Origin of the sequence: Skermania sp. ID1734 (genome assembly GCF_007489285.1) — a bacterium.
Lineage (GTDB): Bacteria > Actinomycetota > Actinomycetes > Mycobacteriales > Mycobacteriaceae > ID1734.
The window spans coordinates 54966-390430 of the sequence record NZ_VLIY01000003.1 but is presented as its reverse complement, the minus strand read 5'-3'; the positions used below and the strand labels follow the sequence as shown (position 1 = coordinate 390430).

Here is a 335465-nt window from a genome sequence, read left to right as displayed (position 1 = left end):
GGGCATCACGCCCTCGATCGGTTCGGTCGGCGACGCCTACGACAACGGGTTGATGGAATCGATCATCGGCCTCTACAAGACCGAATGCATCCAGACCACGGTGTTCCACGCCGGGCCCTACAAGACGCTCAACGACATCGAATACGCCACATCTGGTTGGGTTGATTGGTACAACCACAGACGTCTGCATAGTTCACTCGGAATGCTCACCCCAACCGAGTACGAACAGGCTTTCAACACCGCTCGCGACCGGCAGTCGCAACCCGTCTAGGAGCGGCACGAAAGTCGTGACGCTTCACACCGAACTCCGCAACCACTACCGACAACACCGCGCAATCGCCACCGCCCGCCACCGACTCATGCCACCACCGTTCTGATGGATCACTCAAGAACTGGCAGCTGCGAGCGCTACCTGTTTGATCCACTCTTCGATCGACAGTCCGGCCGCAGAAGCAGCGGCCTGACACCGTTCCCGCTGGTCGGCGTCGAGCTTGACCGCTATGTATCCCGCCGCGATCTGTGCGGCGCGAGCCCGTTCGGCCAGATAGCGATTGCGGATAACCCTGCGAATCCGCATCCGCAGCGCTTCCGGGTCCAATCCCGCCGCACTCGTGATGATCTGCGCCGCGCCACAACTGTCGTCGCCGACCAAGCCCAGCAGCAGGTGCTCGGTCCGGATCTGCTTGGCCCCATAGCGTCGCGCCTCCGCCAACGACCGTTCGAGCAGCGCTCTCGCGGCTGCCGAAAAGGTCAGCTCGCCGGCGGGCGAACCGCCTAGAACATGCCCCGCAAGCTGCGCCCGCACCCCATCCGCAGTGACGTTGCACGCGGCCAGGAACTGCCCTACTTCGCCGGCAGCAGGATCGAGCAAGGCCAGCAGCACATGCTCGGTGCCGATCTGATCGTTACCCAGTCTGCGGGCTTCGTCGGAGGCGCGAGCGATCACGGTACGGCTGTTGTCGCTGAACTTTTCCAACATCGCCCCTCGCTCTCTACTGCCATGATCCGCCGCGAGCGCGTTGCGTCCGACAGCCTCCGCGCAATCCCGACTACTGTTTTGGCTATGGCTCAGCCCGACACTGCCCAAACCGAGGACGATGCCGAGCGGCTGCCGGTGTGGCCCGGCCACCCGTTCCCGCTAGGCGCCACTTTCGATGGCGCCGGCACCAACTTCTCGCTGTTCTCCGAGGTGGCCGAGGCGGTCGACCTCTGCCTGATCGCGCGGGACGGTACCGAAACTCGGGTACCGCTCGAAGAAGTCGACGGATTCGTCTGGCACGCCTACCTGCCGACGATCGCCCCCGGTCAGCGCTACGGATTCCGGGTGCACGGACCGTACGAACCCGAGCACGGACACCGCTGCGACCCCAGCAAACTCTTGCTGGACCCGTACGGCAAAGCGTTCGACGGCGCCTTCGACGGCCATGAGTCGCTGCACAACTACGGCATGGACACCCTCGGCCACACGATGACCACCGTCGTGATCAACCCGTACTTCGACTGGGGTGCCGACCGTCAGCCGAATCGCCCCTACCACGAGACGGTGATTTACGAGGCCCACGTCAAGGGTCTGACCGCCACTCATCCCGCCGTGCCCGAAGAGCTGCGCGGCACCTACGCGGGCTTGGCACACCCCGCCATCATCGAGCACCTGCACAGCCTCGGAGTCACCGCCATCGAATTGATGCCGGTGCATCAGTTCATGCAGGACCAGCTGCTGCTCGACAAGGGACTACGAAACTACTGGGGTTACAACACCTTCGGATTCCTCGCGCCGCACAACGAGTACGCCTCGGCCAACAAGCCCGGCGCTACCGTCTCCGAATTCAAGGCCATGGTCCGCGACTTCCACGCCGCCGGCATCGAGGTGATTCTCGACGTGGTCTACAACCACACGGCCGAAGGCAACCACGAGGGCCCAACCATCAGCTTCCGCGGCATTGACAACGCGGCGTACTACCGGCTTGTCGACGACAACCCAGCCATGTACATGGACTACACGGGCACGGGCAACAGCCTCAACGCCCGCCACCCCCACACGTTGCAACTCATCATGGATTCGTTGCGGTACTGGGTGCTGGAGATGCACGTCGACGGCTTCCGGTTCGACCTCGCCTCGACGCTGGCTCGCGAACTCCACGACGTCAACCGACTGAGCGCGTTCTTCGATCTGGTGCAGCAGGATCCGGTGGTCAGCCAGGTGAAGCTCATCGCCGAGCCCTGGGACGTCGGCGAAGGCGGCTATCAGGTGGGCAACTTTCCCCCGCTGTGGACCGAATGGAACGGCAAGTACCGCGACACGGTCCGCGACTACTGGCGCGGTGAGCCGGCAACCTTGGGCGAGTTCGCCTCTCGATTCACCGGCTCCTCGGACCTGTACGAGGCGACCGGGCGGCGGCCCGGCGCGAGCATCAACTTCGTAATCGCCCACGACGGTTTCACCCTTCGAGACCTGGTGTCCTACAACGAGAAGCACAACGAAGCCAACGGCGAGGACAACAAGGACGGGGAAAGCCACAACCGGTCGTGGAACTGCGGGGTCGAAGGCCCCACCGACGATCCGCAGATCAACGAATTGCGGGATCGGCAGAGCCGCAACATTCTTGCCACTCTGATGCTCAGCCAGGGCACGCCCATGCTGGCCCACGGCGACGAATTGGGTCGCACGCAACAGGGGAACAACAACGTCTATTGCCAGGATTCTCCGCTGTCCTGGATGGACTGGTCGATGGTGGAAAAAAATGCCGATCTCCTCGAATTCACCCGAAGCGCAATCCAATTGCGAGCCAAGCACCCGGTCTTCCGACGTCGCCGCTTCTTCGCCGGCACGCCGATCCGGAGCGGCGATGAAAACCGCGACATCGCCTGGCTGACGCCCGACGGCGAGGAAATGACTCCCGACCACTGGAACAGCGGTTTCGGGAAGTCGTTGGCGGTGTATCTCAACGGCGAGGCGATCCCCGAACCGAACGAGCGCGGCGAACGAATCGTGGACGACTCGTTCCTGCTGTGCTTCAACGCGCACGACGAGGCTATCGACTTCGTGCTCCCCGACGACCGATACGCGAACACCTGGACGGTCGCCCTGGACACCTCGGTGCCGCAAGGACTTTCCGACACCGAGTTCGACGCCGGCGCAACCGTGACCGTCACTGCCCGCTCGCTGCTAGTGCTGCGGCGGACGGCCTGAGATGGCGACGCCGTCGAGCACCTACCGACTGCAACTGCGCGGTGACGCCCTTACCCTCGACGATGCGGTCGAACTCGTCGACTACCTCGACCGATTGGGTGTCACGCACCTGTACCTATCGCCGATTCTCACCGCCGCGGACGGTTCCACCCACGGCTACGACGTCACCGACCCCACCACGGTCTCAGCGGCGTTGGGTGGCTTGCCCGGGCTGCGCCGACTCGCCGCCGCAGCCCAGCAGCGCCAGATGGGGCTGATCGTGGACCTGGTACCGAACCATCTGGGAGTGGCCGATCCGCGCCAGAACCCGTGGTGGTGGGACGTGCTGCGACTCGGCCGAGAATCGCCCTACGCCAAATACTTCGACATCGACTGGCGGCCGGAGAACGGCGCAGACGGCCGGATCGCGCTGCCGTTCCTGGGCAGCGCGGACGCCGTCAGCGAGTTGACCATCGATCGGTCCGGTAGCGAGCCACTGTTGGCTTACTGGGAGCACCGCTTTCCGCTGGCACCCGGAACAGACACCGGTAGCGCAACCGAAATCCACGACCGCCAGCACTACGTCCTCGTGCCATGGCAGGCCGGAATAGCCACGTACCGACGGTTTTTCACGGTCAACGAGCTGGCCGCGGTTCGCCAAGAAGATCCGGAAGTGTTCGAGGCGACCCACCAGCAGGTCGAAACCTGGGTCCGCGAAGCGCTGATCGACGGCCTCCGGATCGATCATCCGGACGGATTGGCCCGACCCGCCGAGTATTTGGCACGGTTGCGCGAACTCATCGGACCCGATCGCTGGCTGGTGATCGAGAAGATTCTCGGTGCCGACGAACCCCTCGATGCCACCCTGCCGATCGCGGGGACCACCGGCTACGACGCACTGGCCGAGCTCGACGGGGTATTCATCAGCCGCGACGGCGAAGCGGCGCTCACCGAGCTCTCGCGGGAGCGCTCCGGCAACCCCGGTGATGCTGCAACGCTCGAGAGTCTCGAGCGCGCCGCCAAACGGTCGATGGCGGAGTCCAACCTGCGGCCGGAGCTCCGTCGGCTGACCGCCGCGGTTTGCCGCGAGGCCAATTTCACTGGCGATTCCGAGGCGCTGTCCGACGCGATTGTCGCGGTGGTCGCCGCCGTACCCGTCTACCGAACCGACTATGCCCCGCTGACCACGTTGCTGCGCAGCGTGATTGCCGACGTGCAGTCCAGCCAGCCTGAACTCGGCGATGTGCTCGGCATCCTCACAACAGCCCTGGCGACCAACGGCGAAGCGTTCGTGCGCTTTCAACAGGTCTGCGGCGCGGTGATGGCCAAGGCCGTCGAGGACACCGTCTTCTATCGCACTGCCCGGCTGGTGTCGCTGCAGGAAGTGGGTGGGGAACCGGGTCGGTTCGGGCTGTCCGTCAACGAGTTCCACCTGGCCAACGCCGCCCGCGCGCAATGGTGGCCCGCGGCCATGACCACCCTGTCCACGCACGACACCAAGCGCGGCGAGGATGTCCGGGCCCGGATCGGGGTGCTGTCGCAGGTGCCTGAACTGTGGGCGACCTGCCTGGCGGAGTGGGAACAACTCGCCGCCAGTCCCGATCCGGTGACGGGGCTGTTCCTGTGGCAGAACATCTTTGGCGTGTGGCCCGTTGACGGCGAGCTGAGTCCAACCTGGCGCGGTCGGGTGCACGGCTTCGCCGAGAAGGCCATGCGTGAGGCCGGGGTTCGCACATCGTGGCAAGCACCTGACACCGAATTCGAACAGCGCGTGCACGATTGGCTCGACAGCATCGTCGACGGGCCGGTCGCCGCGTCGATGACCGCGCTGGTCCAGCAGCTGGCACCGCACGGATGGACGGTGTCGCTGGGGCAGAAGTTGTTGCAGCTCTGCGGTCCGGGAGTTCCCGACGTCTATCAGGGCACCGAATTGTGGGACGACTCGCTCGTGGACCCGGACAACCGGCGTCTCGTCGATTTCGACGCCCGCCAGCGAATGCTCGCCGAATTCACCGCTGCCCCGGACGTCGACGCCAGCGGAGCCGCCAAACTGTGGGTGGTCACCAACGCGCTGAGGCTGCGCCGCGAACGGCGGGCAAGCTTCGTGGGCGGTAGCTACCACCCCATCTTCGCCGACGGCCCGGCCGCAGCGCATCTGGTCGGCTTCGGCCGCGGTCCGGCGTCGCAACCTGCGGACGTCATGGCGCTGGCAACGCGGCATTCGGTGCGGCTCGCCGAAAGCGGCTGGGGCACCACCGTTGTCGATCTCGGCTCCCCGCAATGGACCGACCGGCTCACCGGCCAGACCCACACCGGCCGGGTGGCACTGAGCGAAGTCTTCGCGAAATTGCCGGTCGCGCTGCTCGAAATCTCACGTTAGGGCCGCGACAACCGTTTACCCACCGTGATGCTGCCGCCATTCGAGACCATCGTCGCCCGGCACGGACCGGCCGTCTTACGGGTGTGCCGGGCGCTCGTGGGCCCCACCGACGCCGAAGATGCCTGGTCAGAGACCTTTCTATCAGCACTGCGCGCCTACCCGGGACTGCCCGCCGACAGCAACATCGAGGCGTGGCTGGTGACCATCGCGCGCCGCAAGGCACTCGACGTGATTGATTCCCGGCGCAGACAACGTCGCGTCATCGAAGACCTACCACCACCGACACGGCCGACAACAGATGGCGCGGTATGGGAAGCCGTCGCCGCACTCCCGTTGAAGCAACGCGAGGCGATCGCCTATCACCACCTCGTGGGTCTGCCGTACGCCGAGGTGGCCGTCATCCTCGGCAACAACGAAGCCGCCGCCCGACGCGCCGCTGCAGACGGCATGCGCACTCTTCGAAAGACGCTCGACCACAAGGATTTCGCATGAACGACACGATTCTCACCCAACTGACCGACGACGAGCCAGCCACCTTGCACCGCCTGCACGCCCGCCTGGCCGAAAACGCCGCGGCCACCGATACCCTCGACGTGGCCTACCGAACCGTCGACACCCCCATCGGACCGCTGCTGCTCGCGGCCACGGAACACGGACTGGTCCGGGTCGCGTTTGCCGTGGAAGGCCACGACACCGTGCTGCAGAACTTGGCCGAGCGGATCAGTCCCCGAATTCTGGCTGCCCCGAAGCGGCTCGACGCGGCCGCGCACGCTATCGACGAGTACTTCGCGGGCCGGCCGGTCCGATTCGAGCTACCGCTGGACCTGCGTCTGTCGCGCGGTTTTCGGCTGACCGTGCTGGAACAGCTGCGCCGCATCGGCTACGGCCAACGCGCCAGCTACGGAACCGTCGCCGCCGAGCTCGGCAGCCCGCGGGCCACGCGCGCGGTCGGGACCGCCTGCGCCACCAACCCGCTTCCGGTGGTCATCCCGTGCCACCGCGTGGTGCGCAGCGACGGCAGCGTCGGGCAGTATCTGGCCGGTCCGGCAGTGAAGCGCGCGTTGCTCGACCTGGAATCGGGTTTGGCGCCGCACTTTTTGGGACACGATTGAGCTATGCCCAATGACGTAACGGCCCACCTGTTCGAAGTTTGGGCACCGATCCCTGACAACGTGCGGCTCTGGGTCGACGGCACCGACCACCCGATGACGCGTGACCAGCAAGGTTGGTGGCGAGCACAGGTCGATACCGCCGCCGACGCCCGCTACGGATTCAAACTCGACGACGAGGAGACCGTCCTCCCCGACCCGCGCTCGCCGCGTCTGCCCGACGGCGTGCACGAGCCATCGCAGTTGCATCGGCTGGATCCAGCGAAATGGACCGACCAGGGCTGGACCGGCCGCCCGCTGCCGGGGGCGGTCATCTACGAACTGCACATCGGCACGTTCACGCCGGACGGCACGCTCGACTCGGCGATCGAACGGCTCGACTACCTCGTCGACCTCGGCGTCACGTTCGTCGAACTGATGCCGGTCAACGCCTTCAACGGCGTGCACAACTGGGGTTACGACGGCGTGGGCTGGTACGCGGTGCACGAGGCCTATGGCGGACCCGACGCGCTGCAGCGCTTCGTCGACGCGTGCCACGACAAGGGTCTCGGCGTCGTCCTCGACGTGGTTTACAACCACCTGGGCCCCTCCGGCAACTACCTCGACCGCTTCGGCCCCTATCTAGCAGAGGGCGCGAACACCTGGGGCCGGACCATCAATATCGCTGGGCCGCAATCGGAACCGGTGCGCCGCTACATCATCGACAACGCGCTGCGCTGGTTCGAAGAGTTCCACATCGATGCGCTGCGGCTCGACGCTGTGCACGCGCTCGTCGACACCACCGCCATGCACATCCTGGAGAAACTGGCGATTCAGACCCAGCGCCTAGCCGCGCATCAGCGCAGACCGTTGAGCTTGATCGCGGAGAGCGATCTCAACGACCCGAAGTTGATCACCCCGCGGGCGGCCGGCGGCTACGGCCTGACCGCGCAGTGGGACGACGACATCCACCACGCCATCCACGCCGCGGTCTCCGGCGAACGGCAGGGCTACTACTGCGATTTCGGTTCGCTCGACGTGCTCGCGCGGACGCTGACCCACGGCTTCTTCCACATCGGCAACTATTCGACGTTTCGCCAACGACCGCACGGGCGGCCCATCGACGTCCGCAAATTGCCGGCCAGTTCGCTGCTTGCCTACACCTGCACCCACGACCAGGTGGGCAACCGCGCGCTCGGCGACCGGCCGAGCGCCTACCTGTCGCCTGGTCAGCTCGCCATCAAGGCGGCGCTGGTGCTGCTCTCGCCGTTCACCACCATGCTGTTCATGGGCGAGGAATGGGGTGCCAGCACCCCATTCCAGTTCTTCACCTCCCACCCCGAGCCGGAATTGGCCAAGGCGACCGCGGAAGGTCGCAAACGCGAATTCGCCGAACACGGCTGGAACACCGAAGACATCCCGGATCCGCAGGATCCGCAGACCTTCCTGCGGTCCAAGCTGAACTGGTCGGAGCTCGCCGAGGCGCCACACGAGCGGGTGCTGCAGTGCTACCGCGACCTGCTGGCGCTGCGCCGCGACCACGCCGGCGTCAGCGACCCGTGGCTGCCCGGCCTGACCGTCGATTACGACGAAGACGAGTGCTGGATCATGTTGCGGCGCGATAGTTTACGGCTGGTGTGCAACCTCGGACCGACGCCGACGACAGTTCCCTATGGCGGGCAGCCGGTGCTGTGGTGGGAGGAGCCGCAATCGGACGAGACGCAATCGGCCACGACGGTGCCTGGCCACTCGTTCGTGGTGCTCAGGTGAGGTAGCGGTAGGCAGGCGAACCCGGGTCGAGCTGTTCACACTCGATCATCGAGCTGTCCATGCGTTCGAGCAGCCCCGCCAGACCCTCGGCCGAGCCTAGTTCGATGCCCACCAGCGCCGCGCCGGTCTCGCGGTTGTTGCGCTTGACGTACTCGAACAACGTGATGTCGTCCTCCGGGCCCAGCACCTCGTCGAGGAAGCGCCGCAACATGCCGGGCTCCTGCGGGAAGTCCACCAGGAAGTAGTGCTTGAGACCCGAGTGCACCAGCGACCGTTCCAGGATTTCGCCGTAGCGGGAGACGTCGTTGTTGCCGCCGGAAATCAGGCACACCACGGTCGAGCCGGGGGCGATGTCCACGGTGGTCAGCGCCGCCACCGACAGCGCGCCAGCCGGCTCGGCGATGATGCCGTCGTTCTGATACAGCTCGAGCATGGCCGTGCAGATGGCGCCCTCGTCCACGTGTGTCATCACGAACGGACCGGCTTCGTGGCCGGCCGAGCTCGACGTCACCGGTGACGGCTGGTGCGAAATGACTTTCGCGCCCAACCGGATCAGTGTCTCGAACGGGATGTCGCCGACCCGTCGGACGGCGGCTCCGTCGACGAACGGGTCGATCTCCGGGAGGGTCACCGGCATGCCCGCGACGAGGGCGGCGGTCATCGATGCCGCGCCCGCCGGCTCGACACCCACGATCGCCACGCCAGGTGAGCGCTCCCGCAGGTAGGTGGCGATGCCGGCGATGCAACCACCCCCGCCGACCGGAACGATCACGGTGTCCGGCGCCTGATCGAGCTGCTCGAGTATTTCCGCTGCAATGGTTCCCTGACCGGCGGCGGTGCGCACGTCATCGAACGGGGCCACCATCGTCGCTCCGGTCCGGGCGACGTCCTCGGCGGCCGCGGCGGCGGCGGCGTCGTAGGTGTCGCCGATCGCGATGATCTGGACGAATTCCCGGCCGTGCGCCTTGATACGGTCGCGCTTCTGTTTCGGCGTTTTGGCCGGCACGTAGATCCGCCCCGCGATTTTCATCGTGCGGCACGCGAACGCGACGCCTTGGGCGTGATTACCGGCGCTGGCGCACACAACACCGGCGGCGCGCTCGTCGTCGGACAGCTGCAGGATCAGGTTGTAGGCGCCGCGGATCTTGTAGGAGCGGACGACCTGCAGATCCTCACGCTTGAAATAGACCTCGGCGCCGGTCAGCTCGGACAAACGCTCGCTGTACTGCAGCGGTGTGGCAGCAATAGCGCCCGAAATCCGCTTCGCTGCCGCATCAATCTCATCCGCTGTCAAGGCAGGCGGAGAAACAGGCAGATCTGCGGCATCGCGGCTGGTGGACACCTGATTATGCTGCCATACGCCTCGTTATCAGCGCGGAGTGAGGACGAATACCGGGATCTCGCGCTCGGTCTTGCGCTGGTAATTGTCGTAGTCCGGCCATACCTGCGCTGCGCGCTCCCACCAGACGCGCCTTTCCTCACCGTGCACCTCGCGTGCGGTGTAGTCGCCTGTCTTTTCGCCGTCACGTAGTTCGACGTGTGGGTTCTTGACCAGGTTCCAGTACCAGACCGGATGCGTCGGGGCTCCGCCGCGGGAGGCGACGACCGCGTATTCGCCATCGTGCTCCACGCGCATCAGTGGAGTTTTGCGCAACTTACCGGTCTTGGCACCGACCGACGTGAGCAGCACGATCGGCTTGCCTTGCAGCGTATTGCCCGACTTACCGCCCGAGTTCTCGTATTCCTCGGCCTGTGTGCGGGCCCAATCGGAGGTGCTTGGTTCGTATTCTCCAGTCAATGGCATATCTGCGCCAACTCCTCGGTTATCGAAATTGTTCCCCCGAGCTAGGCCAGACAACTCGGCCCAAGCAGTGCCTTCAGGTCGCCCATCAAGGCTGGCGACGGCGTCACGCGCAGGTTGTCGTCGAGCCGGAGTGTCGTCGTCTGCGAGTTGCTGATCAGCCGTAGGTGCACGTCGGCCGTACCCGGATGGCTGGCCAGCACCCGCTTGAGCGCTCCCACCTTGTCCGGCGTACACATTCGGGTGTGAATGCTCACGGCCAACGGCTTCGCCGTCCCCGCGGCCGAAAGATCGGGAACCACAAGGTCGTTGGCAATGATCGAGATGCGCTCGTCGCGAATGTTCACGCGGCCCTTGATCAACACGATCGAGTCCTCGGCGATATCCATGCCGTAGAGGGTGTAGGCCTGCGGGAAGAACATCACCTCCACGCCGCCGGTGAGGTCCTCGAGAGTGGCCGAGGCATAGGCCGCCCCGTTCTTGTTGATACGGCGGTTCACCGCCGTGAGGATCCCGCCGAGCACCACCTGGGCGCCGTCGGACACCTCGCCCTCCAGAATGGTCGGGATGGGCGTATCCGATTGCGCCGCAAGGATATGTTCGACGCCGTTGAGCGGATGGCCGGAGACATAGAGGCCGAGCATCTCCCGCTCGAGCGCAAGCCGGTGCTTGGTGTCCCATTCCTCGTCCGGAACCTTGACCCGGAAGACACCGGACACCGACTCATCCGAACCGCCGCCGAACAGATCGAACTGGCCGATGGCCTCGGCCTTCTTGGTGCTCATCACCGCATCGATCGCGTCGGAGTGGATGAGCAGCAAGCCCTTTCGCGGGTGACCGAGCGAGTCGAACGCACCCGCCTTGATCAGCGACTCGGTTACCTTCTTGCTGCACGCGGTCGCGTCGATCTTGTCGAGGTAGTCCGAGAAGTCGGTGAACTTGGACTTGGTTCGGCGCGCCTCGATGATCGAGGCCACCACGTTCGATCCCACGTTGCGCACCGCGCCGAGGCCGAAGCGGATGTCCGCGCCGACCGAGGCGAAGTTCTCCTCGGATTCGTTCACGTCCGGTGGCAACACCGTGATTCCCAGGCGGCGGCAGTCGGCCAGGTAGACCGCGGCCTTGTCCTTGTCGTCGCCGACCGAGGTGAGCAGCGCCGCCATGTACTCGGCCGGGTAGTTGGCCTTGAAGTAGGCCGTCCAAAACGACACCAGGCCATAGCCCGCCGCGTGCGACTTGTTGAACGCGTAGCCGGCGAAGGGGAGGATGGTGTCCCACAGCGCCTTGATGGCCTCTTTGGAGAAGCCGTTCTCCTGCATGCCCTTTTCGAAGCCCTCGAACTCGGCGGCGAGGACTTCGGCCTTCTTCTTACCCATCGCCCGGCGCAGAATGTCTGCTCGACCGAGCGAGTAACCGGCCACCTTCTGCGCGATCTGCATGATCTGCTCTTGGTAGACGATCAGGCCGTAGGTGTCGGCGAGGATCTCCTTCAGCGGCTCCTCGAGCTCCGGATGAATCGGCTTGACTTGCTGTAAGCCGTTCTTGCGCTTGGCGTAATCGGTGTGGGCGTTCATGCCCATCGGACCGGGGCGATACAGCGCCAGCACGGCAACGATGTCCTCGAAGCCCGTCGGTCGCATCAGCCGTAGCAGGTCGCGCATCGCCCCGCCGTCGAGCTGGAAGACGCCGAGCGTGTCGCCCCGGGCGAGCAGCTCATACGTCGCCGGGTCGTCGAGCGGCAGCGTGTCGAGATCCAGGTCGATGCCGCGGTTGGCCTTGAGGTTGGCGATCGCGTCACCGAGCACGGTCAGGTTGCGCAGGCCGAGGAAGTCCATCTTCAGCAGGCCGATGGCCTCGCACGATGGATAGTCCCAGCCGGTGATGATGGCGCCGTCCTGCGGGCGCTTCCAGACCGGGATCGCGTCCATCAGCGGTTCCGACGACATGATCACCGCGCAGGCATGCACGCCCGCGTTGCGGATCAGGCCCTCGAGCCCGCGCGCGGTCTGGTAGATCTTGGCGACGTCCGGATTGGACTCGATGAGCGCGCGAACCTCGCTGGCTTCCTTGTACCGCTCGTGGTTCGGATCGGTAATCCCCGACAGCGGAATGTCTTTGGCCATGATGGCCGGGGGCAGCGCCTTGGTGATCTGGTCGGCGATGGCAAAGCCCGGTTGCCCGAACTGAACTCGCGCCGAGTCCTTGATCGCGGCCTTGGTCTTGATGGTGCCGAAGGTAATCACCTGGGCTACGCGGTCGCTGCCCCACTTCTCGGTGGCATAGCGCACCATCTCACCGCGGCGGCGGTCGTCGAAGTCGATATCGATATCGGGCATCGACACGCGCTCAGGGTTGAGGAACCGCTCGAACAGCAGCCCGTGCGGAATCGGGTCGATGTTGGTGATGCCCATCGCGTAGGCCACCAGCGAACCTGCGGCGGAACCACGCCCCGGCCCGACCCGGATGCCCACCTCGCGCGCATGGTTGATCAGGTCGCCGACGACGAGAAAGTAAGCGGGAAAACCCATCTCGTTGATGACGCCGATCTCGTACTCGGCGCGGTCGAGATATTCCTGCGGAACTCCTTGCGGGAAGCGCCGTTCGAGACCCCGGTGCACTTCCTTGCGCAGCCAGCTGGCCTGCGTTTCACCGTCGGGGACCGGAAAGATCGGCATCCGGTCGTGATGGGTCCACACGTCGGCGTAGGACTGGACCCGCTCGGCGATGAGCAGCGTGCTGTCGCACGCACCGGGCACCTCGTTATCCCAGATCGCCCGCATCTCGGCGGCCGACTTGAGGTAGTAGCCGTCACCGTCGAACTTGAATCGCGTTGGGTCCGAAAGCGTTTTACCGGTCTGGATGCACAGCAGCGCCTCGTGGTTCTCCGCGGCGTCCTTGGTGACGTAGTGACAGTCGTTGGTGGCCAACGGCGCAATGCCGAGTTGCTTACCGACGTTGAGCAGGCCTTCGCGCACTCGGCGCTCGATGGACAGCCCGTGATCCATGAGTTCGAGGAAGAAATTGTCCTTGCCGAAAATCTCCTGCCACTTGGCTGCGGCCTCGAGCGCCTCGCGCTCCTGACCGAGCCGCAGCCGGGTCTGCACCTCGCCCGAGGGGCACCCGGTGGTCGCGATGATGCCCTCGGCGTGAGCGGCGATGATCTCCGAGTCCATGCGCGCCCACTTGCCCAGCTGGCCCTCGATCGACGCGAGCGAGGACAGCTTGAACAGGTTGCGTAGCCCGGTCGCGTTTTCGGCGACCATCGTCATATGGGTGTACGCGCCGCTGCCCGAGACGTCGTCGGACTTCTGGCTCGGGTCACCCCACTGCACCCGCTTGGTGTCAAAGCGGGAGGCGGGCGCGATGTAGGCCTCGATTCCGATGATCGGCTTGATGCCGGCCTTGACCGCCGAGTTGTAGAACTCCGACGCACCGTACATGTTGCCGTGGTCGGTCATGCCGACCGCTGCCATCCCCAGCCGATTCGCCTCCGCGAACAACGGCGAAATCTTCGCCGCGCCATCGAGCATCGAGTACTCGGTGTGGTTGTGCAGATGAACGAACGAGCCGGTGTGCGACGTGTCGGTCAAGACGGATCCCTCCGGAGTCGAAGTGCCGTCGAGTCTAAGCGCACCCACCGACAGGATTTGCAGGCGCGCGGCGACGTAACAACTGAGGCAGATGAGGCGTGCGGGCGGCACTGCGTCCACCAGCAAACTATGTTATGTTGCCTAGCATAATTTGGAGTGGAGGTTGCGATGGCCGCACCGGAAGTACACGCCACGGCCTGCGTGTTGTGCGAGTGCAACTGCGGAATCACCGTCGAGCTCGACGGCCGCCGGTTCGCGAAGATCCGGGGCGACAAGTCCCACCCCGCGTCGGCTGGCTACACCTGCGAAAAGGCGATGCGGCTCGATCTCTACCAGAACGGCCCGCACCGCATCACCAGCCCGCTCAAACGGATGCCGGACGGCTCTTATGTCGAAATCGACTGGGACACCGCGCTCGACGAGATCGCGGCCAAGCTCGCCGCCATCATGCAGCGGCACGGCGGCGACAAGATCTTTTTCTATGGCGGCGGCGGCCAAGGTAACCACTTGGGCTCCGCCAACGCGCTCGCGCTGCGCGGCGCGGTCGGCTCGGTGTACCACTCCAATGCGCTCGCCCAGGAAAAGACCGGCGAAATCTGGGTCGACGGCCGTCTCTACGGCGGCCACACCAAGGGCGACTACGAGAACGCCGAGGTCTTGGTCTTCGTCGGCAAAAACCCGTGGCAGTCGCACAGTTTCCCGCGCGCCCGGCCCGTGCTCAAGCAGGTGGCCGCGGACCCGAAACGATCCATGATCGTGGTCGATCCGCGGGCGAGCGAGACCGCCGCGCTGGCCGATCATCACCTGCAGGTCTCCCCCGGCTGCGATGCCTGGCTGATGGCCGCGATCGTCGCGGTGATCGTGCAAGAAGACCTCGTCGACACCGCATTCGTCGCGGCGCACACCACCGGCCACGAGCAGGTGCTGGCCGCTTTCCGGACCGTCGACATTGCCGCCTTCGCCGCCAAAAGCGGTGTGCCCGAGGAGCAGATCCGGGCGGCCGCCCGCCGCATCGCGACCGCCGAAAGCGTCTGCGTCTATGAAGATCTCGGCGTGCAGCAGGCACCGAACAGCACGCTGACGTCGTACCTGAACAAGCTGGTATGGATCCTGACCGGCAACTTCGGCCGGCCCGGCACGATGTTCCTGCACTCGACGTTCGCATCGCTGACCGGCGGGTCGGGTGGCGGCGGCGAGCGCAAGGCGCCGACCAGGCTGGATCGCGCCCGCACGACTGTGTTGACACGGGCGGTGCCCATCGTGGGCAAAGCGCTCAGCCGAATACTGCCAGCGCTCTCGCGGGTCCCGGCGCTGCAGACCACCGTCGAGGCGGGATCGCGGAGCCTGCTCGAAGCCCTCGCGCCGCTGGCAGGCGGGATGTTGGCCGGCGGCTCCGCCTCGGGTGGCAGCGGCCGCACCACGCCGGTCACCGGCGCGAAGATCATCGGCGGGCTCATCCCCTGCAACTCGATCGCCGACGAGATCCTGACCGACCACCCGGACCGGTTCCGTGCCATCTGGATCGACTCGTCGAACCCCGCGCACTCGCTGGCCGATTCCAAGCGCTTCCGGGCAGCCATGCGCGCGCTCGAGCTGTCCGTGGTGATCGACGTGGCGTTCACCGAAACCGCCCGCCTGGCCGATTACATCCTGCCGGCCGCCAGCCAGTTCGAGAAGCCCGAGGCGACGTTCTTCAACTTCGAGTTCCCGCGCAACGTCTTCCACCTGCGCAAACCGGTGCTGGAACCGCTTGCGGGCACGCGCTGCGAACCGGAGATCTACGCGCAACTGCTGCGCCGGATGCACGTTGTGGACCAAGAGACCCTCCGGCGCCTGCGTCGGGCCGCCCACACCGGCCGGGACACCTTCGCCGCGACGTTCCTGGCCACCGTCGCCGCCAACCCCGAGCTGGGCAAGGTGGCTCCGTACCTGCTGTACGAAACCCTCGGTGAGACCCTGCCCGCACCTGTCCGCGGCGCCGCCGTGCTGTGGGGCGTTGCCCAGCTGTGCGCCTTGTCGAATCCCAAAGGTGTTGCGCGCGCGGGCTTTGCCGGAAAAGGCTTGCGGCCGGGCAACGCGCTGTTCGACGCGGTCATCGAATCACCCACCGGCGTCGTCTTCACCGACGACACCTGGGACGACGTGTGGCACTACGTCAAACGCAAAGACCGCCGGTTCACCATCGCGGTCGAGGACTTCCTCGACCAGGTTCGAGGTCTGGGCGCAGCTCGGTCGGTGTGGACGAGCGAAGAATTTCCGTTGGTGCTCGCGGCCGGCGAACGCCGGTCCTTCACAGCCAACACCATCTTGCGCAACCCCGAGTGGCGCCGTCGCGACAAGAACGGCAACCTGCGCATCAGCGCCGCCGACGCCGAGCGACTGCGGCTCACTGACGGCGACCGCGCACGACTGGTGACCGCGGGCGGGTCCGCGCTGGTCACGGTCGAAATCAGCGACATGATGGCGGCCGGCAACATCGCCCTGCCCAATGGGCTCGGCCTGGACTTCCCGGCCGGCCAAGGCGAAACCACCTCGGCTGGCGTGGCGCCGAACGAATTGACCAGCACCGGCCTCAAGGACGACTTCGCCGGAACGCCCTGGCACAAACACGTTCCCGCGCGGCTCGAGGCAGTCAAGGCCTAGCATTCTGGCGGTGAGCACCCCGCGTTGGCTGAGCATCGACCTCGACAATGTGACGCTGTCCGCCCTCCAGTGGGGCGGCGATTCCGGCCCGCTCGCGCTGTGCCTGCACGGCTTCCCCGACACGGCCTGGACGTGGCGGTACCTGGGACCGGTGCTCGCCGAACGCGGCTGGCGGGTCGTCGCGCCCTTCACCCGCGGCTACGCGCCGTCGGAGATCCCCACCGACGGCAGCTACCACGTCGGCGCTCTGATGGCCGACGCCCTCGGTGTGCACGAGGCGCTCGGCGGTGACGACTCGGCGGTACTGATCGGTCACGACTGGGGCGCGGTGACCTCCAATGCCCTTGCGGCCTATCGCGGTTCACCCTTCCGCCGGATCGTGTCGATGGCAGTACCACCGGTTCCGTCGGTCACCCGGACCAACCCGCTGCAGCTGGTCAGGCAGCTCCGCAAGAGCTGGTATATCGGCTTCAATCAGCTCCCGCGGCTGCCCGAGAGTTCGCTCGACCGCCTGGTGCCCCGGTTGTGGCGGGACTGGTCACCCGGGTACGACGCGAGCGCAGACCTGCCCGCGGTGGCCACCGCCATCTACGCGCGCAGCAATCGCGCTGCGGCCTTGGGCTACTACCGCGCATTGTCACCGCTGTCGCGACCGCCGCGGCACTATCGCGCCCTGCAGGCGGCATGGCTGCAAGAACCCCGGACCCCGATGCTGTACCTGCACGGCGTCAACGACGGCTGCATGTCGGTGCAACTGACCGATCGCGTCGAAAATTATCTGCCCGCAGGCAGCGCCGTACTGCGCGTCCCCGGCGCCGGACACTTCCTGCAACTCGAGCAACCCGAACAGGTCAACGCCGCGATCATCGATTTCCTGAGTTAGGCGGGCGGCACGGGCCCGTCGTCAGGACCGGGAACCGCGATATCGGTCTGCTCAGGAAACAGCGGCCGCACCGAGAACCGACCGAACACCGCGTCGGCGGGCAGCGCCTCCACCGCACGCACCGCGGCGTCCTGGGATATCCGCTGCAGCGCCGGATTGTCCGCGCGCACCAGAAACGCGACCACGCACGGGCATCCGGCAGTGAGCCGTGCGGACACCACCGCCGCCACCTGCGCCTCGCGTCCGTCGGAAACCTGCCCACGCACCTGATCGGCGGCAACCCTGTCCGACCACAACACCGAGCGCGGATCGGCCGACACCGCGACCGTCACCACCGGGCTCTGCACCCGATCGATCGGCACCCGGTACAGCACCTCCGAGACCCGGACGCCGTCGGCGATGCGAACCACGTCAGCGGGCGTAAGTTCCTGGTGCAGGGATACCAGGGCCCAGTGTTGATCATCAACTGAGCCACCCAGTGTGCGGTTCGCCCGGTCCAGGTACCCGCCCACCCGCTCGCCGGAATCCGGACCCAGCGCGTCGGTTGCCACCGCGGCCGGCCGCGGCGGGTTGAGGATGCCGACGAGGAGCACGACCACGAACGCCGCGATAACGCCGAAACCGACCAGCCACTGCGTGCGCTCACGCACTCCGCAGCACCTCGAGCGCGTGTGTGAGATCTGCGGGATAGTCGCTGGTGATTTCCATCCACCGGCCGTCGGCCGGATGAGTGAAGGCCAGGGAGCGCGCGTGCAGCCACTGCCGTTCCAGGCCCAACCGCTGCGCGAGCCGTGGGTCCGCGCCGTAGGTCAGATCGCCGCAGCAGGGATGCCGGATCGCGGCGAAGTGCACACGAATCTGATGAGTGCGGCCGGTCTCCAGATGGATGTCGAGCAGGCTCGCCGCCTGGAAGGCCTCGATCGTGTCGTAGTGGGTGACGCTCGGGCGCCCGTCAGCGGTGACCGCGAACTTCCAGTCGTTGCCGCGCGCGCGACCGATCGGCGCGTCGATTGTGCCGCTGCTCGGATCGGGGTGCCCCTGCACCAGCGCGTGATACCTCTTGTCGACGGTGCGCTGCTTGAACGCGCGTTTGAGCACGGTATAGGCCCGCTCGGACTGCGCCACCACCATCACCCCAGAGGTGCCGACATCGAGGCGATGCACGATGCCCTGCCGCTCGTGCGCGCCCGAGGTGGAAATGCGATAACCGGCCGCCGCCAGGCCGCCGACAACCGTGGGGCCGCTCCAGCCCACGCCGGTATGCGCAGCGACGCCCACCGGCTTGTTCACGGCGACGATGTCGTCATCGGCGTACAGGATCTCCATGCCCTCGACGGGTTCGGCGTCGATCGTCAATTCGCGCCGCGGCTCGGGTAGCTCCACTTCCAGCCACGAATCGGCCGCCAGCCGGTCCGACTTGCCCGCCGCCACTCCGTCGATATGGACCGCGCCCTCTTCGGTCAACGAGGCGACCGCCGAGCGGGACAGCCCCAGCAGGCGCGCCAGACCCGCATCCACCCGCATGCCCGCCAAGCCGTCCGGGATCGGCATGGCCCGGCTTTCTCTCACTTGACCGGCTCCGAGTCTTCTTCGTCCCCTTCTTTCTCGGCGACCCGGTCGCTGCGGTGCCGGGTGCCGTCGGGTTCGAAACCGAACAGTGTCAACCCGACCAGCAAGATCGCGCCGCACACGATGCAGGAGTCGGCGACATTGAACACCGGCCACCAGCCCACCGAGATGAAGTCGACCACGTGACCCTCGAGCGGTCCCGGCGCGCGAAAAAGTCGGTCCACCAGGTTGCCGAGCGCGCCACCGAGCACCATCCCGAGCCCGATCGCCCACCACAGCGAGCGCAGCGTCCGGCCGATCCGGATGACACCGATCACCACGGCCACCGCGATCAAACTCAACACCCACGTCATGCCGGTAGCCATGGAGAAGGCCGCCCCAGGGTTGCGCACCAGTGTCAGCGTCGCAAAGTCCCCGATGACGCGGATGTGCCGGCCGGGTGCAATCGTCGCCACGACCACGCATTTGGTCACCACATCGGCGATCAGCAACGCCGCTGCGACACTCAGAACAGTTCGCAGCCGAGTCTGCGGTACGCCAGTGCTCACCAGCCCATCATCCCAAATTGCCTGACCGCTCCGCGGACCGCGGGCCGGTGCCCGCGATGCAGCCGTATCTTGGACTCGTGACGGTGTTGTCTAGTCCGGTGCGCCACGGCACATTGCTGCTGGCCGCAACCTTGGGAATCGCGAGTCTGGTGGCGGGATGCGCGGATGCCGGCGACTCGAATTCGTCCGACGTGCGCAGCATCGCCTCCATCGGCAAGGAGGTCACCGTCCCGGTTTCGCCGGTCAGCACCAACCTGGTAGACGGCGGCGACGAACCGCGCGAAGTCCTGACGCCCCATCCGCCGCGCAACCGCGTGCAAGCAGTCACTCTGCATACCGAGAATCGCGTCATCCAGCGCATCGACGATCAACCGCAGCAAGACTTCTCCAGACCACCGGTCACGATGGCCATGTCCGCCGTGGCCGCCGCCGATGGCATCGACCTCACCTTCGGCACCGTCTCGAGCACCGACCCGACGCTCTCGCGCGAATTGAAGCCGGTCACGGGTTCGCACGCGGGATTTGCAGTGGACCACTCGGGCGCGGTCACATCGCTGAGCATCAGTCCGGCCACCGACGCGTCGGACACGGCCCGCGAGGCGATCGAACAGGCCCTGTATTTAGCCGTCTACCGGGCGGTTTCGCTGCCCACGGGGGCCATCGGCCTCGGCGCCACCTGGACACTGCAGCAGCAGGTCGCCGGATCGATCCCGCTCGAACAGGTGACCAAGGCGAAACTGACCGACCGCGACGGCGACCGGCTCACCATTGCCGTCGACGTCAGCCAGACCCCTAAGTCGCCGGTGTGGAACCTGCCGAACGGCGCGGGCACCCTCGACATCGACAGCTACACGATGCACGGCGCGGGCTCGGTCACCATCGACCTCGGTTTGCCGCTGCCCGTGCAGGGCGACATCACCATCGGCGGCGACCAGAGCTACCGGGATCCGCACACCAAGTCGTTGCTGCGCCAGACCACGAGCAGCCGGGTGCAATGGACAAGTTGATCAGATGCGCGCCCGTCGCTATCGCGCTGACCATCCTCGTTGCCGGTTGTTCGCACGGTGACGACTCCGCGGCCCAAGACCCCGCGTTGAGCCCGCTTCCGGCACGAGTGGCTGCACCGTCGACGGCCACGGCGCCGCCGGTCGCCGACTCGGCGCAACTGCAGTCGGCGCTGCTGACCGTTGCCGACCTGCCGCCGGGTTTCGCGCAACTCCCGGCCGGTCCGCCCGGTGATCCGACCGGCCCGCGTGACAGCAACGACAAGTCGCACACCGATCCCGCCGAATGCGCGAATATTCTGGCGCCGGTGGCCCAGCAGTTCCGCGGGGCCAGCGCAAACGCCGTCTCCCGATTTGGTGGACCGAATTTCGCCAGCATCGATATCGACGCCGCGAGCTACCCGGCGTCCGGCGTCGGCCAAGCGTTCGCGGCGGTCCAGCACACCCTGCGCGACTGCGGGCATTACTCGGGCACCGACGCCGACGGCATCGCGGTGGAAAACTGGGTCGGCGGCTCGGTCCAGCAACCACGGATCGGCGACGCCGCGGTGACCTATCGAGTGATCACCAGCAGCGACGGGGTTCGACTGACCACCGACGCAGTGGTTGCCGTTGTCGGATCAACGGTCATGCAGCTCGCCGCGGCCGGTCAAACGGCGATCGACCCGGCGCTGCTGGCCACGCTGGCGAACAAGCAAGCCGAGCGGCTGCGCAGCGGCACCGGCAGCTGAGCCGGTTCACGTGCAGGCAGGCGAGTGCGACTGTGCGACATTGATGATCAGCCCACAGGCCCACTTGTTCTGAACCTTCCAGCGTCCGTCGTCCCAGACGAACGGGATCTCGGCGTGATTGGGCTGGCCGTTAAGAGTGAAGTCCGCGCCGGCGTTGAGCGTGCCGTTGCCGGTGTCGGTCACCGACACGATCGTGATGGTGGCGTTGTACTTGCGCATCGCCTCCCCGGCCCGGGTGAACAGGCCCGGGTCGCGCTCGCCGCCCTGCAGGAACTGTGCCTTCTCCTGCGCGGGCACATTCGGATCGAGCGCGTGCTGCAGCATCGCGTTCAGTTCCGCCGGTGTCGGAATAGGCGGGTGATGGGGATCGATGGTGGAGGTCGGCGGCTGCGACGACAGAGCGGGCGCGGAGTTGTGCGAACCACACCCGCCAAGAACAGGTAGGAGCATCAACAGCAGGGCAAGCAGAGCTGCGCCGACATACCCGCGCATGTGCCTACTCACTTCCGTTGCCGCCCTTGTCTCGATGATGCCACCGCAGACGCGACGATGCCGGGCCGCGTTGGACGGCCCGGCATCGTCGGTTGGGTCTATTACTGCCCGCAGGCCGGCGAGCTCAGCTGCGCCAGGTTGACCATGTTGCAGGCCCAGCCCTTTTCCAGCTTCCAGCGGCCGTCCTCGGCCACGAACGGCACCACCGCGGGGTTGACCTGTCCGTTGATGGTCAGGTTCGCGTCGGCCGTGACCGAGTTGCCCAGGTCGTTCACCTTGGTGACCACGACGGTGACGCCCGCCTTCTTGGCGGCCTCGGCGACGCGGTTGATCAGCTCGGGGTCAGCCTGAGCGCCCTGCACCATGTCGACCTTTTCCTGCAGCGGCACGTTCGGGTCGAACGCCTTCTGCAGTTCCTGGTTGAGCTGGTCCACCGTAGGCACTGGCGGGAGGGCGGCGTTACTGGTGGACGCTGCAGCGCTCGTGGTGCTCGACGAGGACGTGGTTCCCGACGAGTTGTTGTTGTCACTGGAGCAAGCTGTCATCGTTAGCGCGCCGACCATCGCCATCCCGGCGACCAAAACGCGACCGGTGTTTCCAAGCTTCAACTGATCGTCCTTTTCGTTCGAGTTGAGAATTTCCGTGCTGCCTCAAGTACCCACTATGGCATCCGCCGTCGCGCAAACGGGGAACCCACAAGTCACCAAGATTAACTCACCGCAGGCTGTCGAGCGGATCTGCCCTGGTCAGCAGCGGTTCGTCGGCAGCGAAACTCCTCGCTGGCCCGGGCCCGGACGACCGGGTCTCGAAACGCACGGTCACCACCCCGTGCCCGGCGCCCTGCACCCAGCCGTGGCCGAATTCCGGATGACTGACGTCGAGGCCGGCGTAGAAGACGGTGGCCGACTGCGGGTCGCTGTCTTCCTGGGCCGCCAGCGCCTCGAGCTCGACCGGTGTGTCTGCTTCGGTGTGCTCGCCGAACAGCAGGCCCTGGCTGACGTCGCTCAGGCCCGCAAACCCGACGCCGACGAGGCGGATCGGGCCGATCTCCTGCGGGTCGAGCGCGGAGCGCTGCGCGGCGGCCGTCAATGTCGCCAGTTCCGTTGTGGCGTAAGGCAACGTCACCGACCTGGTCAGGATTGACATGTCGGAGCGCTTCAGCTTGAGCACGACCGTTCGCGCGGCGCGACCGTCGCGCGCCAGCCGACGGTGAGCGGCCGCCGCAATGTCGTCGACGGCGTGGCGCAACTCGGCCATCGCCACGATGTCGGCGGCAAACGTCGTCTCCGCGCTGACCTGTTTGGCCTCGGCGCGTTCGCTCACCGGCCGATCATCGATGCCGTTGGCCAACGTGTGCAGCACCGGCCCGAGGGTTCCGCCGAGCAGCGAGGCCACCTCACCCGGCGGCATGGCGGCGAACTGCCCGATCGTCTCGACACCCAGGCGGCGCAGCTTTGCCTCCGCGACCGGTCCTATCCCCCACAGCTTGCGCACGGGCAGGCCGGCGAGCAGCGCACGCTGTTCTGTCGGTGACACGACCCGCACACCATTGGGTTTGGCCAGTCCCGAGGCGATCTTGGCGATCTGCTTGCCGGCACCGGCGCCGACCGAACAGACCAGGCCGCATTTGGCGACGACGGCGGCACGCAACTGTTCGCAGAATTGGTGGACGGTCGCCACATCGGCCCCGGCAAGCTCTGCCGGTTCACCGAATGCCTCGTCGAGCGAGAGCTGCTCGAGCACCGGAATGTGGCCTCGGACCACCTCGAACACGTCGTGACTGAGCGCCCGGTACACGTCGCCGCGCGGCGGGAGCACCACCGCCGATGCGCCTACCAGCCGCCGCGCATGATGCATCGGCATCGCCGACCGCGCCCCGAACACCCGCGCTTCGTAGCTGGCGCCGGCGACGACACCACGGCCTCCGACGCCGCCGACGAGCACCGGACGGCCGCGCAGTGTCGGCCGGGTGAGCTGCTCGGCGGAGGCGAAAAACGCGTCCATGTCCAAGTGCAGCACCCACCGGCGGCTCACCTGTCGAGTATTCAGCGCTTCTCGATGCGGCCCCGCACGCCCTCGAGCAGGTCGAGCGCATCGGGCCCCGGATCGCCGAAGGAGAGCTCGGTGGCCAGCACCTCCCCCGCGATGAGGTCCTGATGGGTGCGGGCCCAGTCACGGTGCTCGTCGGTGACGTCGAGCACCAACCGGATCCGGTCGGACACATCGAGGCCGGCGGACTTGCGGGCCTCCTGCAGTTCCCGGATGAGATCGCGCGCCCAGCCCTCGGCCTCGAGCTCGGCGGTGACCTCGGAGTTCAGCACCACCAGACCCGCATTACCGGGCAGTGCGGCGGTCGATTCCGGCTCCGCGGCGACGAGGCGTTGGGTGTACTCGCCGGGTTCGAGGATTATGCCCGCAGCGTGTATGACTCCATCCGTCTCCGTCCATTCCCCGGCCTTGACGGCCTTGATGACGGCCTGGACGTCCTTGCCCAGCCGTGGACCGGCAGCGCGGGCGTTCACGACCAACTCGAAGCGACCGTGCACGTCGACGTCGGTGGTGAGATCGACCCGCTTCACGTTCACCTCGTCGGCAATGATGTCAGCGAACGGGGCCAGCCGCTCGGCATCGGGCGCGGCCACGGTCACTTCCGACAGTGGCAGGCGCACGCGCAGATTCTGTGCTTTGCGCAGGCTCAGTACGGTCGAGCAGACGCTGCGGACCTCGTCCATCGCGTCGACCAGCTCCGGATCGCCGGGGACCACATCTTGGGCCGGCCAGTCCGTCAGATGCACCGAGGCGCCACCCGTGAGTCCGCGCCAGATCACCTCGCTGATCAGCGGCAGCAGCGGCGCCGCCAGTCGGGTGATCACCTCCAGGACCGTGTGCAGGGTGTCGACGGCGTCGCGGTCTTCGCGCCAGAACCGCGAACGTGACCGGCGCACATACCAATTCGTCAACGCCTCGCAGAACGAGCGCAGCTGTTCGCAGGCGCCCGCGATGTCGTACACATCGAGCGCCTCCGTCATCGCGTCGCGGCACTGCGCGAGCTTGGCCAGGATGTAGCGGTCCAGCACATTCGGCGAGTCGGTGCGCCATTCGCCCGGCTTGGACGCGTACAACTGCAGGAACGTCCAGGCGTTCCACAGCGGGCGCAGCGCGTGGCTGGCACCCTCCCGGATGCCGCGCTCGGTGACGATGAGGTTGCCGCCGCGCAAGACCGGCGAACTCATCAGGAACCAGCGCATCGCATCCGAACCGTCGCGGTCGAACACCTCGTTGACGTCGGGATAGTTGCGCAACGACTTGCTCATCTTCAGCCCGTCGTCGCCGAGCACGATGCCGTGCGCCACGACCGTCCGGAACGCCGGGCGGTCGAACAGTGCGGTGGCCAGGACGTGCAGGTTGTAGAACCAGCCGCGGGTCTGGCCGTTGTACTCGACGATGAAGTCGCCAGGGAAGTGTGATTGGTACCAATCCTCGTTTTCGAACGGGTAATGCACCTGTGCGTACGGCATCGACCCCGACTCGAACCAGCAGTCCAGCACCTCCGGCACCCGACGCATGGTGGACTTGCCGGTCGGGTCGTCCGGGTTGGGCCGAGTCAGCTCGTCGATCATCGGCCGGTGCAGATCCGTGGGGCGCACCCCGAAGTCGCGCTCGAGCTCGTCGAGCGACCCGTAGACGTCGATGCGCGGGTACTCCGGGTTGTCCGACATCCATACCGGAATCGGGCTGCCCCAGTAGCGGTTTCGGCTGATGTTCCAGTCCCGTGCGCCCTCGAGCCACTTGCCGAACTGGCCGTCGCGGATGTGTTCGGGCACCCAGGTGATCTGCTGGTTCAGTTCGACCATGCGGTCACGGAACTTGGTCACCGCGACGAACCAGCTCGGCACGGCCATGTAGATCAGCGGCTGACCTGAGCGCCAAGAATGCGGATAGGAGTGCTCGATCGTCTCGTGCCGCAGGATCTTTCCGGCGGCCTTCAGGTCCTTGATGATGTTCGGGTTCGCGTCGAAGACCATTTGGCCCTCGTACGGCGGAACCATGGAGGTGAACTTGCCACCTGCGTCGAGTGGCTGCACCAGCTCGATCCCGTTGGCGGCGCAGTACTCCATGTCCTCCTCACCGAAGGCGGGGGCCATGTGCACGATGCCGGTACCCGAATCGAGCGTGACGTAGTCGGCGGCGATCACGCGGTGCGCGTTGGGCCGCCCCTTGTCGGGTCCGTAGAAGAAGTCGAACGGCGGCTCGTAGCCGAGGCCGACCAGATCGGCGCCCGAGTGCTCAGAGACGATCTCCGGATTCTCGCCCAGTTCGCGGGCGTAGTGTCCCAGCCGCTCCTTGGCCAGCACATACCGCTTGCCGTCCTTGCCTGCCACCTGCACGTAGTCGACGTCCGGGTGCACGGCGATCGCGAGGTTGGACGGCAGGGTCCACGGGGTGGTGGTCCATATCAGCGCGTTGGCGCCGGCCAACGGGCCGGACGTCAACGGCATGTCGACCGTGACCGCCGGGTCCTGACGCATCTTGTAGGCGTCATCGAGCTTGGATTCCTGATTCGACAGCGGGGTCTGCTCGTACCAGCTGTAGGGCAGCACCCGGAACCCCTGGTAGATCAGGCCCTTGTCCCACAACTGCTTGAACGCCCACATCACCGACTCCATGAAGTCGAGGTCGAGCGTCTTGTAATCGTTGTCGAAGTCGACCCAGCGGGCCTGGCGGGTCACGTAGTCACGCCACTCGTCGGTGTAGCGCAGTACCGACGCTTTGCAGAACTCGTTGAATTTGGCGATGCCCATGTCGCTGATGTCGCCGGTCTTGATACCGAGTTGCTTCTCGGCTTCCAACTCGGCGGGCAGGCCGTGGGTATCCCAGCCGAATCGGCGCTCGACCTTGTGTCCACGCATGGTCTGGTAGCGCGGGATCACGTCCTTGACGTAACCGGTGAGCAGGTGACCGTAGTGCGGCACACCATTGGCGAACGGCGGGCCGTCGTAGAAGACGAATTCTTCGGCGTCCGCGCGGTTGCGAATGGACGCACGGAAGGTGTCGTTCGCCGCCCAATCGGCGAGCACCCGCTCCTCGAGCTTCGGGAAGGAGGCCCCGGACTCTCCGGCGGTGAGGTCGACGCGGGGGTAGGACTCACCCTGGTGTTTCTGTTGGTCTTCCATCTGCGAAGGTCGCTCCTGCCGTGCCGCACCCAGGCACGGGGACGACGTCAGCGCCAGTTGCGCTGTTGCCGCGGTACCACCCCGCTTGCCCCGCGTGGCACGGGACCTCTCGTTGCGAGCTGTGACGGGCTCACCCGTTCGGTTCTACTGAGCCGACCCAAGGGTCCGGCCGTTCTTCCGAAGGCTCCCCGGTGATAGCCGGATCGACGCCACTTGAATTGTAGTGCTTTAGTCGCTGCGCCCTCGAACCGTCAGCGCGCTGACGAGCAGCAGGATCGCGCCGATGACGCAGACGATGATGCAACCCCAGGCCCAGATCACCGACCCGGACATCAACGACACCACCAGCAGCGCGAAACCGACCGCAGCCAGTACCAGGATCAGAACCAGCATGTGCAGGTCACTAGTCGTCAGTATTGGCCCCGACGGGGGCGGTCACCGGCCTACTTGCTGCCCTTGGCGAACGACGACTGGCTGTGGTTGTTGCTGTTGTCGCTGAACCCTTCGCCGCCGTCGATGGGCGAGGCGGAACCGCGGTTCTCGAGCTCCTCGAGCTGCGACTCCAGGTAGGACTTCAGCCGGACGCGGTATTCGCGCTCGAAGGTCTTCAGTTGCTCGATGCGGCCCTCGAGGACAGTGCGTTGCTGGCTGATCGTGGCCATGATGTCGCTGTGCTTGCGCTCGGCGTCGGCTTGCAGCGCGTCGGCCTTCTCCTTGGCCTGGCGCAGCTGGGTCTCCGAGCGGTTCTGGGCGTCGGCGAGCATGGCCTCGGACTTCTGGCGGGCGTCGGAGATCATCGCCTCCGAGCGGGCCCGTGCGTCGCTGACGAGCCGCTCCGAGTTGGCCCGGGCGTTGGCGAGCAGCTGGTCCGCCTCGGCCTTGGCCTCGCCGGTGAGGCGGTCGGCCATTTCCTGCGCGAGGCCGAGAACCTTCGCGGCCTGCAGGTGTGCGTCGCCCGAGGCTGCGGCACCCGTGGCAGCCGCGGCGGCTACTGGCGCGGCCTTCGGGGCTGGAGCGGGAGCCGGAGGCGGTGTCGGGGCGGGAGCCTGCTTCGGCGGCTCGACGACGCGCGCGGCGGCCGGCGGCGGGGTCGGGGCCGACTTCGGCGCGGACGTGCCCCTGCCCTGCTTGGCGTCGGACAGCTCGGCGTCGAGTTCACTGACGCGCTGGCGCAGGTCCGTATTCTCCTCGATCAGCCGCGCAAGCTCCTGCTCGACGAGATCCAGGAAGGCATCTACCTCGTCTTCGTTGTAGCCGCGCTTACCGATTGGCGGCTTGCTAAATGCAACGTTGTGCACATCGGCGGGAGTCAGCGGCATGGAAGGGTCCCTTCACGCATCTTTGAACGGTCGAGCAAGCAACTAGCGCACATTCTGTCACACCAGACCCGAGGGTTGCGCGAGACGGCGAACATCGCCATCACGACGCAGCGACGTGCTGAACGATCGACATCAGGATGAAGATGATGAACAGCAACACCATTATGGAGAGATCCAGGCGCACCGCGCCGAGATTTATCGGCGGAATGATGCGGCGCAAGAACTTCACGGGCGGATCTGTGACGGTAAAAATCGCCTCGAGAATCACGACCACCACGCCTGTCGGGTGCCAGTCACGAGCGAATGTGCGGATGAACTCGATGACGATTCGGCCGATGAGCAGCAGCCAGAACACGAAGAGCACGAAGTAGATGACTGCTGCGAACGACGCCACGTCATCACTCTGCCTGAGAATCCTCGATCGATCAAAAATTGCCGCCGCACCAACGGTGCAGCGGCAATTTTTTCGCGGTTCGACCCGGCTTATTTCTGGTTGTAAAAGCCCGTCTCGGCGATGCGACGCCGCTCTTCGGCGGAAACGTCGATGTCGGCCGGTGAGAGCAGGAACACCTTCGTGGCCACCTTGTCGAATGAGCCACGTAGCGCGAATGCCAAGCCGGCGGCGAAGTCGACCAGTCGCTTCGCGTCGGCGTTGCTCATCTCCACCAGGTCCATGATGACCGGGCTGCCGTCACGGAACCGCTCACCGATGGTGCGGGCCTCGCCGTAATCGCGGGGACGCAACGTGGTGATCTTGGACAAGGGGCCTCCGTCATCGAAGAGTCCGCTGCGGCGGGGTTCGGGACGCGCCTCCACGGTCGGCTCGACCGCGAGAGCGCCGCGGGTTTGGGTGCGGCCCACCGACACCGGGCTCGGCGCCGGTCGGGTGGAGCGAATCGCGACGGGCTCGAGCCGTGGTGGGCGGCGATCGTAACGCGGGTCGTCGTCGAATTCCTCCCGCCGGGGCGGGTAGCTCGGCTTGTAGCTGCCGCCGCCGTAGTCGAGGTCGTCGAGTTCGTTGTACGGGTCGCGGGCGCCACTGGGCCGCGGCCGGCGGACGGCACCGGGGTGGTCGTCCAGGTAGTCATCCTCATAGTCCTCAAGCGGAACCATGCCGAAGTAAGCCTTGAACTTGTGGAGCGTGCTCATCGGATCGACCTTCCCACGGCGATGTTTCTGCTGTGACTGCTGGGAATCTGGCTTGCTACTGGGAGATTAGTGGTCGCGGCCCCATCAGAGCGGTACCGACACGCACGCAGGTCGAGCCATATTTCACCGCCTGTTCGAGGTCGCCGGACATGCCCGCGGACAGGTCCGTCGCCGCCGGAAAATGCCGCACGAACTGCTGCTGCAACTGAGTTAGCCGGGCAAATGCGCGCTCGGCCTCCCACTCCAGCGGCGGGATCGCCATCAGGCCGCGCAGACGCAGGTGCTCGGCGGCGGCCACGCGTTCGGCCAGTGCACTCAGCTCGGCTGCCGCCACCCCGCCGCGGGCCGGATCGTCATCCAGACTCACCTGCACGAACACCTCCAACGGTGTGCTGCGGTCTGCCTGTGCGGCGGAATCCAGCGCGTCGGCAAGGCGCAGCGAATCCACCGAGTGCACGACGTGCGCCCACCGCGCGACACTGCGAACCTTGTTGCGCTGCAACCGCCCAATCATGTGCCAGCGCACCGACGGGTCATCGATATGCGAGGCGAACTCGGCGACCTTGCGGGACGCTTCGGGTTCCCGCGATTCCCCGAACGCACGCAAGCCGAGGCGATACAGCGCTGCCGTGTCGCCTGCCGGAAAGTATTTGGTGACCGGCAGCAACTCGACGTCCTCGCGGCGCCGACCCGCAGCCGCACATGCGGCCGCCAGACGTTCGCTCAGCCGCGCCAGCGCGGTGGCAAGTTCGGACTCGCGCGCCTGCTCGCCTGCGGTCAATCCGCGATCGTCTCCATCCAAATCACGCTGGCCAGTCTGCCAGTGGGCGACTGGCGGCGATGACTGAACAACGTGGTGTCCTCGATCGTGCAGCGCGGGTCTTCGGCGACCGCCGCCACCCCGGCGGTCAGCAGTTGCCGGCGCAGGCCTGCGCGGATGTCGAGTCCGGTGCTGCCGCGCAATGTCACCGTCGCGCTGCCCGGCAGGTGTTCGGCGACATCGGCCTGCATGGCCGGCGGCACTTCGTAGTGGCGGCCGCAGGCGGCCGGACCCAAAAATGCGCCAATGCGTTCGACATGCGCCCCGGCAGCGACCATCGCGTCGAGTACCCGCGGCACGATGCCGACCCGCGCGCCGACGCGTCCGGCGTGCACGGCCGCGATGACCCCGGCCTCGTCGTCGGACAACAGCAGCGGCACGCAGTCGGCGGTGAGCACGACCAGCGGCAGATCCACGGTCGTGGTCACCACGGCGTCGGTTGCTTCGAGCGGCCCGGCCTGCGGCGCATCCACCACGGCGACGTTTCGGCTGTGTACCTGCTCCATCCAGACAAGCCGGTCGGGACGGTAACCGACGTGCTCGGCGAGCCGCTCCCGATTGCGGGCCACCGCCTGCGGATCATCCCCGACGTGATCGGCGAGGTTGAACGCGTCGAACGGCGGCTTCGATACCCCGCCCGCTCGGGTGGTGACCACCCGGCGGACCTTGACGCGAGTCACCGACGCATGAACGCGGGCACATCCACGTCGTCGTCGACGTCCTCGGTGGCCACGGCTGCGTGGCGGGCACTGTGCGCCGGCGTCTGCTCCGCGTTGTTGCGTTCCCGCACGCCGCTGCCGTTGCTGGACTGACCGATCTCGCCGGCGCGGGCGGCGCTGATGGCGCCCCGGCTGGTGGGCGGCGCCTCGACGGCGCGGCGTGCTGGAGTTCCGCCGTCGAACCCGGCGGCGATCACCGTGACGCGCACCTCGTCGCCGAGCGAGTCGTCGATCACCGTTCCGAAGATGATGTTGGCCTCGATGTGCGCGGCCTCCTGCACGAGCGACGCGGCCTCGTTGATCTCGAAAAGGCCCAGGTCCGAGCCGCCGGCGATAGACAGCAGCACCCCGTGCGCGCCCTCCATCGAGGCCTCGAGCAGCGGCGAGTTGATCGCGGCTTCGGCCGCCTTGACCGACCGGCCGTCGCCGCGAGCCGAACCGATGCCCATGAGCGCACTGCCGGCGCCGGACATGACGCTCTTGACGTCGGCGAAGTCGACATTGATCAGACCCGGCGTGGTGATCAGATCGGTGATGCCCTGGACACCGTTGAGCAGCACCTCGTCGGCGGAGCGGAAGGCGTCCATGAGGCTGACCGCGGCGTCGCCGAGCTGGAGCAGCCGGTCATTCGGGATCACGATGAGGGTGTCGCACGACTCGCGCAGGGCGTTGATGCCGGTCTCGGCCTGCGAACCACGGCGCTTGCCCTCGAACGAGAACGGCCGGGTCACCACACCGATGGTCAGCGCGCCGAGCTTGCGGGCGATGCTGGCAACCACGGGCGCGCCGCCGGTGCCGGTGCCGCCGCCCTCACCGGCGGTGACGAAGACCATGTCGGCGCCCTTGAGCACCTCTTCGATCTCGTCCTTGTGGTCCTCGGCGGCCTTGCGACCGACCTCCGGGTCGGCTCCGGCGCCGAGGCCGCGGGTCAGTTCGCGCCCGACATCGAGCTTGACGTCGGCGTCGGACATGAGCAGGGCCTGGGCGTCGGTGTTGACGGCAATGAACTCAACACCCTTGAGTCCCTGCTCGATCATGCGGTTGACCGCGTTGACACCGCCGCCGCCGATACCGACGACCTTGATTACGGCGAGGTAGTTGTGCGGGGGCGTCATGGGCTCTCGCCTTTCCTTCGATCGCAAAGCGTGTTGGTGCTGGTAGCCATGGTGGCTGCGGTGACAGTCTGCGTGCGTCGGAGTACTTCCCTAAACCCTAAACCTCAACCGTAGGTTTAACGTTATGTCAAGTACCCAACTGGAGCGAAACGCTATGCATCCCCACTGGGATGCGCACGCAGGCGCGCCGAAAGACGCGCAGATTCTTTGCGCGGGATTGTGGTGCTGCTACTTGATGGTGGGCAGATCGGGACTCGACACGTCGTAGACCCGTCCCGGCTGTGTCAGCAACGGCGCCACGACCTGCGCCTTCCGGTCGGAATCGGCGCTGCTGCCCCAGGCGATGACGCGGCCATCGGCCAGCGACACCTGCACGGCCGAAAGTGACGGGACCGAGATTTCGCTCACCTGCCCGCGCAACAACACCGGCAGCGCCTGCAGAACTGTCAGCGCCGCTTTGGTTTTCGGGTCGTTTGGACCCGGCGAATCCACCTTCAGCCGCGGCACTCCGGGCGGCGGCGGGCCGATGGCGAAGTCCACGCCCTCGATGTCGACCAGATGCGGGCCCTGCGGCGAATCGAAGAAGACCGCCGGCGTGCGCTCGGTGACCGTCACCTTGATTGTCGACGGGAATTCGCGCTGCACCCGGACCTTGGCGACCCGCGGAATCTGCGCGACCCGATGCGCCGCGGCCTCGGTGTCGACGCGTAACAGCGGCTGGCCCTTGGGGATTTTCAGCGTGTCCAGTACCTGCTCGGTGGGCACCGCGGTGTTTCCGGTCACCGCGATCTTGCGGACCGACAGCACCGGCGTGAACCAGGCGACCACCACGAGGGCAACCAGCAGGACAATCACCAGCAGCGACCACAGCAGCACGCGTAGCCGCGACCGCTTGACCTGACGGTCATGCCGGTCGCGGCGTCTGCTCCCGACCCGCTCGGCGGCTCGGTCACTGTGGCGCGATTCCACGCCGGTCACACGCGTTGCCGCCCGTGTACCGGCCGCGACCGCAAGCTGTCGAGGATCTGACTGCCGAGCATGGTCACGTCCCCTGCGCCCATGGTGATGATGACGTCGCCCGGTTTGCTCAGGCCGGCCACCTGGCGAGCCACCCGGGACAGATCGGGCTGGTAGTGCACCGGTTTGGTGACCGAGCGAGCGACCAGTGCGCCGCTCACCCCGGGCAATGGTGTTTCGCGGGCGCCGTAGACGTCGAGCACGATCACCTCGTCGGCCAGGTCCAGTGCCGAGGCGAACTCGTCGGCAAAGGTGGCCGTGCGGCTGTACAGGTGCGGCTGGAACACCACGATCACGTTGCCGCGCCGCGACCTCGCACCGTCCTTGGCTTCCTGCGTCACCAGTTCGGCGGCCGCCCCCAGCACCGCCCGGACCTCGGTCGGGTGGTGCGCGTAATCGTCGAACACCCGCACGCCGTGCTCGCGGCCGGTGAACTGAAAGCGGCGATGGACCCCGCCGAAACCGGCCAGGCCCTCGAGCACCTCATCGACGTCGGCGCCGACGTCACGGGCAGAAAGAATCGCAGCCAGCGCGTTCAGTGCCATGTGCCGACCGGGCACCGACAGCCGCAGCGCGCGCGGCGCCGACTCCCCGGAAAGCTGGAACTGCGCAGCTCCCCCGACATCGCGCGGTTCCCAGCTGTGCAGCCAGGCGCCGATCGGCACGCCGTCGACCTCATCGGGCGCACCGGGCTCGCCAGAGCAGTAGCCCAGGACGCGAACGCCGGGCAGCTTGCGCTCGACCACGCGCTTGGCCAGGGCGGCCGAGCCGGGATCGTCGAGACACACCACGAGCAGCCCGCCCGCCGGCGAGAGCCGGTCGGCGAAGTCGTCGAAGACCTGCACATACGCCTCGATGCTGCCGAAAAAGTCGAGATGATCCGACTCGACGTTGGTCACCACGATGACCGTCGGGTCGTATTGCAGCAGTGAGCCGTCGCTCTCGTCCGCCTCCGCGACGAAAATATCTCCGGTGCCGTGGTGGGCGTTGGTGCCGGCCTCGTTGAGCTCGCCACCCACCGCGAACGACGGGTCGTAGCCGCAGTGCTGCAGCGCCACCACCAGCATCGACGTCGTCGACGTCTTGCCGTGCGTGCCGGTCACCAGCAGCGTGCGGCTGCCGCGCATCAACGCGGCGAGCACGGCCGGGCGCAACACCACCGGGATGCCGCGCTCACGGGCGGCCACCAACTCCGGGTTGTCCTTCGGGATCGCGGCCTGGGTGGTCACCACGCAGGTAGGCCCGCCGGGAAGCAGATCCAGCGCGCTGGCGTCGTGACCAATGCGTACCACCGCGCCGCGGGCACGCAGAGCGAGGACGCCCCGGCCTTCCTTGGCGTCGGAACCGGACACCTGACCGCCGCGGGCCAGCAGGATGCGCGCGATGCCGGACATGCCGGCACCGCCGATGCCCACCATGTGCACGCGTTCGAGTTCGGGGGGAAGGCTCATCATCAGCCCTGTCTCGCCACGTCGAGGACGATGCGCGCCACCTCCAGCGCGGCGTCGCGATGCCCGGCGTCGGCCGCGGCCTCCCCCATTTGCTCGAGACCCTCGCGATCGGTCAGCCAACTCACCACGTTCTGCTCGATGAAGTCGGGGGTGAGGTCCGCATCGGCGACGAGTCGGCCGCCGCCCTGGGCGACCACCGGCCGGGCATTGAGCTCCTGTTCGCCGTTGCCGTGCGGCAGCGGCACGTACAGCGCAGGCAACCCGACGGCCGACACCTCGGCGACAGTCATCGCGCCCGCCCGGCAGATCGCGGCGTCGGCGGCCGCATACGCCAGGTCCATGCGCTTGAGATACGGCACGGCCACATAGCGGGCCGCGCCCGAATTGATGTCGGCCGGCAGGTCGAGGGTGTTCTTCGGGCCGTGCGCGTGCAGCACCGAAATACCCGCTGCCGTAAGCGCTTTCGCCGCACCCGAGACGGCTTCGTTGAGCGAGCGGGCACCCTGCGAACCGCCGAACACCAAGAGCACCGGACCGTCGGGCGGCAGACCGAAGTGGCTGCGCGCGCCGGCCCGAAATGCCTCCCGGTCCAGGCCGGTGATGGAGGACCGCACCGGGATGCCGACGAGTTCGGCATCGGCCGTCTTCGGCGCGTGAATGCCGGAGTTCGCGACGGCGGCCAGCACCCGCGCGGCGCGGCGGGCACCGATCTTGTTGGCGATGCCGGCCTTGGCGTTGGCCTCGTGCACCACCACCGGCACGGCACGTCGCCGCCGGGCAAGGCCCGGCCCCGCGGCCAAATACGCGGGCAGCGCAACATATCCGCCGAAGCCGACGATCACGTCGGCGTTCGTTTTGTCGATGACCGCCCGGCTGCGCCGCACCGCCGCCCGCACCCGTGCGGGCAAGCGCAGCAGATCGAGCGTGGGCTTACGCGGCAGCGGAACCGGCGGAATCAGCTCGAGGGGATAGCCACGCTCGGGCACGAGCTTGGTCTCCAGCCCGCGTTCGGTGCCGAGCGCGGTAACCCGTACCTGGGGGTCGAGCCGGCGCAACGCGTCGGCGACCGCGAGCGCCGGTTCGATGTGGCCAGCCGTGCCGCCTCCGGCAACGATCACCGAAAGCTCACCAGCTTTATCACTCACGCTCTCTTATCTCCGCTCTCCGCTCACCCGCCGGTCATACGACATCCTGCGCTCACCGCGCCGGGGTGGCTCGCGGTGCACTGTGCTCTGCCGCACCTGCGCCTGCCGTACCTGCGAGCGCCGCACTTGCGACTGCCGCAATTGTGCCTGCCGTACCGCTGCACGGCGAGTCGCCTCCGGCCGAGTGGCCCGGGCCCGCGCCGGCGAATACGGCTCGGGCTTGGGCAACCGCAGCAGTCGGCTGAACCTACCGTCCTGTCCGGCATGCAGCGCCGCGATCGCCTCCGGCTCGTGCCGAGCCGCGTTGGCGATGATGCCGAACATCAACAGGGTAATGGCAAGCGATGAACCGCCCGCCGACACCAACGGCAGCTGCAGACCGGTCACCGGCAGCAGCCCGACCACATAGCCGATGTTGATGAAGGCCTGAATGACGATCCAGGTGGTGGCGGTGGCGGTGAGCAGGCGCAGGAACGGGTCCACGGACCGGGTCGCGATCCGCAGGCCCGCGTAGACCAGCAGCGCGAACAGCCCGATCACCAGTGCGCAGCCGAGGAAGCCGAGTTCCTCGCCGATGATCGCGAAGATGAAGTCGTTGTGCGAGTTGGGCAGGTAATTCCACTTGGCCCGGCTCTGACCGAGACCACGGCCCCAAATCCCGCCGTCGGCCAGCGAATACATTGCCTGCCTGGCCTGATAACCGATGCCCTGCGGGTCCGAACCCGGGTTGAAGAAGGCCTGCACCCGCGCGGAGCGGTAGCCCGCCGAAACCGCAAGCACAGCCGCCAGCAGGCCGCCGACGCCGATCAAGCCGGCGAAGATCCGCGGCGGCAGACCGCCGAACCACAGCAGCGCCGCCAGAATGATGCCGAGGGTGATGGTCGTGGACAGGTTCGGCTGCAAGACGACGAGCATGCAGACCACGACCCCGGCCGGCACCAGCGGGACGATGATGTCCTTGAGACTGGCCCGCTGCGATTGTCGAGACGCCAGTAGATGCGCCCCCCACAGCGCGAGGGTCACCTTGGCCACCTCCGACGGCTGCACCGACACCGGACCCAGGTAGAACCACCGCCGACCGCCCTGGGCCATCACGCCGATACCGGGGATCAGGACCAGCACCAGCGCGACCACCGACACGGCAAACGCCGGAAACGACAGCTTGCGCAGCGCCCGGATGGGCGTCCGCAACGCGACGTAGAACAGCACCAGGCCCAGGCCGGCGAAGATCGCCTGCTGGGTGAACAGCGAATACGGGGAATGCCCTTCGGTGTAGGCCTCCACACTCGACGCCGAAAGCACCATGACCAGACCGAGCACCGTCAGCAGCGTGGCGATGGTGACGATCAGGTGGAACGACGCGAGTGGGCGGGCCAGCCACGTTCCGATATAGGTGCGTGGCTGGTTGCCGGTCACCGCGCTCGCCCGGCCAGGTCGCTGGCGCTCAATTGCGCCACGGCCGCTGCGAAGCTGTCGCCGCGGTGGCCGTAGCTGGTGAACATGTCCAGCGAGGCCGCTGCGGGCGCCAGCACCACCGCGTCTCCGGGACCGCTGAACCGCGCTGCCTGCCGGACGGCTGCGCGCATGACGTCGTCTGCTGTCCCGTGAACCACATCAATCACATTCGTCACAACAGCATCGTTACGCCTCGGTAGTACAACCACCGGCACATCCGGCGCGTGTCGCGCCAAAGCTTGCGCAATCTGGCCGGCGTCGACGCCGATCAACACCGCCGCGACCAGACGTGGGCCGATCTCGGCGATCAACTCGTCCACCGACGCGCCCTTGAGTTGGCCGCCCGCCAGCCACACCACCCGCTCGTGCGCCAGAAGCGACGAGCGAGCGGCGTGCGGATTGGTCGCCTTGGAATCGTCAATGAACTCCACGCCGTCGAGTTCGCGGACCAGTGCCGCGCGGTGCGGGCCGACGCGGTAGCCGGTGAGCCCGGTGCGCACCGCTTGGGGCGCAACGCCTATCGCGCGCGCGAGCGCCGCCGCGGCGAGCGCGTCGGCGACTCCAGCGGGACCCGGCGGGCTGATCCGGGCAGCGCTCATCAGCGGCTCGTCGTCGCCGAATGCCCGGTCGACCAACTCCCCCGACCGCACGCCGAGTTCGCCGGGCGCGGGTTCACCGAGCCGGAAGCCGAGCATGCGTCGTGCCGTGCCGGTGGCGAGCAAACCGGCGGCGACCGGATCGTCGAGGCCCACGACGCCGACCGCACCGGTCAGCGCACGCGCCTTGGCGGCCACGTAACCGGCCATGCCACCGTGCCAGTCCAGATGGTCTTCGGCGATGTTGAGCACCACACCCGCGGCCGGGCGCACCGATGGCGCCCAGTGCAGCTGGAACGACGACAACTCCACGGCGAGCGCCTGCACCCGCGGCTCGGCGCGCAGTGCGTCGAGCACCGGCAGCCCGATGTTCCCGCAGGCGGCGCTCGCTATCCGGGCGGCCTGCAGGATCGCGTGCAGCATCGACGTGGTGGTGGTTTTGCCGTTGGTTCCGGTGACGACCAGCCACTGCCGCGGCGGACCATAGAGCCCGGATTGGTCCACCCGCCAAGAGAATTCGACATCGCCCCAGATTGGGATACCGCGCGCCGCCGCGGCCGCGAGCACCGGCGATTCGGGCCGCCAGCCCGGGCTGGTGATGACCAGGTCGATGCCGTCGAGCGCCGCTGGATCCGGTGTTGCGGTGGCATGACCCAGTTCGCGGACCTCGGCTAGTGCCGCCGCGTTGCCGTCGGTCACGGTGATCACCGCACCCAGTTCGGTCAACGGCGCGATGAGCGCCCGACCGGACACTCCCCAGCCGGTGACCAGCACGTGGGCGCCGGCGAGCCGTGCGAGACTCTCCCCCATCGGGTCAGTCGCCGATCGCCGACAAATATTCGCTGTAGAACAACGCCAGGCCGGCCGCGGACGCGATCGCCGCCAGCAGCCAGAATCTGATGATCACCGTGGTTTCGGCCCACCCGGCAAGTTCGAAATGGTGATGGAACGGCGCCATCCGGAACACCCGCCGCCGCGACGACCGGAACACCGCCACCTGAATCACCACCGACGCCGCCTCCGCGACGAACAGCGCACCGATGACCACCATGAGCAGCTCGGTGCGGGTGGTGATCGACAGTCCGGCAAGCAGGCCGCCCAGCGCCAGCGAGCCCGTGTCGCCCATGAAAATCTTCGCGGGTGCGGCGTTCCACCAGAGGAATCCGATACACGCCCCGGCCCCGGCACCGCAGATCAACGCCAGGTCGAGCGGATCCCGCACGTCGTAACACCCCTGGCCCGGGCTGGTCTCGCAGGCGTTGCGGTACTGCCAGAACGTGATGATCACGTAGGCGCCGAGCACGAGGCCCATCGAGCCGGCGGCCAGGCCGTCCAGCCCGTCGGTGAGATTCACCGAGTTCGACCACGAGATCACCAGCAGGCAGACGAACAACACAAAGACGACCGAACCGGTGGCCACCGTGGTGATGTCGCGGACGTAGGACAGGTGCGCGCTGCCGGGCGTGAGCCCGCTGGCACCGTGAAAACCCATGGCCAGCACGCCGAAGATGACCGCCGAAATGATCTGGCCGACATACTTCCCGGTGGCGTTCAGACCCAGATTGCGCTGCTTACGGATCTTGATGAAGTCGTCGAGAAAGCCGACACCGCCCAGTGCCGTGGCCAGCCCCAGCACGAGCAGCCCGGAGACCGACGGTCCGTCGGCGTCGTAGATGATCCCGATCAGGTGCGAACCCCAGTAGCCCGCCCACAGTCCGGCCAGAATGGCGACGCCACCCATGGTCGGCGTCCCGCGCTTGGACTGGTGGCTGGCCGGGCCCTCCACCCGGATTTCCTGGCCGAAGCCTTGCCGGGAAAACGTCTTGATCAGCAGCGGCGTGAGCAGAATGGAGACGGCCAAGGCAATCCCAGACGCGAAGAGAATCTGTCTCACGTGGCTGCCTCCGTATCCGTGTGCTGCGACAGTAACGTCTCGGCCACCTGCCACAGCCCGATTGACTGCGACGCCTTCACCAGCACCAGATCGCCGGGCGCGACCTGTCCGGCGAGCAGTTCGATCGCGGCCGGGATGTCGGGCATCAGCACCGATTCGATGCCCCAGGAGCCCTCCATCACCGCTCCCTGATGCATGGCCCGCGGCGGCCGGGACGTGCCCACCACCACCAGCCGGGAGATGTCGAGGCGCACGGCGAGCCGGCCGATCGCGTCGTGCTCGAGCACCGAATCCTCGCCGAGCTCGGCCATCTCTCCGAGGACCGCCCACGTGCGCCGGGAACCGTGCTCGCCACGTGCCATGGAGGCCAGCGCCTTCAGCGCCGCCCGCATCGAGTCCGGGTTGGCGTTGTAGCTGTCGTTGATGACCGTGATGCCGTCGGGCGTGGTCTGCACGTCCATCCGTCGCGCCGAGGCGGCCTTGGCACCGGCCAGGGCGGTGGCGACCTGATCGAGCGTCGCGCCGCATTCCAACGCCACCGCCGCCGCCGACAACGAGTTGCCGACCTGGTGTTCGCCGTGTACGGCGAGGCGAACGGGCACCGAGCCGCCGGGCGCGACCAGGGTGAACGACGCCCGCGCCTGCTCATCCAGCGTGACGTCCTCGGCGCGCACCTGCGCCGCTGCCGACTGCCCGACGAGCACCACGCGGGCACGGGTGCGCTCGGCCATGGCGGCCACCAGCGGGTCGTCGGCGTTGAGGACCGCGACTCCGCCGTCGGCGGCAGCCGGCAGCGCCTCGACCAATTCACCCTTGGCCTGGGCGATCGCGTCGCGGGAGCCGAACTCACCGAGGTGGGCGGTGCCGACATTGAGGACCACGCCGATGCGCGGCGGCGCAGTTTCGGCCAGGGCGGCGATGTGGCCGATACCGCGCGCGGACATTTCGAGCACCAGGAACTTGGTCTGCGCGTCGGCACGCAACGCCGTCCAGGGATGGCCGAGTTCGTTGTTGAACGAGCCGGGTGGCGCCACCACCGGACCGAGCGGCGCGAGCACGGCAGCGAGCAGGTCCTTGGTGGAGGTCTTGCCCGACGAACCGGTCACGCCCACCACGGTGGTGGTTTCGGCGAGCCGGTCCACGCTCGCCCGAGCCAGCTTGGCCAGCGCGGCGAGCACGGCCGCTCCTGACCCGTCCGTGTCATGTTCCAAAGCCATTGCGGCCGTGTCGATCTGATCAGCGGGCAACGGGTCGACGACGATCGCGGGCACGCCCACCGGCCGAGCCGCCAACACTCCCGCGGCACCGGCCGCGACGGCCGCAGCGGCATGGTCATGGCCGTCCACGCGCGCACCGGGCAGCGCCAGGAACAGCCCGCCCGAGCCGATCTTGCGCGAGTCGAATTCGACGGTGCCGGTCACCCGGACCTCGGGATCGGGGCAGTCGGCCAGGGTGCCACCGACGATGTCGGCGATCTCGCCGAGCGACAACTCGATCATGACGTCCGACCCGCCAACCGTGCCTCGATCGCACGGGCGAGCACGTCCCGATCGTCGAACGGGTGCTTCACGGCGTTGATCTCCTGCCCTGTTTCGTGTCCTTTGCCTGCGACGATCACGACGTCGCCCGCGGCCGCCCAGTCCACCGCGGCCGCGATTGCGGCGGCGCGGTCGCCGATCTCGCGAATATCGGCGCGCCCATCGGTGGCTGCCTCGGCGCCCGCGCGCAGCGCGGCACGAATCGTTGCCGGTACCTCGGTGCGGGGATTGTCGTCGGTGATGACCAAAAGGTCGGCCTTGCGGGCGCCCACCGCTCCCATGAGCGGTCGTTTGCCGGTGTCGCGGTCGCCGCCCGCGCCGACGACCAGCGCGATTCGGCCGTCGGTGTGGCCGCGCAACGTATCGAGCACCGCCTCCAGGGCGGCGGGCTTGTGCGCGTAGTCGACAACCGCCAGAAACGGCTGCCCTCGGTCAACCCGTTCGACGCGTCCGGGCACCGCCACCCCGGCCACCGCCGCGGCCGCTATTGCCGGATCGATCCCGGCCTCGGCGCACACGGCGACCGCCAGCAACGCGTTGGCGACGTTGTAGCGACCCGGCAAACCAAGCGTCACGGGCAGCACCGCCCCGTCGGGACCGATCGCATCGAACGACTGCGCGCCGAGCGCACCCAGCGCGACATTCGTTGCCCGCCAGTCGGCGTCGCGGGTGGTGGCCACCGTGACCGCCGGTTGCGCAGCGAGCGCCGCCATCCGCCGACCCCATTCGTCGTCGACGCACACGACCGCGCGGCCGGCGTGCACGGCCGAGTCGGGGTCGAACAGCCGGCACTTCGCCGCGAAATAGTCCTCGAAGGTGGCGTGAAAGTCCAGATGATCCTGTGAAAGGTTGGTGAACGCCCCGATCTGGAACCTGGTCCCATCCACCCGTCCGAGCGCCAGCGCGTGGCTGGACACCTCCATCACCACCGAATCCACGCCCTGCTCGAGCATGAGCGCGAACATCGCGTGCAGGTTCGGGGCTTCCGGCGTGGTCAGCGCGCTGGGGACCTGACGACCGGCCATGCGGGTTTCGATGGTTCCGATCAATCCCGTTCGCCGCCCGGCGGCCGCCAGCGCGGCCTCGACGAGATAGGACGTGGTGGTCTTGCCGGAGGTTCCGGTGATCCCGATCACCTGCATCCGCTCCGACGGGTGGCCGTAGATGGTGGCGGACAACTCGCCGAGCACCGCGCGGGGATCGGGATGCACCAAGACCGGCACATCCGCACTGATCAGTGCGGCACCGGCCGCGTCGGTAAAGATAGCGACCGCGCCGTTGCCGAGCGCCTCGCCCGCGAACTGCGCGCCGTGCACCTTGGCGCCGGGCAGTGCCGCGAAGAGATCGCCCTGCTGCACGGCTTGGGCCCGCAGTTCGATTCCGCTGACCGAGGCCGATTCGGGGCCCTCGACGCGGGCACCGACCTGGGACGCTAGGGCACGCACATCGGTCGTCGGCGGGTGTGACGGCCGCAGCGCGGGCGACTGATCGATGGGCGCGACCACCTCACTCCTCTCCGGGCATGGCTAGCTGGGCGGAACCAACGTCTCAGGGAACCAACGTGTCAGGTTACCGGTCCGTCAGGTCGATGCCTGCTAGCGCCGGTGTGGTGGCCGTCATGACTCGCGCTGCGCGAGGTGCGCCGTAAAAGGCTCAGTCCGCCTGCAGAATCAGCTTCGGCGCCGGCTCGGGCGAGAGCGGAACGCTGTCGCGCTGGAGTAACCAGGACGCGATGTTGTGGAACAGCGGCGCCGCTGATTCACCGCCGCGGCCATCGACGCCGCGAACGGGGGCGTCGAGCATGATGCCGATGACGTACCGCGGGTTGTCGGCCGGTGCCATGCCAGCGAACGTGATCCAGTAGGTGCTGTTCGAGTAGCACTTGCACTTCGGGTCGACCTGCTGCGCGGTGCCGGTCTTGCCGGATATCTGATAGCCCGCGACCGCCGCCGGCGTGCCGGTGCCCTGCTGGTATCCCATCGGGTCGCGCTGTACGACCGCCTCGAACATGCGGCGCACAGTCTGCGCGGTCTGCGCGCTGACCACGCGAATTCCGTCCGGCTGCGGCTCGTCGGTCACGTGCCCGGAAGAGTCGACGGTGGCCTTGACGATCCGCGGCGGAATCCGCACGCCGTCGTTGGCGATCGCCTGATACATCCCGGTCATCTGCAGCAGAGTCATCGAAAGACCCTGCCCGATAGGGAGGTTCGCGAAGGTGCTGCCCGACCATTGGTCGCGGCTGGGCACGAAGCCGGAGCTCTCGCCGGGCAGTCCGACGTCGGTGCGCTGGCCGAGGCCGAACTTCTTCATGGTGTCCCACCAGCGATCCGGGCCCACCCGCTGCGCCAGCATCAGCGTGCCGACATTGGACGACTTTCCGAACACACCGGTCGTGGTGTACGGCATGACGCCGTGCGACCAGGCGTCGCTGACGCTGACCCCGCCCATCCGGATACTGCCCGGCACCTGCAGAACTTCCTCGGGGTTGGTGACCCCGTATTCGATCGCCGCCGACGCGGTGATGATCTTGTTCACCGAGCCCGGCTCGTACGGGGTGGTCACCGACAGGTTGTTGAGCTGGTTGCTCTTCGCGTTGCCGACGCCGAGCGCCGCGTTGAAGGTGTCGTTGTTGCTCATGGCCAGCACCTGCCCGGTGCGCGCGTCGAGCACCACGGCCGAGGCGTCCTTGGCGCCGGACATGTTCTTGGCCTGCTGGACCTGCTGCTGCACGTAGTACTGCAGATCGGAATCGATGGTCAGCTCGACCTTGGAACCGTTGACCGCCGGCTGCACGTCACGCCAACTGCCGGGGATGACGGCGCCGTCCGAGCCGCGGTCGTAGGTGTGTGATCCGTCGGTGCCGGCAAGCTCGGAATCCATCGACGACTCGAGCCCCAGCAGCCCGTGGCCGTCCCAGCCGGTGGCGCCGATGATGTTGGCGGCCAGCGCACCACCCGGGTACTGGCGCAGGTTCTGCCGCTCCAGGCCCACCTCGGGGTACTTCTCGCTGATTGTGGCGGCGACCGCCGGGTCCACGCCGCGGGCGAGGTAGACGAACGTCTCGTTGCTCTGCAGCTTGTTGAGCAGGCTCTCTTCGCTGATGTCCTGGGTGGCCGAGCTCCTGTTCGCGAAAGCGTCCGGGCTGGAAAGCTTTTCATCGATGAACTTGGCAATGTCGGCCAGCCGCTGCTGCGGGTCCGGCGCCTTTGGATCCTTGGCCTTGGCGGTGGCCAGGTCCTTGCGGACCCGCACCGGCTGGAAGGTCAACGACTTGGCCTCGGCGGTGAAGGCGAGCACCTTGCCGTTGCGGTCGACGACCGGCCCGCGGATCGCCGGGTCGATCTGGGTGACCGTGCGCTGGCTGGCCGCTTCGGCCGAGAGCCTGGGCGCCGCGGCTGTCTGCACCCACAGCAACTGGACTGCGGCGACGAGCAGCGCGATCAGCATGACCGCGCGCCCGGTGCCCAGCCTGAATCGCATGGCCGTACCCCGCTTGGCGCGTGGTCGTGTCTGCGGAACCCGACTCACTGCCCGTGGCCCCCAGTGCCCGCCGGAATGCTCATGGGCACCAATTGTTCACCCGAAGCATTCACTTGCGCCCCATTAGTCACTTGCGGCGTGGCGCGGGTGACGGTCGGCTGCGGCTGGGGCGTGACATACGTCGGCGCTTCCGACAGCGACAGGGACGGATTCGATGCGTTCAACAGCGGCGCCGGCGCGCCCTGGGCCGGTGCCGGCTTGCCGACCACCTGCACCGATCCGTCCGGCGCGACGACCAGCCGCGCCGGGTCGACGGCCGGGATCATTCCGAGTTGGCGCGCCCGTGCGGCGAGGTCCGGGGCGGAATCGGCGGCGGCAACGTCGCGTTCGAGACCGGCCTTCACCTGGGACAGGTGCTGATTGGTGTCGCGCGCGTCGGTGAGTTGGTAGCTATCTTCCGCCGAACGGGTGGTCAGCAGCAGGGTGACCACCAGGCCGGCCCCGAGGAGGCCCAGAATTGTTGCGACATAAGGGATTTTGGCGGCCAGCGAGTTGGCTCGCCGCGGCAGCGTGCCCGGCGTCGCGCCGGGGCCGAGTACGAGGGTCGCGCGTTGCTGACGGCGCTCGTAGGCGCGCCGGGCCGCGCCGGATTTGGCGCCGGCCGCGTCCTCGGTTGGCTTCTTGCGCACGGCGAGCGCGCCGCCCTGACGCTGTTGCGCTGCCTTCTGTTGCGCTGCCTTCTGTTGCGCTGTCTGCTTTTTCGCGGGCTTGTGTTCCTTCTTGCCCCGCCGCGGCGTCTCGTTGCGGGCCTTGATCTCATTGCGGGCCTTGGTCCCGTTGCGGGTCTTCACTGCCACATTCACGCCGCCGACCTCCTGGCAATTCGTTCCGCGGCGCGCATGCGCACCGGCGCCGACCTCGGGTTCTGCTCTATTTCTGCCTCTGATGCGCGTTCCGCGCCGCGGGTGAGCAGGCGCAGTTCGGGGCCCATGCCGGGCAGCTCGACGGGCAGTCCCGGCGGCGTGCGCGACACCGACCGCGCCGCCAGTTCGTGTTTGACCACCCGGTCCTCGAGCGACTGGTAGGACATGAACACCACCCGACCGCCCAGCGCCAACGCATCGATGGCTGCCGGGATGGCGGCGCGCAGGATGTCCAACTCGCCGTTGACCTCCACCCGCAGCGCCTGGAAGGTCCGCTTGGCGGGGTGCCCGCCAGTGCGCCGGGTCGCCGCGGGAATGACGTCGTAGAGCAGTTGCACCAGCTCGGCACTGGTCGTGAACGGCTTGACCCGGCGGCGCTTGACGATTTCGCTGGCGACGCGTCCGGCGAACCGCTCCTCGCCGTAGGTCTTGAGGATGCGCGCGAGGTCGCCGTGACTGTAGGTGTTGAGGACGTCTGCGGCCGTGGCGCCGCGGGTCTGATCCATTCGCATGTCGAGCGGAGCGTCGACGGAGTAGGCGAACCCGCGCTCGACCTCGTCGAGCTGCATGGACGACACCCCGAGATCGAACAGGATCGCGGCCACCGACTCCACCGGCGCCAATCCGGCCTGTTCGAGCGCGGCGGCGATGCCGTCATATGTGCTGTGTACCAATGTGATTCGGGCTTGATACGACGCCAGGCGGGACGCCGTCGCACGTAGTGCTTCCTGGTCACGGTCGAGGCCGATCAGCCGCAACGTTGGATAGGTCCGCAGGAAGTGTTCGGCATGCCCACCCAAGCCCAGAGTGGCGTCGATGAGGACCGGTAGCTGCGCCGCCTCGATGGCCGGGCCGAGTAGTTCGTCAGCTCGCTGCAGCAGGACGGGTATGTGGCGAGCGTCGTTCGGAGCGGGATCGCGGGGTTCGTCGCTACCCACCAGTGCCCTCCGGTTGCTCCAGTTGCCGCTCGTGCCGCACTACATTGCTGCCCGCTGGATGGACGAATACCGCTAGGTCTCTGCCCGAGCGAAACCTGGCGCTGGGGAAGTGCGTCAGGGTCCGCCGGGCAGAGGCCTCGCGGCACTCGACTCGGCTGGGCGGTTAGACGATGCCGCCCAATGACTCGTCGATGGCCTGTGAATAGGTCTCTTCGTTCTCTGCGAGGTAGCTCTCCCAGGCGGCCTTGTCCCAGATTTCTAGGAAGTCGACCGACCCGATGACCACGCATTCCTTGGTCAAGTTGGCGTACGCCCGGTGCGCCGGGGACAACGTGATGCGTCCCTGCGCGTCCGGATGCTGCTCATCGGTACCCGCACCCAGGTTTCGGACGAATGCCCGAGCCTCGGGATTGGTGCGCGATGCCGCCACCGCACGCTTGGCGACTTTCGCGAATTCCTCCCGCGGGTAGACGGCGAGGCTGTGGTCCTGCCACTTGGTGACCATCAACCCTCCCGCCAGTGCGTCGCGAAACTTGGCCGGCAGCGTGAGCCGCCCCTTGTCATCGAGCTTTGGCGTGTAGGTACCGAGAAACACTCGACACCTCCCACGAGCCTCCATCGCTCTCCGATGTGCACCACATTACCCCACTTTCCCCCACTTTCAATCACAACTCGACAGTTTCTTTCCGCTGCAGATGCGAAAGCGCAGGTAGTAGCGGTGGAGGGCGGTGGGGGATTTTTGGCGGCGAGGCCGCGCTCGGCGTGTTCTAGCGGGCTGTATGCGGCCACGTGGTGGTCGTTTGAGCGGCAAATGCCCAGGACAGCGGTGTACGAGCGTCGCTTCAGGCGCGCGGTGGCGGAAAGTGGGGCGCGTGGTGGGCTCGCGTTCCGTCTGCGCGCCTCGCTCCCCGAATACAGGACGCGAATCGTCGACACGGGACGCGAAACGGAAGTGACTGCACAAAAAAAGGGCACCGACCCCACTGGGTGCAGTGCCCTAATCGTTCAGCGAGAGTGTCAGTCTTGCTCGAACCGGCGCCGGAATCGGTCTTCCATGCGGGCTGAGAAACCGCCTGAGCGCCGGGGTCCACGGGCCCGGCCACTACCGGGCTTGCCCGGCTTTCCGTGTGAATCGTGACCGCGCGCTCCGGGCATACCCCGGCGCGCCTTGTCGCGAGCACCGCCGAGCAACAGCAGAACGCCTGCCCCGAACATCACGACGAATCCGATCAGACTGATGATCGGGAAACCGCCGACCTTCGGCAGCGCAACGCCGGCGACCAGGAGCACCAGTCCCACCACAAAGAGCGCGGCGGCTTGCAGCCTCCGTCGGCTGGTTGCCCCGCGCAGGCGACCGCCTCGCACGGACGAGGCGAATTTCGGGTCCTCAGCATAGAGAGCGCTCTCGATCTGATCGAGCATCCGCTGCTCGTGCTCGGAGAGTGGCACGGTCCCCTCCTGGCACTCGGGCTTGTCGTCGTCTACGCCTAGACGACGAGTAGCCGACCTTTGCGGCTACCTAACATCAATGATACGAGCAGAATGTAGCCCGTACCACCTCCTCCGGATACGACTTGTCAACATTGGCGACCTTGTTCCTTACCCACCACCACTAACAAAAGCCCATGTTGAACGGCTAGGCGGAGATGTTCCGGGACGCCTCGCCACCGGACGCAGAGCGCGCCGAATCCCGCAGGAAGTCCTCCACATCGTGCAGGAACGCCCCCACTCTCGCATAGAACTCGTCGGCCGCAGCCGCAGTGACCGGTCGGCTGATGCCTGCTTCCAGCGCCGCCCGCGTCTCGGAGTGGTCGGCAAAGTACTGCGACCACATGAGGAATTCCGGCGCGATGTCCGCCATCAGCCGCCAGGCGTTTCGGGTGCGCTTACGCGCGGCCGCCGGTCCGGCCGCGGCCAGCACGACCGCGGCGCCACGCAGTGCCGCCACATAAGCCGCCCGGAATCGCTCGGGTGCGGACTCCTCGCCCGCCGCGCACGTCAACAGCCGATCCGCGCGCTGCAACAAGGCCCACGCCTGCCCGTTCGGTTGCTGCCCGGTTCGACCTGTCATCTTCTCCCGCCCCCTTACTTCACCCTCACGGCTCGAATTTGCACTAGCTTGTATCGAACAGCTATTCGACGGCTTCAATGTATCTGCGCCCACCGACAAGTTTTGGCCACCGAAGGGGTGATGGCGGTCGTCAGCGAACCTGTCCGGGCACCGGTCATCATCGACCTGTCCGCCCCGCAGTTGCGGGCCCGCCTGCGCGAGGCGCTGGCCATCTATGTGGCCGCCATGGATTACCCGCGCGGGACCGAGCACCACCGGGCCCCGATGTGGGCGGAACACATGTCTCGGCCGGGGTGGCGGGCAGTCGGTGCGGTGCTCACGTCGCCCGGAGTGAGCGCGGACTTGGAGGCCGCGCCGCTGGTCGCGATCACCTACGGCTACCGGGGTGCGCCGCATCAATGGTGGCACCAGCAGGTACACAGCGGCATGCGCCGTGCGGGCTGGTCCGAAGCGGACGCCCAGCAGACGCTGTCGAACTACTTCGAGCTGACCGAACTGCACGTGCACCCGGCCGCGCAAGGCAACGGACTCGGCGAACAACTCGCGCGCAGGCTGCTCGAACCGCGCACCGAGCGCATCGCCTTGCTCTCCACGCCCGAGGTCGCCGGGGAGAACAATCGGGCCTGGCGACTCTATCGACGGTTGGGGTTTGCCGACGTCGTGCGCGGCTTCACGTTCGCCGGAGACAACCGTCCGTTCGCGATTCTCGGCGCAGATCTCCCGCTGGCCGCGGGATCGGAGCCAGCAGGGTGACCGTCGACGTCGCGATCGTCGGTTCCGGACACAACGCGCTGGTCGCGGCGTGCTACCTGGCCCGCGCCGGCCGCTCGGTGACCGTCTTCGAGCGCGACGTGGTGCTCGGCGGCGCGGTTTCCACGGTCGAGCGGATGCCGGGCTATCGGGTGGACCGCGGCTCGTCGGCGCACATCATGATCCGGCACACCGGCATCATCGAAGAACTCGAGCTCGACCGGTTCGGACTGCGTTACCTCGACTGCGACCCGTGGGCATTCGCTCCCCCGCCCGCCGACACCGACGCGCCCGGAATCGTCTTTCACCGCGAGCTGGCCCGTACCTGCGCCTCGATCGAAGCGGCCTGTGGTGCTCGCGACGCGCAGGCCTACGAGCGATTCGTCGGCGTGTGGGGCCCCCGCAGCGCCCGCGTCATGCGTGCGTTCGGTGGCGCCGCAACCGGCCCGCACCTGCTGCGTTCGTTCTGGGGTCTCGCGCCCAGCGCACAGGCCAGCGAACTGTCCCGGCAATTCCTCATGTCCGGGGACGCGTTGCTGGACATGCATTTCGACAGCGAGCGACTCAAGGCCGCGCTGGCCTGGTTCGGCGCGCAGTCCGGCCCACCGATGTCCGAGCCCGGTACCGCACCGATGGTCGGCTTCGCCGCGCTGATGCACACCTTGCCGCCGGGGCGGGCCGTCGGCGGCAGCGGCGCACTCACCGAGGCGCTCGTGGCACGGCTGCGCTCCGACGGCGGTACCGTGCGATCCGGTTGCGGCGTGCGAGCGCTGGAACACCACGGTGACGGCTGGTCGATCCACACCACGACCGGCGAAACAATTCGCGCCGACCGGGTGATCGCCGGCTGCCACGTGCTGAGCACGCTGGATCTATTGGAGCGCGGCGGATTCGACGCGGACACCCTGAGCCAGTGGCGGCGGCGCATCCGGGTGGGCCCCGGAATCGGGATGGTCGTGCGAGTGGCCGCGAGCGCACTACCTCGTTATCGCGGGGGCGAACCGACGGAAACGGCGACCGGGCTGCAACTGTTGGTCAGCGACCGGCGCCAGTTGCGCCTGGCGCACGGCGCCGCGCTCGCGGGTGAATTGCCGCCGCGACCGGCGGTGCTGGCCATGAGCTTCTCCCAGCTCGACCCGTCGATCGCGCCGGCCGGTCGCCAGCAACTGTCGCTGTGGTCGCAGTGGCATCCCTATCGGCTCTCCGGCGGACGGAGCTGGGCCGATCACGCGGCGGCCGAGGCCGACCGGATCATCAGTGAAGTGGACGCTGCCGCCCCGGGGTTCGCCGATTCGGTGCTGGATCGGTACGTGCAGTCGCCAGCCGATCTGGAACGCGAGATGGACCTGCGGGGTGGGAATGTCATGCACGTCGAGATGTCGCTGGACCAGATGATGATGTGGCGACCGTTGCCTGAGCTATCTCGTTATCGCGTTCCCGCCGCGCCCGGGCTGTACCTGACGGGCGCGTCGACGCACCCGGGCGGCGGCGTCAGCGGCGCGAGCGGGCGCACCGTGGCGCGGATGCTGATCGCCGATACCTCCGGCATCGGTCGACTCGTGGCGAGGTTGCGGCGGTGAGCAGCCAGCGCGTTCCGGTCGTGTTGGCCGCCTGCGGCATCGCCACTCAGATCGTCTATCCCCTCGTCAGCGGCGGAGCTCGGGACGCGATCACCGTGGCCGTTGTCGTGCTGCTGGCCGGCGCATGCCTGACCCATGCTCTGGTAGTACGCGGGTTCGGCTGGGCGGCCGGCTTCGCCCTCGTCACCGTCGGGCTCGGCCTAGTCGTCGAAATCATCGGCAGCACAACAGGTTTCCCGTTCGGGTGCTACGACTACGCCGTTGGCCGACTGGGGCCCGCAGTGGCCGGCGTGCCGCTGGTGGTGCCGCTGGCCTGGGCCGCCGGGGTGTATCCGATCTGGACGGTCGCGGCGCTGCTGTGCCGTCGCGCGCTGCGGATCTCGCTGGCCGCGCTCACGATTGTCGGCTGGGATCTGTACCTGGACCCGCAGATGGTGACCGACGGTCAATGGTCGTGGTGTTCGCCGCATCCGAATCTGCCGGGGCTCGCAGCGATTCCGGTGACCAATTACCTGGGCTGGTTCGCCGTGGCGCTGGTGATGACGGCGCTGATCGAGGCCCTGCCGGCGCGGGAACTGTCGCCGGGTGTTTCGACGGTCGTGCCGGTCGCATTGTTCGTCTGGACCTGGCTGGGCTCGTGCTTGGCCCATGCAGTTTTCCTGTCCGGGGCGATGCTGCGATTCTCGGCGCTGTACGGGCTTGTGGGCATGGGCATCCTGGGTGTCCCCCTGCTCGTGCGGATCGTCACGGTGATGCGTGAACGGCCGCCGATCGACGCGACTCGCGCCCCTAGTCCCTGACCGACCCGCGCCCGCCTGGCACCATGTCCCTGTGCCGCCGACCACCAGCGCTACCCCGCCGACGTTCCGCCGCCACGGGAGACTCGTCGCGATCTCCCTGTTGATGCTGCTCGTGTCGCCCTTGCTCGCCGGTTGCTTGCGGGTTCAGGTGTCGATGGGTGTGTCCTCCAACGACCGCGTGTCGGGACAGATCGTCGCGGCCGTCATCCCGCAGAACGAGAGTGACAAGGGCCCGCAGCTCAAGCCGCCGGACTCGCTGGCGGACAAGATCACCGTTCAGGATTACAAGCAAGACGGCTACGTGGGCACCCAGGCGTTCTTCAGCGACCTGTCCTTCGGCGACGTGTCGCAACTCGGTGCCATGTCGGATCAGAGTGCAGGTTCCTACCAACTGCAGCTGAGCCGCACGGGTGATCTGGTGACGCTGGACGGCAAGGTCGACCTGAAGCAGGTACCGGAGCAGGGCTCCGACGTCCAGTTCACCATCGCCTTCCCGGCCCGGGTCGCTACCACCAACGGCACGCGTGAGGGCGACTCGATCGTGTCCTGGAAGCTGCCCGCCGGTGAGTCGAGCACGCTGCACGCCGAGGTCAACTACGCCGATCCCAACACCCGCAGCTTCGACGGCTGGGCCGGCTTCGTCATCGCCGTGACCCTGGCGGCTGCGGCCATCATCGGAATCCTGGCCTGGCGCAACCACGACCCGCGCCCGAAGCTGCCGGAATGGGCCAAGCGCAACCCGTTTGCAGTGGCCGACAAGACCCCGGTGCGCCGGCCTAAGCAGGACAAGGCGACGAAAGAAGACGACAAGACCGATTCCCACAAAACCCAACAGGACCGCCAGACTGAGGACGTCTAGCTTCCTGCGCGTCGCCGCGGGCGCGGCCGCGGCGAGTGCGGGCGTGACCATCGCCAACCGCGCCACGCTGACACCCCTGCAGCACCGGTGCCGTGCGCCGGAACCGGTGACCGTGTTGGTTCCGGCCCGCAATGAGGCGACGCGACTGCCGCAGCTCCTTGCGGACCTGCGCAATCAGCAGGACATCGAGCTACGGGTGTACGTCCTCGACGACGATTCGACCGACGAGACCGCCGCGATTGCCGAACAAGCTATCGCCGGCGACGAGCGTTTCGTGCTGCTGCGCTGCCACAGTGCGCCACCGCCGGGGTGGACCGGTAAGGCGTGGGCGTGTCATCAGCTCGCCGGGCATGCCGCGGACAGCATTCTGGTGTTCCTCGACGCCGACGTGCGGTTGCGACCGGGCGCGTTGGCGGCGGCCGCAACCGCACTGCGAGCCGAGCGCCTCCACCTGCTCAGCCCCTGGCCGCAGCAGATCGCCGGGTCGATGTCCGAGCAGCTGGTTCAGCCGCTGCTCTGCTGGTCCTGGGCGTCGTTGCTACCCATGACAATCGCCAATCGCAGCCGCCGGCCCTCGACCGCTGTGGCGTGCGGGCAGTTCTTGGTCTTCGACGCCGACGCCTATCGGGCGGTCGGCGGTCATGCGGCGGTCGCGGCAAGTGCCACCGACGACCTCGACCTGGCACGGACCTTGCGCCGCAAGGGGTTTAGGACGGCGGTGCGCCCGGCCGGTGAGTTGGCGAGCTGCCGAATGTATCGGGGCCGTGCCGAACTCGAGGCCGGTTACCGGCGCTGGCTGTGGTCAGCGTACGGCTCGCGCGCGGGCAGCGCGGCCGTGGGAACCGCCGCCGGGCTGATCTACCTCCTGCCACCGGTTGCCGCCGTGTTTGGGCGCGGTCCGGCGCGGCGGCTGGGTGTGGCGGGTTACGTCGCCGCGGTGGTCGGGCGACTAGCCGCGCGGTCGCTGGAATCGCCGAGCCTGGATTGGACCGACGCGGCGAGCAGCCTGGCGCATCCCGTGTCGGTCCTCGCCTACGCGCGGTTGAGCGTGACGTCGCACCGCGATCACGCCCGCGGTGCACTGACGTGGAAAGGCCGCGAACTGATTGGCGCCGATTACGCCCGGGCGTGCACCGAATAGCCGAGGTTGGCCAACACCTCGCTGGTGGCCCGGGCGAAGTTGAGGGTGATGAAGTGCAGGCCCGGAGCGCCCTCGCGAATCAGCCTCTCGCACATGGTGGTTGCCACCTCGATGCCGACCTCACGGACGGCGGCGCGGTCTTCTTCCGGCCCGTCGCCCGCGGCCCGGGCAAGCCGTTCGTCGAGTTCGCGCGGCAGCGCCGAGCCGGACAGCTGCAGCATCTTGCGCACCGATCGCAAGGAGGTGATCGGCATGATTTCCGGAATGATCGGCTTGGCGCCCTGCTCGGCGTCGAAGGCTGTCACTCGATCGCGCAACCGCAGGTAGTGCTCGACGTCGAAGAACATCTGAGTGATCGAGTACTCCGCACCCGCCCTTAGCTTGCCGACGAGATATTCCGTGTCGTGCTCGAGGTCCGGCGAGCGCGGATGGCCTTCCGGGAACGACGCCACACCGACGTGGAAATCGCCCAGATCGAGCACCAGCCGGACCAGCTCGTCGGCGTACTCCACGCCGTCGGGGTGCTTGCGCCACTCACCCATCGGATCGCCGGGCGGGTCGCCGCGCAACACCAGAATGTTGCGGATGCCGCAGTCGGCGTACGCGCCGACCATCGCGCGCAGCTCCGACACCCGATGTGACACCGCGGTCAGGTGCGCGACCGGCAGCAACGTGGTTTCCGCGGCGAGCTGACCGGTGACCCGCACGGTCCGGTCGCGCGTCGAGCCGCCGGCGCCATAGGTCATCGAGACGAACGCGGGCTGCATCCGCTCGAATTCGCGGACCGCTCGCCACAACCGGGCCTCCGCCGCGGCGTCGCGCGGCGGGGAAAACTCCACCGAAAACGGAACCAACCCATCCGCACACGGCCGCAACCTGTCGACGATCGATGGCGTGTGGGACACCCAGCCCTTGCTGGCGCGTCCGCGGACGGGGTCGAAACTCACCGCTCCAGCATAAGTGGGCTGCCCCTACCACCATTGGGGCCACCACTATTGTGGAGGACCGTAGCGACCAACCGCGAAGCTGGAGGCTCATCCTGTCCGCAGACGTGATCGCGGCAGTTGAGTCCGCTCTGAGCGAGTTCTTCGCCGCGCGCCGCCCGCTGGTCGCCGCCGTCGGCGCCGACTTCGCCGACGCCGTTACCGACCTCGAACAGTTCGTGCTCCGCGGCGGCAAGCGGCTGCGGCCGTCGTTCGCCTGGACTGGCTGGCTGGGCGCGCACGGCGACCCCGACAGTGCGGACGCCGAGCCCGTCTTGCGCACCTGCGCGGCCCTCGAACTGGTCCAGGCCTGCGCGCTGATCCATGACGACATCATCGACTCCAGCCGGACCCGCCGGGGCTATCCGACGGTGCACGTGGCGCATGCGCACCGGCACGCCGACGCCGGGTGGCGCGGTGATTCGGCCCAGTTCGGCCAGGGCGTGGCCATCCTGCTCGGCGACCTGGCCCTCGCGTGGGCCGACGACATGGTGCGCGAATCGGGCCTGTCCGCCGAGGCCGCCGAGCGCCTCGGGCCGGTGTGGTCGGCCATGCGCACCGAGGTGCTGGCCGGCCAGTTTCTGGACCTCAACGCCGTCGCCAGCGGCGACGAGTCACTCGACGCGGCGCTGCGGATCAACCGGTACAAGACCGCCGCATACACCGTGGAGCGTCCCTTGCACATTGGCGCGGCCCTGGCCGGCGCGGATCAAGCGCTCATCGATGCCTACCGCGCGTACGGAACGGACGTGGGCATCGCGTTTCAGCTCCGCGACGACCTGCTCGGCGTCTTCGGCGACCCGGATGTCACCGGCAAGCCCTCCGGCGACGACCTGCGCGAGGGCAAACGCACCGCCCTGTACGCGATCGGCCTGCAGCGTGCCGACGAACAAGACCCCGCGACCGCCAAACTGCTGCGCGCGAGCCTGGGCGCCGACCTGTCAGAACCCGAGGTCCAACAGCTGCGTGGCGTTCTGTCCGAACTCGGTGCAGTCGCCGAAATCGAAAGCCGGATAACCGAATTGACCACTACAGCCATCACCGTGATCGACCGCAGCAGCGCCACCGAGCCGGTCAAACGGCGGCTCAGAGACATGGCCGCCTCGGCGACCGCCCGGACCTCGTAATGGTGCGCACGGTACCCGCACCTTCCCAGCGCGTTGTCGTCATCGGCGCCGGGCTGGCCGGGCTGTCGGCGGCGCTGCACCTGCGCGGCAGCGGCCGGGAAGTGACCGTCCTGGAACGCGCCGATCACGCTGGCGGCCGGGTAGGCCGCTATACCGGCGCCGACTACGTCATCGACAACGGCGCCACCGTGCTCACCATGCCCGAGTTGATCACCGAGGCCCTCGCCGCGATCGGCGCCAGCACCGATCTACGCATTCGCCGCCTCGACCCCAGCTACCACGCCCGCTTTGCCGATGGCTCCACGATCAACGTCCACTCCGACGCCGACGCCATGTTCGCCGAAGTCAGCCGCACCTGTGGGCCGGCCGAAGCGCAGCGCTACCTGCAGTTGCGGCGCTGGCTCGCCGCGGTGTTCACCGCCGAGTACGACACCTTCATGGCCGCGAACTTCGATTCCCCCCTGAACCTGGTGTCCTCCCGCCGGTCTTTCACCGACCTGATGACGCTGGTCCGGCTCGGCGCATTCGGCCGGCTGGGCCCGAAGGTGGGCCGCTTCATCGGCGACGAGCGGTTGCGGCGACTGTTCACCTTCCAGGCCCTTTATGCCGGGCTCGCACCGCAGCAGGCGCTGGCCGTCTACGGGGCGATCCCGCACATGGACACCTCGCTGGGCGTTTTCTTTCCCGATGGCGGCATGGCATCGATCGCCGAGGCGATGGCGGACGCGCTGACCACGGCCGGCGGCCGCGTGGAACTGGGCGCGGAGGTCACCCGCATCCACTTCGAGGGCCGCCGCGCCACCGCTGTACACACTCGAGACTGCCGCGAATTCCCTTGCGACGCCGTGGTACTCACCGCAGATCTGGGCTCCCTGCCCGGTTTGATCGGCGACAAGGCGCCGCGGCGCAAGCTGCATGCGGCACCGTCGGCGGTCGTCCTGCACGGCACCGTGCCGACCGCGGTGTCACAGCAGTGGCCGACCGGGGCCCACCACGTGATCGAGTTCGGCAAGGCATGGGCAGACACGTTTGCCGAGATCACCGCGCGCAACGGATGCGGCCGGTTGATGAGCGATCCGTCGTTGCTGCTGACCCGTCCGGCGCTCACCGATCCGGCGCTGGTCATCCGGCGTGGCACCGAAACCTACGAGCCGTTCTCGGTACTCGCGCCGTGCCCCAACCTGCGCAGCGCACCGCTGGACTGGGACAGGCTGGCGCCGGCCTACGCCGAGGATCTGTTGGTCCAGCTCGAACGACGGGGTTACACCGCCATCGCCGAGTCGTTCCAGGTGGACTGGATCGATACCCCGGCCACCTGGCGTCGCCAGGGCATGCTTGCCGGCAGCCCGTTCTCGGCGTCGCACCTGTTTCGGCAGACCGGACCGTTCCGCACCGCCAACCTGCTGCGACGCACCGAGAACGTGGTGCTGGCCGGCTGCGGGACGACCCCGGGCGTCGGCGTGCCCACCGTGTTGATCTCCGGAAAACTCGCCGCGGCGCGCATCATGGGCGGGTAGCTGTAGCGCCTTTGGCGGGGTTCGGTCCGAAAACCCACTAAACTCATGCCTCGAACAGTTGACACGCGGCGAGCTCACGGGAGGAAATGCGCGGATGTCCCTCCCCGACGCTCAGACAACGCGGCCAGCCCCAGTGCTGGCGTCTGAGCCGGAGCCGGTAGAGCGGCCCGCTTCCCGATCAGTGCGTTCCGCGGTCCACCTCGTCGCGGACTTCGTCCGCAGCCCCGAAGGCCATGCCGCCGTCCTGGGCCTCATCGGTTCCTTCCTGATCATGTTCGGCGGCTTCGGCGCGGGTGCCGTCCGCCGGACCGATCCGCTGCTGGAATCAGCGCATTTGTCCTGGCTACGGTTCGGCCACGGCTTGGTGCTCTCCACCCTGATGGTCTGGGTGGGCGTGCTGCTCATGATCACCGCCTGGGTTCGGTTGGGCAGAGCCACCATCAACGGCGGTGTGAGCCTCAACGAACTGCGTGCGGTGGTGCCGCTGTGGATTGGACCGCTGCTGTTGTCGGTGCCGATGTTCAGCCGCGACGCCTATTCATATCTCGCCCAGGGCGCCCTGCTGCGCGACGGCTTCGACCCCTACTCGGTCGGCCCGGTGGCAAACCCGGGCGTCTTGCTCGACAACGTCAGCAACGTCTGGACGACCACCACCGCGCCCTACGGGCCGATCTTCTTGCTGCTCGCCCGCGGCGTGACGACCATCACCGGCGACAACGTCGTGGCCGGGACCATGCTGCTGCGCCTGATCATGTTGCCGGGGCTGGCGCTGATGATGTGGGCGATCCCGCACCTGGCCCGCCACCTCGGCGGTAAGCCGGCCGTCGCGCTGTGGCTGGCCGTGCTCAACCCCCTCGTGCTGATCCACCTGATCGGTGGCGTGCACAACGAGATGCTCATGGTCGGGCTGATGGCGGCCGGGATCGCGCTCGTGCTGGAGCGTCACCACGTCGCCGGAATCGTGCTGGTGGCCATCGGCGTCGCGATCAAAGCGACCGCCGGGGTGGCGTTGCCGTTCATCGTCTGGATCTGGATGGTGCACGAACGGGAACGCCGGGCCCAGCAACTGGGCGAATCCGAGGACGGGGCGCAGGCTCCGCTGCCGCACCCGGTCGCGCTGTTCCTCAAATGTGGCAGCCTCGGTGTCGCGGTTTTTGCTGCGGTCTTCGCGGTGGCGTCGCTGGTCGCCGGGGTCGGTATCGGCTGGCTGACCGCGCTGTCGGGCTCGGCCAAGATCATCAACTGGCTGTCGCTGCCCACGATCATGGCCCACATAGTCACCTGGTTCACGCCACTGCGGCTCGAATCCGTGCTCGAGGTGACTCGGATGATGTGTGCGGTCGCGCTGCTGGCGGTCCTGGCCTGGACCTGGTGGCGATTCCGCCGAAACGAACGCGAAGCGGTCCTGGGCATCCTGATCGCCTTCGTCGCGATCGTGATCCTGTCCCCGGCGGCGCTGCCCTGGTACTACTCCTGGCCGCTGGCCCTAGGTGCCGGGTTCGCCCTCTCCACCGGCACGCTGATGGTGATGGTGGGCCTGAGTACCTGGCTGATGCTGGTGTTCCAGCCCGACGGCAGCATCGGCATGTATGACTTCTGGCACGTCGCGCTCGCCACGTTCGCCGCAGTGGTCGCCGCGCTGTCGCTGCGGACCGTCGATCCCCTGCGCCTGCGATCCACCCCAGACTCCGCCCGCGCCGGCTCGAATGGCTGAGCTCACCGCCGCGTTCGAGCACTGCCGATCGGTCACCGCGGAGCACGGGCGCACCTACTACCTGGCCACCCGACTGCTGCCGCGCGAGCAGCGCCGAGCCGTGTATGCGCTGTACGCGTTCGCCCGCACCGTCGACGACATCGTGGACACCCCCACTATCGGCGAAGATCGCCGCGCCGAACGGGTCGAGGCCATCGAGAAGCAACTACGCCGCATGCTCGAATCCGGCGGAACGGACGTGAGCTTCAGCTCCGACCTCGCCCGACCCACCGTGCTGGCCACCTTCGCGACGATCAATCGCTATGGCATCGACCCGCAATACCTGTGGGATTTCCTTCGGTCGATGCGGATGGACGTGCCCGGCACGGCCGAGTATTGCGCAGAGTACGCAACGATGGCCGAGCTGCGCGGGTACATGTACGGCTCGGCCGCGGTGATCGGACTAGAGTTGCTGCCGGTCTTGGGCACCGCGGTGCCCGCTGCCGAAGCGGCCGGACCGGCCGCCGCGCTTGGCGAGGCCTTTCAGCTGACCAACTTCATCCGCGATGTCGGCGAGGACCTCGACCGTGGCCGGATCTACCTGCCGACGGCCGAACTCGCGGCATTCGGGGTGGACGCCGACCTGCTCCGATACTGTCGCGCGACGGCATCGGGCGATCGGCGGGTGCGGGCAGCATTGGCGCATTTCATCGCGGTCAACCGCGACCTCTACCGGCAGGCCGAACCGGGTCTGGACATGCTGGCGCCTCGGGTGCGACCCGGTCTGCGGGTGGCGTTCGAGCTCTATTCCGGCATCCTCGCGGAGGTCGAGCACGCGGACTACCGGATTTTGCACCGCCGCATCGCGGTGCCGAGGCGTCGGCGGATTGCGGTCGCTGTCGGGGAGCTAGCCCGCGGCCGATAGGCACCGCGTTTGGTAAAAAGCCGCTTTGGGTAACAGCTTGTTTACTCTCGGCCGCAGCTGGCGGCCTGTGAACAAGATCGCAGGGGGTCGAACGTTATGGATGCCATGACCATCGTCTGGATCATTGTCGCAATTATCATCGTGCTCCTGCTGGCCGCGGCGCTGGCATTCCTGCTGCGGAAGAACGCCGCGAACCGCGGCCGAGCCCAGGCCCAGGAGATTCGCGATAAGGTGGCGGAGCAGTCCCCCGCCGTCGAGGAGCGCGAGGCGCTCGCAGAAGAGACCGCCGCCAACGCCCGCAAGGCGCAGGCCGAGGCAGACGCGAAGGCTGCCCAGGCCAAGCGGTTACAGCACCAGGCACACGCGCACCGCAGTGAAGCCACGTCGTCGCGCGAGGAACTCGAAAAGCAACGCGCACGCGCGGATGAGCTCGACCCGGACGTCGACACCAGCGAACGCGCCGACGTCACCGCGCGCGACGAGGCGACATCGGGTGAGAACCGTGGCAGCACGGCATCGCGAGATGGTTTGGCCTCAGGCAGGCACGAGTCCGATGCACCGCGCGAAAGCGCGGCGGAGCCCACACGCGGCTCATCGTTGGAGTCAGCGCGCGAATCCGCCAACACCAACGCCGAGGGCAAGCACGCTTTGCACGACAACTGAAAACGTTTCGCGCTCCGTCTACCCACTTCGCGTCGCGTATACGGGAAGCGAACTGCACAGACGGAGAGCGAAACTTAGAGCGTCCCCCTAGAAGGCCATCGCCTGCGCGCGGCGCAGCACTTCCCGGGCCTGATGGCCGTGGAGCGCCGAAACCGGTGTGCCGCCCAGGCTTTCATCCGAGGTGAACAGCCAGCGGAGGATCTCGGTCTCCGTGTAGCCGCCGTCGCGCAATACCGAGATCAGACCCGGCAGCGGCTTCACGATCGCTCCGTCGGCGCCGAAGAACTCCACCGGCACCCCGAGGTAACCGCTGCGCTTGACGGCGATCAGCGTGTGATCGCGCAGCATCTGGTGCACGCGGGTGACCACGATATGCAGTTGTTTGGCCACATCTGGCAGCGCCAACAACTCCACGTCGGACGGCAGCACGTCCTCGCTGTACGGGATTGCACTCACGAGGGAAACGTTATCGGGTGCCGCCGCGGTCGCAACGGCGGTATTCACACCGAATCGGTCACCGCCGGGGGCGGATACCCTTGGATACGATCGTCTTTTCCACGGACGTCTTTTCCATAACTGCCGCCGCGAGGGAGGTGCCAGGTGCGCGTAAGCGGTCACGACCTCGTCGGCGTGGTGCTCGATCGGCGTTACCGGGTGGACTCGCCGATCGCGCGCGGCGGCATGTCCACGGTGTATCGCGGGCTCGACACCCGCCTGGACCGGCCCGTGGCGATCAAGATCATGGATCCGAAGTTCGCCGCCGACCCGCAATTTCTGGCGCGGTTCGAATTCGAAGCACGCGCGGTCGCCCGCCTCAAGCATCCCGGCCTGGTCGCCGTCTACGACCAAGGACACGAAGACGACCTCGCCTTCCTGGTCATGGAGCTCGTAGAAGGCGGGACGCTGCGCGAGCTGCTCCGTGAACGCGGCCCGATGCCGCCGCACGCCATGCGGGCCGTGGCCGAGCCCGTCCTGGACGCGCTGGCCGTCGCCCATTCGGCGGGACTGGTCCACCGCGACATCAAGCCGGAGAACGTGCTCATCTCCGACAGCGGCGAGGTGAAGATTGCCGATTTCGGCTTGGTGCGCGCAGTCGCCGCGTCGAGCACCACGTCGAGCAGCGTGATCCTGGGCACCGCCGCCTACCTCTCCCCCGAGCAGGTGGCCACCGGCACCGCCGACGCGCGCAGCGACGTATATGCCATGGGCATTCTCATGTTCGAAATGCTCACCGGCACAACGCCGTTCAACGGCGACACCTCGTTGACGGTGGCGTACCAGCGACTCAACCACGACGTGCCGGCACCGAGCTCCTGCATCGCCGGCGTGCCCACCGAAATCGACGAACTGGTCGGCGACGCGACCGCCCGTGAACCGGCCCACCGCTACCGCGACGCGGCCGAAATGGCGGCCGCGCTGCGGGCCGTCGCCAACGCGCTGCGGTTGCCGCCGTATCGGGTGCCGGCCCCGCGCCGCTCGGCGGAGCACCTCACCGCGCAACTGACGGCACAACGGCCCGCGACGGCTCCGCCGTTTGCCCCCGCACCCCCGGCCGGTCCGCACCACACCAAGGTCGTCACCGCGGCCACTCAGCGTCCGATGCCGCCTGTTCCCGTTCCTGCGGCACCGGTGGCGGCGGCGACCTCCACGCGCCCGGTCGACCCGCCGCCGCAGTACTCGGCGCCCTACCCCACCTACATCGAGGACCGGCAGCGTTCCCGGCGTGCCCTGTGGATCTGGCTGCTCATCGTCATCCTGCTCGCGGCCGCGGTCGGCACGGCCGGTTGGTGGATGGGGTCGGGACGCTTCACCGCTGTTCCGCAGCTCACCGGTCTCGACGCCACCCAGGCGCAAACGGTGATTTCCGACGCCGGTCTGACCGCGAAGGTGCACGGCCAGCACTCCGACACCGCGGCGGTCAACACGGTGATCAGCAGCGACCCCGCGCCGGGATCGCGCATCACCAAACACTCGACGGTCACCCTAAACGTGTCGCTGGGCAAGCCGATGGTCCCGCAACTCGGCAAGGCCGACGATTTCGCCACCGTGCAACAGCGTGTGCGCGACGCAGACCTGCAGCCGGTCGACGGCGGCGACACCTACAGCGCCACCGCGCCGGTGGGCACCGTGGCCGCGCTCGACCCGGCACCGGGCACGGTCCTGCGCGTGGGCGATTCGGTCAAGATAGTGCGCAGCAAGGGCCCGCCGCCGGTGCAGTTGCCCGACCTGCGCGGCAGCAGCCCTGACGACGCCAAGGCCAAGCTTGCGGCGCTCGGCATCAACGTCAAGGGCATCACCGAGGCATTCGACTCCGACGTGCCGGGCGGCCAGGTGATCGGCACCGACCCGGCCCAAGGCTCGACAGTCGATGCGGGTGGCGGCGTGACGCTCGTCGTCTCGAACGCGGTCAAGATCCCGTTGGTGATGGGCCACACGCTGTCCTCAGCCCGCGATGAACTGGCCCAGCTGGGGCTGTCGGTACATGTGCGGCAGATGACCGACTCCGACCGGTCGATCGTGCTCGGCCAGAACCCGGGCGTCGGGTCGCTGGTAAAGCCGGGCAGCCAGGTCACCCTGGTATCGCTGCCTTAATCCCGCAGCATTTCCGCAACCAGGAACGCCAGCTCAAGGGACTGCTGGGTGTTCAGGCGCGGATCGCACGCGGTCTCGTAGCGGCCGGAAAGATCCACGTCCGAGATGTCCTGGGCGCCGCCGAGGCATTCGGTGACGTTTTCACCGGTCAGCTCGATGTGGATGCCGCCTGGGTGGGTGCCCAGTGCGCGGTGCACCTCGAAGAAGCCCTGAACCTCGTCGACAATCCGGTCGAAGTGTCGGGTCTTGTAGCCGGTCGAGGCCTCGTGGGTGTTGCCGTGCATCGGGTCGCACTGCCAGATCACCTGGTGGCCGGTCGCCTGCACCTTTTCGATGATTGGCGGGAGCAGGTCACGCACCTTGCTGTTGCCCATCCGCGACACCAGGGTGAGCCGACCGGGCTTGTTCGTCGGGTCGAGCCGCTCGACATACTCGACCGCCTGCTCGGGCGTGGTGGATGGGCCGATCTTCAGCCCGATCGGGTTGGCCAGCAGTTCTGCGAAGGCGACGTGTGCGCCGTCGAGTTGGCGGGTGCGGTCCCCGATCCAGAGGAAGTGGGCAGACAGGTCGTACAGCGCGGGTTCACCGGTCGCCGTTTCGGCCAGCCGCAGCATCGCCCGCTCGTAGTCGAGGACCAGGGCCTCGTGGCTGGCGTACATCTGCACGGTCTGCAGGTTCGGATCCGTCACCCGGCAGGCGTCCATGAAGCGCAGCCCGCGGTCGATCTCCTCGGCCAGGGCCTCGTACCGCGCGCCCGCCGGCGACTGGGTGACGAACTCGCGGTTCCAGTCGTGCACTTTGTGCAGGTCGGCCAGCCCGGCGCCGGTCAGTGCCCGCACCAGGTTCATCGCGGCGCTCGCGTTGGCGTAGGCGCGCACCAGCCGCGACGGGTCGTGCGCGCGCACGGACTCCTCCGGCACCAGCGAGTTGATCATGTCGCCGCGATACGACGGCAACCCCAGCGCGTCGGTATTCGACGAGCGCGGCTTGGCGTACTGGCCCGCGATGCGGGCCAACTTCACCACCGGCATGCTCGCGCCGTAGGTGAGCACCACCGCCATCTGCAACAACGTGCGGATGTTGCCCTTGATGTGCGGCTCGGTGTTGTCGGCGAACGTCTCCGCGCAGTCACCGCCCTGCAGCAGGAACGCCTCGCCGCGCGCAACCTCCGCAAGGTGGCGCTGCAGATCTTCGACCTCTTGCGGGACGGTGATCGGCGGGACGCTCTCGAGGACCGTGCGCATCGCGGCCGCCTGCCCCGCGGGCCAGGTGGGCTGCTGCGCCGCCGGCCGGGCGAGAGCCGTGTCGAGCTTGCGGCGCATTTCCTCGGGCAGGGGCGGCAATTCGGGAAGGCGATCGATCGGTACGTCGACGGTCCAGTTCACCCGTCAAGGATATTCGCTTTCGGCACGACTGCGCCCGGGGGCCGCACCGTCGCCCGACGAGCCCGAACAAATGGTCGCATTTTGGCGCTGAAACGCGACCATTCAATCGTGATCAGCGCAGGGGGCGGAGCCGACGGGCCCGCTCGATCGCCTCGAACTTGGCCAAGTTGTGCCGCGCGTCGGCGAGCGCGTCGTGCGCGTCGTTGGGGACCTTGGGCAGCGGCGGGCAGCCGTTGTCTTCCCAGTACTGCTTGAGCTCGCGGGTGAACCGCGGCATCTCTCGCGGAAGTTCGGTCATCGGACCCCACAGCTGGCACAACGCCACGTGGTCATACGCCGCGACCCAGGCCCACAGTTCCGGCACGATCCCGCCGCGCGGGAGCAAGAAGGCGAGCAACTCGGAGCGAATCTGCGCGCGGGTGCGCCAGTGTGGTCCGTCACGTGGCGGCAGCTTCGGCAACACGTTGCGGCGCACCCAGGGCCCGGCGCGATCCGGATCGAACTCGCTGGAAACCGCGTAAAATTCTCGGCCGTCTTCGGCGGCTACTCCAATCGACACCAGGTCGATGGTCACGCCATCCTCGATGAACTCGCAATCGTAGAAGTAGCGCATCAAGCGCACCCTATGCCATTCTGATCGGCTGGTGCATAGTGCCATCGGCGATATGCAGAACAGTGAGGATTACGGTGCCGACATTGACGACTTCCCGCGCCACTGTTGCCGCTCACCGATACGCCCGGCCGGCGACGCTCGTGGCCCGAGCCGGGATCCTCGCTGCCGTCCTGGCGGGCGTCGTCTACAACCTCTACGGCCTGCCGCTGTTCCACCGCCGATTCGGCGACTACTACCGGATCGACCTCGATGTCTATCGCATCGGCGGCGCGGCCTTCGCCCGGGGCGCGCAAATCTACGGCAAGCTGCCGCTGACCGAAATCGGCAAACCGCTGCCGTTCACGTACCCGCCGCTGGCGGCGATCGCGTTCAGCCCGATGTCGTGGATGCCGCTGGCCGCGGCCGGAATCGTCATGACCGTCGTGTCGATAGTCGGCCTGTTCGCCACCATCGTGCTCACGCTGCGATCGCTGGGCTGGCTCCGGACGTCGCAGCTGTGGACGGCAGCCGGCGTGCTGGCTGTCGCGTTCGTACTGGAACCGGTGTTCTCGACCCTGAACTACGGGCAGATCAACATTCTGCTGATGGCGCTCGTCGCGGCCGACTGTCTGCTCGAACGCACGCCGTGGCCACGTGGCGCGCTGATCGGTCTGGTGGCCGCGCTCAAGCTCACCCCGGCCGTTTTCGTGCTGTTCTTCTTGTTGCGCAAGGACTTCCGCGCCGCCATCGTGACGGCGATCAGCTTCGCCGGCTGCACGTTGGTCGGATTTGCGTTGGCCGCGGGCGATTCGGTGAAGTACTGGACCAGTGTCCTGCCGGACTCCAACCGGATCGGGAAGCCGGCCTACGCCGCCAACCAGAGCATCATCGGGGTGCTGGCCCGGCTCGGCATCGACAACATGCGCACCCCGCTGTGGATCCTGGCCGCGGCCGGAGTGTTCATCATCGCCGTCGTGGCGATGCGGCGCGCCTTCGCGGCCGGTGAGGTATCCGTGGCGCTCGGTGTGAATGCGCTGGCCGGACTGCTGGTGTCACCGGTTTCCTGGTCCCACCACTGGGTCTGGGTCGTGCCGCTGCTGCTCAGCCTGACGGTGCTGGCCTATCGACGCCGCAACGCCGTGCTGGGCGCGTGGATTCTGCTGGGTCTGGTGGTCTTCCACTACGCGCCGCACTGGCGGCTCGCACACGGCCGGTGGAACGGTATCGGGTGGCCGCTGCCCGATCAGCTGCTGGCCGCGTCGTATGTCTGGTGGGGGCTCGGAACGCTGGCGCTGCTGGCGGTTTCGGCGAGCCTCAGCTCGCGCGCGTATCCGGAATCCGGTCGGCCGACGTCGCCGAGCTCGGCGCGGACTTGTTCTTGAGCGACGCGGCGTAGATGTCCACGTACTCCTGACCGGACAGCTGCATCAGTTCGTACATCACCTCGTCGGTGACAGCGCGCTCGACGAATCGGTTGCCGCCCATGCCTTCGAAGCGGGAGAAGTCGATCGGCTTGCCGATCTTCAAGGTGACGCGGTGGCGACGCCACTTGAACGGCCCGGGCGGGCACACCTTGTCGGTGCCGATCATGGCGACCGGAATCACCGGCACGCCCGTTTCCAACGCCACCCGGGCCATGCCGGTCTTGCCCTTGTAGAGCCGGCCGTCGGGCGAGCGGGTGCCTTCTGGGTAGAGACCGACGAGCTTGCCCTCGTCGAGCAGTCGCCGCGCCGTGCGCAACGCGCTCTCGGCCGCGTCCCCGCCGCTACGGTCGATCGGGTACTGGCCGGCACCGGTGTAGAACCAGCGCATCAGCATGCCCTTGAAACCGGGAGTGGTGAAGTACTCGCTCTTGGCGAGGTAGGTGATGCGCCGGCGAACCAACAGCGGGGCGAACAACCAGTCGGCGATCGAGAGATGGTTACCGGCCAGAATGGCGGGTCCGTCGTCGGGAATGTTCTCGAGCCCCTCGACGCGGGGCCGGTTGTATACCGAGATGAACGGTCCGACAAAGACGAACTTCAACCACCAATACAGCATGACAACCTTCCCAGCTCCGGCCCGAACGGCTGGCACATCTTTTTGCTTGCTGACTTTACTCACCCGCGCGTGCTGCAGCCACAGCAAGGGAGATAGTTCACCAGGCCAGCTACCGGGTAGCGATCAGACCTCGCGCCAACTCGGCCGCGCCGATGATTGCCGCCGCCTCGCCGAGCTGGGTGGTCCGAATGCGGGCCAGCGGCCGGTGGCCGGCGCCGGTGATCATCGTCGCGTAGTGCTCGCGCGCCTCGTCGAGGAACAGCGGCGCTGACGTGCTCACGCCGCCGGCTATGACGATCAGATCGGGGTCGTAGACATCGCTGACCAACGCCAACCCCACTCCGAGCCAGCGGGCGAAGTTCGCCATCGCGGCGTGCGCCACACGATCGCCATCGGCAGCCGCGGCCGCCACCCGTCGCCCGGTCAGCGAACCGGGGTCCCTGCGCGATTCCCGCGCCAGAATCGTCGAGTTGCCGGGTTTGGCGGCCAGCAGCTCGATCGCGGTTTCCACCAGCGCCGTTCCGCTGCAGTAGCGCTCCCAGCAGCCGTGCTTACCGCAGGCACACGGACGTCCGTCGGGCACCACCTGCACGTGACCGAGTTCCGGAGCCACGCCATTCGAGCCGCGATAGATGTCGCCCTCGACCAACAGCGCGGCCCCGATGCCGGTTCCGATGGCGATCAGCACCACGTTGTGCCCGCCCGCGGCGGCGCCGAAGGTGTGCTCGGCCCACACGGCGGCGTTCGCGTCGTGCTCAAGGACGACCGGCAAGCCCAGTTGGCCACTCAGTTCGCTGCCGATCGGCCGGTCGACCCACGGTAGGTGCGGCGCAAAGCGAACCGTGCTGCGATCGGAACTGATGAAGCCCGCGACGGCCAGTCCGACCGCGGCGACCGGGTTGCGCTCGGACAGTTCGCTGACCGCGTTGACCAGCGCCTTGTCCAGCGCCGGAGCGGACTGCGGAGTAGGCACCTGGGTCACGTCGAGGACCTCGCCGCAGGCGTCGACCACCGCGGCCCTGATGCTGGTGCCGCCGACATCGACCCCGACGGTGAGCGTCCGCTGATCGGACGTGGCCGAGGTCTCCATGCTCGACGATTCTTCCCGCGCTCAGCCCCGGATGGTCACCGGAATGCTGACAAAACCGTGTGGATGTGGCGGCACGTAGGCATCTGCGGCTTCGAAGGCGTTGCCATTCGCTGGCTCTTCGCCGGCTTCGGCGTCGTTCGGCTCGCTGTCGTCCGGCTCGAAGTCATGCGGATAGCGCGGCGCGACAGGAACCCCTGCGATGGCCTCCCGCAGGATCGTGACCAGCGCGGTGCCCTGCTCGGCCAGCGAACTGACCAGGGCGTTCTGCTCGCCGCGCAGGATCGCGGCGATGGCACACACCGGGCACACACCGCAATCACTCCACTCGTCGCGGCCGTGGCCCAGCGCGGCGCCCCGGAGGGCTGGTTCAACCCGTTCGAGCACCGCCTCGGCCAGCAGACGCAGCTCCTCCCCCAGATCGGGTCGTTTCTTGCTCATCGCGGCCACACCTTCGGGTCGGGTCGGAACCGGACAACCAGAGTCTGCCCATCGAGCTCGGCGCCCGCCACCACGCAGCGGCGCAGTACCGACGCCAGGCGCACTCGACGGCGCATGCCATCGGCTCCGACGATGACATCGTCTTCTGCTCGGCCCAGGCTCAGCGACGCGGGATCCACCAACGGCAGGTGCATCCGCATGGCATACACCGACTCGAGACCGCTGCCGGATTCCAGCTGAACCTCCACCGGCGGTTCGAACGCGCTCGCGTTGCCTTCGGAATGAACATCCAAGGCATAGGAGAGCGCGCTCAGAGACGACAACCCTACCGGCTCCGGCCCGGTGTGCTGCGCGGTCACGATGGAGACTTCGGGCATCGTCGCGGCAAATGCCGCGATCACATCGCGCTGCTCGCCGTGCCGGTTGTAATGCCAGCGCACCGCGGGATGCAACTGCTCCGGCGGCAAATCGGCTGGTCCGCCGAGGTCTGGCAGCACCTTGTTCACCATCACGGAGTTCAGTCGGATACCCAACAGCGCCAGCGTGGAGCGCGTCCGCGCGGCTTCCAATAGCGCGACCCGCTCGGCCGAGGTGACCAACATCGCACTGGTGCGGTCGCGGTCGGCCAGCAGATCACGGACCGACGTCACCGCGCCCACCATTTTTTCGATAGCACCGACGGTCATCGCCATGGCGATGTCGGTGCCGATCGCCGCTGCGACACGGCGGTGCTTGGGCCATACCCGCTCGAGGTAGCCCAGCGCCATGTCGGGGGTGGCCAGCAGTTGCAGCGTCGCCGCGGTCGCCGGGCAGTCGACGACGATGAGATCCCATTCGTCGTCATCGGCAAGGTCGGTGATCTCGGCCAGGGCCAGCATTTCCTGCGCCCCCGGGAAGCCGGTCAGCTCCGAGGCGTCGATCGCCGTCCAGTTGAACCCGTGATCGTGCCCGCCGCGATTGAGTTTCAGTGGCTCGCGCAGCGTGCGGAACCGCTCTTCCAGCAGCGCCAGGGTGTCGATCTCGATCGCCTCGAGGCCGTCCACCACCCGGTAGGTCGTTGCGGTCGTGCCGGGGTCGTGCGCGAGCGTCAGGCCGAGCACATCGCCGAGCGAATGCGACTGGTCGATGGAGGCCACCAGAACCCGCTCGCCGTCGCGGGCGCGGGCCAGCGCCGTGGCGCAGGCGAGCGTGGTCTTGCCGACGCCGCCCTTGCCGAGGAAAAGCTCGATGCGCGCACCGGGGTGTTTCGGTCGCTTACGGGAGCCGATCAGCCTTCCACCCGCTTCTTGAGTTCCTTCAGCGCCGTGTCGGTGATGACCTTCTCCGCCTTGCGCTTGAACATTCCGATCATGGGGACGTTGAGGTCGACGGTCAACTCGTAGCTGACCCGTGTGCTGCCGTCCGGCTGATCTTCCAGCGTGTAGGCACCGTACTGCGACTTCTGCAGGTCACCACGAATGAGTTGCCAGGTGACCGACTTGCCGTCCGGCGCCCAGTCGTAGGCCAGGTCGTAGGTTTCCTTGAGCACACCGGCATCGAGTTCGAACCGGACCACCTGCGCTCGGTCGCCCGGACCCGGGGTGAGCACCTGCACCGTCTTGGCCGCGGCCACCCACGTCGGATACGCCGGAAAATCCGCGATGACGTCCATGATCTTCGCCGCCGTCGCGTTGATGATTATCGACCTGTTGGTCCTGTCGGCCATGCGCGTCAGTCTTCCTTTCTCAACCGTCACCGGGGTTGAGCGCTCGCGCGCGGCGGCTCCCCCGCCCGCCGGCCCGCCTCGAGCGTCGCCTTGAGTTCGAACGTCATGTTCTTGCCCGCCACGCGCCGGCGCCGATTCTGTTCCGCCAGCGATCCCCTGCTGGGCCCGTTCGGCTCGGCATGGAGGAAATAGTGCACGATCACCCCGTCCAACGAGGGTTCGAGCCACACTTCCATCGTCCCGGTCAGCGCGCCGTCCACGGTCCACCGAATGCCCTTCGGACCGCGGTCTTCGCGAACCGTCAGCCGCAGGTCCGGCCACCAGCGCCGCCACTTCTCGGGCGCGTTGATCGCCGCGGCCACCTGCGCCGCGGGTGCGACCACGAAGGTCTGATCGGCAACTTGGATGCTGTTCATCGACGCCGAGCCTAAACCAGCGTCCTAGACGAACTGTTTGGCGAGTCGAGCGGCAAGCATGTCCCAGCGCCACTCCCGCTGCACCCAGTCCCGCCCCGCGGCACCCATGGCCGCGGCGCCATCGGGATCTGCCAGCACTTTCACGATCGCCTCGACGACCTCGTCGACGCGGCGGCCCTTGACCACGTGCCCGGTTGTGCCCTCGATGACCGTCTCCGGCGCACCACCGGAGTCACCTGCCACGACCGGCACCCCGCTGGCTGACGCCTCCAGAAAAACGATGCCCAGCCCCTCCACGTCCAGCCCCGCCCCGCGGGTGCGGCACGGCATGGCGAAGACGTCTGCCATCGCATGGTGCGCGGCGAGTTCCTGGCTCGGCACACCGCCGGTGAAGACGACGTGCTCGGCGACCCCCGCCTTGGCCGCCAATCGGTGCAGCGACTCCGCGTACGGGCCGCCACCGACAATGACGAGCACCGCCCCGTCGATGCGGTCGCGGATGCGCGCAAGCGCCTTGATCAGGACATCCTGACCCTTACGTGGAACCAGGCGCGAGACACACACCACGGCCGGGCGCGTTCCGATGCCGTAGCGTTTGCGCAATTCCGCACGCGCCGCCGCGTCGGGCCGAAAAACCTCGGTGTCCACGCCGGGTGGCACGTGCTCCAGCGCCGCGTGCGAGCCGAATGCCGCGGCGAACCGGTTGCGCGTGTAGCGGCTCACGTAGGTCACCACGTCGGTGTGGTCGCCGATCACCCGCAGCGCCTGCCGGGCCGCCGGCAGCATCGACCAGCCGACCTCGTGGCCGTGCGTGCTGGCCACGATGCGCTGAGCGCCGGCGCGACGCAGCAGCGGCGACAGCAGCGCCAGCGGAGCGGCAGCGCCGAACCAGACGCTGTCGCAGTCGCGACTACGAAAAATTTCGGTCGCGCGGCGGGCCACGAACGGCGTGGGCACCATCAGCGTGGTGGGATGCCGGACCACCTCGAAGGGCTGCGCGGCGTCGAAGCGCAGGTGACTGTCGCCACGCCAGCGCGGCGCGTAGACGACCAACTCGTCGGGCGGAAGATGCGACGCGAGGGCGTGCAGGTAGTTCTGAATACCACCGGGACGCGGCGGGAAGTCATTGGTGACCAACAGCGTCCGAGGCATGGAGTAACCGTACCGAGCGGCTAACTCGGCCGCCGGGCTTGCACGAGCACCCAACCGCCCCAGCGGTTGATGAACTGAGCGGTGTCCAGCCCGACTACGTCACGAAACGCAGCGTCAACCTGCTGCGCGTCGGCCGGACCGCGCGCGAGCTCGTGGTACAGCTGTACCAGTTTCTTCTCGCCGAACGTCGCCGCGACGTAGGCACAGGCGGACCACCCTTGCTCGTAGGCGAGCTTCGCCCGGTCATCCGCGGTTTGATAGTCGGCGTCGGCGGGCAGCGCCTTCGGCGGGCCGTCGGCCAGCACCTCCTGCGTCAGCCGTGGCGCTATCTGCGCAAACGACAGCCCGGAGTTCCGGTAGCCGGAGTAGTCCGCGAAGCCCTCGAGCATCCACATCGGTGAGCCGTCCACCGTCACCGACCGCGCCGCCACGTGGGTGAGTTCATGGCGCAGGATCGACTGCCTCGTCGCGGCGTCGAGGCGCGTCGCCGCGTCCGGGCTGAAGACTACGCGCTGCCCGGTGACCACCTTCGACTTGGTGTCGACGCTGTCGGCCACGGCCACTGCCGCGATCTCGGCGCCAGTGTGCTCGGCCCCGGCCAGTTGCGCGAACTCGTCGGCGCTACCGGTGGTGATCACCAGCGGGGCCTGGGACCAGCCGGTTCCCCACAACTGCGTCACAGATGCCACCGCCGCCGGCAGGTCGGCAGCCAACGCCGCGATCTCCGCGCGCTGTTCGGGATGGCCCATGACCACCGCGGTCCGGTTACCGCCGGTCGCCATCTTCTGCGCCTCCAGCGGGCCGAAATCCCATGGGCCGTGCCAGGTTTGCCGGTGACCGACGGGCGCCTCGGAGACCAGCAGCCAGGTATCGCCATGGCGGGCGACCGTGAGCGACACCGGTTTTCGGGTCGGCGCCGCATCGGGACCGGCTATTCCGTAATGCAGGTAGACCGCCGGCGCCCACACGTCGGTGGCATCGAGTTGGTCGGCGAGGTCCATGGGCAGTGGCTCATCAGGCTCGGAGCTGATCTCGAATCCCCAGTCCGACAAGGGAACTCCGCGCAGATTGTTGGCGCGCCGGAGCTGGGCGTCGAGGAAGCCCGGGGCAGCGTGCGGGTCAACCAGCCGAGCCAGCGCAGTGGTGTCGTCCGAGCGCAGCGCAGCAGCCCACTGGTCGAGGAGTCTTTGCACCCCCGCCTGGCGTTGCTGCTGGTAGGGGTCGCTGGCGGGCCGCGGGTTCGTGGTGGCCGGTTTATTGGGGGTGGCGTCGCTGCCACATGCGGTGTCGAGCAGCCCGACCGCAACGAGCAGACAGATCAAGAGGGCGAGCCGCCGCGGCAGAGTACGCGAAATCGTCGTAACTCCGCGCTCAGTAACGGCGCGCGCCGGCGTACGGCATGGTGGCCATCGGGACTACCTGCACCGGAACACCGAAGGTGGACGCATGCAAGACCATGCCGTCACCGGCGTAGATGCCGACGTGCGAGTGGTCCGGGTAGAACAGCACGACATCGCCGGGCTGCAGATCTTCCTTGCGCACCGGCACGCCGCCCTCGCCTTGCGCCTGGCTGGTCCGCGGAAGCTGCTTACCCACCTGCTTGTAGGCCCACTGCACCAGGCCGGAACAGTCGAAGGCGTTGGGCCCGGTGGCACCCCACACGTACGGATCACCGATCCGGCTCAGCCCGGCTTGCAGTGCACTGGTCTGCGAGCCCGGGACGAGGCCGCGCAGCAGCACGTTCGGGTCGAATCCCGGCGGGAACGGGGTGCCGATCATGACCGCGCGTTCGCGTCCGGAAAGCTGACCCCAGGCCTGCGTCACCGCGGCCATCTGGGTCTGCAACTCGCTCTGCTTCTTCTGCAGGTCGTCGCTGAACGCCTGCGCCTGGGCCGCGGCGTCGCGGGCGGCGTCGGCCGATTGACGCGCCTGGTCTTCGACGGTGGCCGCATCGGCTACCGCCTGCTGGTATTGCCACACTTCTTTGGCGGTCTCGCTGGACAGCACGTCCAGGGCCGTCATCTGGTCGAGCAGTTGCTGCGGCGAGTCCGCGGTCAGCACCGCAAACAGCCGACTGGTGCGCGCACCCTCGTAGGAGGCCCTGGCCACCCGGTCGATGGCCGGCTGGAACTGCGCCACACGCGCCTGGGCGGCGGCCACGGCAGCGTGGTCGGCGGCCTGCTTGGCCTGCGCCGCCTTCAGCGCGTCGACCTTCTTGCCCATTTCTATCTGGGCGTTGAGCAGAGCTTCGTTGGTCTGCTCGGACTGGCGAGCAAGTTCGGTCATCCGCTGCAGCGCTTCACTGGCATTTCCGGGCATGGCCACGGGATCCGCGCCTGCCGACGCTGCGGGAATTATCGCGAGAACTGCCGACACGGCTGCGACGACAGCTACGCCAGCCCGGTGTTGCCAACGGATGCGCGCCACGGAAAAACACTTCCTTGCTCGTCAGGTACGCCGGGCACAGCCCAACTTACTTCAGCAGCCCCAGATCACAACCCAGTGCCGCTCGAACCACCGCGAGATCATCAGATCTCGGTTAGGTTACGGAACGGCAACCGGCTGTGTCCACCCGGGGTCTGAAACGCGCAATTTCAGTACCGGCGCGCGGCGAAGATCGGCATCGAATACAGCGGGGCGTACTTCACCGGCACACCGCTCGTCGACGCGTGGATCACCTGACCGTCACCGGCGTAGATCGCCGAGTGCGATCCGCCGTCGTAGGAGATGACGTCGCCCGGCTGCAGCGCATTCAACGCGACCGGGGTGCCACCGGCGGCCTGCTCCCAGCTGGTTCGGGGCAGGACTCGGCCGGCCTGACGGTACGCCCACTGCACCAGACCGGAGCAGTCGAACGCGTTCGGACCGGTTGCGCCGTAGACATATGGGGCGCCGAGCTTGCTGCGGGCCGCGTCAAGCGCCTGCTGACCGGCCGTGATGGCTTGTTGGAACGGGAGTGGCGGCTGTCCGGGCAGGGCCGGAATCGCGGGCGCCGCGGGCAGCGGCGGCAGGTTGGGAACATCGAACGTTCCCACACCCGGCACATTGACCGGCTCAGCCAGCGCGGGGGCGGCAGGGATCACGATCGCGCCGAGGGCGACGGCCCCGGCAACAGCAGCCCGGCGGACCGGACGACGCGTAACAATGGACGCCACGAAAAAGCTACCTTCCACTCTTCCGCCGGCCGGATACGCGGACTGGAAGTTAGCCCGCTCGCACAAAACAGCGTCCAGCTCGGTGCGCTCACTCGAGCGCGCCGATGAGGCGGCGACCCGCGATGCCGCGCCAGGTCGGCGCAGCAGACTCCGCAAGGTCTCGAAAAGGTTACGAATGGGTCTCGAGGGTGTCTAACCCCTTGACTCAGTCGTGGCCGTCGCGGCGAAACAGCTGGTCAACCGATGCGACGCGGGTCACAAGATGTTGACTCGTCAATCACCGTCGAGCCGGGCGTCGGCACCCTACTGCGCACCAACCGCAGGTGCGGCACCAATCCGGCCTCGGCAAGAGCCTCGATTGCCGCCCGTTCTTCCTGGTCGAACCGCACGCGAGCACCCGCGCCAGAAGTGTGCGCACAACCCAACTCCGCCGGGTCCGGTTCACCCAGCAACACCGTGATCACGCAGTCCCGGCAAGCACGGCCGCGCACCACGCATTCATTGCAGTCGACAATCACTGTGATCCTCATCTCCGCTGCGCAAATCCAGGCGTATGGCCGGGAAATCAGCTGGTCCGTCGGCGACCTTGTCCGTGCCGAAAGCTATCGGGTGGGTACGACAGAAAATGTCGGTGCCCAGCCCTACCGTGTGGCGCGTGAGTTCTCCTGTGGCACGCCAGCTCGCGTTCGATGAGCTCGAAACGCCACTGCGCGAGACGACGTTCGTGGTCGTAGACCTCGAAACCACCGGCGGCAGCGCAGAGCAGGACGCGATCACCGAGATCGGTGCGGTCAAAGTGCGCGGCGGCGAGGTGATCGGGGAACTGGCCACACTCATCGATCCGGGCCGCGGCATCCCGCCCGCCATCGTCGAGATCACTGGCATCACCAACGCCATGGTGGTCGGTGCTCCCCGGATCGAGCGGGTGCTGCCGAGTTTTCTGGAGTTCGCGGCCGGATCGGTCCTGGTCGCGCACAACGCCGGGTTCGACGTCGGATTCTTGCGCCGCGCGGCCGCGCAGTGCGATCTTGCCTGGCCACGCCTGCCGGTGTTGTGCACGGTCAAGCTGGCCCGCCGGGTGCTCACCCGCGACGAAGCACCCTCGGTGAAGCTCTCCGCGCTCGCCGCCCTGTTTCAGGCCTCGACCACACCGACGCACCGCGCGCTCGACGACGCCCGTGCCACCGTCGACGTGCTGCACGGACTGCTCGAGCGGGTCGGGAACCAGGGCGTGCACAGCTTCACCGAGCTCGTCGACTACTTACCCAACGTCTCGGCGGGCCAGCGCGCCAAGAGGTTCCTGGCCTCGTCGCTGCCGCGATCCCCGGGCGTCTACCTCTTCCGTGGGCCAGGCGATGAAGTCCTCTATATCGGCACCGCAGTCGATCTGCAGCGCCGCGTGCGCAACTACTTCACCGGTTCGGAGACGCGCGGGCGGATGAAAGAGATGGTCGCGCTCGCCGAGCGGGTCGACCACGTCGCGTGCGCGCACAGCCTCGAGGCCGGGGTACGCGAACTGCGGTTGCTGATGGCGCATGCCCCGCCGTACAACCGCCGCTCCAAGTTCCCGAAACGGGCGTGGTGGATCTCGCTGACCACCGAGGCGTTCCCGCGCTTGTCGATCACCCGTGAACCAGCCGCGGTGGCGCTCGGGCCGTTCGGCTCCCGCACCGCCGCGGCCGACGTCGCGGCAACCCTGGCTGAGCTCTGCGGCGTCCGCACCTGCACGACTCGGATTTCCCGTCGGGGGACGCACAACTGTCCTCGCGAGGTGGTGGGCGGCTGCGCCGCCGCGGGTCGGCACGACGCGGCGGAATACAGCGCGGGACCGGCCACGGTTGCCGGACTGATCAATGGCAACGACGACGGTCCGCTGCTGACGCTACGCACCGAAATCGACCAGCTCGCGCGCGCGGAGCGGTTCGAGACCGCGGCGCGGCGGCGGGACCGGGCCGCACACGTACTGCGCGCCCTGCGCCGATGCCAACGCCTGCGCGCGGTGGCGGCCATCGATGAGCTGGTGGCCGCCAAACCGGCCGTGGGCGGCGGCTGGGAGATCGCAGTGGTGCGGGCCGGTCGCCTGGCCGGAGCGGGGGTCGCCCGCGCGGGAGTGGCACCCATGCCGGTGATCGAGGCGCTGGTCGCCGCGGCGGAGACCGTGCTCCCGCAGGGCACGCCGCTGCGTGGCGCCCTTCCCGAAGAGGTCGGCCTGATCGCGCGCTGGCTCAGCGAACCCGGGGTGCGGATCGTCACCACCACCGACGGCTATTGCGAACCCGCGCGCGGGGCCGGCAGCTGGATGTCGTGGTGCGAACTGGCCGAGTCGGCAGCGCGCGGCGCCGGCTACGACGAGATCGCCCGGTAGTCTGGCGTCCCATGATCACCGCGATCGTCTTGATCGACGCCGAGTCGAGCCGGATTCCCGAGACAGCGCAAGCGGTCGCGGACACCGATGGCGTCACCGAGGTCTACTCCTGCGCCGGTGACGTCGACATCATCGCTGTAGTGCGGGTGCGTGATCACGCGGCGATCGCCGATGTGGTGACCTCCGGCATCGACAAGGTGCCCGGGGTCATGCGCACCACCACCCACATCGCGTTCCGCTCATATGCGCGCGCCGACGTGGAGGCCGGGTTTTCGATCGGCGAGTAGCTAGCTTCTCGATACTTGCGACTCAGTCCGCGCCCAACTCGCTGGTCACCGCCACCCAGCGGTCCAGCAATGCCGCGGCGGCTCCGGAATCGATCGCATCGGCCGCTCGTTCGAGGCCAGCGGCGAACTGCGACAACAGATTCGGCCCGGGACCGGCGAACGCCACCAGCGCGCCGGCCGCGTTGAGCAACACCGCGTCGCGTACCGGTCCAGGTTTGCCGGCCAGTAGTTCGCGCGCCACGACCGCGTTTGCCTGCGCATCGCCGCCCCGAAGCGCGTCGAGCGGCACCCGGTCGATACCGAGCTCAGCCGGATCGAGGTGGTGACGGACCACGTCGCCGTCGTGCACCGCGAATACCTGGCTGGGTCCCGTCGTGGTCAGCTCGTCGAGCCCGTCATCCCCGCGCACCACCAGCGCACTGGTGCCGCGTCCGGCAAAGACCCCGGCGATGATCGGCTGCAGGTCGGCGAACGCGCAGCCGACCAGGCCCGCGCGCGGCCGCGCTGGGTTGGTCAACGGCCCCAGCACGTTGAAAACCGTCGGGATACCTATTTCTTTGCGCGGTGCCGCGGTGAACCGGTAGGCGGGGTGAAAAACGGGCGCGAAGCAAAAGGCGATGCCCACTTGACTAACGCAGCGGACAACGCCTCGGGGCCCGATGCCGATCCGTACCCCGAGGGCCTCGAGGACGTCAGCGCCGCCGCTCTTCGACGATGCCGCCCGATTGCCATGCTTGACCACCGGCACGCCCGCGGCCGCAACGACGATCGCTGCCATGGTCGAGATGTTCACGGTCCCGGATCGGTCACCGCCCGTTCCGACAACGTCGACGACGTCGACATCCACCGACACGGCGCGGCCGTGGCCGAGCATCGAATCGGCGATGCCGGTCAGTTCCGCGGGGGTGGGGCCCTTCATCTTCAAGGCGACGCCGAACGCCGCGATCTGGGCGGCAGTCGCGTTGTCGGACATGATCTCGTCCATCGCCCACGCGGTGTCGGCCGCATCCAGGTCACGCCGGTCGGCGAGCGCGCCGAGAATCGATGGCCAGCTTCGCGCCGACTCTTCGCGTGGGAACACAGCGTGCAGCTTAGCTAGCGCCATCCGGTTGCAGCGCGTCCCAGCCCAGCGCATCGCCGTCGTACCGCTGCGCCAGGCCGGCCATCCGCGATCGTTCCTGGGAACAATGCAATGCGTCGAGCACCTGCACCCGCTGCAACAGGACCAACTCCGCATCGGCGGGCGAGGGGGCAACCAATCGATACCCGTCCTGCGCGGCGATCGCCGACACGGAGTCGATAGCGCCCGCCGGCAACCGCAGGTGATGGCGCAGCACCGCGGGCGCCTCCGCTACCCAGCGCGGCGCGGTCTCTGCGGCCTCGGCGAGTACCGTCGAACACGCGGCCGCATCGTCGAAACACGCAGCGACAACCACCAAGTCAGACCTGTCGGGATCGAGCTGCGGCGCGACCGGGCGGCGTAGACCGAGGCGACGCGCCAACCGCCCGAGCCCCTTTTCCGACGTCACCCGCCCAGCATCGCACAGCGCGACCAGCGAAATCAGTGTCCAAGGTGGCTTCGTACTACGACGCGCCCCAACGAATTTCGCACCCAAGTACTCCTGACTTACTACGACGGGTCATACTTCTCTCTGTGACGACCGCAGTAGGCACACCAGGATCGGCAATTACCCAGCGCGTGCACTCGCTGAACCGGCCCAATATGGTCAGCGTCGGCACCATCATCTGGCTATCCAGCGAGCTGATGTTCTTCGCCGGCTTGTTCGCGATGTACTTCTCCGCGCGCGCGCAGCAAAATCCGATACTGGGGTGGCCGCCAGAGCCGACGCACCTGGACATGAAGCTGGCGATCCCCGTCACCACGGTGCTGATCCTGTCCTCGTTCACCTGCCAGATGGGTGTGTTCGCCGCCGAGCGTGGTGACGTCTTCGGTCTGCGCCGCTGGTACGTGCTCACGTTCTTCATGGGCGCGTTCTTCGTCGCCGGTCAGCTGACGGAGTACCACGGCCTCTACAGCGAGGGCACCACCATCTCGAGCAGCGTCTACGGCTCGGTCTTCTTCATCACCACCGGATTCCACGGTCTGCACGTCATCGGTGGTCTGATTGCCTTCATTTTCCTGCTGATCCGCACCAAGCTCAGTAAGTTCACTCCCGCGCAGGCAACGGCCGCGATCGTCGTCTCCTACTACTGGCACTTCGTCGACATCGTGTGGATCGGGCTGTTCGGCACCATCTACTTCGTCCGCTAGCTCGCCACCCACCTCGACCACACAGCCCCCGTCGGTACCCGCCAAAAAAAGGGATACAGATGAGTTCCTCTCCCCCACCCGCAGAAGAGCACGACGGCCCGCAGCGCAGCGATAACTCGGCCGCCAAGGCACGGCGTCGGCGTAAGGTACGCCGACGCGTCGCTGGCGGACTCACTCTGCTGATGGGTTTGGTCGCCGCAGGTTTCCTGGCTTCTGTGTTGACCCCCAAGCCGCAGGTCGCCTCGGCTGAGCTCGACCAGGCCGCGCTGATCCGGCAAGGCAAGCAGCTTTTCGACACGTCCTGCATCACCTGCCACGGTGCGAATCTGCAGGGCGTGCAGGACCGCGGCCCGAGCCTGATCGGTGTCGGTGAAGCGGCCGTCTACTTCCAAGTTTCCTCGGGCCGCATGCCGGCCGCGCGTAACGAGGCGCAGATCGAGCGCAAGCCACCGAAGTTCAACGCCGAGCAGACCGACGCGCTCGGCGCCTTCGTGCAGGCCAACGGCGGCGGTCCGACGCTGCCGGCCGGCGACGACGCCTCCTTCCGCGGCAGCGACGTGGCCCGCGGTGGCGACCTGTTCCGCCTCAACTGCGCGTCGTGCCACAACTTCACCGGCAAGGGCGGTGCACTCTCCTCCGGTAAGTACGCACCGCCGCTGGCCCCGGCCTCGTCCAAGCAGGTTTACGCGGCCATGCTGACCGGTCCGCAGAACATGCCGAAGTTCTCCGACCGTCAGCTCACGCCGCAGGAGAAGCGGGACATCGTCGCCTACGTGTACAACGCGACGCAAACGCTTCCGCAGGGCGGCTACGGTCTCGGCGGGTTCGGGCCGGTCACGGAATCGATCGCTATTTGGGTATTCGGAATCGCCACGATTGTCGGCGTAGCACTGTGGATCGGAGCAAGGTCATGAGCGACGGCGGGCAGGAGCGTCACGACCAGGAGGTCGGCGCTACCGGGCACGGCGATGCGCCCAAGAAGTACACCGACGCCGAACTCGACGACATGAGTCGGGACGAGCTGGTCAAGCTCGGTACCGAACTCGATGATGTCAACCTCGCCTTCCGGCGTCCCCGCTGGCCGGTGCGCGGCACCCGCGCCGAGCGCCGGGCCGAGCGCACCGTGGCGTTCTGGTTTGCGCTGGCTGCGGTGTCGGGGCTGGCCTTCATCGGCATCTTTTGTTTCTGGCCGTGGAAGTACAAGGGACGCGGCGAGGACGGCTACATCCTCTACACGATGACCACGCCGCTCTACGGGCTCACCCTCGGCCTGGCGGTTCTCGGCATCGGCGTGGGCGCGGTCCTCTTCACCAAGAAGTTCATCCCCGAAGAGCTCGCGATCCAGACGCGGCACGAGGGACCGTCCTCCGAGGTGGACCGCCGCACGACAGTCGCGCTGCTCAGCGACGCCCTCGAAACCTCCACGCTCAGCCGCCGCAAGCTGATCACCCGCACCGCAGGCCTGAGCGTCGGCGTCGTGGGTGTCGGCGCGCTGATCGCCATGGTTGGTGGGCTGGTGAAGAACCCCTGGGCCAAGCGCGGCGATTCCCCGCTGTGGGTCAGCGGCTGGACGCCCAAGTACAAGGGCGAAACTGTCTACCTGCGCCGCGACACCGGCATCCCGAGCCAGATTGTGCTGGTCCGGCCCGAGGATCTCGACGCCGGCGCCATGGAGACCGTCTTCCCGTTCCGCGAGTCCGAGCGCCACGACGAAGAGGCGCTACTCGACGCGCTGCACGGTATCCGTAACGCGGTCATGCTGATTCGGCTGCGGCCGGACGACGCCAAGCACGCGGTCAAGCGCAAGGGTCAGGAAAACTTCAACTACGGCGACTACTGGGCCTACTCGAAGATCTGCACGCACCTGGGATGCCCGACGTCGCTGTACGAGCAGCAGACCAACCACATCCTGTGCCCCTGCCACCAGTCGCAGTTCCTGGCCACCCACTACGGCAAGCCGATCTTCGGTCCCGCCGCCCGCGCCCTGCCGCAGTTGCCGATCACGGTCAACCCCGAGGGCTTCCTGGTGGCCAACGGAGACTTCATCGAGCCGCTGGGCCCGGCCTTCTGGGAGCGCCCGGCCGGTGTCCACACACCTTCTGACTAGGGGAGCAAGAAATGAGCAAAATAGCCACTCTGGCTGCCCATCAGGCTGACGCGGTCGATTCCCGGTACAAGCTCGCTGCCGGTATGAAGCGGCAGATGAACAAGGTCTTCCCGACGCACTGGTCGTTCATGCTCGGGGAGATCGCGCTCTACAGCTTCATCGTGCTGCTGCTCTCGGGTGTGTACCTGACCCTGTTCTTCGACCCGTCGATGACCGAGGTTGTGTACGACGGCCCGTATCAGCCGCTGCGTGGCATTCACATGTCCCGTGCGTACGAGAGCGCGCTGCAGATTTCCTTCGAGGTGCGCGGCGGGCTGTTCGTCCGCCAGATTCACCACTGGGCGGCGCTGCTGTTCGCGTGCTCGATCATCATCCACATGCTCCGCATCTTCTTCACCGGAGCGTTCCGTCGGCCGCGTGAGGCCAACTGGGTGATCGGCTCGCTGCTGCTGGTCCTGGCCATGTTCGAGGGCTTCTTCGGCTACTCCCTGCCCGACGACCTGCTGTCCGGCATCGGCTTGCGCGCCGCGATGAGCGGCATCGTCTTGAGTTTTCCGGTGATCGGGACGTGGATCCACTGGGCGCTGTTCGGTGGTGACTTCCCCGGCACCATCATGATTCCGCGGCTCTACATCGTCCATGTGCTGTTGTTCCCCGGAATCATCCTGGGCCTCATCGCGATTCACCTGGCGCTGGTGTGGTATCAGAAGCACACGCAGTTCCCCGGCCCGGGTCGCACGGAGAACAACGTGGTCGGCATCCGGATCATGCCGGTGTTCGCGGCCAAGGGTGGCGCGTTCATGGCCCTGGTGATCGGCGTGCTCGCCCTGATGGGTGGCCTGTTGCAGATCAACCCGATCTGGAACCTCGGCCCCTACAACCCCTCGCAGGTGTCGGCGGGTTCGCAGCCGGACTTCTACATGCTCTGGACCGAAGGTCTGGCCCGTATCTTCCCGCCGTGGGAGCTGTACTTCGGCCGCTACATGGTGCCGGCCGTGGTGTGGGTGGCGCTCACCATGGGCGTGGTGCTGATCCTGATGACCGCCTACCCGTGGATCGAGAAGCGGCTCACGAAGGACGACGCACACCACAACTTGCTGCAGCGTCCCCGTGACGTTCCCGTGCGTACCGGCATCGGTGCCATGGCGATCGCATTCTACGTGGTGCTCACGTTGTCGGCCTGCAACGACATCATCGCGTTGAAGTTCGACATCTCGCTGAACGCGACGACGTGGATGGGCCGTATTGGCGTGCTGATTCTGCCGCCGGTGGCCTACTACGTGGCCTACCGCTTCTGTCTCGGGCTGCAGCGGTCGGACCGTCAGGTGCTCGAACACGGCATCGAAACGGGCGTCATCAAGCGGCTGCCGCACGGTGAGTACATCGAGGTGCACCAGACGCTTGGCCCGGTCGACGAGCACGGCCATCCGATCCCGCTCGAGTACCAGGGCGCCACCGTGCCCAAGAAGATGAACAAGCTCGGTTCGGCCGGCCGCCCGGGTACCGGCAGCCTGCTGCGGGCGGACCCGGTCGCGCAAAGCGACGCGTTTGCGCACGCCGAGCACGAGGGCGAAATGACCCAGCTCGCCATCCTCAAGGCGGAGCAGGATCGCGCCCACGGGAACGGTGAAATCGAACACTAGGTTCTAGTCGAAAAACGCCCGCGAGCTGACTACAGCTCGCGGGCGTTTTTCGTTGTTCGGCTGTCTCCCGCTGCTGTGCACTCGCCGCTGCCCACCTGTCGTGGAAGCAGCGCTCCCCTACTGCACACCAACGCAAGTAGCGGCCTCCCGCTTCGCATGACCGAATGCCTCTCGCGGCGCACCGCGATCAGCAGTGAGTGCACTATTTGCAACAAATTGTTCAGAGTTGTATCTGCAACATTGCAAAGTTATCCGTTGCGCTGTACGGTCGAAATATGACTGAACCAGCTGGCGCAACGAAGCGCACGTACAGCGACGAAGCTCACGCAATCAAGCCTCGCGATGTGAGCTTCTCGTTCGATTCGGTTCCGATGCACTACATCCCGGGCGAGGTACTGGCGACGCACATCGTGAACGTGATGCATCTGGTCCTTCCTGAAGGTGAACGCGCCATGGCGCAAGCACTTTCGGAAGCACTGCCGTACATCGAGGACGAGCGCCTCAAGGAAGAGGTGCAGGGCTTTGTTGGCCAGGAGACGATGCACGCGAGCAGCCATGAAGGCGCCCGCAAGCACCTCCAGGCGATCGGCCTGGAGGCCGAGAGTTTTGTCGACAAGGTCGCGTGGCTCGTCGATCGCATCCTGGGCGACCACGGCATGACCGGCCGCGCGAAGGAAGAGTGGCTCAAAGAACGCTTGGGCATCTTCGCCGGCATGGAACACTTCACGGCGGTGATCGGCGATTGGATGCTTCAATCCGACGTCATCGAGGACCTCGGCATGCATCCCACGATGCTCGACCTTGTCCGCTGGCACGGCGCTGAAGAGGTCGAACACCGCAGCGTTGTCTACGACGCTTACATGTATCTGGATGGCGGCTACGCACGGCGCGCGCGCACGGCGGCGATCGCGTCGGCGACCCTGCTTCCGCTCTTCATCATCTCGACCGCGTACCTGTTCAAGAAGGACCCGTCCGAAGACAAGGGTCGCTTCTGGGCCCTGCAGTGGCTGAGCGCGACCGCCCGTGGCGTGATCCCCAACGCCCTCATCTTCTTCACCGAGATGCCGCGCTACCTGCGCCCGGGTTTCCATCCTTCGCAGCTCGGCCCGATGGACGCCGCCCTGCGGTATCTGGCACATTCGCCCGCCGCGCGCGCGGCGGGACACTAAGGACATTCGAAACCGTGGACAACGAAGTCACCCCGACCGCAACGTTGCGGATTCTGGGCACGGTCATGGATGCCTACCGTGAGGTGTTCGTCGCCGGCCCGGCAGCCCCCCTCCTGTCTCGCCCGAAGCCTCTGCGTCGCAGCGGCTTCGAGCTTGACCTGGTCGTGAGCAAGGTCGAGAGAATCGCCGAGGAGGTTGTCGCGCTGACACTTCGGGACACCGAGAACAGCGTTCTGCCCGCTTGGCGCCCAGGCTCGCACCTCGACGTGTTCCTGCCCTCGGGCAAACAGCGGCAGTACTCACTATGCGGCGACCCTGCGGAGACGACCCGCTATCGAATTGCCGTACGTCGGATCGTCGATGGCGGCGGCGGCTCGCTCGAAGTGCACGGCTCGCTCAAGGTCGGCGATGAAGTCCGCGTCCGCGGACCCCGCAACGCGTTCGCGTTCGTCGAGGCACCGTCGTACCACTTCATCGCGGGCGGCATTGGCATCACGCCGATTCTCCCGATGGTCAAAGCAGCCGCGGCCGCCGGGGCGCAGTGGAAGATGGTTTACCTCGGCCGCTCCCGCGGAACCATGCCGTTCCTCGATGAGCTTGAAGCGCTCGGCGACAACGTCCAGGTGCGCACCGACGAGGAACACGGGGTCCCCGACCTCGAGCAACTCCTAGCCGCCGCCGAGCCCGGTGCCGCGATGTACGTGTGCGGTCCCATCCCAGTTCTCGAAGCTGCTCAACGATTCGCATTCCGCGTCAATCCCACCGGTTCGCTGCACATCGAACGCTTCTCGGCATTACCTGTCGTCGATGGCCGGGAATTCGACCTGACCCTGGCGCGAACGGGAAGGACCATCCGCGTCCGCGCCGACGAAACCACACTCGCCGCGATCCGACGGGAAATTCCCGGTGTCGTCTACTCCTGCCAACAGGGCTTCTGCGGCACGTGCAAGGTGTCGGTCCTGCGCGGCAGAGTCGAGCACCGCGATAACCGCCTCCCGGACTCCGAACGTGCGAACCAGATGCTCACGTGCGTATCCCGCGCCTGCGACGACTCGCTCGTCGTCGATCTCTAAGACCCCATTCCACACACCGAAAGCGCATTGGACATGAACCGGACTGGTCAGATCGAACACACCCACGTCGCCATTGTCGGCGCCGGTTTCGGCGGCATCGGGCTGGCAATCAAACTGCGGCAAGCCGGTTTCGACGACATCGCCGTGCTCGAGCGATCCAACGACCTCGGCGGCACGTGGAGCGCGAACACCTACCCAGGTGCAGCATGCGATGTCCCGTCGCACTTGTACTGCTACTCGTTCGCACCGAACCCCGACTGGTCGCACACCTATGCACCGCAGCAGGAAATCCTCGAGTACATCCGTGCTGTCGCGAGCAGGTTCGACGTGCTGCGCCACATCCGGTTCAACACCGAACTTGTCGACGCCCGGTGGGACGACGACGCGGCGCTGTGGCGCATCGAGACCTCAAAGGGCCCACTGACCGCCACCTTCCTCATCTCGGCAACCGGCATCTTCGCCGAAGCCAAGTACCCGAGCTTGCCGGGTATCGAGAACTTCCGGGGCAGGAGCTTCCACTCCCTGCACTGGAACCACGACCACGACCTCACTGATGAGCGGGTCGCGGTCATCGGCACCGGCGCATCCGCCGTGCAGTTCATTCCGGAGATTCAGCCCGACGTTCACCACCTGACGGTGTTCCAGCGTTCGGCGCCGTGGATCGTGCCCCGCCTGGACCGCCGGGCACTGGGTATCGAGAAGTCAATCCTGCGGCACGTCCCGCTGGTCCAGCGCGCGGTGCGCAGCGGCTGGTATGGCGCCATCGAAGCGTTCGGCCTGATCAACCTCGTCGACCTGCGTTTCCGCCACGTCTACGAGTCGATGGCCAGGGTTCAGTTGCTGCGCCAGGTCCGCGACCCGAAGCTGCGGAACAAGCTGACCCCGGACTACGTAATCGGCTGTAAGCGGGCGATTTTCTCCGACGCCTACCTGCCCGCTCTGGACAAGCCCAACGTCACGGTCGTCACCGACGGCATCGCCGAGGTTCGCGCCCACTCGATCGTCGACCGCGCCGGTGTGGAACACCAAGTCGACACGATCATCTACGGCACAGGGTTCACCGCGATTCCGACCGCGTTCGACCACTACGTCGGGCGTGAAGGCCTGTCGATGGCCGAGTTGTACCGCAAGCAACCGCAGACGTACCTCGGTGCGACCCTTGCGGGGTTCCCGAATTTCTTCTGCACGCTCGGACCGTTCGGCGCCGCCGGCAACCAGTCCGCCATCTTCATGATCGAGTCGCAGATCGCGTACATCGTCGATGCCCTAAAGACGGCACGCACGAAGGGTTTCCGTCGGGTCGAGGTCCGTCCCGAGGTCCAAGCCACCTTCCTCGAGGAGATGGAGACACGAAGCCGCGACACCGTCTGGCTCAAGGGCGGCTGCAAGAGCTACTACACCACCGACAGCGGCGAGAACGCCGGTCTCTACCCGAACTGGAGTTTCGAGTACCGCAAACGCTTGTCGGCCTTCGACGCCGAGTCCTACGAGATGACGCTCTGATGGACATCGGCCAGCTCAACCCACTGACGCGGCTGTACGGACCGAAATACGACGTCAACGGCAAGGTCGTGCTCATCACCGGCGCGGCACAAGGCATCGGATTCGAACTCGCCAGCCTGCTGCACCAGCGCGGCGCGTGCGTGGTGCTCGTAGACGTCAATGGCGAGGCGGCTGCGACCGCGGCCAACGCCCTTGGCGAGAAGGCGCTCGCGATCGGGGCCAACGTGGCCGATCGCGACGAGATGGCCAACGCCGTCAACCTGGCGGTGACGGTCTTCGGAGGGCTCGACGTCGTGGTCGCCAACGCCGGGATCGTGCCCAAACCTGCGACGCTGCGCACCATGGACGCGGCTGCGTTCGATCGGGTCATCGACGTCAACCTGACCGGGGTGTTCAATACCATCCACCCGGCACTGGAACACATCGTCGCAGCTCACGGGCATGTGGTCGTCGTCTCCTCGTGCGCGTCGTTCGCCCCCGGGATGGGAGGGTCGCCGTACATGATCAGCAAGGCCGCGGTCGAGCAGCTCGGCCGGTCACTGCGCGTCGAACTGGCACCACACAATGCCACCGCCGGAGTCGCGTATTTCGGCATCGTCGAGACCGCGATGACACACACCACGCTCGATGAGGACGAGCTGGGCCGGGAAATCGGCGGGTTCCTGCCGTGGCCGCTCAACGTCCGGATCACCGCCGCCCAGGCGGCCACGACGATCGCCGCCGGCATCGCCCGCCGCGCGGCCCGCACGATCGCGCCCAGCGGATGGGAGCCCTACGCCCTGTTCCGCGGACTCATCAACGTCGTCCTCGACAGCCAGCTCACGCGCGATCAGCGCGTGCACTCGCTGCTGCGGCGCATCGAGGAACGGGGCGGACAGTGACGATGAGCGATCGGGGATCATTGCGCGCACGCGTCCCGCACACGACGTCGGGTGCGACCGTCCGCAAGCTCATCGCGGTCAGCCCGGTCACGGTCGTCGAAGCCCGCGGTGAATTGCAGCGGATCGGCGCTCGCCGACACATGCCGGCGGGATGACCTCATGCAACAAGAGAAGGTCACTTTCTGCCGTATCTGTGAACCGTTCTGCGGAATGATCGCCACCGTCGAGAACGATCGCCTGATCGGGCTCCGACCGGACAAAGACCATCCGCTGTCGCGGGGATTCGCGTGCCCGAAGGGCATGGCCTACCCCGCGGTCCAAAACGATCCTGACCGCGTGCTGCACCCGCTGCGCAAACGTCCCGACGGTACGTTCGAGCAGGTGTCCTGGCACGAAGCGACCAGTGAGATCGCGCGCCGGGTCAGGCACATCCGGTCTCGGTACGGCGCTCGGTCCGGGGCTTTCTACCTGGGCAATCCCGCGGCGTTGAACTACTCGAACGCGTTGTGGTCATTGCTGTTCATGCGAGCCCTGGGGATCACGCATTTCTTCTCCGCGGGCTCGCAGGACACCAACAGCCGGTTCGTCGCGAACCACCTGCTGTACGGCCAGATCATGCAAATCCCGCTCCCGGACATCCATCACACCGAGTTCCTCGTCCTCATGGGCGCGAACCCCGTCGTGTCCCACATGAGCTTGTGCAGCGTAGGCCGGGTCGCCGAAGAACTGCACGCCATCGAGAATCGCGGTGGCCGCGTTGTCGTCATCGACCCGCGCCGGACCGAGACCGCCCGCGAACATCAGTGGCTGCCCATCCTCCCCGACTCCGATGCCTGGTTGCTGCTGTCGATCATCAATGTCCTGTTCGCCGAGAACCTGGTCGACCGCGCGCGAGTCGCCAAGATCGCCTCCGGTGTCGAGTCTTTGCGCAGACTCGCCACGCCATTTCCACCAGAGGCGACTGCGGAGCGGACCCGCATTCCCGCCGAAACGGTCCGCGGCCTCGCACGCGACCTGACCCAGAAACGGTCGGCGGTCTATGGGCGAACCGGTACTTGCCTGGGTTCAGCGCCGACGCTGGTCAATTTCCTCATGGACGCCGTCAACATTCTTGCCGGCAACATCGACCAGCGTGGCGGCGTCGTGTTCGGAGAACCGGTATTGCCGCTGGTCCAGCTGGATGCGTACACCGACGCATTCTCTTCCTACGTTCCCGCAAAGACGAGGATCGGGGCCATGCCGACGGTCATGGGCCAAGAGCCCGCCGCGTTCATGGCTGCCGAGATGACCACCCCCGGCCCCGATCAGATCCGGATGCTGTTCGTCTCGGCCGGCAACCCCGTGCTGTCCACACCCAACGGCCCCGAACTGGAGAACGCGCTCGCCGGGCTCGATCTGATGGTGTCGATCGATCTCTACGTCACCGAAACCAACCAGCACGCCGACTTCATCCTGCCCGCGACGGCCATGTACGAACGCGAAGACCTTCCGGTCGCCAACGGGACCTTCTATCTCCAGCCGTTCGTCCAAGCAACGCCCGCCGTCGTGCCGCCGCGCGGACAGGCCCGCCTGGAAGCGGAGATCCTGCAAGAGATTGCCGAAAAGGCGGGCGTTTGGCCAATGCCGAATCCGCTGGTCCGGCTCGCCGCCGGGGTGGCGAACCTCGTGCACCTGCCGGTGACGCCACGGCGGGTCCTCGACACGCTCATCCGGCTAGGCCGTGGCGGAGATCGGTTCGGGCTCCGCCGAAACGGACTGACACTGGACCGGCTCATCGCCAACCACCCGCACGGCGTCATGTTCGCCGACGCGGTCGAGGTCGGCCGGATACGCCGCGTGATCCGTCATCGCGACAAGCGGATTCACCTCCACCACCCCGAGATTCGCAGCGAAGTGCAACGTCTCGGACAACGCCGCGAGGACCCTGACTTTTCACTGCGCCTCATCGGGCAGCGGGAGCCACGGTCGGAGAACTCGTGGATGCACAACGTTGCGGCATTACGCGCCGCCCGCGCACCGCACGCCGCTCGAATGCATCCCGAAGACGTCGACGACCTTGGCCTCACCCACCTGGGCCCGGTCCGTCTCGTTTCGGCCAGCGGCCACATCGAACTGCCCGTCATCGCAACCGCGGACATCAGCCGCGGAGTCGTCGCCGTGCCGCACGGCTGGGGCCACGGGGGCGGCAGCTGGAAGCGAGCAAACCGCGAACCCGGCGCGAACGTCAACGCCCTGGCGTCGACAAACCCCGCAGACCTCGATCCACTGTCGGGAATGTCGCACCTTTCCGGAATCCGCGTGCGCGCCGAGCGCATCGACAGTGTCGCCCCGACGGGAGAATGAGCATGCCCTTCGTTATCGCGGCCCCGTGCGTTGCCGACTACTCGTGCCTGGAAGTGTGCCCCGCCGACTGCATACGGCCCCGGCCCGACGACCCCGAGTTCGACACCACCGAACAGCTCTACATCGATGCCACCTCATGTATCGACTGCGAGGCCTGCGTACCGGCGTGCCCGGTCCAAGCCGTCTACGCCACGTCCCGGCTGCCGGCGAAATGGGCTCACTACGCGAGCATCAACGCCGAATTCTTCGAGGGCACACAGTGACCCGGCCGCTGCGGGTCGCGGTCATCGGTGCCGGGCCGTCCGGGATGTACGCCGCCGGGCATTTGCTCGAAGGACCCGGCGGCACCTACCTCGACGGTCGACTGGTCCAGCTGGTCAACCGGCGCATCGAGGTCGACGTCATCGACCGGCTCGCAACCCAATGGGGACTGGTCCGGAACGGCGTCGCACCGGATCACCCCGACAAGAAGCTCGCCCACACCGTGTTCGAACACATCGCCGCCCGCGATGGTTTCCGGTTCTTCGGCAACATCGAGATCGGCACCCATGTCACCGTCGCCGAACTCGCGCAGTGGTACGACGCAGTCATCTACGCCTATGGTGCCGATCGCGATGCCGCGCTGCGGATTCCCGGGGAAAGCACTCCCGGCTCAGTCGCTGCTCGCGAATTCATCGCCTGGTTCAACGGCCATCCCGGCTACGCCCATCTCGAGCCGGATCTCAGCCACGAACGCGCAGTGATCATCGGAAACGGCAATGTCGCGCTCGACGTCGCACGCATCCTGACCGCACCGACCGACGTCCTCGCCCGCACCGACATCGCCGACCACGCGCTGCAAACGCTGCGCCACAGCAGGATTCGTGAGGTCGTCCTGCTTGGCCGGCGCGGCTATGAACAAGCGGCATTCAACAACCCGGAACTCGAAGAACTCGGCCATTTGCGCGGGGTAGACATTGTCGTGCAGGGCGCCGAGTTTCAGGCGACCCACCAACCCGACCCGACGACCAGGCGCAAGGTGAAAACCCTGCGCACCTATGCGCAGACACGTGTGAACGGCCATGACAAGCGGATCATTCTGCGATTTCTCACCTCCCCGGTGAACGTTCTCGGCACGGATCGCGCCACCGGACTCACCGTCGAGCACAACGAAATCGTCGAGGGCTCGGTTAACCCGACAGGGACCTATTCGGTCATCGAAACCGGGTTGATAGTGCGCGCCGTCGGATACTTCGGCTCGCCGATCGAAGGTCTGCCCTTCGACGAGCGCCGCGGTGTCATTGCCAACACGCACGGCCGAGTCGAGCACCTGCGGGGCGCGTATGTCACCGGATGGATGAAACGCGGTCCCCGCGGAATCATCGGCACCAACAAAAAATGCGCTCGCGACACCGTGCGCGCACTGCTCGCCGATGCTGATCTGAACCTTCTGCCGACCGAAGGAACCCTCGCCCGCGAAACCGTCGAACAGGAGCTACGGCACCGGCAGCCAAACCTTGTCGACCAGCCGGGCTGGCGCCGCATCGACGCTGTCGAGCGCATCGCGGGCTGGAGCACAGGCCGGCCGCGAGTCAAGCTCACCAACCTCGACCGACTACTCACCGCTGCAGCGCCCGTGGCCGAGCATGCATCACCAGTCAACCGACCGGCAACACTTTAACAATATCTGTTACATTATTGAAGTAACACTTCGGTGCATCTGTTGCATCGCCACCGGTGTGGGCTTACGGTGAAATGCGTGATCGAGGTTTCCGCCGCAACGCCGAAAGAATCAGACACCGTCGAATCGCGCATCCTCGACGCAGCTCTCGTGCAGTTCGAGAAGGTCGGATTACGAAAAACGACGATTGAGGACATTGCCCGCCAGGCCGGCGTCGACCGGGTGACGGTCTATCGTCGCGTCGGCTCACGCGACGATGTCGTGCAGGCTGTGGTGACCCGGGAAGTGGCCGCCACGCTCGCCGAGATCGAGAAGCTCCCGGAACTGCACGACAACATCGACGACCTCGTGGTCGATGTATTCGTCACCATTATCACCAAGTGGCGTACGCACCCGCTGGTGCAGCGGATGCTGCTGTTAGAGCCTGACCGGATCCTGTCCAAGCTGACCAACGACGGGGAGCTCACGTTCACCATGAGCGTCGCCGCCACCATCAAGGCCCTCACGCGAGCCGTCGAAGCAGGGATGCTGCCCGATATTCCGGACCTGGCTGTTCGCGCTGAAATCGTGTGCCGAATCGTGCATTCGATGATCCTGGCTCCCTACGGCACCGAGCGCGACGCCTCGGAGCTGGAGCTGGCCGCGTTCGCGCGGCAGTACCTTGTCCCGATCATCAGCGGCTGAGCCTAGGGTGGATCTTGATCCAATGAGCGCCCTGCTCATCCGGGCATCCCCGCCCCATCTCGGGCCATCGACCATGTCATACCCCGATGGCACCATTACCACCCGTGACGACTATCGACCGACATACCCCGCCCCCGGTCGCCGACGAACGCGCGACATTCGAAGGCTGGCTCGACTTCTACCGTGCCACTCTGGCGATGAAATGCGCTGGTCTGACCGAGGAACAGGTGCGGACACCCTCGACCCCGCCGTCGACGATGACTCTGCTGGGCTTGGTGCAACACATGGCAGAAGTCGAGCGAAACTGGTTTCGGCGGGTGCTGGCCGGCGAGAACGCGCCCCCGATCTACGGAACCGGCGACGGCGGCCATGACGGCGGCTTCGAACTGACCGACGACGGGACATTCGACTCGGCCCGCGCAAACTGGGAAGCCGAAATACGACAAGCCCGCACGAACTGCGCCGCCCGGGACCTAGAGCAGACAAGCCCCTTCCGTGGCGGCGAAGTCAGCTTACGGTGGATCTACACCCACATGATCGCCGAATACGCCCGGCACTGTGGTCACGCCGACCTCATCCGCGAACGAATCGACGGGGCGACGGGAGTGTGAAACGCGAACGGGCGGTTATCGGGCGAAACGTCGAGTAGTTCCGCCGATAACCGCCCGTTCGAGCCGTCTAAATCAGTGCCGCTCCGGCCCCAGGTAGTACTCGAAGACCAGCCCACCGACCGCCAGCAGTACGAACGCGACGCCGAGCGCGATCATCCACGGCTCCCAGAAGGCAATCGCCGTGGCGATGAACGCAGCCGCGGCGGCCAGGGTGATAGGCCAGTAGCTACCGGGGCTGAAGAAACCGAGGTCGCCGGCGCCGTCGATGATTTCGGCGTCCTCGTAGTCCTCCGGGCGCAGGTCAACGCGTCGAGCGACAAACCGGAAGTAGGTGCCGATGATCAGCGCCAGACCACCACTGAGGACCAGCGCGGTCGTGCCCGCCCATTCGACGTGGGTCCGCGAAAGCCCGGTAAAGACCCCGTACACGATGGCGACGAGGAAGAAGAAACCCACCAGCAGTTCGAAGATTCTCGCTTCGATCTTCATGTCAGTTCGCGTCCTTAGGCAGAAATTCTTGCGGGCTGAGTCGGCCAGCTACCTGGTCGTGTCTTCACTGGCTTGACGGTAGGTGCGGTCCGGGTTGAACGGGTGCGTCGTGGTCGCCACCGGGCTGCACAGATCACCGCAGCTCGGATCTTCCTTGCCCAGTTGGGTGAGCGCCGACGCGTTATCCAAGCCCTTGCCGCCCATGTCCGTCGGCTTGCGCAGCTCGATGTAGCGGGCGAAGCGCTGCGGGTTCAGCGCGCGGACCTCGAAGTTCATCATCGAGTGGTACGTGCCGCACATTTCGGCGCAGCGCCCGACAAAGGCACCTTCACGGTCGATGTTGCTGATCTGGAAGATGTTCTCCTGGTGGTTCGCTTCGGGATCCGGCATCACGTCGCGCTTGAATAGGAACTCCGGCACCCAGAAGGAGTGGACGACGTCGGCCGAGGCCAGCTCGATCTGCACGCGCTTACCGGTCGGCACCACGAGGATGGGGATCTCGGTGCTGGTTCCGACTGTCTCGACGCGGTCGTAATGCAGGTACCCGAGGTCTTCGACGTCCTTGCCCTGGATCGGGCCCGGCCGCGGCTCGCCCTCGTCATTCTTGTGCTCGACCGACTCTCGCGTCTGCTGCTTCAGTTGGTCCTCGCGCTGGTGGTTGGCAAGATCGACCTTGTCCGGTCCGGTGCCGACGGTGCGGTAGCCGAACTTCCAGTTCCACTGGAACGCCGTGACATCGACCGTAACGTCGGGGTTCGGCTTGTTCTCGGTGACGTAGTTCTGCACCACGACCGTGAAGTAGAAGAGAATGGCAATGATGACGAACGGCGCTGCAGTGTAAGCCAATTCGAGCGGCACGTTGTACCCGAACTGCTTCGGGAACTCGTCGTCACCCTTCTTCTTGCGGTGGAAGGTCACTGTCCAGAAGGTCAAGCCCCAGACGATCACACCCATGACCAGCGCGGCGATGCATGACCACGTCCACAGCTCGCGCATCCGGTGCGCCTGCTCGGTAACACCCGTCGGCCAGCCGAAACGCAGCACATCGTTGTTGATCGAGCACCCAGAAAGCATCAACGCCGCGATACTGAGAGATGCCGCCAGCCCAACCCGCCGAAGAATCCGGCCGCGTGGTTTGGACGCTGAGCGGGCTGTACTTGTACGCGCCACGTTAACGCCTTCCTGATCGCCGCAAGTTCCACACAAGGCCATGCCGACAACATGGGCTGGCCCGAATACTACGCAGCGTAGACCAAACTCGTGGCCGGTTTGGCGTCGGGTCTGGGCCGACACTCCGGTCGCTGTGCGGCATACTCGGCTGGAGGTCTAGGTCGCCCGCACCAGCGGCGATTCAGTGGGCAATGCAGGCAATGTGAAACGAGGTTGGTCACCCAGTGTGTGGACTGCTCGGCTATCTGGCGGCAGACGGGACCAGTGCGACGGCAGTCGACCTGGTCGACTCTGCCATGCACTGCCTGCGCCATCGCGGCCCGGACGAGCATGGCACCTGGCATGACGCGGACGTCGTTTTCGGGTTCAACCGCCTGTCCATCATCGACATCGCGCACTCGCACCAGCCATTGCGCTGGGGTCCGCCCGAACAGCCCGATCGGTATGCGCTGACGTTCAACGGCGAGATCTACAACTATCTCGAGTTACGAGCAGAACTGCAGGCGGACGGTGCCGTTTTTCACACCGAGGGCGACGGCGAGCCGATCGTGGCCGCTTTTCACCATTGGGGTCCAGAAGCCGTCCAGCGCCTGCGCGGCATGTTCGCGTTCGCGATCTGGGACACCGTCGAGCGCACGATGTTCATCGCGCGCGACCCGTTCGGCATCAAGCCACTGTATTTGGCCACCGGCCCGGACGGTACCGCCTTTGGCAGCGAGAAGAAGAGCCTGCTCGAACTGCTGCCGCTGCTGGGATTGAGCGAGGACCTCGATCCGCGGGCCATCGAGCACTACACCGTTCTGCAGTACGTTCCCGAGCCCGAAACGCTGCACCGCGACATTCGCCGCCTCGAGTCTGGCTGCTACGCGACGGTGAAACCGGGAGAATCCCCGCAGGTTCAGCGCTACTTCCGCCCGCAATTCAAGGTCCGGCCGTTCCAGCGCGGCACCGAGAAGCAGCGCTACGACGAGATCGCGGCCGCACTCGAGGACTCCGTCGCCAAGCACATGCGCGCCGATGTCACGGTCGGCTCGTTCCTGTCCGGCGGCATCGACTCGACCGCGATCGCCGCGCTAGCCATGCGGCACAACCCGAAACTGATCACCTTCACCACCGGATTCGAGCGCGAGGGTTACTCGGAGGTCGACGTGGCCGCCGAGTCGGCGGCCGCGATCGGCGCGCGGCACATCATCAAGGTGGTCAGCCCCGCTGAATTCGCCGAATCCATCCCGGAAATCGTCTGGTACCTCGATGACCCGGTCGCCGATCCGGCACTGGTCCCGCTGTATTTCGTGGCCAAAGAAGCGCGCAAGCACGTCAAGGTCGTGCTTTCCGGCGAAGGCGCCGACGAGCTGTTCGGCGGCTACACCATCTACCGGGAGCCGCTCTCGCTCAAGCCGTTCGAGCGACTGTCCCCCGGCCTGCGCCGCGCTGCCGGCCGCTTGTCGGAGCGGATTCCCGAAGGCCGACGCGGCAAGAGCCTGCTCCAGCGCGGTTCGCTCACGCTGGAAGAGCGCTACTACGGCAACGCCCGTAGCTTCAACGACGCGCAGTTGCGCGCGGTGCTGCGCGACTTTCGGCCGGAATGGACGCACCAGGACGTCACTGCGCCAATTTATGCCGAGTCGAAGGGCTGGGACCCGGTGGCGCGGATGCAGCACCTGGACCTGTTCACCTGGCTACGCGGCGACATCCTGGTCAAGGCCGACAAGATGACCATGGCCAACTCGCTGGAGCTGCGCGTGCCGTTCCTGGACCCCGAGGTGTTCCGGGTGGCCGAGCAGATCCCGTTCGACCAGAAGATCACCAAGGGCACCTCCAAATACGCGCTGCGCCAGGCGCTGGAGGGCATAGTGCCGCCGCACGTGCTGCACCGCGCGAAGCTGGGCTTCCCCGTGCCGTTGCGGCACTGGCTGCGCGGGACGGAACTGTACGACTGGGCGCAAGAACAGATCGCCAACTCCCAGACCGACCACATCTTCGACAAGGCGGCGATCAAAACCATGCTCGACGAGCATCGTGCCGGCACCAGCGATCACAGCCGTCGGCTGTGGACCGTGCTGGTGTTCATGGTTTGGCACGGGATCTTCGTCGAAAAGCGGATCGTGCCGAAGATCGCCGAGCCGACCTACCCGGTGGAGCTTTAAGGAAGGATCGCGCCGATCTCGTCGGCGGCTTGCTGTCCGTAGGCGTCGGCAAGGCGCGCCACGCCGTCGGTACGGTCCAACGTCCAGCCCTGCGGCGCGTCGTTCTCCAGCACCAACACGGCCACCAGGCAGCCCAGTTGGGCGCTGCGTTCCAGGCTTAGCCCGGCATTGCGGCCGGTAAGGAAGCCGGCGCGGAAGCCGTCGCCGACGCCAGTCGGATCGGTGCGGTGGCGCTCGGGTACGACGTCGACATGCACGGTGGCACCGTCGGATTCGACGATGTCGACACCCTTGGGGCCGAGCGTCGTCACCCGCATGCCCACCCGCGCCCGAATGTCGTCCTCGGTCAGGCCGGTCTTCTGCAACAGCAGCGCCCATTCGTATTCGTTGGTGAACAGCAGCGCCGCACCCTCGATCAGCTTGGCCGCGTCACCGCCGTCCATCCGCGCGAGTTGCTGGGAGGGATCGGCAATGAACGGAATGCCACGCGAGCGACACTCCTCGGTGTGGCGCAGCATCGCGTCGGGGTCGTTCGCGCCGATCACCACGGACCCGAAGTCGTGGCCGGCGTCGAGCAGGTCGGAGATCGAAATTTCGCGCGCCTCGCTCATCGCACCGGGGTAAAAGGAGGCGATCTGGGCCATGTCGTCGTCTGTGGTGCACAGGAATCGCGCGGTGTGCGCACGATCGGAAGTCCGGACCGCGCCACAGTCCACGCCCGCCTTCTCCAGCCAGGAGCGGTATTCGGCAAAGTCTTCACCGACCGCGCCGATCAGCAGTGGCGAACCGCCGAGCAGACCGAGCGCGTAGGCGATGTTGCCGCCGACACCGCCGTGCCGAACCACCAGGTCATCCACCAGGAAACTCAACGACACGTGCTCGAGCTTGTCGGCAAGCAGCAGCTGTGAGAACTTGCCGGGGAACCGCATCAGATGATCGGTGGCGATGGATCCGGAAACGGCGATCGTCCCGAAAGCGGGAGTGGTCACTGGCACGCGACCTTTCGACTAGACAACATCGTGCGGCACCTCACGCTACCGCCCTCGCGCCCGCCAATGAAGTAAGGCCCCGGCGCTTGCTCGGGGCCCTCACTTCACGTTGTCGAATTCAGTTGAAGCTGTCGCCGCAGGCGCAGGAGCCGGTGGCGTTCGGGTTGTCGATCGTGAAGCCCTGCTTCTCGATCGTGTCGACGAAGTCGATCGATGCACCCTGCACGTACGGGGCGCTCATCCGGTCCACCGCGAGGGTGACGCCACCGAACTCCGCCGTCAGGTCGCCGTCAAGCGTGCGGTCGTCGAAAAACAGCTGGTAGCGCAGGCCCGCGCAGCCACCCGGCTGTACGGCGATACGCAGGGCAAGATCGTCGCGACCTTCCTGGTCGAGCAACGCCTTCGCCTTCGCCGCCGCGGCATCGGTGAGCGTGACACCGTGGGTAGCGGTTTCCTGGACGTTCTCTACAGTCATGGGTTCTCCCCAGTCGAGCGGCAAGTCTGTCGTTTCAACGGTACCTCCAGCTCAACTATTCCCACCAATGCGCAATCCAATAGCCTTGAGGTGTGAAGTTGCTACGCCGAGGGAACGCGGCCAATTCGAACGAGCCGGAAACAACGGCGGTCCAAGCCACCGACGCGCCGAAGCAGGTCGGCACCGAGGGCAAGGGCCGGCCGACCCCGAAGCGTCGTGACGCCGAGGGCCGCAAGCGCGGCCCGGTGGCACCAGCCCCGATGACGGCGAAGGAAGCGCGTGCGCGTCGCAAGCAGTCGCAGGGCACCAAAGCGGAGCGCAAGGCGGCACGCGAACTACGGCGCGCGTCCGCCTCGGACGCCCGCGCTCGAATGATGGCCGGTGAAGAAGGCTATTTGCTGGCCCGCGACAAGGGGCCGGTGCGCGGCTACGTGCGCGACATCATCGACGCCCGGCGCAACCTCGTCGGCTTGTTCATGCCCCTCGCGTTGCTGCTGATCCTCGCCATGTTCGTGAGCCCGGCGCTGCAGGCGATCGTCACGTTGGCAATGCTCGTGATGATGCTCTTCATGATTATTGAAGGCATCTACCTGAGCCGCATGATCAGCAAGCGCGTCAACGAGCGCTTCCCGAACAACACCGAGAGCACCGTCAAGCTCGGCTGGTATGCGTTCGTGCGCGCCTCCCAACTGCGCAGGATGCGCGCGCCCAAGCCGCGGGTCAGTCCCGGCGACACCATCTGAACAGGCGCTTCGTGCGCACTCTCGTCCTCGGCGGCGCCCGGTCGGGCAAGTCCGCGCACGCCGAGTCCCTCCTCGGTGCGGTGCCCGTCCGCTACGTCGCCACCGCACGCCCCGATCCGGCCGACACCGACTTTGCCGATCGGATCTGCGCTCACCGTGCGCGCCGGCCAGCCAACTGGGTGACGCTCGACGACGTCGATCCGGTGGCGGTGCTCGCCGAACCGGGGCCGGCGATCCTGCTCGATGACGTCGGAACGTGGCTGACCGGACAGTTGGACGCCGCCGACGCCTGGACCCGGCCGCGCGGCACCGTACAGACCCACAAGTTGTGTGACGCTGTGGCCGCCTGCCCGTCCCGGCTGGTGGTGGTCAGTCCCGAGGTCGGCCTCGGCGTCGTTCCGGCCAGCGCGTCGGGCAGACTCTTTCGCGACGAACTCGGCACCCTCAACCAGCAGCTCGCCCGGGTCTGCGACGAGGTGCTGTTCGTGGTCGCCGGACTGGCGAGCCGACTGAAGTGAAAGGCATGAGGTGACGCTTCCCGACCCGACGTTCCCCCCGGTCACCCCACCGGATGCCGGTACCCGCGCGGCGGCCGAGGCCCGGCAGGCGCAGCTGACCAAGCCGCTCGGGTCGCTCGGCCGGCTCGAGGAGCTCGGCATCTGGATCTCGGCCTGTCAGGGAGCGTGTCCGCCGCAGCCGCTTGCCCGGCCCCGGGTCGTCGTGTTCGCCGGTGACCACGGCATCGCCCAGAAGGGCGTGTCGGCCTATCCGTGCGAAGTCACCGCGCAGATGGTGGGCAACTTCTTGGCCGGCGGTGCCGCCGTCAACGCGTTGGCCAAGGTCGCCGGCGCCACCGTGCGCGTGGCCGATCTCGCCGTGGATGCCGACACCGATCCCAGCGTGAGCAAGCTGAAGGTGCGCCGCTCTTCGGAGCCGATCGACCGGGCCGACGCGTTGACCGACGCCGAAGTTCGGGTGGCCATCGCCGCTGGCCGCGCGCTCGCCGACGACGAGATCGATTCCGGCGCGGATCTTTTGATTGCCGGAGACATGGGCATCGGCAACACCACACCGGCCGCGGTGCTGGTCGCCGCGCTGACCGACACCGAACCCGTCGCGGTCGTGGGCCGCGGCACCGGCGTCGACGACGCGGGTTGGTCCCGGAAGACCGCGGCGATTCGCGACGCGCTGCGGCGCGCACGACCAGTCGTCAACGACCCGGTCGCCCTCCTGCGGGCGGCGTCCGGCGCGGACCTGGCCGCGATGGCCGGCTTCCTGGCGCAAGCCGCCGTGCGGCGGACCCCGGTGGTGCTCGACGGAGTGGTGGTGACCGCCGCGGCGCTGGTCGCCGAGCAGTTGGCCCCTGGCGCCAGTGCCTGGTGGGTGGCCGGTCACCGGTCCACCGAACCTGCGCACACCATTGCCCTGAACCGGCTGAACCTGACGCCGCTACTCGAGTTGGACCTGCGGCTCGGCGAGGGATCCGGTGCGCTGACCGCGCTGCCGCTGCTCCACGCGGCGATCGCGGTACTGGCCGACATGGCAACCTTCGCCGACGCGGGTGTTTCGACGGCCCAGCCGTGATCCTGCGCGGGTTACTCGTCGCGTTCTCCTGGCTGACGGTCGCGCCGCTGCGCATGACAACGGTCGAGCAGCGCGACGGCGCCCGTGCCATGGGGTGGGTCCCGGTCGTCGGGGCCGGGTTGGGCGCCCTTGCGGCCGCCCTGATGTGGGCACTGCACGCGGGCGGATTGTCCGGCGCGCTCGCGGGCCTGCTGACGGTCGGCGTCCTAGCGGTGTCCACCCGCGGCATGCATCTCGACGGCCTGGCCGACACTGCGGACGGGCTGGGCTGTTACGGCCCGCCGGAGCGAGCCCGTGCGGTGATGCTGACCGGAGACATTGGCCCCTTTGGCGCCGCAGCATTGGTGTTTGCCATTGGTATCCAAGCACTTTCGTTCGCCCAGCTGGGCCGCGACGGCTCCTGGGCGCTCATCGCAGTGGCGGTCGCGACCGGCCGGGTCGCCGCGACGCTCGCCTGCCGCCGCGGCAGCACCGCCGCTCCCGACGCCCACTTCGGCGCGTTGGTCGCCGGTACGCAACCGGTGTGGCTGGGCGGGTGTTGGGCAGTGATCGCTGCCTTGGTCGCCGGTGTCCTGGCGCGGCCGTGGTGGCAGGGCGTCGTGGTCGTCGTTGCGGCACTCGTGGCGGCGGAATTGTTGGTGCGCCACTGCAATCGCCGCTTCGGCGGAATAAGCGGTGACGTGCTCGGCGCCGCAATCGAATTCACGGTCACTGCGACCGCGGTGGGGTTCACCTTCGGCTGTGCGTGAAATTCCACCGCGGGCGGTGGAATTTCACGCACGGCAGGAGCGGCTACGCTCGGCACATGCCGGATGACCGCCTCTACTTCCGCCAATTGCTCTCCGGTCGCGACTTCGCGCCGGGGGATCCGATCGCGACCCAGATGCGCAATTTCGCGTACCTGATCGGCGACCGAGAGAGTCGTGATTGCGTCGTCGTCGACCCTGCCTATGCCGCGGGTGATCTGGTCGACACGCTCGAAGCGGACGGCATGCAGCTGTCGGGCGTCCTCGTCACCCACCACCACCCCGACCACGTCGGCGGCGAAATGCTCGGCTTCTCGCTACCGGGCCTGACCGAGCTGCTTGACCGACAGCAGGTTCCCGTGCACGTCAACAACCAAGAACTGCAATGGGTTTCCCGGGTCACCGGCATTCCGGAAAGCGATCTCACCGGACACGACCACGGCGATGTCGTCAACGTCGGAAACATCCCGATCGAACTGCTGCACACGCCCGGCCACACCCCCGGCAGCCAGTGCTTTCTACTCGACGGTCGACTCGTCGCCGGCGACACGCTGTTCCTGGAGGGGTGCGGGCGCACCGACTTTCCGGGCGGCGATTCCGACGAGATGTATCGCAGTCTGCAGCAGTTGGCGAAACTGAACGGCGACCCGACCGTATTCCCCGGGCACTGGTACTCCGCCGATCCGAGTGCCGCGCTGTCGGAGGTCAAGCGGTCGAACTATGTGTTCCGCGCGTCGAACCTCGAGCAGTGGCGGATGTTGTTCGGGAACTGAGCTGGTTGCTCATGCACGCACTTTTTCCCGGAAGCGACCTCGGCCGCTCCGCGGACTGGACTCAGCGCAGCTTCGTCATCCAGCCGTGAATGTCGGCGAATGTCCCACGCTGGATACCCGTAAGTGTGTCGCGCAGCGCCATGGTGACCTCACCCGGCTCACCGTCGGCAATGACGAACTCGCCGTCTGCACTCTTCACCAAACCAACGGGGGTGATCACAGCGGCTGTGCCACAGGCGAACACCTCGGTGATCTCGCCCGACGCGGCCTTCTTCCGCCATTCCTCGGTGCTGATTTTGCGTTCCTCGACCGCCAGGCCCGAGTCGGTGGCCAGGGTCAGCAACGAGTCGCGCGTGATACCCGGGAGCAACGACCCGGACAGTTCTGGCGTCACCAAGCGGGCATCCGGGCCGGAACCGAAGACGAAGAAAAGGTTCATGCCGCCCATTTCTTCGACGTACCGGCGCTCGATCGCGTCGAGCCAGACCACCTGATCGCACCCCGCGTCGATCGCCTGGGCCTGTGCGATCAGTGACGCCGCGTAATTGCCGGCGAACTTCGCCGCACCGGTGCCGCCCGGCGCCGCGCGGACGTACTCGGTGGACAGCCACACGCTCACGGGCTTGACCCCGCGGGGGAAATAGGCGCCCGCCGGCGAAGCGAGCAGGAGGTATTTGTACTGCGACGACGGCCGCACACCTAACCCGACCTCGGTGGCAAACATGAACGGCCGCAAATAAAGTGCTTCCTCGCCGCCTGCGGCGGGTACCCACTCGTGATCGACGTCGAGCAACTCGATGATCGACTGCACGAACAGCTCGGTCGGCAACTCGGCCATGGCCATTCGCCGCGCCGAACTTTGGAACCGGGCCGCGTTTGCGTCGATCCGGAACGACGCGATGCTGCCATCGGGCTGGCGGTAGGCCTTGAGTCCCTCGAAGATCGACTGCCCGTAGTGCAGCACCATCGCGGCCGGATCCATCTCCAGCGGCGCATACGGCATGACCTGCGGGTTTATCCAGCCGTCGGCCTTCGTGTAGTCGATCGATACCATGTGATCAGTGAAGAATTTGCCGAATCCGGGGGCCGCCAGAATCTGCTCGCGAGACTGCGGGGTCGCGGGAGCAGGGTGCGGCACGCGCGCGAAATCGACAGCGGTTTTCATAACTCAATCGTAGCCAACCCCGTTGTCACTTCGTTCGCACGTGGACGAACGGCGGCTTGACTACCTCCGCCCGCAACCGCCTGCCCCGCACGTCGACATCGACCTGATCACCGGGCGCAATCCCGGAATCCGCGTCGATGAGCGCGAGCGCAATACCTACCTTCAACGTCGGCGAGAACGTTCCCGACGTGGTGACGCCAACGGCGCGCTCCCCCGCCAACACGTCCTGCCCCTGCCGAAACACTCCCCGATCGAGGGCCCGCAATCCGAGCAACGTCCGCCGCGCCCCGGCGGCCTTCTCCGCCTCGAGGGCCTGCTTCCCCCAGAATTGTGGTTTGCGCCAACCGATCGCCCACCCGCAGCGCGCCTGCAATGGCGAAATGTCGAGCGAGAGTTCATGACCGTGCAGTGGATAGCCCATTTCGGTGCGCAGCGTGTCACGCGCACCGAGCCCCGCCGGCTCCCCACCGAGTTCCTTGATGTGGATGAGCAATTCGCGAAACAACGCCTCCGCGTCGGCCCACCGCGGCAGCAGTTCGTAACCGTGCTCGCCGGTGTATCCCGTGCGGCAAACCCGCACCGGCACACCGGCCCACGTGGCGTCGGCGAATGCCATGTATTCCATGTCCGTGGGTAACCCGAGCGCCCGCAACACGTCCGCCGACTCCGGGCCCTGCACGGCGAATACCGCGAACTCACGGTGCCGATCGGTGATCGTAAGATCCTGTGGCGCAGACTTTTTCAGCTCGGCCACCACAGCGGCGGTGTTGGCCGCGTTGGGCACCAGGAACACTTCGTCGGCGCTGACGTAGTACGCGATGAGATCGTCGATCACTCCGCCGGATTCGTTGCAGCACAACGTGTATTGCGCCTTGCCCGGCCCGATCCGGTCCAGGTCGTTGGTCAGGCACGCGTTGACATAGTCTGCGGCGCCGGGCCCAGTCACCGACGCCTTACCGAGGTGGCTGACGTCGAACAGCCCGACTGCTGCACGAACGGCATTGTGCTCCGCGACCGTTCCCGCGTAGGACACGGGCATCAGCCAGCCACCGAACGGCGCGAACGTCGCTCCGAGTTCGGCATGCACGGCATGGATCGGACCCTGCAACAGTTCGCCACTCATGAGCCGAGTCCGACCGTGAGCGTCGCGTAGCGAGGAGCGGACCGAGGGGCCGAGGCGGGCAACACAGTCATGGTTGGCCACGCTACCCGGCGGCATACCATTGGCGCGGTAGACAGCTCGCCGACCGATTGGAGACGCTCGTGAGTTCCGCCGCCCCGACCACTCGCTCACTCGGACCGGACCTTCGGCTCGCGACCGAGGTCGGCACCGATGTCGACGTGCTGGTGGTCGGCCTCGCCGGCGGCGAGCATGGTCCGACGCTCGCCACGGGCGCAGAATTCTTGGGCTCGTTCGCCAACGCCGTGCTGGACAGCCTGCGCGCCGTCGGCGCCAAGGGCAAGGCCGAGCAGACCATCCGGATCCCGGCGCCGGAAGGACTTGGGGTAGCCAGCGTATTGGCCGTGGGGCTCGGCGAGTTGGCCACCGAATCCGACGCTCGCGCCGAGCAGATCCGCAAGGCCGCCGGCGCCGCCGCCCGCGCGCTCGCCGGGACAAGCGTTGCCGCCTTCACGCTGTCTGAGCTTGATCTGACCAGCACCGCGCTCGGCGCTTACCTCGGCGCCTACAGCTTCACCGACTTCCGGTCGTCGAAGTCGGCTCCCAAGCCCGACGAGGAACCGTTGGCCACCGTCGTGCTGCTCGTGGCGAAGGCATCGGACGACGCCGAGAAGCGCCTGCGCAGCGCCCAGGTCATCGGCGAATCCGTCGCCATCGCCCGCGATTTCGTCAACACCCCGCCGAGCCACCTCTACCCCGCCGAGTTCGCCGCGCGGGCCGAGGCGCTGGCCGCGGCCGCCGGACTCAGCGTCGAGGTGCTGGACGACGAGCAACTGAGTGCCGACGGCTACGGCGGTGTGATGGGTGTCGGCAAGGGCTCGTCACGACTGCCGCGACTGGTGCGCATCACCTACGACGGCGGTGACAAGAAGGTGGCGCTGGTGGGCAAGGGCATCACCTTCGACACCGGCGGCATCTCCATCAAGCCGGCCGCCAACATGGAGAACATGACCTCCGACATGGGCGGGGCGGCGGCGGTCATCGCGAGCACCATTGCCGCGGCCAAGCTCGGGCTGCCGGTTTCCGTCACCGCGACGGTCCCGATGGCGGAGAACATGCCGTCGGGAACCGCGCAGCGCCCCGGTGACGTCCTGACCCAGTACGGCGGCACCACCGTCGAAGTGCTCAACACGGACGCCGAGGGTCGACTCATTCTCGCCGACGCGATCGTGCGGGCCTGCGAGGATCAGCCGGACTACCTCATCGACACCGCCACGCTGACCGGCGCACAGATGGTGGCGCTGGGCACCCGCACGCCGGGCGTGATGGGCACCGACGAGTTCCGCGACCGCGTCGCGCGCATCTCGCAGTCGGTCGGCGAGAACGGCTGGCCGATGCCGCTGCCGACCGAGTTGCGCAGTGACCTCAACTCGAAGGTCGCGGATCTGGCCAACGTCACCAATCACCGGTGGGGCGGGATGCTTTCCGCTGGGCTGTTTTTGAAAGAGTTCGTCGGCGACGGTGTGCAGTGGGCACACATCGACATCGCCGGGCCGGCGTACAACACGGGCGGACCGTTCGGCTACATCGGCAAGGGCGGTACGGGCGTACCGGTTCGGACGATCGTAGCGGTGCTCGAGGACATCGCCGCGAACGGCTAGCGCCGACAGTTACGCACCACGCTCGCGTCTGCGCAGGATGCGTTGGCGTTCATCGTGGTCCCGCATCCGCTGCGGGTAGCCCGTCTTGCGAACGTCATAGACGGGTATCTGCAGGTCGCGCGCGAGCCGCCGGGCCCCGCGTTCGCCTACGACTCTGCGGGTCCATTCACCGTCGGCAGCGACGAGCACGACGGTGACGTCGGTGACCGTCGTCTTCGGCTCCACAAAGGCCTCCACCCCGGTCCGCGAGCGCGTCCACGTCGTCAGGTAACTGCGCACCTCGTCGCCGGCAGTCGCCGTACCGCGACTCCACCGATCGAACAGACCCATCGGCAACCTCCTGTGTCTTGCCCAGAACCATCCTGCCAACGATGGCTAAGAGAAATCTGGCAACGACATGCGGCTCGGGTCGCTAGGCGGGCCCGCGCGATCAAGTGCAAGGATGAAGATCAGCGCAACACCCACCTAAAGCGCGGCCTACAAGCAGAATGAGTTGACAGCTGCTTTGGCAAGGTTCGCCCGGATTTCGACGCGCGATTCGTGGGGTGCCGCCGACCACAAGTCGATACAACTAGACAAGCTCAACCAACCGTTCGAGGAGTCAACAGACATGGCCTTCTCCGTCCAGATGCCAGCTCTCGGGGAGAGCGTTACCGAGGGCACGGTGACCCGCTGGCTCAAGCAGGAAGGAGATTCGGTCGAAGTCGACGAGCCGTTGCTCGAAGTCTCCACGGACAAGGTCGACACCGAGATTCCTTCCCCGGCCGCGGGCGTTCTCACCAAAATCGTCGCCCAGGAGGATGACGTCGTCGAGGTTGGCGGCGAGCTCGCCCAGATCGGTGAAAAGGGTGAGGGCGGCGGATCGGACGAGTCGTCATCCGACAGCTCCGGCTCGGACGAGAAGCAAGAAGAGCAGCCGAAGCAGGAGGACGAGGAAGAAGAATCGTCCGGCGGCGAGCAAGAGAAAGAGCAAGAGAAAGAGCCAGAACCGACCTCCTCGGAATCGGATGACTCCGGCTCCGGCGAAGGCACGCCGGTGACGATGCCGGAACTCGGCGAGTCGGTCACCGAGGGCACGGTCACCCGCTGGCTGAAGTCCGTGGGCGACGAGGTCGCCGCCGACGAGGCGCTACTCGAGGTTTCCACCGACAAGGTCGACACCGAGATTCCGTCTCCGGTCGCGGGCACACTGCTCGAGATCATCGCCGAAGAAGACGACGTGGTGGAGGTCGGCGGCCGGCTGGCGATCATCGGCAGCGGCAAGCCGAAGGGCGAAAAGAAGGAACCGGAGCCGCAGGCCAAGGACGAGCCGAAAGAAGAGCCGAAGGAAGAGGCCAAGCCGGAGCCGAAAGAAGAACCCGAAGAACAGCCCAAGCAACAGGCCAAGCCGGAACCCAAGGAAGAACCGAAGGAAGAACCCAAGCCGGAGCCAAAGGCGGAATCAAAGCCGCAGCCCAAGCCGCAGGAAAAAGAACAGGGCGACGGCGGCGGCACCCCCTATGTGACCCCGCTCGTGCGCAAGCTCGCCGCGGAGAACGACGTCGATCTGTCATCGCTGACCGGGTCCGGCGTCGGCGGACGCATCCGCAAGCAGGACGTGCTCGCCGCCGCCGAGGCCAAGAAGGCTCCGGAAGAGAAGCCCGCCGCGGCCGCGCCGAGCGGCGGTGAGGCCCCGGCACCCGCCGCAGCCAAGGCCGCACCGGCCGGTGTGCGTCCCGAGCTCGCGCATCTGCGCGGAACAACGCAGAAGGCCAACCGGATTCGGCAGATCACCGCGGCGAAGACCCGCGAGTCGCTGCAGACCACCGCGCAGCTCACGCAAACGCACGAGGTGGATGTCACCAAGATCGCGCAGCTGCGCAACCGCGCGAAGGCTGCGTTCGCCGAGCGCGAGGGTGTCAACCTCACCTATCTGCCGTTCTTCGCCAAGGCGGTGGTCGAGGCGCTGGGCACGCATCCGAACATCAACGCCTCCTACGACGAAGACGCGAAGGAGATCACCTACCACGCGGCCGTGCACCTCGGCATCGCGGTGGACACCGAGCAGGGCCTGCTGTCGCCGGTCATCCACAACGCTGGAGACCTGTCGCTAGCGGGGCTGGCGCGGGCGATCGCGGACATCGCCAACCGGGCCCGCAAGGGCGTGGGTGGGCTCAAGCCTGACGAACTGGCCGGCGGCACATTCACCATCACCAATATCGGCAGCCAGGGCGCCCTGTTCGACACCCCGATCCTGGTGCCGCCACAGGCGGCGATGCTCGGTACCGGAGCGATCGTGAAGCGACCGGTGGTGATCACCGATTCGGTCGGCAACGAGCTGATCGGTATCCGGTCGATGTGCTACCTGCCGCTGACCTACGATCACCGGCTCATCGACGGCGCGGATGCCGGACGCTTCCTCACCACCATTCGCCATCGCCTCGAAGAGGCCGCGTTCGAGCCCGACTTGGGGCTGTAGCGCCACGATGAGGGTCGTGATCGCCGGGTCCTCCGGCTTGATCGGGACGGCTTTGGTCGCGTCGTTACGGCGCGATGGGCACGACGTCGCACGGTTGGTGCGGCGTCGTGTCGCCGGTCCGGACGAGTTCGAGTGGGACCCGGAGAACGCAACCATCGACGACGGCGCCCTCACCGGCGCGGACGCGGTGGTCAACCTCTGCGGCTCGGCGATCGAGCACCGACGCTGGACAGGCGCCTTCAAACAGGAACTCCGCGACAGCCGGATCAACTCGACCGACGTGCTCGCGACTGCCGTCGGCGCGGCCGGAGTGCCGGTGCTGATCAACGCCAGCGGGGTTCATATCTACGGTGACACCAATGGCCGCGTCGTGGACGAGCACGCACCGGCCGGAACCGGCTTCCTGCCGACGTTGTGTGTGGATTGGGAAGCCGCGACCGCGCCCGCTCGTGCGGCCGGGACCCGAACGGTGTTGCTGCGCAGCGCATCGGTACTCGCCCCGCACGGCGGGGCGATGGGCAAGATGCGGCTGCCCTACCTGCTGGGTCTCGGGGCTCGAATGGGAAGCGGCCGCCAGTACTTTCCCTGGATCTCCCTGGCGGATGAAATTGGTGCGATCACCTTCTTGTTGACCAACCCGGAGGTGTCGGGCCCGGTCAACGCCGTTGGTCCGGCCCCGGTGACGCAGGCGGAATTCAACCGGGCGCTGGCCCGCGGAGTGCACCGCCCGGCGCCGTGGGTGCTGCCGAAGTTCGCGCTGCGCGCTGCCGTCGGCGAACTCGCCGACGAGGTGCTGTTGACCGGTCCGCGCGCGATTCCGGCGGTGCTCGAGTCTGCCGGATATCGCTTCCAACACAACACGATCGGTGCGGCCGTGCAGGCGGCGCTCGGTTGAGCGACGTCCTCGTCCGCGATGCCGAACCGGAAGATCTGCCCGCGATCCTGCGCATCCACAACGTCGCCATCACGTCGTCGACGGCGATCTGGGACACCGAAACGGTTGACCTGGCCGAACGTGAGGCGTGGCTGGCACAGCGGCGGGCAGCCGGATTTCCGGTGTTCGTCGCCGTCGTCGACGATCAGGTGGTCGGGTACGCCAGCTACGGGCCCTGGCGGCCGAAGTCCGGGTACCGGCACACCGCGGAGAACTCCGTGTACATCGCCGACGGGTTTCACCGGCGCGGCATCGCCTCGTTGCTGCTGGCCGAATTGATAGCGCACGCAAGCGAATCCGGGATTCACGCGCTGGTCGCTGGCATCGAGTCGAGCAATCACGGCTCGATCGCGCTGCACGAGCGGTTCGGGTTCCGGATAGTCGGCCAGTTGCCGGAGGTCGGGCGCAAATTCGACCGCTGGCTTGATCTGACGCTGATGCAGCTGCAGTTGTAGCCGAGTCCGGTGCACTCGTTGTCCATTCGTGTGCCCGCAGCCGCGGAATCATGCGCCCCGGCGGTCAACAATGGACGCCCAGTACAGCTGCCTCAGGTACGGATTACCCTGCAACTATGGCTTTCGCGCAGATCTCGGCCCGCTTCGACACCGAACCTATAAAGGTCGAGTGGCTCGGCGAAATCGACTACATGCGGGCCTGGGAACTGCAGCGCCAGATCGCCGACGAGCGCGCCGAAGGCCGCGGCAGCGACACCCTGCTGCTGCTCGAACACCCGTCGGTGTACACGGCCGGCCGACGTACCGCGCCCGAGGAACGCCCGATCGACGGCACTCCCGTGATCGATGTCGACCGCGGCGGCAAGATCACTTGGCACGGGCCCGGACAGCTGGTCGGCTATCCCATCGTGAAGCTGGCCGAGCCCGTCGACGTGGTGAAATACGTTCGGCGCCTAGAGGAAGCGCTCATCTCGGTGTGCACTGGCTACGGACTCGACTGCGGCCGGGTCGAGGGCCGGTCGGGCGTGTGGTTGCCAGCGTCGGATTGGCGGCCGGAGCGCAAGATCGCCGCGATCGGCGTGCGGGTCCAGCGCGGCGTCACTCTGCACGGCTTCGCGCTCAACTGCAATTCCAAGCTCGGCGCGTTCAACGCAATAGTGCCGTGCGGTATCGCGGACGCGGGCGTCACGTCGCTGACGGCCGAACTCGGCCGCGAGGTCACGGTCGCCGACGTCCTGGCCGCCACCACCAACGCGGTCTGTGCGGCGTTGAACGGCTCGCTGCCGGTTCAGCCACATGAGGTCAGGGCAGCGTCTGCGCTATGAGCAACCGGGCCGCACGCTCGGTGCGCTCGACGTCGCCGGTGATGAACCGGTCTTGCAACACCCCGCGTAAGCCCGAAATCAACAGGGTGGCAACCGCTTCCGGGTCATCGATGCCCTCGATCCGCCGCAGCGCCGCACTCAAGCTGGCCACGAAGGTCTCGATCGCCGCGTTCGCATATTGGGCGTAGGGACTGTTGGGCGCACACGCCGCGCCGAGCACCTGCAAAAGCACCTTCACGCTGGTGGCGCTGGTACCCGCCTGATTTTCCGCAGAGAATTCGATGAGTCGCTGGCGCAATCCCGCGGTGTCTGACACGTCGGCGAACACCGCGGCAATGTCCGGACGGTGCGAGGTCAGCGCCTGCACCAGCATCTCCTCCTTGGTGCCGAAGTAATAGATCAGCATCCGAGAACTCGTGCCGAGTGCGGCGGCGAGCGGCCGCAGGGACAGGTTGGCCAGACCGTGCTCGCTGATGTAGGTGACCACGTCGGCGAGCAGTTCGGCGCGTTTGGCGTGATCGAGCGTTCTGGCCACGAGCTTGACTGTAGCGGGTGTTACAGGTATTCCTGAAACGGTGACTGTAACGACCGCTTCAAGAATTGATCGCCGGGTGGTGGTCACCGGCTTCGCCGCGACGACATCGCTCGCCGACAATGCCGAGGACACCTGGGCGGCACTGCTCCGTGGCGAGACCGGGATCACTACTCTGACAGCCGATTTCATCGACCAGTTCGACCTCCCGGTGCGCATCGGCGGAAAGCTGGTCCGCCACCCGGGCGAGGATCTGACCCGCGTCGAGCAGCGCCGGCTGTCCTTCGTCGAGCAGATGGCGCTGGTTCTCGGCCGACAGGTCTGGTCGAACGCAGGCGCTCCAGAGGTCGATGGCGAACGACTCGCCGTGGCGATCGGCACCGGCCTGGGCGGCGGCGACGCGCTGGTCGCGGCGGTGGATGCGATGCGCCAAGGCGGGTACCGGCGGGTCTCCCCCATGGCCGTGCCGATGGTGATGCCCAACGGGCCGGCGGCCGCGGTCGGCGTCGAACTCGGCGCCAAGGCGGGCGTTTTCGCGCCGGTGTCGGCATGCTCATCGGGCTCGGAGGCCATCGCCCACGCGTGGCGGCTCATCTCCACCGGCGAGGCCGACGTGGTGGTCGCCGGCGGGGTGGAGGGCCACATCGACGCGGTGCCGATCGCGAGCTTCGCCATGATGCGGGCGATGAGTACCCGCAACGACGAGCCGGCCCGGGCGTCGCGTCCCTTCGACACCGACCGCGACGGCTTCGTTTTCGGCGAAGCGGGCGCACTGCTGGTTTTGGAAACCGAAAGCCACGCCCGCGCCCGCGGTGCCCGGATCCACGCTCGGATCCTCGGTGCGGGCATCACCTCTGACGCTTACAGCATGGTCCCGCCCGACCCGGAAGGCGTCGGCGCCGCCCGGGCGATGCGCAAGGCGATTCAGACGGCGGGCCTCACCGCGTCCGACATCACCCACGTCAATGCGCATGCCACCTCGACACCGATCGGCGACCTCGCCGAGGCCAGGGCGATCGCCGCGGTCACCCCGAATGCCGCTGTATACGCGCCCAAGTCGGCGCTCGGACACTCGATCGGGGCGGTCGGTGCGCTGGAGACGATTCTGACCGTCCTGACCGTTCGCGAGCAGACCGTGCCGCCGACGCTCAACCTCGACAACCAGGACCCGGCGATCAATCTCGACATCGTCAGCACGCCGAGGCAGCAAACGGTCGACTACGCGCTGAACAACTCCTTCGGATTCGGTGGGCACAACGTGGCGCTGGCGATCTCCCGGGCATGAGTAGCATCGAGTTGTGACTGCGGCCCCTGCACAACCCGACGGACGCAAGCTGCTGCGGATCGAGGCGCGCAACGCCGAAACCCCGATCGAGCGCAAGCCGAGCTGGATCCGTACGCGCGCCAAGATGGGCCCGGAATACACCGAACTCAAGGGGCTCGTAAAGCACGCAAGCCTGCACACCGTCTGCGAGGAGGCGGGCTGCCCCAACATCTACGAGTGCTGGGAAGACCGCGAGGCGACCTTCCTCATCGGCGGCGAACAGTGCACCCGTCGATGCGACTTCTGCCAGATCGACACCGGCAAGCCGGCCCCGCTCGACCGCGACGAGCCCAACCGGGTCGCCGAGAGCGTGCAGCACATGGGCCTGCGGTACTCGACCATCACGGGCGTGGCCCGCGACGACCTGGCCGACGGCGGAGCCTGGCTCTATGCAGAGACCGTGCGCGCCATCAAGCGGCTCAACCCCGCAACCGGCGTCGAGTTGCTCATCCCGGACTTCAACGCCCGCCCGGAGCAGCTCGCCGAGGTCTTCTCGTCACGACCAGAGGTGCTCGCACACAACTTGGAGACCGTGCCGCGGGTGTTCCGGCGCATTCGTCCGGCGTTTCGCTACGACCGCTCGCTCGAGGTGATCACCGCCGCCCGCGACGCCGGACTGGTGACCAAGTCGAATTTGATCCTCGGCATGGGCGAGACGCCCGACGAGGTCACGGCCGCGATGCGCGACTTGCACCACGCTGGCTGCGACCTACTGACCATCACCCAGTACCTGCGGCCGTCACCACGTCACCACCCGGTGGATCGCTGGGTGAAGCCGGAAGAATTCGTCGAGCACTCCCGCGTCGCGTCCGAACTCGGTTTCGCCGGCGTCATGGCCGGACCGCTGGTTCGCTCCTCGTACCGCGCCGGCCGGCTCTACGCGCAGGCGATGCTGCACCACGGACGCGAACTCCCGGAGCAGTTGCGCCACCTCGCTGCCGAGGGCACCGCCGCACAGGAGGCGAGTTCGGTGCTCGCCCGCATGGCTGCGCGGTAATGCCCGCGCGGTAATCGCACTATCCTTGCGGACATGGCTAAGGGGAACAGCGCGCAGTCCAAAGAGGCGAAGGCGGCGGCGAAAGCCGCCAAGAAGCAGGCCTCGCGGGACCGCCGCAAGCAGCTGTGGCAAGCGTTCAACATGCAGCGCAAGGAAGACAAGCTGCTGCTGCCCTTGATGATCGGCGCCCTTGTCGGCGCGATCGTCATCTTCCTGGTGCTCGGACTGATCTTCGACATGCTCACGTTCCTGCTGCCGATCGGCATCCTGCTCGGCATCCTGCTCGCGTTCGTCATCTTCGGTCGCCGGGTCCAGAGCAACGTCTTCGGCAAAGCGGAAGGCCAGCCCGGCGCCGCCGCCTGGGTGCTGGAAAACATGCAGGGCCCATGGCGGGTCACCAAGGCGGTCGCCGGCACCACCCAGATGGATGCAGTGCACCGGGTCATCGGCCGACCGGGTGTCATTCTCGTCGCCGAGGGCGCGCCGCAGCGCATCAAATCGCTGCTGGCGCAGGAGAAGAAGAAGACCGCGCGACTGGTCGGCGACACCCCTATTTACGACATTATCGTCGGCAACGACGAAGGCCAGATCCCGCTCAAAGGCCTTCAGAAGCACCTCACGAAACTGCCGCGCAACATCGACCAAAAGCGAATGGACTCGATCGAGTCGCGGCTGTCGGCGCTCGGCATCCGCGGCGGCCCCGCCATGCCCAAGGGCCCGATTCCGGCCGGCGCGAAGATGCGCAGCGTGCAGCGCACGATCAAGCGCCGCTAGCGACTGCGGACAACCGCGGTCCCCGTCGCCCGGTCCTGCATCCCGCGCCCGTCGTGGTCGGTGAAAAACACCGGAATCACCAGCGTTATCAACACGACTCGGGCCAAGGATCGACCGATACCGACGCGGGCGGGACCGGCGACACTCGCTACTTGCACTCCGGTGAAGTACTGCCCCGGCGTAAACGAGAACAACGCCACCGAGACGGCGCCAACGATCCCCCACACCAGCAATGGCACGAATGAACCGTGCCCGCTCATTACATCGGTCGCGCCGATCAGCAGCGCGATACCCAACGCCATGAACCAGTCGAGCGCGAGCGCGATCAACCGCCGACCGGTCGACGCGAGCGAACCGCGCCCGTTCTCCGGCAGACCCAGCAGCTCCCCCGGATACTTGTCGTCAGGCTGCGGGAGCGCCGCTGAAGGGCCAGAAAGCCAGGAACCGGTGATGCGTGCCATTACTCCACAATATGTCGGACGCGCCGCGTAAGTGCAGGCCGCCAACCACTTCGCCCGCGCGCAGTGGCAGGATAGGGGCCGCTCGCACGCGGCCGCGGCGGGCACGAAGTTGATACGTGTAACACTGCCGAAACACAGCCTTGACCACGGGGCAACACCGGATCCATACCGTCGGGCGCGACAACCCGCCGCTATCGACACTGGCTGGGCATTCGACACAGGTTGAGAAAGAACCGTTAGGAGCTAAAGCGTGGCGTTCAGCACGGCCGAAGAGGTCATCAAATACATCGCCGAGGAGGACGTCGAGTATGTCGATGTTCGGTTCAGCGACCTGCCGGGTGTGCAGCAGCACTTCTCCATCCCCGCCAAATCGTTCGACGACGACCTGATCGAGGCCGGTCTCGCGTTCGACGGTTCGTCGGTGCGCGGCTTCCAGTCGATCCACGAGTCGGACATGCTCCTGCTGCCGGACTTCACCACCGCCCAACTCGACCCGTTCCGCGCCGCGAAGACCCTGAACATCAACTGCTTCGTGCACGACCCGTTCACCCGCGAGGCCTACAGCCGCGACCCGCGTAACGTCGCCCGTAAGGCCGAGGAGTACCTGTTCAGCACGGGCATCGCCGACACCGCCTACTTCGGCCCCGAGGCCGAGTTCTACATCTTCGACTCGGTCCGCTACGAGTCGAACGTGAACGGCGCCTTCTACGAGATCGACTCGGTCTCGGGCTGGTGGAACACCGGCCGCGAGCGCAACGCCGACGGCACCCCGAACCGCGGCTACAAGGTCCGCCCGAAGGGCGGCTACTTCCCCGTCGCGCCGTACGACCACTACGTGGACCTGCGCGACAAGATCTCGACCAACCTGCAGAAGGCCGGCTTCGAGCTCGAGCGCGGCCACCACGAGGTCGGCACCGCCGGTCAGGCCGAGATCAACTACAAGTTCAACACCCTGCTTGCCGCTGCCGACGACCTGCAGCTGTTCAAGTACATCGTCAAGAACACCGCATGGGAGGAAGGCAAGACCGTCACCTTCATGCCCAAGCCGCTGTTCGGTGACAACGGCTCCGGCATGCACGTGCACCAGTCGCTGTGGAAGGACGGCCAGCCGTTGTTCCACGACGAGGCCGGCTACGCGGGCCTGTCGGACCTGGCGCGTCACTACATCGGCGGCATCCTGCACCACGCACCGTCGCTGCTGGCGTTCACCAACCCGACCGTCAACTCCTACCACCGTCTGGTTCCGGGTTACGAGGCGCCGATCAACCTGGTGTACTCGCAGCGCAACCGCTCGGCGGCGGTCCGCATCCCGATCACCGGCAACAACCCGAAGGCCAAGCGCCTCGAGTTCCGCGCCCCGGACTCCTCGGGTAACCCGTACCTCGCGTTCGCGGCCATGATGATGGCCGGCCTCGACGGCATCAAGCGCAAGATCGAGCCGCAGGCCCCCGTCGACAAGGACCTCTACGAGCTCCCGCCGGAGGAGGCCAAGGACATCCCGCAGGCCCCGACCAGCCTCGCGTCGGTCATCGACCGCCTCGAGCAGGACCACGACTACCTCACCGAGGGTGGCGTGTTCACCGAGGACCTGATCGAAACCTGGATCACCCTCAAGCGCGAGAACGAGATCGCGCCGGTGAACCTGCGTCCGCACCCGTACGAGTACGAGCTCTACTTCGACGTGTAAGTCGCTCGACAATCCAAAAGACGAGTCCACCCGTTCGGCAACCACTGCCGGGCGGGTGGACTCGTCTGCGTCTGGCCACAGACGGCCGTCAAGATGATGCGCGACTTCGCTTTGGGCCATGTCCCCTTGGTCCGCCGGACGGAGGGCACCACTCGATGCACCCCCGCCCGGCGAATCCTGGGCTATGGCTTTGTCAGATGTCGCCTGCTGCGTGCAAGCTGTTGTACGCCTGCACGCCGCTAGCGATTCCGACCGGAATACCGACCGCCGCACCGCCAACGATCGCGCCGATGCCGCCCATGACGGAAGCGCCGACGAGGCAGCCCAGCGGGGAGATCACCAGATCAGCTGGTCCGGTTGGTAGCGCCGCGAGCCCGGCGGTGACCGCTCCTATCGGGCAGCCGACCGCGAGGCCGGCCAGTCCGCCGCCCATGGCACCGACCCCGCTGGCCAGGCCGAACTGGGTTGCCGCGATTGCGAGGGCGCCGTTGTAGTCGGCGGCTGCATCGACGTTGTGACGCAATGGGTTTGGCGACTGGACCGGTGTAGCAGCGACCCTTGCCGCGACAGAACTCTCTGGTTGTGCCGCTGTCGACCAGTCTCCTGTTTGCGGCTGTCGGGGCAGCGGCGTACCAGCAACGAGATGGTCCTGGTTGTCGAGGATTTGGAACTGGCCACCGCGTGTGGTCAATGATCCGAATGCGGTCTGCAACAAGGCCGATTGGCTGGACACATCCGCGGTGTAGTGGACACCGGGAACTACCTCGACGCTAATCGAATTCGGCGGCGGCGTAGGTGCGGGACCGGTCTGTGCCGTGGCGGTTCCCGCTGCGGCGGAAGCGGTGACCGCGAGCGCTGCCGAGATCAGCGCCGCGTGGTGGAGGGTTTTCATTTCGATCCTTGCGGTCTTGTGGTCAGTGCTCGTGGACATGGGCGTGCGCAACGGTTTGTTCGTTGCCAGCCGGTTCGACTGCGGCCGCCACGTTGTGGTTGCGGAGGGCGCGATAGGCGTGGAAGTAGACGAAGAGCTGGCACCCCCACGTGGTCAGCGCAAGGATGTAGAAGGTGGTGCGGTAGTCGTCATCGGGGATCGGGAAGAAGTCGTACATCAGTGCGATGGCAGTGGCCGCAGCGGTAGCCAGTCCCGCGCCGATAGCCAGACCCTTGGCACCGATCTTCCAGAGCCGCCCTACGAAGTAGGCCAGGAACAGTGTCGTGAGCGCGTTGACAATGACGTAGAACGTGGCTGGACCGACGTGGAGTTCGTGGCCGCGGAACTGCTGTAGATAGAGTCCGGCCGCTGTCGCGAGCGCAAACACGCCGATGTCGACGGCCAAGGTCGGCTTGTACCGGTGTGTCACGCGCATCAGACCCATGACGAGAATCAAGGTGATGCCCACCGACCGTGAGAAAGCATCGAAGAAGTACGCGATGGAGTACAGGAAGCTACCCGGGTCGCCTCCAAGAAGTGACCAGGCCAAGAAATTCGAGCCGGACGTGGCGATGATGATCCACTCGAGGCCCAACAGGTAGTTGTTGTAACGGCGGATGAATTTCCATCCGTAGAAGAAGCCGGCGAAGATCATCCAGAGATCGGCCAGCATGAAGAGCATTTCCTTCATGATGTGTGGTTCCTTTGAGTTGGACCCCCGTGTGTTGAGCCGAGGGCCAAGCGATGGGGCGGTTTGTCGATGTGCTTTGGGAGGGATCGCTTTCCCGCAATGAGCTGGTTCAGGAGGCAACACCTCCGAGTCGCCGGCGCAGGCGAAGACGTGAAATCAGCACTGTCACCACCACGAGCAGAGCGAGTACTCCCGAGAGCTCGTAGCCGACGCCGTAGAGGCTCTTGGCCGCGACCTGCAGACTGCTGCCGGGCACCGTAACCAACGAGGCGCTCAGGTCGCCGCTGATCACGGCTGTGCCGAGGGCGAAACCTACGGCCATGAAGGTGCCGGCGACACCGGCTGCCATCCCGGCCTTCCCCTCGGGCACTGCCATCTGCACCATAGTGAAACCGGCTGCGTAGCCGATGCTGCATCCCAGACCCATGACCGCTGCGCCCACGAGGTATTGCCATGCCTGATCGTGCGCCGCGGCGAGCCACGCCAGCCCTGCTGCGCTGATGAGTGCCCCGGCGATGAAGACGGGCACACCGCGGCCGTTGGACACCGGACGATCGACGATGGCGCCGCCGATCACGAAGGTCACCGCGAAGGGAACCATGAGCCAGCCGGTCTTCAGCGCGCTGAGCCCGAGGCCGTAGGCGTCTACGGGACGCAGTTCGGCAGGAATGATCTGGGCGTAGGTGCTGAGCAGCAGCAGGAAGGCCGCATTCACCGCTGCGAACAGCGCGATGCACAGGCACGACGCAGTCACCAAAGGTGCCTTCATCATTGCGACGTCGAACACAGCCGAGGCCGATTTGCGCTCGACGCGCACCCAGGCGATGCCACCAACGATGCCGAGCACCAACGGAATCAGTGCGGCGGTGCCCCAGACGAGTCCCTGGGTGAGGGTGAGCAGGATCGCCGCGACCCACGCGATCATCCACACGGTGCCCACTGCGCCGACGCGACCGGCCCGCTCGGCGGGCGGGGCGTGCGGGATTGTGAGGTAGGAGGCAACGGTCGTGATTACGCCAACTGCGGTGAGGATGATGAAAAAGCTACGCAGCGAAAGGTGTTCGACGATGAAGCCGCCACCGATCATGCCGGCCACGATTCCGATGCCGGTGGCAATGACCAGGACTGCGACCCCTACCGTGATGCCGCTCTCGCCGAGATTGCGCCGCAGGAATCCGAGCGGAAGCAACTGCGCGGCGCAACCGAAGCCCATCACAATGCAGCCGATCAGCAAGGTCGCGTAGGAGTCACCGATGGCCGGTATGAGTGCGCCGACAGCCAGGAACGCCGAGGCCGCCACTGAGGCGTTTCGGTCGCCGTAGAGATCGGCCAGGCGCGGCAGCAGGATGAACCCTGCTCCCCCGCCCAGGGTCAGCGCCGTGTACAGCCACGTCGTTTGGGCGACCGTGGCGAGGCCGTACTGCGCCTGGATGACCGGCAGCAGCGGAGGGAGGACAAAGATGACTGCGTTGGTCAAGGTGACCAGCAGCGCGCCGACGCCGATGAGCGTCCCCTTGTCGGGTGCGGGACGGGCGTTGCCCGGGCGGGCGTGTGCGGCCCGCTGGTGGATCTCGGTCACGGTTCTTCTCCGGTTCCTGCTCAGACGTGGCTGGGGAGCCCGGCGCCGGTGGACGTGTAATCCGTACGGCTGAGCAGCTCCATGGGGTCGGACATTTGACCACCGACCTCGACCCAGCCGAGGTAGTGTTCCGCGGTCCAGTCGAGTGCTCGTTGGATCTCTTCGGGGAATGACCGGATCTGGTCGAGGGTGTAGGTGAGGAAGGGGTTCTCCTCGGGCCGCAGAAACGCGAGGTCGTAGCCCATCGACAGGCCGAAGCGGTACTGGTCGGACGTAATGTTCTGCCCGCCACCGTGGTAGGTGGAGCCAATCCAGATCACCGCGGAGCCGGCCTTCATTACTGTCGGGACCGCCTCCTCGAGGCGCGGCGCACGCTCGTCGTCCCAAAGGTGCGATCCTGGAATCACGAGGGTGCCGCCGTTGTCTGCGGTGAAGTCGCTGACCGCCACCATGATCTGCACTCGCGCTTCGCGCTGATAGGTGGGGTGTCGCCACAACCAGACGGAATCGTCGCGGTGGAGGGGTTGCGCGCCCTGTCCCGGTCCAATCTTGATGGCCATCGTCGCGCCGATATGCATACCTGCCGGGTTCGGTACCGGCTCTTCACCCATGAATACGTTGATCGGCTTGTTGAGGATGCGCTCGGCGATGCCCCGGTATAACGGGTTCAGCGCGATCGTCGCCATGTGCTCGGTGCGCGCGAACAGGCCGCTTGCGCGCTTGGTCTTGTTGCCGGCGAAGACCTCGTCGTAGCCGGTGTCGACCGCGTCCAGCACGGGATTCAGATCGTTCTCGAGGCCTTCGATGGTGGCCTCGTCGAAGAGTCCTTCGACGATTACGCCGCCGTCCCGCATGATCACCTCGACCGCGGCCTCTGCCGGTGTGTCGGGAGTGATTCGGGTGAGTTCGTTCTGCGTCATGACAGATCCGTTCTTTCTTTCTGAACTTGCTGGTCGTCCGAGTGGGCGCCGCTTGTGTGATCCGGCTCATATGCTAGTGCGAAGTTAGTCATCTGATCAAGGTGTTTGACTAAGAAAGATGACTAAGTTTCTCGCCGTGCCAAAGATGCGCGAGGCTGCTAGCCTTGGCTTGACTTAATCAATCGTCCAACTTTGTGGACGCTTGCACCGGGAGGACCTCGTGGCGCGGATCTCCGCCGCAGAACGGCGTCGGGACTTCATCAACGCCGCGGTCGATGTCATCGCGATTTATGGCATTGATGGCGCGACAACCCGGCGGATTGCCGAGCATGCCCAGGCGAACTTGGCGATGCTGCACTACTGCTACGACTCGAAGGAGGATCTGTTCGCCGACGTCTACAAGTTCGTCGCCGGCAGGTTCAGTGATGTCGTCAAAGACAGCGATCCACACACCACATTGGCTGACACAGCCGGTCAACTCTTGCGCGGAGTCATGCAGTGCTACCTCGAATCCGCCAACTTCACGGCTGCAACCCTGGAGCTGATCAGCTGGGCCCGGCGTCAGCACGAAGACCGCGGCATCGCGGTATATGACGAAGCCATAGAAACAGTGCGCGATGCGCTTCGAGGTGCCGCATCAGAGCAGCCGGTCGATCGGGAAACCATCGATCAGATCGCCTACATAATCGGCACCTTGTCCGACGGCTTCGCCCTGAGCTGGTTGACCTACGGGGATCGGTCCGCGGCAATGGCGCAGATGGACGTCGTCGCCTCGGTGCTCGAGAGTTGGCTCGCGGCTCGGCTCGGATCTGCGCCGGTAACGGTGTGACCTTTCCACGAGCGTGACGCGCTCGCGGAAAGGTCACAGTGCCGGATGGCAGGGGCGGGATGGTTCAGTCGAGGAAGAGATCGGGCGCAAGGTTGATACTCGGGTCACCGGCGCGATAGCTGTCGAGGTCGGTGATTCCGTGCGCGGCGAGCACCTCCTCGTCGAGGTAGAAATTGCCGGTCGCCTCCGCGGCGGGCGAGGTGAGGATCAGGTAGGCAGCGTCGGCGTAGATGTCCGGTGTGCGCGAGGCGTTGAGGACCGCGTCGCCGCCGAGGTGGTTGCGTACGGCAGCGGTGGCAATCATGGTTCGCGGCCACACGGAGTTGACGCCGATGCCGTCGTTCCTGAGCTCTTCGGCGAGGCCCAGGGTCGTCAGGCTCATGCCGTACTTCGCGATCGTGTACGCCAAGTGCGCGCCCGCCCAGCGGGGGTTGAGGTTCAGTGGCGGGGACAGGGTCAGGATGTGCGGGTTGTGACCCGCTTTTGCGGAGTCACGCAGAAAGGGAATAGATAGTTTCGACAGCAGGAAGCTGCCGCGGCAGTTGATGTCCTGCATGAGGTCGTATTTCTTCATCGCAATCGCCGCGGTCGGCGACAGGTCGATCGCGCTCGCGTTGTTGACGACAATGTCGATGCCGCCGAAGCGATCGACAGTGCTCGCCACGGCATCAGCGACAACGTCGTCGTCGCGGATGTCTCCGATGCACTTGAGAACTCGGCCACCAGCGGCTTCCAACTCTGCAGCAGCGGTGTGAATCGTGCCCGGCAGCCGCGGATGGGGTTGGTCGGTCTTGGCGATCAGGGTGATGTTCGCCCCGTCCGCAGCGGCGCGTAGGGCAATTGCAAGCCCGATCCCGCGACTGCCGCCCGACATGATTAGTGTTCTCCCGGCAAGCGGCCGGTCTGATGTCTCGGTCATGGGCCTTCCTTAGAAGTGAGTGGCTGGTTCAGAGCGGCAGGTCGGGCGAATCGACACCGACCACCCGATCGCCGCAGAAGACGCGTACCGATTCCGCTGGTCCGTGGCCGCCGATGCCGGCCGGTCCCCAGAAGCTCTGGGCTGAGTCATCACCGAGGTCGGCGATCTTGGCGCCGTTGACGCGCACCTCCCCCGCGACGATGCGGGACCCGACCTCGATGGCGCGATCGGTGTCGCCGCCGAACACATAGGCGTCCAGGCCCGACGGGTTGGCGTTGGCGATGCCAAGCGCCTCGTCCGTGGACTCCACGGCATGCAACGAGACGACCGGACCGAACAGCTCGGCCGTTGCGCGCATCGGGTCAGCGCCGACGGCGACGGTTGGCGACAGGAAGTAGCCGTGCAGGTCGGGCAGCGCGGCCGGCTGGTGGATGGCGGCGCCCAGCTGTCGCAGCTGCTCGATCCTGCCCTCGAGGGTGTGGAAGTGCGGCTCGTTGGAGATGGGGCCGATGTCGGCGCCTTCGTCGAGGGAGTGACCGACGACGAGCTTGGAGATCCGCTCTGTGAGCGCGTCGAGAAGGGGGCCAACCAGGCTGCTGGGGGCGAGGATCTTGCCGGGCCCCTCACACCATTGACCGTTGAGCTTGGTCATGCCGTCGAGGATGCCGTCCGCCGTGACGTCGATGTCGGCGTCGTCGAGCACGATCACCGGGTTGTTGCCGCCGAGTTCGAGTTGCAGGACTTTGAAGTCTTCGGCCGCGGCGCGCGCGATGGCGCGTCCGGCGCCGGGCCCGCCGGTGAAGGAAACGATCTTGATGCGCGGATCGGAGGTCAGGCGTGCACCAATGTCACCGGTGCCGTGCACCAATTGCAGTGCGCCGCTGGGCAGGCCCGCCTCGACGAAGCATTCGACGATGATCTGGGCGCTACCGGGCGCGTGCTCGGACGGCTTGAGGATGACCGGGCAACCCGCGGCGACCGCACTGGCGACCTTGGCGGCCGGGATGAAGCTGGGTCCGTTCCAGGGCGTGAGGATCGCGGCCGCGCCCCACGGCACCTTGTAGAGCCGGACATCACGACCGCCGGCGGCCAGCGCGGTGACGCGCGGGATGCTCACCAGGTCCGCGGCCGACGCCCGGATCCGCGCCGGCAGGAAGGCCGCGACCTTTCGGGTGACGGTGATGGGTGTGCCGCTGGTCAGCGAGTCCGTGCGTGCGATGTCCTCGGCACGGGCCTCGACATTGTCGGCGACCCGCTCGAGCATGTCGGCGCGTTCACGACGCGCGCGCTCGTCCCAGTGGCCGACGCTGTAGACACTCGCGGCGTGCTGTATCGCGCGTTCGAGGTCGCGCGCTGGTGCGGTGACGAGCCGGTGGATGGGCTGGCGGGTGTTGGGGTCGATGTTCCACGCGTCACCAACCGGTGTGCACTCGGTCCACTCGTCGCCAATGTAGTTCACCGGCTGGGGAATCGTGATCTCGTTGTGCGCCATGGCTTTTCCTCTGGGTATGTTCGTTGGTCAGGACTGCAGGTCGACGACGATGCGCGTTACGTCGCCGTTCTTCATTGCCCGGAAGCCCTCGTTGATCTCATCGAAGGGGATGACGTGGGTCACCATCTCGTCGAGGAGCAGACGTCCCTGCTGGTAGAGGCGCGCGAACTGGGCGATGTCCTCCCGCGCCTGGCCCGAGCCCATGTAGGAACCGATCAGGCGTTTTTCGTGGAAGAAGAAGTCGGTGGCCGGCACGCTGATCTCGGCGCCCGCCGGTGCGATGCCGACCAGGCACGCGGTTCCCGTCGGTCGCACGAGCGCCAGTGCTGTCGCGGCAGTGCGTGCCGACCCGACCGCCTCGAAGGCGTAGTCGACGCCGTCCCCAATTTGGTCATGGAGCTCTTGGACAATGTCGTCGGCCACGCCGTTGATCACGTGCGTGGCGCCATAGCCGCGGGCAGCCTTGAGTCGGTCGTCGTCGAGGTCGATGGCGACGATCGCCGAGGCTCCGGCGAGCCTGGCGCCCTGGATGATGGCCGACCCGACGCCGCCGCAGCCGATGACGGCGACGGTGCTGCCCGGCCGGACCTGAGCACCGCGGAAGACCGCACCGACACCGGTGATGATGCAGCAGGACAGCAGGCATCCCACGTGCAGGGGCACATCGTCGGGCAGCTTCACCAGCGAGTTCTGCCGCATCAGGATGTGTTGGGAGAAGGCGCCGATGTCACCGAGCCGGGCGATCGGCTTACCTGCCATGGTCTGGAATGCGGCACGTGGGCGGCGGCGCACCTCCTCGACCCGCTGGCACTGGGTCGACCGTCCTGCCTCGCAGTTCGTGCAGTTGCCGCAGGACGGAGTCAGCGCTCCCACCACTCGGTCGCCGGGACGTAAGTCGGACACCTGTGAGCCGACCGCCTCAACCACGCCAGCCACCTCGTGGCCGACCACGACGGGCAGGTCGGTGGGCACGGTGCCGGTCATGTAGTGCAGGTCGCTGTGGCACAGACCGACGTTGGTCACCTGGATCCGTACCTCGTGCGGCTCAGGGTCGTCGACGCGGATGGTGGTCAGTTCGAGCGGCTCGTTGATTGTGGTGAGAACTGCGGCTCGGGTGGTGATCATGTCGGTTCTTTTCTCTGTCGTTGCTGGTGATGTAAGTGCCGGCGGGATCTACGCGTCGGTGCCCCGGGTGGCCAGGAAGCCCTGGATCCCGGCGGTGAGCGCTCCGCTGTCCCAGGACGCTTGTGCGGCGGCGTCCTCGCGCGCGAAGGCTTGCTCGATCTCCTCAGGCAGGGGACGCAACAGCGCGAGGTGCAGCGCGGTGGTGTTCCCCTCGGGGGTCCACGCGAGGACTGTGTCGATGGCGCGGCCGACGAGAGCGTCGGGCTCGACCACTTCGTCGAGCAGACCTATCCGAAGGGCCTCCTCGGATCCGAGACGCGGGCAGCCGAGGACCATGCGCATCGCATGGTTTCCGACGAGGCGCCGCAGGAGAACGCTGGAGGCATTCGAGATCGTGATGCCGCGACCGTTCTCCGGCTGGTAGTACTCCGTCGCGGGGGTCCCGATCCGAGCGTCACAGCACAGGGTGATCTCAGAGGCTCCCCCGACCGCGAGGCCGTTGACGGCGGCAATGACCGGCACCCGGGTTTCCAGAACGGCGCGAGTGATGTCGTGGAAGGTCTCGAACGCCTCGCGGACTTCGGCGTCCGTCGACGGCGCGCTGTGGAGGTCTTCACCTGCCGAGAAGGCTCGGCCCCGGCCGGTGAGCACGATGCCGCGGACGCTCTCGCCGGTGCCGAGTTCGCGGATGACCGCTGCCAAGCGCCGGCGGGTGGCAACGTCGAGCGCGTTCAGTTTTTCGGGGCGGTTGAGAGTCAGGACTGCGACGCCTTGGACGACGCTGATGTCGAGGAAGTCCTGGCCATTGGTGTGCATCAACATCGGGTCTAGTTCCTTCGGGTGGCGAAATCGTAGGTGACGCCGGGCTTTTCAGCGGCACGGGCCTTGAGGGTGGGCTTGGATACTCGTTCGGAGGGGGTCCGGGGAAAGTCGACAACGAACTCGACGTAGCGGGGCACCTTGAAGCGGGCGAGCTCTTTCGCGGCGTTCCCGATGATCTGCTCGGCGGTCGCACGATCGGCCGATACACCGGCCGCGAGCTGGATGAAGGCTTTGACCTCCTCGCCGAGGATGTCGTCGGGTTCGGCGACCACGGCAGCTGCGACCACTCTCTCGTCTCGCTCGAGGGCGGCTTCGACCTCGGCGCAGGCGACGTTCTCGCCACCTCGGCGCACCATGTCCTTGATCCGCCCGACCAGCTGGATGCCCCCGTCGTCACGACGCACCACGAGGTCACCGGTGTGCAGCCAGCCGTCGCGCAGCACCTCGGCCGTGGCGTCGGGACGATTCCAGTAGCCGCTCATCATCGGCACTCCCGAAACGACTAGCTCGCCCGGCTCGCCGTCCGGGGCTTGCGCGCCGTCGGCACCGACGATGCGAATATCCTTGGTAGGGACCGGATTTCCGAGGCTCCCGCTGCCCACCGCCGCACAGTCGTCGAAGGAACTGAACAGGTCGACGCCGGACTCGGTCATCCCGTAGATCTCACGCCACGGGGCACCCCACCGCGCCTCGAGATGGGCGTGCAGTGCCGCCGGGATCCCGGAGCACAACACCATCCGCAGGTTGTTGTCACGGTCCTCCGCAGACGGCGGCTGCTTGAACAGCAACGTCGGCATCGATCCGAGGACGTAGAAGAACGTCACGCCGTGGCGGCGTACGTCGGACATGAAGGTCGACGCGGAGAAGCGAGGCAACACGACGAGCGGGGCACCGACCGTCAGCGCGAGCGCGGTGTTCCACTGCGGATCCATGTAGGAATAGGGCTGCGAGGTCAGGATGACGTCGTCGGGGCCGAGGCCCGTCGCCCCGGCGCAGATCCAGCCGAGCCGCACCCAGTAGTCGTGGGAGAGCATGCAGGCCTTCGGGAATCCTGTTGTGCCCGAGGTGTATTGCAGATTCGCCAGCGTGTCGGCGCGGACCGGCACTCTCGGCGCCGTCGCTGGGAAGGGTGCAGACCCGTCGTCGGCGACGTCGACCACACGGAGATGGGCGAGCTCGTTCTCGGCTGACCGCACGTCGGCGACAAGATCGCATCGCTCGGAGTCGGTGAACACCACTCGTGCACCGGAATCGCGGAGGACGAAGGCGAGGTCGGCGCGCCGGTAGGAGCAGTTGATCGGGACCACGACCGCCCCTGCCTTCAGCGCGGCGAGCCAGGCCACCGGCCAGTGGACGATGTTGGGCAGCATGATCGCGACCCGGTCCCCCGGCCGAACGCCGTCGACCTCGATCAGCCGGTGAGCCAGCCGCGATGTCCAGGAATCGATCTCGCCGAAGCTGAAGGACCGTTCGCCGAACCGCAGGAATTCCTGATCCCCGCGTCCTGCGACCGCTGGGACAACAGCTCGGTCAGCGTCGCGATGGCCGGATCAGCACCCATCTTTTCGGGCAGCACGACCGGGCGGGAACGCGAACCGCTGCGCCCGACGTGCTCGGCTGTCACGTTCGTGCTCACGACAGGCTCCTCTGCAAGTCGGGACCGCAGCGGTCCGCCAGTCGCTCCGCGGCCGCCCGAACGATCCATGCCATCGTCGGGTCGGCGCTGACCATCCACTCCGGATGCCACTGGACTCCGAGCGCTGGGCCTCCAGGAAGCTCGATCGACTCGATCACGCCGTCACCGGTTCGCCCGGTCACGACCAGGCCGGCACCGCAGCGGTCGACAGCCTGGTGATGCCACGAGTTCGTCGTCGCGTGCTCGCCGAACAGTTCGGCGGCGATCGAGCCCTTCTCGAAAGACACCAGGTGGTCAGCCGCGCCGTCGGTCGGGGCGGCCAGCGACGACAGGTGGCTCACCTGACCGGAGGGCAGATCGGCGACGAGGGTTCCGCCGAGCGCAACGTTGAGCACTTGCATGCCGCGGCACACGCCAAGCACGGGGATTCCCCGCTCCAGTGCAGCTCGGACGAGCGCAACCTCGTATTCGTCACGAGCGACGTCATGAGCCATCGGGTCCAGGCGCGGGTCGACATCGCCAACCCCGGACGGGTCGCCGCCCCAGCACGCCGGGTGCACGTCCTGCCCGCCGCTGATCACGACGCCGGACAGCCACCGGCAAACCTCCACCGCGTCGGCGTCGTACGGCAGGTGGACCGGCACTCCACCGGCTTGCGCGATCCGAGTCGCGAAGTCCGACATGAAGCTGTCGATACACCGGTCGCCGTACCGCTGGTCTGCCCCCTTGATCAGCGAGAGCCGGTACCGCCGTCCAGTGATACCGATCAGTGGTCGCTCGGCTCGGGCCTCCTCGTGCGCGGTCATGGCAGCTCGAAGTAGCGAGCCGACTCCCATTCCGAAAGTTCGGCGAACGGGTCACCGCCGGCTGTGTGGAACTGCATCCATTCCCACTTGCGGGAGGCGAGCCAGCAGTCGACGAACTCGTCGCCGAGCAACTCGCGCAGGATTGGATCGGCGTCCAGGGCAGCCGCAGCCTTGCTGATGGTGTTCGGGATGCGCTCGATACCGAGTCCGGGCGGCAGGCACCACGCCATGTCGGAAACCGGCTCTGGCGGGTCGATCTTGTGCTCGATGCCGGCGATGACACCGGCCAGGACCCCGGCGAGCGCGAGGTAGAGGTTCGCATCCGAGCCGGGCAGGCGGTACTCGAGGCGAGAGTACTTAGGGTGTCCGCATACCGCACGCACCGCCGTGGTCTTGTTGCTGATCCCCCAGCTGATCGTCACCGGCGGGCCACTGAGGTCGACCAACCGCCGGTAGGAGGTGATCTGCAGCAGCACAATCGAGCTGTTCCCCTCCATCGTGGCCAGCAGCCCGCCGATGGCGTGCAGCATCGTCTCCGACGGACCGTCCTCGGCGTAGAAGGCATTGGCGCCGTCGCGCTGCAAGGAAAGGTTGATGTGGGACGACTGACCGTAGCCGGCGGTGGGCTTGGCCATGAAGGTCACGCAGTGCCCCAGTTCGAAGGCGACCTCGCGCATGATCTGGCGGGTCCGCGCCCAGGAGTCACCGACCTTGATGGGGTCGGCGGGCGCAAGGTTGATCTCGATTTGACCGGCCGCGTCCTCGTCGCTCCACGCCTCCCATTCGATGCCCACCTCGCTGAGGCGCTCGGCAACTGCGTTCATGTAGGCGATCCAGTCGTTTGATTTGGCGAGGTGGTACGCCGTTCCGGCGTTGCCGCCGAGGGGGGTGAGGTCGCGGTAACCGCGGGCGCGCGCTTCGTGGATCGACTCCTCGAAGACGGTTGCCTCGATCTCGACCGCGACGGTCGCGGTGTATCCCTGCTCCGCCAGGCGGTCGATCATCTTCCGCACGAGGTTGCGTGGGCAGATCGGGACCGGCGTGCCGTCCTTGAGCCAGTAGTCGCCGATCACCGAATTCAGGCCGGGCTGCCACTCGACCAGCGTCGACATGTCGGGGCGCAGGTAGACGTCGTCGAGATGTCCGCGCCAGGCCGGGTATGCGGAGCCGAAGGCGGGAAGGTTGCCCAGATCCAGGCCGAACAGCAGGTCCGCGAAGGCGAACCCGGCATCCTTGCCAGCGGCGAACTTCTCGGGCGAGACATGCTTGCCGAGGAAGCAGCCCTCGTGGTTCGTCGCCTCGAGCCGCACGGCGCGCGGGTGGGAGTCTTGCCGTGCAGCGCCCGCAACGGTGGTGGTGAGCTCAGACATCGTAACGAACCTTCCAGGAAGCGCCGGTCATCGCCGACAGTTGGGAAAGGGTGCCTTGGATTCCCAGAGCACCGGAGAACAGGACTGCGATGAGGTCGTCGGCGCCCGAGAACACTCCGGCGAGCGTTTCGGGAGTTCCGGCCATCAGATACTGGGTGGGTCCCTCGCCGAGCACGACCTGCTCGAGGCCTTCCGGCCCCTCGGTGACCGCGATCAGCACGTCAGGGACTCCGGGCAAGCAACGGGTTGCCGCCCAGAAGCTCTCGGCGGCCGCACGCCACTGCGGCACCGGCGGAGTGAGCGCCCGCAACACACCGGCGGCCAGGTCGGCGTCGCCCGAGGGATCCGCGGTCGGCGCGAAGCGCGCATTCAGGTCGACGGTGATGTCCGCGTCCGGCTCGACCAGCACGCCACCGGACACGTCGATGCCGGTCTCTCCGAAGCTGATCGTGGCGGCCTGAGGTGTGTCATGTGAGCGGAGCGCGACAATGCCGGTCGACCTCGTCAGGGCGTCGAGGGCGTGCCCGGATCGCGCCGAGTCGCGCAGCGTGCGGCCAATCAGTCGGACGATGGGACTCGCATCGTCCTCGATCCTGACGTCGACCGCTGCGACACCCGCAGAGATCGACGGGGGCGCCGTCATGGTTTCGGTCATCTTTGGGTCCTTTCGACTTTCGACAGCTCGCGCGACACGTTCCCGCGCCGTTTCGAGTAGTTTTCTGCGTAACTTAGTCAAATGACTCAAACGCATGACTATGATAGTGCGGCATGGATCACACACTGTCAACACCGAATGCGGCACCTTCTCCAGCAGGCCTCTCGCGAACGACCGAGCCAGTGCCGCAATGCTGGGGGCGCCTCGACCCCGACGTGCTGCCCGTCGCCCAGGCGATTGCGGAAGTGTTGACGACACCCGTCCGCGAGCTCGGGGCCGAGGCCGCTCGACAACTTTTAGCGACCGCGCCGTCCGAGCCGGCGTTGACGCCCCTGGATCGAGTCGAGGAGTTGACCGTGCCCACCCGCGCCGGACACCTCCGCGCGCGCCACTACCACTCGCCCTGCGCGTCGGCGCCGCGCCCGGCGCTGTTGTATCTGCATGGCGGCGGGTTCGTCCTGGGAACCCTGGACGGAGTAGACGAAGTGTGCCGCGCCATCGCCGCGCGATCGGGGTGGGACGTGCTGTCCCTGGAATACCGACTCGCTCCCGAGCACCCCTACCCAGCCGCCCTGCACGATGCGCTCGACACACTGGCTTGGCTACGCACGTCGGGATCCAGTCTGGGGGTCGATCCGGACATCATCTCGGTCGGCGGCGACTCCGCAGGTGGCAACCTTGCCGCCGCACTGTGCCTCTACCTCCGCGATCACCACCTGCCCGAACCGGTGTCCCAGGTGCTCGTCTACCCTGCGGTCGACGACACGTTCACCGCAGCGTCCTGGTCCGAGTTCGCCAAAGCACCGCTGCTCAGCGCCGCCGATGCGCGCTGGTTCTGGGAGCAGTACGTAGCCACCGATCGGGACGGCAGCGCCGATCACTACACAGCCCCCATGAGGGCTGCGTCGCTGCGCGGGTTGCCGCCGACCCTGGTCCTGACCGCCGAGGTCGACCCTTTGCGTGACGACGCCGAGGCCTTCGCCGAACGCCTGCGGCGCCACGGCGTTTCGGTTACGGCCATTCGCTATTCGGGCGTGTTTCACGGCTTCTTCACCGAGCTCGGCATCATCCACAAGGCCGAGACAGCGATAGACGACGTCGCCCGGCATCTCCAGGATGTCGCTTCCCGCATGACGACGACTCCGAATTCTTCGTGCACGGGCATTGACGAAGGTCACATCAGCAAGTAACTTTCTTAGTCATCCGACTCAGTCGATTGACTACTTTAGAAGGCAGAGAGCATGACTGACACCGCGACACCCCGCACACCCGTCGTCGACGTCCTGTGCGTAGGCGCCGGCTTCTCCGGCCTCTACGCCGCGTACAAGGCGCGCGAGCACGGTTGGACGTTCGCCGGTTTCGAGAAGGCCCCCGACGTCGGCGGAACCTGGTTCTGGAACACCTATCCCGGGGCCAGGTGCGACGTCGAGAGCATCTATTACTCCTACTCGTTCGACGAAGAACTACAGAAGGAGTGGACGTGGAGCGAGCGCTTCGCGCCGCAGGCCGAGATCCTGAGCTATATCAACCACGTCGCCGACCGCTTCGACCTTCGTCGACACTTCCAGTTCGACACCAAGGTCACTGAAGCAAACTGGCTTCCCGATGAGCACCTGTGGGAGCTGACTCTCGACTCCGGCGCCAAGCGCCGCGGCCGCTACCTGCTGGCGGGATCGGGCGGACTGTCGACGCCAAAAGACGTCGATGTGCCCGGCCTGCAGAACTTCAGCGGACTGGTTGTCTCGACGAGCCGGTGGAACATCTCCCTCGACGACCTCGCCGGTAAGCGCGTGGCGGTGATCGGTACCGGATCCTCTGGGGTGCAATGCATTCCGCTGATCGCCAAGGTCGCCGAGCACCTGACGGTCTTCCAGCGGACCCCCAACTACGTCTTTCCCGCGCGTAACGCCCCGATGGCGCCGGAGGTCGTGGACGAAATCAAGAGCAAGTATCCCGATATCCGCCAGGAGTGCCGCTACTCCCCCGGTGGCATCCCGGACCGCCCGGTAACCGACAAGGCATTCGACGTATCCGACGAGGAACGCCAGCGGCGCTACGAAGCGGCGTATGAGCGCAGCGGCTTCCTGGGTGTTGGAGCGGAGTTCGCCGACCTGCTCTTCGACCTCGAGGCAAACAAAACCGCCGCAGACTTCTTCCGCGGCAAGATCCACGAAATCGTCCGGGACCAGAAGACCGCAACGCTGCTCGAGCCGCAGTTCCCCCTCGGTGCGAAGCGCAGCTGCTTCGGCACCGATTACTACGAGACCTTCAACCGTCCCAACGTCTCTCTCGTCTCGCTGCGCGACGACCCCCTCACCACGATGACCGCAGGCTCCATCGTCACCGAGCACAGCGAGCATGAGGTGGATGCCATCGTGCTGGCGATCGGTTTCGATGCCTTCACCGGACCACTGTTCGGGCTCAACGTCACGACGCCCGATTCCGGCCGACTGCAGGATGCATGGAGCGACGGCGTACGCACCTACTTGGGCATGATGACCGCCGGGTTCCCTAACTTCTTCATGATCGCGGGCCCACAGAGTCCGGCGCTCGCGAGCAACGTCGTCATGACCATCGAGCAGTCGGTCGACTGGATTACCGACCTGATCGCCATCGCCAGGGCGAAGGGCATCGAGGTAGTCGAAGCCACCGTCGAGGGCCAAAACGACTGGGTGAACATCACCGAGCTCACCGTCAACCAGACGCTCTACGCCACCACCGACTCCTGGTACCGCGGATCCAACGTGGCCGGCAAGCCGTCCACCTTCATGGGGTACGTCGGGGGCGTCGGCCACTATCGTCGGATCTGCGAGGAGATCGCACGTCGCGGCTATCCCGGCGTTGCCCTCGATGGACGGTCCGTCGCCGCGGGTATCGGGCGAATCGACGAAGAGGTCGCAGAGGCGACACCCGCGACGGCGTCGGAGGAGGTGCACGCGGAGGTCGCCACCGTCGTGGGCGGATGAAAGTCGTCCATCAGCGCTATGTCGCGTACTCCGACGCCCACTATGCCGGCAACCTCGTCGACGGCGCGTACAGCCTGAAGCTGTTCGGCGACGCCGGAACACACCTCGCGATCCTCGGCGACGGCCACGAAAGCCTGTTCGCCGGGTACTCCTCCGTCGAATTTCTGGCTCCGATTCGGGGCGGAGACGTGATCGAGATCGAGGCGCGCCTCGCACACAAGGGCACCCGCAGTCGAACGGTCGATTTCGAGCTACGCATCATCTGCCGCTCCCTCGACGAGACCGGGCGGGCAGAGGTTCTCGCCGAACCAATCATCGCCACCCGCGCCCAAGGGACCGGGGTCATTCCTGCCAATTGTTGATGGCCACGACGCCCGCCGCGCACCGGTCGACACTTCCCGGTGTGCGGCGGTTTCCAACCCGGCGCCTGCGCCACGCAAGCAACAGGATGCTACGAGCCGCTACACTATGTAACACCGGAGGTGATTTCCGATGTCTACAGGTGACAGAGTCACCCGCGTTGCTGCAGACCTATTGGCAGCCGCGGCCGTGGAGGGCCCTAAGGAGTCTCGGTCAGCCAAGCAGCAACTCGACTACTGGGCGCGCGTTGGACGTGCAGTGACGAGCCAGCATTCCGTGGCGCATCGCCGTGTCGAAGCGGCCCTTCGTGGTGACCTGCCCATGAGTGAGCTCAGCGACGCCGAAGGTGTGGTGTTCAACGCGGAGACGAACACCCGTATCGGCCTTCGCCTTTCGGCAACGCACTTCGGTCGCCGCCTGGCCGCTGAGGGCGTCAGCACTGTTGCGCTCAACGACGACGGGCAGCTCATCGAATACCGTCCGGATGGCACGGCCCGCGAGCTTTCGTGATCCGGCTGGACTTGGTTGTCGGCCCTAACGGCGCTGGTAAGTCGACGTTCATCCGGTTTGTGCTCCAGCCTGAGCTGCCCCAGTCGGTGTTCGTCAACGCGGACGAGATCGCCACGCTGCACTGGCCGGATGCTGCGGAATCGCACGCCTATGAGGCGGCCGAGATTGCCGCGCGGACTCGTGCTGCCCTCATCGCCGCCCGACGGCCCTTCATCGCGGAGACAGTGTTCTCGCATCCGTCCAAGCTCGATCTGGTTCGCGCGGCGCAGTCCGTGGGTTACACGGTGTTCTTGCATGTGGTGTTAGTCCCGGTCGAGCTCAGTGTCGCGCGCGTCAGGTATCGCGTGGCGGCCGGCGGGCATAGCGTGCCGGAGGACAAGATCCGTGGTCGGCATGCGCGCTTGTTCGCCAATGTCGCCGAGGCAATCGCACTCGCGGACGAGGCGTTCGTCTACGACAACTCGGAGCTGGCAGGCCCGCGGCTGCTGGCGTCGTTCGCCGCGGGCGAGGCAGTGGGTCCGGTTTCGTATCCGGATTGGGTGCCGGCGGGATTCAGCAGCAGATGAATGTTTGCATCGATCCAGATGGCACGCGCGGACCGCACTCACTATCGAGGGCGGTACACGTCGGACCGGCTGAACACCCCCACCACGGTGACAGATCTCAGTGAGTCATCAATTCGATAGACAACCCGGTAGGTGCCGCGTCGCACACTGTGGCGGTCACCGGCCCACGTCCACTACTCGGCTGCTTCTGGTCGCGCTTGAACAACCTCCGAGATGTCACAGCTTCGGACCCGGCGGTGTCTACATGCGGACACCAACCCACAAGGAGCAGCAGTCATGAGCAACACTCGAATCCCCAAGGCGGAGATCACGGGTATTTTCGGCGCCCTCGCGAAGAGCTACAGCAGGCGAGTGCTCGGCCGGGTCCCAGAACCGCTGGGTGTGTATTGGCACAACCGCCCTGTGCTGAAGACGGTGATGGGGGTCGGCGCGAAAATCCAGAAATGGGACGCGTGCGACGAATCGCTGAAGTCCTTTGCACACATGGCGGTCGCGTCGATGATCGGTTGTAGTTGGTGCCTGGACTTCGGTTACTTCCAAGCATTCAATGAGCATCTGGACATGAACAAGGCACGTGAGGTGCCGCGCTGGCGCGAATCGAACGCATTCACGCAGCGGGAGCGGGATGTGATGGAGTACGCGGAGGCGATGACCACGACGCCGCCCACCGTGGACGACGATATGGTCGCCAATCTGTTGGCCCAACTTGGGGAGGCAGCGATGGTGGAGCTGACCGCGTTCATCGCGGTCGCGAACATGAACGCCCGCGGCAACGTCGCGCTCGGCATCGAGTCCGAGGGCTACGCGCAGTCCTGCGACCTTAAGCCGTTGGCCGAGCGCTCCACGCAGTCGCTGGGGTGAGCGTGGACCCGTTCGTCACCCATCGCAGCCTGCTTTTCACCGTCGCCTATGAGTTGCTCGGGTCAGCCGCAGACGCCGAGGACGCTGTCCAGGAGGCGTACCTGCGGTGGGACGGTCTCGGACCGCGCGGTCGGGCCGAAGTCATCGATCCGCGTGCGTACCTAGTGCGGGTCGTCAGCCGGCAAGCCCTGAATCGGCTACGCACGTTGGCGCGACGCAAAGAGGACTACGTCGGAGAGTGGCTACCATCGCCGGTGCTGACCACCCCCGACGTAGCCGAGGATGTCGAACTGGCCGAAAGCGTGTCTCTAGCGATGCTGACCGTGTTGGAAACGCTCACTCCCACCGAACGCGCCGTGTTCGTCCTGCGTGAGGTCTTCGACCTGCCGTTCGATGAGATCGCGGCCGCCACCGGCAAGACGTCGGCGGCGGTACGACAGCTCGCGCATCGAGCCCGGTCGCATGTGGCTGCGCGACGACCGCGGGTTGAAGTCGACCAGACCGAGCAACGGCTGGTGGTCTCGCGCTTCGTCCGCGCGTTGGAGACCGGCGACATCCAGGGCTTGATGGATGCCTTGGCACCGGATGCGGTGCTGATCGCCGACGGTGGCGGCGTGGTCTCGGCTGCCCGGGTTCCCGTGTCGGGAGCGAAGAAGATCGTCAACCTGCTGCGGGGATTTCCGCGCCTTGCACCGGACGCCGTTATCGAGTCGGCGCTGGTCAATGGAGCACCCGGGCTGCGGGTATTAATAGGGGGCGCCGTGGACACAGTCATCGGGTTCGCATTCGACGATGGCCGGATCCGGCAGATCTTCGCGGTGCGTAATCCGGATAAGCTCACCCATCTGTCGCAGGGCGCCGCCCTGAGGCGCTGAAAGGCTATCCGACCCGCCCCTTCTCCCGGCGCGACCGCCCACGCGCGCTAAAGGCCGCATTGGCGTCGATGAAACCTAGTGCGGTGAGAAGGACGGTCAGGATGCACGCCAGCACAACTCCGTAGCCCGGTCTACCGTCGCCGGAACTGACGTCGAGAGCTTCGCTGAGACTTTCGCGAATATGGACGGCATAGAACAGGCACATCGCTGCACCGATCGCCCCAAGAACGGTCACAACGATTGCCGCCTCGAGGCGCGCGGGTGACCACAAATAGAACGCGCCGGCGACAACGATCAGGACGGCGATGACGAGCACCCACCATCCGAGGTGGTTCATCATCGGATTGAGGTAGTCGGCGACGTGATGCTCTAACGACGCATCACCGTCGCCGACACTCACCGTGACGGTTCCCGTCCCGGAGACCGAAGCGGTCATGATGGCTTGCGGGCCGCCAATGGCGACGTGGCCCCATGGGAGAAATACCGAGATCAACAGTAAGAGCCCGCCACCGATCATGGTCAGTCCCAGAACCCGCTGCTGGCGTGGGCGCGCCCTGCTGTCGGCGGAGGTGTCGCGATCGGACTCGGAACGTGGCGTTGCCATATCCCCATTGTCTGCTTCGGCGAGGACTCCGACAACGATCCCTACCGCAGGTCCCGCTAGAAGACGAATCGCAGAATTCGCTGGGTGATGGCGTTGTAGGGCGGATACAGCAGGCGCGGATCCGGGCGGACGGCGCGGTTGAGGTGCGCCTTGCGGTGGCTGAAGGTTTCGAATCCCCATTTGCCGTGGTAGGCGCCCATGCCGCTGTTGCCGACGCCACCGAAGGGCAGCTCGGGAACGAGGACATGCATGGCGACATGGTTGGCGACCACAGCGCCAGCACTCACGGTTTTGCGGAACCTCCGTTGCAGCGCCTTGGACCCGCTGAATATATAGGCGGCCAAAGGCTTCGGTCCGCTGGTGATGTGCGCGAGGGCGGCGTCGACTGATTCGACGGTCACCACGGGCAGTATTGGCCCGAATATCTCCTCCTGCATGACTTTTGCGTCGAGATTCGGGTCGACGACGACGGTGAGGTCGACCTTGCGCTGGTCAGGTTCCGCGCCGCCGCCGAGGAGAACTTCGCCACCGTGGTTGTCGAGCAGGTCTGCGAGGCGTTGAGCGTGCCGACTGCTGACGATCGGAAGTTGGCGTCCGCCATCTCGATTCGGGCTTAGGTCGCGGAAGGCGTCGGCGAGCTTGGGCAAGAACGCTTCCCGCACGCTCGCGTCGACGAGCAGGTAGTCGGGCGCGATGCAGGTCTGGCCGGAGTTGAGCAGCTTGGTCCAGGCGATGCGTCGGGCGGCGACATCAAGGTCGGCGTCGGCGGCCACGAAGACGGGGCATTTGCCGCCGAGTTCCAACGTGACCGGAGTGAGGTGCGGAGCGGCCGCGGCCATGACGGCCTTGCCCACCTCGGGTCCGCCGGTGAAGAAGGCGTGGTCGAGCCCCTGGGCCAGGATGTCCTGGGTCACCTCTGCGCCGCCTTCGAGCACGGTGATTGCGTCGGTGTCGAGGTAGCGCGTGACCAGGTCGGCGAGCACGGCTGCCGTCGCCGGCGCATGCTCGGACGGTTTGAGCACGGCGCAGTTGCCGGCCGCGATGGCCGCCACGAGCGGCCCGATCGTGAGATACACCGGGTAGTTCCACGGCCCGATCACCAAGACGACCCCGAGCGGTTCGTAGTCGTACCAGGCGCGGCCCGGGAACTGGGACAGCGGAACACCGACTCTTTGCGGTTTCATCCATTGGCGCAGGTGCTTTCGCGCAAACTTGGCCTCCGCCAGCGGCGGCGCAATGTCCCCGAGAAAGGTGTCGTTGGCGGGGCGCCCGAGGTCGCTTGCGAGGGCGGCGGCGATGGCCGGTTCGCCGTCGGTCAGCATTGTCTCGATGGCCTTGAGCTGATCGAGGCGCCACTGCACGCTTCTCGTTCGTCCGGTGGCAAATGTGGCGCGCAGGCGGCGCACCTCTTGTGCGGCGGTCGAATTCACCGCTTTCTCTTGTACTGCGGTCATGACTTGCTGATCCTGTCGGTGTAGGCGGCGCGGGCGGCCGGGTCGAAGTCGAGAAAGGTGTTGTAGGCGCCGAGCTTTCGGCTGACGAAGTCGCGCAGCCTGCGGCCGAGCAGCGGCTGGGTGGTCAGGACCGTCCCGACGATCTTGGGCACGTAGACGTCCGCTTTCGGTTTGGCCACCGCGTCGGCGATGGCGTGCGCGACGTCGGCGGGTTCGACCACTGGGATGAGCTTGGTGGCGGTGGTTCCGGCGATCAGCTCGGTGTTGGTGAAATGCGGGAGTACGCAGGTGAATTGCACTCCGGTGCCAGCGTGTTCGACGCGCGCAGTTTCGGTGAGTGCGACGACAGCGGACTTGGTGCCGCAGTATGTGATTCCGCCGGGCACCGGCGTCTTGCCTGCAGTGGAGGCAACATTGACGACATGACCTGCCCCGCGTGCGACCATTGCCGGCAGGGCGAGGTGCATGCCGTGGATGCAGCCGAGGACGTTGATTTCGACCGCGCGGCGATGTGTCTGTGCCGATTGATCGAGGAACCGGCCGATCGGCATGATCCCGGCATTGTTGATCAGTACATCCAAAGGTCCTGCACTGGTGGCATTGTCGAGGAACGCCGCGAAGGAGGCGTAGTCGGCGACATCGACGGCATACGCCTCGACGCCGGGTCCGACCGAGGCCGCCGCAGCAGCCGCCGCCTCGGCGTCGAGGTCGCCGATGATCACGGTGGCGCCGCGGCCATGAAGTTCGCTGGCCGTGGCCAGTCCGATGCCCCGGGCGGCTCCGGTGATGGCAATGCGGCGTCCGCGCAACGATGTGGTGCTCATGAATGCCTCCTGGCGCTAGTGGTGATCTGGCCGAGAACGTCGAGTTCGGCGCGAATGTCGGCCACGATGTCGGTGCCGTCGGGAAGCCGGCGCGGATCGGTGGTGACCGAGAAGGTCAATGCGCCGTTGTAACTGACGACGGCGATCGTCAGTGCGTGTTTGCGAGTGAGCGGGGTAGATCCCAGGATCAGCCGGAGCGGGCGGCCGAGAAAGTAGACCGCCACGGGCGGTCCGGGCACGTTGGTCACGGTGAGGTTGAACATGCCGGCGTTGAACTGAAGGGCTCGATTCATCAGCGCGGCAAGGGGTTGCGGCGCGTACCTTCCAAGTTCCAGCAGTGCGGCGGTGTCGTCGGCCTGGCTTGTGGTGGTGGCGCGCTTGACCGCTTCGGCGACCTTGCCGATGCGGGCATGGGGGTCGGATTCGCCGACCGGCAGCCCTGGATAGGTCATGGCGATCTGGTTGCCGTGGGTGCCGCGCGCGTGCTCGGGACGGCGGTTGACGGGAACGAACGCGTGCAGATGATCGACGAGTTCCCCGTGGCGGGATAGGTAGCGGCGCATGGCTCCGGTCACGACGGCCAGCACGATGGTGTTCACCGTGGCGCCGTATGCGTGCCGGATGTCGTGGATGTCTCGCAGTGGCACGGTGACGTACTCGGTGCGCCGGGTGGGTCCGCAGACTTCCGAGTTGAACGGAGTGTCGGGAGCCTGCCGGATCAACCGTCCGATGCGGCGTAACCGGCCGATTACCTCCCAATCAGCTTTGGGCAGTTGCGGATTAACGCCAGAAATCTGCCACCACTTCTTGGGCGGACAGGGCGCCCAGGGCTGCGGCTGTGGCAATGCTCGCGCCGGCTCGGGTGAGCAGAGCGTTGCGAAGATGTCCATGATCGACAGGCCGTCGACCATGCAGTGGTGCACCTTCAACGCCACGGCAAACCCGCCATCGGCAAGTCCCTCGACCAGTGTCATCTCCCACAGCGGCCGCTGTAGATCCAGCGGGTCGGCGCTCATGTGGTCGATAAGGCCGGTGATCTCCGCGTGGCCGCCTGGGCTCGGCAGGCTGACGCGGTGTAGGTGGTAGTCGAGATCGAATGCGTCGTCGTCGACCCAGGCCGGGCGCAGGACGCCGAAGGCGGTGTGGTGCAGGCGGTGCCGAAAGTGCGGCAGCGCCGGAAGGCACCGGCTGATTGCCTCACGAAATTCGGCAAAGCTGGGCGCAGGACCGTCGAAGATCAGCACGCCCGCAAGTTGCATCCGGTTGTTGCGGTCTTCGACGTGCAGGAAGGCGGCGTCGAGCGGGCTAAGGTAGCTCGAATAGCGTTCTGTCACTTTACTTCTCCCCTACGTCGGTAGCACTCACAGGTTCAGCACGTCGCAATTTCCCGCTTACTCTCCACCACTCACTCGATACATAACCTAGGCTATCTTTGCCGTGTATTCAATATCTTGACATCGTCTTTTATTGATATAATCTGCCATATATTAGCCGTCACTAGGAAGGATCGGTCATGACCACGGCAACCACCAAGCGCACCTACGACCACGTAGAACTGTCGAGCGAGTCGTTCTGGGCACAGTCGGCACGCGAACGTGACAAGTCGTTCGCGATCCTGCGCAGCCAGCGACCGGTTTCGTGGCAGCCGCCGGCGTATGGATCATTGATGCCGGACGCGAGCGACCCCGGCTATTGGGCGGTCGTGCGCCATCAGGACATCATCGCGGTCAGCAGGGCGAACAAGATCTTCTCGTCGGCTCCCGAGTTGGGTGGCGTTATGTTCGAAAACGTGCCGGCCGAGGTCCTGATCGCCTCGCAATCGATCCTGACGATGGACGAGCCGCAGCACGCCATCACCCGCAGGCTCGTTGTGAAGGCGTTCAGTCCCCGCCAGATCCGGCTCATCGAGGAGCAGATCAACCGCCAGGCACGCGTGATTGTCGACGACTTTCTGGCCGACGGCCCACGCGACTTCGTCGAGCAGGTATCGATGCGACTGCCGCTGTGGACGATCTCGGAAATGCTCGGCGTCCCGGTCGAGGAACGCGACCGCCTGGTCAAAGCGGTCGACGACATGGTGGGCTACAACGATCCCGAATACATCGGCGACCGTGATCCTTTCGCGTGCGTCATGGGCGGACTCATGGCGCTGCACGATATTGCGCAAAAGCTCATCGAGGCCCGCCGCGCCGCGCCCGCCGAAGACTTGATGACGGCGCTGGTTTCAGCCGAGGTCGACGGGCACCGGTTGAGCGACGAGGAGTTGCGGTCTTATTTCTGCCTACTGGCCATCGCCGGCAACGACACCACCCGCAACACCACCAGCCACGGAATCAAGGCGCTCTACGATCACCCCGACCAGAAGGATCTGTTGCGCAACGACTTCGACCGCATGATTCCGACCGCGATCGAGGAGTTCCTGCGCTGGGGCACAGCGGTGATGACGTTTCGCCGCACCGCCCGCGAAGATACCGTGATCGGTGGACAGGAGATCTCGGCCGGGGAAAAGGTGGTCATGTTCTACTCCTCGGGAAACCGCGACGAAACCGTCTTCGAGGATCCGTGGCGCTTCGACATCACCCGCAATCCGAACCCGCATATCGCGTTCGGCGGCGGCGGGGTGCATTTCTGCCTCGGCAACCATGTCGCACGGATGCAGATGCGCGCACTCTTCCGGGAAATCGTCACGCGCGCGCCGGAACTGAAGCTGGGTGAGCCCGAGTACGTCACCGGGCACTTCATGCACGCGATCAAGCGGATGCCCTGCTCGCTCTGACCCGACCCGACGACCAACGGAGCGCCATGTATCCCGGCACCTACGCCCAGACCACACCGGACAATCCTGCAGTCATCATGGCCGGCTCACTGCGGCAGCTGACCTACCGTGAACTCGACGACAGCTCCCGACGGCTCGCTGTCGCGCTGCACGACCTCGGACTCCGCAAAGGAGACGTGGTGGCCATGCTCAGCGACAACGCCGTGGAGTGCTTCACCATCTACTGGGCCGCGTTGCGATCCGGGTTGTATCTGACAGCCATCAATTTTCACCTCACCGCCGGCGAGGCCGCCTACATCGTAGATGACTGCGACGCAAAGGTTCTCATTGCCTCCGGATCGCTCGATGGCCTCGCAGAACAAGTGCGTGCGCTGTCGCCGGGGGTTGCGCACGCCTACAGCTTCGACGGTGAACTCACCGGTTTCGACTCCTACGACGAGTTGTTGGCCTCGGCCGGCGACCGTGAGCTGACCGAGCAACCACGCGGCAGCGACATGCTCTACTCCTCGGGCACCACCGGCCGCCCCAAGGGCGTCAAGGCGCCGTTGCTGCCCATCGCCGTCGACCAACCCGGCGACACGCTGACCGCGCTGGCCGGCCAGGCGTTCGGTTTCAACGCCGACGACGTTTACCTTTCTCCCGCACCGATCTATCACGCCGCACCGCTGCGCTGGTCCGGGGTAGTGCACGCGTACGGCGGAACCGTGGTGGTCATGGAGCGGTTCCGCGCCGAGGATGCGCTCGCGGCGATCGGACAGTACGGCGTGACAGTGACCCAGATGGTGCCGACGATGTTCGTGCGGATGCTGCAACTCGACGAGCAGACCCGGTCCGGCTATGACGTGTCCAGTCTGCGACTGGCCATCCACGCCGCCGCGCCCTGCCCACAAGACGTCAAACAGGCGATGATCGACTGGTGGGGACCAATACTCGTCGAGTACTACTCCTGCACCGAGAGCAACGGCCTGACCCTGATCTCATCGCCGGAATGGCAGACCAAACGAGGGTCGGTGGGCCGCAGCATGCTCGGCCCTGTGCACGTCTGCGACGACGACGGCGCCGAAGTGCCTGCCGGCGAAATCGGCGTCGTCTACTTCGAGCGGGAAGCCCGCCCATTCGAATATCACAAGGATCCCGACAAGACCAAGGATGCCGAGCACCCCGATCACCCCAACTGGACGACCGTGGGCGACATCGGTTACGTCGATGCCGACGGCTATCTCTATCTCACCGACCGCAAGTCCTTCACGATCATCTCCGGTGGCGTGAACATTTACCCTCAGGAAGTCGAGAACGCGCTGACCATGCACCCAGCGGTGTTCGACGTCGCAGTCATCGGCGTGCCCGACCCCGCGCTGGGCCAGCAGGTCAAGGCCGTGGTTCAACTCCGCGACGGCATCGAACCGTCGGACCAACTGGCCCAACAACTTATCGCGCACGCGAAAACAACGGTCGCCGCGTTCAAGTCGCCCAAGTCCGTCGACTTCGTCACGAACCTGCCCCGCACCGAGACGGGAAAGATGGTCAAGCGGCGGTTGTTGGAGAAATGAGTAACAGGGGCACTAGTTTTCGAGCTGACGCGCGAGCTCATCGAGAGCATCGCTGTAGATCTGCGAGATCGCCTCAGCGAGTGCGGGTTCGGCATCTGGAGAGACAGCGTTGAACTCCGCGTCCCAGACCACTTCCGATCCGCGCGGATGGTCCCGTACGGCGAATTGTGACCGGTAGAACCGCAGTGGCAGCGGCCCCGAAACATATTCGTACATGTAGCGTCGCTGACCCTCGCGATGCTCGACGATCCGCTCGGTCGCCTCATCGCCACCGTCGGCGAATACCGCGTAGCGCAGGTCTCCTGTCTGATAAGACTTTTCGATCGTCGGCACCCAGGCAGCGATGTTGGCGGTATCGCCGCCGATGGCCCATACAGCCTCAGGTGTTGCCGTGATGACCCGAGATTCGTTGATGTGCACCGGTTTCTCCTCGCTTCTTTCGATCAGTAGGTCAGTCAGGCGGCGAACCTCCTCGGGTCCGACACCGTGCTCGTGCAGCAGAGCGTGAACGCCGCCGTAGCGCCGGTCGATTTCGTCCAGAAACCGCGCCATAACATCCGGCGGCGCGGTCCACGCCTGCGCCGGATACACGTCGGCGGCCGCGCCGTAAGACGCCATCTGTTGCAGGCGGGCCATCGACGCGATCACGTCGTCCGGCTTAGCCGCATAGTCGGCCACGATGTCGTCACGGCACACGCCGACTGCACTGAGCACCACGGCGATTGCTACACCGGTCCGGTCCTTTCCGACTGTGCAGTGCACGAGCGTCGGCAACATCTCAGGTTCGAGGAGTCGCGAAACCAGCGCAGCCACGCCTGCAGCACCCTCGATGAGATAGCCAAGGTAGGTGTGTAAAAGCGGATCGTCCTCGGGCATCGGCGCGACGGCGGAATCCTCCGACACCCGATTGCGCAGGGTGAACGAATTCGGGACGAGGCGCACGTTCAATTCGTCGAGCGGCCCACGGCCTTCCCTGTCGATCTCGTGCGGCAACCGCAGATCCAGCGTCGACCGGATGCTGGTGGTGGCTAAGAGCGCACGAGCCGTCTCTCGGTCGAGGAATTGCGGTGTGCCGCTGCGAAAGAGCACACCGTTGCGCACCCGACCACCGTCGCGAGTGCGTAGACCGCCGACATCGCGGAAGCCGAGCAGACCCGGGTAAGTCATTGCTGCGCCGACAGGATCGTGACCACGCACGCGTTGCCGTCCATTCCAGCCGCGCCGCCACCCATGGTTTCCACGAGGCCCGTTCGGTGCCGGCGTACCTGCCGATCACCGGCCACACCGCGCAATTGCCAAGCGATTTCGGCCAATTGCGCCAGGCCCGTCGCACCAAGTGGGTGTCCGCGCGACAGCAGTCCACCGCTGGGATTGACCGGTTGCGCGCCGTCTCGTGCCGAGTGTCCGGAGGGCGCGAGTTCCGCGCCCTTGCCGCGCGGCGCAAGGCCGAGCGCCTCGAGCGTGATGATCTCGCCGATCGTGAAGGCGTCGTGTACCTCTAGGACGTCGATGTCCTGCGGCGCGCAGTCGGCCTGTTCGAAGGCCAGCGCGGCCGCGCGAGCAACACTCGCGAATCCCCAAACATCCTCGCTGCGGTGGTCCCACAACGCGCCGGACACCATCACGGACGCTTCGATCCGAAGATCGCCGCGGACCCCACGCTCAACCCCGACTATCGCCGCTCCCGCGCCGTCACTGGTCGGGCAGCACTGCAGGAAGGTCAGCGGTTCGGCAATCATCCGCGATTCCAGAACTTCGGCCACGGTGGGAATCGAGGCGCGTAGCTGGGCCCGCGGATTGTCCATGCCATTGCGCTTGTTCTTGACCGCGATGGCCGCGAGTTGCTCAGGTGCGACACCGAATTCGCCGATGTAGCGCTGCGCCTGCAGGGCATACAGACCAGGCAGCGGTAGTGACGCAGCGCCTTCGGGGTCGGTCGCCTCCGGCACGATCGCGCCGGAGAACAAGGTCGACATTTGTTCCACGCCGAGCACCAGGACGCAGCGAAATCGGCCGAGCCGTACCGCCTCGACCGCCTCGTGATATGCGCTCGTCCCGCTGGCGCAGGCGTTTTCGACCGTCCACATCGGGACGCCGGGGATGCCGAGTCCGCGCTGAACCCGCGTCGCCACACCGGGCGGCCCGAAGACCGATCCGACGATGATCGCCTCCACCTCGTCCGGCCGGATACCGGCGTCCCGGATCGCCTCCGCGATCGCCGTCCAGGCCAGTGATTCGACTCGCTGCTCGGGGAATCGCCCGTAGGCTGAGGTACCTACGCCCCACAGCATGGGTTGCTTGCTCACGCGCCCTCCTTCTTCGCGACCAGGTCGCCGCCGTCGCAACCGCAGATTTCCAGCCGCTCGCCGATCCGCAGCACCGTCGGCTCGGTGAGGTGGACGAGCACCCGCGGTCCGTCGTCAAGGTCGAGGTACGCCAGGCCGAACGGCGGCTTTCGGGTCCCGACGGGGATCGCAACGACGGTCGACGACCACACCGCCCCGTTGCGCGCGAACGTCGCCGGCTCGGTGGTCGCATAGCACACCGGGCACCACGGAATGCCTTGTTGCGCACTCGGGTAACGGCACGCCATGCAACGTGATCCGAGGACGCCCGCCGCTGTGAGAACCGGCCGGGAGTCTGCCACCGGCAGCCCGCCGACCGCCGAGCCCGCACGGCGTTTGGTGGGCCGTCCGACACCCAGTTCGCTCATCAGTGGCCGCCCTCGAGTGTCAGCGTGAAGTCGTCGGCCTCGATGTGCAGGTACGCGCCCACTGAGGTCTCGACGAGTTCGCGGATGTAGCGCATCTCGTTGCTCGTCGGCGAGAAGTCCCGATTGCGTTGCGGCGTGGCCCGCATGACGTCGATGTCACGCTCCGGCACCAGGAGCCGCAGAATCAATTCGTCGTCGCTGATGGACTCGCCGAACTTCTTGCGGATCTCGGCCAGGCTGGGCTGCGGCGGTTCCCAATCCTGATACGTCTTGGCCTTCGGTGAGCTCATGATCGTGTCCAGGACGTCAGGATCGATCGGCGCCACCGGCTTGCCGTAGAAACCATGGACGTAGATCAACACCTCGTCGGGAACCACCGAGTAGCGCGAGCCGGTGACGACATTGAGCACCGCCTGCGTTCCCACCAGTTGTGAGAACGGAGTGGCCATCACCGGATAACCCAGTTCTTCACGGACTCGCGCCATTTCGTCCAGGACCTCTTCGAATCGGTCCTCCATGCCACGATCGCGCAGCTGCGCCTTGAAGGTTCCGGCCATGCCGCCCGGCAACTGGTGACGATATTGGAACAACGAGTATTCAGCGGGTTGGCCGACAGGCAGGTCTTCGTACTCGGCGACCCGAAGCAGATGCTGTTCCACCGCTGCGAACCGCGAGTCGTCGAGCTCGACGTCGAACCCCGCATAGCGCAAGTTAGCGACTGTGTTTTCCGTCGAGGGCAACGAAACCCCCGCCGCCAGTGGCCGGCTCGCTGTATGCACGCGATCCGCTCCTGCGAGCAGGCCCTCGAGGTAGTTGACCGGCGCGAGCGCGTTGTTGCTGTGGAAGTGGATCTCGACGGGCAGCTGACCGGCTGCCCCCTTGATGGCGGCGACCAGCGAGCGGGTACGCTCCGGCGTGAGAAGTCCTGCCGCATCTTCGAGTTCGATACCGTCGGCACCTAAGGCGACCAGTTCGCGCGTGCGTTCCGCGTAGTACTCGTCCGTGTGGTACGGGCTATCCGCATACAGGATGCACGGAACCGCTTGGGTGCCATGTGCCTGCACGGTCTTGACGAGCCGGCCGATCTTGTCGATGTTGAACAGTCCATCGTAGATCCAGAAGCTGCCGATGCCGTGCGCGCACAGGCGCTGCACCCACAGGTCCATCACGCTGTCGGCGGTCAAACCGAACGTCACGATCCCGTTGCTTCGGGTTCCCGCGCGCACAGTAGTCTTCGGCATCGCCTTCGACAGCGAGATGAGCTGTTCCCAGGGGTCCTCTTTGCAATGCCGGACGAGCACCTCGAAGATGGAACTGCCCACCAGGTCGATGGTGTGAAAACCAGTGCGGTCGAGTTCGGCTGCCATCGGCAGACCCATGTCTTTACGCAGGCGCATTCCCCACCAACTTTGGGGACCATCGCGCAGCGTCTGATCGATGATGTCGATTGTCCGGCGGCTGCCATCAGCATTGCGCGGAGCGCAGTCCAGGTAGTTCATGAGATTTTCTCCAGATAGTCGGGAAGCCCGTGCGCGGCGATCCAATCGGTGGTCACGGTGCCGGCACGGAAGTCCGGGTGGTCCAGCGCGAAGCGTGCGAAGTCGGCTGTCGTCGGAACTCCGGTTACGCGCAATCGACTCAGCGCTTCGGTCATTCGGTCGGTGGCTCGGTCGCGGGTAGGTCCGTACGCAGCTATCTTGGCCAGCAGCGAGTCGTAGTACGGGGTAACCACGTAGCCCGGCTCACAATGAGAGTCGACCCGGATCCCCTCCCCCACAGGCGGTTCCCACACCTGGACAGTCCCCGGGTTCGGGATGAATCCGCGAGCCGGGTCTTCGGTGGTGACGCGGACTTCGATCGCGTGCCCGGTGAGCGAAATGTCGTCTTGGCGCAGACGTAGCGGTTCCCCCGCTGCGCTGCGCAGTTGCTCAACGACAAGATCGACGCCGGTGACGAGTTCGGTAATCGGGTGTTCCACCTGGATTCGCGCGTTGAATTCGAGGAACGCGAATCGCTGGGTATCGGCGTCGTAGATGAATTCGACGGTGCCCGCGCTGTCGAGGCCGAGAGCGGCGGCGAACGCAACACCGCTGCGGCGGATATCTTCGCGGATCTGCTCCGGAATGTTCGGCGCGGGCGATTCTTCGACGACTTTCTGGTGACGCCGCTGCAGCGTGCAATCGCGTTCACCGAGGTGAATGACGTGGCCGTGTTTGTCACCGAGGACCTGAACCTCGATATGTCGCGCACGCCGGATGAACTGCTCGACGTAAAGCCGCCCGTCACCAAATGCCGATTGCGCTTCGGTGGCAGCCGGTGACCACCGGGCCCGTAGTTCTGCCTCGTTTTCCACCACGGACATTCCCCGGCCGCCGCCACCGGCAGCCGCCTTGACCAGCACCGGATAGCCGATTTCCGCGGCAGCTGCCGCAGCGGCGTCGGCAGTGGCCAGCACCGGTGACCCGGAGAGCACGGGAATTCCCGCGGACCGGGCGAGTTCGCGTGCACGCGCCTTGTCCCCAGCTTGGGCCACGGCCTCCGGGCGCGGACCCACGAACACCAGTCCGGCGGCGACGCATGCGGCGGCGAACTCCGGGTTCTCGGAGAGAAACCCGTAGCCGGGATGCACTGCGTCGCAACCGGTACCGAGCGCAGCGCTCAGCACAGCGGGAATCGCCAGGTAGCTTTGTCCGGCCGGCCCGGGCCCGATGCAGACCGCACGGTCGGCGAGCCGCGCGGGAAGCCCGTTTCGATCTGCTGTCGATGTCACGACCACGGCCTCGATACCAAGCTTGCGGCACGCCCCAATGATGCGGACAGCGATTTCCCCTCGATTCGCGATCAACACTCGGCGCAGCGACACGCCCGTCGGCGGCGCAGTCGGCACCATCGCTGGGCTAGCCATCGGAGGGCCTGATCAAGAACAGCGGCTGATCGAACTCGACGAGTTCGGAATTGGCCGCGCAAATCTGCACGATCTCACCGGATTCGGTGGCCACGACCGGGTTCATCAACTTCATCACCTCGACGATGGCGAGTTGTTGGCCAACCTCGACGTGTTGGCCAACCTGGACGAACGGCGGCTCCCCTGGACTAGGCGCCGTCCAGAACGCACCGACGGTCGGCGAGCGCACCTCAACGCACCCCCCGACGTTCGCCGGAGCGGTCGCTGCAGGCTGGGCCACGACGGACTCCGGCGCGGGCACCTCTGGGTTGACAGCCACCGGTGTCGTGACTGCACGCGCCGGCGAAACAGGGCTCGGCGGGCCGTTCTTTCCGACGGTGATGCGCATGCCTCGTACGTCGAGAGTCATAGCGGTCCACGAGGAGTCGTGGAAAGTGCGCAGGAGCTGACGCATCTCGCGACGGGTGACGTTGTCCGGTGTTGTCATGATGGTTTCCTCCGATGAGCGATCGCCGCGAGCAAAACGGGCAACCGGTGTGCCGCGACGATAATCTCGACGCCCGCGTCGAGAGCGGCCCGAACACCCTCGGGAGTGGAGAAGGCCGCGCCGCGAACAGTTTTGGTGCCGGGTGGGATTTGCAGGAGCTGCTCGCCGAGCTGGTCGCCCGCGAGCGTGTCCGCGTCGAACGTTGGCCCGTCACCGTGCGTTTGGTTGACGGCTACCGGTGCGTGGCGTTCCGCCCACTCGGTGAGCCGACGCAGGTCGTCGTCGGAACTCTCGTCGACTGCGGATGTCGGCACCGCACCGGCATAGACTTTGCCGTTGGTGGCGTCGACGGTGACGAGGCGACCAACGAGCTTTTCCACGGTGCCGGCCCCGCATCCCACAACGCACGGCGTGTCGAGCGCCCGGCTCACCACCGCGGCGTGCGAGGTCGACCCGCCCTGTTCGGTGACGACGGCGACGGCCGCGATCATGCCGTGCACATCGTCGGGGCTCGTCGAGCGACGGACGAGTACGCTGCCCGGGTTCGCTTGCGCCGCTTCGGGTGTGTCGACGACGAGTCCCGTCGCCACCCCCGGGCTGGCGGCCGCTCCGGAGGCGAGCAGTTCGGCGGTAACGCCAGCGCCAGGGGCGATTTCGGGGCGAAGAAGAGTACGAATCTGCTCGGCTGTCACTCGCGAGAGCGCCTCGACCGGTTCGATGACGCCTTCGTCGACGAGTTCTACCGCAATCCGCACCGCCGCGCGGGCGGTTCGTTTCGCCGGGCGCGACTGCAGCAGAAACAGTTCGCCGCGCTGCACGGTGAACTCGATGTCCTGCGCGTCGCGGCCCTCACGGTCGAGTCGCTCGGCGGCCGCGAGCAGTTCTGCGTGCAGATGCGGTGCGCGAGCCGCCAACTCAGAGAGCGGCTGCGGCGTTACCCGCCCGGACACGACGTCCTCGCCTTGCCCACACGGCAGGTACTCGCCGTACGGGTGCCGGGTGCCGTCGACGGGATTGCGGGTGAACAAGACTCCGGTACCCGAGTTCGCGTCGAGATTCCCGAAAACCATGGCCTGCACCGTGACTGCGGTGCCCAAGTCGTCGGGTATTCCATAGTGCTTGCGGTAGGCGATAGCCCTGCGCGATCTGCTCGATTCGAACACCGCTGCGACAGCGGCACGCAGTTGCTCCCAGGGGTCGGCGGGCACTGCTTCGTCGACCTCGGCCGCGATCGCGGATCGCACGGCCGCCACATCGGGCAATTCGTCGAGTTCCTCGGCGCAGCCGAGCACCAACCGGCCATAGAAGCCGGTGAAGCGGCGGTGCACTTCGGCGGCGAACGCAGGGTCGCCCGTTTCCGCCGCAAGGCCGGCTTCGACGATGTTGTTGCAGCCCAGGTCGAGAATCGTGTCCATCATGCCCGGCATGCTGATCGCGGCGCCCGAGCGAACCGAGACGAGCAGCGGCCGGTCGTGGCCACCGAACGTGCGTCCGAGTTCCTTCTCCATCAACCGAATTCCGGCTTCCAGTTCGTCTGCGAGGCCGTCTGGCAGGCCGCCGCTCTCGAAGTACGCAGCGCACGCCTCGGTCGTCACCACGAACGCGGGTGGTACCCGCAACCCGAGCGAGCGCATCCGCCACAGGCTCCACGCCTTGCCGCCGACCAGGTCGCGGCTCGGCTCCGCCGGCCCGTCCGGGACCACCAGCCAACGCATCTGGGTAGCGGTGCTCATTCCGGACGCTCCCGCCCCGTGAGCCGCAGGATGTGCTCATGCATCTGGAACCACACGGTGTGCACCGAATCGACGCGGACGCCGCTGACATAATCGGTTTCGCCGCCTTCGGCGCGGGTGAGCGCAGCCCCGGCCCGGTCCAGGAATCTGTCTACGAGTGGGTCCGCACTCACCAACGGACGCAACACTTTCTGAGTCTTGTCGAGCACCCGCCCGAGCTTGTCGAGGATCTTTTCGTCGTAGGCCGCGTCACCGTGGTCGTTGCTGACGCGCTGACCGTCGACGTCGACGGTCTGCCAGTCGGTGGTGAGCGCGAGAATCTGCTTGTTCACTCCGGTTTCGAATGCGTCCATGGCGGCGCTGATTTCGCCGTTCGAACGGATCTCTGCGAACGCCCGGGGATAGACACTGTCGAGGAACTGCCGGCCCGCTGGGGTGAGCATGAAGTTGCCCCGGGCAGCGATCACAAAGCCGTCGGCGACGGCCTTGTCGAGCGCGACGTCGACGTCGGCTGCAGGCAGTCCGTTGACCTCGGCCAACTGTTCCCCGGATCCCAGCTGGCGCAGAGTAAGCGTATGAACGGTGAGCTCGTAGTCGTCTAACATGATGGTCCTTTCGGTATCCGGTGGTGTCATGAGCTCGCGGCGACCATGCGGTCACGCACTTCGCGGCGCAGCGACTTACCTACCGGGCTTGTCGGTATGGCGGGCCAGATCTCCAGCGCACGTGGCCGTTTGAAACCTGCCAGTCGTTCGGCGCAGAAGCCGAGGATCTCGTCGGGCTCCACTGCGGCCCGGATTACCACGGCGGCCGTGACCCGCTCCCCCCACTTCTCGTCCGGCAGTCCGACGACCGCAGCCTCGACCACGGCAGGGTGGCGCAGCAGCACCTCTTCAACTTCCCTGGGATAGACGTTGAATCCGCCGGAGATGATGACGTCGTGGCGTCGGTCGAGGAGGTGCAGGTAGCCGTGCGCGTCCCAGTGGCCGATGTCGCCGGTGTGCAGCCAGCCGTCGGGTTCGAGCGTCTCGGCCGTGGCTTCGGGTCGGCGCCAGTAGCGGCTCATCGTGTGCGGCCCGCGGGTCAGCACCTCCCCGACCTCGCCGGCGCCCAGCGCATTTCCGTCCGCGTCACGAACTTCGACCTCGACGAACGTGTAGGGCTTTCCGGCTGCTGTCAGCCGCTCGGGGGTGTGCTCCCATGGCTGCAGGCAGGTGATCGCAAGCGGCGCTTCGGCTTGGCCGTACAGCTGCGCGAAAACCGGCCCAAGAAGCTCGATCCCACGGCTCAGCACACTGGTGGCGATCGGCGCCCCGCCGTAGCACAAGCGCTCGAGCGCGAGGTCCGCCGTCGCGGTCACGGGTTCTTCGAGAAGCATCGCGATCATGGTCGGCACCATGAACGTGGTCGTCGCGCCGTACTCCTGGGCCGCTGCGAGAAAGGCAAGCGGTGAAAACTTCGGGAGTACCACGTTCGTCGCGCCCTTGACCAGGTGCGGAAGGAAGAATGCGCCGCTGCCGTGGGTGATCGGCGCCGCGTGCAGCATCACCGAATCGGGCCGCAGGTTCGGTAGCAGATCCACCAGGAAGTTCGAAACCTCTGCCAACTCGCTGCGGGTGGTCAAAACGACCGCCTTCGGCCGCCCGGTCGTGCCTCCGGTGTAGGCGAGCCGCAACGGTGCCTCGGGATCGCGCCGCACATCGCAGGCGTCAGCCGAGGCCTGCTCGATCATCACCGGCAGCTCCTCGGCGCCGATCATGATCTCCACCTGCGCCGGAGGTGCCCCGGCGTACACCAGTGCGCGCGACTGCGAATCGTCGATCTTGTAGGCGTGCTCGGCCGCAGTTTCCCGCACGTTCAGCGGGACGCGCACCAGACCGGCCTTCGCCAGCGCGTAGTAGACGACGACACCGTCGATGCCGTTGGGCATGAGGACCGCCACCCGATCGCCCGGCTCGAGCCCGCGCGCTACGAGCGCGTTTCCGAGTCTGTCGGTCAGCTCGTCGAACTCGACGAAACTGACCGTCCGATCACCATCGACGAGCGCTGGCGCGGAACCGAATTGACGGCCAGCACGGCGAATGAGGTCACCGATTTGCACCGCGCGCCTCCTCGGCAATTCCCGCGATGTCCGCTCGCCGCAGCCCGGCGCCTCGGTCAGCTAGATTGCGTGATCCCCGCTGGGTGAGTCGGTACAGGTCGTCCGCGCGGGACGAGGTGTAGTTCCACTTCACCCATTCCTCGTCGAGGTAGCGGTTCTCCTTGCCGAGCACGGCGGGGGTGAAACCCCGCGCCAGCCGGTTGTACTCCTCGATGTCGATGCGACCGGCACTGGTGGTCCAGAGGCCGTTCTTGGCCGGCAGGCTGCTCGACCCACTGAATCGGTCGCCGACGGTTGGCGCGAAATCATCGTCGGTGAGTACCGAGTACGGGATGGCGGTCAGCATGTTCTGGTTCAGACTGGAGTAACGAGCCATGGTGTACTCGTTCGCCTTCTGGTGCGGCAACCCGAGCAAACCGACCATCTCACCCAGATTGTCGCGGCCGAATTCGTCGTTCATCAGCGGCTTGAACCGCTGCACGCGCGCGTCGAGCTGGAACCAGTCGTCCTGGCGGTAGGTTCCGGCCAGGTGGGCGAAGTCCTTTGCGACCGAGGAATAAACCAGCGCTCCGGCGTCGATCATCTGCTCCCGCGACCAGCTCGCGATCCGCTTCCACAGATCCGCGGTGGCCTCGTTGAGGATCTCGCGGTAGTGCTCCATGGTCTCGGCGAGCGTCTGCGCGTTCTCCATGCCGACCGGCACGTAGCCGTCGGTGAGCGCGTCGGAGGTATACATCCCGACCGCGACGATGTTGGCGGCGTCGTAGCTCGGCTCCGCCTCGAACGACGCCCAGTCGTCCATGAGGTGGAAGTTGGTGTCCTTGAATACGATTGGGATGGTGAGGTTGTTGAACGGCAGCTGCGTCGCGATGCCGTCGAGCCACGGGTAGTCGCCTTCGGTCAGCTCGAAAAAGTCTCGCACGATCAGCTGACGGTTGTCGCCGAAGTTGTAGGGCCCGCTGTTGTGCAGTCCGATGCGGCATTCGCAGTGCGCGAGAAATGCGTACTGGCTCAGCTGCGCAATGAGTTTCGTGGCCGCCGTGTGCAGACGGTCACCGGGGGTGACGCCATGCAGGTCCGCCTCGAAGACCTGCAATGTGCGCTCCGGCAGGAACTGGCTGCGGTCACCGAATTCCTTGTTGGTGATGTGCCCGTCGTTGCGGTGATACGCGAGGTTGAAGCGGCGCGAGAAATCGAGCACGTCGACCACGTCTTCGACGGCGTCACCCGGGCGCAGCAGACCCCAGTTCATCAGCATTTCGCGGCCGATGAGGTAGAACGCCGGCATTCCCCACGCTGCGTTGACGGTGTCGACCTTGAGGCTGACCTCGCGGGCCCGATCGCCGAGTTCCTCTGCGGGCGTTGCCGCGTCGATTTCGCGCAGCAAAGTCGGCAGGCGATAGAACGAGTTGAGGTAGCTCAGCAGCATGTACGGGTTCATCGGGAACAACTTCGACTCCTGCACCGTGCGCGTGATACACAGCCAGTACGTTGTGTCGGACAGGTTCCTCAGGTAGTTGTTGGTCTCCAGCAGGGACCGGTAAGTCAGATTCGCCATGGTGTCAGCCCTCGTTCTCGATCAGCCAGATCCGGGCGTGCCCGGTGTTTCCCGTTTCGTATGCGTCCGCCGGCGGCGGCGAAGCGGTGACCTCGATCTCGACGACGTCGCCGTCGTTGAGGTGGTCGATCTTGCAGTTCATGAGGGTCGGCACGTCGTATTCGCGAGCAAGAATTCCAAGGTGTGAGCGCACCGTGCCGCCGAGGCAGATCACGCCGGCGAAGCCCTCGATGATGGGTGCGGTCAGCGTGCCGCCGGAGTCGTCGATCACCGCGATGGTGTCCGCCGGGATTCCGTCGGTCAGGTAATCCATCACCTGCTCGACCTTCGAGATCAGGGCGACAGGACCAGTCACGGTCTGCGACTTGCGGATGACGTTATCGCCGACGCCGACCTGCCGGCGGCCGTTGCTCGACGGTCCTTCGGCAAACGCGGGCGCCTCGCGTTCGGGACGCTTGTACTTCTCTGGCTCCGACTCGAGCGACACGGTCGCCGAGAAGTCGAACCGATAGCCGGACTCCAGCGTCTGCCGCTCTATCGCGCGCGCGTCATCGGCTGTGAACAGCTCGAAATCGCGGTCGAAAACGACGTCTTTCCAGTCCGCATCGAGCGCCGCGAACCGCTCAGCGACCAGCGCTCGCACGGCGCTGTTGAAGCGGTTGGGTAATGGCAGCATCTCGGACGAGCCCCACTTGGGCCGAGTTACCGCTGCCTTGTCGGAAACAGTGGAGTCGGACATTCTCACCTCGCTGTGTCGGTCCCCCAGACATGGCCTGACCTGCTCGGACAGGCTCGGAACCGGGGTTGCGCTTTGGCTGCGTAAAAAGAATTTATGTACGATCGCGGGTGTGACCCAGTCCACGTTGGTGGACAGTTCGGAGCTCTGATGACCACCCCATCCCCGCAGCACCGTCCACGTTCACCACTGCGCGATTCACTCCAACGAAGCGACTACGAACGCGTCTTCGACGTCCTCGAACGTTGCGACACTGCAGCGTCGCTACCGGATTTCAAGGAATGCGTGATCGAGGCGTTGGAGGACACTTTCGCGCTCAAGCACGTCTCGTTCTTTTCCGGAGCGACCTTCCACAACGTGTTCGGCGATTCCGCGCCGCTGACCGAAGGCAAGACGGCGCGGATGTTGCCGGAATACCGGGAACGATGGGCTCGATACGACGTGTTCGGGACCCCCGCGGCGATGCGCCAACTCGTCGCGAGCGGGGTGTCCTCGCTTGCGGAACTGTCCTCGTACGGACCGTTGCCGGCGACCGCCGACGCCTACGTTCGGCACTTCCTCGTGGCGACCTGGCGAATGGAGACCGCCGCGGCGATGCGGCTGATCCTGCCCGGTGGGCACACGGCGCTCATCGGCATGTTCGATCCGGCGCCCGACAAGATCGGAGCAACCGAGGCCGCGACGTTGCGCCTGCTGAGCCGTCAGCTCTCGGCCACCTGCCGTGGGTTGCCGGTGTCGCGCCCGCAGGCCACGCTCGCCAAACTGTCCGAACGGCAGCGCCAAGTCGTGCAACTCGTCGCCGAAGGGCTATCGAACGCCGAAATCGGCGAGGCTCTTTCCCTCGCCGAGGACAGCGTCAAAAAGTACGTCAGTCGGATTCTCACCGCGACCAGCTGCCAGTCCCGAATGGAACTGGCGCTGCTGGCCCGCTCGCAAGGTCTATGACGAACGGGCCAGCCGTAATTCAGAGAAACGATGATTCTCGGGTCAGTCCGTACCGAGGATGCTCGCCGATCACCATCGACTCGAAGATTCCGTAACCGACGGCATCGCCCTCGCGACAGCGAATCACACAGTCCCGCAGCTGATGCACCTCGCGCGCCGTATCAGCTTGTGACACATCGGCATAGCGCTCACCGTCCAAGTGTGACGGTCCATGCCACTGGCCATGCCGCTGACCCTTGAATCCGAAATAGAGCCCGGTTCCCAGATGAAAGCCCGTGTCACTGATCGGTTCGATCTCAATGGTCCGGGTCTGACCCCACCCGGCGTCGAAGGTCAGTTTCCCGCCGAGCAGACGCCGATTGACCGGGTCGTACTTGAGCTCGTCGCGCAGACCGTTCAGCGGCTGTTGTCCACCGTCGGAAAGGTTTTCGAACCCAGAGAAGTAGGTCACCGCGCCGTCCACCGACTGCAGGTAATGGTGGATCTCGTAACTCGATCCGTCCGGGCGCTGAAACCACATGGGGCTCCAGGTGAGGATGAAGTCGCCGTCGAGTCGCTGTGGTTTGTAGATGTCGGGCGCCGGTTCACCGACATCCATTCGCACGCCCCAGGAGTGGTCGCGGAAACCGAACCACTCCTCGTCGCGCACATCGATGCGCTCGCCGTCCACCCACGCGGTGCCGCTCACCGTCGAGGCCTGGTGATACCGCAGCAGATCGGATTGGATGCGGAAGCCGTGCGGTTCCCGCTGCGCGTCCTTGCTCTCCAGGAACGGCGGTAGCACACCGGTGATGGTGAGATCGAAACTAAGTGGCAAAATGTCGTTGCGGGCCAGCGTATACCGGACTTTCTGAAGCGGTTCGAGCACCTCGTAATCCAGCGGTCCGACACCGACCCGTTCCGGATCGAGATCGAGTTGCCGGCTGGCCCGCACGGTCAACTGCTCGGTGCCGCGCGAAATCCCGGCAAACATGTCGATCACGTTGCGGTTGTGGTACTTCCCGATCCCGATGTCGACCTGAATCGACCCGTCGCGGGCGAACAGCGACGCCCACAACTTTTCAGTCCACGAGGTGTCGGCCTGGCTGATCGTCGCGAAGGTCTCCGGCGTCTGGTGGCACAACAATTCATCGGCGGCGACGAGTTTCTGCATGGATTGGCGCACGTCGCGCCTCCTTCCTGGTCAGGGGATGGGCGAAAAGGAGCCCGGCATGTCGTTGGCTACCAGGGCCGTTCCGAAGATGGCGGCTGCCTTGTCGTCGTTGTCGAACGGTTCGGGATACAAGGCGAGCGTCTTCGGCGACATCGACCAATCGATGCGGTCGGTGACACCGGCGAGCGCCGCGAACGGACGCAACCCGGACGTGTACATGGTGGTTGCCGCAAAGATGCGCTCCCGCCGGTCCATCGCCGCGAAGCGCTGGTACAGCGCCATGTGACAGTGGCTGAGTTCCGCCGCGATCGTCGGCCAGGACTCCGGTGGCAGAAGTTCGCGGCTGCCGTCCGCCCGGTACCCGTACACCGCCGCCTCGTCGACCGCAGACAGCAGCGGTCCCGGTTCGGTGAACGTGGTTCCCCAGTCATTGATTTCGAACTCGGTAAATGCTGAGCGGTCGTACGTCAGCGCCATCGTCAGACCGGCGTAGGGCGGTTCCAGGTCCGCCGCCCACGGGTACGCCCAGGTGCTCGGCCCGAGGGAGAGGTAGTCGCGAACGATCGTCTCGCGGTTGCCACTGCGTGGGTACGGTCCCGAGTCGCAGGTGCCCACCCGCGAGTCGCAGAAGTACAGGAAGGAATAGCCGGACACCGTCGCGTTGAGCCGCTTGAGATTCTTGCGTGCCTCAGCGTCCAAAGCTTGTGCACCACTGACCAACTCGTCGACCACCGGTTGCGGGAGGTAGCGGTTGGTGAATCCTGCGTCCTTGTTGTCGAGGGTGCCGTCGCCGCGGTGCGCGAGCGTCAGACGGCGCCAGAAGTCGACGACGGTGCGGATGTCTTCGCGGTGTTCGGCTTTTTCCGCCTGGCCCAGGTGGATGCAACATTCACGGCCACAAAGGAAGTGGTAGCCGATCATCCAGATCCACAGCGGGCTGATTCGGTTCGGGCCTTCGCGGAGACGCCGGCCGAGTTCCTCGGCGGGTACGGCCGCGTCGATGATGGCGACCCGTTCCGCGTAGCTGTGGAAGTCCTCGATGACGGACAGCGACATGTACGGCAGCATCGGGAACAGCTCCGAGGTGAATCCCGATCGGCGGGTCATCTCGGGCTTGAATGCCCGGCCCATGTGCTGCACCAAATCGTTGAGTCGCTCCTCGGTGAGTTTCTCGGCAATCAGCCGATCCAACGCCGCCGGCGTGACCTCGACATCGAAGTCCTTGACCGCGATCTCGTCGCCGACGCGGCGTATGTAGTTCCACCACGCTTCGCTCACGTCCACCGGAGCAGATTCTGACTCGGCACCGGTGCGGAGCACCCCTGCTCCATTCTCGATGACGAGTTCGACCTCCGCACCGTCGGCGAGATCGGTGCCGAGTTCGGCGCCGACGATGCACGGCACCTCGAACTCCCGGGACACGATCGCCAGGTGCGAACGCAGCGTGCCGTCCAGGCAGACGATTCCGCCGAGGCGACCGAGGATCGGTGACAAAAACGTTGTCCCGCCGGACGCGACGAGGGCGATGGTCGTCTCCAGGTCACTGTCGATCGATTCGATCACGTCGACCGGCGAGCTGAATCGCCGGACCGTACCGGTGACCGATTCGAAAGCGTATGACGGAACGCCTTTTCCAAGCACATTCATGGTCAATCTCCCAACGGGCGGAAGCAGCCGTCACGGTCTTGAGGAACGAAGACACCCCCAATGAGTTGAAGAGCCAGATCCGGGTCGCTGAACCTGTTGTAGGAAGCGGCGATTCGCGGCGTGATACTCCAGTCGAAGTCGTCATAACAGTCCGCGAGCCGTGCCCAGGCTTTCAACTTCCAGGCATACATTTGCGTCGCGTACAGGTTGCGCTCCTCGGGATCGGTCTCCGCGAGGCGCTGATACAGCGCGCGATGCGCCTTGCGTATTGCCTGCGTTGCCTCGTTGACATCCTCCGCGCCGAGCGGACGCAGGGTGCCGTCGTCGGTGCAGAAGACACGCGTCTCGATGATGCTCGCCTGGTAGTCGTTCGGTGTGAACCACGCTGTGCCCCAGACGTTGTTGTCCATCTTGATCTCGCCCGGCAGGCGGTAGGCGATGACGAAGTGGTGAAACGGCAGCGTCTCCCGGATGCCGTCCACCCAGGGGAAGTCACCATCCCCGTCCGTGCAGGTTTCGCGCAGCGCGAGGAACGAGCCGTCCGGCAACTGATACGGCCCGGTGTCGCACACCGCCGTTCGCGCGTCGCAGTTTTCGAGAAATGCATACGCGGTGAGCCGGGCACCGAACTTGCGGATACCGGTCTTCACCTGATCGTCGGCCGTGACGAGGTTGGCGCGGATCTCGTCGAGCAACCCCTCGCCGACGACGTGCGAGCTGTTCGGCGGATCAGCGTCCATGTTGAAAAGCACGCCATCCGTCCGCATGGCGATCGTCGCCTCACGCCAGAACCGCAGCACCTCGAGTTGATCTTCCAGACCGTCGGCCAGACTGTTTTCGCCGAGGTCCACGAAAAGCTCACGGCCCGTGAGGTAATGCAAGGGCATGGCAGCTAGGTTGATAAAGCTGCGCTTGTTGCCGATCGGCAGCGCCTTGGCCACGAGTTCCGCAGGAGTGGCGTGCTGGCGGATTGTGCGAATGCGATCCGGGACGCGGAGGTAGTCCTCCATCATCGACATCAAGATGTAGGTGTTCATCCCGAACAGTTCGGACTCGAACACCGTCCGAGCCGAGAGCTCCGACTTGTAGGCCGCACCGGCGACGTGCACCAACCAGTTCCACTCCTGAAGCGTCGGCTCGTAGCTGGGATCGGTGTAGAGCGCCTGCAGGTTCGCGCTGCGCGTGAGTTGTGCGGTCATGCCGACACCGCCAGTCGCGCTGTCTCGGCGTCGCCGAGGTCCAGGACGACGGTGTCGCCGTCGGCTACCGTGCCGGTCAGTTCGGCCGCAAGCACGCACGGCACATCGGATTCCCGCGACAGGATCGCCAGGTGCGATTCACGGCTGCCGGCGGTGCACACGATCGCGCGCAGATCGGGCAGGATCGGCGACAAGAACGTCATGCCGCCCTTGTTTACGAATGCGATGGTCTCGTCCAGGTCGTCGTCATCGATGGACAGCACATCAGCGGTGTCGTTGAACCACCGAGCAGTGCCGCGCACCTCACCTGCTTCGAAAAGGTTCACTCCCGTCCCGACCTGATTCAAATCTCCGGTCATCACTACTCCCGTTCCGCCCAGCGTCCCTGGGCGTCTTCTCGACTGTTCGCGCGTGCAATGACGCTGGTCGGACCATACGAAGACGAGGGGAACGTGACCCAGTGCACTTTGGGGGACAGTGTGGGGCGGAGAGATATCACAGTGGCGAGACCGAACAAATGGCTACTTCCAGAGCGCGATTTTGAACCACTTGTTCGGTCTCGCCGGCGGTTGTTGGAGGAATGAGCGACTGAAGCGAGTTCGCTAGCCGGAGTTCCCGAGAAGGTGAGCCACCAGATCGCGCCGGCTGCGTACGCCGATCTTGTCGAAGATCTTTTTCAGATGGTCCTGCACGGTGTGGACCGAGATGTGGAGGTTGTCGGAGATTTCACGGGTCGATTCGCCGCGCAACACGCGCGTTGCAATCTCTTGTTCACGCGAGCTAAGACCGTACGCCGACAACATGATCCGGATCGCCGAGGGTCGCTCCGCGGGCGTAATGACAACAGCAATCCGCGGTTCTACCCCGTGTAGCCGCGAGGCGTGAATCTCGAGCCAGTGCCCGCTACGGCCGCGCACCCGGGCTCTGGGCGCCAGCGCGGCACCATCGCGCCGCTCCGACTCCTTCAGCGCAGCCGCGATGGCGAACACCACACCCGGCAGCGGCAAACGCGCCGATCCATCCCCGGCGACCAACGAGAGCAGCTCGTCGCCCTCGGGTGTGGTCGCGACCAGGTCGAGTGCATCATCGAGAACGACGACTCCGGCGGGCGGCCGCGGGATTTTCGGGCCGTCGCCCATCAGGACCGCGTGCCGCAACCCCTCGGCGATAAGCGGACCGAGCCGTCTGATCAGGGCCGTTTCGCTGCTGGTAAACCCGAGCGATCCGTCCGCACGGTGCAGGCACAGGTAGCCCCAGCACTGATCACCGGTGACCAGGGCGGCACGCAACTCATCACCGAGGCCGATCGGCCGCATGATCTCTCGATACCGCGCGCTGGCCATGCGGTCCTGCGCGGTCACCGCATCCAGCGACGAGACATGATCGCGCGAGCGCGCCAGCGATGCGAACCGGTTGACGTCGCCACCACCGAACTCGTTGTCCAGAAATGACGCGGATACGAGCGACAGTGGTTCCTCGACTCGAATGCCCGTGAACATCAGTGTTTCTGGATCAGCGGTCGCGAGGAACGCTGCGTCGATAGGCATCACCCGACGTAGTCCTCGCAGTACCGCGTCCTCGAGCGCCGCAGCGGTACCGCCGGCGCGACAGCTCCGGATCACGTCTTGCACGGCGCGCTCGGTAGCGGCCCGTGTGTTCACCCGACCAGTGTGCGCGCCCGACAGAGCACAAGAAACCCCACATAGTTGGGATGTTCGCCGGCGACAAACCGATCGAGCATTGGGACATGACTACCGATCAGATCTCTCGCAATAAGCAACTCGTCGACAGCTTCATCCAGGAGCTGTTCAGCAAAGGTGACCTCGACGCCGTCGACCGCTACCTCGACCCGGCCTATGTCGACCACGATCCGCCCGTCCCTGGAGCCTGCGGGCGGGAGGGCATGCGGCAGGCCGCCGCGATGTTCCGCCAAGCATTACCCGACTGGCACAGCGATCTCGAACAACTCGTCGCCGAAGGCGACATCGTCGTCGAGCGATTCACCGCCAGCGGCACCCACCGCGGGCCGTTGATGGGCGCCGACCCGACCGAGAACACCCTCTACCTCAAGGGCATCAACATCTTCCGCATCGAAGCAGACAAGATCGTCGAGCGGTGGGGCCGACTCGATCAACTCGGACTGCTGCAACAACTCGGGCTCATCCCGGCCGCAGTGAGTTAGCCCTGACTGTTGAGACCGAACGAATGGCTGCTTCCAGAGCGGGATTCTGAGCCATTTGTTCGGTCTCGCCGGTGGTTTGGTGGTTCAGTAGTGTTCGATGATGGCCGCTCGCGAAGAACTCAGCTGGGACACTTTCGGCTCGGCGAGCCGTGAACTGGCGACGCTCGTGGCTGCGGACGGCTACGAGCCGGACCTCATCTTGTCCATCGCGCGCGGCGGGCTCTTCGTCGCCGGGGCGCTCGGCTACGCGCTGGACGTCAAGAACCTGCACGTCATGAACGTCGAGTACTACACGGGCGTCGATGAGCGCCTCGACCTGCCGGTCATGCTGCCTCCGGTGCCCAACCCGGTAGACCTCACCGGCGCCAAGGTGTTGATCGCCGACGACGTCGCGGATACCGGTGCAACGCTGCGGCTCGTTCGCGACTTCTGCGCCGCCCATGTTGCTGAGGCTCGCTGCGCGGTGATCTACCAGAAACCGCACTCGGAGGTGAACTGCGAATACGTCTGGCGCCGCACCGACCGATGGATCAATTTTCCGTGGTCCACGCTTCCACCCGTTGTCGCCCGGCCACCGTCGGTGCTCGAATCGTAGCCGTATTTCACCCACAGCAGAATCATTGCGGCAGTGCACTTCTCACGATAGACTCGAACACATGAGCGAAACACTGACTGGGCCAGCTGCTCAGTCGTCGACGCTCACCCTGATCACCGCGGCCAGCCGCGCGGAAGCTGCCGCCGCGGCGAACAAGATAGCTCTGGTCAAAGAATTTCAGGAAGCGCATCCGAATCCGGATGACAGATCGTCGCTCGAAGAGATCGCCATGGCGCTGTCGACCACCTACGCCGTGGTCGCGGACTGGTTGCGGATCTCTTTCGAACTCGAGCGAATGCCCGAGATTGCCGCGGCGTTCACCGACGGGCTCCTCACCCTGCCCGCCGTGCAGGCCGTCACCGAACACACCTGCGGTGCCCCGCTGGCGACGATCGTCCGACTCGAACCGCGCATCCTCGACGCCGCGCAGACCCTGCCGCCGCGCAAGCTCGGCACCGAGATCGACCGCCTGCTCGCCGAAGACGACCCGGACTGGGCCAGCCGCGCACACGAGCGCGCCAAAGGCGAACGCAACGTCAAGCAACGACCGCTCGCACGCGGCATGGGCCGGGTGACGGCAACGCTCACCGCCACCGAAACCGCCGAGGTCTCGGCCCTGATCACGGCCGTGGCCAAGACGGTGTGTCACGGCGATCCGCGCAGCATCACCCAACGCCGCGCGGATGCCTATCTGGCGTTGATGCGCGGACAGTCGTGTCTGGGCTGCCAATGTGGTGATCCCGCATGCGAATACGGACCCGCACAGCCCATGCCCCGCCCGGAGATCCGCCTGACTCTCATGTGCGGGCTGGCCACCGTTCTCGGCATCGGCCGCAACCCCGCACATCTCGAGGGATACGGCGCGCTGGACCCAGAAACCACGCGCGCGCTGGCCGCCGACGCCACCTGGCAGGCAATCATCGACACCGCCGAGCGCGCCGTCGACTCCTTCGACGGCCCCTATGCGCACGGCACCATCCTGGTGAGCCCGATCATGCCGGCCGGCACCGTCGCGGCGCCCAGCCCATACGGTTTCGGCAGCGCCCAGATCGCGCAAGCCCACGACCTACTGGCGCGGTTGCGCCAATACGTCCTCGACTTCCCCCACACCGTGCATGCCGAATTCCCTGACGGCCACGGCGGATTCACCCAACCACCACCAGGCGCGCTCGCCTACCGGCCCAGCGCCGCACTCGCCGACGCCGTCCGTCTTCGAGACGGAACCTGCCGCCACCCGGGATGCTGCGTGCCCGCCGCAGACTGCCAAATCGACCACATTCAGGAGTACGACCACAGCAAACCGGTCCACGGCGGCTGGACGATTCTGGCCAACCTGCAATGCCTCTGCGCGCGACATCACGCCTTGAAGACCGCGAAACTCTGGGACTACGGGCTGCTGCGCCACGGAATCGTGCATGCGCGCAGCACCCTCGGACAGCACGGGTTCTCACTTCCCGCGAATCTGGACTGAGATGTCGATTCGGCCGGTCCTCGATCGTCATGTCAGTGTCCGCAACCTACCGAAAGGACCAGACCATGCGTTACGCACTGTTGCTCAATCACGGCGAGCCCGCCCCCGGCGAAATCCCGGACGAGATGATCCGCGAGACGATGGCCGCATTCGAGCGGTACGCGCGCGACCTGATCGAGGCCGGCGTACTGGTCGGCGCCGACATCCTGGCACCGAGCTCGGCAACCACCAGCGTCACCCTCCGCGACGGTGGGTTACGCATCCAGGACGGCCCGTTCGTCGAATCGAAGGAAATGCTTTCCGGGGTATTCGTGATCGACGTGCCCGATCTCGACGCCGCCGTCGCGTGGGCGCAGAAGTGCCCGGCCGCGCGCTACGGCGTCATTGAGGTGCGTCCGGCGGCCACCTCCATCGTCGACGGCGCCTGGAGCGCGGGCTGCCGCATCGATGATGCGGTCGGGTAAGCGGCCATGATGGCGGATGCAGCCGTCCGTGCCCGGGTCGCCGACGTGATCGGCGAGAACTACGGGCGGCTCATCGCGATCCTGTCCGCGCCCACGCGCGACATCACCGCGGCCGAGGACGCGCTGTCCGACGCGACGGAGCGCGCGCTGAGAACCTGGCCCATCGACGGAATACCCGCCAACCCGCCCGCGTGGTTGTTGACGGTCGCCCGAAATCGATTGCGCGACATGTATCGTTCGGCGGCCCACCGCACCACCACCGAACTCGACGCGGCGACCGAGCCAGCCCCGGCCCCTGCCGGTGACGTCGCAATCGAGGACGTCGCAATCGAAGACAAACGGCTCGAACTGCTCTTCGTGTGTGCCCATCCGGCAATCGATCGGGCCATCCGCACTCCCCTGATGCTGCAAACGGTCCTCGGTCTGGACGCGCGTCGGATCGCCGAGGCATTTGCGGTGCCCGAAGCCACGATGGCGCAGCGGCTCGTCCGGGCGAAGCGCCGAATTCGGATGGCAGGCATCCCGTTCTCGGTGCCGGATCGAGACGCGCTGGCAGAACGACTCGATGCCGTGCTGGAGGCCGTTTATGGCGCCTTCGCGATCGACTGGCGCGGCAGCATCGTTGACTCCCTGAATGATTCACTCGCCGCCGAGGCGCTTTACCTGGCCCGGACCCTCATCGACCTGATTCCGGACAACGCGGAAGTTCTCGGTCTCGCCGCCTTGATTGCGTTCGCCACCGCCCGAGCACCGGCACGGTACGACGCCGAAGGCAGGCTGGTTCCGATCGTCGAGCAGGATCCAGAGTTGTGGGACACGGCGCTGATCGACACCGGTGAGCGGTGGCTGACGCGCGCGCATTCGTACGGCGACATAGGGCGATTCCAACTCGAGGCCGCGGTGCAATCGGCGCACTGCGATCGACGCCGAACCGGTACCACGGACTGGATTGCCCTCGAGACCCTCTACCGCGCGCTGCTCACGCGAGCCCCGACGCTCGGGGCGGCCGTCTCGCTGGCGGTGGTCCTTGGTGAAAAGGACGGTCCGGCGGCGGGATTGCGGTTTCTCGACGGCGTGCAGGCACCGAAAAGTGATGAATTCCAACCGATATGGGCCGCGCGGGCGCATCTGCTCGCCGCCGCGGGCGACAGCGACGCAGCCCGCCAGGCCTACGATCGAGCCATTGCCTTAGCCACCGACCCAGCTGTCGTCAGTTTTCTCGAAGACCGCCGCGCGCGTCTGAACGAGCGGCAGATTTTCTGATGGCGGAGGTATGTCCGTTTTGTCGTCGCGCACCTATGCTTGGCCGATGTTGAAGATTGCCGCCCCCAAGGTACCGCCCGCGCGGGTGGTACACGTGCTGGACGTGGTGCGATCGGGAGTGTCCGCCCTGCACCGCAGGATGGTGCCACCGCCGGTCGCGCTGCTCGAGATGATCAATCAATGTTGGGCCACCCAAGCGATCTATGCGGCCGCGAAACTCGACATCGCGGGCGCCCTGGCCGATGGACCCTTGACGGCAACCGAGATCGCCGACAAGGTCGGTGCCGACCCGGACGGCGTCCAGCGCCTGCTGCGTCTCCTGGTCAGCAAAGGCATTTTTGCCCGCGACTCGAGCGGACGCTATCGCCTCAACGCACTCGCGGACGCGCTGCGGTCCGACGCCGACGCGTCGATGCGGGGCTTCGCCTTGTTCGTGGGATCACCTGAGCATTGGGAGCACTGGGCGCACCTGACCGACTCCGTGCGAACCGGCGACCCAAGCGTTCGCGAGATCCGCGGCATGCCATTTTTCGAATTCCTCAGTCACAAGCCGGAATTCGGGGCAATTTTCGACGAGGCGATGACCAGCCTTTCCGAACTGTCGACCGTACCAATCTGTGCGGCCTACGATTTCACGCGTTTCGATACCATCGTCGACGTCGGCGGCGGCCGCGGCCGGTTACTGGCCGCCATTCTGCAACAGACACCCCAGTCGCGGGGCATCCTCTTCGACCAGCCGCACGTCGTCGAAGCAGCAGCCGAGGTGCTCGCGGAACAGGGTGTGGCGCAACGCTGCGCCGTCGAATCCGGCTCGTTCTTCGAGCGAGTACCCAGCGGTGGGGACGCCTATCTGCTCAAACACATCATTCACGACTGGCCGCACGACGAAGCGCTGGCGATCCTGCGGACGGTCCGCGCGGCCATGCCGACCGGCGCCACCCTGCTTCTGATCGAGTTCGTGCTCCCGGAGGGTGACGAGCCGCATTTCGGCAAACTCGTAGACCTGGAAATGCTGCTCAGCCTCGGCGGCCGCGAACGGACAGCGCAGGAATTCCGCGACTTCCTGGCCGAAGCGGGATTCGAGCTGGCGCGCATAGTGCCGACCGCAGGTCCCATCTGCGTCATCGAGGCCAAGCCGGCCTGACGTCAGCCGTCCAATCGGGCGAGCAGGCGATACGCCGAGCCGCGATCGGTCTCGCGGGTCACCGGCATCAGCAGTGCGTCACCGATCGCGCCTGCGGCAATTACCGGTGCGCCAGCGAGCCAGGTTGCGGCCAGGCCGATTCGGCGCAATCGCGACGGCTCCCGCGGTGACCAGGCCGACAGGTTCGGCGCCGCATTCTTGGTCAGGTATATCGCCGCGGTCGACAGTTCGATCGGGACGTGGGACCGGCCGCGCTGCTCATCCACAATGGCAAATCCCGATTGCCGCAACGCGGTTTTGAGATTCTCGATCGGGATCATGTGCAGGTGTTCGGGCTGGCTCCACCCGAGCCAGTACCTGCCCAGCGGTCGCGCGAGCAGCCACTCGGGGTCGGGGACTTCGATCAGCAGGTAGCCACCCACCGTGAGAACCTGTGCCGCGGCACGGATTTCCGCTTTGGGATCGAGCGTGTGCTCGAGATAATGCTGCATGCTGACCACGTCGTATCGCCCGGCTAGTTCCTCGCTCAGCTCGCAGAACTGTCCGCGGTAGCCGGTATCGATCCAGCCGCGCCGGGCAGCCTCGTCCACGTTGGCGCTCATGTCGAGCCCGTCGATCCTCGCCTCCGGCCATATGCCCTTGGCCACCGTGCAGAAATGCCCATGGCCGAGGCCGACATCGAGCCAACTCCCCGGCGTCGTGTGTCGTCCAACAAACTCGGCGCGCGCCGTGTAGGCCGGCCCGGCAAGCGCTTTCGTGAACTCGCTGGTGGATTCGCCGAGGCCGTCGTAGGCGTCGCGGTAATAGAACTCCAGGCCAGCGAGCGTCAGCCGTGGATTCTGGAAGATGTGCCCACAGTCCGCGCACCGGTCGAGGACGAACATGCCCGGCTTCCCGCGGTTCATGTCCGGACTGCGCACGTGGTCGGTCAGCGCGGAACTTCCGCACCACGGACAGTCGGGTCGCCGCGGCTCCAGGAAACGTTCGACGCCTTCGGCGATTTCACGTCGGTACTGTTCCCGAGCCTGCCCGACGCGATCGGCGCGCTCAGCGGCCACTGCCCGCGACCGCTCGTCACCGCGCAACGCGCGCAACCAGTTTCGCGGCTCGTTGAACAGTCGTGTCGCTGATGCCCGGTGCAGGTCCCGCGGTCGCAGTTGCGTGCCGGCGAACACCAGATAGGGCTGCCCGAGATAGGCCGCGAGCGCCACGGCACCCCAGACCGGGTTGACCGCAAGTCCGGCCGCGAGCAGCAGGTGCCGCAGCATCGGCGCAGCGAGCACGATGGGCACCTTGAAACCCATCGATTCCCACATCACGCGCTCGGTGGCGGCGTCGAAAGTCACCGAGCGCAGGCCGGGCGCCAGCGCAGCGTCGGCACTTCCGGCAGCGCACCGTTTCGCATCCAACGCAAAGCGCGCCATCTCCGCCGCCGACAGGCAGTCGGTGTCGCTGACACCCAGCCGGTCATGGGTGTCCTTGACCACAAGCGTTGCCTGGCATGGACTCTGCGCCGCCGCGAGCCGTTGCTGTCGATAGGTTTTCGGATTCAGCCCGCCGAACAGACGCAGCGCTGGCCCGGTCGGCAGGTCCCCTGGAACGAGGTCGAGCACGGCCAGGCTCGCGTCGGCCAATCGGGCGCGCGCGGCCTCCACGGTCTCCGCGTCGAGCACGACGCCGTCGACGGTCACGACGCGGACATCGTCCGGGCGGACACCGGGCGCACCGGCAGCGACTCTCGGCAGCGCGCGAACGCGGCGTCGCTTGATCACCCCATTGACAACCAGTCCGGCCGCCATCAGCGCCGGAATTGCCCTTCCTGAGCGCTTCACGTCAGCTTCTCCACGTAGTCGGCCGCGGCGCGGGCGCCCCCGGCGGCGGTAAACGAGTCACGAATGCGACCAGCGGCCTCCCGGAAAGCTGCATCGTCGAGGACCCGGTCGAGCGCGTCCCGGATGTCGGCCGGGCGGGCCCGGCCGAACTTCACGCGCACTCCCGCGCCGGCCGTTTCGACCTGCCAGGCGGTCACCGGCTGGTCGTCGCGAATCGGCGCCATCACCAGCGGAACCGCATTGGCCAACGCCTCGCAGCTGGTGGTGTGACCGGCGTGGCAGACCACGGCGTCGAGCGTGGGCAGCAACTCGAGGTAGGGCACCCAAGCGACGCGCAGCACGTTTGGTGGAACAGACTCCACGACCTCGTTCGGGTCGATGAGAATCGCTTGGGTGTCCGCGGCCATCTCGCCGACGGCCGCAACGGCCGTGCGCAAAAAGTTGGTGCCGATCACCGAGCTCACCGTCCCCAGCGTGATCAGCACATGTCGCCGCTGCGGATCCAGCCACGCCCAATCGAATTCACCGCCACGGGCGTGCAGACAGGGACCGACGAACCGATAGTGCGACGGGTAGTCATCGACCGGACCGACCAGTGCGGGAGTGGTGAAAGCGATGACAAGGTCGGGGGAAAATCGTAGGTCCGCGATCCCGGCGTAGTCGTCTGGGTTCTCGCCGAGCTGCGCACACAGGTCACGCTGCGAACTTCGCACCCAGTCCTGCAGCTTCGGCGGCAGCGGATCGACGATCTCCGCCGACATGATTGCCATTGTGGCCCAGGGGATCCCGCGCTTGCGGGCGACGATGGCCCCGGCAAGCGTGTGCTGATCTACCGCCAGAATGTCGGGCCGGAACCCGGTGACCGCGCGGTCGATGCCGTCGAACATCGATACCGAAAGCGGGAGCAGGAACTCCTCCCACAGGAACCGGAACGCGGCCGCGCCGCGCATCTTCTCCCGGCGTGCCTCGAGGTGGTCGAACCACTCACGAAAGTCGTTGCGCTGGCGCTCATCCCCGCACACTTCGATGATCTCGGCATCCGCCGGCAGCATCGGCGCGATCAGCTCCGTATGCCCGACCCAGGCGACGTCATGCCCCCGATCGCGCAGTTCGAGCGCGACCGCGACTGTTGGGTGCACGTGCGCCGCGAGCGGTGGGACGACGAACAGAATGCGCGTCACTCGAGCACCCCGCATTCGCTGCGCAACCACTCGTCGAGCACGTCACCGGCCACGGCCGCTCCCCGTTCTTCCCGCATCGCGGCGCCGAGTCCGGCGACGGTGGCAGATATGGTCTTGTCGCTGACCGCGGTTCGGACCGCCTCGGCCAGCCTGTCAGCCGTGAGTTTTTGTACCGGAATCGGTTTCGGCCCGGCGTGAATAGCCGCCACCCGGCTCGCCCAAAAGTTCTGGTCCGCGAAGAAGGGGCACACGACATTGGGGACGCCCGCGCGCACCGCGAGTGCCGTGGTACCGGCCCCGCCGTGATGCACGACCGCGGCCACGCGCTCGAACATCCAGCGGTACGGCACAAACCCGATGGCGTAGATGTCGTCACCGAACGTGTGCGGGTCTGCGGCCGTCTCGGGGTCCACCTGCACGACGGCCCGGACACCAGCCTGCCGGGCGGCATCGACCACCAACTCGTAGAGGCCGGCGGCGTTCGCCGGAAGCCAGCTGCCGAACCCGACGAAAATCGGGGTGGCGCCGGCGGCCAGGTAGTCGGTCAACGCCTGCGGCGGCGTCCACTTCGGCTCGTCATCGTCGAACCAGTTCCCGGTCACCGCAACATTGCTGCCCCAATCCGGGCTAGGGGTGACGATGTGCCTGCTGAATCCGCACAGCACCGGCGCCGACCCACTCCGCGAATACCGCCACGGCAGCGGCTCGAGGCCGTAGCGCTCGTGTCGCCAGTCGTTGATGTGCTTGCGAATCAGATGCCAATGCGCTTGCGCGGCAACTCGATGCGTGGCCCGGTTCAGCGGGCCGGGCAGCGACCTGTCCGGCGACAGCATCAAGTTGGGATAGGTGGCGCTCGGCTCCCACGGCTGTAACTGCAAGAACGCGGCCGGGATGCCGCGGCTGTCGGCGCCGAAATGGCTCATGCCGCCCCAGGACGGGCTGAGAATCGCTGCGGCACCGGCACAGGCGGCATCGATCTCGCCCAGACGCTCCGGCATGTCCGCGAGTACATAGCGCAGAAACTCCTTGGTGCCGTCGGCCTGCTGCTGCCGACCGCCCTGTTTCCAGGTCTGCCAGTCCGCTTGCACGAGCAGCGATTCGACGTCGAGACCGAAGGACCACTGCTCGAGACCTGCCCGCTCGACGGCACCGGCGTAGCGGTCGGGCGTGACCACCCGGACGTGGTGACCGCGCGCATGCAATTCCCGACCGAGCACCAGGTACGGGTCGATGTCGCCCTGCGTCCCGTAGGCCAGCAACACCAGATGACCGCTCATCGCCGTCCCTTTCATGCGTCCTTGCGCGCCAGAACCCGGTAGGCGTTGCCCACCCCGTCGGTGCGGCGCAGATACCAGTCGAACGCTTTGTCCGCCGTGAACGCCGCGGCACCGAGCGGGGCCGCCACCGCACCGCCGACCAGTAGTCGCGGGATATGCGTGGGGTCGTCGCGTTCGGGCAGCCAGGGCAGGTTCGGGTCGCGGGCAAAGCGAAGGAACGCCAGCAGCACGGCCATCGCCAGATCACCGGACTGGTTCGCCGGGGCCCGCTGCACTTCCACCGTGGTCAGTCCGCGGTCCGCGAGCGCCGCCACGAGATTCCCGGCTGGAATCATGTGCAGGTGTTGCGGTTGCAGCCACGGCATCCACCACTGCCCGAGCGCGTCGGCGAAGCGCGACTCGGGGTCGGGAACCTCGATGGACAGGTACCCGCCCGCTTTCAAAATCTTTGCGGCGGCATCCAATTCGGCGAGCGGCTCGGTGGTGTGCTCGAGGTAGTGGTGCATACTCACCACGTCATAACGGCCCGATATTTCATCGGCGACGTCGGTGAAGCTGGCTTGGATTCCCCGGCGCAACCAGCCCCGCCGTTGCCCTTCGACCACGTTGTCGCTGCGGTCGAGGCCGTCGAAGTGCGTATGTGGCAACACTTCCTGCGCGGCGAGGCCGAACGACCCGAGACCGGTGCCCACATCGAGCCAGGTGGCCGGCTGGGTGTGGCGGGCGACGAACCGCGCCCGGTCGCGATAGCTGGTGCCGCCGAAGGCGAAAGCCAACTGCATCGGTCCGGCGCCGAGGCCGTCATAGAAGTCGCGGTAGTAGAACTCGAGGCCCGCGTCGTTGAGTCGCGGGTTTTGGAAGGTGTGGCCGCAGGAGTCGCACCGGTCCAGCGTGAAGTTGCCCGGCTTACCCTGCAGGTGATCGGGACTGACCACGCGGGAGGTCAATTCGGCTGAGCCACACCATGGGCACGTGGCGGAGCGCTCCTGACTGAACCGCGCCAGACCGTCGGTCAGGTCGGCGGCGTAGCGGGCCCGAACTTGCGGATCCTGCTCAGGCTTTTCCGCGGGCGGCGTGGCCTGCTGGGCCCGCAACCAATCGCGCGGGCGTCGCCACGCTCTTGCGACCATGCTCGCGGCCGTCAGGTCGCGCGGGCGCAGCGGCGATCCGGCGAAGACCAGCGCGGGCTGCGCGGCCAGCGCCGCTACCCCGGCGGCAGCGGCGGGCTGCGCCGCAACGGTGGCCGCCGCCAGCGCCGCGTGCACAACCGGCGGTCCGGCCACCAGCAACGCGTCGGTACCGGCCTGAGCCGCCGCGGCGGCCCGCAACGCGAGTCGGGTCGCGGTGTCGTCGGCACGTGCGCGCAACCCCGGGGCCACTGCCAGATCGGTGGAGTCGGCGGCGAACAGCTTGAGTTGCACGGTGATTCGCGCGAGTTCTGCGGGATCAAGATCGTCGTGCACCGCGATCCCCGCCCGCTGCAACACGTCGGTATGCGCGAGCACCGCATGGCAGGCGCCGCGCCCCGCCGCGAACCGCCCATCGCGATACGCCGCCGGGTCCACCCCGCGCAACAGGTCCAGGGCATTGTCGAAGGGCAGGTCGGCAGGCACCAGGTCGAGCACCGAAAGATCGTTATCACTCGCGAATGCACTTGCCGCCCTTGCGGTGTCGTCGTCGAGACGCACACCGGATGCCACCAGAAACCGGTGCTCGGGATCGACCGGACGCTGCGTGGGCACGAGTGTCGCCAACGCTGCGGCGCGCCGGCGCAGCCGCAGCCCGTTCACCGTGATTCCCGCCGCGGTCACGGCCGCGAGCCAGCCGAGTGTCGACCTACCGGGCAACCGCTGCACTGCTCCCCCTCTCGTGCGAAGTCCGTTGTGCCGTGCGAACCTGCGCGGTGGTCAGAAAGCGGGGCTGTCGCCAGTTGCGAGCGAGAAACTCCCGGTTCACCGCCGCTCGCACCGGCCGCACACGTTCGATGGGAACGAGGGCAACGACCGGGGCGCCCAGACCGTCGCTTATCGCGCGGGCCCCCAGAGCGCCGGCGCCGATCGCGGCGGCAACGGCGACGTCTTGTTCGACGCCCGGACCGGTACGGGAACCACGAATCTCGGTGTCCACGACAAGAATTCGCTGCCTGGCCGAATCGGGGTCGAACGGCGCGAACGTTAAGGATCCGCACCGGCGGTCATGGACGACCGCGCGATCGCTGCTGCCCAGCATCGACGCCCCGACCATACCGAGAGTCGCTTCGGCGACACCGAACACCTGCAGTGCGCCCGCGACCAACTCCACGAGGTCATCGTCGGCGACCTCCAGCGCATACACGGAGCGCACCGCTAGCGCCGTGGCACTGCCGATCGCCACCGCGGCCGCTGCGCCGACGTCGTGCGGCACATCGGTGTGCACGGTGATGGCCACCCCGCCGAGCCCGCACCCCCGCTCCCGCAATGCGGCGACGACTGCGTGCGGCGCGGTCGGCGCGGCGCCAACGGTCAACTCGTCGAGCGACACCTGCTGGAATTCGGCAAGCTTGTTCGCCCAGCGCACCGCAACCTGGTCATCGGCACGCGGGTCGATGGCGACCGTCGCACCGAACTGGACCGGGAAACACAGTTCGAAGGAGTCGTCGGCGAGCAGCGGCACCGCGCCGGGCGCGTTCCACGACTCCGCGGCCGCGCCGCCGTAGACGCCCGCATGTACCGAATCCAGCAGGCCCTGTACGAGGTGGTGATCATCCATGGCCGGCTCCCACCGCTACTAGTTCGACCAGCCGATCCGCGGCGAGTCCGGCGCCGCCCGCCGTCGCGAACGATTCCGCGATGCGCCGCGCGCCCGCCCGATACGTCTCCTGGTCGAGGACGGCACCGAGCGCGTCGGCCAACGCGGTCGCCCGCACCCGGGCAAAGCTGACCCGTACCCCGGCGCCCGCGTCGGCGACCTGCTGGGCGATGATCGGCTGGTCGTCGCGAATAGGGGCCACCACCAATGGAATCCCGAGCGTCAACGCCTCACACACGGTGTTGTGCCCGCCGTGACTGACCACCGCGGCCACTCGCGGCAGCAGGGCGCGCTGCGGGACGATGCGGCGCACCAGCACATGCTCGGGCGGGTCCGGAATCAACTCGGGCGGCGCCACCACGACGAGCTGAATGGGTTCACCCAGCCTGCCGACCGCCTCGATGAGCGTCCGGTAAAACCCGACTCCCGCTTCCGCATTCAACGTGCCCAACGACGCGAGCACGGTGCGCCGCGCCGGATCGAGCCAGTCCCACGGGAATTCGGGTTGCTCCTCATCGGCCGGCACCGCCGCCGGGCCGACGAACGAAACATGCTCGGGCAGTTCGGCGATGGGCCCGGTCAACGCCTGCGTAGAAAACACCAGCACCAGGTCCTCGGACCAGCGCAGGTCGACGGGCTCGCCGATGTCGTTGCGGCGCTGCAACTGCGTCATGCAGTCCCGGACCCAGTCATCGACCTTCGGCATGGCCGCCAGCGGGCGGGTGATCTCCGATGACGTGCTCGCCGACGTCACCCACGGCCGACCCGCGCGGCGAGCCGCGAGCGGACCCGCCAGCGCCTGCTGATCACACACCACCACATCGGGCTCGAACTCGGTGATCGCGTCTTGAACGCCCGGCAGCATCACGTCGGCGAGCGGGATCAGAAAGTCCTCCCAAAAGAACTTCAGTTCGGCGGTCCCCCGCAGCTGCAACCATTGCTCATGGGGGGCACGCAAATTGGCGGCGTCGATGTCGCCGCCAACGGGGAACAGGCGTGCACCTTGGGGCAGGCGAGCCTCGAGCCCGTGCCGAAACCCGGCCCAGGCGACCGAATGCCGGCGCGCGAGCAACTCGGCGCCCACGCCGATCGTCGGATTGATGTGCCCGGCGAGAGGCGGAACGACAAACAGGAATCGGCTCATCAACGGGCCTCCGCCAAGGTCACCGACCGCGCCAGCCAATCGACGACGATGTCGCACAACACCCCCGTGGCCTGACCGAGCACCGAATGGTTCTCGTCCGGCAAGACTTCGATCCGGCAGTCGCGGACGTATCGGCGCAGGTCGTCGGCGGCGGGCAAAAGGAACGAGTGTTCGCCGTAGACGCCGAGCACCGGGCAGCTCAGTTCCGCAAGACGCTCCGCGGGCAACGGCACCTCCGCGGCGAGATCCTCGATGATCGACGTCGTTTCGAGCAAGCGGTGCATTCCGGTGAGCTTCTTCGCCGCCTTGCGCAAACCCGCTGCGCCGCACTGTTCGTGGGTGCGTTCGTGTTCGAGCAAGAGCGCGGCCACGCTCAGCGAATTGACCATGCTTTCCAGCCAGTCCTCGGCAACCGGGCCGGCACACGTGGACTCCACGAAGACCAGGCCGGCGACCCGCTCCGGCCGCGCCAGCGCCGCGTAACCGGCGACCATGCCACCGAAACTGTTGCCCACCAACACCACCGGCCGATCGACAGCGAGCGCGTCGAGCACGGCGAACAGATCCGCGACGGCGTCGGCAATCGCGTAGCCGGTGGGCGGCCGGTCCGAAAGCCCTTGGCCGCGCTGGTCATAAAGAATCGCCTCGGCGCCGGCCCGGGCCAGCGGACTTGCCAGCGTGAAGTAGAAACTCGACAGATCGTCAACGGCAAGCCCGTGCAGGAACACGATCGGCACGCCGATACCGGATCCGGGTTGCGCCGGTGGAATCTGCTGCACGTGAAAGCGCAGGCCCCTTGCGGTTTCGGTGTTCACCCGCAGACCTCCGGCTCGCCGGCGATCTCGCTCAACAGCTTTGCCAGTTCCTGCTTCGACTCCACGTGCACGTCGTGGCCGCCGGGCAGCACACACTGCTCGAGCCGCGGATGCACGCCGGTCAGGGCGTCCGCCGCCGCCCGGAACGGCGATTCGGACCCGACGACGACAAGCACTGGCACATCACCGATTTCCGCGATCTGCGCGGCTCCGAACGGCGACTCCGCCTCCAGTTCCGCGGTGACCGAGGTATGCGCCAACAGCTTGCCGATCGTGTTGGCCGGTTCACGCCGGGCGGGCGGTGTCGAGGCGTCGAGCGCGGCCGCCCGCGCGGCGATCAGTTCCGTTTCTCGCGGCGTCCACCAGGAACCGATTGCCGGGCCCAGCGGCGGGTCCACCAACACGACCTGGGCCACGCGCTCCGGCCACGCGCGCGCGAACCGGGTCGCGACAATCGCCCCGAAACTGTGCCCGACGAGGGTGAACTGAGAAAGGTCGGCCGTCAGGGCGGCTAGATCGGCGGCCATGGCCTCCGACCCATACCCGCTCGGGGTGCGCTCGCTGAGACCGTGTCCGCGCCAGTCGAGCAACCGCACCCGGGCGTGCTCGGACAGCAGCGGCGCCGCGGTCAGGTACCAGGACGCGACACTGCCGGTGAACAGTCCGTGCACCATAACGACGTCCGGACCGTCCGAACCGAGGTCGACCGTGTGGAAGCGGGCGCCGCGCACCCTGACAAAACCCATAGCGTCAGCCCTGCGCGAGGCACTTTTCGATGTGACCGACGACGGTGCCCACGTCGAGGGCGGTGATTTCGTCGATGTCGAGGTCCGAGACGAACGCGACGAAGTTCACCTTGTCGCCGTAGCGCTGCTGCAGTTTCTGCCCGAGCGCCACGAATTCGACGCTCTCGACGGCGAGGTCGTCGCTGAACGTCGTTTCCGGAGTGACCTCGATGTCGAGCAGGAACTCGTCGCCGATCACCTCGGTGAGCATCCGCACGACCTCGTCGAACACCGCACCGTGCTCACTCGTTGTTGCCATCATTGATGTATTCCTTCCTTGCACCACGCCACGACGTGGCGGCGCCCGCCGGTCTGCACCGGCCGAGCGTGACACTGCCAAATCTTCTCCCCCGCCGAAACCGCCACGGCAATGTCCGAGCCATCGACACTAGCCCGTGCCGCCAGCTGCGGGTCGCCGCCGAGCGCCTCCGAAATCGCCCGCGTCGCGGCCACGACGGCGGCCGCCGCCTCGTCACCGGCGACGGGCTCGATGCCGATCGCCACAAAGCCGGTGCCCACCAGCGCAACACCCAGGCCCGGGTCGCGTCCGCGGCACGCGGTGTTCGCGAAGGCGAGCGAGGTCTGCGGTGACAAACCCGCCGCTGCCACGGTCGCGCGGCCATCGTCGCCACGACCGACGGTCACCTCGCAGCAGAACACCGATGTTCGCCCGCTGTCCCAGAGTGTCTGGCGCACGGCGTCTTTGGCGGCGATCCGGCCGAGCAGCCACTGGCGCTGATGCATCGGGTCCAGCCGCTCGTACTCCGCCCGTTCGGTGGCGTTCATGAAGCTTCGCATAGTGATCTCGCGGGTGCGGGTGTCGGCCCAGAACTCCTGCACCAGGCACCATCCGCCGTCCTGGACGTCGGCCAGCCCCGCAGCGTCCGGCCGCAACTGCATCTGCCAGGTGCGATCGTTGCCGCCGATCCGGATGTTCGTCCAGCCTTCCACTCGGGCGAACACCGCCCCGGAAGCCTCCACCAACTCGCTGTCCGAACGCATGGTGGCCGGCCCGATCTCGCGAATCCACGCCGTCTGCCGCAACAGTGCCCCGGCGGCTGGCATCGGCCCGTACAACCGGATCGCGTCGATGCTCGACGGAAACACCATCCGGTCCTCAGCCAGGGACTGCTGCGCCCAGTGCCCGATCACCTGACCGACCGCGTCGAAGAGCGTCCCGCGCGTCGGCAAATTGCGCAGCACCGCGCGTACTCCGCGATCGGCGTCGGCGGTGAGTTCGGCGATTCCGGCGAAGCGCGAGCCGTGGAACATGTGCCGGCGCTCGTACAGTTGGGCGGCCGTGACCGTGGGCGGGCGCTCACCGGCCAATGGTTCTGTGCTCGGTGCGGGTGCGGACGGGTAGGCATCGGCGAACAGCACCGTGCCGGTGGCGTGGCCTTCGATGGTGACCTCGACGCTTGTCTCGCCGTTGCGCTCGCCGGCGGCGATTTCGGCGCGGATCGTCACCGTTGTCGCCGGCGCTGCCGCGAGCCAGCGCAGTGCCCGCACCTTGGTCCACCCGATCAGCTTCGCGCCCGGCGCCAACCGCGCAGCGGCTTGCGCCATCAGTTCGAGCATGCTGGTCATCGGCACCACCGGGAAGCGGTCGGTAGCGTCGGGCCAGCCCGGTGGCGTGCCGATGATGGAGTGGTCGAGCAGTTCCGGCATTGTCTGCAGCGACACCACCTCGGTGCAGGTCAGCGCCCGCGGCGCGGTCGCAACCGGGCGGGGTTCGCGCGCACGCCAGGCGGCGAGGATTTCGCGCGAGCCCGCGCTGACGTCAGCTACCAAGGCGTCGAGTTCGGCCAGGATCGGGTCCGAGTGGCCGACTGCGTCCGGCACGGACGCGAGCGTGACCGGCGGGACGGTGCCGTCGAGTCGGACCAGCGGGCTGCCCAGGTCGAGGCGCATGCCCGGCGACCTCGGCGAGCCTTCCCGATGTTCGCCAGGTAAGCGGTCCAACCGGGGCCGCAGCCCGGCCGCCCACAGCGCTGCGCCGACCCGACGCAACTGGTCGAGTGCGCCGCGTCCGGGTGCGTTGGACGCCACCGTGAGGTGCTCGCGCCCGCGCAGCGTGTCCTCGACGAACCCCGGCAGGCTCCCCGGGCCGACCTGCACGAACACTCGAATTCCGGTGTCGTGCATGCGCTCGATCATCGGACGGAACCGGACCCGTTCGATCAGGTGCCGCAGCACCAACTCGCGCACCTCATCCGGATCGGCGGGGAACGGGGCGACCGTGGTCGCCGACCATACCGGCAGCCGTGCCGGCCGCGGCGGCAGGTGATCGAGCCCCTTGTGCGCGGCGGACAGGTGCGACTCGAGCATGGGGGAATGAAATCCGGAGCGAATCGGCACCACCTGGGCGAGCACCCCGCGGTCGAGGAGTCGGGCGATCGCCGCGTCGATGCGCTCGGGGTGGCCGCAGATCACCGACTGGTGCGGGCAGTTGTCGTGCGTGACCACGACACCGTCCGGGCCGAGCAGATCGCCCAGCGCCGACGCCGCATCATCGGCCGAGCAACCCGCTGCCGCATAAATCAGGTCGGGAACCTGCCCGCCTTCCAGGGCCGTCATGAATTCGTCGGCGTCGGCGGCGCTGAACATTCCGCCCTCCAGCATGGCCGTCCACTCGCCGAGGCTGTGTCCGGCCAACGCGCCCGGACGGATACCTAGCTGCGCGAGCGCCGCGGCCTCACAGCGACTCACGCGCAGCAGATTGATGGCGTGGTCGACGAAGTGGTCACCCGTGCGCCACTCGATCGGCTCCAGCCCGAAATGCGCAGTCAACTCGGCACTCGGCCGCCCGACCGGCTCGGGTTCGAGCCCGGGAAACACGAACGCCACCTGATCGGGACGTGTGGCCAACGGCTGTGGCGCGAAATAGATGTCGTTGCGGCCGTACCAAGGTTTGCCGCGCGCAACGACTTTGCGCGCCAAGGCGAGCCGGCGAGCGTCGGGAGCGATGACGGCCAACCGGACGGTTCCGGCGCCGGGCGTGCCGCCGGCCGCGTCGATCAGGCGCGCGTCCTCGACGTCGAGCTGACGGGCGAGCTCGTCCGGCGTGGCGGCGGCGAGCAGCAGGATCTTCTCCGCCGGGTCTGGCGTCGCATAGCCGACACTCGCGGCGGCGCCGGGTGGCTGCTCGATGATCACGTGGGCATTGATTCCGCCGAAACCGAAGGCGTCCACGGCCGCCCGCCGGATTGGGCTGTCCCACGGCTGAGCGTCGGTCAACGGGTAGAACCGCGAGTCGGCGAAGCCTGGATGCGGATCGTCGCAGTGCAGAGTGGGCGGCAAGACGGCGTGGTGCACAGCGAGCGCCGCCTTGATCAGCCCGGCGATCCCCGCAGCGGGCATGGTGTGCCCGATCATCGACTTCACCGATCCCAAGCCGATGGTCGGCTGGCCGCCACCGAAAACCTCGGTAAGCGTTGCCAATTCGGCTTGATCACCCGCCGGGGTGGCGGTGCCGTGCGCCTCGAGCAGGCCGAGCGCGCCGTCGGCGGTGGGGTCGAGCCCGGCGGCCTGCCACGCCCGCGTCAAGGCCAGCACCTGCCCCTGCATGCGCGGCGCCATCAGGGTCGATGCCCGGCCATCGCTCGACACACCGCTGCCCCGGATCACCGCATACACCCGGTCACCGTCGCGCTCAGCGTCGGCGAGTCGCTTGAGTGCCACCATGCCCGTGCCTTCACCGATGAGCAGGCCGTCGGCACCGCGATGGAAGGGGCGAATCTGCTCGCTGCGGCTGAGCGCACCGAGCTGCGTGAACACCGACCAGAAGGTGATGTCGTGGGTGTGGTGGACACCCCCGGCCAGCACCAGATCGCAACGGCCGCTGGTGAGTTCGCCGATCGCCTGATCGACGGCCACCAGCGACGACGCGCACGCGGCATCGATCGTGTAGGCCGGACCCTGCAGGTCCAGACGGTTTGCGATGCGGGAGGCGGCCAGGTTCGGCACCAAACCGATTGCGGCCTCCGGACGCTCGGGGCCGAGCTTGTCCTGGAATGCCTGCCGGACGCGGTCGAGTTCGTCGGCGCCGAGGCCCGGCACGAGCTCGCGCAACGTGGCCACCAACTGGTGTGCCGTGCGCACCCGCTGATCGAGCCGGACGCCGGCCGGCGACAAATAGCCGCCGCGGCCGAGAATCACCCCGACGCGGCTGCGGTCGGTCAACCGGTCGGCGCCGCCGGCGTCCGCAATCGTCTCGGCCGCCACCCGCAGCGCGAGCATCTGGTCCGGCTCACCGCCTGCCGCGGCCACCGGCATGATGCCGAATCCGGCCGCGTCGAAAGTGGCCAAGTCATCGATGAAACCACCGCGGCGGCAATACAACCGGTCGCTCGCCGGCGGAAGTTCCGGACGGTAGTAGGAAGGGTCCCAGCGGTTGGCGGGTGCCGCACTGATCGCGTCGACGCCGTCGACAATGTTGCGCCAATAGGCGGCCGCGTCGGCGGCGCCGGGAAACACCGCACCGACGCCGACGATGGCGATCGCACCGCTGCCGGCCCGGCGATCGTCAGCCACCAAGCCCGCCCGCACCCTTCGTGGCGACCTCGGCGTCGGTTGCCGGGTGACCGGCAAACACGTCCGGCGATCCCACGGCGTACACGACCTGAGAATCGCTGCTGGGCCCATGCGCAAGTTCACGCAACAACGCAGCGACACCGTCGTCGTGGCTGATCACTCCGACCCCGCGGCGGGCGTATTCGCGCATCAACTCCTCGGAGACCATCCCGCCTTCGGCTGGCGCCCACGGCCCCCAGTCCACCGAAACCACCCTGCCCGGCAGCTGGGTCGACCAGCGGCGGGCCAGACAGTCCAGGGCGTCGTTGGCGGCGGAGTAGTCGACCTGACCGCGGTTTCCATAAACCCCGGACACGCTGCCGAACAGCACCAGGAACTCGAGGTCGTTGCGGACCACTGCAGTCAGTGCCCGGGCGCCGTCGACCTTGGTGGCGAATACCCGCTCGAAGGACTCCTGGGTCTTGTCCACGAGCAGACGGTCTTCGAGCAGGCCAGCACCGTGGACGACACCGTCGAGCCGGCCGTGCCGCGAGTAGATGCCTTCCACCACGGCAGCCACCGCGTCGGCGTCGCGGACGTCGATCGCGTGATAGTGCACCGAGGCAGCGGCAGCGTCGAGTTCGGTCAGGGTGCGGCGCACTTCACGCTCGGCAAGGAGCCGGGCAACAGCCGCCTCAACCTCGGCCGGCACCCGAACACCCTGCTCGATCACTGCCCGGCGCAGCGCCATTCGGTCCTCGGCATGGGCTGTCGCCGCGGATTCCGGCTCTCGGGGCGCGACCGTGCGCCCGATCAGCTCGATGTGGCACCCGGTGGCTTTGGCCAACCCAACCGCCACCTTGGCGGTGATCCCGCGGGCCCCGCCGGTCAGCAGCACCACTGACGATGGACCCAACGGCAGCGCGCCGGCAACCGAGTCGGCGCTCGCCTCCGGAAGCGGTGCGGCAACCACCTGCAGGCACGCCCGTTGTGCGCCGCGGTACCCGACCGACACGCCCGGCAGCGGCTCGGCATCAACAGCTTCGGCGAACAGAGCTGCGGCCAGCGCGGCGGCCGGTTCGTTCGGATCGAGGTCGACAGCGCGCACCACCAGCTGCGGGTACTCCGCGGCGACGGTTCGGGCCAGGCCGTGCAGACCGACCGACCGGTCGGTCGCGCTGGGCTGTTCGATGCCGAACCGGCCACCGAGACCGGTGGCAATGACCAGCCGCCGCGCCCCGCCGAGGACCGCGTCGCGCAGCTGCCCGAAGGCACCCGGCAGCGAAGTATCGGAACCGGCCGCGTCCGCGTACACGACGATGTCCAGCGCACCGTCCGGCAACGCACCGGCGGGCACGCAGCGCACCTGACCGCCGCAATGCTCGACCAGGCTGGTCAGCTCGGCGCCGAGTTCGGTGCCTGCCCCGACCACAACTATGTCGCGCCCGGTCAGCGGCGCCGATCCGTTGACGCGCGGCGTCGGCACACTCGGCAGCTCGCGCAACTCGACGACATAGCGCTCGCATCCCGCCGACTCGGGGGCGGCTTCAGCCTGCTGCCCGTCCCCTGCACCCGAGCGGGTCACCAGCCAGTCCACGGTGGCCTGCAGCGTCTTCAGCCGGGCCAACTCCTCGACCGCCGACTCGTCCACGTCCGCGGTGCCGCCCAGGTCGATCCGCTCGCGCAACGCCCCGAAGATCTCGATGCGCTTGATCGAGTCGATGCTCAGGTCGGCCTCGAGATCGAGGTCGGCTTCGAGCATGTCGACCGGGTAGCCGGTGCGCTCGCTGACCACCGCGCGCAGGGTGGCCAGCGCCGATTCCGGCGTCAGCGTCGCCGCCACCGTCGCTTCGGCCCGCGCCGCACTCGGTGCTGGTGGCGCGACCATGTCGTGAACCGGCAACAGCGGGGCGCTGTCCACGACGACGGGCGCCGCGACCGGCTGGTAACCGGCCGGAGCCGGGGCGCCGAGATAGCCGAGCATGACGTCGCGCTGTGCGGCCATCATTTCCCGCGTCGAGCGCAGGAATTCCAGCACTATCGCGTCGCGGCTCGGCTCCGGTGTGCCGCGGTGAGTCCCTTGCAGCGTCGTCATGGACTGCACCTCCAGTTCGGTGGCGGGTTGGAATGCACCCGGCAGATACTCGCCATCTGCCGTGCGGGTGAGGAAGCCGTTCACCAACCATCCGGGCCGGCGGGGCAGCGTCGATTCGTCGACTCGGACGGCGTCGCGGCCACGGAACAGCGGTGCGGTGTCGACCGCAACGCCGGCGGCGGCCAGTTCGGCCAGCGCGAGCAGCAGCCTGCGCAGCCCGGCTTCGCCCGGGGCATCGCAGGCGACAACAGTATGCGGTTTGTCGGCCAGGATCTTGCCGACGAGCTGGGTCAGGACGCGTCCCGGACCAGCCTCGACGAACACGCGAATGCCCGCGGCGTACATCGCCTCGACCTGTTCGACGAACCGCACCGGCTCAGCCACCTGTCGCGCCAGCAGCGATTGGACAGCACCATCCGTGTCTGGGTACGGCTCGGCCGTGGTGTTCGACCACACCGGCAGCGTCGGCGCGCCGAGCCGGCCATCGACGGCCGACGCGAGAGTCTGCGCGGCGCCGGCCACCACCGGACTGTGGAATGCGCACGCAACGGGGATCCGCTTGGCGTACAGGCCGCGCTCGCCACACGCCGCGACAGCAGCCTCGATCGCGCTGGTGGGACCGGAAACGACGGTCTGCCTGGGCCCGTTGTGATTGGCGATGACCACTTCCGCGCAGCCGGGTGACGCGTCGAGCAGCGCGACGACGTCGTCGGACCCGGCGCTCACCGCCGCCATCGCGCCGGGGTCCTCGCCGGCGGCGGCAACGATGGCCGCACCGCGGACCCGGCTGATGTCGAGCAGCGTCTCCGGCGACATTCCCCCGGCGACGCACAGCGCCACCAACTCCCCGTAACTGTGTCCAGCGACCGCGTCGGGTTGCACACCCAACGTGGTCAGCAGTTGGTGCATCGCGAGCCCGGCCACGCCGAGCGCGGGTTGGGCCACCCGGGTGTCGGTCAGCGCCTCGCGCTGACGCGCGACGTCCGCCGGGCTGAACACCGCGGCCGGGAACATGACGTCGTACCAGTCGGCACCGAGAGTCAGGTATTGCCGCAGGCGCGGGAACGCGATGAACAGGTCGGCGAGCATGCCAACTCGCTGCGAGCCCTGCCCGGGGAACAGGAACGCCACCTTTGTGCCGGAATTCCGATCGGCGTCGGCGACGAAAACGCCCGCCTGTGGCGCGGCGGCGAATTCGCGCGCGCGGTCGAGCTGTCCGGCCAGTTCATCGAGATCGGAGGGGACCACGGCGACCTGAACCGGCCGGTCCGCGCCCGGCTGCTCCGCGACCGTACGAGCCAGGTCACGCAGTCGCCAGGGCCGACCGGCACGCTCGTTCGCGGTCAGCAGTTCGGCGAGGCGCGCCATCTGGCGGGCGGCTTCGTCGCGGTCGGAGCCACGGAAGCAAAACAGCTCTGCGGGCCAGGTGTCGAGTCCGTGGTTCGGCTCCGCAGCGCCGCCATACCCGGCCAGTACGGCGTGAAAGTTGGTGCCGCCAAAGCCGAAAGAGCTCACACCGGCGAATCGTTGCGCGGCCGGAGCCAGCCAGGGCCGGGCCGCGGTGTCGAAGTAGAAAGGGCTTTGCTGCGGGGACCAGTAGTCGTTCGGCGAGACCAGGTGTCCCGTCGGCGGGCGCACACCCGAATGCAACGCCCGCGCTGTCTTGATCAGGCTGGCTACGCCGGCCGCGCACTTGGCATGCCCGATCTGGGACTTGACCGATCCCAATGCGCAGGACCCGGCTTCGGCTCCGGCTTCGCTGAATACCTCGGTCAGCGCGGCCAATTCGGTTCGGTCACCCACCACCGTGCCGGTGCCATGTGCTTCGACCAAACCCAGCTGTGCGGGCGACAGGCCCGACATCAGGTAGGCGCGTTCCATCGCGCGCCGCTGACCGTCCGCACGGGGCGCGGTCAGTCCGAGCGAACGCCCATCGCTGGACCCGGCGATGCCTTTGACGACGGCGTAGATCCGGTCGCCGTCGCGCTCGGCGTCGGCGAGGCGTTTGAGGACGAGACAACCCACGCCCTCACCGATCGCGATGCCGTCCGCAGACGAGTCGAAGGTGCGGCAGCGGCCGGACGCCGAGAGCGCTCCGACTGAGGAGAACAGCAGATAGTCCGAGACGCTGTTATGGGTGTCGGCACCTCCACACAGCACCATGTCTGCGGTGCCGGACTGCAGTTCCTTGCAGGCGTTGTCGAGTGCCGCCAGTGACGACGCGCACGCCGCGTCGACCGTGTAGTTCGCGCCGCCGAGATCGAGCCGGTTCGCGATTCGCCCGGCGATGACGTTGCCGAGCACGCCGGGAAACGAGTCTTCGGTCAGCCGGGGCAGGTGCGCATCGAGTTCGGCGGGCAGATCGCCGAAGTACGTGGGAAACATCGTGCGGAAGCCGTAGGCCGTGCTGAGGTCGGTGCCCGGCTCGGTGCCGAAAACCACCGCCACCCGGTCCCGGTCGAAGCGACGCGCCGGGCGACCCGTCGTGTTGGGCCCGGGAACCTCGTACCCCGCGTCGCGCAGCGCCCGCGCGGCGACCTCGAGCGCCAGCAGCTGCACCGGTTCGATCGCGGCCAGGGACGCCGGCGGGATGCCATAGGCGAGGGCGTCGAACGGAACGTCGGGGAGAAACCCGCCCCACTTGGACGGCGTCTTCTCGCCACCGGAATGGCCGGTGGCCGCCGGGTCGTAATAGATCGCCGGATCCCAGCGCTGCACGGGGACCTCGGTGACGGCGTCGACGCCCGCGAGGACGTTGAACCAGAATTCCGCGGCATCGGTGGCGCCCGGGAAGATCCCGGCCATCCCGACGATGGCGATGTCGACGGGCTTCGGCTCGGGCTTCGGCGCGGATGCGGTGTAGCCGAGCTCGTGGGCACGGCCGCGCAGGTATTCGGTCGCGCCGCCGCTGACGCCCTCGTGAATCGCTGCGACGGTGGTGAGTTCGGAACGCATGGTTGCGATGTCACCGATCATCACCATGCCGTCGGTGCGCTGGACGTCGTCGTCGACCGCGAGAATCTCCTCGCCGCGGCGACGCAATCCCTTGCTGGCGATGCGCAAGCGCCCGAGGTTGAGCTGCTCGAGTTCAGCCCACATCTGTTGGCGACCGACACCCTCGTCGATCAAGCGTTGCTTGGTGTGCAGGAACGTCCGGACATAGGTGGTGTCCGCGCACCGGGTGGAGTGCCCGGGTGAGGTCTCCAGCAGCACGGTGGCATCGCAGTCGAGCGCGGCCTGTTGAAAGGTCGGCTTGATGGCGCCCGCGGCCACCGCTTCCTCGGTGAACAAATATGCGGTGCCCATGAGCAGACCGACGCCGGCGCCGCGCGACACCAGCGGCGCGGCCAGCGCGGCGACCATTGCCGCCGACCGCGAGTCGTGCACGCCGCCGGCGAACAGCACTTCGAGTTCACCGAAGAATTCGGCCCCGGCGCGCTCGCCGAACTCGAGCAGAGTGGCGACTTGGGCTTCCCACAAGGCAAAGCTGCTGCGCGGCCCCACGTGTCCGCCGCACTCGCGGCCCTCGAACACGAACCGCCGAGACCCATGCGCCAAGAACTGCGCGAGCAACCCCGGCGAGGGGACGTGCAGGAAGCTCGGAATCCCGGCCGCCTCCAGCTCGGCCGCCTGCGACGGGCGACCGCCCGCGATCAGCACGCACGGTGGGCGCACTTCCAGCACCGCTGCCAGCTGCTCCTGACGCAGCTCGGCCGGAACGAATCCGAGGATTCCGGCACCCCACGGTTTGTCACCAAGCAGGTCCGAGGTCTCCTGCAGCAGTGTTCGGGCGCGGTCCCCGGACAGCAGCGAAAGCGCCAAAAAAGGCAATCCGCCAGCGGCCGCGACCGCTTCGGCGAACCCTGCTTTGTCGCTCACGTGGGTCATCGGTCCCTGGGCGACCGGAAGGGCGAGCTTGTGCGTCGCGGCGAAGCTGGACTCGGGTCCGAGCGCGGACGCTTGCGCCGCCGCAGCGATGTCGTCTCGGATGGCCCGCTCAATCGCCTGCACGACGCCGCCGGCGGTCACGTACCGGTCGGCCAGCCGCGCCGCAAAGCCGCCCTCCTGCCCGATCGGCAGCAGCTGAGACTGCAGGTCGCGTGCGCCGAGCCGGGCGCGGACCGTGTCCGGCTCGAGGTCGGTGTCCGCGTTGGCAAGCTGTGCAACCGGTAGATCCGGACGCAGGTACACCCGGTGGGAACCGAGGACCACGGTCTCGCTGCCGTCCATCGAGCGGATCGCGGCGGCAACGGTGTCGGTCAGTTCCATCTCCGATACCAGCGCCAACTGGGCGTCGAGCACCACGCCCGCGGCACCGCCAGCGACGGCGGCAGGGGCGGTGTGCATGCCGATGCCGCCAGCCGCCCACACCGGCAGTTCGACTCGCGCGGCCAATTGCTGCAGCAGCACGAACGTGGTGCTTTCGCCGACCAGCCCACCGGCCTCGCTGCCCTTGGCGATCAGCCCGTCCACGCCGGCCTCGGCCGCGGCCACGGCCTCGGTGACCGAGCGAACCTCGACGAGCACACGACGGGCGCCCGCCCCGTCCCATTCGGCAGCGTCGGCCAGCGCGGACAGCACGACGGTGTCGATCTGCTCCGGGAGGTCGGCAGGTGTCAGCGGGCAACTATCTGGCACACGGACGGCGAAGGCGCCGCTCCACCATGCGCAGGCGTCGCCGAGCGCCGCGAGCGCCGCCGTCTTGTCCCGGCCGAGATCCAACACGCCCAGTCCACCCGCGCGACACACCGCGACTGTCAGCCTTGCGTTCGGCTGTTCGAAGGGGCTGACGCCGATGACCAGACTGCCGCCTCGCCAGGAACGCTTCATGCGAACGATCTCCAAACACCCGGTCTACCGCTCGCAGCAAACCCACGGACAACAGGCCAGTCGAATCAAGAGTGAATGCGGACCCGAGAGCCCAGGAGCACTATACATGCGAAAACTATGCTCTAAATTCTCGTGACGCGATCAATTTAGTTAGCTACGGGATAACTGAGATCACTGCTCGGGATGTGTCGTCGGCTAGGTCCGTCTCGACGCACATCATGCCCCGAACACCCGCTCTACCACGGCTTTGGCGCGCCGTGTCACGCGCAAATAGTTATCAAGGAACTCCCCGGCGTCGCCCCGGCGGGTCGCGGCAGCGGCGGTATGCAGGCCGGTGCCCGGACTGCGCCACCCGGCGACCCAGGCGACAGCCGACAGCACGCGGCCGGGACCGGGCAACTGGTCGGTGGCCTTACCGCGGACCAGGACCAGCGCGTTGCGGGCTCGCGTTGCGGTGATCCACGCGTCGCGCAGCAATGCGACATCTTCTTCGGACAGCAACTCGGCCGCCCCGATCGCGTCGAGCGTCTCCAGCGTGGACGTGTTGTGCAGCGTCGGGACGGCATGCGCGTGCTGAAGTTGCAGCAGTTGGACTGTCCATTCAATGTCCGCCAGGCCGCCTCGGCCGAGCTTGGTGTGCGTGGCCGGATCGGCGCCGCGGGGCAACCGCTCGGAATCGATCCGGGCCTTGATGCGGCGGATCTCGCGGACGGCGTCCTGCGACACCCCGCCCTCGGGGTAGCGAACCTTGTCGATGACGTGCAGGAACCGCAAGCCGAGATCCTCATCGCCCGCGATGGTGTGGGCGCGCAGCAGGGCCTGCACCTCCCAGGCGTGCGCCCACTGCGCGTAGTAGGCCTCGTACGACGCCAGCGTGCGCACGAGCGGACCGTTACGGCCTTCCGGGCGCAACCCCGCATCGACCTGCAAGGGCGGGTCGGTGCTGGGCGCGCCGAGCAGTTTCTGCACCCGCTCGGCCACGCCGACGGCCCACTTCACGGCCTTGGTTTCATCCGTGCCGGGCTTGGGATCGCACACGAACAGCACGTCGGCGTCCGATCCGTAGCCGAGTTCGTGACCGCCGAGTCGGCCCATGCCGATCACCGCGAACGCCGCCGGCGCTGGCTCGCCCGTTTCGGCTTCGGTCGCCCGAATCACCGCCTGCAACGCCGAGTTGAGCACGGCCGCCCACACCGACGACAGCGCGTGGCACACCTGTTGCACGTCGAGCAAGCTCAAGATGTCGGCCGATGCGACCCGGGCGAGCTCGTGGCGGCGCAGGGATCGGGCCGCGGCGACCGCGCGTTTCGGGTCGTCGTAGCGGGCTGAGGAGGACACGATTCCGCGGGCCACCTCGTCCGGATCGACCGAGAGCAGCAGTGGACCATTCGGGCCATCGGCGTACAGCCGGATCACTTCCGGCGCCTTCATCAGCAAATCCGGCAGATAGGCCGAGGCGCCGAGCACCATCATGAGGCGCTGCGCGATCGCCCCCTCGTCGCGCAGCTCACGCAGGAACCAGGTTTGGTCGTTGAGAGCTTCCGACACCCGCCGGTAGGCCAGCAGACCGGCATCCGGATCCGGTGTCTCGCCGAGCCACTCCAACAGCGTCGGCAGCAACAACGCCTGAATCCGGCCCTTGCGGGAGGCACCTTGGGTCAACGCGCGCAGGTGCCCCAACGCGTTTTCGGGAGCCAGGTAGCCGAGCGCGGCGAGTTGACGGACGGCGGCGTCGGTGCTCAACCGCAGCGCGTCCTTGTCGAACCGGGCCACCGACTCGAGCAGCGGCCGGTAGAAAAGCTTTGCGTGCAGCCGCCGCACGCGGTGGGCGTTGCGTTTGATCTCCGCGTTGAGCACACCTAGCGCGTCGTTGCGGCCGTCGGGCCGCATGTGGGCCGCGCGCGCGAGCCAGCGCAGCGCCTCCTCGTCCGACGGCGGCGGCAGCGTGTGGGTGCGCTTGAGTTTCTGTAGCTGCAGGCGGTGTTCGAGCAGTCGCAGGAACTCGTAGGAGGCGGTGAGGTTGGCCGCGTCGTCGCGCCCGACGTAGCCACCCTCAGCCAGCGCCGCCAACGCTTCCACGGTGTTGGTCACGTGCAGGGAGTCGTCGGCCCGGCCGTGGACGAGCTGCAGGAGTTGCACCGCGAACTCGACGTCGCGCAGGCTGCCGCGGCCCAGCTTCAGCTCCCGGTCCTGCAGTTCGGCGGGAACCAATTCCTCGACCCGGCGGCGCATCTGCTGCACCTCGGACACGAAGTCTTCGCGTTCGGACGCGGTCCACACCATAGGCACCAGCGACTCGTAGTACTGCTTGCCCAGCTCGACGTCGCCCGTCATCGGCCGCGCCTTGAGCAGCGCCTGGAACTCCCACGTCTTGGCCCACCGCCGGTAGTAGGTCAGATGCGACTCGAGCGACCGAACCAGCTCGCCGCGTTTGCCTTCCGGCCGCAGCGCCGCATCCACCTCGAAGAAGGCTGCGCTGCCGACGCGCATCAGCTCGGAGGCCAACCGGCTGGCTACCACGTCGGCGGGCTCGGCAACGAAGACAACATCGACGTCGCTGACGTAATTGAGTTCGCGCGCACCGCATTTGCCCATCGCGATCACGGCCAGCCGGACCGGACACGGCGCCTCGCCGCAGACCGTCGCCACCGCGACGGCGAGTGCCGCGGTCAGTGCGGCATCGGCCATATCGGCCAGCTGCGCGCCGACGCGCAGGTACGGCAGCACCGGCTGATTCTCGACAGTCGCGGCCAGGTCGACGGCGGCGAGCAGCAGCAACTCGTCGCGGTAGGCCTTGCGCAGCGCCAGAATCGCTGCGGGACCGACCATTTTCGCCCGGTACAGCCCCGCGCTGGCGTTGGGTCCGGACTCGGGTTCGGCGTCGACCGCGGCCAGCAGCGTGTCGATCAATTCCTGCCGCGTCGGCAGCGACGGCCGTTGCAAGACCCGCCACGATTGCGGGTCCGTGCGCAGGTGATCACCCAGCGCGATCGAGGATCCGAGCACCGAAAACAGCCGCCCGCGCACGGCCTTGTCTGTGCGCAGCACGTCTTCGAGTTCCGCCCATCCCGATGGCCCGAGTTCGGTGCGCAGCGTGATGAGGGTGCGCAGCGCCAAGTCGGCGTCAGGCGCGCGCGAGAGCGACCACAGCAGTTCGACGCTTTCGGGGTTGTCCCACTCCAACTCGTGCAGGTCCGCGCTGGCGGTCGGTTCGAGCAAGCCCAGGCGTCCCGCACTCGGCACCAGCGATCGGGCAGTCGGCGGGCGGATCATGACGCCAACCTACAGGCCCAAGTACTCCCGAAGCTCGAACGGCGTTACGTTGCTTCGGTATTCCTCCCATTCCCGCCGCTTGTTGCGCAGGAAGAAATCGAACACGTGCTCGCCCAGCGTCTCGGCCACCAACTCCGAGCGCTCCATCGCCTGCAACGCCTCGTGCAGGCTGCCCGGCAGTTCCCGATAACCCATTGCCCGACGTTCGGCGGCGGTCAGCGCCCAGACGTCGTCCTCGGCCTCGGGGGCCAGGGTGTAGCCCTTCTCGATGCCCCGCAACCCAGCGGCCAAGAGCACGGCGAATGTCAGGTACGGGTTGCAGGCCGAGTCGGGGCTGCGCACCTCGATGCGCCGTGACGAGGACTTGTTCGGGGTGTACATCGGCACCCGCACCAGGGCCGACCGGTTCGACCGGCCCCACGACGCCGCCGTCGGCGCCTCGCCGCCGTGGATCAACCGCTTGTACGAGTTCACCCACTGATTCGTGATGGCGCTGATTTCGGCCGCGTGCTCGAGAATGCCGGCGATGAACGCTTTGGCGGTCTCGGACAGCTGGATGGGGTCGTCCGGGTCGTGGAAGGCGTTGGTTTCGCCCTCGAACAGGCTCATGTGCGTGTGCATGGCCGAGCCCGGATACTGGCTGAACGGCTTGGGCATGAACGTAGCGCGCACGCCCTCGGCGATGGCGACTTCCTTGACCACGTACCGGAACGTCATGACGTTGTCGGCCATGGAAAGCGCGTCGGCGTAGCGCAGGTCGATCTCCTGCTGCCCCGGCGCACCCTCGTGATGGCTGAACTCCACCGAGATGCCCATCGACTCCAGCGCGTCGATGGCGTGCCGGCGGAAGTTCGGCGCCGAATCGTGCACCGCCTGGTCGAAGAATCCCCCGTTGTCGGCCGGCACCGGCGGAGTGCCGTCCAGTGGGCCGCTCTCGAGCAGGAAGAACTCGATCTCCGGATGCACGTAGCAACTGAAGCCGAGGTCGCCGGCTTTGTTCAGTTGACGACGCAGCACGTGCCGCGGGTCGGCCCAGGATGGCGACCCGTCGGGCATGGAAATGTCGCAGAACATCCGGGCGGAGTGCTGGTGGCCCTTGCTGGTCGCCCACGGCAGCACCTGGAAGGTCGATGGATCGGGACGGGCCACCATGTCCGCCTCCGAGACACGCGAGAAGCCCTCGATAGCCGAACCGTCGAAGCCGATACCTTCCTCGAAGGCCCCCTCGAGTTCGGCCGGAGCGATCGCCACAGATTTGAGGTAACCGAGGACGTCCGTGAACCACAACCGCACGAAGCGGATGTCGCGCTCTTCGAGGGTGCGAAGCACGAACTCTTTCTGGCGATCCATGACTGCGAGACTAGGCAGCTGGCGTTAAATCTGTGTTACATCGTGAAATCGGTCGCAGCGGCGTGTCTTGCCCGCGGGCGCCGCTCAGCACGTCAGCCCGGCCGGCGGCGGTGTCAGGTTGATCAGATAGTTGATCACCGCGTCATCGACACATTTGACGCCCGATGTCAGCGCGACGGTGTGCTGATCGCCGTGGTAGGTGATCAGGCTGGCGTGCAACTGCTGCGCCAGATCAACGCCGGCCTGATACGGCGTGGCCGGGTCGTTGGTCGTCGAGATCACCACCGTGGTCGGTAGGCCCGGCGCCGAATACTTGTGCGGCGTGCTGGTATTAGGCACCGGCCAGAACGCGCACATGTCCAGCGGCGCCTGCCCGGTGCCGCGGCCGTCGTCCTCGAACGGGGCGATCTTGCGAACCTCCACGTCCAGCTTCCCCATCACCGACCGGTCCATGATCCGCGGATCGTCCACGCACCGAATGGCGTTGAACGCGTCGTTCAGGTTCGAGTAGGTGCCGTCGTCGTTGCGCCCGTCGTAGGCGTCGGCAAGCTGCAGCAGCGTGTCCCCGCGGCCCTGTTTGAGTTCGTTGAGCCCGTCGGTGAGCATCGACCACAGATCCGGCGAGTACAGCGCCTGCTGCACTCCCGTCATCGCGTCCTGATAACTCAGTCCACGCGGATCGGTGGTCTGCGCGGGGTGGTCGATGAGCGGGTTGACCAGATCCCGAAATTGCTTGACCGCGTCGGACGGATCGGTGCCCAGCGGGCAGTTACGATGCTTGACGCAATCGCTCACGTAGGCCTCGAACACCTTTTGGAAACCCTGCGCCTGCAAGCGAATATCGGTGAGCGGGTCCTGATCCGGGTCCACGGCGCCGTCGAGCACCATGGCCCGCACCTTCGTCGGAAAAGTCTCCGCATACTCACCGCCGAGGCGGGTGCCGTAGGAGTACCCGACATAGTTGAGCTTGTCGTCACCGAGGACCGCCCGCATGACGTCCATGTCGCGCACCACCTCACGCGTGCCGACATGCTCGAGAAATTCATCGCCGGTGCGCTGCGCACACTTGGCGACGTAGTCCTTGTCCTCGGACTCGGTCTGGGCGATGCCGGCCGGGGACATGTCCACGTCGTTGTCCTTGCGCCGCTGATCGGCTTCTTTCGGTGTGACACAACGTATCTGCGGGGTGGAGGCGCCGACTCCCCGCGGATCGAAACCGACGATGTCGAATCGCTCGGCGAGTTCGGTGTTCTTTCCGACGGATGCCATCGACAGGCCCGAGCCGCCCGGGCCGCCAGGGTTCATCAGCAGCGAGCCGATCTTGTTGCCGCTCGCCGGCAGCCGCGAGACCGCGATCTCGGCCGTGTCACCGTTCGGCTTGGCGTAATCGACTGGGACCATAATTTTTCCGCATTGCAGGTCCGGGTCGAGGTGGCCGTCGATGGCCGCGTAGCTGTCGCAACTGCCCCAGGTCATTTTCTGGTTGTAGAACCTGGCCAGGCCGTCGGTGTCACCGCTCGGTGGCGCCGCAGACGTCGGCGACGGCGCGGATGGCGACGCCGGGGGCGCTGACGCGTTGGGCACCCCCTGGCCCGCCGTGGTCGTCGAGCACGCGGCCAACACGCATGTCGCACCGATACCGAACCCGACAATCAGCCGTTTGCGCCGCGTCATTCCACGATGCTGCCATGACATCCCAAGAGAATGCTGAACGTGAGCGATTCGAAAAACGAGCGGGTCGATCCACAGGCGTTTGCCGAATCGGTCGAGGCTCTCCTGCTTGGCGGTCCTCGCACGCTGACCCCGCTCGACCTGGCGCAGCGGGCGAACCTCCACCGGGAAGCCGGCCGGCGGCTGTGGCAATCGATGGGTTTCGCCAGTGTCGACGAGGAAGGCTACGACAACGAGATCTCCTTGACGGACTACGATCTCGTTGCCGCCCAACGCATTCAGCAGGCGATCGAGTCGGGCATCGCCACCTTCGAGGAGACGGTGTCGTTGTCGCGGCTGGCGGGGCAGATCTTCGCCCAGCTCGCCGAGAGCGAGGGCGAGGCGATGTATGCCCTCGCATTGCGGCAGCCCGGCGGTTTCACCGCGGCGGTCGAAACGCTCGGTAGCGAACTCCTACCGTTCATCGAGGAGCTGCACACCTACGTGTGGCGGCGCCAACTCGCAGCGTTCGTCGCCCGAAAAGCCATGCAGCTAGGCAAGCATCTGGACGCCGATCAGGGCGCGACCGTCGGTTTCGCCGACATCTCCGGATTCACCGCGCTCTCGCGGCGCACCGGGCAGGCCGAGCTGGCGGACCTGCTCGAGCTTTTCGAATCCGTCGCGACCGATGCCGTGGGCGCCCACGGCGGGCGCGTGGTGAAACTCATCGGCGACGCCGTGCTTTACACCGTCGCTGAGCCGGTCGCCGGTGTCGAGATTGCGGCTGAGCTACTCGAATCCTGGCCGGCGACACAACCACCGATCCGCGCCGGGGTGGCCACCGGCCCGATCCTGCGACGACTCGGCGATGTCTTCGGTCCGACCGTGAACATCGCCAGTCGACTCACGTCGGTCGGCAGACCGGGCGAAGTGCGGGTCGACGAAGCCACCGCTACGGCAGTCACAGCCGACCCGCGTTTTCACTTCGAGGCCCAGCCGCCACAAGACGTTCGCGGCTACGACCAGCTGCCGTCGTGGCGGCTGGTGCGGAACTAGAGCAGCGAGACAACCTTTTTCGCGGTCGCTTTGGCCGACTGCGGGTTCTGCCCCGTCACGAGGCGGCCGTCGACGACCACGTGCGGCGTGAAGGGCAGCAGTCCTTTTTCGTAGTGTGCCCCGCGCTTTTTCATCTCTTCCTCGGCGTTATAGGGCACCAGCTTGTCGACCTTGGCGAGTTCTTCCTCTTTCCAGGCGAACCCGGTGACCTTGCGACCGGCGACGAGCAGCGAGCCGTCGGAGAGCTTGGTGTTGAGCAGGCCGCAGTAGCCGTGGCACACCGAGGAGACGATGCCCCCGCGCTCGAAGATTTCCCGCGTGATCGACTGCAGCCCTTCACTATCCGGGAAATCCCACATCACGGCGTGGCCGCCGGTGAAGTAGATGGCGTCGAAGTCCGCGGCATCGATGTCTTCGGGCGCGGCCGTGTTCTCCAGCAGCGCCATGCGCGCATCGTCGGCGCGCCACGCCTTGGCCGTCTTGTCGTAGTTGGGGAACTTCAGCGACCGTGGCTCGAGCGGACACAGGCCACCCTTCGGGCTCACGATGCGCTGCTCATAACCCTGCTTCTCGAAGACGTGATAGGCGTGGGTCAGTTCCGACAGCCACAGTCCGGTGGGCTCGGCGGGGTCGTCGTAATGGGAAACGTTGGTTACTACATGCAGGATGCGCTTGGCCATCGGAGGCGTCCTCACTCGTGAAGTAGATGCCCAAGCGTAGAGGCGAATGTAAGCGCTGTCAACACCAGGTTGGTTCGCTATCGAGCCAGCGCCGCCGCGGTGACCGCCCGGATCCGGTCGGCGACCTCCTGGTCCGACGACGTGTCCAACTTGCCGTCGAGGTGCAGGAAGGCCAGTCCGTGCACCATGCTCCACAGCGCCGTGGCCATCGAGTCGGGATCCGACGTCGGCACCGCCTTCTTCACGATTCCTTGCAGGTAGTCGTGGATGGCGGCAACCGCCGCCACTCGATCGGGGTTGTCTTTGTCGCATTGCTCGGTGAACATCGCCCGAAACAGTCCCGGTTTGTCCAGTGCAAAGCGGACGTAGGCGATCGCGATATCGGCCAGATCGTCGGGGGTCGCCGGATCCGGACTCGCCGCCATCAGCGCGGCAGCAAGCTCCCGGTACCCCACCGCGGCGACCGCCGACAACAGCGCGCTGCGGTCGGGGAAGTGCCGGTACGGCGCGGCGGTCGATACGCCCGCACGCCGCGCCGCGGCCCGAAGCGACAGCGCTCCGGCCCCACCCTCCTCGAGGAGTTCGACGGCGGCGCGCACCAGTGCGGTCGGGAGATCGCCGTGGTGATACGTGGTTTTCGACGACATGGACCTCAACCTAACAAGTGTTTGCGCTGCTTACTTTACGCCAGACAGTGACATGCACGCAATCTCGGTGTTGACTGTGCTTACATCTATGGCTACGCTCTATGTAAGCAGCGTACACATAGGAAGTGTGCGGATTGAGCGAGGAGCATCGCCGATGACAACGATTCAGCAGGAGACGGTCGAGTACGAGTTGGGTGCGCGCAAGGTCGCCGTGCCGAAAGGTGGCCTCTACGACCAGTATCAGATGCAGACCCCGCTCGACGTCGTCGCCCGCGATCCGCGGGTCCCGGGCGTGGACTTCTTCCGGCGGCTGCCCAAGACCAAGGTCGACTCCCGGATCGGGCCCACGCTTACGCCGAATTTCTATTACCGCATCTCGACCGCCCGGCTGGTCATGCTCGCCCGTACCAGCGCGATCCGTGCGCGCCTGCCCAAAGAATTGGCGCCCCTGCAGGTCGCGCCGGGCGTCGGCGTGATTTCGGCGATGTTCTTCCGCTACGACGTGTGTGACATCGACTTCTACACCGAAGTGGGCATCGGGATCGCCGTCGAACCGGCACGGCATGGCGGATTGGGATTCGTCGACGTGCTCGCCGGGCTGAAGAACGAGCACATCCACTCCTACGTGTTGTCCCTACCGGTCAACACCGAAATCGCCCAGGTGCGTGGCCACGACGGCTACGGTTTCCCGAAGTGGGTCACCGACATCGACGTCGAGATCGATGCCAACCGCACCACTGCGCGGGTGGCCAACGATGCCGGCGGAACCGACATCTCGTTGTCGGTGCCCACCCCCGGTCAAAAGAAGCACCCGAGCGGCCAGCGGGTGTCGACGATGACCTCGTACACGACGATCGACGGTGCCTGGCACTCGACGACCAGTCAGATCAATGCGCTGTCGACTGGAACTGCGTTGTTACCGCGCAATCTCGACCTGCAGCTAGGGCAGGGCCGCGTCTCCGACGACCTGCGCTCGCTCAAACCGATCAAGACGATTCAGCTCGACGTCAACACCGAAGCCCAACTCGCCCTGCACATGCCGGTCCCGACCTCGGTCCGCAGCTAGGAACACGGTCCGCAGCTAGCAACACAGAAGGAGATTCGCGATGACCGACGTCCAACCGGTGCTCGAGCCCGCGGCGGCACAGTTCGCCAAGGACACCGACACCCCGCCGTTCCTGTTCCAGTTGCCGCCCGAGGAGGGCCGCAAGACCGTCGATGAGGTCCAATCCAGCGAGATCGACAAACCCGACATCGACGAGGAATGGATCACCGTCGAAGGCGGCCCCACCGGCACTGTGAAGGTCCGCATCGTCAAACCCGCCGGCGCAACCGGGACGCTGCCGGTCGTGTTCTTCATCCACGGAGCCGGCTGGGTGTTCGGCAACGCCCACACCCATGACCGACTCGTGCGCGAACTCGCCGTCGGCGCGAACGCCGCCGTCGTGTTCCCGGAATACGACCGCGCACCGGAAGCGAAGTACCCGACCGCGATCGAACAGAACTACGCCGCCGCGCAGTGGGTGTTCGCCCACGGCGCCGAGAAGGGGCTGGACGCGTCGCGGTTCGCGGCGGCCGGAGACTCGGTGGGCGGAAACATGACCGCCGTACTGACCCTGATGGCGAAGGAGCGCGGCGACGTCCACATCAGACAACAGGTGCTGTTCTATCCCGTCACCGACGCCAACTTCGACACCGATTCCTACCACCAATTCGCCGAGCACTACTTCCTGGCTCGCGAAGGGATGCAATGGTTTTGGGACCAGTACACCGAGAACGACGCCCAACGCGAGGAAATCTACGCCAGTCCGCTGCGCGCCTCGACCGAACAGCTCGCCGGTCTGCCGCCCGCGCTGATCATCACCGGCGAAGCCGACGTGCTGCGTGACGAGGGCGAGGCCTATGCGGCCAAGCTCCGGGCGGCCGGTGTTCCGGTCACCCAGGTGCGGTTCGGCGGGATCATCCACGACTTCGTCATGCTGCACGCGCTCGCGCACACCCACGCCGCGCAGACCGCCATCAAACTCGCCCAGGACACCCTGCGCGACGCCCTGCACGAAGGGACAAACCAATCATGACCGCACTGCATGGGCGCGCCCGCGACACGGTCGGCACGGTCGACCTGCACGAGTTGACCGCTCGCGTCGTGGCCGCCAACCCCGATTCGCGCATCGAGGTGCTCGACGCGATGACCGGCACCCGTCTCGGGGACACGCCCCGCTGCACACCCGAGGATGTCGCGACGGCTGCCACGCGAGCCCGGGCTGTTCAGCCGGCGTGGGCCGCCCGGCCGGTCACCGAACGCGCCGCGATGCTGCTGCGGTTCCACGATCTGGTCCTCGAGCGCCAGGACGAGGTTCTCGACCTGATTCAGCGCGAGAACGGCAAAGCCCGCCGGCACGCGTTCGAGGAGATCATGGACGTTGCCCTGGTCTCGCGCTACTACGCGCACACCGCCGCCGACTACCTCAAACCCAAACGCCGCCAAGGGGCCCAGCTCGCCTTGACCCAGGTGTCGGAACTGCACCATCCCAAGGGCCTGGTCGGGGTCATCTCGCCGTGGAACTATCCGCTCACTCTCGGGATCAGCGACGCGCTTCCGGCAATCGTGGCCGGCAATGCCGTGCTCACCAAGCCCGACCAGCAGACCCCATTCGCCACCCTGTGGGCCGTGCGACTGCTCGAGGAGGCCGGCATGCCAGCCGGTCTGGTGCAGGTCGTCACCGGATCCGGCGCCGAACTGGGTTCGGCGATCATCGAACAGTCTGATTTCCTCATGTTCACCGGGTCCACGGCTGTCGGACGCACCGTGGCCGCCCAGGCCGGCGAGCAGCTCATCGACTGCTCGATGGAACTCGGCGGCAAGAACGCACTGCTGGTCCTCGATGATGCCGACATCGGCAAAGCCGTCGACGGGGCGGTGCGCGCCTGCTTCTCCAACACCGGGCAGCTGTGTATTTCGATCGAACGGATGTATATCCCGGCAACGATGTGGGACGAGTTCACCACGCGTTTCGCCGCGGCGACGAAGGCGATGAAACTCTCGGCCGCGCTGGACTATTCGGCCGACATGGGATCACTGATCAGCCAGAAACAGCTCGACACGATGACCCGCCATGTCGACGACGCGGTCGGCAAAGGCGCCACCGTTCTCGCCGGCGGCAAACCCCGCCCCGACCTCGGCCCCTACTTCTACGAACCCACCATCCTCACCGACGTGCACGAGGGCATGACCGTGTACGCCGACGAGACCTTTGGGCCGCTGGTGTCGCTCTACCGCGTCGACAGCGAGGACGAAGCGATCGCCAAGGCCAACGACAGCGAATACGGCCTCAACTTCAGCGTCTGGACCTCGGATCCCGCCCGTGGGCGCCGCGTCGCCGCCCGCCTGCAGGCCGGCACGGTGAACGTCAACGACGCCTACGCCGCTGCGTGGGGATCGGTCGATGCTCCGATGGGCGGGATGAAGGCCTCCGGCATCGGACGCCGACACGGCGAGCACGGCATCCTCAAATACACCGAGTCACAAACCATCGCGGTGGAGCGGCTGCTTCCGGTCGGTGCTCCGACCGGCCTGGACCCGGCTCGTTACGCGCGAATCGTGACGAGGGCACTGCGTCTCTTGCGACGGACGCCCGGCGTGAAGTAGCGGCGCCGAGATCATGGCTACGGACACGTCTACTCGACAGACGCCTCCGTAGGCATGATCTCGGTGCCCGAAAGTGTGATCGGTGTCAACATTTGCGAGTAGAGTCTGCTCGCATGACTGTTGTCCTCATCACAGGTTGTTCGAGCGGCATCGGAGCGGCCACCGCGGCGGAACTCGCTTCCGACGGCCACACCGTCTACGCGACCGCCCGGCGCCCGGAAACACTGACGTCGCTAGCCGAGAAGGGTTGCCGCACACTGGCGCTCGATGTCACCGACGAAGAATCGATGGCCGCGGCAGTCGCTGCGGTCGAGGCCGAACACGGATCCGTCGGCGTCCTGGTGAACAACGCCGGCTATTCACAATCCGGGGCCGTCGAGTCGATCCCACTCGACAACATCCGAAAGCAGTTCGAAACCAACGTCTTCGGGCTCATCCGGATGAGCCAACTCGTGCTGCCGGGCATGCGCAAAGCCGGACAGGGACGCATCATCAACATCGGCTCGATGGGCGGCAAACTCACCTTTCCCGGCGGGGGCATCTACCACGCCACCAAGTACGCGGTCGAGGCCATCTGCGACGCGATGCGGTTCGAAGTACAGGGCTTCGGCATCCAGGTCGTGCTGATCGAACCGGGCCTGATCACCACCGAATTCGCCGACACCGCCGTGGGATCAGTCGGCAACCTCGATGACGGGCCCTACGCCGATTTCAACGCGCGCGTCGGAAAGGTCACCGCCGATATTTATCGGAGCGTGGTTGCCAAGGTCGCCGGCGGCGGCCCCGATGCCGTCGCCAAAGTCATCCGCAAAGCGGTCGACGCCAAGCGACCCAAGGCGCGCTACACGGTCACTCCGAGTGCCACGCTGGGGATCCTGCAACGCCAACTCACCCCGGACCGCGTCTGGGACCTCGCCATGCGCGCGCAATTCCCGGTCCCGAGCAAGGACTGACGCCGCTGATGTGATCAACCGCACTCGCCTAGCCCCTACACGTGGCGAATGCGCTGGTGGCAGACTTGGCCCTGTCAAACAAACCCGGGGACCCGCCATGGGCCTCGAGGCAGACAGAGAAGAGACAACGATGTCCGAAAATTCCCCTTACGGTGCATCTGCGACCCCTAGGTCGGCCAAGCGCAAGACCCGCGTCCAACACCTGCAGCAGATGAAGGCTGAAGGCCAGCGCTGGACCGTCCTCACTGCGTACGACTACTCCACCGCCGCGATATTCGAAGAAGCCGGCATCCCGGTCCTGCTGGTGGGCGACTCCGCCGCCAACGTCGTCTACGGCTACGACACGACCGTTCCGGTCACCATCGAGGAACTCGTGCCGCTCGTGCGTGGCGTCGTCCGCGGCGCCCCGCATGCGCTGGTGGTCGCGGACCTGCCGTTCGGCAGCTACGAGTCCTCCCCCGAGCAGGCCCTCGCCACCGCGACCCGGTTCATGAAGGAGGGCCAGGCGCACGCCGTCAAGCTCGAGGGCGGCGAGCGGGTGGCCGAACACATCGCCAAGATCACCGCCGCCGGTATCCCGGTGATGGCGCACATCGGCTTCACCCCACAAAGCGTCAACACCCTCGGCGGTTTCCGCGTCCAGGGCCGCGGTGACGGCGCCGAGCAACTGGTCGCCGATGCCATCGCCGTACAGGAGGCCGGCGCGTTCTCGGTGGTCATGGAGATGGTGCCCGCCGAACTGGCCGGTCAGGTGACCCGCAAGCTGACCATCCCGACTGTCGGCATCGGCGCCGGCCCGGAATGCGACGCCCAGGTGCTCGTCTGGCAGGACATGGCCGGTTACACGCACGGCAAGACGGCCAAGTTCGTCAAGCGCTTCGGCAACGTCGGCGACGAACTGCTCAACGCGGCGCGCAACTATGCCGCCGAGGTGGCCGCCGGCACCTTCCCGGCGGCCGAGCACAGCTTCTGACCTCGTGCAGGCTGCACCGCTGCTCGACTGGGCACACGACGTGCTCGCCGCGCGCGGTATAGACATCGTCGGCGACCCCGACGAGACCCGGCGCCGGCCGTGGTCGCTGCTGATCCGGCTGCCGACCTCGGCCGGTTGCCTGTGGGCCAAGGCCAACGCCCGCGCGTTCGCTCATGAGGGACCGCTCATCGCGACACTCGCCCGCCTGCAACCCGGCACCGTTCACGCCCCAATCGCCGTAGATTCCGATCGCGGCTGGCTGCTCAGCAGCGACGGCGGCGAAACCTTCACCGGCACCGATGAACAATGGACCGACGTCGTGCGGCGGTACGTGCACCTGCAACAAACCAGCGCGGCGCATCTGGACGAGCTGCGGGCTACCGGTACCCCGTTCCTCCCGCCGGATCGCTTGCTCGACATCTACGCGCACTACGAGGCAGCCGCGCCCGGCCTCGCGGCCGCGATCGAGCATTACGCGCAGATCTTGACCGCGACGGGCCGGATCACCGTCGAGCACAACGATCTTCACGCCCGCAACGTCTTTGCCAACGGCGCGCTGTTCGACTGGGGTGATGCCGCCCTGACCCACCCGTTCCTGTCGGTGCGGATGCACGGCGGCAGTTGGCGCCGAGCATTCCTCGACGCATGGAGCAACACTACCCCGGTCGATCCGGTCGAAATCGACGCGGCGCGCAGGCTGGCTCCACTGATCGGGCTGGTGCCGTGGATTACCGTGGACCCCACGATGGAGTTGCGCGCGCAGGCCGTCACGATGCTGCTCGACGCCTTACGTGGCGCCCTCCAACCGCATCCCGGCTAGAAACGAGGTCAGGCGAGGAATGCCGAAGCGCCCATTGGTTCTGCTTGCCGCACTTGCCGTTACCGCGGTAGCCGCCGGCTGCAGCATGAACACCACCAACACCGCCGACAGCGGTTCGGTGACCACCACCCCGCCGCCGGCACTGCCGACCACCACCGCGGCCGCCGCGCTGCCGCCCAACATGACCGAGGCCGCGGCGCAGAATCTGTGCACCTCGATCTCGGCGGAGCTGTCGAACTGGCGGGTGCAGGGACCGACCCTCGGAAAGCCGGGTCTGAACATCGTCGTGCAGACGTGGGCCGCGCACAACGGCGCGGTCAACCTCGACGTGCTTCGCGACCGCACCCTTGTCGACGCGGCGACCGTCGCGACATGTCCCGACATCCGGGCAAAAGCCATGGAAGAGTTGCAGATTCCCGACCTGGCAACGGCGTTGGTCGGCCTGTGATAACCGAACTACGCGAGCTTTATCCCGACATCGACCCGTACGCGCACGGCTGGCTCGATGTCGGGGACGGCCAGGAGATCTACTGGGAGACAAGCGGAAACCCGGACGGCAAACCCGCGCTGTTCGTGCACGGTGGCCCAGGCGGCGGTACCACCGGTGATCAGCGCCGCTTCTTCGATCCGGCCGCCTACCGAATCGTCCTGTTCGATCAGCGCGGATGCGGTCAGTCGAGACCACACGTCGCCGACGGCGCCAGCCTGGACACCAACACCACCGACCACCTGATTGCCGACATCGAAGCGCTGCGCACGCATCTCGATATCGAGCGCTGGCTGGTGTTCGGCGGCTCGTGGGGATCGACACTGGCCCTCGCCTACGCTCAGCGGCATCCAGAACGGGTGACGGAGCTGGTGCTGCGCGGCATATTTTTGCTGCGTCGCTCCGAAATCGACTGGTACTACAACGGTGCGGCCGGCAACATCTTCCCGGAGAACTGGCAGCGCTTCCTCGCTCCGGTGCCGGAATCGGAGCGCGACGGCGACCTGGTGGCCGCATACCACCGCCTCCTGTTTTCGTCGGACGAAGAGGCGGCGACGAGGGCGGCGATCGCCTGGTCCACCTGGGAAGGCGCGACCAGTACCTTGCTGCCCCAGCCGGATCGGGTGGCCGAAAGCGCCGAGCCACGATTCGCGCGGGCGTTCGCCCGGATCGAGAACCACTACTTCACCCATGGCGGGTTTCTCGACGAAGGTCAGCTGCTCACCAATATTGGTGCCATGCAGGATATTCCGGGCGTCATCGTGCAGGGCCGCTACGACATCGTCTGCCCGGCAACGAGCGCGTGGGAGCTGCATCAGGCGTGGCCTGCGTCGACATTGGTCATCGTGGACAACGCGGGACACGCCGCGGCCGAGCCGGGTACGACGCACGCGCTGATCGAGGCGACGGATCGGTTCCGGTCGTGACCACCGCCGGCTCAGCCGCAACAGCCGCGGTCGCAAGCGACGTCGAGCGTCTGCTCGGCGCCGAACCGGCTGTCCGCCAGGACGAACCCGATTCCGTCCACCAGATGCGGGTGGCCACCCGTCGCCTGCGCAGCGTGCTGCGGTCCTACCGCAGCGTCTTCGACAAGGCCCAGGTCCAGGAGCTTCGATCCGAGCTTCGCTGGCTCGCTGGAATTCTCGGCGAGGCGCGCGACGCCGAGGTGATGGCCGAGCGGCTCGAGACGCTGCTGGCGGCGATCGGATCGGATCTCATCTTCGGTGACATCACCGATCGTTTGCCGCGGGCGCAGCGCGCGCATTACACAGCGGCACACACCGTCGTCGTCGATACCCTCAACGGCACCAGGTACCGGGAACTGCGCTCGGCACTCACCGATTTCATCGAACGGCCGCCTGTTTCGGCAAGGGCCGATCAGCCAGCGGCCGAGGTGATGGCGACGGCACTGCGCAAGGACTACCGCCACTTGCGCGACCGCGTCCGCGCGGAATTCGCGTCCACGCCGCAGAATCGCCTCGACGCCCTACACGCGGTGCGCAAGGCGGCGAAGCGATTGCGGTACGCGGCCGAGGCCGCCAGCCCGGTGCTGGGCGAGCCTGCCGAGCGCGTCGCCGGGGACGCAAAGTCGCTGCAATCGGTTCTCGGCGATCACCGTGACGCGGCCGAGTCCCAGGAGCTCATTCTGCGCGAGGCGCAGGCGGCACGAGCCGCCGGTGACGACCTGTTCAGCTACGGAGTGGCTTACATGGCCGAACGCCAGCAGGCGCACCGCATTATCGCCGACTATCCGCGTGCGCTGGAGGTGCTCACGCTCGCCTGTGCCGCGTTGGGTGACTAGTGCCCTGAGTAGTCGAACTCGACTGTGCGCGTAGCTGTATCGGCGCGGGTGAGCTTGACGATGATCTTCGTGCCCTCGGGCGGGTGACCACTGCACTTGGCGAACACGGGCGGTGCGGCGACGAATATTTCCGCGTCACGCTTACCGTTTGCCGGACGGACGCCGGTAGCGCTGAACGACTCCCCTACCCGGTCGGCGAGCACGTACGCCTCGGTCCGGTCGATGCACGCGCGTTCGACCTTTGCCGCCAGTGCATCGGAGCCACGCATCGTCTCGGGCAGCCCGGCAAGTCCCGAGCGCACCCAGTCCGGCACCGCCTTGTCGGCGTCGACTGCCAAGCACACCTCGGTGGCGTAGCGATCCGCCAACCGCCGCAGCGGTGCGGTCACGTGGGCGTACGGCGCAGCAATGCCGGCGTGCTCGACGTGGTCGGGCACCGAGTGGTCGAAGGCAACGTAGTCGGCCCCGCGCAGCAGGGTGGTGGCCTGCGACATCAGCGCGAGCGTGGTGGTGGCCGTCGGGTCGAGGCCGGCGAGCATCTCCCCGACCGACATCGTCGCGGGCCAGGTGACGCCGAGCGCCTGCGCGGTCTTGCGCAGCTCATCGATGGCCTGCGGATCGGGTGACGGCAAGGTGCGCAGCAGCCCGATTCGGGCGCGAATCATCAACTGTGCCGCGCACATTCCGGTCAGCAGCGATATCTGCGCATTCCACGCATCGGCCGGGGTGCGCGGCGACAGCACGAGCCGCCACCGCGCGCTGCCGTCGGGCACCACGTCCTGTTCGGGCAACCCCAGTTCGATGGCACCGCGCTCGATGGCCAACCGCTGGCGCAGCCGACCCACCTCGGGTAGCGCCGCGATCGACGGGTGCAGCGTGCTCGCCTCGGCAGCAGCCTGGACTTCGGCGTAGTCGAAGCGCTGCACCGAACGAACCAGCGCCCGCTCTACCGCAAAATTCGTCACCTGCCCCGCCGCATCCAGATCTATCGTCCACAGCACGGCGGGGCGGACTTGTTCCGGCAGCAAGCTCGCGCTGCCTTCGGACAGTTCCCGCGGATGCAACGGCACCGACCCGTCCGGCAAATACAGCGTCTGCCCGCGCCGGTGCGTCTCGACATCGAGTGCGCCACCCGGCACCACCACCGATGCCACGTCCGCGATGGCGTAGCGCACGACGAATCCGTCGTCGCGCCGTTCGAGATGCATGGCCTGATCGAGGTCCATCGATCCCGGCGGGTCGATGGTCACGAACGGGATGTCTGTGCGGTCTGCCCGTTCGGCGCTGTTTCGGTCGCTCGTTGCGCGCGCCTCGGCGAGCGCAGCGGCGGGAAAGTCGGCCGGCAGATCGAATTCGCTACGGACAGGGGCGAAGTCGAGCGCCGGCGCGACGATGCGTCGAACGGCCACGCGAGCGTTATTCCTTGAACGCGACCATGGTGCCGCTCAGGTCGTCGAGCGGGCCGTACGCGGTGAAGCTCACCCGTCCGGCCGGGTACTGCGAAGAAAGCGCGACCGCAGACTCGAAGGTCTGCCCGAAGGACTCGGCCGACGGGTGCGGCAGCCGCGCCATCGCAATGCCGACGTGGTTGTCGTGCGCCCACACTGTTTCGGCGTGGTTCAGGTCAACCTCGACTCCGCCCGGCAGCGGAGTGATGCCCAAGGCCGATGCCGAACCGGCGCCCACGACACTGATGCCGGCGATTGCACCCATGGCCAGCATCCCGGTTGCGAGCGTACGAACAAGCCGCATTGCGAATTCCCCTAAGTTGTGACGACTGACTTTGTGACTTTGGCCAATGACCGCGAATGTGGTCAGTGACCGCTTCGCCACACAGTATGACCTGTGTCACCGGTCAGCACGCAACCGGCTTGCGTGCCAGCGAATAACCGGCGAAAGCGGGCGGACGAGTTGGCCTGTAAGCCGGATCCTGTGACCAGCTAGATTGCTGGTCGGCGGCCATCCATCTGGACACACCGTCACCGGGTGCCTCGAGCGGTCCACCCGCAGGCTCAGGCGAGCAGCCCTCGAACGCCTGCGCAGCCGCACCGCACGCGGTGCGACCTTCGACCTTGCTCCGGGCGGGGTTTACCGAGCCGTCCCGGTCACCCGGGACGCTGGTGCGCTCTTACCGCACCGTTTCACCCTTACGCACGACCTCGATCGCGCGCGGTCTGTTTTCTGTGGCACTTTCCCGCGAGTCGCCTCGGGTTGCCGTTAGCAACCGCCCTGCTCTGTGGAGTCCGGACTTTCCTCGATGCCGAGCCTGCGTGCACCCGCACGTGGTTCTCGGCGCCGCGGCCGCCCGGCCAACTCGTCCGCACGCTTAGGGTACCCGTCATCCTGGCCTAAGGTGTATCAGCATGGCAGCCAAAGCAAATCGCACTTCCGGGGCGGACGGGAACCGTTATGCCGCGTTCTTGCGCGGCGTCAACGTCGGCGGCATCACCATCAAGTCAGCCGATCTGCGAAAGGTGTTCGAAGAGTTGGGTTTGCGCGAGGTCCGCACCGTTCTCGCGTCCGGCAACGTCGTGTTTGAATCGACCAGCACGGACGCTGCAGCGCTGAAGCGCACGATCGAATCCGCGCTGCGCACCGCCTTCGATTACGACGCGTGGATAGTGTTGCTGCCGGTCGACGAAGTGCGCGAGATCCTCGCCGCATACCCGTTCGATCCCGAGCGCGCCGACTGGCAGCCCTACATCATGTTCGCCTCCGACACCGCAGTGCTCGACGAACTGAATGAGCTGGCACCACAACTCGATCCGGATCGTGAGCGGATACAGTTGGGCCGCGGCGTGCTGTACTGGGAGGTGCAGCGCGGACACACCCTCGACAGCGTGTTCGGCAAGGCCAGCAGCAAGAAGAAATACAAGTCCACCACGACCACGCGAAACGTCCGCACGGTGCAGAAAGTGGTTGCGTGACTGCAGAAGAAGGCGCCGCGCCGCTGCGCGAACTCGGCGACTACCTGATCGGTAGCCACCACCGCTACAGCGACTACTACGAGGTGGGTCGGGAAAAGATCCGCGAGTACGCACGCGCCGTCCAGGACGCCCACCCCGCCCATCACCGTGAACCCCTGGTCGCCCCGCTCACCTTCACCTCCAGCTTCGGGATGCTTGCGGTGGTCGAATTCTTTGTAGCCCAACGCATCAAGGTGGACTTCGAGCGCATCCTGCATACCGAACAGCGGTTCGTCTACCACCGGCCGCTGCAGGTCGGCGACCGGCTGTATTGCGACGTGTACTTCGACGCCTACCGGGAGGTGGGCCCGAGCGCCACCATCGTTGTGCGCGCCGAGATCACCGACGTCGCGGGGGAGCCCGTGCAGACCATCACCGCCTCCCTGGTGAAGGCGACCGGTAGCCGGTAGGCTCCCCCGTTATGGCTGTGGCCTGGTCCGACGACGTCGATGACGTCATTCGCGGAGACCTGACGTGCGGGCTGGGCTATGTCACTCCCGCCGGTGGCGCGGTAGTCACCGCGGTCGCACCCATCGGCATGCGCGACCGGGACGCCGGCACCGTCGGTTTCACCACCTCACTCGGGTTCGGCCGCAAGCTCGAACGGATCAAGGCTGACCCCAAGATCGCGTTGGCCTACCACGCCCGCGAACACGGTATCGGCGCGGCGGACAACGAGCACTACGTGCTGGTCCAGGGCATCGCGTCGTTCGAGGCCCATCCCGACCAAGAGTTGCTCGAACGCGTCGGTGCGATGAGCGTGCCCTACCTGGGGGCACCGCGGCGGGGACCGTTCTGGGACCGCTGGCTGCGCGCCTACTACGCCGACCGGGTAGTGGTCACCGTCGCGGTCACGCGGATCGCGACATGGCCCAACCTGGCGGCCGACGGTCGACCGGAGGTGTCCGGCGAACCGATGCCCGAGCAGGATCCGGCCGCGCAGCAGCCACCCAAGAATGGCACCCGGCCGCGGGTGGACGCGGTCAAGACGGGCGAGCGGGCTATCCGGCTACCGCACTGCCTGCTCGCCTACCGGCAAGCCGACGGTTACCCGATCGTGCTGCCCGTCAAGGTGACCGGATTCGGGGTCGACGGCGTGCACCTGAAGGTGCCGGCCGGCACAGCCGAGGGCGGTCGCCGCGCGGGCCTGCTCGCGCATGCCTACCGGGCCAAGCTCATCGGTCTCGAGTCCCGACAGAACACCGGCTGGCTCGAGGTGAGCGGCGTGGACGCCGTGTATTCGCCACATACCCAATCCGGCTTCGCGGCCCCGCCGAACAAGACGATCCTGTTGCTGGGCAACGGGTTCCTCGCGCGCCGCGGCCTTGCACAAGCACGTAAGACCGGCCGGATCGACGCGTTGGCCTGAGTTCAGGTCTGCAGGAACGACGTGTCGTTGACCAACCGCACCGCCGCCGCACCGTCGGCATAGAACTCGGCGATACTGAGCGACGCGAGGTCGAGGTGCAACCGGTACAGCAGCGACGGGCCCACGTCGAGGGCCAGCTGCAGCAGCGTCTTGATCGGCGTCACGTGGCTGACCACCACCACATTGGTGGCGCCGTACCGCCCTGCGATCGCATCCCGCGCCTCGGTCACGCGCACCCGCACCTCGTCGAAGCTCTCGCCGCCCGGCGGTCGCACTGAGGTGTCGCCCAGCCAGCGCGCGTGCAGCTCCGGATCACGTTGCGCCGCTTCGGCAAACGTGAGGCCCTCCCAGGCACCGAAGTCGGTCTCGGTGAGCGCTTCCATAGGGTAGAGCTCCACGTCGAGCATCTCGGCGACAGCGGCCGCGGTGGTTCGCGCGCGATCGAGCGGCGAGGTGACGACGGCCGCGATGTGGCCCTTACGCGCCAGGTGCTGGGCAGCCGACTTGGCTTGTCCGCGTCCGATATCCGTCAGCGGTGGGTTGCCACGGCCCGAGTAGCGACGCTGCACCGACAACTCGGTCTGGCCGTGGCGCAGCAGCAGCATGCGGGTGGGCGTGCCGGTGGCATTTGTCCAACCGGGCGGCTTGCTGGTTGCGGCCGGTTCCGCGCCGTCCATCGCCGCATTGGCCAACCGGTCGGCGTAGGCGTTCTCCGAGCGAGGCACCCAGATGAAATCGACCGAGCGGAACTGGGCGAGGAGTTTCCGCGCTTGTGCGGCCAGCTCGATCATGTCGGGATGCTTGACCTTCCAGCGCCCGGACATCTGCTCGACCACCAGCTTGGAATCCATCCGGACCTCGACGTCGGAGGCGCCGAGTTCCTGCGCCGCGGTCAATCCCGCAATGAGCCCGCGGTATTCGGCGACGTTGTTGCTCGCGATGCCGATGCCGGCGCTGCGCTCGGCCAGCACCTGCCGGCTCTCGGCGTCGAACACCACCGCGCCGTACCCGGCGATGCCGGGGTTGCCGCGTGAGCCGCCATCGGCCTCGACTATGACGCGAGACGTCACAGTCCGGATTCCTTGGTGCGCACTAGAATCGTGCCGCACTCGGGGCAATGGACGACGAGTTCCGGTGCAGCATGAGCAATTTCGGCAATGGCACCGCGGTCGAGCTCGATCCGGCAACCGCCGCAGCGCCGCGCCTGCAGCAGCGCCGCGCCGATACCGCTGCGGCTACGCCGACGGTCGTAGTCTGCGACAAGTTCGGTGGGCAGCTGGTCGAGAACCGCGGATCTATCTGCATTGCAACGTTGTTCGGCCACATTCAGGTCAGCCATCGCGTCATCGCGCCGTCGCGCGGCGTCGATCAGTTCATCCTCGGCGCGGCTGAGCTGAGCTCCAGCGTGCTGGTGGTCTGCTTCGGCGGCTTCCCGGCGCTCCATCACTTCGAGCAGTTCGTCCTCGAGCACCTGCTGGCGCCGGATCAGGGTGTCGAGCTCGTGCTGCAGCTCGGTGAGCTGCTTGGCGCCCACCGTCCCGGCCGCGAGCATGGCGCGGTCACGTTGCTCGCGCTTGCGGACGCCATCGACCTCGGTCTCGAGCTTGCGGATGTCGCGGTCGAGGTCGTCCATGGCGATCTCGACGGCTACTGCGGCATCCTTGCGCGCCGTCTTTTCCGTTTCGAGCCGGTCCACTTCCTGCTGTTCCGGCAGTGATTTACGCCGATGCGCGATGCGGGTCAGCTCGGTGTCGATCTTGGCGAGCTCGAGCAGTTGGGCCTGAATCGATGGTTCGACCTTCACGCGGACACCGTACCGCTAACAACCCAGCGTCCACGGGTCCGTCCGCAGCGGGCTGACCTCTACCGCGAGTTGACCGGGGAAAGCGCGTTCGAGCACCGCGGCGGCCTGCGCACACCAGGGCTGCTCGCTGGCCCAGTGCGCAACGTCGATGAGGGCCGGCCCGCCGCGACGGAGCTGCTCGTCGACCGGGTGGTGACGCAAGTCGGCCGTGACGTAGGCGTCCACGCCCAGCCGCGTGACCGCGTCGAGCAGTGAGTCCCCTGCGCCGCCGCACACCGCCACCCGCTCGATGCGCCGCTGCGGCTCGCCGGCTGCTCGCACACCCCAGGCGGTGGCCGGCAGCGCCGCGGCGACTCGCTCGGTCAACTGCTGCAGCGTCAGCGGCTCGGCCAGTGTGCCGACCCGGCCCAGACCGGTCGCCGTCGGCAGCGCGGCAAGTTCGAAGACGTCGAAAGCCGGTTCCTCGTACGGGTGAGCGCGCCGCAACGCCGCGAGTACGGCTGCGCGCGCAGACCTTTCGGCGATCATTTCGACGCGATCCTCCTCGACGTGTTCGAGTTGATCGATCGCGCCGATGGCCGGGTTCGCACCACCGAGCGGCCGGAATTGGCCGACTCCGCTTACTCGCCAACTACATTCGCGGTAGTCGCCGATTCGTCCGGCCCCGGCGTCGAACATCGCCGCCTGCACGCGCTCGGAGGCGTCACCCGGGACCATGACCACCCACTTGTCCAGTGCCGGTGCGGCAATCGGCTCGATGGGACCAGCGACGTCCAGGCCCAGCGCCTGCGCCAGCGCGTCGGATACCCCGGGAGCCGCCGAGTCGGCGTTGGTGTGCGCCGTGAACAGTGCGCAACCGCCCTTGATGAGCCGGTGAATCAGCGCGCCCTTGGCGGTGTGCGCGCCGACCGTATCGACCGCCCGCAGCAGCAGCGGATGATGGGCGAGCAACAGCTGCGCGCCGACGGTAAGAGCTTGCGAAACAACGGCTTCGGTGGCATCCACGGCCACCAGTACCCGTTCGACCGGGTCGGCCGGGTCACCACACACCAGGCCGACCGAGTCCCAGGACTCCGCCAGCCGTGGCGGATAAGCGGTGTCGAGAACCGACATGACGTCGGCAAGGGTCACAGTCACCGCATAACCTCCTGTAGAGCGTCGAGAAGGATCCGTGTTTGCGCCGCCGGACGTACCGCCACGCGCAGATAGTCCGGGCCCAGACCCGGAAAGGTGTCTCCGCGACGCACCGCAATTCCCTTCTCGCGCAGTCGTTTGCGCACCAGGGTGGCATCAGCGACGTGCAACAAGAGGAACGGGCCGGCAGCCGGTTGGGCAACCTCGATTCCGGCGTCGGTAAGCAGACGGATCATGGCGGTGCGCTCAGCGGCGATCTGACTGGCACGTTCGTCGGATTCCCGGACTGCGTCCGGCTCGCAGCACGCGGTGATCGCCTCGATCTGCAGCGTGCCCAGCGGCCAGTGCGCGCGGCCGCGAACCAACCGCGCGAGCACCTCTGGGGATCCGAGCGCGTATCCGCAGCGCAGCCCGGCGAGCGCCCACGTCTTGGTCAGACTACGCAGCACCACCAGGTCCGGATACTCTGCGCGGCTGAGCGACTCCAGCTCGCCGGGGACGGCGTCGGCAAAAGCCTCGTCCACCACGACGATTCGCCCCGGTCGCCGCAGCGACGCGATGGTCGCTGCCGGATGCAGGACCGACGTCGGGTTGGTCGGGTTGCCCAGTACCACCAGGTCGGCTTCCGCCGGAACCAGCGCCGGGTCCAACTCGTACGGCGGCGGCAGAACGACCCGCTCGATCGGAACACCGGCCGTCCGCAGGGCCACCTCCGGCTCGGTGAACGACGGGTGGATCACCGCGGCAAGTCTTGGCTCCAGTCGCGGCAGCATGGCAAAACCTTCGGCGGCACCGGCGAGCAGCAAAACCTCCTCGACCGCGCGCCCATGCCGTCGTGCGACCGTCTGGCGCGCGGCCATCTCGGCGGCGGCGCTGGGGTAGGCACCCAGCCGATCGAGTTGGCGCACCAACCGGTCGCGCAGCCAGGCCGGCGGCGCGGTCCCGCGCACGTTGACGGCGAAGTCCAGCATTCCCGGTTCCACCACCTCGGCGTCGCCGTGGTGGCGAAGCGCGGCCAGGCCCGGGTCCATATCGGGCAGCATACGATGAGCACGTGCCCAGGCCCGCGTCTCACCCGATCGTGCTGTTCGACCTCGACGGCACGCTCACCGATTCCGCGGCCGGCATTCTCGCTGGATTCCGCCACGCATTGCAGACAGTCGGCTTTCCGCCGCCGGACCACGACCGCAATCTCGTCGGACCGCCGATGGTCGAGTTGTTTCGCGAACTCGGACTACCTGAAGCGGATATGCCGCGGGCCACGGCGGCCTACTACGAAAGCTACGACGCGGGCGGCGGATGGGCCCGCAACCGCGTCTTCGACGGCATGGAAACATTGTTGAAACAGCTGTACAGCAACGGCTTTCGGATGGGTGTGGCCACTTCCAAGTCCGAGGTGCTGGCCAACCGCATCCTGAACCATTTCGGGCTCGCGGAGTGCTTCGAATACATCGGCGGAGCCAGCCCAGACCTGACCCGGCGCGACAAGGCGCAGGTCATCGCGCACACGCTGGCGGCCATGGGTAAGCCCGTGCGTAAGGCGGCGACCAGTGGCGTCGTCATGGTCGGCGATCGCGCCCACGACATCACCGGCGCGGCGTATTGGGGCATACCCGCGATCTTCGTCGAATGGGGCTACGGCGTGGCCGACGAGGGTGCAGGCGCTCAGCACCGGGTCAGCACGGTCGAACAGTTGGGAGCGTTGCTCGGTGTCTGACCTGCACGTCACCTTCGTCTGCACCGGCAACATCTGCCGTTCCCCGATGGCGGAGAAGATCTTCGCCTACCACCTGGCGGTCGAAGGACTCGCCGACCGAGTCCGGGTGAGCAGTGCGGGGATCGGCAGCTGGCACGTGGGCGACGACGCCGACCCCCGCACGGTCAGCGTGTTGCAGCGGTACGGCTACCCGATCGGCCATGTCGCTGCGGCGGTCGGGGCCGACCACCTCGACGCCGACCTGGTCATCGCACTCGACCGTGGCCACGACCGCGCGCTGGCTCGGCTCGGCGTGCCGACCGATCGGCGGCGGCTGCTGCGCAGCTTCGACCCCGACGCCGACACCGAGGATGTGCCCGACCCCTACTACGGCGGCGACGCCGGCTTCGACGAAGTCCGCGAGCAGATCGAGGCTGCGATGCCCGGTCTACTGATGTGGGTGCGCGATCGGCTGGCCGCTAACGTGGAGTCGTGCGAAGGCTGAAGTTTCTGCTCCGACCGGGCTGGTTGATTCTGGCCCTCGTGGTCGTGGCTTTCGCCTATCTCTGCTTCACGGTGCTCGCACCATGGCAGCTGGGCAAGAACACACGCACCGAGCACCGCAACAACCTGATCTCGCAGTCCGTGTCGGCCGCTCCGGTGCCCGCTGACCAGCTGGTCGGTCCCGAGCACCCGAAGGCCGACGACGAATGGCGGCGGGTGAACGCGACGGGCCACTACCTGAACAATTCGACGGTGTTGGTGCGGTTGCGGACGGATCGCGGCAATCCGGCGTACGAGGTGCTGACGCCTTTCCGATTGACCGACGGCCGAACCGTGCTCGTCGACCGCGGCTATGTTCCGACGATCGAGAGCGGCAGGCCAGCGGCCATCGCACCCGCCCCTACTGGAACCGTCACGCTCGAGGCACGAATCCGGCTGTCCGAAGGTGTCGTGCCCGGCAAAGCGCCCATCGACCAGGACGGCTACAAGCAGGTCTACTCCATCGACTCCGGACAAATCTCGAGCCTGCTCGGAATGCCATTGGCCAGTGGTTATCTGCAGCTGGACGAGAACCAGCCAGGCGTGTTGGATCCGGTCGGGCTACCGCAGCTCGATGCGGGACCATACCTGTCCTACGGGCTGCAGTGGCTCGCTTTCGGAGTGATGGCCCCGCTCGGTCTGGCCTACTTCATCCGGGCCGAGCTGCGCGAGCGGCGCAAGGACAAAAAGGGCAAGAAGCCAAAGAAGCAGGCAGTCACCGAACCAGCACCCTTCGAGGTGGCGGAACCCGTCGCGACCCCAGGAGCTCCCGAGCCGGCAGTACCCACATCAGCCGCTGACGCGACGGTGCCGAAATCTGTCGCTGACGCGACGGTGCCCAAATCAGCCGCTGACGCGACGGCCGCCAAACTGGCCGACCGCTACGGCAAGCGCCGCTGAACACAGCGCCGCTGCCGCCTGTACCGCGACGGAAAGCGTCACCGCGCGCCGCAGGTCCGCGACCACAGGTCTGCGACCGATCCACAACCTCGGCCGTAGCTCGACCCCGTGCGGATACACGGTCTGCCCGCCGAGCGTCACCCCGAGCGCACCCGCGGTGGCGGCCTCGACCACGCCGGCGTTCGGGCTCGGGTGGCGTGACGCGTCGCGACGCCATGCCCGCGCGGCCGCTCGCGTCGAGCCGTCGACACTCGGTGCCAGCGCGACGATCAGCGCGCCGGTTAGCCGCGCGGGGACATAATTGGCCGCGTCGTCGATTCGTGCGGCCGCCCAACCGAAGTTGCGGTAGCGCTCGTTGCGGTAGCCGATCATCGCGTCGAGCGTGTTGATTGCGCGATAGCCGAGCAGGCCGGCGGGACCGGCGAGCGCGCCCCAAAAAAGCGGTGCCACCGCCGCATCGGAGGTATTTTCGGCGATCGATTCCAGGGCCGCGCGAGCCAGACCGTCGGCATCGAGTGCATGCGGGTCCCGTCCGCACAGCGACGGCAGCAGCTCGCGGGCATCGTCGATGTCACCCCGTTCGAGGCGGTCGGCCATGGTGCGGCCCGTGCGCGCCAGCGAGGTGCCACCCAGCGCCGTCCAGGTCGCCGCGGCCGTGGCCAGCGTCCCAGAACAGCGGCTGCCGAGCACCACGCCCCCGACCAGCAGCCCCACGTGCGCCGCACCCGCCCAGCGTCGGTCGGCGTAGGTGTAGCGCTCCACGAGCAGCGCCGCGGAACCGAATCCGGCTACCGGATGCCAGCGCCGGGGGTCGCCGAGCGCGCGGTCGGCGGCGAAACCAAGCAGCAGGCCGAATGCACGGCCACCCAGGACTCGCCGCGCGCGTTTTTGTCGCGCCGCACGCCTCATCAGGCTCGCGCCGCCGCAAAAACCCGCGCGGCACTACCGGGACGGGCCACCTCAGACCTGCTGACCGACGAGGTCGGCGCCTCGCAGCCGCTGTGAGATCACCGTGGTGATGCCGTCGCCGCGCATGCTCACGCCGTAGAGCGCGTCGGCGATTTCCATGGTCGGCTTCTGGTGAGTGATGACAATCAACTGCGACTTTTCCCGCAACTGCTCGAACAGTCGGATCAGGCGGCGCAGATTGGTGTCGTCGAGCGCGGCCTCGACCTCGTCCATGACGTAGAACGGCGACGGGCGAGCACGGAAGATCGCGACCAGCAACGCCACCGCGGTCAGCGACTTCTCGCCGCCGGAGAGCAGCGAGAGCCGCTTGATCTTCTTGCCGGGCGGACGCGCCTCCACCTCGATGCCGGTGGTCAGCATGTCGGACGGGTCGGTGAGCACCAAGCGGCCTTCGCCGCCGGGGAACAGCGTCTCGAAGACTTGGCCGAACTCGCGCTCAACGTCCGCATAGGCGTCGGTGAAGACCTGCAAGATGCGGGCATCGACCTCCGCGACGACGTCGAGCAAGTCCTTGCGCGCCTTCTTGACGTCCTCGAGCTGGGTGGACAAAAAGTTGTAGCGCTCCTCGAGCGCCGCAAACTCCTCCAACGCAAGCGGATTCACCTTGCCGAGGGTGGTGAGGTCGCGCTGCGCCTGCTTGGCCCGACGTTCCTGCTGCGCGCGGTCGTACGGCATGGGTTGCGGTGCGATCACCAACTCGCCGCGCTCCTTGGCCTGCTCGTACTCGGCTAACTCGAGCGCGGACGGCGGCAGCGGCACGTCCGGCCCATATTCGGCGATGAGGTCGTCGAGACCGATGCCGAATTGTTCGGTGATCGACTCCTCGAGTTGGGAAATGCGCAAGGCAGTTTCCGCGCGGGCCACCTCGTCACGGTGCGCGGCATCGGTGAGCGAGTGCAGTTGGGCGGCGAGCCCGCGCACCTGTTCCTTCACCTGCTCGAGCTGGGACGCGCACTCGTTGCGCTGGGCGGCAAGTTCGTCGCGGTGAGAGACGGCTTCAGCAACAACGTCTTCGAGGTGCGCAGCGACCTCACGGCCCGACTCGGCGACCGCCGCCGCGACGGCCGCAGCGCGCTTGCGGGCACGCTGGGCTCGCTCGGCGCGCGCGCGGGCCTCGCGCTCAGCGCGAGCGGCGCGGCGCAGCGAATCGGACTTGCCACGAAGCGATTCCGCGCGTTGTACGGCACTTCGCTCGACGAGGCGGGCTTCCATCTCGACGGTCCGCGCCTCGGCGAGCGCCGCCGCCGCGTCTTCACGCTGCTGCCGCGCGACCTCGCTGCCGGCAAAGCCTTCGTCGTCGTCGAGTTCGGATTGCTCCTCCTCGGCGAGGGAGAGCCGTTCCTCCAGCTGCGCCAGTTCGGCGAGGGTCTTCTCCCGTCCGCGTTCGGCTTCGGCGCGTTGCGTGCTCAGCCGATCGGCTTCGGCGTTTGCCAGTCGTGCGGCTTGCCCGAGGCGGCCGAGTTGTTCGTAGACGGCGGCCATGTTGCGGTCGGATTCGTGCAGCGCCTCGAGCGCGTGCGCGGCGGCCTCACGTCGATCGGCTTGTTCATCGAGAGCTCCGGATAGTGCGGCCGCGAGCTCTTCGGCACGGCGCTGCGCCGAACGCAGCTCGTCGCGCGCGGCGTCGACGGCTGCCTGGATCTCCAATTGGCTTGGCGGCCGCTCGGATCCACCTGTCATCCACCCGGCGCCGACCAGGTCACCGTCGGTGGTCACGGCCCGCAGGCCGGCGTTATCTTGCACGAGATCCACTGCAGTAGGCAGAGTCTCGGTAATGACGACGCCGGAGAGCAAGGCGTTCAACGCGTTTCGCAACTTATCCGGGCAGTCGATCACGTCGGCGGCCCAGCGTGCACCTGCGGGGAGCGCATGAGAAGGCCGGTCGGCACCATTGCCCACCGCGCCGTAGACGATCGCTGCGCGCCCGCCGTCGCCCTTCTTCAAGGCCTCCACCGCGTCGCGCGCGGCACTGGCGGACTCGATGGCCACGGCGTCGGCGGCCGGACCCATCGCCGCGGCGATCGCGACTTCGAAACCGGCTCGCACCTTGAGCAATTCGGCCAGCGGCCCCAGCACACCGTTGTTCGAGCGGTGCTCGAGCAGCCAAGCGCCACCATCTTTGCGACCGAAACCCGTTGACAGCGCATCGATCCGGGCCCGCAACGACGCAACGCGCTGGCCCGCTTCACGTTCGGCGTCGCGTAACTCGGTGACCCGCTGGTCGGCGAGCGCCAATGCCTCCACCGCGTGCTCGTGCGCGGCGTCGAGGCCGGACTCCCCCGCGTCGAGTTCGCCCATGTGCGACTGCACGTCCTCGAACTCGTCCTGTGCCTCCTGCGCCCGCTTGCGCGCCGATTCGATCGCGGCGTCGAGACGCGACGCTTCTGCGTCGACCGACTGCGCCCGGGTACGCAGGGTGTCGACCTGCCCGGACAGCCGCGCCAGCCCTTCGCGCCGGTCTGCGACCGCGCGCATCGCAGCCAGGTGCGCGTGCTCGGCCTCCTTGGCGGTGTGTTCGCGTTCGGCGAGTTGTTCACGCGCAGACTCCAGGCGCGCGGCGGCCACCTCGGCGGCCTCGAGCAACTCGGCCTCCTCCTCCGCGACCCGCAGTGCTTCGGCCTCGAGTTGGTCAGGGTCGCGGCCCTGGTTCGGCACGGCCGCGGCTTCGAAGTGCCGGGCGCGCTCGGAAGCGATCCGGACGGTCGCGTTCACGCGCTCGGCCAATGCGGACAGCTGAAACCAGGTCTGGCCCGCGGCCTCGGTGCGCGGGGTCAGTCCGGCGAGCGTCTGCTCGAGCATTGCTTGGTGCTCGGCGCCTGCGTCGAGCGCGGCCTGAACCGCTTCCTGCTGGCCACGGATGAGCGCTTCCTGACTGCGCTGGTCGGCGAATTCCGCCCGTTGGGTAACCAGATCGTCGGCGGCCAGCCGCAGCCGGGCGTCACGGAGGTCGGCCTGCACGGTCTGCGCGCGCCGGGCCACCTCGGCCTGGCGGCCCAGCGGTTTCAGCTGCCGCCGCAACTCGGCGGTGAGGTCGGTGAGCCGGGCCAGGTTCGCCTGCATCGCGTCGAGCTTGCGCACGGCCTTTTCCTTGCGCTTGCGATGCTTCAGCACGCCGGCGGCCTCTTCGACGAAGGCCCGCCGGTCCTCTGGGCGCGATTCGAGGATGGCCGAGAGCTGGCCTTGGCCGACGATGACATGCATTTCCCGGCCGATGCCGGAGTCACTGAGCAGTTCTTGGACATCCATCAGCCGACACGAGCTGCCGTTGATCTCGTACTCCCCGGCGCCGTCTCGGAACATGCGGCGGGTAATGGACACCTCGGAGTACTCGATCGGCAGCGCGCCGTCGGAATTGTCGATGGTCAGTGTCACCTCGGCGCGACCCAGCGGGGCCCGCCCGGAGGTGCCGGCGAAGATGACGTCTTCCATCTTGCCGCCCCGCAACGCCTTGGCACCCTGCTCGCCCATCACCCAGGTCAGCGCATCGACCACGTTCGACTTGCCAGAACCATTGGGGCCGACGACGCAGGTGATGCCGGGCTCGAAGCGCAGCGTGGTAGCCGACGCGAAGGACTTGAATCCCTTCAGCGTCAGGCTCTTGAGGTGCATAGGTTCCAGAGCTTACTAAACGCGCAGGTAGCACGGATTGGCGCAGGTCAGCGCAGCGTCATTGTCATTCGTGTGACGGATACTGCTGACCGCGACGGCTGGATAACGTCCGATCGACATCGATCGGATGGAGGAGAGCGAACGAATGAAGCGCAGTCTGACCTGCTTAGGACTCGCCGTCGCTCTGTCTTTTGCCGCGGCATGCGGAAGCAGCGGGTCCGCGCACAAGCAAACGCCGACGGTGCCGACCACATTGAGTCCTGAAACGTCCGTGACACCGACTTCACAAGCGAATGCCGGACCGACTGTCTTCTCGGACGACCCGTTTGGCGACCGCACTTTTCTCAATCAACGCCACACCGTCAGTTCCGGGTGCTACGAGGGCAAAGTTCGCGAGCGACACCTTGCGGACTCTTCGCTACCCGATCCCGGCGTTATTGCGGTGTCGGTCAGCGATCCTGGGAGTCGTTGGCGCGTCGACGCACCGACGGCACCCTCCGGTACCGAAATCGTCGGGAGCTCATGCGTGATCACCGGAACGGGCGATGATCCGCGAATCACGTTTGCCGTCCTGAGGCACAAGAAGCCTTCCGGACTGTCGCCGGAGACATGGCAAGTCTGGCTGGAGCAATCTCGCCCTGCCAAATCGAACGAGGTGACGAAGAAGCTGGTTGTCGAACAGCCTTCCGACTTCGACAAATACGTCTACTTGTATGGAACCAACAGTGGCGTGATCGTCGACGCGGCCAAAGACGGGAACAGCTGGACGCATCGCGAGGATGACATCAAATTCTTTACCGACGACTCGCTGACGAATACGTGGTCAACGGTCGGGAGACTTGAGGGTGCCTCAGCCGCGACCGTGTTGATCTCGAAGACGGTCGTGGTCGACGACTACGGACAGACACAGTTCATCGTGGACAATGCCACCAATGGAAACCCCGTCTGGTCAGCAACGACCAAGACGGGCGCTTCAATCCTGAGCGTCGATTTCTTGAGCGAACAGGGCTATGGTTTGTCCTTCAGCGACCTGACAGGCGGTGTGCACCCGGATGCGGAAGGTGCCCTGTGGATCGACGGAGAAACCGGCAGACCGGTCGAGGTCGATAACAAAAATATCCACGGGATATACATCGATCGGTTGAGTCCACTGGCAATTGCTGGCGACACCGACACCAGCGGACTGTATTACTCCAAAGGGTTTGAGATTATCGATCGCACGGATGGATCGGTCAAAGCATCGATTGAAGAGTCCACCGCCGATCGTCTCCATATCAACGACATGCTCATCGCCGATCGCAATCTCTATATTTCCGGGGCATCACCGGACAATAGCCCTGTAGTGGACGCAATTTCGCAGGCGACCAAATCGAAGTCCTGGCAAGGTATTCCGATTGACAGGGTCGGCTCGACCACTGCGACGTGCGGCCGATACGAGAACTATGATGTTGCAATCCAGCAGGGCCCAGACGCGCCGGACAGTGGCCTGTTCGTCGATTACTACAAGTGTTCCCACGTCACGATCGCTCCCAGTTAGCCGACGAACGGTTACGGAATCACGATCAACGGACAGCACGGCCGCCGCGCCAGCCAGGACGGCACGGAACCGGTCAGGTGATGCAGCTTGCCCTCGGGCGCTCCGACCACCAGCGCATGCGCGTTGTTCTCGGCAGCGAGTTCGGAAAGCTTGCGCGCCGGATCGCCGGTCCGCTCGGCCACCTGAGCTTTGATCGCGGACAGGTCGATCATCTCGGACAGTTCCCGCTGCAACCAGCCCAGTAGCGCTTCAGAGTCGTCGTAGACGCCGGTCGCGTCGGGACAGCCGAAGCCCATGTCATAGCCCGGATGACTTGTTGCCACGAACGCAATCAGTAGCGGTCGACCTTCGTCGCGGGCCATCTCCGCCGCCCAGCGCAGCGCGCGACGGCTCGGCGCCGAACCGTCGTACCCGACGACGACGGGAGAACCGACGGCAGCAGGGTTCCCTTTCTCCCCCGGCGACGCGGCAGATGCCGCACCAGCAGTCATGACCGACTCCTAAATGGTTGTTTACTGCAAGTATTGAGATTACTTTGGTAGCAGGGCTCTTGCCAAGCAACACCCCCGATGAGCAAGGAAATTTTCCGATGACCGTCGCCTCGACTCGGGAACGCCTCACCCGCGATCAGCGAGCAGCAATTGCCACCGCCCATCCGCACTACAAGTGGATCGTGCTGAGCAACACCACGCTCGGCGGCCTGCTCGCCACCGTGAACTCCTCGATTCTGTTGATCGCCCTGCCCGACATCTTCCGAGGCATCTCCATCGATCCGCTCAGCCCCGGCAACACCAGCCTGTTGCTGTGGCTGATCATGGGCTACCTGCTCGTGACCGCGGTGCTCGTCGTCAGCTTCGGCCGGCTCGGCGACATTTTCGGCCGAGTGCGCATGTACAACGCTGGATTCGCTGTATTCACGGTCTTTTCGGTCTTGCTGTCAGTCACCTGGATGCACGGCACGGCGGCAGGCGTTTGGCTGATCGTCATGCGCGTTCTCCAGGGCGTCGGCGGCGCCATGCTCATGGCGAACTCGGCCGCGATCATCACCGACGCGTTCCCGGTGGACCAGCGCGGCCTGGCGCTAGGACTCAACCAGGTCACCGCGATCGCGGGCATGTTCGTCGGACTGGTGGTCGGCGGCGTCCTCGCGCCGATCCAGTGGCGCTTCGTTTTCCTTGTTTCGGTGCCGGTCAGCCTGTTCGGCACAGTGTGGGCCTACCTGAAGCTGCATGACACCGGCATCAAACAACCGGCGCGGCTCGACTGGTGGGGCAACGCGACGTTCGCCGTCGGATTGATCGCCGTGCTGGTCGGAATCACCTACGGCATCCAGCCCTATCAGGGCCACACGATGGGCTGGACGAACCCGTGGGTGCTGGGAGCCATCATCGGGGGCTTAGTGGTGCTTGCGGTGTTCTGCGTCATCGAAACCAAAGTTCCCGACCCGATGTTCCGACTCGGACTGTTCCGGATTCGCGCCTTCACGGCCGGCAACCTGGCGAGCCTGCTGGCCGCGCTCGGCCGCGGCGGGCTGATGTTCATCCTGATCATCTGGCTGCAAGGCATCTGGCTGCCGCGGCACGGCTACAGCTTCGAATCGACGCCGCTGTGGGCGGGTATCTATATGGTGCCGTTGACCATTGGCTTTCTGGTGGCGGGCCCAGTGTCGGGCTGGCTCAGCGACCGGCTCGGCGCCCGGTTGTTCGCCACCGGCGGGATGGTGGTGGCCGCGGCGACTTTCGTCGGGCTTATGGTGCTACCCGTCAATTTCAGCTATTGGCAGTTCGCGGTGCTGCTGTTGGCCAATGGTCTGGCGATGGGAATGTTCGCCGCGCCCAACCGCGCCGGGATCATGAACAGCCTGCCCCCGAACCGCCGGGGTGTCGGCGCCGGCATGAGTACGACGTTCCAGAACGCGGCGATGGTGTTGTCCATCGGCATCTTCTTCAGTCTGATGATCACCGGTCTCGCGCATACGCTGCCGTCCACGTTGTCGCACGGCTTGCTAGCCCAAGGAGTGCCCGCCGATAAGGCCGCGCAGCTGGCAGCCCTGCCGCCGGTGTCGGTGATGTTCGCGTCGCTGCTCGGCTACAACCCCATCGCGTCGTTGCTCGGCCCACACACGCTGGCCCAGCTACCTCCCGCCCACGCCAGCTACCTGACGGGCCGAGCATTCTTCCCCGAGCTGATCTCGGAGCCATTCGCACACGGACTGACGGTCGCGTTCGGATTCGCTATCGCGGCATGCCTCATCGCCGCGTTGGCATCGTGGCTGCGCGGCGGAAAGTACGTCTACACCGAACCGGACGAACCTCAGAGCTGAGTTCGCGCCGCCCAGTACGCGAGCAACCGGTAGCCGTCGGCCTGATGCCAGAGCTTCGCGCCCAGGTAGGTACCCGGCACGATCTGCACCGCCTCGTCGCGAATCCGGTTGATGGGCCACGGGTTGGTGCCGATGGTTTCGTAGTCCAGCACGAGCACCTGCGTCTCCGGAGCGACGACACTGGCTTCGACACGATTGAGCATGTCGAAACCCTCCCACCGGCCGTCGGTCCGGCGCAGTCGGTACGTCGGGGCGGCGATCGCGGTCATGAGCACTGCGGACGTTGTGACGGTGTTGGTGCCGCGCTGAGCCTGTTTGTCGAACTTCTTGCCCAGCCACGGCATAACACCCAGGCGGGTGGTCAGCAGCCGCAGCGGCGGAACCAGGACCCGGGCGGTCGTGTCCAGGCCGGCGTAGGAATCGGTCCAGCCCACGAGGATGCCCTCGGTCTGCCCGTCGACGTCGGCCGGGCCGCCGACCGCGAACAGCTCGGCCAGCTCGATCTCCGCCGAATGCGCGGGCAACCCGGCGCCGACCCGCTCGAACCATGCCCACGCCGCATCCTGAGCCGCCTGCGGATCGATCAGGGCAAGTTGCCGCAAACCCGAAACCCGCTCGGCTACCGAAGCTTTCATGGGGCTAGGCGCGGTCATTGCTTGCTCCTTTGCAAGTGGACTGAGACACGATGTTCACAAAGGGAATCATCATTCCGTTTTGGTGTCAACTATCCTTTCTAGGTGCCGACCTACGCCGAGCGTCGCAAGCAACAGCTTCATGCGGAGATCATCGATGCCGCATTCGATGTGTTCGCCGAGCGCGGATACCACGACGCCGGGGTCGCCGACATCGCCGCGCGAGTGGGCATCGGGCACTCCACCTTCTATCGGCATTTCGATTCCAAGCGCGAGATTCTCGACCAGGTCATCGACAGCGTCATCGAGCGAGCCACGGCCGCACTGGCTGCCGACAACGCGCCCGAGGCGGCGACCAATCTTGCCGACTACCGCGCCCAGGTCGAGCGCATCGTCGCGGCACTCGACGACATCACCAGCGACCTGCGTGTCGTGCGGATCGTGCTGATCCAGGCAGCCGGCGTCGACGCCGAACTAGAGCAACGGGTGTTCGGCCTGTTCGATCTCGCGGTGACCCTGACGGCGAGTTACCTCGACCATGGCCGCGCGCACGGTTACCTGCGCGCCGATCTCGACGGCACCGCCACGGCGCGGTCTCTCGTCGGGATGATCCTGGGCACCGCCATGCTGGGACTGAACCCCAACCTCGATCGCGCTGCACGCTCCCAAACCATGCACGAAGCGGTAAGAATGATGTTCGACGGTATCGCTATATAGGAGACGAATCATGGCGCGCACCGCACGCGGAGTCATAGCGAGAAGCGTTGGTGCGCCGGTCGAAGTGGCCGAGATCGTCGTGCCCGACCCGGGGCGGCACGACGTTATTGTCCGCGTGCAGTCCTGCGGCGTATGCCACACCGACCTCACTTATCGCGAGGGCGGCATCAACGACAGCTTCCCGTTCCTGCTCGGCCACGAGTCGGCGGGTGTGGTGGAGGAAATCGGCGCCGATGTCACCAACGTGGCCGTCGGCGACGTGGTGATTTTGAACTGGCGAGCCGTCTGCGGGCGCTGCCGGGCCTGCCGTCGCGGCAGACCGTGGTACTGCTTCAGTACGCACAATGCCAGCGTTCCAATGACTTTGAGTGACGGAACGGAGCTGACGCCAGCTCTGGGTATCGGGTCGTTCGCTGATTACACCTTGGTGCACGAGGGCCAGTGCGTGCGCATCGATCCGGACGTCGACCCGGCCGTGGTCGGACTGCTCGGCTGTGGCGTGATGGCCGGCCTCGGCGCCGCGATGCACACCGGCAACGTCGGTTACGGAGATTCGGTGGCGGTGATCGGCTGCGGCGGAGTAGGTGACGCGGCCATCGCCGGCGCCGCGCTGGCCGGCGCAACAACAATCATCGCCATCGACCGCGACGCACGGAAGTTGGAGTGGGCCAAGCAGTTCGGCGCAACACACACGATCGACGCCGGCAGCAGTGACGTGGTCGCGGCGGTTCAGGAACTGACCGGCGGCTTCGGTGCCGACGTCGTGATCGACGCGGTGGGCCGACCGGAGACCTGGAAACAGGCGTTCTATGCGCGTGATCTCGCCGGAACCGTTGTGCTGGTTGGCGTCCCGACGCCGGACATGCGAATCGACATGCCGCTGATCGACCTGTTTTCCCATGGCGGGGCGCTGAAGTCGTCGTGGTACGGCGACTGCCTGCCGGAACGTGACTTTCCCATGTTGGTGCAGCTGTACCGGCAGGGCCGGTTGCCATTGGAAAATTTCGTGACCGAGCGGATCGGACTCGATGATGTCGAGACCGCGTTCGAGACCATGCACCGGGGCGAGGCATTGCGCAGCGTGGTCGTGTTGTAAGTGGTGTCTAGACGGCTCCCAAATCGGCGGAAAGCCAGTTCTCCGGCCGCATGTAGATGACCAAGTGCTCGCCGAGTTGAGTCCGTTCGTACTCGAGAAAGCCCTCGACCTTGTCCGGCGGAACGTACCTCGTCGCCATCTCTCGGGCCAGATCCGGGCTGTCCGCCACAGTCTTGGTGACCGGTCCCTCCACTGACACGTAACGCACCGTCGGCTCCATCCGCTCGACCATGAGGCTGAACCGGCCTGCCGCGGCAATCGCGCGCGCCTTGCGCGAGGCCGGCCCGGTGCGCACGCACAAGTCGCCGCCAGGCTCGTACAGGTACCAGATCGGGATAGTGAGCGGTCCACGGTCTGGTCGTTCGATCACCGATAGGGCGCCGATGTGCGGTTCGGCCAGGAATTGTTCGCGTTCGAGTGCAGAAAGTGGCATGTAGCCGACGGTAGCGAAGGGCACCGACATTTAGATGCGCTCACGCAGCCGCCAACGGGTTGATCCAGGTCAATCCTGGAAAGCGGGCGAAATCGCTATCCGCGGAGCAGACGGCCACGCCGTGCTCTATCGCTAACGCCGCGAGATGAGCGTCGCTGACGAGGTTTCCGCGCAAGTCACCGTCTAGGAGTAACTGCCGCAACGTGATCGCATGCCGGTCGGTCGGGACAGGAATCCACGCGACCGGCGCATCCAGCCAATCGGAGATGAACGACCACGCCTCATCCGGACGTAACGGCGCAGCGGAAGCCCGCGGATGAGTCGCGATGCGCTGGAACGCAATAAGCGATTGCCATGGGAACCCAACCCGCGTCGGTCCGCTCAGGGCGGCCTCGAGCCAATTCTTCGCTGGCAGGTGGAATTGGCTGTCGGCGTCGACGGCATACAGCAGGATGTTCGCGTCGACGATCACGTGCGCTCGTTTCCATCGAGGTACTCGATTGCCTCGGCGACGTTTGACACGTCGATCGATATTCGCAGGCGATGAGTGCGCTGCCGAAACGGCTTCGCGGCCGGTTGGCGTCCGATCCCGGCGCGCGCCAACTCGTTCACGGCTTCACTGAGTCCGATGTGCCGCTCGCGCCGCAGTTGTTCAGCGGCCGCGAGCACATCGTCATCGAGACGGACGGTGGTTCGCATGGAAATCAGCATACGCATCCCTGATGCTGACCATATTGAATCACTGATGCAAATTGGGCTAGACAGATGACCTTCATGGGTCTAACGTAGAACATATGTTCGATATGGTTGCCAGTAAGCCCCTCGATGCTTCCGTGGTCCATGCAGCGGTCAAGCAGCTCGCAAATCTCGATCGCGATGTGACCGACGCGGCGCGGATTGACCTGCTCAACGCGCTCGAGCACGCGAAGAGCGCGTGTGCAGCCGCTCAGGCCCGTGTCGCCGCAGATCTCGACCGATCGCGACAGGAAGAGCGCGCCGCATTAGGAGTGCCACCGGAACGGCGCGCTCGTGGAATCGCGTCCGAGATCGCGCTCGCCCGGCAGGAATCGCCACATATGGGCGGTTTGCATCTCGGCATGGCCCGTGCGCTCGTCCACGAAATGCCGCACACACTGACGCTTCTGGAACGGGGGGTACTCAGCGAGTGGCGGGCGACGCTGCTGGTCCGGGAAACCGCGTGTCTTACGAGGGAAGATCGCAGCACCATCGACGAACGTCTCTGTTCGGACGCCGCGACGCTCGGCAAACTCGGCAATCGGGCCCTGGTAGCGAGAGTCCGCCAAGAGGCCGCCCGACTCGACGTCGACGCTCTCGTACGCCGGGCCAGCAAGGCGGAAGGCGATCGACGGGTCACGTCTCGACCGGCACCCGACACGATGGCCTACCTCACTGCACTGCTGTCGGTGAAGCAGGCGGTAGCCGTGCAGGCGGCGCTCGGTCGAGACGCGGACGCGATCCTCGCCCAGGGAGATCCCCGAAGCCGATCCCAGATCATGGCCGATCTGCTCGTCGAGCGCGCCACGGGCATCAGTAGTGCCGACGGCGTCCCGGTGACAGTGAACCTTGTTATTTCCGACCGCGCGCTCTTCGAGCAGGGTGACGACGCCGCCTACGTTCACGGCTACGGCCCGATACCGGCCGGACTGGCACGCCTGTGGGCCAAGGGCGCCGTTACCGATGACGAGGTTCTCGCCGAACTGCGCCGGGTGTACGCCAATCCGTCCACCGGGGCGCTGACAGCGATGGAATCGAAGTCGCGGTGTTTCCCGAAAGCGCTTGCGCGGCTGATCGATACTCGTGACCGGACCTGTCGCACGCCGTGGTGCGATGCTCCCATTCGCCATCGCGATCACATCACCGCCGTGGCAGAGGGCGGTCCGACAACTGCAGACAACGGAGCGGGACTGTGCGAACGATGCAACTACGCCAAGGAAGGCGAGGGATGGAACGCAGCAACCACCACTGCTGACGAGGCTGAACTGCACAGTTACGAGATCATCACACCCACCGGACACCGATTCCGTACGGAAGCGCCGCCGTTACCAAAACCCATGCCGCTAAGCCCGTTCGAGGTCTACAGCCTCCCGGAATCGATACTCCTCGAATACGTGGAGGCCGCTTAGAGAATCGCGACGGCGACGATGAGGCCAAGGCTGACATGAGCAGCGGCGACCACCCACACGTCCGGCACGTAAACGTCCGACGCAAGCACGTCACCGATCTCGATTCCGGTGACGAGCTCAACCAGACGAACCGAAACAACCTGCGCCGCAATACCTATCAAACCGAATATGAACGCGGCAAGCAGACCTTCGGCAAGTTTGCCGGAAGAGCTGTATATGGCCAGCACGACGATCAGCGCCATGCTCACCATTCCCGAGGCAGAGACGATCACGGCGTTCGGCTTGCTCGACCGCACCAGGTCGCGCAGCTTGCCTGGAGTGGTCAAGTCGATGGCGTAGAAGCCGATGATCATGAGCACCAGGCCGACAATCGCGTACAGCACAATCGCCGCGGCGCCGTGCCCAATGGTGTTGAAGTATCCCGACTCCAGCGCCAGGTTCATCACAGTGTCTCCGTTCACTTCTGCGGTATGCGGTGTGGGACGAAGGCAGCGCCGTCGTCGGTAATGAGTCCAGCAGTCTCGCGGATTCCCAGACCCGCCGACGAGTCGCCAACGATCCACGCGCCCAACGCCGGACGCATGTCATCGAATTCCGGGAGAGGGTCGAGAAGTTGGTAGACGTAGCCCTCCGCGCCGTACACCCCGCCGGTAGCAGTTTCGAGGCCGGCGCCGACGATGGTCATGTTGGCACCCTCGCGGCCGAGCTTGGGTTTGCGCACATACTCGGTGAGCTCATTCGGCTGGTCGATATAGGCGGGCAACAGGTTTGGATGGCCCGGGTACATCTCCCACAGGACTGCAAGGATGGCCTTGTTGCTCAGCAAGGTTTTCCACAGCGGCTCTATCCACATCGTGGCCGGCAGACTGTCCACGGCTCGCTTGCCGAACTCGTCGTCGAGCACCCATTCCCACGGGTACAGCTTGAATATCGCCGAAATCGGGCCATCTTCGAGATCGACGAAGCGCTCCAACGCGTTATCCCACCCGACGTCCTCGATGGCGAGCGCGATCGTGTCGAAACCTGCCTCTGCCGCCGTTTCCTGGATGTACGCAGTGGTCAGGTTGTCCTCGCCCGAGGCATCCGCCCCAGACCAGGTGAAGTGCAACTCGGCAGAGGGCAATACGTCACGCAGCTCGCCCCAGCGCTCGACCAGCTTCTCGTGCAACGAATTCCATTGGTCGTCACCCGGATACAGATCGGTGAGCCAGTGCCACTGCAGAATCGACGCTTCCAGCAGCGACGTCGGCGTATCGGCGTTGTACTCGAGCAGCTTCGCTGGGCGACGACCGTCGTAGCGCAGGTCGAAACGTCCGTACACGTACGGGTCGGAGCGCCGCCACGATTCGGCGATGTGTTCCCAACTCCATTCCGGGAGGCCGAAATCGCGGTAGCGCTCCGTGAGCACCACCTGTTCCACGGCATGCAGGCACATCGAATGCAACAGTTCGACGTCGGCCTCAAGCGCGAGGATTTCGTCCATGTCGAACTCGTAGTGCACCGACTCGTCCCAGTACGGTCGCCGCCCTCCGCTACCGTCCCGTGCGGGATCGCCGTACACCAGCCCCTGGGCTTGGACGATCGATTCCCAGCCCCGGCGCGGGGCCCGCCGTACTCGCCGCATCAGCTACGAACCAATCTTTCCGATCTTGCTACCGAATCCACCGCGCTGAATGACAGTTCCCGACTTCGTCTTGACATCAACGCCTTTCGGCAGCACAGTGCTGCCGCCCGTCGGCCGTTGCCCGATCGTGGAGTTACCGCCGTAGTAGTAGCGGTACTGATGTCCGCCGAAGATGAAGATGCCGCCCATGCCCGGACTGCCCGAGCAGTAGTGATCGTCGACCACCACTTCTTGACCGTTCTCATCACGAATACAGTGCGCGGTGACCGTATCCGGCCGCGAGCTCACATAGATCAGGGCGACAACACCGACCACCCCGACCACCGCGGCGCCCCCGATCAACCGCCGATTTCGCTTGCGCCGCTTCTCATCTGCGGCGGCCTTGGCGGCGGCGAGCTCCTCTTGCCTCCGAATAGCCTTGTCACGCGCGCGAGCCTCTGCGACCGTTGGCGGGCGCGGGCGGGTGACGCCGGGTTCCTGTCGGCGGATACGTCCGGGAGAGGGAGCAGGCGACTCGGGCGCCGGCACCGGCGGTTTCGGCTCCAGAGCAGGCGGCTCAGGCGTTGGCTCGGGAGCAGACGGCTGCTGCGGTTCCGGCGCATCACCCGGCTCTTCGGGACCACCCACCACTAACGCTCCTCGAAACCGGTCATATCGCCTTTCGCGTTGCCATAGCTTTCCACAACGAGGTCGACATGTCCCGGCGGGTTGTCCGAACGCAGCAGCGCCAGCAGCTTGTCGCATTGCTCGCGCGACCCTTCGGCTACCACCAGCACCCGGCCGTCCGAGGTGTTGGTGGCAGTGCCGGTCAAACCGAGTTCCAGTGCTCGCGACCGCGTCCACCACCGAAATCCGACGCCCTGCACACGACCGTGCACCCAGGCCGTCAGCCGAACATTCTCAGGCATCGATCATTCTCAGGCATCGATATCGAAGGTGAGCGTCACCTTGGCGCCGGCCTTCAAGGTGCGCCCGACGGTGCACACCTTGTCCACTGCGCGCTCGACGGTCGTCAGCAAGCGATCGCGTGCGGCCTCGTCGAGTTCGCTGAGATCCAGTTCCAGCACCTCATCGATCTGCGGGTACACCTCCTGGTCCCGATCCGCCGCGCCGGACACCCGCACTGTCGCGTCGTAGTTGTCGCCCAGTCGCCGAGACAGCGGAAAGTCCGAGCTCATGCCGGTGCAGGCGGCCAGCGCGATCTTGAGGAGCTCTCCCGGGGTGAAAACGCCCTCGGTGTTCTCCGACCCGATCAGCACCTCAGCCCCCCGCGAGCTGCGACCGGTGTAGCTGCGGGTTCCGGTGCGTTCCACCCACAGTGTGGTCGCCGGCGCGACCGCCACCCCGTCGTTTCCAGCACCCGATTCGGCCTGTTCAGTCATGTCTCGATCGTGCCACGTGTCCATTCGAGCAACCGGTCGAGGGGCCACGTGTTGATCACCCGTTCAGCCGGGACTCCGCAGTCGTATGCGCGCTCACATCCGTAGCCTTGCCAGTCGAGTTGCCCCGGCGCGTGCGCATCGGTGTCGATCGAGAAATGGCAGCCGACGTCGAGCGCCAGCGACATCAACCGTCGAGGCGGGTCCCGGCGTTCCGGTCGCGAGTTGATCTCCACCGCGGTCCCGAACTGCCGGCAGGCCTCGAAGACCACTTCGGCGTCGAACGTCGATTCCGGCCGGGTTCCACGCCCGCCGGTCACCAGCCGGCCGGTGCAGTGTCCCAATACATCCACGTGCGGATTGGCGACGGCGTACACCATCCGTTTCGTCATGGTGGCCGAGTCCGCCCGCAGATTCGAGTGCACACTCGCCACCACCACATCAAGCTGACCGAGCAAATCCTCGTCCTGATCCAGGCTGCCGTCGTCGAGGATGTCCACCTCAATGCCGGTCAGAATCCGAAACGGCGCCAGTTGCTCATTGAGCTCGGCCACCACGTCGAGCTGTTTGCGCAGCCGATCGGCCGACAGCCCGTTCGCCACCGTCAGCCGCGGCGAATGATCCGTGAGCGCGCAATACTCGTGGCCCAAACCCGCTGCGGTGCGCATCATCTCGTCGATCGGGCTGCCGCCATCGGACCAGTTCGAGTGCGTGTGCAGGTCGCCCTTCAGCGCCGCTCGCAATTGCCTTCCCGCAGCACCGATTTCGTCGGCGTCGCCGCGCAGCTCGCGCAGGTAGGCGGGCACCTCGCCGGAATACGCCTCGGTGATAACCCGGGCGGTCTTCGGTCCGATCCCGGTGAGGGCCGTCCAATCACCAGCCTCGCGATGAGCGGCGCGCTCGGCTTCCGACAGCCCGGAAACCACGTCGGCGGCCCGGCGGTACGCCTTGACCCGGTGCGTTTCCGCGCGCGAGCGCTCCAAGTAGTAGGCGATCTCCCGCAGCGCCGATACCGGATCCATTACCTGCGAACGTATTTGATGAAGGCGACCCCGTCGTCGAACACGCGGCTGGTGCTCACCCGGAACCGCACCGGCTCCGGCAATCCGCCGGCGTTGCCGAACAGGCCACGACCGCCGCCGAGAACCACCGGGTAGAGCTTGAGGAAGATCTGGTCGATCTCGGGCAGCAGGTGGTGGGCAAGTTCGCCGCCGCCACACAGCCAAATCCCCAGCCCGGACCGATCCTTCTTCAGCTCGCGAACCCGCTCCAACGGGTCGTCGTTGATCATCTCGATCGCCGGATCGGGGCTTTCCAGCATCGTCGTGGACACGACGAACTGGCGCAGATGCGCATAGGGGCTCACGGTCCCGGTCTTGACGCCGAAGTCGTGAGTTTTCCGACCCATGAGCACGGTGTCGAAAGTGATGTTGGGACTGTCGATTCCGCGTGCCTCGCGGACCTTGGTCGGCAGGGTCTCGGGATATTGCGACGTGATGGCGGGGCCATGATCACCCCCGACCGGGAAGAAGTCGACGGAGCCGTCCTCAGCGGCGATGAATCCGTCAATCGTCGAAGCTACGTAGTAGGTCAGTTTCCGCATACCGTCCTCCAGTCGACCTCGCGCGGGGCAGACGTATTGACGTTATAGCGCGAATCGGACGGCGGGAACAGTGAGTCTCACGAGCGCGAGAGTCGGCGCAGAATCTCGGCACGAACGGCGCCTATCAACCGGTCGGCGATATCGTCACCGATGAAGCCCTGCGCCCGCAGACTGAGGACGCCGTTCACCGAAGCCCACATCAGGAGTGCCTGTTCTTCTGCCTCTTGAGGCGGAAGTGAGGACGCCGCCACGATGTCCGCGGCCACGGCCGTGAGGATCGCGCGGATCTCGGCCCTTACCGCGCCGACGTAGTCGGAATCCGAGCCGTCGACGTCGGTGAGACCCAGCAGCCGAAACGCCAGTGGATTTGCCCGATGGAATCGCACGTATTCATCGAAGGCCGCGAGTTCCGACCGACCCTCGGGCTGGGCGAGGCGTGCCCGCATCTGCTCGGCGTGCGCGACCGCGAGTCGATGCGCGAGGGCCGCGTACACATCGGCCTTGCCGCCCGGGAAGTTCGCGTAGATGGAACTCAACGCCACGTCGGCTCGCTCGGCGAGGTCATCCACGGACGTTTGCCGGTATCCGCGCTCGGCGAAGAGCGACAACGCCGCGTCGAGCAAGGCATTTCGCGTCCGACGCCGCCGCCGGTCCGTCGGCTCGTCGAGCAGCGAACTCACGCAGGTAAACGTAGCAGAACCACGTTTTCATAGTCAATTATTGATTTCATAGTTTCACTACGTTTACGCTGAATGCATGACTGATACTGCTGAACTCTCTGTCCCCACCACCGGTTCCGAGGCCATCCAGGCGTTCCTGCCGCTCTCACCGTTCGTCGGCATCCTCGGAATCGAACTGGTCGACATGTCCGACGGCCGGGCCCGCCTCCGACTGCCCTACCGCGACGAACTCACCACTGTCGGCCAGATGGTGCACGGCGGCGTCTTGTCCGCCTGCATCGATATCGGCATCATGGCCGCGGCCTGGGCCGGGCCGCGACTGCCCGAAAAGTTGCGCGGCGTCACGGTTTCGATGTCGATCGACTATGTCGCGCCGGCGCAGGCCGAAGACGTGGAGATCATCGCCACCCGGTTACGTCAGGGCCGCCGCCTGATTCACTGCAGCGTCGAGTTGCGGGGCGCTCGCACCGGCGAGCTGATCGCGCAGGGCCTGGGGGCGTACCAGATCGGCTAGTACCTAGTTACCTGCGCGGCCCGATGGTGGCGTTGGCGATGATCTGCAAGTTGCGTTCGATCGCATCCTCGGCCATGTCCACAACGTCGCCATCACCGTCAAGAGCGGCGACATACCGACGGCACCGCTCTATGGCCACCAGAACATCAGCGATGCGCCGACCGGCGTCACGGCTCACAGCTCGACCGCGTCGCCAAGTGCCGAGGCCGAGATCGGGCGCTTGAGCAGCTGCACCGGGAACACGTCGATGTCGTCACGGCCGAACAGCGCACGCGTCTCCTCCATCAGCCCGGAGGCACGCATGAGGAGATTGCCGTCTTCCGGGTCCATCTCGACGAGAATGTCGATGTCGGAGTCGGAGTGCGCAGTGCCGCGAGCGACGGAGCCGAAAAGCTTCGGGTTGGTCGCACCGTACTTGACCAGCAATGCCTGAAACTCGTCCCGGCGCGCTTCGATCAGCGCGCGCAGCGCGAGCGTCTCCGGCGTCACGACGGTCCTCGGCATGTCTCCAGGGTACCGGCAACGCGCCTGGCGCAGCCGGACTCGGGAGCACGTCTCCATCTCATACAAGGGGCGCTACCTCATACAAGGGGCGCTACTCTGCTCGACTCCGCTGCCAAGGTGGCCGCATTATCCTTGATCGATGAACAACGTACGTGTCCTCCAGATCGGGATGGACCCGGCAGTGATCGACTTCTCGCCGTACCCCGGTCAAGACGCGGACCAGCTTCGCGCTCGCGTCAGCGCAGCCGAGGCGGAGCTGCGCGACGCCGGATTCGAGGTCATGATGTGCCAGGTGCCGGACGATCCCGACGCCGCGGAAGTTCGGATCCGCTCGTGCCTGGCAGAAACGGTGTTCGACGCGGTCGAGATCGGATCAGGACTGCGCACCTCTCACGAGTACACCGAGATCTTCGAACGCGCCGTCAACGCAGTGTCTGAGCTTCAACCAGGCATCCGGTTCTGCTTCAACGACTCGCCCGAGACCACGCTCGACGCAGTTCGTCGTGGGATCAAGCGCTGATCTTGACGACATCGACGCGGTCAGTTGCTCCAGCCGCTGCTCGTCAAGCTGTTCAACGTCCTTGCACGCCCCGACCTACCTGGACCTCATGTGCAGAGAATCGAGCCTCATGAAGCCCGCCTTGGACGCTCGCCCTGCAAGACGGAGTTCCGAGACCGAGACCCCCGCATGATCGCGGGGGCCTCGTCTCGTCCTGGGAAGGAGATGTCAGTGAGACGCCGACGGAGCCTCTGCTCAAGTCCTGCTCGTCCCGCGATCGGTGCTCACGCGGACCGGGAGAACGAGCTGCTGAAGCCCTTCCCGGACAGGACGAGGCTGCGCGCCGGGCCCAGCCGCTCGGCCTCGTGCGCGAGCAGAGCGCCGGGGACGCAGTCGGCGTCGACGTCGCGGAGGTGCCGGGCGAGTGCCTCGGCGTCGTCGAGGGAGGTGCCGAAGCCGCGGCCGGTCATCGGGGTGGGCACGTGCGCGGCGTCGCCGACGAGGAGCATGCGTCCGCAGGCGAGGTGCTCGGGGACGTACTCGGCGATCGGGGTGCCGACGAAGTCGGCGCGGGCCACGGAGTCGGCGATCGCGTCGCGCCACGGGCGCGGCCAGCGGCTGGCCGCTTCACGGGCGAGGCCGTCGCGCACGTCTGCATCGAGGTCGGTCGCGCGCAGCGAGTGGTGGGACACGCTCCCCCGCACGGCTCCGAGCCGACGGAAGAGGGCGTTGCGGGTGCCGTCGTACCAGGCCCATCCCAGTCGGCGCTCCCCCGGTTCGGTGGAGCCGTCGGCGCTGGCGAGGGGATAGCCGAGGAGCACGTGGTCGCCGCTGTCGCGAATGTCCAGGCCGCCGGGCCAGCGCCCGGCGAAGGACAGGTCGCGCTCCTGGGCGACGCCGAGCCAGAGCGCGTACCCGGCGAACTCGGCGTCGGGCCGGCCCGGGGCGACGGCGCGGCGCACGAGGCTGCGGTGGCCGTCCGCCCCGATCAGCAGGTCTGCGCCGAAGCGCCGGCCGTCGTCGGTGCGCGCCCACGCGCCGGCCTCGTCCTGCCCGACCTCGGCGACGCGGGCGCGGTGCAGCATCCGCATGCTCGGCTCGCTCTCGGCGGCGCGGCACAGGCCCTCGTACACGCCCGGCCCAGGTGGAGGGGACGTCCGCGCCGTAGCGCCCGTCGCGGGGCCCGGCCATGCGGACCGCGGCGCGGGCGTGGTCGGGGCCGAGGATGGTGCGCAGGTCGGCTTCCCGCACCACGAGGGACGCGCCGGAGGGCCGGTGGCGGTCGGCGCGCTCCAGGAGCGTCACGTCGTGGCATTGGCGGGCCAGCGCGATGCCCGCCATCAGCCCGGCCAGGGAGCCGCCGACGAGGAGGACGCGGAGCCGGCCAGCCTCGTGCTGGCCGGTCATGCGTCGGGGATCGTGATGTCGTAGCCGTCCGGCGCGACCCTCTCAGGGTCGGGGCCGCCGCGGACGCCGGTGTCGAGCGCGTCGACCGCGTCGAGCTCGTCGAGCTCGTCGTCCGAGAGCTCGAAGCCGAACACGTCGAAGTTCTCGGCGATCCGTCCCGGCCGGACGGACTTCGGGATCGCGGAGCGGCCCTGCTGCAGGTGCCAGCGCAGCATGACCTGCGCGGGCGTCCTGCCGTGGGACGCGGCGATCCGGCCGAGGATGGGGTCCTGCAGGGCGCTGCGGTGGCCGTTCTCCCAGCCCGGGTAGAAGGTGATGCCGCCGATCGGCGACCACGCCTGGGTCAGGATCCCGTGCTGAAGGTCGGCCCGTTGGACCTCGGGCTGCTGGAAGTAGGGGTGGACCTCGACCTGGTTGACCGCGGGCACGACCTGGACCGACTCGAGGAGCCGGTCCAGGTGGGCGGGCATGAAGTTGCTGACGCCGATCGCCCGCACCCGCCCGTCGGCGAGCAGGCCCTCCAGCACCCGGTACGCCTCGAGGGTCAGGTCGAACCGCGAGGGCACCGCGTGGTGCAGGAGCAGCAGGTCGATCCGGTCCGTGCCGAGCTTGCCGACCGCCTTGTCGAAGGCCCGCCGGGTCGCGTCGGTGCCGTAGTCGCTGATCCAGATCTTCGTCTCGACGAAGACCTCGTCGCGGTCCACTCCGGAGCGTCGGATCGCCTCTCCGACCTCGCGCTCGTTGCCGTAGGCGGCGGCGGTGTCCACGTGCCGGTACCCGGCCTCCAGCGCCGCCCGGACGGCGGCGACGGTCTGCTCGGGCGGGGACTGGAACACCCCGAGCCCGAGGGCGGGCATCTCGACGCCGTTGTTCAGGGTCAGGGCAGGGGCCGACTCGGTCATGCCTGCGATTCCTCTCTCGTCGTTCTGGTTCCCGTCTTGTGCGGACGGCGCGGTCAGTCGAAGCTCTCGTGGCCGTTGGCGCGGCCGCCGACGACCTCGATCGCGGCGGAGCGCTCGTCGATCTCGGCGACGTCCTCGGCGGTCAGCACCACCTCGGCGGCGGCGAGGTTCTCCTCCAGCCGGTGCAGCTTCTTGGTGCCGGGGATCGGGACGATCGCCGGGTCCTTGGCCAGCAGCCAGGCCAGGGCGACCTGCGCCGCGGTGGCGTCCCTCCGTTCGGCGATGCCGCGGACGAGGTCGACGACGGGCTGGTTGGCCGCCAGCGCCTCCGAGGTGAACCGGGGGAAGCCGGGGCGGAAGTCGTTCTCGCCGAACTGGCCGCTGGTGCTGACCTGGCCGGTGAGGAAGCCCTGGCCGAGCGGGCTCCACGGCACGAGCCCGATACCGAGCTCGGCGCAGGCGGGCAGGACCTCGGCCTCGACGTCGCGGGCCCAGATCGAGTACTCGCTCTGTACCGCCGCGACCGGCTGCACCGCGTGGGCGCGGCGGATCGTGGAGGCGGCGGCCTCGGACAGCCCGAAGTGCAGCACCTTGCCCTCCTCGATCAACTCCTTCACGGTGCCGGCCACGTCCTCGATCGGCACGTCCGGGTCGACCCGGTGCTGGTAGAGCACGTCGATCCGGTCGGTCCGCAGTCGGCGCAGGCTCTCCTCGGCGACCTGGCGGATGCGGTCGGGGCGGCTGTCCCGGCCGCCGAGGGCCCCGAACTTCGTCGCGATTACGACCCGGTCGCGGACCGGCTCGAGGGCCTCGCCGACGAGCTCCTCGTTGACGTAGGGGCCGTAGACCTCGGCGGTGTCGAACAGGGTCACCCCGCGCTCGACGGCGGCGCGCAGGAACGCGACGCCCTCCTCCCTGGTCGGGGCCGGGCCGTAGCCCGCGCTGAGGCCCATGCACCCCAGGCCGACCGCCGAGACGACGGGTCCGTTCGCTCCGAGCTGGCGTGTCTTCACGCGTTCTCTCCTTCGGTGGTGGTGGCGCGGCCGCGCAGCGCGGCCAGGACGTAGACGGCCCCGAGGGCCAGGACGACGGCGGCGGCGAGGACCGGGGCGACGACGCCGCGGGCATCGATGAAGCCGCCGCCGATCATCGCGCCGATCATCAGCGACCCCTGGATCGCGGTGACGAGGATGCCGCCGGCGGGCTCGGCGTGGTCGGGGTACTCGCGGGTGACCCAGGTCGACCAGCACACGCTGACCATCCCGAGGAAGAAGCCCCACACCGCGGTGCAGGCCATGGCCGCGACCGGCGACCCGCCGAGGACGAACAGCGCGACCAGCGACGCGGCCTGAGCCGCCGAGATCAGCGCCAGCGGCCCGCGCAGGCCCGAAGCCAGGAACCGCGGCACGACCACCGTGCCCAGCAGGCTGGTCGCGCCCAGCAGGAACAGGGTCAGCGACACCTCGTCGGTGCCCATCCCTGAGGTCTGCTCCAGGTATGGCCGGATGTAGGTCCGCAGGATCTGCCCGCCGCCGAACATCAGCATCACCCCGGCCATCCCCAGCACAAGGCCCGGCAGCCGCAGCGCGGCCCCGAGCCCAGCGCCCTTGCCCGCGCTCCGCGAGCGCATCGACGGCAGCGTGAAGAACTGCGCGACGAGGACGACCGCGGCGATGACGGTCAGCCCGACGAACACGCCGCGCCAGCCGACGATCCCGCCGAAGAACGCGCCCAGCGACGGGGCCGCGACCATCGCCACCGAGCCGCCGCCGAAGATGATCGCCAGCGCCTTCGGCACGTCGGCCGACGGCACCAGCCGCAGCGCCAGCGACGCGGACAGCCCCCAGACGCCGCCAACCGTCAGCCCGAGCACGAGCCGGGCCGCCAGCATGATGCCTGCATTCGGCGCGACCGCGACCACCAGGCTGGAGACCACCAGCGCACCCGAGAGCACCAGCAGCACCGGACGCCGGTCCAGCCTCCGGGTCACCGGGGCGATCAGCAGGCTGGTCGCGATCGCGCAGATTGCGGTGGCCGTCACCGACTGCCCGATCAGCCCCTCCGAGGCGTCCAGCCCCGCAGCCATCGGCGTCAGCAGGCTCGCGGGCAGCTGCTCGGCGGCGTTCAGCAGCGCCACCACCACCGCTAGTGTCCACACCGCCGCCCACGACGCCGTCTTCACTCCTGCCGGAACAGTCTGTGTCTGCTGGCTCACGCGGTTCCTTCCCATCGCATCAATCGGATGCGTCGCATCCACTTACCGCATCGATCGTACACGACAAACGGATATGGTGCATCCACTTATTTGGTAGAGTGGACCCATGGGAGAGACGACGCTGCGCATCGACGCCGAACGAAACCGCCAGCGACTGCTGCAGGCAGGCCGAGAGGTGTTCGCCGCGCGCGGCCTGGACGCCACCCTCAACGACGTGGCGCATCACGCCGGCGTCGGCGTCGGCACCGCCTACCGCCGCTTCCCCAACAAGGAAGCGCTCATCGACGCGATCTTCGAGCAGCAGGTCGTCGAGCTGGAGAGCATCCTCCACGAGGCCCTCGCCGAGCCCGACGCCTGGAAGGGCCTGGTCGACTACCTCGAACGTGCCCTGGCGATGCAGACCCGCGACCGGGCCACCGCCCAGATCCTCTCCGGCCGCCGCGTCACCCCCGAGCAGCACGACTGGTCACGCGACCGGCTCGCCCCCCTCGTCGACGCCCTCGCCGACCGCGCCCGCGAGCAGGGCGTCGTCCGACCCGGCGTCACCGGCACCGACCTGATCTTCGCCCAGATAGGGCTCACCGCCGTCGCGGCCACGATCTCCGACGGCGCGGGCGGCATCGACCGCGACGACGTCGACGACCTCTACCGCCGCTACCTGCGGATCACCCTCGACGGGCTTCGGCCCGTGCACGACGCCGAGCTCCCGGGGCCGCCGCTCACCACCGAGGAGACGCACCGCGTTCTGCAGCGGCGGAAGTGAAGGCCTTACCCCCAAATCGGTCGACGATGAGGACCGCGCGCTCCGCCAGGAACTGCAGTCGCTGATCACCCTCACCCAGAGCCTCGCCGGCCTCAGGAACAGCGTCAGCATCGACCACGGAACCGAGGAAGTGCCCAGATGGGTGCGTTCCCGGGGATGACGCCGCAGAAGCGCGAGGTCGTGTACGGGCACGTCGAAGCCCTGCTCACTCTGCGCAACCGGATCGCCCACCACGAGCCGATCCACTGCTTCCCGCTGGCCGATCTCCACGGCCGCATGCTGCTGGTGGTCGCGTGGATCGACCCGGGTATGTCGGGTTGGCTCTCCGGTCTCAGCCGGGTGCGTCGCTGCTCGCCGAACGACCACCTGCGCGGGATGCCGCGCCCGGAGCGGATACGGCCCGTGATCGAGTACGTCATGGGCGATCAGCGCATTCAGGTCGCCTGACGCCGAGGAGACCACCCGACTGTGGTCGCGTTGGCACGACTGCTCGGCTAGCGTTTTCGCTGGCAGCGTGGGCAAAAGTAGCTCGAGCGGTTCATGAACTTCTCCCGCCGAATCGCGGCGCCGCAGCGCAGGCACGGCTCATCGGCCCGACCGTAGACCGCGAGCGAGCGTTCGAAGTAGCCCGACTGTCCGTTGACGTTGACATACAGCGAGTCGAACGATGTGCCGCCAGCCGCGAGCGCCTCCCCCATCACCGCGTGCACATCGTTGAGCAGGGCGCGCAGCCGCGGCCGGGTCAGCGCATCGGCGCTGCGGCACCCGTGAATCTTCGCCCGCCACAACGCCTCGTCGGCATAAATGTTGCCGATGCCCGAGACCACCGTCTGATCGAGCAGCACCCGCTTGATCTCCGAATGCTTGCCCTTGATCCTCGACACGACATTTTCGGAGTCGAAGTGCGGATCGAGCGGATCGCGCGCGATGTGCGCGACCGGTTCGGGCACCGCGGTGCCACCGTCATCGATGAGCGGCGCGAGCGCCCAACCGCCGAATGTGCGCTGGTCGACGAACCGCAACTGCGTTCCGTTGTCCAGGGCAGCCACGATGTGCGCGTGCTTTTCCAGCGGAGCGTCGGGCGAGGAGACCAGCATCTGCCCGCTCATGCCCAGGTGCACCACCAGCGCCTCGTCGCCAGGATCGAGCACGAGCCACAGGTATTTTCCGCGACGGTCGGCCGCGAGTAACCGCCGTCCGGTCAACCGCCCGATCAGGTCGGTCGGCCCCTCGGCATGGCGGCGCACCGAACGCAGATGATGGACCCCGACCGCGCGCACGGTGGATCCGACAGCGTGTGCGGCCAGGCCACGACGTACTACCTCAACTTCGGGCAGCTCGGGCATGACCTTCGTCAGCCGTTGTCGGGCGACAACACGGTCCAGGCCGCGCCGGCAGCCTTCTGCTCCGCCTCTTTCTTGGACCGGCCGATGCCCGTGCCGAGCGCCTCCCCACCGACGATCACGGTGGCGGTGAATTCCTTGTCATGGTCCGGACCGGTCGAGGTGATCTCGTAGGCGGGCACGCCAATACCGCGTTCGGCGGTCAGTTCCTGCAGGCTGGTCTTCCAGTCGAGGCCGGCGCCCATCTTCGGTGCGCGCTCGAGCAGATCCGCGAACAAATCCAGCACCACCTGGCGGGCCACCTCGATGCCGTGTTGCAGATGGATGGCGCCGAGCAGCGACTCCATGCCGTCGGCGAGAATGCTCGGCTTGTCGCGGCCGCCGGTCAGCTCCTCGCCCTTACCGAGCAGCAGATGCGCGCCCAGTCCGCCCGCACCGAGACCGCGCGCCACCTCAGCGAGCGCGTGCATGTTGACGACGCTGGCCCGCAGCTTCGCCAGCTCCCCCTCGGACTTTTCCGGATGCGCCAGATACAGCTGCTCGGTGATGCTCAAACCCAGCACCGAATCGCCCAGAAACTCCAGGCGCTCGTTGGTGGGCAGCCCGCCGTTCTCGTAGGCGTAGCTGCGGTGGGTGAGCGCCAGCGTCAACAGCCCGGGTTCGAGCTGCACCCCCAGAGCGTCGAGCAGGTCTTCGCGGTCACTCGTCCGCTCGTCGTTGTCGGCCACAGGTTGCACCCGGGCCGCTAAACGGCAGCGGTGACCTGTCGACCCTTGTAGGTGCCACAACTCGGGCACGCGGTGTGCGGCAGCGTCTTCTCGCCGCAGCCGCGGTTCGGGCAGGTGATCAGCGTCGGCGCGGTGGCCTTCCACTGGCTACGCCGCGAGCGGGTGTTCGAACGCGACATCCTGCGCTTGGGAACGGCCACTTTACGTCTCCTCAGCTTCTACGGAACGAGTCTTTTCCTGCGAAAGTTCGCCGCCGGGGTGCCCGAACTTGTCAGCGAGCCCAGCCCAGCGAGGATCAAGTATCTCATGACGGTGCTCAGAACCGGCAATCGCCAGGCGAACGCCACATTCTGCGCACAATCCCGGGCAATCCGAACTGCACAGCGGCGACAACGGCAACGCCAGGCCGACGGCGTCGATGATCAGCGGCTCGAGGTCGATGTGCTCGTCATTGCTGACGTGGTACACCTCCCCCTCTTCGGTGGTGGCTTCCGTGGTGCTGTCCGGGTAGGCAAACAACTCGGTCAGCTCCAGCCGAACCCGATCGTCGAAATCTTCGAGGCAGCGAGCGCACTCACCGCGAGTCTGCGCAGCAACCGAACCGGTCACCAAAACGCCTTCGGACACCGCCTGCAGCGTCAGGTCGAGCTCGATCGGCGTGCCCGCTTCAATCGCGATCAGATCCAAACCGATCCGCGCCGGCGCGGCGACGGTGCGCGACAGCGATCGCATGGTGCCGGGCCGACGGCCCACTCTGCGCGTGTCGACCACGAAGTCGGAATCGGTCAGCCGGTGCCGGTGCGTGGAACTGGCGGACATGACACATCTCCGGATGTTTGGTGGCTGATGGACAACCACCCCACAATACGCTAGCGACGGTAATCGGCGGCCGCGTAATCCGGGATACCCGAGCCCGTGCGCAGCTGCTGACGCCCGCGACCGACCGAGCGGATCGTGTTCGACAACAGCTCCTCGAACTCCGCGAGCTTCGAGTCGACGTAGTGGTCACAATCCGCCCGCAGCCGGTCGGACTCGGCATGCGCGGCGTCGATGACACGGGCGGATTCGGCGTGCGCGGCCTGCACAACCTCGGTATGCGAGACCAAGCGCTCCTGCTCGGCCCGGCCTTCGGCGACGGAACGCTCGTAGGACGCTTTACCGGACTCGACCATCCGGTCGGCCTCGTCCCGCGCGCGCGAGGTGACCGAGTCGTATTCGCGGTTGGCCGCGGCGATGGTCTGTTCCGCCTGAGCTTCCGCGTCGGCGACCAGCTGATCAGCATGGCTGCGGGCCTCGGCCACCATCCGGTCCGCCTGGGCCTTGGCATCGGCGAGGATGCGATCGGCGTCCTCGCGGGACTCGGAGATGGTCCGATCGGCCTGGTCATTGGCCGAGGTAACGGTGTGCTCGGCGTTGGCGCGCGCATCACCGATCAGCTTGTCGCGATGATCCAGCACATCTTGGGCATCGTCGAGCTCCGGCGGCAGCGCCTCGCGGACGTCGTCGAGCAGATCCAGCACGTCACCACGCGGCACCACACAACTGCGGGTAGGTGGAATTCCCCGCGCCTCTTCGACGATCGCTACCAACTCGTCGAGCGCCTCGAATACCCGGTACACGCTAGAAACCCCAATCGTTGACCGCACGTTCCGCTTCCAGTGTGCCCCGGCCGATCCGGGTGTGCGTCGGTGGGCGGGCCGGTGTGTCGGTCTCGATCAGGTGAACTAGGAACCGGACGGGCGCTCGACTGAGCTGGACGGGCGCTCGACTGAGCCGCCGGACGGCCGCTCGACTGAGCCGCCGGACGGCCGCTCGACTGAGCCGCCGGACGGCCGCTCGACTGAGCCGCCGGACGGCCGCTCGACTGAGCCGTCTGCCGAGCGCTCCCGCTCGGCGATACGTGCCAGCAGCCGCTTGTGCACCTCGGGCGGCAGCATTCCGGTGACGTCGCCGCCGAACGTCGCCACCTCTTTGACCAGCGAACTCGACAGATAGCTGTAGGTGGGATTGGTGGCGATGAACAGGGTGTCCACGCCGGAGAGTTTTTGGTTCATCTGCGCCATCTGCAGCTCGTAGTCGAAGTCGTTGGCGCCGCGCAGACCCTTCACGATCGCTGTCATGCCCTGGGCACGGGCGAAGTCGACCAGCAGTCCCTGCCACGCCTCGACGCGGACGTTGGGCAGGTCACGGGTGGCGTCGCGCAGCATCTCGATGCGCTCGTCGATGCTGAACAGTCCCCGCTTTGCCTGGTTGACCATGACCGTCACGATGATCTGGTCGAATTGCGCCGCCGCTCGCGTGATGACATCGAGGTGACCGTTGGTGACGGGGTCGAACGATCCGGGGCAGACGGCGCCAGTCATTCTCAAACCGTAGCAGTGCAGACGATGGCCATTTCCAGCTTGGTTTCGCCGTATCGACGGACCTTCAGCGCTGTGTAGCCCGCCGGCCACACCAGCGCCGGCGACCGCGTCGCACGTTCGGCCACCACCAACGAACCCGCCCGCACCCACGCGTTCTCGCCCAGCAGCGCCAGGTCTGTCGCCACCGTCGCCGAATCGACGTCATAGGGCGGGTCGGAGAACACGACGTCGTAGGTCTGCGTCGGCGCAGCAGCCAGCACCATGCCGACCGAGCCGATCCGGATCTCGGCGCCCGGAAGGCCGATCTCGGCGATGTTTCGTTCGGCGACCGCGGCCGCCCGCCGATCCGACTCGACCAGCAGCGCATGCGCGGCACCACGCGAGATCGCCTCAAGCCCCAACGCGCCCGAGCCGGCATAGAGATCGAGCACCCGCGCGCCCTCGAGGTCGATGCGGGCATCGAGGATGTTGAACAGCGCCTCACGCACCCGGTCCGAGGTGGGCCGCGTCCCGGCGGGCGGCACTCGCAACCGCCGCCCGCCCGCGACGCCACCGATGATCCGGGTCATTCGGGGCTGGTTTCCTCCCCTGCTGTCACGACGGCGAGCAGGTCGCCGCCTTCGACTTGGGCGATTTTGGAGATGGCCAGGCGCGCGACGGTACCGCTGCGGGGTGCGGTGATGGCGGCTTCCATTTTCATGGCTTCGATGGTGGCGATGGTGTCGCCGGCGGCGATGTGGTCGCCTTCGCTGATGGCGAGGGTGACCACGCCGGCGAACGGTGCCGGGATGTGGCTGGGGTTGTTCTTGTCGGCTTTTTCGGCGGCGGGGATTTCGCTGGCGATGGAGCGGTCGCGTACCGACACCGGCCGCAGTTGGCCGTTGAGGATGCACATGACGGTGCGCATGCCGCGTTCGTCGGGTTCGGAGATCGCTTCGAGCCCGATGAGCAACTCCACCCCGGGTCCGAGTTTGACGCGGTGTTCCTCACCGTGGCGCAAGCCGTAGAAGAACTGGTTGGCCGACAGTGTGGAGGTGTTGCCGTACTTTTCCCGGTGCGCGAGAAACTCTTTGGTCGGTCCGGGGAACAGCAGCCGGTTCAGCGTGGCCCGCCGCTGCAGCGACGTCCCGTCCAGCGCGGCCGAATCCTGCGGCGAGAGCGGGGTTTCCGGCTTCGCCGGACCACGGCCCTCCAATGCTTTGCTGCGGAACGGCTCGGGCCAGCCGCCGGCCGGGGTGCCCAACTCGCCACGCAGGAACCCGATGACCGAGTCGGGAATGTCGAATTTTTGCGGCTCAGCGGCGAATTCACTGACATCGGCGCCGCTGCCCACCAGTGACAGCGCGAGGTCACCGACCACCTTCGACGACGGGGTCACCTTGACCAGCCGACCCAGCAACCGGTCCGCCGCAGCGTATTTCGCTTCCACTTCCTCGAAGCGGTCCCCCAGGCCCAGGGCGATGGCCTGCTGGCGCAAGTTCGACAACTGCCCGCCGGGGATTTCGTGGGTGTAGACCCGACCGGTGGGGCTGACCAGCCCCGACGGCGCCACATCGAAGGGCGCGTAGACCTTGCGCAGCGCCTCCCAATACGGTTCGAGATCGCACACCGCGGCCAGGTCCAGCCCGGTGTCACGGTCGGTGTGCGCGGTCGCGGCCACGATCGCCGACAGCGGGGGCTGGCTGGTGGTGCCGGCCATCGGCGCGCTCGCGCCGTCCACAGCGTCGGCGCCGGCGCTCCAGCACGCCAGGTAGGTGGCCAACTGCCCGCCGGGGGTGTCGTGGGTGTGCACGTGCACGGGCAGGTCGAAGTTCTCTCGCAGCGCGCTGACCAGTGTGGTTGCCGCTGGGGCGCGCAGCAGCCCGGCCATGTCCTTGATGGCCAGCACGTGCGCCCCGGCATCGACGATCTGCTCGGCCAGCTTCAGGTAGTAGTCGAGGGTGTAGATGTTCTCGTTCGGGTTCGACAGGTCACCGGTGTAGCTCATCGCCACCTCGGCGATCGCGGTGCCGGTTTCGCGCACGGCGTCGATGGCCGGGCGCATCTGATCGACGTTGTTGAGGGCGTCGAAGATCCGGAAGATGTCAATACCGGTGTCGGTGGCCTCTTTCACGAACGCGCGGGTGACCGCCTCCGGATACGGCGTGTAGCCGACGGTGTTGCGTCCGCGCAGCAGCATCTGCAGGCAAATGTTCGGGATGGCCTCCCGCAGCGCGGCTAGGCGCTCCCACGGGTCCTCGTGCAAAAACCGCAGCGCCACATCGTAGGTCGCCCCGCCCCAGCACTCGATCGACAACAATTGCGGCGTCACCCGGGCGACGTGACCGGCCACCCCCAACAGCCCGGTGGTGCGTACCCGGGTGGCCAGCAACGACTGGTGTGCATCGCGGAACGTCGTGTCGGTCACCCCCAATGCTTTCTGTTCCCGCAACGCCCGCGCGAAACCCTCCGGGCCCAACTCCAGCAGTCGCTGCCGCGACCCCGGCGGTGGCGGCACCGACAGGTCGATGTGGGGCAGCTTGTCGTGCGGATACACCGTCGACGGGCGCTCACCGTGCGGCTTGTTCACCGTGACATCGGCCAGATAGTTCAGGATCTTCGTGCCCCGGTCCCCGGAGGTGCGCAGCGTCAACAGCTGCGGGCGCTCTTCGATGAACGACGTGGTCACCCGCCCGGCCCGGAAATCCGGGTCGTCCAAAACCGCTTGCAGGAACGGGATATTGGTGGCCACCCCGCGAATGCGGAACTCCGCGGTCGCCCGCCGTGCGCGGCGCACCGCGGTCGGGAAATCCCGGCCCCGACAGGTCAGCTTCACCAGCATCGAATCGAAATGCGCACCCACCTCCGCACCCAAGGTGGCCCCGCCGTCCAGGCGCACCCCGGCCCCACCGGGGGTGCGGTAGGCGGTGATGCGGCCGGTGTCGGGCCGGAACCCGTTGGCCGGGTCCTCGGTGGTGATCCGGCACTGCAGCGCCGCACCCCGCAACACGATCGATTCCTGGCTCAACCCCAGATCGGCCAGCGACTCCCCGGCGGCGATGCGCATCTGCGAACCCACCAGATCCACGTCGGTGACCTCCTCGGTCACCGTGTGCTCCACCTGGATCCGCGGGTTCATCTCGATGAACACGTGGTTGCCGCGGGTGTCCAACAAGAACTCCACCGTGCCCGCGCACGTGTAACCGATCTGCCGGGCAAACGCCACCGCATCCGCGCAAATCCGTTCCCGCAACGCCGGATCCAGGTTCGGCGCCGGTGCCAGCTCGATCACCTTCTGATGCCGGCGCTGCACCGAACAATCCCGCTCGAACAAATGGATGACATTGCCCTGCGTGTCGGCAAGGATCTGCACCTCGATATGGCGCGGGTCCACCACCGCCTGCTCCAGAAACACCGTCGGATCACCGAACGCCGACTCCGCCTCGCGCGAGGCCGCCTCGATCGACTCCCGCAACAACTCCGGCTCGGCCACCCGGCGCATTCCGCGACCACCACCACCGGCCACGGCCTTGACGAACACCGGGAACTCCATGTTCTCCGCGGCCGCCAGCAACTCCTCCACATCCGCCGACGGCGCCGACGAATTCAACACCGGCAGACCCGCCGCCCGCGCCGCCGCGATGGCCCGGGCCTTGTTCCCGGTCAACTCCAGCACTTCCGCGGACGGGCCGATGAAGGTGATCCCGGCCTCCGCGCACGCCGCCGCCAGATCCGGGTTCTCCGACAAGAACCCGTACCCGGGATACACGGCATCCGCACCGGCCTGGCGCGCCGCCGAAATGATCTCGTCCACCGACAGATACGCCCGTACCGGATGGCCCTTTTCACCGATCTGATAAGCCTCGTCAGCCTTCAGCCGATGCACCGAATTGCGATCCTCATAAGGAAATACCGCCACCGTCGCAGCGCCGAGTTCGTATGCGGCACGAAACGCACGAATAGCGATTTCACCGCGGTTAGCCACCAGAACTTTGGAGAACATTGGCTAAACGTACCGGTGATTCAGCCCACGTTGAGCACCCAGTCCCCGATCCGGCCGACCTCACATTCGACCGCCTGCGGTGTGAGCGTTCGGCGATTACAGTGGCGACCGTGGAGACCGGCAAGATCATTCGATTCGACCCGGACAAAGGCTACGGTTTCATCCGCCCCGACTCCGGTGGTGACGACCTGTTTGTGCACACCAACGACCTCTCCTTCGAGAAGGCCGCTGCGCGTCCCGGTGCGCAGGTTCGCTACCGCGCCGAGGAGGGTGAGCGCGGCGCCAAGGCGTCATCGGTGCATCTGGTCGACCACGGCACCGGGCCGGCCGAGCATGTGGTGACTGGCGCGGGCGGGGAGGTGCTCGGCGAGGTCACGTACCTGACCGAGATCACCGAAGTGCTGCTGGCCAGTTCGGCCGGGCTGACCGCGTCGCAGATTCTCGACATCCGCCAGGCTCTACTGCTGAAGGCGCGCCAGCACGGCTGGATAGCTGGGTAGCTCCTCACGCCTTGCTCAAGTACTCCACCCGCTCCTGATCCAGTGCCGCCCGCACCATGCTGGCCAAGCCGCGATGACGGGCGAGCTGTGGATCGGCGCTCACCACTTCTTCCGCGTAATCCTTTGCCGCAACGATGATGTCGACGTGCTCGAGCAGCGACAGGAGCCGCAGGTTGCGAACGGTGCCGGACTGCGCGGCGCCCAGCACGTCGCCCTCGCGGCGTTGGACCAGGTCGAGTTGGGCGAGTTCGAATCCGTCGTTGGACCCGGCCACCGCTTCCAGCCGGGTCATCGACGGTGACCCGACCTTCGATCCGCTGACCAGGATGCAGAGCCCTTCGTGGCGGCCCCGACCCACGCGACCGCGTAACTGATGCAGTTGGCTGACGCCGAAGCGGTCGGCGTCGACAACGACCATCACGGTCGCGTTCGGCACGTCCACACCCACTTCGATGACCGTGGTGCAGACCAACACGTCGAGTTGACCGGCGGTGAAGTCGCGCATCACCGCGTCCTTCTCCTCACCGGGCAGCCGGCCGTGCAGCAATCCGACCCGCAAACCCCGCAACGGACCGGTGCGAAGCGCGTCGAACAGGTCCAGCACCGAAACGGTCGGGCGCTCGGGCTCTTCCGAATCGGAGTCCTTTGAACCCTTTGCGCCCTTACGCTTCGGCTCGGCCTCCGGTTCGTCACCGATCCGTGAACACACCACGTACGCCTGCCGACCGGCCGCCACCTCTTCGCGGATGCGCTCCCACGCTCGCTCCACCCACTGGGGCCGCTCCCCGGCCGGCACCACCCGGGACACGATGGGGGTGCGACCGGCGGGCAATTCCCGCAGCGTCGAAACCACCAGATCGCCCAGCATGGTCATCGCGATGGTGCGTGGAATCGGGGTGGCGGTCATGACCAATAGATGCGGCGTTAGGCCGGCGCGGGCGCGGCTGCGCAGGGCATCACGTTGCTCAACGCCGAAGCGGTGCTGTTCGTCCACGATCACCATGCCGAGATCGTGAAATTCGACGGTCTCCTGCAGCAGGGCGTGCGTACCGATGACGATTCCGGCGTCACCGGAAACGATCCGCAGCAGGGTCTCCCGTTTTGCTGCCGTGATCATCGAGCCGGTCAGCAGCGCAATCCCGGTCGCGTGCTCATCCGCGCCGAGCTCACCCCCTTGACCGAGCGGGCCGAGCAGGTTGCGCAGTGACCGATAATGCTGCACCGCAAGCACTTCGGTCGGCGCGAGCAGTGCGCACTGGTAGCCGTTGTCGATCACCTGCAGCATCGCGCGCAGCGCCACAATGGTTTTGCCCGAGCCGACCTCGCCCTGCAGCAACCGGTGCATCGGGTGCGGTCGGGCCAGGTCCGCCGAAATCTCGGCGGCGACCTCATGCTGCCCGGCGGTCAACTCGAACGGGAGCATCTCATCGAACGCGGCCGCGATCCCGCCCGGCTTTACCGGTGCGGCCGGGGCTCGGCGTTCGTCGAGTTCGCGGCGACGCTGCGCGAGCAGCAGCTGCACGGCCAGCGCCTCATCGAAACGCAAGCGCTCGTGGGCCTTTGCGATGTCGGCCTTCGAGGCGGGCAGGTGCACCAGACGCAGCGCCTGTTCCAGACCGATCAATCCGTGCGCCTTGCGCATCGCGGCAGGCAACGGGTCATCGATGGCGTCGAGCTGATCCAGGATCTGACGAACGCACGCGACGATGTCCCAGCTTTCGATCTTCGCCGTGGCCGGATACACCGGGACCATCGGCAGATCGAAGATCGACATGTCCAAGCCAGTCGAACCGGGTTCGGCCTCCCGGGCGTTGCGGGCGAAGCCGCGCAGATCGCCACCCCCGCTGCGGACGACGGTGCCGAAATCGTGCGTCGACTCGGGCAGGATCAGATAGCCCGGATGGGTCAGGCTCCACTGCCCGCGATACGTCTTGACGGTCCCGGAGAACATGGCGCGGCGACCGGTCTTGACGTTGTGCTGCACCCTGTTTGCGTTGAAGAACGTCGCGTGCACGTTCTGGTTGTTCTCGGTGGACAGCACGACTTTGAGCATCGAGCCATTGCGGTTGCGCATCGGAATCGATTGAGCCTTGACGATGCGGCCGATGATGGTGATCCGCGCTCCATCCTCGGGAGCTTCCTCGGTGAGCGACTGGCCCTGTTCGGCGTATCGGTGCGGATAGTGGCGCAACAGGTCTTCGACGGTGTGGATGTCGAGTTCCTCGGCCAGGCGCTTGGCTGCCCGCGCGCCCAGCAGATGATCGAGCCGATCGGTCAGAGTCGCCATGGTCCCCGGTTATTCCACACCCAGTTGTATGAGGTCATCACGCTGCCCACCGTCATACACCAGCACCTCGACACCTGGGTGATGCGCGTCGACGTGTTCGGTCAAGGTTTGCACCAACTCGTCGGTGGCGTCCGCACCGCGCAGCATGGTGACCATCTCGCCGCCCAGGCCCAGCACGCGGTCCAACAGCGCGGTGCCGGCCGCGCGAACGTCCGGTTCGATGACCACCACCTCGTGCCCGATCAGGCCCAGCCCGTCGCCGGCCGCGCAAGTGCCGACGAGGGTCAGCGCGCGTTCGGGCGCAACGCGCAGCGAGCCCCAGCGGGTGCTTGCGGCCGCCTCCGACATCGCGAACGCGTCATCGACAGCGATGCGCTGATCGTCGTGCACGGCCAGGGCCGCCAGTCCCTGCACCACCGAAGACGTCGGCAGCAGCAAAACGTCACGGTTCGCATCGCGGGCCGCCACGCCGACCGCCACCAGCTCTTGCGCCGGGAGCGCGCCGTTGGGCAACACCAGCACCTCGCGAAACGGCAGTTGCTCGATCGCGTTGAGCAGCTGGGCCGCCGAGATGGCGGTGTCGCTGCGCACCACTCTCGCGCCCTCCGCCTCGAACAGGTCGGCGGCGCCGGCCCCGGTGACGACCGCGAGGATGCCCCGGTGCGCCGGCCCGCGCAGGGAGCCGGAATTGACCGCGGCGAAACAGCCGATGCGGATCTGCCGCACGGTTCCGGCGGCCATCCCCGCCTCCACGGCTGCGCCGGCATCGCTGCTGTGCACGTGCACCGACCAGGTCCCGGCAGCGTCGTCGACCACGACGACCGAATCGCCCAGTTCGTCCAATCGGCGTCGCAACCGGCCCATTCGTGCGGCGTCGGTGCCGGAAACCAGGTACATCACCTCGTGCTCGGCCAGCTCCGACCAGGTGTGATCTGGCCCGAGATCCGGTAATTGATCGGCACGGCCGCCGATGAATTGCTCGCGCTCGGGTGCCTGGCCTGTCGTGACGTAGACCAGCGCGTCGAGGAGCACCACCACACCCAAACCGCCGGCGTCCACCACGCCCGCATCCCGCAGCGCCGGCAGTTGCTCGGTGGTGCGCCGCAGGGCATCGGCGCCGGCCGCGGCGGCAGCGGCGACGACGTCGGCGAGCCGCACCGACGGCGGGTCCAGCTCGCCGCTGATCCAGTCGCGGGCGCCGCCCGCCGCGCAGTCGAGGACGGTGACCATCGTTCCCTCGACCGGCTCGCTCACCGCCCCGCGCACCAAACTGGCCGCGGTCTCCAGCGCCTCGGGCAGCGTGAGCGCGGTCAGCGGGCCGTCACCGACGCACTCGGCGATCCCGCGCAACACCTGCGACAGGATGATCCCCGAGTTCCCCCGGGCGCCGGTGGTCGCGCCGCGGGCCATGGCGCGGGCGACCTGGTGGGCGGTGGGCCGGTCCTCGCCGCGACAATCTCTGGTCACGGCGTCGACGGCGGCACGCATGGTGAACAACAGGTTGGTCCCGGTGTCCGAATCGCGGATGGGAAAAACGTTGAGCCGGTTGATCTCCTCGCAGCGTTGCACCAAGCCGTCGATGCTCGCGTTCCCCCAGCGCCGCAACGCGTCGCCGTCGAGGGCGTCGAGGACCTCGAGCACCTGTTCCCACCCCTCCAACGTCATCGAAGCATCGGTGGAGCAACATTAGCGGCACCGGCGTTGCGGCGGCGGTTTGGACCATCCGCATCCGTCCGGCTACCCTTGCAGGGTTGCGTGTTTACATGCAGCGACCCGTATGGGTTGCAGATAGATCCCAGACTATTTCGATTGAAGGAGTTCGCGACTATGGCTGCCGTCTGCGACGTATGCGCCAAGGGCCCCGGCTTCGGGAAGTCGGTCTCGCACTCGCACCGGCGCACCAACCGTCGTTGGAACCCGAACATCCAGACCGTTCGCGCGCAGGTTGCCCCCGGCAACACCAAGCGTCTCAACGTCTGCACCTCGTGCCTGAAGGCCGGCAAGGTCGCCCGCGGCTGATCCTGCCGCTCACCTCGCAACTATCGCGCTCGGTCGCGCAGTGCCATATCGAATCGTGGCGCGAGTCGTTTTCCCGCCTGGTATCGCAGCACCTCCTCGACGCGTTCGATACGGTGCGGCTGGCCGCTCAGTGGGATAAGTCACTGCTGCGTGCGGACCGGCGGACTCTGGTAGCGGTCGACGAGGGCCGTGTCGTCGGGTTTGTCAGCGTGGACTCCGCCGCCGGACTCGAACTGCATGCTCTGTACGTCCGGGCGTCGTTGCACGGCAGTGGCCTCGCGGACGCGCTGCTCACTGCGGCCATAGCGGACGAGCCTTGCCAGTTGTGGGTCTTCGACCGCAACGCCCGCGCCCAGGCCTTTTACCGCCGCCACGGATTCGCGCCCGACGGCGAACACCGGATCGAGCCGTTCACCGGACTGACCGAGATGCGAATGGCCCGACCCACGCGGGATATCGTGGGCCGGTGACTTCCGTGGCAGACCCATCGGCAACCGAATTCGTCCGCATCGCCGACGGCGTGCTCACCATCGTCGTTTCGACGCCGGCCAAGGGCACCTCACTCGACTTCACCGGCATCAACCAGGCCACCCCCATGCTTGCCGACCTGGACCGGTCGGTTGGCGCGATCTTGCTGGTCGGCACCGGAAAGAATTTCTGCGCGGGCGGGGATGTCGGTGCATTCGGCGCTGCAGCCGATCGAGGTGCATATCTCGCCCAGTTGGCCACCGATCTACATGCGTTTCTTCGTGGACTCGCGGTTGCGCCGGCGCCCGTGGTAGCCGCCGTACACGGTTGGGCGGCCGGGGCGGGCATGAGCCTGGTGTGCGCGGCCGACGTCGCCATCGGCGGAACGTCGACGAAAATGCGCCCCGCCTACCCCGGCATCGGCCTCACACCGGACGGTGGGATGTCGTGGTCACTGCCCCGGATCGTGGGAACGGGCCGGGCCGCCGAAATCCTGTTGACCGACGCCATTCTCGACGCCGAAGAGGCCGCCCGCTTGGGCATCCTCAGCCGCGTGGTGGCCGACGACGAAGTGGCCACACAAGCCGCAGAGGTGGCGCGCTCGTTGGCGTCCGGACCGCGGCGCACCTACGCGAACATCCGGTCGTTGCTAGCGGCCTCGCCCACCAACTCCCTTGCGGCGCAACTCGACTTGGAGACCCGCACGATCTCGGCGGCGGCTGACAGCGCGACCGGACGCGAGGGCGTCGACGCGTTCCTGGCCAAGCGGCGACCGGATTACACCGGCCTGGACTGACGGCTTACCGCTGCCCGGCCACCGCGACCACGAACTCGCTGACCGCGTCTGTGAACGCATCGTTGTCGTCGCCTGCGGCGGTGTGCGCGGCATCGGACAGCTCGACGAAATCCGCGTGCGGCACCAACGTGCGGAAGGCCTCGACGCCCTGCGGGCTCACCACGTCCGACATTCGGCCGCGCACCAGCAGTACGGGCATGCGCAGTTGACGAGCCGCGGCTTCCAACGCCTCGGCCTGCTGATCGAGTGTCTCGCCGCCGTGGTCGACGACGAAGTTCGGGTCCCAGTGCCAGTACCACCGGCCGTCCGCGCGCTGACGCAGGTTGCGCTTGAGGCCCTCGTGGCTCTTCGGCCGCGGCCGGTGGGTCAGGTATGCGGCAACGGCATCCGCGGCCTGATCGAGCGTGTCGAAACCGTCGCGGTGCTCGGTCAAGAACCCGATCACGCGCGCGACCCCGGCCTCTTCCGGGCGGGGCACCACGTCCACCAATACGAGGCCAACCATCCGGTCGGCCAGGTCAACCGACGCGTGCAGCGCGGTGAGCCCACCCATGCTTGCGCCGACAACCACGGCCGGCTTGCCCAGTTGCCCGAGCACCTCGGCGAGGTCGCCGGCCAACGCCCGTCGCGAGTAGTCGCCGTCGGGAGCCCAGGCACTGTCGCCGTGCCCGCGGGCGTCCAGCGCAATGACCCGCAGACCCTTGTCGGCCAGCCGCGCGCAACTCGCCTTCCAGGAGTGCCGGGTCTGTCCGCCGCCGTGCAGGAACACGACGAGCGGACCGTCGGGCGGCCCCCACGCGTCACCCGCCAGCTCGATCCCGTCAACACCATGGAACGTCATCCGAGCAGGTACCGCCGGATCATTCGAATTGCTCACGATCCGACCATTTCACACGAATCCGAAATGCACTAGGGCAGATGCCAGTCCACCGGTTCGGCGCCGAGGGTGTCGAGCAGCTCGTTGGCCCGGCTGAAGGGACGCGAACCGAAGAAGCCGCGCGACGCCGACAACGGCGACGGGTGGGCGGACTCGATCACCGGCACGTCGCCGAGCATCGGCTTCAGCGTGGCCGCGTCCCGGCCCCACAGGATCGCCACGAGCGGTCCCGGCCGCGCCACCAGCGCCCGGATCGCCTGCTCGGTGACCGCTTCCCAGCCTTTGCCGCGGTGCGACGCCGGCTGACCGGGTGACACGGTCAGCACCCGGTTCAGCAGCAGAATGCCCTGCTGCGACCACGGGGTGAGATCACCGCAGCTCGGTTTGGGGTGCCCGAGGTCCTTGGCGTACTCGGCGAAGATGTTTTCCAGGCTGCGCGGTAGCGGCCGCACGTCCGGCGCCACGGAAAAGCTCAGCCCCACCGCGTGTCCGGGCGTCGGATACGGGTCCTGCCCGACGATGAGCACCCGGACGTCGTCGAAGGGCTGCGCAAATGCGCGCAGTACGTTGGCGCCGGCCGGCAGGTAGCCGCGGCCCGCTGCATTCTCGGCCCGCAGAAACTCACCCATCGCGCTGATGTGACCGGCCACCGGCTCGAGCGCCTGGGCCCAGCCCGCTTCCACGACCTCCTGCAGCGGTTTCGGCATGAGCAAGACCATAAGCGATCCGCTCTCAGAAGCTGCGCCAGCCGGTCGGGCCGGTCCATGGTTGACCGTCGACGGTGACGCCGCGACCCGCTGCGGTGGTGCCGATTCGCTGCCACCCCGGTGGCACGGCGTCGGGACTGGGGAACACCGCGGCGAGTGCGTGGTCCTCGCCGCCGGTCAGCACCCAGGCGAGCGGGTCGACGCCGAGCCGGTCGGCGGCGCCGGCCAGCACCGGATCGATCTGCTCGATGCGGATGTCGATGGCGACTCCGGACGCGTCGGCGACGTGACCCAGATCCGACAACAGTCCGTCGGACGTGTCGATCATCGCGGTGGCCCCGCCGATGGCCGCGGCGATACCGGCGGTGTAGGGCGGTTGCGGTGACACGTGCGCCGATCGGAGGGCTTCGTAATTGTCCACATCCGCGACGCCGGCGCTCAGCAGGGCGTAACCCGCGGCAGCCCAGCCGAGCCGGCCGCTGACCGCTACCACCTGATCGGGCTCGGCACCCGAGCGCAGCACTGGCGCTCGGCCCTGCAAATCACCGTGCGCGGTGACCGAAATGACGATCGAATCGCTACTGACCAGGTCACCACCGACGATCGCGGCACCGGCGCGTGCCGCCTCCGCGCTCATCCCCGCGCCGAGGTCGTCGACGAAACTCAGCGGCAACTGTGCCGGGCAACCGAGAGCGACAACGAAGGCGCTGGGCTGGGCGCCCATGGCCGCGACATCGGCGGCATTCTGCGCGATGGCCTTGCGCCCGATCTCCGTACCGGTCGCCCAGTCGAGCCGAAAATGCCTGTCCTGCACCAACATATCGGTGGTGACGACGAACCGGCCGTCGGGCGCGCGCAATACCGCGGCGTCGTCACCGGGACCGATCAACTCCACCGAGCTAGGGGTGCGCGCAGCGGTGATGCGTGCGATCACCCCGAACTCGCCTAGCTCGGCGACGGTGCGTTCCGGCGTTTCGATGCTGGCCTCCTAGGGAGATTCGCGGACCTGGCAACACCTATACACTCGCACAACGCATACCCGGATCGAGAGGTTGAGAAGTGTCGGACTCCCCCACGCATCACCGGCACCCGGCGCTGATCGCGACCGCGGTCGCGCTGCCGGTCGCGTTGGTGGTGGGAATCATCGTGGCCGCTGTGCTCGCCAACCGCATCCCCGCGCGCGAGCCGATCGCCCTCGGTTCGGTACCCGCGCCCGCGGCAAACGGGCCCGACTGCGCCAAAGTCCTTGGCGCACTGCCCAACACGATCGGTGACTATTCCGGGGCCAAGCTCGCCTTCCCCGCACCTGCCGGCGCAAAAGCGTGGGAGAAATCGTCGGGCGGTGATCCAATCGTGTTGCGCTGCGGCCTGGACCGGCCGGCAGAGTTCACCGTCGGCGCCGCTATTACGCAGGTGGACGGCGTGCAGTGGTTCGAGGTGTCCGGCAAGTCGCAGGGACTTAACTCAGCGACGTGGTACGCCGTCGACCGCGGCGTCTACATCGCGCTCACCGTTCCGGACGGCACCGGACCCACGCCGCTGCAAGCAGTTTCGGATGCAATCAGCGCGGCGCTGCCCGCTCGGCCGATCGATCCGGCACCGCTGCCGAAATAGCGGCTATCGCAGTCCGGTTCCGCGTGCGAGTGCAGTGTCCACCATTGCGGTGATCAGGTCGCGGAAGTCGACGCCGGCGGCCTCCCACATTCGCGGGAACATCGAAATCTGCGTAAACCCCGGCATCGTGTTGACCTCGTTGATCACCGGGCCTGCGTCGGTGACGAAAAAATCGACGCGGGCCAGACCCTGGCAATCCAGCGCCCGAAAGGCGGCGGTGGCCAGTTCCCGCACGTCGTCGGCCACCGCATCATCGAGCTTGGCCGGGACGTCGAATTCGCAGCCGTCGTCGAGGTATTTGGTGTCGAAGTCGTAGAAGGCCGACTCGTCGTCGGATCGGTCGGGCATCCGGATTTCGGCGACCACGCTGGCATCGACCCGGCCGTCCGGGTACTCCAGTACGCCGCATTCGACCTCGCGCCCGACGACCGCCGCCTCGACGATGACCTTCGGGTCGTGTTTGCGGGCCTCGGCGATTGCGGCGTCGAGATCGGCCCAGTCGCTGACCCGCGAGATTCCGATCGACGAACCACCGCGGGCGGGTTTGACGAACACCGGCAGCCCGAGGCCGTCCCGCTGCTCGGCGGTAAGGGTGGCGACGTCCGCGCGCAGCACCTCCTGGCGCCCGATCGGCAGCCCCTCGGCCGCGAGCAGTTTCTTGGTGAATTCCTTGTCCATGGCGGTCGCGCTGGAGAGCACGCCCGCGCCCACATACGGGACGCCGGACATCTCGAGTTGGCCCTGAATTGTGCCGTCCTCGCCGTACGCGCCGTGCAGCACCGGGAACACCACATCGACCGACGCCACGACGGCTCCGGTGGAAAGGTCTATCATCGCGCCGGCCTGCGCCGGATCACTGGCCAGCCCGATGACCGGTCCCGAGCGCCGGACCTGCGGCAGCACCCGATCGCGGATCTCGAGTTGCGCTGGGTCGGCGTCGAGCAGCACCCAGGTGCCCTCCCGGGTGATTCCGACGGGCACGGCGTCGAAGCGTCGCGGGTCCAGGTTGCGCAGCACGCTCGCAGCGGAAACGCAGGAAATCGAGTGTTCGTTGCTGCGTCCCCCGAACAGTACGCCGACCTTGATCCGCTCAGTCACGTTCCAAACCGTACCCGCGCGCGCCGGAGGAACCGCTATTCGGGTTTGATCCGTCGGCCCAGTAACTTGCCCACCGCATCAGGTACGGACAGGCCCTCGTGACAGATCGCGTGCACCATCTGGGTCAGCGGCATATCCACGTCGTAACTCTCCGCCAGCGCCCGCACCGACGTGCACGACTTCACACCCTCGGCCACCTGACCGTGATTGGCCTCCTGTGCCGCGTCCATCGAGCCACCGCGGCCGAGCACGTGGCCGAATGTGCGGTTGCGCGACAGCGGCGACGTGCAGGTGGCCACCAGGTCCCCGACCCCGGCCAGACCCGACAGCGTCGCCGGCTTGGCACCAAGCGCCACACCGAGCCGGATGATCTCGGCCAGCCCACGGGTGAGGATGCTGGAAATGCTGTTGTCGCCCAATCCCATTCCGGAGGCGATACCGCAGGCCAGGGCGATCACGTTCTTACAGGCGCCGCCGATTTCGCAGCCGATGACATCGGAATTGGTGTACGGACGCAAATACCCGGTGGCACAAGCCTTTTGCACGGCTATGGCGCGAGCGGAGTCGGTGCACGCGATAACGGTTGCGGCGGGCTGTTCGACGGCGATCTCGCGGGCCAGGTTCGGCCCGGACAGCACCGCAATGCGGGCCGGGTCGGCGCCGGTGACTTGGTGAATCACCTGACTCATCCGCAGCAGCGTGCCGCTCTCGATGCCCTTGGCCAGGCTCAGCAAGGTGGCATCGGAGCCGATCGCGTCCTTGAAGTCTTCGAGGTTTGCCCGCAGCGTCTGCGACGGCACCGCGAGCGCCACGATATTTGCGCCATCGAGCGCGGCCCGGTGATCGTTGGTAGCCGTAATCCGCTGCGGCAGAGTGATTCCGGGCAGATAGTGCGCGTTCTCGTGCGTCGTCGAGATCGCCTTGGCCACCTCGTCGCGGCGCGCCCACATGGTGACGTCGGTTCCCGCGTCCGCCAACACCTTTGCGAATGCGGTGCCCCAGGAGCCAGCCCCGAGTACCGCTGCCTTGTAACCGGCGGGCGCATCGGCCATGACGGTAGCTCCAATCATCCGATCGACGTCTTGCGGCAACAATACTGGCAGGATTGGTTGCCGTGACCGATCCGCGCGTGCATGTGCTGATCGCGGTGAAGGAACTCAGCCGCGCCAAATCGCGCATGACACCCGACTTCCCGGCAGACGCCCGCCGCCGCCTGGTCATCGCCATGCTCCGCGACACCCTGGCGGTCGCGGCCTCGGTCCCAGCGGTGGGCGCACTGACGGTGATCACCCCGGACAGCGACGTCGCCGCGGTCGCTGTCGAATGCGGCGCCGACGTGAGCCCCGAACCCGAGCAGCCCGCCTCCGCAGCGCAGCGCCTCAACGCCGCACTTGCCAGCACCGCCGCGGAGTTGAGCGGGCGCGGGGTGGAAAACATTGCGGCCCTGCAGGCGGACCTTCCTGCTGTCCGTGCCGGCGAGCTCGCCGCGGCGCTCGCGGCGGCACCGGCGCAGCGGCGGTCGCTGGTCACCGACCATCGCGGCGTCGGCACGTCGGCGCTCATCGCGCGCGGAGTGCAACTCCTACCCCAATTCGGACACCACTCGGCCGACCACCACTTGCGCAGCGGTGCACACGCATTGTCCGGGCACTGGCCCGGATTGCGCCTCGACGTCGACACCGCCGAGGACCTCGCTCGCGCTGCGCACCTGGGGCTCGGTCCGGCCACCCGCGCGCTGCTGGCCGAGATCGGGTGGCGGCCGTAACAGAACTCCAGGCGCCCGTTGCCGCCAATCGATCCGACGACCTGCCAAGGGCGGACCTTCTGGGGGATGATCGAGGCGTGAGTAAACGGGACAGCGGACATCACAGCGACAACGGCAAGAAGGGAGCGCGCACGGCCACGCTGGCAGGGGTCGGTGGTGACGGGCGGGGGCCCGAGGTGCGGCAGCCAGTGCCCGCGGCACCTCCCGCGCCTACCGGCTCGGCGACGGGGTCGATACCGACCGCCCCGCCCGCAGCCACGCCGTTGCTCGATACCGCCGCCGCCGGCCTGCCTGAAGATCGCTACCTCAATCGCGAACTGAGTTGGCTCGACTTCAACGCCCGCGTGCTGGCGCTGGCCGAGGACACCTCGCTGCCCCTGCTCGAACGAGCCAAGTTTCTGGCGATCTTCGCCTCGAACCTCGATGAGTTCTACATGGTTCGCGTCGCTGGGCTCAAACGTCGTGACGAGACCGGACTTTCGGTGCGTTCCGCCGACGGACTTTCGCCACGGGAGCAATTGGCGCTGATCGCCACCCGCACCCAGGAAATCGCGAAGAAGCACGCGCACGTCTTTCTCGACTCGGTGTTGCCGGAACTCACCGCCAACAACATCGCGATCATCGGCTGGTCGGATTTGAAACCCGAAGAGCGCCAGCGCTTGTCTGCCTACTTCCAGGAGCAGGTCTTCCCGGTGCTCACCCCGCTGGCGGTGGATCCTGCACACCCGTTCCCCTACATCAGCGGCCTGAGCCTGAACCTGGCCGTGACCGTCAAAGACGACGAAACCGGCGGCGAACATTTCGCCCGCGTCAAGGTGCCCGACAACGTCGAACGGTTCGTCCGGGTCCGCCGCGAAGAAGCGGCTTCCAACATTGCGGCATTCCTGCCCATGGAGGCACTGATTTCCGCGCACCTGAACGTGCTGTTTCCGGGCATGGAAGTGCTGGAGCACCACGCCTTTCGCATCACCCGCAATGCCGACTTCGAGGTCACCGAGGACCGCGACGAGGATTTACTGCAGGCGCTCGAGCGCGAACTCGCCCGGCGCCGGTTCGGGTCGCCGGTGCGGCTCGAGGTGGCCGACGACATGACCGAGCACATGCTCGAATTGCTGTTGCGGGAAATGGATGTGGATCCCGCCGATGTGATTCAGGTACCCGGATTGCTCGACCTCACCTGCCTGTGGCAGGTGTATGGCGTAGACCGGCCGAATCTGAAAGACGCTCCGTTCGTGCCCGCCACCCATCCCGCGTTCGGTGAGCGCGAGACGCCCAAGAGCGTCTTCGCCACGCTGCGCGAGGGCGACATCCTCGTGCACCATCCTTACGATTCGTTCTCCACGAGCGTGCAACGGTTCATCGAGCAGGCCGCCGCCGATCCCCAAGTGCTGGCAATCAAACAGACGCTCTACCGCACCTCGGGTGACTCCCCGATCGTCGACGCGCTGATCGCCGCGGCCGAGGCCGGCAAGCAGGTGGTGGCTCTGGTCGAAATCAAGGCCCGCTTCGACGAACAGGCCAACATCAAGTGGGCCAGGGCCCTGGAACAGGCTGGCGTGCACGTCGTTTACGGCCTCGTCGGGCTCAAGACGCACTGCAAGACCTGCCTGGTGGTGCGGCGGGAAGGGTCGGCCATCCGGCGCTATTGCCACATCGGCACCGGCAACTACAACCCCAAGACCGCCCGGCTGTACGAGGACGTCGGGTTGTTCACCGCCGCACCGGATATCGGCGCCGACCTTACCGACCTGTTCAATTCGCTCACCGGGTATTCCCGTAAGGCGGAATACCGCAATTTGCTGGTGGCGCCCTATGGCGTTCGCTCCGGAATCATCGAGCGCATCGACCGGGAGATCGAGCACCAGCGCGCCGGACGCACCGGGCGGATTCGGCTGAAGGCCAACGCTTTGGTCGACGAGCAGGTCATCGACGCGCTCTATCGCGCCTCCCAGGCCGGTGTGGAGGTGCAGATCGTGGTGCGCGGCATCTGTGCCCTCAAGCCCGGGGTGAAGGGTCTCAGCGACAACATTCATGTCCGCTCGATCCTCGGCCGCTTTCTGGAGCACTCGCGAATTCTGCATTTCCAGGCCGCCGATGAATTCTGGATCGGCAGCGCCGACATGATGCATCGCAACCTCGATCGACGCGTGGAAGTCATGGCGCAGGTGAAGGATCCGCGGTTGACGACTCAACTCAACGACATCTTCGATTCGGCTCTGGATCCCACCACCCGATGCTGGGTCCTGCAGTCGGACGGAAGTTGGCAGGCTTCGCCCGCCCGGGGCGAGCAGGTGCGCGAATATCAGGAAGATCTGATGCGCAAGCGGCGCACACCAGCCACCTGAGCGCGCACGCATCGCCAGGTCCCACCCTCTTCTCCGCACGTCCACCGCGAAGGAAATCAGTGAGCCCGAGCAAGTCGACCGGCAATGCAAAAGCGAATGCCGCGAATCAGAATGCCACCAAGGCCAATATCGCCAAAGCGAATATCATTGCCTCCGGCGCCGTGCTCTGGCGCAAGTCGCCCACCGATCCAGACAGCCTCGAAGTGGCGCTCGTGCATCGCCCGCGTTACGACGATTGGTCGTTTCCCAAAGGCAAATTGGAACGCGACGAAACCGTGGTGCTCGCGTCGGTCCGCGAGGTGCGCGAGGAGACCGGATTCGACTGCCGTCTGGGTCGCCACCTGACGCGGGTGACGTATCCGGTGACCGGGCACCGCAAGCTCAAGCGCGTGGACTACTGGGCGGCCGAGGTCACCGGCGGCGGATTCACCCCCAACAAGGAGGTCGATGAACTGCTCTGGTTGCCAAGCTCGTTGGCGCTGGATCAGCTCTCCTACCCGATGGACCGCCGGGTGTTGCGGTCCTTCCTGCGGCACCCGGTCGATACCAGCACCATGTTGCTCGTGCGACATGCCCGCGCTGGTCGTAGCGAACGGTATCGCGGGGACGACACGCAGCGGCCGCTGGACAAGCTGGGTCGGCAGCAGGCGCAGGCACTCGTCCCGCAACTGCTCGCATTCGGTGCGACGCACGTGCATTCGGCCGACCGGACCCGCTGTGTGCAGACCGTGCAACGGTTGGCCGACGCCCTCGATGTCTCCATCAAGCTCGAGCCGCTGCTATCCGAGGAGGGTTACGCGAACGACCGGGATGCCGGGCGCGCGCGGGCCTGCAAAATCGCCCAGAAAGACGGCGTTCGGGTGGTCTGCAGTCAGGGCAAGGTCATTCCCGACCTGATGCAGTGGTGGGCCGACCGCGACGGCGTCGAATTGCCGCCCGCCCGGAATCGTAAGGGCAGCATGTGGGTTCTCTCGCTGCGCAACGGGCGGCTGATCACCGCCGACCACATAGACAGTCCGCTGCCGCCCGAATACTCCGGGAAGTCCGAATAGCGAGAAAACGGCCCCCGCGTTGGCGGGGGCCGTTTTCAGTCGGATCCGTTGAGCCAGCGGCTACTTCTTGGTGGCACGCTTGGCTGGGGCCTTCTTCGCTGCCGTCTTCTTGGCTGTGGTCTTCTTGGCCGTGGTCTTAGCCGGAGCCTTGGCCGCGGCCTTCTTGGTGGTCTTTGCCGCCGACTTGGTCGCCGACTTCGCGGCGGTTGCCTTGGTCGCCTTAGCCGTGCTCTTGGTGGCCTTGCTGGCGGTCGCCTTGGCAGTTGTCTTGCGAGCAGCCGTCTTTGCCGGAGCCTTGGCGGCGGCCGCCTTGCTGGCCTTCTTGGCCGGAGTGGCCTTCTTGGCAGCACTCTTCTTGGCCGCAGTCGCCTTGGTTGCCGTGGCAGCCGAACCGCGCTTGACCGCCGGACCACTCGCGGGCAGCTTTTGCTTGCCGGCGATAACAGCCTTGAACTGTGCCCCGGGACGGAACGCCGGCACCGAAGTTGGCTTGACCTTCACCGTTTCTCCGGTCCGCGGGTTGCGCGCTACCCGCGCGGCGCGCTTGCGCTGCTCGAAGACTCCGAAGCCGGTGATCGTGACGCTCTGGCCCTTGTGCACGGCGCGCACGATGATGTCGACAATATTCTCGACTGCCTCGGTAGCGGTGCGCCTGTCGGCGCCGAGCTTCTCGGTGAGCACATCGATGAGCTCCGCTTTGTTCATTCCAATTCCTCCGCAAACTAATGGCCCGCTGTCGGACCGACTAGTTACACGGTAAACCGGAAAACGGCAAGAGTCTATGTGCCACGCGAATTTTCATGCGACGTGACATAACGTAGCGGGCCAATAACGGCCTAATTACTGCCGTTTACGGCCGATAAACTCCGGTCGCGGTAGTCGTCGGTTTCCATGACGGCCTTGTCTTTTCGAAGTCCGAAATTACCTCCGTTTGCCGCAAAGTCAGGCCGATATCGTCGAGTCCTTCCAGCAGCCGCCAACGCGTGTAATCGTCAATGTCGAAGCGCACCACCGTATTTCCCGCAGTGACGGTCCGTTCGCGAAGATCCACAACCAATTCCAGACCCGGTTGTTCATCGAGCAGTTTCCACAGCAGTTCCACGTCTGGCTGGGCCACGGTCGCGGCCAACAACCCTGCCTTGCCGGCGTTGCCACGGAAGATGTCGGCGAACCGAGACGAGATCACCACCCGGAAGCCAAAATCGGACAGCGCCCACACGGCGTGCTCGCGGGACGAGCCCGTGCCGAAGTCCGGGCCGGCCACCAGAACACTGCCGCGGGTGTAGGGCTCGACGTTGAGAATGAACTCCGGATCGTTGCGCCAGGCGGCGAAAAGACCGTCCTCGAAACCGGTTCGCGTCACCCGCTTGAGGTAGACGGCCGGGATGATCTGGTCGGTGTCGATGTTGGAGCGCCGCAGCGGCACGCCAATTCCCTTGTGCACGGTGAAGGGTTCCACAGTTGTCTCTCCTTGCTTTCAGTCCAGATCGGCCGGCGCCGACAACGTGCCGCGCACCGCGGTGGCGGCGGCCACCGCGGGCGAGACCAGATGGGTGCGGCCACCTTTGCCTTGGCGGCCTTCGAAGTTGCGGTTGGAGGTCGACGCGGAGCGCTCCCCCGGGGCGAGCTGGTCCGGATTCATTCCCAGACACATCGAGCAACCGGCAGCGCGCCACTCGGCGCCTGCAGCGGTGAAGATCTCACCGAGGCCCTCAGCTTCGGCCTGCGCGCGCACCCGCATCGAGCCGGGGACCACCAGCATTCGCACGGACTCGGCGATCTTGCGGCCCTTCAGCACGTCGGCGACGGCGCGCAGATCCTCGATGCGACCGTTGGTGCACGACCCGACGAACACGGTGTCGACGGCAACCTGTCGCAACGGCGTGCCCGGCTGCAGATCCATGTACCGCAACGCCTTTTCGGCCGCGGCCCGCTCGTTCTCGTCGACGATTTCGGCAGGGTCCGGCACCGATGCCCCCAGCGGCGCACCCTGGCCGGGGTTGGTACCCCAGGTGACGAACGGCGTCAGAGTGCTTGCGTCGATGTGCACTTCGTTGTCGAAAACCGCGCCCTCGTCGGTCTTGAGCTGCTCCCACGCGGCCACCGCAGCATCCCATTCGGCGCCCTGTGGCGCGTGCGGGCGTCCCTTGAGGAACTCGTAGGTGGTTTCATCCGGCGCGATCATGCCGGCGCGGGCGCCGGCCTCGATCGACATGTTGCAGATGGTCATTCGGGCTTCCATCGACAGCTTGCGGATCGCGTCGCCGCGATATTCGAGCACATATCCCTGCCCGCCACCGGTGCCGATCTTGGCGATCACCGCGAGAATGAGGTCCTTGCTGGTGACGCCCGGCGGCAGTTCACCGTCGACGGTGATGGCCATCGTCTTGAACGGGCGCAGCGACAGCGTCTGGGTCGCCAGCACGTGCTCGACCTCGCTGGTGCCGATTCCCATTGCCAGCGCACCGAATGCGCCGTGCGTGGAGGTGTGGCTGTCCCCGCAGACCACCGTCGTGCCGGGCTGTGTCAGGCCCAATTGCGGCCCGACGACGTGCACGATGCCCTGCTCGAGATCGCCCATGGGGTACAACCGAATTCCGAACTCTTCGCAGTTTCGGCGCAAAGTCTCCACCTGGGTGCGCGAAATCGGGTCGGCGATGGGCTTGTCGATATCGACGGTGGGCACGTTGTGATCTTCGGTCGCGATGGTCAGATCCGGCCGGCGCACTGCCCGCCCGGCCAACCGCAGACCGTCGAAGGCCTGCGGACTGGTGACCTCGTGCACGAGGTGTAGGTCGATGTAGATCAGGTCCGGCTTGCGGGCGTCACCTTCTCCCTCACCGCGAACCACGACATGGGAGTCCCATACCTTTTCCGCCAGCGTGCGTGGCTTGTCGCTCATTTCCTCCACCTTGGCCGCTTCGTTTGAAATCTCACAATTCGAGACGCTAATATCGCTCTATGGGACAGCATAGCGGCATTGGCGTGCTCGACAAAGCGGTGACCGTGCTGCATGCGGTAGCCGAAGGCCCATGCGGCCTGGCGCAACTGTGTGACCGCACCGGGCTGCCGCGCGCCACGGCGCACCGGCTCGCGGTGGGCCTCGAGGTGCACCGACTACTCGCCCGCGACAGCGACGGATCATGGCGGCCCGGACCCGCGCTGTCCGAACTCGCCGTGGGCGCCGGCGACGCCCTGGTCGCCGCGGCCGGTTCGATCCTGCCGCGACTGCGCGAAATCACCGGCGAAAGCGTGCAACTGTACCGCCGCGACGGTTCCTCCCGGGTGTGTGTTGCGGCCATGGAGCCGCCCACCGGCTTGCGCGACACCGTGCTGGTCGGCGCCCGATTGCCGATGACCGCGGGGTCCGGCGCGAAAGTGCTGCTCGCCTGGGCGGATCCACAGACCCAGCGCAGCGTCCTGGCCGACGCCGTCTTCTCCGAGCGGGCGTTGCTCGACGTTCGCCGCCGCGGCTGGGCGCAGAGCGCCGGCGAGCGCGAACCGGGTGTCGCCAGCGTGTCGGCGCCCGTGCGCGACCGCGACGGCAACGTCGTTGCGGCAATTTCGGTTTCCGGTCCGATCGACCGGATGGGCCGCCGGCCGGGCGCCCGCTGGGCCGCGGATCTCCTGGCGGCTGCCGATGCGCTGCACAAGCGCTTGTAGAGTCCGCTCATGGGCGTCAACCAGCGAGCACAGATCACAATGACCGACGCGGAGATCGCCGAATTTCTCGAGTCGAGCCGAGTCGCCACTCTTGCGACCCTCGGTCCCAGCGGCACACCGCATCTCGTTGCCATGTGGTACGGCCTCATCGACGGAGAGATCTGGATCGAGACAAAGGCCAAGTCGCAGAAGGTCGTGAACCTGCGCCGGGACGATCGGATCACCTGCCTCGTCGAGGCCGGCGACACCTACGACCAACTACGCGGGGTTTCCATCGAGGGCCGGGCCGACATCGTCGAGGACCCGGACACGCTCTTCGCGGTAGGCGTCAGCGTCTGGGAGCGCTACACCGGCCCCTACAGCGAAGAGATGCGTCCCGCCGTCGACGCGATGATGAACAAGCGGGTGGCAGTTCGCGTTCGCCCGCTTCGCGTTCGGTCCTGGGACCACCGCAAACTGGGGTTGCCGGCCATGCCCTACAGCGGCAGCACCGCGCGTCCCCGGTAATTTGCGTGACGGCGCCTGCCCGCGGCGGTACCTTCAGCGATACCGGCGCGAAAGGGGATCGCCATGCGAGACAAACCGGCCCGTGAAAACAGCGACGCAGTGAAACAGAAGTTCCGCGAGGCGCTCGATCGCAAGAATCACAATCATGCCCAGGCGATCGAACACCGTGACGCCCAGTCCAAAGTGCACGGCACGCACGGGCCTGCGGAGCACAAACGGGAATTTCGCCGGAAGAGCGGGTGAGAGTTGTTCTGGTAGCCCCGACGGGATTCGAACCCGCGCTACCGCCTTGAGAGGGCGGCGTCCTAGGCCGCTAGACGACGGGGCCGAGAACCAACTCTTGCTTGGAAGCTGCACCAGCTTAGCTGGCGCGATCAGCAGTACCAAATCGAATTCGCTGGAGTTGCTGCTTCCGCTGGGGTACCAGGACTCGAACCTAGAATGGCTGAACCAGAATCAGCTGTGTTGCCAATTACACCATACCCCAATGGTCCGGCTAGCTCGTTCGGACCGCAGTAGAGGGTACCAAACCCCTGCCGTAGTTCCGCAAACCAGCCGGTCAGGCCGGTAGCGCCGACCGCAACCGGGACAGCGACCGATCCCGGCCGAGCAATTCCATCGACTCAAACAGCGGCGGGCTGATGTGCGAGCCCGTGACGGCCACCCGAACGGGCGCAAAGGCCTTGCGGGGCTTGAGGCCCAGATCGTCGATCAGCGCCGCTTTCAGGGCCGCTTCCACGGCCGCCGTGGTCCATTCGGACAGCGAGTCGAGCGCTGCCACCGCGGCCTCGAGCACCGGCGTCGCGTCGGCACCCAGATTCTTCGCCGCCGCGGCCGGGTCGACGGCGAAGTCGGCCTCGTCGACGAAAAGGAACTGCAGCAGACCCCAGGCGTCGGACAGCACGACGATGCGGGTCTGCACCAACTCGGCGGCCGTCGCAAAAACCGTCTCGTCCACCGGTTCGGTGAGGTGTCCGTGCTCGACCAGGAACTGTCGCAGCCGCTGCGCGAAGTCGTCGGGCGCGAGCATGCGGATGTGCTCGGCGTTGATCGCGTCCGCCTTCTTCTGGTCGAACCGCGCCGGATTCGCGTTCACCTTGGAAATGTCGAACGCCGCCACCATTTCCCCGAGCGAGAAGACGTCACGGTCCTCGGCGATGCTCCAGCCCAGCAGGGCAAGGTAATTGAGCAGGCCCTCGGGGATGAAGCCGCGGTCGCGATGCACGAACAGACTGGACTCGGGGTCGCGCTTGGACAGCTTCTTGTTCCCCTGGCCCATGACGAACGGCAGGTGGCCGAATTCCGGTGTGAAGTCGGCGACACCGATGCGCTGAAGTGCCGCGTACAGGGCGAGTTGGCGCGGGGTCGACGGCAACAGGTCCTCGCCGCGCAGCACATGGGTGATCTTCATGAGCGCGTCGTCGACCGGGTTGACCAACGTGTACAACGGATCGCCGGAGCCGCGGGTCAGCGCGAAGTCGGGGACGCTGCCGGCCCGGAAGGTGGTTTCGCCACGGACCAGATCGTTCCAGGTGAGGTCATGGTCCGGCATGCGCAGCCGCACGACCGGTCCGCGGCCGGCGTCGAGAAATTCCTGGCGCTGGGCGTGGGTGAGATCGCGGTCGAAGTTGTCGTAACCGAGCTTCGGGTCGCGGCCGGCGGCGCGGTGGCGGGCCTCCACTTCTTCTGCGGTGGAGAAGGATTCATAGGCCTCCCCCGCGGCCAGCAACTTCTGCACGACCTCGAGGTACAGCTCCCGACGCTGCGACTGCCGGTACGGCCCATACGGTCCGCCGACCTCGGGGCCTTCGTCCCAGTCCAGCCCCAGCCAGCGCAACGCATCGAGCAGCGCCTGGAAGGACTCTTCGCTGTCGCGCGCGGCGTCGGTGTCCTCGATGCGAAAGACGAAGGTGCCCTGATGATGTCGGGCGAAGGCCCAGTTGAACAGCGCGGTCCGGATCAGGCCCACATGCGGAGTTCCGGTCGGCGACGGGCAGAATCGGACTCGTAAACCACTGGCGGTCATGCGCTTGGAGACTCCTGTCAATTCTTCTTGGCCGCAACCGGATTGGTCAGCGTGCCGATGCCCGTGACCGTGACCGAGACCGATTGGCCGGCGACGATCGGGCCGACGCCCTCTGGGGTGCCGGTGAGGATCACGTCTCCGGGCAGCAAAGTCATGATGGTCGACGCCCACTCGACGAGTTCGCCCACACTGTGCAGCAGCAACGACGTCCGACTGTGCTGTTTGGTCTCGCCGTCGACGGTGGTGGTGATCTCCAGATCGCCCGGGTCGATGTCCGTTTCGATCCACGGACCCAACGGGCAGAAAGTGTCGTAGCTTTTGGCCCGCGTCCATTGGCCATCGAGGCGCTGCTGATCGCGCGCGGTCACGTCATTGGCGATCGTGTAGCCGAGAATGACATCGGCCGCGCGGGCGGCCGGCACGTCCTTGCAGGGCCGACCGATCACCACGGCCAATTCGCCCTCGTAGTGCACCTCGTTCGAGCTCGGCGGCACGACGATCGCGGCACCCGGCCCGATGATCGAGGTGTTCGGCTTCAGGAAGATCACCGGCTGTTCCGGCGCGGTACCGCCCATTTCCGCGGCGTGTGCCGCGTAGTTCTTTCCGACACAGATCACCTTCGTCGCCAAAATCGGGGCGAGCAAGCGAACGTCGGCGAGCGGCCAGCTGCGTCCGGTGAAAGTCGGTGTGCCGAACGGATGTTCGGCGATCTCGCGGGCCCGAGCGTCCCCTTCGGCGTCTTCGATGGCCACAAAGGCCACCCCATCGGGGCTGGCGATCCGTCCCAAGCGCATGCCGGTCAGTCTATCGGCGGCTGACTTGCCGCCTGCCAACGGTGTATCCTCGCCTGTAGTTTCCATTTGCTAGGACGATGTCTCAAATATTGAGATGGCTAGGAGTGGGTCGTGACCATGGCAGCCGTTGCGAACCGAGACATTTCGGATCGGCGACGGTGGTCGATGCTCGCCCTCGGCGTCTTCGGGCAGTGCACCAGCGCGCTTTTTGTGCACGGCACCGCCTTTCTGCTTCCGGCGTTGACCGATCGGGGCCTGCACCTGGCCACCGCGGGCCTACTCGTGGCGATGCCGATGGTGGGCCTGGTCACCACGCTCATCGCATGGGGCTGGGTGGTGGACCGCATCGGCGAGCGCAAGGTGCTGGTGCTGGGCCTGTCGCTGATGGGCCTGGCCGCGCTGGCGGCCGCGATGACGTCGTCGTACCTGATGCTGGGCGCGTTTCTGCTGCTCGGCGGCATGGCCGCGGCGAGCACCAACGGCGCGAGCGGCCGGGTGATCGTCGGCTGGTTCCCGCCGCACCGGCGCGGTCTGGCCATGGGCATCCGGCAAACCGCGCAACCCCTCGGTGTCGCCTTGGGCGCGGTCACGATTCCGAATATCGCTGCCGCCCACGGTGTCTCTGCGGCGCTGCTGTTGCCCGCGGCAATGGCCGCGCTCGGCGCCATCGGCTGCCTCGTCGGCATCGTGAACCCGCCGCGCCCACCGGCCACGGATGCCCGGCGCAGCGGGTTACTGGCCAACCCCTACCGCGGGGATGCGACGCTGTGGCGGATCCATGGCGTGTCAGTGCTTTTGGTCATCCCGCAGGCCACCGTGTGGACCTTTGCCCTGGTGTGGCTCAACCACGACGTCGGAATGTCACTGCCGGTCGCCGGCGCGCTGGTCACCGTGACCCAGGTGCTGGGCGCACTCGGGCGGATCGGGGCGGGCGCCTGGTCGGACCGGGTGGGCAGCCGGATGGGTCCGCTGCGCCGCGTCGCGATCGCGGCCGTGGTGAGCATGGGCGCGCTCGGACTCGCCGCCTGGGCCGGTTGGTGGTGGCTGGCGATCCCGCTGCTCGTGGTCGCCTCCGTGGTAACCGTCGCCGACAACGGCCTGGCCTTCACCGCGGTCGCCGAGATCGCGGGTCCGTATTGGAGCGGGCGCGGGCTGGGCGTGCAGAACACCGGCCAAAACCTTGCGGCAGCGGCGATCCCGCCGGTGTTCGGCTTGCTCATCAGCACGGGCGGGTATGCGGCGGCCTTCGCATGCGCAGCCCTGTTCGCGGTGTGCGCGGTTCCGCTGGTGCCACCCGATAAGCGTTAGCCTCCTACACTCGGCTGCATGGCCACCGATCCTCGGCCTGCCTACCAGGCGCGGCTGGAACCAGGTGAAAACACGATCAATCGCTCGACCTGGGCGGGCGGTATCCCTCCTGCGCGCGCCACCGCACCGCACGTGCGCATCGGTCGCGAGCGCTGGCTCAATATCTTGTGGCTACTGCCGATCGGATTCGTCATGCTCATCACGGCGATCGCCGTGGCGAAGGGCCTGCGCAACATGCCGGCGGTCCAAGACTTCATGAGCCGATACCCCGGCGAACATCGCGACCCCCGGGCGCCGGTGGGCATGCCTGGGTGGCTGGACTGGCAGCACTTCTTCAACCTGTTGCTGATGACGTTCATCATCCGGTCCGGAATTCAGATTCTCGCCGACCATCCCAGGCTGTACTGGACCCGCAACAGTACCCCGGGCAAGGAGTGGATGCGCATCTCCAAGCCGGTGCCCGATGACGCACTGTGGACCGCGAAGCAGGATTCGGTCGGCTTACCCGGACAGCTCGGTTTGCCCGGAATCCGGCACTCCATCGGATTGGCCCGTTGGTGGCATCTGGGCATGGACACCCTGTGGCTGCTCAACGGCGTCGTCTTCTACATCCTGTTGTTTCTCACCGGCCAATGGCGCAGAATCCTGCCGACCAGCTGGGACGTCTTCCCCGGCTCGGTGACAGTGCTGATCAAATACCTGTCGCTGGATTGGCCGCTGGAACATGGCTGGGTCGTCTACAACGATCTGCAGTTGCTCGCCTACGGCTTCACCGTCTTCGTTGCGGCGCCGGCCGCCATGCTGGCCGGCCTCGGCATGTCACCGGCGCTGTCCACGCGGTTCCGCCCGGTCAGCAAGGTGCTGAGCATCCAGGCCGCCCGCTCTCTGCACTTTCTGGTGTTGTGCTGGTTTTTGATTTTCATCCTCATCCACGTGACCCTCGTGGTGACCACCGGCGCGCTGCGCAACTTCAATCACATATTCGCCAGCCGCGACAGCGACGACTGGATTGGGTTCGGCGTCTTTTGCGTGGCAATGATCGTCGTGATCGTCTGCTGGGTCGCGGCGACCCCGTTCACCATTCGTCATCCGCGCATCGTGCAGCGCGTCGGATTCGCATTGATCGGTCCGGCTCAGCGGTTGTTCGAGCATGTGGATGCGAAACCCGGGGAATACAGCGAGAAGGACATCTCGCCGTACTTCTGGCACAACGGCACCTACCCGGATAGCGACGCGTACCGAGCCCTGCAGGACAACGGTTTTGCCGACTACCGGCTGCGGATATCAGGACTCGTCGACAACCCGGTCGACCTTTCGCTGGAGCAGCTGCGGGCGCTGCCGCGGCACGAGCAGATCACCCAACACTTCTGCATCCAGGGCTGGTCAGGAGTGGCGAAGTGGGGCGGGGTGTCGATGCGCACGATCATGGACCTGGTCAAGCCGCTCCCCGAAGCCAAGTGGGTGGTGTTCTACTCACTGGCCGAAGGCGCCGACGGCGGCTCCTACTACGACGCCCACGCCATGGAGCAGATGAGCCACCACCTGGTCATGCTCGCCTTCGACATGAACGACCAGCCGCTCAGCTTCGGCCACGGTGCGCCACTACGCCTGCGCAACGAAAACCAGCTCGGCTTCAAACAGGTGAAGTGGATTTCCGGGATCGACTTCGTCGCACACTTTGCCGACATCGGCGGCGGCTACGGCGGTTACAACGAGGACCACGAGTTCTTCGGCTACCGGCAGTCGATCTGACTTACAGCAGTGCGGCGATCCGGTCGCCGATCTCGGTGGTCGACGCCGGTGCGGTGCGATTCTCGAGGTCGCGAGCCACGGCGGACGCGACGCGGTTGGCGGCGTCGGCGTTGCCCAGGTGCTCAAGCAGCAGCGACACCGACAGGATCGCGGCGGTCGGGTCGGCCTTGCCTTGCCCGGCGATGTCGGGCGCGCTGCCGTGCACCGGCTCGAACATGCTCGGGTTGGCCCGCGTCGCGTCGATGTTGCCGCTCGCCGCTAGGCCAATACCGCCGGTGACCGCGGCCGCGAGGTCGGTGATGATGTCGCCGAACAGGTTGTCGGTGACTATCACGTCGAAGCGGCCGGGATCGGTGACCATGTGGATGGTCGCGGCGTCGATGTGCTGGTAGGCGACCTCGACCTCGGGGTACTCGGCGGCGACATCGTTGACCGTGCGCTGCCACAGCGAGCCCGCGAACGTGAGCACGTTGGTCTTGTGCACGAGGGTCAGGTGCTTGCGCCGTTGCTGCGCCTTGTCGAAGGCATAGCGCACCACCCGTTCGATACCGAAGCGGGTGTTGGTGCTGACCTCGGTGGCCACCTCGTGCGGTGTTCCCACGCGGATCGCTCCCCCGGTTCCGGTGTAGGGGCCTTCGGTGCCCTCCCGGACGACGACGAAGTCGATCGGCGGATTCTCGCGCAGCGGCCCGGTGACGCCCGGGTACAGCCGTGACGGACGCAGGTTGACGTGGTGGTCGAGCGCGAACCGGGCTCGCAACAGCAGGCCGCGTTCGAGCACGCCGCTCGGCACCGAGGGGTCACCGATCGCGCCCAGCAAGATCGCGTCGTGTTGCCGAATCTCGTCGAGCACGCTGTCCGGCAACAGTTCCCCGGTGGCGTGATAGCGGCGCGCACCGAGGTCGTAGGAGGTGCTGTCCACGTCCGGGACCACGACGTTCAGCGCCTTGAGCGCCTCAGCGATAACTTCCGGGCCGATTCCGTCGCCCGGGATGACAGCGAGTTTCATCTTTGGCACTCAGTTCAGGTCGACGAGTTCGATCTGGGTGGCCCCGACCGCGTCGGCAATGGCCGACTTGACGTCGTCGGGGACGGGCTGGTCGATACGAAGCAGAATCAGCGCCTGCGGACCCTCGGCGTCCTGGCTCAGCTGGGCGGCCTGGATGTCGATGTTCGCGTTGCCCAGCAGGGTGCCGATCTTGCCGAGCGCGCCCGGACGGTCGTCGTAGTGGATGGCCAGGTTGAGGCCCTCGGCGCGCAGGTCGAAGTTGCGGCCGTTGATGTTGACGATCTTCTGCACCTGCGTCGGCCCGCTGAGCGTGCCGGCCACGTTGCGCACCGAGCCGTCGCCGTACACGGCGCGCAGGTCGACGACACTGCGGTGGTTGGGGCTCTCGGTAGCCTTGGTGACCTCGGCCCGAACACCGCGCTCCTCGGCCAGGGCGGGCGCATTGACGAAGGTGACGGCGTCGTCGATCACCGCCGAGAACAATCCGCGCAACGCGGAAAGCCCCAGGACCTCGACGTTCTCCGAGGACAGCTCACCGCGGACGTCCACCGACAGGCTCACCGGCAGCTCGCGTGACAGCGCGCCGACCAGTACACCCTGCTTGCGCACGATCTCGAGCCACGGCGCCACCTCCTCACCGACCGCGCCGCCGGACACGTTGACGGCGTCCGGCACGAACTCGCCGGCCAGCGCCAGCAGCACCGACTTGGCTACGTCGGTACCGGCCCGGTCCTGCGCCTCGCTGGTGGAAGCCCCCAGGTGCGGGGTGACGACGACCTGCGGCAGCTCGAACAGCGGGCTGTCGGTGCACGGTTCGGTCTCGAACACGTCCAGACCCGCCGCGCGTACGTGGCCCGACTTGATCGCCTCGACCAGGGCCGCCTCGTCGATCAGCCCACCGCGGGCCGCGTTGACGATCACGACACCCTTCTTCGTCTTCGCCAGCGCTTCGGTACCGATGAGGCCCTTGGTCTCGGGCGTCTTCGGCAGGTGCACGGAGATGAGGTCGGCGCGCTCGAGCAGTTCATCGAGGCTGACGAGTTCGATGCCCAGCTGGGCCGCGCGGGCCGGCGACACGTAGGGGTCGTAGGCGATGATGTGCGTCTCGAACGCCGCCAGCCGCTGGGCGAACAGCTGGCCGATGCGGCCGAGTCCGACGACGCCCACGGTCTTGCCGAAGATCTCCACACCGTTGAACTTGCTGCGCTGCCAGGTGTGCTCGCGCAGCGTGGCGTCGGCAGCGGGAATCTGGCGCGCGGCGGCCAGCAGCAGCGTCACTGCATGCTCGGCCGCGGTGTGGATGTTCGAGGTGGGCGCGTTGACCACCATGACGCCGCGCTCGGTGGCCGCCGGTACGTCCACGTTGTCCAGGCCGACGCCGGCGCGGGCGACGATCTTCAGGTTGGTACCGGCCGCGAGCACCTCGGCATCGACGGTCGTGGCCGACCGCACCAGCAGCGCGTCGGCCTCCGGAACAGCCGCGAGCAGCGCGGGCCGGTCAGGCCCATCGACCCAGCGCACCTCGACGCCGTCACCCAACGCAGCAACGGTGGACTGGGCGAGCTTGTCGGCGATCAGGACAATGGGGCGGCCATTCTGGCTCACGGTGTACGACTCCCGGTGATTGATTTATACGAATATTGCGGTCAACAGCCTAGTGACTGGCTCTCCAGCCCCCGTCCCCGCTGTGCGTGAAATTCCACCGCGGGCGGTGGAATTTCACGCACAGGCGGTTCTACGCGGTCTCGGTAATCGGCCGGTCGACCCAGCTCATCAGGTCGCGCAGCTTCTTGCCGGTGACCTCGATGGGGTGCTCGGCGTTCTCCTTGCGCAGCTGCTCGAGTTCCTTGTTGCCGCCCTCGACGTTGGCCACGAGGCGCTTGACGAAGGAGCCGTCCTGAATGTCGCGCAGGATTTCCTTCATCCGCTCCTTGGTGCCCGCGTCGATCACCCGCGGGCCCGAGAGGTAGCCACCGAACTCGGCGGTGTCGGACACCGAGTAGTTCATCCGCGCGATGCCGCCCTCGTACATGAGGTCGACGATGAGCTTGAGCTCGTGCAGCACCTCGAAGTAGGCCATCTCCGGCGCGTAGCCAGCCTCGACCATCACATCGAAACCGGTCTTGACCAGTTCCTCGGTGCCACCGCACAGCACGGCCTGCTCACCGAACAGGTCGGTCTCGGTCTCTTCCTTGAAGGTGGTCTTGATGACACCGGCGCGCGCGCCACCGATCGCCTTGGCGTAGGAGAGCGCGAGCGCCTCGCCCTCGCCCTTCGGGTCCTGGAACACCGCGATCAGGCAGGGCACCCCCTTGCCGTCGACGAACTGGCGACGAACCAGGTGGCCCGGGCCCTTCGGCGCGACCATGGCGACGGTGACGTTCGCGGGTGGCTTGATCAGGCCGAAGTGGATGTTGAGCCCGTGCCCGAAGAACAGCGCGTCGCCGTCCTTCAAGTTCGGCTCGATGTCCTGGGTGAAGATCGAGGCCTGCGCGGTGTCCGGCGCGAGCAGCATGATCACGTCGGCCCACTCGGCGACCTCGGCCGGCGTGCCGACGGTCAGGCCCTGCTCTTGGGCCTTCTCCCGCGACTTGGAGCCTTCCTTGAGGCCGACGCGAACATCGACGCCCGAGTCGCGCAGGCTCAGCGAGTGCGCGTGGCCCTGGCTGCCGTAACCGATGACGGCGACCTTGCGGCCCTGGATGATCGACAGGTCGGCGTCGTCGTCGTAGAACATCTCGACAGCCACTGGCAGTTCCCTTCTCTAAAGGTTGTTTCGCGGCCGTCGCTAGCGGGCGGCCGTGATGGACTCGGCGGCCGTCGCTAGCGGGCGGCCGTGGTGGACTCGGTGGCCGTCGCTAGCGGGCGGCCGTGATTGATTTGGGACCGCGCCCCATGGCGACGACGCCGGATTGCACGATCTCGCGGATGCCGTACGGCTCGAGCATGCGTAGCAGCGCGTCGAGCTTCGACCGAGTACCGGTGGCCTCGATCGTCAACGAGTCCGGAGACACGTCGATGACCTTCGCTCGGAACAGCGTAACGGCCTCGACCACCTGAGTGCGCACGCTGGCGTCGGCCCGCACCTTCACCAGGATCAGTTCACGCGCGACCGAGGCTTCGGTGTCCTGCTCGACGATCTTGATCACGTTGATCAGCTTGTTGAGCTGCTTGGTCACCTGTTCGAGCGGCAGTTCCTCGACGGTCACCACGATGGTCATGCGGGATATGTCCGGGATCTCAGTGCCGCCCACCGCGAGCGACTCGATGTTGAACCCGCGGCGGGAGAACAGCGCGGCCACCCGCGCGAGCACGCCGGGCTTGTCTTCGACAAGCACACTCAGGGTGTGTGACGTACTCACTGACCGTCCTCCTGGGAACGTTCCATTGCTTCATGGATGACCGCCGGCTCGGCGGCGCTTTCATCCTCGTCGAACAGCGGGCGAATGCCGCGCGCGGCCTGGATCTCGGAGTTGCTGGTGCCGGCCGCAACCATCGGCCACACCTGCGCGTCGGCGCCAACGATGAAGTCGATGACCACCGGCTTGTCGTTGATCGCCTGCGCCTCGCGGATTGCCGCCTCGACGTCTTCCTCGCGCTCGACCCGAATGCCGTGGCAGCCCAATGCCTCGGCGAGCTTGACGAAGTCCGGGATGCGCCGGCTGTGGGTGGCCAGGTCGGTGTTGGAGTAGCGCTCTTCGTAGAACAGCGTCTGCCACTGCCGGACCATGCCCAGGTTGCCGTTGTTGATCAACGCGACCTTGATCGGGATGCCCTCCACCGCGCAGGTGGCCAACTCCTGGTTGGTCATCTGGAAGCAGCCGTCACCGTCGATGGCCCACACCTCCGCGTCGGGCAGCCCACGCTTGGCTCCCATGGCGGCCGGAACCGCGTAGCCCATCGTGCCGAGACCGCCGGAATTCAGCCAGGTGCGCGGCTTTTCGTAGTGGATGAATTGCGCGGCCCACATCTGGTGCTGACCGACGCCGGCGCAGTAGATCGCATCTGGTCCGGCCAGGCGCCCGACGGCTTCGATGACGAACTCGGGCGAGAGCGAACCGTCGGCGGGCCGGTCGTAGGCCAGCGGGTACGTCTTGCGCACCCCGTCGAGGTACTCCCACCACTTGTCCAGCGACAGCCGGGTGCCGGTGGCCATGTCGGCGCGCAACGCTTCGATCAGCTCGGTGATGACCTCCTTGCAGTCGCCCACGATCGGGACGTCCGCGTGCCGGTTCTTGCCGATCTCGGCCGGGTCGATGTCTGCGTGGATGACCTTGGCGTCCGGCGCGAAGGACGACAGCTTGCCGGTGACGCGGTCGTCGAACCGCGCGCCGAGGGTGATCAGCAAGTCGCTGCGCTGCAGCGCCGCGACCGCGCCCACGGTGCCGTGCATGCCGGGCATGCCCAGGTTCTGACGGTGGCTGTCCGGGAACGAGCCGCGCGCCATCAGGGTGGTAACCACCGGGATGCCGGTCAACTCGGCCAGCTCCAGCAGTTGCTCGGACGCCTCGGCCTTGATCACGCCACCGCCGACGTACAGCACTGGCGAGTGCGATTCCATGATGAGTCGCGCGGCCTCACGCACCTGCTTGCCGTGCGGCTTGGTCACCGGACGGTAGCCGGGCAGCCGCATCTCCGGCGGCCAGCTAAACACGGTCGGCGCCTGCAGCACGTCTTTGGGGATGTCGACGAGCACCGCGCCCGGGCGGCCGCTGGCGGCCAGGTAGAACGCCTCGGCGATGATCCGCGGGATATCCGCGCCGTCGGTGATGAGGAAGTTGTGCTTGGTGATCGGCATCGTGATGCCGGAGATGTCGGCCTCTTGGAAGGCGTCGGTACCGATCATGGCGCGGCCCACCTGCCCAGTGATGGCGACCACCGGGACGGAGTCCATTTGGGCGTCTGCCAGCGGGGTGACCAGGTTCGTGGCGCCTGGGCCGGAAGTGGCCATGCAGACGCCGACCTTTCCGGTGGCCTGCGCGTAACCGGTGGCGGCATGGCCCGCACCCTGCTCGTGCCGAACGAGGATGTGGCGCACCTTGGTCGAGTCGAACAGCGGGTCGTAGACCGGAAGCACCGCACCACCCGGAATACCGAAGACGGTGTCGACGTCGAGTTCCTCGAGCGAGCGGACGACGGACTGTGCTCCGGTCACGCGTTCGGGCGGCAACTGTCGACGTGGACCCGACTGCGCTGCGGCTGCGGGCGTCGGTTGGCTAGGGGGCGTCGCCTTGCGGGTCTGCCCCGGCCGTGCGGTTGGTGCGCTCACGTTGATGCTTCCTCGTGATGAGAACTGTGTGGAAACTGTTCCGGACAACAAAAAACCCCCGACAGCATTCGCTGTGCGAGGGTGGCGCGTCGTAGGCGAGTTGGCTGATTATCGACTCACGCGACGACGCGCCAGCCGATTACGAGCAACTCAGTACGGATCACGCGCTCGACGTTATGCGCGCGCGGCCCGCACAGTCAAACCGGCGATCACGCCAATCCCAGAGTGTGAGACATCCCATCATGTGGGTGCGTTTCGCCGAAGTGCGAAGATGGTGTGGTGTCATCACCGCATCAGCCCGTGCCACCGGAACCATCTTCCCATACGGCCAGCTCCGCTACCGCGCAGGTACAGCCCGCGCAGCGCAGGTCGCGCTACGTCATCCGGATCTCCCGGCTGGCCTGGATCGCCGTGGTGATGCTGTTTTTCTGCGTCAGCCTTCCGGTCATCGCGTGGCCCGCTGCGTTCGCTTGGTTGCTATTGATTCCCGTCGCGGTAGGAATTTGGGTGGCCCGCATTCGCACCACGGTCACCCCCGACGGCCTGGAGCTGCGCAGCGTGTTCGGCGCGCAGAACCTTTCCTGGACACAGGTACGCGGGGTGCGTTTTCCCAAGCGCGGTTGGGCGCGGGCGGATCTCGGCGACGGCGCCGAGGTAGCCCTGCCGGCGGTCGGCTTCGACCGAATCCGTGAACTCGCCGCCGCGTCCAACGGCCGCATCCCTGACCCTTACGCCGAATAAATCTCGAGGAGCTTCCCTCTATGGCTGACCAGCCTCTTACTCGCCTGCGCTCCCGCACCACTACGGCCGGCCGCAATGCCGCCGGAGCCCGCGCGCTGTGGCGTGCCACCGGCTTGACCGACTCGGATTTCGGCAAGCCGATCGTCGCGATCGCCAACTCCTACACCCAGTTCGTGCCCGGTCACGTGCACCTCAAGGACGTCGGCGAGATCGTGGCCGAGGCCGTGCGAGTCGCCGGCGGCGTGCCCCGCGAGTTCCACACGATCGCGGTGGACGACGGCATCGCGATGGGCCACGGCGGCATGCTCTACTCGCTGCCGAGCCGGGAGATCATCGCCGATTCGGTCGAATACATGGTCAACGCGCACACCGCTGATGCGCTGGTGTGTATCTCGAACTGCGACAAGATCACCCCGGGCATGCTCAATGCCGCGATGCGACTGAACATCCCGACCGTGTTCGTCTCCGGCGGGCCGATGGAAGCGGGCAAGGCGGTGGTGGTCGGCGGCGTCGCGCAGGCCCCGACGGACCTCATCACGGCAATTGCGGCCAGCGCCAGCGATTCGGTGAGCGATGAAGGGCTGACCGAGGTCGAACGCAGCGCCTGCCCGACCTGTGGTTCCTGCTCGGGCATGTTCACCGCGAACTCGATGAACTGCCTCACCGAGGCGCTTGGGCTGGCGTTGCCCGGCAACGGTTCGACGCTGGCCACCCACGCCGCCCGCCGACGCTTGTTCGAGCGCGCCGGAACCGTGGTGGTCGACGCCGCACTGCGCTACTACCGCGATGGCGACGAGTCGGTGCTGCCGCGAAACATCGCCACTCCCAAGGCCTTTCGCAATGCGATGGCCCTCGATGTGGCGATGGGCGGGTCGACCAACACGGTGCTGCACACCTTGGCTGCGGCGCAGGAGGGCGAGGTCGACTTCGACCTCGGCACCATCGACGAAATCAGCCGTCGTGTGCCGTGCCTGGCGAAGGTCTCCCCGAACTCCGACTACCACATGGAGGACGTGCACCGGGCTGGCGGGATTCCCGCGATCCTCGGTGAACTCCGTCGCGCCGGGTTGCTGGAAACTGACGTGGCGACCGTGCACACGCGGTCGTTCGACGAGTGGCTGGACACCTGGGACATTCGCTCCGGCAAGGCGTCCGACGAGGCCGTCGAGTTGTTCCACGCCGCGCCGGGTGGCGTGCGCACCACAGTGCCGTTCTCTACCGAGAACCGCTGGTCGTCGCTGGATCTCGATGCCGAAGGTGGGTGCATCCGCGACCTCGAACACGCCTACACCGTCGAAGGCGGACTGTGTGTGTTGCGCGGCAACCTGGCGCCGGACGGCGCCATCTTGAAGACCGCGGGCATCGACGAGGACCTGTACACCTTCGAAGGCCCCGCGCTGGTGGTCGAGTCGCAGGAACAGGCCGTGTCAGTGATCCTGGGCAAAAAGGTCAAGCCCGGCGACGTGATCGTGGTGCGCTACGAGGGACCAGCCGGTGGGCCGGGCATGCAGGAGATGCTGCACCCGACGTCGTTCTTGAAGGGCCAGGGACTGGGCAAGGTGTGCGCGCTGATCACCGACGGCCGGTTTTCAGGTGGGACCTCCGGGTTGTCGATCGGCCACGTCTCCCCCGAGGCGGCCAGCGGCGGTGTCATCGGCCTGGTCGAAAACGGTGACCGCATCCGGATCGACGTCGCCACCCGGACGCTGGAACTGCTGGTGGACGACGCCGTGCTGGCCGAGCGCCGGGCGAAGATGGAAGCCTCTGAACGGCCGTGGCAGCCGGTCGACCGCGACCGCAAGGTGACCACCGCGCTGCGGGCGTACGCGGCGTTGGCGACCTCAGCGGACAAGGGTGCGGTGCGGCGGGTGCCGTAGGTTCTTGGTTTTCGCTCCCCGTTTGAGCAGTTCGCTCCCCGGGCGCGGGACGCGAAGTGTGTAGGCGGAACGCGAAAACGGTTCAGGCCGCGCGACGGCCGAGGCCGAACGCATTCTGCAACCGCTGGATCACCCATTCCGGGCGGTCGAGGTCGTGCCACGTCCACCGAACAACGGTGAGCCCTAACGCTCGGAGCGCGTCCTCACGCGCCTTTTCGGCCCGTAGAGCTGCGCGAGGATCCCTTCCGTCGGCGGCGTATTTGCCCATGCCGTCGAATTCGCCGACCGTTTTGAACTGGTCGAAGAAGAAGTCCACCCGTGCGACGAATTCGCCACCAGGCTCGTAAACGGTGTGCTGTAACTGCGGCCGGGGCAACCCCGCACGGTGAATCAGGACTCGGCTGCGTGATTCACCGACCGACTCGCTTCGACCGTCCAGAAAGGCAACCGCGCGGGCTGCCGCAGCGAGTCCGTGGCGTCCACGGGCTCGGGCCATCGCTTCCTCGACGTCGGTACGCGTCACCAACCCTTGCTGCAGGGCGGAGTCGCCGAGCACCACCGCCTCCTCGAACGGGAGGAGGAGCGCACAATCCACGAGGGTTCGCGCGACTGAGGTGACCGCAATGTCGTCGATGACGGTGACGTCCGCGCTGGCCAACCTCCCGACGTGCACGTGCCGGGTGCGCGTGCGCTTACCGCCGGCAACCGAATTCAGCCACACGTGCACCAGATCGAGGTTGGGGCGCCACATCGCAAGCCCGTGCAGGACTGCGGCCGACGTGTGGCTGACGACGACGCCTCGCCGCGTGGTGGCCAACGCCGCTTCGATCGCGAGCCGATGCCGCTGCGCCGCGTCAAGGCTAGTCATTGGCGTGTACACCCCACGCAGGATCGTCTGCAGCTCGCCCGACTGCCGCGCCCGAGCGAGTTCGCGGTCGGTGAAGCCCCGATCCAGTGCGTCGCGTCGCAGTATCAGCCTGGTGTCGAAAACCTCCATGGGTCAACGATTGAGCATCACGTCGAGCCGGGACTGCCGACACGATCAAATGTGGACTACTTCGTGCCTGTGCATCGATTCTGGTACGTGCGAACCACTGTGCACGTCCGCTTACCGTGTCGGCAGTTCGCGTTTCGGGCACGGAACGCGAACTGCGAAGGCGGAACGCGACAATCCCTAGATGAACGGATTCCCGCCGTGCATGAAGATCCACATGCACGCGGCCGCCGCAATCGCGATGAGCAGCACGACGAACGAACCGACGTAGGGCCGAGTCGCCCACCCTCGCCCGCCATCCACTGCTATCCGGCCTGGACCCGTCAGGATCAACGACGCCGACGCGGCGACCAGCATCGTCTCGTATTCGACGCCGCCCGGCGCTGTGAACTGCAGACCCGGCGCCGCCGCCTGACGCACCAACCAGGCGTCGATGATCACCGCCAGCACCGCACCGGCCGCCAACGGTGTCGCCAAGCCCAGGATCAGCAGCGCACCACCGCCGATTTCGCCGACCATCAACAATACCGACGAGATCTGCGGCTGCTTCCAGCCCAGGTGCTCGACCATGTCGGGCATCTTGTCCAGGCCCGGCCCACCCCACCAGCCAGTCAGCTTCTGTAAACCATGGAAGAGGAACAGCCCGCCGACGGTGATCCGCAAAATGAGCAGTCCCAAATCCAGCGTGCCGCGACCGAGACCCGGATCGAGGTCGCGTTTCGAATAGGCCGGCACCTGCGGCGCGGTGTCGGTACGCACCGTTTCCACCCTCGCCGGCGGCACCGCGGTGGGCGGTGGCGTGTAGGCGGTGTAGGCCTCGGTCGGTTGACTCGGGGGGCGCGGAACCTCCCCCTCGCGCGGTCGATACACCGGCAGTTGCTCGGTCGGCACGGGATTGAGATCGTCGTCGGTCTCCGGGATGGTTCGGCCCGCAACCGGTCGAGACAGCTGCTCGGTCGGCTCGTCGAACGGACTGGACGCGTCGCGCCCAGTCGGCACCTTCTTGGGTTCCTCCGCGTCGGTCACGGTCCTCACGATAAGACCCGCGAACGCGACATCTCGACTGCAACACTCCCTGCGCACCCCATCCGAGCGTGCGCGCAGGAGTTTCCGTAACGTTTCCACCATGACGTTCGCGCGTTCGGGTCCCGCCTTCCGGGCAGCTCTGGCGGTAACTGCCGCAGCTGTACTGGCCACCGCGGGATGCGCGCGTTTCGACGATGCGTCGGCCAGCCCGTTCAGTCCCGCACCGACGTTCAGCGGCAGCGATCTGCACCCGCGCACACCGTCGAGCCCGCCGACGACCACCAAGCCGAAGCGCCCGCCGGGGCCCTGCGTCGACCCGGATCCGGCCGTCGTTGCGACGTGCCTCGACGCCACCGGCGCGTTGGTCGTGCTCCCCGACGGCAATTCGGCGCTTGTTGCCGAACGCCGCACCGGCCGGATTCTCCGAGTGGAACCGGAGCGCGATCCGGTCGAGATCGCGCACATCGATGTCGACGGGTCCACCGACGGGGGCCTGACCGGTTTGGCGCTCTCGCCCACCTACGACGAGGACAACCTGCTCTACGCCTACGTCACCACCGCGACCGACAACCGCGTCGTGCGGATTGCACCTGGTGACGTACCCAAGGACGTCCTCGCCGGCATCCCTAAGGGGCAATCGGACAACGCCGGCTCCATCGTGTTCACCGACGACAACAACATGCTGGTTTTGACCGGAGACGCGGGAAACCCGGCAGCCGCGAACGACCCCGGATCCTTGGCGGGCAAACTGCTGCGGCTGTCCAAGCCGGACGTGGTCGGCGACCGTCCGCCGCCGCAAGTCGTCTTAACCGGTATCGGCGGTGCAGGCGCGGTCTGCCTCGGCCCCGGCGGCGCCACCTGGGTGACCGACCGGCTGCCCGCCGAGGACCGATTGCAAAAGATCAACAAGGACGGCAGCGTCGTGTCGCCAGCCTGGAGCTGGCCCGACCGACCGGGCGTCGACGGCTGCGCGGCGACCCAAGACGCTGTCGCCGTCGCGTTGACGGTCGGCAAGGCCGTCGCTGCAGTGGCCATCGACGGCCAGACCGGTACCGTGACCGCAGCGCCGTCACTCGTCGCGCAGGATCGCTACGGCCAACTCGGTAGCGCCGCAGCAGGTCCCGACGGCGCGCTCTGGGTGTCGACGGTCAACAAGTCCGGGGGCAACCCAGGCCCGAACGACGACCGGGTAGTCAAGATCCAGATGCCCGGTGGTGGTGGCGGGCACGACTAGCAGCGGCGCAGGCTGGCTGCGCGGCGCCTAACCGGTTCCGCAGGCCGCGAGAACCAACTCGCGGACCCGCGCCGCTGTGCCTATTGCGCGCCGCAGGCCGCGAGAACCAACTCGCGGACCCGCGCCGCTGTGCCTATTGCGCGCCGCAGGCCGCGAGAACCAACTCGCGGACCCGCGCCACTGTGCCTATTGCGCGCCGCAGGCCGCGAGAACCAACTCGCGGACCCGCGCCGCGTCGGCCTGGCCTTTCGTGGCCTTCATCACGTCGCCCACAATCTTTCCGGCCGCCTGCACCCTGCCGCTGCGGATCTTGTCGGCAATGTCGGGGTTCGCCGCCAGCGCCTTGTCGACCTCGGCCTGCAGGGCGCCCTCGTCGCTCACCATGCCGAGCGACCGCGCCTCGACGATGTCGGCCGGTTCACCTTCGCCGGCCAGCACGAAATCGATTACCTGACGGGCGATCTTGTTGCTGATCTTGCCGCTGTCCACGAGGGCGATGACCGCAGCCACCTGCTTCGGCGTAATCGGCAACTCGTCGAGCGCCACGTCGTTCGCGTTCGCCCGTTCGGTCAGGTAGGCGACCCACCACGAGCGCGCCTCCTTCGCCGGCGCGCCCGCGTCCACGGTCGCCAGGATGAGATCCAGCGCGCCCGCGTTGACCAGGTCACGCATCACCTCGTCGGAAACTCCCCACTCCTGCTGAATGCGCGCGCGCCGCAACCACGGCATCTCCGGAATCGTGACGCGCAGCGACTCCACCCAATCAGCGTCCGGTGCAACAGGTTCGAGGTCAGGCTCCGGGAAGTAGCGGTAATCCTCGGCGGTTTCCTTGCGCCGGCCCGGCGAGGTGGTGCCGTCGGACTCCTGGAAGTGCCGAGTCTCTTGCACAATGGTGCCGCCGTTGGCCAAAACCGTGCCCTGGCGGCGCATTTCGAACCGTACGGCGGTCTCGACGCTGCGCAGCGAGTTGACGTTCTTCGTCTCGGTACGGGTGCCGAATTCCGCTGCGCCGATGGGCATCAGCGAAACGTTGGCATCGCAGCGCAGCGAACCCTGCTCCATCTTGACGTCGGAAACTCCCAACGCCTTCAACAGGTCCCGCAGGGCAGTGACGTAGGCCCGGGCGACCTCGGGTGCGCGTTCGCCAGCACCGGTGATCGGTTTGGTGACGATCTCGATGAGCGGCACACCGGCCCGGTTGTAGTCGAGCAGCGAATGGCTCGCGCCGTGTATCCGGCCGGTCGCGCCACCGACGTGCAACGACTTACCGGTGTCTTCCTCCATGTGCGCGCGCTCGATGTCGACGCGGAAGGTGCTCCCGCCATCGAGCACCACATCGAGGTGGCCGTTGGTGGCGATGGGCTCGTCGTACTGAGAGATCTGGTAGTTCTTCGGCTGGTCCGGATAAAAGTAGTTCTTGCGCGCGAAGCGGCCCCACGGCGTGATGGCGCAGTTCAACGCAAGCCCGATCCGGACCGCCGACTCCACCGCGGCCTGGTTGACCACCGGCAGGCTTCCCGGCAGGCCCAGGCACACCGGGCAGACCTGCGTGTTCGGCTCGGCCCCGAACGTCGTTGGGCATCCGCAGAACATCTTGGTCGCCGTGCCCAGCTCGACATGCACTTCCATCCCGAGCACCGGTTCGTAGCGATCGAGGACGTCGGTGTAGTCGAGGAGATCAGTCATGTGCAAAAGGCTATCGCCAGTTCAGCCGAAGAAGGCGGCAGCCTCCCGGTATCGGTCGGTCGGCACGGTTTTCAGTTGACGAGTCGCCTCCGCCAGCGGCACGAGATCAATCGTGGTGCCGTGCAGAGCCACCATGACGCCATATTTTCCAGCATGAGCCGCCTCGGCGGCCTGCACGCCGAACCGGGTGGCCAGGATGCGGTCGTACGGCGTCGGGGTGCCGCCACGCTGCACGTGCCCGAGGACGGTGGTGCGGACCTCCTTACCGATCCGGCGCTGGATCTCATCGCCGAGTTGTTGGGCGACGCCGGTGAAGATCTTGTGGCCGAACTCGTCGATCCCGCCCTCCCGCAGGGTCATCGACCCAGCCTTGGGGGTGGCCCCCTCGGCGACCACGCAGATGAAATGCGAGTCTCCGTGCTGGAACCGGCGCTTCACCAGTCGGCATACCTCATCGACGTCGAACGGCTGCTCGGGAATCAACGTCAGGTGTGCGCCCGACGCGAGCCCGGCGTTCACCGCGATCCAGCCGGCGTGGCGTCCCATCACCTCGACCAGCATGACGCGCTGATGCGACTCGGCGGTCGTGTGCAGACGGTCGATGGCGTCGGTGGCGATAGTCAGCGCCGTGTCGTGGCCGAATGTGACGTCGGTGCAGTCGATGTCGTTGTCGATCGTCTTGGGCACACCGACCACGTCGACACCGCTCTCGGACAACCACCGCGCCGCGGTGAGGGTGCCCTCGCCGCCGATCGGAATCAGCACCTCGACGCCGTTGTCGTCGAGCGTCTGTTTGATCTGTTCGATGCCCGCCTGCAGCTTGTCCGGATTCACCCGCGCGGTGCCCAGCATGGTCCCGCCCTTGGTGAGCAACCGGTCGATCCGGTCATCGTTCTGAATCTGCACCTTCCGGTCTTCCAGCAGACCGCGCCAACCGTCGCGGAAGCCGACGATCGAATCGCCGTATCGACCGTTGGCGGTCCGTACGACCGCGCGGATCACCGCGTTCAGGCCCGGGCAGTCACCGCCGCCGGTGAGGATTCCGATGCGCATGGCTCCATCATTGTCGTTCGAAGACGCCTCTGACGAATGCTGCCTGGCCGACGTGCTGAAGATCGTCGGAGATGACGCTGACCAGTCGCACGCCCAGCGTCACAGGCGGGTCCCAGCGCCGGTCAACGACGCGGTCGAGGTCTTCTGCCGTCACGGTACGTAGGTAGTCCAGCGTTCGGTCGTGGACGGCGTCGTAGTAGCCGCGCAGCAGGTCGGCGTCAGCACGGACCTGCGCGACCTCCTGAGACGACTGGCCATAGCCGATCGCCTCGGCCGAGAACGGGAGTGCGAATCGCTCGCTCCAACCACCTTCCGTCCAGGCCTGTTGCCGGCCTGCCACATCGCAAACGTGGTCATCCTGCACTCGGGTGAGATGCCACACCAACCACGCAATCGTGTTCGCGTCCCCGTCGATCCGGTACGTCAGCGCCGCCTCCGGCAAACCGTCAAGAACCGCGTGCACCTCGTCCCGCACCCGGCCGAACGCGTCGGTAAGTACTGCAACGTGATCCATACACCCTCCCTTGTCCGTCACACCGATACCCCAAACCTACTCGAACTATTGTTCGACTGCCAGCAATTTAGAACTTGTTCTACTATTGGCCCGAATCCCTGACCAGGAGGCCCAGCGTGTCCACACCACAGACCGTTCTCATCACCGGCGCAGCCGGCGGTCTCGGCACCGCAACCACCGAGCGATTCGTCCGGTCCGGTTGGACCGTCTTCGCCGCCGACCTCACACCCCCACCGGCAGCTAACAACGTCGTGCCGATCCAGCTGAACGTCACCCATACCGAGTCGGTCGACGTCGCGGCCAACCGAATCGCCGAACTGTCTCCCGCGGGCCTTGGCGCCTTGGTGACCCTGGCCGGCGTCCTGGACATCGGGCCGCTCGCCGAAATGCCCGACGACCGACTACAGCGCGTCATCGACATCAACGTCATGGGCACGCACCGCAGCGTGCGTGCGTGCTTTCCGTTGCTGCGCAAGGGGAACGGCCGGGTGATCCTGATCAGTTCGGAGACCGGCTGGCAGCATGCGATGCCCTTCAACGGCGCCTACGCGCTGACCAAGCATGCCGTCGAGGCCTACGGCGATGCGTTGCGCCGCGAACTCGCAGCGGTGCGGATGCCGGTGAGCATCGTTGAGCCGGGACCCTTCCGCACTTCGATGACGGCATCGATCGAAGACGCGTTCGCGCGGGCAACGCCACCCGACTCACCGTTCGCGGCGATGGCCCGCAAGTCGGGTCGAATGGCGCGCAAAGAGCACGCAACGGCATCCGAACCGGCCCTTCTCGCTGACACGATTTTCGCCGCGGCGACCGCGCCCCGACCGCGAATTCGCTACTCTGTCAAGCCGAACCGGGCCAGAGCCGTCTTGGACAAGCTTCCGGTGCCCGTCGTCGACGCGGTGCTGCGCCGAGCGCTGTAACCTCACCCATACCGTCTAACCGATGTCGCCGCGCGCCGCCTCGTAGGCCGCGCCCACCCGGTACAACCGGTCGTCGGCAAGCGCGGGCGCCATGATCTGCAGTCCCACCGGCAGCCCGTCGTCGGCAGACAGTCCGGACGGCACCGACATGGCGCAATGACCAGCGAGATTCGTTGGCAGGGTGCACAAGTCGGACAGGTACATGGCCAGTGGATCGTCGACCTTCTCGCCGAGCTTCCATGGCGTGAACGGGCTCGTCGGCGAAATCAACACGTCCGCGGACTCGTATGCCTTGTCGAAGTCGCGGGCGATCAGGGTACGGACCTTCAGGGCCTGCCCGTAGTAGGCGTCGTAGTACCCGGCCGACAGCGCGTACGTGCCGATCATGATGCGGCGCTTGACTTCCGGACCGAACCCGGCGGCGCGGGTCGCGGCCATCACTTGTTCGGCACTCGACTTGCCGTCGTCGACCCGAAGGCCGTACCGCATGGCATCGAACCGCGCCAGGTTCGATGACACCTCGCTCGGCAAAATCAAATAGTAAGCGGCAAGGGCGTATTCGAAGTGCGGGCAAGACACCTCGACCACCTCGGCGCCCAGCTCGGTCAGGGTCGCCACGGCCGCATCGAACGATGCGATCACCCCGGGTTGGTAACTGTCGGAATGCAACTCCTTCACAACCCCGACCCGAACGCCGTTAAGGTTGCCGGCTGTGCCCTCCCGGGCGGCCGAAACAACCGGTGGCACCGGCGCTTTCAGCGAGGTCGAGTCCCGGGGGTCATATCCCGCGATCACCTCGTGCAGGAGCGCGGTGTCGAGCACCGTGCGCCCGCAGGGGCCGCCCTGGTCCAGCGACGATGCGCAGGCCACCAGTCCGTAGCGCGACACGGTGCCGTAGGTCGGCTTGGTGCCGACCGTCGCGGTGACGGCGGCGGGTTGGCGAATCGAGCCGCCGGTGTCCGTGCCGATCGCCAGCGGCGCCTGATTCGACGCCAGCGCCGCGGCCGAGCCACCGCCGGACCCGCCGGGAATCCGGGTGGTGTCCCACGGGTTCCGCGTCGGACCGTACGCCGAGTTCTCGGTCGAGGAGCCCATCGCGAACTCGTCCATGTTGGTCTTGCCCAGCACCGGGATCCCGGCCGCGCGCAAGCGCTGGGTCACCGTCGCGTCGTACGGCGCGACCCAACCCTCGAGGATCTTCGATGCGCAGGTGGTGGGCATGTCGGTGGTCGTGAAGACGTCCTTGAGCGCCAACGGCACCCCGGCCAACGCGGACCGCGGCTCCTCACCGGCGGCCAGCGCGCCGTCGACACTGCGGGCGGCATCCAGCGCCGACTCCGCCGCCACGTGCAGGAAGGCGTGGTACTCGCCGTCTACCTCGGCGATGCGGTCGAGATGCGCCTGGGTGACCTCGACGCTGGAAACCTCGCGAGAATGGATCCCGTGGGCCAATTCGGCGGCGGACAGTGCTGTCAGGTCGCTCATCACTCGCCCTCCCCGAGGATCTGCGGGACCTGGAATCGACCGTCTTCGGCCGCCGGAGCACCCGACAGCGCCTGCTCCGGGGTCAGGCCGGGCACGACGACATCGGGCCGCGTGATATTCACCTCGGGGTTTGGATGCGCCATGGGCGGCACATCGTCGGCAGCCACTTCCGAGACCGCCTTGACGTGGCTCAGGATCGAGTCGAGTTGACCGGCGAAATGGTCGAGTTCGTCATCGCGCAGAGCGAGCCGGGACAGCCGGGCGAGGTGGGCAACCTCGTCACGGGAGATGGCAGGCACCGTGGGCCCCTTTCCGTTCGAGCAGGTCAAAGCTTGCGGCGTAGCTGTCGAATTGGTCACGCCGGGCGTCTCGAGTCGAAACTACACGGCTGGCGGTGTAAGGATTGCGTTGGCGTGTAGTGCGCTTATCGCATGGGGAAAGGGACGCGCGTGTCATTTTTGCTTCGCGTGCAACTTCCGGATCGGCCCGGAAGTCTGGGCGCCCTGGCGCTTGCCCTCGGCTCGGTGGGCGCCGACATTCTGTCCCTTGACGTCGTCGAACGCGGGATGGGCTACGCGGTCGACGATTTGGTCGTTGACGTCGAGCCGGGTTCGTTGCCCGACACACTGCTCACCGCCGCCGAGGCGCTCGACGGCGTGCACGTCGATTCCATCCGGCCCTACGCGGGCGTCCTGGACACCCACCGCGAACTGGAACTGATCGATCGGGTGGCCGCCGCACGGCACGACCGGCTGCAGGTGCTGGTCGACGGGGCGCCGCGGATTCTTCGCGTCGGCTGGTGCATCGTTGTCGCGATGGGCCCCGAAGGGGCGTATCGCGTTGTCGGCAGCTCGGGGGCACCGGAAACGCACGCCGCCGATACCCCGTGGATGCCGCTGCAGAAGCCCACCGTCCTCGACGATGAGGCCGACTGGTCGCCGCAGATCTGGCGCGATATGGATACGAAGCTGGCGGCCGCACCGCTGGGCGACACTGGCAAGGTGCTGCTGCTCGGCCGGCCCGGCGGCCCGGAGTTCCGGCCGTCCGAGGTCGCCCGACTCGGCTATCTCGCCGGAATCATCGCCACCGTGTTGAGCTAGTACCGCACGAGCAGTGCGCTGTCTCCGAACTCGTGCCAGAGATAGCCGGCGTCCAGCGCCGCGGCATAGGCGTCACGAACCACCTCGGCGCCCGCGACGGCCTCCAGCAGATCGAGGTGTGATGCGCCGGGCGCATGCCAGCCGGTGACGAGCCCGTCGACCACGTGGGCCGGCCGCTGCGGACCGAGCACCACGTCCGTCCAGCCCGACGCTGCATGCACGATTCCGTCACTGCCAGTAGCTGATTCGAGCGCGCGAGTGACCGTGGTGCCGATCGCTATGACCCGACCACCAGCGGCACGGGTCGCGTTTACCCGATCCGCAGTCTGCTGGGAAACGGCGAACCGTTCGGGGCTCGGCGGTTCGCCGGTTTCAGGCGAGGACACCCCACAGTGCAGCGTGATCGGCGTTACGGCGATGCCGGTCGACACCAGCCGGGCAACCAGTTCGGCGGTGAAAGGTCGTCCTGCGCTAGGCATTTCCGCGCTGCCGGCTACGGTGCCGAAGGCGGTCTGGTAGTACTGCGCCGACCAGCGTTGCCGCAGGTAGGCGTAGGTGATAGGCCGGCCATGCCGCGCCAGATAAGCGGGTATTGCGACGTCGATGTCGGCCGTCCACAGTCGGCGCGCGGGCGGAAGCCAGGGTTGGCGCAGAACTGCTGTCGCGCCGCCGGAAAGACGCAGCTCGGTACCGATGTCGAGGATGTGCCAAGGCACCGGTCTGCCGTCCGTGGTGCGGACCTCGATGACCCACGAGCCATCATCGAGCCAGGTCGAAAAGTGCACTACCACAGCGGCTTCGCCCAACCGGGCATCGACCGCGGCAGACAGTGTCGCCGAATTGTTGACCACCACAATGTCATCCGGACGCAGGAAGGTCGGCAGCTCGCGAAAGACCGCGTGCGTCAGGCCTGCGGTGTCTGAAACCAGTAGCCGGACTTCGTCGCGCGCCAGCCCACGCGACTCCGGCGGGCCGGCCGCCTGAAGTTCCGGTGGCAGTGCGAAATCCATCATGCCTGCACCTGCTCGAGTAGTTGTGACCCGATGTAGCGTCCGCTGGGCGGGCGGTATTCGAGCAGGTGGATCAGCGCGGGCACCGCCACCGACGGCTCGGGCCGGTCGGAAATGTCCTCGCCCGGAAACGCTGCTTGGTGCATCTCCGTGCGCATGTCGCCGGGATCGAGTGCGTAGATGGCGACGTCGGGGTTCTCCGCGCCCGCAACGTTGCTGAGTTGGTCCAGTGCAGCCTTCGACGATCCATAACCGCCCCACCCCTGGTATCCGCCGACCGCGGCATCCGAGCTGATCTGCACGGCGATTCCGCGCGACGCTCGCAGGTACGGCAGGCAGAGCTGTAGGAACGCAAGGGGCGCAACGACATTCGTCTGCAGCACCTGGGTGAACGCGTCCAGTGGGTAGTGCTCCAGGACAGGCAGCGGACTCGGCCCGAGCGCGCTGGCGTTATTCACCAGCAGGTCGAGGCGCCCCGCCGCGGCAATGGCCGCGCCAACGTCCGCACGGTGGCGTTCATCGGCGACGTCCCCGGCGATGGCTGTTGCCTGTTCGCCGAGTTCGCGTTGCACCGATCGCAATCGGTCGATGCCACGTGCGGTCAGGATGACCGACCAGCCATCGGCAACCAGACGACGAGCCACCGCTCGTCCGAAACCGGCCGAACCGCCGGTGATCAGGGCAACCTTGCGTTCTGCTGCCGGTCCGGCGGACACGGGGTGTGCCATGAGGACTCCTTCTCTCGGGTCTGGAGTCCATCGTGAAACCTAAACCATTGTTGAGGTCAAGTGGTTCCCGCGACAGCTTCGGGTCCGAGTTCGAGCAGTCGGCGGAAGCCCGCCTCATCCAAGATGGGCACGCCAAGCTCTTCGGCCTTGTCCGCCTTGGACCCCGGCGCCTCCCCCACCACCACAAACGCCGTCTTCTTCGACACCGAGGCCGCCGCCTTGCCGCCGCGCTGCAGGATCGCCTCCTTGGCCTGGTCTCGCGAGAAACCCTCGAGGGAGCCCGTAACCACGATCGAAAGGCCCTCGAGGTTGCGTTCGATGGACTCGTCGCGCTCGTCGGCCATCCGCACACCGGCGGCCGCCCACTTGTCGACGATCTCGCGGTGCCAATCGACCGTGAACCACTCCGCGACCGCGGCCGCGATGGTGGGACCGACGCCCTCGACTGCCGCCAACTCCTCCACCGACGCGGCGCGTATTGCGTCGAGGCTGCCGAAGTGGGTGGCGAGCGCGCGTGCGGCGGTCGGACCGACGTGCCGAATCGACAGCCCGACGAGCACTCGCCACAGCGGTCGGTCCTTGGCAGCGGCGAGATTGTCCAGCAGCCGTTTGCCGTTGGCAGAGAGAGTGCCCTTCTTGGTGGTGAACAGCGAGGTCCGTAGCAAGTCGTCCGCGGTCAACGCAAACAGGTCGCCCTCGTCGCCGATCACCTTCGACTTCAACAGGTCGATCGCCGCCTCGTAGCCGAGCGCCTCGATGTCGAAGGCGCCGCGGCCGGCGACGTGAAAGACGCGTTCCCGCAACTGTGCTGGGCAACTGCGCTGGTTGGGGCAGCGGATGTCGGCATCGCCCTCCTTTTCCGGCGCCAGCGGCGACCCGCATTCCGGGCAATGGGTGGGCATGACGAATTCGCGCGCATCCTCGGGGCGCAGATCGACCACCGGACCCAGGACTTCGGGGATTACGTCACCGGCCTTGCGGATGGTGACCGTATCGCCGATCAACACACCCTTGCGCTTGACCTCGGAGGCGTTGTGCAGCGTCGCCAGTGACACCGTCGAACCGGCCACTGTCACCGGTTCCATGAACGCGAACGGCGTGACCCGCCCGGTGCGGCCGACGTTGACGCGGATGTCGAGCAGCTTGGTGGTGACCTCCTCCGGCGGGTATTTGTACGCAATGGCCCAGCGCGGCGCGCGTGAGGTGTTGCCCAACCGGCGGTGCAGCGCCATCTCGTCGACCTTCACGACGAGACCGTCGATTTCGTGTTCGATGTCGTGCCGGTGCGCCCCCCAGTATTCGACCCGCTCGATCACGGCGTCGACGCCCTGGACGCGGCGGGTGTGCGGCGAGACCGGCAGGCCCCATGCGGCCAGCGCGGTGTAGGCCTCGTACTGCGACGACGGCGAGAAACCTTCGATCCGGCCGAGGCCGTGGCAGTACATCCGTAGGTTTCGCTTCGCCGTCACTGAGGGGTCCTTCTGACGCAACGACCCGGCCGCCGTATTGCGCGGATTGGCGTAGGGCGCTTTGCCTTCCGCGACGATCGCGGCGTTGAGCACCTGGAAGTCTTCGAGCCGGAAATAGACCTCGCCGCGAACCTCGAGCAGGCGTGGCACCGGAAACTCTGCCGACTCTGTGAGCCGGTGCGGGATGTCGTCAATGGTCCGCGCGTTAAGGGTGACGTCCTCACCCGTGCGACCGTCTCCGCGGGTTGCCGCGCGCGTCAGCCGGCCGTCCTCGTAGACGAGATTGAGCGCAACGCCGTCGATCTTGACCTCGCACAGATAATGCAACGCAGGATCGGTGCCGGCCTCCACTTCAACCCGGCGGCACCACGCCCGCAGCGACTCTTCGTCGAAGACGTTGTCCAGGCTGAGCATCCGCTCGAGATGATCCACCGCGGTGAAATCGGTGGCGAAGCCGCCGCCGACCAACTGCGTCGGCGAGTCAGGGGTGCGCAAATCCGGGTACTGCTCCTCGAGCGCGATCAGTTGATTCAGCAACTGGTCGAACTCGCCGTCGGAGATGATCGGCGCGTCGCGAACGTAATAGCGGAACTGGTGCTCGCGCACCTCCTCGGCGAGCTGTTGCCAGCGTTCCCGCACGTCAGCGGGGGCAGAAGATACCGCCGCGGGCCGCGCAGAAGATACCGCGGCTGGCTGATCGTCGTGGTTGTCCGTCACGCCAGCGACACTAGTCGAGGGCACCGACAGCCGATGGTTTCACCGGGCACTGAGGTAGCTGGCCAGCGACTGCACGAAGCTGTCCAAACTTGTCAGCCCGGTTCGCACCATTTCGATCACCCGGTGGTCGTCGACGTCGCCAAATTGATGAACCAGCAGATTGCGGAACCGTGCCGCATCCTGCAGCGTCGTCGACAGTTCGAGCGAGATCACCCCCGCCTCGCCCAGAATGCGGAAACTGTCGACAAAGCTCGTCGCCGTCCGCAGCCCCTCACTTGCGATCACGTGGTCTGCCGCGCCGATCGCTGACTCGAAGCACACGATCATCCGATATTTGGCGGCCGGCAGCGCATCCGGATCGGTCAGCAACTCCTCGTCCGAGCGCTTGCCCGCCCGCACCAGATGTTCGCGCTCGATGCGGATCCGTTGCAGCAGTGTCGCGATACGAGCCAGGTCCACCATGTCGTTTCAGATTCCGATGTCGTTTCAGATTCCGACCGCCATGCGCGCCAACAAGTCCCGCGCAATTCGTTCCTCATGAACCTTGTATTCGCGGTACCGGCGGTTGATCAGGCTTTCGTAGCGCGCGCGAGCAGCTCTGTCGACGCAATAGATCGGCACGTGGCATTCGCAGACCCGTCCGGCCAGCGCCAGCGGCGCGCCGTTGAGCACGACCACCTCGATCCCAGCAAGACCAGAGCTCTCGGTCAGCACGCTCGCCATGCGTAACCGCAGTGCGAGCAGGTCTGGCAGCGGTCGGCAGTACACGGCGACGTCGATGTCACTGCGCGCGGTCGCCGTACCCGCGGCGTGCGAGCCGAAAAGATAGGCAAACAACACCGGCGAATCGACGAAGGCACTGCTGGCGGCTGCGCGAAGTCTGTTCACCGATTCGGTCACGATCCGCCTCCTCGACGCCGAGCACTGTCGAGACCCTCGAACCAAGGGTCTCACGGGTCGCCGGTTCCCGGGGAAGCCAATCGGTTTCGATCACATCGCCGAAACCACCGGTCAATCCGTTGCGTGGGTTGTCCCGCGTGGAAGCATCGATTGATCTACAGCTTCTCCGGCTCCTCAACCAGCGCCCGCGCCACGTCGTTGCACAGCGCCAGCGCCTTCCGCGCCCACGACTCCGATGCCCCCGCGAGACCGCAGGCGGGTGACACCGAAACGCGCCCGCCCAGCGCGGATCGCGGAAAACCCAACCGGTCGACGAGCTTGACCGCCGGCGCGGCACAGTCGCGCCAGGTGGGCGCGGGGGTCAGCGGCCGCGTCGGCACGATACCTAGGATCAGGTTCTTGTCGGCGTCGAGCAACTCTCCGATCGGGTCCAGGTCGGCCGAATCGATCAGGTTCAGATCGAAGCTGACCGCGTCCGCACGGCTGCGCCGAAACAGTTCCCACGGCGGCGCGGACGAGCAGTCGTGGACCACCACCGGCACGTCGGCCTGAGCAATCACCGCGTCCAGCAGGACCAGCGCGTCCGGTGCCGGGATCGCCGGTATCCGTTCCCGGGCGGTGACACCCGAGATCGTTCCGGCCAGGACCGACGCGAGCAGCGGCTCGTCGAGTTGCAGCACGACGCTGGCGCCGAGACGACGCCGCACTTCGGTGACGTGCCGAACCAACCCCTCACCGAGCGACTCGGCGAATTCGCGAACCGCGCCGCGGTCGGTCAAGACCTTGTGACCGTTGGCCAATTCCACCTCGGCCGCCAGTGTCCACGGCCCGGCCGCCTGCACCTTGATGTGTCGCTGGGCGTCAACCAAACCCGCTGTCTCCCAGGCCTCCTCGAGAGCGTCGAGGTCACGATTGAGCAGATCTGTGGCCCGCTTGCTCACCGCGCCGCGATGCGCGGCGATCCGGTAGCCGCGCGTGGTGGTGTCGAACGGCAAGTCCACCAGCAAGGCTCCGGTTCGTCCGATCATGTCGGCGCCGATGCCACGCGCCGGGAGTTCCGCGAGGTGCGGCAATTCGACGAGTTCGCCGACGATGACGGCGGCGGCCTCACGTGGATCGGTGCCCGGCCAGGATCCGATGCCCGTGGCGACGCCGGCGGGGAAGCTCACCTGCGGTGGTCCGTGTCGGCGATGGTGCCGCTGCCGAGAACCACGTCGCCGTCGGGATCGGGTAGGTAGAGCACCGCGGCCTGCCCACGCGCGACCCCGGTCAACGGTTCGCGTAACCGGATGACAATGCCGTCATCAACCGCCTCGGCCACCGCCTCGGCAGTGCCGCCGTGCGCGCGCACCTGCACCACGCACTCGACGGGACCGCCCGGTGCGGCACCCGACGTCCAGATTGCCCGATCGGCTTGGATTGCCCAGACCTGCAAGCGATCTGCGGTGCCGACCCGTACGGTCGCCGTTTCGGGGTCGATGTCGGTGACATAGCGCGGCTTGCCGTCGCGGGCCGGGCCGGGCAGTCCCAGACCCTTGCGCTGACCGATCGTAAAGCCGTGTACGCCTTCGTGTTCGGCAAGCACCGTGCCGGTTTCGGCGTCAACCACGGCGCCCGCTCGGACACCGATCCGCGCGCCGAGAAACGCCCTGGTGTCGCCCGACGGGATGAAGCAGATGTCGTGACTGTCGGGCTTGTTCGCGACCGCAAGCCCGCGCGCGGCCGCCTCCGCCCTGATTTGCTCCTTGGGAGTATCGCCCACCGGAAACATGGCGCGGGAAAGTTGTTGGGCGCTCAGCACTCCCAGCACATAGGACTGGTCTTTCTCGGCGTCGACGGCCCGGCGCAGTACGCCGCCCTGCAGGCGTGCGTAGTGGCCGGTGGCAACGGCATCGAAGCCCAGCGCGATCGCCCTGTCGGCGAGCGCGGCAAACTTGATCTTCTCGTTGCAGCGCAGGCATGGATTGGGCGTCTGCCCGTTGGCGTAGGACTCGATGAAGTCGTCGATGACTTCGGCCTTGAACCGGTCGGCAAAATCCCAGACGTAGAAAGGGATTCCGAGCACGTCCGCCGCGCGACGGGCGTCGCCGGCGTCCTCGCGGGAGCAACATCCGCGCGAGCCGGTTCGCAGCGTTCCCGGCGCCTGCGACAGCGCCAGGTGCACGCCCACTACGTCGTGGCCGGCGGCCACTGCGCGCGCCGCCGCGACGGCGGAATCCACCCCACCGCTCATTGCGGCCAAAACCCGCACTAGCCAACACCTCCCCTGCTACTCACACCCGCCAACCCCGCGGCCTTGGCGCGCTCCACGACATGCGGCAGCGCGTCCAGCAAAGCATCGACATCGGCCTCGGTCGAGGTGTGTCCCAACGAAAATCGCAGCGACCCCCGCGCCTGCAGCGCGTCGACACCCATCGCGACGAGCACATGACTCGGCTTGGCCACTCCCGCGGTACAGGCCGACCCGGTGGAACACTCGATACCCGCGGCATCGAGCAGCATCAGCAGCGAATCCCCTTCGCAGCCAGGGAAAGTGAAGTGCGCTATCCCCGGCAGCTGCGGACGGCCGGGCGAGCCGTTCAGGACGGCGTCAGGGGCAATTGCGCGCACGCCCTGAATCAACCTGTCCCGCAGGCTGCGCAGTTGGCTGCCCTGACCATCGAGGTCGCACACGGTTTCGGCAAGGGCCGCAGCCATTCCCGACACGCCTGCGACATCGATGGTGCCCGATCGCACGTCGCGCTCGTGACCGCCGCCGTGCAGAATCGGCACGCACCCGACGCTGCGACCGAGCAGTAGCACGCCCGTGCCTGTCGGACCGCCGAACTTGTGCGCGGCGAAGCTCGCGGCAGCGAGCCCGCTGGCGGCAAAGTCGATAGGCACGTGCGCGCCGGCCTGCACCGCGTCGCTGTGCATCGGTACCCCGAATTCCGCAGCTACGGATGCGAGTTCGGCAATCGGCAAGACGGTCCCGATTTCGTTGTTGGCCCACATGATGGTGACCAGCGCCGCCTCGTCGGCGTGCTCCGCCAGCGCCCCGCGCAGCGTCTCCGGGGCCAGGTAGCCGTCGCTGTCGACCGGAAGCCAGGTCACCAGGGCCTCGTCGTGCCGCTCGAGCCACTCGACCGCGTCGAGCACCGCGTGATGTTCGATCACGCTGGCAAAAATTCGCCGGCGCCGGGGATCGGCGGCGCGGCGGGCCCAGTAGATGCCCTTCACGGCCAGGTTGTCACTCTCCGTGCCGCCCGAGGTGAAGATCACCTCCGAGGGCCGCGCGCCGAGGCACTCGGCTATCGATTCGCGTGATTCCTCGACCCGGCGACGGGCCGCGCGACCGGAGCCATGCAGCGACGACGCATTGCCGACGGTGTCGAACACGTCGAGCATCGCCGCGCGGGCGGCAACCCGCATGGGTGTTGTTGCGGCGTGATCGAGGTAGACAGCTGCCGACGGGCTGGGCGCACCACTACCCGCCTGCCGGTGAGCCCGATCTGGCAAACTTGGCGGCGTCATATCCCGTCAAGGGTACGTCGAGCCATCCGGCTGGCGAAAATGTGCGTCCACGCACTGCCCGCTCACACCGGGCGGCAAGTTCCCGACGATCTCGGCCCGGCTCCTGGGGCGGGGCCAACACCACCTCCGCGGTGATGCCCGAGCTTCGCAGCACCCGCCACAGCGAATCCGCCAACGTCTGGGAGCCGACGAAAGCCGCCGTCGTGGTGGTCGACCCGTCAGCGTCGAGGTAGCGCAGGCCAACCGGCTGCACCGGTACCGGGGCATCGATCGCCGCCTGGAACAGCGCCGGGCGCAGCGAACCGTATGCGCGCCCGCACCAGGTCGTCGCCTCCGGGAAGAACACCACCGTTTCGCCCGCGCGAACTCGGTCGGTGATCGTCGCGATCACCGCCGGGAGGCCGCGCAGGCTGTCGCGATCGATCGGGATGACCTTGCGCTCCGTGAGGCGCCCCAGCACCGGCCAGGTGAGCAGGTCGGCTCGCGCGACGAAACTGGCCGGTCGCAGCGCGGCGAGAACCAGGACATCTGCCCAACTGGTGTGTCCGGCCACGATGATCGGCGCAGTTGCCGGGTTGTCGCCGCGTCCGTCGATCACCCGTAGCCGGATTCCGCAGCAGCGCAGCATCGCGCGGGCGTAGTGGGGGTGAAAACGCTTCGGAGTGGTGACGAGGACCGGCATTACCGCAAACAAGCTGATCAGACCGATCAGTCGCGCCGCGAGCCGAACCATGTGCACCGGCCGATCCGGGTCTGGGCAGCACCGCGGTCCGCAGGGGCTGACCGGCAGCCAGGCGTGGCTCACCCGGCCGGCCGATCCAGGCTCGCCGCCGCCTGTTGCAGGCGCTGCAGGTACCGCTGGTTGACCTCGTGATAGCCCAGCAATGCGACGAAGTCCGCCACCCCGAAGTCCGGATCGTGCGCCGGCTCACCGCAGATCGACGCGCCCAGGCGCAAGTACCCGCGCAGCAGTGGCGAAATGTCAGGTTTGGCTGGCGCCGCAATGTCATCGAGCGCGACGCCGTTCACGCTGACCGGCCGGTAGGGGCGGACGCGCTTGGCCGTGGCGTGGCGGCTCAACAGGTAGTCACGCACGCCACGAACGTTTTGGCCTGGGACGTCGATCTGCGTGGTTTGCATAGGCACCGATACACAGCCCATGACCCAGTGGTAACCGGTCAGCTCGATGTAGCGCAGGATGCCGGCCCACATGAGTGTCAGCACCGAACCATTGCGGTGCGCCGGTCGCACGCATGCCCTACCCATTTCCACAATCCGGTTGGCCTGCGCGTCGAGCGCGGTGATGTCGAACTCGGTGGCTGTGTAATACCCGCCCGCTCTGCCGGCCTGGTCCGGTCCGAGCATGCGGTAGCACCCGACGAATTCGTCGGTGGCGTTGTCGCGGACCAACAAGTGGTCGCAGAACCCGTCGAAGCGGTCGACGTCCCGCCCGCTCGGGTGCGACGGAATCGCGAATCCGGGCTCGGCCGCGAATACGTCGAACCGCAGCCGCTGAGCGGCTTCGCGATGCTCGGCATCGGAAGCAACGACCAGCGAATACCGCTGGGTGTCGAGGAGTCGCTGGACGGGTTGGATGACAGACGTTGTAGTCATGCCACGAGATCTACTGAGCGCGTGCAGCGTTGCGGCATCGGCGACGTGTCGAGGCGGTGCCGCTTCGATGAATTCCGGACGTTTCCCCTGCCGCGCGCGACTTTGCTCGACTGCACTCCCCGGACGGAGTGCAGATCCGCAAAGTTGCGCGCGGCAGCTGGGGTAACGGCGTTATCCACACGGGCAAATCCATCCACAGCTGTGTGCTCGAGCGGTCGTCCACCGGTGGTGATGCCAGAGGATCGGCTCATGAGCGAACCGATCCCAGTCGAACGTCGTCGCGCTCTCGACCGCGGCTACACCGATGCCCAGTTGCGCCGGCTCACCGAACGGGAAGGGTGGTCGCGTCTGCGACTGGGCTGGTATCTGCCACCCGAACTCGACGCGACGTTGGATTCCGTCGAGCGCCATCGCGAACTCGTCCGCGCCACCATGGCGGCGGTATCACCGCATGCGGTCGTGAGCCATCAGTCCGCGACCGTGCTGCACGGCCTGACGCCGTGGGCGGTGCCGCTCGACCGCGTGCACGTCACCCGGGACCGGCCCTCCGGCGGACGCCGAACCCGCGGGCTGCACGTGCACTGCGCGCCGTTCGACACCAATGAGGTGCTCTCGATCGCCGGCGTGCGGACGCTGCCTTTAGCCCGCGCGCTTGCGGACATCGCGCGAACCGAGCCGATCGATGCAGCGGTGGTGCTGGGCGACATGGCGCTACGACAGGGGCTGTGCTCGCGCGATGACGTGCTGGCTGCCTTGTCCTATGCCGAGGGTCGCAAAGGGTATCCGGCTGCCAGGCGAGCCATCGCACTCTTCGATGGGCGCAGCGAAAGCATCGGTGAGTCACGCAGCCGCGTGCTCTTCGAGCGGCTGTGTTTACCGCGGCCCGTGCTGCAAGAGCCCTTCTTCGACCGTCAGGGCAGCTTCATCGGCCGCGCCGACTTCTTCTTCGAGGAGCAGGGCGTGATCGGTGAATTCGATGGAAAGGTCAAGTACGGCAAGCATCTTCGGGAGGGCGAGCACGCCGGTGAGGTGGTGTTCCGGGAGAAGCTGCGCGAGGACCGGCTCCGCGAACAGGGGTGGGAAGTGGTGCGGTGGACGTGGCAAGACCTCGCGCGACCGCTTGCATTGCGCGACCGGATTCTGCACGCGTTCGCCCGCGGGTTGGGTGGGCGGGCCGCATAAACTGCCGGCCGCATAAAGCTGTCGCGCGCGACTTTGCTTCGGTGCACCGCCCATACGGGGTGCAGTTCAGCAAAGTCGCGCGCGACAGTGCGGGGCTGGTCAGCCCTTGTGCTTCTTGACTTCCTCGGTCAACTGCGGAGCGACGTTGAACAGGTCACCGACGATGCCGTAGTCGGCGATCTCGAAGATCGGCGCCTCTTCGTCCTTGTTGACGGCGACGATCGTCTTCGAGGTCTGCATGCCCGCGCGGTGCTGGATGGCGCCGGAAATGCCCAGGGCGATGTAGAGCTGCGGGGAGACCGTCTTACCGGTCTGGCCGACCTGGAACTGACCCGGGTAGTACCCCGAGTCGACGGCGGCACGCGAGGCGCCGACCGCAGCACCGAGCGAGTCGGCGAGTTCCTCGACCACCGAGAACTTGTCGGCGCTGCCCACACCGCGGCCACCGGAGACGACCACCGAGGCCTCGGTGAGCTCCGGACGATCGCCACCGACCACCGGCTCCTTCGAGGTGACCTTGGTAACGCCGTCTTCCTGCGCCGGGATCTCCACCGACACCTGTTCGCCCGCGCCGGCCTGCGGCTGGGCCTCGACGGCACCCGGACGAACCGAGATGACCGGGACGTCACCGTTTGCCTTGGCCTCAACCGTGAACGCGCCACCGAAGATCGAGTGCAGCACGGTGGCGTCCGAGCGGACCTCGATTGCGTCGCAGAGCAGGCCGGAGCCGATGCGCGCGGCCAGGCGGCCGGAAACTTCCTTGCCCTCGGCACTCGCCGCGGTGATCACTGCGGCGGGGCTGGCGGACTCCACGAGCGACGCGAGAACGTCGACCTTGGGGGTCACCAGGAAACCTTCAGCGGCGTCGCCCTCGGCTGCGTAGATCTTCTCGGCGCCGGCTTCCTTCAACTTGTCGGCCAGCGCGTCCGCGGTCCCGGCGGGGCCGAAGACGACTGCCGACGGCTCACCGAGCGCCCGCGCGGCGGTGATGAGTTCGGTGCTGACCTTCTTGAGCGCACCCTCGGCGTGCTCGACGAGCACAAGTACCTCTGCCATTAGTTGCTCTTCTCCTAGGTAATTCTCGATTGGGTGCGGGTCAGATGATCTTCTGCGCCACGAGGTACTGGGCGATCTTCACGCCACCGTCACCCTCGTCGACAACCTTCTCGCCCGCGGTCCGCGGCGGCTTCGGGGTGGCCGAGGTAACCGCCGAGCCGGCGTTTGCCACGCCCACGGTGTCGGCGTCGATACCCAGGTCCGCCAGCGTGAAGGTCTGCACTTCCTTCTTCTTGGCGGCCATGATGCCCTTGAAAGACGGGAAGCGCGGCTCGTTGATCTTCTCGGTGACGCTGACGATGGCCGGCAGGGTGGCCTCGAGGTGGAACACGCCTTCGTCGGTCTCGCGCTCGCCCGTGACCTTGTCACCCTCGACCGTCAGCTTGCGCAGGTGGGTGAGCTGCGGGATCCCGAGGTACTCGGCGATGATCGCCGGCACCGCGCCCATGCGACCGTCGGTGGCCTCGTTGCCCGCGATGATCAACTCGACGCCCTCGATCTGACCGAGCGCACCGGCGATGGTCCACGCGGTCTGCACCGCATCGGAGCCGTGGATGGCCGGGTCGTTGACGTGCACGGCCTTGTCGGCACCCATGGACAGCGCCTTACGAATGGCGTCGGTGGCGCGGTCCGGGCCGACCGACAGCACGGTGACCTCGCCGCCCTGGGCTTCCTTGATCAGCAGGGCTTCTTCAACGGCGCGCTCGTTGATCTCGTCGAGCACGGCGTCGGCGGCCTCGCGGTCAAGCGTGAAATCCCCCTCGGTGAGCTTGCGCTCGGACCAGGTGTCCGGGACTTGCTTGATCAATACGACGATGTTTGGCATGGGTCTACGTCGACCTCCTGTAGTAGCTGCAAAGAAAACCGCATAGCTTCGGAGCGTGAGATTACCCCATGTCAAGTTACTCGCTAGTAACTTAGCCGAATGTGCAGCGTATAAACCCGCGGGTACAGTAAAAACGCCTCCTGCACTACCCTCGTCACGATGAGCGAACCGTCAACCGCGCTACCCACCGACCCGCTGCCGCTGACCGGCGAGCGGACGGTGCCCGGGATCGCGGAGGAGAATTACTGGTTCCGCCGCCACGAAGTGGTATACGCACGGCTGCTCTCCCGCTGCGCCGGCAAGCGAGTCCTCGAGGCCGGCTCCGGAGAAGGCTACGGCGCCAACATGATTGCCGACGTCGCCAGCTCGGTCATCGGAGTCGACTACGACGATTCCGCGGTGGCCCACGTGCGCGCCCGCTACCCCCGCGTCGACATGCGCCACGGCAACCTCGCCGCGCTACCCATCGCCAGCGGCTGTGTTGACGTCGTCGTGAACTTTCAGGTCATCGAGCACCTGTGGGACCAAGGACAGTTCCTGCGCGAGTGTCTGCGGGTACTAGCGCCCGGCGGCGAACTCTTGATCAGCACACCAAACCGGATCACCTTCTCCCCCGGCCGCGACACCCCGCTCAATCCCTTCCACACCCGCGAACTCAACGCCGTCGAATTGACCGAGCTGCTGATCGACGCGGGTTTCGAGGTCACCGACATGATCGGGGTGCACCACGGCGAACGATTGCGCTACCTCGACGCCAAGCACGGCGGCTCCCTCATCGACGCGCAAATTCAGCGCGCGCTCGCCGGTGAGCCCTGGCCCGACGAGCTGACAGCAGACGTCGCCGCGGTCACCATCGACGACTTCGACCTGCATCCCGAGGACATCGACACCAGCCTGGATCTGCTGGCCATTGCGGTGAAACCGCAGTGAGTACCACCCCCGGCAAATTCTGCCTGGTACTGCACTCGCACCTACCCTGGCTCGCCAACCACGGCCGCTGGCCCGTCGGCGAGGAGTGGCTGTACCAGTCCTGGGCCGCGTCCTACCTGCCGGTGCTGCGCGTGCTGCGCACACTCGCCGACGAAGGACGAACCGGGCTGCTCACCCTCGGCGTGACGCCCGTGCTGGCAGCTCAACTCGACGACCCGCACTGCCTCAACGGAATGCACCATTGGCTCGGCAACTGGCAGCTACGCGCGCACGAAGCCGCCATGCAGCGCCGTCACCGCACGCTCGGTCGACGCGAACACCACCTGGCCACGTCGGCGCTTGCCGACTTCGAGACTCATTGGCGCCACGGCGCGTCGCCGATCCTGCGCGAACTCATCGACGCCGGCACCATCGAACTCCTCGGCGGGCCCCTGGCCCACCCGTTCCAGCCGCTGCTCGACCCACGGATGCGGGCTTTTTCGCTCGCCGAGGGCCTCGCCGACGCCGAATTGCGCTGGAGCAGTAGGACTGCCGGCATCTGGGCGCCGGAATGCGGGTTCGCCCCCGGCATGGAACGCGGCTACCAGGCCGCCGGTGTGCGTCATTTCATGGTCGACGGCCCATCCTTGCGCGGCGACACCTCGCTAGGCCGGACCGTGCGCGACTCGGATGTCGTCGCCTTCGGCCGCGACCTGCAAGTCAGCTACCGGGTGTGGTCGCCGAAGTCGGGCTATCCCGGTCACGCCGCCTACCGCGATTTTCATACCTACGACCACGACACCGGACTGAAGGCAGCCCGGGTAACCGGCCGAAACGTCGCCGGACCCGACAAGGCGCCCTACGACCCCGAACTGGCCGCCGCTGCGGTCCGCCGCGATGTCGCCGATTTTGTCGACACCGTGCGCAGGCGCCTGACCAGCGAGTCGGAACGCATCGGCCGCCCAGCGCTGGTCGTCGCGGCCTTCGACACCGAGCTCTACGGCCATTGGTGGCACGAAGGACCGCAATGGCTCGAGCAGGTGCTGCGCGCCTTGCCGGAGGCCGGGGTCACGATCGGCACCCTCGATGACGCGCGCAAAGAAGGCTATGTCGGCACGCCGGTCGACCTGCGGGAATCGTCCTGGGGCTCGGGCAAGGACTGGCGGGTGTGGGCCGGTGAGCAGGTCGCCGATCTGGTGCAGCTCAACGACGAGGTGGTTGCCACCGCACTCGAAACCGTGGACAAGGCCCGCGCCGCCGCTAAGGTGCCCGGCGAGGTGGAACTGCGCGACCGGGTCAACGATCAACTGCTGCGCGAGGCGCTGCTGGCAGTGTCGAGCGACTGGGCGTTCATGGTGAGCAAGGACTCCGCCGCCGGATACGCCCGCGACCGGGCCCACCTGCACGCGCACGCGACACGCGAGATCGCCGAAGCCGTTTCGTCACGACAGGTTGCGCGGGCACAACGGTTGGCGGCAGGGTGGTCGATGGCCGACAATCTTTTTCCCGGCCTCGATGCACGACGTTTGCCCGACAACGACTCGGCGGTGCCTTGATGAGAGCCAAGCCCACGGGCAGCGGCCGACTGAAGATTCTCGTGGTGTCCTGGGAATACCCGCCGGTGGTGGTCGGCGGGCTGGGACGGCACGTGCATCACTTGGCCACCGAACTGGCGGCGGCCGGACACGAAGTGGTGGTGTTGTCCCGACGCCCGTCGGGTACCGATGCGGTGAGTCACCCCACCGTCACTCACATTGCCGACGGCGTCCTCGTGGTCGCTGTTGCCGAGGACCCGCCGCACCTCATCTTCGGCGAGGACATGATGGCCTGGACGTTGGCGATGGGGCATGCCATGGTCCGCGCGGGACTGGCGCTGGCCAAGCCGGGTGTCGGGGAAGGCTGGGAGCCCGACGTCGTGCACGCCCACGACTGGCTCGTCGCCCACCCTGCCATCACCCTGGCCGAGCACTACGACGTCCCGCTGGTGGCGACGATTCACGCCACCGAAGCCGGCCGGCACAGCGGGTGGGTGTCCGGAAAGATCAACCGGCAGGTGCATTCCGTCGAATGGTGGCTGGCCAACGAGGCCGACGCGCTGATCACCTGCTGTGGATCGATGAAGGACGAGGTCACCCGTCTCTTCGGTCCGGAACTCGCACCCGTCACCGTCATCCGCAACGGAATCGACGTGTCCACCTGGCGCTTTCGCGAGCGCGGACCGCGCAACGGGCCGGCGACGCTGCTCTATGTCGGCAGGCTCGAGTACGAGAAAGGCATTCAGGACGCGATCGCGGCACTGCCGCGGATCCGACGCAGCCACCCCGGCACCACGCTGGCCATCGCGGGTGAGGGCACCCAGTACGACTGGCTGCAGAAACTCGTCCGGCAGCACCGCGTTACCCGGTCTGTGCAATTCCTGGGCAAGCTCGGTCACGACGAACTGCTCGGCTGGCTGCACGGCGCCGACGCGATCGTGCTGCCCAGTCGCTACGAACCCTTCGGCATCATCGCGCTTGAGGCCGCGGCCGCGGGCACGCCGTTGATCGCCTCGACCGCCGGCGGGCTCGGCGAGGCCGTCGTCGACGGGGTTACCGGCCTGTCGTTCCAGCCGGGCGACGTCGCGGGTCTGACGTCCGCCGTGCGCGAGCTGCTCGACGATCCGGACGCCGCACAACAGCGGGCCATCGCCGCGCGCGCACGGCTAACTGCGGACTTCGACTGGCACGTCGTGGCCACCGAGACTGTGCAGGTGTATCAGGGCGCCAAGCGTCGGGTGCGGCACCCGCTGGGTCGGCCGGACATCATCGAGCGACCACTGCCCGAACGGGACACCGGCAACTGAGTTCGCGTCTCGACTGCGCACTTCGCGGCCCGTGCCCGGGACGCGAGCCGTCGGAAAGAGACGCGAAACCGCTCAGCGGGCGGTGTTGGATGTAGCCCGCTCAGCGGGCGGTGTTGGATGTGCCCGCTCAGCGGGCGGCTTTTTTGCGCTCGATGTCCTCCAGCGCCGCAATGTATTTCGCCCGCTCCTCCGCGCCGGCCTCCCAAGCCTGCTTGCGGTTCTTCACCACCCGTGCGGGGGCGCCGACCGCGATGCTGTAGTCCGGGATGTCGCCCTTTACCACGGCGTGCGCGCCCAGCACGCAGCCGCGACCGACACGGGTCTCGCGCAGCACGGTGACCTTGGTGGCGATCCAGGTGTCCGGGCCGATCCGCACCGGCGACTTCACGATGCCCTGATCCTTGATCGGCATGTTGATGTCGTCCATCTTGTGGTCGAAATCGCAGATGTAGCACCAGTCGGCAATCAGAGCGGACTCGCCGAATTCGATGTCGAGGTAGGTGTTGACGACGTTGTCCTTGCCGAATACCACCTTGTCGCCGATGCGCAGGGATCCCTCGTGACAGCGCAGGGCGTTGCCGTCGCCGATGTGCACCCAGCGGCCGATCTCCATGCGTGCAAGTTCGGGCGTAGCGTGAATCTCCACGTCGCGGCCCAGAAACACCATGCCGCGCAGCACGATGTGCGGGTTGGCCAGCTTGAAACGGAACAACCGGTAGTAGCGCACCAGATACCACGGGGTGTACGCCTTGTTGGCCAGCACCCATCGCAGTGAAGCCATGGTCAGGAACTTCGCCTGCTCGCTGTCGGAACGCCGCGATCCGCGCCACCGCGAACGCAGCGGCGCATTCCACATGCTCGTCACTGATCGTTCTCCCATCGAATCCCGGCGTCACGGCAGATCCTACTTTCGCGGCCGACCTCCCGGCTCGCCGGTAGGAGAGCGCTCCGGCGGCCGGGATAGTCTCGTCGCAGTGATCATCGAGTCGGGCGGTCACCACCTAGGACGGTCACCAACAAGGAGGAAGGTCACCCTTGCGGCGCTGCACCATCGGTCGAATCACGTCGGCGGCGTTCGTCGCAATCCTCTGTCTGTTGATCGGTGCTTGTGGGGCGCCCGAGCGCCAGGTCGACGAGGTTGTCGCCAGCGGTTGGCCCGCGGCCAACGGCGACGCGCGCAACAGCAACACCAGCACGGAAACGGGGTCGCGATCACTCGCGCTCGCGTGGATGCGTCCGATCGGCGGCACCGTACAGGCCAACGCCACCATCGCCGACAACGGCCAAGTCTTTGTGACATCGAACGTGCAGGCCGGGTGCAACCTGTTTTCGTTCCAAATGGACAACGGCCGCAAGCGTTTCTGTGACCGGCTGACCCCCGGCGTCGCGGCGGCGACGCCGCTCATCGACGGCGATGCCAACGCGTATCTGGGGCAGAACGGCTCGCTGGACTCCTACAACGAAGTCGGCCAACCGCGCTGGCATACGCCGGTACTGGGCACACCGATCTCCGCGCACTTCACCGGCGACGGAAACGTTCTCTACGTCACCCAACTCGGGCAGATCGACGTCGTCAGTCGGCAAACCGGCCACCAGGAAGTGCCGCCCTTCGCGCTGCTGGGCCGACCGGACTTCCTGGCGCAGCCGAACACTCCGCTGCCGCCGAACGATCAGGGCATCACCGACTGCTTCGTGGGCGGCGCCGGTTGTCCGGTAGCGAAGGCTACGGCGATCGACCCGGCCACCGGCAAGTTCTACGTGACGCTGTGGCGCCCCGGCGCAAAGGTGGCGTCGCTGGTTGCGCTGCGCTACGACAAAAGCACGAACCCGCCGCAGATCCGCCAGGACTGGAGCGCCGACAACCTGACCAACGGCCCGGCGACGGCGCCCGCCCTGTCTGCCGACGGCCACACCGTCTACATCACCGACAACACCGGCCTGCTCATCGCCATGGACACCAAAGACGGCCGGACAAAGTGGACGCACAATCTCGGCTACGTGCCGTTGAGCAATTCGTCGGTGTCCAGTGACGGCCTGATCATTCCGGGCGGCGGCCGCGACGGCCACCTGATTGCGCTGCGCGACCGCGGCGACAGCGTCGAAGTCGCTTGGGAGCGTGATGATCTGGTGCAGCGCGGAGTTCCCGTGCAGACGTCGGGAAACACCGGCTACACCGTGGTTCGGGCCGGCGCTAACGACGACGACGGTCTGGCACTGTTGACCTTCGACACCGCGACTGGCAAGACGTTGGACAGCGACGTGCTGCCGGATGCGCGCGGCACCACCATCGGGACCGCGATCGGCCCCAGGGGCGAAGTCGTGGTCACTACGCTGATCGGCGAGCTCTTCACCTTCAAATAAGCCGCGACTGAGCTAAAGATTATGTGCCCGTAACATTGCGGCAGCAGTCCCGTCACCGGTTGATCGGACGCTGAACGGCATGACACCCACGAGACTGCTCGTCGTCGGAAACGGCATGGCGGGTGCCCGTGCCGTGGAGGAGATTCTGGCGCGCGGTGGCGGTGACATGTTCGCGATCACCATGATCGGCGACGAACCCTACGGCAACTACAACCGGATCATGTTGTCGCACGTTCTTTCCGGCGCGTCGGGCCTCGAGGACGACGACCTGCTGATCAATCCGATGAGCTGGTACCGCGAAAACGGGGTGACTCTCTACGCGGGCGATCGTGCGATGCGGCTGGATCGTTTTGCCAAGACAGTCACCTGCGAGAGCGGCCGCGTCGTCGAATACGACCTGCTCGTGGTGGCCACCGGCAGCAACACTTTCTTTCCCAACATGGACGGGCTGCGCGAGTCCGACGGTCGGCTGGGCCGCGGTGTGTTCGGGTTTCGCACTATCGCCGACACCAACGGCATGCTGCAGATGGCCGAATCCTGTGATGATGTCGCCGCAGTGGTGATCGGTGGCGGGCTGCTCGGGCTCGAGGCGGCGTACGGCCTACGGACCCAAGGCTTGTCGGTGGACGTTGTGCACTCGCCCACCCACCTGATGAATCAGCAACTCGACGAGCGCGGTGGACACGTGCTGCGCACCAAGATCGAGCAGCTCGGCATCGGGGTGCACACCGGCACTCGCACCAGCGCGGTACTGCGGGACGCGCGCAGGCGGGTCACCGGTGTGGAGTTCGCCGACGGCCGCACGTTGGCGGCCGACATGATCGTGGTGACCGCCGGGATCCGGCCCAACACCGAATTCGCCAGGGCTGGTGGGCTTGTCGTCGAACGAGGCATCGTCGTCGACGACCAGATGCGCTGCGAGGACGAGAGCGCAATCTACGCGGTAGGTGAATGCGCCCAGCATCGCGGCGAGGTCTACGGTCTCGTGGCGCCGGTGTGGGAACAGGCCGCCATCCTGGCCGACAATCTCACGGGCACGAATCCGCAAGCGCGCTACCGTGGTTCACGCACGGCAACCAAACTCAAGGTCGCCGGCATCGACGTCGCCGCCATGGGCGTCAAAGGCCCCGAGCACCCCGACGACGAGTTCCTGCAGATCTACGAGCCGGGCACCGGCGTCTACAAGAGCATGGTGGTACGCGACAACACTCTCATCGGGGCGATGCTGCTCGGCGACGTCAGCAAGGCGGCGTTGTTGACGCAGCTGTTCGTCGACAAGGTGGCGCTGCCGGAGCAGCGAATCAGCGTGCTCTTCGATGTGTCGGGCGATGGCGCGACGGCCAGTGCCGCGGACCTGCCGGACGAGACCCAGGTATGCAACTGCAACGGGGTGTCCAAGGGTGACATCGTGGCCTGCGTCCGCAACGGAGCCTCGACGGTCGCCGACGTCATGGCCACCACTCGCGCCGGAAAGGGTTGCGGCTCTTGTAAATCGTTGGTCAAGGAGATCGTCGGATGTGCTGGCGGCGGCGCCGTCGACCCGACCGCCGACTGGTATGTGCCGTGTATTCCGATGACCAAGGCCGAGTTGATATCAGCCGTGCGTGAGCGCGGGATACGTTCTGTCTCGGAGCTTTTCGCACAGTTGGCGCCTGCCGGCGAGGACGCGACCGCCAAGATGCCGTTGGCTTCGTTGCTACGCGTGGTGTGGGGTCCGGACTGGGTGCAGGAGCAGGGCGCGCTGTTTATCAACGACCGCGTGCACGCGAACATCCAACGGGACGGCACGTTTTCGGTGGTACCGCAAATGAAGGGCGGGGTGACCACGCCGGATCAGTTGCGCCGCATCGCCGATGTCGCCGACCGGTACGGCGTGCCGCTGGTGAAAGTGACTGGCGGCCAACGCATCGACCTGTTGGGCATCAAGAAGGAAGACCTGCCCAAGGTATGGGGCGACCTCGGCATGCCGTCGGGTTTCGCCTACGGCAAGAGTTTCCGGACCGTGAAAACCTGTGTGGGCAGCGACTTCTGCCGCTACGGCCTCGGCGACTCCACGTCCTTGGGCATCGCGATCGAAGAACGCTTCCAGGGTCTCGAGACTCCCGCGAAACTGAAACTGGCCGTTGCCGGCTGCCCGCGCAACTGTTCGGAAGCGTTGTGCAAGGACTTCGGCGTGGTTTCGGTGGGAGCGGATCGCTGGGAGGTCTACGTTGGCGGTGCCGCCGGTGCGCACGTCCGTAAGGGCGACCTGCTGGCCACGGTCGACGGCACCGCGATGGTGCTGACCCTGGCGAGTCGGTTCATCCAGTACTACCGCGAGAACGCGAAGTGGCTCGAACGCACCTACGATTTCGTGCCCCGCGTCGGGCTCGACAGACTGCGCGAACTGCTCATCGAGGATGCCGACGGGCTGTGTGCCGGCCTGGACGAGCGCATGCAGATCGCCGTCGACGGTTACCGCGACCCGTGGCTCGACCGCACGGCCCCGCGTTCGGCGGCCCAGTTCTCCTCGGCCCTGCCGCTTTTGCCGTTCCCGCAGGTGCCGGTGCGATGACCAGCGTGGACGCCTACATCGACCTCGGGCCGGTCACCGACCTCACGCCGGGCGAAGGCCGCACCTACACGGTGGACGGCCGCCAGGTCGCGGTGTTTCTGCTCGGCGACGGCACGGCGCGCGGGGTCGATGCCGTCTGTCCGCATCGGGGTGGGCCCTTGGCTGACGGGCAGGTAGACAGCTCGGTGGTGATCTGTCCGCTGCACCAGTATTCGTTCGCGCTGAACACCGGTGCTTGTACGACGGCCGGCGTCGCGCCGGTCCGGGTATATCCAACCAGGGTTGTCGACGGACGGATCGAGGTAGCGCTGGCCCCGGCCAGCACCCCCTGTGCGTGAATGTTCACCGCGGGCGGTGAAAAATCACGCACAGGGGTTTTGTGATCCGGGGTTTTGGGCTCCGGGCTCGCAGACGAACACCGTTGCGGCATCGCCGATTCTGGTGACCACGAGCGCATAGGGGCGAGTTCCCCGCAGCTTCAACCGTTTTCGCAGTGCGTCGGGATCCACGTCGACGCCACGCACCAGGATCTCCAGCGTGCCCGCGTCGAGTCGACTCAGCTCTTGGCACAGCGCCTTCTCGGCGAACTTGAGCCGGGCCAGCACGCGAAAACCGCGGACACCCGCCGGGACCGCATTCCCGGTCACATAGGCGATTCGCGGGTCGAGCTGCCACAGCCCGTGCCGAGCGGCGTAGTGGCGCACCAGACTTGCTCGCACGACCGCCCCGTCCGGGTCGATAATCCACTCCCCCGGTTCGCGAATCGGAATGTCGTCCGGATCGGCGTCAGTGAGCGTGGTGGCGCGGCCGGCGGAACTCAGCATGGTCGCACGACGACGCACATTCTCGGACAACCCCGCCGACCACAGGCACGCTTCGCGCACGCCGCCGTCGAGGGAGACGACCTCGATCTCGCCGGACCAGTCCAACGCACCAAAATCAAGGCCCGGTGCGCATTTCACCACGAGGTCGCGCCCGCAGTAGGTGTCCAGCAGGGCCGGCAACGGCGGCTGCAGCCGATTCGGATCGTGGGTCCGTTTGCCGTCGGCCCGGCGGCCAGGGTCTGCGAGCACCACCGTATTCCGGCTGCATGGTGTCAAGGCGTCGGCCCGGGCCAGAGCGGCCCCGGGCACGTTGTAGGCCGCCATGGCCAGGCGCACCGGGTCGAGGTCACTGCCCAGCACGGTTGGGCACACCGGTACCAGCGCGTCGAGTTCCGCACCGACCGAACAGGTGATGTCGTGCACCATCCGCCCGGCCAACCGTCGAGCCCTGTGCCGCGCAACCACAGTCGGGGTCGCCTGCTGCAGGGCGTCGTCGGTGAACAGTCGGCGCTGGCCGTCCGGGAATTTCACGACGGACTTGCGACGCAGCCGCACCGTCTCCACCAGCACGGGCGCCCGGGCGCCGAATTCGCGCCGAACCACCTCGACGTCACGCACGTGCGAGCGCGTACTGAAATCGAGACGCTGCACCGATTCCAGCGCGGCCATCCCCGCCGAACTGGTCAGGTACTCGACGTCGGCAACGTCGAACCGGTAGCTCAGCTCTGCTTCACACCCGTGATGGCGACGTTGTAGAAGAAGCGACGCGGCACGATCCGGTTGAGCAGGTGGTCATCGACCCAGCTCAGCGTCTTCCAGCCGTTGAACGCGAACTTCGCCCAGCCGAAGCCGAGCTTGCCCGGCGGAACGACGGCCTCGAACGTCCGCACCGGCCAGCCCAGCAGCGCGGCCGCGAACTCTTCGGTGTGCGCATGGACCGCAATGGCGCCCGCGGCCTCGGCGATCTTCTCCAGATCCGCCGGATCGAAGGTGTGCAGGTCGACAACCGCCTCCAGAGCCGCCGCGCGCGAGGACTCGTCGAGCTCTTCCTGGGTGCGCCGCCAATCCGCTAGTGCCGGTATGCGAGTGACGTTGGTGGTAATCTTCCAGGTCGCCCAACCCAACCAACGGGCGTACAGGTTGCCGATGGTCGACGGCTCGCCGGCGAACACGAACCGGCCGCCCGGCTTGAGCACCCGCAACACCTCGCGCAACGCCTGCTCTACGTCCGGAATGTGGTGCAGGACGGCGTGCCCGACTACCAGATCGAACGTCTCGTCCTCGTACGGAATGATCTCGGCGTCGGCTACCCGACCGTCCACCGGCAACCCAAGGTGCTCGGCGTTGCGCAGCGCGACCTTCACCATGCCCGGTGACAAGTCGGTGACCGAGCCCGTCGCCGCCACCCCTGCCTGCATCAGGTTCAGCAGAAAGAACCCGGTGCCGCAGCCGAGTTCCAGCGCGCGCCCGTACGGTAGCGGCTGCGGGCCGGCGACCGCGTCGAACCGGTCCCTTGCGTATTCGATGCAGCGCTCGTCGTAGGAGATGTGCCACTTCTCGTCGTAGCTCTCTGCTTCCCAGTCGTGGTAAAGCACCTGCGCGAGCTTGGTGTCATGGCGCGCCGCTTCGACCTCCGCTTGCGTGGCATGCGGGTTGGGCGCCGGATCCAGATCCGGCACGGCGGCGAGGTGGCGGTCGTGCTCCTGCGGGCTGACGGTCATGGTGGGCAAGCCTACTAGCCAGTTCTATGAGAACAAGTTCAGCTGTTTATCTGCCCACGAACGGCGCCCGACCGGGACCATCGGCGAGGAAAGATTGCATCCCGGCGCGCGCATCGTCGGTCGCGAACAACGCCGCACAACTTTCCCGTTCGGCCTCGAAGCCCGCCGCGGCCGTCGCGGAGAGGCCGGTGTCGATCGCGGACTTGGCCGCCGCGAGCGCACGGGCTGGGCCGCCGACAAACTGCGCGGCCCACTCACGCGCGCTGGTGTAGACGTCGTCCGGCGCGACAACCGCGTCGACCAGGCCGATCCGTAACGCCTCGTCCGGCTCGACGAACCGGCCCGTGAATATCAGATCCTTGGCCACGCTCGGTCCGACCAGCTGAGTCAGGCGCTGGGTGCCGCCGCCGCCGGGGATCAGGCCCACCAGTACTTGCGACATCGCAAGCTTGACGTTGTCGCCGATCACCCGACGATCGGCGCACAGCGCAATCTCGAGGCCGCTGCCCAGCGCGTAGGTGCTGATGGCGGCGACCGTGGGCTTAGGGATCTCCGCGACCGCGCCGAGTGCTTTCTGCACGTCGACGGCCATCAATTGCATCTGACTCGCGGTGATGGTCGCCAGTTCGGCGACATCGTCACCGGCCGAGAAAACTTTGGGGCCGCCGTCGATGATCACCGCTGCCACGTCGGGATCCTCGCTGGCTGCTCGTGCGGCCGCCACCAGTTCGCGATGGCATTGCACGGTGATCGCATTCACCGGAGGCCGGTCGATTCGGATAGTGCCGATGCCGTCGGATACCGCCAGGCTCACGAACTCGGGCATGACAGCGAACTCTACTGCCGGTCAGGCCGCGCGTGAGCATCGCAGCGGCGCAGCCGCGAGGAGCGGAGCGCGTGGAGCTGACCGGCCAACCAACACTGCCGGTCAGGCCGCGCGTGAGCATCGCAGCGGCGCAGCCGCGAGGAGCGGAGCGCGTGGAGCTGACCGGCCAATGGGACACTGCGGTCAGGCCGCGCGTGAGCATCGCAGCGGCGCAGCCGCGAGGAGCGGAGCGCGTGGAGCTGACCAGCCAAGTGACCCGGCGGTCAGGCCGCGCGTGAGCATCGCAGCGGCTCCACCGGCGAACGCATACTTTTCGTCGTCGCCAGGTGCCAATTCACGACGAAATCTATGCGCTCGACGCCGAAGAGCGCTAGCGGCTGCTCCAGGGATGCGGCCCCTCGGCGTAGTAGCCGTCCTGGCCGGGGAATGTCACCGTCAGCTGGCCGTCGACGGTGTGCAGGGTCGGTTCGATTGGTTCGATTCGCGGGTCTGCCGCCAGGACCGCGTCGGTGTCGGCGTACTGCGCCAACGTGTTGAGCTGCGTCCACGTGGGCGGCAACAGGATGCTTCTGCCGGCCCGCCACTCGTCGATCGCGGCCTGCGGCGTCGCCCATGCCACTGCGGCCGCCTCGGGAGTCTGCCCGTCGGCGCGTTGACCGGCCGGAACAACGGCGACGAAGAAGCGAGTGTCATAACGACGCGGCTCCCCCACCGGAGTGATCCAGTTCGCCCAGGGCCGCAGCAGATCCGCACGAAGTACGAGCTTTTCGGCTGCGAGAAAATCGGCGAAGCTGAGTTCGCGCTTCTCCAATAACTCACGGGCCGAGCGGTATCCGGACGTGTCGGCGACAACCGTGTCCGGCGACGGACCGGCCAGCAGCACACCGCACTCCTCGAACGTCTCGCGAACGGCGGCGCACACCAGCGCCTTCGCGCGCGGCTCGTCGACGCCGAACCGGTCCGCCCACCAGGAGACCGGTGGTCCCGCCCAGCCGATGGAGGTGTCGGCGTCAGAGGGATCGACACCGCCACCGGGAAAGACCGTCATTCCGCCGGCGAACGCCATGGCGCCGACCCGACGCAGCAGAAACACTTCGATCCCGGCCGCCGCGTCGCGCAGCAGGATTACGGTCGCAGCATCTTTGGGCGTGGGCACGGCGGTGTCGGTCACATCGTGCACGCTACGCCCGGCTAATCCGTGCGGTGCTGTCTGGGCGCGGGCTCGTCCAGCGAACCCACGCCGGTCTCAGCCCGCGGTGTTGGTCTTTGCGCGGGCTGGCCCGGCGAACCCACGCGGTCTCAGCCCGCGGTGTTGGTCTTTGCGCGGGCTGGCCCGGCGAACCCACGCCGGTCTCAGCCCGCTGTGTTGGTCTTTGCGTGGGCTGGACCGGCGAACCCACGCCGGTCTCAGCCCGCGCGGTGCCGGCCGGGCGCGCGGGTCCGCCGCGCAAACCAGCGCCCATCCGCGCGATCGAGCGTGATCGCCTGACTGAACGTCTCGCTGAGGTTGGCACTGGTCAGCACATCGTCGAGCAGCCCTTGGGCCACCACTTGACCTTCCTTGAGCAGCAGGCCATGGGTGAAATTGGGCGGAATCTCCTCGACGTGATGGGTCACCAGAACGGTCGCGGGGGAATCCGGGTCGTCGGCCAAATGGGCCAGCCGTGCGACCAGTTCTTCGCGTCCACCAAGATCCAGACCTGCCGCCGGTTCGTCGAGCAGGAGCAACTCTGGGTCGGTCATCAAGGCGCGCGCGATCAGCACCCGCTTGCGCTCGCCCTCGGACAAAGTTCCATAGGATCTATCCGAAAGATGCTCGGCACCAAGGCTTTCCAGCATATCTACCGCGCGGTCGGTGTCGACACGGTCGTATTGCTCGCGCCAGCGGCCGAGCACCGCGTAGCCCGCCGACACCACCAGGTCGCTCACTTTCTCGTCTGCCGGCACTCGGCTGGCCAGCGCCGCCGACGACAGCCCGATGCGCGGTCGCAGTTCGCTAACGTCGACGCGGCCGAGGGTCTCGCCCAGCAGGTGTGCGGTCCCCGACGTCGGGTGCACCTCGGCGGCGGCGATCCGCAGCAGGCTGGTCTTGCCGGCCCCGTTGGGTCCCAGGACCACCCATTTCTCATCGAGTTCGACTTGCCAACTCACCGGGCCGACGAGCGTCACTCCGGAGCGGCGAATCACCACATCGGTGAAATCGACGAGCAAATCGGGATCGGGTACCGGCACGGACCTATCTTTGCCTAGATTTGAGTGGGATTCATTCCGGATCGCACTTCGTGTCGTCGGCGAAAGCCGTGACCCCGGTCACGACATTTTGTGGACGATAAATCTGCCCTCTATCGTCTGAATGTCGGAATACGATATAACTGGCTAGATCGGAGAAAAGGTGGCAGCCCCGGGCGAGCGACCACGCGACGTGCGACACCTTGCAGACTTCACTGCAACGCCGCGCATGCTCACCATCACCGCGCTGGCGATACCGGTCGGCGCGGTAGGCGCCGGAGCGGCCTGGGTGCTGTTGCGGCTGATCGGCCTCATTACGAACCTGGTCTTCTACCAGCGCGTCGGCACCGAACTGGTCGCGCCGGGAGCCGTTTCGCACCACCCGTTGCTCATCTTGGGCGCGCCCGTGGTGGGCGGCTTGATCGTCGGCGTGATGGCACGCTACGGCTCGGAGAAAATCCGCGGGCACGGTATGCCGGAGGCCATCGAGTCGATCTTGTTGGGCGGCAGCACAGTTCAACCGCGGGTGGCAGCGCTCAAGCCGATCGCGTCGGCGGTGGCCATCGGTACCGGCGGACCGTTCGGTGCCGAAGGTCCGATCATCATGACCGGCGGGGCGCTGGGCTCGCTGCTGGCACAGTTCCTTCGGCTCACCGCCGACGAGCGCAAAACACTGCTGGTCTCGGGCGCCGCGGCAGGCATGGCGGCCACCTTCAACACGCCGTTCGCGGCGATCTTGCTCGCGGTCGAACTGCTGCTATTCGAGTGGCGGCCACGCAGCTACGTGCCCGTGGCGGCCGCCGTCACGGTCGCCACCTTGATCCGCCACCCCATTCTGGGCACCGGCGCGCTGTTCCCGTCCACCGGAGCGCTGCACATCACCGCGGTTACCTGCGGTCTCGCGGTCGCCTCGGGAATTGCTTCCGGCCTGCTCGCCGTGCTGGCGACCACCCTCGTGTACGCGTCGGAGGACGCCTTCCATCGGCTGCCGGTGCACTGGATGTGGTGGCCGGCAATCGGCGGCGTCGTGATCGGCATCGGCGGCCTGTTCGTCCCGCAGGCTCTGGGCGTGGGCTACAACGTGATCGGCGCCGAACTCAACGGCTCGATCGGATTGCACCTCGTCATCGGGATTCTCATCGTCAAGACGCTGATCTGGTCGCTGTCGCTGGGATCGGGCACCTCCGGCGGTGTGCTGGCGCCGATGTTCATGATCGGTGGCGCGCTCGGCGCGTTGGAGTCACACATTTTCCCGACGGTCGGACCGGGCTTCTGGGCGCTCGTCGCGCTGGCCGGCGTACTCGGCGGAGTCATGCGCTCCCCCATAACCGGCGTCATTTTCGCCGCTGAGTTGACCGGGCGATTCGACGCGCTGTTCCCGATGATCATCGGCGCGTCCACCGCCTTCGCCGTGTCCGTGCTGATGCTGCGGCGCTCCGTGCTGACCGAGAAGATCGCGCGACGCGGCTTCCACCTGACCCGCGAATACGACGTCGACCCGCTCGAGATCTTGTTCGTCGACGAAGTGATGGAGACCAACATCGTCACCTTCGAAGCGGACCTCAGCATCGAAGATGCCCTCGCCACGATCTCCGACCACGATCCCGCGAACGTCGCCGGTCGACGACAGATGCTGTACCCGGTCGTCGACGTCGAGGGGCTACTCGCCGGCGTCATCACCCGCACGATCCTGGAAACCGAGTTCCATCAGGGCGGGGGCGCGGCGACGGTCGGAAAGTTCTGTCTCACGCCGCGGGTCGCGCACTCGGATCAGACCCTGCGCATGGTGGCCAACGACATGGCCGCCAACGACATCGATCGCATGCCGGTGGTCGACCGCAACGATGCCCGCCGCGTTGTCGGCTTGATCAGCTCCACCATGCTGCTGGCCGGGCGAGCGCGCGACGTCCAAGAGGAACGCCACTCCGAGCGCAAGCTGCGGATTCGCATCATCCGTCCGGCGTGGCTGGGCGACAGCAGCGCCACCGGCTGAACGACTGCGCGTCCACTGAGCGGGACGGCCCGATGCGCGCACCGGGCCCGGCATGCCATACTAGAACACGTTCCAGTTATGGCTAGCGGAGCTGAGGCGTGCATGAGCGATACCGCAATTCCCGTGATCGACGGCTGGTTCAGCACCGGCGACGCTCCCGCGCTGATCGGTAGTTCCTGCCGCGCGTGCGGCACCGTATGCTTTCCGCGCGAGACCGGCTTCTGCCGCAACCCTGCTTGCGACGCAATGGAATTCGACGACGTCGAACTGTCCAGGCGCGGCACCGTCTGGTCCTATACCGACGCCCGTTATCGCCCGCCGGCCCCCTACATTCCCAGCACCGACCCGTACGTGCCGTTCGCCCTGGCAGCCGTCGAGCTCGCGGAGGGAATCGTCGTCCTCGGACAGGTCGCCGACGGCTACGGCGTGGACGACCTGCACGTAGGCAGCGAGGTGGAACTCGTCATCGAAACCCTCTACACCGACGACCGCGGGGATCGGACCATCTGGCGCTGGAAGCCCGTCACAACCGAAGGAGCCTCGCGATGAGCCACGATGTCGCCGTCGCCGGAGTCGGCATGCACCCGTGGGGCAAGTGGGGTGAGCCGTTTGTGAAGTACGGCGTCGCGGCCGCTCGCAGTGCGCTGGCCGATGCGGGGATCAACTGGACCGACGTGGACCTCGTCGTCGGCGGCGAAACAGTGCGCAACGGATACGGGGGATACGTCGCGGGCGCGACGTTCGCGCAGGCGCTCGGCTGGAACGGCGCCCGGGTGGCGACGTCCTACGCCGCCTGCGCAACGGGAGCCCAGGCACTGGACACTGCGCGGGCGCGGATCCTGGCCGGTCTCAGCGACGTCGCGCTCGTGGTCGGCGCCGACACCACGCCCAAGGGTTTCCTGGCGCCCAACGCCGGTGAGCGCTGGGACGACCCGGACTGGCTGCGTTTCCGGCTGCTCGGCATGACGAACCCGGCGTATTTCGCGCTGTACGCGCGCCGACGCATCGACCTCTATGGCGCGACGCCCGAAGACTTCGCCGCCGTGAAGGTCAAAAACGCCAAGCACGGCCTGAACAACCCGAATGCGCGCTACCGCAAAGAGGTCAGCGTCGCCGACGTGCTGGAGTCGGCCGTGGTGGCGGACCCGCTACACCTGCTCGACATCTGTGCCACCTCCGACGGCGGCGCGGCCGTGCTGCTGACATCGCTCGACTTCGCCCGGCGGCGCGGCCTCACCAATCCGGTTCGGATAAGCGCGATTTCGACTGTCACGCCGACGTTCCCACAGACCGTCATGGACATGCCGAACTTCTCCACCGACTCGACCGCGGCCGTGCCCGCCCCCGAGCGCACGTTCAAGGAGTCGATCGGTCACGCGGCCTACGAGGAGGCCGGCATCGGGCCCGAGGACGTCGACGTCGCCGAGGTGTATGACCTGTCCACCGCGCTCGAGCTGGACTGGATCGAAGATCTCGCGCTGTGCAAGCGCGGCGAGGCCGAGCATTTGCTGCGCGCGGGCGACACCTCCGTGGGCGGCCGTATCCCGGTCAACCCCTCGGGCGGGCTGGCCTGCTTCGGTGAAGCGGTCCCGGCGCAGGCACTAGCCCAGGTCTGTGAGCTGACTTGGCAGCTGCGTGGGCAGGCCACCGGACGTCAAGTCGAGGGCGCGCGGGTCGGGATCACCGCCAACCAGGGGCTGTTCGGGCACGGGTCGTCGGTGATCGTGCAGGTATAGGGCTTAACTGTCGGTTCTGGCCTTGCTCCGCTCCTCGCGCGTTCCGCGCTGCGATGCTCACGCGGCCGTCACCTCCGAGCGATCACTGTCATCGACCCGGGCGCCACCTCGGTGAACCCGGCGTCACGCACGGCCACCGCCCGACCGCGAGCCACCTCGTCGCACGCAAGCGCCCACGTGCGGGAATCGGCCTCCCGCACCGCGACCGCGTAGCCGCGGCGCGACCAGTCGAGCACCGCCGAAAGATCCAGCTGGCCTGCCAGCAGCATGGTCGCATGCCCAACCTGGGCGGCGGCCTTGCCGAGCGTCATGTCCAGCGACGAATTGACCCACAGCAGCGGCAGATCCGGCGGGGGCTCCTCCGGTGCGTCATGCTCGAGATCCGTCCCTCCGATCTGCAAACGCTTGATCCGGGGATCGAGCTCACCGACCGGGCACGGCACGAACGCGCGGGCCTGCGCGCCGTCCACCTCGACAGTCACCCCGTCTGCGTCCTGCACCGCCCGCCACTGCGCCCCGCGCGCACGCCGGGCGACCTTGCGAATCCGGCCGTTCATCCAGGCGTCGAAAGATTCATGCCACGGACCGCCGGTATCCACTCGCGGATCCAGACAGAGCGCAATCGTCGCGGCCGCGGCGGCCTCGAGCAGCGCCGTACGCGCCGGCGGTTCCGTCTTGGGCAGGTGTAGCACTATCGGCATGGCCAGCACCTGTGCCGAGTCATCGGGATCGGGCGTGCCGCCGTATCCGCGGCGCAGGCGGGCGTGGCGGGCAGCCAGCCCGGGATCGACCTGAGTCACCGCAGGCTGGGATCGAGCGGTACCCGCCTTACCAGCCCGTCGAAAGCATCGGCGGCCTCGACCTCGGTCCGGGTGACCCCCAGGATGAACAGCACAGTGTCCAGGAAGGGATAGGACAGCGCGGTGTCGGCAACCTCGCGCAGGGCGGGCTTGGCATTGAACGCGACGCCGAGACCGGCCGCGTTGAGCATGTCGATGTCGTTCGCGCCGTCGCCGACCGCCACCGTTTGCTCCATCGGCACGCCAACCTCGGCCGCGAACTTACGCAGCGCGGTCGCCTTCGCCTTGCGATCGACGATGTCGCCGACCACCCGGCCCGTCAGCTTGCCGTCGACCACCTCAAGGGTGTTTGCCTGCACGAAGTCGAGTTCCAGGTCGTGCGCGAGACCCTCGATCACCTGACGGAAACCGCCCGACACGACCCCGCAATGGAAGCCCAACCGCCGCAACGTTCGGATCGTGGTGCGTGCGCCGCGGGTGAGTTCGATGCTTTCGCCGACCTCCTCGATCACCGACTCGTCGAGACCCGCGAGCGTGGCGACGCGTTGGTGCAATGACTCGGTGAAATCGATTTCGCCGCGCATCGCCGCCTCGGTGACGGCCCGGACTTGATCCTCGACGCCGGCACGGGCGGCCAGCATCTCGATGACCTCGCCCTGAATAAGGGTGGAATCGACATCGAAGACGATCAGCCGCTTGGCGCGACGGGCCAGGCCCGCGCGTTCGACCGCGATGTCCACGCCTTCAGCCACGGCCACGTCCGCCAGCGCCGTACGCAGCATCGCGTCGGCATCGGCGCCGGTATTCGGCGCGGTGACCAGCAATTCGACGCCGGTGACGGGGTAGTCGGCGATGCCCCGGATCGAGTCGATGTTGGTGCCCTGTTGGGCGAGGCGGCGGCTGATCGCGCTGAACGCCCGCGCGGTCACCGGGCTGCCGAGCACCACCACCGCGTGCGTGGACAGCGGTCCCTTGCCCACCGGATCGGCACCGAATTCGACATGCACGTCAACCCCGACGCTAGCCATCGCGTCGGTGAGTTCGCGCTGCATCGACTCCGGGTCGTCCGGACAGGAGACGAGCACACCGAGCGTGAGGCGGCCGCGGATGACCACCTGCTCGATATCGAGCAGGTGCACGCCGTGCCGGGACAGCGTGGCCAGCAGCGCAGAGGTGACTCCAGGTTTGTCTTGACCGGTGACCGTGACGAGCACGTTGGTTTCCGACGCCCCCACTAGTGCAACTCCATTCCGTTGGCGCTTCGGGCGGACACGCCCGCGATTTCATTGTGGCCCATACCCGGACGCCACGATGCGGGCCCTGCCTTATCGGCCGAGCCCGCATCGGGATAGTTTTCGGCACATGGCCGCGCGATCGGCTGATTAGCCGCCAGCGGTGGTCGCGGCCCGCTTCTCCTCGATCACCTCAGTGCCGTGGTTGCTCGAGCCCCAGCCGACGTGGGCCTCGGCCCGCATCCGCTCCACCATGTGCGGGTAATGCAACTCGAACGCCGGGCGCTCCGACCGGATGCGCGGCAACTCGTAGAAGTTGTGCCGCGGCGGCGGGCAGGTGGTGGCCCACTCGAGCGAGTTGCCGTAGCCCCACGGGTCGTCCACCGTGACGACCTCGCCGTAGCGGAAGCTCTTGAAGACGTTCCACACGAACGGCAGCGTCGAAGCGCCGAGCACGAAGGCGCCGATGGTGGACACCGAGTTCAGGGTGGTGAAGCCGTCGGTCGGCAGGTAGTCCGCGTAGCGACGCGGCATGCCTTCGTTACCCAGCCAGTGCTGCACCAAGAACGTGGTGTGGAAGCCGACGAACGTCGCCCAGAAGTGCCACTTGCCGAGGCGTTCGTCCAGCATGCGTCCGGTCATCTTCGGGAACCAGAAGTAGACACCGGCGTAGGTGGCGAACACGATCGTGCCGAACAGCACGTAGTGGAAATGCGCGACCACGAAGTAGGAGTCCGAGACGTGGAAGTCCAGCGGCGGGCTGGCGAGCAGGACACCGGTCAAACCACCGAACAGGAAGGTCACGATGAACCCGACGGAGAACAACATCGGCGTCTCGAAAGTTAACTTGCCCTTCCACATGGTGCCGATCCAGTTGAAGAACTTCACACCCGTCGGAACCGCGATCAGGAACGTCATGAACGAGAAGAACGGCAGCAGCACGGCTCCGGTTGCATACATGTGGTGCGCCCACACCGCCACCGACAGCGCCGCGATGCCCAGCGTCGCGTACACCAGCGTGGTGTAACCGAAGACCGGCTTACGGCTGAACACCGGGAAGATCTCGGTGACGACGCCGAAGAACGGCAACGCCACGATGTACACCTCGGGATGGCCGAAGAACCAGAACAGATGCTGCCACAGCATCGCTCCGCCGGTCGCCGGGTCGTAGATGTGACCGCCGAGGTGGCGGTCCACCGCGAGGCCCATCAGCGCCGCGGTCAGCAGCGGGAACGCGAGCAGCACCAGCAGGCTGGTGACGAAGATGTTCCAGGTGAAGATCGGCATCCGGAACATCGTCATACCCGGACAGCGCAGCACGATCACGGTGGTGGCCATGTTGACCGCAGCCAGGATCGTGCCCAGGCCGCTTACCGCAAGGCCGAGAATCCACAGGTCCGCGCCCACGCCCGGTGAGTGGACCGCGTCACTGAGCGGGGTGTAGGCGGTCCAACCGAAGTCAGCCGCACCGCCCGGCGTGATGAAGCCGGCCGTGGCCAGGGTGGCACCGAACAGGTACAGCCAGTAGCTGAAGGCGTTCAACCGTGGGAACGCGACGTCGGGAGCGCCGATCTGTAGCGGCAGCACCACGTTGGCAAAACCGAACACGATCGGCGTCGCGTAGAAGAGCAGCATGATCGTGCCGTGCATGGTGAACAGCTGGTTGAACTGCTCGTTCGACAGGAACTGCAGGCCCGGCACGGCCAGTTCCGCGCGCATCAGCAGGGCCATCAGGCCGCCGATCAAGAAGAACGACACCGAGGTGACCAGGTACATGATGCCGAGCACCTTGGGGTCGGTGGTCGTGATCATCTTGTACAGGTATGAACCCTTAGGACCAACCCGCTGCGGATAGGGCCGCGCCGGCTCTAGCTGAGGGACTGGCTTGGGCGCTACGGCAGTCACTGATCCTCCTACTGTGCCTGTGGGGTCGCTCCGCAGGCTCCGCTCCTGTTGCCACGGGACCTAGCGCTCTTGGAATCGTAGACCGTGCCGCAGTGCCCGGCGGAACGGGTCCTACCCTGTGTCGTATTTCCGCTGTAGTACCTGTCGCAGTGGTAGCTAGATACTCTCATCATCGACGCACAGCGCGGGTCGAAATCTCGCACGCAGGTCGTTCCTCGGGGCCAACCATGGCTAGTAGTAACCTCGCCGTCATGCCGTTTCCCGCTCGTCGCCCCGCTGGTCTGCGCCGTGTGGGCGCCCTGGTCGCCCTCGCGGTCACACTGACAGCGGCGGCCGGATGCGGCAGCACCGGACTCACCGACGCCGACCCGTCCATCGTGCGCACCACGACCATGGTCGCCGGTGCCGGTGTGGTAGGCCTCGAGCGCGACACGCGCACCGCTTGTCCAGCTCCCGCGCCGATGGACCCCGGCGCTTCGACCCGAAACGTTGCGCACGCCGGCGGCGCTACGACGGTCACCGGGGATCCGATGCGCATCGTGGTGCTCGGCACTCAGGCGCTCGACACGACCTGCGCACTCGGCCTCTGGGAGCGCGTCGTCGGCGCGACTTTGCCGCCGGGCGCGTCGGCTCAACCGAGCTATCTCGGCACCGGGATCGGGCTCATTCCCTCGGTCGGATCGCCGTCCGCGCCCGATCTGGACCGCATCGCCCAGCTCAAGCCGGACCTGATCCTCGGCACGTCGGTTCCCGATGCGGCGGTCGCCGCGAAGCTGTCGGCGATTGCGCCGACCGTTTTCGACAGCGTGGACGGCGGCTGGCAGCGACAGTTTCAAGTCGCCGCCCTAGCGCTGGGTCGGCCGGAGGCCGCGAAGAAGGCGTTGGCGGACTACCACCGCGACGCCACCCAGACCGGGACCGACCTCAACGCCTCGCAAACCCAGGCTTCGGTGGTCCGCTTCGGTGGGGATTCGATGCAGGTGCAGGGCTCCGACAGCTTCGCCGGGCAAGTTCTGTCCGACGCGGGCGTGCGTCGGCCGGCTTATCAGCGCGGCAAGTCCTACCCCATCACGTCGTCGGACCTCTCGAACGCCGACGGCGACCTTATCTATGTGCTGTTCGACGGCGATGCGGGCAAGTCGCACGCCGAGCAGGTAATGAACGGCGACGCATGGCGCGAACTCGGCGCCGCGGTGGACCGTCGCGTGTTCAACGTCGATGACACGATTTGGCACGGCGACGGGCTCACCGCCGCTCGCGCCATGCTGGCCGACCTGCGTGCCACGCTGAACGGGTTCGTCACCGGCTGAGGCTCTGCTCTCTTTTGCCGAGATGATGGCTACGGAGACGTTGTTCGAGTGGCCCTGTCCCTAGCCATCATCTCGTCGACCGGTTAGAGGATCAGAAGTCCCAGTCCTCGTCTTCGGTGTTGACCGCCTTGCCGATGACGTAGCTCGAACCCGACCCGGAGAAGAAGTCGTGGTTCTCGTCGGCATTGGGTGACAGCGCCGAGAGGATCGCCGGGTTCACGTCCGTCTCGTCGCGCGGGAACAGACCCTCGTAGCCGAGATTCATCAGCGCCTTGTTGGCGTTGTAGCGCAGGAACTTCTTGACGTCCTCGGTGAGGCCCACCTCGTCATAGAGGTCCTGGGTGTACTCCACCTCGTTGTCGTAGAGCTCGAAGAGCAACTCGAAGGTGTAGTTCTTCAGCTCGTCCTTTTCGGCCTCGGTGAGCAGTTCGAGGCCGCGCTGGTACTTGTAGCCGATGTAGTAGCCGTGTACCGCCTCGTCGCGGATGATCAGCCGGATCAGGTCGGCGGTGTTGGTGAGCTTGGCGCGCGAGGACCAGTACATCGGCAGGTAGAAGCCGGAGTAGAAGAGGAAGCTCTCGAGCAGCGTCGAGGCCACCTTCTTCTTCAGCGGGTCCTCGCCCTTGTAGTACTCGAGCACGATCTCGGCCTTGCGCTGCAGGTTCGGGTTGTCCTCGGACCAGCGGAAGGCGTCGTCGATCTCGCGGGTGGAGCACAGCGTCGAGAAGATGGAGCTGTAGCTCTTGGCGTGCACCGACTCCATGAACGCGATGTTGGTGTACACGGCCTCCTCGTGCGGGGTCAGCGCGTCCGGGATGAGGCTCACCGCACCGACCGTGCCCTGGATCGTGTCCAGCAGCGTCAGGCCGGTGAAAACCCGCATGGTGAGCTGCTTTTCGGAGTCGCGCAGCGTGTTCCACGACGGGATGTCGTTGGACACCGGCACCTTCTCGGGCAGCCAGAAGTTGCCGACGAGCCGGTCCCAGACCTCGGCGTCCTTTTCGTCGGGCACCCGGTTCCAGTTGATCGCGGAAACGCGATCGATCAGTTTCACCATGTGTTCGTTCCTCGTCTGAAGTCCCGCGCCGTCACAGCATGCACGAAACGCAACCCTCCACCTCAGTGCCTTCCAACGCCAACTGCCGCAACCGGATGTAGTACAGCGTCTTGATCCCCTTGCGCCAGGCGTAGATCTGCGCTTTGTTCAGGTCGCGGGTGGTCGCCGTGTCCTTGAAGAACAGCGTCAGCGACAGTCCCTGGTCCACGTGCTGAGTGGCCGCGGCGTAGGTGTCGATGATCTTCTCGTACCCGATCTCATACGCATCGGAGTAGTACTCCAGATTGTCGTTGGTGAGATATGGCGCCGGGTAGTAGACGCGGCCGATCTTGCCTTCCTTGCGGATCTCGATCTTCGACGCCACCGGGTGGATCGAGCTGGTGGAGTGGTTGATGTAGCTGATCGACCCGGTGGGCGGCACGGCCTGCAGGTTCTGGTTGTAGATGCCGTGCTCGGCTACCGCGGCCTTCAACTCACGCCAGTCGTCCTGAGTCGGGATGTGCACGCCGGCGTCGGCAAACAGCTGCCGCACCCGCTCGGTCGCCGGTTCCCACGCCTGCTCGGTGTACTTGTCGAAGAACTCGCCAGTGGCGTACTTCGACTCGGGGAAGCCCTTGAAGTACGAACCACGTTCCTTGGCAAGCAGATTCGACGCACGCAGCGCGTGGTACAGCACCGTGTAGAAGTAGATGTTGGTGAAGTCGATGCCCTCTTCGGACCCGTAGTGGATCCGTTCCCGCGCCAGGTAGCCGTGCAGGTTCATCTGCCCGAGACCGATCGCATGGGAATCGTTGTTGCCCTGCTCGATCGAGGGCACCGAGTAGATGTGCGTCTGATCCGAGACCGCGGTCAGCGCCCGAATCGACACCTCGATGGTCCGGGCGAAGTCCGGCGAGTCCATCGTCTTGGCAATGTTGAGAGAGCCGAGGTTGCAGGAAATGTCCTTGCCCACTTTCCGGTAGGACAGGTCCTCGTTGAAGTAGGACGGCGTGGACACCTGCAAGATCTCCGAGCACAGGTTCGAGTGGGTGATCTTGCCCTTGATGGGGTTGGCCCGGTTCACCGTGTCTTCGAACATGATGTACGGGTAGCCCGATTCGAACTGCAGTTCCGCGATGGTCTGGAAGAACTCGCGCGCCTTGATCTTCGACTTGCGAATCCGCTTGTCGTCGACCATCTCGTAGTACTTCTCGGTGACGTTGATGTCGGCGAACGGCACGCCGTAGATGCGCTCGACGTCGTACGGCGAGAACAAATACATGTCCTCGTTCTTCTTCGCCAGCTCGAAGGTGATGTCCGGGATCACCACGCCCAGCGACAGCGTCTTGATGCGGATCTTCTCGTCGGCGTTCTCGCGCTTGGTGTCGAGGAAGCGGTAGATGTCCGGGTGGTGCGCGTGCAGGTAGACCGCGCCCGCGCCCTGTCGGGCACCGAGCTGGTTGGCGTAGGAGAAAGAGTCCTCGAGCAGCTTCATGATCGGAATGACACCGGAGGACTGGTTCTCGATCTTCTTGATCGGCGCGCCGTGCTCACGAATGTTGCTGAGCAGCAACGCAACTCCCCCACCTCGCTTGGACAGCTGCAGCGCCGAGTTGATGGACCGGCCGATCGACTCCATGTTGTCTTCGATGCGCAAGAGGAAGCAACTAACCGGCTCGCCGCGCTGCTTCTTGCCCGAGTTGAGGAACGTCGGAGTGGCCGGCTGGAACCGGCCCTCGATGATCTCCTCGACCAACTGCATGGCCAGCGTCTCGTCACCGGCGGCCAGCGTCAGCGCCACCATGCACACCCGATCCTCGAACCGCTCGAGGTAGCGCTTGCCGTCGAAGGTCTTCAGTGTGTAGGAGGTGTAGTACTTGAACGCACCGAGGAAGGTGGGAAACCGGAACTTCTTCGAGTACGCGAAGTCAAGCAGGCCCTTGACGAAGTTGCGGGTGTACTGGTCGAGAACCTCACGCTCATAATAGTTTTCGCGGATCAGGTAGTCGAGCTTCTCGTCCACGTTGTGGAAGAAGACGGTGTTCTGATTGACATGCTGCAGGAAGTACTGGTGGGCGGCTTCCCTGTCCTTGTCGAACTGGATCTTGCCGTC

General features: G+C 66.7%; 314 protein-coding genes, 2 tRNA genes, 1 other RNA gene and 2 pseudogenes (1 of these 319 only partly in view). 127 read left to right on the top strand and 192 right to left on the bottom strand.

Features of this window, described 5'->3' with window-relative positions; genetic code table 11:
• Positions 1–271, top strand: a 271-nt coding sequence (locus tag FOS14_RS05835) for an integrase core domain-containing protein (protein ID WP_143769309.1), incomplete at its 5' end; no start/stop codon positions are given.
• A gap of 114 nt (positions 272–385) precedes the next feature.
• On the opposite strand, the gene FOS14_RS05830 is transcribed toward FOS14_RS05835, so the two are convergent.
• The gene (locus FOS14_RS05830; RefSeq protein WP_143769308.1) at positions 386–979 is read right to left on the bottom strand and encodes a Clp protease N-terminal domain-containing protein; all 594 of its coding nucleotides are present in this window, start codon (positions 977–979) and stop codon (positions 386–388) included.
• Between the two features lie 84 nt (positions 980–1063).
• On the opposite strand from FOS14_RS05830, the gene glgX reads away from it, so the two are divergent.
• The 5 genes from glgX to treZ are packed head-to-tail and all read left to right on the top strand — an operon-like array spanning position 1064 to position 8407.
• Positions 1064–3190 carry a glycogen debranching protein GlgX gene (glgX, locus tag FOS14_RS05825; RefSeq protein ID WP_143769307.1) on the top strand — a complete coding sequence of 709 codons (2127 nt, stop codon included), beginning with the start codon at positions 1064–1066 and terminating at the stop codon, positions 3188–3190.
• Position 3191: 1 nt separating this feature from the next.
• Positions 3192–5549, top strand: coding sequence for a malto-oligosyltrehalose synthase (gene treY, locus FOS14_RS05820; protein ID WP_143769306.1), 2358 nt, complete (start codon positions 3192–3194; stop codon positions 5547–5549).
• Between the two features lie 24 nt (positions 5550–5573).
• A complete protein-coding gene (locus FOS14_RS05815) occupies positions 5574–6041 on the top strand; it encodes an RNA polymerase sigma factor (protein ID WP_143769305.1) in 468 nt (155 codons plus the stop codon).
• On the top strand, positions 6038–6661 hold the full coding sequence (locus tag FOS14_RS05810) for a methylated-DNA--[protein]-cysteine S-methyltransferase (RefSeq protein ID WP_185981627.1): 624 nt from the start codon (positions 6038–6040) through the stop codon (positions 6659–6661). Before FOS14_RS05815 ends, FOS14_RS05810 begins: the two co-directional genes overlap by 4 nt.
• A 3-nt stretch (positions 6662–6664) precedes the next feature.
• A complete protein-coding gene (gene treZ, locus FOS14_RS05805) occupies positions 6665–8407 on the top strand; it encodes a malto-oligosyltrehalose trehalohydrolase (protein WP_143769304.1) in 1743 nt (580 codons plus the stop codon).
• Here the strand turns inward: treZ and ilvA are convergent.
• From ilvA to dnaE, 3 genes are read right to left on the bottom strand one after another with little or no spacing between them, the layout of a single operon-like run.
• Positions 8400–9749 (bottom strand): threonine ammonia-lyase IlvA, encoded by a 1350-nt coding sequence (ilvA, locus tag FOS14_RS05800; protein ID WP_143769303.1) that lies wholly within the window; start codon positions 9747–9749, stop codon positions 8400–8402. The genes treZ and ilvA overlap by 8 nt on opposite strands.
• Before the next feature lie 27 nt (positions 9750–9776).
• A complete protein-coding gene (locus FOS14_RS05795; protein ID WP_143769302.1) occupies positions 9777–10211 on the bottom strand; it encodes a nitroreductase family deazaflavin-dependent oxidoreductase in 435 nt (144 codons plus the stop codon).
• 41 nt (positions 10212–10252) lie between these two features.
• The gene (gene dnaE / locus FOS14_RS05790; RefSeq protein ID WP_143769363.1) at positions 10253–13798 is read right to left on the bottom strand and encodes a DNA polymerase III subunit alpha; all 3546 of its coding nucleotides are present in this window, start codon (positions 13796–13798) and stop codon (positions 10253–10255) included.
• A 168-nt stretch (positions 13799–13966) separates the two neighbouring features.
• Here dnaE and FOS14_RS05785 point away from each other — a divergent pair, with 168 nt between their 5' ends.
• Positions 13967–16441 (top strand): molybdopterin-dependent oxidoreductase, encoded by a 2475-nt coding sequence (locus FOS14_RS05785; RefSeq protein ID WP_143769301.1) that lies wholly within the window; start codon positions 13967–13969, stop codon positions 16439–16441.
• A 10-nt stretch (positions 16442–16451) separates the two neighbouring features.
• A complete protein-coding gene (locus tag FOS14_RS05780; protein ID WP_143769300.1) occupies positions 16452–17324 on the top strand; it encodes an alpha/beta fold hydrolase in 873 nt (290 codons plus the stop codon).
• On the opposite strand, the gene FOS14_RS05775 is transcribed toward FOS14_RS05780, so the two are convergent.
• From FOS14_RS05775 to lspA, 3 genes are read right to left on the bottom strand one after another with little or no spacing between them, the layout of a single operon-like run.
• Positions 17321–17974: a hypothetical protein gene (locus FOS14_RS05775; RefSeq protein ID WP_255450096.1), complete on the bottom strand. Its 654-nt coding sequence runs from the start codon at positions 17972–17974 to the stop codon at positions 17321–17323. The two genes, FOS14_RS05780 and FOS14_RS05775, sit on opposite strands and share 4 nt — an antisense overlap.
• Complete coding sequence (locus tag FOS14_RS05770; RefSeq protein WP_143769299.1) at positions 17967–18893, bottom strand: RluA family pseudouridine synthase; 927 nt, start codon at positions 18891–18893, stop codon at positions 17967–17969. The genes FOS14_RS05775 and FOS14_RS05770 overlap by 8 nt, the downstream gene beginning before the upstream one ends.
• Positions 18890–19441, bottom strand: coding sequence for a signal peptidase II (lspA, locus tag FOS14_RS05765; RefSeq protein ID WP_143769298.1), 552 nt, complete (start codon positions 19439–19441; stop codon positions 18890–18892). The genes FOS14_RS05770 and lspA overlap by 4 nt, the downstream gene beginning before the upstream one ends.
• A gap of 77 nt (positions 19442–19518) precedes the next feature.
• On the opposite strand from lspA, the gene FOS14_RS05760 reads away from it, so the two are divergent.
• Complete coding sequence (locus FOS14_RS05760) at positions 19519–20448, top strand: hypothetical protein (protein WP_255450095.1); 930 nt, start codon at positions 19519–19521, stop codon at positions 20446–20448.
• A complete protein-coding gene (locus FOS14_RS05755) occupies positions 20436–21176 on the top strand; it encodes a sensor domain-containing protein (RefSeq protein ID WP_143769297.1) in 741 nt (246 codons plus the stop codon). The genes FOS14_RS05760 and FOS14_RS05755 overlap by 13 nt, the downstream gene beginning before the upstream one ends.
• A 6-nt stretch (positions 21177–21182) precedes the next feature.
• Here the strand turns inward: FOS14_RS05755 and FOS14_RS05750 are convergent, their stop codons facing one another.
• Both FOS14_RS05750 and FOS14_RS05745 read right to left on the bottom strand, forming a co-directional pair.
• Positions 21183–21680, bottom strand: a complete 498-nt coding sequence (locus tag FOS14_RS05750) for a hypothetical protein (RefSeq protein WP_143769296.1) — start codon at positions 21678–21680, stop codon at positions 21183–21185.
• A gap of 89 nt (positions 21681–21769) precedes the next feature.
• On the bottom strand, positions 21770–22111 hold the full coding sequence (locus FOS14_RS05745; RefSeq protein ID WP_370512171.1) for a hypothetical protein: 342 nt from the start codon (positions 22109–22111) through the stop codon (positions 21770–21772).
• A 22-nt stretch (positions 22112–22133) separates the two neighbouring features.
• Here FOS14_RS05745 and FOS14_RS25435 point away from each other — a divergent pair, with 22 nt between their 5' ends.
• Positions 22134–22280: a hypothetical protein gene (locus FOS14_RS25435; protein WP_370512170.1), complete on the top strand. Its 147-nt coding sequence runs from the start codon at positions 22134–22136 to the stop codon at positions 22278–22280.
• A gap of 102 nt (positions 22281–22382) precedes the next feature.
• On the opposite strand, the gene FOS14_RS05740 is transcribed toward FOS14_RS25435, so the two are convergent.
• From FOS14_RS05740 to FOS14_RS05630, 23 genes are all read right to left on the bottom strand, one after another.
• The gene (locus tag FOS14_RS05740) at positions 22383–23672 is read right to left on the bottom strand and encodes a DNA polymerase IV (RefSeq protein WP_370512179.1); all 1290 of its coding nucleotides are present in this window, start codon (positions 23670–23672) and stop codon (positions 22383–22385) included.
• A gap of 41 nt (positions 23673–23713) precedes the next feature.
• Positions 23714–26842 carry an isoleucine--tRNA ligase gene (gene ileS / locus FOS14_RS05735; RefSeq protein ID WP_143769293.1) on the bottom strand — a complete coding sequence of 1043 codons (3129 nt, stop codon included), beginning with the start codon at positions 26840–26842 and terminating at the stop codon, positions 23714–23716.
• A gap of 228 nt (positions 26843–27070) precedes the next feature.
• Positions 27071–27235 carry a DUF2207 domain-containing protein gene (locus FOS14_RS05730; protein WP_143769292.1) on the bottom strand — a complete coding sequence of 55 codons (165 nt, stop codon included), beginning with the start codon at positions 27233–27235 and terminating at the stop codon, positions 27071–27073.
• A gap of 50 nt (positions 27236–27285) precedes the next feature.
• Positions 27286–28161 carry a DivIVA domain-containing protein gene (locus FOS14_RS05725; protein ID WP_143769291.1) on the bottom strand — a complete coding sequence of 292 codons (876 nt, stop codon included), beginning with the start codon at positions 28159–28161 and terminating at the stop codon, positions 27286–27288.
• Between the two features lie 100 nt (positions 28162–28261).
• Positions 28262–28555, bottom strand: a complete 294-nt coding sequence (locus FOS14_RS05720) for a YggT family protein (protein ID WP_143769290.1) — start codon at positions 28553–28555, stop codon at positions 28262–28264.
• An 89-nt stretch (positions 28556–28644) separates the two neighbouring features.
• Positions 28645–29310 carry a cell division protein SepF gene (locus FOS14_RS05715; protein WP_143769289.1) on the bottom strand — a complete coding sequence of 222 codons (666 nt, stop codon included), beginning with the start codon at positions 29308–29310 and terminating at the stop codon, positions 28645–28647.
• A 55-nt stretch (positions 29311–29365) separates the two neighbouring features.
• Positions 29366–30091 (bottom strand): YggS family pyridoxal phosphate-dependent enzyme, encoded by a 726-nt coding sequence (locus FOS14_RS05710; RefSeq protein ID WP_143769288.1) that lies wholly within the window; start codon positions 30089–30091, stop codon positions 29366–29368.
• Positions 30088–30810, bottom strand: coding sequence for a peptidoglycan editing factor PgeF (pgeF, locus tag FOS14_RS05705; protein ID WP_143769287.1), 723 nt, complete (start codon positions 30808–30810; stop codon positions 30088–30090). Before pgeF ends, FOS14_RS05710 begins: the two co-directional genes overlap by 4 nt.
• The gene (gene ftsZ, locus FOS14_RS05700; protein ID WP_143769286.1) at positions 30807–31964 is read right to left on the bottom strand and encodes a cell division protein FtsZ; all 1158 of its coding nucleotides are present in this window, start codon (positions 31962–31964) and stop codon (positions 30807–30809) included. Before ftsZ ends, pgeF begins: the two co-directional genes overlap by 4 nt.
• 228 nt (positions 31965–32192) lie before the next feature.
• On the bottom strand, positions 32193–32942 hold the full coding sequence (locus tag FOS14_RS05695) for a cell division protein FtsQ/DivIB (RefSeq protein WP_255450094.1): 750 nt from the start codon (positions 32940–32942) through the stop codon (positions 32193–32195).
• The gene (gene murC, locus FOS14_RS05690) at positions 32939–34435 is read right to left on the bottom strand and encodes a UDP-N-acetylmuramate--L-alanine ligase (protein WP_143769285.1); all 1497 of its coding nucleotides are present in this window, start codon (positions 34433–34435) and stop codon (positions 32939–32941) included. The genes FOS14_RS05695 and murC overlap by 4 nt, the downstream gene beginning before the upstream one ends.
• Complete coding sequence (murG, locus tag FOS14_RS05685) at positions 34435–35577, bottom strand: undecaprenyldiphospho-muramoylpentapeptide beta-N-acetylglucosaminyltransferase (RefSeq protein ID WP_143769284.1); 1143 nt, start codon at positions 35575–35577, stop codon at positions 34435–34437. Before murG ends, murC begins: the two co-directional genes overlap by 1 nt.
• A gap of 6 nt (positions 35578–35583) precedes the next feature.
• Positions 35584–36993 (bottom strand): putative lipid II flippase FtsW, encoded by a 1410-nt coding sequence (gene ftsW / locus FOS14_RS05680; protein WP_143769283.1) that lies wholly within the window; start codon positions 36991–36993, stop codon positions 35584–35586.
• Entirely contained in the window at positions 36990–38438 is a 1449-nt protein-coding gene (gene murD / locus FOS14_RS05675) for a UDP-N-acetylmuramoyl-L-alanine--D-glutamate ligase (RefSeq protein ID WP_143769282.1), read from the bottom strand. Before murD ends, ftsW begins: the two co-directional genes overlap by 4 nt.
• A gap of 4 nt (positions 38439–38442) precedes the next feature.
• Complete coding sequence (gene mraY, locus FOS14_RS05670) at positions 38443–39522, bottom strand: phospho-N-acetylmuramoyl-pentapeptide-transferase (protein ID WP_143769281.1); 1080 nt, start codon at positions 39520–39522, stop codon at positions 38443–38445.
• Complete coding sequence (murF, locus tag FOS14_RS05665; RefSeq protein ID WP_143769280.1) at positions 39519–41021, bottom strand: UDP-N-acetylmuramoyl-tripeptide--D-alanyl-D-alanine ligase; 1503 nt, start codon at positions 41019–41021, stop codon at positions 39519–39521. Before murF ends, mraY begins: the two co-directional genes overlap by 4 nt.
• Positions 41018–42565 (bottom strand): UDP-N-acetylmuramoyl-L-alanyl-D-glutamate--2,6-diaminopimelate ligase, encoded by a 1548-nt coding sequence (locus tag FOS14_RS05660; RefSeq protein ID WP_255450093.1) that lies wholly within the window; start codon positions 42563–42565, stop codon positions 41018–41020. Before FOS14_RS05660 ends, murF begins: the two co-directional genes overlap by 4 nt.
• Positions 42566–42713: 148 nt before the next feature.
• The gene (locus FOS14_RS05655; RefSeq protein ID WP_185981626.1) at positions 42714–44540 is read right to left on the bottom strand and encodes a penicillin-binding protein 2; all 1827 of its coding nucleotides are present in this window, start codon (positions 44538–44540) and stop codon (positions 42714–42716) included.
• Between the two features lie 44 nt (positions 44541–44584).
• A complete protein-coding gene (locus FOS14_RS05650; RefSeq protein ID WP_255450092.1) occupies positions 44585–45403 on the bottom strand; it encodes a hypothetical protein in 819 nt (272 codons plus the stop codon).
• Positions 45400–46401, bottom strand: coding sequence for a 16S rRNA (cytosine(1402)-N(4))-methyltransferase RsmH (gene rsmH, locus FOS14_RS05645; RefSeq protein ID WP_255450091.1), 1002 nt, complete (start codon positions 46399–46401; stop codon positions 45400–45402). The genes FOS14_RS05650 and rsmH overlap by 4 nt, the downstream gene beginning before the upstream one ends.
• A 163-nt stretch (positions 46402–46564) precedes the next feature.
• A complete protein-coding gene (gene mraZ / locus FOS14_RS05640) occupies positions 46565–46996 on the bottom strand; it encodes a division/cell wall cluster transcriptional repressor MraZ (protein WP_143769278.1) in 432 nt (143 codons plus the stop codon).
• 422 nt (positions 46997–47418) lie between these two features.
• The gene (locus FOS14_RS05635; RefSeq protein ID WP_143769277.1) at positions 47419–47850 is read right to left on the bottom strand and encodes a DUF3040 domain-containing protein; all 432 of its coding nucleotides are present in this window, start codon (positions 47848–47850) and stop codon (positions 47419–47421) included.
• A 187-nt stretch (positions 47851–48037) separates the two neighbouring features.
• The gene (locus tag FOS14_RS05630; protein ID WP_185981625.1) at positions 48038–48472 is read right to left on the bottom strand and encodes an SAV_6107 family HEPN domain-containing protein; all 435 of its coding nucleotides are present in this window, start codon (positions 48470–48472) and stop codon (positions 48038–48040) included.
• A 120-nt stretch (positions 48473–48592) separates the two neighbouring features.
• Between FOS14_RS05630 and FOS14_RS05625 the strand changes: the two genes are divergently transcribed.
• The 5 genes from FOS14_RS05625 (at position 48593) to FOS14_RS05605 (ending at position 53602) form a co-directional block, all read left to right on the top strand.
• Positions 48593–49225 (top strand): N-acetyltransferase, encoded by a 633-nt coding sequence (locus FOS14_RS05625; protein WP_143769276.1) that lies wholly within the window; start codon positions 48593–48595, stop codon positions 49223–49225.
• The gene (locus tag FOS14_RS05620) at positions 49222–50802 is read left to right on the top strand and encodes an NAD(P)/FAD-dependent oxidoreductase (RefSeq protein WP_143769275.1); all 1581 of its coding nucleotides are present in this window, start codon (positions 49222–49224) and stop codon (positions 50800–50802) included. The genes FOS14_RS05625 and FOS14_RS05620 overlap by 4 nt, the downstream gene beginning before the upstream one ends.
• Positions 50799–51602, top strand: coding sequence for a carotenoid biosynthesis protein (locus FOS14_RS05615; protein ID WP_255450090.1), 804 nt, complete (start codon positions 50799–50801; stop codon positions 51600–51602). Before FOS14_RS05620 ends, FOS14_RS05615 begins: the two co-directional genes overlap by 4 nt.
• Positions 51603–51705: 103 nt before the next feature.
• Positions 51706–52461, top strand: coding sequence for a DUF3153 domain-containing protein (locus FOS14_RS05610; protein WP_143769354.1), 756 nt, complete (start codon positions 51706–51708; stop codon positions 52459–52461).
• A 43-nt stretch (positions 52462–52504) separates the two neighbouring features.
• Positions 52505–53602 carry a glycosyltransferase family 2 protein gene (locus FOS14_RS05605; protein WP_255450089.1) on the top strand — a complete coding sequence of 366 codons (1098 nt, stop codon included), beginning with the start codon at positions 52505–52507 and terminating at the stop codon, positions 53600–53602.
• Here FOS14_RS05605 and metF read toward each other — a convergent pair.
• On the bottom strand, positions 53578–54549 hold the full coding sequence (metF, locus tag FOS14_RS05600) for a methylenetetrahydrofolate reductase [NAD(P)H] (protein WP_143769274.1): 972 nt from the start codon (positions 54547–54549) through the stop codon (positions 53578–53580). The genes FOS14_RS05605 and metF overlap by 25 nt on opposite strands.
• On the opposite strand from metF, the gene FOS14_RS05595 reads away from it, so the two are divergent.
• The 5 genes from FOS14_RS05595 (at position 54492) to FOS14_RS24620 (ending at position 60510) form a co-directional block, all read left to right on the top strand.
• Positions 54492–55712, top strand: a complete 1221-nt coding sequence (locus FOS14_RS05595) for a polyprenyl synthetase family protein (protein WP_143769273.1) — start codon at positions 54492–54494, stop codon at positions 55710–55712. The two genes, metF and FOS14_RS05595, sit on opposite strands and share 58 nt — an antisense overlap.
• Complete coding sequence (crtI, locus tag FOS14_RS05590; RefSeq protein WP_143769272.1) at positions 55712–57229, top strand: phytoene desaturase family protein; 1518 nt, start codon at positions 55712–55714, stop codon at positions 57227–57229. Before FOS14_RS05595 ends, crtI begins: the two co-directional genes overlap by 1 nt.
• Before the next feature lie 94 nt (positions 57230–57323).
• Complete coding sequence (locus tag FOS14_RS05585; protein ID WP_143769271.1) at positions 57324–58943, top strand: alpha-(1->6)-mannopyranosyltransferase A; 1620 nt, start codon at positions 57324–57326, stop codon at positions 58941–58943.
• Positions 58936–59847, top strand: a complete 912-nt coding sequence (locus tag FOS14_RS05580; protein ID WP_143769270.1) for a phytoene/squalene synthase family protein — start codon at positions 58936–58938, stop codon at positions 59845–59847. The genes FOS14_RS05585 and FOS14_RS05580 overlap by 8 nt, the downstream gene beginning before the upstream one ends.
• Positions 59848–59943: 96 nt before the next feature.
• Positions 59944–60510: a hypothetical protein gene (locus FOS14_RS24620; protein WP_185981624.1), complete on the top strand. Its 567-nt coding sequence runs from the start codon at positions 59944–59946 to the stop codon at positions 60508–60510.
• Between the two features lie 87 nt (positions 60511–60597).
• On the opposite strand, the gene FOS14_RS05570 is transcribed toward FOS14_RS24620, so the two are convergent.
• Positions 60598–60966, bottom strand: a complete 369-nt coding sequence (locus tag FOS14_RS05570) for an Rv2175c family DNA-binding protein (RefSeq protein WP_143769269.1) — start codon at positions 60964–60966, stop codon at positions 60598–60600.
• Between the two features lie 144 nt (positions 60967–61110).
• Here FOS14_RS05570 and pknB point away from each other — a divergent pair, with 144 nt between their 5' ends.
• A complete protein-coding gene (gene pknB / locus FOS14_RS05565) occupies positions 61111–63102 on the top strand; it encodes a Stk1 family PASTA domain-containing Ser/Thr kinase (protein WP_255450088.1) in 1992 nt (663 codons plus the stop codon).
• On the opposite strand, the gene FOS14_RS05560 is transcribed toward pknB, so the two are convergent.
• Complete coding sequence (locus tag FOS14_RS05560) at positions 63099–64487, bottom strand: class II 3-deoxy-7-phosphoheptulonate synthase (RefSeq protein ID WP_143769268.1); 1389 nt, start codon at positions 64485–64487, stop codon at positions 63099–63101. The two genes, pknB and FOS14_RS05560, sit on opposite strands and share 4 nt — an antisense overlap.
• Positions 64488–64599: 112 nt before the next feature.
• Positions 64600–65100, bottom strand: a complete 501-nt coding sequence (locus FOS14_RS05555) for a polyadenylate-specific 3'-exoribonuclease AS (protein WP_143769267.1) — start codon at positions 65098–65100, stop codon at positions 64600–64602.
• A gap of 74 nt (positions 65101–65174) precedes the next feature.
• Between FOS14_RS05555 and FOS14_RS05550 the strand changes: the two genes are divergently transcribed.
• Entirely contained in the window at positions 65175–66461 is a 1287-nt protein-coding gene (locus FOS14_RS05550; protein WP_370512169.1) for a glycosyltransferase 87 family protein, read from the top strand.
• On the opposite strand, the gene FOS14_RS05545 is transcribed toward FOS14_RS05550, so the two are convergent.
• The 11 genes from FOS14_RS05545 to FOS14_RS05495 form a co-directional block, all read right to left on the bottom strand.
• Entirely contained in the window at positions 66394–67119 is a 726-nt protein-coding gene (locus FOS14_RS05545; protein WP_143769351.1) for a 1-acyl-sn-glycerol-3-phosphate acyltransferase, read from the bottom strand. The two genes, FOS14_RS05550 and FOS14_RS05545, sit on opposite strands and share 68 nt — an antisense overlap.
• Before the next feature lie 109 nt (positions 67120–67228).
• Positions 67229–68209, bottom strand: coding sequence for an ROK family protein (locus FOS14_RS05540; RefSeq protein WP_143769266.1), 981 nt, complete (start codon positions 68207–68209; stop codon positions 67229–67231).
• Positions 68210–68230: 21 nt separating this feature from the next.
• Positions 68231–68647: a hypothetical protein gene (locus FOS14_RS05535; RefSeq protein ID WP_143769265.1), complete on the bottom strand. Its 417-nt coding sequence runs from the start codon at positions 68645–68647 to the stop codon at positions 68231–68233.
• Positions 68644–69876: an ArsA family ATPase gene (locus FOS14_RS05530; protein WP_143769264.1), complete on the bottom strand. Its 1233-nt coding sequence runs from the start codon at positions 69874–69876 to the stop codon at positions 68644–68646. Before FOS14_RS05530 ends, FOS14_RS05535 begins: the two co-directional genes overlap by 4 nt.
• 38 nt (positions 69877–69914) lie before the next feature.
• A complete protein-coding gene (locus tag FOS14_RS05525) occupies positions 69915–70352 on the bottom strand; it encodes an SRPBCC family protein (protein ID WP_143769263.1) in 438 nt (145 codons plus the stop codon).
• A 26-nt stretch (positions 70353–70378) separates the two neighbouring features.
• A complete protein-coding gene (locus tag FOS14_RS05520) occupies positions 70379–70768 on the bottom strand; it encodes a polyketide cyclase / dehydrase and lipid transport (RefSeq protein WP_143769262.1) in 390 nt (129 codons plus the stop codon).
• Between the two features lie 24 nt (positions 70769–70792).
• Positions 70793–71920 (bottom strand): glycosyltransferase family 4 protein, encoded by a 1128-nt coding sequence (locus FOS14_RS05515; protein ID WP_143769261.1) that lies wholly within the window; start codon positions 71918–71920, stop codon positions 70793–70795.
• Positions 71921–71940: 20 nt separating this feature from the next.
• Positions 71941–73242 carry a hypothetical protein gene (locus FOS14_RS05510; RefSeq protein WP_143769260.1) on the bottom strand — a complete coding sequence of 434 codons (1302 nt, stop codon included), beginning with the start codon at positions 73240–73242 and terminating at the stop codon, positions 71941–71943.
• 49 nt (positions 73243–73291) lie between these two features.
• Positions 73292–74347, bottom strand: coding sequence for a C40 family peptidase (locus FOS14_RS05505; protein ID WP_370512167.1), 1056 nt, complete (start codon positions 74345–74347; stop codon positions 73292–73294).
• Between the two features lie 167 nt (positions 74348–74514).
• Positions 74515–75075: a C40 family peptidase gene (locus FOS14_RS05500; protein ID WP_143769259.1), complete on the bottom strand. Its 561-nt coding sequence runs from the start codon at positions 75073–75075 to the stop codon at positions 74515–74517.
• Positions 75076–75311: 236 nt separating this feature from the next.
• A complete protein-coding gene (locus FOS14_RS05495) occupies positions 75312–75605 on the bottom strand; it encodes a hypothetical protein (protein ID WP_143769258.1) in 294 nt (97 codons plus the stop codon).
• Between the two features lie 95 nt (positions 75606–75700).
• On the opposite strand from FOS14_RS05495, the gene FOS14_RS05490 reads away from it, so the two are divergent.
• A complete protein-coding gene (locus tag FOS14_RS05490) occupies positions 75701–77440 on the top strand; it encodes a DEDD exonuclease domain-containing protein (RefSeq protein WP_143769257.1) in 1740 nt (579 codons plus the stop codon).
• A gap of 11 nt (positions 77441–77451) precedes the next feature.
• Complete coding sequence (locus tag FOS14_RS05485; RefSeq protein WP_143769256.1) at positions 77452–77727, top strand: Lrp/AsnC family transcriptional regulator; 276 nt, start codon at positions 77452–77454, stop codon at positions 77725–77727.
• A gap of 22 nt (positions 77728–77749) precedes the next feature.
• Here FOS14_RS05485 and trpD read toward each other — a convergent pair whose 3' ends face one another.
• Positions 77750–78808: an anthranilate phosphoribosyltransferase gene (trpD, locus tag FOS14_RS05480; RefSeq protein ID WP_255450085.1), complete on the bottom strand. Its 1059-nt coding sequence runs from the start codon at positions 78806–78808 to the stop codon at positions 77750–77752.
• Positions 78809–78818: 10 nt separating this feature from the next.
• Positions 78819–79256 carry a hypothetical protein gene (locus tag FOS14_RS05475; protein WP_370512166.1) on the bottom strand — a complete coding sequence of 146 codons (438 nt, stop codon included), beginning with the start codon at positions 79254–79256 and terminating at the stop codon, positions 78819–78821.
• 125 nt (positions 79257–79381) lie between these two features.
• Between FOS14_RS05475 and FOS14_RS05470 the strand changes: the two genes are divergently transcribed.
• The 14 genes from FOS14_RS05470 (at position 79382) to FOS14_RS05410 (ending at position 93673) form a co-directional block, all read left to right on the top strand.
• Positions 79382–79999, top strand: a complete 618-nt coding sequence (locus tag FOS14_RS05470; RefSeq protein ID WP_143769254.1) for a heme-copper oxidase subunit III — start codon at positions 79382–79384, stop codon at positions 79997–79999.
• Positions 80000–80058: 59 nt separating this feature from the next.
• On the top strand, positions 80059–80913 hold the full coding sequence (locus FOS14_RS05465; protein ID WP_143769253.1) for a c-type cytochrome: 855 nt from the start codon (positions 80059–80061) through the stop codon (positions 80911–80913).
• Entirely contained in the window at positions 80910–82106 is a 1197-nt protein-coding gene (locus FOS14_RS05460) for a ubiquinol-cytochrome c reductase iron-sulfur subunit (RefSeq protein ID WP_143769252.1), read from the top strand. Before FOS14_RS05465 ends, FOS14_RS05460 begins: the two co-directional genes overlap by 4 nt.
• 11 nt (positions 82107–82117) lie before the next feature.
• Positions 82118–83749, top strand: a complete 1632-nt coding sequence (locus tag FOS14_RS05455) for a cytochrome bc complex cytochrome b subunit (protein WP_143769251.1) — start codon at positions 82118–82120, stop codon at positions 83747–83749.
• Between the two features lie 275 nt (positions 83750–84024).
• The gene (locus FOS14_RS05450) at positions 84025–84918 is read left to right on the top strand and encodes a metal-dependent hydrolase (RefSeq protein ID WP_143769348.1); all 894 of its coding nucleotides are present in this window, start codon (positions 84025–84027) and stop codon (positions 84916–84918) included.
• 65 nt (positions 84919–84983) lie between these two features.
• Positions 84984–85991: a PDR/VanB family oxidoreductase gene (locus tag FOS14_RS05445; RefSeq protein ID WP_143769347.1), complete on the top strand. Its 1008-nt coding sequence runs from the start codon at positions 84984–84986 to the stop codon at positions 85989–85991.
• A 33-nt stretch (positions 85992–86024) separates the two neighbouring features.
• Positions 86025–87494 (top strand): NAD(P)/FAD-dependent oxidoreductase, encoded by a 1470-nt coding sequence (locus FOS14_RS05440; RefSeq protein ID WP_143769250.1) that lies wholly within the window; start codon positions 86025–86027, stop codon positions 87492–87494.
• Complete coding sequence (locus tag FOS14_RS05435) at positions 87494–88375, top strand: short-chain dehydrogenase/reductase (protein ID WP_143769249.1); 882 nt, start codon at positions 87494–87496, stop codon at positions 88373–88375. The genes FOS14_RS05440 and FOS14_RS05435 overlap by 1 nt, the downstream gene beginning before the upstream one ends.
• 2 nt (positions 88376–88377) lie before the next feature.
• Positions 88378–88530, top strand: coding sequence for a hypothetical protein (locus FOS14_RS24615; protein ID WP_185981623.1), 153 nt, complete (start codon positions 88378–88380; stop codon positions 88528–88530).
• 4 nt (positions 88531–88534) lie between these two features.
• The gene (locus tag FOS14_RS05430) at positions 88535–90718 is read left to right on the top strand and encodes a molybdopterin-dependent oxidoreductase (RefSeq protein WP_143769248.1); all 2184 of its coding nucleotides are present in this window, start codon (positions 88535–88537) and stop codon (positions 90716–90718) included.
• 2 nt (positions 90719–90720) lie between these two features.
• Positions 90721–90981: a ferredoxin family protein gene (locus FOS14_RS05425; protein WP_143769247.1), complete on the top strand. Its 261-nt coding sequence runs from the start codon at positions 90721–90723 to the stop codon at positions 90979–90981.
• On the top strand, positions 90978–92378 hold the full coding sequence (locus FOS14_RS05420) for an FAD-dependent oxidoreductase (RefSeq protein WP_143769246.1): 1401 nt from the start codon (positions 90978–90980) through the stop codon (positions 92376–92378). Before FOS14_RS05425 ends, FOS14_RS05420 begins: the two co-directional genes overlap by 4 nt.
• 78 nt (positions 92379–92456) lie before the next feature.
• Positions 92457–93062, top strand: a complete 606-nt coding sequence (locus FOS14_RS05415) for a TetR/AcrR family transcriptional regulator (RefSeq protein WP_255450084.1) — start codon at positions 92457–92459, stop codon at positions 93060–93062.
• 104 nt (positions 93063–93166) lie between these two features.
• A complete protein-coding gene (locus FOS14_RS05410) occupies positions 93167–93673 on the top strand; it encodes a DinB family protein (protein WP_255450082.1) in 507 nt (168 codons plus the stop codon).
• 72 nt (positions 93674–93745) lie between these two features.
• Here FOS14_RS05410 and FOS14_RS05405 read toward each other — a convergent pair whose 3' ends face one another.
• Together FOS14_RS05405 and FOS14_RS05400 are read right to left on the bottom strand one after the other, a co-directional pair.
• Positions 93746–94162: a cytochrome c oxidase subunit 4 gene (locus FOS14_RS05405; RefSeq protein ID WP_143769244.1), complete on the bottom strand. Its 417-nt coding sequence runs from the start codon at positions 94160–94162 to the stop codon at positions 93746–93748.
• A 48-nt stretch (positions 94163–94210) separates the two neighbouring features.
• Positions 94211–95236: a cytochrome c oxidase subunit II gene (locus tag FOS14_RS05400; RefSeq protein ID WP_255450081.1), complete on the bottom strand. Its 1026-nt coding sequence runs from the start codon at positions 95234–95236 to the stop codon at positions 94211–94213.
• A 320-nt stretch (positions 95237–95556) separates the two neighbouring features.
• Here FOS14_RS05400 and asnB point away from each other — a divergent pair, with 320 nt between their 5' ends.
• Positions 95557–97479, top strand: a complete 1923-nt coding sequence (gene asnB / locus FOS14_RS05395) for an asparagine synthase (glutamine-hydrolyzing) (RefSeq protein WP_143769242.1) — start codon at positions 95557–95559, stop codon at positions 97477–97479.
• Here the strand turns inward: asnB and FOS14_RS05390 are convergent.
• Both FOS14_RS05390 and FOS14_RS05385 read right to left on the bottom strand, forming a co-directional pair.
• Positions 97476–98408: a carbohydrate kinase family protein gene (locus FOS14_RS05390; protein ID WP_143769345.1), complete on the bottom strand. Its 933-nt coding sequence runs from the start codon at positions 98406–98408 to the stop codon at positions 97476–97478. The two genes, asnB and FOS14_RS05390, sit on opposite strands and share 4 nt — an antisense overlap.
• A 178-nt stretch (positions 98409–98586) precedes the next feature.
• Complete coding sequence (locus FOS14_RS05385) at positions 98587–98943, bottom strand: iron-sulfur cluster assembly accessory protein (protein ID WP_143769241.1); 357 nt, start codon at positions 98941–98943, stop codon at positions 98587–98589.
• Positions 98944–99035: 92 nt separating this feature from the next.
• Here FOS14_RS05385 and FOS14_RS05380 point away from each other — a divergent pair, with 92 nt between their 5' ends.
• Genes FOS14_RS05380 through FOS14_RS05360 form a run of 5 tightly spaced genes read left to right on the top strand, consistent with a single transcriptional unit; the run spans position 99036 to position 102789 of the window.
• Complete coding sequence (locus tag FOS14_RS05380; RefSeq protein WP_143769240.1) at positions 99036–99686, top strand: DUF3043 domain-containing protein; 651 nt, start codon at positions 99036–99038, stop codon at positions 99684–99686.
• An 11-nt stretch (positions 99687–99697) separates the two neighbouring features.
• On the top strand, positions 99698–100204 hold the full coding sequence (locus FOS14_RS05375; RefSeq protein WP_143769239.1) for a bifunctional adenosylcobinamide kinase/adenosylcobinamide-phosphate guanylyltransferase: 507 nt from the start codon (positions 99698–99700) through the stop codon (positions 100202–100204).
• A gap of 10 nt (positions 100205–100214) precedes the next feature.
• Positions 100215–101270: a nicotinate-nucleotide--dimethylbenzimidazole phosphoribosyltransferase gene (cobT, locus tag FOS14_RS05370; protein ID WP_143769238.1), complete on the top strand. Its 1056-nt coding sequence runs from the start codon at positions 100215–100217 to the stop codon at positions 101268–101270.
• A 2-nt stretch (positions 101271–101272) separates the two neighbouring features.
• The gene (locus tag FOS14_RS05365) at positions 101273–102019 is read left to right on the top strand and encodes an adenosylcobinamide-GDP ribazoletransferase (RefSeq protein WP_143769344.1); all 747 of its coding nucleotides are present in this window, start codon (positions 101273–101275) and stop codon (positions 102017–102019) included.
• 56 nt (positions 102020–102075) lie between these two features.
• Complete coding sequence (locus tag FOS14_RS05360; RefSeq protein WP_143769237.1) at positions 102076–102789, top strand: MBL fold metallo-hydrolase; 714 nt, start codon at positions 102076–102078, stop codon at positions 102787–102789.
• 61 nt (positions 102790–102850) lie between these two features.
• Here the strand turns inward: FOS14_RS05360 and FOS14_RS05355 are convergent, their stop codons facing one another.
• Together FOS14_RS05355 and gcvT are read right to left on the bottom strand one after the other, a co-directional pair.
• Positions 102851–103954: a branched-chain amino acid aminotransferase gene (locus FOS14_RS05355; protein WP_143769236.1), complete on the bottom strand. Its 1104-nt coding sequence runs from the start codon at positions 103952–103954 to the stop codon at positions 102851–102853.
• Positions 103955–103979: 25 nt separating this feature from the next.
• On the bottom strand, positions 103980–105077 hold the full coding sequence (gcvT, locus tag FOS14_RS05350) for a glycine cleavage system aminomethyltransferase GcvT (RefSeq protein ID WP_143769235.1): 1098 nt from the start codon (positions 105075–105077) through the stop codon (positions 103980–103982).
• A gap of 140 nt (positions 105078–105217) precedes the next feature.
• On the opposite strand from gcvT, the gene FOS14_RS05345 reads away from it, so the two are divergent.
• Complete coding sequence (locus tag FOS14_RS05345; protein WP_143769234.1) at positions 105218–106735, top strand: leucyl aminopeptidase; 1518 nt, start codon at positions 105218–105220, stop codon at positions 106733–106735.
• 9 nt (positions 106736–106744) lie between these two features.
• Here FOS14_RS05345 and FOS14_RS05340 read toward each other — a convergent pair whose 3' ends face one another.
• Positions 106745–107065 carry an oxidoreductase gene (locus FOS14_RS05340; protein ID WP_143769233.1) on the bottom strand — a complete coding sequence of 107 codons (321 nt, stop codon included), beginning with the start codon at positions 107063–107065 and terminating at the stop codon, positions 106745–106747.
• Positions 107066–107345: 280 nt separating this feature from the next.
• On the opposite strand from FOS14_RS05340, the gene sucB reads away from it, so the two are divergent.
• From sucB to lipB, 4 genes are all read left to right on the top strand, one after another.
• On the top strand, positions 107346–109193 hold the full coding sequence (gene sucB, locus FOS14_RS05335) for a 2-oxoglutarate dehydrogenase, E2 component, dihydrolipoamide succinyltransferase (RefSeq protein ID WP_143769232.1): 1848 nt from the start codon (positions 107346–107348) through the stop codon (positions 109191–109193).
• A gap of 7 nt (positions 109194–109200) precedes the next feature.
• Positions 109201–110088: a TIGR01777 family oxidoreductase gene (locus FOS14_RS05330; RefSeq protein WP_143769231.1), complete on the top strand. Its 888-nt coding sequence runs from the start codon at positions 109201–109203 to the stop codon at positions 110086–110088.
• On the top strand, positions 110085–110582 hold the full coding sequence (locus FOS14_RS05325; RefSeq protein WP_143769230.1) for a GNAT family N-acetyltransferase: 498 nt from the start codon (positions 110085–110087) through the stop codon (positions 110580–110582). The genes FOS14_RS05330 and FOS14_RS05325 overlap by 4 nt, the downstream gene beginning before the upstream one ends.
• A 116-nt stretch (positions 110583–110698) precedes the next feature.
• Positions 110699–111406, top strand: a complete 708-nt coding sequence (gene lipB, locus FOS14_RS05320; RefSeq protein WP_143769229.1) for a lipoyl(octanoyl) transferase LipB — start codon at positions 110699–110701, stop codon at positions 111404–111406.
• On the opposite strand, the gene FOS14_RS05315 is transcribed toward lipB, so the two are convergent.
• Complete coding sequence (locus tag FOS14_RS05315) at positions 111384–111941, bottom strand: TetR/AcrR family transcriptional regulator (protein ID WP_143769228.1); 558 nt, start codon at positions 111939–111941, stop codon at positions 111384–111386. The genes lipB and FOS14_RS05315 overlap by 23 nt on opposite strands.
• Positions 111942–111981: 40 nt before the next feature.
• Here FOS14_RS05315 and FOS14_RS05310 point away from each other — a divergent pair, with 40 nt between their 5' ends.
• From FOS14_RS05310 to FOS14_RS05300, 3 genes are read left to right on the top strand one after another with little or no spacing between them, the layout of a single operon-like run.
• On the top strand, positions 111982–113223 hold the full coding sequence (locus tag FOS14_RS05310; RefSeq protein ID WP_143769227.1) for a KasA/KasB family beta-ketoacyl-ACP synthase: 1242 nt from the start codon (positions 111982–111984) through the stop codon (positions 113221–113223).
• Between the two features lie 13 nt (positions 113224–113236).
• Entirely contained in the window at positions 113237–114259 is a 1023-nt protein-coding gene (gene lipA / locus FOS14_RS05305; protein ID WP_143769226.1) for a lipoyl synthase, read from the top strand.
• A 33-nt stretch (positions 114260–114292) separates the two neighbouring features.
• The gene (locus FOS14_RS05300) at positions 114293–115033 is read left to right on the top strand and encodes a DUF4191 domain-containing protein (protein WP_143769225.1); all 741 of its coding nucleotides are present in this window, start codon (positions 114293–114295) and stop codon (positions 115031–115033) included.
• Here FOS14_RS05300 and FOS14_RS05295 read toward each other — a convergent pair.
• Entirely contained in the window at positions 115030–115494 is a 465-nt protein-coding gene (locus tag FOS14_RS05295; RefSeq protein WP_143769224.1) for an RDD family protein, read from the bottom strand. The two genes, FOS14_RS05300 and FOS14_RS05295, sit on opposite strands and share 4 nt — an antisense overlap.
• A 250-nt stretch (positions 115495–115744) precedes the next feature.
• Here FOS14_RS05295 and glnA point away from each other — a divergent pair, with 250 nt between their 5' ends.
• On the top strand, positions 115745–117181 hold the full coding sequence (gene glnA / locus FOS14_RS05290) for a type I glutamate--ammonia ligase (RefSeq protein WP_143769223.1): 1437 nt from the start codon (positions 115745–115747) through the stop codon (positions 117179–117181).
• 193 nt (positions 117182–117374) lie between these two features.
• On the opposite strand, the gene FOS14_RS05285 is transcribed toward glnA, so the two are convergent.
• The 4 genes from FOS14_RS05285 to FOS14_RS05270 all read right to left on the bottom strand — a co-directional run bounded on the left by FOS14_RS05285 (position 117375) and on the right by FOS14_RS05270 (position 121302).
• Positions 117375–118073, bottom strand: a complete 699-nt coding sequence (locus FOS14_RS05285) for a hypothetical protein (RefSeq protein ID WP_143769222.1) — start codon at positions 118071–118073, stop codon at positions 117375–117377.
• A gap of 22 nt (positions 118074–118095) precedes the next feature.
• Positions 118096–118803, bottom strand: coding sequence for a transporter (locus tag FOS14_RS05280; RefSeq protein ID WP_143769221.1), 708 nt, complete (start codon positions 118801–118803; stop codon positions 118096–118098).
• Between the two features lie 109 nt (positions 118804–118912).
• Positions 118913–120382 carry an MFS transporter gene (locus FOS14_RS05275; RefSeq protein WP_143769220.1) on the bottom strand — a complete coding sequence of 490 codons (1470 nt, stop codon included), beginning with the start codon at positions 120380–120382 and terminating at the stop codon, positions 118913–118915.
• Positions 120383–120402: 20 nt separating this feature from the next.
• Positions 120403–121302, bottom strand: a complete 900-nt coding sequence (locus FOS14_RS05270; protein WP_143769219.1) for a phytanoyl-CoA dioxygenase family protein — start codon at positions 121300–121302, stop codon at positions 120403–120405.
• A gap of 220 nt (positions 121303–121522) precedes the next feature.
• Between FOS14_RS05270 and FOS14_RS05265 the strand changes: the two genes are divergently transcribed.
• The gene (locus FOS14_RS05265; RefSeq protein WP_143769218.1) at positions 121523–122131 is read left to right on the top strand and encodes a TetR/AcrR family transcriptional regulator; all 609 of its coding nucleotides are present in this window, start codon (positions 121523–121525) and stop codon (positions 122129–122131) included.
• A 64-nt stretch (positions 122132–122195) separates the two neighbouring features.
• Here FOS14_RS05265 and FOS14_RS05260 read toward each other — a convergent pair whose 3' ends face one another.
• Genes FOS14_RS05260 through FOS14_RS05225 form a run of 9 tightly spaced genes read right to left on the bottom strand, consistent with a single transcriptional unit; the run spans position 122196 to position 130956 of the window.
• The gene (locus FOS14_RS05260) at positions 122196–123050 is read right to left on the bottom strand and encodes an NAD(P)-dependent oxidoreductase (RefSeq protein WP_143769217.1); all 855 of its coding nucleotides are present in this window, start codon (positions 123048–123050) and stop codon (positions 122196–122198) included.
• Positions 123051–123078: 28 nt separating this feature from the next.
• A complete protein-coding gene (locus FOS14_RS05255) occupies positions 123079–124542 on the bottom strand; it encodes an aldehyde dehydrogenase (protein WP_143769216.1) in 1464 nt (487 codons plus the stop codon).
• A gap of 27 nt (positions 124543–124569) precedes the next feature.
• Positions 124570–125667, bottom strand: coding sequence for a Zn-dependent alcohol dehydrogenase (locus FOS14_RS05250; RefSeq protein WP_143769215.1), 1098 nt, complete (start codon positions 125665–125667; stop codon positions 124570–124572).
• 48 nt (positions 125668–125715) lie between these two features.
• Positions 125716–126489, bottom strand: coding sequence for an enoyl-CoA hydratase/isomerase family protein (locus tag FOS14_RS05245; RefSeq protein ID WP_255450079.1), 774 nt, complete (start codon positions 126487–126489; stop codon positions 125716–125718).
• Positions 126490–126494: 5 nt separating this feature from the next.
• On the bottom strand, positions 126495–127973 hold the full coding sequence (locus tag FOS14_RS05240; RefSeq protein WP_370512177.1) for an AMP-binding protein: 1479 nt from the start codon (positions 127971–127973) through the stop codon (positions 126495–126497).
• The gene (locus FOS14_RS25145) at positions 127901–128125 is read right to left on the bottom strand and encodes a hypothetical protein (protein ID WP_255450078.1); all 225 of its coding nucleotides are present in this window, start codon (positions 128123–128125) and stop codon (positions 127901–127903) included. The genes FOS14_RS05240 and FOS14_RS25145 overlap by 73 nt, the downstream gene beginning before the upstream one ends.
• The gene (locus FOS14_RS05235) at positions 128122–128931 is read right to left on the bottom strand and encodes a gamma-glutamyl-gamma-aminobutyrate hydrolase family protein (RefSeq protein WP_143769214.1); all 810 of its coding nucleotides are present in this window, start codon (positions 128929–128931) and stop codon (positions 128122–128124) included. The genes FOS14_RS25145 and FOS14_RS05235 overlap by 4 nt, the downstream gene beginning before the upstream one ends.
• Complete coding sequence (locus FOS14_RS05230) at positions 128928–130301, bottom strand: glutamine synthetase family protein (RefSeq protein WP_143769213.1); 1374 nt, start codon at positions 130299–130301, stop codon at positions 128928–128930. Before FOS14_RS05230 ends, FOS14_RS05235 begins: the two co-directional genes overlap by 4 nt.
• Positions 130294–130956, bottom strand: a complete 663-nt coding sequence (locus FOS14_RS05225; protein ID WP_143769212.1) for a hypothetical protein — start codon at positions 130954–130956, stop codon at positions 130294–130296. The genes FOS14_RS05230 and FOS14_RS05225 overlap by 8 nt, the downstream gene beginning before the upstream one ends.
• Positions 130957–131069: 113 nt before the next feature.
• Here FOS14_RS05225 and FOS14_RS05220 point away from each other — a divergent pair, with 113 nt between their 5' ends.
• From FOS14_RS05220 to FOS14_RS05185, 7 genes are all read left to right on the top strand, one after another.
• A complete protein-coding gene (locus tag FOS14_RS05220) occupies positions 131070–132146 on the top strand; it encodes an alpha/beta hydrolase (protein WP_143769211.1) in 1077 nt (358 codons plus the stop codon).
• Between the two features lie 51 nt (positions 132147–132197).
• A complete protein-coding gene (locus FOS14_RS05215; RefSeq protein ID WP_143769210.1) occupies positions 132198–133922 on the top strand; it encodes an NAD(P)/FAD-dependent oxidoreductase in 1725 nt (574 codons plus the stop codon).
• The gene (locus FOS14_RS05210; protein ID WP_143769209.1) at positions 133919–134284 is read left to right on the top strand and encodes a hotdog domain-containing protein; all 366 of its coding nucleotides are present in this window, start codon (positions 133919–133921) and stop codon (positions 134282–134284) included. Before FOS14_RS05215 ends, FOS14_RS05210 begins: the two co-directional genes overlap by 4 nt.
• A gap of 130 nt (positions 134285–134414) precedes the next feature.
• Positions 134415–134792 carry a hypothetical protein gene (locus FOS14_RS05205; protein ID WP_143769208.1) on the top strand — a complete coding sequence of 126 codons (378 nt, stop codon included), beginning with the start codon at positions 134415–134417 and terminating at the stop codon, positions 134790–134792.
• Complete coding sequence (locus tag FOS14_RS05200) at positions 134789–135358, top strand: zeta toxin family protein (RefSeq protein ID WP_143769207.1); 570 nt, start codon at positions 134789–134791, stop codon at positions 135356–135358. Before FOS14_RS05205 ends, FOS14_RS05200 begins: the two co-directional genes overlap by 4 nt.
• A gap of 276 nt (positions 135359–135634) precedes the next feature.
• Positions 135635–136219, top strand: a complete 585-nt coding sequence (locus FOS14_RS05190) for a carboxymuconolactone decarboxylase family protein (RefSeq protein WP_143769206.1) — start codon at positions 135635–135637, stop codon at positions 136217–136219.
• On the top strand, positions 136216–137094 hold the full coding sequence (locus tag FOS14_RS05185; RefSeq protein WP_143769205.1) for an RNA polymerase sigma-70 factor: 879 nt from the start codon (positions 136216–136218) through the stop codon (positions 137092–137094). Before FOS14_RS05190 ends, FOS14_RS05185 begins: the two co-directional genes overlap by 4 nt.
• Before the next feature lie 4 nt (positions 137095–137098).
• Here FOS14_RS05185 and FOS14_RS05180 read toward each other — a convergent pair whose 3' ends face one another.
• From FOS14_RS05180 to FOS14_RS05165, 4 genes are read right to left on the bottom strand one after another with little or no spacing between them, the layout of a single operon-like run.
• Positions 137099–137698: a hypothetical protein gene (locus FOS14_RS05180; RefSeq protein WP_143769204.1), complete on the bottom strand. Its 600-nt coding sequence runs from the start codon at positions 137696–137698 to the stop codon at positions 137099–137101.
• Positions 137699–137754: 56 nt separating this feature from the next.
• Positions 137755–139152: an aldehyde dehydrogenase family protein gene (locus FOS14_RS05175; RefSeq protein WP_143769203.1), complete on the bottom strand. Its 1398-nt coding sequence runs from the start codon at positions 139150–139152 to the stop codon at positions 137755–137757.
• Complete coding sequence (locus FOS14_RS05170) at positions 139149–139976, bottom strand: SDR family oxidoreductase (RefSeq protein WP_143769202.1); 828 nt, start codon at positions 139974–139976, stop codon at positions 139149–139151. The genes FOS14_RS05175 and FOS14_RS05170 overlap by 4 nt, the downstream gene beginning before the upstream one ends.
• Positions 139973–141310 (bottom strand): wax ester/triacylglycerol synthase family O-acyltransferase, encoded by a 1338-nt coding sequence (locus tag FOS14_RS05165; RefSeq protein WP_143769201.1) that lies wholly within the window; start codon positions 141308–141310, stop codon positions 139973–139975. Before FOS14_RS05165 ends, FOS14_RS05170 begins: the two co-directional genes overlap by 4 nt.
• A 179-nt stretch (positions 141311–141489) precedes the next feature.
• On the opposite strand from FOS14_RS05165, the gene FOS14_RS05160 reads away from it, so the two are divergent.
• Both FOS14_RS05160 and FOS14_RS05155 read left to right on the top strand, forming a co-directional pair.
• On the top strand, positions 141490–142752 hold the full coding sequence (locus FOS14_RS05160) for a cytochrome P450 (RefSeq protein WP_143769200.1): 1263 nt from the start codon (positions 141490–141492) through the stop codon (positions 142750–142752).
• Positions 142753–142778: 26 nt separating this feature from the next.
• Positions 142779–144302, top strand: coding sequence for an acyl-CoA synthetase (locus FOS14_RS05155; protein WP_143769199.1), 1524 nt, complete (start codon positions 142779–142781; stop codon positions 144300–144302).
• Between the two features lie 12 nt (positions 144303–144314).
• On the opposite strand, the gene FOS14_RS25140 is transcribed toward FOS14_RS05155, so the two are convergent.
• Genes FOS14_RS25140 through FOS14_RS05100 form a run of 11 tightly spaced genes read right to left on the bottom strand, consistent with a single transcriptional unit; the run spans position 144315 to position 156538 of the window.
• Positions 144315–145469 (bottom strand): tyrosine-protein phosphatase, encoded by a 1155-nt coding sequence (locus FOS14_RS25140; RefSeq protein WP_255450077.1) that lies wholly within the window; start codon positions 145467–145469, stop codon positions 144315–144317.
• The gene (locus tag FOS14_RS05145) at positions 145466–146593 is read right to left on the bottom strand and encodes a thiolase family protein (protein ID WP_143769342.1); all 1128 of its coding nucleotides are present in this window, start codon (positions 146591–146593) and stop codon (positions 145466–145468) included. Before FOS14_RS05145 ends, FOS14_RS25140 begins: the two co-directional genes overlap by 4 nt.
• An 11-nt stretch (positions 146594–146604) precedes the next feature.
• On the bottom strand, positions 146605–147015 hold the full coding sequence (locus FOS14_RS05140; protein ID WP_143769198.1) for a Zn-ribbon domain-containing OB-fold protein: 411 nt from the start codon (positions 147013–147015) through the stop codon (positions 146605–146607).
• Entirely contained in the window at positions 147015–148514 is a 1500-nt protein-coding gene (locus tag FOS14_RS05135; protein WP_143769197.1) for a carboxyltransferase, read from the bottom strand. The genes FOS14_RS05140 and FOS14_RS05135 overlap by 1 nt, the downstream gene beginning before the upstream one ends.
• Positions 148511–149920 (bottom strand): acetyl/propionyl/methylcrotonyl-CoA carboxylase subunit alpha, encoded by a 1410-nt coding sequence (locus FOS14_RS05130; RefSeq protein WP_143769196.1) that lies wholly within the window; start codon positions 149918–149920, stop codon positions 148511–148513. Before FOS14_RS05130 ends, FOS14_RS05135 begins: the two co-directional genes overlap by 4 nt.
• Positions 149913–150407, bottom strand: coding sequence for a biotin/lipoyl-containing protein (locus tag FOS14_RS05125; RefSeq protein ID WP_143769195.1), 495 nt, complete (start codon positions 150405–150407; stop codon positions 149913–149915). The genes FOS14_RS05130 and FOS14_RS05125 overlap by 8 nt, the downstream gene beginning before the upstream one ends.
• Complete coding sequence (locus tag FOS14_RS05120; protein ID WP_143769194.1) at positions 150404–152140, bottom strand: pyruvate, phosphate dikinase; 1737 nt, start codon at positions 152138–152140, stop codon at positions 150404–150406. The genes FOS14_RS05125 and FOS14_RS05120 overlap by 4 nt, the downstream gene beginning before the upstream one ends.
• A complete protein-coding gene (locus FOS14_RS05115) occupies positions 152137–152745 on the bottom strand; it encodes a hypothetical protein (RefSeq protein ID WP_143769193.1) in 609 nt (202 codons plus the stop codon). Before FOS14_RS05115 ends, FOS14_RS05120 begins: the two co-directional genes overlap by 4 nt.
• Before the next feature lie 26 nt (positions 152746–152771).
• Positions 152772–154241 carry an AMP-binding protein gene (locus tag FOS14_RS05110; protein ID WP_143769192.1) on the bottom strand — a complete coding sequence of 490 codons (1470 nt, stop codon included), beginning with the start codon at positions 154239–154241 and terminating at the stop codon, positions 152772–152774.
• A complete protein-coding gene (locus tag FOS14_RS05105; protein WP_143769191.1) occupies positions 154228–155799 on the bottom strand; it encodes a hypothetical protein in 1572 nt (523 codons plus the stop codon). The genes FOS14_RS05110 and FOS14_RS05105 overlap by 14 nt, the downstream gene beginning before the upstream one ends.
• Before the next feature lie 4 nt (positions 155800–155803).
• Positions 155804–156538 (bottom strand): PEP-utilizing enzyme, encoded by a 735-nt coding sequence (locus FOS14_RS05100; RefSeq protein ID WP_255450076.1) that lies wholly within the window; start codon positions 156536–156538, stop codon positions 155804–155806.
• Between the two features lie 147 nt (positions 156539–156685).
• On the opposite strand from FOS14_RS05100, the gene FOS14_RS05095 reads away from it, so the two are divergent.
• Positions 156686–157480, top strand: coding sequence for a LuxR C-terminal-related transcriptional regulator (locus tag FOS14_RS05095; RefSeq protein ID WP_143769190.1), 795 nt, complete (start codon positions 156686–156688; stop codon positions 157478–157480).
• Positions 157481–157499: 19 nt separating this feature from the next.
• Here the strand turns inward: FOS14_RS05095 and FOS14_RS05090 are convergent, their stop codons facing one another.
• From FOS14_RS05090 to FOS14_RS05070, 5 genes are all read right to left on the bottom strand, one after another.
• Positions 157500–158645 (bottom strand): hypothetical protein, encoded by a 1146-nt coding sequence (locus FOS14_RS05090; RefSeq protein WP_255450075.1) that lies wholly within the window; start codon positions 158643–158645, stop codon positions 157500–157502.
• Positions 158646–158663: 18 nt separating this feature from the next.
• On the bottom strand, positions 158664–160280 hold the full coding sequence (locus tag FOS14_RS05085) for a PEP-utilizing enzyme (RefSeq protein ID WP_143769189.1): 1617 nt from the start codon (positions 160278–160280) through the stop codon (positions 158664–158666).
• 2 nt (positions 160281–160282) lie between these two features.
• Positions 160283–161479, bottom strand: coding sequence for a hypothetical protein (locus FOS14_RS05080; RefSeq protein ID WP_143769188.1), 1197 nt, complete (start codon positions 161477–161479; stop codon positions 160283–160285).
• The gene (locus FOS14_RS05075) at positions 161476–161838 is read right to left on the bottom strand and encodes a PEP-utilizing enzyme (protein ID WP_143769187.1); all 363 of its coding nucleotides are present in this window, start codon (positions 161836–161838) and stop codon (positions 161476–161478) included. Before FOS14_RS05075 ends, FOS14_RS05080 begins: the two co-directional genes overlap by 4 nt.
• 243 nt (positions 161839–162081) lie before the next feature.
• Positions 162082–163140 carry a helix-turn-helix transcriptional regulator gene (locus FOS14_RS05070; protein WP_255450074.1) on the bottom strand — a complete coding sequence of 353 codons (1059 nt, stop codon included), beginning with the start codon at positions 163138–163140 and terminating at the stop codon, positions 162082–162084.
• An 86-nt stretch (positions 163141–163226) separates the two neighbouring features.
• Here FOS14_RS05070 and FOS14_RS05065 point away from each other — a divergent pair, with 86 nt between their 5' ends.
• The 6 genes from FOS14_RS05065 (at position 163227) to FOS14_RS05040 (ending at position 168598) form a co-directional block, all read left to right on the top strand.
• Positions 163227–163661 carry an ester cyclase gene (locus tag FOS14_RS05065; RefSeq protein WP_143769186.1) on the top strand — a complete coding sequence of 145 codons (435 nt, stop codon included), beginning with the start codon at positions 163227–163229 and terminating at the stop codon, positions 163659–163661.
• A 97-nt stretch (positions 163662–163758) separates the two neighbouring features.
• A complete protein-coding gene (locus tag FOS14_RS05060; RefSeq protein ID WP_143769185.1) occupies positions 163759–164256 on the top strand; it encodes a phosphoribosyltransferase in 498 nt (165 codons plus the stop codon).
• A gap of 61 nt (positions 164257–164317) precedes the next feature.
• Positions 164318–165727, top strand: coding sequence for an HNH endonuclease signature motif containing protein (locus FOS14_RS05055; RefSeq protein ID WP_143769184.1), 1410 nt, complete (start codon positions 164318–164320; stop codon positions 165725–165727).
• A 65-nt stretch (positions 165728–165792) separates the two neighbouring features.
• The gene (locus FOS14_RS05050) at positions 165793–166191 is read left to right on the top strand and encodes a YciI family protein (protein WP_143769183.1); all 399 of its coding nucleotides are present in this window, start codon (positions 165793–165795) and stop codon (positions 166189–166191) included.
• A 9-nt stretch (positions 166192–166200) separates the two neighbouring features.
• Positions 166201–167454: an RNA polymerase sigma factor gene (locus FOS14_RS05045; protein WP_143769182.1), complete on the top strand. Its 1254-nt coding sequence runs from the start codon at positions 166201–166203 to the stop codon at positions 167452–167454.
• Positions 167455–167500: 46 nt separating this feature from the next.
• Positions 167501–168598 carry a methyltransferase gene (locus FOS14_RS05040; RefSeq protein ID WP_143769181.1) on the top strand — a complete coding sequence of 366 codons (1098 nt, stop codon included), beginning with the start codon at positions 167501–167503 and terminating at the stop codon, positions 168596–168598.
• Between the two features lie 2 nt (positions 168599–168600).
• Here the strand turns inward: FOS14_RS05040 and FOS14_RS05035 are convergent, their stop codons facing one another.
• From FOS14_RS05035 to FOS14_RS04970, 14 genes are all read right to left on the bottom strand, one after another.
• Positions 168601–170430 (bottom strand): class I SAM-dependent methyltransferase, encoded by a 1830-nt coding sequence (locus FOS14_RS05035; protein ID WP_143769180.1) that lies wholly within the window; start codon positions 170428–170430, stop codon positions 168601–168603.
• Positions 170427–171611 carry a glycosyltransferase gene (locus tag FOS14_RS05030; RefSeq protein ID WP_143769179.1) on the bottom strand — a complete coding sequence of 395 codons (1185 nt, stop codon included), beginning with the start codon at positions 171609–171611 and terminating at the stop codon, positions 170427–170429. Before FOS14_RS05030 ends, FOS14_RS05035 begins: the two co-directional genes overlap by 4 nt.
• The gene (locus FOS14_RS05025; RefSeq protein WP_185981621.1) at positions 171608–172888 is read right to left on the bottom strand and encodes a glycosyltransferase; all 1281 of its coding nucleotides are present in this window, start codon (positions 172886–172888) and stop codon (positions 171608–171610) included. The genes FOS14_RS05030 and FOS14_RS05025 overlap by 4 nt, the downstream gene beginning before the upstream one ends.
• An 11-nt stretch (positions 172889–172899) precedes the next feature.
• The gene (locus FOS14_RS05020) at positions 172900–174744 is read right to left on the bottom strand and encodes a class I SAM-dependent methyltransferase (RefSeq protein ID WP_143769177.1); all 1845 of its coding nucleotides are present in this window, start codon (positions 174742–174744) and stop codon (positions 172900–172902) included.
• On the bottom strand, positions 174725–175636 hold the full coding sequence (locus FOS14_RS05015; protein ID WP_143769176.1) for a hypothetical protein: 912 nt from the start codon (positions 175634–175636) through the stop codon (positions 174725–174727). Before FOS14_RS05015 ends, FOS14_RS05020 begins: the two co-directional genes overlap by 20 nt.
• The gene (locus tag FOS14_RS05010) at positions 175629–176819 is read right to left on the bottom strand and encodes a glycosyltransferase (protein ID WP_143769175.1); all 1191 of its coding nucleotides are present in this window, start codon (positions 176817–176819) and stop codon (positions 175629–175631) included. Before FOS14_RS05010 ends, FOS14_RS05015 begins: the two co-directional genes overlap by 8 nt.
• Entirely contained in the window at positions 176819–177634 is an 816-nt protein-coding gene (locus tag FOS14_RS05005) for an alpha/beta fold hydrolase (protein ID WP_143769174.1), read from the bottom strand. Before FOS14_RS05005 ends, FOS14_RS05010 begins: the two co-directional genes overlap by 1 nt.
• Entirely contained in the window at positions 177631–178380 is a 750-nt protein-coding gene (locus FOS14_RS05000; RefSeq protein WP_143769173.1) for an alpha/beta fold hydrolase, read from the bottom strand. Before FOS14_RS05000 ends, FOS14_RS05005 begins: the two co-directional genes overlap by 4 nt.
• A 4-nt stretch (positions 178381–178384) precedes the next feature.
• Positions 178385–178681, bottom strand: a complete 297-nt coding sequence (locus FOS14_RS04995; RefSeq protein WP_221936661.1) for a hypothetical protein — start codon at positions 178679–178681, stop codon at positions 178385–178387.
• Entirely contained in the window at positions 178678–182952 is a 4275-nt protein-coding gene (locus FOS14_RS04990) for a beta-ketoacyl synthase N-terminal-like domain-containing protein (RefSeq protein WP_185981620.1), read from the bottom strand. The genes FOS14_RS04995 and FOS14_RS04990 overlap by 4 nt, the downstream gene beginning before the upstream one ends.
• A complete protein-coding gene (locus FOS14_RS04985) occupies positions 182945–189856 on the bottom strand; it encodes a type I polyketide synthase (RefSeq protein ID WP_143769171.1) in 6912 nt (2303 codons plus the stop codon). Before FOS14_RS04985 ends, FOS14_RS04990 begins: the two co-directional genes overlap by 8 nt.
• Positions 189857–190072: 216 nt before the next feature.
• The gene (locus tag FOS14_RS04980; protein WP_143769170.1) at positions 190073–193129 is read right to left on the bottom strand and encodes a bifunctional [glutamine synthetase] adenylyltransferase/[glutamine synthetase]-adenylyl-L-tyrosine phosphorylase; all 3057 of its coding nucleotides are present in this window, start codon (positions 193127–193129) and stop codon (positions 190073–190075) included.
• A 9-nt stretch (positions 193130–193138) separates the two neighbouring features.
• Positions 193139–194479, bottom strand: coding sequence for a glutamine synthetase family protein (locus FOS14_RS04975; protein ID WP_143769169.1), 1341 nt, complete (start codon positions 194477–194479; stop codon positions 193139–193141).
• A gap of 84 nt (positions 194480–194563) precedes the next feature.
• Complete coding sequence (locus FOS14_RS04970) at positions 194564–196153, bottom strand: alpha/beta hydrolase (RefSeq protein WP_143769168.1); 1590 nt, start codon at positions 196151–196153, stop codon at positions 194564–194566.
• A 30-nt stretch (positions 196154–196183) separates the two neighbouring features.
• On the opposite strand from FOS14_RS04970, the gene FOS14_RS04965 reads away from it, so the two are divergent.
• Positions 196184–197185: an adenylate/guanylate cyclase domain-containing protein gene (locus tag FOS14_RS04965; protein ID WP_143769167.1), complete on the top strand. Its 1002-nt coding sequence runs from the start codon at positions 196184–196186 to the stop codon at positions 197183–197185.
• On the opposite strand, the gene FOS14_RS04960 is transcribed toward FOS14_RS04965, so the two are convergent.
• Both FOS14_RS04960 and FOS14_RS04955 read right to left on the bottom strand, forming a co-directional pair.
• Positions 197182–197865, bottom strand: coding sequence for a type 1 glutamine amidotransferase domain-containing protein (locus tag FOS14_RS04960; RefSeq protein WP_143769166.1), 684 nt, complete (start codon positions 197863–197865; stop codon positions 197182–197184). The two genes, FOS14_RS04965 and FOS14_RS04960, sit on opposite strands and share 4 nt — an antisense overlap.
• A 77-nt stretch (positions 197866–197942) precedes the next feature.
• Positions 197943–198512, bottom strand: a complete 570-nt coding sequence (locus FOS14_RS04955; RefSeq protein ID WP_143769165.1) for a TetR/AcrR family transcriptional regulator — start codon at positions 198510–198512, stop codon at positions 197943–197945.
• Positions 198513–198666: 154 nt separating this feature from the next.
• Here FOS14_RS04955 and FOS14_RS04950 point away from each other — a divergent pair, with 154 nt between their 5' ends.
• From FOS14_RS04950 to FOS14_RS04910, 9 genes are all read left to right on the top strand, one after another.
• The gene (locus tag FOS14_RS04950) at positions 198667–199578 is read left to right on the top strand and encodes an acetoacetate decarboxylase family protein (RefSeq protein ID WP_143769164.1); all 912 of its coding nucleotides are present in this window, start codon (positions 198667–198669) and stop codon (positions 199576–199578) included.
• A 40-nt stretch (positions 199579–199618) separates the two neighbouring features.
• Positions 199619–200590 (top strand): alpha/beta hydrolase, encoded by a 972-nt coding sequence (locus FOS14_RS04945; RefSeq protein WP_143769163.1) that lies wholly within the window; start codon positions 199619–199621, stop codon positions 200588–200590.
• The gene (locus tag FOS14_RS04940; RefSeq protein WP_143769162.1) at positions 200587–202161 is read left to right on the top strand and encodes a succinic semialdehyde dehydrogenase; all 1575 of its coding nucleotides are present in this window, start codon (positions 200587–200589) and stop codon (positions 202159–202161) included. Before FOS14_RS04945 ends, FOS14_RS04940 begins: the two co-directional genes overlap by 4 nt.
• 113 nt (positions 202162–202274) lie before the next feature.
• Positions 202275–203114, top strand: a complete 840-nt coding sequence (locus tag FOS14_RS04935) for an oxidoreductase (protein ID WP_143769161.1) — start codon at positions 202275–202277, stop codon at positions 203112–203114.
• A 130-nt stretch (positions 203115–203244) separates the two neighbouring features.
• Entirely contained in the window at positions 203245–204087 is an 843-nt protein-coding gene (gene panB, locus FOS14_RS04930) for a 3-methyl-2-oxobutanoate hydroxymethyltransferase (protein WP_143769160.1), read from the top strand.
• A gap of 4 nt (positions 204088–204091) precedes the next feature.
• Positions 204092–204907 (top strand): phosphotransferase, encoded by an 816-nt coding sequence (locus tag FOS14_RS04925; protein ID WP_143769159.1) that lies wholly within the window; start codon positions 204092–204094, stop codon positions 204905–204907.
• A 19-nt stretch (positions 204908–204926) separates the two neighbouring features.
• Complete coding sequence (locus FOS14_RS04920) at positions 204927–205355, top strand: hypothetical protein (protein ID WP_143769158.1); 429 nt, start codon at positions 204927–204929, stop codon at positions 205353–205355.
• Positions 205355–206320 carry a prolyl aminopeptidase gene (pip, locus tag FOS14_RS04915; protein WP_185981633.1) on the top strand — a complete coding sequence of 322 codons (966 nt, stop codon included), beginning with the start codon at positions 205355–205357 and terminating at the stop codon, positions 206318–206320. The genes FOS14_RS04920 and pip overlap by 1 nt, the downstream gene beginning before the upstream one ends.
• On the top strand, positions 206317–207195 hold the full coding sequence (locus tag FOS14_RS04910; RefSeq protein WP_143769156.1) for a CHAD domain-containing protein: 879 nt from the start codon (positions 206317–206319) through the stop codon (positions 207193–207195). Before pip ends, FOS14_RS04910 begins: the two co-directional genes overlap by 4 nt.
• Here the strand turns inward: FOS14_RS04910 and FOS14_RS04905 are convergent.
• The 3 genes from FOS14_RS04905 to rnpB all read right to left on the bottom strand — a co-directional run bounded on the left by FOS14_RS04905 (position 207192) and on the right by rnpB (position 209512).
• On the bottom strand, positions 207192–208604 hold the full coding sequence (locus FOS14_RS04905; RefSeq protein WP_143769155.1) for an RNB domain-containing ribonuclease: 1413 nt from the start codon (positions 208602–208604) through the stop codon (positions 207192–207194). The genes FOS14_RS04910 and FOS14_RS04905 overlap by 4 nt on opposite strands.
• A 7-nt stretch (positions 208605–208611) precedes the next feature.
• The gene (locus FOS14_RS04900; protein WP_143769154.1) at positions 208612–208947 is read right to left on the bottom strand and encodes a hypothetical protein; all 336 of its coding nucleotides are present in this window, start codon (positions 208945–208947) and stop codon (positions 208612–208614) included.
• A gap of 151 nt (positions 208948–209098) precedes the next feature.
• Positions 209099–209512, bottom strand: an RNA gene (gene rnpB / locus FOS14_RS04895) — RNase P RNA component class A.
• A 46-nt stretch (positions 209513–209558) separates the two neighbouring features.
• On the opposite strand from rnpB, the gene FOS14_RS04890 reads away from it, so the two are divergent.
• The 3 genes from FOS14_RS04890 to FOS14_RS04880 are packed head-to-tail and all read left to right on the top strand — an operon-like array spanning position 209559 to position 211530.
• Positions 209559–210122 (top strand): DUF1697 domain-containing protein, encoded by a 564-nt coding sequence (locus FOS14_RS04890; protein ID WP_143769153.1) that lies wholly within the window; start codon positions 209559–209561, stop codon positions 210120–210122.
• Positions 210119–210571, top strand: coding sequence for a MaoC family dehydratase N-terminal domain-containing protein (locus FOS14_RS04885; protein ID WP_255450073.1), 453 nt, complete (start codon positions 210119–210121; stop codon positions 210569–210571). The genes FOS14_RS04890 and FOS14_RS04885 overlap by 4 nt, the downstream gene beginning before the upstream one ends.
• A gap of 11 nt (positions 210572–210582) precedes the next feature.
• Entirely contained in the window at positions 210583–211530 is a 948-nt protein-coding gene (locus FOS14_RS04880; RefSeq protein WP_143769152.1) for a hypothetical protein, read from the top strand.
• 2 nt (positions 211531–211532) lie between these two features.
• On the opposite strand, the gene FOS14_RS04875 is transcribed toward FOS14_RS04880, so the two are convergent.
• The 4 genes from FOS14_RS04875 to cobC are packed head-to-tail and all read right to left on the bottom strand — an operon-like array spanning position 211533 to position 215499.
• Complete coding sequence (locus FOS14_RS04875) at positions 211533–212600, bottom strand: bifunctional RNase H/acid phosphatase (protein ID WP_143769151.1); 1068 nt, start codon at positions 212598–212600, stop codon at positions 211533–211535.
• Entirely contained in the window at positions 212597–213334 is a 738-nt protein-coding gene (locus FOS14_RS04870; protein ID WP_143769150.1) for a zinc ribbon domain-containing protein, read from the bottom strand. Before FOS14_RS04870 ends, FOS14_RS04875 begins: the two co-directional genes overlap by 4 nt.
• Before the next feature lie 15 nt (positions 213335–213349).
• On the bottom strand, positions 213350–214447 hold the full coding sequence (locus tag FOS14_RS04865; protein WP_143769336.1) for a Nif3-like dinuclear metal center hexameric protein: 1098 nt from the start codon (positions 214445–214447) through the stop codon (positions 213350–213352).
• Between the two features lie 20 nt (positions 214448–214467).
• Positions 214468–215499 carry an Rv2231c family pyridoxal phosphate-dependent protein CobC gene (gene cobC / locus FOS14_RS04860; RefSeq protein WP_185981619.1) on the bottom strand — a complete coding sequence of 344 codons (1032 nt, stop codon included), beginning with the start codon at positions 215497–215499 and terminating at the stop codon, positions 214468–214470.
• Between the two features lie 23 nt (positions 215500–215522).
• Here cobC and FOS14_RS04855 point away from each other — a divergent pair, with 23 nt between their 5' ends.
• The 3 genes from FOS14_RS04855 to FOS14_RS04845 are packed head-to-tail and all read left to right on the top strand — an operon-like array spanning position 215523 to position 217607.
• Positions 215523–216185 (top strand): HAD hydrolase-like protein, encoded by a 663-nt coding sequence (locus tag FOS14_RS04855; protein ID WP_143769149.1) that lies wholly within the window; start codon positions 215523–215525, stop codon positions 216183–216185.
• Positions 216178–216669: a low molecular weight protein-tyrosine-phosphatase gene (locus FOS14_RS04850; RefSeq protein ID WP_143769148.1), complete on the top strand. Its 492-nt coding sequence runs from the start codon at positions 216178–216180 to the stop codon at positions 216667–216669. The genes FOS14_RS04855 and FOS14_RS04850 overlap by 8 nt, the downstream gene beginning before the upstream one ends.
• Positions 216657–217607 carry an SURF1 family protein gene (locus FOS14_RS04845; RefSeq protein ID WP_143769147.1) on the top strand — a complete coding sequence of 317 codons (951 nt, stop codon included), beginning with the start codon at positions 216657–216659 and terminating at the stop codon, positions 217605–217607. Before FOS14_RS04850 ends, FOS14_RS04845 begins: the two co-directional genes overlap by 13 nt.
• On the opposite strand, the gene FOS14_RS04840 is transcribed toward FOS14_RS04845, so the two are convergent.
• Entirely contained in the window at positions 217551–218516 is a 966-nt protein-coding gene (locus FOS14_RS04840; RefSeq protein ID WP_143769146.1) for a cobalamin biosynthesis protein, read from the bottom strand. The two genes, FOS14_RS04845 and FOS14_RS04840, sit on opposite strands and share 57 nt — an antisense overlap.
• Before the next feature lie 51 nt (positions 218517–218567).
• Positions 218568–222185 carry a chromosome segregation protein SMC gene (smc, locus tag FOS14_RS04835; protein ID WP_143769145.1) on the bottom strand — a complete coding sequence of 1206 codons (3618 nt, stop codon included), beginning with the start codon at positions 222183–222185 and terminating at the stop codon, positions 218568–218570.
• Between the two features lie 145 nt (positions 222186–222330).
• On the opposite strand from smc, the gene FOS14_RS04830 reads away from it, so the two are divergent.
• Complete coding sequence (locus tag FOS14_RS04830; protein WP_143769144.1) at positions 222331–223722, top strand: hypothetical protein; 1392 nt, start codon at positions 222331–222333, stop codon at positions 223720–223722.
• 11 nt (positions 223723–223733) lie between these two features.
• Here the strand turns inward: FOS14_RS04830 and FOS14_RS04825 are convergent, their stop codons facing one another.
• Positions 223734–224213 carry a universal stress protein gene (locus tag FOS14_RS04825; protein ID WP_143769143.1) on the bottom strand — a complete coding sequence of 160 codons (480 nt, stop codon included), beginning with the start codon at positions 224211–224213 and terminating at the stop codon, positions 223734–223736.
• Between the two features lie 98 nt (positions 224214–224311).
• Here FOS14_RS04825 and FOS14_RS04820 point away from each other — a divergent pair, with 98 nt between their 5' ends.
• The gene (locus FOS14_RS04820) at positions 224312–226045 is read left to right on the top strand and encodes an MFS transporter (protein ID WP_185981618.1); all 1734 of its coding nucleotides are present in this window, start codon (positions 224312–224314) and stop codon (positions 226043–226045) included.
• Here the strand turns inward: FOS14_RS04820 and FOS14_RS04815 are convergent.
• A complete protein-coding gene (locus FOS14_RS04815; protein ID WP_143769142.1) occupies positions 226036–226698 on the bottom strand; it encodes a hypothetical protein in 663 nt (220 codons plus the stop codon). The genes FOS14_RS04820 and FOS14_RS04815 overlap by 10 nt on opposite strands.
• An 84-nt stretch (positions 226699–226782) precedes the next feature.
• Between FOS14_RS04815 and FOS14_RS04810 the strand changes: the two genes are divergently transcribed.
• Together FOS14_RS04810 and FOS14_RS04805 are read left to right on the top strand one after the other, a co-directional pair.
• Entirely contained in the window at positions 226783–227394 is a 612-nt protein-coding gene (locus tag FOS14_RS04810) for a TetR/AcrR family transcriptional regulator (protein ID WP_143769141.1), read from the top strand.
• A 10-nt stretch (positions 227395–227404) separates the two neighbouring features.
• Positions 227405–228490 (top strand): S-(hydroxymethyl)mycothiol dehydrogenase, encoded by a 1086-nt coding sequence (locus FOS14_RS04805; protein WP_143769140.1) that lies wholly within the window; start codon positions 227405–227407, stop codon positions 228488–228490.
• Between the two features lie 7 nt (positions 228491–228497).
• On the opposite strand, the gene FOS14_RS04800 is transcribed toward FOS14_RS04805, so the two are convergent.
• From FOS14_RS04800 to FOS14_RS04790, 3 genes are read right to left on the bottom strand one after another with little or no spacing between them, the layout of a single operon-like run.
• The gene (locus tag FOS14_RS04800; protein ID WP_143769139.1) at positions 228498–228923 is read right to left on the bottom strand and encodes a pyridoxamine 5'-phosphate oxidase family protein; all 426 of its coding nucleotides are present in this window, start codon (positions 228921–228923) and stop codon (positions 228498–228500) included.
• Positions 228924–228963: 40 nt separating this feature from the next.
• Positions 228964–229395: a TA system VapC family ribonuclease toxin gene (locus FOS14_RS04795; protein ID WP_143769138.1), complete on the bottom strand. Its 432-nt coding sequence runs from the start codon at positions 229393–229395 to the stop codon at positions 228964–228966.
• Positions 229392–229622 (bottom strand): ribbon-helix-helix protein, CopG family, encoded by a 231-nt coding sequence (locus FOS14_RS04790; RefSeq protein ID WP_143769137.1) that lies wholly within the window; start codon positions 229620–229622, stop codon positions 229392–229394. The genes FOS14_RS04795 and FOS14_RS04790 overlap by 4 nt, the downstream gene beginning before the upstream one ends.
• Before the next feature lie 95 nt (positions 229623–229717).
• Between FOS14_RS04790 and FOS14_RS04785 the strand changes: the two genes are divergently transcribed.
• Complete coding sequence (locus FOS14_RS04785) at positions 229718–231067, top strand: HNH endonuclease signature motif containing protein (protein ID WP_255450072.1); 1350 nt, start codon at positions 229718–229720, stop codon at positions 231065–231067.
• Here FOS14_RS04785 and FOS14_RS04780 read toward each other — a convergent pair.
• From FOS14_RS04780 to FOS14_RS04745, 8 genes are all read right to left on the bottom strand, one after another.
• Positions 231064–231510 (bottom strand): DUF350 domain-containing protein, encoded by a 447-nt coding sequence (locus tag FOS14_RS04780; protein ID WP_143769332.1) that lies wholly within the window; start codon positions 231508–231510, stop codon positions 231064–231066. The genes FOS14_RS04785 and FOS14_RS04780 overlap by 4 nt on opposite strands.
• 14 nt (positions 231511–231524) lie before the next feature.
• On the bottom strand, positions 231525–232691 hold the full coding sequence (locus FOS14_RS04775; protein WP_143769136.1) for a glutathionylspermidine synthase family protein: 1167 nt from the start codon (positions 232689–232691) through the stop codon (positions 231525–231527).
• Between the two features lie 3 nt (positions 232692–232694).
• The gene (locus FOS14_RS04770; RefSeq protein ID WP_143769331.1) at positions 232695–233180 is read right to left on the bottom strand and encodes a hypothetical protein; all 486 of its coding nucleotides are present in this window, start codon (positions 233178–233180) and stop codon (positions 232695–232697) included.
• 140 nt (positions 233181–233320) lie between these two features.
• Positions 233321–233599, bottom strand: coding sequence for an acylphosphatase (locus tag FOS14_RS04765; protein ID WP_143769135.1), 279 nt, complete (start codon positions 233597–233599; stop codon positions 233321–233323).
• Positions 233600–233608: 9 nt separating this feature from the next.
• Positions 233609–234073, bottom strand: coding sequence for an OsmC family protein (locus FOS14_RS04760; protein WP_143769134.1), 465 nt, complete (start codon positions 234071–234073; stop codon positions 233609–233611).
• The gene (locus FOS14_RS04755; RefSeq protein ID WP_143769133.1) at positions 234070–235092 is read right to left on the bottom strand and encodes a PHP domain-containing protein; all 1023 of its coding nucleotides are present in this window, start codon (positions 235090–235092) and stop codon (positions 234070–234072) included. The genes FOS14_RS04760 and FOS14_RS04755 overlap by 4 nt, the downstream gene beginning before the upstream one ends.
• The gene (locus FOS14_RS04750) at positions 235092–235673 is read right to left on the bottom strand and encodes a dihydrofolate reductase family protein (RefSeq protein WP_143769132.1); all 582 of its coding nucleotides are present in this window, start codon (positions 235671–235673) and stop codon (positions 235092–235094) included. The genes FOS14_RS04755 and FOS14_RS04750 overlap by 1 nt, the downstream gene beginning before the upstream one ends.
• A gap of 77 nt (positions 235674–235750) precedes the next feature.
• Positions 235751–236353, bottom strand: a complete 603-nt coding sequence (locus tag FOS14_RS04745) for a TetR/AcrR family transcriptional regulator (RefSeq protein ID WP_143769131.1) — start codon at positions 236351–236353, stop codon at positions 235751–235753.
• 76 nt (positions 236354–236429) lie between these two features.
• Here FOS14_RS04745 and FOS14_RS04740 point away from each other — a divergent pair, with 76 nt between their 5' ends.
• The gene (locus FOS14_RS04740) at positions 236430–236867 is read left to right on the top strand and encodes a PaaI family thioesterase (RefSeq protein ID WP_143769130.1); all 438 of its coding nucleotides are present in this window, start codon (positions 236430–236432) and stop codon (positions 236865–236867) included.
• A gap of 7 nt (positions 236868–236874) precedes the next feature.
• Here the strand turns inward: FOS14_RS04740 and FOS14_RS04735 are convergent, their stop codons facing one another.
• Positions 236875–237045, bottom strand: coding sequence for a hypothetical protein (locus FOS14_RS04735; protein WP_185981617.1), 171 nt, complete (start codon positions 237043–237045; stop codon positions 236875–236877).
• Positions 237042–237371 carry a nucleotidyltransferase family protein gene (locus tag FOS14_RS04730; RefSeq protein WP_143769129.1) on the bottom strand — a complete coding sequence of 110 codons (330 nt, stop codon included), beginning with the start codon at positions 237369–237371 and terminating at the stop codon, positions 237042–237044. The genes FOS14_RS04735 and FOS14_RS04730 overlap by 4 nt, the downstream gene beginning before the upstream one ends.
• A 139-nt stretch (positions 237372–237510) precedes the next feature.
• On the opposite strand from FOS14_RS04730, the gene FOS14_RS04725 reads away from it, so the two are divergent.
• Positions 237511–237891: a hypothetical protein gene (locus tag FOS14_RS04725; protein WP_143769128.1), complete on the top strand. Its 381-nt coding sequence runs from the start codon at positions 237511–237513 to the stop codon at positions 237889–237891.
• A gap of 263 nt (positions 237892–238154) precedes the next feature.
• Here the strand turns inward: FOS14_RS04725 and FOS14_RS04720 are convergent, their stop codons facing one another.
• Positions 238155–239003: an FAD-dependent monooxygenase gene (locus FOS14_RS04720; protein WP_143769127.1), complete on the bottom strand. Its 849-nt coding sequence runs from the start codon at positions 239001–239003 to the stop codon at positions 238155–238157.
• Between the two features lie 76 nt (positions 239004–239079).
• On the opposite strand from FOS14_RS04720, the gene FOS14_RS04715 reads away from it, so the two are divergent.
• Entirely contained in the window at positions 239080–239301 is a 222-nt protein-coding gene (locus FOS14_RS04715; protein ID WP_143769126.1) for a hypothetical protein, read from the top strand.
• Here FOS14_RS04715 and FOS14_RS04710 read toward each other — a convergent pair.
• Genes FOS14_RS04710 through FOS14_RS04700 form a run of 3 tightly spaced genes read right to left on the bottom strand, consistent with a single transcriptional unit; the run spans position 239274 to position 242394 of the window.
• Entirely contained in the window at positions 239274–240179 is a 906-nt protein-coding gene (locus FOS14_RS04710) for an aldo/keto reductase (protein WP_143769125.1), read from the bottom strand. The genes FOS14_RS04715 and FOS14_RS04710 overlap by 28 nt on opposite strands.
• 53 nt (positions 240180–240232) lie before the next feature.
• The gene (locus FOS14_RS04705) at positions 240233–241192 is read right to left on the bottom strand and encodes an aldo/keto reductase (RefSeq protein WP_185981616.1); all 960 of its coding nucleotides are present in this window, start codon (positions 241190–241192) and stop codon (positions 240233–240235) included.
• A complete protein-coding gene (locus tag FOS14_RS04700) occupies positions 241189–242394 on the bottom strand; it encodes an MFS transporter (RefSeq protein ID WP_221936659.1) in 1206 nt (401 codons plus the stop codon). The genes FOS14_RS04705 and FOS14_RS04700 overlap by 4 nt, the downstream gene beginning before the upstream one ends.
• Positions 242395–242500: 106 nt before the next feature.
• On the opposite strand from FOS14_RS04700, the gene FOS14_RS04695 reads away from it, so the two are divergent.
• The 3 genes and pseudogenes from FOS14_RS04695 (at position 242501) to FOS14_RS04685 (ending at position 243604) form a co-directional block, all read left to right on the top strand.
• Positions 242501–243157 carry a TetR/AcrR family transcriptional regulator gene (locus tag FOS14_RS04695; protein ID WP_143769124.1) on the top strand — a complete coding sequence of 219 codons (657 nt, stop codon included), beginning with the start codon at positions 242501–242503 and terminating at the stop codon, positions 243155–243157.
• A gap of 16 nt (positions 243158–243173) precedes the next feature.
• Positions 243174–243317, top strand: a pseudogene (locus FOS14_RS25430) (abortive infection family protein); the annotation flags it as partial.
• Positions 243296–243604 (top strand): hypothetical protein, encoded by a 309-nt coding sequence (locus FOS14_RS04685; protein ID WP_143769122.1) that lies wholly within the window; start codon positions 243296–243298, stop codon positions 243602–243604. The pseudogene FOS14_RS25430 and the gene FOS14_RS04685, both read left to right, overlap by 22 nt.
• Positions 243605–243651: 47 nt before the next feature.
• Here FOS14_RS04685 and mutM read toward each other — a convergent pair whose 3' ends face one another.
• The 8 genes and pseudogenes from mutM to FOS14_RS04645 form a co-directional block, all read right to left on the bottom strand.
• Entirely contained in the window at positions 243652–244503 is an 852-nt protein-coding gene (mutM, locus tag FOS14_RS04680; RefSeq protein WP_143769120.1) for a bifunctional DNA-formamidopyrimidine glycosylase/DNA-(apurinic or apyrimidinic site) lyase, read from the bottom strand.
• Between the two features lie 8 nt (positions 244504–244511).
• Positions 244512–245237, bottom strand: coding sequence for a ribonuclease III (rnc, locus tag FOS14_RS04675; protein WP_143769117.1), 726 nt, complete (start codon positions 245235–245237; stop codon positions 244512–244514).
• 8 nt (positions 245238–245245) lie between these two features.
• Positions 245246–245428, bottom strand: coding sequence for a 50S ribosomal protein L32 (gene rpmF, locus FOS14_RS04670; protein WP_143769115.1), 183 nt, complete (start codon positions 245426–245428; stop codon positions 245246–245248).
• A gap of 1 nt (position 245429) precedes the next feature.
• Positions 245430–246047, bottom strand: coding sequence for a DUF177 domain-containing protein (locus FOS14_RS04665; RefSeq protein ID WP_143769113.1), 618 nt, complete (start codon positions 246045–246047; stop codon positions 245430–245432).
• Positions 246048–246097: 50 nt separating this feature from the next.
• The gene (locus FOS14_RS04660) at positions 246098–246847 is read right to left on the bottom strand and encodes a DivIVA domain-containing protein (protein WP_143769111.1); all 750 of its coding nucleotides are present in this window, start codon (positions 246845–246847) and stop codon (positions 246098–246100) included.
• 267 nt (positions 246848–247114) lie between these two features.
• A pseudogene (gene coaD / locus FOS14_RS04655) lies at positions 247115–247591 on the bottom strand (pantetheine-phosphate adenylyltransferase); the annotation flags it as partial.
• 2 nt (positions 247592–247593) lie between these two features.
• Positions 247594–248160 (bottom strand): 16S rRNA (guanine(966)-N(2))-methyltransferase RsmD, encoded by a 567-nt coding sequence (rsmD, locus tag FOS14_RS04650; RefSeq protein WP_143769106.1) that lies wholly within the window; start codon positions 248158–248160, stop codon positions 247594–247596.
• Positions 248157–251573 (bottom strand): pyruvate carboxylase, encoded by a 3417-nt coding sequence (locus tag FOS14_RS04645; protein ID WP_143769104.1) that lies wholly within the window; start codon positions 251571–251573, stop codon positions 248157–248159. The genes rsmD and FOS14_RS04645 overlap by 4 nt, the downstream gene beginning before the upstream one ends.
• 110 nt (positions 251574–251683) lie before the next feature.
• Here FOS14_RS04645 and FOS14_RS04640 point away from each other — a divergent pair, with 110 nt between their 5' ends.
• Positions 251684–252073, top strand: a complete 390-nt coding sequence (locus FOS14_RS04640; RefSeq protein WP_143769102.1) for a cold-shock protein — start codon at positions 251684–251686, stop codon at positions 252071–252073.
• A gap of 4 nt (positions 252074–252077) precedes the next feature.
• Here the strand turns inward: FOS14_RS04640 and recG are convergent, their stop codons facing one another.
• Both recG and FOS14_RS04630 read right to left on the bottom strand, forming a co-directional pair.
• Positions 252078–254360: an ATP-dependent DNA helicase RecG gene (gene recG / locus FOS14_RS04635; RefSeq protein ID WP_143769100.1), complete on the bottom strand. Its 2283-nt coding sequence runs from the start codon at positions 254358–254360 to the stop codon at positions 252078–252080.
• 9 nt (positions 254361–254369) lie between these two features.
• A complete protein-coding gene (locus FOS14_RS04630; protein ID WP_143769099.1) occupies positions 254370–256025 on the bottom strand; it encodes a DAK2 domain-containing protein in 1656 nt (551 codons plus the stop codon).
• Between the two features lie 162 nt (positions 256026–256187).
• Here FOS14_RS04630 and rpmB point away from each other — a divergent pair, with 162 nt between their 5' ends.
• The 3 genes from rpmB to FOS14_RS04615 are packed head-to-tail and all read left to right on the top strand — an operon-like array spanning position 256188 to position 257643.
• Positions 256188–256379, top strand: coding sequence for a 50S ribosomal protein L28 (gene rpmB / locus FOS14_RS04625; protein WP_068269817.1), 192 nt, complete (start codon positions 256188–256190; stop codon positions 256377–256379).
• On the top strand, positions 256346–256849 hold the full coding sequence (locus FOS14_RS04620; protein ID WP_255450070.1) for a GNAT family N-acetyltransferase: 504 nt from the start codon (positions 256346–256348) through the stop codon (positions 256847–256849). The genes rpmB and FOS14_RS04620 overlap by 34 nt, the downstream gene beginning before the upstream one ends.
• Positions 256846–257643, top strand: coding sequence for an enoyl-CoA hydratase/isomerase family protein (locus FOS14_RS04615; RefSeq protein ID WP_143769097.1), 798 nt, complete (start codon positions 256846–256848; stop codon positions 257641–257643). Before FOS14_RS04620 ends, FOS14_RS04615 begins: the two co-directional genes overlap by 4 nt.
• 4 nt (positions 257644–257647) lie before the next feature.
• On the opposite strand, the gene FOS14_RS04610 is transcribed toward FOS14_RS04615, so the two are convergent.
• The 3 genes from FOS14_RS04610 to FOS14_RS04600 are packed head-to-tail and all read right to left on the bottom strand — an operon-like array spanning position 257648 to position 260206.
• A complete protein-coding gene (locus FOS14_RS04610; protein WP_255450069.1) occupies positions 257648–258520 on the bottom strand; it encodes an alpha/beta fold hydrolase in 873 nt (290 codons plus the stop codon).
• 32 nt (positions 258521–258552) lie between these two features.
• Positions 258553–259239 (bottom strand): uracil-DNA glycosylase, encoded by a 687-nt coding sequence (locus FOS14_RS04605; protein WP_255450068.1) that lies wholly within the window; start codon positions 259237–259239, stop codon positions 258553–258555.
• 13 nt (positions 259240–259252) lie between these two features.
• Complete coding sequence (locus FOS14_RS04600) at positions 259253–260206, bottom strand: thiamine-phosphate kinase (RefSeq protein WP_143769093.1); 954 nt, start codon at positions 260204–260206, stop codon at positions 259253–259255.
• Between the two features lie 80 nt (positions 260207–260286).
• Between FOS14_RS04600 and FOS14_RS04595 the strand changes: the two genes are divergently transcribed.
• The gene (locus tag FOS14_RS04595) at positions 260287–260841 is read left to right on the top strand and encodes a DUF3515 domain-containing protein (protein WP_143769092.1); all 555 of its coding nucleotides are present in this window, start codon (positions 260287–260289) and stop codon (positions 260839–260841) included.
• A 3-nt stretch (positions 260842–260844) separates the two neighbouring features.
• Here FOS14_RS04595 and FOS14_RS04590 read toward each other — a convergent pair whose 3' ends face one another.
• Entirely contained in the window at positions 260845–261939 is a 1095-nt protein-coding gene (locus FOS14_RS04590) for a D-alanine--D-alanine ligase family protein (RefSeq protein ID WP_143769091.1), read from the bottom strand.
• 35 nt (positions 261940–261974) lie between these two features.
• The gene (locus tag FOS14_RS04585; protein ID WP_143769090.1) at positions 261975–262991 is read right to left on the bottom strand and encodes an NAD(P)H-dependent glycerol-3-phosphate dehydrogenase; all 1017 of its coding nucleotides are present in this window, start codon (positions 262989–262991) and stop codon (positions 261975–261977) included.
• Between the two features lie 62 nt (positions 262992–263053).
• On the opposite strand from FOS14_RS04585, the gene cofC reads away from it, so the two are divergent.
• From cofC to FOS14_RS04570, 3 genes are all read left to right on the top strand, one after another.
• Positions 263054–263704: a 2-phospho-L-lactate guanylyltransferase gene (cofC, locus tag FOS14_RS04580; protein ID WP_255450067.1), complete on the top strand. Its 651-nt coding sequence runs from the start codon at positions 263054–263056 to the stop codon at positions 263702–263704.
• A gap of 176 nt (positions 263705–263880) precedes the next feature.
• The gene (locus FOS14_RS04575) at positions 263881–266049 is read left to right on the top strand and encodes an RNA degradosome polyphosphate kinase (protein ID WP_185981632.1); all 2169 of its coding nucleotides are present in this window, start codon (positions 263881–263883) and stop codon (positions 266047–266049) included.
• 128 nt (positions 266050–266177) lie between these two features.
• The gene (locus FOS14_RS04570; protein WP_255450099.1) at positions 266178–267101 is read left to right on the top strand and encodes an NUDIX hydrolase; all 924 of its coding nucleotides are present in this window, start codon (positions 266178–266180) and stop codon (positions 267099–267101) included.
• 60 nt (positions 267102–267161) lie between these two features.
• Here the strand turns inward: FOS14_RS04570 and FOS14_RS04565 are convergent, their stop codons facing one another.
• The 3 genes from FOS14_RS04565 to leuC form a co-directional block, all read right to left on the bottom strand.
• Positions 267162–267806: an HU family DNA-binding protein gene (locus tag FOS14_RS04565; protein WP_143769088.1), complete on the bottom strand. Its 645-nt coding sequence runs from the start codon at positions 267804–267806 to the stop codon at positions 267162–267164.
• 145 nt (positions 267807–267951) lie between these two features.
• A complete protein-coding gene (leuD, locus tag FOS14_RS04560; protein ID WP_143769087.1) occupies positions 267952–268560 on the bottom strand; it encodes a 3-isopropylmalate dehydratase small subunit in 609 nt (202 codons plus the stop codon).
• An 18-nt stretch (positions 268561–268578) separates the two neighbouring features.
• Entirely contained in the window at positions 268579–270003 is a 1425-nt protein-coding gene (gene leuC, locus FOS14_RS04555) for a 3-isopropylmalate dehydratase large subunit (RefSeq protein WP_370512163.1), read from the bottom strand.
• A gap of 59 nt (positions 270004–270062) precedes the next feature.
• On the opposite strand from leuC, the gene FOS14_RS04550 reads away from it, so the two are divergent.
• From FOS14_RS04550 to FOS14_RS04540, 3 genes are all read left to right on the top strand, one after another.
• Positions 270063–270764 carry an IclR family transcriptional regulator gene (locus FOS14_RS04550; RefSeq protein WP_143769085.1) on the top strand — a complete coding sequence of 234 codons (702 nt, stop codon included), beginning with the start codon at positions 270063–270065 and terminating at the stop codon, positions 270762–270764.
• 9 nt (positions 270765–270773) lie between these two features.
• Positions 270774–271271, top strand: coding sequence for a pyridoxamine 5'-phosphate oxidase family protein (locus FOS14_RS04545; RefSeq protein ID WP_143769084.1), 498 nt, complete (start codon positions 270774–270776; stop codon positions 271269–271271).
• A gap of 63 nt (positions 271272–271334) precedes the next feature.
• Positions 271335–271514, top strand: a complete 180-nt coding sequence (locus FOS14_RS04540; protein WP_143769083.1) for a DUF5302 domain-containing protein — start codon at positions 271335–271337, stop codon at positions 271512–271514.
• Between the two features lie 9 nt (positions 271515–271523).
• On the opposite strand, the gene FOS14_RS04535 is transcribed toward FOS14_RS04540, so the two are convergent.
• From FOS14_RS04535 to FOS14_RS04520, 4 genes are all read right to left on the bottom strand, one after another.
• Positions 271524–271599 (bottom strand) — tRNA-Glu (locus FOS14_RS04535).
• Between the two features lie 87 nt (positions 271600–271686).
• A tRNA-Gln gene (locus FOS14_RS04530) sits at positions 271687–271758 on the bottom strand.
• A 72-nt stretch (positions 271759–271830) separates the two neighbouring features.
• Positions 271831–273297: a glutamate--tRNA ligase gene (gltX, locus tag FOS14_RS04525; protein ID WP_143769082.1), complete on the bottom strand. Its 1467-nt coding sequence runs from the start codon at positions 273295–273297 to the stop codon at positions 271831–271833.
• A 17-nt stretch (positions 273298–273314) separates the two neighbouring features.
• Positions 273315–274091, bottom strand: coding sequence for a fumarylacetoacetate hydrolase family protein (locus FOS14_RS04520; RefSeq protein ID WP_143769081.1), 777 nt, complete (start codon positions 274089–274091; stop codon positions 273315–273317).
• Between the two features lie 117 nt (positions 274092–274208).
• Between FOS14_RS04520 and FOS14_RS04515 the strand changes: the two genes are divergently transcribed.
• Together FOS14_RS04515 and FOS14_RS04510 are read left to right on the top strand one after the other, a co-directional pair.
• Entirely contained in the window at positions 274209–275399 is a 1191-nt protein-coding gene (locus FOS14_RS04515) for an MFS transporter (protein ID WP_185981631.1), read from the top strand.
• An 18-nt stretch (positions 275400–275417) separates the two neighbouring features.
• Positions 275418–277151, top strand: coding sequence for a molybdopterin-dependent oxidoreductase (locus FOS14_RS04510; RefSeq protein ID WP_143769080.1), 1734 nt, complete (start codon positions 275418–275420; stop codon positions 277149–277151).
• Between the two features lies 1 nt (position 277152).
• On the opposite strand, the gene FOS14_RS04505 is transcribed toward FOS14_RS04510, so the two are convergent.
• The 5 genes from FOS14_RS04505 to FOS14_RS04485 all read right to left on the bottom strand — a co-directional run bounded on the left by FOS14_RS04505 (position 277153) and on the right by FOS14_RS04485 (position 283429).
• The gene (locus FOS14_RS04505; RefSeq protein WP_143769079.1) at positions 277153–278160 is read right to left on the bottom strand and encodes a 3-isopropylmalate dehydrogenase; all 1008 of its coding nucleotides are present in this window, start codon (positions 278158–278160) and stop codon (positions 277153–277155) included.
• 9 nt (positions 278161–278169) lie between these two features.
• Positions 278170–279765: a phosphoglycerate dehydrogenase gene (serA, locus tag FOS14_RS04500; RefSeq protein ID WP_143769078.1), complete on the bottom strand. Its 1596-nt coding sequence runs from the start codon at positions 279763–279765 to the stop codon at positions 278170–278172.
• 130 nt (positions 279766–279895) lie between these two features.
• Entirely contained in the window at positions 279896–280897 is a 1002-nt protein-coding gene (gene ilvC / locus FOS14_RS04495) for a ketol-acid reductoisomerase (RefSeq protein ID WP_185981630.1), read from the bottom strand.
• A gap of 121 nt (positions 280898–281018) precedes the next feature.
• On the bottom strand, positions 281019–281522 hold the full coding sequence (ilvN, locus tag FOS14_RS04490) for an acetolactate synthase small subunit (protein ID WP_143769076.1): 504 nt from the start codon (positions 281520–281522) through the stop codon (positions 281019–281021).
• A complete protein-coding gene (locus tag FOS14_RS04485; protein ID WP_143769075.1) occupies positions 281519–283429 on the bottom strand; it encodes an acetolactate synthase large subunit in 1911 nt (636 codons plus the stop codon). The genes ilvN and FOS14_RS04485 overlap by 4 nt, the downstream gene beginning before the upstream one ends.
• 279 nt (positions 283430–283708) lie before the next feature.
• Here FOS14_RS04485 and FOS14_RS04480 point away from each other — a divergent pair, with 279 nt between their 5' ends.
• Positions 283709–284170, top strand: coding sequence for a PH domain-containing protein (locus tag FOS14_RS04480; RefSeq protein ID WP_143769074.1), 462 nt, complete (start codon positions 283709–283711; stop codon positions 284168–284170).
• A 20-nt stretch (positions 284171–284190) separates the two neighbouring features.
• Entirely contained in the window at positions 284191–286047 is a 1857-nt protein-coding gene (ilvD, locus tag FOS14_RS04475) for a dihydroxy-acid dehydratase (RefSeq protein ID WP_143769073.1), read from the top strand.
• A gap of 82 nt (positions 286048–286129) precedes the next feature.
• On the opposite strand, the gene FOS14_RS04470 is transcribed toward ilvD, so the two are convergent.
• Complete coding sequence (locus FOS14_RS04470; RefSeq protein WP_143769072.1) at positions 286130–287044, bottom strand: hypothetical protein; 915 nt, start codon at positions 287042–287044, stop codon at positions 286130–286132.
• A 177-nt stretch (positions 287045–287221) separates the two neighbouring features.
• The gene (locus tag FOS14_RS04465; protein ID WP_255450066.1) at positions 287222–288067 is read right to left on the bottom strand and encodes a DoxX family protein; all 846 of its coding nucleotides are present in this window, start codon (positions 288065–288067) and stop codon (positions 287222–287224) included.
• A 100-nt stretch (positions 288068–288167) separates the two neighbouring features.
• On the opposite strand from FOS14_RS04465, the gene FOS14_RS04460 reads away from it, so the two are divergent.
• A complete protein-coding gene (locus FOS14_RS04460; protein ID WP_143769070.1) occupies positions 288168–289301 on the top strand; it encodes a sorbosone dehydrogenase family protein in 1134 nt (377 codons plus the stop codon).
• Between the two features lie 186 nt (positions 289302–289487).
• Here the strand turns inward: FOS14_RS04460 and gatB are convergent, their stop codons facing one another.
• The 3 genes from gatB to FOS14_RS04445 are packed head-to-tail and all read right to left on the bottom strand — an operon-like array spanning position 289488 to position 292554.
• Positions 289488–290987: an Asp-tRNA(Asn)/Glu-tRNA(Gln) amidotransferase subunit GatB gene (gatB, locus tag FOS14_RS04455; protein ID WP_143769069.1), complete on the bottom strand. Its 1500-nt coding sequence runs from the start codon at positions 290985–290987 to the stop codon at positions 289488–289490.
• Positions 290988–291008: 21 nt separating this feature from the next.
• The gene (locus tag FOS14_RS04450; RefSeq protein WP_143769068.1) at positions 291009–292040 is read right to left on the bottom strand and encodes an ATP-dependent 6-phosphofructokinase; all 1032 of its coding nucleotides are present in this window, start codon (positions 292038–292040) and stop codon (positions 291009–291011) included.
• 7 nt (positions 292041–292047) lie between these two features.
• Positions 292048–292554 (bottom strand): DinB family protein, encoded by a 507-nt coding sequence (locus FOS14_RS04445; RefSeq protein WP_143769067.1) that lies wholly within the window; start codon positions 292552–292554, stop codon positions 292048–292050.
• Between the two features lie 116 nt (positions 292555–292670).
• On the opposite strand from FOS14_RS04445, the gene FOS14_RS04440 reads away from it, so the two are divergent.
• On the top strand, positions 292671–293474 hold the full coding sequence (locus tag FOS14_RS04440; protein WP_143769066.1) for an SDR family NAD(P)-dependent oxidoreductase: 804 nt from the start codon (positions 292671–292673) through the stop codon (positions 293472–293474).
• Between the two features lie 15 nt (positions 293475–293489).
• Here the strand turns inward: FOS14_RS04440 and gatA are convergent, their stop codons facing one another.
• Both gatA and gatC read right to left on the bottom strand, forming a co-directional pair.
• Entirely contained in the window at positions 293490–294959 is a 1470-nt protein-coding gene (gene gatA, locus FOS14_RS04435; RefSeq protein WP_143769065.1) for an Asp-tRNA(Asn)/Glu-tRNA(Gln) amidotransferase subunit GatA, read from the bottom strand.
• A complete protein-coding gene (gene gatC / locus FOS14_RS04430; RefSeq protein ID WP_143769064.1) occupies positions 294959–295258 on the bottom strand; it encodes an Asp-tRNA(Asn)/Glu-tRNA(Gln) amidotransferase subunit GatC in 300 nt (99 codons plus the stop codon). Before gatC ends, gatA begins: the two co-directional genes overlap by 1 nt.
• A gap of 150 nt (positions 295259–295408) precedes the next feature.
• Between gatC and FOS14_RS04425 the strand changes: the two genes are divergently transcribed.
• The gene (locus FOS14_RS04425; protein WP_143769063.1) at positions 295409–296059 is read left to right on the top strand and encodes an amino acid-binding protein; all 651 of its coding nucleotides are present in this window, start codon (positions 295409–295411) and stop codon (positions 296057–296059) included.
• Here FOS14_RS04425 and FOS14_RS04420 read toward each other — a convergent pair.
• From FOS14_RS04420 to FOS14_RS04375, 10 genes are all read right to left on the bottom strand, one after another.
• A complete protein-coding gene (locus FOS14_RS04420) occupies positions 296056–297072 on the bottom strand; it encodes an S-adenosylmethionine:tRNA ribosyltransferase-isomerase (protein WP_143769062.1) in 1017 nt (338 codons plus the stop codon). The genes FOS14_RS04425 and FOS14_RS04420 overlap by 4 nt on opposite strands.
• The gene (locus tag FOS14_RS04415) at positions 297069–297797 is read right to left on the bottom strand and encodes an SDR family oxidoreductase (protein ID WP_143769061.1); all 729 of its coding nucleotides are present in this window, start codon (positions 297795–297797) and stop codon (positions 297069–297071) included. Before FOS14_RS04415 ends, FOS14_RS04420 begins: the two co-directional genes overlap by 4 nt.
• Before the next feature lie 56 nt (positions 297798–297853).
• Positions 297854–299905 (bottom strand): NAD-dependent DNA ligase LigA, encoded by a 2052-nt coding sequence (ligA, locus tag FOS14_RS04410; protein WP_143769323.1) that lies wholly within the window; start codon positions 299903–299905, stop codon positions 297854–297856.
• Between the two features lie 117 nt (positions 299906–300022).
• Complete coding sequence (locus FOS14_RS04405; protein WP_143769060.1) at positions 300023–300445, bottom strand: DUF86 domain-containing protein; 423 nt, start codon at positions 300443–300445, stop codon at positions 300023–300025.
• A 24-nt stretch (positions 300446–300469) separates the two neighbouring features.
• Positions 300470–300883 carry a nucleotidyltransferase domain-containing protein gene (locus FOS14_RS04400; RefSeq protein ID WP_185981615.1) on the bottom strand — a complete coding sequence of 138 codons (414 nt, stop codon included), beginning with the start codon at positions 300881–300883 and terminating at the stop codon, positions 300470–300472.
• A gap of 155 nt (positions 300884–301038) precedes the next feature.
• Positions 301039–302052 (bottom strand): methionine synthase, encoded by a 1014-nt coding sequence (locus FOS14_RS04395; RefSeq protein WP_143769058.1) that lies wholly within the window; start codon positions 302050–302052, stop codon positions 301039–301041.
• The gene (gene mnmA, locus FOS14_RS04390; protein ID WP_143769057.1) at positions 302049–303134 is read right to left on the bottom strand and encodes a tRNA 2-thiouridine(34) synthase MnmA; all 1086 of its coding nucleotides are present in this window, start codon (positions 303132–303134) and stop codon (positions 302049–302051) included. The genes FOS14_RS04395 and mnmA overlap by 4 nt, the downstream gene beginning before the upstream one ends.
• On the bottom strand, positions 303134–304396 hold the full coding sequence (locus FOS14_RS04385) for a cysteine desulfurase family protein (RefSeq protein ID WP_143769056.1): 1263 nt from the start codon (positions 304394–304396) through the stop codon (positions 303134–303136). The genes mnmA and FOS14_RS04385 overlap by 1 nt, the downstream gene beginning before the upstream one ends.
• On the bottom strand, positions 304350–305201 hold the full coding sequence (locus FOS14_RS04380) for a 1-acyl-sn-glycerol-3-phosphate acyltransferase (RefSeq protein ID WP_255450065.1): 852 nt from the start codon (positions 305199–305201) through the stop codon (positions 304350–304352). The genes FOS14_RS04385 and FOS14_RS04380 overlap by 47 nt, the downstream gene beginning before the upstream one ends.
• The gene (locus tag FOS14_RS04375; RefSeq protein ID WP_143769055.1) at positions 305198–306010 is read right to left on the bottom strand and encodes a GNAT family N-acetyltransferase; all 813 of its coding nucleotides are present in this window, start codon (positions 306008–306010) and stop codon (positions 305198–305200) included. Before FOS14_RS04375 ends, FOS14_RS04380 begins: the two co-directional genes overlap by 4 nt.
• Positions 306011–306259: 249 nt before the next feature.
• Here FOS14_RS04375 and FOS14_RS04370 point away from each other — a divergent pair, with 249 nt between their 5' ends.
• Complete coding sequence (locus FOS14_RS04370; protein ID WP_143769054.1) at positions 306260–307192, top strand: hypothetical protein; 933 nt, start codon at positions 306260–306262, stop codon at positions 307190–307192.
• Positions 307193–307291: 99 nt separating this feature from the next.
• On the opposite strand, the gene FOS14_RS04365 is transcribed toward FOS14_RS04370, so the two are convergent.
• On the bottom strand, positions 307292–308248 hold the full coding sequence (locus FOS14_RS04365) for an electron transfer flavoprotein subunit alpha/FixB family protein (RefSeq protein ID WP_143769053.1): 957 nt from the start codon (positions 308246–308248) through the stop codon (positions 307292–307294).
• A gap of 40 nt (positions 308249–308288) precedes the next feature.
• Complete coding sequence (locus tag FOS14_RS04360; protein WP_143769052.1) at positions 308289–309074, bottom strand: electron transfer flavoprotein subunit beta/FixA family protein; 786 nt, start codon at positions 309072–309074, stop codon at positions 308289–308291.
• Between the two features lie 159 nt (positions 309075–309233).
• On the opposite strand from FOS14_RS04360, the gene FOS14_RS04355 reads away from it, so the two are divergent.
• The 3 genes from FOS14_RS04355 to FOS14_RS04345 are packed head-to-tail and all read left to right on the top strand — an operon-like array spanning position 309234 to position 312825.
• On the top strand, positions 309234–310004 hold the full coding sequence (locus tag FOS14_RS04355) for a bifunctional 2-polyprenyl-6-hydroxyphenol methylase/3-demethylubiquinol 3-O-methyltransferase UbiG (protein ID WP_143769051.1): 771 nt from the start codon (positions 309234–309236) through the stop codon (positions 310002–310004).
• Positions 310001–311539 carry a glycoside hydrolase family 57 protein gene (locus FOS14_RS04350; RefSeq protein ID WP_143769050.1) on the top strand — a complete coding sequence of 513 codons (1539 nt, stop codon included), beginning with the start codon at positions 310001–310003 and terminating at the stop codon, positions 311537–311539. Before FOS14_RS04355 ends, FOS14_RS04350 begins: the two co-directional genes overlap by 4 nt.
• A gap of 29 nt (positions 311540–311568) precedes the next feature.
• Entirely contained in the window at positions 311569–312825 is a 1257-nt protein-coding gene (locus FOS14_RS04345; protein WP_143769321.1) for a glycosyltransferase family 4 protein, read from the top strand.
• Positions 312826–312952: 127 nt separating this feature from the next.
• On the opposite strand, the gene FOS14_RS04340 is transcribed toward FOS14_RS04345, so the two are convergent.
• Positions 312953–313690: an acyltransferase gene (locus tag FOS14_RS04340; RefSeq protein ID WP_143769049.1), complete on the bottom strand. Its 738-nt coding sequence runs from the start codon at positions 313688–313690 to the stop codon at positions 312953–312955.
• Between the two features lie 170 nt (positions 313691–313860).
• Here FOS14_RS04340 and FOS14_RS04335 point away from each other — a divergent pair, with 170 nt between their 5' ends.
• From FOS14_RS04335 to FOS14_RS04325, 3 genes are all read left to right on the top strand, one after another.
• Complete coding sequence (locus tag FOS14_RS04335; protein ID WP_255450064.1) at positions 313861–315186, top strand: PQQ-binding-like beta-propeller repeat protein; 1326 nt, start codon at positions 313861–313863, stop codon at positions 315184–315186.
• A gap of 79 nt (positions 315187–315265) precedes the next feature.
• Positions 315266–317740, top strand: a complete 2475-nt coding sequence (nirB, locus tag FOS14_RS04330) for a nitrite reductase large subunit NirB (protein ID WP_143769048.1) — start codon at positions 315266–315268, stop codon at positions 317738–317740.
• The gene (locus tag FOS14_RS04325) at positions 317737–318078 is read left to right on the top strand and encodes a Rieske (2Fe-2S) protein (RefSeq protein WP_143769047.1); all 342 of its coding nucleotides are present in this window, start codon (positions 317737–317739) and stop codon (positions 318076–318078) included. The genes nirB and FOS14_RS04325 overlap by 4 nt, the downstream gene beginning before the upstream one ends.
• Before the next feature lie 24 nt (positions 318079–318102).
• On the opposite strand, the gene FOS14_RS04320 is transcribed toward FOS14_RS04325, so the two are convergent.
• The 5 genes from FOS14_RS04320 to FOS14_RS04300 form a co-directional block, all read right to left on the bottom strand.
• Positions 318103–319287 (bottom strand): class I SAM-dependent methyltransferase, encoded by a 1185-nt coding sequence (locus FOS14_RS04320; protein ID WP_143769046.1) that lies wholly within the window; start codon positions 319285–319287, stop codon positions 318103–318105.
• A complete protein-coding gene (locus FOS14_RS04315; RefSeq protein ID WP_143769045.1) occupies positions 319284–320285 on the bottom strand; it encodes a class I SAM-dependent methyltransferase in 1002 nt (333 codons plus the stop codon). Before FOS14_RS04315 ends, FOS14_RS04320 begins: the two co-directional genes overlap by 4 nt.
• Positions 320286–320331: 46 nt before the next feature.
• Complete coding sequence (locus FOS14_RS04310; protein WP_143769044.1) at positions 320332–321111, bottom strand: enoyl-CoA hydratase/isomerase family protein; 780 nt, start codon at positions 321109–321111, stop codon at positions 320332–320334.
• Positions 321112–321481: 370 nt separating this feature from the next.
• Positions 321482–322282, bottom strand: a complete 801-nt coding sequence (locus FOS14_RS04305) for an NUDIX domain-containing protein (RefSeq protein WP_143769043.1) — start codon at positions 322280–322282, stop codon at positions 321482–321484.
• 236 nt (positions 322283–322518) lie between these two features.
• Entirely contained in the window at positions 322519–323343 is an 825-nt protein-coding gene (locus tag FOS14_RS04300; RefSeq protein ID WP_143769042.1) for an ABC transporter ATP-binding protein, read from the bottom strand.
• Positions 323344–323503: 160 nt separating this feature from the next.
• Between FOS14_RS04300 and FOS14_RS04295 the strand changes: the two genes are divergently transcribed.
• The 3 genes from FOS14_RS04295 (at position 323504) to FOS14_RS04285 (ending at position 327069) form a co-directional block, all read left to right on the top strand.
• A complete protein-coding gene (locus FOS14_RS04295; protein ID WP_221936658.1) occupies positions 323504–325333 on the top strand; it encodes a chloride channel protein in 1830 nt (609 codons plus the stop codon).
• Between the two features lie 102 nt (positions 325334–325435).
• The gene (locus FOS14_RS04290; RefSeq protein WP_143769041.1) at positions 325436–325882 is read left to right on the top strand and encodes a Zn-ribbon domain-containing OB-fold protein; all 447 of its coding nucleotides are present in this window, start codon (positions 325436–325438) and stop codon (positions 325880–325882) included.
• Positions 325879–327069 (top strand): lipid-transfer protein, encoded by a 1191-nt coding sequence (locus tag FOS14_RS04285; protein WP_143769040.1) that lies wholly within the window; start codon positions 325879–325881, stop codon positions 327067–327069. Before FOS14_RS04290 ends, FOS14_RS04285 begins: the two co-directional genes overlap by 4 nt.
• Positions 327070–327137: 68 nt before the next feature.
• On the opposite strand, the gene FOS14_RS04280 is transcribed toward FOS14_RS04285, so the two are convergent.
• The 3 genes from FOS14_RS04280 to ctaD form a co-directional block, all read right to left on the bottom strand.
• Positions 327138–327869, bottom strand: a complete 732-nt coding sequence (locus tag FOS14_RS04280; protein ID WP_255450063.1) for an aminoacyl-tRNA hydrolase — start codon at positions 327867–327869, stop codon at positions 327138–327140.
• A complete protein-coding gene (gene serB, locus FOS14_RS04275) occupies positions 327866–329104 on the bottom strand; it encodes a phosphoserine phosphatase SerB (protein ID WP_143769039.1) in 1239 nt (412 codons plus the stop codon). Before serB ends, FOS14_RS04280 begins: the two co-directional genes overlap by 4 nt.
• Before the next feature lie 147 nt (positions 329105–329251).
• Positions 329252–331006, bottom strand: coding sequence for a cytochrome c oxidase subunit I (ctaD, locus tag FOS14_RS04270; protein ID WP_143769038.1), 1755 nt, complete (start codon positions 331004–331006; stop codon positions 329252–329254).
• Between the two features lie 251 nt (positions 331007–331257).
• On the opposite strand from ctaD, the gene FOS14_RS04265 reads away from it, so the two are divergent.
• Positions 331258–332316, top strand: coding sequence for an iron-siderophore ABC transporter substrate-binding protein (locus FOS14_RS04265; RefSeq protein WP_143769037.1), 1059 nt, complete (start codon positions 331258–331260; stop codon positions 332314–332316).
• A gap of 91 nt (positions 332317–332407) precedes the next feature.
• Here FOS14_RS04265 and nrdF read toward each other — a convergent pair whose 3' ends face one another.
• Complete coding sequence (nrdF, locus tag FOS14_RS04260) at positions 332408–333373, bottom strand: class 1b ribonucleoside-diphosphate reductase subunit beta (protein ID WP_143769036.1); 966 nt, start codon at positions 333371–333373, stop codon at positions 332408–332410.
• Between the two features lie 31 nt (positions 333374–333404).
• Positions 333405–335465, bottom strand: partial view of a class 1b ribonucleoside-diphosphate reductase subunit alpha gene (gene nrdE / locus FOS14_RS04255; protein WP_143769316.1) — the 3' portion only. The gene runs 66 nt beyond the window's last position; 2061 of the gene's 2127 nt are visible here — the last part of the coding sequence; its start codon lies off the right edge, out of view — the gene reads right to left on this strand; it ends in the stop codon at positions 333405–333407.

What these genes read in the sequence shown, in the direction of transcription:
- FOS14_RS05235 (WP_143769214.1), bottom strand. Translation starts at nt 128,931, where the DNA reads ATGACCGCGCACGAGGAGGCCCGAGCCGAGCGACCACTGATCGGTATC.
- FOS14_RS05535 (WP_143769265.1), bottom strand. Translation starts at nt 68,647, where the DNA reads ATGAGCAAGAAACGACCCGATCTGGGGGAGGAGCTGCGTCTGCTGGCC.
- FOS14_RS04550 (WP_143769085.1), top strand. Translation starts at nt 270,063, where the DNA reads ATGGGACAGCATAGCGGCATTGGCGTGCTCGACAAAGCGGTGACCGTG.
- FOS14_RS05785 (WP_143769301.1), top strand. Translation starts at nt 13,967, where the DNA reads ATGGCCGCACCGGAAGTACACGCCACGGCCTGCGTGTTGTGCGAGTGC.
- FOS14_RS04920 (WP_143769158.1), top strand. Translation starts at nt 204,927, where the DNA reads ATGCCGAAGCGCCCATTGGTTCTGCTTGCCGCACTTGCCGTTACCGCG.
- gltX (WP_143769082.1), bottom strand. Translation starts at nt 273,297, where the DNA reads ATGACCGCCAGTGGTTTACGAGTCCGATTCTGCCCGTCGCCGACCGGA.
- FOS14_RS05540 (WP_143769266.1), bottom strand. Translation starts at nt 68,209, where the DNA reads ATGGAGACCTCGGCCACGTCCGATCAGCGGACGCTCACCGTCGGGGTC.
- FOS14_RS05270 (WP_143769219.1), bottom strand. Translation starts at nt 121,302, where the DNA reads ATGACGCAGAACGAACTCACCCGAATCACTCCCGACACACCGGCAGAG.
- FOS14_RS04790 (WP_143769137.1), bottom strand. Translation starts at nt 229,622, where the DNA reads ATGCGAACCACCGTCCGTCTCGATGACGATGTGCTCGCGGCCGCTGAA.
- FOS14_RS05555 (WP_143769267.1), bottom strand. Translation starts at nt 65,100, where the DNA reads ATGCGCTACTTCTACGATTGCGAGTTCATCGAGGATGGCGTGACCATC.
- FOS14_RS05460 (WP_143769252.1), top strand. Translation starts at nt 80,910, where the DNA reads ATGAGCGACGGCGGGCAGGAGCGTCACGACCAGGAGGTCGGCGCTACC.
- lipB (WP_143769229.1), top strand. Translation starts at nt 110,699, where the DNA reads ATGGCTTTCGCGCAGATCTCGGCCCGCTTCGACACCGAACCTATAAAG.
- FOS14_RS04545 (WP_143769084.1), top strand. Translation starts at nt 270,774, where the DNA reads ATGGGCGTCAACCAGCGAGCACAGATCACAATGACCGACGCGGAGATC.
- FOS14_RS05355 (WP_143769236.1), bottom strand. Translation starts at nt 103,954, where the DNA reads ATGAAAACCGCTGTCGATTTCGCGCGCGTGCCGCACCCTGCTCCCGCG.
- FOS14_RS05490 (WP_143769257.1), top strand. Translation starts at nt 75,701, where the DNA reads ATGTCGGTGCCCAGCCCTACCGTGTGGCGCGTGAGTTCTCCTGTGGCA.
- FOS14_RS05330 (WP_143769231.1), top strand. Translation starts at nt 109,201, where the DNA reads ATGAGGGTCGTGATCGCCGGGTCCTCCGGCTTGATCGGGACGGCTTTG.
- FOS14_RS04265 (WP_143769037.1), top strand. Translation starts at nt 331,258, where the DNA reads ATGCCGTTTCCCGCTCGTCGCCCCGCTGGTCTGCGCCGTGTGGGCGCC.
- murC (WP_143769285.1), bottom strand. Translation starts at nt 34,435, where the DNA reads ATGATGAGCCTTCCCCCCGAACTCGAACGCGTGCACATGGTGGGCATC.
- FOS14_RS04940 (WP_143769162.1), top strand. Translation starts at nt 200,587, where the DNA reads ATGACCGCACTGCATGGGCGCGCCCGCGACACGGTCGGCACGGTCGAC.
- FOS14_RS04405 (WP_143769060.1), bottom strand. Translation starts at nt 300,445, where the DNA reads ATGGTGGACCTGGCTCGTATCGCGACACTGCTGCAACGGATCCGCATC.
- FOS14_RS04730 (WP_143769129.1), bottom strand. Translation starts at nt 237,371, where the DNA reads ATGCCGAGGACCGTCGTGACGCCGGAGACGCTCGCGCTGCGCGCGCTG.
- FOS14_RS04375 (WP_143769055.1), bottom strand. Translation starts at nt 306,010, where the DNA reads ATGACTACAACGTCTGTCATCCAACCCGTCCAGCGACTCCTCGACACC.
- FOS14_RS04665 (WP_143769113.1), bottom strand. Translation starts at nt 246,047, where the DNA reads ATGTCCGCCAGTTCCACGCACCGGCACCGGCTGACCGATTCCGACTTC.
- FOS14_RS05100 (WP_255450076.1), bottom strand. Translation starts at nt 156,538, where the DNA reads ATGTCCGACTCCACTGTTTCCGACAAGGCAGCGGTAACTCGGCCCAAG.
- FOS14_RS05405 (WP_143769244.1), bottom strand. Translation starts at nt 94,162, where the DNA reads ATGAAGATCGAAGCGAGAATCTTCGAACTGCTGGTGGGTTTCTTCTTC.
- leuC (WP_370512163.1), bottom strand. Translation starts at nt 270,003, where the DNA reads ATGAGCGACAAGCCACGCACGCTGGCGGAAAAGGTATGGGACTCCCAT.
- FOS14_RS05400 (WP_255450081.1), bottom strand. Translation starts at nt 95,236, where the DNA reads ATGCTTTCTGGGTGCTCGATCAACAACGATGTGCTGCGTTTCGGCTGG.
- FOS14_RS04355 (WP_143769051.1), top strand. Translation starts at nt 309,234, where the DNA reads ATGAGCGAACCGTCAACCGCGCTACCCACCGACCCGCTGCCGCTGACC.
- FOS14_RS25140 (WP_255450077.1), bottom strand. Translation starts at nt 145,469, where the DNA reads ATGACTTACCCGGGTCTGCTCGGCTTCCGCGATGTCGGCGGTCTACGC.
- FOS14_RS05655 (WP_185981626.1), bottom strand. Translation starts at nt 44,540, where the DNA reads ATGCGATTCAGGCTGGGCACCGGGCGCGCGGTCATGCTGATCGCGCTG.
- FOS14_RS04995 (WP_221936661.1), bottom strand. Translation starts at nt 178,681, where the DNA reads ATGATGGCAACAACGAGTGAGCACGGTGCGGTGTTCGACGAGGTCGTG.
- FOS14_RS05205 (WP_143769208.1), top strand. Translation starts at nt 134,415, where the DNA reads ATGTCTACAGGTGACAGAGTCACCCGCGTTGCTGCAGACCTATTGGCA.
- FOS14_RS04945 (WP_143769163.1), top strand. Translation starts at nt 199,619, where the DNA reads ATGACCGACGTCCAACCGGTGCTCGAGCCCGCGGCGGCACAGTTCGCC.
- FOS14_RS05545 (WP_143769351.1), bottom strand. Translation starts at nt 67,119, where the DNA reads ATGCTGTATTGGTGGTTGAAGTTCGTCTTTGTCGGACCGTTCATCTCG.
- FOS14_RS05180 (WP_143769204.1), bottom strand. Translation starts at nt 137,698, where the DNA reads ATGGCAACGCCACGTTCCGAGTCCGATCGCGACACCTCCGCCGACAGC.
- FOS14_RS05050 (WP_143769183.1), top strand. Translation starts at nt 165,793, where the DNA reads ATGCGTTACGCACTGTTGCTCAATCACGGCGAGCCCGCCCCCGGCGAA.
- FOS14_RS05060 (WP_143769185.1), top strand. Translation starts at nt 163,759, where the DNA reads ATGATGGCCGCTCGCGAAGAACTCAGCTGGGACACTTTCGGCTCGGCG.
- FOS14_RS05230 (WP_143769213.1), bottom strand. Translation starts at nt 130,301, where the DNA reads ATGTCTGAGCTCACCACCACCGTTGCGGGCGCTGCACGGCAAGACTCC.
- FOS14_RS04960 (WP_143769166.1), bottom strand. Translation starts at nt 197,865, where the DNA reads ATGGCCAAGCGCATCCTGCATGTAGTAACCAACGTTTCCCATTACGAC.
- FOS14_RS05430 (WP_143769248.1), top strand. Translation starts at nt 88,535, where the DNA reads ATGCAACAAGAGAAGGTCACTTTCTGCCGTATCTGTGAACCGTTCTGC.
- panB (WP_143769160.1), top strand. Translation starts at nt 203,245, where the DNA reads ATGTCCGAAAATTCCCCTTACGGTGCATCTGCGACCCCTAGGTCGGCC.
- FOS14_RS04780 (WP_143769332.1), bottom strand. Translation starts at nt 231,510, where the DNA reads ATGAACCTGGCGCTGGAGTCGGGATACTTCAACACCATTGGGCACGGC.
- recG (WP_143769100.1), bottom strand. Translation starts at nt 254,360, where the DNA reads ATGGCGACTCTGACCGATCGGCTCGATCATCTGCTGGGCGCGCGGGCA.
- FOS14_RS04830 (WP_143769144.1), top strand. Translation starts at nt 222,331, where the DNA reads ATGAAGCGCAGTCTGACCTGCTTAGGACTCGCCGTCGCTCTGTCTTTT.
- FOS14_RS05045 (WP_143769182.1), top strand. Translation starts at nt 166,201, where the DNA reads ATGGCGGATGCAGCCGTCCGTGCCCGGGTCGCCGACGTGATCGGCGAG.
- FOS14_RS04695 (WP_143769124.1), top strand. Translation starts at nt 242,501, where the DNA reads ATGGGAGAGACGACGCTGCGCATCGACGCCGAACGAAACCGCCAGCGA.
- FOS14_RS05210 (WP_143769209.1), top strand. Translation starts at nt 133,919, where the DNA reads ATGAAAGTCGTCCATCAGCGCTATGTCGCGTACTCCGACGCCCACTAT.
- FOS14_RS05585 (WP_143769271.1), top strand. Translation starts at nt 57,324, where the DNA reads ATGTCCCTCCCCGACGCTCAGACAACGCGGCCAGCCCCAGTGCTGGCG.
- FOS14_RS04840 (WP_143769146.1), bottom strand. Translation starts at nt 218,516, where the DNA reads ATGAGGCGTGCGGCGCGACAAAAACGCGCGCGGCGAGTCCTGGGTGGC.
- FOS14_RS05250 (WP_143769215.1), bottom strand. Translation starts at nt 125,667, where the DNA reads ATGATCACCACCCGAGCCGCAGTTCTCACCACAATCAACGAGCCGCTC.
- FOS14_RS05140 (WP_143769198.1), bottom strand. Translation starts at nt 147,015, where the DNA reads ATGAGCGAACTGGGTGTCGGACGGCCCACCAAACGCCGTGCGGGCTCG.
- FOS14_RS05175 (WP_143769203.1), bottom strand. Translation starts at nt 139,152, where the DNA reads ATGACCGCAGTACAAGAGAAAGCGGTGAATTCGACCGCCGCACAAGAG.
- FOS14_RS04585 (WP_143769090.1), bottom strand. Translation starts at nt 262,991, where the DNA reads ATGGCCGATGCGCCCGCCGGTTACAAGGCAGCGGTACTCGGGGCTGGC.
- FOS14_RS05300 (WP_143769225.1), top strand. Translation starts at nt 114,293, where the DNA reads ATGGCTAAGGGGAACAGCGCGCAGTCCAAAGAGGCGAAGGCGGCGGCG.
- mutM (WP_143769120.1), bottom strand. Translation starts at nt 244,503, where the DNA reads ATGCCCGAGCTGCCCGAAGTTGAGGTAGTACGTCGTGGCCTGGCCGCA.
- FOS14_RS05435 (WP_143769249.1), top strand. Translation starts at nt 87,494, where the DNA reads ATGGACATCGGCCAGCTCAACCCACTGACGCGGCTGTACGGACCGAAA.
- FOS14_RS04725 (WP_143769128.1), top strand. Translation starts at nt 237,511, where the DNA reads ATGAACAACGTACGTGTCCTCCAGATCGGGATGGACCCGGCAGTGATC.
- rsmD (WP_143769106.1), bottom strand. Translation starts at nt 248,160, where the DNA reads ATGACCCGGATCATCGGTGGCGTCGCGGGCGGGCGGCGGTTGCGAGTG.
- FOS14_RS05160 (WP_143769200.1), top strand. Translation starts at nt 141,490, where the DNA reads ATGACCACGGCAACCACCAAGCGCACCTACGACCACGTAGAACTGTCG.
- FOS14_RS05115 (WP_143769193.1), bottom strand. Translation starts at nt 152,745, where the DNA reads ATGTTAGACGACTACGAGCTCACCGTTCATACGCTTACTCTGCGCCAG.
- FOS14_RS05220 (WP_143769211.1), top strand. Translation starts at nt 131,070, where the DNA reads ATGGATCACACACTGTCAACACCGAATGCGGCACCTTCTCCAGCAGGC.
- FOS14_RS04420 (WP_143769062.1), bottom strand. Translation starts at nt 297,072, where the DNA reads ATGATGGATTTCGCACTGCCACCGGAACTTCAGGCGGCCGGCCCGCCG.
- rpmB (WP_068269817.1), top strand. Translation starts at nt 256,188, where the DNA reads ATGGCTGCCGTCTGCGACGTATGCGCCAAGGGCCCCGGCTTCGGGAAG.
- FOS14_RS04605 (WP_255450068.1), bottom strand. Translation starts at nt 259,239, where the DNA reads ATGGTCTTGCTCATGCCGAAACCGCTGCAGGAGGTCGTGGAAGCGGGC.
- FOS14_RS04955 (WP_143769165.1), bottom strand. Translation starts at nt 198,512, where the DNA reads ATGTCGTCGAAAACCACGTATCACCACGGCGATCTCCCGACCGCACTG.
- FOS14_RS05000 (WP_143769173.1), bottom strand. Translation starts at nt 178,380, where the DNA reads ATGGGTTTTGTCAGGGTGCGCGGCGCCCGCTTCCACACGGTCGACCTC.
- FOS14_RS05295 (WP_143769224.1), bottom strand. Translation starts at nt 115,494, where the DNA reads ATGGCACGCATCACCGGTTCCTGGCTTTCTGGCCCTTCAGCGGCGCTC.
- FOS14_RS04360 (WP_143769052.1), bottom strand. Translation starts at nt 309,074, where the DNA reads ATGCCAAACATCGTCGTATTGATCAAGCAAGTCCCGGACACCTGGTCC.
- FOS14_RS05065 (WP_143769186.1), top strand. Translation starts at nt 163,227, where the DNA reads ATGACTACCGATCAGATCTCTCGCAATAAGCAACTCGTCGACAGCTTC.
- FOS14_RS04540 (WP_143769083.1), top strand. Translation starts at nt 271,335, where the DNA reads ATGCGAGACAAACCGGCCCGTGAAAACAGCGACGCAGTGAAACAGAAG.
- FOS14_RS05125 (WP_143769195.1), bottom strand. Translation starts at nt 150,407, where the DNA reads ATGACAACACCGGACAACGTCACCCGTCGCGAGATGCGTCAGCTCCTG.
- FOS14_RS04515 (WP_185981631.1), top strand. Translation starts at nt 274,209, where the DNA reads ATGGCAGCCGTTGCGAACCGAGACATTTCGGATCGGCGACGGTGGTCG.
- FOS14_RS05580 (WP_143769270.1), top strand. Translation starts at nt 58,936, where the DNA reads ATGGCTGAGCTCACCGCCGCGTTCGAGCACTGCCGATCGGTCACCGCG.
- FOS14_RS05190 (WP_143769206.1), top strand. Translation starts at nt 135,635, where the DNA reads ATGAGCAACACTCGAATCCCCAAGGCGGAGATCACGGGTATTTTCGGC.
- FOS14_RS04415 (WP_143769061.1), bottom strand. Translation starts at nt 297,797, where the DNA reads ATGGCACACCCCGTGTCCGCCGGACCGGCAGCAGAACGCAAGGTTGCC.
- FOS14_RS05740 (WP_370512179.1), bottom strand. Translation starts at nt 23,672, where the DNA reads ATGGACGCGTTTTTCGCCTCCGCCGAGCAGCTCACCCGGCCGACACTG.
- FOS14_RS05135 (WP_143769197.1), bottom strand. Translation starts at nt 148,514, where the DNA reads ATGAACTACCTGGACTGCGCTCCGCGCAATGCTGATGGCAGCCGCCGG.
- FOS14_RS04365 (WP_143769053.1), bottom strand. Translation starts at nt 308,248, where the DNA reads ATGGCAGAGGTACTTGTGCTCGTCGAGCACGCCGAGGGTGCGCTCAAG.
- FOS14_RS04450 (WP_143769068.1), bottom strand. Translation starts at nt 292,040, where the DNA reads ATGCGCATCGGAATCCTCACCGGCGGCGGTGACTGCCCGGGCCTGAAC.
- FOS14_RS04685 (WP_143769122.1), top strand. Translation starts at nt 243,296, where the DNA reads ATGGGTGCGTTCCCGGGGATGACGCCGCAGAAGCGCGAGGTCGTGTAC.
- FOS14_RS04975 (WP_143769169.1), bottom strand. Translation starts at nt 194,479, where the DNA reads ATGGATCGCCAGAAAGAGTTCGTGCTTCGCACCCTCGAAGAGCGCGAC.
- FOS14_RS05390 (WP_143769345.1), bottom strand. Translation starts at nt 98,408, where the DNA reads ATGCGGTTCCCCGGCAAGTTCTCACAGCTGCTGCTTGCCGACAAGCTC.
- FOS14_RS05120 (WP_143769194.1), bottom strand. Translation starts at nt 152,140, where the DNA reads ATGAGCACCGCTACCCAGATGCGTTGGCTGGTGGTCCCGGACGGGCCG.
- murD (WP_143769282.1), bottom strand. Translation starts at nt 38,438, where the DNA reads ATGGGGGAGAGTCTCGCACGGCTCGCCGGCGCCCACGTGCTGGTCACC.
- FOS14_RS04370 (WP_143769054.1), top strand. Translation starts at nt 306,260, where the DNA reads ATGAGCGAACCGATCCCAGTCGAACGTCGTCGCGCTCTCGACCGCGGC.
- FOS14_RS05445 (WP_143769347.1), top strand. Translation starts at nt 84,984, where the DNA reads ATGGATGCCTACCGTGAGGTGTTCGTCGCCGGCCCGGCAGCCCCCCTC.
- FOS14_RS04985 (WP_143769171.1), bottom strand. Translation starts at nt 189,856, where the DNA reads ATGAAGCGTTCCTGGCGAGGCGGCAGTCTGGTCATCGGCGTCAGCCCC.
- nrdF (WP_143769036.1), bottom strand. Translation starts at nt 333,373, where the DNA reads ATGGTGAAACTGATCGATCGCGTTTCCGCGATCAACTGGAACCGGGTG.
- FOS14_RS05010 (WP_143769175.1), bottom strand. Translation starts at nt 176,819, where the DNA reads ATGAGCCGATTCCTGTTTGTCGTTCCGCCTCTCGCCGGGCACATCAAT.
- FOS14_RS04865 (WP_143769336.1), bottom strand. Translation starts at nt 214,447, where the DNA reads ATGTCGGTTCTCGACACCGCTTATCCGCCACGGCTGGCGGAGTCCTGG.
- FOS14_RS05595 (WP_143769273.1), top strand. Translation starts at nt 54,492, where the DNA reads ATGGCGTGTGGGACACCCAGCCCTTGCTGGCGCGTCCGCGGACGGGGT.
- FOS14_RS04880 (WP_143769152.1), top strand. Translation starts at nt 210,583, where the DNA reads ATGGCTGTGGCCTGGTCCGACGACGTCGATGACGTCATTCGCGGAGAC.
- ileS (WP_143769293.1), bottom strand. Translation starts at nt 26,842, where the DNA reads ATGGAAGACCAACAGAAACACCAGGGTGAGTCCTACCCCCGCGTCGAC.
- FOS14_RS04740 (WP_143769130.1), top strand. Translation starts at nt 236,430, where the DNA reads ATGACTGATACTGCTGAACTCTCTGTCCCCACCACCGGTTCCGAGGCC.
- FOS14_RS04310 (WP_143769044.1), bottom strand. Translation starts at nt 321,111, where the DNA reads ATGCCCGAGTTCGTGAGCCTGGCGGTATCCGACGGCATCGGCACTATC.
- FOS14_RS05245 (WP_255450079.1), bottom strand. Translation starts at nt 126,489, where the DNA reads ATGTTGATGCACACCAATGGCCAGGACTTCCTCGACATCAGCGTCGTC.
- FOS14_RS04710 (WP_143769125.1), bottom strand. Translation starts at nt 240,179, where the DNA reads ATGACCGAGTCGGCCCCTGCCCTGACCCTGAACAACGGCGTCGAGATG.
- ilvC (WP_185981630.1), bottom strand. Translation starts at nt 280,897, where the DNA reads ATGTTCTACGACGACGACGCCGACCTGTCGATCATCCAGGGCCGCAAG.
- FOS14_RS05095 (WP_143769190.1), top strand. Translation starts at nt 156,686, where the DNA reads ATGACCACCCCATCCCCGCAGCACCGTCCACGTTCACCACTGCGCGAT.
- gatB (WP_143769069.1), bottom strand. Translation starts at nt 290,987, where the DNA reads ATGACTGATCTCCTCGACTACACCGACGTCCTCGATCGCTACGAACCG.
- FOS14_RS05360 (WP_143769237.1), top strand. Translation starts at nt 102,076, where the DNA reads ATGCCGGATGACCGCCTCTACTTCCGCCAATTGCTCTCCGGTCGCGAC.
- ilvD (WP_143769073.1), top strand. Translation starts at nt 284,191, where the DNA reads ATGGCTGACCAGCCTCTTACTCGCCTGCGCTCCCGCACCACTACGGCC.
- FOS14_RS05260 (WP_143769217.1), bottom strand. Translation starts at nt 123,050, where the DNA reads ATGACCGAGACATCAGACCGGCCGCTTGCCGGGAGAACACTAATCATG.
- FOS14_RS05080 (WP_143769188.1), bottom strand. Translation starts at nt 161,479, where the DNA reads ATGACCGCACAACTCACGCGCAGCGCGAACCTGCAGGCGCTCTACACC.
- FOS14_RS04970 (WP_143769168.1), bottom strand. Translation starts at nt 196,153, where the DNA reads ATGACGCGGCGCAAACGGCTGATTGTCGGGTTCGGTATCGGTGCGACA.
- murF (WP_143769280.1), bottom strand. Translation starts at nt 41,021, where the DNA reads ATGATCGAGTTGTCGCTCGGCGAGATCGCCGACATCGTCGGTGGCACC.
- FOS14_RS05025 (WP_185981621.1), bottom strand. Translation starts at nt 172,888, where the DNA reads ATGAGCGGTCATCTGGTGTTGCTGGCCTACGGGACGCAGGGCGACATC.
- FOS14_RS04645 (WP_143769104.1), bottom strand. Translation starts at nt 251,573, where the DNA reads ATGTTCTCCAAAGTTCTGGTGGCTAACCGCGGTGAAATCGCTATTCGT.
- FOS14_RS04785 (WP_255450072.1), top strand. Translation starts at nt 229,718, where the DNA reads ATGTTCGATATGGTTGCCAGTAAGCCCCTCGATGCTTCCGTGGTCCAT.
- FOS14_RS05015 (WP_143769176.1), bottom strand. Translation starts at nt 175,636, where the DNA reads ATGGATGATCACCACCTCGTACAGGGCCTGCTGGATTCGGTACATGCG.
- FOS14_RS05105 (WP_143769191.1), bottom strand. Translation starts at nt 155,799, where the DNA reads ATGGCGAATCTGACTTACCGGTCCCTGCTGGAGACCAACAACTACCTG.
- FOS14_RS05730 (WP_143769292.1), bottom strand. Translation starts at nt 27,235, where the DNA reads ATGCTGGTTCTGATCCTGGTACTGGCTGCGGTCGGTTTCGCGCTGCTG.
- FOS14_RS05795 (WP_143769302.1), bottom strand. Translation starts at nt 10,211, where the DNA reads ATGCCATTGACTGGAGAATACGAACCAAGCACCTCCGATTGGGCCCGC.
- FOS14_RS04470 (WP_143769072.1), bottom strand. Translation starts at nt 287,044, where the DNA reads ATGGAGGTTTTCGACACCAGGCTGATACTGCGACGCGACGCACTGGAT.
- FOS14_RS05285 (WP_143769222.1), bottom strand. Translation starts at nt 118,073, where the DNA reads ATGAAAACCCTCCACCACGCGGCGCTGATCTCGGCAGCGCTCGCGGTC.
- FOS14_RS04750 (WP_143769132.1), bottom strand. Translation starts at nt 235,673, where the DNA reads ATGCGGAAACTGACCTACTACGTAGCTTCGACGATTGACGGATTCATC.
- FOS14_RS04290 (WP_143769041.1), top strand. Translation starts at nt 325,436, where the DNA reads ATGAGCGATACCGCAATTCCCGTGATCGACGGCTGGTTCAGCACCGGC.
- FOS14_RS04755 (WP_143769133.1), bottom strand. Translation starts at nt 235,092, where the DNA reads ATGGATCCGGTATCGGCGCTGCGGGAGATCGCCTACTACTTGGAGCGC.
- glgX (WP_143769307.1), top strand. Translation starts at nt 1,064, where the DNA reads ATGGCTCAGCCCGACACTGCCCAAACCGAGGACGATGCCGAGCGGCTG.
- FOS14_RS05215 (WP_143769210.1), top strand. Translation starts at nt 132,198, where the DNA reads ATGACTGACACCGCGACACCCCGCACACCCGTCGTCGACGTCCTGTGC.
- FOS14_RS04800 (WP_143769139.1), bottom strand. Translation starts at nt 228,923, where the DNA reads ATGCCACTTTCTGCACTCGAACGCGAACAATTCCTGGCCGAACCGCAC.
- FOS14_RS04630 (WP_143769099.1), bottom strand. Translation starts at nt 256,025, where the DNA reads ATGACGTTGGAGGGGTGGGAACAGGTGCTCGAGGTCCTCGACGCCCTC.
- ftsZ (WP_143769286.1), bottom strand. Translation starts at nt 31,964, where the DNA reads ATGACGCCCCCGCACAACTACCTCGCCGTAATCAAGGTCGTCGGTATC.
- FOS14_RS05085 (WP_143769189.1), bottom strand. Translation starts at nt 160,280, where the DNA reads ATGAATGTGCTTGGAAAAGGCGTTCCGTCATACGCTTTCGAATCGGTC.
- FOS14_RS05225 (WP_143769212.1), bottom strand. Translation starts at nt 130,956, where the DNA reads ATGACCGAAACCATGACGGCGCCCCCGTCGATCTCTGCGGGTGTCGCA.
- FOS14_RS04325 (WP_143769047.1), top strand. Translation starts at nt 317,737, where the DNA reads ATGACCAGCGTGGACGCCTACATCGACCTCGGGCCGGTCACCGACCTC.
- FOS14_RS04805 (WP_143769140.1), top strand. Translation starts at nt 227,405, where the DNA reads ATGGCGCGCACCGCACGCGGAGTCATAGCGAGAAGCGTTGGTGCGCCG.
- FOS14_RS05630 (WP_185981625.1), bottom strand. Translation starts at nt 48,472, where the DNA reads ATGACAGGTCGAACCGGGCAGCAACCGAACGGGCAGGCGTGGGCCTTG.
- FOS14_RS05810 (WP_185981627.1), top strand. Translation starts at nt 6,038, where the DNA reads ATGAACGACACGATTCTCACCCAACTGACCGACGACGAGCCAGCCACC.
- treY (WP_143769306.1), top strand. Translation starts at nt 3,192, where the DNA reads ATGGCGACGCCGTCGAGCACCTACCGACTGCAACTGCGCGGTGACGCC.
- gcvT (WP_143769235.1), bottom strand. Translation starts at nt 105,077, where the DNA reads ATGAGTGGCGAACTGTTGCAGGGTCCGATCCATGCCGTGCATGCCGAA.
- FOS14_RS05830 (WP_143769308.1), bottom strand. Translation starts at nt 979, where the DNA reads ATGTTGGAAAAGTTCAGCGACAACAGCCGTACCGTGATCGCTCGCGCC.
- FOS14_RS04315 (WP_143769045.1), bottom strand. Translation starts at nt 320,285, where the DNA reads ATGACCGTCAGCCCGCAGGAGCACGACCGCCACCTCGCCGCCGTGCCG.
- smc (WP_143769145.1), bottom strand. Translation starts at nt 222,185, where the DNA reads ATGCACCTCAAGAGCCTGACGCTGAAGGGATTCAAGTCCTTCGCGTCG.
- FOS14_RS05075 (WP_143769187.1), bottom strand. Translation starts at nt 161,838, where the DNA reads ATGACCGGAGATTTGAATCAGGTCGGGACGGGAGTGAACCTTTTCGAA.
- FOS14_RS05495 (WP_143769258.1), bottom strand. Translation starts at nt 75,605, where the DNA reads ATGAGGATCACAGTGATTGTCGACTGCAATGAATGCGTGGTGCGCGGC.
- FOS14_RS04765 (WP_143769135.1), bottom strand. Translation starts at nt 233,599, where the DNA reads ATGCCTGAGAATGTTCGGCTGACGGCCTGGGTGCACGGTCGTGTGCAG.
- FOS14_RS05515 (WP_143769261.1), bottom strand. Translation starts at nt 71,920, where the DNA reads ATGCCTCGGACGCTGTTGGTCACCAATGACTTCCCGCCGCGTCCCGGT.
- FOS14_RS04890 (WP_143769153.1), top strand. Translation starts at nt 209,559, where the DNA reads ATGGCAGCCAAAGCAAATCGCACTTCCGGGGCGGACGGGAACCGTTAT.
- FOS14_RS04900 (WP_143769154.1), bottom strand. Translation starts at nt 208,947, where the DNA reads ATGCGGCTTGTTCGTACGCTCGCAACCGGGATGCTGGCCATGGGTGCA.
- FOS14_RS05055 (WP_143769184.1), top strand. Translation starts at nt 164,318, where the DNA reads ATGAGCGAAACACTGACTGGGCCAGCTGCTCAGTCGTCGACGCTCACC.
- FOS14_RS05520 (WP_143769262.1), bottom strand. Translation starts at nt 70,768, where the DNA reads ATGAACAGCATCCAAGTTGCCGATCAGACCTTCGTGGTCGCACCCGCG.
- FOS14_RS04775 (WP_143769136.1), bottom strand. Translation starts at nt 232,691, where the DNA reads ATGCGGCGAGTACGGCGGGCCCCGCGCCGGGGCTGGGAATCGATCGTC.
- FOS14_RS04820 (WP_185981618.1), top strand. Translation starts at nt 224,312, where the DNA reads ATGACCGTCGCCTCGACTCGGGAACGCCTCACCCGCGATCAGCGAGCA.
- FOS14_RS05715 (WP_143769289.1), bottom strand. Translation starts at nt 29,310, where the DNA reads ATGAGCACGCTCCACAAGTTCAAGGCTTACTTCGGCATGGTTCCGCTT.
- FOS14_RS04445 (WP_143769067.1), bottom strand. Translation starts at nt 292,554, where the DNA reads ATGGATCACGTTGCAGTACTTACCGACGCGTTCGGCCGGGTGCGGGAC.
- sucB (WP_143769232.1), top strand. Translation starts at nt 107,346, where the DNA reads ATGGCCTTCTCCGTCCAGATGCCAGCTCTCGGGGAGAGCGTTACCGAG.
- FOS14_RS04510 (WP_143769080.1), top strand. Translation starts at nt 275,418, where the DNA reads ATGGCCACCGATCCTCGGCCTGCCTACCAGGCGCGGCTGGAACCAGGT.
- FOS14_RS05755 (WP_143769297.1), top strand. Translation starts at nt 20,436, where the DNA reads ATGGACAAGTTGATCAGATGCGCGCCCGTCGCTATCGCGCTGACCATC.
- FOS14_RS05465 (WP_143769253.1), top strand. Translation starts at nt 80,059, where the DNA reads ATGAGTTCCTCTCCCCCACCCGCAGAAGAGCACGACGGCCCGCAGCGC.
- FOS14_RS04760 (WP_143769134.1), bottom strand. Translation starts at nt 234,073, where the DNA reads ATGACTGAACAGGCCGAATCGGGTGCTGGAAACGACGGGGTGGCGGTC.
- FOS14_RS24620 (WP_185981624.1), top strand. Translation starts at nt 59,944, where the DNA reads ATGGATGCCATGACCATCGTCTGGATCATTGTCGCAATTATCATCGTG.
- FOS14_RS04505 (WP_143769079.1), bottom strand. Translation starts at nt 278,160, where the DNA reads ATGAAACTCGCTGTCATCCCGGGCGACGGAATCGGCCCGGAAGTTATC.
- FOS14_RS05725 (WP_143769291.1), bottom strand. Translation starts at nt 28,161, where the DNA reads ATGCCGCTGACTCCCGCCGATGTGCACAACGTTGCATTTAGCAAGCCG.
- FOS14_RS04520 (WP_143769081.1), bottom strand. Translation starts at nt 274,091, where the DNA reads ATGCGCTTGGGACGGATCGCCAGCCCCGATGGGGTGGCCTTTGTGGCC.
- FOS14_RS04965 (WP_143769167.1), top strand. Translation starts at nt 196,184, where the DNA reads ATGCTGAACGTGAGCGATTCGAAAAACGAGCGGGTCGATCCACAGGCG.
- FOS14_RS05130 (WP_143769196.1), bottom strand. Translation starts at nt 149,920, where the DNA reads ATGGCTAGCCCAGCGATGGTGCCGACTGCGCCGCCGACGGGCGTGTCG.
- FOS14_RS05255 (WP_143769216.1), bottom strand. Translation starts at nt 124,542, where the DNA reads ATGGCGCACAACGAGATCACGATTCCCCAGCCGGTGAACTACATTGGC.
- FOS14_RS04565 (WP_143769088.1), bottom strand. Translation starts at nt 267,806, where the DNA reads ATGAACAAAGCGGAGCTCATCGATGTGCTCACCGAGAAGCTCGGCGCC.
- FOS14_RS04935 (WP_143769161.1), top strand. Translation starts at nt 202,275, where the DNA reads ATGACTGTTGTCCTCATCACAGGTTGTTCGAGCGGCATCGGAGCGGCC.
- FOS14_RS04385 (WP_143769056.1), bottom strand. Translation starts at nt 304,396, where the DNA reads ATGACGCCGCCAAGTTTGCCAGATCGGGCTCACCGGCAGGCGGGTAGT.
- FOS14_RS05155 (WP_143769199.1), top strand. Translation starts at nt 142,779, where the DNA reads ATGTATCCCGGCACCTACGCCCAGACCACACCGGACAATCCTGCAGTC.
- FOS14_RS04950 (WP_143769164.1), top strand. Translation starts at nt 198,667, where the DNA reads ATGACAACGATTCAGCAGGAGACGGTCGAGTACGAGTTGGGTGCGCGC.
- FOS14_RS05610 (WP_143769354.1), top strand. Translation starts at nt 51,706, where the DNA reads ATGCTGCTCGTGTCGCCCTTGCTCGCCGGTTGCTTGCGGGTTCAGGTG.
- cobC (WP_185981619.1), bottom strand. Translation starts at nt 215,499, where the DNA reads ATGGACCCGGGCCTGGCCGCGCTTCGCCACCACGGCGACGCCGAGGTG.
- FOS14_RS05170 (WP_143769202.1), bottom strand. Translation starts at nt 139,976, where the DNA reads ATGAGCACCACATCGTTGCGCGGACGCCGCATTGCCATCACCGGAGCC.
- FOS14_RS04825 (WP_143769143.1), bottom strand. Translation starts at nt 224,213, where the DNA reads ATGACTGCTGGTGCGGCATCTGCCGCGTCGCCGGGGGAGAAAGGGAAC.
- FOS14_RS04815 (WP_143769142.1), bottom strand. Translation starts at nt 226,698, where the DNA reads ATGACCGCGCCTAGCCCCATGAAAGCTTCGGTAGCCGAGCGGGTTTCG.
- gatA (WP_143769065.1), bottom strand. Translation starts at nt 294,959, where the DNA reads ATGAGCGACCTGACAGCACTGTCCGCCGCCGAATTGGCCCACGGGATC.
- FOS14_RS05485 (WP_143769256.1), top strand. Translation starts at nt 77,452, where the DNA reads ATGATCACCGCGATCGTCTTGATCGACGCCGAGTCGAGCCGGATTCCC.
- FOS14_RS05450 (WP_143769348.1), top strand. Translation starts at nt 84,025, where the DNA reads ATGACTGAACCAGCTGGCGCAACGAAGCGCACGTACAGCGACGAAGCT.
- FOS14_RS05455 (WP_143769251.1), top strand. Translation starts at nt 82,118, where the DNA reads ATGAGCAAAATAGCCACTCTGGCTGCCCATCAGGCTGACGCGGTCGAT.
- FOS14_RS05425 (WP_143769247.1), top strand. Translation starts at nt 90,721, where the DNA reads ATGCCCTTCGTTATCGCGGCCCCGTGCGTTGCCGACTACTCGTGCCTG.
- FOS14_RS05440 (WP_143769250.1), top strand. Translation starts at nt 86,025, where the DNA reads ATGAACCGGACTGGTCAGATCGAACACACCCACGTCGCCATTGTCGGC.
- FOS14_RS05385 (WP_143769241.1), bottom strand. Translation starts at nt 98,943, where the DNA reads ATGACTGTAGAGAACGTCCAGGAAACCGCTACCCACGGTGTCACGCTC.
- crtI (WP_143769272.1), top strand. Translation starts at nt 55,712, where the DNA reads ATGGTGCGCACGGTACCCGCACCTTCCCAGCGCGTTGTCGTCATCGGC.
- FOS14_RS05340 (WP_143769233.1), bottom strand. Translation starts at nt 107,065, where the DNA reads ATGGGTCTGTTCGATCGGTGGAGTCGCGGTACGGCGACTGCCGGCGAC.
- nirB (WP_143769048.1), top strand. Translation starts at nt 315,266, where the DNA reads ATGACACCCACGAGACTGCTCGTCGTCGGAAACGGCATGGCGGGTGCC.
- FOS14_RS05280 (WP_143769221.1), bottom strand. Translation starts at nt 118,803, where the DNA reads ATGAAGGAAATGCTCTTCATGCTGGCCGATCTCTGGATGATCTTCGCC.
- FOS14_RS04460 (WP_143769070.1), top strand. Translation starts at nt 288,168, where the DNA reads ATGACGTTCGCGCGTTCGGGTCCCGCCTTCCGGGCAGCTCTGGCGGTA.
- FOS14_RS05625 (WP_143769276.1), top strand. Translation starts at nt 48,593, where the DNA reads ATGGCGGTCGTCAGCGAACCTGTCCGGGCACCGGTCATCATCGACCTG.
- FOS14_RS05145 (WP_143769342.1), bottom strand. Translation starts at nt 146,593, where the DNA reads ATGCTGTGGGGCGTAGGTACCTCAGCCTACGGGCGATTCCCCGAGCAG.
- FOS14_RS05525 (WP_143769263.1), bottom strand. Translation starts at nt 70,352, where the DNA reads ATGGCCGACAGGACCAACAGGTCGATAATCATCAACGCGACGGCGGCG.
- FOS14_RS04980 (WP_143769170.1), bottom strand. Translation starts at nt 193,129, where the DNA reads ATGATCCGCCCGCCGACTGCCCGATCGCTGGTGCCGAGTGCGGGACGC.
- FOS14_RS24615 (WP_185981623.1), top strand. Translation starts at nt 88,378, where the DNA reads ATGAGCGATCGGGGATCATTGCGCGCACGCGTCCCGCACACGACGTCG.
- FOS14_RS04285 (WP_143769040.1), top strand. Translation starts at nt 325,879, where the DNA reads ATGAGCCACGATGTCGCCGTCGCCGGAGTCGGCATGCACCCGTGGGGC.
- treZ (WP_143769304.1), top strand. Translation starts at nt 6,665, where the DNA reads ATGCCCAATGACGTAACGGCCCACCTGTTCGAAGTTTGGGCACCGATC.
- FOS14_RS05040 (WP_143769181.1), top strand. Translation starts at nt 167,501, where the DNA reads ATGTTGAAGATTGCCGCCCCCAAGGTACCGCCCGCGCGGGTGGTACAC.